Source organism: Streptomyces sp. PKA51, assembly GCF_057552455.1.
Genome location: NZ_BAAJPZ010000001.1, coordinates 1 through 461373, shown reverse-complemented (window position 1 = coordinate 461373; position 461373 = coordinate 1). Strand labels below are relative to the sequence as shown.

The window sequence follows — 461373 nt, the reverse complement described above, 5'->3', positions numbered from 1 at the left end:
ACCTGGCGCAGCATCACCTTCGCCCCCGGCCTGCCCCCCGCGCACGCCCGGGCCACGGCCCAGGGCATCGGCCTGCCCAGCGGCACCAAGATGGTGCTGCACGTCAAGGGCGAGGTGGAGGCCCTCGGCGGCACGGCGACCGAGGGCTCGCCGATCCTGATGATGGTGCCGCAGAAGCAGCTGGCGGACGGCCGCCTCATGGTGGCCTTCCCGAGCCCGCAGCTGAACGTGGCCGACCCGGTGCAGGTCCAGCAGGCCGTACGGCAGTGGATCCCCGGCGCCCAGGTGCTCGCCTCCCGGGCCATGGAGTGGGGCAAGGACCCCTTCTCCGCCGGCTCGTGGGGCTTCCGCCGCCCCGGCCAGCTGCTGGGCCTCTTCCCGCAGATCGAGCAGCCGCACGGCCGGATCCTGTTCGCCGGTGCGGACATCGCCCAGGGCTGGCACGGCGCCTACATCGAGGGCGCCGTCGAGTCGGGCAGGCGGGCGGCGCAGCAGGCCCTGCAGCTGCTGGCGTAGCGCCACAGGGCCCCGCCCCGCCGTCCCGGTCCCGCCCGGCCATGGTGCCGGGCGGGACCTCGTCGTGCGGCCGCTCCTTACGAAGGGGCGTTGCCGGCGGTGACGTTGACCGCGGCCCAGGCCCGGTCGACCGTCGTGTACTCGGTGCTGTCCTGGCCGTAGATGTCGGCGGCGGCCTGCAGGGTGGCCTCGCGCGCGCCGTGGAAGTCGGTCGTGGAGACCATGTAGCGGCTCAGGGCGCGGTAGAAGATCTGCTCGGCCTTGGCGCGGCCGATGCCGGTGACCGACGAGCCGTCGTAGGTCGGCGAGTCGTAGCTGAAGCCGCCGATCGTCTTGGCGCCGCTGCCCTCGGCCAGGAGGTAGAAGGCGTGCGAGGAGACACCGGAGCCGGCGTGGACCTCGCGGTCGTAGGAGCCCTCGTCCCAGTAGTCGACCGTGCCCTCGAGCTTGTCGAGGGAGGGCTTGTCCAGGCGGCGCAGGAAGGTCTGCTGCAGGCCCAGCTTCTCGCCCATGAGGTAGTTCGGCGGGTTGGCCGGGTTGTTGGTGGCGAACTCCATGCCGCTGCCGAAGATGTCGGCGAAGGACTCGTTGAGCGAACCGGCCTCGCCGTACTGGTTGTTCTGCTCGTCGACGCGGGTGGGCTGGAAGTCGGCGGTGGCCTCGACCACGCCGTGGGTCAGCTCGTGGCCGGTGACGTCGAGGGCGACCAGCGGCTGCTTGAACGTCACGCCGTCGCCGTCGCCGTAGAGCATGCAGGCGCAGTCGGGCGACCAGAAGGCGTTGCCGACGCCGCTGCCGAAGTGCACCAGGGCGTGCGGGCCGGCACCGTCGTTCTTGATGCCGTTGCGGCCGAACGTCTTCTTGTAGTAGTCGAAGGTGCTGGTGATGCCGTACTGGGCGTCGACGGCGGCGCTGGCGGCGTCGGACGAGGTGCCGTTGCCCCACTTGTTGTCGGCGTCGGTGAACGCCTTGCCGGTGGAGAACGACGACAGCTGACGGCGGCCGGCGTTGCGGGTCTCGGCGTTGCCGCGGCTGGGGTCCTTCAGGGTGAAGGAGGTCTGCGCGGTCTGGGTGGTCAGCAGCGGCACGGTGCCGGCGAAGATGGAAGCGCCACTGCCGGTGGCCGGCGCGGGGAAGGCGCCCGCGGCGGGCCGGGCGGCACCGGGCGCGGCGGGGGCGGCGGTCTTCGGCGCGGCCTGGGTGCCCTGGGCGCGCAGCGTGGCCTTCAGGGCCGGCGAGATGAACCCGTCGCTGAGCGGGGTCTTGCTGAGGACCTTGCCGTCGGCGGCGTCGACGAGCACGGAGTGGGAGGCGCCGGCGTCGGCGGCCGCGGGGGCGGCGACGGTCACCCGGTAGGCCAGGACGGCCTTCTCGCCGCGGGCGTCCACGACGAGTTCGGTGTGCGCGGCGGTGCCGGCGGCGCTCCTGGCGGCCTTGGCGGCGGCCTGCTCGGCGGTCAGCTTCGGGGTGACGGTGGGCACGGCGGCCTTGCGGGCCTTGGCACGGGTCACGCCCAGGTAGCGCTGCGCGGGGTCGAGGTGGACGACCAGGTCGCCGCCGACGACGGTGACGCCGCGGTAGGTCCGCTCGAAGCGGACGTGCTTCTTGCCCTCGGGGTCGCTCAGGACGTCCTTCACCTTCAGGTCCTCGCCGGCGCCGAGGCCGGCGGCCTGGGCGTTGGCCTGGACGGCCGCCCGGGCCGCCGCGACGATCCGCGGGTCGAACGTCGCCGGGGCGACGGCGGCCGCCGCGGCGGCCGCGGCCCGCGCCGGGGAGCCCGGCGTGGCCGGGGTCGCCTGGGCGGTCGCCGTTCCGGCCGTGGTCGCGGCCGCCGCCACGGCGACGGCGATCGCGACGGCCCGTCTGCGGGCGGTGGATATGGAGTTCGTGGGGGTTGTACGCAAGTCAGCGCCCTTTGTCATGGGGGCGGCCGGGAGTGCCGGACCGCCCGTATGCACGCGGTGCCGGCACTGCAGCACCACGGGAACCTGTGGGTCCCGTGGATGACCTTGCAGGCATTGGCATGCCCATGAAAAGAGCGAAGGGCGCAAATGACCGAACAGTTGATCCAGTCTTTACACAGCCCCAACCCCCCGTTACGGGACGGAAACGTCCCGTGATGCTGCCGGTGAGGACGGGTCAAACCCCCTCGAGGTTGCCCGGGTTGGACAGGTGATCACTATGTGAGACGCAGAGAGGGGACGCAGAGCGCGGACGCGGGCCGCCGGCAGCGGCTCTCAGCCGGTCCACTCGCCGCCCGGCAGCCGCCGACCCGTCGCACGCAACCGCCGCGCCACCGGCTCCGCCGCCAGGTACACCCAGCAGGGCACCGCCCCGCCGCCGGCCACGCACACCTCCCGCACCACGCGCACGTACAGGCTGTGCGGGTCGCCCGGCCGGTACTCCTCCAGCGCGTCGAGTGCAGCCAGCACCCGCGGGTACGCCTCCGGCGCGAGCGTGACCAGCTCGCCGCGCACCTCGGCGGCGCCCTCCTCGGCGACCGCGTACGGGTAGCCCGGCCCCTCGTACAGCGCCGCGCCCGGCAGGCGCGCGGGCACCTCCGCGACCGTACGGCCGCGCAGCAGCAGGGCGTGGTTGCGCCGGCCCGGCCGCAGCGTCCCGTACACGAACACCGGCAGCCGGCCGGCCGCCTCCCGTGCCGTCACCGGCGTCTCCCCCTCGCGTCCTCGCGTCCCGGCCCCGGCCGCCCCGCCGGAAGGCGGTCCGCGGCCGTCGGCCGTAGCCTAGAGGTATGGCAGAGCGGCCGGTCGTGCCCTCGGCCTCCTCCGCCCCGGAGCTCATCCTCGAGGCCGATGGCGGCTCCCAGGTGATGAGCCCGAGCCGGAGTTATCACGTGGGGCGCGACCCGTCCAGCGACGTCGTGCTGCGGGACGCCCGCGTCTCCTGGCACCACGCGGTCCTGCGCCCGGTGGGCGACCACTGGACGCTGGAGGACTGCGGCAGCACCAACGGCACCTACACCGAGGGCCGCCGCATCGCCACCTTCGACGTCGGCCCGGGCAGCGTCGTGCGCTTCGGCAACCCCGCCGACGGCCCCGCCGCCGTCGTCACCGCCGTGCGGCCGCGCGCCAGCGACCGCCCCTCGGCCGTCTCCCAGCCGCAGAGCACCGGCACCTTCCGCCGGCCCACGTCCGTACGCCCCCTGCCCACGCGCACCGTGCGCATCGGCCGGGCCGCGGACAACGACTTCGTCGTCGACGACCTGACCGTCTCCCGCTACCACGCGCAGCTGCGCGCCCTGCCCGACGGCGAGCACGAGATCGTGGACGTCGGCAGCCACAACGGCACCTACCTCAACGGCACGCGCGTCCAGCACGGCCCCGTGCGGCCCGGCGACATCATCGGCATCGGCCACTCGGCGTTCTGCCTGGTCGGCGACGAGCTGCAGGAGTTCGTCGACACCGGCGAGGTCTCCTTGGACGTCCAGCAGCTGTCCGTCAGCGTCGACGAGGGCCGCAAGACGCTGCTGGACGACGTCTCCTTCCCCGTGGGGGCCAAGTCCCTGCTCGCCGTGGTCGGCCCCAGCGGCGCCGGCAAGTCCACCCTGCTCAACGCGCTCACCGGACTGCGCCCGGCCGACCGGGGCACCGTCCTGTACGACGGCCGCGACCTGTACCGCGACTACGCCGAGCTGCGCTCGCGCATCGGCCTGGTGCCGCAGGACGACATCCTGCACGCCCAGCTCACCGTGCGCCGCGCCCTGCGCTACGCCGCCGAACTGCGCTTCCCCGGCGACACCGCCCGCAGCGAGCGGGACGCGCGCGTCGAGGAGGTCATCGGCGAACTCGGCCTCGAACAGCGCGCCGGCCAGGCCATCCACAGCCTCTCCGGCGGCCAGCGCAAACGCGTCAGCGTCGCCCTGGAGCTGCTCACCAAGCCCTCGCTGCTCTTCCTCGACGAGCCCACCTCCGGCCTCGACCCGGGCATGGACCGCTCGGTGATGACCATGCTGCGCGAGCTCGCCGACGACGGGCGCACCGTCATCGTCGTCACCCACAGCGTGCTGAGCCTGGACGTCTGCGACCGGCTGCTGGTGCTCGCCCCCGGCGGGCGCACGGCCTTCTACGGTCCGCCCGGCGACACCCTCGGCTTCTTCGGCTTCACCCAGTGGCCGCAGGCCTTCGAGGCGTTCGAGAACCAGCGCGAGCGCGACTGGGCCGGGGAGTTCCGTGCCTCGCCGCTGCACCGCCAGTACATCGCGAGCGCCACCGAAAGGCCCCGGCCGCTCGTCGGCGGCACGCCCGCCGCCGAGCCCCTGCAGCCGGTCAAGGCCCAGACCTGGGGCGCCCAGCTGTGGACGCTGATGCGCCGCTACGTCCGGGCGCTGAGCTCCGACCGCACCTTCCTCGCCATCATGGTCGCCCTGCCGATCCTGACCGGCGCGATGGCCCGGCTGTCCGCGGGTGTGCGCTTCGCCTCCGCCGACAAGGCCAACACGGTGCTGCTCATCCTGTGCGTGGGCGGCGTGCTGACCGGCGCGGCCAACTCGGTGCGCGAGCTGGTCAAGGAACGGGTGATCTACCAGCGCGAGAGAGCCGTCGGCCTGTCCAGATCCGCGTACGTGATGTCCAAGATCGTGGTCCTGGGCCTGATCACCGTCGCGCAGGCGATCGTGCTGTCGGTGGTGGGCCTGGGCGGGGTGGACACCCGCGCGCCCGGCGGCAAGGGCGTCTTCGCCCCGCCACTGGTGGAGATCACCCTCGCCGTGGCACTGCTGTCGTTCACCTCCATGCTGCTGGGCCTGGTGGTCTCGGCGCTCGTGCGCCGCGAGGAGGTCACCATGCCCCTGCTGGTGCTCATCACCCTCGTGCAGGTCGTCTTCTGCGGCGGCATGATCGACGTCAACGGCCGCCTGGTGTTCGAGCAGCTGGCCTGGTTCGTCCCCTCCCGGTGGGCGCTGGCCGCCATGAGCGCGACCGTCGACTTCACCCACATCCCGCCTGCCACCGGGCAGCTGCCGCCGCCCGGCGGCGGGAACGCCGACCCCCTCCTCAGCCACGACATGGGCACCTGGGCGCTCGACATGGGGATGCTGGTGGTCCTCTCCCTCCTCATGGCCTTCCTGGTCGCGCGCCTGCTGCGCCGCCACGAGCCGGAGGTCATGCGCAAGTGACCGGACCGCAGGTGACCGGGCAAGGAGACCGACCGTGAGCGCGGCCGCCTTCCCGTACGGCTCGACGGGCGCCCAGGGCCAGGAGGTCCCCGGCTTCCGGCCCACCCACGTGGTGCCACCCGGCGGGCTGTCCACCTGGTCCGCGCCCGACGCCGTCGTCCCCACCGAGCCCCTCGACCCCCTGCTGCCGGTGCAGCTGCTGGACCGGCGCGGCGACTGGGGGCAGGTGCTGTGCTCCAACGGCTGGTCGGCCTGGGTCGACGCCCGGCTGCTGGTCACCCTGCCGCAGGACCCGCCCCCGGCGGGCGGGGCCCTCACCCGCACCGCCGACGCACGGCGGCTGCTGCAGCAGGTGCAGGAGACGCTGGAGCACTACCGACGGGCCGTGGAGGACCTGGCCACGGGGCGCACGGACGGCGAGACGTTCGGCAGGACGACCCAGGGCCTGCGCATCGGTGCCGTCGTCGACGGCGACTCGATGTGGCTGTACGACGCCGAACGCGACAACTGGGGCTACTGCGACGGCACCTCGCTGACCGGCATCGCCGGCCGGGAACGCTCCCCCCGGCCCTCCTCCATGCCGCCCGCGCCCTCCGTGCCGCCCGAGGCCACCCGCCTGGACACCGGGCCGCCCGGCGCCCCACCGCCCACCCGGCTCGACGACGGCACCGGGCGGCCGCCGCGCGGACCCGGCGGTGAGCGCTGATGGGCGCCCCGGACGACCGCGACGGCGACCGCCTGCCGCGGCCGGACGCCTCGCTGGGCGCCGGGCCCGGTGGACTCATCGGCCGGCAGATCGCCGGCTACCGCGTGGAGAGCGAGATCGGCCGCGGCGGCATGGCCGTGGTCTACCGCGCCAGCGACCTGCGCCTCGGACGCACCGTCGCCCTCAAACTCCTCGCCCCCGAACTCGCCCGCAATGACACCTTCCGCCAGCGCTTCGCCCACGAGTCACGGGTCGCCGCCGCCATCGACCACCCGCACATCGTGCCGGTCTTCGAGGCCGGCGAGGTCGAGGGCGTCCTGTACATCGCCATGCGCTACGTACCCGGCCAGGACCTGCGCGCCCTCCTCGACCGCGAGGGCCCGCTGCCCCTGACCACCGCCTCGCGCATCGCCGGACAGGTCGCCTCCGCCCTCGACGCCGCCCACGCCCACGACCTCGTGCACCGGGACGTCAAACCCGGCAACATCCTCGTCGCCGAGGGCACCGACAGCGACCACCCCGAGCACGTCTACCTCACCGACTTCGGCCTGACGAAGAAGTCGCTGTCCCTGACCGGCTACACGCGCGTCGGGCAGTTCGTCGGCACGCTGGACTACGTCGCACCCGAGCAGATCTCCGGCAAACCGGTCGACGGGCGGTGCGACGTCTACAGCCTGGCCTGCGTCGTCTTCGAAACGCTCACCGGGGCGCCGCCGTTCCGCCGCGAGGACGACATGGCCCTGCTGTGGGCCCACCAGAACGAGCCGCCGCCGCGGCTGACGGAGTACGTGCCGGAGCTGCCGGCGGGGGTCGACGACGTCCTGGCGCAGGCACTGGCGAAATCACCGGACGACCGCTTCGACAGCTGCCTGCGCTTCGTGACGGCACTGCGGCGGGCGGGCGGTGCGCCCCCGGCGAAGCCGGTGGCGCCGGAGGCGCCGGAGCCGGTGCGGGCGCCGCCGATGTGGGCCGCACCGGTGTTCCCGGAACTGTGACGGCTCGCCTCCCGAGGCTCCGCCCCGGACCCCGGTCCTCGCACGCCGGACGGGCCGATGTCGGCCCGTCCGGCGTGCGAGGACACCGGGCGCTCCGTCACCGGATGGTGAACGGCAGCTCCTTCGAGAAGAACGACGTCTGCGTCGTGCCCACCGAGACGCCCGCGTCCGCCGACTTCACGTCCCGCGGTGCGCCCCGGTTGACGGCGATCTTCAGACGGTACGTCGCCGTCGCCCCCGGCGCCAGCGCCTTCGTGCCGCTCTCGGGCCGCAGGCCCGCGCTCATGCCCGGGTCGCAGCCCGCCGCGACGAGCGGCACCGTCTCCCAGCCGCGTCCCGTGCGGTACTGACGCAGGGTCATGTCCTTGGGGGCCAGGGCGTGCCCGGTGCCGACCCCGAAGGCGAAGTAGGAGGCGGCCAGGGCCGGGTACGTACGGTCCGTGGTGTTCTTCACCGTCACGGTCACCTCCCGGCCCGTCCCGCCGCGCTGCAGCGTGGCGCCGCGCTGCCAGCCGGTCAGGGCGACCTGGGGCCGGGTGGCCGTGGCGGTGCGGGCCGGGGCGCGGTAGGTGTGGCCGTGGCCGTCGGAGACCGAGGCGGCAACCGTCACGGTGCCGGGCCGGTCGAGGTCCTGCAGGCGCAGGGCGACGGTGTGGGGCTGCCGGGGACCGGCCGTGGGGGCCGTCACGGGGAAGGTGAAGACGCCGTGGGTGGGCCGGCTGCCGCCGCCGGGCCCGGTGTCGAGGTCGACCCAGCGGCGGGTGGCCGTGTCGTAGCGCTGCACCGTCAGGGAGTCGGTGCTGAAGCCTTTGCTGTCGACGTCCAGGCGCACGGTGCCGCCCTTGGCGACGGGGGTGCGCAGGGTGACGCCGGAGGAGGACCACAGGCCGATGGGGAGCTGGCCGGGCAGGCTGGAGGAGATCCTGTCGGTGGCGGTGCCGGTCGCGGCGGGGGCGGGGGCCTCGCCGACGAGGGGCGCGGTGGCCGCCTCGGCGGCGGCGCGCCGGGCGCCGGCACTGTCGCCGCCGCAGGTGGGGCCCGCCGGGGCGGCGGCCGCCCGGCCGGGTGCGGTGACGCCCACGGCGAGCGCCAGCCCGGCCGCGAGCGCCGCCGCGCCTCTGGTCATGGCCCGGCGCCCTGCCGGTGCGCCGTGCCGCTGTGCGGGCTGTCGTGGCATTGTCCGCGTCATGTACCGCCCCCGCGTGGTGGGTTGTCTGTGCGGGCGCACGTGCGTGCGCCTCCGGCCTGTCAGAGGGCCTTCCCCACCCGATGGTTCCCCAAGCGGAACGGAATCGGCCTCAGTTCTCGCGCACTGCTCGGGCCCCGCGGAGATAAACCGCCCACGTGAGTGCCAGGCAGAGCACGTACAGGACGAGGAACGCCACGTACGCCTGTTCGCCGGTGCCGTGGGAGAGGAAGGCCTGGCGGAAGGCGAGGTTGATCAGGACGCCGCCGAGGGCGCCGACGGCGCCGGCGATGCCCATCAGCGCGTTGGCGTGCAGGTGGGCGCGCGGTCCGGGCCGGTTCCGGTAGATGCCGGGGATCATCTTGTACGTCGATCCGTTGCCGGCGCCGCTGAGGACGAAGAGCAGCACGAAGCCGGCGAGGAAGAGCGGCAGCGAACCGTCGCGGGAGGCGAGCAGGACGAGGCAGGTGCTCGCGGCCATGGCGAGGAAGGCCCAGAAGGTGACGCGGGCCCCGCCGAGCCGGTCGGCCAGCGCGCCGCCGACGGGCCTGGCCAGGGAGCCGAGCAGCGGTCCGAGGAAGGTCAGGCAGGCGGCGCGGACGGGGGTGGGGAAGTCGTGGGGGAACTGCACGAGCAGCACTTGTCCGAAGGCGAAGCCGAAGCCGATGAACGAGCCGAAGGTGCCGATGTAGAGCGTCGAGATCGCCCAGGCGTGGGGGTCGCGGGCCACCTCGCGCAGCGGGTTCCCGGGGGGCCGGGAGCGGGGCAGGTCGTCCATGCGCAGGGCGGCGGCGAGGGCGGCCAGGACGACCAGGGGGACGTAGAGCAGCGGCACGAGGCGGGGGTGGGAGGCGCCGGCGGTGCTCAGGACGAGCAGCCCGGCGAGCTGGACGACGGGGACGCCCAGGTTGCCGCCGCCGGCGTTGACGCCCAGGGCCCGGCCTTTGAGGTGTTGCGGGTAGAAGGCGTTGATGTTGGCCATGGAGGAGGCGAAGTTGCCGCCGCCGACGCCGGCCGCGGCGGCGAGCAGGAGCAGGGTGGGCAGGGAGACGCCGGGACGCAGCAGCCAGCCGGTCAGCACCGTGGGCACCAGCAGGACCAGGGCGCTGACGACGGTCCACCGGCGCCCGCCGAAGAGGGAGACGGCGACGGTGTAGGGCAGGCGCAGCAGCGCGCCGACGAGAGTGGGCACGGCGGTGAGCAGGAACTTGCCGGCGGGGTCGATGCCGTACTCGGGCCCGAGGAAGAGGACGAGGACCGACCACATGCTCCACACCGAGAAGCCGATGTGTTCGCACAGGACGGAGTACACGAGGTTGCGGCGGGCGACGCGGGCGCCGGTGGCGTCCCAGAAGGCGGGGTCCTCGGGACGCCAGTCGGCGAGGCGGCGCGTGGGCCCGGTGGGGGCGGCGGGCGGGCGGGTGTGCCCGACGGCGGGGAGAGGGGGGTTCACGGTCATTCCCTCACGCTAGGCAGGGGCGGTTTCCCGCGAATGTGCTGTGGCGCTCGCCCGTGCTACGTCTTGCGCACGGGCTCCTGCCGGTGGTGTGAGGCGGACCGGCCACACGGGCAGGGCCGCGCCGGGTTCGTCCAGGCAGGCGCCCGAGCGCAGGTCGAAGGCCTGCTTGTACATCGGCGAGATCACCACGGGTGCGCCGTCGCGGCTGCCGAGCAGCCCGCGGGAGATGACGTGGGCGCCGCTGAACGGGTCGCGGTTGCCCACGGCGTACACGGCCCCGCCGCGGTCGCGGAAGAGCGCCACCTGGCGGCCGTCGACCAGGACGGCGACGCCGCGGCCGGTCTCGAGCACCTCGTACGGGCAGGCCGGCAACCACTGCTCACCGGTGCGGATCTCCACGACGCCGCTCGTCATGCGCCCACCGCCTCGGGGGCGGCCACCGGGCGGATCTGGCCGCGCTCGGGCGTGAAGCGGATGGCGGGGTCGGGGGTGCCGGGGGCGTTGGCGAAGGAGACGAAGCGGCGCAGCCGTTCGGGGTCGGCGAGGGTGGCGCGCCATTCGTCCTCGTAGGTGCGCACGTGGGCGGCCATGAGGGCGTCGAGGTCGGCGCAGATGCCGAGGCTGTCGTCGACGACGACGGCCCGCAGGTGCTCCAGGCCGCCGTCCATGCGCTCGATCCAGGCGGAGGTGCGCTCCAGGCGGTCGGCGGTGCGGATGTAGAACATCAGGAAGCGGTCGACGGTGCGCACGAGGGTGTCGTGGTCGACGTCGGTCAGCAGCAGGTCGGCGTGGCGGGGGGTGGTGCCGCCGTTGCCCCCGACGTAGAGGTTCCAGCCGGCGGAGGTGGCGATGACGCCGAAGTCCTTGCCGCGGGCCTCGGCGCATTCGCGGGCGCAGCCGCTGACGGCGGCCTTGATCTTGTGCGGGGAGCGCAGGCCGCGGTAGCGCAGTTCGAGCTCGATGGCGAGGGCGACGGAGTCCTGGACGCCGTAGCGGCACCAGGTCTGCCCGACGCAGGACTTCACGGTGCGCAGGGCCTTGCCGTAGGCGTGCCCGGATTCGAAGCCGGCGTCGACCAGGCGGCGCCAGATGAGGGGGAGCTGGTCGACGGTGGCGCCGAACATGTCGATGCGCTGGCCTCCGGTGATCTTTGTGTAGAGGCCGAAGTCGCGGGCGATCTCGCCGATGGTGATCAGTTTCTCGGGGGTGATCTCGCCGCCGGGGACGCGGGGGACGACGGAGTAGGAGCCGTTGCGCTGGAGGTTGGCGAGGAAGTGGTCGTTGGTGTCCTGCAGGGCGGCCTGTTCGCCGTCGAGGATGTGCACGGGGGCGCCGATGGCCGGGGCGAGGGAGGCGAGGATCGAGGCGACGACGGGCTTGCACACCTCGCAGCCCTCGCCGGTGCCGTGCTCGTCGACGAGCCGGCTGAAGGTGGTGATGCCCTTGGTGCGGACGATCTCGTACAGCTCGGCGCGGGTGTGGGCGAAGTGCTCGCACAGGCCGCGGGCGACCTCGGTGCCCAGGGCGGTGAGCTCCTCGGCGACGATGCCGCCGAGCGCTCCCACGCACGATCCGCAGCCGGTGCCGGCACGGGTGCACTTCTTGACGGCGGCCACGTCGGTGCAGCCGGAGGCGGTGACGGCGGCGCGCACGGCGCCTTTGGTGACGTTGTGGCAGGAGCAGATCACGGCCTCGTCGGGCAGCGCGACCGGGCCGGCCTCCCCGGCGCCGGCCGCGGAGGCGGGCAGCACCAGCCGTTCGGGGGGCGCGGTCGGCACGGTGCGGGCGGCGGCGAGCGGCCGCAGGGTGTCGTACGCCGTGGTGTCGCCGACGAGGACGCCGCCGAGGAGGGCACCGTCGGGGGCGACGACGAGCTTGCGGTAGACGCCGGCGCGGCTGTCGGCGTACAGGACGTCGAGGGCGCCCTCGGTGGTGCCGTGGGCGTCGCCGAAGCTGGCCACGTCGACGCCCAGGAGCTTGAGCTTGGTGGAGGTGTCGGCGCCGGTGAACTCGCGGGTGTCGCCGGCAAGGGCGGCCGCGGCGGTCTCGGCCATGGCGTAGCCGGGGCCGACCAGGCCGTAGACGCGGCCGTCGGCGGCCAGGGCGCATTCGCCGACGGCCCACACGTGCGCATCGGCGGTGCGGCAGCGGGCGTCGACGACGATGCCGCCGCGTTCTCCGACGGGCAGGGCGCTCTCGCGGGCCAGGTGGTCGCGGGGGCGGATGCCGGCGGAGAAGACGACGAGGTCGGCGGAGAGGGTGCGGCCGTCGGCGAGGGCGAGTGCCGCGACCTCGCCGTTGTCGCCGGCCTCGACGGCGGTGGCGGCCGCATCGGTGTGGACGGTGACGCCGAGTTCCTCGATCCTGCGGCGCAGGGCGGTGCCGCCGCCGTCGTCGACCTGGACGGCCATCAGGCGGGGGGCGAACTCCACGACGTGGGTGTCCAGTCCGAGGGCCTTGAGCGCGCCGGCCGCCTCCAGGCCGAGCAGTCCGCCGCCGACGACGACGCCGGTGCGGGCGCCGGCCGCCCGTTCGCGGATGGCGTGGACGTCCTCCAGGGTGCGGTAGACGAAGCAGCCGGGCAGGTCGCGGCCGGGGACGGGCGGGACGAACGGCTGCGAGCCGGTGGCGAGGACCAGTTCGTCGTAGGGCAGGACGTGCCCGGCGGCGGTGGTGACCGTGCGGGCCGCGCGGTCGAGCGCGACGGCGGGGTCGGCCAGGCGCAGGTCGATGTCGTGCTTCTCCGCGAAGCCGGCCGGCCACAGCGAGAGGTCCTCGGCGGTGGTGCCGGAGAACCAGGAGGTCAGGTGCACCCGGTCGTAGGCGGGGCGGGGTTCCTCGGCGAGGACGGTGATCCGCCACTCGCCGGGGGCGCGTTCGGTCAGCGCCTCCAGGAAGCGCTGGCCGGCCATGCCGTGGCCGACGAGCACCAGGCGCCGTCGGGTGTCCGTCACGAGGGGGCTCCTTCCGTGATGAGCAACTGCAGGGGGTCCGGCGGGGCGCTCTCGCCGCGCGCGAAGGCGCCGGTGAGCTCGCCGACGGCGCCGAGGTCGCCGACGAGGATCGCGCCGACGAGGGCGTCACCGCGCAGCACGAGCTTGCGGTAGGTGCCGCGGGTGGCGTCGGTGAGTTGGACGGTGTCGGTGTGCGGGGCGTCGCCGCACGGGTCGCCGAAGGAGGCGACCTCCAGCTCGCCGCCGGCCGTGCTCAGGCGGAACCGGGCGGTGGCCGCCGCGGTCAGGCGGGCGGCCGCATCGTGGCCGCTCAGGCGGGCGGCCAGGACGTCGGCCTGGGCGAAGGCGGTCTCGGCGTCGGCGCTGACGGTGCCGCGGTGCTCGGCGCAGTCGCCGAGGGCGTACACGCCGGGAGCGGAGGTGGCCAGGTGATCGTCGACGACGACGCCGGTGCGCACGGCGAGCCCAGCGGCGCGGGCGAGGGCGGTGCGGGGGCGGGTGCCGCAGGCGAGGAGGACGAGCTCGGCGGGAAGCACCTGGCCGTCGTCCAGCCGTACCCCGGTGACGTGGCCGGGGCCGGTCAGGGCGGTGGCCGTCCGCCCGGTGTGCACGCGGACCCCGCCGGCCTCCAGCTGCCGGCGCACGGTGGCGGCGCCCGGGGCGTCGAGGTGACGTGGGATCAGGTGGGAGGCGCGCTGCACGAGCTGGACGCGCAGTCCGCGGGCGGCCAGGGCGTGGGCGGTGCCGGTGCCCAGCGCTCCCCCGCCGACGACGACGGCGGTGCGCCCGGGCACGGCGTCGGCGGCCAGGTGCCGGCAGTCGGCGAGGGTGCGCAGGAGGTGGACGCCGGAGACGAGGGCGGGGGGTGCGTCGTGGCGGGCGGCGGGGGCCACGAGGGTGCCGGGTCCGGCGCCGTGCCGGGTGGATGCGGAAACACTGGCCATCGCCGGGAGGGGAAGGCGCGCGGGGCGGTACAGGTCGCGCAGGGGCGGCAGAATCGGTTCGGCGCCGGTGGCCAGGACCACCGCGTCGTACGCGGGCGTCGCCCCGGCGGCCGTGCGCAGCACACGGGCGGCCGGGTCCAGGGCCAGGACCGGGGTGGCGGTGTGCACGGTGGCGGCACCGGTGGGCAGGGCGAGGGAGGCGTCGGCGTAGCCGCCGGCCAGCAGGGCGGGCAGCAGGCCTCGGTGGTAGGGCTGCTCGGGTTCGGCGCCGTGCAGGACGACGTCCACCGCGCCGGGTGCGGCCAGCTCGTGCATGCGCCGGGCGAACCGGGCGGCGGCCACGCCCGCGCCCACGACGGCGATACGGCGCGGCGTCATGCCGCCTCCCCCGAAGGGGCGGGGGCGGTGTCCGCCTTCGTCACGCGGACCGCGCAGACCTTGAACTCGGGCATGCGCGAGACGGGGTCGAGGGCGGGGTTGGTGAGGTTGTTGACGCTGCCCTCGCCGGACCAGTGGAAGGGCATGAAGACGGTGTCGGGCCGGATGGCGTCGGTGACGCGGGCCGGGGCGGTGGCGGTGCCGCGCCGGCTGGTCACGGTGAGCCGGTCGCCGTCGCCCACGCCCAGGCGCGCCGCGAGGCGGGGGTGCAGTTCGACGAAGGGTCCGGGGGCGGCCCGGTTGAGGGCGGGGCTGCGCCGGGTCTGGGCGCCGCTCTGGTACTGGGCGAGGACCCGCCCGGTGGTCAGCAGCAGCGGGTAGGCGTCGTCCGGTTCCTCGGCGGCGGGCCGGTGGGAGACGTCGGCGAACCGGGCCCGGCCGTCGGGGGTGGCGAAGCGGTCGAGGAACAGCCGGGGCGTGCCGGGGTGCTCCTCGCCCGGGCAGGGCCAGAAGACGCCGTCCTCCTGCTCGATGCGCTCGTAGGTGATGCCCGCGTAGTCGGCGGCGCCGCCCGCCGAGGCCCTGCGCAGCTCGGCGAAGACCTCCCGCGCGTCGGTGGGGAAGCCGTCGGGGTGGCCGAGCCGGGCGGCGAGTCCGTGCAGGGCGTCGAGGTCGGTGCGCACGCCCGCGGGCGGCGGCACGGCGGCCCGGCGCAGGACGACCCGGCCTTCGAGGTTGGTCATCGTGCCGGTCTCCTCGGCCCACTGGGCCGAGGGCAGGACGACGTCGGCGAGTTCGGCGGTCTCGGAGCGCACGACGTCGCACACCACCAGGTGGTCCAGGGCGCGCAGGCGTTCGGTGATGCGGGTGGCGTCCGGGGCGGAGACGACGGGGTTGGACCCCATGAGGAGCAGGGCGCGCACGCCGCCCGGGGTGCCGAGCCCGGCCAGCAGTTCGTACGCCGAGCGGCCCGGGCCGGGCAGGTCGGCGGGGTCGACGCCCCAGACGCCGGCGACGTGGGCGCGGGCGGCGGGGTCGGCGAGCGAGCGGTAGCCGGGCAGCTGGTCGGCCTTCTGGCCGTGCTCGCGGCCGCCTTGACCGTTGCCCTGTCCGGTCAGGCAGCCGTAGCCGCTGCCGGGCCGGCCGGCGCGGCCGGTGGCCAGGCACAGGTTGATCCAGGCCCCGACGGTGTCGACGCCCTTGCTGTGCTGTTCGCCGCCGCGTGCGGTGAGCACCATGGCGGTGGGCGCGTTGCAGAACAGGTCGACCGCTCGCCTCATCTGCCCCACGGGTATCCCGGTGAGGGACTCGACGCGTTCGGGCCAGTGGGCCATGGCGGCGGCCCGGGCGTGCGCGAAGCCCGTCGTGCGCCGGGCGACGAAGTCCTCGTCCACCCGGCCGCGGGCGATCACCAGGTGCAGCAGGCCCAGCGCGAGGGCGAGGTCCGTGCCGGGCGCGGGCCGCAGGTGCAGGTCGGCCAGCTGCGCGGTGCGGGTGCGGCGCGGGTCGACGACGATCAGGGTGCCGCCGGCCTCGCGCATCTCGCGCAGGTAGCGCAGGGCGGGCGGCATGGTGTCGGCGGGGTTCGCCCCGACGAGCACCAGGCAGCCGGTGCGCGCGACGTCGGCCAGCGGGAACGGCAGCCCCCGGTCCACGCCGAAGGCCGCGCGCTGCGCGGCCGCGGCCGACGACATGCAGAACCGGCCGTTGTAGTCGATGTGCGGCGTGCGCAGCACGACCCGGGCGAACTTGCCGAGCAGGTACGCCTTCTCGTTCGTCAGGCCGCCTCCCCCGAAGACCCCGGCCGCCTCCCGTCCGTGCCGCCGCACCGCCTGCGCCAGCCCCCGCGCGGCCCGGTCGAGGGCCTCCTCCCACGTGGCCGGGCGCAGCGGGTCCGTACGCCGGTCGCGCACCAGCGGCGTGGTCAGTCGCACCGAACCGGCGAGGGTGTCCGCGGCGTTGCTGCCCTTGCCGCACAGGGCGCCGAGGTTGACGGGGAAGCCGGGCCGCTCCTCCACCGCCACGGCGGGCGCGTCCGGCCCGGCCGCGGCCACGCGGCGCAGGCGCATGCCGCACTGCAGGGCGCAGTACGGGCAGTGGGTGTCGGTGGGAGGCGGGGCTTGGGTCATGCCATGAGGCTCGCCCGCCTGCGTTTCCGCCAAACGACGGCCGTGTTTCGCGCGCCGCACATGCCCCGCACCGCCGCGGGCTGCCGTTGTGCGCAGCACGACACACGCCCGTAGAGAACCGGGCGTCGCGCTAACGTGCCTGTGATGTCCGTGCAATGAGCTCTTCATGCCCGTCCGCGAGGCTCGTCGCATGAGCACAGCGACATCCGCGGCCCCGCCGCCCCCGGGGCCGCTGACCGGCTTCACGGTGGGCGTCACCGCGGACCGGCGGCGCGAGGAACTCACCGCCCTCCTCGGCCGCCGCGGCGCCACCGTCGTGGCCGTACCGGCCCTGCGCATCGTCACGCTGTCCGACGACGCGCTGCTGCGCCGCGCCACCGAGGAGTGCCTGGCCGGCCTGGACTACGTGATCGCCACCACCGGGGTGGGCTGGCGGGGCTGGATGAGCGCGGCGGAGGGCTGGGGCCTGGGCGCCCCGCTGGTCGCCGCCTGCCGGCAGGCCGCCCTGGTCAGCCGCGGCCCCAAGGCGGCGGGCGCGCTGCGCGCCAGCGGGCTGCACGAGAGCTGGGCGCCGGAGTCGGAGGCCCTCGACGACGTCCTGGCCTGGCTGCTCGCCAAGGACCTGCGCGGCCGCCGGATCGCCGTGCAGGAACACGGTGGCGTCCTGCCGGAGTTCACCGCGGCGCTGCGGGAGCGCGGGGCGCACGTGGTGGCGGTGCCGGTCTACCGCTGGGGTCCGCCGGAGGACCCCGGTGCGCTGCGCCGGCTCGTGGAGCAGACCGCACGGCGGGAGGTCCACGCCCTGCCGTTCACCAGCGCGCCGGCCATCGAGGCGTTCCTCGCGGCGGCGCAGGAGAGCGGGCGGCGGGCCGAGGTGCTGGACGCCCTGCGGGGGGAGGTGCTGTCCGTGTGCATCGGCCCGGTGTGCGCCCGGCCGCTGCTGGCGGCGGGCGTGCCGTGCGTGTGGCCCGACCGCGGGCGGCTCGGGGCGCTGGTGCGCACGCTCGTCGCGGAACTGACCGCGCGCGGCCGGCGCGAGATCCCCACCGCGGCCGGCCCGCTGGTCCTGCAGGGGGCGGCGGTCCTGGCCGGCGGCACGGCGCTGCGGCTGCCGCCGGTGCCGGCGGCGGTCCTGCGGGCGCTGGCCGAACGGCCGGGGACGGTGCTCAGCCGCGGCGACCTGCTGCGCGCGGTGTGGGGCGGGGGCGGCTCGCCCGGCCCCGCGACCGGTGCGCGCTCACGGGTGCCCGACGAGCACGCCGTGGAGGCGGCGGTGGGACGGCTGCGCGGGGCGCTGGGGGCGCACGGGGCGGTGGTGCAGACGGTGACGAAGCGGGGGTACCGGCTGGCGGTGGCGCCGTGAGCGGCACCGTGACGGCCGTACCCACCCGGCGCGTCCCGGCGCCTGATCTGCCGGCGAAGCGGCTGCAGTTGCTGGCCGTCGCGCACGGGACGCGCGACGAGCGCGGGATGGCCGTGATGCGGGAACTGGTGGGACGCGTCGCCGGCCTGCGGCCCGAGGTGGACGTGCGGCTGGCGTGCGTCGGCCTGGCGGCGCCCTCCGTGACGGAAGTCCTGGGACGGCTGCGGGGCGACGTGGTGGTCGTACCGCTGCTGCTCGGCACCGGCTACCACCTGCGGCACGACATTCCGCAGGCCCTGGAGCAGGCCCCCTGGGTACGGGCGCGGCTGGCTCCGGCGCTCGGGCCGGATCCGTTGCTGGCGCTCGCCCTCGCGGGGCGGCTGGCCGAGGCGGAGGCGCGCCGCCCCGGCGCGGGCGGCGGACCCGTCGTGCTGGCCGCGGCCGGCTCGGCCGATCCGGGGGCGCAGGCCGCCGTGGCCGGGACGGCGCACCTGCTCTCGGCCCGCATCGGGCGGCCGGTGGTGCCCGCCGCCCTGGCCGGCGGTGGGCCCACCCCGGCCCGCGCGGTCGCCGAGCTGCGGGCGGCGGGCCATGCGCGGGTGAGCGTGGCCCGCTACCTCCTGGGCCCGGGCCACTTCGCGCGGGCCGCGGCCGGTGCGGGCGGGTGCGTGCTCACCGAGCCGCTGGGCGCCCACGAGGCGGTGGCCCGTCTGGTGCTGCGCCGTTACGACGAGGCGGCCGCCGCCTGACCGCCCGACCGCTCCGACCGCCTGAGGTGGCGTCAGTGGCCGCGCAGCTGCTCCATCTCGCGCCGGTCGCGCTTGGTCGGGCGGCCGGTGCCGCGGTCGCGTACGCCGACGGGGGCGACGGCCTCGCGGGGCGGGGGCGGCGGGCTGTTGTCCACGTAGCACTCGGCGGCGACGGGTGCGCCGACGCGCTTGCGCACCAGTTGCCGGACGACCACGATCCGTTCGCGGCCGGCGTGCCGCAGCCGTACCTCGTCGCCGGGCTTGACCGTCTGGGCGGGCTTGGCGCGCTCGCCGTTGAGCCGGACGTGGCCGGCGCGGCAGGCGGTGGCGGCCAGCGAGCGGGTCTTCGTCAGGCGCACGGACCAGATCCAGCTGTCGATCCGTACGGGGCTCTCGTCGTTCTGCACACCCCCACTGTATGGCCGGTATGCGTCTGCGGGAGGGGCGCCCTGCGTGACGGTGGTTGACTTCTGCACCTCCCCGTGCGAACTGATGACGTGTTCATATCAATCCACTCCCGTTCGAAGGGAGCACGGCGATGAACACCTCCCCCTCCACCGGAACCCGGCGCCGCGCCCGCCACGCGTCCGGCGCCGCCCTCGCCCTCGCCCTGGCGGGCGCCGGCCTGGGGCTGGGCGCCCCGCCGGCCGCGGCCGACACCGTCACCGTGGGCTACACCTGCACCGGCCCCGGCGCACCCGGCGACGTGCAGACCCTCGCCCTGACCGTGAACGCGCCGGCCAGCGTCCCGCAGGGCGGGACGGCGGAGCTCACGCTGTCGGCGAGCACCAACCTGAGCGTGCCCATCGACGTACCGGCCCGGGCCGTGACCGCGGAGCTCGACCTCGCCCTGGGCGGATCCGCCTCCGGCACCGCGACGGCGACCGGCTTCACCAACGACCGGGCCGTCCCCAGCGGTTCCGGCGTCACCCTGACCGGCGGCACGGCCTCCGTACAGCTGGACACCGCCGGTACGGCCACGTTCACCCCCGGCGCCGCCAGGATCCACGTCTTCGGGGTGACCGTGGAGTGCGCCGTCGACGGCACCGCCCCGGTGGCCGCCACCACGGAGGTCACGGCGGCCGGCTAGGGGTGCCCCGTAGGGGCGCGGGGCGGTGCGGATCTGCGGGCGCGTCGTGGCGTGTCGCGCAGTTCCCGGCGCGGGCGCTCAGGCCGGGGAGAGTGCAGCGGCGCCGAAGGAGACGTCGAAGCGGTCGCACCAGATGCTCACGCTGCGGTAGCGATGAAGGTCCAGGCCCGCGGGCAGGGCGTAGTTCTGGTCGCCCTTGTTCCCCTTCAGGCTGCCGAGGTCGACGTGGGCGCCGTCGTCGAAGACGAACCAGCCGTCCCGGCCCTCCTTCACGGGGGCGTCGCTGACCAGGACGTGGAGAGCCGGGCCGTTGCTGGTGCTGAGCCCCTCCAGACGCAGGGTCCGGCTGCCGTCGGGCAACTGCAGGATCCGTACCGTGCCGCTGGTCGCATGCTCGTGACTGATCAGGCGACCCGTCGCCAGCGTCCGCGGCGCCCCGCCGGACGCGGCGGTCGGCGCGGACTCCCGCACCGTCTCGTCCACCCACAGCTTCCATGGCTGGAACCAGTAGGCACCCAACCCCGCCACCACGAGGGCCACGACCAGCCCCCCGAGGACCAGGGGCCTGGTCAGCAGTCGTCGTACGCGTCCCATGTTCTTCCGCCTCCCGCAGCCGTCGCGCTTTGCCCCCTCAACGGCCGGGAGGCCGAAACCGCTCCCGGACCGCGACCGCAATGCGGTCAGGGCAGGGTCAGGATGCGCGGGCCGTCGTCGGTGACGGCGACGGTGTGCTCGATGTGGGCCGCACGGGCGCCGGTGGCCGTGCACAGGGTCCAGCCGTCGGGGGCGACGCGGCACTCGTCGAGGCCGCCGGCGATGAGCATGGGTTCGATGGCGAGCACCAGGCCGTGCCGCAGGCGCAGACCCCGGCCGGGCAGGCCCTGGTTGGGGACGTGGGGGTCCTCGTGCATGCGGCGGCCGATGCCGTGGCCGCCGAAGTCGGTGGGCATGCCGTAGCGGGCGCCGCGGGCGACGGCGCCGACGGCGTGGGAGATGTCGCCGATGCGGTTGCCGGGGACGGCGGCGGCTATGCCGGCCTCCAGCGCGCGGCGGGTGGTGGCGATCAGGGCCTCGTCCGCCGGATCCGCGGTGCCGACGACGAAGCTGACGGCCGCGTCGCCGGCCCAGCCGTCGAGCAGGGCACCGCAGTCGACGCTGACCAGGTCGCCGTCGCGCAGCCGGTAGCCGTCGGGGATGCCGTGCACGATCGCGTCGTTGACCGACGCGCAGATGACGGCCGGGAAGGGCACGGGGGCGAAGGAGGGGCGGTAGCCGAGGAACGGGGACGTGGCCCCGGCCCGCTTGAGGACGTCGCGCGCCACCTCGTCGAGTTCGTTCAGGGCGATGCCCACGTCCGCCGCCTCGCGTACGGCGTCGAGCGCATGGGCGACCACGCGCCCGGCCTCGCGCATGGCCTCCAGCTCGCCGTCCGTCTTGATCTCCACCATGTCCCGGCTCCCCTCCGTACCAATTCTTATACCGGTATTAATATCACGGCACTAGGATCACGGTCATGGTGAGGACCCCTCTGACCCCCTGGGAACGGCAGCGCGGCGAGGAGCTGGGCCGCCTGCTGCGCGAGGCCCGCGGCGGTCGCAGCATGGTGGAGGTCGCGGCCCGCGCCGGGCTCTCCTCCGAGACCCTGCGGAAGATCGAGACCGGGCGGGCGCCGACGCCGGCGTTCTTCACGATCTCGGCGCTGGCGCACGCGCTGGGGCTGTCGCTGGACGCCCTGGCCCAGGCGTGCGCCCACGTGCCGGACCCGGCGGGCGAGGCGATGACGGCGTAGAGGCGTAGAGGCGACGGCGCAGGGATGACGGATCGGCCTTTCGGCCGAGAAGTGGTGCGCGGGGCGGCGTCGATCTGCGGTTGCCGCCGCGTGGGCGCGACACGGCACCCCGTCTGCGGGCACGTCATGGCTTGTCGCGCAGTTCCCCGCGCCCGTGACGGGGCGCGGGGAACTGCGCGATCGACCACCGACAGCCCGCAGCCGACGGGCCACCACGAGGCGCTGAACAGGACCTCGCCTGAGGCCATGAACGGGGCCGACCGGCTGGCCGCGCACAGCGGCATGAGCGTGCGCCTGGCCGCGCCGCACTCAATCCGCCAGTGCCCGCCCGGCGGGGGGTACGGGTACACCGTCGGCCCCGGCGAGGCGTCCCTGGCCATCGCGCTGCCGTGCCCCGGCCCGGAAGCGGCCGCGGCACTGTGCGTGACGGGCGCACGCCCGACCCTGCCCCCGCAGGGCCCCGGCAGCGCGCGCTGCCGCACCCTCCTGCGCGAGGTTGCGACGGCGATCGGGGCGGACCTGAGGGCCTCGGTGGTTCCGCGCCACAATTGAGTGGCCGACCGGACCGCGGCCGTGGCAGCGTGCCGCCGTGACAGACAGCACCTCCATAGCCGGCACGATCGGCACGACCGGCACGACCGCCCTGAAGATCACCACGCTCGCCGAGCGGCCGGCGCTGGTCCCCCGCGTCCACGAGATCGACGACACCTGGCCGGCCTTCATTGCGCACGATCTGACGGCGAGTTCCCTGCTGGGTCGCGTGGTCGAGGAATTCCCGCAGTACTGCGCGGTGGCGACCGACGGCGACCGGGTGGTCGGCCGGGCCCTGGCCGTGCCGTTCGACGCCGGGGCGGAGGGCCGGACGCAGATGCCCGACCAGGGCTGGGACCGCGTCCTGTCCTGGGCGCTGCGCGACCTGCGCAGTGGCCGGGCGCCCACGGTGGCCAGTGCGCTGGAGATCACGGTGGACACCGGCCACCTCGGCCGCGGTCTGTCGTACCCGATGCTGCAGGCCCTGCGCGACGCCGCGGCGGCGCAGGGCCACGACGTGCTGCTGGCCCCGGTGCGCCCGAACGCCAAGCACCTGCAGCCGCACCTGCCCATGTCGGCGTACGTACGGCAGTGCCGCGCGGACGGGCTGCCCACGGATCCGTGGCTGCGGGTACACGTCAAGGCGGGTGGCACCGTGGTGAAAGTGGCGCCCGCGTCGATGACGGTCAGCGGCTCGCTGGAGCAGTGGCGGCAGTGGACCGGGCTGCCCTTCGACCGGGACGGCGCCGTCGAGGTGCCCGGCGCCCTGGTGCCGGTGCGCTGCGACACCGTTCACGACGTCGCGGTCTACACCGAACCCAACGTCTGGGTCCGGCACCCCTTGCGGCCGGGCGCCTGACCGGTCGGGCTTCAGCGCACCAGGCGGGAGCGGATCCTCGCGCCCGGGCTGCTGTCCTGCAGGGCCGTCGTCAGGGCGTCGCCGGCGGCGGTGAGGGCGGCGTCGTCCATCGGGCCGAGGGCGTCGAGGACGAAGAAGGCCCGCGTCGTGGTGAGGGTGAGGCGGGTGCGGGTGCACTGGCGCCAGTTCCAGCGGCGGCAGGTGACGCCGGCGTCGTCGCGCCAGACCACCTCGCCGGGCGGGCAGTGTTCGACGGCGCTTCCGCCGTCGGCGGTGGTCTCGAAGGGTTCCTCGCCGGTGGCGCGCACCAGCCGGGCCGCACCGGCGTAGTGGTCGAGGTCCTCGCCGCCGAGGGGGACGACGTGGGCGACGGAGATCGCGTTGTAGATGTCGGTGAGGCGGTCCACGCGCGGCAGGCCGGCGGGCACCCGACGCAGCAGGGCCTCGGCGCTGGGCCGGGTGCGCTGGGGCTTGGCGCCGAAGGCGCGGAACGCCTCGCGCCAGGCGGCGAGGTGGGGGTGGTCCTCGGGGGCGCCGCCGGCGAGGGCTGCGATCGCGCTCTCCTCGGCGGCGGCGAGGAGCTTCTCGCTCGCGTCGTCGCTGGGGCCGGGCACCAGGCCCTCGGCGGCGACGACGAGGGCCCGGTAGTCGGGCCGCAGGTCGCGGACGGCCTCGTCGATGGAGACGGTCTCCAGCCAGGTCGCGAGGTCGGTGGTGACGGCTGCCATGCGAAACGCTCCTCGATCAATCTGCTGCACTGGATAGTCGAGCAGACTGTACCAAGTCGCACAAGGGCCGCCGTCACCCGCGGCGGAAGCGCTCGCGGTAGGCGGCCGGAGAGACGCCCGTTTCGCGGACGAAGGCGCGGCGCATCGTCTCGACCGTGCCGAAGCCGCACTGGCCGGCAATGGTGTCGACGGTGCCGGCGGTGCTCTCCAGCAGGGTGCGGGCCGCGGCGACCCGGGCGCGCTCGACGTAGGCGCCGGGGCTGATGCCGATCTGCTGGCTGAAGAGCCGGCTGAAGTGCCGCCGGCTCATCCCGAGCCGGGCCGCGAGCGCGGGGACGGACAGGTCGCCGTCGGGGTGGGCGTCGATGTCCTCGACGAGGTCGCGCAGGGCGCCGCCGCGCGGCGGGTCGCGCCGGGTCCAGGTGCTGAACTGCGACTGCCCGCCCGGGCGCTGCATGAAGACCACCAAGTGCTTGGCGACCGCACGGGCCGCCTCGGGACCGAAGTCGTCCTCCAGCAGGGCGAGGGTGAGGTCGATGCCGGCGGTGACGCCGGCCGAGGTGAGCACGTGGCCGTCGCGCACGAAGATGGCGTCGGGCTCCACGGAGACCGCCGGGTAGGCGGCGGCCAGGTCGGCGCAGGAGGCCCAGTGGGTGGTGGCCCGGCGCCCGTCGAGCAGGCCGGCCTCGGCGAGGACGAAGGCGCCGGTGCACACGGAGCCGGTGCGCCGGGCGCCGCCGGCGAGCCGGCGGACGTGCCGGACCAGGTCGCCGTCGGAGGCGGCGACGGGGTAGCCCCGGCCGCCGGCCACGACGAGCGTGTCCGGTGGTTTGCGCACCCGGGCGAGGTCCGCCGAGACGCCGAGCCGGGTGCGGGCCGTGGTGGTGACCGGGCGGCCGCCGACCGAGGCCAGCCGCACCCGGTAGCCGGGCTCCGCCTCGTACTCGGCCCGGTCGAAGACGTCCAAGGGCCCGGCCACATTGAGCAATTGCACTCCGTCGTACACGACGATCAGCACGTCGCGGGTCTCCGCCTTGCCGCTCACATCCAGCATCATCGGCGACGGTCGCGGGCCCCACGGCCGAACGGGTCAGCCATCACCTTTATGGAGTAATGTCCTTTTTTCTGGGCATAAGACGGTTGCGAAGGGCGACCGGCCGCCTAGGGTGGGAAACCACCATGAAGCGAGACCCCGCCCTCGTACCGCTCCCCCGCAGCGCGCGCTCGCTCGTCATGACCGCCTACGCGCTCCTGGCCGCGGCCGTGGCCATGGACCTGGCCACCAACCCCGACCTCACCTTCTCCCCCGTACTGGCCACCGCCCCCGTGCTCGCCAGCATCGGCACCCGGCGCCCCCGCGTCCCGCTGCTCACCGGCCTGCTGGCCCTTTTGATCGTGGCGCCGCTGGCGCTGGCCGACCCCGAGGTCGCCCTGCCCGTCCACCTGACCGCCGCCGCCACCGTGCTCGCCATCACCTGCGTCTCCACCGCCAACGTCGTGCTGATCTCCACCAGGGAACGGCAGCTGCTGCAGACCCGCTCGGTCGCCGAGGCCGCCCAGCGCGCCCTGCTGCGCCCCGTCCCCGAGCGCATCGGGGGGCTGCGGGTCGCGGTGCGCTACGTCGCGGCCGCCGCCGAGGCCCGCGTCGGCGGTGACCTGTACGAGGTGCTGGCCACCCCGTACGGCGTGCGGATCCTCCTGGGCGACGTGCGCGGCAAGGGACTGGGCGCCGTCGAGACGGCCACCGACGTGCTGGGCACCTTCCGGGAGGCGGCCCAGGTCGAGCCCGCTCTGGAGATCGTCGCCCAGCGGCTCGACGCCACCGTCGTACGGCGCCGGGCGACCGAGGAGTTCGTGACGGCCGCCCTGGTGGAGGTGCCCACCGGCGGCGGTCCGGCGCACCTGGTCAACTGCGGGCACCTGCCGCCGCTGCTGTGGCGCGGCGGGCAGGTCACCGAGGTCGATTCGCCGGTGCCGGACCCCCCGCTGGCCCTGCGCCACCTGGTCGAAGGACCCTGCCACCGCACCCGGTTCGGCTTCGCGCCGGGGGACGTCCTGGTGCTCTTCACCGACGGCGTGACCGAGGCCCGCGACGCCGCGGGCCACTTCTACCCGCTGCGCGAGCGCCTGGCGGCGATGCCGCACCTGTCCCCCGACGCGCTGGCCGCCCGACTCCTGGCCGACCTCCTGGCCTATGCGGGCGGCGCGCTCGGCGACGACGCCGCCCTCCTGGTGGTGCGCCGCGAGCGCTGACCGCGCCGACCGTCTTCAGGGTGTCAGGGTGTCAGGACGTCGTGAGGACGCCCGTCGCCCGCAGCACCTCGGCCTCCTTCTGCGGATCCAGGCCCACGTACGGCCGGTCGGGGCGCTGCGGTGCCACGCCGCCGACCCCTTGCAGCCAGGACCAGGTGTCGGCCACGGTCTCCTCGACGGGCCGGCAGCGCAGGCCGGCGGCGAGGGCCTTGTCGACGCCGATGCGGTGGATGCCGTCGTAGAGGTCCCCCGGGGGCAGCCACACCGGCAGGTCCGTCCAGGGGGCGATGCCGGCGGCCAGGATCGGTTCCGGGTCCGTCCAGTGCAGTTCGGCGGTGCTGCCGACGGCGCGGGCGCAGGCCTCCAGGAACCCGCCCATCGTGGTGTGGCCCGAGCGGCTCACCAGGTTGTACGGGCCGCCGAGGCCGCGGGAGGCGGCGTCCAGCATCCAGACGGCCAGGTCGCGGGCGTCGATGTACTGCAGGGCCGCGTCGCGCGGGCCGGGTGCCAGCACCGGGCCGCCGCGCTCCAGGCGCCCCAGCCACCACGGCAGGCGGCCGATGTTCTCGTACGGGCCGAGGATCAGCCCGGCCCGCACCAGCAGCGCGCGGTCGCCGAAGTGTTCCAAAGCGGCGAGTTCGCCGCCGCGCTTGGCCTGCGCGTAGTCCACCTCGCCGGCGTCGGGCGAGCCGTCGACCAGCGGCGCCTCCTCACTCAGGCCCGCCGCCCGCGGGTGGCGGTAGACCGAGCAGGAGGACACGTACACATACGTCCCCACCCGCCCCGCGAGCAGCCGTGCCGCGTCGCGCACGGCGGACGGCGCCGCGGACCAGGTGTCCACGACGGCGTCCCACTCCCCTTCCGCGAGGGCGGCGAGGCCGCCCTCGGTCGTGCGGTCGCCCAGCAGGGCGCGGGCGCCCTGCGGCGCCTCGTGCCGCCCGCGGTGCAGAAGCGTGACGTCCCAACCACGCGCAAGCGCCTCTTCCGTGACAGCCCGTCCGACGAATTCCGTGCCACCCAATACCAGAAGTTTCATGCAGCTGACCCTGCCGGGCCTACGCCGTCCGGGGGAACCCTCGCACGCTCTCGGCGGAATCGCCCAGGGCGTACAGCGCGTCCGCGGCCCCGGGCGCGCCTTCCGCCGCCGCACGACCGCCCGGCGGACAATACGGTCGCCGTCCACCGACCGGCCGCCGAGGAGGCGCATGCACCGCAGCTGGAGCACCGAGGACATGCCCGACCGGCACGGCCGGCTGGCCGTGGTCACCGGAGCCACCGGGGGCATCGGCTACGTCACGGCCCGGGAGCTGGCCCGGGCGGGGGCCGAGGTGCTGGTGACCGGCCGGGACGCGGGCCGGGCGCGGCGCGCGGCGGAGCGGATGGCCGCGGAGGCGCCCGGCGTGCGGGTCCGCCCCGACCTGCTGGACCTGGCCGACCTGGCCTCGGTCGCCGGGTTCGCGCAGCGCATGGAGCACGCCGGGCGGCCGGTCGACCTGCTGGTCAACAACGCCGGGGTGATGGCGATCCGGCACCGGGAGACCAGCAAGGACGGCTTCGAGCTCACCTTCGCCACCAACCATCTGGGGCACTTCGCGCTCACCGGCCGCCTGTTGCCGTTGCTGCTGGCCGCGCGGGCGCCGCGGGTGGTGACGGTGTCCGCTTCCCTGGCCCGCAGTCCGATGGCCGAGCTGTCCGACCCGCAGAGCACGCACCGCTACCACCCCATGGCGGCCTATGCGAAGTCCAAGCTCGCCGGCGTGCTGTTCACCCTGGAGCTGCAGCGCCGCGCCGATGCGGCGGGGGCGGCGCTGGCCTGTGTGGCCGTCCACCCGGGGACGAGCCTGACGGGCCTGCAGCGGCACGCGCCCGCCGTGGTGCGGGCGCTGGCCCGGCTCGCGCTGAACCGGCTGATCGGCCAGCCCGTGGAACAGGCGGCGCTGCCGGTGCTGTACGGGGCCACTGCTCCCGAGGTCGAGCCCGGCGGCTTCTACGGGCCCACCGGCCGGTTCGAGGCGCGCGGCGCCCCGGGGCCGGTGGAGCTGCCCCTGCTGGCCGGGGACGCCGAGCTGGCCCGGAACCTGTGGGAGACCTCGGAGCGGCTCACCCGCGTCCGGTACCGCTGGCCGCAGCCCGGCGGCTGAACGGCCGGGCCCCCGAGGGGGCGTGGCGCGAACGGACCCCTTGCCCGTCCGCGGGCGCGGCGTTGCAATGAGGCCATGACGACGGTCCGCAGCGGCAGTGGCGCATCCTCCGTGATCGGCATTCCGAAGACGGCCACCGGGTGGGACCAGGTGCGCCACGCCCTGCGCGGCCGCAGGCCGCCGCGCACCGCGGGCCTGCCCGGCGAGCCGCGCTGGCGCAGCGACTTCGTGGTGCGGCCGGAGGGCGCGCCGCGGGTGCGGCTGCAGGAGTTCGGCTACGCCGACCACGAGCTCGGCCGCGGCCCCGGCGGTCCGGACGACGTCGCGCTGGCCGGGCCGGTGCGGCTGCTGACCCCCGAGGGCCTGGACCGCCTGGGCGAGGTCTGCGACCTGCTGGAGCCGTACGCGGGGCGCAGCCGGTTCATCGCGACGCGGCGGCTGCGCGGCGCCGACCTGCTCTCGGCGTTCGTCAACAACATGCTCCGCGACCGCGGTTTCCTGCTGGCCTGCTCGCGGCTGGCCGGGGTGCCGCTGATCCCGCACCCGCTGCGCCTGCCGACGGCGCAGATCAACTACTTCGCCGCGCGGGGCCGGCCGGAGATCGTGCGCTGGCACCGCGACGGCATGGACTACGTGCTGACGATCCAGCTGAGCGACGGCGCGGACTACGAGGGCGGGCAGTTCCTGTACTTCGCCGGGCGCACCGACGACTTCACGGGCGTACGGGACGACGATCCCCGCATCCGGCGGGCGCCGTGCGGGCAGCGGGGAGCGGCGCTGTTCCTGCACGGCAGCCGCATCTTCCACGCGGTCGCCCCGGTCACCGCGGGGCGGCGCGTGACGCTGGTGCTGTCGTTCCTGTGCCCCTACTTCGCCCGGCAGGACTCCAACACCTTCTGGCACCTGGCCGCGGACGACGGGATCCCGGCGACGGTGCCGGGCTGGCTGCGGCTGAAGTGGCCGGTGCGGGACGCGGCCATGGACTTCAGCCTGCGCGCCGGCAGCCCGGTGATCACCTGGGAGGACCTGCAGGAACGCTGAGCGCCGCCCCCGCGGGCCCCGGTGTGCGCGTCCGGGCCCACCGGCCGATACTGGTGCCGGTCGCGCCGTCGCGCGACCGCTGCGGCTCGGGGCCCGGGAAGCGGTGAGGTGGCGTGCCATGGCACAAGGCCCCGAGGACCCCCGCGCGTCCCGCCGCCCGGCGGCGACGCCCGGCAGCTGGGCCATGCTCGCCGTGCTGTGCGCGAGCCTGCTGCTGGTGGCGATGGACGCCACCATCCTCAACGTGGCGCTGCCCTCGCTGATCACCGACCTGCAGCCCGGCCCGCTGGAACAGCTGTGGATCATCGACATCTACGGGCTGGTGCTCGGCGGCCTGCTGGTCACCAGCGGGGCGGTCGGCGACCGGTGGGGCCGCAAGCGGCTCTTGCTCGCCGGCTTCGTGCTGTTCGGCGTGGCGTCGGTCCTCGCGGCGACGGCGCACAGCTCGGCGCAGCTGATCGGCGGCCGGGTGCTGCTGGGCCTGGGCGGTGCGCTGGTGATGCCCTCGACGCTCTCGCTGATCCGCACCATCTTCACCGACGCCCGCGAACGGGCCCTGGCCATCGGCGTCTGGGGCTCGGTGGCCGGGGCGGGCGCCTGCGTGGGCCCCCTGATCGGCGGCGTGCTGGTGGAGCACTTCTCCTGGCAGGCGGCCTTCTGGGTGAACGTCCCCGTCGTCCTGGCGACCGTGCCCGCCGGCATGGTGCTGCTGCCGGAGTACCGCGCCCCGCAGGCCGGACGCCTGGACTGGCCCGGCGCGCTGCTGTCCGTGGCCGGCATCGTGGCGCTGGCCTGGGGCATCAAGCATGTGGCCAAGGGCAGCACGGAACCCGCGGACATGGGCGCGCTGCTGCTGGGCGCCCTGCTGCTCGCCCTCTTCGCCCGGCACCAGCTGCGGCTGGAGGACCCCCTGCTGGACGTGCGGCTCTTTCGCCGCGGGCCGTTCACGGCGGCGGCGCTGGCCACGCTGCTGGCGATGCTCGCCATCGGTGCGGCGCTGTTCCTGATCTCGCTGTGGCTGCAGTACGTGCACGGGTTCTCGCCCTCCGAGGCGGGGCTGCGCACGGTGCCCTCGGCCCTGGCGATGCTGGCCGGCTCGCTCGGCTCGCCGTGGCTGATGCACCACATGGGCGTACGCGGGGTGCTGGCCGTGGGTCTCGGCGCGCTCGCCGCCGGCTTCCTGCTGCTCGCCCTGGCTCCGCAGCCCACGACGTACCCGGTGGTGGCCGTGGTGCTGGCCGCGCTGGGGCTGGGCGACGGGCTGGCCATCACCGCGTCGGCGTCCGTGCTCGTCTCCTCCGTGCCGGCGGCGCGGGCCGGGCAGGCCGGCGCGGTCTCGGAGACGTGCTACGAGCTGGGCGTGGGCCTGGGCGTGGCGCTGCTGGGCAGCATCCACGGGGCCGTCTTCACCGACCGCATGACGGCCCTGCCGCTGCGCGGGTCCGACCTGGACGAGGCGCGGGGCTCGGTGGGCGGCGCCGCGGAGGTCGCGCACCGGGTCGGCGGCGAGACGGGCGCACAGGTGCGGGCGGCGGCGGGGGCGGCGTTCGACGACGCGCTCACCACCACCGCGTACGTCTCGGCCGGCATCGTGGTGGCCGTGACCGTGGTCGCGGTGTGCCTGGTGCCGCGCGGCTTCAAGGTGACGGGCAGTCACTGAGCCCCGCCCGTCACCTCTGCGCCTGGGGCCTGCCCAGTGGATCATGCAGTGCCCCGTCAGGGGCGCGGGGAACTGCGCGACCGGCCACCGACGGCCCGCAGTCGACGCGCCACCCCGGAGCCCGGGCGCAGCACGGCACCCTGCCTGCGGGCGCGCCCCGCGACGAAGATCCGCCGGGCAGACCCTACGACTCGATGGTCAGCTGGTCGAAGGCGAGGGAGTGCGTCAGGCCGCTCTCCTGCAGGCACGCGGTCGGCAGGCCGCCGGGGGCGGTCTGGATGTCCCGCTCGGCGTGGGCGCCCTTGTAGGCGCCCTTCACGACGGTGCCCACCAGGTGCACGTTGTGGACGCCCAGTGCTCGCTCGCTGTTGCCGGCGGTGTAGCGGATCTCGGACGTGCGGCCGTCGGCGAAGGTGACGGTCTGCCGGCCCTGGACGGTGCCGAAGGACAGACAGCTCGCCTCGGTGGCCACCCCCGCGGTGCTCGCGGTGGCCGGGATGGTGTGCCCCGGCGCGTCGCTGCAGATGTAGGCGCCTTCCGCTCTCACGGTGCTCGTGCGCGGGGTGAGGGTCAGGCCGGGCGTGTAGGTGTTGTTCTCCTGTCCCGTGCAGCCGATGGTGACCCGGTCGTGCCCGCGGCCGTGACCGTGGCCGCCGCCATGGTCGTGGGCCTGGGCGGCGGGGGCGCCGATCGTCGCGCCCAGGAGCGCGATCGAGCTGAGGACGATTCCGGCACCGCGCTGACCGAACATGCACTACCCCTTCGAGACGCCTGGTGTCCTTCGCACGCCGGGAACGGCATGCACACAAGGCCCCTGCCTACCCTCGAAGTCGTCCCGCCCCACCTCGTACCGCACAGCGTCCGCAGCCCCGTCCGTACGCCCGCGCCGCAGCGCGCGCACCCCGGCGCGCCCGCCGGACCGGGGGCGTGCGCGGCCGGATCAGAGCGCGAGGGCGGTGAATTCGGGCGGGTTGGTGCGCACCGTACGGCGGTCGATGCGCGAGCGGACCTCCTGGGACCCGAAGTGGTAGTCCATGCGGCGCACGGCGGCCGCCCAGTCCTGCATGGTGCGCACCGCGGAGAGGGTCTCGACGACGAAGGGGTCGCCGAGGCGGGCCACGCCCCGGTGCCACAGGTCCAGGGCGGATTCCTGCAGGATGTTGCCGACCGTCCCTTCGTAGACGGGCAACGCCCGTACCGCGCCGTCCGGTTCGATGTGCATCACCAGCCGGCCCGCGGTGCCGGCGAGGCCGGCCGGGCGCATGACGAGGTTCCGGTCGCCGGTGGTGCGCACCCGTACGCCCTGCGGGGCGAGCCGCTGCAGGCGGGCCCGCCACCCGGCGCTGGTGAGCCGGGCCACGGCGGCCTCGTCGAGGAGTTCCAGGCGGGCGAATTCGGGGCGGCTGGCGAGACCTTCGGGAACGGCCGCGTGAAAGGTCAGCGAACGCAATTGGGAAAAGCGCGGGGCAATGGCGGTGCAGAATTCCTCCAGTTGCGGGAAATTGCTGCGCACCACCACGCAGTCGATGCCGAACCGCAGCGGGGAGCGCTGCTGCCGGCGGCGTTCGCGGGCCACCCCGTCCAGCAGGGTCAGCGCGCTCAGCGCCCGGTCGAAGGAGCCGGCCCGCCCCCGGATGCGGTCGTGCACCTGTGCGGTGGCGCCGTCGAGGCTGACGACGACCTCCTCGAAGACCTCGCCGAGTTCGGCCGCCATCCACGGTTCCATGATCCAGCCGCTGGTCCACACGGCCGTCGCGACCCCCGCCCGGGCCAGCCGCCGGGCCACGTCGAAGATGCCCTCGACCAGCAGGGGCTCACCGCCGGAGAGCACCACCACCTGCGGGTGGAGCGAGATCAGCGCATCGGCGATGCGCAGCATGTCCTCGTGGCCCAGTTGCCGCGGCGCCCGCCGGCCCGATTCCGAGCAGCAGTGCGAGCAGCGCAGGGGGCAGGCGTAGGTGGTGTCCCAGACGACCACCTCGGGACCGCAGGACGCGCTCATGACTCCCTTTCCGCCGGCGGTTGTTTCTTGGGATCGGCATTTCTTTGGACGGGTTTTCACGCGGATCGCACGATCGTCTTGTCGGGCGTCCGCGCCGGTCTCGGGGCAGACGTTCATGAGTCTGCCGCGACCGTCCGGGGGCGAGTACCCCGGATTCCTCCGATCCCTCTGGGGGTTTTCCGCTATACCTTTGCGTGTGCGGGGCAGTGGCCGGGCCATGGGAATCGCCGCGTGCTGCGGTGGGCTGTGCCTGCTGTGGGCAGCGGCTGCAGGGGTGTTCCTGCTGCCCGCGCACGCCCCGGCCGACACCGTCGCCCTGCCGTGGATCCTCGGCGCCGTCCTGCCCTGCTACTGCGCCGGGGTGTTCGCCTGGTGGCACGCCCCCGCGCATCCCGTCGCCGGCCGGTTGCTGCTGACCGGCACGGCGCTGACGGCCGGCACCGCCGTCCACTACGCGGCGGCGCTGCTGACGACCCGCCACGGCTGGGACCTCACCGTCCCCGAGCACGGCCTGCCGCCGCTGCGGACGGCCCTGGTCGTCCTGCCCGTCCAGTGGGACATCCTCGCCTCCGGCATCCTGGTCGTCCACCTGCTGGCGCTGCTGCCCGACGGCCGCTTCCGCTTCCTCGGCGAGCGGGCCGTGCTGCGTTCCCTGTGGGCCCTGCTGGTGCTGCCCGTCGTCCTGCCGGCGGCGGGTGTGCCCGCGCGGATCGTGGAGCGCGTGGTGTTCTACTACCCCGAGGCGTGGCTGCCCGGGATCGGCGCCACCCTGCTGGTCGTGCGCGCTCTGCGGGCCCGCCGCGCCGGGCGGCGCGAGGTCGCCGTCCTGCTGCCCGTCGCGGCCGGCGCCGCCGTCCTCTTCCTGGCGCGCGCCGCCTGCCGGCTCTTCCGCTCCTGGCACGACGAGTCGGGCGTGCCGTACCTGATCGGCTCGGTGCTGGGCGCGCTGCCGTACGTGCTGGTCTCGCTGTCCGTCGTCTACGCCGCCCTGCGCCACCGGCTGCTGGGCGTCGACATCGGCCGGGCGGCGGTGCCGCGCCGCTCGGTCGTCTACGGCACCCTCTGGCTGATCATCAGCGCCTGGTACCTGGGCACCGCGATGACCCTGGGCCTGACGGCCGGGCAGTACTGCCCGATCGGGCTGTCCGTCCTCGTCGCCGTCACCGCCACCGCCCTCTTCCAGCCGGTACGGGCCCGGCTCAACCGGCTCGCCGAACGCCGCGTCTACGGCGAGAGGCTCAGCAGCTTCGCACTCCTCGTGCAGTTCGGCAGCGCCCTGGAGCACGCCTACGACCTCAGCCGGCTGGCCCCCCAGCTCGCCGCCGGCCTGCAGCAGGGCCTCGGCCTGCACTGGGCCCGGGTCCGGCTGGGCGGCGGACACCTGCCGGTGCACCTGGGCACGGCCGGCGAGCCGCAGGCCGCCCCCGGCCCGCACGGCGGCGGGTACCCCCTGCGGTACGGCGACGACGTCCTGGGGGTCATCGAGTACGGGCCCAAGAACGAGGGCCGGTTCACCCCCGAGGACCACGACGTCGTCGAAACCCTCGCCCGCCAGGCCGCGCTCGCCGTGCACAACGTACGCCTCGCCGCCGAACTGTCCGCCCGGGTGCGCGAGGTCCAGCGCCAGGCCGGCGAGCTCGACGCCTCCCGGGCCCGCATCGTCAGCGCCCAGGACAGCGAACGCCGGCGCATCGAACGCCGGCTCCACGACGGCATCCAGCAGGACCTCGTCGCCCTCGTCGCCAAGCTCCGCCTCGCCCGCAACCGCCTCGGCCGCGGGGGCGACGCCGACGCGGTGCTCACCGAGGTCCAGGACGACGCCTGCCGGGTCATCCACGACCTGCGCGAGGTCGCCCACGGCATCCACCCGCCCGTTTTGACCGACCAGGGCCTCGTCGCCGCCGTCACCTCGCGCGCCCGGCGCATGCCCATCCCCGTCACCGTGCACGCCGAGGACGCCCTGGAGCGGGTGCGCTTCGCCCTCGACATCGAGGTGTCCGCCTTCTACCTCGTCTCCGAGGCACTGACGAACGTCCTCAAACACGCCGGGGCCACCCACGTGACCATCCGCATGACCCGCTCGGAGGGCTGGCTGATGCTCGAAGTGAGCGACGACGGAGTCGGCTTCGCCACCGACACCCCCCACGGCAGCGGTCTGACCGGCATGCGCGACCGGATCGAGGCCGTCGGCGGCGATCTGTGGATCACCAGCCGGGCCGGCGGCGGCACCACGATCCGCTCCCGGCTCGCCGAACGGGTGCGGGAGGAGTGCCATGACTGAACCACCCCTGCGCGTGATCATCGCCGAGGACCACTACCTGGTGCGCGAAGGCACCCGCCGGCTGCTGGAGGACACCGGCGGCATCCGCGTCGTCGCCGCCGTCGGCGACGCCGCCGCCCTCCTTTCGGCCGTCGCACGCCTGCGCCCCGACGCCGTCATCGCCGACATCCGCATGCCACCGGGCCACCACACCGAAGGCATCGCCGCCGCCCACGCCATCCGCGCCGCCCACCCCGGCATCGGCGTCGTCGTACTGTCCCAGCACGCCGACGAGAACTACGCCTTCGACCTCTTCCGGCGCGGCACCGACGGCCTCGCCTACCTCCTCAAGGAACGCATCGGCGAACTCGACGAGCTGCTGCGCGCCCTGCGCGAGGTCGCCGCCGGCCGCTCGGTCGTCGACCCGCGCATCGTCGAGGTCCTCATGGGCAGCCACACCCGCGCCGCGGACGCGCCCCTGGCCGGGCTGACCCGGCGGGAACTGGACGTGCTGCGCCACATGGCGGAGGGCAAGACGAACCGGGCCATCGCGCAGGAGCTGGTGCTGTCGGAGTCGACGATCGAAAAGCACGTCAATTCGACTTTCGCCAAGCTGGGCCTGGCGGAGGAGCCGCAGCTCCACCGGCGCGTGAGCGCGGTCCTGGCCTACTTGCGGCACGCGCCGCGCGAAGCGCCTGCGGCGGGCTGAGCCGAAGCGCCCCGTAGGGGCGCGGGGCGGTGTCGATCTGCGGCTGCCGCCGCGTGGGCGCGACACGGCACCCCGTCTGCGGGCGCGTCGTGGCTTGTCGCGCAGTTCCCCGCGCCCCTACGGGGCGCCGTGGGTTCAGCCGCCCGCAGGGCCCCTACGCCGCACTCAGCGCCCGCTCCACGGCGGGAGCCGTCGCGTGGCCCACGGCCAGGACCGTCACCCGGTCGCCGTCGACCGCCAGCAGCGTCGGGAAGCCCTGCACCCCGTACTGCGCCGCGCGGCGGAAGTCGGCGCGCGCCCCGGCCGCCGCGTCCGGGCCGGTGAACGCGGCCGCCACCGCCTCGGCCGGCAGGCCGGCCTCCTCGGCCACCGCACGGTACGTCGCCGCGTGCGACAGGCTCAGCCCGTCCACGTAGAACGCCCGCTGCAGGGCCACGGCCAGTTCCGCCGCGCGGTCGGGCGCGGCCGCGCGCAGGGCGGACATGCCGCGGGCGGCGGCCTCGGAGTCCATGACGAAGGAGCCGTCGGCGATCAGCCGCTCGTACGCGGGGCCGAATTCCGCGCCCGTGAGCTCGGCGATCTTGGCGTTGGCGCCCTGGACGTAGCCGAACTCGCGGATCGGCACCCGCCGGGCGCCGGTGAACAGGCCGCCGGAGACGACCTCGACCGGCAGGTCGGGGTGGCGGCGGGTGATCTCGGTCAGGGTCGGCGAGAAGCCGTGGGACCAGCCGCAGTAGGCGTCGAAGACGTAGACGAGCTTCATGGGGGACCTGCCTCCGGGGGACGAGCCCGCCGGACGCGGGCATTCAGCTGAGACAACAGTATCTGTTCCCTCAGATATTCCCGGCGGCGTCAGCGCAGCTTCGGCAGGGCGTCCCGCGCCGCGTGGCTGAGGGTCCTGAGGTCCTCCGCGAAGCGGTCGCGGTGCTCCTGGGGCAGCGGTTCGAGGAAGTGGCGGCGGATGTTCTCGCGGTGGACGCGCGCGGCCCGCACCACCGTCTCCTCCCCCTGCGGGGTCAGCCGCACCAGGCGGCCGCGCCGGTCGCCTGGGTCCGCGGCCCGCCGTACCAGGCCGGCAGCCTCCATCCTGTCGACGAGCCGGGTGACCCCGCCGGTGCTGAGCACCCGCTCCTGGGCGATGGCCCGCATGGGCAGTCCCGCCTCGCCCGCCCGGCCGAGGATCAGCAGCACCTCGAACATCAGGTGGCTGATGCCGCACTCCTCCTCGATCGCCCGGCCCAGGATGTACTCGAGCCGGTTCGCGGCCCCCTGCAGGCGTCCGAACGCCAGCACGAGGCCGTCGTTGGCCGCCTGCTCGGCCGTCGCGATCTCCTTCTCCCGCGCCACGTGGCCACTCGCCCCTCTCACCGCACCCGGACGGCGCCCTGCGCGCCCCGCCAGGAGCCTACGCGCCGTCAGCCGCCGGGCAGCGGCACCCTGTCACGGCACAGCAGCAGGGCCACCACCAGGGCCGCGGCGGCAATGCAGCCGGCCCCGCACAGCAGTGCGGGACCCAGGCCGTCGACGAAGGCCCGCTCGGCCCACACCGGGGCCTGCCGGGCCGTGCCCGGGGCCGCGGCGGCCTGCCCGAGGCTCGCGGCCGGGCCGTGCCGCAGCACCGAGGCGGCCAGGTCGCGGGCGGCCGGCCGCGGTACGCCCTCGGCGGTGGCGTACGTCACGAGGGCGGAGCGCATGCGGCCGGCCAGGACGGCGCCGAGGACGGCCACGCCGACCACGCCGCCGAGTTCGCGCAGGGTGTCCATCAGGGCGGAGGTCATGGCGGTCCGCTCGGCGGGGGCGCGCTGCACGGCGGCGATGACGGCGGTGACGAAGGTCAGCCCGACGCCGGCGCCGAGCACCGGCAGCAGCCAGCCGTACCCGGCGTACGCGGCGCCGCGGCCGTAGCGGGAGAGGCCGGCGAGGGCGACGGCGCACAGGCCCGGCCCGCACAGCAGCGGCAGCCGGGCCCCGCGCCGGGCGCACAGCAGCCCGGCGGCCGGGGCGGCGGGGACGATGACGCCGGAGGCCGTGAGGAAGACCGCTCCGGCACCGGCGGCGGACCAGCCCAGGACGTCCTGCAGGTACAGGGTGAGGAAGAAGACCCCGCCGAAGAGGCCCAGGCTCGCGGCGAACAGGGCCAGGCAGGCGGCGGCGGTGCCGCGGTCGCGCAGCAGCCGTACATCGAGCATGGGGGCGGCCGCGTACCACTCGGCCGCGACGAAGGCGGGCAGGGCCACGGCGGCCGTGGTCAGCGTGGCCAGGACGCCCGGTGCCGTCCAGCCGTCCACCGGCGCCTGCACCAGGCCGTACACCAGGGCGCCCAGGCCCACGACGGCCAGCAGCTGGCCGGCCGGGTCCCAGCGCGCCGGGGCGGGAGGCACCCGCGGCAGCGCGCGCAGGCCGAGCAGCACCATCGCGGCGCCCACGGGGAGGTTGATCCACAGGACGCTGCGCCAGCCGAGGGCGTCGACGAGGGGCCCGCCGATCGTGGGCCCCAGGGCGACGCCGAGGCCGCCGGCGCCGCCGCGCACGCCCATGGCGCGGGTGCGCCGGGCCCCGTCGGGGAAGGCGTGCCGCAGCAGGCCCATGCCGGCGGGCATGAGCGCGGCCGCTCCGGCACCCTGCACCAGGCGCCCGGCCAGCAGCCAGATCCAGCCGGGGGCGAGGGCGCCGGCGGCGGAGCCGGCGCAGAAGGCGAGCACGCCGGCGAGGAAGATCCTGCGCTGCCCGAACCGGTCGCCCAGGACGCTGCCGGAGAGCAGGAAGGCGGCGAAGACCAGGGTGTAGCCGGCGACGACCCATTGCAGGCCGCTGATGCCCAGGCCCATTTCGGCGCCGATGTGCGGCAGGGCGTTGTTGAGGGCGAGGTTGTCGAGCATGGCCATGAACACCGCGCCGGCGACGACCGCCAGCGCGAGTCGCCGCCGGGGCCGGGCGTGGTGGTGTGCGGCCGGGGCGGTCTCCGGGCGCGAGGTCCCACTGGGGCGGGCGTGGGCGCCGCTCACGGCGGGCCCGCGGCGGGGGTGGCGGGCCGGTACAGCCGTACGAGGGCCCGGTAGTTGCGGGCGTGGGCCTCGACGAGGGCCTCGTCGTCGGCGGTCAGGGCGCGCACCAGCTGGGCGTGCGGCCCGGCGACCAGGGAGCCGGCGGGCACGCTCCGGTCCTGGGGGACGACGGTGCCGGCGGCGACGATGCTGCGCGCGCCGATGCGGGCGCCGTTGAGGACGATCGCGCCCATGCCGACCAGGACGTCGTCGCCGAGGTCGCAGCCGTGCAGGACGGCGTTGTGCCCGATCGAGCAGCGGGCGCCGATGCGGACGGGGAAGCCGGGGTCGGTGTGGACGACGACGCCGTCCTGGAGGTTGCTGCCGGTGCCGACGGTGATCTCGTCGCCGTCGGCGCGGAGCACGGTGTGGTACCAGACGCTGGCGTCGGCGGCGAGGTGCACCGGCCCCACCAGGACGGCGGTGGGGGCGACGTGGGCCGCCGGGTCGAGGACGGGTGCGCGTCCCAGGACGGGGACGGTCAGGACGCCCGGCGGCGCGGGGGCGGGGGGACCGTGTCCGGCGACGGTGGTCATGGTGGCGCGGTTCCCCGGACGGCCGGCGGCGACACGCGTCCGTCCCCCACATGGATGGAGCGTGAGATCTTTGACCGCGGGCTGGGCATCGACAGCTAAGAGCGCAGTGCGGTCGTTGCCGTCGCGAATTCGAGGAGTTGTTCCCATGCCACCCTCCTCCGATGCCATCGCCGTCGTCGGCGCCGCGTGCAGGCTGCCCGGCGGCGTGACCACCCCCGCCGAGCTGTGGTCGCTGCTGTCGGAGGGCCGCTGCCCGATCGGGCCGGTGCCCGCCGACCGGTTCGACGCCGAGCGGTGGGTGGACCCCGACCCGGGACGTTCCGGCAAGACCTACACCGCCATCGGCGGCTTCCTGGCTGACGTGCGCGGTGTCGACTGCGACTTCTTCGCGCTCTCGCCGCGCGAGGCCCGGCACATGGACCCTCAGCAGCGGCTGCTGCTGGAGCTGGCCGTGGAGGGCCTGGACGACGCGGGGATCCCGGCCGCCTCGCTGGCCGGCTCGGACACCGCGGTGTACGTCGGTGCCTCCAGCCAGTCCTTCGCCTTCCTGCAGGGCCTGGCACCGCGGTCGGCCGACGCGTACACGATGACCGGCGGCGCGGTGTGCAACATCGCCAACCGCGTCTCGCACTTCCTCGACCTGCGCGGGCCGAGCCTGGCCGTGGACACGGCCTGCTCCTCGTCCCTGGTGGCCCTGCACCACGCCTGCGAGGCGCTGCGCTGCGGCCGCAGCGCGCTGGCGCTGGCCGGGGGCGTCAACGTGCTGCTCAGCCCCTTCGAGTTCGTCGGTTTCGCAAAGGCGTCGATGCTCTCCCCGACCGGGCGCTGCCGGCCCTTCTCCGCGGAGGCGGACGGCTATGTGCGCGCCGAGGGCGGCGGGCTGGTGGTGCTCAAGCCGCTGGGCGCGGCGGTGCGCGACGGCGACCGGGTGCTGGCCGTCGTCCTGGGCAGCGGTGTCAACGCCGACGGGCGGACCCCGGGCCTGGCCCAGCCGAGCGCGCAGGCGCAGGAGAGCCTGCTGCGGGAGGTGTACGAGGCGGCCGGGGTGGACCCGCAGGAGCTGGTGTACCTGGAGATGCACGGTACGGGCACGCCGGTGGGCGACCCGGTGGAGTGCCGTGCGGTCGGCCGGGCGCTGACCGCCCGGCGGGCCGCGGACCGGCCCCTGCCGGTGGGGTCGGTCAAGGCCCACCTGGGGCACCTGGAGCCGGCCTCCGGCATGGCGGGGCTGCTCAAGGCGGTGCTCGTGCTGCGGCACGGCCGGGTGCCGGCCAATCCCGGTGCGCTGCCGCTGAACCCGGCCATCGACTTCGCCGCCTGGCGCCTGGCGCCGGCCACCGAGACCCGCCCGCTCCCGGCGCCGTCCGGCGACCGGGCCGTGGCGGGGGTCAACTCCTTCGGCTTCGGCGGTGCGAACGCGCACGTCGTCCTGGCGGCCGCGCCGGGGCCGGACGGGCCGAGCACGCCGCCCACCCGGGGCGGGCCGCTGCCGGTGGTGGTCTCGGCGCGCACGCGCGCGGCGGTGGCGCAGGCGGCCCGGCGCATGGCGGACCGGCTGGAGGGCTGTGCCCCGGGCGACTTCTACGACGTGGCGTACACCTCCTGCCGGCGGCGCGGGCGGCACGAGGAGCGGATCGCGGTGCTCGCGCCGGACGCCGCGACGGCGGCCGAGCGGCTGCGCCGGGTGGCGGACGGCGAGGTGGCGGCGGGCGCGCTGACCGAGGGGGTGGAGAGCGGCACGGTGGCCTTCGTCTTCTCCGGCAACGGCGCGCAGTGGCCGGGGATGGGCGCACGCCTCCTGGAGGAGGAGCCGGTCTTCCGGCGGGCGGTGGACGAGGCGGACGAGGCGCTGCGCCCGCTGCTGGGCTGGTCGGTGTCCGCGGAGCTGGCCGCCCCTGCCGCCGCGCGGCGCCCGGACACCACCGACGTGGCCCAACCCCTGCTGTTCGCGGTGCAGGTGGGGCTGGTGGCGCTGCTGCGGGCCCGGGGCATCGAGCCGGCCGCGGTGGCCGGGCACAGCGCCGGCGAGATGGCCGCGGCCTGGGCGGCCGGCGCGCTGGACCTGCCGGCGGCGGCCCGGGTGGTCGTCGCCCGGTCGCGGGCGCAGGCCACGACCGCCGGCGACTGGGGCATGGCCGCGCTCGGCGCCGACCCGGTGCGGGCCAGGGCCCTGCTGGCACCGTACGAGGGCCGGCTGGAGCTCGCGGGCGTCAACACCGCGCAGGACGTGACGGTCGGCGGGGACGCGCCGTCATTGGCCCGCCTGGGCGAGGACTGCCGCGGGCAGGGGGTGTACTTCCACGACCTGGGTCTGCCGTACGCCTTTCACAGCCGGGCCATGGACGGTCTGGAGGAGCAGCTGGCCGCCGACCTCGCGGACCTCAAGGCGCGGCGCGCCGCGGTGCCGTACGCGTCGGCGACGACCGGCGGCGTGCTCGGCGGCGAGGAGCTGGACGCCGGCTACTGGTGGCGCAACCTGCGCCGGCCGGTGCAGTTCGCCGCGGCGGTCGGGCACCTGGCCGACCTGGGCTGCGACCTGTACGTGGAAGTGGGCCCGCACCCCGTGCTGCGCGGCTACCTGCGCCGGCTGACCTCGGCCGGCCGGAGGGCGGCGCTGGTCGTGCCGACCCTGTCGCGGGAGCAGCCGGGCGCGCAGGCGGTCGACTCGGCGGTGGCCCGGCTGCTGGCCGGCGGTGCCCGGCACCGCGACTCCGTCTTCTTCCCCCGCCCGGGCCGCGTGGTGGACCTGCCGGCCTACCCCTGGCAGCGCGAGCCGCACTGGAACGGCGACCCCGGCGCCTGGTCGCGCACCTGCGGCGACGGGCGCGTCGACCACCCGCTGCTCGGCGAACGGGCCGCGACGGCCGAACCGGTCTGGCACGGCCCCTTCGAACCGGCGCGCGTGCCCTGGCTGGACGACCACCGGGTCGGGGGCGCGGTGCTCATGCCGGCCACCGGCTATCTGGAGATGATGCTGGCGGCCGGGCGCCGGGTCCTGGACGGGCCCGTCGAGATCGGCCGGCTCGCGATCCCGGCGGGCCTGGTGCTGCCCTTCGACGAGGACCGGCAGATCGAGCTGCAGACGGCCCTGGCGCCGGACGACGGGGTGGTCCACATCGCCAGCCGCGGCGGCACGGACGACGCCTGGCAGCAGCACGCCCGCGGCCGGCTGCGCCGGCTGTACGCGCCGGTGCCGCCGCTGACCGACCTCGACGCCCTCACCGCGGCCCTGCCCGGCCGGCGCACCGCCGAGGAGCACTACCGCCTCACCCACGGCAAGGGCCTGGACTACGGCCCGGCCTTCCGGGTCCTGACGGATCTTCGGGTGGGTGACGACCGGGTGCTGGCCGACTACGCGGGCGGCGGCGACCTCGCCGGCTACGAGGCCCACCCCGCCCTGCTGGACGGCGCGCTGCAGGCGGCCTCCCCCCTGCTGGAGGACGCCTCCGCGGACAGCGGCGCGCCCTTCCTGCCGGTGTCCGTCGAGCGCGTACGGGCCTGGCGGCGCATGCCCGCCGTCGGGCACGTGCACGTGCACGCCCGCACGGTCACCCCGCGCGAGGCCCTGCTGGACATCACCGTCCTCGCGCCCAACGGGCTGACCTGCCTGGCCCTGGAGGGCTGCCGGATGCGGCGCGTCGAGCAACAGGCGCGCGTACCGGTGCGGCTGCACACCACCGTCACCCGGGCCGCGCCCCCGCCGGGCCCGGCGGGCACGCCCGGCCCGCTGCCGTCCCCCGCCGACGCGCTGGCGGCCTGCGCGGCGGACCTGGTACGGGACCGGGAGCACGCCGGCCGCGAGGGCATGGACCGGCTGCGGGCCCTGACCGCCCACTTCGGGGCGGCGGCCCTGACGAGCGTGCTGGGCGAGCGCCGGCAGGAGCCCTTCACGGTGACCGACGTGCTGGCGGCGGGCGTGCCGGCCGACTACGCGCCGCTGGTCGAGACGCTGCTGCGGGCCGCGCACGACCACGACCTGGCGGAGACCTGCGGCGAAGGCTGGCGCGTCACGGGCACACCCGCGCCACTGGAACGGTTCCGCGCCGCGCTCGCCGACTGCCCGCACCTGGCGGTCGAGCTGGCGCTCGCCGGCGCCGGCGCCGGGCAGCTGGTGCAGATCCTGCGCGGCCGGCGGGACCCGGCCGAGGTACTGCCGGCGGAGGCCAACCGCCACCTGCTGGAGGAGCTGCGCACCGACGGCTGCACCAGCGGCTTCGCCGGCCGCGCCGCCCGCACCGTGCTGCGCGCCCTCGTGCGCGACTGGCCCGCCGACCGGCCGCTGCGCGTGCTGGAGGTCGGGGCCGGCACCGGCGGTACGACCGCGCACCTGCTGCCGGTGCTGCCCCGCGACCGTACCCACTACACGTACGCCGACGCCTCGGCCGCCTGCCTCCCGCGGGCCCACAAGCGCTTCGCCGGCCACGACGTCCTCGTCACCCGCGTGCTCGACCTCGACCGCGACCCGGCCGGACAGGGCTTCGCGCCCGGCTCCTTCGACGTCGTCGTCGCCCCCGCGGCCCTGCACACCGCCCGTGACGTGCGCCGCGCCCTGGAGCATGTGGCCGCCCTGCTCGACGACGGCGGGCTGCTGCTGGCCACCGAGCCGCACGACGTCACGGCGCTGGCCCTGCTCGACGGGCTGCTGCCGGCCTTCTGGCAGCGCGAGGACCACGAGGTGCGCCGTCGCGGCCCGTTGCTGCCGCCCGACGGCTGGCGGCGGGTGCTCGGCGATGCCGGCTGGCAGGAGGTGGCCGTCACCGGCGACGCGGAGGACGGCGCGCGCAGCGACGTCTCGCTGCTGCTGGCCCGGCGCCCGCAGCGCACGGGGCCGCGGGCGGCCGCCGCCGTGCACCACACCGGCACCTGGCTGGTGGCGGCCGAACCGGAACAGGACGCGCTGGCGGGCGCGGTGGCCGGGCTCCTGGCGGCCGCCGGGGCGAGCGTCCGGCGCGTGGCGCCCAGCGACGATCCCGGACAGTGGTCCGCGCTCTTCGGCAGCGGGAGCCCGGACACGCAGGTGCTGCTCCTGCTGGGCGGGGACGCCGGTGACGACGAGGGCGAGCTGGAACGGGCCGCGGGTCGTACCGCCGTGCTGCGGGCGCTGGCCGCCGCGGCGGGCGCCGGGGGCGTGTCGCTGTGGCTGGTCACCCCGCCCACGGGCGTCCTGCCCGCGCCCGAGCGCCCGCTGGCGCCGGGCACCGCCGCGGCCTGGGGCGTGGCCCGCTGCCTGGCGGGCGAGCACCCGGACGTGCCCGTGCGGCGCATCTCGCTGGACGCCACCGGCCGCACGGGGGCGGACGCCGCCCGCCTCGCCGCCGAGCTCACCGGGGCGGGCGAGGAGGACGAGGTGCTGCTCACGCCGGCCGGACGGTTCGTCACCCGGCTGCGCGAGGGCCGTGATCCGCACCCCGCCTCCGGTGCGGAGCCCGGCGAGGAGCGGCCCTTCGCGCTGCAGGTGCACGACACCGGCCCCGCCCACCGGCTCGTGTGGGCCCCGGACACCGTGCCCGAGCCCGGCCCCGGACAGGTCGTGGTCCGGGTCCGGGCGGCGGCGCTGAACTACCGGGACGTCCTGCAGGCCCTGGGCACCGTGCCGCCGGATGCGGGCGCGGGCGCGCACCGGCCCGGCATGGAGTGCGCGGGCGTGGTCACCGCCGTCGGCCCGGACGTCACCGACCTCGCCCCCGGCGACCGCGTCCTGGCCTTCGGCTCCGGCACGCTGCGCTCCCACGTCGCCGTCCCCGCTGTCACCGCCGCCCGGATGCCGGACGGGATGGGCTTCTGCGCGGCCGCCACGCTGCCGGTGGTGTTCCTGACCGTCCATCACAGCCTGCAGCACCTGGCCCGGCTGGCACCGGGCGAGCGGGTGCTGGTGCACGGCGGGGCGGGCGGGGTGGGCCTGGCCGCGGTGCAGTACGCCCGGTGGGCCGGCGCCGAGGTCCTCGCCACGGCGGGCACCCCCGCCAAGCGCGAGCTGCTGCGCCTGCTGGGCGTCGCCCACGTCTTCGACTCGCGTTCCCTGCGCTTCGCCGACCAGGTGCGGGACGTCACCGGCGGCCGCGGCGTGGACGTCGTCCTCAACTCCCTGGCCGGGGAGGCCGTCGCCCGCGGCCTGGAGGCCCTCGCGCCCGGCGGGCGGTTCGTCGAGCTGGGCAAGCGCGACCTGTACGCCGACGGGCGGCTGCCGCTCGGCGCCTTCCTGGGCAACGTCACCTTCGGCACCGCCGACCTGGCCCGGCTCGCGCACGAGCGGCCCGAGGCGTTCGCCGAGGAGTTCGCGGAGGTCGCCGAGCGCGTGCGGGAGGGGGTGTACCGGCCGCTGCCCCACCGCGTGTACCCCGCCGACCGCGCGGCCGAGGCGTTCGAGGCCCTGCAGCACTCCCGGCACATCGGCAAGGTGGTCGTCTCGCTGGAGACCCCGCCCGTCCTGCCGCCCGCGCCCGCTCCCCTGCGCCTGGATCCGGCGGCCACCTATGTGGTCACCGGGGGCCTGGGCGGCTTCGGCGCGGCCACCGCCCGCCGGCTCGCCGCGCGCGGCGCGCGCCGGCTGTGCCTGGTGAGCCGGCGCGGGGCCGAGGTGCCCGGGGCGGGGGACCTGCTGAAGGAACTGCACCGGCAGGGCGTGGCCGCCTCCGCGCACGCGGTCGACGCGGCCGACGGCCGGGCCATGGCGGCCCTGCTGGATTCCGTCGACACCCCCGCCCATCCCCTGCGCGGCGTCGTGCACGCCGCGATGGTCCTCGACGACGGCCCGCTGGCGGAGGTCACGGAGGAGTCCGCGCGGCGCGTCCTGTCCCCCAAGGCGGCCGGCGCCCGGGTGCTGGACCGGCTCACCCGCGGCCGGGAGCTGGACTTCTTCGTCGTGTACTCCTCGGTCTCCGCCCTGCTGGGCAACCCGCGGCAGAGCACCTACGCGGCCGCCAACCTGTGCCTGGAGTCCCTCGTGCGGGCCCGCCGGCACGCCGGCCGACCGGGCCTGGCGGTGGCCTGGGGCGCGCTCGCCGACGCCGGCTACGTGGCCCGCAACGGGCTGGGCGGCTTCATGGACCGCGTGGGCCTGGTCCCCGTTCCCGCCGAACGGGCCCTGGACGCGCTGGAGGAGCTCCTGTCCGGCGGCCGCGACGACGTCGCCGTCGTCGCCGGCATCGGCTGGGGCCGGGTGCGCCACGGCATCGGCACCGTCGGCGCACCGCGGTTCGCACTCGTGCGCCCCGAGGGCGAGGACGACGCGACGGGCAGGGCGGCGCGGGACCTGGCGCAGACCCTGGCCCGCGCCACACCGGAGGAGGCGCTCGCCACGGTGACGGAGGCCGTGATCGGCGTCCTGGCCGGCGTCCTGCAGACGACACCCGACCGCATCGCCCCCGACCGGCCCCTGAACCAACTGGGCCTGGACTCCCTCATGGGCGCCGAACTGATGACGACGCTCCACCAGCGCCTGGGCTGCGCCGTCCCGGCGATGGAGATCCTGGCCAGCCCTACGGTGGCCGGCCTGGCCGCCCGCTGCGTACGGCGCCTGCGCCCTGAGGAGCCGTCGCAGGGCTGACCGCGGGGGGCCTGCGCCCCGTCAGGGGCGCGGGGAACTGCGCGAGACGCCACGACGCGCCCGCAGACGAAGTGCCGTGCTGCGCCCCTGACGGGGCACTGCACACCCCCCGGGCACGGCCTACGGCCACCGGTCCTCGTCCGCCGGGTCGGCCGTCAGCAGCACCGGCAGGCGTTCCAGGCCGCGGCTGATCAGGGTCGGCCGGTGGCGCACCGGCTCGCCGGTGGGCACCGGGCGGCAGCGGGCCAGGGCGGTCAGCAGGGCGGCGGCCTGGACGCGTACGAGGCGGGCGCCCAGGCAGAAGTGCTCGCCCCAGCCGAGGGAGAGGTGCGCCGGGGTGCGGGTGGTGTCCAGGCGGTGCGGGTCGGTGAAGACGGCCGGATCGCGGTTGGCGGCGCCGACGAGCAGGCCGACGACGGTGCCGGCGGGCACGGGGGTGTCCGCGACGGCGGCGTCGCGCAGGGCGACGCGGGTGAGGAGCTGGATGGGCGGGTCGTAGCGCAGGAGTTCCTCGACGGCGCCCGGTACGGCCTGCGGGTGGGTGCGCAGGCGGTCGAGTTGGCGGGGGTGGGCGAGCAGGGCGTGCAGGCCGTTGCCGACGAGGTTGACGGCCGGCTCGTAGCCGGCCACCACCAGCTGGCCGACGGCCGTGACGATCTGGTCGACGGTCAGCAGCGAGCCGTCGGGGCCCGGGGCGACGAGCGCGCCGAGGACGTCGCCGGCCGGGGCGGCGCGCCGGCGTTGGATGAGGTCTCGCAGGTAGCGGGCGAAGTCCAGGCGGGCGCAGGAGATGCGGGCGGTGTCCTGCGGTGTGCGCAGCGCCTCCGGGTCGAAGCCGGCCGTCATCCACTTCAGGGCCTCGATCCACTCCCGGCGTTCGTCCAGCGGCACGCCGACCAGCGCGCAGATGACGTCGAGGGCGAGGGGTTCGGCGAGGTCGGCGACGACGTCGACCTCGCCGGCGCGGTCGGCGGCGGCCAGCAGGGCGGCGGCGCGGTGTTCGACGGCGGGCCGCAGTCGTTCCACGGCCCGTGCGGCGAACGGCGCGGCCACCCGGGTGCGCAGCCGCCGGTGTTCGGGCGGGTCGGTCATCAGGAAGGACTGGGTGCCGGTGTCGAGGGTGCCGAAGCCGAAGCGGGCGTCGCCGAGCACGGCCAGGCAGGCGGCGTGGCCGGTCACCACCGTCACCTGCTCGTCCAGGCGCAGCACGGGGCCGCCGCCGGCGGCGGTGCGCAGCTGTTCGTAGTGGCGGTAGGGGTCGGTGTGGAAGGCGGGGTCGCGGACGTCGAAGGGGAGCCGGTCCCACACGTCGCGGGTGACGGCGGTGACCGAGGTGACCGTGGTGGTGGCGGGTCCGGTGGTCACGTCGTTCCCCTTTGTTCGGTGGGGCGAATGGTGGGGCGAATGCTGTGACGCCTGACGCCTGACGCCGGAAGGGTTTCTTCCGTGCTTCTTCCCCGCAGAATTCCCGGGCACCGTCAACGAAAACGCCGCCATGAAGGGGACAGCCATGGACATACCCGGTGGGTTAAGCCGGAGAAGACTCCTGAAGGCCGGTCTGGTCGCCTCGGGCGCCGCGTGGGCGGCCGGCCGGCTGCCGTCCGGCGGCCCGGCCCCGTCGCCCGCCCCGCTGCCGCTCGAACGGGCCGCCTGGGCCCGACAGGCCGCCCAGGGCGCGCAGGCGCAGGCGGCCTTCCCCGACTGGAGCCGCTTCGCGCGCATCGCGGACGGCACCTTCGACGAGGACGCCGACCCCGTGCGCGACATGAAGCCGGTGGTCGACAGGCTCAAGAGCCAGAACGTGAGCGTCATCGAGCTCGACACCATCCTCTCGCACTGGCTGACCGACGCCGAGTTCGCCGAGCACATGACGAAGGTCAAGAGCTTCGCCCAGGTCGCCCGCGCGGCCGGACTGCGCGTCGTCGTGTACTACCCGTCGCTGGAGGTCATCAGCCTGGGCGGGGAGAAGGGACGTTCCTTCTACAAGGACGGCGACGGCAAGAACTGGGTCCAGCGTTCCCTGGACGGCAAGCCCAACGTCTTCTACGGCAGCCTCGTGGTGTGGGTGGACCCGGGTGACGAGAGCTGCTGGGTCAGCCCCAACTCCCCCTGGCGCGACTTCTACCTCGGCCGCATCAAGCAGCTCGCCGCCACCGGCGTCGACGCCATCTGGCCCGACGTGCCCATCTACTTCGACGGCGCCCTCACCTGGTGCGACGCCTCCAGCTGGGCCGCCGCCGCCTTCAAGGCCGACACCGGGCTCGCCCTGCCGCCCGCCGACAACTTCTCGGACCCGCGCTTCCGCCGCTACGTCGAGTGGCGCCACCGCAACCTCAACCAGTGGCAGCTGGACATCGCCGCCGCCGGCCGCTCCGTCAACCCCGACCTGCTCACCTTCGTGGAGACGGTGAGCATGGACTACCAGTACGCCACCCGCATCGGCCTGGACGGGGCGTATCTGCGCACCGCGGGCGGCGGCGTCAGCCACGTGTGGGAGGTCGACGTCCTCGGCCTGCGCGACGGCATGCGGCACGCCACCGCCAGCGACTGGACCTGCCTGATCTCGATGTACAAGTACGCCCGCGCGGCCAGCGGCACCAAGCCGGCCTGGGCGTTCTCCTACGGCTGGAAGGCCGACGACGCATCGCTCGTGATGGCCGAACTGCTGGCGTCCGGCTGCAACCCGTACGAGGTCAAGAGCCCGTTCAAGGACATCAGCACCGACGTCGCCATGCGCACCCGCATGTACGCCTTCGTCGCCGCCCAGCAGGAGCGGCTGTACAACACCGTCTCCGCCGCCACCGTCGGCGTCTACCACTCCTCCGCCTCGCGCGACTACGTCGCCCCGACGGCCGGCACCGGCATGTACGTCAACGCCAAGACGCCCGCGGGCGTCGCCGACTGGTGGAGCGGCGGCGCCACGGAGGAGAGCTGCACCCGGCAGGCGTGGCTCGGCGAGTTCCGCGGCACGGTCAAGGCACTGGTCTACGGCCACATCCCCTTCACCACCGTCACCAGCCCGGGCCTCACGGCGGCCGACCTCGCCGGCTACCGCGCCCTGTTGCTGCCCAACCTGCAGGCCGTCTCGGACGCCGAGGCCGCCGTGCTGCGCGGCTACGTCTCCGGCGGCGGCACGGTGGTCGTCACCGGGCCGGCGCCGACCGCCCTGGACGAGTACGGCGCGGCACGCGGCGAGTACGCGCTGGCCGACGTGCTCGGTTTCGGCAAGGCGGACGCCGCCCCGGCCACCAAGCGGCACGCCTTCGGGGCGGGCACCTGCCACTACGTCCGGGACCTGGTGGGGCTGAAGTACCTGACCGCCACCGACCAGGCCGGCGCGGACGCGCTGCTGGGCCCGGTGCGGGAGGCGGCGCCGCCGGCCGTGACGCTCGCCGCCGGCGACCGGCGCATCCACGTGGAGGCCGGCCGGCTCGGCACCGGCGAGACGGTGGTGCAGCTGGTGAACTTCACGGGCTTCGGGGACGCGCCGGGGACGTTCCGCACGGTGCCGGCGACGTGCACGGTGGCGGTGCGCATCCCGGAGGGGAAGCGACCGGTCTCCGCCGCGGTCGCCTCGCCGGACGCGGCCTCGCCGGTGACGCAGCCGGTGCCGTTCTCGGTGTCCGCGGACACGGTGAGCGTGGAACTGACCGTCAAGCAGTACTCCTTGCTGAGCGTCGTTTTCAGCTGATTCGCTCACGTACGGCGCCCCCTGAGAGCATGGTCGATGCATCGATCAATGCGGGGGGCGCCGGGTGACGGGCCCCTGCACGGACATCCGGGAAGAGGGGCCGCGCAGCGGTGGAAGAAGAAGACCTGGGCACCGGGGAACTGCTGCGCCGGCTGCGGCGCGACCAGGGATTGTCGCTGGCCGAGCTGGCCCGTCGGGCGTTCTACAGCAAGGGTTACGTCAGCAAGGTCGAAAACGGCGAGAAACCGCTGACCTTGGAACTGGGTCGCGTCTGCGACCAGGTACTGAAGACCGGCGGCACGCTGGAGAACGCCGTCCTCGCGGCGGCCAAGGACAACGGGGGCAGAAAACGGGACACGGGCGTGTGCCCGTACCCCGGCCTGTCCCCGTTCGGTGTCCGGGACGCACGGTGGTTCTTCGGCCGCACGGACGCCGTGGCCGACCTGGTCGCCCAGTTGAGCGAGCGGCTGCGGACGCCGGGGCCCCTGCTGGTGACCGCACCGTCGGGCGCGGGGAAGTCGTCGCTGCTGAGGGCCGGGCTGATACCCGCTCTGGCCCGCGGAGTCCTGCCCGTCAGCGGTTCGCGGTCCTGGCCCGTGGCGCTGCTCACTCCCGGGGAGCGTCCGCTCGACGCGCTCGTGGAGCGGATGTCCGTGGCCACCGGGGCCTGCCGTCAGCTGCTCGACAAGGCCCGGCAGGAGGGGGCGGACGCCTTCGCCGCCGCGGTGGGCGCCGCCCTGCCGGACGAGGGTACGGCGCTGGTCGTCGTGGTGGACCAGTTCGAAGAGACCTTCATGCTCTGCCCCGACGCACGCGACCGGGCCGCTTTCGTCGACGCGCTGACGGCCCTGACGGCGCCGCGGGGCACCGGCGCGGACGCCCTTCCCGCCGCGCTCGTCGTCCTCGGGGTCCGGGCCGACTTCTACGACCGCTGCCTGGCCTTCCCCGCCCTTGCCACGTCACTGCAGCGGGGCCACATCACCCTGGGGCCGATGGGGGACGCGCAACTGCGCGACGCCGTCACCGGGCCGGCCCGCGAGAGCGGCCTGGAGGTGGAGCCCGGGCTGGTCGAGGTGCTCCTGCGCGACATCGGTCACCTGCCCGGCCGGGCGGCACCCGGCCACGCCGCGCACGGTGGGGCGCTCCCCCTGCTCTCCCACGCCCTGCTCGGCACCTGGCAGCACCGCGAGAACTCCACGCTGACCGTCGAGGGCTACCGGTTGACGGGGGGCGTGTACGGCGCGGTGGCCGCCACCGCCGAGCGCGCCTACGCGTCCCTGCCCGCACACCGGCAACAGGCGGCCCGGAGCGTTCTGCTGCACCTGGTCCAGGTCGGCGACGACCGGGAGACGAGCCGGCCGGGCCGCAGGGCCGACCTCGTCGAGGCGGGCGGCGACGCGGCCGCCGAGGCCGTCATCGAGGCGTTCACCCGGGCACGGCTGCTCACCGTGGACGCCGACCACGTCAAGGTCGCCCACGAGGCCCTGCTGCACGCCTGGCCCCGGCTGCGCCAGTGGATCGAGGAGGACCGGACCGTCCTGCACACCCGCCAGGCCCTGGCCGAGGCGGCCGCCGCCTGGGAGCGCGAGGGCCGTGACACGAGCCTGCTCTACCGCGGCTCCCGCCTGGCGACGGCCCTGGAGGTCGCCGAACGCCCCTCGGGCGCGGCCGCCCTTCCCGCCACGGCGCGCAGGTTCCTTCAAGCCGGTGTCGAACGGGAGCGGTCGGAGAAGCGCACGGAGCAGCGCCGCCTGCGGAACCTGCGCACCCTGACCGCCGGCCTCGCCACCCTCCTCGTCCTCTCGCTCGTGGCCGGCGCCGCCGCCCTCCACCAGAGCCGCATGGCCCAGGACCAGCGCCGCGTGGCGGAATCCCGCGAACTCGCCGCCCGGGCCACCGGCATGCTGCGCGACCAGCCCGAGGCCGCGATGCTCGTCGCGCTGAGCGCCTACCGCCGCTCCCCCACCGCCGAGGCCCGCAGCAGCCTGCTGAGCACGTACGCGGCGTTCCCCGGCAACCAGCTCACCAGTCACACGGACGACGTCTTCGCCGCGGCGTTCAGCCCCGACAGCCGTACGGTGGCCACGGCGAGCGACGACCACACGGCCAAGCTGTGGGACACGGCCTCCCGCAGGCTGCTGGCGACCCTGACGGGGCACACCGACAGGGTCCGTGCCGTGGCGTTCTCCCCCGACGGGCGCACCGTCGCAACGGGCGGCAGGGACCGGACGGTCAAGCTGTGGGACGTGCGCACCCACCGTCCGGTCGTCACCCTCACCGGCCATGCCGGCGCCGTCAACGGTGTGGCGTTCGCCCCCGACGGGCGCACCCTGGCGTCGGCGGGCGACGACGGCACCGTGCGCCTGTGGGACGTGGCCACACGGCGTGCGGCAGGCGTGCTCGACGACGGCAACGGCGCCGTCTGGCGGGTCGCGTACGCACCCGACGGCCGTACGCTGGCCGCCACGTACACCGATCAGAAGGTCAGGCTGTGGGACCCGGCCTCGCATCACGTCACCGGCACGCTGAGCGGCCATACGGCCGCCGTCGCCGCCGTGGCCTTCTCCCCCGACGGGCGCAGCCTCGCCACCGGGGGCCTGGACCGGACGGCGCGGCTGTGGGACCTCGCCTCCCGCCGCATGACCGCCACCCTGTCCGGGCACCGCGACATCGTCTGGTCGGTGGCCTTCTCCCCCGACGGCCGCACCCTCGCCACCGCCGGATACAACGACGACACCGCACGCCTGTGGGACACGACCACGCACCAGGAGGCCGGCACGCTGACGGGGGCGGGGGCGATCCCGGGGGTGGCCTTCAGCCCGGACGGGCGGAGCATCGTCACCACCTCGACCGCCGAACAACGCGGCACCACCCCCACCCTGCAGCTCTGGGACGCCTCGTCCCGGCAGAGGACCGGCACGCTCGTCGCGGGCGGCGCGGCGGCGACCGCCGTGGCCCTCTCGCCGGACCGGCGCACCCTGGCCGCCGGTGACGCCCGGGGCACCGTCGTGCTGTGGGACATGGGCGCGGGCAGCGTCCTCACCACCCTCTCCGGTCCCGCCGGCGCCGTGACGGCTCTGGCCTTCTCCCCGGACGGCCGTACCCTCGCCGGTACGAGCGAGGACGGCACGGCACGACTGTGGGAGACGGCCACGTACCGGGAGGCGGCCACGCTGACCGGCCACGGCGCAGCCGTTCTCGCCGCGGCCTTCAGCCCCGACGGCCGCACCCTGGCCACCGCCGGCGCCGACCGCAGCACCCGCCTGTGGGACGTGCGCACGCACGAGGTGCTCGCCGTTCTCGACGGCGAACCCGAGGCCGTGGCCTCCCTGGCGTTCTCCCCGGACGGCCGCACCCTCGCCACCGGCAACCACGACGCGTCCGTCCGCCTGTGGGACCTGCGCTCCCGCAAGGTCGTCACCACCCTGGCCCGCTCGGGCCCGATGTGCAGGACGTACTCCCTCGCCTTCGGCCCCGACGGCACCACCCTGGCCGCGACCAGCTGCGACGTCACGGTGTGGGACGTGGCGACCCGGCAGCGCGTCACGACACTGACCGGCCACACGGAAACCGTGAGCCACCTCGCCTACACCCCCGACGGCACCACCCTGGCCACCGCGGGATACGACCGCACCATCCGCCTGTGGAACACCCGCTCCCACCAGCCCGTCGCCACCCTGACGGGCACGGGCGGCTACGTCTCGGGCCTCGCCTCCTCGCCCTCGGGACACACTCTCGCCACGGTCAACACCGACCGCACCGTACGCATCTGGGAACTCGACCCGGCCACCGTCGCCGACGGCGTGTGCCGCCTGAGCGCCGACCACCAGTGGAACGCGACGCTCACAAAACTCCCGACGAAAAACCCCTGCGCCTGAACACCCCTGCCGGGGAAGGCCATGGTGGCGGGGATGCCTTATCAGGCATCCCCGCCATCTTTTCACCACACGGCATTCGCTCGCGATGAACCCCCGTGCCACCGCAGCTGTATGCCCGCTCAGCACTCACAGTTCACCGGGCAACGCGCGCAGGACACAAGGTTTTCCCTGTTTCCCGTCGGCACCGGAAACGAGGAAACCCGCGCTCGCCCTCATGGCAACCTCTGCGGCGAGCAGCCGGCACTATCCATCGTTTGCACAGGTCAGCTCCGGTTTCCTCCATCCTTCGGCGCCGGGAAACCGGTAAACCCATTGACCGGCGAAAAGCTCGGAACGAGTCTTCGGTCGGCGAGTGCACGCCTCATGGACACACTCGCGCCTCCTTGCATCGACCCACAAGAGGACGGAAACCGATCGATGAAGTTGCTGCCCCGCCTGTTCGCCACGGGGGTCGTCGTTGCCGCGGTGATGAGCGGCTATACACCCGCAGTGGCCGCGGATGACTTTCCCAGCGGCGTGGAGGATTTCGCATATCCACAGGCCGACAAGATCTTCAAGGACCGGGGCATCAAGCTGAAGCGCGGCGACGGCCACGTGGTGCTCGCCGCCTGTGACAGCCGACCCGGACTGGTCGAGGTGTACGCGCGGGGCATGCAGGCGACGGACACGGTCGGGCAGGGGAAGTTCTGCTTTCGCATCACCGGTACGTCCGGCTACCTGAGCCTGGAGCTGCCGTCCGTCTACGGCGCCAAGGGGAACGACTATGCCGTTCGCCTCAACATGGTGGCGGCGAACCAGGAGAAGTCCTTCGACCTGGAGAAGAACAAGTGGACCGGGGTCGGCGAGACGAACGATCCCCAGGGTCGCGAGTTCGCTCTCCTCGAGATCGTGGCCAAGAAGTAATCCGCGCTTCAACAGCTCTACGAAACGTACAGTTCTCCGATGAATAAGGAACGTTCATGTCCGGTAATGGTCCGCGCGCCGCGTGGATAGCAGGCATCCTCACCACGTCCGTCGCAGCGGGCGTCCTGTGCGGAACCCAGGCGCAGGCCGTCGTCGGTGACGAGGCCCGGGACGGGCAGTACCCGTTCACCGCCAGGCTCGACGTCGGGAGCGGTCGGCGCGCCTGCACCGGGGCGCTCGTCGAGAGCCAGTGGGTGCTCACCGCCGCCAGCTGCTTCGCGGACGACCCCTCGCAGGGGTTCCGCATCACCGGCGGGGTCCCCAAGCAGAAGACGACCGTCACGGTCGGCCGCACGGGCCTGTCCGGTACGGCTGGATCCACCGTCGGAGCGATCGAGCTCGTGCCGCGCGGCGATCGCGACCTGGTCATGGTCAAGCTCGCCAAGCCGGTGTCCGGGGTTTCGCCCCTGCCCGTGGCCACCGGCGAGCCCCGACAGGGCGAGGACCTCCGCACCGCCGGTTACGGCCGCACCAAGGACGAATGGGCCCCCGACCGCCTGCACTCCGCCTCCTTCACCGTCTCCTCCACTGCCGCCTCCTCCCTCGACCTCGCGGGCAAGGGCGCGGACGCCGCCCTGTGCAAGGGCGACGCCGGCTCCCCCGTCTTCCGGGAGAACGGCGGCAAGGCCGAGCTCGTGGCAGTCAACTCGGCCTTCCGGCAGGGGGGCTGCTGGGGCTCCGAGGCCGATGACACGCGCAGGGACGCCCGAAGCACCCGCGTGGACGACGTCGCCGACTGGGTCCAGGCCACCGCGGCTCGCGACCTGCTCTCCCGGGCGGACTGGAAGAACGCCGCGTACACCGCGTCCGGCTACTTCACCGGCCCTGCCGCCGGCAAGCGTTCCATGGACCTGTTCGTCGTCTGGAAGGACGGCTCGGCCAGCCTGTACCAGGGCTCCAGGAGCGGTGACCCCAAGACGCCCTTCTCCGCCGAGATCCCGATCGCCAAGGCGGACAGCATGTGGAAGTACGCGCGGGCGATCACCGGCGGTGCATTCGCCGGTGACGGCACGGACGGTCTCTTCGTCCGCTGGAAGGACGGCGAGGTGACGGAGTACGCCCATCTCGACGAGAAGGGCGTCCACGGCGAGAAGACCCTGCAGAAGGGTGAGAAGGACAACCCAAACCCCTTCTGGAAGAACGCCCGGCTGATCACTGCCGGGAGGTTCACGGGCAACGATCAGCGCGACGACGTACTGGTGCTGTGGGAGAACGGGTCCACTTCGATGTACACCGACGTCCACAGCAAGGGGCTCGGCGGCCACGAGCAGTTGAGCGAAGCCACGAAGTCCTGGGAGAACGCGGCGCAGATCAGCGCCGGTGACTTCACCGGCAAGAAGACGTCCGACCTGCTCATCCAATGGCAGGACGGTGAGACGAGTCTCTTCCCCGGCGTCGATGCCAAGGGATACCACGGGCGCACCAAGATCCGTGACGCCGGCTCCGCCTGGAAGAACATGCAGACCGTCACCACCGGCTCCTTCGCCGACGGCAACGGCAAGGTCAACGACATCCTGATCAGCTGGAACAACGGCAACCTGGGCATCTTCCCCGCCGTCGACGCGGCAGGCACCCATGGTGGCATCGAACTCGTGAGCTGACACGGTCCGGGGGCGCGGCGGCAGGTCGGACACACCTCCGACCGAAGGCGCGCCCCCGCCGTGTGCACGCAGGTGCTGTTCAAAGCCCAAGTGACGAATGGGAGGAAATATGACCCACAAGAGACCGGAGTTACGGCAGCGCCCCTCGTGGCGCCGGCACCGCAGATTCACCGGGCTGGCGTCCCTGACGCTGGCGGTGACGGTGTTCGGCACCACCGTGGCCCAGGCCGTGCCGGCCGAACCGGACGGCCCCGCTCTTGCGGTGGATGCACGCGCGCAGGTGGTCGAGGCGTGGAACCTCGGAGGAGCCTCGGCTAAGGAAGCCGCGGCGAAGGCCCTGGTCGGCTCGGACGCCGACATAGCGGCCTTTCTGCGGCAGGGCCTCGACCACGCGCGGGCCGAGGACGAACGGTTCGCCGTTCTGAAGATGTTGAGCTCGGCCGGAGCGGGTGTTCGCGAGGCCGCTTCGAAGGCTCTGAGCGGTTCCGATGCGGACATCCACGAATTCGTGAAGTCCGGCTACAAGGCCCCTCTGGACGACGATCGGCGCGTCCAGGTCCTGACCGCGATGAACCATGGGGACGAAGCGGTTCGCAAGGCCGGTCAGAAAGCCCTCGACGAGGGCTCCGCCACAGCGCTGCAGGAATTCCTCGACACCGGCTGGGACAAGGCCCGGGAGGAGGACGACCGGGTCGAGCTCCTGAAGGTCATGCAGGCCGGTGGCCCGGAGGTGAAGAAACAGGCGCAGCGCGCGTTGAGCGGCTCGGCGCAGGACGTCGCCGAGTTCCTGGAGAGCGGGCAGCACCTGGCCCGGGCTCGCGACCAGGAGTCCTTGACGGTCGCGCAGCTCGCCCGGGTCGCGGACGAGGCGGGCAAACGGGCCAAGCGGGAGACCGACGCCGCGAAGGAGGCGTCGACGCGGGCGGAGGAGGCATCGAAGAAGGCCAAGGAAGCCGCTCAGAAGGCCGCCCAGGAGAGCGCGGCCGCCAAAAACGACCTCCAGCGTGTCGGGCAGGCCGCCAACCGCGCCGCCGCGGCGGCATCGGGCGCTGCGGAGGCGGCTCGCACGGCGATCCAGGCCGCCAATACGGCCATTGCCGCCGCTCGCACGGCTGCCGAAGCCGCTCAGGCTGCTGCTGCGGCAGCGGCAGCAGCTGCCGAGGCGGCCGCACGCGCCTACTCGGCCGCCTCCAGGGCCGCGGGCGACGCGGGCGAGGCGGCAGCGGCACGGCAGGCCGCCGGCGCCGCACGCGATGCGGCGAGCGGAGCCCGTACCGCCGCCGATGCCGCCCTGCACGCGGCCGATGCCAGTGCCGAGGCGGGCAGGGCGGGCGCCGCCGCTGCCCGGGCCGCACAGAACGCAGCCGACTCGGCGGGCGCCGCAGCGGAAGCCGGCAGCGCGGCGGGGGAAGCGACCGAGCAGTCCCGACGGGCACGCGAGGCCGCCGATGTCGCCCGCAATGCCGCAGGTGAGGCCACCGAGGCCGCCGGCAGGGCGCAGTCCCTCGCCGACCGGTCCGCCGCTGCCGCGCGCGACGCGCACAAGGCCGCCAACAGCGCTGCCGGGCACGCCGACCGGGCCGCGAAGGCCGCGGACGAGGCTGCGGCCCAGGCAGGCAAGTCCCAGGACGCGGCGAACAAGGCCACGCTGCACGCCAACGCCGCCATCGAGGCCGCCACCATGGCGTCCGATGCCGTCGCACAGGCCCAGAAGGTCGAGAAGCTCGCCCGCGAGACCGAGAAGGCCGCTCTCGCAGCGGACATGAAGTCCGGTATCGAGGAGGCCAAAGCGCTCGGCAAGGCCGATCAGGACACACGTGACTGGTCGGACCGGCTGCAGAAGCGGGCGGGGGCCACCGAGGAGGCGACCAGGCAACTGCTCGCCAAGGCTGCAGCGCCGGGCACCGACACCAGGACGGCAGCCGAACTGGGCCGGAAGGCCGCTGTCAATCTCCTGGGAAACACCGGTGTCTGGACCCGGGCGGCAGCCGAGAACGCCCTTTCCGGCAATGACGACACCGTTGTCCGCTGGGTGACCGCGGAGTACCAGCGTGCCCTGCACCTGGACGACCGGGACAAGGTTCTGCTCCTCGCACAGGTGGGCGGCCCGGCTCTGGCCGAGGCGGCACTCACGGTGCTGAAGAGCGGCGACCCCGGGCAGGTGGAGAAGTTCCTCGCCGAAGGCTCGTACGACGTTCAGGTCGACGACTACCGGGTCCAGGTCCTCAAGCTCATGAAGGGGGCGGGCAGGAGCGTCACGGAAGCCGGCAATGCCGCATTGAGCAAGGGCAGCGCCAAGGCTCTCAACGCCTTCCTGGTCGACGGGTACCGGCAGGCCCTGATCGAGGACGACCGGGCCGAGACCTTGGCCGTCATGACCAACGGCGGACCCAATGTGCAGGCCGCGGCCCAGATCGCGATGGCCGGACCCGCCTCCATGCAGCACGACTTCGTCACGCGTGTCCGGTTCAAGGCGGCGCAACAGGACCAGGACACCGCCACCCACGTGGCCTCCGTACGCGCCCTGATCGCCAATGCAGCCCGCAGCGCGGCCGTCGCGAACCAGAACGCGGCGCTGGCGTACGAGGTGGCGGCAAAGGCCCGCAACAAGGCCCAGGAAGCCGGTCAGTGGGCCGACAAGGCCAAGGCTTCGGCGAAGGAGGCGAAGGGCTACGCCGACGAGGCGCAGAAGAAGGCGCGGGAGGCCGACGACTCGGCCGCTTCGGCCGCGGACTCGGCCCGGAAGGCCAAGGACGCCGCGGCCACGGCCCGCCGGGCAAGCCGGCAGGCCAACTACTCCGCCAACCAGGCCGCCGCGTCCGCCGGGCGGGCGGTCGACTCGGCGACCGGTGCGCAGGAAGCCGCTGCCGAGGCGCGGGTGTCCGCCGTCAGCGCGGGCAAGAGCTCCGAGGCGGCCGCCCGGGCCGCGGACGAGGCCTGGGGCATCACGGCGAAGAAGTACTACGAGGAGCAGGTGGCCGCCGTCGCCAAGGCGTTGCAGGACGCACTGGACAACGTCAAGAAGGGGATCGACCCCGCCGACGACCCCAAGAACGACGAGGTGGCGGTGCCCGGCGAGGACTCCGATTCCGGAAACGGCCACTCGACCGCGAAGAAATGGTCCAAGCGCCTGCGCGCCATCGGTGGATGGGCATCAAGCGTAGCGACCATTGCAGGACGCGTTCCGTCGGGTATCCCTTACGTCTCCCCAGGCGCGAAGTTCGTCCAGCGAACTGCCCAGTTCACCAACCTCGGCACCCAATTTGCTGCAGGGGGCTTGGACATCTACGCCCACGGATACTTCGACGGCTGGAGCACCGAGGGGTTCGTCAAGGGCATGTACGACTTCGTCGCACCGGACAGCATTCTTTTCCGGAAGCCGAACAAGAAGGTACGGGTCGTCCGGCGAGTCGTGGAAGGCGCCTACTCCGGGGTCAAGAAGTTCTTCGACTGGTGAGCAGACCCTCCGGCACCCGGATTCGCCACAGGGAGGTCGGTCGGTCCTCGTCGCCCTCGTGGGATTCGAAGGCGATCCAGTGGCCGTCCGGGGACCAGCTGGGGGCGCCGTCGTAGGTGGCGTCGTTCCTGGTGATGCGGACCGGGGTGCCGGAGCCGTCGGCGCGGGTGGCGAAGATCTGGGGTTGCTCCAGGCCGCCGGCCGTCGAGGAGAACACCACCCACTGCCCGTCGGGCGACCAGCTGGGGTCGGTGTGCTCCCCGGGGACGGAGGTGATGCGGCGCAGTCCGGTGCCGTCCGCGCCGATGGTGTAGAGCGCCCAGGTGCCGCCGTCCGTCGCGCGCCGCTGGAAGACCAGACGGTCGCCGGCGGGTGACCAGTTGGGCTGGCGGTTGTCGGTGCCGGTGGCGGGTCCGTCCAGGAGCTTGACGGCGCCGGTGCCGTCGCGGCGCACCTTCCACAGGGAGCCGCGCTGGTGCGGGTCGCTCTCCTGGAAGACCAGCCAGCGGCCGTCCGGGGAGAAGCTGGGCTCCAGGTAGCCGGAGGAGCCGTCGTGGGCGGTGATGCGGGTGGGGCGGCCGCCGGGGCGCAGGACCCACACCTCGTCCGCGCCGCCGGCGCGGTCGGAGGCGAAGGCGACCTCGCCCGAGCGGTTCCAGCTGGCGCCGGGCAGGTTGACGGCGGCCCGGTCGTCCTCGTCGATGAGGGTGCCGGGCTTCTTCGCGCTCCTGGTCGCACCGGACGCGTCCAGCGGCAGGACGCGCAGGGCTGCGGCGCCCTCGTTGTAGCCGCCGTGGAAGACGGTGAACAGCAGGGAGCGGCCGTCCGGGGAGAAGGCGGGGTTCTGGGCGCTGGCCCTGGCACCGCCGCGGAAGAGCAGGCGGGCGCCGTCGTCGCGCGGCGCGGGTGCGGGCCCGGGCCCGGAGTCGGAGCAGGCGGTGGGCAGGAGGGCGAGGGCCAGGCCGAGCACGGCCGCGGCCAGGGGTCGTCTGCGCACCGGCCCGACCGTAGCCGAGCCGGGCGCAGCGGAACAGAGGTACGGGAGGTACTACGCCGGCACCGGGAGGGGCAGGGGTGCCGCGCCGGTGAGGAGTTTGGGCACCGAGGCCGCCAGGGCCTGCAGGTCGGCGAGCACCTTGGGCACCAGGGCGGTGATCTTGGCGACGTCCTTGGCCTGGACGGCCGCGAGCAGGTCGGTGAGGTCCTTGACCAGGGTGTCGGCCTGTGCCTTGACGTCGGAGACCGGGTCGCCGGCGGCGTCCTTCGCCGCGCGGGTGCGGACGTCGGCGAGGAGCCGGCCGGCGGATGCGCCCAGCTGCCGGTACAGGTCGCGCAGAAGGGCGAGGTTCGGATCGGCGCTGCGGCACTCGTCGACGATGCGCGAGCCGAGCCGGAGCGTGTCGTCGAGGTTGCCGGTGGCGTCGGCCGGACCGGCGGGCTGCGGTGCCTCTTCCTGCAGGACGGGGCGGGGGCGCCCGCCGGCGGCGAGGGCGGGGCCGGTGAGCCCCAGGGCCAGCGAGCCGCACACGACGGCCGCGGATATGGAAGTGAGCAGGGTGGTGCGCATGCGAACGGGCTCCCTTCGTCACCCCCCTGGACGGCACCACCGTCCGCCGGGGGCAGGGCGGGCGCAACCGCTCGGCCGTGTGGGCGAACGCGGCGCGACGGGCGCCGGCACACCTGGTGAGCTGGGGATTCACCGGAAAGGACCGGGCCGGGCGGGGCCGGATGGCCCTGCGTCCGAAAGGGTAGGCAGAATCGGGGGGTGTCCAGAAGAAAAGCAGGAAACCGTCCGCAGTCGGCGGTGCTCGCCACCTCGCCCTGCCCCTGCGGCAGGCAGCAGACGTACGCGCAGTGCTGCGGCGCGTTCCACAGCGGGAGCGCTGCGGCGCCCACGGCCGAGCGCCTGATGCGCTCGCGCTACAGCGCCTTCGTCGTCCTCGACGGCGCGTACCTGTTGCGCACGTGGCACTCCGCGACGCGGCCGCGCACCCTCGACTTCGATCCCGACATCCGCTGGACGGGGCTGGAGATCCTCTCCACCACCGGTGGCAGCGCCTTCCACCAGGACGGGACGGTGGAGTTCCGCGCCCACTACGAGCTGCACGGCGAGGCCGGATCGCAGCACGAGCTCAGCCGCTTCGTGCGCCAGGACGGTGCATGGGTGTACGTGGACGCGGTGGAGTGAGCGCGCCGAGCAGCGCCAGTTCACGGCTGCCGTGATCGACCATGAGCCGCAGCGTCCGGTCCGCGCCGGGGGCCAGCGGCTCCAGGCTGCGGCCGTCGGGGGCGAGCCGCCGCAGGGTGGCGGCGATGCGCCGGCGGGCCTCGGCGAAGGGCAGATGGCGCTGGGCCGCGGTCAGTTCGCCGAGTTCCGTCCAGGCGCCCAGGGCGGCCAGGACGGTGCGCACGGCCCGCATCTCGGCGCGCAGTTGCGGCAGCAGGAGGCGGTCGTGGGCGAGGGGTCCGGCGGCGACGCCGGCGGCTTCGCGGACGTAGCGGTCCAGGAGCAGGTGCAGCACGGCGCCGGGCGGGGGCGGGGGGTGGCCGGTGGCGGCGAGCACCCGGCCGAGCCGGGCCGCGAGCAGCCGCCCGGCAGGGGTGAGGCCGACGCGGGCGGTGGTGGTGAGCTGTTCGCCGAGGTGGTGGGCGCGCTCGTACGCCGTGCGGCCGTCGCCGCCGCGCAGGGTGTGCAGGACGGCGAGGTGGACGTACCCGTGCAGTGCCGTCACCGCGCGGTCCGTGTCCCAGGTGCCGGCGTCGCACAGCCCGGGCGGCTCCCAGGGGGCGCCGACGGTGGCGTGCGCCGCATGGGGCCCGGTGAGGGGGTGGGCCTCGGCCACGTCGGCCAATTTCTGCCGCAGGGCCTCGGACAGCAGTCGTCCGGCGGCGGTCGCCGGGTCGCCGAGCGCGGCCCGTTCGACGAAGGCGGCACCGGGCACGTACGGCCCGTCGGGCTCGGCGGCGACCGCGACCAGGCGGACGTGGCGCACGGTGCCGTCCCATACGCGCGGCAGCGTCGTGCGCAGCGTCCGCGCGGCGTCCCGCAGCGCGGCGCGTTCGCGGGGCCCGGGCACGTGCAGGGTGCGTTCGGCCAGGTCGGGCAGGTGCTCGTCGGCGCCGCGCCGCAGACCCCACACCCGGGGCCCGGCCGCCGGCGCCGGCACCGCCACGGTGGCCAGCACCTGCGGGGGCAGCGCGCCGCGCAGGGCGGCGCGCACGAGGGGGTCGGCGAGGACGCGCCAGCGTCGGCCGGCGTCCAGGGGTGCGACCGCGGCCAGCAGCATGCGGCCCTCGGGCGGGCCGGCGGCGAGGGCGCGCTCGATGCCCTTCCGCACGTGGTCCCGCGCCTGTGCGCTGTTCCCGAAAGGCCGTCCCCGTGCGAGAACGGCGTCGAACCCCTGCTCGTCCAAGGCAGCCTCGCTCCCGCGCATCGCCGGTCCGGGCCTGCGGTCCGCCAGGAACGTTGACACCATGTGTCACCGGGGTCAACGCGCGGTTCCGGCCGGATCCGGGGCGGGGCGCGGTCGTCACCCGACGGCGAAGTGCAACTCCGGGCGGGCCCAGGTGACCTGGGGCGGCCGGGGCGGCACGGTGCCCGTGCGGCGGGCGCCCAGGCGGCGGTAGAAGGCCTCGGCGGGCGGGTGGGCGACCACGCGGACGGTGCTCAGGCCGGCTGCGGCGGCCTGGGCGAGCATGTGGCCGACGAGGAGCCGGCCGATGCCCGTCCCCTGGGCGTCGTCGGCGACGAAGGCCAGGTCGAGTTCCGGCGGGTCCAGGACGAGCGCGTAGAAGCCCAGCGGGCGGTCGGTGGCGTCGACGGCGGTGAAGACCCGGTGGCGGGCTATGTAGTCGGCCGTCACGCAATAGCCGGAGACGATCGAGGAGTACGGCCCCCGGTAGGCGCCCGACTCCCGGACCAGGCCGGTGAGGGCGGCGGCGTCCCGTGCGGTGGCGCGCTTGATCGTTGCCTGGTGCATGCGCGGAGTATAGGCCGCGGCCAAAGCTTCGAGGGTCGTCGAACGGGGTGGCCGGGGCGGCCGGGCCGGGCGCAGCCTTGCGGGGCGGGGCGGAAAGCGAACTCCCCGCGGACAAGGAGCAGATCATGGGCAACGACATGTCGTCCGCCACCCGGCGTTCCCGGCGCCTGGGCGCCCTGGCGGGTGTGGTGCTGGCCGGCGCGCTGACGTGTGCGGGGTTCACGGCCCCGGCGAGTGCGAGCGCCCCCGCCGCCGTGCACCTGGCCGGTTGCGGCTGGAACAACCCCAGCGGGGAGCACCCGTACTACGAGCACTGCGCGACGAATACGAACGTGTGGATCCAGGTGACGCGGTGGGCCCGCGGCAAGTACCACCGCTGCGTGGGGCCGGGCCGCACGGTTTTGGACTTCGACGCGACGGGCGCCTGGTACGACAGCACCTACCAGGGCGGGCTGTGCGCGCACCCCGGTGACACGGGGCCCTGAGCGGCCCACGGGACGCGCAGGCGGCCGGCGCACCGCGCCGGCCGCCTCGTGATGCCGCGTCTCGTGATGCCGCGTCTCGTGGTGCCCGCCGCCTTACTGGCGGACGGTCCAGTGGTCGTTGGCGCCGGCCTGGAGGAACTTCAGCGGCGGGCAGAGGAAGTCCCGCCCGTTCGGCCGGGGTTCGGTCCAGGGGGCGTCGGCCGGGCTCGCGGCCTTCCAGGCGCCGTGGGCGCGCAGTTGGACGGCGCTGCTGTCGAAGACGGTCGTGCGCGCTTCGGTGCAGTAGTAGCCGACGCCGGTGGCGGGGTCGGTGCTGGCGTAGATCTCGAACATGTCCCAGCCGTGGTCGAGTGCGCTGAGGTCGTTGCCGGACTGCCGGTACAGCAGGCTCCACGCGGCGGTGCGGTGGTTGTAGAGATAGGCCGACCAGCGGTTGGTCGCGGCGTCGTCCAGGACCATCTGCACGCTGTAGGCGCGGGTGCCGCCGGGGGCGGCGGTGGTGTAGGTGGCCAGGAAGTCGGCGTCGACGGGCAGGACCTTGGCGGGTCCGCCGGGGCTGCTGCACCAGTCCCAGGCCCAGATCTCGTTGCCGCTGTTCCAGTAGGCGGTGACGACCTCCATACAGGACTTCTGGGCCTTGGTGGTGGGCGCGTAGGTGAAGTTGTCCGGGTCGGAGACCTTGTAGGCGGGGTCGACGGTGTGGGTGGCGGTGATGCCGTCGTGCGTGCCGGGCCGGGGGAAGACGCCCCACCAGTTGTGGGTGAGGTCGGCGTCGGGGGCTGCGGTGCGGGCGGCGCGGCGGCCGTCGGCGAAGGCCCGCACGGCGCGGTCGCGGCCGGGCGTGTGCCCGGGGGCGCGGGCTGCGGTGACCACGCCGTGGTGCGGGGCGTCGGGCGCGGGGGTCCGCGCGGGGCCGGGGGCGCCGGCGGCGGCGGGGGCGGGGACGAGCGCGGCCAGTGCGGTGAGCAGGGCGGCGGCAAGGGTGATGCGGTGTCTGTTCACGTCTCCTCCAGGACCGTTGCGGTCCGCGAGTCGGGGGGTGGGAGGACGTGCCCTCACATCAGGCGAGGGTAATGTCCATGACAATCTCGCCGGTGCCCTGGAGTGTCAAGAAACGCAGGCACCCCCTTCGCCCCTGACGCACACCGGCCCCTGACGTACACCGGTCGGTCGCCGCGGCTTTTCCGGACGGCCGGGCAACCAAAGCCCTCGCGTTCCCGTCTGATGGACAGGCGGCGCTCCACGCCCGCCGGGCGGATCCGGCATCAGGCCCGGTGAGGGCTCCGGGCGGCCGCACGGACCCGTCGCCGCACATCCCGGGCACCACCGGGCGGACGCCGCCACAACTACCAAAACGGACAGCCGAGTTCCGGCCGATCTGGTGACGCCGTACGGCCCCTGGGGCGAATGTTCCGACGCCCACCGCACACCCGTTCAAGGGCGTTGTATACAGGAGTTGACACAGGTCACGTCCGTCAGAGGCGCCGGCCCGGCCGCTCCGGCGGCGCGGGCGCCCGGGCGCCCGGTGGGTGCGGTTTCGGCCAGGCGCCGCCGGCGGCCGCCGGGCACCTGCTCAGTGCACCCCGCACGACCTGCGGGCATGGCGCACTATATGGCTGAGCGGTCGGGGGGCCGTGTACGCCTCCCGCGACCGGGGCACGCGCGTGCCCCGGCAGCCGCGTCGACGCCGCACGCCCCCGGCTCAGGGCGGGCGGCGCGGAACGGGACGTGCGCGCCCGTTCCTCGGGGAGAGCACATACGGCCGGGGTGGGGAGTCCGGCCGTCCGGTGGGGGCCGATCGGTGTTCCAGTTCAAGGTGCGGGGGGCGTTCGAGGCTTCCTCCCCCGCGCACACGTCATTCGTCCGGACGGCGGCGCACCCCACGCGCGGCTTCGTCCTTTGGGGGGAGTTAAGCGCATGGGGCGTACAACCCGGCGGCTCGCGGCGTGGTCCGCGGCCGCACTGCTGGCGATGACGCTGCCGCAGGGCAGCGCGAGCGCGGCGGAGCCGGCACCCCGCGTCGACCTGCGACTGCTGGTCGTCGACGACGGCGGCCCGGCCGTGCAGGCGATACGTGCCGAACTGGACACGGCCGGCACGCCGTACACACCGCTCGTCCTCGGCGACGCGAAGCGGGCGCACGTCGACGCGGGCTTCCTCAGCGACACCATCGACGGCCGGCCCAGAGCGAAGTTCCAGGGCGTGGTGCTGCCCAACGACAATCCCTTCGGGGCCGGTTCGGCCGAGATGACGGCCCTCGCCGACTACGAGAAACGATTCGGCATCCGCCAGGTCGACGCCTACACCTATGCCCGTCCGGCGGTGGGTCTGAACACCCCCCAGGACGGCGGCTACGCCGGACCGCTGGACGGGCGCACCGCCCAGGTGACCCCGGCGGGGGCCACCGGGCCCTTCGGCTACCTCAAGGGAAACGTTCCCTTCGAGGACAACGACCCGGCCGTGAACGAGAGTTACGGCTATGTCGCCACCCCCCTGGAGCGCCAGGCGGACGGTGCGACCTTCACCCCGTACGTCGACACCGCGGTGCCCGGCGGCACCGGGCGCGGCTCGCTCATCGGCCGCTACGACCACGACGGGCGCAGCGAACTGGTGGTCACCTTCGTCGCCAACCGCTACCAGACGCAGTTCCGCCTCGTCTCGCGCGGCATCGTCGAGTGGGTCACCCAGGGCGTCCACCTGGGCGCCGCCCGCAACTACTTCGGCGTGCACGTCGACGACCTCTTCGCCTCCGACGACCGCTGGGACACCAAGCTCAAGTGCACCCCCGGTGACGTCGACTGCCCCGGCAACCCCAGCCCCGAGAGCCCCTCGCTGCGGATGACGGCGGCCGACGCGCAGTACGCCCGGCAGTGGTCGCAGTCCCACGGCCTGACCCTGGACCTGGCCTACAACGGCGTCGGCAGCGAGGAGTACCGGGCCGACCACGGCGGCGCGCCGGACCCGCTGCTGCAGCAGCTGCTGACCGACCAGAAGTCGTTCCGCTGGATCAACCACACCTACACCCACGCCTTCCTCGGCTGTGTGCAGAACACCACCGTCGTGCCCTGGAAGTGCGCCACCGACCTGCTGGGCCGGGTGCGCTGGACCGACGCCGCGACGATCGGCTACCAGGTCAACCAGAACCTCGCCTGGGCCGCCGGCAACAAGCTCGCGGTCGACCGGGACGAGCTGGTCACCGGTGAGCACTCGGGCCTGAAGACCCTGCCGCAGCAGCCCGACGACAACCCCAACCTCGCCTCGGTCCTGGCCGCCTCCGGCGTCGGCTGGATCGCCAGCGACACCTCCCGCGAGCCGGGCCAGCGCCCGGTCGGCAGCGCGCTGACCGTGCCCCGGTACCCGATGAACGTGTACTACAACGTGGGCACGGCCGCCGAGCAGGCCGACGAGTACAACTGGCTGTACACCAAGAAGGCCGACGGCGGCAGCGGCACCTGCGAGAAGTACCCCGAGACGACCACCTGCCTGAGCAGGCCGCTGGACGTGAAGACCGGCTTCGCCTCCTACATCGCGCCGCTGGAGGCCCGCATCGCCCTGGGCCACGTCCTGGCCAACGACCCGCGGCCGCACTTCATGCACCAGTCCAACCTCTCCGAGGAGCGCATCGGCTACACGGTGCTGGAGAAGGTGCTCGCCGACTACAACGGCCTGTTCGCCGCCGACACCCCGCTGGTGAACCTGCGGATGAAGGACATCGGCAGCGAGCTGACCCGCCGTGCCGCGTGGAACGCCGCGCTCGCCGCCGGCAAGGTCACCGCCTACCGCACCGGCACCGCCGTCACCGTCGACGCGCCCGCCGGGGTACAGATCAGCGCGACGCTGCCCGCCGGCACCACGCAGAACGGCACCGCCTTCGGCACCGCCTATGCCGGCGCCCGCTCCGGCTGGACGGCCCCCGCGACCACCGGCCGCGCCGACTTCACGCTGCCCGCCCAGGCCGCGGCGCCCCGCCTGCAGTCCGCCAAGGCGGCCCGCGTCCAGGCCCCGGCGCCCGCCGCCGAGGTGCCCCGCGGCGTCAGCCGCCCGGTGGCGTACGGTCCGGGCGAGCCCGCCCGGCGCTGAGACCGGCCCGGAAGTTCCGTGCTGCACCACCCCACGTCCCACCGCCTACCGGAGAGATTCGACCTTTCATGCACGGACCGACAGCCGGGCCGGCCTCGGCCGCGCCCTCGGTGACCCTGCTCACCGAGGGGACCTACCCGCACAGCCACGGCGGGGTCAGCGTGTGGTGCGACCAACTCGTCCAGGGCATGCCGGACATCGACTTCCGCGTCATCGCGGTGACCGGCACCGGCCGCGAGTCGCTCGCCTGGCAGCTGCCCGGCCACGTCCGGGCGGTGCAGGCCCTCCCCCTGTGGGGGCCGCCACCGCCCGGGCGGGCGCCGCGCGGGCGCGCCCTGCGCCGCTTCCTGACCGCCTACGAGCAGTTCCTGCTCGCCCTGCTGGACCCCGCCCACGCACCCCACTTCTCCCGCAGCTTCCACCGGCTGGCCGAGTACGCGAGCGACGGCACGCTCTTCCCCGCCCTGCGCGGGGAGGCCGCGGCCCGCCTGCTGGCCGGCCTGTGGAACCGCCCGCACCTGGCGACGGCCGCCGCCCGCCCCACGCTCCACGATGCGCTCGCCGCCACCGACCTGCTCGAACACGCCCTGCGCCCGCTCGCCGCCGAGGTGCCGGCCGAGGGCATCACCCACGCCGTCAGCGGGGGCCTGGCCACGCTGCCCGGGCTGGTCGCCCACCACCGCCACGGCACCCCCTTCCTGCTCACCGAGCACGGCATCTACCTGCGCGAGCGCTACCTGGGCTTCAGGGCCGAGCCCTACCGCTGGCCGGTCAAGGCCCTGATGCTCGGGCTGTTCCGGCTGCTGGCGATCGAGGGCTACCGCTGCGCGGCCCTGGTCACCCCCGGCAACCGCTACAACCGCCGCTGGGAGGAGCACGGCGGCACACCGCCCGAGCGCATCCGCACCGTCTACAACGGCGTGGACCCCAGCGCCTTCCCGCCCGCCGGGCCGGAGCCGGAGGTGCCCACGCTCAGCTGGGCCGGCCGGGTGGACCCCATCAAGGGCCTGGAGACCCTCATCCGCGCCTTCGCGCTGGTGCGGGCCGAGATACCCGCGGCCCGGCTGCGGCTGTTCGGCGGCACCCCGCGCGGTGGCGAGGGCTACCGCACCGCCTGCGAGGCGCTGGCCGCCGAGCTCGGGGTGGGTGAGGCGGTGGTCTTCGAGGGCCGGGTGGAGGACATCCGCGACGCCTATGCCGCCGGGAACGTGGTGATGCTCTCCAGCATCAGCGAGGGCTTCCCCTTCACCCTGATCGAGGCGATGTCCTGCGGCCGCGCCACCGTCTCCACCGACGTCGGCGGGGTGCGCGAGGCGGTGGGCGAGTGCGGCCTGGTCGTCCCGCCGCGGGATCCGCAGGCCATGGCCCGGGCGGCCCTGGACCTGCTGCGGGACCCGGCGCGGCGCGCGCACATGGGCGAGGCGGCGCGGCTGCGGGTGATCGAGCAGTTCACCCTGCGCCAGACCATCGACGCCTTCCGCACCATCTACCACGACCTGTCCGGCCTGAACCGGCCGGTGCCCCTGCGCGTCCCGGTCGACGAGCGCGTACCGGCCCTGGCCATGGCCGCCGGAGGTGCCGGATGAGCGGACTGCTGCGTCTGGTGCCCGGCGAAGGGGATCCCGCGCCGCTCGCGGCCGGCCCCCTGCCGGGCCGGTCCCGGCCGCGCTGGGCGGCCGACCCCGTAGCCGAGTTGGCCCGCGAGATGGCCGAGGTGTGCGCCGCGGCCGTGCACCCCGACGAGATAGCCGCCGTGTTGGAGGCCGGCGGCCTGACGGGGGAGCAGATAGCCGAGCGCTACGGCCGGCGCGACGCCTTCGAGCTGGCCGCCGAGCTCTTCGCCCTCGTCCCGCGCGCCCATCCCGAACCCGAGCCCCGGCCCGACCCGTGGCGGGTCCCACCCGGCCGGTTCGGCCTGCGCTCGATCGTCTTCACCCTGCCGGGCCTCGGCTACGCGCTCGGCTCGCCCCTGCCGGACGGGCCCCACGAGCGCTTCGGGCAGCCCGCCGGTACCTCGGCCCTGGTGGCCTCCGCCCTGGTGGCCTGGGCCCTGAACCAGGCCCTGGCCCACCGTGCGTACCTGCGCCTGGCCGCCGGCGGAAAGGCCGCGGCCGCCCGCTGCCTGGCCGTCGGCGCCCCGCTCGGCGCGGTACTGGCCGCCGCCGCGGCCGTGGCCCTGGCCGCGCCCGCGCGGACGGCGGTCTTCGCCGCGGGTCAGGCGCTGTACCTGGCGGCGGCCACCGTCCTGCTCGTCCTGGGCTGCGAACGGCTGCTGCTGCTCGCGCTGCTGCCGACCGCCGCCGGCGGCGCGGCCCTGCTGGTGAGCGATCCGCCGGCCGTGGTGGGCACCTGTCTGCTGCTGGCCACCACCGGCGGGGCGCTGGCCGGCGCCGGGTGGCGGACCGTACGGGCGCTGCGCGGGGAGCGGGCACCGGCCGGTGTCCCGGCGCCGCCGCTGTCCGCGTCCGTGCCGTACGGCCTGTTCGGGCTGGGCTGCGGGGTGCTGACGGTCATCGCCGCGCTCGGCGGCAGCGTGGCCGACGACGCGGCGAACCCGGCGAGCGGGCCGTCGGTGATCTCACTGACCCTGAGCATGGGCGCCGCCGAGTGGCTGCTGTACCGCTGCCGGGGCCGGGCCCTCATGGCGCTGGGCGCGGTGACCACGCCGGCCGGCCTGCTGGTGCGGGCGGCGCGGGTGCTGGCCGGGTGCGTGGGCGCCTACCTCGCCGTCCTGACGGCCCTGGTCCTGGTCGTCGGGGTGCTGTGGCCCGGCGGTGCACCGCCCACCGGTGCCGCCCTCGCCGCACTGCTCGCGCTGGGTGCGGTGCTGTGGACCGGCCTGCTGCTGCAGGCGTACGGCGCCGCCTGGTTGCCGGCCCTGCTGTGTACGGGCGCGGCCGCCGCCGAGGCCGCCGCGCTCGCGCCGGGGCCGCCCTCGCCGCTCGCCGGGCGGCTGATCGCCGGCGGCTGCGCGGCGGTGGTGCTGCTGGTGGTGGCCACCGCCCGTCTCGGCCGGATCACCACCCACCGCTAGCGCGTACCGACCCTTGAACCTTCCATCCCGAGGAGACCGCTCGTGTCCGCACCCACTCTCGTCGCCGTCACCGGCGCCGAAGGCTTCATCGGCTCGCATCTGGTGGAGGCGCTCGTCGCCGACGGCCACCGGGTCCGGGCGATGGTGCAGTACAACTCCTTCTCGTCCTTCGGCTGGCTGGAGACGCTGTCGCAGGACGTCCTGGACCACGTGGAGATCGTCCTCGGCGACGTCCGCGACCCCGGCTCCGTACAGGGGCTGGTGGCCGGCGCCGAGGTCGTCTACCACCTGGCCGCGCTGATCGCCATCCCCTACTCCTACCGCGCGCCGCACAGTTACGTGGAGACCAACGTCACCGGCACCCTCAACGTCCTGGAGGCGGTGCGCCACCAGGGCATCCCGCGCCTGGTGCACACCTCCACCAGCGAGACCTACGGCACCGCGCAGACCGTGCCCATCGACGAGGACCACCCGATCAACACCCAGTCGCCGTACGCCGCCTCGAAGGCCGGCGGCGACCGGCTGGCGGACAGCTACCACGCGAGCTTCGGCCTGCCGGTGGTCACGCTGCGGCCGTTCAACACCTTCGGGCCGCGGCAGTCGATGCGCGCGGTGATCCCCACCGTCATCGGGCAGGTGGCCGCGGGGCAGCACACCATCACCCTCGGCGACCTGCGTCCCACGCGCGACTTCAGCTTCGTCAAGGACACCGTGGCCGCCTTCCGCGCGGTGGGCACCGCCCCCGCCGAGGCCGTGCTCGGGCGCACCTTCAACTCCGGTACCGGCGAGGAGATCTCGGTCGGCGACCTGGTCGCCCTCATCGGCAAGCTCATGGACGCCGACCTCGAGGTGCGGGAGGACAGCGCCCGGGTGCGTCCGGCCGCCTCCGAGGTGATGCGCCTGGTCTGCGACTCCTCCCGGCTGCGGGCCGCCACCGGCTGGGCGCCGGCGCACACCCTGGAGCAGGGGCTCGCGCAGACCATCGCCTTCTTCCGCGATCCGGCCAACCTCTCCCGTTACAAGACCGGCATCTACAACGTCTGACGTTCTCGGCCCACCCACGCCGCACCACAACCATGTGCCGCCCGCAGGGCGGCACAAGAGAGGAACGGCACCGACATGCACGCAGTCATCCTCGCCGGAGGCAAGGGCGTCCGGCTCCGCCCGTACACCACCGCACTGCCCAAGCCCCTGGTGCCCATCGGCGACCGGCACGCCATCCTCGAAATCGTCATGCGCCAGCTGGCGGGCGCCGGGTTCACCAGCTGCACCCTGGCCATCGGCCACCTCGGGCACATCATCCGCGCCTATGTGGGCGACGGTTCGCAGTGGGGCATGCGCGTGGACTACACCACCGAGGAGAGCCCGCTGGGCACCATGGGCCCGCTGCTGACCATGGCCGACCGGCTGCCCGAGCGGTTCCTGGTGATGAACGGGGACGTCCTGACCGACCTCGACTTCGGCGACGTGCTGCGCGACCACACCGCCTCCGGGGCCCCGCTGACCATCGCCACCTATCCGCGCCGGGTCAGCATCGACTTCGGGGTGCTGACCACGGAGGACGACCGGGTCGTGGCCTTCACCGAGAAGCCCAGCATGGACTACCGGGTCTCCATGGGCGTCTACGGCGTCAGCCGCGAGGCGCTCGGCCGCTACACGCCCGGCCTGCCGCTGGGCTTCGACGAGCTGGTCCTGGACCTGCTGGAGGCCGGCACCCCGCCGCGCGCCTATGATTTCGACGGCTACTGGCTGGACATCGGCCGGCCGGACGACTACGACCGGGCGAACGCGGAGTTCGCCGTCCGCCGCGACATGCTGATCAAGGGAGCGTGACCGGCCCGTGCGCATCCTTCTCCTCGGCGCGACCGGCTTCCTGGGCCGGCACGTCGCCGAGCGCCTGCGCGCCCTGCCGGGCGCGCTGGTGCTCGAGGGCGGCCGCTCCCCGCGCGCCGCCCTTCCCCTCGACCTCTCGGCCACATGCCCGGACCGACTGATCTCCGCGCTGCGCGGCGCGGCCCCCGACGCCGTCGTCAACTGCGCCGGGGCGGTGGGCGGCAGCGCCCTGACCCTCACCGGCGTCAACGCCCGCGGCCCCGCGCTGCTGTGCGAGGCCCTGCACGCGGCGGCCCCCGACGCGCGGCTGGTGCACCTGGGCTCGGCGGCCGAGTACGGTCCGGCCGACGGCCACCGGCCGGCGGCCGAGGCCGGCCCGGCGCGCCCGAGTGGGCTGTACGGTGCGAGCAAGCTCGCCGGCACCCTCGCGGTGACCGGATCCGGTCTGGACGCGGTGGTGCTGCGGGTCTTCAACCCCGTCGGCCCCGGCGCCCCGGCCGCCTCCCTGCCCGGCCGGCTGGCCGGCGCGCTGCGCGCGGCGGGCCCCGACGGCCGGGTGAAGACGGGCGACCTGTCGGCGTACCGCGACTTCGTGGACGTACGGGACGTCGCGGAGGCCGTCGCCCGGGCCGCGACCGCGCCCCGGCCGCTGCCCGCCGTCCTCAACGTCGGCAGCGGCACGGCCCGCCTCGTACGGGACGTCGCCGAGGGGCTGCTGCGGGCGGGCGGCTTCACCGGGCCCGTGGGCGAGCGCGTCGACGAGCAGGGCGACGGCTCGCCGCGCTCGGCCGCCGTGCCCTGGCAGCAGGCCGACACCACCGCCGTCACCCGCAGCCTGGGGTGGACGCCGCGCCGCTCGCTGGAGGAGTCCCTGACGGATCTGTGGGCCGAGGTCCGCGACCGGCCCGAGGAATACGTCCGGTGACGTCCGGTCGGCTGCTGGTCCCGCTCTACGTCCATCCCGCCGAGGGGCCGCAGGCGTGGGAGGCCCTGCTGCACGAGGCCCCTCGGCTGCACGCGGTGGTGCTCAACGCGGCCGACGGTCCCGGCGACCGGCCGGATCCGGCCTTCCGTGCGGCGGCCGGACGGCTGCGCGCCGCGGGCGTCGCGCTGCTGGGGTACGTCGACACCGCCTACGGTCGGCGGCGCACCCGCGCCGTGGTCGCCGACGTGCGCCGGCACCGCCGGTGGTACGAGGTGGACGGCGTCTTCCTCGACCAGGTGCCGGTGCATGCCGCCCACCTGCCCCGTTACCGCCGGCTGGTGCTGGCCGCGCGGGTGCTGGGCGCCCGCAGGGCCGTGCTCAACCCGGGCACGCACCCGGACCCCGGGTACGCGGAGCTGGCCGACGTGCTGGTGACCTTCGAGGGGACGTGGGAGGACTACCGCCGGGCGCGGGTGCCGGCCTGGACGGCCGACCATCCGCCGGAGCGGTTCTGCCACTTGGTGCACGCGGTGCCCGAGGGGCGGGCGCACGAGGTGGCCCGCACGGCCGCCCTCCGCGGCGCGGGCGTGCACTGCGCCGTACCGGGCACGGGCGCGAACCCGTGGCGCAGCGCCCCGGCGCCGGCCGGTGCACAGGAGACATGGGAACACGAACGGGGAGGGACGCGGTGAAGGACCGGCGCCTACGGGCCGGGCTGCTGGGTGTGCTGCTGCTGGTGCTGGCGAGCTGCTCGTCGGCGCCGGAGGAGGACGGGGACGACGAGCCGGACGGGCGGCCGACGGTCACCGCGCCGGCCCCCTCGGGGCGGCCCGGTGACCGCTGGCAGCCGCGCCCGGGCACGGCCTGGCAGTGGCAGCTGGGCGGCAAACTCGACAAGGACGACACCGCCGTCGACGTGCCCGTCTACGACATCGACGGTTTCGAGAACACGGCGGCCACCGTGGCGGCGCTGCACGCCCGCGGCCGGAAGGTGATCTGCTACATCAACGCCGGTGCGTGGGAGGACTTCCGGCCGGACAAGAACGCGTTCCCCAAGGGGCTGCTGGGTCGCAAGAACAAGGGCTGGGACGGCGAGAAGTGGCTGGACATCCGCCGTCTGGACGAGCTGCGGCCGCTCATGGCGGCCCGCATGGACATGTGCCGGCAGAAGGGCTTCGACGCGGTCGAGCCGGATCTGACGGAGGGTTTCCGCAATGGCACGGGCTTTCCGCTGACGGCCGCCGACCAGCTGGCGTTCAACCGGATGCTGGCGCGGCTGGCGCACGAGCGCGGGCTCGCGGTGGGGCTGAAGAACGACCTGGAGCAGATTCCCGCGCTGGTGGGCGACTTCGACTTCGCGGTGAACGAGCAGTGCGCACAGTACAAGGAGTGCGAAAAACTGACGCCCTTCATCAAGCAGAACAAAGCGGTCTTCCACGTCGAATACGACCTGCCGACGGAGAAGTTCTGCGGTGAGGCCAAGCGGCTGGGCCTGAGTTCGATGCGCAAGAAGCTGGAGCTGGACGCCTCGCGCGAGCCGTGCTGACGGGCCGTCGGGCTACCCGCGGTAGCCCGCCTTCCGCCGCAGGACAGGCGGTGTTGACGGGTGATGGTTGCACCGTTTCGCCCGAAGTGAAGAAGTTCACAGATGCCGCTTCTGGTACGGAATCCGGGCGATGGATAGTGCAGGATCTCTCGTCGAACACAAGATCCCGTCACCGAGGCGGGCCACCCGGGCGGAACGCCGAGTCCTGCCGCCGCACCGGGTGAGGAATCGATTCCTCGATCGGCAGGAGCGGGAGACCCAAGCGGTACGGACCACGAACGCGGTGGTCCTTGGGGTGAAGCCACACACTGGCCGGGCAACTTCGCAGCCCGAACCCGACAGGTCATCTTTCGCAGGCGGATGCCGAAGGGCTGTGGCATGTCTGCGTTGCCTCGCATACCTGCACTCGTTTCCCGGGCCGCCACCGCGTCGGCCCTGACCGCCGCCACCATGGCGGCATCGGTCCTCGTTCCCGGCCTCGCCCCCGGCGCCTCCGCGGCGACCACCGGCGAGCAGGCCCTGAGGGTCGCGGCCGGCAAGGCCGGCTCCCCCTACCAGTGGGGCGCCACCGGCCCCAACCGCTTCGACTGCTCGGGCCTGACCCTGTACTCGTTCAAGAAGGCGGGCAAGAGCCTGCCGCGCACCGCCGCCGACCAGTACAACCGCACCCGGCACATCTCCGCCGGCTCCCGCACACCGGGCGACCTGGTGTTCTTCCACTCGGGCAGCAACGTCTACCACGTCGGCATCTACGCGGGTAACAACACGATCTGGCACGCCCCCAAGCCGGGTACCACCGTGCGCAAGGAGCGCATCTGGACCGGCAGCGTCTGGTACGGCCGCGTGGGCTGACCCCGCACACCCTCGTCCTCGCCGGCCGCCGTCAGGCGACGGCGAGGACGATCTTGCCGGTGAGGTGGCCGTGCTCGCTCTCCCGGTGCGCGTCGGCCGCCTCCTCCAGGCGGTAGACCCGGTGGACGGGCAGCTGCAGCAGACCCGCCTCGTGCAAGGCGAGCGCCTCGCTCAGGGCGGGCACCGGCCGCACCTCGCGGCCACCCGAGCTGAAGCGGGCCCCGTGCAGCCGGGCGCCCTCGGCATCGGCGATCGACACCACCCGGTCGGCGCCGCCGGTCACCTCGACGGACACCCACACGGCGTCGCCCTTGCCGACGGCGTCCAGCGCCGCGTCCACCCGGCCGGGGGCGGCCGCCTCGCGCACCCGCTCGGCGAGCCCCTGCCCGTACGTCACCGGGATCGCGCCGAGACCCCGCAGGTAGGCGTGGTTGGACTCGCTCGCCGTGCCGATGACCCGCACCCCGCGGGCCCGGGCGAACTGCACGGCCAGGGTGCCCACGCCCCCGGCGGCACCGTGGACGAGCAGCGTCTCGCCGTCGCCGAGCTCCAGCAGCTCCATCACCCGCCGGGCCGTCTCGGCGGCCACCGGCAGGGCGGCCGCCTCCTCCCAGGCGAGCGAGACGGGCTTGACCACGACCTGGTCCTCCCGGGCCAGTGCCTGCTCGGCGTAGGCACCGGTCACCGTGCGACCGAACACGGCGTCGCCCGCCCGCACCTGCGTCACGCCCTCCCCCACCGCCTCGACCAGGCCGGACGCCTCCACCCCGGGGACGTGCGGCAGCTCCAGGGGGAAGGTGTCCGCCATGGCGCCGCTGCGCAGCTTGTGGTCGAGCGGGTTGACGCCGGCGCAGCGCACCGCGATGCGGACCTGCCCCGGCCCGGGGACGGGCAGCGGCACCTCGACCGGCCGCAGGACGTCGGCCGGTCCGTACGAGCTGAAGGAGATCGCCTTGATCGTCGTCATGGGATCACCCTGATCGACGACCGGCCGATTCGCCGCCAGGCTGGCCGGACCGCCACCCGGATACCGTGCTCCGGGGCCGGCGCCTACGCCCCTTCCTCGGCGAGCCGCTTGACACCCTCCAGCGTGGCCCGCATGCCCGCCTTGAACTCCTCCAGCCGCATGGCCACGAGCTCCTCCTCGCGGTCGGGCATCCGGGCGATGGCCACGCTGATCCCCGAGGGCGCGGGGCCGATGCGCACCGACTGGCGCAGCAGGGTGGCCGCCCCCTCCGGACCGTCGGGCTCCAGTTCGAACTTCCAGGTGGCCATGGGGTGGGCCGGGTCGGCCTCGCCACCGCCGTAGCGGCCGTCGGGGTCGGTGACCGCCCAGCTGAACAGCCGCTCGGTGACCAGCCCGACCACGTGGGAGACGGTCCGCCACTCCCCCGCGTACGGGTGGCGGTTGAACCCCTCGAAACGCGCGCCCGGCTCCACACCGGTGGCACCGTCCAGCCAGGCCGTGCTCTGCAGCTCGGTGCTCAGGCGGGCGGGCAGGCCGATGTCCGTCACGAGCTTCCACACGACGGCCGGAGCCGCGTCGATGCGGATCTCCTCCTGCGCACCCGGGGCGTCCGCCAGACGCATGATGTCTCCCTCCCACAACTGAACATGACAAGTCGTTGGGCACAGTGTGCAACACCGCCCGACGGCGGATGCCACGGCGGGTCCGGTTCACCGCACGTCCACCGGCCGTGCGCACCGCTGGGGGATGCTGGACGGTGTGACAGCGCAATTCGTGGTCTCGGTGCACGACGTCGCCCCCTGGAGCTTCTCCCGGACCCGCGAGTGGGTGGCCGAGCTGGAATGCCGCGACGTACCGGCGACCCTGCTGCTCGTACCGGGCGCGTGGCGCGGGGTGCCGCTGGCCGACGACCCCGCCCTCGTCCGGTGGCTGCTCGCCGCCGCGCGGCGCGGGCACGAGCTCGCCCAGCACGGCTTCACGCACCGGGCCGTGCCCGGCGGCCCCCGCCGCCGGCGCCTTGTGAACCGGCTCCTGGCCCGCGGCTGCGCCGAGTTCTGCGCGCTCGACGCGCACCAGGCCGCCGACCGCCTCGCGCGCGGCCGGGCCGAACTGGCCCGCGCCGGAATCCACCCCGAGGGCTTCACCCCGCCCGGCTGGTTCGCCTCCCCCGGCACCATGGCCGCCCTGCGCGCCTCGGGCCTCTCCTACACCACCACCCACCTGGCCGTGCACGACCTGCGCACCGGCCGGCGGCACCCCCTGCCCGCCCTGAGCCACCGCCCCGGCGGCCTCGGCGAACACGCGGCGGCCCGCCTCCTGCCGCGGGCGGCCTGCCGGTGGGCCCGCCGGGGCCGGTCCTTCCGCATCGCCCTGCACCCGGCCGACCTGGCCCGGCCCGGACTGCGCGAGAGCGCCCTGGCGGCGATCGACGCCGCGCTGGCCGCGGGGGCGGAGCCCCTGACGTACGCCGAACTGGTGGCGGTCCGCAGGCGGGCAACGGCATGAGAATCGTGCAGCTCGCCAACTTCTACGGCCCGCAGTCGGGCGGCATGCGCACCACGCTCGACGCGCTCGGGCACGGCTACGCCGCGGCGGGCCACGAGCGGGTGCTCGTCGTGCCGGGGCGGCGGGCCTCCTGCGCACGCGACGCGACGGGACTGCGGTACACCCTGCCGGGCCTGCCCGTGAGCGGCGGCTACCGCATCGCCCTGCCCACGCCCGCCCTGCACCGCCTGCTCGACCGCCTGGCGCCGGACACGCTCGAGGTCTCGGACAAGCTCACCCTCGTGAGCGCGGCCGCCTGGGCCCGGCGGCGGGGCGTACGGTCGGTGCTGCTGTCCCACGAGCGGCTGGACGCGATCCTGGCCCCCTGGCTGCCGGCGTGGGTACCGCTCCGTCCCGCGGCGGACGCCTGGAACCGCCGACTCGTGCGGACGTTCGACATCGTGGTGAGCCTGTCGGCCTTCTCCTGCGCCGAGTTCGCCCGCATCGGCGCACCGGTGCTGCACCGGGTGCCGCTGGGCACCGACCTGGACGTCTTCTCCCCGTCGGCCGCGGCGCCCGGCCCGCCGGACGGCGTGCGGCTGGTGCACGTGGCACGCCTCTCACGCGAGAAGCAGCCCCACCTCCCCGTCGAAACCCTCCGCGTCCTGCGCCGGCGCGGGGTGCCGGCCCGGCTGGACGTCCTGGGCGACGGCCCGGAGCGCCGCCGCCTGGAACGACGGGCGGCAGGACTGCCGGTCCGCTTCCACGGCTACCTCACGGACCGGCGCGCGCTGGCGGCGCTCACCGCGGCAGCAGACGTGGCCCTCGCCCCCTGCCCGGCCGAGTCCTTCGGCCTGGCGGCACTGGAGGCCCTGGCCTGCGGCACGCCCGTGGTGACCACCGACCGTGGCGCTGCCCGCGAACTCCTGGCACCGGGCGCGGGCGTGGCCGTGCGCCCGGACGCGGAGGCGATGGCGGACGGGGTCGAGCACATGCTCGCCCACCCGCCACCCGCCCGACGAACGGCGGCCCGGACCCGGGCCGAGGAGTTCCCCTGGACACGAGCGGTGACCCGCATGCTGGCGGTACACGGCGCGTAGGCTCTGCCCGGCGGATCATGCAGCGCCCCCGCAGGGGCGCGGTATCGTGCTCCGCCCGGGCCTCGGGGCGGCGCGTTCGGCTGCGGGCCGCCGGTGGCCGATCGCGCAGTTCCCCGCGCCCCTGACGGGGCACTGCACCAGCCACGGCGCCCCATAGGGGCGCGGGGAACTGCGCGACAAGCCACGACGCAAGCCGCAGACGGGCTGCCGTGTCACACCCACGCGGCGGCAACCGCAGACCGACACCGCCCCGCGCCCCCGGAGTGTCACCAGACGACGATGCCACCGCCCTCGGCTCTAGCTCGCCGCGCGGCGGCAACGATGTTGGCGAAGCGCTCGCCGACGTACTCGGCGTAGTAACCGCCCTCGCCGGCAAGGCGGTCGAGATGGGGACGGACCGTCTCGCATTCGGCGAGGAAGTCGTCGACCTCGTGCGGCTCCACGAGCAGGTCGCCGTCGGCGAGCCGGGGGAAGAACCGGGCGCCCAGAGCCCGCATTCCCTCGGATCCCCACAGCCGGGTGCGGGTGCTCTCGAAGCCGGCCAGGGTCTTGGCGTCCTCCGGGTCCTCCAGGAATTCGCGGCCGCCGTCGGCGTCATGGACATAGATGCTCACGAGGAGGCTCATGGGGGCGATTCTCCGAGGCGGAACTCCCTCACGTCGAACGCATTACCGCACCACTCCCACGCGGCCGGCCGGCAGGTGCGCGCACACAGCCTTCACTAACGGCGGGAACGCTCCGCGTCGGCGGCACGTCCCAGCCAGTGTGGCCCGAACGCGCACGGCCTTGCGGCACCGTGCGTCGGGGGAGGGAGGGGCACATGGACGAGGAGCGGCGCCGCCATCCGCTGGTGGCCGGGCGCTACCGGCTGTTGGAGGAACTGGGGCGCGGCGGCATGGGGGTCGTCTGGCTCGCGCTGGACGAGGTGCTGGACCGGGAGGTCGCGGCGAAGGAGGTGCGGGCGCCGGAGCACCTGTCGGACGACGACGTGCGCGTGCTGTACGCGCGGCTGAAGCAGGAGGCCAGGGCGGCGGCGCGGGTCAGTCATCCCAATGTGATCACCGTGCACGACGTGGTCGAGCAGGAGGGCAGGCCGTGGATCGTGATGGAGCTGGTGCGCGGCGAGTCCCTCGACGATGTGCTGCGTCAGGAGGGTCCGTTGCAGGCCAAGGAGGCCGCCCGGGTCGGGGGGCTGGTGCTGCAGGCGCTGCGGGCCGCGCACGCCGTCGGGGTGCTGCACCGCGACGTCAAGCCCGCGAACGTCCTGCTGGAGGCCGGCGGCCGGGTGGTGCTCACCGACTTCGGAATCGCCCTGGTGGAGGGGGCGGGCACGCTGACCCGTACCGGTGATCTGATCGGTTCCGCCGAGTACCTGGCCCCGGAGCGCGCCATGGGCCGGCGTCCCGGCATCCCCTCCGACCTGTGGTCGCTGGGTGCCCTGCTGTACGTGGCGGTGGAGGGGGTCTCGCCGTTCCGCCGCGGTGACCCGCTGAGCACGCTGCGGGCGGTGGTGGACGAGTCGCCCGCTCCGCCGCGCCGGGCCGGGCCGCTGGCCCCGTTGCTGGAGGGGCTGTTGCGCAAGGACCCGGAGGCCCGCATGGGTTCGGCCGAGGCGGAGCGGTTGCTGGAGGCGGTGGCCAGTGGCCGGGTGACGGAGGCCCCGGGGTACGTGCGCACCACGGTGGACCGCCCGGTGCGGCCCCCGGCGCCGGACCCGACGCCCACGTACGTCCCGTACGTCCCGCCGCCACCGCAGCCGGTGGTGCCCGCCGGGTACGGCGCCCCGTACCCGGCGGCGCCCGCCGCATCCTCGCGGCGTATGGCCGCCCGCGTCGTCGCGGCCGTCGTCACGCTGCTGCTGGTCGCCGGCGGCACGATCGCGCTGTTCGCCCTGCGCGGCGGTGGCTCGGGGGGCGGGCAGTCGCCGGGCGGGGGCTCGGTGTCGGCGCCCCGGCAGGTGAGCCGCTCCGACGACCAGGGCGCCACGGAGTCGGCCGAGCCCACGCCCACCCCGACGTACGAAGAGCCCACGCCCACGCCGCAGGGTACGTGCAACGGCGGCTGGGTGACGTCCTGTTGACAAGCCAGACCGGCCCACGGGGGTGCGTCCTGTGAAGCGCAAACGGATAGGTGTCCCGTCCCTGCTCGCCGTCTGCGCGCTGCTCGTCGGCGCCGGCGCGGCGGGCTGCTCGTCGGACTCCTCGGGGGGTGGCGGGCAGCGGATCTCCCTGGAGGCCGCGGGGGTGGTCGCGGCCAACCCCTTCCTCAAGGCCCCCGAGGCCGACCTCCCGGGCACCAGGCCCCTGCCCGGGGCCCGGGCCCGGGGCGCCTTCGGCGGTACGCCGGGGCAGACGCACTGCGACAAGCAGAAGCTGATCGCCCAGATCACCGCGGATCCGGTCGAGGCCGCCGCCTGGGCGAAGGTGCGCAATGTGCCGGTGGAGCGCATCCGCGAGCACATCATGGGGATGAACGAGGAGATCGTTCCCGAGGACACCCTGGTGAAGAACCACAACTACGAGGGCAACGGCAGGACGGTGGAGTATCTTTCCGTCCTCCAGTACGGCACCGCCATCCTGCGCGACGCCTACGACGGCCCGGCCGTCAAGTGCAATTGCGGCAATCCGCTGCTGCAGCCGGACCGCACCGTCGACCGCGCCTCGGCCACGTACACCGGGACGCGCTGGCAGAGCTTCGAGGTCACGCAGATCACCGTCGTGGTGACCCGTACGGTGGAGCAGGGACCCCGCAGGACCGTGCCGTACGTCGACGTCCAAAACCCGGACCGGGGTTTCGACCGGCCGGCCGGCAGCAGCAACGGCGGGGACGACAGCAAGACGTACCCGGTGCCGCTGCCGAAGCCCCCGACGCCGTCGGCGTCCGGGGCGTCGGGCACGCCGACCGGCGGCGCTTCGGGCTCCTCGTCCGCTTCCTCGTCCGGTGTTCCGTCCGACTCCCCGTCCGACTCCCCGTCCGGCTCACCCTCCGGCTCCCCGGCAGGGACGCCGACAGGGAAACCGTCGGGCCCGCGCTCCGGTTCGCCCTCCGACGTACCGACGGGATCGCCGTCGCACAGGCCCTCGTCGGCGCCGCCCACGACGCGGGTCCCCGCGCCGGTGACGTCCGGGCCGCCGCCGCGCACCCACCCCCCGTCGCTGGTGCCGACGAGCAGGCCCCCGCTGCAGGAGCACACCACCGCCGCTCCCCCGCCGACCGTCCGTACGGCGCCGCCGCGGTCCCTCACTCCGCCGGAGCACTCGGCCAACGGCCCGTCCGCCACAGGTGCGTGATGGCGTCGGCGATCCGGCGCGAGGTTGCGTCGGTGAGCCGTCGCGGGTCGCCGCCGACCGCCGCGAGGTCGGCCAGGAAGCGGCCGACCGCGGGGCGGCCGAGGCGGTGCAGGGTGGTGTCGTGATGGGCCCCTACGAGGCCGGTGGCGCGGAGCCGGGCCTCGTCGAGGCCCGTGAGCCGTACGGACAGTTCGACGAAGCCCGGGTGGTCGTCGGGCGGTGCCGCATCGCGTCGTGTCATGGTCGCCTCCCCGCGGGGAACGACTGCCGTGCGGCGGCGCCCGGTTCCCGTCAGCGCTGCACGAGGTCGGCGGGGTCGGTGTTGGCGCCGCACAGCACCACCGCGACGCGCTCGCCGTCGGCGGGGGTGTAGGCGCCGCCCATCAGGGCGGCCAGGGCGGTGGCGCCGGCGTGTTCGACGACGAGGCGGCGGTCGTCCCACAGGGCCCGGCGGGCGCGGACGATCTCGCTGTCCGGGACGAGGACGCACCGGACGCCGGGGTCGGCGGCGGCCTGCAGGGCGGCTTCGGAGACCCGGCGGGCGCCGAGGGCGTCGGCGGCGACGGAGTCGACGTCCACGTCGACGACGCGGCCGGCGCGCACGGCTGCGTGCAGGGCGCTGCTGTGCTCGGGCTCGACCGCGACGGTGCGGATGCCGTGCTCGCGGGCGGCGGTGGCCACGCCGGCGAACAGGCCCCCGCCGCCGACGGCGACGACCACGGTGTCCAGGCCGGGGATACGCTCGCGGATCTCCTCCAGGAGGGTGCCGGCGCCGGCGGCGATCAGCGGGTGGTCGTAGGCGTGGCTGGCCAGGGCTCCGGTGGTGGCGGCGAACTCCTCGCAGGCGGCCAGGGCCTCGGCGTACTGGCTGCCGACCAGGCGCACGTCGGCGCCGTAGCCGCGCAGTTTGGCGACCTTGACGTGGGGGGCGTTCTCCGGGAGGAAGACGGTGGCGGGCACGCCCTGGTGGCGGGCGGCCCAGGCGCAGGCCAGGCCGGCGTTGCCGCCGGAGGCGATGGTCACCCCGGCCGGGGGCAGGGTGCCGGCCTCGCGGTGGGCGGCGAGGAAGTTGTGGGCGCCGCGGGCCTTGAAGGAGCCGGTGTACTGCAGGTGTTCGAGGGCGAGTCGTACGTCGTCGTCCCCCTCGGCGACGGTGACCGGGCGGACGTGCCCGGCCACGCGGGAGGTGGCTGCGGTGACGTCGTCGTAGGTGAGGCGATACACGGGTGGACGGCTCCTAGCGCTGTGGCGGTCTGCCCTCCCAACGCCGTACTGCCGTCACCGGGTTCCCGGGGGAGCCATGCGCAACGGGGTGAGCTGTTCGATGTCGTAGCGCTTGCGCAGCTCGGCGACGGCCTCCTCGTCCACGGGGGGACCGGAGTTCAGGATCTCGAAGAGCTCGTCGAAGTAGCGCTCGTGGTCGGGCGGGGGTGCCGCCTGGAAGAACATGCGGGCGGGTTCGCCGGTGGGATTGGCGAAGGCGTGGGGGCAGCCCGGGGGGACGAGGATGACGGTCCCGGCCGTGGCGCGCACGCAGCGCTGCCCGGAGGCCGACTCCCAGGCGCGCCAGCTGTCGCGGGTGCGGATGCGCGGTTCGAAGGCGAGGACGTCCAGCTCGCCCTCCAGCACGTAGAACAGCTCCTCGCTGCGCGTGTGCAGGTGGGCGCCGACGTCGAAGCCCGGGGGGACGACGACCTCGAAGCTGGAGGCGGCTCTGGAGTGCTCGCCGGTGACCTTGAAGGTGACCTGTTGGGCGGGGGTGACCAGGGTGCGGCCCGATCCGGGGGGCACGACCAGGCCGTCGGGTGCGCTGAGGAGCGTCATGGTGCGGGGCCCTTTCCGGCGGGTGCTTCACCAGGCGACGGGCGGGTTCACCAGGCGACGGGCAGGTTCTCCGGGCCGCGGATCAGGGCGCGGCGCTGCCAGCGGACCTCCTCGGGCGGCACCGCGAGGCGCAGCCCGGGGAAGCGCCGCAGCAGGGTGGAGATGATGATCTCGGACTCCAGCCGGGCGAGCATCGACCCCAGGCAGAAGTGGGGTCCGTGGCCGAAGGACAGGTGGGGGTTGTTCTCCCGGTCGAAGTCGAGCTCGTGGGGGTGGTCGAAGACGGACGGGTCGCGGTTGGCCGTCAGGTACGAGGAGTGGACGACCTCGCCCTTGCGGATGAGGACCCCGCCGACCTCGACGTCCTCCATGGCGATGCGGCCCAGGCCCACGGCGTTGCGGTGCGGGACGAAGCGCAGCAGCTCTTCGAGGGCCTGCGGCAGCAGCCCGGGCTCGGCGCGCAGGCGGGCGAGCTGCTCGGGGTGGGTGAGCAGGGCGTAGACCATCTGGGCGCTGTTGTTGCGCACGGCGTGGGCGGCGCTGGCCTGGATGAGCAGGGCGACGGCGACGGCCTCGGCGAGGGTGACGTTGCCCTGGTCGACGGACTGGGCGAGCTCGCCTGCCAGGTCGTCCCGGGGCTCGGCGCGCCGGCTGTTGAGCAGGTCGGTGAGGTAGCCGGCCATGGCGTTCTTGGCGTGCTCGCTGGCCTCGCGGCCGTGGCCGGCGGAGAGCTGGATCTCCGTCCACTGCGCCATCTGCGGCCGGTCGGCCGGGGGCACGCCCATCAGGTCGCTGATGACGGCGAGCGGCAGCGGGCCGTGGAGGTGCTGCACCAGGTCGGCGGGCGGCCCCTCCTGCTCCATCTCGTCCAGGAGCTCGTCGGCGGCGCGCTGGGCGGCCGGGCGCAGCCGGGCGAGGCGGGGGGCGGTGAACGACCGGGCGACGGACTTGCGCAGCCGGGTGTGCTCGGGCGGGTCGGCGAAGCCCACGGCCTCGTCCAGCGGGATGAAGTGGGGGGCGAGGCGGGTGATGGGGCGGCCGAGGACGGCCTGCCGGCTGAAGCGCGGGTCGGAGGTGACGAACTTGACGTCCTCGTAGCGGGTGACGAACCAGGCGTGACCCTCGCCGTTGGGCAGCTTGATGCGCGAGACGGGCTCGTCGCGCAGGCACGCGTCCATGAAGGGGTCGAAGGCCAACCCGTCCAGGTCCGGTACATCCCAGAAACGTACGGGATGCTCTTCCGATACCGATTCGGTCGTCGTCATTGACAGCACACCCACCCGTGTATGTGAACACCTCGTGTGAACACCTCGGTCCGAGAGTCAAATTTGCCCCGATTCGGGGTGATGAGCAGCGCCACGCCCGGGAATTCACCCGTTCGGCGCAGCCGGGGGCACGGGGGCTCATCGATGGTGTGACGGACGGGCGTGGCGCCCCCGGCGGCGCGGGGCGCGGCAGCACGCTGTGGCGCGTGGACCTGCCCGTGAGACGGCTGTGCGCCGTGCTGCTGACGGCCTGCCTGGCCGGTGCGCTCCCCGGCCCGGCCGGCGCCCGGCCCCGGGACGGGCGCGCGGCGCGCCCCTCGCCGATCGTGGCCGCCGACCAGGCGACGCGCTCGGTGTACGTCCTGGACGCCGAGCGCACCCGGTGGGACGCCGACGACGCCGAGGACGGCCCCGACTCGGGTGTGCTGTGGTCGTGGACCGCGGACGGCCGCTCGGGCCTGGCCGACCTGGACCCCGCGACCACCTGGACGAACCCCAGCGAGGTGAAGTTCCGCACCCTGGACGGCAGGCGCTACCTGCTCGCCACGGCCTCGGGCGGCCTCGCGGCCGTGATCGGCTACCCCGGCCGCGGCGTGTACTGGGCGGCCGACACCGGCACCGGCAACGCGCACAGCATCGACCTGCTGCCGGACGGCAACGTCGCCGTCGCCGCCAGCACCGGCGGGTACGTGCGGCTGTACGCGGCCTCGGCCGGCTCGCGCGCCACCCGGCACGCCCAGGTGCAGCTGGCCGGGGCGCACGGGGTGCACTGGGACCCGCGGACCGGCCTGCTGTGGGCACTGGGCAGGCGCCAGCTGCTCGCCCTCGACGTCGACGGCCCGGCGGACGACCCGCAGCTCACCGTGGTGCGCCGGGTGACCCTGCCCAGCAGCGGCGGCCACGACCTGGCCCCGGTGCTGACCCGGCCCGGCCGGCTGTGGGTGACCACGGGGTCGGCGGTCTACCAGTACTCGACGACCGAGCGCGCCTTCGTCCCGTACGCGCAGCAGTCGCGGATCAGCGGGCCCGACGTCAAGAGCATCGGCGACGACCCGCGCACGGGCCGGGTGCTCGTCGCCCGGCCGGAGCGCGGCCACCCGTGCGAATGGTGCACCTCCACCCTCGTCCTGTACCGGCCCGACGGAACACGGACGCTGCTGCACGGCGGCATGTACAAGGCCCGCTGGTGGACAACGGCCCGAAGCGGGTGAGCCCCGTAGGGGCGCAGGACAGTACCGATCTACGGCTCCCGCCGCCCCGCACCACGCCGGGCAGCACGGCGCCCCATAGGGGCGCGGGGAACTGCGCGACAAGCCACGACGTGCCCGCAGATGGAGCGCTGTTGCCCGGGGCGGCCCCTCGGCTGCGGGCCGTCGGTGGTCGACCGCGCCCACGCGGCGGCAGCCGCAGATCGGCACTGCCCCGCGCCCCTGCGGGGCGCTACGGCACGCCCTGGAGGCGGGTGCGGACGTCGGCGGCGGCCTCGGCGCCGTCGGGCACGCGTTCCCACAGCGCGAGAAGGGCCGGGGCGAGCCGGTGGCCGCGCTCGCCGCTGTGCTGCCAGCAGTAGTGGGCCCGTTTGAGCGCGGCGAGCGCCTCGGTGTCCTCGGGTCCGCCGCGGTCGAGCCGCTGGGCGGCGGCGGACATCCACAGTTCGGCGGCGCGCGGATGGTCGCCCGCGAGCCGCGCGAGGTCGGCGCGCACCTCGATCCACAGCCCGGCCTCGGCGCTGTGCGGCCCGTGCCGGCGCAGCGTCAGCTGTTCCCAGGCGGCGGCCATGGCGGCCGCCTCGTTGTGCCGGCCCGCGTGCGCGGCGGCGAGGATGTCGGGCAGGGGTGCGGGACCGGGAGCCGCAACCTCCTGCCCGGCGGGCTGCGGTGGGGCGGGCTCGGTGGCGGCGAGGTGGTCGCGGGGCAGGTCGACGGCACGGACGCCGCCGTCCGCCGGAGCCACCGGAATAACGACCTCCACCGCGGGCGCCGCAGGGGGCGCCGCGCGGTTGGCCAGGAGGGGGCCCGTGGCGCCGGACTGCAGGGGCAGGGCGCCCTCCGGCAGGGGGGCGCCGGTCAGCGCCAATTGGTGCAGCAGGCCGGGGTCGAGGGTGGGCCCGGCCGTCGGGTGGCCGGCGGCCAGGGCGGCGAGGAAGGAGCGGGTGTAGGCGCTCGCCTCCGGGGCGGGCCCGGGCGGGCTCGGGGTGGCGATCCCGTACAGGGCCAGCCCGTCCGCGAGGCGGCCGTCGTGGGCCGCGGCGGCGACGTGCGGCCAGGTGTGGGCGTCGGCCTCGACGTCGAGCAGGAGGAGGGTCGGCCCCGGGTGTTCCCGCAGGGTGCGGGTGAGCCATTCCCAGGGCAGGCCGGTGTAGCGGACGGTGGCGGGGGTGGACTCGCGCAGCGCCAGGTGGAGTTGGGTGCTGCGCCGGGCGGGGACCATCAGGTGTCCGGTGACCCACACCAGGAGCGGCCCGGGGACGGTGGCCGCGTCCTGCAGGTAGGCCAGGACGCTCTGCGGCCCCGCCATGGCGGGGAGCTGCACCACGTCGGCGGAGGGGGCGGCGAGGAACTGGCGCGGTCGGGCACCGGCGACGGCGTGCGCCGTCGGGTTGGGCACGGCACCCCGCCGCCGGTCGGGGGTGCCGTCCAGCAACAGAACGCAACCGTGGGTCGGGTGGTCCAACGCGTCTTCCTTCCGGCCGTTTCGTCGAGCCCGTGACGCAACTGTAGGCGCCGGTGCGTCGGTGCCGGTAAGGAAGGGCGCAACGGGCCCGCCCGGGCCCGGCGTTACGCGGCGTTACGCCGGGGGCTTCTTGGGCTGCTGCTCCTTGCGCCCCTGGACGGCGGGTTCGTCGAGGGAGTTGCGGTCGACCGTGCGGCAGACCGGCACGCTGCCGGTGTTCTCCACGTACTTGGCCGCGACCCAGGTGTTGCGCTCGCGCAGCAGGTACCAGACGGGGTTGCCGGAGACGTCCTGGGCGCGCGCCTTGCACCGCAGGGGGATCTGGGTGCGGTACTTCAGCAGGCCCTTGGGCGCGGAGTCGGTGGTGGGGAAGACCCGCTCGACGACGCCCGTGGTGGCGACGACGGCGCCGTAGGGCCGGCTCGGCGGCGGGGCGGCGACGGGCTGGTCGGCGGAGTGGGCGGCAGGAGCGGCGGCCAGCAGGGTTCCCCCGAGGGCGGCGGCCGCGATCACACCGGCGGTGATCTTCCTGGTGCGGATCGCGAGTGTAGTGAACATGGGACTCCCTCGATGCGAAGTGGATCACGCATTGCCCAGGTTCCACAGGAAATGTCGCCATAAACACAAATCCGTCAGTCGTCCTCCTTCCTGGCCCGGCTGGGCTGGAGGCGTCCCGCAGGCGTCGTCCGACCGCCCGCCCTAGGGTGAAACCCATGGCAGAGGCACTGGAGCTGACCGTGGGCGGGCGGACGGTACGGCTGTCCAACCCGGACAAGGTCTACTTCCCCGAGCGCGGATTCACGAAGTACGACCTCGCCCGCTACTACTTGAGCGTCGGGGACGGCATCGTGCGCGCCCTCAGAAACCGGCCCACCACGCTGGAGCGCTATCCCGATGGCGTGACGGGCGAGTCGTTCTTCCAAAAACGAGCGCCCAAAAACCTCCCCGAGTGGATCCCGACCGGGCGCATCGCCTTTCCCAGCGGCCGGTACGCCGACGAGATCTGCCCCACCGAGCTGGCGGCCGTGCTGTGGACGGCGAACCTCGGCTGCCTGACGTTCCACCCCTGGCCGGTACGACGGTCGGACACCGAGCACCCCGACGAGCTCCGCATCGACCTCGATCCCCAGCCGGGCACGGACTACCCCGACGCCGTGCGCGCCGCCCTCGAACTGCAGGACGTCCTCGCAAGCCTGGGCCTCGTGGGCTGGCCCAAGACCTCGGGCGGGCGAGGGCTCCACGTCTTTGTTCCCATCGCGCCCCAGTGGACCTTCGTCCAGGTGCGGCGGGCGGCCATCGCAATCGCCCGGGAGCTGGAGCGGCGAGCACCCGAGCGGATCACCACGGCTTGGTGGAAGGAAGAACGCGGAAAAAAGATCTTTGTCGACTACAACCAGACCGCCCGCGACCGCACCATCGCGAGCGCCTACTCGGTACGTCCCCGGCCGCATGCCCCGGTCTCGGCGCCGTTGCGGTGGGACGAACTCACCACCGCAAGGCCCGAGGACTTCGACCTGACGACGATGCCGGCCCGCTTCGCCGAGCTCGGCGATCTCCACGCGGGCATGGACGAGCAGGCCTGCGACCTGGAGGCAGCCCTGGAGCTGGCCGCCCGCGACGAACGCGAACACGGCCTCGGGGATCTGCCGTACCCGCCAGAACACCCGAAGATGAAGGGCGAACCTAAACGGGTGCAACCCAGCAGGGCGAAGAAGTCGCCTGATACTCATGAGTGACAACTGAGGGATGGACCGGGGATCACCGATTCCGCCGCCCGAACCACCATCGTCGGCGCGCCTCGGGCTCCGCCGCTGCGGCAGCGGACTTGGCGGCGGCCAGCCAGGGCTGCGGATTTCTGATGCCGGGGAGGTCCGCGAGGTGGCGCTTCTTCGCCTGATTCGCCACGTCACGCAGGAGCCGCTGCTCATCCCGCAGCGCCGCCCGAAGAGCAGCTGGGGAATCGACGCCGACGGTGACAAGCAGGTGGAGCATGCGCACGTCATCGAGATCCGGATGCAGGTCGGCCAGGAGAGCGAGATCGCGGAATCGCTCGATGAGTCCTCTTGGGACGCCCAGGTCTTTGGCGAGATCGGAACGTTGGAGGTCGGTCTCCGTACGGCGCACGAGGTCATGCGCCGTGATGACGTTGGCCTTCATGAGCTGCAACTTGTGGCGGGCGAGGGTCGGTAGGTCCAGAAATTCCTCGGACGGACCATTAATCACTTTCCAGAAATTTTCATTGTCGTGTAGCGGCCAGAAGCACGGGTCGTTCCGGGCAGATTCTTTGTCATCATCGGCGACAAGAGCGAAGCGCAGGTCCTCGATCGCACCATCGTCATCCCGCAGCATGCAGTCCAGGCAGGCATGGTCGTATGTGAGCTTGGGTGAGGCCGGCGCGTCGCCGTGCGGATGAATCCATTTCGGGCAGTAATGCCCTTGGAGAACCTCAATACAGTGCTTGAGGTTCTCAGCAAGAGGAAGCATCCGATCAGCTTGGGAACGGATCTTCTCGTCCTTGTAGTTGGATCCACATAGCGACAGAAGCTCCTTGACAGAGGATTCCGCCGCTGTCAACGCATGCGAATCCTGCTTTCCACCCTCCAAATAGGAGTTGAGCCATTGAGTGGCACTGCTGTACAGGACTCGGATACTGAACGGCGCCCACCCTTCTCTTTCCCTCCCATGTTCACCTTGAGGGATCTTGCGGCGCAGACGGTCAATAAGCTCTGCATACTTTCCAGCGTCAGCATCTTTGTCGGCGCGATAGACGGCCGACAAATACTCGAAGCGGGCCAACAGATAGCCGGGATCCTCGTCCATTGCGCGACCCAGAAGTGGGATTTCGTCCCCCTTCCCGTCAATGAGGGATTTGCTCGTGGCGATGACCTGAAGCATGACGCTCTTCCAATTGCTGGCACCGCACAGCCCGTCCTTCAATTTGCGATGCCTGTCACTCATTTTCAGCAGGATGAACGCCGCGGCCCCTGTGAGCAACTGTGCCCTGGCACGCTCGCGGGCTGCAGTGGTCTCAAGCTCGCTAATGTTGTCCGTCATCTCACGAGCACTGCCTTGGGCGGACTTTTCCCGTTCCCTAAGAATGGTCGGGGCCGCCTGCAGGCCGAAGTCCAGCCTGCTCACGATGGTGCTGGCGGCATGACGACCGTTCCGAGACAGGGCGACCGCAACCCGGTCGTAGTCCACGAGCGCGACGCGGGCGCGCCAGGTCAGGTCCGGCCTAAGGTCGAAAAACAGACGTGAGAGCGCACTCGCGAACTTGCCTGCCGGCAGCGCACTCAGGTCCTCACTGGCGATTTGGCTCAGCCGTAGGGGCGACAAGGGGGTAGCGGCCTGGAGGCGTTGCTGTGGCGTCTCCTCCCCCAGGTTTTGCATTCGGGCAAGCAAATAATCGGTTGCCGCCGCGTCCACGGTGCCGTCGGGCCTCTGCGCCTCCACCTGAAGGCTCGGCTTCTGACCCCATGCGGCGGCCGCCACCATAATTCCGGAGATCGTGATGGCTCCGTAGGTCAGGCCCAAGTGAGGGACGTCGTCCTCGAAAACCCTGGAACCCAGAAACCTCGTGAGCAATGCAAGTACTACAAGCACACCGAGAAGGAGCCGCCAGTCGCGCCAGATGTTTTCCCACAGAAATCGCATCCTGCCTGATGTACGCCATTCCTCCTCCCTGAACTGCCTGGACGCCGTCAAGACGAGCACAAGGATGACGAGGGGAATCAGCACGACCGCGCACACCGAGGCCTTGTATAGAAATTCACCGCGCTTGAACGGATGGAACGGCTGAAACATCGCGTAGGCGGGAAACATCACCGCAACCCCAAGAAGGATTGGGTAGGCAATGCACCACTTGGCGACCCCTCTCTGTCCATCCGGCCAAGCGACAGCGTCAACCTTCACCACAAGGCGCGCCATGAGGCCACTGAGCACGATGAGAACGGCCAACGCGGCCAGAACGGCCAACAGAAGTTGACTAATCGCGGGGACCCAGTCCTCGTAGAAGCGCTCCCACCTCGATGATTCCACAGCCATCGCACGGGCCTTGCGCTTCTCCACCTCAGCCATACCCGCCGCCGCTGCGGAATTCTCCGCATCAACGCAGAGAGCATGGTGAAAGCTGTCCCTCGCCTTGTCGAAAGCCCCTGCCCGAAGAAACTCCCGTCCTTCGGTCACCGCCTTCGCGGCCTCACGGCGGCGCTTGGCAAGTTCCTTAAGTCCATCGATCGCGCAATTTTGGGACCCGTCAGTAACGACCGATTCGTACAGCTCCTCTGCCCTGCGCAGGGATCCGGCCTGCATGTGCCCCCGTGCCGTCGCGCACACCTCGGTGGGGTCCTGCCGTGCCGCGGCCGCAGCCCCGGCCGTACCCGCAGGCGCGATGACCGCCGCAGCGACCAGCGCAACGCTCGCCGCTCCACGTCCGACGCGATCCCACATGAACGGGTGTCCCTGCCTCAGAGGCGGTATCCCCCTCACTACGCGTTCGAGCGTAAGCCGACCCGCCGAACGGGGCGCCCGGGCGGACCGCCGCGCAGGGCCGTACGGGGCAATGAACCCGCCAGCGGGCGGCGCCTGTCGGCGGGCGGGGGGCCGGGCGGCCCCGCACAATCGGGGATCATGGACCTTCCGGTGATGCCCCCGGTCGAGCCGATGCTCGCCAAGCTCGCCCCCGAGATCCCGCCGGGGATGAGCTACGAGGCCAAGTGGGACGGCTTCCGCTCGATCGTCTTCCGGGACGGCGCGGAGCTGGAACTGGGCAGCCGCACGGGCAGGCCGCTGACCCGCTACTTCCCCGAGCTCGTGGCCGCGCTGTGCGAACAGCTGCCGCAGCGCTGCGTGGTGGACGGGGAGATCGTCGTCGCCCGGGAGGGCCGGCTGGACTTCGACGCGCTGCTGGAGCGCATCCATCCCGCCGCCTCGCGGGTGCGCCACCTTGCGGAGGTGACGCCGGCCTCCTTCGTCGCCTTCGACCTGCTGGCGCTCGGCGACGCCTCGTTGATGCAGGAGCCGCAGCGCCGGCGCCGCGAGGAGCTGATGGGGGCGCTGGGCGGGGCGCACGCGCCGCTGTTCGTGGCGCCCGCGACCGGTGACCTGGCGGTGGCGCAGGGCTGGTTCGAGCAGTTCGAGGGCGCGGGCCTGGACGGGGTGGTGGCCAAGCCGCCGGAGCTGCCGTACCTGCCGGGCCGGCGGGTGATGGTGAAGGTCAAGCACGAGCGCACGGCCGACTGCGTCGTCGCCGGCCTGCGGCACCACAAGAGCGGGCCGGTGGTGGGCTCGCTGCTGCTGGGGCTGTACGACGACGCCGGGCGGCTGCAGCACGTGGGGGTGTGCGCGTCCTTCCCCATGGCCCGGCGCCGGCAGTTGATGACGGAGCTGGAGCCGCTGGTCGTGCCGGACGCGGCGGGGCACCCGTGGCAGGAGTGGGCGAGCGCCGAGGCCCAGGCCGCCGGCCGGCTGCCGGGCGGGCCGAGCCGCTGGACGGGCACGAAGGACCTGTCGTGGATCCCGCTGCGCCCGGAGCGGGTGGTGGAGGTCGCGTACGACCACATGCAGGGGGACCGGTTCCGGCACACCGCCCAGTTCCGCCGCTGGCGCCCGGACCGGGACCCGGGCAGCTGCACGTACGCCCAGTTGGAGGAGCCGGTGCGCTACGACCTGGCCGAGGTGCTGGGCGGGGCGTGAAGACACGCCCGGCACCGGGCGGGGGAAATCCCGGCCCGACGGGGCGGCATATCTCACGCTGGTACGACCATCGCACTCCAGCGGGAGGTGGCGTCCATGAGCCGGATCCGTTCCCTCCGCCCGGGCGCCGCGGCCCGGCGCGGCGCGGCCGTCCTCGTCTGCGCGGGCTGCGCCTGGTGGCCGGCGGCCGTCCCGGCCGTGGCCGGCGACCCCGGCGGGGGCGGCGACTCGCCCTTCTGGGTCGAGCCCGACGCCCGGGCGGCCCGGCAGGCGCGGGCCTGGCAGGAGCGGGGGCGGGAGGCGGACGCCGAGGCGGTGCGGCGCATCGCCGAGCAGCCGACGGCGGTGTGGATGACGGGCGACGACCCCAGGGAGCAGGTGGCCCGCGTCACCGAGGAGGCCGAACGCGCCTCGCGCATCCCGCTGCTCGTGGCCTACAACGTGCCGCACCGCGACTGCGGCCAGTACTCCTCCGGCGGGGCGCCGACCGCCGAGGCGTACCGGGCCTGGGTCGCCCGGGCCGCCGAGGGCATCGGCGAGCGGCGGGCGTGGGTGGTGCTGGAGCCGGACGCGGTCGCCCAGTGGGCGTCGGGCTGCCTGCCCCGCGAGGCGGCGCAGGAGCGGCTGGGCCTGCTGGCCGAGGCGGTCGCGGCGTTCAAGGCCCGGCCGGGGACGTCGGTGTACGTGGATGCGGGCAACGCGGGCTGGATCAGCGACCAGCAGCTGCTGGCCGACGCCTTGCGCAAGGCGGGGGTGGAGCGGGCCGACGGCTTCGCGCTGAACGTCTCGAACTTCCACACCACGCCCGTCACCCGCGCCTACGGCGAGCAGCTCTCGCAGCGCCTGGGCGGTGCGCACTACATCATCGACACCAGCCGCAACGGCAACGGTCCGCTGCCGGCGGGGTCCGGGGAGGGCGGGGCCGAGTCGTGGTGCAACCCGCCGGGCCGGGCGCTGGGGGCCGCGCCGACCACGCACACGGGCGACCCCAAGGTGGACGCCTTCGTGTGGGTCAAGCGGCCCGGCGAGTCGGACGGCGCGTGCCGCGGGGCCCCGGCGGCGGGGCACTGGTGGGCGGAGTACGCACTGGGCCTGGTGACGGCGCGCGGCCGGCAGCCGCTGCTGCAGCCGTAGCCGCCGGGGCGGCCATCACCGTACGTGCACCCAGGCCGCCTTGGACGGGGTGCCGGCGCGGTCGGTGAGGAAGAGCATGTACCAGCCGGCCGGGACGAGCGCGGGGTCCTCGGGGATCGTCACCTTCAGGGTGCCCTCGCCGGCCGCCAGGGGCAGGGCGACGGAGCGTTGCTCGACGTCGGTGGCGTGGGTGACGGCGCTCGGGCGCATCAGCCGGGCGGCGACGGCCCGGCGGGCGTCGGCCCCGGGCAGGGCGAGGGTCCGGCCGTGCCCGGTCTCCAGGGGCCCGGTGCGCAGGGTGGGGCGCCCGTCGCGGTAGAGGTAGGGCGGGGTGTAGACCTCGATGCGCTGTTCGAAGGTGCCCATGACGGTGTCGTCCTTGTCGGCGAACAGCGGGTTGGAGCCGAAGACGGCGATCCGTCCGTCGGGCAGCAGCAGCGCCTCGGCGTGGTAGTCGCGTCCGACGGTGGGCGCGGCGGCCGGGCGGAAGCTGCGGGTGCGCGGCTCGTAGAACTGGGCGCGCAGGATGTCGGAGCCGCGCTTGCCGCGGTAGTCGCCGGATCCGCCGGTGGTGAAGACCCGGTCGTCGGGGGTGAGGACGGCGTTGAGGTAGCGGGTGCCCTGGGGCAGGTCGGGGCCGGGGGTGTAGCGGGGGGCGTCGGCGCTGAGGTCGGCGACGGCGGTGCGCCGGGTGGACGCGTGGGACTCCCCCACCCCGCCGCCGCCGAGGATCATCACCTTGCGGTCCTGGGCGGGGGGCAGCAGCACGGAGGCGGAGGTCTCGGTCATGTCCGCGTCCTCCAGGCCGGGGACGGGCAGGAAGGTGTTGGTCTCCAGGTCCCACACGCCGGGGGTGCGGCCCTTGTCGGCGGGCCCGTAGCCGGCGTTGGAGCCGGAGTAGAACAACTGCCCGGCGCCGGTGAGGAAGAGGGCGGGGTAGGTGGGGAAGTACCGGTCGGGGCCCGGTGACCAGCTGTGGCTCTCCGGGTCGTAGATCTCGTTCTTGCCGGGGATGATCTCGCCCATGTCGTCCAGGCCGGAGACGGTCAGGACGCGGCCGTCCTCCAGGGTGACGAGCGTGGGGTACCACCGGGCCTCGGCCATGGGGTCGACGGGCACGTAGCGCTCGGCCACGGGGTCGAACTCGTAGGCTTCGCGCAGTCCCTGGAAGTCCTTCTTGTCCAGTCCCAGTTTGGCCGCGAGCCCGTAGACGTCCTGGGCGGCGCGGCCGGCCAGGCCCTTGACGCGGTACTGGTCGGCGGTGTGGGTGATGCCTCTCTCGCCCTCGGTGACGGCCTCGACGTAGACGCGGGCCTGGGCGGCGGTGACGGTCACCTGCTCGCCCTTGACCGTCTTCTTCGCGCGCGGCACCAGGACGGGGAACTGGGAGCGGTACTGCTTGCCGGTCGAGCCGACGAAGACGGTGCCGGCGGGCAGGGTGCGGGGGGCGTCGGGGTTCTCGTTCTTGACGAGCATCGCGCCGCCGGCCCGCTTGACGTCGCCGGTGAGCTTCTCGTAGCGGGCGGTGCCGCCGGCGACGAGCAGGCGGCCGTCGGGCAGCTGGGCGTGGCCGGCGCAGAACATGTCCTTGGGGGTGCGCACGTTGGTGAAGGTGTTGCGCACCGGGTCCCACAGGACGCTGCGGAAGGTGCCGGCGCGGAAGTTCTTCTCGTCGTTGCCGGAGCCGGCGATCAGCAGCACCTTGCCGGTGCGCAGCAGGGCGGCGTGGATGGCGTTGATGCGGAAGCCGCCGGGGACGTCGACGAGGTCCCAGTGTCCGTAGCGGGCCTTGTAGGAGGGCTGGTTGATGGTGTACTCGTGCCAGGCGCGCTCGGCGAAGCCGGCGGCCGCGGGGCCGTTGGCGGCGAGGAGCACCAGCACGCCGGTGGTGGCCAGCAGGGCCTTGCGCGTCCTGCGGTCGCGGAGTCTTGCCTTCACGTCCACTCATCCCACCTCCTTCGCGACGTCCGTCCGTTCCTGCCGCCGTCCGGCCTGCCACACCAGGTAGGGGCCGAGCGCGGTGAGCAGGGCCAGCAGGGCCCACAGGCGCATGGCGGAGTGGGCGTGGCCCAGCGGCCAGGAGACGACCAGGGCCGCGAGGAAGAGGGCCGCCCAGGCCAGGTGGGTGCGGAAGGTGGCCGGGCGGTCGGGGCTGGCGGACTCCCCCTTGGGGGTGACCACGAAGCGGGAGCGGCGGCGCAGCAGCGCCTGGGCGAGCGACTGGGCGTACACCGGTGCGGCGAGGGCGGACATCAGCATGCCCGCGGCGCCGGAGGAGCCGGCCGGTTCGTGGGGGCTGACGTTGTGGCGCCGGTTCCACAGGTACAGGCCCACCTGCAGGGCGGCGGCGTCGCAGTAGAGCATCAGCCACAGGGAGGACTCCACGGTGATGCCGGAGGCGCCCAGGACGAGGAAGAGGACGCAGCTGAGGGCGCCCAGCATCCAGGTGACGGCCGCCATGGGGTAGTAGGCGACCATGAAGGCGTAGTTGAGCAGCCGGCCGGGCGACAGCTGCCACATGGCCTTCCAGAACTGGTGCATCAGGGTCTCGTAGGTGCCGCGCGACCAGCGCAGTTGCTGGCTGAAGAAGTCGGTCCAGGTGGAGGGGCCCTCGCCGACGGCCAGCACGTCGGGGGTGTAGACCGACTTCCAGCGGCGGCCGGTGGCGGGGTTGCGGCGGCGGTGGATCTCCAGGCCGGTGGCCATGTCCTCGGTGATGGAGTCGTACAGCCCGCCGATCTGGCGCAGGACGTCGATGCGTACGCAGTTGCTGGTGCCGACGAACATGGGCGAGCCGTAGGCGTTGCCCGCCCGTTGGATGAGGGCGTGGAAGAGGAATTGCTGGCTCTCGGCGGATTTGGTGACGGCGGTGGTGTAGTTGCCGTAGACCTGGGGGCCGACGACGAAGGCCACGTCGGGGTCGCGGAAGTAGCCCATCATGCGTTCGAGGAAGTTGGGCAGCGGCACATGGTCGGTGTCGACGCAGGCCATGAACGCGTAGTCGTCGCCGTGCGCGTCGAGCCAGGCGTTGTAGTTCCCGTGCTTGGTGCGGGCGCGGTAGGCGCCGGAGGGCTGGTTCCAGCGCTCGACGCCCTTGCGGGAGAAGTGCCGTACGCCCAGGCGTTCGCACAGCCGCCGGGCGGCGGGGTCGTCGCCCTCGTCCAGCAGCCACACGTCCAGTGGCCCGTCGTGGTGGATGCGCACCGCTCCCTCCAGCGTGGCGCGCAGCATGGACATGGGTTCCTTGCCGGGCACGAAGGTGGTCAGGAAGGCGACCCGCGTGCCGGGTTGGGGGCGTACGGGGACGGGGTCGCGGGCCACCCAGGTGGCGTGCGCGTTGGAGGCGACGTTGACGGTGCGGAAGAGCTCGATCAGGGCGACGGAGGCGAGCATGAGCCGGTCGCAGCAGTGTTCCCAGTCGCTGACGTAGGGCCGCTCCAGCCAGTGGCCGGGGGAGATCAGCCACAGCAGCAGGGTGAGGGAGACCAGGGGGGCGGCCGCCACCAGCAGCCGTACGCCGATCCCGCGGCCGGGGCCGTGGTCGAGCAGCCGCCGGTAGCGCACGCGGTAGCCCTCGGCGGGGGGTTCGGTCAGCTCTCCGGCCAGCCGGCTGAAGCGGGGATAGTCGTAGTCGGGGGCGGCGGCGTCCTGCGGCGGCTCCCCGGGCCGGTGGGTTCCGCGGTCCTGGCGGGCCCTTCCCGGGGGCACCTTCGTGAGCCGGGCCGAACTCGCCGGACGGGCCGGAACAGCCACCACACACCCCCGGTCGTTGAAGGACGGGCCTTGAATCGACACCGATGGGAACAAGTCCGATGAACGTAACAAGAGGACCTAAAATCATGTGATGAACACACCGAAGCGGATGTCACATCACCTGCACAGCGCAGGGCTGGGGGCGTTCGCCCAGGTGGCCTAGAATTGCGGGATTCCTCCGTTCACCCCGGACGCGGGCAGCCGTACGGACCCAGGAGGGGACAGCCGTGAGTGCGTTCGCCGAAGCGATGCGGGAACGGGTGCGCAACGCCCGTGCCGCCCTGGCGGCCGCCCGGGCCGCCGGGGACGTCTACGCGGCGGCGGTCGCCGAGGACGAGCTCGACGACGCCCTGTGGCTGGCCCGCGCGCACGGCGTGGAGACCGACCCGGCACCGGGAGAGGAGCCCGTCCCCCCGGAAAGCGGGGGCGTTCACGAGGACGGGTGATAACGGAATGGCCAAAGGCCGGGCCGGCAGGGTATGGAGCGCGGCGCCGGGCGAGTAGACCACCGTCCTATGCCACCGCTCCCCCATGGCGCCGGAGCTGCGGTTCGTGTGATGAGCTGATCATTGCCCCGTGCAGCAACCGGTCGCTCCGGCCGGTCAACCCGCAGGTCAGCACCGCAGGCCAATGCCCGGAACCCGGTTCGCGGACCATGCCGCGCTGCTACTGTCGCGCGTCATGGAGACGCTCTTCACCCCTGAGGAACTCGTCCGAATCGAGGCAGCCGCTCAGGAAAGCGGCATCTCCCCGCGCGACTGGGTGCGCGAAGTGGTGCTCCAGCGCCTGAAGGGCGAGTGGCGCCACGACATGGAGGACGCGATCTGGCCCGTCACCGTGCACCGCAGGCCCGGCGGCATCCTGCAGGAGCTGCACCACGCCGGCTGCTGGGTGCCGCGTGGCGGGGAGGAGACCCTGACCACCGCCGAGGCCCGGGTGCGGGCCGCCGAGTACGACGTCCGCTTCTGCGACGCCTGTGAGCCCGAACGGTTCCTGGTCCCCTACGAGTGACCGCCCCGCCGCCCCCGTTACGCTGTCCATTTCAAGATCAACGAAGTGGGTGGGGGAAGTACGGCATGAGGATATGGACGCGCCTCACGGGGTGGGCGACGGTGCTCACGGGGTACGCGACCGTCCTGCTCGGCGTGGTCCCGTTCCGGGAACTACCGCCCAAGCGGCATCAGTTGCTGCTGCTGGGGGCGAGCGCCGCCTGCGCCGGGTGCTGGCTCCTCGCCTCGGCCCTGGCCCGCGCGCGCCGGCGCGCCGCGCTGCGCCGCAAGACCTGGCGCCGGCGCTACGAGCCGGGGCCCGAGCCGCGCCCCTCCCGGCTGCTGTGCTGGGTCCTGGGCTTCGGCATCGCCCTGGCCAGCGGTGCGGCGCTGTGCCAGGGCGTGGGGCCGGACGGGGCGGAGGGCAAGTGGCTGGCCCGCGCCCAGCGCGCGGGCGGCGGCACCCACGAGGTGGACGTCGTGCGCGTCGCCGGCCAACCCCGGCCCACCGGGCGGGAGATGAACGACATCGACGAGTACGCCACCACGCTCGTGGTCAGCGTCCCCTTCCCCGACGGCGACCGGGACGTCACCGTGCCCGACGTGCACACCAGCGGCAAACCGGAGGCGGGCCGCACGGTGGAGGTCGTCTACGTGCCCGACCGGCCGGAACTGGGGGTCCGTCAGTCGCCCGGCAACGACCTGGACACCTTCGCCGGGCGCATGATCGTGCTGCCGGCGATCTGGACGCTCACCCTGGCCGCCGGCCTCGTCACGAGCATCGCCCTGTACCGGCGGGAGGCCGGGGTGCGCTACGCGCGTCGGTTCGAGCCCTGGGTGCATCTGCCGGCCGCGGTCGTCCTGCTGTGCGGCGCCGCCCTCGTCGTCCCGCTGCTCATCGGCTTCCCCACCACGCAGACCGGCTGGTATCTGGCCACCGGCTCGGCGGCCACCCCGTGGCTCGCGCTGACCTGGGTGGCCAGGAGCAGCTGAACGCGCCGAGCCCCCGCCCGGGGGCGGGGGCTCGGCGGGCGGCGCGCGGCCGTCAGGTGCGGCGGCGCCGGAAGGCGCGGCGGATCAGGAAGACGGCGATCACGATCAGCGCCACCACGAACAGGATGGCGAGGATCACGATCACCAGCAGGGCCGTGCCCAGCCGCTTGAAGAAGCCCTTCTTTTTCTTCTTGTCCTTCTTCTTGTCCTTCTTCTCGCTCTTGCCGGCCAGCGCCGTGTGGTCGCCGTGGTGCGTCGAGGCGTGCGCGGCGTGCGAGGCGGTGTGACCGCCGTGGTGGGCGCCGGCCTGGACCACGCGGTCGCCGGCGGAGGCCACGGCGAGCGGCGCGCTCGCCTCCCGCGGCGCCGGCGCCGCGGCGGCCGCGGCGGGCGTGGCCAGCAGCACGGCCCCCAGGAACAGGGCGAGCAGGGCGAGGACTCTGCGCGCCAGGCTCCCCCGGTACGGTCCGTCGTGCTTGCGGTCGTGCGTCATCCGCGCCCCCTGTGTCCGGTGCTGTGGCTGTGGTGCCGTGGTTTCGTGCCGCCCCGCGGGCGCGGGGCGGCCCCCATTATCGGCATACGGTCGCACCGCCCAGGAGGGCGCATGCCCGCACCCCTCACAGCGCCGGTGCGTCCGGCTCGAAACGGTTGCGCACCGCCGTCTGCACCTCGGCCTCCTCGGCCGGGTCGGCCGCCAGGCGCCGCAGCTGCTCCACGACGCGGGCGTCGGCCGTGGTGGCGTGGTGCGCCGCGAGCTCACGGGTGGACTCCTCGCAGTCCCACAGGCACTCCACGGCGAAGCCGGTGGCGAAGGAGGGGTCGGTGGCGGCCAGGGCGCGGGCGGCCCGGCCGCGCAGGTGCGAGGAGGCGGTCTCGCGGTAGACGTGGCGCAGGACGGGGGCGGCGCAGCCGATCGCCAGCCGCCCGGCGCCGTCGACCAGGTCGAACAGCACGGGCGCGTCGCAGCCCTCGGTGCGCACGGTGCGGCGCAGGGCGCCCAGGACGAGCGCGGCGTCGTACTGGGCGCCGCGGCAGGCGAGCATGCCGGCGGCGGCGGCGCCGAGCGCGTCGGGGCGGTGGATCCAGGCGCGGGCGCGCTCCAGGGCGGCCGCGCTGCGCATGCGCTCGAAGGCGGTGACCGCGGCCCGGGCGACCAGCGGGGCCGGGTCGCCGGCGGCCGCCTCGATCAGGTCGAGGGCCTGGGGGTCGTGGTGCTCGGCGAGGTAGCGCAGGGCGGTGGCCCGGGCGGCCTCGCCGCCCCGGCGGGCGGCCTCGATGATCTCCTCGCGGTCCTCGGGGCCGGCGACGGCGGTCAGGCAGCGGGTGGCGGGCACATGGCGTTGCTGGGCGGGGTGCTGCTCCAGGCCCGCGTCGGCCCACTGCAGCACCTCGCGCACGCTCCAGCCCGGGCGCGGGCCGGAGGGGCGCAGCTGGCGCTGCCAGCGGTCGAAGGAGCCGCGCTCGCGGGCCGCGCGGACGCGGGCGGCCAGGGCCGGGAAGCGCTCGTCGTCGGCCCACAGCCGCCAGGGCCGCGGTTCGAAGGCGTCGCGGACGGCGGTGGTGAGCGCGGCCTCCCCCTCGGGGGTGTGCGGGAACCGGGCGAGGACGGGGGCGCACAGGCTCAGCAGCCCGGCGTCGTCGTCGCGCAGGGCGAGCTCGTCCAGGGCCCAGGCCCAGTTGCCGCCGGTGGCGGCGTAGCGGCGCAGGAGCGCGAGGGCGTCGTCGCGGCCGTAGGAGGCGAGGTGGCCGAGGACGGCCAGGGCCAGGCCGGTGCGCTCCTCGGCACCGTCCAGCAGGTCTTCGGGGGCGAAGAGGTGCTCCTCGATCGCCCCGAGGTCGCCGTCGAGGTCCAGATACAGGCGCGCGTAGTAAAGGGAGCGGTTCTCCACCTGCCAGTCGCGGCGGGGGTCGCGGAGCACGCACTGGTTCAGCGCCTCGAGTGCCTCGGCTCGGGAGGCCGCGAGGGCGTGCAGCGTCCCGTCGCCGCGGCCTCGCTGCAGGAGGCCGAGCAGGGTGCCACTGGGCGCTATGTCTGGATCGAACATGGGGTCAGCATCCGGTGCGGGGAGTCGGCTGGCAACGGGATTTCCTCACGGACGGCATTCTTGCCGCGCTCCACCGCCTCCATGCCTGGTGAGCTGTGGGAACCGTGGTCCTCCCGAGCGCCGCAGCCTACCCGGAGCTGGGCATTCCGCCGAGTGGCGCCGGAAATGTCATAGTCATACCTCGGGCATATGCCTCAAGCATCACCGGTACGGGTATTGCCAAAGGCCCCCCGGGCGCTCGCTCCCTGTGTCAGAGTCGTCACGTCGAGCCCCGCCCGGCCCCGGCCGGAAGAGGCCGACGCCACCCGGCAGCGCCGGCCGGGGGAGCAGCGCCCCGCTTCGTATCGGAGTACGTGATGCCGTCCCCACTGTCCGCGAACCGACCCGCCACCGCACCGCCCGGCGGTGGGGACGGCGCGCCCGGCCCGCGGGCCGGCAGCGCCGAGTGGAATTTCCTCACCGACGAGGCCCTGTGGTCCGACGAGCTCTTCGAGCTCTTCGGCCGGCGCCCGGCCGAGGGCGCGCTGACCCTCGACGAGCTGCCCTCCTGGCTCCTGCCGCAGGACACCCCGGTGCTCACCGCCATGATCACCGGCTGTCTGGTGGACGGCCGACCGATCGACGGCGAATTCCGCATCGTGCGCGCCGACGGCGCCGTGCGCAGGATCCACATGATGGGCGAACCGGTTCTCGACGCCGACGGCTGCGCCGCCTCCCTGTGGGCGGTGCTGCGCGACCTCGGCGCCGCCCGGCGCGGCCCCGTGGAGGTGCCCGCCACCCGCGACCCGGCGCACCGCCCCCGGGCCGCGGCCGCACCCCGCGCCGAGCAGCACCGGCTCGCGGCCGAGCTGCAGGAGGCCGTGCTGCCCCCGTGGCGCGGCGCGCTGCGCCTGCCGCAGTGCGCACCGGCCGCCGGGGCACTGGAAGTGGCCGGCCACCACCTCGCCGCCGCCGGCGGCCCGGCCGGGGGCGACTGGTACGACGCCCTGGAGCTGCCGGGCGGGCGGACCCTGCTGACCGCCGGCGGCCTCGCCGGCCGCGGGGTGGCCACGGCCTCGGCCATGGCGATGCTGCTGGGCGCCGTGCGCGGCATGGCCGTCTCCGGCGCCGAGCCGGGCCCGCTGCTGGGCTGGCTCAACCACCTGCTGGAGACCTCCGCCCAGCCGGCCCTGGGCACCGCCGTGTGCTGCCGCTACGAGCCGGATTCCGGCACGCTCCTGTGGTCCCGGGCCGGCCACCCCGCCCCGCTGCTGTTCCGCGACGGGGCGGCGCGCGCCCTGCGGCAGCCGGAGGGCGTACCGCTGGGTGCGGTGGCCGACGCGGCGTACGCGCAGTCCGAGGAGCGCCTGCGGCCCGGCGACGTGCTGCTGCTGCACACCGAGGGGCTGGCGGGTGGTGCCTGCGAGGAGCGGCTGCGCGCCCTGGCGCCGCGGTTCGCCGCGGCGGCGGGTGCGCAGGAGTGCCTGCGGGCGGTGCTGGAGGAGTTCGGCGGGGGACAGCGCGAGGACGACGCGTGCGTGCTGGTCGCCCGCGCCGGCTCCTAGCGATCCGGTACGAGGGGCGCTCTCGCCCGGGGCTCACACGGGGAGGGTCCCCTTCCTGACCCGTCCCGGCGCCCGGGGCAGCACCTGCTTGAGGTCCTCGCGCAGGTCCTCGATCCGGGCGTACCCGGAGTACTTGCCGGTCAGCCGGTACATCTCGCGCAGCCGGTCCCAGGTGCGGTGCGAGGAGTTCTCCCCGATCGTGCTGAGCGCCATGCGCGCGAAGGTGTCGGCCTGCTCCGGCTCGCCCCCGATGAAGCAGGCGGACGCCATGGAGATGTAGTCGAAGATCATCGACCGCTGCTGCACGGTGCCCGCTCGCAGCTCCAGCGCCCGCCGGGCGTGCTGCTGGGCGACCGCCGCGGCCGAGGGGTCGTGCTCGGCGAGGGTGCGGTAGGCCAGGGCCTGCATGCCGTGCAGGTCCGCCTCGTCGAACATCTGCATCCAGTCCGGCGGCGGCACGTCGCCCTTGTCGGCGACGAAGAGCTCCTCCGCCTCGCCCAGGGTGCGGCGCATGGCCTGGCCGCGCCCCATCGACGCCTGCGCCCATGCCTCCACGGTGCACAGCATGGCGCGGGTGCGCGGCAGGGCCTCGTCACCGGCCCCCTTCTTCGCCAGCGCCATCAGGTCCAGCGCCTCGTCGGGCTTGTTCAGGTGGACCTTCTGGCGGGCCGCCCGGGAGAGCGCCTCGCCGGCCCGGGGCCGGTCCCCGCCCTCGCGGGCGGCGTGGGCGGCGATCAGGAAGTACTTCTGGGCGGTGGGCTCCAGGCCCACGTCGTGGGACATCCAGCCGGCGAGGACCGCCAGGTTGGCCGCCACCCCCCACAGCCTGCGCTGCAGGTGTTCGGGGTGGCGGTACTCCAGCATGCCGCCGACCTCGTTGAGCTGGCCGACCACCGCCTTGCGCTGGAGACCGCCGCCGCGGGAGGCGTCCCAGACCCGGAACACCTGCACCGAGCGCTCCAGCGCCTCGACCTCCATGGAGCCCACCGGCGTGGCCTCGTAGCGGTCGAGCCCGGCGGGCTCGACGCGCAGGGGGTCGTCCATGCGGGGAGCGTCCGTGGCGAGGACGGGATCGTGGTGCAGCCAGTCGTGCATCGCGCTGCTGATTGCTGAGCCTGCGGCGAGCGCGGCGCCCGCGCCCACCAAGCCGCGTCGGTTGAGCATGAGGTCCATTCCCGTGAATTCGGTGAGGACCGCGGCGGTCCGCTCGGGCGGCCACGACAGCTTTTCCGAGGACTGGCCCCTGCCTGCCCGTCCGCGCCGACCCAGTCCGAGGTCCTCGATGGTCACGACACGGCCGAGGCGCTCGGTGAAGAGGGCGGCCAGCACCTTGGGCACGGGATCGCGGGGGCGTTCCCCCATGTCGATCCAACGCCGTACCCGGGAGGTGTCGGTCGCCAGCTGCGGGTGGCCCATGGCCGCCGCCTGCCGGTTCACGAGCCTCGCGAGCTCGCCCTTGGACCAGCCGGCCAGGCCGAACAGATCCGCGAGGCGGGTGTTGGTTTCCCTCGTCACGTCAAGCCCCCAGGTTCCTCGGCTGACTTGACCGTACTCGCGCCGTCATGGGCCAGGCGAGTATTCGCCAGGCTTCGCCAGGGTGCGCCACATGGTGTGCCACCCGCGGTCGGGTGTGATGTAGAAATGCGCAACCCCGGCCACCCGGAAGCCCGAGGGCATTCCCCAGGGTGCACGACGGCTCCGGTGCCGGAAGCGCGGCAATTCGCCGACACGAAGGGATCCGTAACGCCCATGTATGCAGCATCGGCCTCCGTGTCCGCTCCGTCCCGGCCGCCCCGCACCCAGCAGGGCGGCGGGCCGTACCTCGACCCCTCCCACGCCGTGGGAGCCGCGTTCGGGGGCGGCCGGGGACGGCGGGCCCCGGGGCTCGGCGCCCAACCGCTCAGCGGGAGAATCGACTTGTCCGGCCCCCAGGGCGCGCAGCTGCGCACGGTGATCTCATCGGTCCATCGGATCTGCCCGGAGTTCAACCCCGTTCAGGTGCTCCGGCGCAGTGCCCGCTCGATCCTGCTGGTCGGCACGACCGGGCGCGCCACAGCGGTGGCCAAGTGTTTACTGGACGAGTCACCCGCGGCCGTCGAGCGGTTCCGGCAGGAAATAGCCGCGTACCGGGCGTTCGTCCGGCACCGTCCGCCGGTGCGGGTGCCCCGCCTGATCGTCGCCGACCCGGACGCGTGCGCGCTGGTCATGGAGCGGATGCCCGGGCGGCCGGCGGCCCTGCAGCGGCATCCGGTCGACACCCTGCCCCGCGCGGACGTCCGTGCGGCGCTGGGCGCGGTGTGCCGGGTCAACCTGTGGCGGCCCCCCGCCGGGTTGTTCGACATGCCGCTGGACTACGGCCGGCGCATCGCCCGCTACCACGAGCTCGGTCTGCTGACCGACCGGGACATGGGCGACCTGCAGAAACTGCTGCACGGCCTGGCGCATGTGCAGGGGCAGTTCTGCCACGGCGACGCCCAGCTGTCGAACGTCCTGCTCTCGCCCGCCGGCCCGGTGCTCGTCGACTGGGACAACGCCGGCTGGTACCTGCCCGGGTACGACCTGGCCACGCTGTGGACCGTGCTCGGGGACGCCCCGGTGGCGCGGCGTCAGATCAGCCAGCACGCGCAGGCCGCGGGTCCCACCTCGCGCGACGCGTTCCTGGTCAACCTGATGCTGGTGCTCACCCGGGAGATCAGGGCGTACGAGACGGCGGTGCAGCGGGCCCTGCAGGAAGGCGCGGCACCGGGCGCCACGCCGGAGTCCGGCGAGGAGCAGCGGCTGATCCTGCGACGCCTGCACGACGACTGCGCCATGGCCCGCCGGGCCGTCCGGGCGGCCGTCGGCACCCGCTGAGCGGCGGCGCTCCGGCGGCGCCGGAACGCCGCACCGCCGACCTGCGGCGTGTCGCACTCGCCCGTCCGGGCGAGCCGCCGGGCAGCGCGCCCACCGACGCCCGCGCCGGGAAACACCCGGCGCGGGCGTTGACGCGTCCCCGGCCCCCGTCCCAGTCTGATGACCGCCACTCCCGTGGGATTGACGGATCGTCTGCCGGGCCGGGGGCTCTTGATAGGTTCGGTCCGCAGGCTGATCGCGCACGCTTTTCTCCCGTTCCCCCTGCCCTGCCGGCCGCGGGAACGGCCCGCCTTGAGGAGGCCGCCATGCGAGGATCCGCCCCGGACGCCCCGACCGCCCTGCGCAGAGGCCGGCGAAGAAGCCGCCGTGCGCTGCGGGCGGCCGGCGCGGTGGCGTCGGCCGCCCTGCTGCTGCCCGTCCTGGCCGCGGGGCCCGCCGTGCCCGCGGAGCCGGACGGTGCCGGCGTGCTGCAGCAGCAGTTCGCGGCCGCTGCCGCCAAGTACCACGTGCCGGGCAGCGTGCTGCTCGGCGTCTCCTATATGGAGTCGCGCTGGGACTCCCACGGCGGCGCACCGAGCGTGACCGCCGGCTACGGGCCGATGCACCTGACCGACGCCACCACCGCGCTGGCCGGCGCCGGGCACCACGGCGATCCCGGTGAGGACGCCCGGGGCGACCTGGCCCGGCCCCGCTCGGCCGGCCGCTCGGCCGCCTCCGCGACGGCACCCGCGGCCGGGCCGGTCGCGGTGCCGGCGCGGCTGCGCACCCTGGAGCGGGCCGCCGAGCTGACCGGGATTCGGCCGGCGGCGCTGCGCGAGAGCACCGCGGCGAACGTGGAGGGTGGCGCGGCCCTGCTGGCGGCCGAGCAGAAACGACTCGGCCTGCCGCTCGGCGGGGACGCCGCCGACTGGTTCGCGGCGGTGGCCGGCTACTCGGGCGCCACCGACACCGCGACGGCGACCACCTTCGCCACCGACGTCTACGACGTGATCCGCACCGGTGCGCGGCGCACCACCGACAGCGGCCAGCAGGTCGACCTGCCCGCCGCGCCCCGCGTCGCGCCGCGCACCGGACAGCTGCGGCTGCTGGGGCTGGCCGAGCTGCCGGCCGGGCAGACCGAGTGCCCGGCCACGGTGGCCTGCGAGTCGATCCCGGCCCCCTACCAGCAGCTGGAGGGCAAGGACTACGGCAACCACGACGTGGCCGACCGTCCGCGGTCGCAGAAGGTCGACTTCATCGTCGTCCACGACACGGAGGGCACCTGGGAGACGACGATCAAGCTGATAAAGGATCCGACGTACGTCTCCTGGAACTACACGATCCGCTCCGGTGACGGGCATGTCGCCCAGCACGTGGCCACCAAGGACGTGGCCTGGCACGCGGGCAACTGGTATGTGAACGCCAAGTCGGTCGGCATCGAGCACGAGGGGTTCCTGGCGCAGCCCACCGCCTGGTACACGGAGGCGATGTACCGTTCCTCCGCGCGGCTGGTGCGGTACCTGGCGCAGAAGCTGGGCATCCCGCTGGACCGGCAGCACATCCTGGGGCACGACAACGTCCCCGGCACCACCCCGGCCACGATCCGCGGCATGCACACCGACCCGGGCCCGTACTGGGACTGGGCGCACTACTTCGAACTGCTGGGCAGGCCGCTGCACGCCACCGCGAGCCCGTTCAGCGGCATGGTGACCATCGCCCCCGACTACGGTGCCAACAAGCCGGTCTACACCGGGTGCACCAAGCCGGGCGAGACCTGTGCCGCGCACGGCTCCAGTGCGGTGCGGCTGTACACCGCGCCGCGCGACGACGCGCCGCTGGTCAAGGACATCGGCCTGCGCCCGGACGGCAGCCCCTCGACGACCGACGTCAACGACACCGGGGCGCGGGCCACGACCGGCCAGCAGTTCGCGGTGGCCGGCCGGGAGGGCGGCTGGACGGCGATCTGGTACCTCGGCCAGCGGGCCTGGTTCAAGGACCCGTGGTGGGCGCCGGCGGCCGTGGGCTCCCACGGCAAGCTGGTCACCCCGAAGGACGGGCTGGCGCAGATCCCGGTGTACGGGCGCGCCTACCCGGAGGCGTCGGCGTACCCGCAGGGCGTACCGGTGCAGGCGGTGACCCCGCTGCCGTACAAGCTGCTCGCCGGGCAGGCGTACGTGCTGGGGGCGACGTCGCCGAGCGAGTACCTGTGGGCGACGACCTTCGAGCCGGCGGGGCACAAGGTGATAAAGGGCAAGGACGTCTACTACGAGATCCAGTTCGGGCACCGGGTGGCGTTCGTCAAGGCATCCGACGTGGAGATCCGCCCCTCGAACCGGTAACCGGCCGCCAGGGTCTGTCCGGCGGATCACCAGCGCCCCGTAGGGGCGCGGGGAACTGCGCGACAAGCCACGACGCGCCCGCAGACGGGGCGCCGTGCCGCGCCCACGCGGCGGCAGCCGCAGATCGACGCCACGCGGCCGCGCCCCTTACGGGGCGCGGCCGCGTGGCGAGGAATCGCCGGCCGGGGCCCTAGCCCGCCTGGAACATCTCGGCGGGCAGCGGCTTCAGCAGCTGGTAGAGGTCGTCGGTGATGGGCCGGTCCCAGCTGGCGATGGTGACCAGCACGCCGTCGCTGCGGTCGAACTGCGTGCAGGAGATCCGGCTCTCGGAGCACTTCAGGCGCCGCACGATCAGCAGGTTGTCCTCGTGCATGACCGGCACGTCCTCCGTGCCCACGACGTGCACCGGCTCGTCGTTGCCGAGGGCGGCGAGCAGCTGGGCGACCTCGAAGGGCACCTGGTCCTCGGCGAGCTCGCGGGCCGGGGAGCCCTCGGGCAGGTTGCCGATGATCATCGCGGGGCCGCGTCCGCCGAACAGGTCGTAGCGGAGGAAGACCCCCTGGCAGCTGCCGTCGGGCGCGGGCAGCAGCCCGGCCCCGAGGTCGCCGGGCCAGTCCCCGGGATCCATGGCGAGGACGTCGAAGTCCGGCCCGGTGGGGGTGGCGGCGCTGCGGCGGCGGAGGAAGGACATGCCCACATCGTACGTGCCCCGCCCGCCCGTGTGCGGCGGGGGAAGCCCGTACGGCCGCCGGGTCGCGCCGGTGGTGGTTCCTACAGTTCCGGGAGGGCGTCGAGGGCGGCGCGCACGGTGCGTTCCGCCGTGTCGGGGTACGGGAAGCCGTGGGCCGCGGCCACCTCCCGGGCCAGCTCGGCGAAGAGGCCGGCGGTGGCGCGGGCGGCCCGCAGCATGTCCGGCGCGGTGAAGGCCCCGAAGATCTGCGGCAGGCGCTCCCATATCCCCGGGGCCGCCCACTGGCGCATGCGCGTGCCGCCGTACCAGACGTCGTGGCCGGGGCCGTACCGCGTCAGGGCATGCCACTCGATCATGGTTTCGAGCAGCTCCTTGGTGGTGCGGTCACGGCCCGCGGCGACCCACAGCTCGCCGCGGGCCAGGTAGCGCGGCAGGTGCGCCGCCTCGAACCAGAACTCCTCGCACAGCTCGGCGAACTCCCCGGCCTCCGGCAGCGGCGCCGGTGCCCGCCCGGTGGGCGCGGGCAGGGCGGCGGCGGCCCCGTCGGGGTCGTGGAGCACCTCGTAGCCGCGTGCGTGCAGGTCGTCCAGGCCCTCCTCGGCCATCAGGGCCAGCCGGGCGACCGGCACGATCTGGAAGTCGGCCTTGGTGCCGTCCTCGAAGATCACCAGCCGGGCCGGGTTGTCCCACGGGCCCTCCAGTCCGACCGAGACCAGCACCGGCCCGAACGCGCCGGCCCACTCGCCGGACTGCGCGTAGGGCTGCGGGTCGGTAGTGTACAGCTCGATGTCGTGGTCGGAGACGGCGTCCGCCGTCCCGTCGCGCCGGGCGCGGGAGCCCGTGCGCAGCACGGCCCGCACGTCGTCCCGTGCCCGCGCCCACTCCACCACGCGTACGACGATCTCTTCACCGGTCATGGAACGCATGTCCAGGACCCTACGGGATCCGGCGAACCTTGGGCGCCCCGTAGGGGCGCGGGGAACTGCGCGAGAGGCCACAACACCCAGGTGTGGCGGAAGAGTCGCCGGGCAGGCCCTACGTGAGGTCGAACTCGCCGTCGCGGGCGCTGAGGACGAAGGCGCGCCACTCCCCCGGCGAGAAGATCACCGCCGGGACGCCCGGGTCCCGGCGGTCGCGCATGGCCACGAAGCCGTCGACGAAGGCGATCTGGACGTTGCTGCGCCGGCCCTGGCCGCTCGACTGCCAGGCGGCCCCGGCGAGGTCGATCTGGGGCCTTGCGTCGCCTGCCAGTTGTTCCGTCGTGCTCTCCGCCACGTCCGCACTCCTCCCGGCTCGTCGTCCGCTCCACACTAGCGAGCCGTGCGGGTGCCGCACAGGCCGCGCGCGCCGCTTCAGGTCGTGGGGGCATCGGCGCCCACCAGCCACATGGCGAAGAACTGGGCGCCGCCGCCGTAGGCGTGGCCGAGTGCGCGGCGGGCGCCGGGTACTTGGTGCTCGCCGGCGCGGCCGCGGACCTGCAGGGCCGCCTCGGCGAAGCGGAGCATGCCGGAGGCGCCGATGGGGTTGGTGGAGAGCACGCCGCCGGAGGGGTTGACGGGCAGTTCGCCGTCGGCGGCGGTGGCCCCGCAGGCGGTGAGTTTCCAGCCCTCGCCCTCGGCCGCGAGGCCCAGGTTCTCCAGCCACATCGGCTCGTACCAGCTGAAGGGGACGTACAGTTCGGCGACGTCGATCTGCCGGCGGGGGTCGGTGACGCCGGCCTGCCGGTAGACGTCGGCGGCGCAGTCGCGGCCGGCGCGGGGCGAGACGAAGTCCTTGCCGGGGAAGAGGGTGGGCTCGCTGCGCAGGGCGCCGCCGTGCACCCAGGCGGGCGGGTGCGGGGCACGGGCGGCGCCCGTGCGGTCGGTGAGCACCATCGCGCAGGCCCCGTCGGAGGACGGGCAGGTCTCGGCGTAGCGGACGGGGTCCCACAGCATCGGGGAGGCGAGGACCTTCTCCAGGGTGATGTCGTGCTCGTGGAGGTGGGCGTAGGGGTTGCGCAGGGCGTTGCGGCGGTCCTTGAGGGCCACCAGCGCGCCGACGTCGGCGGGGGCGCCGGTGCGGCGGATGTAGGCGCGCACGTGCGGGGCGAAGAAGCCGCCGGCGCCGGCCAGCAGGGGCGGTTGGAAGGGCACCGGCAGGGACAGGGCCCACATCGCGTTGGACTCCGACTGCTTCTCGAAGGCGACGGCGAGGATGGTGCGGTGGACGCGGGCGGCGACCAGGTTCGCGGCGACGAGGGCGGTGGAGCCGCCGACGGAGCCGGCGGTGTGCATGCGCAGGACGGGTTTGCCGGCGGCGCCGAGGGCGTCGGCGAGGTGGAGCTCGGGCATCATGACGCCCTCGAAGAAGTCGGGGGCCTTGCCGATGACGACGGCCTCGACGTCGGACCAGGTGAGGGCGGCGTCGTCGAGGGCGCGGACGGCGGCCTCGCGGACGAGTCCGGCGAGGGAGACGTCGCGGCGGGCCGCGGCGTGGCGGGTCTGGCCGATGCCGGTGACGGCAACGGGTTCCTTGCTCACGGTCGTTCACCCTCCCCTTCCAGGACCGCGACGAGGTTGTGCTGCAGGCAGGGGCCGGAGGTGGCGTGCGCGAGCGCCCGGCCGGCCTCGCCGCGGTGGATGCGGGCGGCCGCCTCGCCGATGCGGACGAGGCCGGTGGCCATCACGGGGTTGGCGCCCAGCGCCCCGCCGGAGGGGTTGACGCGGATGTCGTCGGCCAGGCACAGCACGTGGCGCAGGATCACCTCCTGGTGGCTGAACGGGGCGTGCAGTTCGGCGATGTCGACGGGGGCGTCGAAGGCGCCGGCGTGCCGGGCGGCGAGCCGGGTGGAGGGCGAGTCGGTCAGGTCGCGCACGCCGAGGGCCTGCGGCTCGATGCGGTGGTCGATGCCGCGGATCCAGGCGGGGCGTTCGCACATGCGCCGGGCGGTGGCGCCCTCGGCGAGGACGACGGCGGCGGCGCCGTCGTCGGCGGGCGCGCAGTCGGCGGGGCGCAGGGGCGCGACGAGGTACTGCGCGTCGTCGGCGGCGTCGGGTGCGGGGCGGGGGGCGATGTGCGGGTTGGCGCGGGCGGCGGTGCGGTTGCGGTCGGCGACGGCGGCGAGCCGTGCCTCGTCGGTGCGGCCGGCGTCGATGAGGGCGCGGGCCTGCAGGGCGGCCAGGGCGACGGAGTCGGGCCACAGGGGGGCGACGTAGTACGGGTCGAGCTGGCGGCCGAGGACGTCGCGCAGGGGGCCGGCGGAGGGCTTGCCGTGGGCGTAGACCAGGGCGGTGTCGGCCTCGCCGGTGAGGATCTTCACCCAGGCCTCGTACAGCGCCCAGGCGCCGTCGGCTTCGACGTGGGACTCGGCGACGGGCGGCCAGGCGCCGACGGCGTCGAGGGTGAGGGTGAAGGAGAAGGGGCGGCCGGCGAGGTAGTCGCTGGAGGCCGAGCAGGTGAAGTCGGCGTCGCCGGGGGCCAGTCCGGCCGCCGCGAGGGCCTCGGTCAGGACGGGCAGCAGCAGTTCGGCCTCGGACAGCTCGGGGACGGCGCCGCGGTGCCGGCTCTGGGCGAAGGCGACGACGGCGACGTGCCGGTCGTACGGGTACGGCGTCACAGCAGCCCCTTGTAGGTCTCGTACGCGGCGTCGGGCTCGCCGGTGGGGCGGTAGTGGTCGGGGTGGCGGCCGTCGCCGCTCCAGACGGCCTCGACGCGCAGGCCCATGCGGACCTCGTCGCAGGGGATGCCGGCGATGCGGCCGTGGAGGGCGAGGTCGGCGCCGTCGAGGGCGATGTGGGCGTAGACGTAGGGCACGTCGATGGGCAGGTTCTTCGCCTTGATGTTGACCACGCAGAAGGTGGTGACGGTGCCGCGGGGGCCGACCTCGACCGCCTCGGTGGTGGCCACCCCGCAGGTGGGACAGGCGCCGCGGGGCGGCACGACGACCTTGCGGCAGGCGGGGCAGCGTTCGCCGAGGATCCGGTGTGCGGTGAGGGCCTGCAGGTGACGGCTCTGGGCGCGGCCGGGGCTGTAGGTGTAGGCGAGGCGGGCGGGGGCGGTGATGGCGGTGACGGGGTCGGGGAAGGTCCCGTCGTGCGGGCGGGGCGCGGTGCGGGCCTCGTCCGGTCGGTGGCCGGAGGGGTTCTCGCCGTGGGCCTCGCACGGCTCGAAGCAGGCGATGTCGGTGATCGCGCCGGTGCGGTGGGCGGCCCAGCGGATGCGGACGCGCAGGCCGGTGCGGACGGCGTGCGGACCGGGGGCGTCGAGGGCGTGCAGCAGGGCGGTGTCGGCGCCGTCGAGGCGCACCAGCGCCCAGGCGAAGGGGGTGGCCAGGGGCTGTCCGGGGCGGGGGTCGGGGTTCCAGGCCCAGGTGGTGACGGTGCCGGTATCGGCGATCTCGACGAGGTCGCCGAGCTCCTCGGCGGTGTCCGGGTCGTACTCCACCGGCGGCACCAGGATGCGGCCGGCGGGGGTGCGTACGCCCAGGACGGTGCACTCGCGCAGGCCGGTGAGGAAGGCGCGCTGGACGGGGCCGAGGGAGCGGGTGAAGGGGAACTCCACGACGAGGGGCGCGGTGAGGTGGTCGGGCACGGCCGTTGCCCTCCTTGTCTCGGGTGTGCGCTCAGGCGCGCCGGTAGACGGCGGGGCGCTTCTCGGCGAAGGCGCGGGCGCCTTCCTTCGCGTCGTCGGTGTCGAAGACGGGGCGGCCGTGGTCGAGTTCGAGGGCGAGGGCCTCGGGCTCGGGCAGGCCCTCGGCGGCGAGGACGGACGCCTTGACGGCCTCGACGGCGAGCGGGGCGTTGGCGTTGACGAGGGCCGCGACCTCCAGGGCGTGGTCGAGGGCGGTGCCGTCGGGGACGACGCGTCCGACGAGCCCGATGCGCTCGGCCTCCTCGGCGGTGTACGGGCGCCCGGTGAGCAGCATCTCCAGGGCGTGGGTGCGCGGGATCTGGCGGGGCAGGCGGACGGTCGAGCCGCCGATGGGGAACAGCCCGCGGCGGACCTCGAAGAGCCCGAAGACGGCGCTGCGGGCGGCGATGCGGATGTCGGTGCCCTGCAGGATCTCGGTGCCGCCGGCCACGCAGGGTCCCTCGACGGCGGCGATGACGGGCTTGCGGGGCCGGTGGTGGCGCAGCATCGCCTTCCAGTGCAGGTCGGGGTCGGCGCGGAAGCGGGCGCGGACGGCGTCGTCGGCGGGTCCGGCGCCGGCGAGGGCCTTGAGGTCCATGCCGGAGCAGAAGGCGCCGCCGGCGCCGGTGAGCACGACGGAGCGGACGGAGTCGTCGGCGTCGGCTTCGAGCCAGCCGTCGTACAGGCCGGCGAGCATGGGCAGCGAGAGCGCGTTGCGGGCCTCGGGCCGGTCGAGGGTGAGCACGAGGGTCGCGCCGACGCGCTCGACGGTGAGGTGTGCGGTGCCGGTCATGTCTCCTCCCGGTCCGTTGAGCGTGTCCGTCAGGGTGCAGGAGGAGGAGGCCGGGTTCAATAGTTTTCTGACACGACGTCAGATTCTTTGCCCGCCGCCCTTTCCGCTCGCCGCCGACGGCGCTGTAATGACCGCGTGGACTACAACCTCGCCGATCTCCTCGAATCGGTCGCGGGCGCGGTACCCCGCCGGCCGGCCCTGGTCCACCTCGACCACCCGGGCGGCGGCGCCCGGCGCGCCCTGACGTACGCCGAACTCGACGCGGCCGCCGGCCGGCTCGCCCACCACCTGCGGGCCGCCGGTGTGCGGCCGGGCGACCACGTGGGCCTGCATCTGTACAACGGCGTCGAGTACGTGCAGACGCTGCTGGCCTGCCTGAAGGCCCGGGCCGTGCCCGTCAACGTCAATTACCGCTATGTCGAGGACGAGCTGGCCTACCTCTACCGGGACGCGGACCTGGTGGCACTGGTCTTCGACGGCGAGTTCACCGGGCGCGTGGCCGCGGCGCTGCCGCGCTCCGGCGGACGGCTGCGGCACCTGGTCCGCGTGGGCGAGGCGCCCTGCGACGTACCGGAACCCGGCATCGAGCCGGTCCCGTTCGCCGACGCCGAGGCGTCGACCCCGGACGGGGACGGGTTCGGCCCGCGCTCCGGCGACGACCGCTTCATCATCTACACCGGCGGCACCACCGGCATGCCCAAGGGCGTGGTGTGGCGGCAGGAGGACCTGTTCTTCTCCGGGCTCGGCGGCGGCTCCCCCACCGGCACGCCCGTCCGGCGGCCCGGGGAACTGGCCGTACGGGCCGTCGCCGCCGGCGAGGGCCTGGTGTTCTTCCCCACGGCACCGCTGATGCACGGCACCTCCACGCTCACCGCCCTCATCGCCCTGGCACTCGGGCAGAAGGTGGTACTGCACCGCAAGTTCGTGCCCGAGGAGGTGCTGCGCACCGTCGCCCACGAACGCGTCACCAACCTCTCCCTGGTCGGGGACGCCATGCTGCGCCCGCTGACGGACGCGCTGGCCGGACCGCTGCGGGGCACCGACTGCTCCTCCCTGAACAGCGTCAGCAGCTCGGGGGCGATCCTGTCGCACACCGTGCGCGAGCAGTTCGCCGCACTCCTGCCGGGCGTGCGCCTGGTCAACAACTTCGGCTCCTCCGAATCGGGCTTCAACGGCACCGCCACCGAGGACTCCGGCCCCCGGCGCGGCTTCCGCCTGCGCGTCAACTCCCGTACGGCCGTGGTCGACCCGGCCACGCGCCGCCCGGTCGGCCCGGGCGGCACCGGCCGCCTCGCGCAGCGCGGCCACGTACCGCTCGGCTACCACAACGACCCCGCCCGCAGCGCCGAGACGTTCTTCACCCTCGACGGGGAACGCTGGGTGCTCCTCGGCGACCTGGCCACGGTCGGCGCGGACGGCGTGGTCACCGTCCTCGGACGCGGCTCACAGTGCATCAACACCGGCGGGGAGAAGGTCTTCCCCGAAGAGGTCGAGGAGGCCCTCAAGGCCCACCCGGCCGTGTACGACGCCCTGGTCGCCGGCATCCCGGACGCCCGCTGGGGCCAGGCGGTGGCCGCAGTGGTCCAACCCCGCACCGGCGCCGAACCCCCCACCCTCGCCGCCCTCCAGGCCCACTGCCGCACCCGCCTGGCCGGCTACAAGGTGCCCCGCATCCTGGTCGTCACCGACCGCATCCACCGTTCCCCGGCGGGCAAGGCGGACTACCGCTGGGCAAGGGCACTGGCCGAGGCCTCAAGGCGCTCGGGTACCCGCGACGCGTGAGGCGACGCCTACGGCATGCTGTTCCTCCACCGAGAACGACATGGGGGGACCATGCCCAGGCACACCACCACGATGGCGGCCCTCGCCACGGCCGCCGCCGCCTTGCTGACGCTCACCGCCTGCAATCCGGACACCACCGGCAACGGCGGCAAGCCGTCCGCCCCGCGGACCGCCGCCAGGACCGCGACGCTTCCCGACATGAACGGCAAGGGCCTCCAGTCCGCCCAGGACCAGGCACAAGCCGCCGGCTTCTCCCACCTGACCTCGCACGACGCCCTCGGCCGCGGCCGCATGCAGGCCCTCGACCGCAACTGGAAGGTCTGCACCCAGACCCCGAAGCCGGGCGAGCACCCGACGAACACGAAAGTCGACTTCGGAGCGGTCAAACTCGACGAGACCTGCCCTGCCATGGACCAGGGCACCGCCCCCGGGGCCACCGCCGGAACCACGATGCCCGACTTCAAGGGCACATCCGTCAAGGCCGCCCGCACGGCCCTGCCCGGCAACACGAGCCTCACCGTCAAGGACGCCACCGGGAACCGCATGATCCTGGTCGAGTCGAACTGGCAGGTGTGCTCCCAGCAACCCGCCCCGGGCACGAAACTCGACGGCCGGCCGGTGTCGCTCACGGCGGTGAAGTTCGGGGAGTCCTGCTGATCGGCGTCCTCCACCCCGGCGGGGGCACGCCCCCGCGCCCGGCCGGCACGGCAGGGCAGGCGCGCGGCCACCGGCACGAGCAGCTCGCCACGGCTTCACGGGACAGGACGCGGCAGCACCGCCGTCCCTTCCGCCGCAACCACCGCCGGGCACCATCAGCCGCAGTCGCCGCCGCCCCACACGGCGGCAGGCCTGTAAGCCATCAAGACGATGAGCAGCGCGAACGGGATCGCCACGACGTTGAACCACACGCTCACGTACGCGAGCAGACCTCGCCTCGTCGACCACAGATCCCTCCCGCAGCGCCGGCGCACACCCTTGGCGGCCAGGACGCACAGGACGACCGCGACCGCACCGAGGCCAAGGCCGGCCCAAGCGGCGACGTATTCCGTCAGCGGAGTCGGCGTCCGCACGGCCGTGCAGGGCACCGACTGGTCCATGCGGTGCCCGTCGGCGACCTTCGCGTACCAGGCGCAGACCGGGCCGAGGGCGGTGAAGACCGGCACCAGCAGGGTCTGAAGCGCCGGACGGGGAGGGACGGACCGCGGCGAGGTGGCCTCGTCGGGTGCGGGGGCGGAGGGGGTGGTCGTCAGCACCGGGTCAGCCTATGCGGGGGTGTCACCTGCCGGTTCGGGGTGGGTGACGGCCGCCACCGGTGCCGGCGGCACGACATGCTGTCAGGGTATGAGGACCGTCTTGCCCTTGGCACGGCCGGCCTCGGCGAGCCGATGAGCCGTGGCCGCGTCCGCCAGGGGAACCTCCCGTCCGACGTGGACGCGCAGCTTCCCCGCCTCGGCCAGCTCGCCGAGGCTCTCCAGGTCCGGGCCGGAGGGCTGGACGAACACCGTCTCGAAGCGAACGCCGTACTGCTCGGCCTCCTCGGCGGTCATCCCCGGATGGTGACCGACCGTGGTGACGAGCAGGCCGCCGGGCCGGAGCGTGCGCGCGGACCGGGAGGCGTACTCGCCGCCGACCAGGTCGAGCACGACGTCCACCGGGCCGACCGCGGTCGTGAAGTCCGTCGTCGTGTAGTCGATCACCTCGTCCGCGCCCAGCGACGTCACGAACGCGTGGTTGTCCGACCGTGCCGTGGCGAGGACATGGGCGCCGCGGGCCTTGGCGATCTGCACGGCGAGATGACCGACCCCGCCGGCCGCCGCGTGGATCAGCACGCGCTGCCCGGCCTCGATCCGGGCGATGCCCACCAGCGCCTGCCAGGCCGTCAGTCCGGCCAGTGGCAGGGCGCCGGCCTCCGCCGCCGTCAGCGCGGCGGGCTTGAGGGCGAGTTGCCCGGCCGGGGCCACGACGTACTCGGCGTAGGCACCCGCGGCCTCCGGGAACCGCGGCATGCCGTACACCTCGGCACCCACCTCGAAGCGGGTGACTCCCTCGCCCACCGCCACGACCTCGCCCGCGACGTCCCAGCCCAGGGCGAAGGGCGGCTCGGCGAAGAGGGGGAAACGCCCGGCGCGGACGGCCGAGTCGACCGGGTTCACGCCCGCCGCGCGCACCCGGACCAGCACCTCGCCGGGGCCGGCCTGCGGGCGCTCGGCCTGCGTGCCGTGCAGCACTTCCGGGCCGCCGAAGGAACGCTGGGTGATCGCAAACATCTGAGGTGCCATGGGATTCGACTCTCCAAGAGCTAGCGAGCTGGATTGATTGACGCGAGGAATATCGCTGAAGCAAATAACTACAGGCAGATATTCCCCATGTCAACTATCCGCGCATCAAGCGTCTCGGGTAGGATCGGTGCCGTGGACACCGAGGAACTCTTCACCGACCCCCGCCTCACGGCGATGGGGCTCCTGCTGGAAGCCCATGCCGGACTCAACGCCAAGCTGCAGCCCGTGCTCGACGAGAACGGCGTGTCGTCACTGGACCTCAACGCCCTGATGCGACTGAGCCGCTCCCCCGGGCAACGCCTGCGTCTGAGCGACCTGGCCGCCCAGACGTCCCTGTCCACCAGCGGCATCACCCGGCTCGTCGACCGGCTGCAGCGCGCCGGCCTGGTGCGCCGCGAGTCCTTCCCCGGAGACCGCCGCAGCACCTACGCGGTACTGACCGACGAGGGCGCCGACCGGCTCGTACGGCTCCTGCCGGACTACCTGGCCACGATCGAACGCTGGTACACCGGCCTGCTGACGCCCGGTCAGCTCCCGGACTTCCTCGCGTGCCTGCGCATCCTCCGTGACAGCGTGCATCCCGAGGCGACCGCGGGCGATGAGGAATGACACCGCTGTCACTGGACAGGGCAGCACTGTGCCGCCCGCATCGGCGGCCGGGTCGTCGCGAGGTGAAACGGCGCCACCGCCCCGTCGAGCGGCGCGCCGGTCAGGCAAGCGGAGCCCGTGCCCCGGCGCCGAAGCCGGTGAACCTGATCAGGTCCGCCATGGTGAAGTCGCCCGCTCGGGCGCTCGGCAGGGCCGGCTGCCATCCCGGGGCGTTGCCGAGGTACGACGACGGATCGGCCGCGAGCATGCCGGCGAAGACCTCGGCGACAATCCGGGATGGCAGCCGGCCCTGCCCGGCGTCCGTCCGGCGTCGTGCAGTTCCGCCTCGCGGAGCACGTAGTACCACAGCGGGGCCGGGCCGCCGTCCGGCAGGTCCAGGTCCTCGTCGTCGAGCGGCTCGATGCCCATGGCCAGCGCGACGTGCTGACCGCAGGGCAGTCCCAGCCGGGCGCCGCGGGTGAGGTTGCGCCGGGCGAGGTCGGTGATCTCGCCGCCCGCCAGCGCCGGCGGCAGGGCGCGCAGCGGCGCGGCCAGGTACCGGTCGATCCTGCGGGCGTACTGGAGGCCGTCCGATTCGGCCAGGTGGAAGAAGCGGCCCCAGTCGATCTGCCAGCCGGCGGGGAGCCGCCGGAATCCGCCGAGGTGCCGTGGTTCGTGCTGCGTGCCGGATGGCGGGCCGGGGCTGGGGACCGGCAGTGGTCCGACGGTGGCGTTCAGCCGGTAGGCCGGGCGTACGAGCGAGTGCCCGAACCGATAGGCCGCGACGGCGAACTCGACCGGCATGAAGATCTGGTGCCGCCAGGCGAAGAAGCGGAGCCTGACCTGCTCGACGGGATCGCCCTGCGGGACGAGGGGCTCCTGGTGCAGGACGTCCTTGTAGGTGACAGCGTCGACGATCCGCTTGAGGAAGTCGTGGACCACGACCCACTGGTCATGCCACCGTACGAGCCGCCGGGCGCAGTCGAAGACCTCCTCGCCGGCCCTGCGGTGCCGGACGTACTCGCTCCCGTCGCCGGCAGTCAGCCAGTCGCACACCCTGTTGTGGAAGAGTATGAAGGTGAGCTGGAGCTGGCTGAGGATGACGCTCTCGTCGTTCCGGGGGTCGCCGATGAGCGCCACGCCGCGCGGATCGCGCGGCAGATCGAGCTCGCCCCTGCCCTCGCCCTTCGGGGTGCCGACGACGAACCTGGGCGGGCCGGCATCCGGTGTCCGCTGGTACAGGTACGGCTGGTCCACCGGGCCCCGTCCGTAGACCGAGTCCAGATCGAAACACGGGGTGCGGAAGTTGACGAGCGCGTCGGGGTCGTTCTGCCGCTGGAGACTGGAGGTGAGGAGAGCGACCCCGTCGCGGGCGACCTCGCGGGGGCCGATCACGGCCTGGTAGGGGATCAGGCGTGCCGCGCGGACGCGGGCGCCGGGTGCCGTCGCCGGGCCGGCGGCCTCGGCGCGCAGGCCCGCGTCGAGGCAGTGCCGGACCAGCGCGGCGGCCTGCGGGGCCTCGGCCTCGGAGACGGACAGGACGGCGATCTGGACCGGGGCCAGCCAGGCCGGGAAGGCGCCGCCGTGGACCTCGATGAGGTGCGCGACCGCCCGTTCGACGCTGCCGATGCCCGCCCGGTGCACCGTCACCGGCCGGTGCTTGGCACCGTCCGGTGCTTGGCACCGTCCGGTGCTTGGCACCGTCCGGTGCTTGGCACCGTCCGGTGACGGTGTACTGCAGGTCGAAGCGGGCCGGCTGGTGGAAGTCCACCTGGACGGTCGACAAGGTCGCCGGCATCCCCGACGCGCGCTGGGGCCAGGCGGTGGCCGCAGTGGTCCAACCCCGCACCGGCGCCGAACCCCCCACCCTCGCCGCCCTCCAGGCCCACTGCCGCACCCGCCTGGCCGGCTACAAGGTGCCCCGCACCCTGGTCCTCACCGACACCATCCACCGCTCCCCCTCGGGCAAGGCGGACTACCGCTGGGCACGATCGGTGGCCGTCCGGGGCGCCGGGCTCCCCGAGGGTTGACAGGAGGGCTGCCGACGGAAGCCACTCCGCTACCGTGCCGGCCATGACGCATTTCGTACTGGTGGCAGGTGCACGGCTCGGGGCGTGGGCGTGGGACGAGGTGGTGCCGCATCTGCGGGCAGCGGGCCATGGCGCCCACCCCCTGACGCTGTCCGGACTCGCCGAGAAGCAGGGTGTGCCGGCCGGACAGCAGACGCACGTCCGGGACATCGTCGACGAGATCGAGGGCAAGGACCTGCGCGACGTCGTCCTGGTCGGTCACAGTTACGCGGGCATCCCGGTCGGCCAGGCGGCGGAACGGATAGGCGACCGGCTGGCCCGCGTGGTCTTCGTCGACTCCGATGTCCCGGCCGAGGGCCGGTCGTTCGTCTCCGCCTGGCCGGACGGCGGTGAGACGGTGAAGGCATCGATCGCCGGAAACGGCGGCTTCTGGCCGGTGGCACCCGCAGCCCATTACGCCGGCCAGGGGCTCACCGACGAGCAGATCGCCCGGATCGTGGCCGGCTCGACCCCGCACCCGGGCGCCTCCTTGACCGAACCGGCCGTGATGGCACGCCCGCTCGGCGAGCTCCCGGCCACGTACATCCACTGCTTGCTCGACGACGCCGCGCTCGCGGAGGACGTGGCCCTGCTGCTGGCGACCGGCGCGCGGTGGCGGCTGGTGAAGATGGACACGGGCCACTGGCCGATGTTCTCCCGGCCGCGCGAACTGGCGCGGATTCTCCTCGACGCGGCAGGGGATTGACGGCAATCCCTGCGGCCAGGACGCGCGGACCTTGACGTGCAAGCCGCCGAGCTGGTTTCGTCGGAGCGGACGACAGACCGAATGATCGGTCGGGGGTTCTCGGTCGAGGGGGACGCATGCAGGATCCGACGACGCGGCCCGACGCCGCCGAGGTCATGACGGGGCCGGAGCTCGCGGCCCTGCAGCTGCGGCGGCTGCGGCGGACCCTGCAGCACGCGTACGACAACGTGCCCTTCCACTGGGCGGCGTTCGACGCCGCCGGCGTGCGCCCGGAGGACTGCCGTACGCTCGCCGACCTCGCGCGGTTCCCGTTCACCACCAAGGCGGATCTGCGCACGCACTACCCGTGGGGCATGTTCGCCGTCGAGCGGTCGCGGCTGCGCCGCCTGCACGCCTCCAGTGGCACCACCGGCACCCCCACCGTCGTCGGCTACACCGACCGGGATCTCGACGCCTGGTCCGAGGTGGTGGCCCGGTCGCTGCGGGCGGCCGGTGCGCGCCCGGGCGACACGGTGCACGTCGCCTACGGGTACGGGCTGTTCACCGGCGGCCTGGGCGCCCACTACGGTGCCGAGCGGCTCGGCTGCACCGTGATCCCGGCCTCCGGGGGCATGACCGCCCGCCAGGTGCGGCTCATCACCGATCTGCAGCCGCAGATCATCATGGTGACGCCCACGTACATGCTCACCCTGCTGGACGAGTTCGAGCGCCAGGGCATCGACCCGCGCTCCACCTCGCTGCGCACCGGCGTCTTCGGGGCCGAGCCCTGGACGCAGGAAATGCGCCGGGAGATCGAGGAGCGCTTCGCGATCGACGCCGTCGACATCTACGGCCTGTCCGAGGTCATGGGGCCGGGTGTGGCGCAGGAGAGCGTGGCGACGAAGGACGGCCCGCACATCTGGGAGGACCACTTCTACCCGGAGGTCGTCGACCCCGTGACGGGCGAGGTGCTGCCCGAGGGCGCGGAGGGCGAGCTGGTGTTCACCTCGCTCACCAAGGAGGCCATGCCGGTGGTGCGCTACCGCACCCGCGACCTGACCCGGCTGTTGCCCGGCACCCTGGGCCCGTTCCGGCGCATGGCCCGTATCACCGGCCGGTGCGACGACATGATCGTGCTGCGCGGGGTCAACCTCTTCCCCTCGCAGATCGAGGAGCTGGTGCTGACCGTCGCGGGCCTCTCCCCGCACTTCCAGCTGCGCCTGACCCGCGAGGGCCGGCTGGACCGGCTCGCCGTCCGCGTCGAGGCCCGGCCCGGCACGGCACCGGACCGGCGTGCCGCCGCGGCCGGCGAGCTGATACGCCGGGTGAAGGAGGGCATCGGGGTGTCGGTGGAGGTGGAGGTCGTCGACCCGGAGTCGCTGGAGCGGTCGGTGGGGAAGCTGAAGCGCATCATCGACGAACGCCGACGGTGAGGCAGTAGTCGTTCACGGGAGCAGCAGCCCCCACCACACCACCCAGAGCGCGAATCCCGCCGTCGTCGCCAGGGTCAGCAGCGTCCGCAGCCGTCGGGCCCGGCCCAGGGCGTGCCATTCCCGCCACGCCGTGACCGCCGTGACCGCGGCCAGCACGAGGAGTCCGACGGCGAGACCTTGCGCCAGCAACCAGGCCACGGGGCGCCCGGCCAGCACGGGGGTCGCCGTCGCGTCGCCTGCAGCAAGGACGGCGAGGGGGCAGAGCAGTGCGCCCACGACCTCGACGACGCCCAGTGTGGCCAGCCACCGCAGCAGGACCGCGCTGCGGGGCGAGGGAGGGGCTGTACGCCGGCGCCTGCCGAGCCGGCGCAGGAGTCCGCCCGCCGGGTGGGCGGCGAAGCCGAGGAGGAGCAGTGCGGGGACGAGCCAGGAGTACCGTCCCCCGGTGGCGGGGACGCTGGCGACCGTCTGCGGCGGCGCCGTGGCCGCACGAGAGGCCGGCGGGCGGTCGGCGGCGACCTCGTCCACCCAGGAGGTCATGGTGGCGGCGTAGCCGGGGGCGAGGGCGCCCAGGCGTTTGCCGTGGTGGAGAGGGCCTCCGATCCGGTCGAACCCGTCGGACGTGCGGTGTCCGTTGTGTGCGGCGCCGGGGACGAAGCCGATGACGGCGTGCCGGTTGCCGGCTTCGGCGAGAGTGCGCCGGAAGATTTGCGCGCTCTCCTGTGGCGGCACCTGGTTGTCGTACCGGCCCCACAGGGCGAGCACCGGGGTGCGCAGGCGTTGCAGCGCGGGAAGCGGGTCGTAGTCGGCCGCCGGGAAGACGCCCAGGGAGGCGGTGAGCCCGGCCGCCGGCCCGGCAACGGTCCCGGGGAAGTGCCCGGTGATGCCGCGGTGCCGCAAGTGGGTGTCGAGGTTCCACGTCTGGGTGCGCAGCGGGGAGTACCCGGAGCCGCCGATGGTGATGACGAAGGCGACGTCGCCGGAGCGGGAGGCGGCCAGCGGCGCCACCCAGCCGCCCTCGCTGAACCCCCACAGGCCCACGTGCCGCGGGTCCACGCCCGCACGGCTGCGCAGCAGCCGCACGCCGGCCAGGGCGTCCTCGGCCAGCAGGCCGAAGTCCCGGTGCAGCGTGGAGTAGCCGGTCGTCCGCTTGTCGTGGACGAGCGTGGTGATCCCTGCGCGGGCGAAGGCCTCGGCCTCCTGCCGGTACTCCTCCCGTGGGCCGGGGCCCGAGCCGCCGATCAGGACGATGCCCGGCCGTGCGCCGCGGGCCGTCGCGGAGGTGAGGACGGTTCCGTGCAGGGTGAGGCCACCACCGCCGGTGAAGGAGACCTCCTCGCGGACCAGGCCGTCACCGTCGGCACGGGCCGGGGCCGCCGGCAGGAGAACGATGCCCGCGGCCAGCGCCAGGGCGAGGGCGAGCAGACGTATCAAGGGCAGGGGTCCGGCCGGGAGCGGCACGCGGCGCTCTCCTTCCACGGCGTGGTGGTCAAGGGATGCAGGGGTACGGGGATATGAGGACAGGCGGTGGCGTCAGTCGGTCTCGGGCAGGCCGAGCAGGCGGACGAGAACCGTGCGCGCACCGGGCTGCGGGTCCTGCTGGGATGCGGGAGCGGATGCGGGTGCGGATTCAGGTGCGGATTCAGGTGCGGGTGCGGAGTAGCGCTGGAGCAGCGCAACGTACTCTTCGAAGAACTCCGCGAGCCGGGCGGGGTCCACGTGCAGAGTGGCGCGGGAGAAGATGGCGGCGTCCGCCCACGGGCCGAGGGTGTCGCGGGCGTTCTCGAACTTCCGGGCCTCCTCGATCAGTTCGGCCAGGTTGAGCCGGTGCATCTGTGTCAGCGCCTCCCGCATGGCGGGGCTCTGCCGGCTGTACGGCGGATACCTGCGGTCGCCGGGCACGGCCCGCCACCACCGCTCCCGGCCCCTGGCCAGCTCGGGCACCTCCTCGATGAACCCGTGCTCGGCCATCCGGCGCAGGTGATAGCTGGTCAGTCCGGTGCTCTCGCCGAGTTCGCGGGCGAGGGCCGCGGAGTTGGCCGGGCCCTTGCGCAGGCATTGTTCGATCTTCTGCCGCATGGGGTGGGCGAGCACCCGGAGGGCCTCGACGTCGTTGATCTCCTGGGGAGCGGGCGCCATGGCAGGGACCCTAAGAGTTGCAAAGGACCTTTGCAAGGCTTCTTTGCAACTCCTTGATCGTCTCGCGCAACCCTTCGACGGGCTGCCCGCGTCACGTTGGTCACCAACCGTTCCTTCTCCCACAGGAGGACCCACGTGTCTGTCCGTCACCGCTTACGCGCGCTGACGCTCACGGGCCTGGCCCTGCTCACCGGCGCCGGCAGCGCCCTGCCCGCGGTGGCGGCGCCCGGGGCCGACCCCGCGGCCCACCGGCCCACCGGGGGCGGGCTGTCCGCCGTCATCCGCTACACCGAGTACGGCATCCCGCACATCACCGGCAAGGACTACGCCTCCCTCGGTTTCGGCGAGGGCTGGGCGCAGGCCGCCGACAACGTGTGCGTCCTCGCGGGCGGCTTCGTCACCCTGCGCGGCGAGCGCTCGCTGACCTTCGGGGCCGACGGCGCGCCCGACCATGATCTGTCCTCGGCGAGCGACAACCTCTCCAGCGACCTGTTCTTCCGGGGCCTCAACGACGCGCACACCGTCGAGGGGCTGCTCGCCACCCCCGCCCCGGTCGGCCCCAGCCGGCAGGCCAAGGAGCTGATGCGCGGCTGGGCGGCGGGCTACAACGCCTGGCTGAAGCAGAACCGCATCAGCGACCCCGCCTGCCGCGGCAAGGACTGGGTCCGCCCGGTCAGCGCCCTCGACGTCGCCCGCCGTGGCTACGCGATCACCGTGCTCAGCGGCCAGGGGCTGATGGCCGACGGCATCACCGGCGCCCGACCGCCGGCCCCGGGCACCTCGGGCAGCCCTGCGCCGCGGGCCGCGGCGGGCCCGGTCGCCACGACGCCCGGTGCGGCATCCGCGGCCGTGCGCAAGGTTCTGCGCCGCGACGACATGGGCTCCAACGCCGTCGCCTTCTCCGGCTCGGTCACCGCCGACGGACGCGGCCTGCTGCTGGGCAACCCGCACTACCCGTGGGCCGGCGGCCGCCGCTTCTGGCAGTCGCAGCTGACCATCCCCGGCGAGCTGGACGTCTCCGGCGCCTCGCTGCTCGGGCTGCCCATCACCTCCATCGGCCACAACAGCGACATGGCGTGGAGCCACACGGTCTCCACGGGCACCCCGCTCGGCCTGTACGAGCTGCGGCTCGCGCCCGGCGACCCGACCTCCTACCTCGTCGACGGCAGACCCGAGCGCATGCGGCAGCGGACCGTCACCGTCGAGGTGCGCGGCAAGGACGGCAGGCCGCAGACGGTCCGGCGGACCCAGTGGCAGACCCGCTTCGGGCCCGTCGTCAATCGGCTGGCCACGGAGATGCCGCTGCCGTGGACGGCCGGCTCGGCGTACGTCCTGATCGACCCCAACGCGGCCAACCTCCGTTTCACCGACGCCTCGCTGGCCCTGAGCAAGGCGCACAGCGTGCGCGACGCCCGGGCCGCGCTCGGCCGGGTCCAGGGCCTGCCCTGGGTCAACACGATCGCCGCCGACTCCGCCGGGCACAGCCTCTACACCCAGGCGCAGGTGCTGCCGCGCGTCACCGACGAGCTCGCCGCCCGCTGCTCCACCGACCTCGGCAAGCAGCTGCTGGCCTCCGACGGCCTGGCCGTCCTCGACGGCTCGCGCGGCGCGTGCGCGCTCGGCAAGGACGCCGACGCCCTGCAGCCCGGCTTCTTCGGGCCCTCGGCGATGCCCACCCTGCTCGACGCGCCCTACGCCGAGAACTCCAACGACAGCCCCTGGCTGGCCAACGCCGACCGGCCGCTGACCGGCTACCCGCGCGTCTTCGGCGACACCGGCACCGCGCGCTCCCTGCGCACCCGTGGCGGTCTGCAGGACGTCGCCGCCCTGGCCGCGCGCGGCCGGCTGACCGTGGAGGACCTGCAGAAGCAGCAGTTCGCCGAGCGGGTCCCCGCCGGTGACCTGGCCGCCGCGGACGCCGCGAAGGCGTGCGCCGCGATGCCGGGCGGCATGGCCACCGGCAGCAACGGCCGACCCGTCGACGTGTCGGCCGCCTGCGGCGTCCTGGCCCGCTGGGACCGCACGGCGACCACCGGCAGCCGGGGCGCCCTGCTCTTCGACCGCTTCTGGCGCGCGCTGACCTCCGACCCGAAGGCGAAGGTGTGGCGCGTGCCCTTCTCCGCCTCCGCGCCGGTGACCACCCCGAACACGCTCGACACCGGCGATGCGGCCTTCGCCCGCGCGCTGGCCGACGCCGTCACCGAGCTGCGCTCCGCCGGCGTCGCCCTGGACGCGCCCCTGGGCGAGCACCAGTACGTCGAGCGGGGCGGCAAGCGCATCGCCGTGCCCGGTGGCAGCAACCGGATCGGCGTCTGGAACGTCGTCGAGGCCCGGTGGAACGCCGCCCGCGGCGCCTACGACAGTGTGTCGATGGGCACCAGCTATCTGCAGGCGGTCGGCTTCGACGGCAAGGGCTGCCCCGTGGCCCGTACGCTGCTCACCTACAGCCAGTCGACCGACCCCACCTCGCCGCACCACAGCGACCAGACCGAGCTGTTCTCCTCGGGCCGCATGGTGCAGGGGCGTTTCTGCGAGCAGGACATCCTCGCCTCGCCCGCCCTGCGGACGGTACGGGTCGCCGAGCGCTGACCGTGACGGCCACTCAGACGAGCCGCCCCTGCCTGCCGTGCCAGTACGGCTCCCGCAGCCGGCGTTTGTACAGCTTGCCGTTGGGGTCGCGCGGCAGGCGGGCGGCGAAGTCGACCGAGCGGGGCCGCTTGTAGCCCGCCAGGCGGGCGGCGCAGTGGGCGAGGAGCTCGGCGGCCAGCTCCTCGCCCGGCACCTGCCCCTCGGCGGGCTCGACCACGGCCTTGACCTCCTCGCCCCAGTCGTCGTGGGGCACGCCGAACACGGCGGCGTCGGCGACGGCGGGGTGGGCGAGGAGGACCGACTCCACCTCGGCCGGGTAGATGTTGACGCCGCCCGAGATGATCAGGTCGATCTTGCGGTCGTGCAGGAAGAGGTAGCCGTCCTCGTCGAGGTGGCCCAGGTCGCCGACGGTGAAGAAGTCGCCCACACGGTTGCGTGCGGTCTTCTCCGCGTCCTTGTGGTAGGCGAAGCCACCGGTCTTCATCCGCAGGTAGACCGTGCCCACCTCGCCCGGCGGCAGCGGCCTGCCGTCGTCGTCCAGGACGGCGATCTCGCTGATGGGCCACGCCCGGCCGACCGTGCCGGGCCGGCGCAGCCACTCCGCCGCGGTGGCGTACGCGCCGCCGCCCTCGCTCGCCGCGTAGTACTCCTCGACGCACTCGCCCCACCAGGCGATCATCGCCCGCTTCACATGCTCCGGGCAGGGGGCGGCGCCGTGTATCGCGTGCCGCATGGACGTCACGTCGTACGCGCCCCGTACGTCGCCCGGCAGCGCCAGCAACCGCCGGAACTGGGTGGGCACCATGTGGGTGTGCGTGCACCGGTACGTCTCGATCAGGCGCAGCATCTCCTGCGGGGTCCACTTGTCCATCACCACCAGCCGGTGCCCGAGGTGCAAGGACGCCGCGGCGAACTGCAGGACGGCCGTGTGGTACAGCGGGGAACACACGAGGTGGACGTTGCCGTCGTGCGGCCTGATCCCGAAGATGCCGAGGAACCCGCCGAGATGGGCCTCCTCCGGCGGGATCCCCGGCAACGACCGGCGCACCCCGCGCGGGCGGCCGGTGGTGCCGGAGGTGTAGTTCATGACCCAGCCGAGGGTGCGGTCCTCGGGCGGGGTGCCGGGGCGGCCCCGCAGCAGGTCCGCGTACGGCCGGAACCCGGGGATCTCCCCCACCGCGTACCGGGCGCCCTGCGGCAGACCCGCGCCGTCGGCGGCCGCCGCGGCGGCCCCGGCCCATCGTTCGTGGGCGATCAGCACCTTGGCCCCGCAGTCGGCGACGATCCAGGCGATCTCGTCGGCGAGGAGGTGGTGGTTGACGGGGACGAGGTAGAAGCCGGCCTGGGTGGCGGCCAGATGGGCGGTGAAGAACTCCGGCCCGTTGGGCAGGACGACGGCGAGGGCGTCCCCTGCGCGCAGCCCCGCCTCGCGCAGGGCGTGGGTGAGCCGGTTGGCCTCGGCGTGCAGGCGCCCCGCGGTCCAGCCGTGCCCGTCGGGGGTCACGAGCGCGACGCGCCCGGGGTGCGCGGTGGCCTCGGCCCAGAAGCCGTTCACTGCGTGCGGCATTTGCGCTGCCTCCTGGTTGCTGCCGGACGGTTCTTCTCCCCGACCCCGCCCTTTCACCGTTTCCCGGGGGCTTGGCCCCCGGACCCCCGGACCGGGCTTCGCCCGGTGGCCCCAAGCTCACCGGCTACCGCTGGGAGGTGCCCGCCACACGGTTCAGCCGGGTCACCGCCCGCTCGAAGCCGCGCGTCAGGTCGTCGACCACCGCCTGCACCGGCCGTACCTCCGTCATCGTCCCCACCACCTGCCCCACGGGCGTGCCCAGCAGGGCGTCGACCTCGTGCTCCTGAATACGCGTCAGTGCCTCCGCCACCAGCAGTCCCTGCAGCGGCATCGGCAGGGGGCCCGGCCCGGCCGGGTCGTCCCAGGCATCCGTCCAGGCCGTGCGCAGCTGGCGGGCCGGTTTGCCGGTCAGGGCGCGGGAGCGCACCGTGTCGCCGGAGCCCGCCGCCAGGAGTTTGGCGGTCAGGGCGCGCGAGCGCAGGGCCGCCTCCTCGGTGGTGAGCCAGACGGACCCGAGCCACACTCCCTGCGCGCCGAGCGCGAGGGCGGCGGCGATCTGTTCGCCGCTGCCGATGCCGCCGGCGGCCAGGACGGGCAACGGGTCGACGGCCCGGACGACTTCCGGGGTGAGCACCATGGTGGCGATCTCCCCGGTGTGCCCGCCGGCCTCGTACCCCTGGGCGACGACGATGTCGACGCCCGCCTCGGCGTGCCGCCGGGCGTGCCGGGCGCTGCCCGCGAGGGCGGCGACGAGGGTGCCGTGGCGGTGGGCGCGGTCGATGACGTCGTGGGGCGGCGGGCCCAGGGCGTTGGCGACGAGGGCGAGCGGGTGGTCGAAGGCGACGTCGAGCTGGGTGCGGGCGACGTCCTCCAGCCAGCCGGTGATGCGCCAGCGGGTGCGTTCGCCCTCGGGCAGGGGCGGTACGCCGTGCCGGGCGAGGGTGTCGGCCACGAAGCGCCGGTGCCCGGCGGGGATCAGGGCCTCGACGTCGGCCTCGGTGACCCCGGCGGCGCCCGCCGCGCTCGCGGCGGGCATGACCACGTCCAGCCCGTAGGGCCGGCCGTCGGTGTGGGCGTCGAGCCAGTCGAGGTCGCGGGCGAGTTCGCCGGGGTCGCGGTAGCGCACGGCGCCCAGGACGCCGAGGCCGCCGGCGCGGCTGATGGCCGCGGCGACGGCGGGGAAGGGGGTGAAGCCGAAGAGGGCGCATTCCATGCCCAGCCGTCGGCTCAGCTCGGTCCGCATGGGCGGCAGGATGCCGCAGCGGGCTTGGGGAGGGAAGGCGGATGCCCGGTCTTTTCTGACGCTACGTCAGCTGCCCGCGGCCGGCCCGCGTGCGCCGCACCGCGGCGACCTGCCGGTAGAGCTCGACGGCCTCGGCCGAGCGGCCCAGCTGCTCCAGGCAGTGCGCCTCGTCGTGGCGGCTGGCCAGCGCGTCGGGGTGGTCGGCGCCCAGCACCCGCTGCCGGGCCTGCGCGACGTCGCGGTAGACGGCGAGGGCGTCGCTCCAGCGGCCCAGCCAGCCGAGCGCGACGGCCACCTCGCGCCGGCTGACCAGGGTGTCGGGGTCGTCGGGGCCCAGCACCCGGGCCCGGATCGCGCACACGTCGCGCGCCTCGGCCAGCGCCTCCTCCCAGCGTCCCAGCCGACCCAGGTTGACCCCGATCCCGTGCCGGGCCCGCAGCGTGTCGGGGTGGGCGGGGCCCTGCGCCCGGGTGCGGTCCTCGACCAGGGCGCGGTAGAGCTCCAGGGCCTCGGCGCTGCGGCCGAGCCGGCCCAGGCAGATGCCGGCCTCGTAGCGGGCGGCGAGCGTGTCCGGGTCGTCGGGGCCCAGCACCCGGGCCCGGGCGGCGGCCACGGCCTGGTAGGTGTGCAGGGCCTCCGTCCAGCGGCCCAGCTGGCCGAGCGCGTAGCCGACCTCGTAGCGGGTCACCAGCGTGTCGGGGTGGTCGGGGCCGAGCACGCGGGCGCGGGCCGCGGCGACGTCGCGGGCCAGGGCGTGGGACTCGGCGGGCCGCCCCAGTCTGCCGAGGTTGAACGCCAGGTTGTGGCGGCAGCGCAGGGTGTCGGGGTGGTCGGGGCCCATGACGCGGTCCCGGGCGGCGAGGACCGCGGTGTAGACCTGGTGCGCCTCGAAGTGCCGGCCGAGCTGCCCGAGGACGTACGCCGTCTCCTGCCGGGCGGCCAGGGTGTCGGGGTGGTCGGCGCCGAGCACCCGCTCCCGGCCGGCGGCGGTGCGGGCGAACTCGTCCAGCGCCTCGCGCGCCCGGCCCAGCCGGCTCAGGGCGAACGCCAGCTCGTAGCGGCTGGCCAGGGTGTCCGGGTGGTCCGGTCCGAGCAGGTGCTCGCGCTCGCCGACGACGGCCCGCTGCACCTCGCCGGCCTCGGCCCAGCGGTCGAGGCGGGCCAGGCGCAGGCCCTCGCCGTGCCGCCCGGCGAGCTCGGCGAGCGCCTCGGGCGGCGGCCGCTCGGCGGCCGGGGGCGGCAGGGTCCGGCCTGCGGCGGGCCCGGCGTACCCGGTGCCGGTGGGGCCGGCGGCGGGTGCCCAGGGGTGCGTCCAGCGCCCGGTCAGGGCGGCGGCCGGGCCGGGCTGCGGGGCGGGGCGGCCGCTGCCGGCCGCCTTGCCACCGGTGGTCATGGAGCGGGCCCAGCCGGGCAGCCGGGGCGGCTCGGCCGTCCGGCCGGCCCAGGTGGGGCCGTCCGGCGGCAGCCGGTGCAGCGGCAGCCCGGTGATGCGGCGGACGAACTCCCCGGCGTCGGCCGGCCGGTCGCCGGGGTCCTTGGCGAGCAGGTCGAGCACGACGTCCTCGAAGGCCTCGGGCAGGGCGGGGCGCAGCTCGCGCGGGGGCCTGGGCGGGGTGTCGCGGTGGCCCACGAGCACGGACCAGGCGTCGTCCATGTCGAACGGCGGGGTGCCGGTGGCGATCTCGTACAGCACGCAGCCCAGGGAGTACAGGTCGCTGCGGTGGTCGACGTTGCCGGCGCCGATCTGCTCGGGCGACATGTAGTGGGGGGTGCCCATGGCGATGCCGGTGCCGGTCAGCCGGGTGGAGAAGCCGATGTCATGGGCCAGGCGTGCGATGCCGAAGTCGCATATCTTCACCGTGCCGTCGGTCAGGCGCACGATGTTGGCGGGCTTGAGGTCGCGGTGCACCACGCCCTGCCGGTGGGTGTAGGCCAGGGCGGCGCCGACCTGGGCGGCGATCTCGATGACCTCGGGGACGGGCAGCGGGTGCTGCTTGTTGTCCTCCAGCAGCTGGCTGAGGTTGCGGCCGTCGAGGAGCTCCATCACGAGGTAGAGCACGCCCTCGGACTCGCCGAAGTCGTGGACGACGGTGATGCCCCGGTGCTGCAGCGAGGCCGCGACGCGCGCCTCGCGCCGGAACCGCTCGCGCAGCACCCTCAGGTACGACGGCTCGTGCTGGCGTCCCATGGGCTTGAGGCACTTGACGGCCACGTGCCGGCCCAGGGACTCGTCGCGGGCGCGCCAGACCTCGCCCATCCCGCCCCGCCCGATCAGGTCGAGCAGCAGGTACCGGCCCTGGATCAGCCTGGTGTCCGCCATCCTCCGCCGCCGCCCCCGTCGACTCGCAGTGCCCTCCCCGGCACCTCAAGTATGGCGGCCAGGCAGGGCGGCTTGTAGGGCGACGACGGCGGCCGGTGGTGCGGCGGGGACGGCCGGGGAAGGGCCGCGCGGGGGCGGGTCGGCCCGGGTCAGGAACGCGGGCGGCGCGCTCGCTCGTCCCGGGCGTCCTGCCCGGCCCGGGCGGCCTTCTCCTCGGCCTCCTTGGCCTGCTTCTCCTTGATGCGCACGGTCTCCTTGCGCACCTCGGCCTGGGTGGCGCGCTCCTTGAGCAGCCACTCGGGGGACTCCTGCTTCAGGGCCTCGATCTGCTCGGTGGTGAGCGCCTCGGTGATCCCGCCGCGGGCCAGGCCGGAGATGGACACGCCCAGCTTGGCCGCGACCACCTGGCGCGGGTGCGGGCCGTTGCGGCGCAGCTCGCGCAGCCACTGGGGCGGGTCGGCCTGCAGCGCGTCGAGTTCGTCGCGCGAGACGACACCCTCACGGAACGCTGCGGGGGTGGCCTCGAGGTACACACCCAGCTTCTTGGCCGCGGTCGCGGGCTTCATGGTCTGGGTGTTCTTGTGCGACGTCATGCGGACAAGGATATCGAGCGTGTGCACGAGCGAAGACCACGCCCGGTAACCTGGCCGGGTGACAGGCTCGGCAGTACCTTCCTCGTTCCGGCTCGCGTACGTCCCGGGCGCGACCCCCGCCAAGTGGGCGCGGATCTGGCAGGAGCGCCTGCCGGACGTCCCCCTGGAGCTTTTGCAGGTGTCCGCCGCCGAGGCGCCCGAGGTGCTGCGACGCGGGGATGCGGACGCGGGTCTGGTGCGGCTGCCGGTCGACCGTACGTACTTCAGCGCCATCCCCCTGTACACCGAGACGACGGTGGTCGTGGTCCCCAAGGACCACCTGTTCGTGGCCGCCGACGAGGTGGCCGTGGCCGACCTGGCCGAGGAGATCGTCTTCCACCCGCTCGACGACACCCTGGGCTGGGAGCAGCCGCCGGGCCGGCCCGCGATCGAGCGGCCGGCGACGACGGAGGACGCCCTGGAGCTGGTCGCGGCCGGGGTGGGCGTGCTGATCGTGCCGCAGTCCCTGGCCCGGCTGTACCACCGCCGGGACCTGACCTACCGGCCGGTCACCGACGTGCCGCAGTCGAGCGTCGCGCTGGCGTGGCCCGAGGAGCGCACGACCGACATGGTCGAGGACTTCATCGGCATCGTCCGCGGCCGCACCGTCAACAGCAGCCGCGGCCGTCGTCAGGCCCCGGCCGCCCCGGCCGAGCAGCCGGCCAAGCGCGCCGCGGCCGCCCCGCGCCGCAAGCCGGCGCCCGGCCGCCGCGGCGGCGCTTCCGGCGGCGCGCAGCCGCCGAAGGGCGCCGCCCGCCGCGGCAAGCCGCGCCGTCGGTCGTAGGGGCTGTCCAGCGGATCAGCACCCCGTAGGGGCGCTGGCGATCCGCCGGACATGCCCTGGCCGGGCGTCATCGCCGTACCCGCGGCATGCCCAGGCCGATCCAGGAGATGATCTCGCGCTGGATCTCGTTGTTGCCGCCGCCGAAGGTGAAGATGACGGCGCTGCGGTAGCCGCGTTCGAGTTCGCCGTGGAGGGCGGCGCCGGTGGAGCCGTCCTTGAGGGGGCCGGCGGCGGCGAGGATCTCCATCAGCCAGGCGTAGGCGTCGCGGCGGGCCTCGGAGCCGTAGACCTTGACGGCGGAGGCGTCCTGGGGGGTGAGGGTGGCGTGCTGGAGGGCGTCGACCATGCGCCAGTTGAGCAGCTTCATCGCCTCCAGGCGCACGTGGGTGCGGGCGAGCCGGCCGCGTACCCAGCCCAGGTCGATCACCCGGCGGCCGTCGGCGAGCTTGGTGGCCGCGGCCCAGTCGCGGACGTCGCGCAGGGCGCGTACGGCGGTGGCGCCGTGGGCGGCGAGGGTGACGCGTTCGTGGTTGAGCTGGTTGGTGATCAGACGCCAGCCCTCGTTCTCGGCGCCGACCCGGTGGGTGAGGGGGACGCGGACGTTCTCGTAGTAGCTGGCGGTGGTGTCGTGCGAGGCGAGGGTGTTGATGAGGGTGCACGAGTAGCCGGGGTCGCTGGTGGGCACCAGGAGGATGCTGATGCCCTTGTGCGGGGGGACGCCCTGTTCGAGGGGGGTGGTGCGCACCGCGAGCCAGACCCAGTCGGCGGTGTCGCCGTTGGTGGTCCAGATCTTCTGGCCGTTGACGACGTAGTGGTCCCCCGCGCGCACGGCCCGGGTGGTGAGGGAGGCCAGGTCGGTGCCGGCGCCCGGTTCGCTGTAGCCGATGGCGAAGTCGATCTCGCCGGAGAGGATGCGGGGCAGGAAGGCGGCCTTCTGTTCCTCGGTGCCGTAGCGCATGAGGGTGGGGCCGACGGTGTTGAGCGCCATGAGCGGCAGGGGGACGCCGGCCTGGGCGGCCTCGTCGAAGAAGATGAACTGCTCCATGGGGCTCATCCCGCCGCCGCCGTACTCCTTCGGCCAGCCCACGCCCAGGCGGCCGTCCGCGCCGAGGCGGCGGATGGTGCGCCGGTAGAACCGTTTGCGCTCGGCGGCGTCGGTGTGGCGGGCGGCCGCCTCGTCGGGCACCAGCTGTGCGAAGTACTCGCGCAGCTCGGCCCGTAACCGCTGCTGCTCGGGGGTGTAGGTCAGGTCCACGGCCCCTCCCGGGTGGCCTCGCCGGCGTGCGGTGGCGCACACGGTAGAACGCGTTCCAGGAAGAGGGAAGGCACGCGCGGAAAAGCGTCGAGGGCGGGCCTCCCCCTGGGGAAGCCCGCCCTCGACGAGTGGATCACGCCTCAGCGGCCCGCGTGCCGCCGGTGGCGTCCGCCGCCGCGGGAGCCGGGTACGGGGCCGCCGTAGGCGCCGTACGGGTCGGCGTGGTCGGGGTGGCCGCCCTCGGCGGCGGCGAGCTGCGCCCGCTCCTGCGCCAGGCCGAAGCGGTCCAGCAGCGGGATGCGGTCCAGGCGCGGCAGCAGCCAGGCGTGCCAGATGCCGGTCATGAAGAAGATCGCGGAGCCGGCGATCAGCACCGAGCCGAAGGTGTCGGTCGGGTAGTGGGCGCCGATGTACATCCGGGAGAAGGCCACGAGCAGGACCGCGAGGACGCCGAGGACGGCGACGGTGCTGCGGTGCCGGGAGTTGCGGAAGAGGAAGTACGCGGCGACCGCCGCGGCCACCGTGAAGGCCGTGTGACCGCTGGGGAAGCTGTTGGAGCCGATCTCCGGGTCGAGGGAGAACTGCCGCGGCGGCCGGTTGCGGGCCACGATGGCCTTGGCGATCTGGGTGCTGTTCCAGCCGACCGCGACGACGAGGAAGGTGGAGACGGCGGCGATCGGCCGGCGGCGGACGAAGAGCAGCCATCCGGCCCACACGGCGAGGATGATCACGCCGGCGACCGGCGAGGCGCAGTAGCTGACCAGCTTCATCGTGGTGTTCAGCCAGCCGGTGCGCGTGTTGGTCTGGATCGTGCGGTCCAGGTCCAGGTCGTGGGGCTGGATCAGCGAGGTGTGCGCGGCGACCAGCCCGAGCGCGATCGCGACGGCGAACAGCAGGATGGAGTTGCGCAACCAGTGGCGCACGTAGGGCATGCGGAGGCGTCCTTCGGGTGACGGGTACATGCCGTACAGATGTCATCGGCACGGCTCACGAACAAAAGCTACACGCGCCGCGTGCCTGGTCCGGGCGCACGGGCGGGTGGTGAGGGGGTCACCCGGAGACCGTTGTGACAGGTGTCACTCCGCTTGGTCCGAAGCGGTGTCCCTGCTGTCCGCGGTGTCCGTCTCCTCCCTCCCCCAGTGCACCACGAGCCGGTCCCCGCACGCCGTCACCCGGGTGCCGAAGGCCGCGCTCGCCCGGGTGAACCGGTCACGCACCCAGTCCCACTCGGCGCCGCGCGCGAGCTCCGTGCGGCAGTAGTCGAGCAGCAGCGGCACCGCCTCCAGCCGCACCGGCCGCCAGGACCCCGCCGTGCCCGCCGTGCCGGCGCCGGCGGCCGCCTCGAAGGTCACCAGGAAGAGCAGCCCCAGATCGTTGCGGAGCACCGCGTCCACGGCGTAGTCGTCGACGAAGTCCCCCATGTCGTGCACGACGCGCTCGCCGGCCCCGTGGAAGACGTGTGCCGAGTGCCCGGCGACCAGGGTGGCACCGCACTCCAGCAGCTCCGCGGCGGCCGCGCGTACGTAGCGCGGGGGCGCCGACGTCATGTTCGGCCCCCAGTGCGGGGTGACCAGTACCGCGTCGGCCCGCCCCGCCGCGCGGGCCACCTCCTCGCGCAGCCACGCCGGGAGACCCCGGTGCAGCTGCGCCAGGGCCACTCCGGGCCGGTCCTCGCCTGCCGCGAAGTCCTCGGGGTGGTCGGTGGCGCCGACGACGGCCAGGCGCAGCCCGCCCGCCTCCAGGACGGCCACGGCGCGGGCCGCCGCGAGGTCCGGGCCGGCGCCCACCGTCCGTACCCCGGCCCGCGGCAGCAGGCGGAGGGTGTCGGCGAGGGCGTCGTAGCCGTAGTCGAGGGCGTGATTGTTGGCCAGGGTCACGCAGTCGACGCCCAGCTCCGCCAGGACGTCGGCGGCGGCGGGCGGGGCCCGGAAGAAGAACGGCTTGCCCGGCTGCGGCCACGGCTCGCCCCGCGCCGAGACGCAGCATTCGAGGTTGAGCACGCACAGGTCGGCCCCGGCGATCACGTCCCGCACCTCGGGGGCCAGGACCGTGTCCGGCTGCGGGGAGCGCGCCAGCCGCTCGCCGACGCCGCGCCCCAGCATGGTGTCGCCCGCCAGCGCCACGGTGACCGGTGCCATGGGCCCGCCTCCCGCCTCCCACGTCCCCCCTCCCTTCCATGGTCGTACCGCGGCCGGCGGTACGGCGTGCGGGCGCGGCCGCAGGGGCGGACGATGGTGCCGGTTGCCAAGGAGGTGACGGCCATGGCGCCGACCGTGCGCGTACGCAGGGTCTACGACCCGCCCTCGCAGGACGACGGCAGCCGGGTGCTGGTCGACCGGCTCTGGCCGCGGGGCCTGGCCAAGGAGGCGGCGGCCCTCGACGAGTGGTGCAAGGACGCCGCCCCCTCGCCCGAGCTGCGCACCTGGTACGGCCACGATGCGGCGAAGTTCGACGAATTCGCCCGCCGCTACCGCACCGAACTGCGCGACGCCGATCATGCCGAGGCCCTGCACCACCTGCGCGACCTGGCCCACGAGGGCCCGCTGACGCTGCTGACGGCCACCAGGGACCCCGCCATCAGTGCCGCGGAGGTCCTCAAGGACGAGGTGCGCGCACGGGGCGGCCGAGGTGGCCGGCGGCCTTGAGCGTGCGCAGCACCGGCGCGGACTCCAGGGCGCGGATGTCCCCCAGGGCGCCCAGCCGGCGGGTGAGGTAGTGGTGCAGGGCGGTGGGGTCGGGGCACAGGGCCTGCGCGAGCAGATTGGTCGTCCCGGTGGTCGCCACGACCACGGCCAGCTCCTCGTGGCCGGCCAGTGCGCTGCCCACCCGGTCCAGGTGGGCCGGCGGCACAGCCATCCACAGGAGTGCCCGGGTGGTCACGCCGTACGCGGCGGTGTCGATCTCGACGTCGAAGAAGACCGCTTTGCGGGCCCGTAGTTCGGCCAGCCGTCGTGCCACCGTGGCCTGGGACCAGCCGGTGGCGGTGGCGAGCTGCGCGTACGAGGCCCGCCCGTCGTGCCCCAGGGCGTCGACGAGGGCCCGGTCGGCGGGGGTGAAGGCCGCCGACCGACCGGACGGCTCGGGCAGGACCGGGCGCAGCTCCTGCTGCTGCCGGTGGTCGAGCGCCGCCAGCCGGCCGTGCCACGCCGTCGGACCGCCCAGGTAGGTGTGCAGCACGCACTGCGCGGAGACCGCGGTGACGCCGCTCCTGCGCAGCACCTCACCGAGGAGGACGGGCTGCTCGGCATGAGGCGCGTGCACGACGGCGAAGACCTCCGTCCCGGCGGAGGTCAGCTTGACCCAGGAGGCGTCCGGGCGCCGGGCGAGGGCGTGCGCGAGCGCCTGGGAGGCGCCGGGGGTGGTACCGATGCGCACCACCCACTGGGTGTCGCCGGAGCGGTCGCGGTCGGCGAGGCCGACCACGCGCAGGCCCGCCTCGGCGCGCAGGCGCCGGTAGCGGCGCGCCACGGTCTGGGTGGACACGCCCAGGACCTCGGCGATCCGGCTGAAGGGGGCCCGCCCGTCGAGGTGCAGGGCGTGCACGATCCCGCGTTCGAGGTCGTCCAGCATGATCGGATTCTTTCAGAACGATCCACTGCAAGGAAGAAATCTTCGGTTCTGCGGCCCTGGATGGAGGCACCGGGCGCCCTCGCACCACTGTGATCCGGACACCACACGGACCCATGGGGGATGCGATGAACACCGCGACGAACGCCGCGGACCACCGATGGCGCCGGCCCGCGCTGGTCGCCCTGCTGATCGCCGAGGCGATGAACCTGCTCGACACCACGATCGTCACCGTCGCGGCCCCGGTGATCCACGCCGGTCTCGGCGGTGCGGCCTCGGACATCCCGTGGTTCAACGCCGCCTACACCCTGGCGTTCGCCGTCCTGCTCGTCCCGGGCGGACGCCTGGGCGACCTCGCCGGACGGCGGCGGGTCTTCGGCATCGGCGTCGCGGCCTTCGCACTCGCCTCGACGGTGTGCGCACTGGCGCCGACGGCAGCTGTGCTGATCGGCGCCCGGGCCGTGCAGGGAGCGGCGGCGGCCCTGGTCGTACCGCAGACCTTCGGCCTGATCCGCGCCATGTTCGACGGCCCCGCACTGGGCCGGGCCCTGGGCAGCATCGGCCCGGTGATGGGGCTGGCCGCCATCGCGGGGCCGGTGCTGGGGTCGGTGCTCACCCACGCCGACCTCTTCGGTTGCACCTGGCGCGCGGTCTTCCTCGTCAACCTGCCCCTGGCCGCCGTCGTGCTCGCCCTGACCCCGTTGCTGCCCCCGCGCCGGGCGGCGGAACCGGGCCGGTCCGGGCGCCTGGACCTGCCCGGCACGGCGCTGGTCGTGCTGGGCACCGCCCTGGTCGTACGGCCCCTGGTCGACGGCGGCGGGCACCGGCCGCCGTGGAGCCCGTACGCCCTGGCGAGCGGCTGCCTCGTGCTCGTCCTCTTCGCCGTCCACCAGCGCCGGCGGGCCCGGGCCGGGCGCAGTCCGCTGGTCGAACCAAGCCTGTTCCACGGCCGCGGCTTCCCCGCCGCCCTGGTGACCTCCGCGCTGTTCTTCGCGGCCCAGACCGGGCTGATGACGGTGGTCGTCCTCGAACTCCAACTGAGGCTCGATCTCGGCGTCCTGGCCTGCGGACTGTGCCTGCTGCCGTGGTCCGCCACCATGGCCCTCGCCTCGTGGGCGGCCGGCGGCCGGCTCGCGCGGCGATCGGGGCCGCGGACGGTGTACGCAGGGGTGGTCCTGATGCTCGCCGGAGTGGCCGCAGCCCTCGCCTCGCTGCCCGCGCTGCGGCCCGGCGCACTGCCGTGGCCGCTGCTGGTGGCGCTGGTGGCCGTCGGCACCGGCAACGGGCTGTTTACCACCGCGTTCTTCACCGCCGCGCTCTCACGTGTGCGGGCGCACGAGACGGGGTCGGCAGCCGGCCTGCTCAACGCCGTCCAGCAACTGGGCGCGACCTTGGGCACGGCCCTCCTCGGCACCGCGTTCCTGAGCGCCACGGCCTCCGGCCTGTACGCCGCCCGTCCCGCCCTGTGGTCGGCCGCCGCCCTTCTCGGCGCCGCGGCCCTCACGGCCTCCCGGATGTTCCCGCCCCGCCCGGCGCCGCAGGATCAGGCTCGCCGCAGCGAGCTCGCAGAGCTCGGAAGGCGGTGACCTTCTCCTCGCCGAAGCGGGCCACACGCGCGGCGTCGGCGTCGGCGTCGGCGGTGACGAACTCCGTATGCAGCAGGGCGGAGATGGCCCCGGACCGGCACCGCGCCGGACGCCTGCTGCGGCACCACCGCCTGCTGCACCCCCGACGAGCAGGCCGTTGACCCCGACGACCTGGTGCCGATCCGGCTGCCCGGCGGGCTGACGATGGACGAGTTCCTCGAACGCCGCAAACAGTCCCGCATCGCCGGCACCGGGCCACTGCCCCTGCTGTCCTGGTCGGGCCGGCACTGGCTCCTGCCCCGGGCCTGCGTCGAGCTCCTGGACCGGTGGGAACGCGTGGAGGACGACCTGGCCGCCAGCGCCTCGTCCTGCTCCGGCTGCCGCGCACAGGGACCGCGCTGGGGCGGCTGGCGGACGCCGACCAAGGACGGCTACGTCACCTGGTGCCCGCCATGCTCCGACACGGCCTTCCAGCCGTACCCCGGCCACCTTCGGGGCGTACTGTACGCGGCGCTGCGCAACGTCCGCGGCCCTCTGTACGCCCGGTGCAACACCCTCGAAGGCATGGGTATCCCGGACCTCTTCCTCCGGCGGCAAGGCGGCGCCCTGCACCTCCTGGAGTGTCGTGGCTGTACGGACCAGCGGGCCGAGCCGGGCACTGGCTGACGGAGCGAGAGCGCCCGGGACGGACGCTCTCGCTCGCGTCGCTCACCGTCAATCGTGGATGGTGAGGCAGGCCCGGTGGTCGATGTCGGTCCAGCCGAGGCACAGCCGGAGGTTGTCGGGGAAGTCGTTGTTCATGGCGAAGTCCTGGTGGAGCAGGCCCCTGCCGCAGGTGTAGGAGCCCATGCGGAACATACGGCCGTTGGCGAACAGCATCGGTGTGGCGCAGCCGGTGTCCCGGAAGCTCTCATAGCTCTCGCCCGCACCCAGGGTGTTGACGTGCAGCTTCTCGCCGTTGACGGCGACGCACACCGAGCGGTTGCCGAACCACTCCTGCCAGCAGGAACCCGCCGTCTTCACCGTGGCGCCGCCGTTCGCAAGGGCCGGCGCGTGCTGGGCGGAGGCGTGGATGCCCACGCAGGCGCCCCACTCGTTGCTCGCGGACGTGCCGCCGCGCGAGGTGTAGGCGGTCACCACGTTGTCGGTGTCGACGTTGACGATCACGACGGCGTCGAGATTACGGGTGGAGATGGTGTACGAGACGTTGTCCTTGCCGCTGGCCGGGCCCTCGTACAGGGCCGTTCTCAGGACGTGCTCGATGCACTGCACTGTGGTCGCGTTGAACGGCGGGTGGCCGTCGCTGATGTGCCGGACGCCGAAGCCCTCATGGCCGGGAGCGTCGTGACGGCCGCAGCGCAGCGCGACAGTGCGGTAGGTGTCCACGTTGTGCACGGACTTGACCAGGTGGTCCTTGCTGGTCGCGGCATTGAAGCAGTCGTGGTAGCCCTTGGCCCGGGCCGCGGTGGCCGCGGTCGCCCCGGCGGCGTTCGTGACGAGCAGCGCGCACGCCATGACGACGGCCAGCACTCCGAGCCGCCGTAGAGCGGACGCCATATGCGCATTTGCCAAGTACATGACACATAGCCCTTCGTTTCGGCTTCGACGAGTCCTTGCGATGGCGGGGACGAGCGTCAACCGAGCGCGTCGCGGAGCTCCGTGACGGCCGTGTCGGGGAAGGGGTGCGGCCAGCCCGCGATCGCACCGCCCGGACCCGAGGCCGCGCCGACCGCCTCAAATCCGCGAAGGAAGGCACCGGTGAGCTCGCGGCGCGGCGCGACATGCCGCAGCACCGCCTCGCCGCGCACCGGTGCCCAGTCCGGCGCGGTGATCCAGCTGGGGATCGCGACCGTGTGCACGACCAGCGCGAGGTGATCGGACACCGCCGAGGCGAAGTCCAGGAAGACCCCGCCCGGTTCGTCACCCCACAGCACCGCCCGCAGGCACGTATCGTGCCCCGGGCGTGCCAGCGCCGCGACCGCTCCGGCCAGCTGCCCGAACGCGTCGTTGAGACCGGTCGCCCGGAACGAGCGCCACTGCCCGCCCAGGCCGAGCGCGAGCTCGCACCAGGCGGCGCTGAAACGGAACTCCACCGTGCCGGTGTCGGCCGTGTCCCCGTCCACGGTCCGACGCTACTGGGCCCCTCCACCCCGGGGAAGCGCATGAGCCATGCCGCAGGAGAGTGGCGTGATTCGCTCCATGGGAGGGGTGTGTTCCTGTGCGCCCGTCAGGATCCGTTCATTTGGACGAGCTCGGCGGACAGGTCCCAGAGGCGGGACGCTGCCTCCGGGTCGACGGCCCACGGCTTGACTGGAGGACCTGGACGAGGGCGGCCGGGAAGAGACGGCCGCCCAACTGCGCGAGCTGGTAGCTCTGGCCCAGCAGGCCGCGGCGGTGCCTCGGCCGCCGGCAAGGCTATCGCCATCGGCGGCAGCGCGCGCATCCAGGCCGAGAACCACGCAACGGCCGCCGTGAAGATGCGCGACGTGACCATACGCGTGCCGTCCGCGGCCACCGGAGTTCCGGCCGACAGGTGCGCGTCCAGCTCCGCCCATGCCCTCGCCAGCGCCTCAGTCTTCGACGAGGGCGACCTTGTTCACCCGGGTAAAGGGCAACGGGCAGTAGACGTTGACGCGCCCCGGACCGGTGAGGACGCTGCTGTTCGCCCAGCTGAACGCGTCGCATTCGATGGATACGTGCCACTTGTAGTTACCGCGGGGGATGCATTTTCCCCAGGCGTTGCTGAGATTCTTACCTTTGGTGCAACTTGAGGGCAGGGCCTGGGCGGAAACTTGCTCGGCTTGAGCCGGTGCGACCCCCAGGGTACCGATTCCCAGTGACGATCCGAGTACGACGACTGCCAACGTCCTGCGTATGTGCATCGTTTCCCCCATTCTTTGCGGTCCAACTCCTGCGCCTGCTCATGCGGGTCAGACAGGTCGATGTTGCTGGTGTTGGCCAGCAGGGGGAACAGCAGACGGATGTCCCGGACAGAGCACTGCTGTCCGGCCTGGTCAGGGGCTTGTCCGGATCGGTCCCGGCTGGCCCGGACAGTTTGGAAGGCCGCTCCATCGCCGCCCTCGCCCGCGACCACGGCGTCAGCCGCGGCGCCATCCGCACCGCCGTCGCCGACTTCATGCCCGACCACACCGCCACCGAGGAAGACGCCCCCGCCGCGGAGCTGCCGGTCACCCTCGACATGCCCGGCAAGGTCGCCGACTTCCTCCGCACCGCTGGCCTGGAAGTCGCCGAGCGGGCCGCGCTTGACCAGGAGGTGGTCGTACGGCGCGGCCAGGGGTACACCCTGCGCGTTACCGCGGTCCCGACTGTGCACCGCCAGCTCCTCGCCCTCTGCCAACCGCTCGACGGCAGCCAAGGCACCCCGGCGAACCCGGCTCAGCGCAGGGCGCGCCGCGAGTACGAGAACCGAGTCAGCACCCTCGACACGGCCGGACCATGACCCAGGTCAACGGCTACCGCTAATTCCCGTTCGGATACTCCCCGAATGCCGATACCAGCCACTCGCCAGGCGGGAGGATCGAAAACACCTTGAGAAAACGACCTCTAAGCGGAATCCGGCCGCCGCCGGCACGCCCCGGCCCCCTCTCCGGCCCTCCGTCACCCGCCTGGCCCCGCCCGGGTAGTACCCGGCCCGGCGGCATGGTCGCGTGGAGGCGGAGGTCCGGCTCGCGCAAGAACCGAGGCCGATGTCGGCGGGCAACTGTGCCGGCACTCCACGCGTACGTCGAGAGGAGTGGCCATGCCCTTGCCGGGGAGGCGTGTCCTCGCGGCTTGCGCGGTGGCCACCGGGGTCTGCGTGCTGTCCTGGGTCGGCGCGGCGGCGGGGCTCACTCCGGGCGTGCTGCCCGCTCCGCAGCTGAAGGTCGTCAAGGCGCAGGCGGACCTGTGCCCGACGGATGCCGTCACCAAGGCACTGGCCGGTCAGGGGGTGACGCTCGGGGCCGAGAGCCCGGCGGTCATGTCCCACGTCGACGACCGGACCTGCGTGCGCCTGCCGATCACGCGGGGCGAGATCGCACTGGACCTCAGCGCGGGATCGGTACCGGCCGACGGCGGCATCACCTTCACCGACGCCACGGGCCGAGGCGTGAAGTTCACGGATGTCACGTTCGACTTCGGCGCGCGCGTCGCCACCGGGACGGCGACCACCCGGGGCGCCACGGCCGGGAGCGCGTCCCGCCGGCAGTCGGACGGCCTGTTCACCCTGGACGTCCGACTGGACAAGACCAAGATCGACGTCACCAGGGGAACCGCGGAGGGCGCGTCGACCCTGGGCCTCGGGCAGGGCGCGGACGACGGGCTCAAGAAGGCCTTCGGCACCGATCCGCTGGCCGGCCAGAGCGCGGTGTTCGACGCCACTGCCGGTGGTGACGTGAGCCAGGCGGTGCGGGTACTCACCCGCGCTCTGCTGCCGTGACCGGCACGGGCGTCCTCAGCGCGACGGCGGCCGGAAGCACCCCCGCCGGCGGGGAACGGGCCGCGGCCGGCATCCGGGTGGAGATCCCGCCGCGGTATTGCCCCCTGACCTGCGCCGAGCACCCGGACGCCGGCCGCCTCAACGCCGCCGCGGCGGCCTGGGTGAATGGATACGGCCTGTGCCGGGACGGGGCGCAGCGGGTGCGGATGACGGGCAATGACTGCGGGGGCTTCTACGGGCGGATCATGCCGCGGGCGCCGGCCGGCCGGCTCCAGGTCGCCGTGGACTGGTGCGTGCTGATGTTCGCCTTTGACGACCTGCACTGCGACGAGGGGCCGGCCAGCATGCGTGCCGGCGACTTCGCCGCCTTCGCCACGCGTCTGCTGCGCGTACTGGAAGCACCGGGAACCGCACCGGGCGGATGTGCGGACCCCTTCCTCCTCGCGGCGGGCGACCTGGCGGCGCGCTGTCGCGCCATGGGCACACCGGTGCAGGCCCGGCGCCTGGTGGAGGGGCATCGTGCCTGGTTCCTCGGTGTGTTGTGGGAGTTCGGCTGCCGCCTGCGGGACCGTACGCCGTCGCTGGACGACTACGCCCATATGCGGCAGCACACCGCGGCCGGTACGGCGACCGTCAGCTGGATGGAGATCATCGATGAGGCGGAGATCCCCGGCGGGGTGCTCGACTCCCCCGCGGTGCGCGCTCTGGACGAACTGGCCCTCACCGTCGCGGCCTTCGACGACGACCTGTTCTCCTATGGCAAGGAACGCTGGCTGGCCGCCCGCGACCCACGGCCCTCGCAGTGCCGGCTGAACCTGGTCGACGTCCTGGCCGCCGAACGCGGCCTGAGCCCGGAGGCGGCCATGGCCGAGGCCGTGGATCTGTGCAACCGGCTGACCCTGCGCTTTGTCCGGCTGCGGGACCAGGTGCTGCCCGGGGCCGGTGGGCCGCTGCGGCTGCACCTGGATCACCTCTCCCATCTGATCCGGGGCAACCTCGAATGGGGGCTGCGGGCCGGCCGCTACACCAACCCCGACGGCCGGCATCCGGGAGCGGTCACCACCACCGGTTTCTTCACCCAGGACGCGCCCCGCGACGGCACCCCGCCGCCGATTCCGTCGGTGGCCTGGTGGTGGGACCGTTTCTAAGGGAGGCACCTCAACTCCGCGGTGTCAGCACCAGATCGACCCGGTCCCGGGGCCGCAGCGTGACCGCCGCCCTGGGTACGGCCCGGCCGGGCGCGGAGAAGCAGAAACGGCTCAGCATGGTGGCCATGACCAGCGCCGCCTCCTTCAGGAAGAACGACTGGCCGACGCACTGGTGGGGCCCGTCGCCGAAGGGAAGGTAGGCCAGCGGATGCCGGCCGCGGACACGCTCCTCGGTGAACCGGCCGGGGTCGAAGTGCAGTGGTTTCTCCCAGAACTCGGCCAGCCGGTGGGTCAGATACGGGGAGAGCACCACCGTGGCGCCGGCCGGCACCCTCACCCCGTCGATGACATCCTCGGCGGCTGCCGTCCGGGGCAGGGCCCACGCCATTGAGTAGAGCCGGCAGACTTCGGCCAGCACCCGCCGGGTGAGCGTCAGTCGGCGTACATGCTCGTGCCGTGGCGGTCCGCCACCCAGCACCTGGTCGGCCTCCCGGCGGAGCTCCGCCACGATCCCGGGATGCTCCTGCAACGCGACCCATGCCCAGGTCAGGGTGAGCGCGCTGGTCTCCGAACCCGCAATGAACAGGGCCACGATGTCCTGGGCGATGTGCTCATCGCTCAGCGGCCGTCCATCCGTGCGCCCGCCCTCCAGCAGCAGACTCATCAGGTCCGTGCCGCTTCCGGGAGTGTGCCGCGCCCGGCGGATCAACGGCAGCAGGATCTCGTTGACCGTACGGGTGGCACCCTTGAAGGCACGGTCGCCCGGCATCGGCACCGCGAGCGGCACAAAGGGCAGCGCCATCCGCCACAACAGGGAGTCGAAGGCGACGCCTACCGCCGCGGCGAGCCGGTCGCACTGCGGCTGGGGGATGCGTGAGCCGAAGAACACCGGGTTGACGATCCGCAGCACAATACGGGTCATCTCCGCCACCGCGTCCACCGTGGCGCCGGCTGCCACCCGTTGTTCCAGATCCGCGACCGCACCGGCGATCGAGGATGCGGTTGTGTCACCGGCGTCCTGCGCGGAACGGCCCGACAGGCCCTGGCACCACAGTTCACGACTGGTCTGCCACCGGGGCCCCTCGCCCGCGATGCCCTGCTCCGTCAGTCGGCCCATCGGCTTCCACATCATCGAGCCCCGCCGGTAATTCGCGCCATGGTCGCGCAACACCTGCCGAAGGTGGTCGGGATGAGTGACCAGAAGAGGCCGGAAGGCGCCCAGTTCCAACCGGACCAGCGCCCCTTGCGCCTGTTGTCCGGTGCGCTCCAGCATCCCCAGCGGACCGCCGGCGCGCAGCCCGCCGAGGACTCTCCTCAGGGGAACGGTGTGCAGGCGGCTGACGGCAGTAATCGGCATGGCAGTGCTCTTTGAACGTCGGGCGTGCCGGACATGACCGGGCCAGGGCGCGGTCACCACCAGCTCAAGACCCGAATGGAGAGCTTACGGGCATTTCGCCCCAGCTGGCATGCGGCGCCCCTGCACCTGCCCTGGATCAACGAAGCAACCGGGGAAACCACCGCCGTTCCGGCCGCCTGATACCCCGTGCAACGACTCCGCCAGCAGCTCGCGGCTGGCAGCCGCACGGCCCCTGTCACCAACGACCGTCTGGCGACAGGGGCCCGGCACCTTCAAGAAACCCGCGCCCTCCGCGACGCCGAAACTGCCCGGCCGACGTGGAGACACTGCACACCAGACCGGCTTTCGAAATGCTGAACTCCTGGCCTCCCTGTCAATGGCCACGAGTTCACCCCCTGCCGAGCGCGCCGCGCTCGACGGCGGCGTGACCGTACGGCGCGGCCAGGGCTACACCCTGCGCATCGGCGCCGTCCCCGCCATGCACCGCCAGCTCCTCGACCGCTGCCAGCCGCTCGACGGCGGCCAGGGCGTCTCGCGAGCCGCAACCGGCGTGGGGCGCCGCCGAGGGCCGCAGCCGTTCCGGCCGTTATCACATGGATGATGCTCTGGGCTGCAGGAATCCCGCCACGAACTCGCCCGGAAGATCTTCCACGGGCAGAAGGGCGAACTCAGGCAGCCATACAGGGAGGGGCAGGAAGACCAGCTCGGGGCACTGGGACTGATGCTCAACATCGTCGTCCTGTGGAACACGGTCCACTTCCAGAAGATCATCGAAGAGACACGGGCCGAGGGCATCCACGTCCGTGACGGGGACGTCGCCCGGCTCTCACCGCTGAAGTTCGCCCACATCAACTTCCACGGCCGCTACAGCTTCGCCCTGCCAGTCGAGGTCCAGGGCGGACAGCTCCGCTCCACCGCCAAGCCCGAAACCGCCTCCACCACGATCTAGGAGGTCTCCTCAGCCGGCTCGTCCCCACCCGCGCGCTGGGCGAGCCGGTAGCGGACCTTCTCGTGCGAGAGTCCCACCTGACCGCCGATCTGCCGCAGCCCCCACCCCTCCGTCTTCGCCGCGGCCATCCCCTCGTCCAGCGCGGCACGCAGCTGAACGACCAGCCGCAACCGGATCGCCGGGGCCAGTTCATCCAGGCCGGCGCAGAACCGCGCCACTTCCGCCTTCAGGAAACCGATCGTCGGATCGTCGCTCACCCGCCCCACCCTGACAGCCCCACGCGCACCTTGTCAGAAGTTTTGACAGCTACGCCGGTTCGCTGGTCCGTTCCTACTGGGACCCCAGCTGCCGTGGTCGGCGGAGCCGATGCCGGGCTGGACGTCCAGCAGTGCGCTTTCCGCCAGCGACCAGCGGGTGGTGACGTTCCCGGACTCGCCCGGCTACAGCCCCGAGCAGGCGCAGCGCCGCGAGGAGCTGCTGCAGCGGCTGCGCGAGTTGTCGGTCGTGGTGGGCACGCACCCGTGGTGGAGCACCGTGGAGGCGGAGCAGCGGGTGGCGGCGCGGATGGCGCTCAAGCGCGCGCACAAGAAGCCGGCCGCGGGCGCCGAGGTGGCGTAGTCGTGCACGGCGATGGTGAGCGGGCGGAGCCGGGGCCGCTGGTCGTCGTGGAGCTGGTGGACGGGCAGCAGGTGCGGGCCGAGTTCCTCGGCCGCATCCGGCAGCCCTCCGGGGACTGGTGGTGCGAGCTGCGCCTGACCCTGTGGGCGCAGGCCAGTTGCTGCCCGACCGGACGATCGCGGCCGCCCCTTCTCCGGTGGTCTTCCGGTCCTCCGCCGCGCGGGTCGCCCCGATCGAGGGGACGGACTACTCGGCGGTGCCGACGCGCCGGGCCGGGCCGCTGGTGCGTGACCGGCTCGCCGCCGAGCTGAGCGGCAAGTGGTTGCTGCAGCGCGTGCGCACCCCCGCCGGCCGGCCCAAGCGGCACGCCCTGCACTACGAGGGGTGCTGGCTGGCTCGGGGCGAGGCGATCCTCACCCTCGACCAAGCCCTCCACGCCCTGGTCGAAGGTGCGGAGTCGTGCGACGGGTGCGAGGCCCAGCGGCTGCACGAACTGCGTATCCCGCAGATCGCCCGCGGGCGCGGGACCGCCCCGTAGGCGGCCCCGCGGGGCGAGCTCGGCATGTGCCCGGGCGGCTAGGACCCCGAGGGTGTTGTCGGTGCGAGTTGGTAGCGTGCCGCCTTCCGGAAGATCCAGAAAGGCGGCAGCCGTGCACGAAGTCGAAGCCCACGCAGTCGATGCGCAGCGCATAGCCCAGGTGCTGGAGAACATTGCCGGGCGGGCCTGGGGGCGGTGGCACCGCATGGCCTACGCGGATGGCCCCTCCCCGGAGCGGCTGCAGGAACTGTGCCACGAGCTCCTCGACCACGTCGCCGCCCGCATCGTCCAGGAGCCGGTGCTCGGCGAGACGGCGCACCTGGCGCTGCGAACGGCGGCGGAGTGCTCGCTGGGGGCGCTGGACACCGGCTGCTTTCCCGACGGCGACCAGGAGGTGCTCCTGCCGCTGATCGGCGAGAAGCTCAGCAGCGAGCACGTCACGTTCAGCGCCGGCGAGCAGGCGCCCACCGCCGCCACGTGGGTGGACGCCTTCGCGATGTGCGTGGTCAGCGGCCTGGTGTGGGAGCGGCAGCGCGTGATCGGTCTGCTGCTGCGGGAGGACTTCGCGCCCGCCATCCGCGGCGGGGTGCCGTACTCGCAGCTGACCTCGACGTCCGCCACCGCGGATCTGGCAGCCATGGACGCCCTGTGCGGCTACCTCACCCCGGCGAGCAGTCACCACGACCGGCCCGCCGTCCCGGTGTGCAAGCCGGACGCCGATGAGCGCACTGCGGCCGCCCGGCGACTCGATGCCGCCGGCGCCCTGACACCGGACCAGCGTCTCCTGCGCGTCCTCCTCGACGACAACCCGCACACCTTCGATGAGGCGCTCGTGACCCGGCTCACCGAACACCGCGACCACCAGGGAGACGATGCCGCCCCCAGGACGCTGCTCCCGCTCGGCCCCCTCGCCCTCGCCGCCCTCGCAGACCAGGCCCACGGGTGGACGCTCACGGTGCAGTCCCCGTACCTGCCCCACGACCTGGTACGCGCCCCGGGGGCTGTGCACTGGCCGATCCACCTTCAGCAGGACTCGTAGACGTAGCCGCGCTTACCGGCAGGGCTGACCTCCCGGTCACGCAGGGTGATGGACAACTCCTTTCCCCACGCCTGGCAGGCGGCAGTGAAGTCCTTCTTTCCGTACTCGATGTCGAAGACCCGGGCGCCGTAGGCTCGGCTGAATTCGGGGCATTCCTTGTAGCGGCCGCATTCTTCGACGACGGCGAAGTCGAAACCGATGCGGTCGTGTTGGGGCAGCAGATCGGTGGTGTTCTTCTGGGCGATGGCCAGGTTTCGCTTGTGTGCGCGCGCTGCCAGGAGCTGGGCGAAGGCAATCGCGTGCTGGGAGGTGAGCTTGCCGTCGGACCGCTCGTAGGAGTCGAGGTTGTCCGGCTCCACCGCGTCGTAATGCGCCGTGGCGCAGCCGTCGATCCATGGGCCGACGATGTTCATCAGGGCCTCGCGCTTGGCCGGGGTGGAGATGTCCAGAAGGGGCTCGTCCCAGTCCTTGTCGACGATGAGGCGTCCGTCGTCGTTCCTCAGGAGCAGGTCGGGATGTTGCTTCTGCCACCAGCCGACGGCTTCGCCCGGTTGTGTCTGGAAGGCATTGACGTAGCAGATGTTGTAGAGCCCGTCGGCGGGCTTGGCCTCGCGGTCGCGGGAGACGGCCCGCACCTTGCCGGCGGGCGGGTACGCGCCGCCGAGTTGGTAATCGAAGACGGCGTCCGGGCTCGGTCGCCGTATGTTCGCCGGGGCTCCGCCGGCGTCGGGGCCGGCAGTGGCCGGGGACGCGGTGTCCTCGGGATCGTCCCGATCCGTTCCGGTGGCGGAACAGGCCGTGACGAACAGCGTGGACAGGGCTATGGCAGCGCAGGCGGCGCGAGTGCGGAGAAGGAACACCAAGGCACCTTAGTTCCGACCGCCCTGGACACGCACTGCAGCCCCTACTGCCACGCCGGTGGTCCCGGGCGCGCTGCCCGCGCCTGCTGACTGGCTAGTGCCAGCGGTAACGGCGGCTTCTACAGGATCTGTGGACCGAGGGACCTCCTGATGCCTTAAAGGGCAATCGCCGCCCCGGTCTCGTATCTCTGGCCCTTGGTTGGGCTTGCCCCAGGCCCCGGGGCCAAGCTCGACCGAGGGCGTAGCGTCGTTTACTCGGGTCGGTAGAGGGTGCGGCGTGGTGTGAGGATGACGGTGGCGGTGGTGTGGCCGTTCCAGGTGTGGTCGTGGCCGTTGTAGCGGGTGGTGATGTAGGACCACTCCAGGTTGCCGGCGATCATCCATCGCAAGGCTTCGATGTACTGGCTGACCGCCGGGTGCCGACCAGGAGCTGCGGTCAGCAGGTGCTCGCTGAGGGTGCAGAATTCGTTTTCGGTTCGTTGGATGGTGTCGGTGATGCGGTCGACCGCGGCTTGGAGGTTGCCGCCGTTGGTGGCGAGGGCGAGGGTTATTTCGTTGATGGTGTCGCCGCTGTAGAGCTCTTTGCGGTAGGAGAAGATGTCGTTGACGCCGACCCAGTGCCGTGCCACCAGATGGTTGAGCCGCTGGAGCTCCGGCGTGGCGGTGAAGTGGCTGGTGAGGTCGATGCCCAATCCGTACTCCAGGAGTGGGAAGCAGCATTCGCCCACGCTCTTGATCCGGGATGTCTCGTACGCGGCCATGTCCACGGCCGTGCCGGTCTCAAGCCAGTCCCGTTCGGTGCGGCAAGCGGCAAAGAAGCCTTTCATCTCGTGGGCGAAACGGTTCCACAGGCCGGGCGGCATGCCGGCGCGGATGCGTTGCGCCAGCACTTCCAGCGCGCGCGGGTAGGGAGCCTTGGGGGCGGGCTGGTCGTCGTCGAGGACGGCATCGAGCTGATGCAGACCTAAGCGTTCCAGGCGTGGGCGGGGGGCGTGGACGAAGAGGTCGTCGATGCTGAACAGGACGTCGATCCAGTGGCAGATCGTCTTCGTCCGCTCGGTGTCGGTGGTGGGGTAGGCCAGCAGGTTCCACAAGGTGGTGCGCTGGTGGAGGAACTCCTCGAACGCGTGCGGGCTGTCGGCGTGGGCCTGGCGCAGAGCGTCGTCCAGCCAGGTACGGCAGAAGTGTTCGAGGTCGTCGATGCCGGGACGGCGCAGTGCGGGCTGGAACCGTGGGAGGGACGGCAGCCGGAAGCTGGGATAGGAGGTCGGTTCGGCGGAGGCGTCGGGCTGAAAGCCAGGGGCGGGAAGGTTGGTCACCGCGCAGTGCCTTCCGGGGTGCGCCGGCGCAGGGTGAGGGGTTGTTCGGCGGGGACGAGCAGGAAGCGCGGCAGCGGGCGGAGGGGAGCAGGCCGGGTGGGGCGCAGGTGCCAGGTTTGGGTGATGGTGGCCAGCGCGAGGGTGGTTTCGGTCATGCCGTAGAACTCGCCCATGCACCGGCGGCGTCCGGCGCCGAAGGCGAGGAAGGACTGGCGCTGGCCGGGGGTGAGGTGTTCGGGCAGCCATCGGTCCGGGTCCAGGCGGCCGGGGTCGGGGAAGACGTCGGGATTGCGCTGCAGGGCGTAGGGGCTGATCAGTACGTCGGCGCCTTGGGGCAGCAGGTATCCGCAGATCTCGGTGGGTTCGACGACGATGCGGCTGAGCAGCCAGGTGGGCGGGTACAGTCGCAGGACCTCGGTCAGCAGCCGCTTGGTGTACGGCAGGGACGGCAGGTCCTCGAAGGTGACCGGGCGCTCTCCCAGCGCGCCGTCGACTTCCTCCCACAGCCGGTGCTGGATCTCCGGGTGGCGGCCCAGGAGCTGGAAGGTCCAGGCGAGAAGCGAGGCGGAGGTCTCCACACCCGCGGCCAGCACCGACATCACCTGGTCGCGCACCTCGGCATCACCGGGCCGGCGCCCGCTGTCCTCGTCCCCCGCCATGATCTGCGACAGCAGGTCCTGCCGGCCCTGCTCCTGCTGCCGGTACTGGGCGATGACCTCGCCGATGGCGGCGTCCAGGCGGGCGCGCGCCGCATCGAAGCGCCGGTTCGCCGGGGTCGGCACGCGGTGGACCCAGTCGGCCGGGATCAGCATCCGGCGGAGCAGGCCGCGCAGAAGCTCCGGCAGCGCCTCCGCCATCACCTGTGCCGCCTGCCTGCCGGCCGGCGCGGACACCAGCGTCCGCGCGACCACCAGCGCCGTCACCCGGTACATCTCGGACCCGACATCGAGCACCTGGCCCGCCCGCCATGAGGATGTCGCTTCCACCACGCACTCGCGCATCACGTCGGTGTAGCCGGCGACCCGGCTGCGGTGGAAAGCGGGCTTCATCACCGGCCGCTGCGCCCGGTGGTCCTCGGCACTGCAGGTGATCACACCGTTCCCGACCAACTGGCGGGCCGCCTCCATGAACGGGCCGCCCTTGTCGAAACGCTCCTGCCGCGCGACGAGCACCTCCATCGCCGCCTCGGCACTGTTGATAAGGAAGCACTCCCTCCCCATCAGACGCAACGCGACCACCGGGTCCGAGGCTCGCCGCTGCTCAAGGAAGCCCAGCGGGTCCACCGCAAGCCGTCCCGCATGCCCGATCAGTGGGAGCTCGCCTGGAGACGTCCGGACCGTTTGCTGCATGGGCTTCCCCCCGATTGAACGCCGATGATCTCCGCGGAGGATACAACCAGCGCAGCCGCGCCACCACTGTCAGTAATCGGCTTCCGTGTCGTGGTCACGCCCCAGAACCGCGGCATGGCGCCGAGCCCGCGCGGCGAGACGCGACGGGCGGAGATGCCGTGGCACTGGGTGGAGCCGGCCGCGGCGGTGGAAGTGTCCACCGGCGTCGCCCGGGACACAGCCGGGCAGTGGCGCCGCCCGGTCCGGGTACGCCGCGTCCGCGCCGACCTCGGGGCAGGGGACATCTCATTGCATCAGGACCCGATCGCTCAGCGTGGGTGTCGCGGCAGTGGTGTGACCGCGCGTGCTTCGTGCAGGGCGGTTCGCAGACGGTCGTTGTCGATGCTGAGGTGCTGGATGACGGTGATGGCGGCCTCCAGTTGGTCGGTGAGATCGCGCTTGTCGCGTCGTAGTCGCGCGTTGTCGGCTTTGAGTTGGGTGTAGGCGTCGGTGCCGTTCGTGCTGCTGTGGGCATGGAGGGTGCCGGCCAGGTCGGTGCAGACGCCGGGGTAGTTGCGGCGGAAGGTGGTGTGGTGTTGGCCAGGCCGAGGCGGCTGGCGAGGGCCGGCACGCTGGGGGTGCGGCCGGTCTCGGCGGTCAGTGTGTCGATGGCGGCGCGCACGTCGTCGTGGCTCGGCAGCGGGCGGCGGTGGGCGGTCACTGGGCGGTCCCGTTGGTGAGGAAGTCGCGGATCGCATCGCGGCGCCGGGCGAGGTCGGCGTGCAGCAGGGGCGGGAGGGTGGGCCGGGACTGCAGGCGGTGGCCGAGGCGGTCGGCGTGGCCGGCGAGGGCGGTGGTGTTGTCGGCGGTCAGCGCGACGTTGTGGCACTCCACCGGCCTGCACTCCGACGGCGCCGGGACCGCGCGGTGCCCGTCGGCTGCGGCGCGGGGTCGGCACAGTGCCTTGTCGGGGTTGAAGACGCAGGTGACGTAGGTGCCGGGGTAGACCTCGGAGTCGTGGCGGGCCAGGACGCGGCGCAGACGGTGCGGGTCGGTGACGACGGAGCCAGCGAAGCCGGTGCGGTGGTGGAAGTCGGCGAGGCGGGCGGCGGCCTCGTCGGAGGCAGGGCCTTGCAGGTCGTGCTGGTGGTCGGTAGCCAGGGCCAGGAGGTGTTCGCCGCGCTGCATGGCCTGTTCGGCTTCGACCTCGGCGCGTAAGCCCGCGGGAGATGCGTTTTGACGGCGCGAGTGAAGGAGCCGGGGCCCATGCCGCCGATGATGTGGCTCCAGCGGTCGATGCCGACGAAGGCGGGGGTGGAGGTGGCGTCCCCCTGCTCGCCGTGCTCGGCGACCAGGCGCTCGCGGTCAACAAGATACGCCAACCCAGCCGCAGTAAGCAGTCAGCCTTGCCCGAGGCCGGGCCCCGGCGCGCCGTACGCCCCCGGCACGGCCCCCGTGCTTCCTCCTGCTGGGGGCTGCGCGCCGTCCCGCGCGGAGCCTGGAGCGGTCCTTCACGACGCCGATCAGGCCGAGGCCCTGCACCACCTGCGCGACCTGGCCCACCAGGGCCCACTGATGTTGCTCACCGCCACCAAGGACACCCCGCCATCAGTGCCGCGGAGGTCCTCGGTGACGAGCTACGCGCGCGGGGCGGCCAGCCGCCGTTGAGGGCGCTCCCGTGCCCTGCAGCGCGGCGAGTCGGGCTCGCCGTAGCGGGCCCGCAGGGCCTGGAAGGCGGTGACCTTCTCCTCGCCGAACCCGTCCTGCAGGCGGCTCCTCCTCGCCGATCAGCCTCAATAAGTCTACAGCTGTATACTTGCGTGCCAGGTACCTCGCAGCATCACCACGGAGTGCGGGCCGCAAGGCGGCCCTGAGAGGGAACACGAGATGAACCTCAACCTGACCGGTAAGCGTGCGCTCGTCACAGGTTCGAGCGCGGGGCTGGGCAAGGAGACTGCGAAGCTGCTGGCAGCCGAAGGTGCCGCAGTCGTGGTCCACGGCCGGGACAAGGACCGCACGGAGGGGGTCGCGCAGGAGATCCGGGAGGCCGGCGGGACGGCCGGCGCGGTCGTCGGTGACCTCGCCGACGACCGCGCCGCCGCCGACGTCGCCCGCGCCGCCACTGCGGACGGCCCCGTCGACATTCTCGTCAACAACGCCGGTTTCTACCGGGACCTGTCCTGGGCCGAAGCCACTCCCGACGAGTGGCGCGACACCTACAACGTCAACGTCGTCTCAGCCATCCGCATGATCCGGCATCTGGTCCCTGCCATGCGCGAACGCGGCTGGGGTCGTGTCGTCACCATCGGCGGCGGGCTCGCCTCCCAGCCGATGAACACCCACCCCCAGTACAACGCCACCTTGGCCGCCCGGCACAATCTCGCTGTCTCCCTCGCCCGCGAACTCAAGGGCACCGGCATCACGTCCAACGTCGTTTCCCCCGGGGTGATCCTCGTCGAGGCCACCAAGGACCTCGTCACCGGCATCGGGTCAGCCCGCGGCTGGGGCCGGACCTGGGACGAGATCCGGCCCAACGCCGTCCGGGCTCTCCTCCCCAACGACCAGGAACGCTTCGGCGAACCGGAGGAGATCGCCGCAGCCGTCGCCTACCTCTGCAGTGACTACGCCCAGTACATCAGCGGAGCCACCATCCGCGTCGACGGCGGACTCGTCCGCTCCGCCTTCTGAGCGCGCACACCCCGCCATCACACGTGCCGACGACGGACGGCTACCCGTCGGCGCCGTCGGGACCTCCTCCGGGCGCAGACATGCCGCCCGCCTCGCGGATGACCGGTTCGAGCATGTCGGTGAGGAGGGCGGTGAGACGGGCGTCATCGGCTGTGACGAGCGCGGTGGTACCGACGACGCTGCGCAGCAGCCACGTTCCGGCGACGAGCGCGAGGGCGAGCTGCGCGCGCACGTCGGTGTCCGATCCGTCGAGCAACCCTGCCAGACGGGCCCCCACGTTGGTTTCCACGCCCTGCCGGACGATGGCTGCCGCCTCCGGATCCGGAGCCGAGCGCAACAACAGGAGAAACGGGTCGAGCCGCTCGGCGCCGGACGCGGTGCGCTCGGTGAGCGTGTGGGCGATGGCACCCGCCAAGCCGGTGCGTTCGTCGCCGACGATGGACGGCGGTGCGAAGGAACGAGCGACGGCCTGTGCGAACAGGCCCTCCTTCGATCCGAAGTAGCGGTTGATCATCATCGCCGTCACACCCGCCCGCTCGGCGATCCGGCGCACCCCGGCCCCGGCGTAGCCGTGCTCGGTGAACTCCACGACCGCTGCGGCGAGGATCGCCTCGCGCGTCGCGGCGGCGTCGCGCCTACGGGCAGGATGTGCAGTGCTCATGGTCAGGAGCATACGGGGCGCCGATGCACGGATTACGGGACGGTGGAGCCCCGATCAGCGTGCAGCAGCCCCCGCTCCTTGGCCGCCCGGAGCACCTCCTCGAAGAGCTCATCGGCCATCTGCCCCTCACCAGGCGGGCACGGAACCCGCTGAGAGAGGGGCGCCGGACCGCCCCGCGCATGTCCCTCGGCGAGGAAGCCTTCGGGGCCCGGCCGGGCCGGTCCTCACCAGGTGACCGGGAGCGCCTCGACCCCGTAGACCGTCGAGCCGTCGCGGAAGCGGAGGGCGGCTTCGGGGACGGCGAGTCGGAGGCTGGGGAAGCGGCGGAGCAGGGCCGGCAGGGCGATCTTCAGCTCCAGTCGGGCCAGTTGCTGGCCGAGGCACTGGTGGGCGCCGAAGCCGAAGGACAGCTGGGCGACCGGACGGCGACGCAGGTCGAGGTCGTCGGGGCGCTCGGGGACGAGCTCGGGGTCACGGTTCGCGGTCAGGGGAGAGAGCAGTACGTGCTCGCCTTCGGCGATCCGGTGGCCGTTGATCTCGACGTCGGCCACGGCCGTGCGCAGGAGCGGTGCGGGAATGGCGAGGTGGCGCAGGAGTTCCTCCACGGCCGTACCGGTGACGGCGGGGTCGTCGCGGAGGGCGGTGAGCTGGTCCGGGCTGCGGAGCAGGGCCAGCACGCTCAGGGCGAGCATGGTCGCCGTGGTCTCGTGTCCCCCGACCAGGAGGGTGGTGCCGAACCCGATGAGTTCCTCGTCGGTGAGCTCCGCGCCGTGCTGCCGCACCACCGTGCCCAGCACCCCGTCCCCGGGGGTCGCCCGGTTGCGGGCGACGATGTCCGCCATGGCGGCGTTCAACTCGGCCGAGGCGGCGACCAGCCGGTCGGCGTCGGCGGTCCCGTCCATGATCACCTGGGAGCAGCGCTGGAACATGGACCGGGTCCCGTAGGGAACGTCGAGCAGTTCGCAGATCGCCAGCGACGGGACGGGCAGGGCGAACGCCTCGACCAGGTCGACGACCGGTCCCCGCTCCGCCATGGCATCGAGGTGGTCGGCGACGATCGTCTCGATCGCGGGACGCAGTCGCTCGACCTGACGGACGGTGAAACTGCCGGTGAGCATGCGGCGGAGGCGGGCGTGCTCCGGGCCGCTGTAGGCGGGCAGGAAGCCCGGGTGGTTGAACAGGGTGCGCGGCAGCGTCGGGTCGATGCCCTCACCCGTCACCAGGCGCTCCTCCGCGAAGGCGGCCCGGACGTCGCCGTATCCGGTGATGACGACGGCCTCGATCTCGCCGCGCACCGGATGGAGGACGCGCAGTCGCGGCAGGCCGTCCTCCTCGCGCATCCGGCGCAGGTCGGGCGACGGGGCGAACGGGCAGGTCGGGTCCCGTTCGGAGGCTACGAAGGATGCCGGGCGGTGAGACGCCGGGCGGTGGTCGGGCATGCTGTTGCTCCTCGGCTGCTTCGGTTCTGGGAACGCGGCCTTGCAAGCGGTCGTGGAAGTGGAACGGGAAACCCGGTCCCTACCCGTGGTACCGGGTGGAGGCGTGGTGCCAGTCGTAGGCGCCGCGGATGGTGGTCCGAAGCGCCTCCGTGCAGTAGCGCTGGAGCAGGTCGCGTTCGGCCGGGTCGAGGTGGCTCGTCGCCGTGGTGCCGAGCAGGGACCGGTGGGCGCCGGTGAACAGTTCCAGGGCTTCGGCCCGGCGGCGGAGGGCCTGGTCGATCGCTTCCGTCCGGGAGAGCCCGTGGTCCCGTTCCAGGCAGAGCACCAGGTTGTTCCGCTCCCCCAGTGCCGTGTCCTTCTCCAGGGAGACGATGTCGTTGTCGCAGATGATGAAGGTCTTCGTCATCTCGCGCATGACCGACAGGTGCGGCAGCGCGTAGAGGTGGTCCGGCAGGACGCACGAGGAGAGACGCTCGGCAAGATCGATGACCGGCGCCACGCCGATGGTGTGGCGCCGGACCCGCAGATAGGTGCCCAGCGACATGGGCGTGGCGGTCTGCCGGCTGATCGCCTCGTGGACATGGTGGTCGAGATAGGAGGACCAGTGGGCCGCCGATCGCTGGATCCAGTCCTCGGGCATGTCCTGGCAGCTGCGTCGTCGCATGTCGGCGAAGGCACCGGCCAAGGGCAGCGGGGATGCCTCGCCGGTGGTGCCCTCCTTGACGAGTCCGACGAGGTGGCGGACCCGGTCGGCCGACCGGCCCCACTCCTCGTCGAGCGCGTCGTCGAACAGGAAGTACCAGCTCTGCTGGTCGACTCCGAGATCCAGTTCGCTTCCGGTCGCGTTCGGGTGGAACATGGCCGCGATCAGCGGGAACTGCCCCTTGAGATGGTGGGCCTCCGCCGCTTCCGAGGACAGGAAGCCGAAGGACTTCGGCCAGGCGAGGTGACGGTCGTGGGCGGCCCGGAAGTCGGGGCTGATCCGGCGCGGGAAGGGGAGGGGATCCGGGGCCTGGGCAAGGGGCTGGGCCTGGGCCGGTGGCCTCGGATCCACGGATATGTACTCCGCCGTCGATGTCATGGTGTGGCGCACCTCCGATAACGGGGCCGGTTCAGTCGGCCGGCCAGGGCGAGACGCGCATGGGCAGCGCATTGGGCCGGATCAGCGCTTGGACGACCGGCCGGACCCGGTGCCCCTCGACCGGCCGAGGCCGCCACCGCGAGACGATCGCGCGCAGGACGACCAGCATCTCGGTCATCGCGAAGTGGTCGCCGATGCACTTCCGGTTGCCGAGGGCGAACGGGACGTAGGCGCCCGGCGGAAGGTCCTTCTCGGTACGGGCGAGCCACCGGTCCGGGTCGAACCTCAGCGGGTCCGGGTAGTACGCCGGGTCGCGGTGCATCGTCACCGCGCTGTAGACCAGCTCGGCTCCCTGCGGGAGCTCGACCCCGCGGACCCGCACCGGCTCCAGAGCGCGCCGCATGAGCAGCCAGCTGGGCTGATGGAGCCGGAGCACTTCCCGGAGGAACCGGTCGGTCAAGGGGAGGGTCGCCGCGCCGGGCAGGGTGTCGGCGGGCAGCGCGTCGCACTCGTCCCGGATCCGCCGGGTGATCTCCGGGCGTCGGCCGAGTTCGTGGAGGGCCCAGGACAGGGTGGTCGACGTGGTCTCGGCGCCGGCCATGAGCAGGGACAGCAGCTCGTCGCGGGCCTCCACGTCGGTCATCCCCCGCGGATTGCCCGGGGTGCCCGCGAACATGATCGACAGCAGGTCGCCCCGGTCGGTGGGGTCCTGACCGGCCTGCCGGGTCTGCCGGGCCCGCTCGGTCTGCCGGGCCTGCTGGACGGCGGTGTCCGCGAGCTCGCGCAGCGCCGCGGCGGCGGCCAGGTACTTGCGGTGTCCCAGCACTCGTGAAGAGGCGATCGACGCGGGCAGCACGGTGCCCACGAAGACCCCGCGCATCACCGTGGTCAGATGCTCGGCGACCTGTTCCCCCAGTTCGGCGACGGCCGCGGCACCCTCCGGGCGTTCGGTCCTGAACAGCGTCGCCACGAGCATGACCGTCATCATCCGGCGCAACACCACGTCCATGGCGATCACCTCGCCCGGACGCCAGGCCGACACCTGCTCCTCGGCGATGTCGGTCATCGTGCCGACGCACGCGGCGATGCTGTTCCGGTGAAAGGCCGGTTGGAGCGCGCGCCGTTGACGAAGGTGGAAATCCCGCTCGGACGTGATGATGCCGTTCCCGATGAAAGGCCGCGCGACGTCGAACAGCAGTCCTTTGCCGAACTTCCTGCTCTGCGTCAGAAGAACGTCGTGGACGGCCTCCGGTGAGTTCAGGATGAACACCGGCCGGTTCCCGAGGAATATCCTGACGATCTCGCCCCGCGTCCTGATCGATTGCAGGAACTCCACCCGTTTCACGGCCAGCTGCGGCAGGTGGCCGAGCAAGGGTAAGCGCCCCGGCACTATGGGGGCGGCCACCGCTGGAGGGGTGATGGAACGCACAGCTCTGCACCTCTCTGAAGCATGGGCTCGAAAAGTCCCTCGCCTTGAACGTTCAGCGGAACTTCAGCCGGCGTCGACGGCGGCTTTCACGAGGGTGTACATGACCGACCGCTGCTGCTTGTGGCGTTGGATGCGTCCCTTGGCGACCAGGGACTCGAGGGTGTTCCGTACCACCTGCGGTGTCGGATTACGGCTCGGGTCCTTCTCCAGAAGTTCGTCCCGCAGTTCCTTCGCCGAACGGGGCTCGTCATGACCGCTCAGCAGGTCCGTCAGCGCGTCCCCGAGCAGAGGCCGGCCCGGCTTCCCCTTCGCGTCGCGCTTCGTCCCGGTCCCCGCTGAAGCCGTCCTGCCCGGCGTCGAACGCCGCGTGGTCGCTCCGGCAGTGCTTCGGCGCTTCGCCTTCGCGACCGCGGGCTCGTCCTGTGCCTGCTCCGGCAGACGCGAGGCATCGGCGAAGCCTTCGTACCGCTCGGCGAGGTCGAGGATGTCCGACAGCAGGGCTTCCTCCTGCTTCAGCAGCTCGATCCTCTTCGCCAGCTCCTCCTGGCGCCTGCGGTTCTCCTCCAGTTCCGATGCGACCTGCTCCACGTACCGCGATCGGAGCTTGGCCGCTGCTTGGCTGCTCACACTTTCACTTCCTCCATATGGATGACGCCGCGCATGGTACCCACGCCGGGCGGTCCGGCGCGGATGGGTGTCGACGCCGACGGCTCGTCAGAGACGGTCGCTCCTCACCTTAAGGGCACACATGCCTCTGCGTGTAGGCACAGGCATGCCGGGGCTTCACACATGTGCATGCGTCGGCACATGTCTAACGGTGACTCACCCTCGTGGTCACACCTGCCTTACGTTGACAGCCCGATCGCACACATGTCAGCATCACCACCCGTTGAACGGGCTCCGACACCGCGGCCGCGCGACACACTCACGCGGTTCCGGCCCGCCCATCCACCCCCATGACTGATCCGCCTGGTCGTCACGCAAGGACCGTTACGGAAATCGGCATCGGGTTCCGGCCTCGTGACGGGCCGCGGCGGACGGGAAAGAGAGACGGACAGTTGTCCATACGTACGCCGGGACGCGGGTCCCGGCGCAGACCGAGACCTTGGTGGGCGAGCGCCGCGGCGCAGGCCCTGTGTGCGGCGATGCTCGCCTCGCTCGTCACGTTATTCACGCCGCCCGCGCCGGCACAGGCGGTCGAGGACCTCGACCAGCGGGCCATCACGTTCAACATGCAGGGTGGCACCCGATGGGAGACCGTCAGGACGAACCTGATCAAGGACGCCGACGTCGTGGCCCTGCAGGAGGCCACGACCGCCCCCTGGGACTTCACCAAGAACGAAGTGATCACCGACAACCTCGGCGACACCACGAAGACCCCGACCGGACTGCCCAGCCTGAAGTACCGGGTCTACGCCCAGCAATGGGGTGAACGAAGGAAGCAGGGGGTCCTGCTCTACCTGGACATCCTGGGCAAGGACGCCTGGGGCGCCGGTACCGGCGCCGACACCGGTGATCCGGATACGGAGAACAACAGTCAGAAGTCCATGGCGATCTGGCTGCGGGACGCGCCCGAGGACCTCAAGGACCTCAAGGACCGCGTCAAGGTCTTCCCCGCCCAGGACGCGGGCAACAAGTGGATCAGGTCCCGTCCGGCGTTCGGTGTGAAGGTCGGCACCACCTGGTACTTCGACATCCATGCCGCGTCGATCCGTTCCGGTGACACGCCCAACCGCCACACCGTCGCCCTGATCGACACGATCTCCCGGACCATGGCCGGCGAGCGATGGCGGGCCCTGGGCGACTTCAACAGTGCCGCCGCCCCCACGCGCGTCAGGTTCCCCAACACGTTCTACGCGACGAAGAACGGCAAGCCCGACGGCACGCCCACCACGACGCAGCAGAGCGGCTTCGCGCTGGACTACCTGATCGCGAGCGATCAGCTGAAGAACCTCGACGTGTCGACGACCGGCCGGAACGGCGGTTCCGACCACAATCCCGTCAGGTTCGCCCCGCGCAACACCCGCGTGTGCGCCAGTGACTGGAGCGAGCCGACGCGCTACAACTACGACGCCGCCGTCCGGCTCGCCGCGCGGGCCTCGGAGGACGCGTGCGGTCCGCCGCCCGCGGTTGTCTCCATGGGGGACAGCTACATCTCGGGCGAGGCGGGACGGTGGGCCGGTAACGCCCCCGCCTCCGCGGTCGGCTCGGCATGGGGCACCGACCGGGCCGCGGTGAACTGCAACGGCGACGAGAGCGTGTGCGACCACGACGCGTCCAAGGTGTACGGCGACACGTCGTCCGACAAGGGCGGAAGCGGGTGCGACCGGTCCGACTCCGCCGAGATCAGGGGCCTGACGGTCGACGACGTACCGCTGGAGCGGCGTTTCAACGTCGCCTGCGCGGGAGCGACGACGGACAACGTCACCACGACCGGCTTCAAGGGCCGGCGGCCCCAGATCGACGATCTGCGCGACATCGCCCGGAGCAACGAGGTGCGCCTGGTCGTGCTGTCGATCGGTGGCAACGACCTGAAGTTCGCCGACATCCTCCAGGACTGCGTCAAGGCGTACTTCTACCCGTCCCTGTTCAACAAGGGCTGTCGCGGCGCCAAGGAGAAGGAGTTCGCCGACGGCCTCGACCCCGCACGGGCCAAAGTCGTGAAGTCGGTCGAAGCGATCCGGAACGTGCTGCGCGAGGCCGGGCAGGAGGACGGCTCGTACCGGATCGTGCTGCAGTCCTACCCCAACCCCCTGCCGCTCGGCCGCGACTACCGCGACCCGGAGAACGCCCCCGTTCCGCCCGCCAACTACAGCCGGTACCTGAGCGGTGGCTGCCCCTTCCTGGACGCGGACAGCGACTGGGCGCACTCCTCCGTGGTGCCCCGGATCAGCGCCATGCTGCGCGGCGCCGCCGACGAGGCCGGGGTGTCCTTCCTCGACCTGCAGGACGCCTTCGCCGGGCACGAGCTGTGCAGCAGGACGACGCAGCAGGCCGGCAAGGACCACAAGCTCTCCTCCCCGCTGCCCGCCGAGCGCGCCGAGTGGGTGCGGTGGGTGCCGTACCTGGTCGACGGTCTCAAGAACGTGCCCTGGCAGGCCCAGGGCAATCAGCAGGAGGCGATCCACCCCAATCACTACGGCCAGCTCGCCCTGTCCGCCTGCCTCACCAAGATCACGGCGAAGCTCGGCGGGGGCCCGGTGGCCTCGTCCTGCGTGGGCAAGCCGTCCGGTGCTCCCGGCTCCGTCGACGGAAGCGTCGACAGCAGTACGGTGCTGAGCAAGAGCAACCGCCGCGGACCCGTGGCCGGGCTGCCGGACTGGAGCCGGGCCGGATACCGCGCCGGTGAGGCGCTGCCCACCACCGCTTCCCGCACCTCCGACCCCACCTGCCACATCACCCCGTCCGAACTCGAGCAGCAGTTCAAGGTCAGGGCCGACGACGGGCAGGACGACACGGCGGGGCTGCAGAGCGCCATCGACCGGATCCGTAACTCCTGCACGCCGGGCGCGGGCCCCGACAGGCTGTCGGTGATCGACCTGCCCAAGGGCAGGCTCGACGTCAGCAAACAGCTCGCCGTGGACGCCTCCTACCTGGTCATCCGCGGGCAGGGGGCCGACCCGCAGGGCGGCACGCGGATCGTCTTCCGCCCCGACGAGAACACCCGCTACGACAAGCTGACCGAGAAGGGCGAGCGCTGGAACCAGGGGGCGATGGAACACAAGTGTGAGTTCACGACGGGCAACAACGTCGCCACGGGCGGCTGGATCTGGCCGGGACGCGGACTGTTCCGGGTGCAGACCCGCGAGGTCGCCGAGAAGTATCGCAAGATCTGCGGCTACCCCGACAAGATCCCGGAGAACCGCCGTGACCTCTTCGAGGGCTCCGTCAACCAGCACTGGGAGTCGGGTGTCGCCGTGGCCGGATCGCCGGCCGACGCCAAGTACGCCGCGCACCAGGGCGACCGCGTGATCCAGCTGGACCCCAAGGCGAAGATGGACGCCTTCAAGCCGGGCGGTGATCTGTGGGTGGGTGCGGCCAACAGCCTCGCGTTCTACCAGTCCCAGGAGGTCGCCGGGGCCTCGGCGGACGACGGCCGGCTGGAGAACCTCCACATGCGCCAGCAGGTGTTCACCATCGCCTCGGTGGACGCCGCCCGCCACACCGTCACGATCGACAAGCCGCTGGAGTTCGACCTCCCGGTCGACTCCACCTCCGATGGCTCCCCACCGCTGGGGGTGAACGGCAAGCCCTACCCCAGCAAGGTCACCGCGCTGAAGATGATCACCGACGTGGGATTCGAGGACTTCTCCTTCACCGAGGACATCAACGGCCTGCCCAGGCTCGGCGGCGGCACGTATCGGCTCAGCCCGGCCGACGCGGTCCACAACTACGGCAACATCGCGCCCGAGTACGCCATGCACGGCATCGTCTTCAAGTGGGCCGCCGACTCCTGGGTACGCGGTGTCCGCGCCGAGATGACCGGCTCCCACCCGGTCGTCACCGAGGTGGCCAGGAACATCCAGATCGAGCACAACGTCTTCGACGGCGCCTGGAACAAGGGCAAGGGCGGCAACGGCTATCTGCGCGGATCCCGCGTCTGGGACTCCCTCTACGCCTTCAACACCAGCCGCAACCTGCGACACTTCACCTTCCAGTGGTCGGCTTCCGGCAACGTCGCCATCGGCAACGACCTCGACTCCGACCTGAACCTGCACGGCGGCTGGGAACACCGCAACCTGTTCGAGAACAACACCGTGCACGTTCCGTACAACCACTCCTCCGGCGAGTGCACCACCAACTGCGGCGGTGAAGGCGGAGCCGGCGACAAGGGCACCTGGTGGCCGATCTACTGGGCCGCCGGCAGCAAGGGCATCGGCTGGTCCGGATCCACCGGCCCGCAGAACGTCTTCTTCCACAACACCCTGACCAAGCAGACGACCCCAGGAGGTCCCTACGAGCCCTTCCGGCCCTACGCCGACACCTCCAGGGTGTTCCAGTTCGGCTCCGCCGCCGGTGACGCGAGCGCCTTCCAGCACCTGAAGGGCGCGGGCGGCCCCATCCAGGACTGGGCGGACAACGAGGGCAACGACTACACCGGAGGCAACGGCGTCAACGCCTCCAGAGCCGACGCCGGTCGTTCCCTGTTCCTGCGCGACTACCACTCCTGAGATACGGCCGTGGCCGTGCGCGCCCGTTTCCAGCGGATTTCGGCCGCTGGAAACGGGCGCGCCGCGTATGGCTCCCTGGCACATGTGCGGGATCCGTTTATTCACACGTGTGTGTTGGCCGACTTTCAACCCATGCCACAATGCCCGCAACGTCGGCATGGTGACGACGATGATGCTCTCCACGTACGTCGTCGACGAGACGAAGCCCCTCGTGACCACCTACTAGAGGGCTGCGGAGCGCCGTTTCCCGATCACTCGGATCGCGCCCTCCGGTCGGTGAGAAGGTCCGCGGCGGTGACGTCCCAGTCGACTCCCGAGAGCTCATGGCCGGCGGGAACGAGCGTGTAGGTGTGATCGAGCCACTCCGAGAGCGGTGGTATCGGCAGTTCGAACAGCGCCGCCATGTCGCCGGAGACCAGCTGGAGCCACGCGGTCGCCCGGTTCTCCGGATTCTCCAGGTTCGCCGGATTCGACGGCCAGATCTGGATGTCCCCGATTCCGCTCCTCGAGCGCAGCCCCTGCCGGAGCAGGTCCCGTCCGATGCGCCACAGGGCGCGCGGGCCGCCCTCGGCGCCGAACTCCACACACACGATCAAGGGGGCTCGCGGGTCGAAGCGGAACTCGGCCCGGATCGCCTGACGTGCCGAGACGCCCAGCACGCGCTCGATGTCCAAGGTGAGGTGAGGCCGACCGTGCCGTGCCGTTCGGTCGGCATGTACACCTGGTTCGTAGCCGCTCATGACGCGTGGGTCCTTACCTGTGGGGGAAGCTGGCCCGGCCCACCCTCGTCCCCTGCGGAGCACCGCGCATAAGTAAGGTGACCGCCGAAATCGGGCCCTGACCGCGTGCGGTGGTCGGCGGCGTTAAGTCATTCGACTGCCCAGGGCGTCGCGCAGTGCGGCCCGGGAGGTGATGCCGAGCTTGGGGAAGACCCGGTAGAGGTGGGAGCCGACGGTCCGCGGTGACAGGTGCATGCGTGCGCCGATCTCCTTGTTGGTCAGGCCGCCGGCGGCGAGATCCGCGATCCGGCGTTCCTGCCACGTCAGTGCCGCGAGGCACTCCGCGGAAGCGGAGGGGGAGGTGGAGCCGGGCGCGCCCGCGGCACGGAGCTCGGCCCGGGCTCGTTCGGCCCAGGGGGGCGTGCCGAGGCGCTCGAAGGCTTCGGCGGCGAGTGCGAGGGTGTGGCGTGCGGCTTTGCGCCCTTGGGCGTGGCGGAGACGGATGCCGTGGGCGAGGCGGACGCGGGCGAGTTCGAAGGGGAAGCCTGCGGCGGCGGGGTGGGTTTCGGCGCGGTGGTACATGTCGTCGGCTTCGGCGGGGTCGGTGGCGGTCATGGCGAGGGCCCCGTAGGTGAGGAGGGCGAGGCGGGGGGAGACGGCGGGGAGGCCGGCGTGGTGTGCGGCGAGGGCGTGGTGGCGTGCTTGTTCGGTGCGGCCGGTGTGGAGGGCCGCCTCGACGAGGTCGAGGAGGGTGCGGGAGGCCTGGTGGGCGTAGGAGGTGAAGGTGCCGGGGGATGTGATGCCGATGGCGTGGAGGTACGCGGCTTCGTAGTCGCCTTCGGTGAGGGCGGCGGCGGTGCCGATGGCGTCGGCGATCTGGGTGAGGAATCCGACGCCGCGGGGGCGGGCCCAGGCGTCGACGGCGCTCTGGAGCTCTCGTGCGCGTTCGGTCCGGCCGCGCATCGCGGCGAGGAGGCCGAGGTACGCGTGCGTGTGGTGAGCGAACAACGCGTAGTCGTGCGCCGTCGTCAGGTCCAGGGTGCGCTGTCCGGTCCGTTCGGCCTCGTCCCACTCCCCCACCGCCATCTGGTCGAGCATGATCAGATGCAGCATGGTCATGGCCGATGCCACGGCCCCGGTCTCCACCTCGCGGTCGACGGTGCGCTGGAAGTGCGAGCGGTACTGGCCGAGGATGTCGACGTGGTAGGCGGCGACACCCAGGCGGGTGGTCTCCCACGGTTCGAGAGTGTGGAGGTCGGCGAGGGCGCGTTCCACCCGCTCGCGCACGCCGGTGCCGCGACGCACCACGTCGCCCCAGGCGTCCTCGTAGACGCGGGAGTTCGGGCACACCAGGTCGCCCAGGGAGCCGAGCAGTTCGTGCGTCCGCTCCCACGACGTCTTGTCGCTCGCGTACTGGCTGACGGCCAGGAGCAGGTTCACCAACCGGGTGAGCACCTCGTTCGGTTCCCGCGCTCCGCTGTCACGGATGTTCTCGATCGCCGCCGTGATGTGACAGCGCGCGGACCGCACGTCTCCGTCCTCGTACAGCGCGACGTAGGCCGAGGTGAGGACCGAGGCCGGGGATTCGCTCGTCCCTGTTGTGGTGTCGGAGCGGACCAGTTGCCGAGCGCGGTCCAGCAGCCCGGCCTGGCCGGCGACGAACGCCGCGTCGCCCAGTCTCCGGGACCGTTCCTCGTGGCTCCGGCTCAGCTCCGCCGCCCGGGTCAGCCAGGAGACGGCGGTCAGCGAGGCGCCGCGCAGGGTGGCGGAGTCGGCGGCCGCCTCCAGCGCTGCCGCGACCCGCTCGTCGGGGTCGACCACGGAAGCCGCCAGGTGGACGGCGCGTCGTTCCACGTCCTCGCGGTGCAGGTGTGCGAGGAACGCGTGGGCGGCGCGGCGTTGGCCGGCGGTCGCCGTCTGGACGACCGCCGACCGCACCAGAGGGTGCCGGAAGACGAAGTCGCCGCTGAGGGGGTCCATGTCCAGCAGGCCGCATGCCGCCGCCTCGTCGGTGTCCGTCATGCGGTAGCGCGTGCCGTGGCCGTGTCCGGTCGCCGTGCCCGCCCCGACGCCGTCCAGGGCACCGCGCAGCAGTTCCGCGCGTACGGCGTCGTCGAGTGCCGCGATACGGGCGCCGTACACATGCTGCAGGCGCAGGGGCAGGGGGAGGGACAGGGGTATGCCGGTGTGTCCGGGCGATTCCCCCCGTTCGCTCGCTGCCCGGCCACTGCGCGTCACATGGGACGGCAGCTCCAGCAGAGCCAGCGGGTTCCCCTGGGCCTCGTCCAGGATCAGACGACGGATCCGGGGATCCAGCTCGGGGTTGCGCAGGTCCAGAAGCCGCTCGGAGGCCTTCTCCGACAGTGTGGTCACGGGCAGTTGCGGGAGTGCCGCCGTGTCGAAGCCGGAGGGTACGTCGGAACGCAGGCCGACGAGGAGCCGTACCGGGCCGCCGCTGAGTCTTCGCCCCACGAACCCGCACACCTCGATGCTGGAGGTGTCGAACCACTGGCCGTCGTCGAGTACCAGCAGGAGGGGTTTCCGCGACGCCGCGAGGGAGAGCAGGTCGAGAACGGCGATACCGAGTGTCATGACCGAGGGCGGCGCGCCCTCGCTTCTGCCGAAGGCGACGTCGAAGGCCCTTCGGTGACTGTCGTCCAGCTGGTTGACGCAGGGGAGCAAGGGATGCAGGAACTGGTGGAGGCCGGCGAACGGCAGCTCCGACTCCGCCTCGACGCCGACCGCCCTGATCACCCTGTGTTCCTTGCCCGAGGCGAGGTCGGCGACGTGGTCCAGCAGGGCGCTCTTGCCCACGCCCGCGTCGCCCCGCAGGACGAGAGCCCGGCCCCCGGTGCCCGTCACGAAGCCGGACAGTGCCTCCTGCTCGGCCTCGCGGCCGATCAGCGTCCCGTCGATCGACTCCATCGTCCCCATTTTCTCCTCCGCTTCCTCCCCCGTTTCCTCCTCCACTGAGCTCCACCGAGCTCCACCGAGTCGGCCCCTGCTCGGACGCTGTCGCGGCCGTTCGCGCGCGTGAAACCGAGGACCGCGCCGTGTCAGGACGCTCCAAGGCCGTGGAGCAGGGTGTCGACGACGACGTCCGCCGCCTGACCGGGACTCAGCTCGGGCATCTGTCGTGACACCAGGTGCATGAGCTGGGGCAGCAGCGCGCTCGCCCACCCCTCGGGCTGGTCGCGGCGCAGGAGGCCCTCGTCGGTGGCTCGCTGCAGAAAGGCTTCGACCTGGCGGACGGACGCGTCCCTGCGTCGGCGGATGGCCTCGTCGGTGAGCATGCGGGCGAGATCGACGGGCCAGGTGCGGTTGACGGCGATGACGTTCTCGACGTAGCGGTGCAGGGCGACGGCGACCGGCGCTTCACGCAGCCGGGCGTCTTCGATGGCCTGTTCGACGGCGGTGAGGCGGGCTTCGTAGATGGCGGTGAGGAGGTCCTCGCGGGAGGCGAAGCGTCGGTAGACGGTACGCCGGTCCACGCCCGCCGCCGCGGCGATGCTCGCGATGCTGGCGCCGGGATCGGTGGCGAGCATGCGGGCCCCGGTGGTCAGGACGGTTTCCAGGTTGCGCGCTGCGTCGGCTCTCACCGCATCGAGTCTAGCGCCACAAACTGGCGGCGCGGACACATGTAAATGCTACATTGACGTGACAGTTAGAGGGATCGTCGGAACGAACCGACACCACGGGAAGAGGGAAAGCACGTGATCACCTACGGTCGGCTTTTCATCGGGGGCTCCTGGGCCGAGCCGAGCGACCCGGACCTGCTCGACATCGCCTCGCCGCACGACCGGTCCGTGGTCGGCCGCGCCGCCCAGGCGCGGCCGGCGGACATCGACCGGGCGGTGTCCGCGGCACGGGCGTCCTTCGAGACGGGCGCTTGGCGTCTGACCCCGCCGGCCGAACGGATTGCGGCCTTACGGAGGTTCAACGCGCTGCGCGAGGAGAACGCGGAGGAGATCGCGCACCTGATCTCCCTGGAGAACGGTTCGGCCGGATGGTTCACCCGCGCCGGGCAACTCGGCCTGACCCGGCAGGCGAACGCCTACCTCAAGGCGGCGGAGGAATTCGGCTGGGAGGAGACGCTCGCCCCCTCCGACCCGGCGTCCCCCGTGCGCAGCGTGGTGCGCCGTGAGGCGGTCGGCGTCGTGGCCGCGGTGATCCCGTGGAACTCGCCGTTCTCCTCGGCCACCTCGAAGATCATCCCCGCTCTGCTCGCCGGTAACTCCGTGGTGCTCAAGGCGTCCCCGGAGAACTCGCTGAGCATGGGCTTCCTGGCCGACCTGCTGGAGCGGGTGGGCCTGCCCGAGGGCGTGATCAGCGTCCTGCCGGCGGACCGGGAGACCAGTGAGTACCTGGTGTCGCACGAGCAGGTCGACAAGATCGCCTTCACCGGCTCGACGCGGGCCGGCCGCCGCATCGCCTCGATCGCGGGCGAGCAGCTCAAGCGGGTCAGCCTGGAGCTGGGCGGCAAATCCGCCGCGATCATCCTCCCGGATGCCGACATCGAGAAAGCCGTCGCGGGTGTGCAGTACGGCTCGCTGCTCAACAACGGCGAGTCATGTGTCGCGCAGACCAGGATCCTGGCACCGCGCGCCCGGTACGAGGAGGTCGTGGCCGCGCTGAAGGAACTGGTGGAGTCGCTGCAGGTCGGCGACCCGAACTCCCCCGGCACCTTCATCGGCCCGATGATCCGCCCCGATCAGCAGGAGCGCGTGCGCGACTACATCCGGCTCGGCATCGAGGAGGGCGCCCGCCTGGTCACCGGCGGCCCGCAGATCCCGGCGGGTCTGGAGAAGGGCAACTACGTCACACCCACCGTCTTCGCCGATGTCGACAACTCCATGCGCATCGCGCGGGAGGAGATCTTCGGCCCGGTCCTCGTCGTCATCCCCTACGACGACGAGGACGACGCCGTCCGCATCGCCAACGACTCCGAGTACGGCCTCTCCGGTGGCGTCTGGTCCTCCGACGAGGAGCACGCCCTGGCGGTCGCCCGCCGCGTCCGTACCGGCACCGTCACGGTCAACGGTGCCTCCCTCGGCTTCGACGGCCCGTTCGGTGGCTTCAAGGCCAGCGGCATCGGCCGCGAGTACGGCACGGTCGGCCTCGGTACCTACACCGAGTACAAGACCATCACCGTGTGACCCGCCGGTGCGACCCGTCGTGTGACCCGCTGCCCGGCACACGCGAGCGGCATCACGCCCGAGGCGTCGTCACGCCCGGACGACGTGGTAGCTCAGCGCCGCCCACGGGAGGTCGGACTGCGCGAGAGACCCGGTGGCCCACGAGTAGGCGCCGGTGCAGCCGGCTCCGGGGTGCAGCACCACGGACGCGGAGCCGGAGACAACCTGAACGGAGCGGGCCGACGCCGGCAGGGTGTGACACGTACCGAAGTCGTCGAGGTCGACCTTCGACGCCGTTCCCGTTCCGTGGGTACCCGAGTAGAGGTACGCGCCCTCCCGTAACGGCGGCCAGTCGGCGGCGTTCGCCGTCCCGGCCCCCGAGCCGATCAGAGCCACGGCCGTGGTGACGGCCGCGACGGCGGCGCGGAGTTTCGCCCTGGGGATGAACATGCGAACACCTTTCGTGTGTGACGAGACCGGTGGAGACCCGGCGGAGACATCGGCCGCCCGGCCCCTCCGGCTCGTCCGGGCGAGTGCGGCCGGTGATGAACTCTCGCATGTTCAACGGTGTGTCGGTGAGGGCGATACCGGTCACACATACGTGTGGTGGCCGGTGTGGCCCGACCGGTGGTCACACCTCCTGGAGGGGTGAAGCCGCCCTCGTACATATGTGTCTCCTGCTAACGTATGGTCAGCACCCATGCACAGCACCGTCCATGTGATCCAGACGCGGCACAGCCAGGCAGCCGTTCGGTGATGCCGAGTCTCGATGCGACCCGGAGAGAAGAAACCCATGACACTCAAACCGTTCAAGCTGACGGTTGCCGCCTTCACGAGCGCGGTCGCCGGAGCGGCCCTGCTCTTCTCGGCGGGACCGGCGTCCGCGGACAACCCTCCTTACAGCGACTGCCCGGCGTGGGCGCTGTGCCTCTACCAGAATGGCGGCGGAACGGGTTCGAAGGTGGTTGTCACCCCTCCCCCGGCGGGCGGCAACACAAAAATCGTGAGACTCATAAACACCCATTTCCTCAACGGGGAACTGGCCGACAACCAAGTCTCGTCCTGGCTGAACAACTCGCAGTGCTCGGTGCAGTTCTGGGACGACTCCAGCGGGGAGCTCCACCCTTCCGACCTGGATTACGCACCGTCATGGCAGTGGGGGCTGAAGGGTGACTACGCCTTCGGGACCTCCAAGGCGTACAACAACGACAGGATTTCCTCCTTCCGTTTCTACTGCCCGTAGAGGGAGAGCACGGGGCACTCGACCGGACGAGCACGCGCCGCCCACGCGTCCGGGTAACCGGATCCGACGGTGGGCGAGCGGTGGGCCCCGCCATCAGTGCCGCGGAGGTCCTCGGTGACGAGCTACGCGCCCGGGGCGGCCGGCGCCGTTGAGGGCGCTCCCGTGCCCTGCAGCGCGGCGAGGTCCGGCTCGCCGTAGCGGGCCCGCAGGGCCTGGAAGGCGGTGACCTTCTCCTCACCGAAGCGGGCCACGTGCGCGGCGTAGGCGTCGGCGGTGACGAACGACGGAGGCGTGGTCTTGGTGTGGAACTTGTCGGCGTACATCACCAGTTCCTCCTCCGGCGTCGTGGCCACGTAGTCGGCCTCGGGCAGGTCGAGGTTCTGGCGGCGGATGTCGGCGCGCGTCACGCCGACACCCGTGTGACAGGAGCAGAACCGGCACAGGGCCTCGGGCAGGCCCTCGCCGCGCAGCAGGTCGTGGCCGAGGATCCCGTGCCGGATGTAGGAGGCGTGGTCGAGCCGGCCGTCGCCGTCGAACAGCCGGTAGACGCCGATGTCGTGCAGCAGGGCGCCGGCCCGGACGAGGGCGGCGTCGACGGCGTGCCGGGAGCGGGACAGGAGCTGTTCGGCGAGGGCGGCGACGATGGTGCAGTGGGTGTACACGACCTCCAGCGCCTGCGGCGTGGGGGCGTACTTCTCGTGCAGCGCGCGGATCTGCCGGTCGGTGGGGAGCCTCACCGCGGCAGCGTAGCAAGGCGCGTGACCCGGACGACATCGCCGGTGCGGCCGCCGGCGAGCACCTCGATGCGGGTGCCGGTGGCCGGGTCGGTGAAGGTGTCGCCCGGGGCCCGGGCGGCCAGGTCGAGGGGGCCGCAGGGCGGGGCGCCGGGCGACCGGCCGCCCAGGACCCGCACCGGTCCCTCGCCGGTGGCCACGGCCGAGTCGACCTTGTAGATCAGGACTCCGGTCGAGCACGGGGCCGGGTCGTTGCCCGTGGCCCGGCGGGACTCGGCGACGTACGCGCTCGTGGGGCCCGTGCGCACCACGGCGATCTTGGTGCCGCCGGGGCGTTCCACGGGGGTGAGGCGGACGGTGCGGCTGCCGCCGGGGGCCCCGGCGAGGCAGGCGACCTGGTCGTCGCGGATCCAGCCGAGCTTCCAGGAGTGCCAGCCCAGGTACTGCGGGGCGGCACCGGCGATGTGGCCCATGACGTCCCAGCCGCCGACGAAGCGGTGCGTCTCGCCGGTGAAGGCGTACAGGTCGGGCAGGCCGAAGGTGTGGCCGGTCTCGTGGGCCGCGACCTTGTGGCCCCAGCGCCACATGTCCTGTCCGAAGGTGACGGCCCACTTGATGCGGCGGCCGTCGGCGGTGACACCGGCCGTGGCGGGGTCGAAGAGGTAGGTCGGCGAGAAGGGGATCGCGGTGGCCGTGCGGACGGGGACGACGTAGACCATGTCGGCGGAGGAGAAGTCCTCGTACGGGTCGGCCGCGGTGATCGCGTCGCGCAGGTAGCGCTCGTGGGCCTCGAAGCTCAGCCCTCGCTGGAAGCCGTACGCCGTGGACGCCTGCGGCATGCGCGCCCAACGGCGGGAGGCGGTGACGTCCAGGCGCAGCCGTCCGTGGGAGGCGGTGCGCAGCCAGCCGGCCGCGGGGGCGAGGTGGGCGGCGTACGGTGCGGTGGTCTCCGTGGCGGGGGCGTCGGGGAAGTCGACGTAGATCGTCAGGACGCGGCGGGTGCCGGTGGCGGGCTGGAACTGCGCGGGGTTGGTGTCGTGTCCCTCGTCGGTCCAGCCGGTGCGACCGGGAAGGGCGCAGTCCGCCGCCACCGGGTGGCCCGGGGCCCGCCCGGCCGCGGTGGCGGCGGGGGCGGGGGCGGTGAGGGATGCGGTGAGTGCGAGGACGGTGGCGAGCAGGCGTAACGGTGATGGCATGTCGCTCCTTGTCGCATGGTGGGTGGGGGCAGGCGGGTCAGCCTCCGTGCGGGGTCAGGGTGTACGTGCGGCCTGCCGTGTAGAAGTCCAGGGCTGCCCGGCCCTGTTCGCGGGGGCCGTGGGCGGAGGACTTGGCGCCGCCGAAGGGGAGGTGGAAGTCCACTCCGGTGGAGGGCGCGTTCAGGCGGATCATGCCGGTGTCCAGCCGGTCCAGGCCGTGCAGTGCCGCGTCCAGGTCCGCCGTGTGCACCGACGTCACCAGCCCGTACGGCACCGAGTTGGTGATCCGCACCGCCTCGTCGAGGTCCTCTGCGGGCAGCAGGGCGGCGATGGGGCCGAAGACCTCCTCGCACAGCAGCTGGTGGCCTGCGGGCACCTTTTCGAGCAACACGGGCGGCGCGTACCAGCCGGGGCCGTCGACCGCGGTGCCCTCCGCGAGGACCGTGGCGCCTTCCTGGGCGGCGGTCACGCGCTCACGCGCCTGCGGCGAGATCAGCGGGCCGCATATCGTCGCGGCGTCGGCGGGGTCGCCGACGGGGACGGCGCGCAGGGCCTCGGCGAGGGCCTCGCGCAGGGGGTCGAGGGCGGTGCCCACGGCGATCACCCTGCTGGTGGCGGTGCACTTCTGCCCGGCGTACCCGGCGATCGCCGCGGCGATGTGCGCGGCGGCGCGGTCGATGTCGGCGTCGGGCAGGACGACGGCGGCGTTCAGGCCGCCCATCTCGGCCTGGACGGGCACGCCGCGGTCGGTGGCGGCGCGGACCACCTGCCGGCCGGCGGCGGAGGAGCCGGTGAAGGAGACGACGTCGGCGGCGGAGACCAGGGCGCTGCCCTCGACGCTGCCGCCGGCCACAACGGTGAACACGTCGTCCGGCAGTGCACCGCGCACGATCTCGGCGAGGCGCAGGGCGCTCGCGGTGGCCTCGGGGGCGGGCTTGAGGACGACGGTGTTGCCGGTGGCGAGGGCGGGGGCGGCCTTCCAGGTGGGGATGGCGAGGGGGAAGTTCCAGGGGGTGATCAGGCCGGCGACGCCGTGCGGGCGGCGGCGGGTGAGCAGCAGCCCGGCGCCGGCGGCCGGTTCGTGGACGGCGCCGGTGGGCTCGTAGGGGGCCTGGGCGTAGTAGCGCCAGATGGCGACCGTGCGGGCCACTTCGGCGCGGGCCTCGGCCAGCGGCTTGCCCACTTCCCTCACGACGAGGTCGGCGAGTTCGCCGGCGGCGGCCTCGATCGCCGAGGCGATGGCGGACAGGGCCGCGGAGCGGGCGGCGGCGCCGGCCGCGGCCCAGCCGGGCTGGGCGGTGCGGGCGCGTTCGACGGCGTCGGCGACGGCGAACGCGCCGGGGGCCGCGAACTCGGCGACGACGTCGGAGGGGTCGGCCGGGTTGCGGGAGACGAGGGACGTCACAGCAGGAAGCCTCCGGGGAAGGGGTCGGCCGGGTCGAGGAAGTACTGGGCGGTACCGGTGATCCAGGCGCGTCCGGTGATGGTGGGCACGACCGCCGGCAGCCCGCCCACCTCGGTCTCGCCGACCAGGCGGCCGGTGAAGCGCGTGCCGATGAAGGACTCGTTGACGAAGTCGCGCTCCAGCGGCAGCGCGCCGCGGGCGTGGAGCTGGGCCATGCGGGCGGAGGTGCCGGTGCCGCAGGGCGAGCGGTCGAACCAGCCGGGGTGGATGGCCATGGCGTGCCGCGAGTGGTGGGCGTCCGAGCCGGGCGCGGCGAGGTAGACGTGCTTGAGGCCGCCGATCTCGGGGCGTTCGGGGTGGACGGGCCGGTCGGCGGAGGCGTTGACGGCGTCCATGAGGGCCAGGCCCGCGGCGAGGAGGTCGTCCTTGCGGGCCCGGTCGAAGGGCAGGCCGAGGGCGTCGAGTTCGACGAAGGCGTAGAAGTTGCCGCCGAAGGCGAGGTCGTAGGTCACCGTGCCGTACCCGGGCACCTCGATCTTGCGGTCGAGGCCGACGCAGAAGGCGGGCACGTTGGTGAGGGTGGCCGAGGTGGCCGCGCCGTCCTCGACCGTGACGTCGACGGCGATCAGGCCGGCCGGGGTGTCGAGCCGTACGGTGGTGACGGGCTCGCTGACCGGGACCATGCCCGTCTCGACGAGAACGGTGGCCACACCGATGGTGCCGTGCCCGCACATCGGCAGCACGCCGGAGACCTCGATGTAGAGCACGCCGTAGTCGGCGTCGGGCCGGGTGGGCGGCTGCAGGATCGCGCCGCTCATGGAGGCGTGGCCGCGCGGCTCGTACATCAGCAGGGTGCGCAGGTGGTCCAGGTGCTCGATGAAGTGCAGGCGGCGCTCGGCCATGGTGGCGCCGGGGATCACACCGACGCCGCCGGTGACGACGCGGGTGGGCATGCCCTCGGTGTGGGAGTCGACGGCGTGGAAGACGTGGCGGGTGCGCACGGACGTCCTTTCGTGAGGCGGAAGCGGGCGGCTCAGTGGTGTCCGTCGGCGATCGCCTTCTCGGTGGCGGCGCGCACCGCGGCCTCGGTCTCGCCGGTCAGCGGCAGGCGCGGGTGCCGGGTGGGTCCGCCGTGGCGTCCGGCGAGGTCCATGGACAGCTTGATGGCCTGGACGAACTCGGTCTTCGAGTCCCAGCGCAGCAGCGGGTGCAGCGACCGGTACAGCGGCAGGGCGGTGGTCAGGTCGCCGGCGACGGCGGCGTGGTAGAGGGCGGCGCAGGTGGCGGGGAAGGCGTTGGGGTAGCCGGCGATCCAGCCGACCGCGCCGGCGACGGCGAGTTCGAGCAGGACGTCGTCGGCGCCGATGAGCAGGTCGAGCTCGGGGGCGAGCTCGGCGAGTTCGTAGGCGCGCCGGACGTCGCCGGAGAACTCCTTGACCGCCACGATGTGGCCGTCGGCGTGCAGCCGGGCGAGCAGGGCGGGGGTGAGGTCGACCTTGGTGTCGATGGGGTTGTTGTAGGCGACGACGGGTATGCCGGCGCGGGCGGCCTCGGCGTAGTGGGCGCGTACGGCGTCCTGGTCGGCGCGGTAGGCGTTGGGGGGCAGCAGCAGGACGGAGCCGCAGCCGGCCTCGGCGGCCTGCTCGGCCCAGCGGCGGGCCTCGGCGGCGCCGTAGGCGGCGACGCCGGGCATGACGCGGGCGCCGTCGCCGGCCGCCTCGACGGCGGTGCGCACGACGCGGGCGCGCTCGTCGGGGGTGAGGGTCTGGTATTCGCCGAGGGAGCCGTTGGGCACGACGCCGTCGCAGCCGTTGTCGAGCAGCCAGCGCACGTGCTCGGCGTAGGCGTCGTGGTCGACGGACAGGTCGTCGCGCAGCGGCAGTGCGGTGGCGACCATGATGCCGCGCCAGGGGCGCTCGGGGCTCCAGGAGTTGACGGTCATGGTGCGGTGGGCCTTTCTGTCTTCGGCTGAGCAGTGAGATCAGTGGGATCGGTGGGATCGGCGGGATCGGCTGGTACGGAGCCCAGGGCCCCGAGGGGTACGGGTACGGCGAGCGGCCTGCGCTCGGCGGACGGCGGCACGGTCCCCTCCGCGGTGCCCTCCGCCGCCAGGCAGGCCACCGCCTGCCCGCACATCCGCCCCTGGCACCAGCCCATGCCGGCGCGGGTGAGGAGCTTGACGGTGCGGGCGTCGTGGGCACCGAGGTCGCGGGCGGCCTCGCGGACGCGGCCCGCGGTGACCTCCTCGCAGCGGCAGACGTCGGTGTCGTCGGTGAGCCACCGCGTCCAGCCGGTGCCGGGCGCGTGGGCCGCGGCCATGGCCTCGGCGAAGGCGCGCAGCCGGGCCCGGTCGCGGCGCAGCCTGCGCAGCCGGGCGCCGCCGGTGGACAGCGGGCGGCCGCCGAGGCGGGCGGCGACGGCGAGACCGGCCAGTTCGCCCTCGGTACGGGCCAGTTCCCAGCCGCCGATGCCGCCGGGTTCGCCGGCGGCCCACAGGCCGGGCAGGGAGGTGCGCTGGAGGTCGTCGAGGACCAGCGCCATGGTGCCGTCGGGGGTGCGCCGGGTGGCGCAGCCGAGGGTGGTGGCGAGTTCGATCTGCGGGACGAGCCCGTGCCCGGTGGCCAGGGCGTCGCAGGCGATGCGCCGGCCGGTGCCGGGAACCGGCCGCCAGGCGCGGTCGGTGCGGGCGACGGTGACGGCCTCCACGCGGTCGGTGCCGTGCACCTGGGTGACGACGCTGCGGGTGTGCAGCGGTACGCGGTGGCGCAGCAGCGCGGAGCCGTGGATCACCGCTTCGCGGAGTTTGCCGGGGTTGGCGGCCAAGGCGCGCGGGTGGCGGGCGTAGCCGAGGTAGCCGGCGGCCTCGACGACGGCGGGCACGGTGGCGCCGGCGGTGGCGAGCGAGGAGGCGACGGCCAGCAGCAGGGGTCCGCTGCCGGCGACGACGATGCGCCGGCCGGGCAGGACGAGCCCGGACTTGAGCATGGCCTGGACGCCGCCGGCGCCGACGACGCCGGGCAGCGTCCAGCCGGGGAAGGGCAGTTGGCGTTCGTACGCGCCGGTGGCGAGCAGGACGGCGCGGGCCCGTACGGTCACCGGTTCGTCGGCCTCGCCGTCGCGGCCGGTCAGGGCGAGCACGGTCCACCGGTCCTCGGCATGGCGGGTGACGGTCCACACGTGGTGGCCGGGCCGGTGCTCCACGCTGCTCGCGGCGAGGCGTTCGCGCAGGGCGGCGTAGGCGGGCCAGTCGTGGTGCAGGGCCTGGGGCCGGGCGGCGCCGAGGGCGGGGGCGGGGTGGCGGAAGTACTGGCCGCCGGTGTGGGCGGCGGAGTCGAGCAGGACGACGCTCAGGCCCGCTGCGGCGGCGGTGACGGCTCCGGCGAGGCCGGCGGCGCCGGCGCCGACGACGGCGAGGTCGTAGGCTTCCGGGACTCCCGACACTCGTGAGACTCCCGAGGCTTCAGACGGCGAGGTCGGCACGGCCGTGTCCCTCCTGGGTGGTGACGCGGTCGCCGGGGCGGGCGGGCACGAGGCAGGCGCGGCGGTTGGGGCGGCCGTTGACGGTGGCGAGGCAGTCGAAGCACTGACCGATGCCGCAGAACGCGCCGCGCGGGCGGCCGCCGTCGCGGGTGGTGCGCCAGGCGAGGATGCCGGCGGACCACAGGGCGGCGGCGAGGCTCTGGCCGGGCAGGGCGGTGACCGTACGGCCGTCGAAGGTGATCTCGAAGGGCGGGCCGGGCTCCGCCTCGACCAGTCCGGCGGGGGTACGGGGCACTGCGGGCTCTCCTTGCAGAAGGGCGGGCGGGGTCTTCACGTGGTCGCTTCAGGCGGTCGCGGCGAAGCGGCCGGGGTCGAAGGGACGGATGTCCAGCGGGGGTTCCTTGCCGGCGATCAGGGCGGCGACGATCGCCCCGGTGGCCGGTGCCAGGCCGATGCCGGCGCCCTCGTGGCCGCAGGCATGCAGCAGTCCGGGCACGTGCGGGTCGGTGCCGAGGGCGGGCAGGTGGTCGGGCAGGTACGGGCGGAAGCCCGCGTAGGTGCGCATCACCCGCACCCCGGCGAGGACGGGGAAGAGGGCGGTGGCGCCGTCGGCGAGGCGGCGCAGCGCCTCGGTGGACAGGGTGCGGTCGAAGCCGACGCGCTCGCGACTGGCGCCGATGAGGACGGGGCCCGACGGGGTGCCCTCGACGACGGCGGAGGTCTGCAGGGCGGCGGAGCCGCTGGCGACGTCGGCGACGTAATCGGCGGCGTAGACCTTGTGCCGTACGACGCGCGGCAGTGGTTCGGTGACGAGGACGAAGCCGCGGCGGGGCATGACGGGCAGGTGGGACCCGGCGAGGCGGGCCAGTTCGCCGCCCCAGGTGCCGGTGGCGTTGACGACGTACGGCGCGTGGGTGTCGCCGGCCGGGGTGCGCACCCCGCGGACCTCGCCGTGGTCGCCCGTCAGGACGGCGGTGACCTGCTCGCCGGTGCGCACCCGGGCGCCGGAGGCGCGCAGCAGGTGGGCGGCGGCGAGGGCGGGCTGCACCTGCGCGTCCTGGGGGTAGTGGAAGCCGCCGGCGAGGCCGGCGGCGAGGTGGGGTTCGAGGTCGTGCAGCCGGTCGGCGGGTATCTCCTCGGCGCTCACCCCGGCGGCCCGCTGCGCGGCGGCGAAGGTGCGCAGGGCGGCCATGCCGCCCTCGTGCGCGGCGACGACGAGGCCGCCCTTGGGCTCGTACTCGGTGCCGGGCGGCAGCGTGTCGGCCAGGTCGCGCCACAGCCGGGTGGAGAGCAGGGCGAGTTCGAGCTCGGGGCCGGGCTCCTTGTCGGAGACCAGGAGGTTGCCCTCGCCGGCACCCGTGGTCCCGCCGGCGACGGGACCACGGTCGATCACGGTGACGGAAAGGCCGTTGCGGGCGGCGTAGTAGGCGCAGGCGGCGCCGACCACCCCGGCTCCGACGACGATGACGTCAGGTGAGTTGCTCTGGGACACGGCAGTAATATTTCACATTGCACTACTCCTGCCAAGGGTCTGCCGGACCGTACCCGCAGGGCCGGCGATTTTTCTACCGCCCCGTCAGCTCGCCTGCCCCGTCAGCTCGTCTGCTCCGCCAGTTCGCCCATCCACGCCTCGATCGCGTCCGGCGTGCGCGGCAGCGCGCCCGACAGCAGCCGGGCGCCGTCGGCGGTGATGACGAGGTCGTCCTCGATGCGCACGCCGATGCCGCGCAGTTCGGCCGGCAGGGTCTCGTCGTCGGGCTGCAGGTACAGGCCGGGCTCGACGGTGAGCACCTGGCCCTCCTCCAGGACGCCGTCCAGGTAGGTCTCCGCCCGGGCGCGGGCGCAGTCGTGGACGTCGAGACCGAGCATGTGGCCGCTGCTGCACAGGGTGTAGCGGCGGTGGAAGTCGCCCTCCGCGCTCTTGAGCACCCCCCACTCGGCGAGCCCTTCGGCGATGACGCGCATGCCGGCGCGGTGGAAGTCGCGGAAGCTCGCGCCGGGCTTCAGGGCGGCGATGCCGGCCTCCTGGGCGGCGAGGACGAGTTCGTAGACCCGGCGCTGGACGGGAGTGAAGCGTCCGGACAGCGGCAGGGTGCGGGTGATGTCGGCGGTGTAGAGGGTGTCGGTCTCCACGCCCGCGTCCAGGAGCAGCAGGTCGTCGGAGTTCAGGCGGCCGTCGTTGCGGATCCAGTGCAGGACGCATGCGTGCGCACCGGCGGCGGCGATCGTCTCGTATCCGGTGCCGTTGCCCTCAGCACGGGCGCGCAGGGCGAAGACGCCCTCGATCCACCGTTCGCCGCGCGGGTGGGCCAGGGCGCGCGGCAGGGCCCGTACGACGTCCTCGAAGCCGGCGGTGGTGTGGTCGACGGCCAGTTGGAGCTGCTCGACCTCCCAGGCGTCCTTGACCAGGCGCAGTTCGCTCAGGGCGGCGGCGAGTTCGGCGTCGTCGGCCGCGTCGCGGCCCTGCGGCAGCCGGTCCGGCGCGTCGAGGTGCACGCAGCGGATGCCGGTCATGCGCTCGGCCTCGGCGAGGTCGGGGCGGCGGCCCACCCAGAACTCGCCGTAGCGGCGGTCGCGGTAGAACTCCGCGGACCCGGCGCCGCGCGGGGAGCGCGGGCGTATGTGGAGCACGGCTTCGTGCCCGTGCGGCCCGTCGGGCTCCAGCACCAGCACGTGGCCGGCCTGTTCCTCGCCGGTGAGGCCGGTCAGCCAGGCGTACGCGCTGTGCGGGCGGAAGCGGTAGTCGCAGTCGTTGGAGCGGACCTTGAGCTCGCCCGCGGGGACGATCAGCCGCTCGCCGGGGAAGCGTGCGGAGAGCTTCGCCCGGCGGGCCGCGGTGAGAGCGGCCACCGGCAGCCGGAGGTCGCCCGGGAGCGGGGTGGCCGCCCAGCCACCCGCCATGAACTTCTCCAGCTCGGGGCCGACGGGCAGATCGTGACTGACCGTACGGGGGGCACTGGCCGGCGGTCGGCTCATGAGGGGCTCCTCCTGGGGGGAGATGTCTGAATATCCGTCAACTTGTCAGGGGCACAGGGGTGAACGAAAACGGCCTGAGGGGTTGTCAGTGCCATTTCACATTACTACGTTACGTGTCACACGGCGCTGCCTCGAACCCCCCACGTACGACGCGTTCGCGCCGTTCCACCTCCCACGCACACCTCCCACCAGGAGTCATCGGTGTCCCAGTTCTCCACCCTGCGCAGAAGCGTTCGCAGACCCCTGCTCACCGCGGCCATCGCCGTGACGCTGTGCGCCACCGCCGGCCAGACCGGCTGGGCGGCCCCCTCCCCCGCCGCATCCCCCGCACCGGCACCCGCGGCCGCGACCGCCAAGGCCGCACCCAACCCGTTCGACGAGGTGAAACGTCTCGCCAACGCGCCGCGACCGGCGATCGAGACGCCCACCGCCCCCCGCGGTCTGACCAAGGCCACCATCCCCGGCCCCGCCACGGACAAGGCCGCGCAGGGCGGCTCCAAGGGCGTGGCGGCGGCGCCGCGCATCACCGTGCGCGGCGTCACCGTGGCCTGCACCGTCGACGGTGTCGCCGGCCTCGGCCCGGAACAGTTCGCGGACTTCCTCATGGACCCGGCCGTCACCGCCGACGGCTGTCTGCGCAACATCCTGTGGACGTGGGACTCCCGGATGACCCGCGTCTTCTCCCGGGAGAACGTGCGGGCCGTCGCCCTGCGCGCCGAGCGCTACGGCTACTGGCACGACGGGAAGAACACCGACCACCTGCTGGAGATGTTCACCTACCTCCACGCCGCGGCCTACCACGACTTCTCGCACGACGAGATAGACCTCTCCGACGCCACGACCGTGGAAGCCGTGCGCCGCGCCGTCTACTACTTCGGCATCGGGCAGCACACCTTCGACGCCACGGCCACCAACGGCACCACCCTGCGCGAGGCCCTGTACGCCGCGAGCACCCCCGAGCTGCGCCAGTACCAGCTGCCGCTGATGAAGCGGGTCCTGGGCATGCTGGACGCCTCCCACCCGCAGACCGCGAAGGACCCGGCCTGGGGCAACGCCGCCCTCGGCGCACTGTCCGTGGGCTACCTGGGCGTCAACAACAACGACCCCGGCTTCGTCGCCGCCGCGACCTCCGACACCGCCTACCGCTCGGCGCTCAAGGCGTTCGCCGGCTACGGCCACCTCAAGGGCACGCCCAACGACTGGGTGGCGCGCGACGCGATCAACGAGTACGGCCGGCTCAGCCAGATCGGCGCGCTCAAGAGCGAGGTCGGCTCCTCGCTCGGCGGCGTGCTGGACACCGTCGTGCGCACCTTCGGCCAGGGCAGCGAGCCCTGGGGCAAGGTCGTCACCTGGCTCAACGAGCTGGGCCAGTGCAAGCAGTACGGCGTGTGCAAGACGGACATCGAGCGCCGGCTCTTCCCGAACACGTACACCTACGACAACGGCGGCATCAAGGTCCGCACCGCACTCCCCCGCGAGACGGTGGACCGGCTGTACTACGCGAGCAAGCAGGTCAAGGCGCAGTACCACCGGGTGCTCGGCACCGACCAGCCGCTGGCGGGCGACACCAACTCCACGCTGAACATCGTGCTGTACGCCTCCCGCCAGGACTACGAGATCTACCACCCGCTGCTGACGGGCATGGACACCAAGAACGGCGGCATCTACATCGAGAACGGCGCGACGTTCTACACGTACGAGCGCCGCGTGCCGCAGGACTCCACGCTCACGCTGGAGGAGCTCTTCCGCCACGAGTACACGCACTACCTCAACGGCCGCTGGGCGGTGCCCGGCAGCTTCGGCGAGGGCCCGTGGTACCAGGGCGACCGGACGACGGCGATGGACGAGGGCACCGCCGAGTTCTTCGCCGGCTCCACGCGCGACGACGGCGTCAAGGTCCGCAAGTCGCTGGTGCAGGGCGTCATCAACGACACGGCGAACGGCGGGCCGCGCATGAGCGTCGACCAGCTGCTGCACGCCGAGTACGAGCGCGACGGCTTCCGCTTCTACAACTACGCGGGCACGTTCTTCGAGTTCCTGTGGAACGAGCGGCCCTCCCAGCTGCGGGAGATGTACGGCTACCTGCGGGCCAACGACGTCGCGGGCTTCGACGCCTGGCGCAGCCGCATGGGCCGCGACTGGTACGTGCAGCGGGACTACAACGCGTTCCTGGACAAGCAGATCGGCCAGGTCAAGGACCTGTACGTGCCGGCCACCGCGTTCACCCCCGTGAGCCGGCTGCAGGACGCCTCGGCCTCCCAGGTCCGCTCGTCCTTCGCGGCCGCGACGGGCCAGACGCCCGAGGACTGCCGCGCCGCCGGCTCCCCCGACCGCCCCCGCTTTGTGTGCACCGGCAAGGTCACCGCGAACCTGAGCAGCCCGGGCAACGCCGACGCGGTCTTCAAGGACATGTCCGAGACGGTCGACTACTTCATCCTCGACCGCACCAAGGCCCGCAGCAACAACTTCGCCGACATGAACTGCTCCTTCGGCAAGGTCGAGCAGTGGTCCGGCCGCGCCGCGGGCACGGCGGACTACGTCTGCGAGGGCCCGCTGCGCGGCTGACGCCGCCGGGGGCCGGGCGCGGGCCCGGGGCACCGGGCCCGCGCCGTCAGACCACCTGGAAGTTCGCCATCATCGCCATGTCCTCGTGTTCGAGGTTGTGGCAGTGCAGCAGGGAGCGGCCCTTGTAGCCGGTGAACCGCACGAGGACCTCGACCACCTCGTACGGGCGGACGTCGACGGTGTCCTTCCAGCCGGCGTCCGCCGCCCCCGGGCCCCGGCCGCCGCGGGCGACCACCTGGAAGTGGCCCAGGTGCACGTGCACGGGATGATGGAAGTCACTGCTGAAGCGCCAGCGTTCCACCCTGCCCAGCCGCGGGGAGGCCAGGATCTCACCGGTGCCGAACGGCCTCCCGTTGATCGTCCACATCTGCCGGTCGTCCGCGGTGTGCGTGCGCCGGAAGTCGAAGGTGCGTACCGGCATGGTCCGGTCCGGCACGAGGGTCTCGTAGGAGGGCGACAGCCGGGCCGGCACCCGGCTGTCGTCCTTCTCCTTGCGCACGACGCGGAAGCGCATGACGTCGCGCATGCCGCCTGCGGCCGCGGTGTTGCGCAGGGTGAGCTCGCTGCCGAGGGGGAAGGGCGAGAAGTCGACGACGACGTCGAAGCGTTCGCCGGGTGCCACCTCGAGGGTCTGCACGGGCCGGGGCGCGGCCAGCAGGCCCCCGTCGCTGCCGATCTGGACGAGCGGCGCGCTCCTGCCGCCGGGGGCGTCGAGCCGCAGCCGGTAGCGGCGGGCGTTGGAGGCGTTGAGCAGGCGGAAGCGGTAGCGGACGGCGCAGACGTCCAGGACAGGCCAGGGGGCGCCGTTGACGAGCTGGACGTCGCCGAGCACACCGTCCGGGAACGCGTCGTGGTCGTGCCGGGCCGGGTAGCGGAAGGAACCGTCCTCCTCGAAGGAGCGGTCGCAGAGCATCAGCGGCACGTCGCGTTCCCCGCGCGGCAGCGGCAGCCTGTCCTCCTCCGCGTCGGTGACGAGGAAGAAGCCGGCCAGGCCGCGCCAGACCTGCGGGGCGCTGAAGTCCATGCGGTGGTCGTGGTACCAGAGGGTCGCGGCCCGCTGCGGCAGCGGGTAGGCGTAGCTGCGGTAGCCCACGGTCGTGCGCCCGCCGTGGGCGGCGGCCATGCCGTCACCCGTCCCGCCGGGTGCGCAGCGCACGGGCAGCAGCAGGTCGGTGGGGTAACCGTCGGACTCGGGCGGGGTGACCCCGCCGTGCAGGTGGGTGACGGTGGGCACGGCGAGGCTGTTGCGCACCCGGAGCACGGTGCGGCGTCCGGAACGGGCGGCGAAGGTCGGGCCGGGGAAGATCCCGTCGTACCCCCACACCGTGGTGCTGCGGCCGGGCAGGATCCGTGCCGTGCCCTCCCGCTGCTCGACCTCGTAGAAGTCGGTGCCGTGCGCGCTGCGCACCGGCCGGGCCACCGGGGGCACGGGCAGCGGCACGGCGAAGGGCCGGGGCAGCGGGCCGGCACTGGCCAGGACGCGCCCGGTGGACGCGGCCGCCAGGCGGGACCAGCCGGCCGCCCCCACCGTGATCGCCGCTCCGGCGGCGGCCGTCAGCCCGAGGAACCCCCGCCGGCCCGGGAGACGGGGCCTCACCTCGCCGCCCCGGTGACGGTGTGCCGGGCGAAGGCCCAGCAGGTCAGGACTGCCGCGCAGCCGAAGACGGCCATGCCCAGCGGCAGGTGTCCGGCCAGGATCCGCGCCTCCCCCAGCCCTTGCTGCAGGCTCACCAGGGCGACCAGTACCGCGCTGGACACGGCCGGCCACAGGGGCCCGCGGGCGGCGCGCCAGACGGCCAGTGCCGCGGCCGTCTGCAGGACGGTGAGGGCACTGAGCACGCCGGCGTTCGCCGCGTGCCAGGCGAGGAGGTCGAGGTCGCCGGTGACGAAGAGACCGGCCAGTGCCGCCTGCATCAGGGTGTCCAGCAGCACCAGCACGGCCGCGGCCCGCAGCGCCGTCAGCGGCCAGCGGCGCGCGGGCGGGTGACGGTGCGCGGTCACCGGGGGCCGGTCGCGGAGGTCAGGGCCTGCTCGTAGGCGTGGAAGCCGTCCTCGACGCCGAGCAGTACGTCGTTGAAGCTCAGGTAGCCCTCGGCGATGACCGGGGTGTCGCGCAGGGCCTCGATCAGGAAGTAGTACGCGCCCAGGTCCTTCGTCTCCAGCAGGGCGAAGTCGGAGAAGCGGCCGTTGAAGGCCTCGGCGTCGAAGAAGCGGGCCGTCACCCGGTCCGCGTAGGCGGCGAAGACGGGCTCCAGGTACCGGGCGCGCAGGGCGTTGCGCTCCTCGCGCGGCAGGGCGAGCCAGCGCGGCGTGACCGTGTACGTCAGGACGATGCCGTAGGTCATGGGAGTCCCCCGAAGAGATTTGCTAACACCGTTAACTTTCGACACAAGCTAAAGTTACGGGTGTTCACTTTGTCAAGAGAAGGCGAGGGCACCCTCGTGCCGGGCACATCGGGAACCCCAGCCGGCGGACGCCGCCACCGCGTCCGCGAACAGGCCCTGACCGAGATCCTGGACACCGGCCGCCGGCTCCTGGTCGAGGAGGGGCCCTCCGCCGTCACGCTGCGGGCCATCGCCCGCGAGATGGGCATGACCGCACCCGCCCTCTACCGCTACTACGCCGGCCACCGGGACCTCGTCCAGGCCCTGGTCTCGCGCCTGTACGACGAGCTGGCGGCCTCGCTGGCCGAGGCCCGCGAGCGCCGGCCGGCCGACGACCCCGGCGGGCGGCTGCGCGAGGTGTGCCGGCAGCTGCGCCGCTGGGCGCTGGCCCACCCCCGCGAATTCGGGCTGCTGTTCGCCAAGCCGGTCACGGACGCCGACACCGCGCCCGGGTCGGCCGCGCACGACCCCAGCTGGCGCTTCGGCACGATCCTCCTGGAGCTGATGGTCCAGCTGTGGCGCCGTGGCGGCGTCACGCCGCCGGCGGACCTGGATCCGGCGTGGACGGTCCAACTGGAGGAGGTGCGCGAGCACTTGGCCGGCGAGCCCGTCCCCCTGGAGGTCGTCTACGTCTTCGTCTCCTGCTGGGCCCGCGTGTACGGCGCGGTGGCCGTCGAGGTGTTCGGCCACCTCGACTTCGCCCTCACCGACCCCGAACCGCTCTTCGAGCACGCCCTGCGCGACGTCCTGGCCGCCCTGGGCGCCCCCGGGGCGTAGCCGCGGGGCCCGAATCGCGGACCCGCCCCACCGCACGGCATCGTGGAAGGTGACGTCCGGTACGACAACGAGGTGGTGGACGCGGTGGAGCGACCCCTGGTCGTGGGCGCGGACGGCTCCCCCGGCAGCCTGCCCGCCCTGGACTGGGCCGCCGCCGAGGCGGCCCGGCGCGGGCTGCCGCTGCGCATCGTGTGCGCCTCGCTGTTCGAGCGCTACGAGGCCCAGCTGCCCTCGGCCGGCGGGGAGGAGCTCCCCGAGCAGATGCTGGCCGAGCACGTCGCCGCCTCGGCCGGGCAGCGCGCCCGGCAGGCGGCCCCCGGGCTCGACGTGCACACCGAGGTCGTGCCGACCGAGCCGGTGGACGCCCTGGTGGAGGAGTCGCGCCGGGCCTCCTTGCTGGTCACCGGCTCCTCCGGGCGGGGTGCCGTGCGGGAGCTGCTGCTGGGCTCGGTGAGCCTGTCGGTGGCGGGCCGGGCCCACTGCCCGGTGGTGGTCGTGCGCGGCATCGAGGAGAACGTCCGGGGCGAGGGCCGGCGCGTCGTGGTGGGCGTCGGCCGGGAGGAGGAGGCCCCGGCGGCCGTGGAATTCGCCGTGGCCGCGGCGCAGCTGCGCGGCTGCGAGGTGGAGGCGGTACGGGCCTGGCGCAGCCCGCAGCAGCAGGCCGACCCGCTCGTCGTGCTGGACCAGGCCGCCCGGGCCTACGCCGAGCAGGCCGCCGCCCTGCTGGAGGACGCCCTGCGCGCCCCGCTGGAGCGCTACCCCGGGGTCACCGCCCGGCGCACGGTCGTCGAGGGGCCGGCGCACAAGGCCCTGGTGCGGCTGTCGGCGGGTGCCGCGCTGCTGGTCGTCGGGGCCACCCGGCGGCACGGCCTGCGCGGCCTGCAGCTGGGCCGGGTCAGCCATCGTGCGCTGCACCACGCACCGTGCCCGGTCGCCGTCGTCCCGCACGAGTGAGACCACGAGTAAGACCACGAGGGGGACAGTGACCCCCGGGGTTCAGCCGTGCCCGGGGGCCTGCGGCGGGGGTGCGACGATCAGCGGGCAGTCCGTCCGGTGGGCGAGGGTGCGGCTGGTGGAGCCGGCCAGCATGCCGCGGAAGCCGCCCCGGCCCCGCGCCCCGACCACCAGGCAACGGGCGCGGCGGGCGGCGGAGGCGAGCATTCCGGCCGGGTCCCCGGTGAGGACCTCGCGGCGGACCTGCACGTCCGGGTACTGCGCGCAGTGGCCGGCGAGCGCCTCGGAGAGCACCAGCCGCGATGCGTCGAGGAACTCCGGCAGCTCCGCGTCCCGCGGCCGGCGCACGTCGACGGCGACCAGCCCGGTGCCGGCCAGGGCCGCCTCCTCGAAGGCGAGGGCGACGGCGAGGTCCGAGGCGGACGAGCCGTCCACGCCGACGACGACGGGCGCGTCCGCGGGCAGCCCGGCGGCCGGCTCGGGCACCAGGACCACCGGGCAGGCCAGGTGGCCGATCAGGGCGTCGCTCTTGTCGCCCGGGGTGAAGAGGGTGTCCACCCCCGTGTACCGGCGGGCGCCGAGCACCAGCATCCCCGCCGACTCGGCGGCCTCGCGCAGCACGTGCACCCGCCGCCCGGCCACCAGGGAGGGGACGAGCTCCAGCTCCCGGTGGCGCATGAGGGCCGTCTCCAGGGCGTCCTGCAGCAGGGCCTCGCCGGTCGCCCGGAAGTGCGTGACCCACGAGGGCGGCTCCTGTCCCGGCCCGCTGCGCGGCGGCTTGCCGGTGGGCCACTCCTGGGCGTGCACCAGGTGCAGCGGCAGCCCGCGCCAGGCGGCCTCGTCGGCCGCCCAGGCGACGGCGTGCGGGCTCACGGCGGCGCGGGTGACGTCGACAAGCACGGGTCCGCTCACGCGCATCCGCGGGTCCCTTCCGTCGGCGGGTCCGCTTCCCTTCCCGGCTTCCATCATCCGGCCGGACGGGGAGCGCCGCAGGCCGGGGCCGTCCCGCGGGAACCGTGCGCGTCGTCCGTCCCGTCCGTGGGCGCGGCGCCTGCCGCGTGCGCTCCCCCGCGCTCCGTACGGCCCCGCCGGCCCCCCGGGCGCCCTCGGACCGCCGTCACCGCGGCCGCCGCCCGTCCGTTGGTCAGGGCGTGCAGGGGGCGAGGAGGACGCGCGGACGCAGGGTGAACCGGACGCGGCTGGCGGTGGCGGGCGGTGTCGCGCTGGCCGCGGCCTGCGGGCTGCTCGCGGCCACGGCCGACGGGGTGCTGGCGGTCTCGGCCGCGGCCTCCGGCGGCGCGTTCAAGCTGACGGGCGAGCGGCTGGAGGGCGAGGGCTTCAGCGAGCGCACCGACATGCTCGTGGAGCACGGCGGCGCCCGGCACCCGGTCGGCGTGGTGACCGCCGACCGGGCCTGGCTCAAGGGCCTGTGCGCCAGCCTGCTCGTGCCCACCCCCTTCGGGCCGGTGACGCTGCGCGGCAGCGCCGGGCGCATACGGCCCGTCCTGGCCACCGGCATCGTCGTCAACACCGACCGGGTGCGCGGCCGCGAGACCGTCTTCGAGGGCCTGCGCGTCGGCGTGCTGCCCGAGGGCGGCGTCGGTGCCCGTACGCGCCGAGTGACGGTGGAGCGGCCGGAGTTCACCTCCTGGCTGGCCACGGCGGGCACCTTCCGGCTGAGCGACGTGGACGTCGGTATCGAGGCGGGCCGGCACGAGTGCTCCTGACCGGGGCGGGGGCGGCGCGGCGGCGGTTCGGGGCCTGGCGCCGCGGCCGGCCGCTGGGTGCGGCGGTGCTGGCCGTGCTCGGCGCGCTGGAGCTGCTGTGGCTGCCGTTCACGGGCTTCCCGGCGGCCGTTCAGGTCGCCGGCGTGGTGGCCGGTGCCGGGCTGTCCACGAGCGTGCCGCTGCTGGTGGCCGCGGTGATGCTGGCCACGCACCCGGGGCTGCACACGCCCGTCGGGCTGACCGTGCTGGCCCTGGCCCTGCTCGCCCTGGTCACCTGCAACGCCGGCGGGATGCTGCTGGGCAGCCTGCTCGCGGGGGCGGGCGGGGTGTGGGGGTTCGCGTGGCTGCCGCCCGAGCGGGAAGCGGGGTGAGGGTCGGCGCTGCCGTGCTGTGTGCGCTGCTGGTCTGCACGGCCCCGGACCTCCGGGCCCTGCCGCCGCATGCGGCTGCCGGATTCGAAGCTGCCTCCGCCGACGACTTCGCGGGCGCGCCGGTCACCCTGGTGGCCCGCAGGGCGGTGACGGGCCCGGTCGGCTGTGTCCGCGCCGCGGGCAGGGGGCATCCGGTGCTGCGGTGCCGTCTGGAGCGCGCCACGCTCACCGATGCCGTCGTGACCGTCCGGACGACGGGCCACCCGACCACGGCGCGGTTCGCGTGGGCCGGGCTGTCGGGCGGCATCGACGTGGACCTCACCCGCATCGACGCCTGCCTCCTGGGCGTCCTTCCGGTGCACGCCGCCGCGGACCTCCCCCTGCCCGCGGCGGCCGCCCCCGGGCTGGAGCTGACCGACGTCACCCTCGGCGCGGACCGGGTGGCCATCGGCGACGGCCGGGTACGCGAGCCCGGGCTGTCGACGGCAGGGTGAGCACCGCAGGGCTCAGACGGTGCCGAAGCGGCGTTTGCGGAGGGTGAACGCAGCGATGAGCGCGCGCAGTTGGTCGCCGGTGAAGTCGGGCCACAGGGTGTCGACGAAGAAGAGCTCCGCGTAGGCGGCACGCCAGAGCATGAAGTTGGAGATGCGCTGTTCGCCGGAGGTGCGGATGAGCATGTCGATGTCGGGGAGGTCGGGCAGCGGCAGGTGCCGGGCGAAGAGCCGCTCGTCGATGGTCTCCGGGTCCAGCCGCCCGGCGGCGGCACAGCGGGCCAGCACGGCCGCGGTGTGCACGATCTCGTCACGGCCGCCGTGGTTGAAGCAGAAGGCCACGGTCATCGCCCGGCCCGTCGAGGTCCGTTCCTCCACCTCGTGCAGCGCCCGGACGACGGCCGGCGAGAGCCGGGCCTGCGTCCCCTGCCACCGGAAGCGCACTCCGCGGTGCGCGTAGTCGCCGAAGGACTCGAAGGCCTCCTCCGCGAGCCGCATCAGCGCGGCGATCTCGGCCTCGGGCCGGTTCCAGTTCTCGGTGGAGAAGCAGAACAACGACAGGTGCTCGATCCCCTCCTCCAGGGCTCCGTCGAGCACCGAGGACAGCGCGCGCACCCCGGCCTCGTGCCCGCTCGTGCGCGGCAGGCCGCGCCGGGCCGCCCAGCGGCCATTGCCGTCCATGATGAGGGCCACGTGGCGCGGCCGGTGGCCGTGCCCTGCCGCCACGGCCGGCCGCACGCCGACGTCCCGCGGCAGGGGCAGGCCCCCCTTCAGCAGCCACCTGGCCAGGGATATCCGCCACTTGGCGGTCCGGACGGTTCGGATGTCCCGACGGGGCACGGCGCCTCCTCACCTCGCGCTCCCGCACGTGAGGGAAGCATGCGTCGTACCGGCGCCACCCACACGCCAAACCCTCTGAAAAGATGAAATCACCACCTACCGCCTTGGATAAGCTCGTTGACCGACATGGCCTCGCCGCGATCCACCCCTCGTGCCGCCGACCGGCTGGCCCGCCACACCGCACGCTGCCTCTCGCCCCCCGTGCTGCCGGTGGCCGCCGGCTGCGCGGTGAGCTGGCGCGCCGGCCCGCCCGGTGGCGCCGCGCTGGTGTGGGGCGGGGCGGCCGCGGTGTGCGGCGCCCTGGGCGTGGCGGTGATGGCCCTGGGCGTACGGCGCGGCTGGTGGTCGGATCTCGAGGTGAGCCGGCGCGCCGAGCGCCCGCTGCCGCTGGCCTGCGCCTCGGCGGCGGCCGCGGTGGTGTGGCTGCTGTGCCTGCGCGCGGGGGCGCCCCGGGACGTGCTGGTGCCGGGCGCCCTGGCACCGGCCGGCGGGGCGGCGTTCGTGGTGTGCACCTGCTTCGGCAAGGTCTCGCTGCACACGTGCGCGGCCGCGGGCAGCGTCGCCCTGCTGGCGTTGCGCGTGGATCCGCTGTGCGCGCTCCTGACGCCGTTGCCGGTCGTCGTCGGCTGGGCGCGGATCAGACTGGGCGCGCACACGACGGCACAGGTGTGGGCCGGTGGGCTGCTCGGTGCGGGGCTGACGGTGGCGGTGCTGCTCATCGCCGGCTGACGCGCGGTGCGCAGAGCATCTCGACCGAGCGCGGGGAGAGGAAGATGCGCGCGGAGGGGTGCGGTGCGCAGCCGGCCACGGCCCGCAGCCGCCAGCGGGTGGCAATGGTGGCCACAACGGTCAGCATTTGCTGCAGGGACAGCCGGTCCCCGATGCATTTGCGGGGCCCGGCCCCGAAGGGCACGTAGGCGCACCGGGGCAGCGACGCCGCCCGTTCGGGCAGCCACCGGTCGGGGTCGAAGCGCAGCGGGTCGGTGTGGTGGCGCGGGTGGCGGTGCATGGCGTAGGCGCTGAAGGCCACTTCCGTACCCGCCGGCAGGGGGACGCCCCCGAGGTCGACGGCTTCGACGGCACGGCGTGCGAGCAGCCACACCGGCGGGTACAGCCGCAGCGCCTCGAACAGCACCCGGCGCGTGTACACCAGGTGCGGCAGGTGCTCGGCGGTCACGTCCCGGCCGGCCAGGACGGTGTCGAGCTCGTCGTGCAGCCGGCGCTCGACGTCCGGGTGGGCGGCCAGTTCGTGGAAGACCCAGGGCAGGATGTCGCCGATGCCATGGGCGGCGGCGATGAGGTAGAAGACGAACTCGTGGACGATCTGCTCGTCGTCCAGGCCGCTGCCGTCGTCGGCGTAGCGGGCGCGGGCCAGGGCGGACAGCACGTCGCCGTCGTCGCGCCGCGGGTCGGTGCGGCGTGCGTGCAGGGCGGTGCGCAGGGCGATGCGCAGGCGGTCGCGTGCCCGCAGGAAGCCACCGGTGCCGGGTACGGGCAGGGAGTCGGTCCAGCGGGGGGCGACCGAGCGCCAGTACAGGCCGGCGAGGAGGTTGCGTTGGACGCCGGCGAGGGCGCCGGCCACGGCGGCGCCCGGTTCGCCGCAGAAAACCAGCGCGTTGACCTCGTTGGACAACGCCAGCAGCTCCTTCTCCAGCCGCAGCCGCTGCCCCGGCCGCCAGTGGGCGAGCCGGCGGCGGGTCAGGTGCGCCACCAGGCCCGTCTGCGCGGCCAGCCGCTCGGGGTGGAAGGCCGGCTGGACCGCCCGGCGGTGGCGGCGGTGGGAGGCGAAGAGGGTCAGGCCCTCGAAGCTCATGTCCATCACCAGGCTGACGCCGATCTGCGGCCCGGCGGAGTCCGTCAGGCGGCCCTTGGCGAAGCCGCGGGCCCCGGTGACCAGGACCTGGTGCAGCAGCCCCGGGTCGGTGACGAAGTAGGAGGGGCGCAGGCCGGGGCGGAAGCGGACGAGGGGGCCCAGCGCGTTCATCCCGGCGATGAAGTCCATGGGGCGGAACCACAGATCGGCGCCGTGGCCGATGAGCGGCAGCGCTCCGCGAGCCGTCGGGACGTCCATGGCCGACCCCCAGAGAGGAGAATCCGTGAAGTTTCCCTGCCGCATGGGTACATACCCGTCATGACGGTCGGGGACGTCGTCGTGGTGGGCTCCGGTTTCGGCGGTTCGGTGGCCGCGTTGCGCCTGGCGGAGCGGGGCTACCGGGTGACGGTGGTGGAGGCCGGCCGCCGCTTCGCCGACGCCGACTTCGCCGCCTCCCCCTGGCAGGCGCACCGCCTGCTGTGGGCTCCCCGGCTCGGCCTGCGCGGCATCCTGCGGGTGCGGGTGCTGCGCAACCTGCTGGTGCTCACGGGTGTGGGGGTGGGCGGCGGTTCGCTGGCGTACGCCGGGGTGCTGCACCGGCCCGCCGCGGCGGCCTTCCGCCGGGCCGGGTGGGACCCGGCGGTGGACTGGGCGGCCGAACTGGCCCCGCACTACGCGGTGGCCGAGCGCATGCTGGGCGCCGCCCCGGCACCGCTGCCCGACGCGGACGGCGCGGCCGAGGCGGCGCTGCGCAAGGTGGCCGGGGACGTGGGGGCGGGCGGCTCCTTCGGGCCCACCCGGGTGGGCATCGTGCTCGACTCCCCCGGCCGGCCGGTGCCGGACCCCTACTTCGGCGGGCGGGGACCCGGCCGCACCGGCTGCACCCGCTGTGCGCGCTGTGTCCTGGGCTGCCGGGTGGGGGCGAAGAACACCCTGGTCAAGAACTATCTGCACCTGGCCGGGCGGCTGGGCGCCCGCGTCCTGCCGCTGACCACCGTGACCGAGCTGGCCCCGCGCCCGGACGGCGGCTGGTGGGTGCGCACGACTCCCACCGGCGCCCTCCCTCAGCGCCGGGGCGGCGATCTGTGCGCGGACCACGTGGTGCTGGCCGCCGGTGCGTGGGGGACGCCCGAGCTGCTGCTGCGCTGCCGTGCCGCCGGTGCGCTGCCCGGCCTCGGGCCGGCGCTGGGCACCCGGACGTGCACCAACCGCGAAGTGCTCCTGGCCGTCGCGGCGCGCGGCTTCGACGTCGGCCCCGGCGTCGCCGTCGGCTCGCAGCTGCGGGCCGATGCGGCGACGGTGGTGCAGCTGTGCCGGGTGGGCGGCGCCGGCCACCCGTTGTCCGCCCTGTTGTCCCCGCTGGCCGGGGCCGGTCCGGGCGCCCTGGCCCACTGGCCGGTGCGGGGCTTCGGCCGGCGCACGGCGCTGCTGCTGGCGATGGAGGACCGGCCGTCCTCGCTCACCGGCCGGCTGCGGCACGGGCGCCTGTCCCTCGTGCCGGACGAGGGCCCCGGCGAGCCCGCCCGGCTGCCGGCCGCCGACGCTCTCGCCCGGGCGTTCGCCGGGCGCATCGGGGGCCGTGCCTACGGTCTGTGGTGCAGCCGCCTGCTCGGTGTGCCCTTCACCGCGCACCTGACGGGCGGCTGCCCGCTCGGCACCGATCCGCGCACGTCCGTCGCCGATCCGGGCCACCGGGTGCACGGCCACCCGACGCTGCACGTCGTCGACGCCTCGGCCGTCCCGACCGGCCTCGGCTGCAACCCGGCGCTGACCGTCACCGCCCTGGCCGAGCGCGCCTTCTCCGCCTGGCCGGGCGCATGAGCGGCCGCGGGAGCGGCGGCGACCGGCCCGTGCACCCCTTCCTCGCCCGGGCCGGGACCACCCGTGCGTTCCTGCTGCTCGCGCCGCACGTGCTGCCGCGCCTGGACCGGGCGGTGCACCGGCTGACGGGCGGCCGGCTGCTGCCCAGCCGGCTCCTCCTGCCGACCGTCGTGCTCACCACCACCGGGCACCGCAGCGGCCGGCCGCATGCGGTGCCCCTGTGCGCGTACCGCTGCCCCGACGGCGGCTGGCTGGTCGCGGCGACCAACTTCGGCCGCCCCCGCCACCCGCACTGGAGCACCAACCTGCTGCGCACCCCGTGCGCCACGGTCACCTGGCGCGGCGTGGCCCACCCGGTGCGCGCCCAGCTGCTCCCGCCCGCGGCGCAGCGCGCGGAGCGCGCCCGGATCCTCGCGGTGCTGCCGGTGTACGACGTGTATGCGGCCCGGGCCGCGGGCCGGGGCGTACGGGTGTTCCGGTTGCGGCCGCTGACGCGCTGAGCACGGGGGCAAATCACCGTACATACGGACCGTACGACCTAGGCTCGGCCTCGTGATCAACCTGACGGGGCTCGTGAAGCGGCTGGCCATCGGCCGGGCGATGCGCAGTGAGGAGCTGGGCGAGACGCTGCTGCCCAAGCGGCTGGCGCTGCCGATCTTCGCCTCCGACCCGCTGTCGTCGGTGGCGTACGCCACCCAGGAGATCCTGCTCGTGCTGACCCTGGGCGGCATGGCGTACCTGCACTTCACGCCCTGGATCGCCGCGGCGGTCGTGGCGCTGATGACGGTGGTGGTGCTGTCGTACCGCCAGGTGGTGCACGCCTATCCGAGCGGTGGCGGCTCCTACGAGGTGGTCTCGCGGAACCTGGGCCCCTCGGCCGGCCTGGTGGTCGCGGCGTCGCTGCTGGTCGACTACGTGATGACGGTGGCGGTCTCCGTCGCCTCGGGCGTGGACAACATCATCTCGGCGGTGCCGCAGCTGGCGGACTTCCGGGTGGTGATGGCGGTGGGCTTCGTGGCCCTGCTGACGGGGGTGAACCTGCGGGGCGTACGGGAGTCCGGCCAGGCCTTCGCCGCGCCGACGTACCTGTTCATCACCGGGGTACTGGTCATGGTCGGCACGGGGCTGGTCCGCTGGGCGCTGGGGCACGCCCCCGTCGCGGAGAGCGCCGGCTTCGGCATCGCGCCCGATCCGCGCGACGCGGGGCTGGCCGGCTTCGCGCTGGTCATGCTGTGCCTGCGCGCGTTCTCCAGCGGCTGTACGGCCCTGACGGGCGTGGAGGCGATCTCCAACGGCGTGCCGGCGTTCCGCAAGCCCAAGTCGAGGAACGCGGCCACCACGATGAGCGTCATGGGCGCCATCGCGGTGACCATGTTCGTGGGCGTGACGGCCCTGGCGCTGCTGACGAAGGTGCACATCACCGACGACTCCTGCCGGCTGACCGGCCTGCCGGGCGACTGCGGCGCGTACACCCAGCGCACGGTCATCGCCCAGCTGGCCGCGGCGATCTTCGGGGGCGAGCACAGCGCCGGCTTCTACTTCGTCCAGGCGGCCACCGCCCTGGTGCTGATCCTGGCCGCGAACACCGCCTTCAACGGCTTCCCCCTGCTGGCCTCGATCCTCGCCCAGCACCGCTACCTGCCCCGCCAGTTGCACAACCGCGGCGACCGGCTGGCGTTCTCCAACGGCATCATCGCCCTGGCGCTGGCCGCCGTGCTGCTGTTGTGGTTCTACAAGGCGGATGTCACCAGCCTCATCCACCTCTACATCCTGGGCGTCTTCACCTCCTTCACGCTCTCCCAGGCGGGCATGGTCCGGCACTGGAACCGTGAGCTGCGCGAGGAGGGCGATACGGCCGTGCGGCGGCGGGGGCTGACGGCGCGGGTCATCAACGCCACCGGCGCCGTCGTCACGGGCCTGGTGCTGGTGATCGTGCTGGCCACCAAGTTCGTGCAGGGCGCATGGCTGGCCGTCGTGGCCGCGGCCGTGCTGTGGACGACGATGCGCGGCATCCGCCGGCACTACGACGCAGTCGCCGCCGAACTGGCCGTCGGCGATGCGCGGGACGAACTCGTGCGCCCCACGCGGGTGGTGGCGATCATCCTGGTCTCCACGATCCACAAGCCGACGCTGCGGGCCCTGGCCTATGCCAGGGCCCTGCACCCGGACCACCTGGAGGCGCTGACCGTCTCGGTGGACCGGGAGGAGACCAAGGACCTGCAGGGGCAGTGGACGACCCTGGACACCGACGTCCCGCTGAAGGTGCTCGCCTCCCCGTACCGGGAGATCACCCGGCCCGTCGTGGAGTACGTGCGCTCCATCCGGCGCGAGGGCCCCCGGGACGTGGTGGGGGTCTTCATTCCCGAGTACGTGGTGGGCCACTGGTGGGAGCACTTCCTGCACAACCAGTCCGCACTGTGGCTCAAGAGCCGGCTGCTGTTCACCCCCGGCGTGATGGTCACCAGCGTCCCCTGGCAGCTGAGCTCCTCCCGCCGGGCCGACCACCCCGCCCGCCGCGCCCCGGGCGCGATCCGCCGTGGCGAGCCGCTGCCCCTCCACCAGCACCATCATCCGTTCGCCCACCACGACCGCGAGCGGCAGTAGGCCCGCCCGCTCACGGGCAGGGGCCGCCAAGGGGGCCCAGTGCGCCCGTCAGGGCGCCCAGGCACGTCTCGCGCAAGGCGTCGCGGGAGCACATCGGCCGGGTGAGCCATTCCACGCACAGGGCGCGGACGAAGGCCAGCCAGCTCATCAGGACGGCCGACATCAGCTCGGGGGGCACCGCGTCGAAGGCGGCCGCGCCGGCCAGGCGTTCGCGGAGCACGGTCATCTCGCCGAGGACGACGGCCTGGATGACGGGGTCGCCCGCGAGCGTGCGGTTCGCGGCGAGCACGGTGTGACGGTTGTCGGCGAAGTAGTCGATGTGGGCATCGAGCCCCGCGCGCACCTGGGGGATCAGGGGCAGGGACCGGTCGATCGGCGTGGAGTCCAGGAGCCGGTCGGCGGCCTGCCGGTAGACCGCCGCGAAGAGGTCGCGCTTGCTCGGGAAGTGGCGGTAGAGCAGGGCCCGGGAGACGGCGGCCCGCTGGGCCACGTCCTCCATGAGGACGTCGTCGTACGGCCGGGCCGCGAACAGTTCCGCCGCCACCGTCAGCAGCTGGTGGCGGCGCGCGGCGGGGGTCAGTCTGCGCCGAGTGGTCACGCTCACAGGCTAGTTGACGCCTGTTCGGACGGTGTCGTACGTTCGTGCCCAGGCTAGTAGATACGTGTCTACTAAAGGGGGGCCGGTCGTGACCGGACTGCTCAGATGGCTCCTGCTCGTCATGGGCGCCGCCTGCACGGCGATCGGCGCCGTGCACCTCGTCACCGGGGTCGGCTCCGTGCCCGGAGAGGGTCTTGCCGGTGCGACCGTCGACAGCCGGGAACGCTTCTACGGCGCGATCTTCATGGGGTACGGCCTCGCCTGGATCCACGTCGCCCGGCGCGAGCCGATCCCGGCCCGGGCCGTCCGGTGGCTGGCGGGCCTGATGCTGCTCGGCGGCGCCGGCCGGCTGCTGTCCCTCCTCTCCCACGGACCACCGCACTGGTTCCAGGTGGTCCTCACCGGCACGGAACTCCTCCTGCCGCCGCTGTTCCTGTGGCTGACCACCGCTTCGTCGCGAGGCACGACGCGCGCCCCGTAGGGGCGCGGGGAACTGCGCGATCAGCCACCGACGGCCCGCAGCCGACGCACCACCCCGAGACCCGGGCGAAGCACGGCACCCTGCCTGCAGGCGCGTCGTGGCTTGTCGCGCAGTTCCCCGCGCCCCTACGGGGCGCTGCACGATCCGCCGGACAGGCACCAGTGCCCCGGCCCCGGGCGGCCCAGGGTGATCGCCTGCTCGGCAGGAGCCGACCGGGCGACCGGCCCGTTCACCCGGATGCCGTCCCACCGCTGGCAGCCGTGATCCGTGCGGCGGATGCTGGCCGTGCGGGGCGTACGGCACCAACACACCGGGAGCGGGTACGTGAGGGCACCGAGCGCGGGGCGCACCGCCGTGATGCGCTGGTTCCTGCGCCACCTCCCGCTGGTTCCGGTCGTGATGCTGGTCGGCGGCGCCCTCATCGACGTCAACACCCCGCCGCGCTTCAGCCTGGAGGCGGTCTACACGGCCGCGCCGATGACGGCCGCGGCGCTGCTGTCGCTGCGCGCCACGATCCTGGCGGGCATCGGCGCCTGCCTCACGGACGCGCTGGTGCTCGCGCACTTCGGCTTCCTCGACGAATCCGGCGGCCGCAGCGAGCTGGCGACGGTCGCCACGGTCTCGGCCCTCGCCGTCGTCGTCAGCCGGCTCATGCACTACCGGGACGTCCGGCTGCAGTCCGCGCGCGAGGTCGCCCTCGCGGTGCAGCGCGCCGTCCTGCCGCATCCGCCGGCGCGCCTGGGCCCGGTGCGCATCGCCGCGCGCTACCAGTCGGCCGTGCGGGAGGCGCAGATCGGGGGCGACCTGTACGGGGTGCAGGAGACCCCGTACGGCGTGCGCTGCCTGGTCGGGGACGTGCGGGGCAAGGGCATGCAGGCGGTCAAGGCCGTCGACGTGGCCCTCGGCGTGTTCCGCGAGGCCGCGGAGGACGAGCCTGCGCTCACGGGCGTCGCGGCCCGGCTCGAACGGGTGCTGGTGCGCGAGGCCGCGCAGCGCGCGGGACTGGAGCAGACGGAAGGGTTCGTCACCGCGGTGCTGGCCCAGATCCCGTACGCGGGCGACGAGGTGCTCCTGGTCAACCGCGGCCACCCGGCGCCGCTGCTGCTGCGGCCGGACGGCGAGGTGCGCTGCGCGGAGCCGTCCGATCCGGCGCTGCCCCTGTGCCTGGCGGGGCTGGGGCCCGACGGGGAGCCGGCCGACGCCGTGGCCTTCCCCGTGGGCGCGACCCTGCTGCTGTACACGGACGGCCTGACGGAGGCCAAGGACCGTACGGGCGCCTTCTACGACCCCCTCACCGCTCTGGCCGGCCGTCGCTTCCGGGGGCCGGAGGAGCTGCTCGACGTGCTGCTGGCCGATGTCACCCGGCACACCGGGGGCAGCATCACCGACGACATGGCCCTGCTCGCGCTCACCCGGGACCGGTGAGCCCCTCCTCGGGCCGCACGGCCGGCATCGACGACCGGCCGTCCAACACGACCGGGTGCGTGGCCGGTTGCCTCTGCGCCGCGGCGGTCAGGGGCGCCGGGCCGTACCTGCGCGGCTGACGCCGGCCCACGCCCCTCTCGCGTTCCCGGAGGTGCCTGCGGCGCCCGGGGCTCTCGGGAGGCCCGGGACGCCCGGGGTTGCGGCACCGGGCGCGCGCCGGCGACTGCACCCGTGACCCGCTGCGGCAGTTGCTGACGCGGTGGTCCCCGAGGACTACGGTGTTCCCTGGTTCACCGCAGTCCCCCCACCCCTCTGCACGCACAGCATCCCTGTTTGCCTCCCCGTACGCCGTTCCGACCTGAGCGTTCGCGCGGGCGTCACACCGCCCGCGGAGACTGCGATGCGACGAGGCGCGTACGTGTCATGCCATCGACAGGGCAGGAGAGAGAACGTGGTGAAGATCAGACGCACGCCCGGGGCCGCGCTCGCAGCCGGCCTCGCCGCGCTGGTGCTCGTCGCTCCCGCCGCGGCCGGACGGGCCCAGGCCGCGGCACCGCGCGCCGCGAGCGGCCTGCCGCTGGGCGCCTACAACCTTCCCGAGACCCGCCGCACCAGCGAGCTCGCGCCCGGGGTGACCTGGACCCACATCGAGCGCGGGCGCGCGGACGCGAACGACCGCTGGACGGTCGAGGTCGACCTGCTGCGGGACGAGGGCGCCGCCCGCGCCCTGGCCGACCGCCTGGCGAAGGCCGGCTTCCCGCCCACCGTCACCCGCGTCGACGACCGCCCCCAGGACCTGCCCTCCTCCTCTCCGTGGGGCTGGCGCGTGCGGGTCGGCAGCCTCACCGACAAGGCGGCCGCCGCCCAGTTGGTGCAGAAGCTGCGCACGGCGGGGTTCAGCCCGTCCCGTACGTACTTCACCGGTGAGGACGGCCGGGGCCGCAGCGGCTCGGGCCCCTGGGTCGTCGACGTCATCAAGGTCGACGCCGCGCACCGCGACCGCGTCCGGGCCCGGCAGTCGCTGGACCGGGTGCCGGGCGCCGAGACCGTCGCCGAGATGGTCAGGCGCACCGGCGGCATCGCCGGCATCAACGGGGGCTACGGCTCGGACGAGGAGGACGGCACGTTCGGCGACATGGCCGGGCTGTCCGTCATCAACGGCGAGCTGGTCAGCGAGGCCGTCAACGGCCGCAGCGCCCTGGTGCTGCCCGTGGATCCCGAACGCCGCCCGTCGGTCCGCCAGTTCACGACCGATCTGCGGGTGCGCTCCGACGACGGTGCCGACCGCGAGGTCGACGGGGTCAACCGGCAGCCCGGAAAGATCCGCAACTGCGGTGGTGTGGGCGGCGATCTGCCCACCGAACGGCCGCTGCACGACGTGCAGTGCACGGACGACTCCGAGATCATCCAGTACACGGGCTTCTTCCACGGCCCCACCCACGAGGGCGCCGGAGCGGCGGCGGTCCTCGCGAAGGACGGCACCGTGCTCGAGGTGCGCGACCACCGCGGCGGAGCGGTTCCGGCCGGCACGACGCTGCTCGCCGGTACCGGTGACGGCGCCGACTGGCTGCGCGACCACGCCCGGCCGGGCAGTGTCCTGACGGTCACCAAGGACGTGAACGACGCCGCCTCGCACCGCTCCCTGCGCGCCCTCGGCGACGGTCCGGCCGACATCGTCTCGGGCGGCCCGCAACTGCTGCGCGACGGACGCGTGGAGATCCCCTCGGAGGCCGAGGGCTTCGACCACCCCGACGACCCGGGCTTCTTCGACTACTTCTCCACCCACCGGCATCCGCGCACGATCGCGGGCATCACCGAGGACGGCTCGCTGCTCCTGATCACCGTCGACGGCCGCCGTCCCGGCTACAGCGAGGGCCTGTCCTTCCGCGAGTCGGCGCTGGTGGCGCGCTCGCTGGGGGCGGTCGACGCCATCAACCTCGACGGTGGCGGCTCGACGACGATGGTCGTGGGCGACGCGGTGGTCAACCGTCCGTCCGATGCGACGGGCCCCCGCCAGATGGCCACCGCCCTGATCGTCCACTGAGCCTCCGGCCGACGGTCACCGGGCGCCCGGCACCGGCCGGGCGCCCTTCGGGCCGTCGAGCCACGCCTCGTACCAGGTGCGGAAGTCCGGGCCGGGTGCGAGCCCGCCCCACACGGGGTCGTCGCACCACACCCGGCCCGCCTGCGCGCCGGTGACGACGAGCCGGGAGAAGGACCCGCAGCCGATCTCGCCGATGACGAGCGTCCCGTGCACCGCGTACGGGGCGTCGCCGCCCCTTCCCGGCCCGGGGTGGGCGCGGGTGTGGGGGAAGGGCGTGGCCAGGGTGCCGGGCCGCAGGTCCTCCTCCCGGACGTCGTGGAGTGCCTCGTCCTCGTCGACGTCCTCCGTCAGTCCGAGGACTCCGTGGTGGGGGCCGGCTCCTCCGTCGGCGACGTGCAGGAGGAAACGACGGTAGGAGCCGGGCAGTTCGACGCCGTGCCGGCGCTCGAACGCCCGGACGTCCGCCTCCCCCAGCGCAGGCCGCAGCCGGTACCGGTGGGTCGCGGCGCCGAAGCGCCGCAACCCGGCGTCCTCGCGCGCCATGCCGGCGACACGGTCCCGCACTGCGGCACCGTCCCAGGACGCAGGGGAATCCGGGCTCGCGGTCATGAACGGTAGCGGTAGCGGATCCGGCCGCGGGTGAGGTCGTAGGGGCTCAGCTCCACGAGCACCCGGTCGAAGGGGAGGATCTTGATGTAGTTCTTGCGGATCTTCCCGCTGATGTGGGCGAGCACCGTGTGGCCGTTCTCGAGCTCCACCCTGAAGGTGGCATTGCGCAGGCACTCGACGACGGTGCCCTCCACATCGATGCCGCCTGATGTTTTCGTCATGTCTCTCGCTTCCGTTGGTTCTTTCGTTGTGACGTTCTTCGGTTCTGTGACCAGGGTGTGCGGCGTCAGCGGCGGACGAGTTCCACGGTGCTTCCCGCGCGCCGGGCGCCGATGCCCTCGAACAGTGCGGTGGCCGCGGTGTTGGACTCGTCCACCTCGGCCCACGCCGAAGCCTTCCCGGCACGGTGCAGCGAACCCAGGGTGTGGGCCAGCAGCGACCGGCCGATGCCGCGGCGGTGGTGGTCGGCGCGGACGGCGATCAGCCCGATCCGCGGCTGCCGGAGCAGCGCTGCCACCCGGATCATTCCCACGTACCGGCCGGCGTGCCGCGCCACCGCGTACTTCGAGGCGTCGATCACGGTGGTCCCCGCCGGGCGGGGCAGCACCTCGGCGGGCATCGTGCGCCATCCGGCGGCGGCCTCGACCTCGTCGCGGACGACGCGGTCCAGGGCGCGCAGCGGGCCTTCCTCCGCCTCGCCGGCGGGCACGATCGTCACGCCCTGCGGGGGCTGCACCGGGCCGAGCCCGGTGACGTGCGGGTCGGTGGGGACGCGATAGCCCCACTCGCGGCGTGCGAAGGTGAAGCCGACCCGTTCCCAGGCGGACGCCGTCCCGTGGTCGTCCTCGTCGACCACGGTGTACAGCGGTGCGGGCAGATCCGCGAGCATGGCATGGGCGATGCGGTCGAAGACCGTGCCGTGCCAGGCGTCGATGCTGGCGAAGAGCCGACCGTCGGGTCGTTGCGCGGTGTCGCCGCAGCCGACCACGCGGTCGTCCTCGACGGCCTGCCACTGGGTGTCCGCAACGCGCGTGACGGTGGGATGCAAAGAGTTCATAGGTGTTGCCTCTCAGGAGTGCCTTGTCCAGGCGCTCCCGGCGACACCTTCGTCAGCCACCCACCGTGACGGAAAGGGGGAGCACCCATACGGATACAGCCTTCATGGGTCTCTCACCTCCTTCGTTCTCTTCACGGCTGCCATGACCGTAGCAGCCGATGGCCACCGTGCCCAACCGGTTTGCGGGCCGGCACCGGCCGACCGTGCCGAGACCGCTCGTCGGCAGGGCCGCCGGACGGACCGGGCGGGCCGGGCGTACCGGGCGGGGTCCCCTTGGTATCGGTTCTCCCCGGTTCGCCTTTCGTGTACGAAAACAGTCGGTGTAACAGACATGGACACATGCACGGGCTTCGTGCACGAAATGCGGACAGGACCATGTCCCGCTCCGCCGCCGGGCCCATGGATTTGGCCACTATCATCCGCCTCGCCACCGTCGACACCTTCCGACGGGGGCGTTGCCCCTGTCCTTCCCGGCCAGTGATCATCATCCTTGGCCCCGACCGACCGGAGCCCGCTGCAATCCTCCGGCCGGCCAGGGCGTATGCCCGGTGAACCGCGCGCGACGGATGCCGTTCCCGCTCGGGTGGGCGGGGTAGGTGCACCGGCCATGCAGGGGCGACGTCCGTCACGCCTTCCGTCGGAATGACGCGTTCCACGTGTCGATTTTGCGTCAGCTCCACGGCCGCTTATGGCCCTCGGTGCAAGCAAGTCGGTACGCTCTTCGACCGCTGGACCGAAAGCGCCGCAACCACCGCCTCCGGAGAACGGTCGTGGCGAAACGGGGAACTCACAGTCGCCGGAGAATGTACTGTGCAATCGACAGGCCACGAGGACGTCGAAAAATCTTCGATCGTCGGCCGGCTTCATGAACTCGCGAGGAGATCGCCGGACGCGCCGGCGGCGTCGGACGCCGCCGAATCCCTTTCGTACGCGGAGCTGTGGCACCGAACCGGGGCCATGGCCCGGATGCTGCGCGCCCGGGGCTGCCGTCCCGGGCGTCCCATCGGTTTATGCATGTCGCCCACCGTTTCCCGGCTGGCGGCGATGCTCGGGGTGATGGGCACCGGATCGCCCTACGTACCGATCGACCCCCACTTCCCGGAAAGCCGCATTCACTCGATCATCGAGGGCTCCGGAGCGGACTGCGTCATCGTCGACGCGGTCACCGCGAAAAGGTTCTCCTCATTGCCGTACGAGATCGTGGACGCCTCCGCATGGTCGTCGTACGAGCCGGCGCAGCCGGCGGACCCCGCGGTGGGCGAACCGGGCGGTTCCGATCTCGCCTACATCATTTACACCTCCGGATCCACGGGAAATCCGAAGGGCGTTGCCGTGGAACACGGCAGTGTGACCCATCTGTTCCGGGCTCTGGACAGTGTGCTGCCGCAACTGCCGGACCGGTCGGCCCAGTGCTGGCTGGCCGCGGCGAACTTCTGCTTCGACATGTCGATCGTCGATCTCTTCTGGCCGCTGACCCGCGGCATTCCCCTGGTGGTCGCCGATGTGGATTCCCTGTCCGGGCGCTCCGAGGAAGGTGCGGAATTCCTGACCGGTGTACTGGCCAGTGGGCGCGTCACCCACTTCCAGTCCACTCCGTCCCTCGTCCAGCTGATGCTGCGGGACCCCGTTCTCGCTGCCGCGATCCGCACACTCCACGTCCTGGTGATGGGGGGCGAGATCGTGCAGCCCGAGCTGGTCGCCCGGCTCAGGCCGGTGCCCCACGTCTTCAACGGATACGGGCCCACCGAGACCACCGTCTACACGACGCTGCACGAGTGCTCCGACGAGGACACCGAGCAGGTGCCCATCGGACGGCCGCTGTCCGGTGTGGAGTTGCGCGTCGTCGACGACAGCGGAGCGGACTGCCCGCCCGGCACGCCCGGTGAGCTGCTGATCGGCGGATCGCAACTGGCCCGGGGATACATCAACGACGAGGAGCTCACGGCCGCCAAGTTCCCGGTGCTGGGCGAGGGCGGCGACCGCCAGCGCTGGTACCGCACCGGTGACGTGGTCAGCATCGACGCCGACTCGACCGTGCGCTACCGGGGACGCATCGACAACCAGGTCAAGGTCCGGGGATTCCGGGTGGAACTGGGCGAGATCGAAGCGGCGATCCGTGCGGTCCCCGGTGTCGAGGAAGCCGTGGTGTTTCCGGTGCGGGACGACAGCGGCAGGGTGACCGGGCTGACCGCTGCGGCGAAGTCCACTGCGTCCGAGGTCTCCGAGGCCGGTGTCCTCGAGCGGATCGGCAAGGTGCTGCCGTCGTACGCGATACCGCACAGGGTGAAGCTCCTGCCGGATTTGCCCATCGGCGTCACCGGCAAGGTCGATCGCAAGGCGCTGGAACGCCGGCTCTCGGACCTCACGCCGGCCGCGCGCGCGAGGGCGGCGGCCGAAAACCCGGCCGTGCCACCGACCGCGCCACCGGTCGGGTCACCGGCCGGGAGTTACGAGCAGATCGTCGCCGAGACGTGGAGCGAGGTCCTCGGCGTGGACGTGCCGGCCGGCACGGAGGCGAACTTCTTCGATCTCGGAGGGAACTCCCTCCTGCTCGGCTCGGTCCTCACCCGCCTTCGCCAGGCGTTCCCCGAGGCCCACCTGCACCTGGTCGAGATGTACCGGTACCCGACGATCCCCACCGTGGCGGCGCGACTGCGCACCGGCCCGCCGGCGGCCCCCGAAACCCCTGTTACGCCCCCGTCGTCCGCCGGTGACTTGGCCCGGCCGGGCGGGAGCCGGCCCGCCCGGTCCAGCGCGGCGGACCGCAGGCGGCTGGCCCGCCGGACGACATAGCCGGGGCAACGCACGGAAGGTAAGGATTCGGCAAGTGAGCCAGCACGAGCATTCTCACGACCTCTCGCAGAGCGTGGCCGTCATCGGCATCGGATGCCGGTTACCGGGCGCGGACTCCCCCGCACAGTTCTGGTCGAATCTCGTCGACAAGGTGGAGTCGGTCACGGTCGACGACGACACCGCCCCGACCGGATGGCTGCGCGCCAGGTCGACCCTTGACGACATCGACCGGTTCGACGCCGAATTCTTCGGCTACAGCCCCCGCGAAGCCGCTCTCCTGGACCCGCAGCACCGGTTGTTCCTCGAAGTGTGCTGGGAAGCGCTGGAGGACGGTGGCGCCGCCGGCCGCAGGCGTGTCGACGACATCGGTGTGTACGGCGGCTGCGGAACCAGCCTCTACCTCATGCACCATCTCAGCGGCCAGTCGAGCAAATCCTTGCCGAACTTCCTCGACACCACCGAGGACCTGCAGCTGGCCATGGCCGCGGAACGCGACTACCTGACCAGCCGGGTGGCGTACAAGCTCGGCCTCAACGGCCCCACGGTCAACGTCCAGGCCGCCTGCGCCACGTCCCTGTACGCGGTGCACCTGGCGTGCCAGGCCCTGCTCGCGGGCGAATGCGACATGGCGCTGGCCGGCGGCGCGCACGTGCCCGTGCCGCAGATCGACGGCTACCGGCCGGAGCCCGGCCTGGTGCTGTCGCACGACGGTCACTGCCGGGCCTTCGACGCGCGGGCCACGGGAACGGTCTTCGGCAGCGGAGTCGGCGTGGTGCTGCTCAAGCCGTTGGAGCAGGCGCTGGCCGACAACGATCGCGTGTACGCGGTCATCCGGGGCACCGCGGTCAACAACGACGGCTCGGGCAAGCCGGGTTTCAGCACCCCGAGCGTGGCCGGCCAGGCCGCGGTGATCCGTCAGGCGCTCGCCGCCGCCGACGTCGAGCCCTCCTCGATCTCCTACGTGGAGGCCCACGGCACCGCGACGCCGACCGGCGACCCCATCGAGGTGGCGGCGCTGACCGAGGCCTTCCGCGGCGTGCGGCCCCAATCCTGCGCCCTGGGCTCGGTCAAGACGAACATCGGGCACCTGAGCTGGGCCGGCGGCATCTCCGGGCTCATCAAGACCGTGCTGTCCCTGTGGCACCGGACGCTGCCGGCCTCCCTGCACTTCGAGGAGCCCAACCCCGCGATCGACTTCGCCGGCTCACCGTTCTTCGTCCAGTCCGAGACCGCCCCCTGGACGGTCGAGGGCGGACCGCGCCGCGCCGGAGTCAGCGCCTTCGGGCTCGGCGGCACGAACGCCCACGTGATCCTGGAAGAGGCACCGAACGCGCCGGCCGGCCCTCACTCGCCCGCCGACGAGGAGGACTGCGGCATCCAGGTCCTGCCGGTCTCCGGGCGCACCGGGTCCGCGCTGCGCGACCTCGCGGCCCGGGTCGGCAGGGCGCTGCTGGACGACACGGCGCCGACGGCCGCCGACGCGGCGTTCACCCTCGGCACCGGGCGCCGGCACTTCGCCCACCGGGCGGCCGTCGTCGGTGCGGACCGCAAGACGCTCGCCACGCTCCTCGACGCCGTGGCGGACGGCCAGGAGGACGTCTCGGACGGCTTCGACGGCGAGATCGGCATCGTCTCCGGCCGGGCACCGGCCACGCCGCCCCGCCTGACCATGCTCTTCTCCGGCCAGGGAGGGGAGTACCTGGAGGCGTGCCGTGACCTGTTCCTGTCCGAACCCGTCTTCCGGGAGTTCCTCGACCGCGCGGACCCGCACTTCCTTGAGCACACCGCGCAGCGCATCTCGGATTTCCTGTACCAGGACGGCGCACGCCGCGGCATGCCCGTCACCGACATCCGGCTGGCCCAGCCGGTCGTCTACACCCTGCAGGTGGCGCTGACGCATCTGTGGCGCAGCTGGGGCATCACGCCGGACGTCTGCGTCGGCCACAGCCTGGGAGAGTACGCCGCGGCGCACTGCGCCGGGGTGTTCGACTTCGAGACGGGGCTCCACCTCGTCTCCGAGCGCGCGAAGCTGCTGCACACCCTGCCCGAGTCCGGCGCCATGGCGGCCGTCTTCACCGGCGAGCAGGAGGTACTGGAGCTGCTGGCGGGCAACGACCAGGTCGGCATCGCGGCGGTCAACGCGCCCGCCCGTGTGGTGATCTCCGGTGACGGAAACGCGCTGGACGGCGTTCTCGCCGAGGCCGCGCAGCACGGCATCACCTTCAAGAAACTGCGGATCGGCCGGGCCGCGCACTCGGCGCAGATGGACTCCATCCTGGACGCCTACACAGCCGTCGTCGCATCCGTCGGCCTGCGCCCGCCGGTGCGCCCGATCGTCTCGACCCTGACCGGGTCCCTGATCGGCGAGGAGATGGCGACGGCCGGGTACTGGCGGCGGCAGCTGAGGCAGCCGGTCCGGTTCCTCGAAGCGGTCCGCGCGGCCGCCTCGGGCGAGTCCGGCGTCCTCCTGGAGATCGGCTTGTCCAACACGCTGACCAACCTGGCCCAAACGACCCTGGGCGACGGCGGGGGCAGCGAGCCGGTGTGCCTGGAGACGCTGCGCTGGGAGCGTGACGACGTCGCGTCCACGCGGCTGGCCCTGGCCGGGGCGTACACGGCCGGTATGGAGGTGGACTGGGAGGCCGTCTGTCCGGGCGGCCGTACGGTCACCCTGCCCACCTACCCGTTCCAGCGCAGCCGGCACTGGGTCCCGGCGGCCCGGTCGGCCGGCGGCGCCCCGGCCGGCCGCATCGACAGCGACTCGATGGGAGCCGTCGAGGGGGCCCTCACGGATCAGCCCCAGGACAGCGGCACCGGCCACTACGTGGTCACGTGGGTCGACGCACCTGCGGCCGCCTCGAAGCCGGCCGCCGACGAGCTCGTGGCGAACCGGCGGTGCCTGCTCCTGGTGCCCTCGGTGGCCTCCGGCACGGAAGTGGCGCGGGAGCTGGAGCGTCTCGGCGCCGAGGTGCTGCTCCATGTGCTGACGGACCGCGGCGACGCGGTGGCGGCCGCTGCGCGGGCCATCGCCGATTTCCGGCCGGCTACCGTCGTCAACGCCGTTCCGGCCCTGCGCAAGCGGCACGCCGATCTCGCCGGCCTCCCGCTCGCCACGGCGTCGGTGTCCGACGACGTGCTCGCCGCCGGCGGCCTGGCCGCACTGCAGACCTTCCAGGCGGTGTCCGCGGCGAATCCGCCCGCGGTCACCGTCTGCACGGTCACCTCCGGAGCGCATCGGGTCCTGACGTCGGACGACGTGATTCCGGCGCAGGGAGCGGTCGTCGGGATCGCCCGGACCGCGAGAACGGAGTTCTCGACCGTGCGCCATGTGCTGGTCGACCTGGACGCCGCCGACACCAAGCACCGGTGGACCGCCACGGTGGGCCGGCTGGCGGCGGCCCTCGCGTCGGCGCCGGCCGGTGACAGCGAGCTGGCGCTGCGCGGCGACCGCGTGCTGCTGCCCCGGCTCCGGCCCGCCCGGCCGCCGTCCGCGGGCGGGCGCACCCGCATCGACCCGGCCGGCTGGTACATCGTCGTCGGCGGGTTGTCGGGGGTCGGCACGGAGTGTGCGCACGCGCTGCTGGAGCTGGGCGCCAGGAAGCTGGTCCTGTGCGGGCGGCGGGCCCCCGGCCCGGAGCGTGCGGCACACCTGCACGAGTTGCGCCGGGCGTTCGATGCGGACATCCGCACCGAGACCGTCGACGTCACCTCGCGGCAGCAGGTCGCCCGGCTGCTCACCGCCTACTCCGGCGGGGAGTCCGTCGTGCGCGGCATCGTCCATGCCGCGGGCATCATCGACGACGCGATCATCGACCGGACGGACTGGAACCGGATGGCCCGCGTGCTGGGCCCGAAGGCGCAGGGCGCCTGGAATCTGCACCAGTGCGCGAGCGAGCACGCGCCCGGTCTCGACCTCTTCGTGATGACCTCCTCGTACGGCGGCCTGTTCGGCAACCCCGGGCAGGCGGGCCACGCCGCGGCCAACACGTTCCTCGACGCGCTCGCGGGCCATCGCCGGGCGGTCGGGCTCCCCGGGCTCTCCCTGGACCTGGGGTCCTGGTCGGACGTCGGCATTCTCGCCGGCAACGACGACTTCCTGCGCGGCCTCGAGGACCAAGGCATCGGTACGATCTCCCGGGCGGAAGGACGGCCGGCGGTGCGGGCCGCGGTCGAGGGCTGGCCCTCGGGGCAGGTCGCCGTTCTGCCGACGCGGTGGAGCGATCTCGACCCGGATCACCATCTGGCGTCGAATCCCATCCTCCGCGGAGTGACCGGCGACGCGTCGGCGGCCTCGTCTGCCGGTCTCGATGCTGCGGCGCCGATGACCGCGGCCGACGTCATGGCCTGCTGCCAGGACGTGGTGGCCCGCGTCCTGGGTTACGACGTCGGGGAGATGGACGGGCTCGATCTGACGCAGGCCGGCATGGATTCCCTCAACGCGCTCACCATCAGGAACAAGCTGCAAAAGCTCCTGTCCGTGCCGCTGCCGGCCTCGATCTGCTTCGAGCGGCCCACCCTCGGCGAGCTTGCTGCCGACATCGAGAAGCGGATGGCGGAGATTCATGACTGACAGGCAAATGACGGTGGGCCCGCAGGAAGACCACGACTCCGTGTACGCGGAGAGGATCACCGGCGTGGCGTCGGAGGAATTCCTGCCGCTCGTCGAGGAGTTCGACCGCATCCACCGGGAAGGTGAGGACTCGGGCGCCGAGCTGTGCGTGTACGTGGACGGCGAGGAACGGGTCCGGCTGCGATCGCAAGGTCAGCAGCCCGACCGGCTGCAGAACGTGCGATCGGTCAGCAAGGCCCTGCTGTCGATCGTCACGCACGCTCTGCACGAGCGGGGCGTCATCGACATCGACAGCCCGATGGCCGACGTCTGGCCGGAGTTCGCCGCCGCCGGGAAGGAGTCCCTCACCCTGGCCACCTTCCTCAGCCATCAGGCCGGGCTGATCGGCGTCGATCGCCGGCTCTCGGTCGACGACGTGATCGACTGGTATCCGGCGGTCGAGGCGCTCGCCGCGCAACGCCCGTACTGGGAGCCCGGAACCGATCACGGCTACCACGACTCGACGTTCGGCTGGGGCGTGGGCGAATACCTGCGGAGGGCGACCGGCAAGTCGGTGGACGAGCTCTTCCGGCAGGAGTTCCGGGAGCCTCTCGGCGCCGAGGTCCGCATCGGTATCGATGCGGAGCACTTCAGCCGTTTCGTACCGTTCCAGCAGGCGCGGCCGGCGGGCAGCGGCACGGCCACCGAAATCCTCCACCTCCTGGGGGACAAGTCCTCCCTGCTCAGCAGGTCCCAGATGAATCCGAACCTGCTGAACGCCGAAAAGACCCTGCGGTACTTGAGCGCGGAGATTCCCGGCGGCAACGCCGTCTCCACCGCCCGGCCGCTGGCCAGGATCTTCGCCGCGACCCTCGGCCCCGTGGACGGGGTACGCCTGTGGAACCGCGAGACCCTGCAGCGCGCCTCCCGGCTGCAAAGGCGCGGCACCGACCGTGTCTTCGCCCGGGAACGCGCCTACGCGCAAGGCTTCATGCTGCCCGACCGCAACCTTCCGCAAGCGGGCCTGGACGTGGAGTCGTTCGGCCATTACGGGCAGGACTGCGCGCTGGTCTTCGCCGTGCCGCAGGACAACCTGGCCTTCGCCTACACGTCGACGCAGTTGAACCACCGGCTCGACCAGTACACGCCGACGGACGAGCGCGCGGGCCGGCTGGCCCGGACCGCCGTCGCGTCGGCACGCCAGTCCCGCTGAGCAACGATTGGGGTTTGTCATGACGGATGCCCTCATGGAAGACAATCCACGCCTGCTGAGCATCCTCGACCGGCTGAGTGCCATGTCGATCGAGGACTACTACAACCCGTACAAGATGTTCCAGTGGCCGGACACGCTGCCCGAGCACATGTGGTGGATGAGCCCCGAGCTGACCACGACGTTCGACACGGAGATCGCCGAGGAGCTCACGCAGGAGCAGCTCTTCGCGCTGTCCAAGTACGAAAGCGTCAACTTCTACAGCCTCAACGTCCACGGTATCCGTGAACTGCTCATCGAGGTCACCAAGCGCATTCACACCGACGACTTCGCCCGGTCCTCGGAGTTCTTCCACCACTTCATCGGTGAGGAGAACGAACACATGTGGTTCTTCGCCGAGTTCTGTCAGCGGTACGGCGGGAAGATCTACAAGCAGATGCGCGGCGGGGCGGAGAGCGTGCCGCCGGACCATGCGGCGAGTCTGCTCGTCTTCGCGCGCATCCTCATCTTCGAGGAACTGGTCGACCACTTCAACGTCAGGATGGGATCGGACGAGCGACTGCACGAGACCATCCGGCAGATCAACCGCATCCATCACCAGGACGAGTCCCGGCACATCGCCTTCGGCCGGGAGCTGGTCAGGATGCTGTTCGAAAGCTTCCGCAGCCGGGCGACACCGGAGGAGCTGGAGCAGGTCAGCAGCTACCTCAAGCGGTACATGACGTACAGCTTCGAGTCGCTGTTCAACCCGCAGGTCTACCGGGACGCCGGCATCGACAAGCCGCTGGAGGTCCGGCGGCGGCTGCTGGAGGGGCCGAGGCGACGCGCATTCGAGGCGCAGGTCTTCCGCAAGACGCTTCCGTACCTCACCAGAATCGGTCTGGTCCGGGACGAGGCGCAGACCGCCGAGGCGTTCGAGGGGACGGTACGGTGACCCTTGCAGGCAGCAGCCGGATCGCCGGAGGGCTCGCCATCCTCGGCGCCCCGGAAACAGCGTTGCTCCGGCTCCTGGACGACACGTTCCGCGGTTGGGGCACCGAGGAAGGGGCCGGGGAGATCTCCGCGCCGCCCGTCTACCCGGTGGACCAGCTGGCGGGGCTGGACACCTATGTGAACTTCCCCCATCTCGCCCTGGTCGCCGGTGCCCTGCGGACGCCCACCTCCGGGCCGTCCAAGGGCCGGTTCTCGCCGGGCCAGGTGGTGGACCCGCATCTCGGCCTGCCCACCGCCAGCTGCTTCGGCGCGTACCTGCTCTTCCAGGACACGCGGGTGTCGCCGGACACCCTCGTGACGCTGGTGAACCGGTGCTTCCGCAACGAGAGCCGTTTCGACGGGCTGCGCCGGCTGCTCAGCTTCCAGATGCGGGAGATCGTCGCCATCGGGTCCTTCGAGCACACCCAGTCCGTGATCGCCCGCTTCCGGGAGCGGATCGGGGAGTTCCTGGGCCGGCTGTCCCTCGACGTCGACGTGCAGCCCGCGACCGATCCGTTCTTCCAGGGCGAGGGCGGGGCCGCGCGCGCCCTGCTGCAGCGCCTGGAGCCGGTGAAGTACGAGTTCCAGGTCGACGGCGTCGCCATCGCCTCGGTCAACACGCACCGGAACTTCTTCGGCGAGCGGTGCCGGATCACGGTCGGGGAGGACGACGCGACCGCGTTCACCGGCTGTGTCGCCTTCGGCCTCGAACGCTGGGTGGGCGTCCTGGTCGACCGCTACGGCAGCGCCGAAACGGCCCGGGCACGAGTCGAGCAGGCGCTCGGTGCACCCGGCTCCGTCTAGCACCCCGCGCGTCGCGGTGGACATCGTGCTGATCTCCCGTGCCGAGGAGCTCCTCGCGCCGGACCGCCGGCCGGTGCTCACCCGCATGCTCCTGCCGCAGGAGATCGCGGCCTGCACCAGGGCGGGCCGCCCGGACCCCAGCGCCGTCGCCGGGCTGCTGGCGGTCAAGGAGGCGGTCTTCAAGCTCTTCCACGTGCGCGACCGGCCGGTGCCGTGGCGCTCCATCCGGGTGGAGAGCGCACCGGGCACCTGGCCGGTCGTCCACCTCGACGGGGTGGCCGCGCACCTGGCCGAGGAGGCCGGGATCCACCCCGAGCCGTCGGTCAGCCTGGCCCACGACGGCGCGTACGCCGTGGCGGTCGCGGCGGCCGCCTGCACAGCAGAACACCACACATCGGAAAGGGGTCGTCAATGACCACGACGGAGACGACGGGCATCGACGTCATCAAGAACTGGATCCTGGCCCGGCACGAGGGGCGCACCGACATCTCCCCCGACGAGGACCTGATCGAGAACCGCCTGGTCGACTCGCTCTCCTTCGTCGAATTCGTCTTCCTGATCGGGGAGACGAGCGGTGTGGAGATCGACATGGACTCCCTCGACATCAACGACGTGCGCACCCTGGCCACCATCGAGAAGCGTTTCCTGTCCAGCTGACCGCGGACGGGAACGGCGCAACGAGAAGGAGGAATTCGCGTGGACGACATCTCCTACACCGCCCAGTGGACCGCGGCCGCCCGCGCGCTGGAGACGGAACGCCCGGACGGCCTCTTCCGCGACGACTACGCCCGGCCCCTGGCCGAACCCCGGGGGTTCGAGCTGCTGGACAAGTACCAGGGCGCCGCCGTGAGCGACTTCATCGCCGTGCGCACCCGCTACATGGACGACGCCCTCGCGCGCATCCTCGGGGAGAGCGGGATACGGCAGGTCGTGTCGCTGGCCAACGGCATGGACGTGCGTACGCACCGCCTCGACTGGCCCGAGGGCGTCACCGTCTTCGAGGTCGACCACGGTGCGCTGATCGACGAGAAGTACCGGCGCCTGGCCGCGCTCGCCGCCGAACCGAAGGTCCGCACGGTGCCCGTCCGGGCCGACCTGGCCGGGGACTGGCTGGAGGCGCTCAAGTCGGGCGGCTTCGACCCTTCGCGGCGCACCCTGTGGATCGCCGAGGGCCTGGTCTTCTTCCTCACGGAGGAGCAGGTCGGGCGGCTGCTCGACACGGTGGCCGGCGCCTGCCCGCCCGACAGCCGGCTCGTGGTCGACATGACCAGCGAGGCCCTGCTGCGCCACCCCATGACCCAGCCGTTCCTGCGCGGCCTGCGCGAGGACGGGACGCCGTGGCAGTTCGGCACGGACGACCCCGAGGAGTTCCTGCGCGGTCACGGCTGGGCGGTGCAGGACCTCAAGCAGCCGGGCGAACCCGGTGCCGGCGAGGGCCGCTGGCCGTACGCCGTCGCCCCGCGCGAGGTGCGCGGTGTGCCGCGGAACTGGCTGATCAGCGCCGTCTCGGTGGCATGAGCGCACCCGGGACCGCATTCACCTTGAACGTCATGTAACCCCCGTTTGGAGATCGCATCACCGTGGCGGAAAACGACAAGTCGGCAGGCGCGCAGCACTGGCGTGTGCCGACGGCGATTTTGGCGCTCGGAGCATTCGTGGTCGGGACCGACGGCTTCATCATCGTCGGCCTCCTCCCGGAAATCCGTAGAACGCTGCACGTCAGCACTGGTGCCGCCGGTCAGTTGGTCAGTTTGTTCTCCCTTGCCTACGCCGTCCTGGGGCCTGTCCTCGCCGCGTTCACGGGCAAGTGGTCCCGGCGCCGGGTGCTCGTGACCGGAGTCGCCCTGCTCGCGGCGGGCAACGCGGTGACCGCGTCGGTGCACCACTACGCGCTGGTGCTCGCCTCGCGCGTCCTGGCGGGTGCGGGTGCCGCGCTGTTCATGGCGAGCGCCGTGGCCACGGCCGCGTACCTCGCAGGGGAGCAGCGGCGGGGCCGGGCCATCGCCATGGTGACCGCCGGGGCGACGCTCGCCCTGGTGCTGGGTGCCCCGCTGGGCACCCTCATCGGCGGGGCCTGGGGCTGGCAGGCGGCGATCTGGTTCGTCGCCGCGGTGGCGGCCGTCGTCGCGGGCGTGGTCGCCGTCCTGCTGCCGCCCGTCCGGCTCGATCAGGGCGCGACCCTGCGGCAGCGCATCGCGCCGCTGACCGACGGGCGGGTGCTGCGGATCCTGGTGGTCACGCTGCTGGCGTTCACCGGCATCTTCCTGCCCTTCACCTACATGAGCGCGGTCTTCGCGCCGGCCGTCGACGGCGAGCAGGCGCGGCTCGCGCTGCTGCTGCTGGTGTTCGGAGTCGCCGCCACCGGAGGGAACCTGGGGGCCGGCGCGCTGGCCGACCGGTACGACCCGCGGCGCGTGGTCCTGGGCGCCACCGTGGGCGTGGCCACGGTGTTCCTGATCATGCTTGCGGTACGGGAGACCTTCCCCCTCGTGGTGATCGCGACGGCACTCAGCGGGGTCGTGTCGTACTCGGTCATCGGGCCGCAGCAGCACCGGATCATCACCTACGCGCCTCCCGGCGGCGCCTCGGTGGTGACCTCGCTGAACACGTCCGCCGCGTACCTGGGCAACTTCGTCTCCAGTGCCCTGGGAGCGGTCGTCCTCACGCGCTCCGCCGCCCTGGTGCTGCCCGTGGCCGCGGCCTTCGCGGCGTGCGCGGCGCTGCTGACCTGGTGGCTGTCGGAGGGCAAGGAAACCGCCGGCGAGACCGACGCGTTGCCCGCGACCGCGAAGTGAGACGGCCGGCAGTGCAGCACGATTTCGACAGAACGGGGCAGAACGCATGGTCAGCATGACGAAACACAGCGTCGACGTCGGTGGCATCCCGGTCGGCTACTACATGGAGGGGCAGGGGCCGGCGCTCGTCCTCCTCCACGGTGGCACCGGGCACCCGGAGACGAGCTTCGCGAGCCTGCTGGAGGAGTTCACCCGGGACCGGACGGCGATCGTGCCGGGGTACTCGGGCAGTGACCTCACTCCCCTCCCCGACGGTGAGGTGGACATCGATCTGCTGGCCGACCAGGTGCTGGGGGTGGTGCGGGCCGCGGGCAAGGGCCCGGTGGACCTCTTCGGCATCTCCACCGGTGCCGTGGTCGCCGCCGCGGCGGCCGCCAAGGAGCCGGAGCTGGTGCGCCGCATGGTGGTCCTGGGAGGATTCCTGCACTACCGGCATCCCTGGCAGCGTCTCCTGGTGCGGACCTGGCGCCGGCTCGCCGACCTGGACGCCAACGCCTTTGCCGAGTACACGCTGCTGCACGTGCTGTCCGACGGCTTCCTGGATTCCATGAGCCCGGGCGACCGCCTGCGGCTGCGCGCCGGGCTCACGCCGACCGAGGGCATGGTCGCGCTGGTCGATCTGGTGAGCCGCGTGGACATCAGCGACCGGGTGGGCCGTATCAAGTCGCCCACGCTCGTCATCGGGATGAAGCACGATCAGCTGGTGCCCGTGCGGTATGCGCGGGAGTTCCGTGCCGCGATACCGGGCAGCGAGTACGTCGAGCTGGACTCGGGCCATGCGGCGGCGATCGAGAAGCCGGCCGAGCTCCTGAAGGTCATCACGGAATTCCTCGCCTGACACACACCGGGACAGGGTCCCTCCAGGGAGGTCGCGCGGCGCCGCCTCTCCGGAGGGACCCTTTTCGGTGTCAGCTGCCGGCGAGGAGTTCGAGGGTGTCGACGACGCGGTGGGAGAAGCCCCACTCGTTGTCGTACCAGGCGACGACCTTGATGTGACGGCCGTCGACGCGGGTGAGGGCGGAGTCGAAGATCGACGAGGCCGGGTTGCCGGTGATGTCGGACGACACGAGCGCGTCCTCGGAGTATTCGAGGATGCCCGCGAGGGGGCCCTCCGCCGCGGCGCGGTAGGCCGCGAGCACCTCGTCCCGTGTCACCTCGCGCGCGACGTGCGTGTTGAGCTCGACGATGGAGCCCACCGGGACGGGCACGCGGATCGAGTCGCCGGACAACTTGCCGTCGAGGCCCGGCAGTACGTGACCGATCGCCTTGGCCGCTCCCGTCGTCGTCGGGGCGATGTTGACGGCGGCGGCGCGGGCACGGCGGGCGTCGCGGTGCGGGCCGTCCTGCAGGTTCTGTTCCTGGGTGTAGGCGTGCACGGTGGTCATGAAGCCGTGCTCGATGCCCGCCAGGTCGTCGAGGACCTTGGCGAGCGGCGCCAGCGCGTTGGTCGTGCACGACGCGTTCGAGACGATCGTGTGCGCGGCCGGGTCGTACATGTCGGTGTTGATGCCGTAGGCGAGCGTGACGTCGGCACCGTCCGAAGGTGCGCTGACCAGCACCTTCTTCGCGCCCGCACCGAGGTGGGCGCTCGCCGCCTTCGCGGCCGTGAACCGGCCGGTCGACTCCAGCACGATCTCGGCCCCGAGGTCGTCCCACGGCAGCTGCGCCGGCTCCCGCTCGGCCAGCACCTTGATGCGCCGGCCGTCGACGACGAGGGTGTCGCCGTCGACCTCCACCGGGCGGCCGAGCCGGCCCGCCGTGGAGTCGAACTTCAGCAGCCGCGCGAGAGCGGCGGGCTCGGTCAGGTCGTTAATGGCGACGACGTCGAGCGCGCTGTCGCGCTCGAGTAAGACGCGCAGCACATTGCGTCCGATGCGGCCGAACCCGTTGATGGCGATGCGAGTCATGTGTTCATCCCCTTCCCTTCACCTGCAGGGCTGTGCGGGGCATTGCCATTGCATGGCAAGGCCCCGGGCACAGCACGGTCGGCATGATCCCCATCCTGCCCCCTTCGGTGAAGGGCTAACCCGGCCGTCAGGCGACCAGCAGGAGAACAAGAACGAGGGCGACCACGGGAACGAGGAACATCGTCGTCAGGTGCGTGATCAGCGTCCGCATCATGCCCAGGACGGAGAAGACCATCAGCCCGCCGGCGAGCCAGCACCCATACACCCGGCCCGCGGCATCGGCCAGGGCCGTCTCCTGCGCGCGGGTGGTGGCCTCGAAGAACCAGACGCCTCCGATGGCCACGAGGAAGAGCACACCGCACAGCAGCACATTGCCCACGCCGACGAGGCGGGCCGCCTTCCCGTCCACCCGGCGTGCCCGCTGTCGAAGGCGTCGTGGGTTCATCCCGCGGCGAGGGTGCTCAGGTGGCGGTGGAGGACCTCGTGGCCCTCGGTGCCGGGGTGCAGGCCGTCGGTGAGGAGGTCGGGCCTGTCCTGCAGGGGCTGCCACATGTCGAGGAAGTCGACGTGGTGGTCCTCGCACCAGGTGCGCAGGGACTCGCGCAGGTTCAGTGCCTGTTCACGGGTGAAGCACAGGCCCTCGTAGTCGGCGGTGCGGGTTTCGTCGAGCCAGAGGGGACCCATGACGACGAGGCGTGCGGCGTGGGCCAGAGCGGTGTCGGCCAGCGCCGCGAGGTTCTCGGTGAGGGCCTTCAGGCCGCCGGGGACGGCCGAGTCGTTGATGCCGGCGGCGACGAGGAGGGTGTCGGGGCGGCGCGGGGCGAGGAGTGCAGGGGTCTGCTCGGCGACGCCGGTCAGGGTGCTGCCGGGGATGGCCAGGTTGAAGACGCGGTGTGCGGCCTCGTTCTGCGCGATGTGGGCGGTGGCCAGGCGGGCGGCCCAGCCGCCGTGCGGGTCGCAGCGGCCGTAGGCGATGCTGTCGCCCACGATCACGATGCGCTCGGCGGCGCGCAGCGGATTGGCGTCGAGGTAGGCCCAGGCATGCTCGCCGGAGGCGAGGACGACGCGGCGGCGGGCGTAGTCGTCGACCTCGTAGGCGTCGGCGGCCGCGAGCTCGGCGTCGGTCAGGTGCAGCACGGCGCCCCCGACCTCGGCGCCGATCCTGCGGGTGAGGGTGAGGTGGACGTCGAGGCCGCTGGTGGCGATGACGGACGGGTCGGTGATCGTCAGGGGCCGGGTCGCGTACCCGGGCAGCGATGCCGGGGAGCTGGGCACGGGCCGTCCGAAGAGGGCGGTCTGGACGTGCTCGTCCCTGAGGGTGCCGAAGGTGAACAGGGTGTGCGGGCGGGGCTCGGTCACGGTGGGCTGCGTGGCCTTTCGTTCCATCTGGTGCGTGATCGGCTCACCCTAACGGGCGTGCCGAGGGGCATCGACGGCAAGGCGCTCGCTCCGTGAGCGCGTCGTCCGCCCGGTTCGATGAGGAACTCCCCCGGACGTTCGGGAGTTGAGCCGTCATGAGTGAGGTTGTGCCGTATCTGGTGACGGTGGGGTGCCTGGTCACGGTCATGGGCTTCCTCACGTGGCTGAAAGGCGTGCTGCGCCGCCGTGGGATCGTGGGCTCGGCTGTCCGCGGGGCGCTGGCCTCCTATGAGGAGGCCATGCGCGTCACCGCGTACGAATCCCACCATGAGGTGCGCGCGCAGGCGGACCGGCAGGCGCCGGTCGTCTCTCCCGACGGCCCCTGGTGGGTGGGTCGCGGCGCAGCGAGGGAGACCGGGCCGGGGCGGACGGCTCGCCGCCGCGGCACCGGACGCCTGCGCCGCCCGCGCCGCCGGTGGCGGCGTTAGGCGCTGTCCGGCGGATCGTGCAGCACGTCGACTGCGGGCCGTCGGTGGCCGATCGCGCAGTTCCCCGCGCCCCTACGGGGCGCCCCCGTAAGGGGCGCGGGGAACTGCGCGACAAGCCACGACGCGCCCGCAGACGAAAGCGCCGTGTCGCACCCCCGCGGTGGCAGCCGCACATCGACGACGCCCCGCGCCCCTACGGGGCGCCCGGCGTCACAGCCGCCGGACGCGCAGTACGCCGGTGAGCATCGGCAGGGTGAACTCGCCGTGGGCGGTCTCCGGCCTGCCGGCGAGATACTCGCGGATGCGGCCAAGGGCGGCCTGCTGTTCCCGCTCCGGCATGACGAGCATGCCCGCCCGCGTGGCGAGCGTCGCGACGAGGGAGTCGGCGGTGCGGCGCTGGCCGTGGGGGAACGCGGCCTGCTGCGGCGAGCCGAAGCGGGCGGTGCCGGTGCGGGGCAGGTGCATGTCGGCCGTGGCGGCGTGCCAGGCGGCGGGCGTGTCACGGGGGCCGACGGCCGCGCTCCCGCCGACCTGCGCAAGCCCGGCGACCCACGCGACCTGGTCGTCCATGACGTTCCACAGGCCGGCCAGGATGCCGCCGGGCGCGAGGACCCTGGCGATCTCGGGTCCCGCGAGGTCCATGTCGAACCAGTGCATGGCATTGCCGGCCAGGACGGCGTCGACGGACGCGTCCGGCAGCGGTATCGCCTCGGCGCTGCCCGGCAGGGCGCGGACGGCCGGCAGCGTACGGCGCAGCTCGGCCAGCATCGCCGGGTCGGGCTCGACGGCGGTGACCTCGGCGCCGGTCGCGACCAGCGTGGCGGTGAGCTTGCCGGTTCCGGCGCCGAGGTCGAGCACGCGCGGGCCGGGCGCGGGTTCCAGGGCCCAGCGCACGGCGGCCTGCGCGTAATCGGGACGGTGTTCGGCGTAGGCGACCGCGGCTGCACCGAAGGACGAGGCGTGGAGTAACCGTTCGTTGCGATCCATTCGGTCACGCTACCCGCGCGGTCGGCGGTCGACTACTGACCGCTGCTCCTTGGGTTGTTACTCTTTTCGCTCATGCGAGCCCTCTTCCCAGGATCCTTCGACCCGGTCACTCAAGGGCACCAGGACGTACTCCGCCGCGCTTCCCTCCTGTTCGACGAGGTCGTCGTGTGCGCGATGCACAACCCCGGCAAGACCGGCCGCTTCCCCGTCGCGGAACGGCTCACCCGGCTCCGCGCGGCGGCAACCGGCTTGAGCAACGTCACGGTCGACTCGCACACCGGCCTGCTGGTCGACTATTGCCGCGAAGCCGGAATCGATGTCGTCATCCGCGGAGTCCGTGGCGTTCGCGACCTGGACTACGAAATGCCGATGGCCCGCATGAACCACGAGCTGGCCGGAATCGAGACGTTCTTCATCGCCGCCGACCCGGCCCTGGCCCACATCTCCTCGACCCTCGTCACCACGATGAATCAATAGAGCACGGTCTCAATAGGTGAGCACCGGGCTCTTCACGAACTCGGCGAAGGCGTAATTCTTCCCGTTGGGAAGGATCTGCAGTTCGGCCCGGTACACATGCCCGGGGGTCGGATTGGGCAGCGTGTAGAACTGTTCCAGCGGCCGGTCGCAGCGGCGCAGTTCGCGTTCCCACTGCCAGCCGGTGGTGTCGTCGAAGGCCACCAGCCGCATGCGGCAGTCGCCTCCGGCACCGGGCCAGTCGCTGCGGGCCTCGAAGAGGATGTCGCCGCCGTGGCCCCCGTCGTCCACGAGGCTGACGCAGGCCTGCTTGGTCGCGGGACCCGTACAGCCGCCGCCTGTTGCTGCCGCCGCTGCGGTGGCCGGAGTGCCGGCCAGGGCGATGCCTGCCAGGGAAAGGGCGGTTGCCGCCCATGCCGCGATGCGCGGTAATGCACGGAGAATCATTGTTCCACCTCGCATGACTCGGTTTCCGGAAGATCACCGGAAAGGAATGTGCCGAGCATATGAGGAGACGGATTCTTTGTGCCGTTCATTTTTTGACGCCCGGTCGGGTGGCGACGGCCACCTGATCGACCCGGTCGGCTGATCGACCCGGTCGGCTGACGACGGCCTGCGAGTGGACGGCCCGCCTCCTCTCTCTGACGGCCCCTGTTGCGCACGGTCCGCGTGCGGAATGCTGATCGGCATGACACCAGGAACCCGACGCGTCGGCGTGCACGGACCGACGCGAACGAGCCCCGCTCACCGTCGGCACCGTATCCGCCTCGTGGCGGCGTCCCTGCTGGCCGCGGTCGGCCTGGCCGTCGCCGTCGACCGGCCAGGCCAGGCCGTCGCGCAACCGGCCGCGGCTCCGACCGCCACACCGGCCGACGCCACGACCGCCGCCCTCGGCGGCGGCACCACGGCACAGCAGCACGCCCAGCTGAGACAGTTGATGCGCAAGCTGGTGGCTGCCGGGACGCCGGGCGTGATCGTGCGGGTGGACGACGGCCGGGGCCGAACGGTTCAGATCACCGAGCAGGCCCCGTGGACCATGAAGGACCACCGGCTCGGCGTGGGGGACGAGTTCCGGATGGGCTCCAACACCAAGACCATGATGGCCACCCTCGTCCTGCAACTCGTCGGCGAGGGCAGGCTCGCCCTGACCGACCCGGTGGAGAAGTGGCTGCCGGGCCACGTCCCGAACGGCCGCGCGATCACCCTGCGGATGCTGCTGAACCACACCAGCGGCCTGTTCGACTACACCGAGGACGCCACGCTCTGGCCGTCCGTCCTGGGCAAGGACCGGAGGTCCTGGACGTCGGCGCAGTTGCTCGCCGTCGGTGTGCAGCACGATCCGCTCTTCGCGCCGGGCGCCAAGTGGTCGTACAGCAACACCAACTACGCCGCCGTCGGCGCGGTCCTGGAGAAGGTGACCGGCAGGAGCCTGGCCGATCTGGTACGCGACCGGATCGCCCGGCCGCTCGGCCTGAAGCACACCTACTTCGCCACGGACCCCGCCTGGCGCGGCCGCCACGCGCGCGGCTACGAACCCGACGAGACCCACATGCCGCCGGGAGTGCCGGCCGGGGTCAGGGACTACGCCGGGGCGCACCGCGCCGGTCATGTGGACGTCTCCGACAACAGCCCCTCCTGGGCAGGCGCAGCCGGGGCGGTGGTCTCCACCGCCCACGACTGGGCCCGATTCTACGCCGCGTTGATGTCCGGCAAGGTGCTGCCCGCCGCGCAGCTGGCACAGATGCGCACGACCGTGCCGACGGCCCCGGGGCGTCCGGACGGGCCCGGCTACGGGCTGGGCATCCTCACCGCCACGACCCCGTGCGGCACGGTGTGGGCCCACGAGGGCGGCATCCCCGGCTACCTGAGCCTCAACGCCACCGACCCCACCGGCAGGCGCACGGCGAGCATCCTTGTCTCCACCGAGGCATACAGCGAGTATCCGGGCGCCTTCCCTGCGGAGATCGCAAAGGCCGATCAGGCGCTCAAGTCCGCGGCGATTTGTGCCATGTTCGACAAGGCGGCACCGTCCGGGGCTCCCACCGGCTTCAGTGGCGCCTCGGGCCGGTGAAGGGGTGCCCCGGCGTCGTCACCGGCAGCGGGGGATGTTGGGGTCCCGGTCGACGGAGCGGGCGTTGCCGTCGGCGTATCCGGCGAAAACGTAGGCGTTGCCGGTCCAGTACCAACCGTAGCCGTTGTTGTAGTTCACCTCGTTCACGCGGTACCAGGTGTTGCCGTAGTTGCCGATCTGCTCGCCGACGGTCCAGCACTGGGCGTAGACCGAGCCGCCCGGAGGGACGTCGGGCCAGCTGATCTTGCCGCCCGTGGTGTTGGGGCCGTTGTAGAGGCCGACCCAGTGGCCGACGTTGATCGGGACGATGTCGTCGGCGGAGGCGCTGCCCGCCGTCGCCATGAGCGCACCGGCGCTCACCACCGCGGCTGCCGCGAGTGTCGCGGCGCGGCGTCCGAATCTCATCCTCATGCGGTGCTCCTCGTCGTACGGCCCCGGGATGTGGGGCACGGATTCCAGGGAACCGAATGACATGTCCACGGTCGAATGATTCGATTTTTTTCGAAGACGACCACGTGACGGGGGCTGCTCGTGATCCGGATACGGCTGGGCGCGGAGGGTTTGGGCAGAGTCCGGTTCGCCATGTCGCCTCTGGACGCGGCCAAGGATCTGCTCTTCGCTCTCGGCCGGTCGCCGCGTGCGCTCGGCGCGGCCTGGCGCGCCCGGGCGGTGGACGCCCTGTCGGAACGACGGTTGGGGCTCCTGGCCGTCGTCGCCGGCGGAGGGCCGGGCGGTTACGCTCCCGACTTCCTGCGCCCGGAGCCCGCGGGGTTCCAGGTGGCCCTCGACAGCGCCCTGCATCAGGTGGCGACGACGCCGAGCGAGCGGATCCGGTACGAGCTGACGGCGGCCATCGGCGGCCACTCGTGGGGCGGGGCCGTGGGCCACGGGCCGCCTCGGCTGCTCCTGATGGCCATGGACCGGGGCGAGCAGTACGTGGCGCAGCGTCTCGCTGCGGAGCTGGAGCAGTTCTGGTGTGCGGTCCTGGCGCCCCACTGGCCCGGTATGCGGGTCCGGTTGGAGGGGGAGGTCGCCGTCCGGGCGTCCTTGATCGCCCGGCACGGCATCGCGGACACCGTCAACCGGTTGGCCCCCAACCTGGAGTGGCGCGAGGGCGCCCTACGCGTCCATTTGCTCGCCACGAGTTCCCACCGGCTGAGTCTCGATGCCGACGCGGCGATCCTCGTACCCAGTGTCTTCGCGGGGCGGGCGACCTTCTGCGGCGCGGAGCCCCCGGGCGCGCCGGCTCCCCGCACCCCGCTGATCGTCTATCCGGCTGCGCCGAACGACTGTCTTCCGCCGTCGCGCGGTGACGAGCTGATCGGCGCGACCCGCAGGAAGGTGTTGGCCGAGCTGGCCCAGCCGCGCTCCACGGGAGAGCTCGCCCGGCGTCTGTACCTCAGCCCGGCGACGGTCTCCTACCACCTGCAGATCCTCCATCGTGCGGGGCTGGTGCAACGCGCCCGCCGTTCCCGAACCGTCTTCTATCAGAGGCTCGCGGCGGAGCCCCGCTTCGCCGACGACGCGGGGTGACCAACGGCGGGGTCCACCCGGCTACAGCCGCTCAACTTTGGACGCTACGTGTCCACGGTCGCAGTTTCTCCGGGTTGCGGACCACCCAGATCCGGCTGACGCGTCCGTCGGTGATGTCGAACGAGGCCACGGTCACGACGAGGCCGGCGCGCCGCGCCACCAGGCCCGGGGTGCCGTTGACCGATCGTTCGAGGAGTTCGAGTCCCGGGGCCTTGTCGGCGATGGCGACCATGTACGGGGCGATGCGGGCGCCGCCATCGACCGGGCGCAGGACGGTGCCGACCATGCCGCCGCCGTCGGCGGTCATCACGGCGTCCGGGTCGAGGAGGCCGATCAGGGCTGCGATGTCCTTGGCTTCCCAGGCTTCCTTGATGTGCCGCACCACGTCGGTCCGGCCGGTCTCCGTGGCCGGGGCGCGGGCGTCGCCTGCCCGTCGCCGGGCGGAGGAGGCCAGTTGCTTGCAGGCGGCGGGGGTCCGGTCGAGGATTCCGGCGATCTCGGCGAACGGGTAGCGGAAGACGTCGTGGAGGACGAACGCCACCCGCTCGGCGGGCGTCATCGACTCCAGGACGACGAGGAAGGCCATCGCCACCGACTCGTCGACGACGATCTGGTCGGCGGGGTCGGCGCCGCCTGCACCGGTCCACTCGGTGCTGTCGGGCAGCGGCTCGGGCAGCCACGGGCCGACGTAGCGTTCGCGGCGGGCCCGTGCCGAGCCGAGCAGATCCAGGCAGATGCGGCCGGTCACCGTCGTCAGCCAGGCGCCGGGCGAGCGGATCTCCTCCTGCCGGCTTCGCGGCAGTCCGTACCAGCGTGCGTAGGCGTCCTGGACGGCGTCCTCGGCCTCGGTGACCGAACCGAGCAGCCGGTACGCCACGTTGATCAGTTGGCGTCTCTCGGCTGCTGTCCCGGCAGTTTCCATGCTTGCCGCCGCCCCCTCGCCTGACCTTTTGCCGCCTCGCTTCGTCGGACTGATGAGACCTTATCGACCCATTGGGGGAGCAGGGACATGGCCAATCCGACGACGAAGACCGCGAGCGCACGGCGCAATTCCGCGTTCCTGCAGGTCGCGATCGCCCTGCAGACGTTGACGATCTTCCTTCTGGCGGTCTCCGCCGGGCTGCTGCTGGCCTCGTCCTACGGGGAGACGCTGCACAGCGTGGGAGCCCGGGTGATGTACGGGGCGTCGATGCTGTACGTTCTCGCGGCAGTGCTGGCGTGGAAGCCGGGCGGCGGCTCGGCCCGGCCCGTCCTGCACGCGTCGGGCTTCCTCGCGCTCGCCTCGGTTCAGGTGGTGCTGGGCATTGCGCACGTCCCGTCGGTGCATGTCCCGCTGGGCGTGCTGATGTTCGGCCTGAGCGTGCTGGCACTGGCCCGGCGCTGAGGTGACACGCGATGCGCACGGGGGCCCGCGCCCCCACGACCTTTCTGCTGCTTCCAGGGCATAGGCACAATGCGGACCTTCGCCATGCCCTGTAGCGCGACCTGTGGCGCGCCCTGTGCCGGCCGCGCGGCCGCACCCAGCGGGCAGCAAGCAGGGTCGGGACCACTGCTGAGCGATGAGGTAGGGCCCGGCTGTCGGCCGCCGATCCCCTACCCGGGCATCCCGCACAGAAGCGGGGGTTTGCCCGATTGCTGACATCTGTCACATCAGGGCTTGGACGTTCGGCACTGCCGTAGACGGGAGCAGCGGTGCGATGGTGGGTCCGTTGATCTCCGCGGGCCGCTGGTCTCGCGGCCGGCACGAGGAAGGAGGCGGCGCCTCTTGGTTCCGCTTCCCCCTCTGTTCTGTTGAGAAGTCATCGTGACGTCCACGCGAATATCCGTCATCGCGACAAGGCGTATTCGCCGTAGAAGTCCACTGAGACTCACTCATGCACCACTCTGCCCCCGGAGCAGGCCTGATGGGGCAGTCAATGACCGACCTTCTTCTGCTCGTACTGTCGCCTATAGGAGTTGTCATGCTTCGTCACGCTCTCCGTGCCGGCTTAGCCGTCACCGCCCTCGCCGGTTTTGCGCTTGCCCCCACTGCAGCGTTCGCGGCCGCGGACGACGGTGCCCGCACCGCGTCACCGACCACGCCTTCAACCGACCACTGCACGGTGGTCAAGAACGACAGTATCGGTGCGGGCATGGGCATCCGGATGACGATGAGCCCCCAGGGGCCGTCGGTCACCTTCCTCGACGCGGCTGACGACAGCCCGATCACCAGATTCGGCACGCTCGACCGCAGCCGTCCCGCGCTGCCGCAGGGCGCGGGCATCGAGGAGGAGATCCTCAATCCGTACGGCTCGACTCCCCAGCTGCTCACCAAGACCGACGGCGGCATGGACGGCCTGTACGGACTCGTCGACTTCCCCCGATTGCCCAAGGGATGTTCGGTGGACAGGGCAACGGTCGTCAAGCAGTGCACCGTGGTCAAGCGCCAGGACATCGGCGCGGGCACCGAAGCCCGGATGACGACGAGCCCGCAGGGCCCCTCCGTGGACTTCTACGACTGGGTCGACGGCAGCCGGATCGCCCGCCTGGGCACGCTCGACCGTGCACGCCCCAAGCTTCCCGAGTCCGCCGGGATCTACGAGGAAATCGTGGAGCCGAACAGCTGGACCCCGCAACTGAAGTCGAAGACGCAGGGCGGTCCCACCCCGTACACATTCCACGAATTCGCCAAGATGCCCAAGGGATGCCCCCTTCACTGACCCGATTCCCACCAGTCAGCCGCCCCACGCTTCCGGCCGGAACCACCCTCACACGAGGCCTTCCGGCCGGAGAGCCGTACAACCACACCCCATCTGGTCGCTCAGACCCCGTTTGAGATCCCGGTGGGGACGGCGCGGGCCTGTCGAAACCGGTTGACCTGTGGCGAATGATGGGAGCGTGTTTCCCGAGGAACGCGCCGTTGCGCTCATCGAGTCCTTCCTGGCCAGAGAGCTGCCGACGTGGCCGAGGAGCCGAGGTCCAGGTCGTGTTGCCGGCCCACGGCGGGTGAGTCGACGGACCACGATGGCGCTGTGGTGCGAGGAGGATGCCGGCTACCACGTCGCCTCAGTGTCCGTCGCGCACCACCGCCAACCCGCCGACCCGGGTCGTGATGCCCGCCGGCCCGCGTCGGGCCGAAGCGAGCACGCCGGCCGGTCGACCGAGGGTGTCGCCCTGCTCCACCTCGATCGTGACCGTCTGCGCCCCTGTCGTGTCGAGCAGGTGGGCGGCCAGGCAACCGGTGCTGTTGGCATTGGCGACGTCCTCGTCGACACCGATCGCCGGCGCGAACATCCGCGCCGCACCCGGTCGGTCGCCCACCGGCGGTACGTACACGAAACAGCCGAGGAGCCCGTACCGCTGGCACGCCGCCGTCAGCCTGCCGAAGTGTGGCCGGACCCGAAGCAGCGCCGACCGGTCGTGGACCGGTACCAGCATGCGTGGTGCGCCGGGCGAGGCGATCCGTGGCGCGTCGGTCGGATGCTGATCGTCCGCGGTGAGCCCGAGCGCGGCGACGATCGCGGCACGCTCGTCCGGTACCGGGTGACGCAGCGCGACGAGGCCCTGGTCGAACCACACCTCGATTCCGGCGGGGCGGCGGATCGCGACGGTGTCGAACGTGCGCCCGCCGGTGTGTTGGCGATCGTGCAACTCGCCCAGCCCGGTGCGGGTCAACCGGACGGCCTGCGCGGCAACGGTGCCGTGGCCGCAGCCGGACAGTTCGGCGGTGGCGGTGAAGAACCGGACCGGCCGGCCACCGTCCGGCGCCCGCCCCGGGCCGAGGAACGCCGCGTGCGAGGTGCCGGCCGCAGCAGCGACCGCACACCGGTCCGCGTCCGTCGCCGCCGGGTCGTCGTCGGCGACGGCCGTGGGGCTGCCGCCCCGGCCGTCGCGCCGCACGCACGCATCAACCACCGTCACATCCCGCCAGGACACCGCCGCCCCCTTTGACCCTCGACGAACCGGCAACCGCGAACGGCGTTCCGCGGATGGCCGGGCCCGGCCGCAACGGCCGATCCAACGCGTCCCGGAGCGTACCCTCCTGCCTCAGCCGGTGCCGTCCTGCACCGGATAGCGGAGATGTGAAGGTCACAGGACCCTTCAGCTTCGGCTCCGCGCCGGCGGCCGGGCCGAAGCGCCGCCACCGTTCCACCCAGCGCCTCGGGATCACCGTGAATCCCCGGGTTCCGGGCGCCGGGTGGGACGGGGCGGCCGTCGATGCGGGAGCTGCTCACCGCACCTTCGAGGCCGTCGTGGCCCCCAACGAGCGGTTCTCCTCGGGTCCCATGACGCAGACCCCTGTCAGGCCGAGTGCCCGCTGAGCGAGCCAGAGGTCGTGGCGGGCGGTCGGCGGGCGGAGCAGCGAGCGTTGCAGGACTGCTTCGGCACGTGTCAGCCGTTTGCGGACGGCGGTGGCCGACAGTGACAGGGCGCTGGCTGTGGCGTCGATGCGGGCATCGTGCTGGAGCCACGCCTTGAGTGTCGTGGCCAGTTCGGAGGACGGGTCGCCGGCTGTGAGCGGCTGGAGCTGGAGCCGGGCCCACTGGGTCGCGGCAGGATGGGTGAGCAGGTCGTCGAGGTGCCGGATGGCCGTACCACCGTGCGATGCCGGTCTGCGCGTCGTGTCGGCCGGATGGGCCGTAGTGAAGGCCCTCAGGGCAAACGTGAGAGCGGACTGGTCGGCGATCCGGTCGAGATCGAGGTCCAGGTGCCGGGCGATCTGCTTGAGCCGTGCGGACAGAGTGTTGCGGTGGATCTTGAGGTGCTTCGTCGCATGGGACGAAAAGCTGAGCCATGAGGCCGCGGTGGCCAGCAGTTCCGTGCTGTCGGGATCCTGCGGCCTTCTGGCGCCGTGGTCGCGTAACGGGGCCAGGAAGTCGCCGGCCCAGGCGGTCGCGGCGGGACCGAGGGCGAGTGGGAGGTCCGGGCTGGACGCGAAGGACGCGCGGCGGTCGGTGCGCCGGCGGGCGGTGGCCAGGGCGTGAAAGGCCTGGGCGTAGCCGGTGGCCGTGTCCCGCAGTGCAACGGGATCGCTCATGCCCATCCAGCATGCGTCCGTGGCCATGTGGGCGCACACCCGGGGCAGAGGATCGGTGGCGTGGGTGTCGCCGGCTGCCGGGGCGAGAACGATCAGATGAGCGTCGTACACCGGGCACGGCACGATCCACGCCTGCGGTGCGGCTGCCATCAGGCGGGTGGCGATCTCGCCGCGCCCGGCGGGCGTGCCCTCGATGACGGCGACCCGGACGGTGTCGGCGAGACGGGGCCGCAGTGCCCCCGCGACTTGGCGGGCGGTCGCGATGTGACCGTTCATCAGCAGGTGCAGCACCCCTTCCCTCGCGCGTTCTTCGGCGGCTTCGAGCCGGGAGCGCAGTCCCTCGGCGTGCTCGGCCCTCCAGCACAGGCTCACGGTGTGGGCGGCGTCCGCGAGCAGCGGGGCCAGACCCCGGGCATCCGGCCGCGGCGTCACCGCCGCGAGCACGGGCATGAGCACGTTGCCGGGGCAGTCAAGGGGATACAGGAAGATGGTGCGGCCGTGTGCGTCGACCGCCATGGATCCCGCCCGTTTCCGGGTGAGTTCCCGCACGCCGTGCCGGATGGCCTCCCCGATCCCCTGGTCGCCCGCATGGCTCGGTGGCCGCGCGGAGGACAGCACCGCTCCCGAGGCGCTGACCAGCAGCACATCCGCGCGGCTGTGCTCGCCGAGCCAGGTGATCACCGCCTGGGAGCCTCCCTTGCGGGCCGCGCGTTGCAGGGCCAACACGTCGGCGGCTCTCTGCGCCTGTCCGGCTGCACCCGTTGTGTTCACGGCTCGGTCGACGGCAACACCGAGCTCGCCCGTCCCACTGGTCATCCTGCATCCCCCCGGATGGAGTAGAGCTCGCCCAGGGGCCTCGCGGCCCAAGGACGGTTTCACCGGCCCGGGCGGGCTCGCACGTGCGTACCGGAGCAGCGTACTGAGCAGGCCATACGCGGATGACCAGGGGTTGCACACCGGCTGAGCAGCGGTGATGCGGCCCACTGTGCACTGCGGCACCGGGACCTCGCCCTCACTGTGCACTACGGCACCGGCCGCGGGTGAAGCGGTGCACTACGTTTTGGCCCGGCGCACCTCGCAAGGCATCTCAAAACAGCCACCCTGCATGGAGATTTCTGAAATGAAGCATAGGGATCATCGCCGGGCAGCGGTCGTGTGCCTTCATTCCTGACCACTGCATCGGGGCCGCACCGGCCACGGGCCGCAGGCATCACGCGTGGGTGCCTGCAGCCGGAGGCCGTTCCGGACTCCACCATGAAGACCGAGAGCGGATTTTTGCCGCCGACTTGGGAGTTTCCCGTGTTTCGTTTCAAGAGCGTCACTGCGGCCGCTGCGGGCGTGGGCCTGGCCGCTGCCGGCCTTCTGGCCGGCGCCGGAACGGCCGCCGCCGGCACCAACGGCCAGCAGGTGAGCGTGTCCACCCGCTGGTCCGACCAGATAAGGATCTGCGGTCGCAACCAGGCCGACCAGGAGGCCTGCACCGGCTGGATCTCCTCCCGCAACGACTGGACGTCGCTGCCCGGTTGGTGGTGGAAGGGGGAGCTGGTGATCCAGGGCTACCAGCAGGAGACCCAGGAATACCGCGTCGGCTACTGCGACGTACCGCCCTCACAGCCCTCCGACTGGACCCAGTGCAACCTCTACGGAACGCTCTGACGGCTTCGCCCGCCGCCGGCGGGACAGCAGAGACAACAAAGAAGGGGCGTGAGTCCTCGACGATCGAGGATCACGCCGGGGGAAAGGATTAATAATGTTCAAGGTTTCCAAGGGTCGTGCCGCGCTGGCATTCGCCTCGGTTCCCGTGCTGCTCATGGCGGTCTCCACCTCGGCGCAGGCATCCAATGACATCGTCTGGCGCAACAAGGCCACCGGCGGATGCATCAGGGTCTACAACAATGCCACGCTGGCAACCGACACGGGGTCCATGCTGCGCTGCCAGAACACCGGGATTTTCGACGGCAAGCACTTCACCACCAGCTGGAACGACTCGCAGGACAACCTCGAGAACCCCAACGGCTCCTACAAGATCACAACCAACAACTCGTACTACAAGGGCTACTGCCTGGCCAGCTGGTACGCCGACTCGAACGGGCTCGGAAACGTCTACATCGAGCCCTGCGCCTCTCCGGCCAACTACTACCAGCAGTGGGAGGAGAACTGGACCGGCGACGGCATGCAGCTTGTCAACCGGCAGACCCGCCTGTGCCTCGACAGCAACCGTGAGGGCGCCGTCTACACCCACGCATGCAACGGCGGCGACTACCAGGTCTGGAAGTGACCCGGGGAGGTTGGCATGCCGAAGCCTTGATCAACCGGGGCTCGTGATGCCATTTCCGGTGCGCCTTCCCGCCCTCGGCCGGGAAGGCGCACCGCGCCATGACGGCGGCGGAGCGCCTGCGGGACGCCGGCTCGTCGACCTCGGCGATGACCGGGTCGCAGATCCGGCCGCGGCCCTGCAGCACCGACCCCATCGTCCTGTCCGGCGGATCCTCCCGAGGGCTCGACGCGCACGGGCGAGCTCAACCCCCTTGAACACCAGGCACGTTGGCAAACGCGGTGCTACAGTCGTCGGCCTGTCGTGCACATGACGTTCACGTGACGTCCGGCACTAGGGGGAGTCTTGCTGCCTGCAAGTCGTCAACTCGTCACCATCGTTGCCGCCGCGACCAGCCTCGTCCTCACCTGCGCACTGCCCGCCGGTGCGGACGAGCCCGCGCCCTCGGCGAGAGCCGGGGACCGCAACGCGGTCCTGTCCTTGGACGAGTCCTTCCGCACTCCGCAGAACACAGCCCAACACGACTGGCTCACCAAGCAGAACACGCTCGCCGCGAAGGTCGGCTGCGAGGTCGGCCGGCAGACCGCGGACCGGCGCTCCTCGTGCTTCGTCGAGTTCATCCCGTTCAGGGTCGTCCAGCTCCCCAGCGGCAAGGAGATCGGCCGCGGAGTCATCGGCTCCGGCAACACCACCCAGCTCGACTACAAGTCCAGCACCTACGTCCAGGACGTCAACCTGGGCCTCGTCCAGGCCTCCGGCGTGGCCACCCTGCTCTCCCGGGCCAAGGTCGCCGTGGACTGCACGGCGTCCTCCGGCGGCGGCTGCACGGTCACCGGTGGCGGCGGCGAGCAGTGGCTGCGCTACCCGGCGCAGAACCAGCACTTCACCTTCAAGGTGACGTCACCCGGCAAGAACATCAGCTACCACCAGCCGCCCGTGAAGGTCACGGTGTCCAACCTCGCCGCGCCGAACAAGCTGACGCGCAAACTGGGCGACACCGCCCAGGTCCGGTGCGACAGCGAGCCCGTCGGCAGCGGCACCGGGCGCGGGTGCGTGAACTGGACGTACGAGCCCACGTACACCCTCGACACCCACGACCCGCGCATCACCCAGGTCGCCTGGCACGTGTACTGGGCGCAGAACAACCTGCGCTTCAAGTGGGGTCTGCAGGGCAAGGGCCGGCCGCTGCACCACCTGTCCGACGTGGACCTCCAGAGGTACAACCGCCGGATCGCCTGCCCGCGGGGGAAGTACCCCGGGAAGAGCTGCGACGAGTACCCGTTCGCAGCCACCTATGAGGGCGCCGGGCTCAACTCCGACTACTCCACCCACGCGGTGCCCCTGAACCAGAACACCACCGAGGGAGGCTCCGAGTACCGCGGCAAGTTCCTGCGCGAGAACCGGATACTCGACCACGACGCGTACTGGGTACACGTCAAGCGCTGACCACGGGAGGAAGGAAGCCGCCGATGCCGGGACCCCTGCGGGACGTACGCGCCCGCCTGTTCGTCGCCGAGGGCCAGTACGTGATCGCCGGCGACGCGGAGCAGGTACCCGGCATCCGGCAGCCCGTGGCCACCGGCGTGATCATCGCCGCGGCCGACGGCGCCCTGCTGCTGCCCGGCATGAACACGGGCGACATCTGGGTGCGCGCCGAGAGGTGGGCCGCGGCTCCCCCGCTGGAGCTGGCCGGCTGGGACGACGTCGTCGAGGTCAGCTACCCCGCCACGACGGAGGCCCGGCTCTGCGCGGGGGGCGGCGGCGCGCACGAGGAGTTCCCGGACCTCGCCTGGGACGGACCGGGCACCTACCGGCTGCGCGTCAGCACCCGGGGCAGGGATGCCGGAGCCGCGGCCGACTGGCTCGACGACGACGAGGAGCCCGTCGAAGAACACCGCATCCAGTCCTGGCCCGCACCCGCGTCACCACCCGTCGTGCACAAGGCCACGGACGAGCTGGGCGCGTACTGGCGAAGCGCCCCTGCCTGACGTCACCGGCCCCCGGCCACCGTCCCCATACGTGACGGCGTGCGGCCCCGGACACGACGGAAGCCCGCCCCCGCATTGCTGCGGGGGCGGGCTTCCGCAAGGGTCAGGCCATAACCTCGACTGCCGGCTCGGCGCGCGGGAAGTCGTACAGGGCGAAGTCGGTAACCGGGAGGTAGCCGATTCTGTGGTAGAGGCCGTTGCTGGTGGGGTTGGCCAAGTCCGCGAACAGCACGACCTCACTCGCCCCTGCGGCAAGCGCGGCCCGGCTCACCTCGGCCGTTGCAGCGCCGGCGTAGCCGTGGCAGCGTAGGTGGGCGGGGGTGTAGACGGGCCCCACCCGGACCTGGGCGGTGACCATCGGGCTCACGCCCGCCATGGAGACGGGTGTGCCGTCCGGGGTTTCCCAGAAGGTGGCGCGTCCGGAGGCGATGCGCGCATCGGCCCAGGAGGCGGCATCCGTGGGTGCACGTTCTCCAATGGCGGCGGTGAACTCGCGGTACCAGAGGGTGAGCTGCTCGCGGTCCTGCTCGCCTGCGACTCGGTGCCGGCCTCGAGGAAGCGGCTGCGGTGGGGTGAGCGTGCCGAGGCGGTACAGACGGTGCCGCTCGCGGAGTATCGGTGTTGCGCCCGTACGCCGCTGCCATGCCGCGGCGAAAGCAGTGGCCGTGTCGTGGTCCGCGTTGACACCCGGGAGCGGGTGGCCGAGGCGAGCCAGCCGGGCGGCAAGGGTGTCGGCATGCTCAGAGAGCAAGGGGGTGAGGTTCAGGCGGTGGGGCGGGGTATGGACGAACGCAGCGCGGACCTTGCCCGCTGCCTCCAGCCAGCCGAATACGGGGGCTTCGCTGCCGTAGGCGTGCGCCCCGCGTGTTCGCAGTGTCTCGGAAATCGTCAACGGGATGGTGTGCAGGGCAGGGCTCGATTGCAGGAAGTCTCCTGCCCGGGTGAGGAAGTCGGCGAGGTCTTCGGTGAGGTGCCAGTCATCCGGGCGCATGCTGCATGATTCCGCACACCACAGACGGTACGCTCCTGAATTTCCGCTGGGACAAGGCTGCGAGCACCGCGCCCAGGTGCCCGTCCAGGCCGGTCGCGCGGGTTGTGCTTCGCCTCGGACTTCTCGTCCAGCAGCGCCGTCCCTGTGATCTGCCCGGTCTTCTTCTCCTTGACCTCGACCGGCACGGTGGCGATGTAGCAGGACTCGGTCCGGTTGTAGACGGAAGCCCGCCCCCGCAGTGCTGCGGGGGCGGGCTCCGGTACGTCTCGCCGGGGGTCACGCCATGTCGGCTGCCAGGCGGTCGACGACCAGGGTTGTCAGGTCGCTCGGCGTCGGGCACTCGTACAGGACGTCCGCGGGCCAGTCGAGGCCCGTGAGGGTGTTGAGGTGGTCGCGGAGTTCGAGGGCTGCCACCGACGTCAGGCCCAGGTCGAAGAACTCGTCCTCGGCGCCGATCTCCGCCCCCGACTCGTGGCCCAGCACGGCGGCCGCGAGGCCGCGTACGCCGTCGAGCACGGCGTCCGGCCACTGCTCCTTGGGCAGCTTCCTCAGGGCCGCCCGCAGTTCGTTGTCCTCGGGCTCCGGCTCGGCGGGCGGCGCCTCGACGGGCGGCGGTGCCACCTCCACTGCCGGTTCCGGCGTGCGGGACGCGTCCACGAGCCGTACCGCCCGCTCGTCCGTCGCCAGCGCCCTGCGCAGTCCCGCCACGGCGGCGCGGGCGTCGAGGGCGGGGTCGACCGCTACAGCCAAGCGGCCCTCGGGGAGGACCGGCGGGTGGTCGCCGACGGCGACCAGGGCCACCAGCGGTGCCTCGACGTCGTCGAACCCGCAGCCCTCACGGACGATCGCCGCCGTCAGCGGCACCTGGCCGTCGTACTCGACGGCCCCCGGCGGGCAGGGCGTGCCACCGGCCACCAGCAGGCGGGCACCCGACTTCGCCACGGCCTCGGCCATCGCCGCCGTCAGCTCGTCCGCCGGGCCCGCGACCAGGACGTCGCCCTCCGGCCGCCAGGTGGCGGCCGGCTCCACGGGCTCGTACGTGCGCACGGCCGTGCCGTCCGGGCGGATCCGCGTCTCCCGGTGGCCTGCGGCTATCGCCGCGCAGAGCCGGGTGCGGGCGGCGGCGTCCGTCCGCTGCGGCAGGTGGACGACGTGCTCGCACCCCGCCGGTACGGGCCCGCCGTCGGTGAGCGCCCAGCGGGGGACGCCGGCCTCGGCGACCGGTTCGGCGCCCGGCAGCGCCACCACCACGTCCGGCCGCCGGTCGCCACCGGACCGTACCCGGGCGCCGTGGCGCACGAGGGCGCCCGCGATCGTGTCCGCCAGGTCGTCGTCGGACCCGGCCAGCAGCAGGACGTCCAGCGACAACGCCACATCAGCGGCATCCGGCACCAGCTGCCACTCGGCCCGCTCCAGGCGCGGGGCTTCGACCCCCGACCGCAGCCTGGCCAGGGCCGCCAGCACCTCGGCCGGGGACTCGTCGCCCTTCAGATCCAGCAGTTCCAGGACCTTCGACACGTCCTCGTTCTCGATCGCCGACCACAGCGTGTCCGGTTCGGGAGCAACCTGGCTCACCACCTCCGGCCAGTACGGGCGACTCCGGAACGCGTACGTCGGCAGCCGCACCCCCTCCCCCGGCCTGCCCGCGTGCACCGCCCGCCAGTCCACGTCCACGCCGTGGGTGTGCAGCAGGCCCAGCGCCTCCGTCGCCGTGCGCACGTCGTCACGGTCACGGCGCAGCAGCGCGACGGGACGCACCGGTGCCTCCGCCAGGCACGCCTCGGCCGCCGGTGCGAGCACGGCGTCGGGGCCCACCTCCAGGTAGGCGGTGATGCCGCTCTCCTGCGCCTGCCGGACGGCGTCCGCGAAGCGCACCGCCAGGCGCAGCTGGTCCACCCAGTACTCCGGGGTGTCCATCGCCCGCTCGGTCGGGACGGTGGAGATGACGGGGATCCGGGCCTGCCCGAACCGCACCGTCTCCGCAACCTCCCGGAACTCCTCCAGCACCGGCTCGACGTGCGCCGAGTGGAAGGCGACGCCCACGCGCAGCCGGCGCGTGCGGTGCCCGCGCTCCTCCAGATCCCCGGCAACCGCCAGCACCGCCTCCTCGTCCCCGGACAGGACGACCGCCCGCGGGCCGTTGACCGCGGCGATCTCCACGCCACCGGTCAGCACCGCGCGCACGTCCTCCTCGCTCGCCCGCACCGACACCATCGCGCCGGTCGCGGGCAGCGCACCCAGGGCCCGGCCGCGCGCGGCCACCAGGGTCACCGCGTCCGCCAGCGGCAGCACGCCCGCCACGCACGCGGCCGACAGCTCGCCGATCGAGTGGCCGATCAGCGCCTCCGGCGCCACACCCCACGACTCCAGCAACCTGAACTGCGCCACCTGCAGGGCGAACAGCGCCGCCTGCGTGTACTCCGTGCGGTCCAGCAGATCCTCGCGTTCGAAGACCACCTCCCGCAGCCCCGTCTCCAGGCCGGTGTCCTTGAAGAGCGCACACACCTCGTCGAACGCCTCGGCGTAGACAGGGAACGCCTCGTACAACCCCCGGCCCATGCCGAGCAGCTGGCTGCCCTGACCGGTGAACAGCAGCGCCAGCCGCTGCCTACCCGCCGTCGCCCGGCGCACACCGTCGGCCGTGCGGCCGGCCGCCAGGGCCTCCAGAGCCGTACGCAGCTCCTCCTCGCCGGAACCGGTCACCATCGCCCGGTGGCGGTGGGCGGCCCGGGTGGTGGCCAAGGCGCGTGCGACCTCGGCAGGTTCACCGCTCCCGGCCTCCAGCAGGCGCTGTGCCTGGGCGCGCAGCGCCTCCTCCGAGCGGGCCGACAGCAGCCACGGGGCACCCGCCAGAGCGGGAACCGCCTCCCCACCCGCAGCAGGCGCCTGCTCGATCACCACGTGCACATTGGTGCCGCTGATGCCGAACGACGAGACACCCATACGCCGCGGCCCGGCCGGCTGCGCCGGCCACGGCTGCGCCGACGTCAGCAGGTCCACCTCACCCGCACTCCAGTCGACGTGCGGGGACGGCTCGTCGATGTGCAGGCTGCGCGGCAGCACACCGTGCCGGATCGACAGAACGGCCTTGATGACACCCGCGATACCCGCCGCCGCCTGCACATGGCCCAGATTGGACTTCAGCGAACCCAGCCGCAGCGGCTCCGGCCGGTCCTGGCCGTAGACGGCCAGAACGGCCTGCGCCTCGATCGGGTCGCCGAGAGCCGTGCCCGTACCGTGCGCCTCGACAGCAGCCACATCGGCCGGCCGCAGGCCACCGGCCGCGAGGGCGGCGCGCATCACCTGCTCCTGCGCACGGCCGTTGGGGGCCGTCAGGCCGTTGCTCGCGCCGTCCGAATTGAGCGCACTGGCACGCAGGACCGCGAGCACCTTGTGGCCGAGCGCGCGGGCCCGCGACAGGCGCTCGACGAGCACCACGCCGACGCCCTCGCCCAGCGCCGTGCCGTCGGCAGCGGCCGCGAACGGCTTGCACCGGCCGTCGGCGGCCAGGCCGCGCTGGCGGCTGAACTCCACGAACGGCACCGGGGTGGACAGCACGGTCACACCACCGGCGAGCGCGAGCTCGCACTCCCCCGCCCGGACCGCCTGCGCGGCCAGGTGCAGGGCGGTCAGCGACGACGAGCACGCCGTGTCCACGGTGACCGTCGGGCCCTCCAGCCCGTACGTGTACGCCACCCGCCCCGACAGCACGCCACCGCCGACGCCGGGCGCGAGGAAGCCCTCGGCGGCCGCGTTCTCCAGCAACCGGCCGTAGTCCTGGTACATGGCACCCACGAACACCCCGGTGCGCGTGCCGCGCAGGGTGGTGGGGTCGATGCCCGCGTCCTCGCACGCCTCCCACACCGTCTCCAGCAACAGCCGCTGCTGCGGATCCATCGCGACGGCCTCGCGCGGCGAGACGCCGAAGAAGGCCGCGTCGAAGGCGGTGGCGCCGGTCATGAAGCCGCCGTGGCGGACGTAGGAGCTGCCGGCGGCCGCCGGGTCCGGGTCGTACAGGCGCTCCAGCGGCCAGCCGCGGTCGTCCGGGAACGGGCTGATGCCGTCGCGCTCGCCGACCAGCAGCTCCCACAGGTCGTCCGCCGAGCGGACGCCGCCGGGCAGCCGGCAACCGATGCCGACCAGCACCACCGGATCGTCGCCGTCCGCAACGGCGGCGGTACGGGCCACCGCGACAGCCGGCACCGGGGTCGCGCCCGCCAGCAGCTCGTCCAGGTGGCGCGCCAGCGCCTCCGGGTTCGGGTGGCTGAAGACGAGGGTGGCCGGCAGCCGCAGCCCGGTGGCCGCGGCCAGCCGGTTGCGCAGCTCGACGGCGCTGAGGGAGCCGAAGCCGGCGTCCTTGAACGCCCGCGCGGGGTCGACCAGATCGGGCGACGGGTGGCCGAGCACGGCGGCGGTGTGACCGATCACCAGGTCGAGCAGCACGCGCTGCCGGTCGGGCCCCGACTTCCCGGCCAGGCGGACGGCGAGTTCGGAGCCGGCGGCCGGTCCGCCCGGGGCGGCGCTGCGGCGCGCCGGCGCCCCGGCCAGATCGCGCAGGGGCGCGGGCACGGCCTCGCCCTGGGCGCGCAGGGCGGCCGCGTCGATGCGGATCGGGGCGAGCACCGGCTCGTTCGAGGCCACAGCGGCATCCAGGGCCGCCAGGGCGTCGGCGCTGGGCAGCGGCAGGAACCCCGAGCGGCCGAGTCGGTCGCGGTCGACGCCGTCGGTCATGCCGCTGGTGGCCTCCCACAGGCCCCAGGCCAGCGAGACACCGGGCAGCCCCTGGGCGTGGCGCAGGCGGGCCAGGGCGTCGAGGCCGGCGTTGGCCGCGGCGTAGTTGGCCTGGCCGAGACCGCCGAGGACGCCGACGGCGGAGGAGAACAGCACCAGCCGCGCCTCGGGCAGCAGCTCGTGCAGGTGCAGCGCCGCGTCCAGCTTCGGCGCGCGCACATGCCCGAGCCGCTCCGCAGTCAGGTCCGTCACCAGGCCGTCGTCGAGGACGCCGGCGGCATGCACGACCGTGCCGAAGCCCGCTCCCTCCACGAGCTCCGCCAGCGCGGCGCGGTCGGCGACGTCGCAGGCGACGACGTCCACCGTCGCGCCCGCCGCGGCCAGTTCGGCGATGAGCTCGGCCATGCCCGGTGCCGTGGCGCCGCGCCGCGCGGCCAGCACCAGATCCCGTACGCCATGGGTGTGCACCAGGTGCAGGGCGACGAGCTGCCCGAGCGTGCCGGACGCGCCGGTCACCAGGGTCCGGCCCAGGTCGCTGCCCGCCTCGGCCGGGTCGGGGGCCGTGCGGGTCAGCCGCAGGACGCTCGCGGCACCGGCTGCCAGCGTGATCTGCGGTTCGCCCGCGGCCAGCGCGGAGGGAATCGCCGCCAACGTGGCGTCCTGGTCGTCGGCCAGGTCCAGCAGCAGGAAGCGGCCGGGGTGTTCGAGCTGCGCGGAGCGCACGAGGCCGGCAACAGCGGCCTCCGCCACGTCGTCGTCGGCCCGGCGGGTGACCACGACGAGCGTCGAGGCGGCGGCCGCCTCGTCGCTCACCCACTCGTGGACGAGCCGCAGCGCCTCGGCCACGGCCTCGGCGGGCTCGCCACCCGGGGCCGCAACCAGGACGTACGGGGCGGCATCCTCGCTCACCGGCCGCTTCAGCAGCCCGGCCAGCCCGGCGTCGCGCACCACGTAGTCGTCCGCCGCGCCACGCGGCAGGGGCCGCGGCACCCGCACCGGGCGCAGCAGGTCGCCGCGGTCGGGCAAGCCCAGGGCACCGGCGGGCAGTTCCCGCAGCACCAGGGACTCCACCGAGGCGACCGGGGCCCCGGCGGGGTCGGTCAGGGTGATCCGTACGGCGTCGGGCCCGGCGGCCGCCAGGGTGACGCGGACGGTGTCCGCGCCGCGGGCGTGCACGCGCAGGCCCTGCCACTCGAACGGCAACGACGGCCGGCCACCCTCCCCCGTCAGGAACGAGCCGAGCGCCACCGGGTGCAGGCAGGCGTCCAGCAGCGCCGGGTGAAGGGTGAAGCCCTCGGGTTCGCCGCCGACGGGCAGGGCCACCTCGGCGTACAGGTCGCCGTCGGTGCCGCGCCACAGGGCCCGTACGCCCCGGAATGCCGGGCCGTACTCCAATCCCGCCCCGGACAGCCGCTCGTACAGCGCCTCCACGTCCAGGGGTTCCGCGCCCGGCGGCGGCCAGGCGGCCTCTCCCCCGGCCTGCGGCTCCTCGCCCGCCGGCCGCAGGACGGCGGTGGCGTGCGTGGTCCACTGGCCGGTGCCGGTACGGGCGTTGAGGGTCAGCCCCCGGGAGCCGTCGGCGGCCGCCTCGGTGATGTCGGCACGCAGCCGGACGTCGGCGTCGTCGGGCAGGACGAGCGGGGTGAGCAGCGTGAGCTGGTCGACGATCGCGCAACCGGCCTCGTCGGCCGCCCTGGTGACGAGTTCGGCGAGCCCCGCGCCCGGCAGGACGACGTGTCCCTCCACGGTGTGGTCGGCCAGCCACGGCTGCGTCGCCAGCGACAGCGCGCCGGTCAGGACGAGCCCCTCGGCACCCGGCAGGGCCGCGCGAAGAACGGGGTGGTCGACCGCGTCGAGGCCCAGCGCCGTCGCCTCACCGGCGGCGACGTCGGCGCGCAGCCAGTACGACTCGGTGACGAAGGCCGTCGTGGGCAGCTCGACGGCGCGCGCACCGGGCCACACCGCGGACCAGTCGGGCCGCACGCCCTTGACGTGCAGCTGGGCGAGGGCGGTGAGCAGCTGCCGGCGGCCGCCCTCGTCCCGGCGCAGGGTGTGGGCGACGGTGGTGTCGGTCCCGAGGGCGTCGACGGTCTCCTGGACGCCGGTGGTGACGACGGGGTGCGGGCTGACCTCCAGCAGGGTGGCGCAGCCGCGCTCGACGAGGGCGGTGACGGCCTCGTCGAAGCGCACCGTCCGGCGGAGATTGCGGTACCAGTAGTCGGCGTCGAATGCGGCTTCCCCGTCGATCCAGCGGCCCTCCACGGAGGAGAAGAAGGGGATCTCGGGGGCCCGCGGGGTCACGGCGGCGAGCGCCTGGAGCACCTCCTCCCGCACGGCCTCGACGTGGGCGCTGTGCGAGGCGTAGTCGACGTCGACGCGCCGGGCGCGGACGCCGTCGGCCTCGCAGGCGGCGAGGAGTTCGTCGAGGGCATCCTCGTCTCCGGCGACGACCACCGAGGCCGCGCCGTTGACCGCGGCCAGCGACAGCCGCCCGTCCCACTCCTGCAGCCGGGCGCGGGCCTCGTCGGCCGGCAGGGCGAGCGACATCATGCCGCCGCGGCCGGCTATCGCCGTCAGCGCCTTGCTGCGCAGGGCGACCACACGGGCGGCGTCGTCGAGGGTGAGGGCGCCGGCGACGCAGGCGGCGGCGATCTCGCCCTGGCTGTGGCCGGCGACGGCCGCGGGCCGCACGCCGAGCGCGCGCCACACCTCGGCGAGGGCGACCATGACGGCGAAGAGGGTGGGCTGGACCACCTCGACGCGGTCGAGGGGCGCCTCGTCGCGCAGCACGGCCCGCAGGTCGAAGTCGATGTACGGGGCGAGGGCGGCCTCGCAGGCGGCGATCCGCTCGCGGAAGACCTCGCTGCTCTCCAGCAGGCCCACGGCCATCTCCCGCCACTGCGAGCCCTGGCCGGGGAAGAGGAACGCCACCGGGCCGGACGGGCCGGTGGTGCCCTCCACGACGGCGGGCGAGGGCCGGCCCGCGGCCAGATCCCCCAACGCCGCGAGGAGTTCGGCGCGGTCGGTACCGACGACGGCCGCGCGGTGCTCGTGCGCGGCGCGGGTGGTGGCCAGGGAGTGGGCCACGTCGCGCGGGTGGAGCTCCGGGCGGTCGGCCAGGAAGGCGGCCAGTGCGCCGGCCTGGGCGCGCAGTCCGGCCTCGGAGCGGCCGGAGACGGGCCACAGCCACGGCCCCGTCGCCTCGTCCGCCGACCCCTCGCCCGCCGCGGCCTCCTCGGCCACCGGCGGCTCTTCGAGGACGACGTGGGCGTTGGTGCCGCTGACGCCGAACGAGGAGACGGCCGCCCGCCGCGGGCTCGCGCCCGCCGGCCACGGCACGTCCTCGGCCAGCAGCTCCACGGCACCGGCCGACCAGTCGACGTACGGGCTGGGGGCGTCCAGGTGCAGGGTGCGGGGCAGGACGCCGTGGCGCATGGCCATGACCATCTTGATGATGCCGGCGACACCCGCGGCGGCCTGGGTGTGCCCGAGGTTGGACTTGATCGAGCCCAGGCGCAGCGGCTGGTCGCGCTGCTTGCCGTACACGGCGAGGACGGCCTGGGCCTCGACCGGGTCGCCCAGCGGGGTGCCGGTGCCGTGCGCCTCCACGGCGTCGACCTGCTCGGGGGCCAGACCGGCGTCGGCCAGGGCCTCGCGCAGGACGCGCTGCTGGGCGGGGCCGTTGGGGGCGGTCAGGCCGTTGCTGGCGCCGTCGGAGTTGACGGCGGTGCCGCGGACGACGGCCAGCACCCGGTGGCCGGCGGCCAGCGCGGTCGACAGGCGTTCGACGACGAGGACGCCGACGCCCTCGGCCCAGGCCGTACCGTCGGCGGCGGCCGCGAACGGCTTGCAGCGGCCGTCCGGGGCCAGGCCGCGCTGGCGGCTGAACTCCACGAACGCGGTGGGCGTGGCCATCACCGTCGCACCGCCGACCAGGGCCGTGTCGCACTCGCCGCGGCGCAGCGCCTTCACCGCCAGGTGGAGGGCGACCAGCGACGACGAGCAGGCGGTGTCGACGGTGATGGCCGGGCCGCGCAGGCCCAGTTGGTAGGCCACGCGCCCGGAGACGACGCTGCCCGCGCCCTGGGCGCCGGGGTAGTCGTGGTGCATCACGCCGGTGAACACGCCGGTGCGGCTCTCGCGCAGCACGGTCGGGTCCAGGCCGGCCCGCTCGACGGCCTCCCAGGAGGTCTGCAGGATCAGCCGCTGCTGGGGGTCGGTGTGCAGGGCCTCCTTCGGCGAGATGCCGAAGAAGCCGGCGTCGAACGCGGCCGCGCCGTGCAGGAAGCCGCCCTCGCGGACGTAGGTGGTGCCGGGGTGGTCGGGGTCGGGGTGGTGCAGGGCGTCCAGGTCCCAGCCGCGGTCGCGCGGGGAGGCGGTGATGCCGTCGCGGCCCTCGGCGACCAGCGTCCACAGGTCCTCGGGGGACTCGACGCCGCCGGGGTAGTGGCAGGCCATGCCGACGATCGCGATCGGTTCGGTGGACCGCTCGCGGACGTCGCGCAGGTGCTGCCGGGCCGTCTGGAGTTCCGCGGTGACCCGCCGCAGATAGTCGCGGAGCTTGTCCTCGTTGGTCATCGGGTGTGGTCCTCCAGCCCCGGCAGGGGGGTGCCGAGCTCGGTGTCGATCAGGGTGAAGATCTCGTCGTCGGTGGCGTCGTCGAAGGTGACGACGCCGGCGGCGAGGGTGTCGCCGGGCGCCGGTGCGGCGGCCGGCCGCGCCAGCCGGTCGAGCAGGCCGCGGACGCGCTCGGCGGCGCGGCCGCGGTCCGCCTCGTCGCTCGCCGCGTCGGCGAGGGCGGCGGCGAGGCGGTCGAAGGCCGCGAGGAGGCCCGGCAGGTCGCCGTCCTCCGCGTCCGCGGCCTCGCCGGCGAACCGCTCGTCGAGGTGGGCGGCCAGGTCGGCCGGGGTGGGGTGGTCGAAGACCAGCGTGGCCTCCAGCGTCAGGCCCAGGGCCGCGCCCAGCCGGTTGCGGAACTCGATCGAGCTCAGCGAGTCGAAGCCCAGCTCCTGGAAGGAGCGGTCGGGCTCGATCGCGGCGGCTCCCGTATAGCCCAGCACGGCCGCGGCGTTCTGCCGTACCAGCGTCGCGAGCCGGACACGACGCTCGTCGGGGGAAAGGCCGGCCAGGCCGGGGTCGGCCGCGGGGGCGGCCTGCGCCGGCGCCGCAGGCACCAGCTCGCGCAGGACGTGCGGGACGACGGCGGCCGGGCCGGGCACGAGCCGTACGGCGGTGACGGCCGGGTGCTGCGCGGCGAGGGCGGCGTCCAGCAGGCGCAGGGCGGCGTCGGCGGGCAGCGGTGCGATGCCGCCGCGCGCGAGCCGGTCGCGGTCGGCGGCCATGCCGTCCTCCAGCGCCCACGGCCCCCAGGCCACGGAGACGGCCCGGCCGCCCGCGGCGACGCGCTCGGCGGCGAGGGCGTCGAGGTGGGCGTTGGCCGCGGCGTAGTTGCCCTGGCCGGGACCGCCCAGCACGCCCGCGACGGAGGAGAACAGCACCAGTTCGGCGTCCGGCAGCAACGCGTGCAGGTGGGCGGCGCCGTCGACCTTGGGGCGCAGCACGCGGTCCAGGCGCTCGGCGTCGAGGGCGGTGACGACTCCGTCGTCGAGGACGCCGGCGGCGTGGACGGCCAGGGTCACCCGACGGCCCGCCAGCAGGGCGGCGAGAGCCGTACGGTCGGCCACGTCGCAGGCCGCGGCCTCGATGCGGGCGTCCAGGCCGGCCAGGCCGTCCGGGAGCCGTCCGCTGCGGCTGGCCAGCAGCACGTCGCGCACGCCGTGCTGCTCGACGAGGTGGCGGACCACCGGTACGGCGAGCGCCCCGCTGGCGCCGGTGACCAGCACCGTGCCTTCGCGGCGCGGCGCGGCGGGGGCCGCGGCGGCGGGGGTGCGCACCAGGCGCGCGCCCAGGACGCGCCCGTCCTGCAGCGACAGTTGGGGTTCGTCGGAGCCCAGGGCGCCGGGCAGCGCCGCCGGGTCGCCGGCCTCGACGAGCGTGAACCGCCCGGGGTGCTCGGACTGCGCCGAGCGCACCAGGCCCCAGGCCGCGGCCGTGGCGACGTCGGGCCGGGTGGTGAGAAGGACGAGGCGCGAGGCCGCGTACCGCTCGTCGCCCAGCCACTCCTGCAGCAGGCCCAGGACCCGGCCGGTGAGCGCGCGGACGGCCGCCGGTGCGGTTCCGTCGGAAGCGACGGGCACGACGACGACCGGCGGCACCTCCGCCAGCGCGGACAGTCGCGGTGCCCGCAGCACCTGGGCGCCGGACGCCTCCAGGGCGTCGCCGGCGCCGTCGGGGTCCGGGCCGACCACCGCGTACCGGGCGCCGGGCCGCGGCTCGGGCACCTCCACGGGCACCCAGGTGATGCGGTGCAGCGGGTCGGCGAGGGCGCCGGCCCGGCGCAGGACGACCGAGTCGACACTCGCCACGGGTGCGCCGGCGTGGTCGGTGAGCCGCACCTCGACCGCGTCGGGGCGCAGGTGCACCATCCGGACGCGGGCGGCGGTCGCGCCGGGGGCGTGCACGCGCACGCCGGACCAGGCGAAGGGCAGGTACGGGCGGTCGCCGTCGAGCGTCGCGGCCAGCGCCACGGTGTGCAGGGCGGCGTCCAGCAGCACCGGGTGCAGCCCGTGCGGCCCGGCGTCGCCCGCGGGGACGACGACGTCGGCGTGGACGGCGTCGGCGGTGCGCCAGGCGCGGCGCAGGCCCCGGAAGGCCGGCCCGTAGCCGGTCAGCGTCTCGTACAGCCGCGTGACGTCGACCTCTTCGGCATCGTCGGGCAGCGGCGGCGTGTGCGGGGCCGCCGCGTCGTCGGGGGCGAGGGTGCCGCTCACATGGCCGGTCCAGGTGCCGTCGACGCGGGCGTGGATCTCGAAGGACCGCTGCCCGCCGGGCCCGGGCGGGGCGGCGACGAGGCGCAGTTCGGCGTCCTGCGCGGGCAGCGGGGTGTGGGTGACGAGCTCGGTGACGAGCGGGCAGCCGAGCCGCGCACCGGCGTGCAGGGCGAGGTCGACGAAGAAGGTGCCGGGGACGAGCACGGTGCCGTCCACGGTGTGGTCGGCCAGCCACGGCTGGGCCGCGGCCGAGATCCGGGTGGCGAACACGTGCCGGTCGGGCAGGTCGAGCTGCTCGGCAAGTCGGTGCGGCGTGCCGGTCGCGCCGGCCGGGGCCGTCTCGATCCAGTGCCGGTCGCGGGCGAAGGGGTAGCCGGGCAGCGAGAGCCGACGCGGGGACGCGGGCGCCGGGACGTCGATCGCTGCGCCCTCGACCCAGGCACGGGCCAGGGCGTGCAGGTCGTCCCCGGCGGCCGGCGCGGCCGTACGGCGCCGCCGGCCGCGGTGGACGCCCTCGCCGGTGCGCAGGGCCTCGGCCAGCTCGGCGGTCGTGGTGGCGACGACGGCGAGGCGCTCGTCGAGGTGGTCGCGCCCGGCCCACAGGGTGAAGGCGAGGGCGGCCGGGTCCACGGCCGGGGCCGTGGCGGTGGCGGTGGCGAGCCGGTCGGCCAGGGCGGCGGGCGTCGTGCCGGCGTCGACGGGCAGCCGGACGCCGAAGACCTCCTCGATACGGTGGGCGAGTGCGGTCAGCCGCGGGTAGTCGAGGCCGAGTTCGGCCAGCGGTTCGCGCGGGTCGGCGGGGAAGCCCACGACCTCGGTCAGAACCTTGTCCAGGGCGGCGGCCACGTCCGTATGACCGGCCGGGCGCTCCAGATGGGCGAGCAGCTGCGCGACCTGCTCCTCCAGCCGGGCGGTGTCCTTGGCCGAGAGCACGAACAGCCGCGGCCGGGGCGCCTCGGCCGCGGCGGCCTCGGTGGCGGGCCCTGCGGCCAGCACCACATGGGCATTGGCGCCGCCGGCGCCGAAGGAGCTGATCGCGGCGGTCAGCGCGGCGCCCTCCCGCGCGGTCCAGGGCTCGGTGGCGCGCTGGACACGGAAGCGCGAAGCCTCCCAGTCCACGGCGGGGTTGAGGGGCTCGGCGTGCAGGGACGGCACGAGCTCGGCGTGGCGCATCTGCAGGACGACCTTGGTCAGCGCCGCGATGCCCGCCGCGGACTCCAGGTGCCCGATGTTGGACTTGACGGAGCCGACCGGCCAGGGGCCGCGGCCGGCACCGGCACCGTCGAAGGCCCGCTCCAGCGCGGTGATCTCGATCGGATCGCCCAGGCTCGTCCCGGTGCCGTGCGCCTCGATGTAGCCGACGTCGGCCACGTCGACGCCGGAGGCCGCAAGCGACGCGCCGACGAGCTCGGCCTGCGAGACCGGGCTGGGCACGGAGAAGCCGCCGGTGTGCCCGCCGTGGCCCAGCATGGTGCCCCGGATGACGGCGTGCACGTGGTCGCCGTCGCGCAGCGCGTCGCGCAGCGGCCGCAGCAGCACCACGCCGACGCCCTCTCCGGGCACGTAGCCGTCGCCGCCCGCGCCGAAGGCCCGGCAGCGGCCGTCGGTGGACAGGAAGGACGCCTGGCTGAGCAACAAGTACTTGTTGGGGTGCACGTGCAGGTTCACGCCGCCCGCCAGCGCCGCCTCGCACTCCCCGCGCCGGATCGCCTCGACGGCCAGGTGGATCGCCGTCAGCGACGACGAGCACATGGTGTCGAGCGCGATGCTCGGCCCCTTCAGGTCGAGGAAGTACGAGACGCGGTTGGCGATCGAGGCGCTGAAGGAGGAGGGCACGAAGCCGGGCTCCTCGCGGACGCCGTGCAGCTGGTACTGGTTGTACATCACGCCCGCGAACACGCCGACGGCGCGCCCGCGCCAGGACGAGGGCGCGTGCCCCGCCTCCTCGAAGGCGTGCCACGCCTCCTGCAGGAACAGCCGCTCCTGCGGATCGAGCACGGCGGCCTCGTTGGGCGAGATGTGGAAGAACGCGGCGTCGAACTCGTCGACACCGTCGACGAAGCCGCCCCACCGGCCGTACGAACAGCCCGGGACACCCTTGGTGTCGCTGTGGATCGCGGAGTGGTCCCAGCGGTCGGCGGGCACCTCGGTGATGCAGTCGCGGCCCTCGCGCAGGTTGGCCCAGAACTCGTCGAGCGTGCTGGCCTTGGGATAGCGCCCGCTGATGCCGACGACGGCGATGGCGTCGGTGTCGACGTCGGCGTCTGCCTCGGCGTCCGGGGCCTCGGCGGGCACAGCAGCAACAGGCGCGGACTCGGTCACGGCCACGGGCTCGGGCTCGGTCACGGCCACGGGCTCGGTCACGGCCACGGGCTCGGGTTCCTGCGGGGTGAACTGCTCGGTGATCCTCGCCGCGTCCCCCACCAGGGCCACCGCGTGCGGCCGGCCGCTGCCGACGGCGCGCAGCATGATGTCCACGGCGGTCGAGGTGTCCATGGCCGTCAGGCCCATGCCGCGCAGGGCCCCCGCGTCCAGCGGCATGCCGCCGTCCGCCCAGCCGGGCCACCCGATCGAGACGACCCCGGGGCGCGCTTCCGCGAACCCGTCGAGGAAGCCGTTGGCGCAGGCGTAGTCGGCCTGGCCCCGGTTGCCCCAGGCGGCGGCCGTGGAGGAGCACAGCACGAGGAAGTCCGGGCCCAGGTGCCGGGTGGCCTCGTACAGATGGCGGGCCCCGGCGGTCTTCGGCGCCAGCACGGCGCGGACGTCCTCGGCGCTCTTGCCCGCGATCAGTCCGTCGCGCAGCACGCCGGCCGCGTGCACCACGCCGTGCAGCGCACCGAACCTCGACACGGCGGTCTCAACGGCACGGCGTACGTCCTCGGCGCGGGAGACGTCGGCCGCGACGACGGCGACCTCGGCGCCCAGGGCGGTCAGTTCGGCGGTCACGGCGGACTCGGCCGCCGTACGCCCGCACAGGACGAGCCGGGCGCGCACGGTCCGCGCCAGGTGCCGGGCCAGGGCCAGGCCGACGCCGCCGAGCCCGCCGGTGATCAGGTACACGCCCCGCTCGCGCAGGCTCGCCGGGGTCTGCGGGACGGGCACGGGTCGTACGTCGCGCACCCGGCGCTCCCCCGTCGCGTGGAGCACGTCCACGTCGGGCGCGCCCGCGGCGAGCTCCGCCAGCGCGTCGGCCGCGTGCGCCGAGCGCACCACGGCCGCGTGCACGCCGGGCTGTTCGATGCGCAGGGTGCGGAAGAGGCCCGCGAGCGCGGCGGCCACGGCGGGCGGGGCATCGGCCGGAAGGTGACAGGCGATACGGACGGGACTGCGGCGGGTACGGAGCAGGGCCGCCGCGAAGGCGGTCAGGTCGACCGCCTCGCGCTCGACGTCCTCGGGGTCGGCCGGGGTCCACAGCACATCGCAGGCGTCGCTCGATGCGAGCAGGGCCGGCCAGTCGCGCGGGGTCGCCGCGTCGACGGTCAGCACGCGGGCCGGGGCCGGCCGCGCCGGCAGCGGTACGGACCGCCACTGCGGCTCGAACCAGACGACCTCCGACGGCAGTTCCGCAGGGGCAGCCGTGACGACGGGCCGCGCCTGCGCGGTCGCGGGCAGCTCGTACTCCCCAAGGTGCTCGACCAGCGACGCGAAGGTGTTGTGCTCGAACAACAGGGTCGGCGAGAAGTCCGTGCCGTACGCACGCTCCAGGTCGGCGGCGATGCCCAGCAGCGCCGTGGAGTCCAGACCCAGCTCGTAGAAGCCCGCCTCCTCGTCGAACTCCGCCTGCTCCAGGCGCTCGGCGAGCAGGCCCCGTACGACGGTCTCGGCAGTCTCGGCCGTTTGCCGCGGCCGCGGGGCACCCTCCAGCCGGGTGATGGCGTCCTCGGTGCGGATGCGCTTCGAGGTCAGGCCCTCGAACCACAGCACGACATTGCCGTCCGGGTCGAGAAAACGCAGGTCGCACGTGGTCAGATCGCCGTCCGGACCGGCCGGGCGCGGCGGAACGGCATGCACCAGGGTGCTCGCCCCGACCGGGCCCCGGGCCCGGAACGACTCGATGAGCATCGGGATGTACGGCCGCGCCGCACCGCCCGCCCCCACCGTGGCGAACTGGGTCGGCAGCAGCGTCGAGGAGTCCAGCGCGGCCGGATGCAGATGGAAGTAGTCGGCGTAGGCCGCGGCCTGCGGGCTCAGCGACAGGTCGGCGAGCAGCTCGCCGTCACCGACGTGCAGCGTGCCGCGGGCCATCATGAAATCGCCGTGCTCGATGCCGGTGCCGCGCACCAGCGCGTACAGATCCGCCATGTCGGCGGTGAGCGGCGCCGCGCGCAGCGCGGCCACGTCGATGGTGCGCCCCGGGAACGGCACGTCCAGGCGCAGCCGGCAGTCCAGCACCGGCTCGCTCTCCCCCGACGGGCGGCGGGTGCCGGTGACCGACACCCGGTAGTCGCCGCCGTCGCCGTCCGCGGTGAACTGCAGGCGCAGCTCGGTGTCGAAGTCCGCGCCGGCGGCGACCGGGTTGCGGAACAGCACGCGGCGCAGCTCCGCCCGGGCGGTGTCCACGCCCCGCGCCCGCAGGATCCGGTAGATCATGTCGAGGAACGACACACCGGGCAGGATGCGCGTGCCGTGCACCCGGTGGTCCCGCAGCACCGGGTCGGTGCCGCGCACGACCACGGTGCAGGTCAGGCCATCCAACGCTGTCATTTCTTTCCTTCCGGCGTGCTGGACGTGCTGGAGAAGTCGAGCTCGAAGAACGGTGCGGGTGCTTCGGCCGGGGGTGCTTCGGCCGCGGGTGCGGGTGCGGGTGCGGCAGGGGCGTCGAACCAGAAGCGCCGCCGCTGGTAGCGGGGCGCTTCCAGCGCCGTGCGCGAGGGCACGTGGCCGCCGGGCGCCTGGCGCACCACCATGTGCGCGTTGGTGCCGCCGAACCCGAAGGAACTCACCGCCCCACGGCGTTCGCCGCCCGAACCGGCGAACTCCCGCAGCTCCCGCACCGGGAACAGCGGCGACTCCTCGAACCGGAAGCGCCGGTTGAGGGTCTCGCAGTGCAGCGTCGGCGGCAGCTGCGCATGGTGCACCGCCAGCACGACCTTGATCAGCCCGGCCATGCCCGCGGCGCTGAGCGTGTGCCCGATGTTGGTCTTCACGCTGCCCACACCGCAGAACCCGACCGCATCGGTGACCCCGCGGAACGCCTCCGTGAGCGCCTTCAGCTCCATCGGATCGCCGATCATGGTGCCGGTGCCGTGCGCCTCCACGTACCCGATCTGCTCGGGGGACACGGCGGCGTCCGCCCAGGCCGCCTCGATCACCTCGCGCTGCGCGCGGGGGTTCGGCGTCGTGATGCCCATGGTGCGGCCGTCGTTGTTCACGGCACTGCCCTCGATCACCGCGTAGATGCGGTCACCGTCGCGCACCGCGTCGGACAGCCGCTTGAGCAGCACCATGCCGGCGCCCTCGCCCAGCACGATGCCGTCGGCCCGCTCGTCGAACGTACGGCAGCGGCCGGTCGGCGACAGGGCACCCGCCCCGCTCATCCCGACGAACGGCACCTCGTCGAGGAGGATGTCCACCCCGGCCGCGAAGGCCAGGTCCGACTCCCCCGCCCGCAGACTGCGCGCGGCCATGTGCACCGCGACCAGCGCACTGGAGCAGGCCGTGTCGACGACGACGGCCGGACCGCGCAGGTCGAGGAAGTGCGACAGCTGTGCGGCGATGAAGTTCTGCGCCACGCCGCTGATCGCGTGCGGGCCGGCGGTGCCGTGGTGCGCCCCGAAGTTCGCGCTGCGGGCACCGGCGAACACGCCGACGCGCCGTCCGGCGACGTCGCCGGGCGCGAGCCCGGCGTCGGCCAGACACTCGGCACCGGTCTCCAGCACCTGCCGCACCAGCGGATCGATGAAGGGCGCCGCGGCGGCGTCCAGCCGGAAGTACTCGGGGTCGAAGTCCTCGATCCCGTCGAGGAAGCCGCCCCACTTGCTGACGGTGGCCTGCGGCCAGAGCCGATCGGCGTCCCACCGGGACGCCGGCACCTCGGTGACGGAGTCCGTGCCGGAGACGAGGTTGCGCCAGAAGGCGTGGTGATCGGGCGCACCGGGGAAGTGCGCGGCGATCCCGACGACGGCGACGGCGTGGCCGTCGGCGACGGGGGCGGGGGCCGGTGCGGCGCCGGCCGGCTTGCTGCCGGCCTCCGGCAGTGCGGGGGCAGCACCAGCCGCACCAGCCACAGTGTCCGGTTCCGAAGCCGACGGCTCCGCCGCGGCACGAGCAGCCTGCCCGGGCACCGCCGTGCCCTCCGCAGCCGCCTCGGCGGCCGGCGCAGGGGTTCCGGCAGGCGTTGCCGGGGCCGGGGTGCCCCCGGTCCCGGTCGCCGCGGTTGCCGGCGAAGCCTCGGGCGCGGCCGGGCCCGCAACAGCTTCCGCCTCCGGCGGGAACTGGTCGGCCAGGGCCTTGGCCAGGAGTGTGACCGTCGGGTTCTCGATGACCGCCGACGGTTCGGCGACGATGCCGAGTTCGCGCTCCAGGGCCGCCAGGATCTGCGCCACCATGATGGAGTCCACGCCCAGGTCGGCGAAGTCCTCGTCCGGGCCGATCCGTTCGGGGTCCATGCGCAGCGTGGCGGCGATGACCTGCGTCAGGCGGCGGACCGAGCCGTTCGCCGTCGCCGGGGCGGCCGCACGCGGAACCGGCGTCGCAGTGGCGGCCGTACGGGTCGGTGCCGGAACGGCGAGCAGGGCGGCCGCGTCGAAGCGCGCCGGGTCCGCGGCGCACGGCAGGACGACCGGTTCGGGCGTGGCCATGGCCCGGTCCAGGAGGGCGAGGCCGGTCTCGGGGTCGAGGGTGCGCAGGCCGAGGTCCCGGTAGGCGGGGGTGTCGACCTCGGGCATGCCGGCCGAGCGCCAGCTGGGCCACTGCAGCGACTTGACGACGACGGGTCCGCCGGTGGCGGCCCGGTGTTCGGCGACGCGGTCCAGGACGGAGTTGGCCAGGGCGTAGTCGCTCATGCCGACGGCCAGTGCGGGCACCTGCCCGGCGACGGAGGAGTACAGCACGACGAACCGCAGCGGATCGTCCGCGCACGCCTCCAGCAGGGCCTGCAGACCTGCCGTCTTCGGCTCCAGCACCCGTCGGACGTCCTCGATCCGCTTGCCGATGAAGGCCGGGTCGCGCATCACGCCGAGCCCGGCGCAGTGCACGATGCCCGCGATCGGGCCGAGGGCGCGCCGTGCGCCGTCGAGCGCCTCGGCGAGGGCGTCGGGCGTCGGCGCGGCCGCGATCTCCACCCGGACGCCGGGGCGTTCGAGGGACGCGAGGTCGCGCAGGCGTGCCGCGAGGGCCGGGTCGGTGCCGGGGTCGGCCAGGAGGGCGGGCCACTGGTCGCGGGCGGGCAGCGGGGTGCGGCCGAGCAGGAGGAGCCGGTCGGCACCGCGCTCGACGAGCCGGGCGGCGACCAGCCGGCCCAGTGCCCCGGTACCACCGGTGATCACGACCGTGCGGCCGGCCAGGTCGGCGGCCCAGTCCGCGGAGGCCGCGGAGGCCGCAGCCCCGTCGGCCGGGCGCAGTGCCGGCCGGTGCCGTACGCCCTCGCGTACGCAGACCTCGGTCACCGGGTCGGTGGCGGCGAGTTCGGCGGCGACGGCGGAGCGCACGGCGGCCGGGTCGAGGGTGTCCAGGTCGAGGGTGCGGGCGAACACCCCGCGGTATTCGGCCGTGAGCATCCTGACCAGGCCCGCGAACGTGGCGCCGCGCAGCGTGGGGTGCTCGGTGCGGAAGGTCGCAAGACCGCGGGTCAGGTGCAGGTAGGCGAGGCCGCGGGTGCGGTGCGCGCTGACCAGGTCGCGCAGCAGCGCGATGCGGCCCCAGTCGGTACGCAGGGCGGCGTCCGGCGTGGCGGAGACGTCCACCAGGTCGACGACGGCGTCCGTGCCGGCGGCCGACTCGACGATGCGGGCGCGGGTGGCCTCGTCGCCGTCGTCGAGGGCGTCGGCCCGCACGACGGTGGCGCCGGTGCCGAACACCCCGGCCGCCAGCGGTTCGGTCTCGGCGCCGACGAGCACCAGGACCCTGCCCGGCAGCTCGGCGTGCGGCAGCGGTGCGGGCTCCCAGTGCTTGACCAGCAGCAGCGAGGAGTCGTCCGCGGCCGTGAGCCAGTGCCGCTCGCGCGCGAAGGGGTAGGTGGGCATGGACACCGGCGCCGGCCGGTCGCCGCGCAGGGCGCTCCAGTCGATGTCGGCGCCGTCCTGCCACAGCCGGGCGATGCGGTCGAGCCGTCCCTCGCGCATCAGGCGCTGCAGGTACTCGGCGCCTTCCGGCTCGGACAGCCACGCCAGGTCCGCGCCGGAGCCCTCGCCGCGGGCGGTCCCGCCGTCGAGGAAGGCGGCCAGCCGGGCGCGCAGTTCGCCGGTCGTGGCGGCGACCACCGCGAGGCGTGCCGCCATGGGCACGCGCCCGGTCTGGGAGGTGTATGCGAGCGAGGCCAGCGGCGGCACCGTCTCCCCGTCGAGGAACTCCACGACGGCCGCGGCGTAGCGGCGCAGGGCGTCCTCGTCGCGGGCGGAGAGCAGGAACGCCTCCTGCGCCGCGGCGGGGGTTGCCGTCGTGAGCGCCGCGGGCGCCTCCTCCAGGACGACGTGCGCGTTGACGCCGCCGAAGCCGAAGGAACTGACGCCGGCGCGCAGCGGCAGGGGCGCCCCGGCGGCGTCCGCCGGTGCCCACTCGGTGGCCTCCTGCACGGGCAGGAACGGCGTTCCGGTCAGGTCGATCAGCGGGTTGAGCCGCTGCAGGTGCAGCGTGGGCGGCAGGGTCCGGTGCCGCATGGCCAGCACCACCTTGATGACGCCCGCGATGCCCGCGGCCGGCTCCAGGTGGCCGATGTTGCTCTTGACGGTTCCGATGCCGCAGGCGGTCGCCGGGCCGCCGGCCAGGGTGCGGTGCGCCCGGATCAGGCCGTCGATCTCGACGGGGTCGCCGAGTGCGGTGCCGGTGCCGTGGAGTTCGACGTAGGAGAGCGTCTCGACGGGCACCCGCGCGTCGCGGTAGGCGTCGACGAGCAGGTCGGCCTGGGCGAGGGGGTTGGGGGCGGTCAGCGAGGAGGCGTGGCCGCCGTGGTTGACCGCGCTGCCGCGGATCACCGCGTGCACGCGGTCGCCGTCGGCGAGGGCGCGGGCGAGCGGCTTGAGCACGACGACGCCGACGCCCTCGCCCTTGACGTATCCGTCGGCCCGCGCGTCCAGCGCCTTGCAGCGGCCGTCGGGGGCGAGCACGCCGAGCTGGTTGCCGGCGACGACGGTCTGCGGCGAGAGCACCAGGCTCACCCCGCCGGCGATGGCCAGCTCGCTCTCCCCGCTGCGCAGCGCGCGCACGGCGCGGTGCAGGGCCACCAGGGAACTGGAGCAGGCGGTGTCGATGCTCTCGCTGGGGCCCCTGAGGTCCAGCAGGTACGAGATGCGGTTGGCCAGCATGGTGCGCGCCAGCCCGGTGCCGGCGTGGGCGTTGACCTGCTCGCCCTGCAGGACCATCGTCTCGTAGTCGTTGAACTGCACGCCCGCGAACACGCACACGCGGCGACCCGCGAGTCGGTCCGGCCGGCAGCCGGCGTCCTCCAGCGCCGCCCAGGTGTGTTCGAGGAAGAGCCGGTGCTGCGGGTCCATCACCTCGGCCTCGGCGGGCGAGAGCTTGAAGAACCGCGCGTCGAAGCGGTCGACGTCGTCCAGGAAGCCGCCCCAACGGGCGGTGCCGCCGAAGCGGCGGGAGATCTCCTGCCAGTCCCACCGGTCGGCGGGGGTCTCGGTGATCAGGTCCCGGCCGTCGGCGAGGTTGTCCCAGAACGCCTCCAGGTCGGGCGAGCCGGGGAAGCGCCCGGCCATGCCGACGATGGCGACGGCGTCGTCGGCCGCGGGAGCGGGCGCGGGCTCCTGTACGGGCTCCTCCACAACTACGGGGACGGTTGCGGGTTCCTGGGTCCGTACCGCCAGGGCGGGGTGCTCCGCCAGCAGGTGCCGGGCGAGCTTGTCGATGGTGTTGGCGCCGAACAGCGTCGTCGTGGGCACGCTCACGCCGTAGCGCTCCTCCAGGGAGACGGACAGCGACTGGAGCCCGAAGGAGTCCAGGCCGTACTCGCCGAAACCGGCCTCCGGGTCGAGCGCGTGCGGTGCCAGGCCCAGGAGCTCGGCGACCATCGTGCGCAGCTCACCGGCCAGTTCACCGGGCACGGGCGCGGCTGCCGGCGTGGTCACGCGCGCCGCGGGCACGTTCTCCCGCACCCGCATCGCCTCGACGTGCCCGCGCATCCGCTCGGGCTCCCCGGGCAGGACGGCGACTTGGGGGCGGCCCAGCCGCAGGACCAGGTCCAGCAGGCGCTCGCCCTCGTCGGCCTCCACGTAGCGGAAGCCGGTGTCGGCGAGGTAGCGGTGCTCGTCGTCGGCGTCGACGTGCATGCCTCCGGCGCGCCACATGGGCCAGTCGACGGAGACCGTGTGCCCGCTGCGGCGGCCCGCCCGGCGCAGCGTCTCGCGCTCCTCGGCGAAGCCGTCGAGGAAACGGGCGCCGACCGCGTAGTCGACGAGGCCGTAGTCGCCGAGCTGGCCGGCGAGGGAGGAGTACAGGACGAACAGCTCCAGCGGTTCGTCGCGGGTCACCTCGTCGAGTACGCGCGTGCCCTCGAACCGGGCCCGCAGGTGGCTGCGGAACTCGGTGACGTCCTTGCCCGGCAGCGGGGTGCGCGAGGCGGTCGCGGCGAGGTGGAAGACGCCGTGCAGCGCACCCCACCGGTTCTTGACGTCCGCCACGACCCGGGCCATGGCGGCCGGGTCGTCCACGGACGCCTGGAAGTAGGCCACGTCCCCGAGGGCGCCGAGCTCGGCGAGCTCACGGGCGCGGTCCGCGGCGGACGACCGGCCGGTCAGGGCGACGCGGGCCCCGCGCGCCAGCAGCGTACGGGCGAGCAGCAGCCCGAGCCCGCCCGCGCCACCGGTCACCAGGTGGACGCCGTCCGCGCGCAGCGGCGAGGCGGCGACGGGGTGCGCGGGGACCTCGGCGAGCACGCGCACGCTGCGGCCGGTGGCCGCGAGGCGGACCGCGGCTGCGGAGAGCCGTTCGGCGGACACCTCGGCGAGCAGGGCGGCCGTCCCGACCCGGCCGGCGACGCGCACGACACCGAAGGCGGTACCGGGGAGCGCGGCGCGCAGCGAGGCGTCGAACCCGCCCCACGCCTCGGCCATGGCGCCCTCGGGCACCAGCACCTGGATCCGCGCCGCGGCGCGGGCGGGGGCGGCCGTCATGGCCCGGACGAGCAGGAACACGGACTCGATGCCGAGGTCCTGGCGGTCGGGGTGCAGCAGCGGCCACTGGTGGACGATCCGCTCGGCGGGAGTGTCGAGCAGCCGGGCGTAGTCCTCGGCCTCGCCGGGGCGGATGGTGACGGTGGTGCCGTTGTCGGCGTAGGCGTCACCGGCCCGCACGTGCACGGCCCCGGGGACGGGCAGATCGCCGAAGACCAGCACCCGGCCGGCACCGGCCCCGGCGCCCGGCACGGCCTCGTCCACCCACTCGGCACCGAAGAGGCTGACGGGGGCGGCGGCTGCGGGAGCCGCCGGCTCGGTCGCAGGCGCCGGCGTGCCGTCCGTGAACCAGTGGCGCTCCGACGCGAAAGGGTATGTCGGCAGGGAGCGCAGCCGCGGGGGGTTCGTCCAGCGAGCCGCCCAGTCGACGGTGGCGCCGCGTACCCACGCGGCCGCCGTGGCCTCGTCGTCGTGGCCGTCGAACGGCGTGCGGTCGGCGTGGCGGTCGACGTGGCCGGTGTGCAGGCCGGTCGTCTCGCCGGCGAGGAAGCGGCGCAGTGCGGCCACCGCGTGGTCGCCGGATGCGGCGACGAATGCGAGGCGTTCGGCGTGTTCGGTGCGGCCGGTCTGGAGCGTGCGGGCGGTGCCGGCTAGGTCGTGGGACCAGGAGTCGCGAGCGTCCAGCAGGGACTGGGCGTAGGCGCGCAGGCGCTGCGGGTCGCGGGCCGAGAGGACGACGACCGCCTGGTCGCCCGACGGCGACGGCTCGTCGGCGGGGTACTCCTCCAGGACGACATGGGCGTTGACGCCGCCGTAGCCGAAGGAGCTCACTCCGGCGCGCCGGGGCACGCCCGGGGCCGGGGGTGCCCAGTCGCGGCCGGTCGCCGCGATCTCGAACGGGCTGCCGTCCAGGGCCAGGTGGGGGTTGAGCTCGGGGCCGTGGGGGTCGCCGGTGATGCGGCCGTGCCGCAGGGACAGCAGGACGCGCAGCACGGCGGCGATGCCCGCCGCGGGCTCCAGGTGGCCGATGGTGTTCTTCAGCGCGCCCAGGGCGCAGTGCGGCGCCGCGGGCGCCGGGTGGCCCCAGTCGCGGTAGAGCTCGGTGAAGGCCTGCCGCAGGCCGTTGGTCTCGGCGGGGTCGCCGATGACGGTGCCGGTGCCGTGGGTCTCGATGTAGCCGACGGTGGCGGGGTCGATGCCGGCCTCGCGGTGGGCGCGCACGATGACCTCGGCCTGGGCGCGCGGGTTGGGGGCGGTCAGCGAGTTGGAGCGCCCGCCGTGGTTGACGGCGGTGCCGCGCAGGACGGCGAGGACCGGGTTGCCGTCGGCCAGGGCGCGGCTGAGCCGCTTGAGGACGACGGCGCCGACGCCTTCGCCGCGCACGTATCCGGCGGCGTCCTTGTCGAAGGCGCGGCCCACGCCGTCGGGGCTGAGCATGCCGGCGCGTTCGAGGGAGGCGAAGGTCAGGGGCGAGAGCATGAGGCTGACGCCGCCGGCGACGACCGTGTCGCAGTGGCCGAGGCGCAGGGCCTCGGCGGCGCGGTGCAGGGCGACGAGCGAGCTGGAGCAGGCGGTGTCGACCGGTTCGCTGGGGCCGCGCAGGTCGAGGTGGTAGGAGACGCGGTTGGCCAGCATGGAGGGGGTCAGGCCGGTCGAGGAGTACGCGTCGGTGGCCGTGCCGGAGCGCTGCACCAGCTCGGCGTACTCGGAGGAGCCGACGCCCACGAAGAGGCCGGTGTCGGTGCCGGCGAGGCGGGCCGGGTCGATGCCGGCGTCCTCCAGTGCCGCCCACACGGTGCGCACGAGCAGGCGCTGCCTGGGGTCCATCCAGCGGGCCTCGCGCGGCGAGATGCCGAAGAACAGCGGGTCGAAGCGGTCGATGTCGGGCATGAACCCGCCGCGGGTGATGCGGGTGCGGTCGGGGTGCCGGGCCGGGTCGCCGTAGTGCGCGGCGGTGTCCCAGCGGTCGGCGGGCACCTCGGTGAACAGGTCGCCGCCCTTTTGCAGGGCGGTCCAGAACTCCTCCAGGTCGCGGGCGCCCGGCAGCGTACCGGCCATGCCGACGATCACGACGGGGTCGTCGGCGGCGGGGGCGGGTGCGGGTGCGGGCGCGGGCGCGGCGGCGGGCATGCCGGTGGCGTCGGGGTGTTCGGCCTCCAGCCAGGCGGCGAGGGCCGCCGGGGTGGGGGTGGCGAGCAGCTGGTCGGGGCCGACGGAGACGCCGAAGGTGCCGGAGACCTCGTCGGCGAGCCGGATGAGGCTGAGGGAGTCCAGGCCGTGCTCGTGGAAGGAGCCGGCCGCGTCGAGGTCGGCGAGGGGGTAGCCGCTGACGGTGCCCAGCAGGTGCAGCACGGTCTCCAGGACGCGGCCGTCCTGCCGCTCCCCCTGCACTGCCGGGGCGGCGGGGGTCACGGCGTCGATCCAGCAGCGGGTCCGTGCGAACGGGTAGCCGGGCAGGGACAGCGGGCGCACGGGGTGCTCGTGGGCGGCGGCCCAGTCGAAGACCTCGCCGGCGGCCCAGCGGCGGGCGACGCCCTCGGGGTCGGCCGGGGAGGGCACGGTGGCGGCTGCCGGCTCGGCGGTGACCACGCCGCGGTGTCCGCCGGGCCGGCCGGCAAGGAACGCGTCGAGGGCGTCGGCGAGTTCGCCGGCGGAGCGTGCGACGACGGCGAACCGGTGGGCCATGGGCTCGCGGCCGGTCTGCAGGGTGTGCGCCAGGCGGGCGAGGTCGATCGCGTCGCCGGCGGAGCCGGTGCGGGCGGCGGCCAGTTCGCGCAGGGTGGTGCCGCCGTGCACGGCGCCGGGACGGGCGGTCTCGCCGAGGCCGATCAGGCGCACCATGGTCGCCGGGTCGAGGCCCAGTTCGTCGAGGGGCTCGTCGGCCGCCGTGACGGGCACGCCGACGGCGGCGGCCAGCTCGGCCACGTCCCGCGCACCGGCGCCGGGGTCCGTGGCCCGCAGCCGGGCGCGCATGGCCTCGACCACGCGGCGCAGTCCCTCCTCGTCGCGGGCCGAGAACGGGAAGACGGCCGGCCCGGCGAGGGGAGCGGGACGGGTCTCGTCGCGGTACTCCTCGACGACGAGGTGCGCGTTGGAGCCGCCCGCGCCGAAGGCGCTGATGCCCGCGCGCAGCGGCCCGCCGGCCGTCCAGGGGGCGAGTTCCCGCTGGACGCGGAAGGGCGAGGCGGCCCAGTCGACGGCCGGGTTGAGGGTGTCGGCGTGCAGCGAGGGGGCCAGTTCGCGGGCCCGCATCTGCAGCAGGACCTTGGTCAGGGCGGCGACGCCCGCGGCGGACTCCAGGTGGCCGACGTTGGACTTCACCGAGCCGAGGGCGACCGAGCCGGCCGGCAGCTTCCCGAAGGCCCGGTCGAGGCCGGCGACCTCGGCCGGGTCGCCGAGCGCGGTGCCGGTGCCGTGGGCCTCCACGTACGACACGCTCGCCGGCTCGACGCCGGCGCGCTGCAGCGCCTGGGCGATGACCTCGCCCTGGGCGGACGGGCTGGGCACGGCGTACCCGCCGGTCTTGCCGCCGTGGTTGACGGCGCTGCCGAGGATGACGCCGAGGATGCGGTCGCCGTCGCGTTCGGCGGCGGCCAGCGGCTTGAGCAGGACGGCGCCGACGCCCTCGCCGGGCACCATGCCGTCGCCGCCGTCGGCGAAGCTGCGGCAGCGCCCGCTCGCGCCGGTGAAGCCGCCGGCCGCGAGCTGGCGGTACTTGCGCGGGTGCGGGGCGAGGTTGACGCCGCCGGCGAGCGCGTACTCGGCCTGGCCGGACGCCAGGGCCTCGCAGGCGAGGTGGATGGCCGTCAGCGACGAGGAGCACATGGTGTCGATCGCCAGGCTCGGGCCGCGCAGGTCGAGGACGTAGGAGACCCGGTTGGCGATGGAGGCGTAGCCCATGCCGCCGGCGAGGCCGCGCTCGTCCTCGAACAGCTGGTAGTGGCCGTACATGACGCCCACGTACACGCCGACGCGGCTGCCGCGCAGGCGGGCCCTGGTGTAGCCGGCGTCCTCCAGGGCGTGCCAGGAGGTCTGCAGGAAGAGACGTTCCTGCGGGTCGGTGAGCTCGGCCTCGCGCAGCGACATCTGGAAGAAGCGGGGGTCGAACTCGTCGATGCCGTCGAGGAAGCCGCCCCAGCGGCTGAGCTGCCGGCCGTCGGCGGGTTCCTGGGCACGGTGGTCCCAGCGGTCGGCCGGCACCTCGCGCACGCAGTCGCGGCCGGCGCGCAGGTTCTCCCAGAAGGCGTCGGTGTCGTCGGCCAGCGGGTAGCGGCCGGCGACGCCGATGACGGCGATGCGCTGGTCGGCGCCGGCGAGGGGCGCGGGGGCGGGTTCGGCCGCCGCCCGGACGGCCGGGGCGGCCGGAGCGGCCGTGGGGGCCGGGGTGGCCGTGGGGGCCGGGGTTTCGGGGAGCAGGGCGCGCACCTTGTCGGCGTGCCGCTGCAGCAGGTAGTCGGCGATCTCGCGGATCGTCGGGTACTCGAAGAGCAGCGTCGCCGGCAGCTCGCCCATGCTCCGGGAGAGGACGTCCACGATCTGCGGCACCGTCAGCGAGTCGACGCCGAAGTTCTCGTACGTCTCGTCCAGCCAGAGCCGCTCGTGCGGCACCTGGAGGATCTCGGCGAAGGCGTCCTTGACGTAGGCGTGGGCGGCCTCGGTCAGCGCGTCGGCGTCCCCGCCGCCGGACACGTCGGCTGCAACGGACGCACCGGATGCCTCGGATGCAGCGGACACGGCGGACACCACGGACACTGCGGGCACGCTCGGGGCGGGCGGCGCGTCGCCGTCCGCCGCCGTGTGGGCGACCACCACGTGCTGGGTCAGTCCCTCGTCGGCGGGCAGGGCGCGGCTGCGGGCGAAGCCGGCGAGGGCGAGGGCCTTGCGCCAGCCGGGCGCGGACAGCAGCGGGGAGCCGGGCAGGCGCAGTTCGGCGTCGCGGTGCAGCCACCAGCCGTCGAGGAGGCCGAAGGTGAGGGTGGCGGTCAGGACGTTGCTGCTGGCCTCGTTGAGCACCAGGCGTCCGCCGGGCTTGAGCAGCCATGCGACGGCGCGCAGGGTGGCGAGCAGGTCGGGGGTGGCGTGCAGGACGTTGGCGGCCACGACGAGGTCGGCGCTGCCGGGGGTGAAGCCCTGGGCGGCCGGGTCGCCGGAGACGTCGAGCTGCTGGAAGCGGACGAAGGGGTGTTCGGCGGCGAACCGCTGCCGTCCGTGCTGCAGGAAGGCACGGGAGATGTCGGTGTAGACGTAGCTCACGTCCGCGCCCGAGGCGGCGAGGGCGGGCAGCACACTGGCGGTGGTGCCGCCGGTGCCCGCGCCGATCTCGACGACGGTCAGGGGGCCGCCGTGGGCGGAGACGTGGTCCAGGACCGCGCCGACGACGAGTTCGTTGGCCCGGTCGACCACCGGGCTGCCCCGGTAGGCGCCTTCGACGAGGGTGGTCGAGCCGCCGGGGAACATCACGTCGGTGGCCCGGACGGTGCCGCGCAGCACGCCGAAGAGAGCATGCAGGCACGGGCGCAGCAGCCGGTCGAAGCGGTTGAGGGCCGGCTTCTGCTCGCACAGGGCGACGAGGTCACCCTCGGGGTCGGCGGCGGCCGCACGTCCGGTGGGGGTGAGGTGCCCGCCCCGGTCGCGCAGATGTCCGCTGCCGGTCAGCTGCCGCAGGATCTCGGCGAAGAGCCGGCCCTGGGCGGGCACGACGCGCAGGTGCGCGGTGAGCGTCTCGAGGGTCCAGGTCTCGGCAGGGTCGAGGAAGACGCCTTCGGCGCGGAAGAGGGTCCACAGCCAGTCGCACATGACCTCGGTCAGGCGGGCGTCGTCGGCCTCGGTGAGCAGCCGGGCGACGGGTGGCAGCGCGGCCAGCGACGGCACCAGTGCGGTGTCGTCCGGCGGCGCCGTGTCGCCGGTGCCCTCGCGGTGGCGTTCGACGCCGACGGCGGCGAGGGCGGAGTCGTCGGCCTTGACCACGACGACCTGCCGGTCGCCGCGTCCGAGCACGGCGTGCACGGCGGTCATCCCCTCCTCCGGGGTGATCGAGTGGATTCCGGCTGCGGCGAGCCGGCTGCGGTGGCGCTCGTCGGCGACGATGCCGACGGTCCCCCAGTAGCCCCAGTTGATGACGGCGACGCGGGCGGGCAGGGCGCCGTCGAGGTGGTGGGCGAAGGCGTCCTCGAAGGTGGAGCCGGCCGCGTAGTTGCCCTGGCCGGCGCTGCCGCCGAGCGCCACGGCGGAGGAGAAGAACAGCACGAAGTCCACGTCGGTGGCCCCGGCCAGCGCGGCGTGCAGCGCGACCGAGGTGCGGGTCTTGGCCTCCAGGACGGACCGGAAGGTCTCCTGCGTCATCGTCGCGACACTCTGGTCGCGCAGAACGATCGTGGCGTGGAAGACGCCGTGCAGGGCGCCGTGGGCGGCGCGGGTCCGGGCGACGGCGTCGCGCAGCGCCGCGGGGTCGGTCGCGTCGGCGCGCCGGTAGGTGACGCGGGTGCCGCTCGGGTCGATGGTGCGCAGGCGCTCGCGCCGGGCGTCGTCGAGCTCGCTGCGGCCGAGCAGGACGACCTTCGCCCGGTAGGTGCGCACGAGCCAGGCGGTCAGCTCCAGGCCGATGCCGCCGGCGCCGCCGAGGATGAGATACGTGCCCTCCTCGCGGATCCGCTCCGCGGGGGGCGTGGCCGGGACGGGGACGAGCCGACGGCGGTGCAGGACGCCGCCGCGCAGCGCGTACGGGCCTCCCGCGGGGACGTCGAGGACGTCGGCGGTCGGCGCCTCGGCGGACCACCGGTCGACGACGGCCACCCGCCAGCGGGGGTGTTCCTGGGCCAGGGAGAGGGCGAGGCCGTGCAGGCTGGCCGCGTACGGGTTGGCGGGCGACTCGTCGCCCGTGGTGATCGCGTCCTCGGTGACGACGGTGAGCCGGACCGCCGAGCCCAGCTTCTGCAGGGCCTTGGCGAGCCGGAAGAGGGTGAGCACGCCGCGCTCCTGCGCGGCTTCGAGGGCGTCGGTGTCGTCGGTGCGGCCGGTGGCGGCGGGGCCGAGCAGTACGACGTGGTCGGGGCGGCCGGGCAGGTCGGTGCCGGCGGCGATGCGGTCGGGGTCCAGCTCGACGACGGTGCCGCCCAGACGCCGCGTCAGGACGGCGGCGAGGCGGGCGTGCTCGGGGCCGCGGACGAGCCAGGTGGTGCCGCCGGCCGGGGCCGGGTCCCGGTCGGCCGTCGCGGACCAGCGCGGGGTGAACATCAGCTCGTCGGCGGACACGGCACCGGCCGCGGGCGCGGGCGCGGATGCGGCCACCGCGCTGCCGGGGGCAGGGCGCAGGGACAGGTCGCGCAGGCGTGCGCACACGCGTCCGGTGTCGTCGGTGAGGGTGAGGTCGTAGCGGTCGGTGCCGACGGTCCGTACGTGGGCGTAGCCGAGCCCGGTGACCGGGGCGAGGACCTCGGCGGCGGCCAGGGCGTAGGGCACCATGGCGGGGCCTGCGGTGCGGTCGCGCAGCACCGCGAAGGCGTGCAGGGCGCCGTCGACCACCGAGGGGTGCAGGGCGCAGCCGGCGAAGGGGGCGGCCTCGGCGGGGATGCGCAGGCGCACCAGCGCCTCCCCGTCGCCCGCGGCGATCCACTCGACGGCCCGCAGGGCGGGGCCGTAGACGAGTCCGGCGGCGGCGAGATCCGCGTACAGCCGCGCGCCCTCGTGACGGTCGGTCAGGCGGGCCTTGAGTGCTTCGACGGGGACGTTGTCGGGGGCCGGGGCGTCGAGCGTGCCGATGCGGCCCTCGGCGAGCACCTGGCCCTCGTCGTCCCTCAGGTCGAAGGCGAGGCCGGCCTCACCGCGGCGCAGCCGCGTCCGGGCGGAGCGCTCGGCGCCGCCGACCACGAAGGGCCGCAGCCACCGCACGCCGGAGAGCCGCAGGTGCTCCCCCGCGCCGGCCGCCTCGGCGGCCGCGCGTGCCATCTCCAGGACGGCCGCGGCGGGCAGCAGGCGCAGTTCGCCGACGCGGTGGCCGTCGATGTAGGGGTGCTCGGGGCCGAAGGCGGCCCGGTGGGTGAGGCCGTCGAGGCTCTCGGCGGGGTCGAGTGTGCCGAGCAGCGGGTGTGCGGGGGTGGAGGCGGTGCGGGCGGGCGGCGACCAGATGGTGTCGGTGAGCCAGCAGCGCAGTTCCTCGAAGGGGTAGCCCGGCAGGGGCACGCGCCGTCCCTCGTTGCGCGGCCAGTCGATCGCCGCGCCGGCGACCCAGGCCGCGGCGAGGTGGGCGGGGGCGTCGCTCGCGGGCGCGGCGGCCTTGGAGGCCGCCCGGCCGCGCACGCTGCCGGTCCAGACGCCGTCGGTGTCCAGGCCCCGCAGGCGGGCGACGAGTTCGGCGGTGGTGGAGGCCAGGACGACCATGCGGTCCGCCCATTCCTCGCGGCCGTGCTGCAGGGTGAAGGCCACGTCCGCGAGGCGGTGCGGCTCGCGCTCCAGGGCGTCGGCGAGCAGGCCGGCCAGGACGGGCAGCCGCTCGGGCGCCCGGGTGGAGAGCGGGAAGAGCCACGGGCCCGCCTGCTCCTGGTGCGGCGCCGGGGCGGCGTGCTCGTCGACGTGTTCCTCGACGTGTTCCTCGACGACGAGGTGGGCGTTGGCGCCGCCGGCGCCGAAGGAGCTGATGCCGGCCCGGCGCAGGGCGCCTGCGGGGCGGGGCCAGGGGGCGAGGTCGCGCTGGACGCGCAGCGGGGTGGAGTCGAAGTCGATGTTGGGGTTGAGGGGGTCGGCGTGCAGGGACGGCACGAGTTCGCCGTGCTGCATCTGCAGCAGCACCTTGCACAGCCCCGCCATGCCGGAGGCGGACTCCAGGTGTCCGACGTTGGACTTGACCGAGCCGATGGGCAGGCTGCGCGGGGCCATGCCGGCCGTGCCCAGGGCGCGGGCGAGGCCGCGGATCTCCACCGGGTCGCCGAGGGCGGTTCCGGTGCCGTGGGCCTCCAGGTAGCCGAGCGAGGCGGGGTCGGCGCCGGCCTCGGCCAGCGCCCGGCTGACCAGGTCGCCCTGGGCGACGGGGTTGGGCACGGTGAAGCCGTTGGTGCGGCCGCCGTGGTTGACGCTGGTGCCGAGGATGACGCCGTGGATGTGGTCGCCGTCGCGGACGGCGTCGGCGAGCGGTCGCAGCAGCACCGCGCCGACGCCCTCGCCGGGCACGTAGCCGTCGCCGTCGGCGCCGAAGCTGCGGCACCGGCCGTCGCTGGAGGTGAAGCCGCCCTGGCCGAGGAAGCGGTACTTGTACGGGTGGACGTGCAGGTTGACGCCGCCGGCGAGGGCCATGTCGGTGTCACCGGCGCGCAGGTCGCGCACGGCCAGGTGGATGGCGGTGAGCGAGGAGGAGCACATGGTGTCCACGCCCAGGCTGGGGCCGGTCAGGCCCAGGGTGTAGGAGACGCGGTTGGCGATGGAGGCGTGGGAGGAGGCGCCGATCCGCCCGTCCTCGGCCTCGTGCAGCTGGTACAGCCCGTACATGGCGCCCACGTAGACGCCGACGCGGCGGGTGCGCAGGTCGGCGCGGGTGCGTCCGGCGTTCTCCATGGCGTGCCAGGCGCTCTGCAGGAACAGCCGCTCCTGCGGGTCGATGATCTCCGCCTCGCGGGGCGAGATGCCGAAGAAGAGCGGGTCGAAGGTGTCGATGCCGCGCAGGAAGCTGCCCCAGCGGCTGTAGCGGGCGTCCCGGTCGGCGGGGGTGGCCTGGTCGTAGTCGCGCCAGTTCCAGCGGTCGGCGGGGATCTCGGTGACCAGGTCGCGGCCGGCCCGCAGGTGGGACCAGAACTCCTCCAGGGTGTCCGACTCGGCGAACCGTGCCGCGACGCCCACGATGGCGATGGGCATCGGGCCGGCGGGAGCCGCAGCGGACGGGGGCGTCACCGCTACGGGTGCGGGTGCGCGTACGGGCTCGGGTGCGGCCGCCGGTGCCGCGGGGGCCGCCGCCGGGGCCTCTTCGGGTGCCGGTGCGGCGAGTTCCGTGAGGCGGGCGCCGTGCTGCTCGGTGAACCAGCCCGCGAGGTCGCGCAGGTTCTGGTACTCGAAGAACAGCGTCTTCGGCAGCGATCCGAAGTCCTCCTCCAGCCGGCGGGTCAGGTCCATGATGAGCAGCGAGTCGATGCCGTACTGCTCGAAGGCCGTGCCGGGCTCGATGTCCTCGGCGGGGAACTCGAAGACCTCGGCGAGGACCTCGCGCAGGAAGTCCTCGGCGAGGGCGGCGGCCGGCGGCTGCCCGCCGGCCGCCGGGGCGGGCGCGGCAACGGGCTCCGGTGCAGGGGCGTTGAGCACCTCGCGCAGCCGGGCGAGGTTGCCGTGCGCGACCATGACGTGGTCGCCGTCGTGGCCCAGGGCGCGGTCGAAGGCGTCCAGCGCCGCCTGCGTCGGCATGGCCACCAGGCCGACCTGGCGGGCCATGCGGGCGGCGGTGGCGTCGTCGGCGTCCACGCGGATGCCGCCGTCGGCCCACAGCGACCACAGCACGGACAGGCTGCGGCCGGGCCGGTCGCTATTGCGCCGCCATGCCGTGAACGCGTCGAGGAAGCGGTTGGCGTAGGCGTAGTCGGTCTGGCCGGGGCTGCCGGCGGCGCCGGACATGGAGGAGAAGGCGACGAAGAAGTCGAGGGGGTCGCCGGCGGTGGCCGCGTCCAGCTCCAGGGTGCCGCGGACCTTCGGGCCGAGGACGGCCGCGCTCTCCTCGTCGCTCTTGCGGATCAGCAGGGCGTCGCGGGTGACGCCGGCCAGGTGCAGCACGCCGTGGAGGGGCCCGTGCGCGGCGTGGACGCGCGCGACCAGGTCGGCGGCGGCGCCCGGGGCGCCGAGGTCGGCCTGCAGGTAGTGCACGTCGAGGCCGGCGGCGCGCAGGTCGGCGAGGTCGGCCTGCGGCGAACGGCCCGTCAGGACGTAGCGGGCGGAGCCGCCCAGGTGGGCCACGAGGTGGCGGCCGATGGCGCCGGCGCCGCCGGTGACGAGCACGGTGCCGCGCGGGGCGAGCGGCGCGGGGGCCGCCTGCGTGCTCTCCCAGCGCAGCACCTGGCGGCGGCCGGCGGCCGGGTGGCGGACCCGGAACTCGTGCGCGCTGCGTGCCTCGGTGGCGACGGCGGCGTCGAGGCCGGCGGCGCCGGTGTCGACGACGGCGACGCGGAAGTCGGGGTGTTCGTTGGCGAGGGCGCGCGCGAACCCGTCCAGGGCGTGCACCCGCGCGTCCTCGGCCCCGCCGGTCGGGCGGAACGCGTACAGCACCCGTACCGGCCTGCGGGCCGGCTGCGCCGCCCAGGAGCGGAACAGCCGCAGCAGGCCGGGCAGCGGGTCGCCGTCCGCGGCGCGCACCGCGCGGACGACCAGGAGCTCGTCGTCGCACGGGAAGAGCGCGTCCTCGCCGGCGGCCTCGGCGCCGGCCGGTATCTCCTCGCCGAGGGCGACCACGCGCGCCGCGCGGGGCTGCGCCGAGGGTGCGGGGGCGTCCTGCCAGCGCTGGACGAGCAGGTGGGCGGCGACGGTGCCGTCGAGGGCGGCGGCGCCGTCGACGGCGCGGGTGACGACGGCGCGCAGGCGCACGCACACGCGGCCCCGGTCGTCCGTCAGGCTCACGTCGTGGCCGGCGGGGGTGGCGAGCGCGTGCACGTGGCCCTGCTCGGGCAGCGGGCCGAAGATCTCGACGGCGTCGAGGGAGAAGGGCAGCCGGCGGGCGCGGGGGGCCGAGGGGTCCTCGTCGGTCCACAGGCACGCCTGGAGCATCGCGTCGAGCAGGGAGGGGTGCAGGGCGAAGTCGGAGAAGGGCACGTCGGCGGCCTGCGGCACGGCGACGTGGGCCAGGGCCTCGCCGGGCGCGGAGCGCACCGAGCGCAGGCCCTGCAGGCTGGGGCCGTAGCCGCCGCCGAGGGCGGTGAAGACGGCGTAGCACTCCTCGGCCGTCGCCGTGCGCGGCAGCCGGGAGCGGACGGCGTCCAGGTCCAGGTGCGGGGCCTCGGCGGGGGCGTCGAAGCGGAGGGTGCCGGTGGAGCACAGCGCGCCCTCCGCCGTGCCGTCGGCCCGCCGCACCTCGTAGGCGACGCCGTCGGCGCCGGGCTCCAGGTGCAGGCGCACGCGCACCGGCTCGTCCTCGACGAGCACGGGGCGGGCCCACAGGACGTTGACGATGCCGGTGGCGCGGCCGTGCCCCTGCGCGGCGGCAGCGGCCACGGCGAACTCCAGCGCGGCCACCGCGGGCAGGATCCGCACCGGGCCCAGGGCGTGGTCGCGCAGGTAGAACTCCTCGCCCGTCAGCAGCCGTTCGGCGGGGGTGTCGGCGAGGGAGGCCGGCGGGTTGATCCAGTAGCGGCGGGTCGGCCGGGGCGGCAGGGGCAGGGAGAGCCGGGCGGGGCGGCCGCCGGGCGGCTCCGGCCAGGCGACGGCCCGCCCGGTGACCCACAGCCGGGCGGCCTCGGCCGCGTCGTTGGTGCGCACGGCGTCGCCGGGGGCGTCGGCGGTCGCGGTGCCGCGCACCACGCCGACGCCGTCGCGCAGGCGCCCGGTCAGTTCGGCGACGCTCGCGGCGACCACGGCGAGCCGCTCGCGCAGCTCCTCGCGGCCGGTTCGCAGCGTGTGCGCCACGGCCTCGAAGGAGGCCGCCGGGTGGGCCTCCAGCCAGGCCACCAGCTCCGCCCGGTAGCGGTCGAGCTGTTCGGGGCCGTCGGCCGACAGCACGACGACCGCGGCGGTCGTCTTCTCGGTGTTGCCGCTCATCAACGCTTCCCCGCCTCTTCGACTACCACGTGCACGTTGCTGCCTCCCATGCCGAACGAGCTGACGCCGGCCCGGGCCGGCGCGCCGTCGGGTGTTTCCCATGCCTGCGCCGCGGACTGGATCCGGAACGGGCTGTCCGCGAGGTCGATCACCGGGTTGGGCACCCGCAGGTCCACCAGACCGGGGAGCGTGCGGTGCCGCATCGCCAGCAGGACCTTCACGATGCCGGCGACGCCGGCGGCGGCCTCCAGGTGGCCGATGTTCGTCTTGACCGACCCGATGCCGGTGCGCCCCGCGGAAAGGGGGAGCCCCCGCTCCGCGTACAGCCGGCCGAAGGCGTCCTTGAGCGCGTCGATCTCGATCGGGTCGCCCAGCGGCGTCCCGGTGCCGTGGGCCTCGATGTAGCCGATCGTGTCGGGCGCGACCGCGGCGGCCCGGTGCGCGGCGAGGACGACCTCGGCCTGCGCCTGCGGGTTGGGCACGGTGAGCGAGTGGGTGTGCCCGCCGTGGTTCTCCGCCGAGCCGATCAGCACGCCGTGCACCGGATCGCCGTCGGCCAGCGCCCGGTCGAGCAGCTTGAGCGCGAGGAGCACCACGCCCTCGCCCCTGCCGTAGCCGTCGGCGCGTTCGTCGAAGGTCTTGCAGCGTCCGTCGGGGCTGAGCATCCCGGCGCGGCGCAGTCCGGTGAAGCCGTGCGGCGACAGCAGGAGGTTGGCGCCGCCGGCCAGGGCGAGTTCGCAGTCGCCGAGCTGGAGTGCGCGCGCCGCGCGGTGGACGGCCACCAGCGAGCTGGAGCAGGCCGTGTCGAAGACGGCGCTGGGGCCGTGCAGGTCGAAGACGTACGAGATGCGGTTGGCCGCGATCGAGGCGACGTTGCCGATGAGGAAGTGGTCGCCCATCTCCGCGGAGCCGGGGCCGAGCAGGCTCAGGTAGTCGGCGCCGCTGAGGCCCACGAAGACCCCGGTGCGGCTGCCCGCCAGTGCGGCGGGGACCTGCCCGGAGTCCAGGACGGCCTCGTGCGCGGCGTGCAGCAGCAGCCGCTGCTGGGGGTCCATCTGCGCCGCTTCGCGGGGCGAGATGCGGAACAGCGCCGCGTCGAAGGCGTCGACGTCGTCGATGTAGGAGCCCCGGAACGCCTCGGGGAACACCCGTGCGGAGAAGCCGCGTTCCATCGGGTACGGCCGGGTCAGGTCGCGGCCGGCGGCGAGGTGCCCCCAGAACTCCTCCAGGGTGGCGGAGGAGGGCAGCCGCCCGCCGATCCCGATGATCGCCACCGGCGGGTAGCCGGTCGGCGCGGCGGCGGGGGCGGCGGGTGCCGCGGCGGCCGGGGCGAAGGCTGCGGGGTGGGCGTCGGCGAGGTGCGCGGCGAGGGAGGTGAGGTCGGGGCGGGCGTAGAAGACGGTCGGCCGCACCGTGATGCCGAAGCGTTCGCGCAGGGCGACCGCCAGCCGGGTGAAGCCGATCGAGTCGAAGCCCGCCTCGCCGAGCGGCCGGTCGAGGGGAATCTGCTCCGCCGTCACCCCGGCGACGTCCGCCGCCGCCCGGCGCAGCAGCGCCACGAGGTCGCCGGCACCGGCCGTGGGGCGCGCGGCCGGCTCGGGCCGGGCGGCCACGGCCGGTGCCGGCTGGTCGCCGTGGCCGAAGCGGCGCAGCAGGTCGTCCAGCGGCGACGCGGCGAGCGGGCCGGTGTCGACCTTGGCGTTGGGGGTCATCGGGAACCGGGCCAGGGCCACGGTGCGCGAGGGGAGCATGTACGCCGGCAGCCACGCGGCGATGCGGCGGGCGGCGGCCTCGCCGGCCTGTGCCGAGGCGGTCACGAACGCCACGAGCTGCGGGTGTCCGACGAGGTCCTCGCGGACCACGACGCGGACGTCGCCGACCTCGCCGGTGCGCCGGATCGCGGCCTCGATCTCGCCGAGCTCGATGCGGTGGCCGCGCAGCTTGACCTGCCGGTCGGCGCGGCCGAGCAGCACCATCTCGCCGTCGGCCGACCAGCGCGCCAGGTCGCCGGTGCGGTACAGCCGCTCGCCGGTGACGGCGTCCTCGACGAAGCGCTCGGCCGTCAGCTCGGGCCGGCCGCGGTAGCCGCGGGCGACGCCGTCGCCGCCGATGAGCAGTTCGCCGACGGCGCCGAACGGCACGGGGGCGCCGTCGGGGGCGGCCGTGCGGAAGGTGGTGTTGGCGATCGGGGTGCCGACGGTGACGGGGTGGTGGCGGCGTACGCGCTGGGCGGAGGACCAGATGGTCGTCTCGGTCGGGCCGTACATGTTCCACAGCTCGTCGCACCGGGCCAGCAGCCGCTCGGCGAGCTCGGGGGTCAGGGCCTCCCCGCCGCACAGGATCCTGGCCACCCGGCCGGTCCAGCCGGCGTGCAGCAGCATCTCCCAGGTGGCGGGCGTGGCCTGGACGAGCGTGGCGCCCGAGGTGCCGATGAGGTCGCCCAGCGCGAAGGCGTCCCGTACGGCGTCGGCGGGTGCGACGTGCACGGTGGCGCCGCGGGTCAGCGGGAGCAGCAGCTCCAGGCCCGAGATGTCGAACCCGGCGGTGGTCACGGCCAGCAGCGTGTCGTCCTCGGCGCAGCCGGGGCGCTCCGCCATGGAGGTGAGCAGGTTGACGAGGTTGCCGTGGGTGACCTCGACGCCCTTGGGAGCCCCGGTCGACCCGGAGGTGTAGAGCACGTACGCGAGGTCGGAGTCGCGGCGGGCGACCGGCTCCGCCGGTGCGGCCGGCTGCAGGGCGGTCAGGGGGATGCGCACGCCCGGGGTGTCCTCGGGCAGCCGGTCGGCGAGGTCCGCGTCGAGGACGACGGCCGCCAGGCCCGCGTCCGTGGCGATGTGGGCGAGCCGGGCGGCGGGGAAGTCCGGGTCGAGGGGGACGTAGGCGGCTCCGGCGGCCTGGACGGCGAGCAGGGCCGTGATCAGCGCGGCCCGGCGGCCGACGAGGACGCCCACCAGGTCGCCGGGGCGCACGCCGCGGTCGGCGAGGAGCCGGGTGAGCGCGTGCACCTGTCCGGCCAGCCCGGCGTAGGTGAGCGGGCCGTCGGCGTCGACGACGGCGGTCCGCCCGGGGGTGCGCCGGGCCTGCTCCAGCACGAGGCCGGCGGCGGTGACGTCGCGGGGCCGCTCGGTGCGGGTGGCGTTGACCCGGTCGACGAGGGCGCGTTCGGCCGCGGTGGCGAGGGCGACGTCGGCGACGCGGCGGTCGGGGTCGGCCGTCACCGCCTCCAGCAGCAGCCGGTAGTGCTCGGCCAGCCGCTCGATGGTGGCGCGGTCGAAGAGGGCGGGGTCGTACTTGACGTACACGTGGGCCCCGGCGCCGCGCACGACCACCTCGACGACGAGGTCGTTCTCGCCCTCCTGGGTCAGGTCGAGGGCGTCCTTGAAGACGGTCTGCCCGGCCGCCATGTCCTGATCGCCGCCGACGCCCTGCTGCATGTAGAAGCCGATGCCGAAGTCGGCCTCGGCGTCGGAGGTGCGGCGCAGGTCGTCGACGACGGACGCGAACGGGTAGGCGCTGTGGTCCTCGGCCTCCGCCATCCGCTCCTGGACGGCGGCCATGAGCTCGGTGAAGCGCGTCCCTCCGGCGCAGTCCAGGCGCAGGACCACCGGGTTGATGAGGTAGCCGACGGTGCGGTCGAAGCGCTGCGAGGGACGGCCGTCGGTCGGCACCATGACGCTGATGTCGCGCTGCCCGGAGTGGCGGTGCAGCAGGGCGGCGAAGGCGCCGAGGACGACGGCGAACGGGGTGAGCCGGGCCGCGCGGGCGGTGTCGCGCACCGCGCTCCAGGTGGCCTCCGGCAGCCGCAGCTGCACCATCGCGCCCTCGGCGTGGGAGGCCGGGGCGGTGCGGCGGCGGTCGGCGAGCGCGCCGGTCACCGGGGCGCTGGAGGCGCCGGTGAGGCGCTCCAGCCACCAGCGGCGGTGCTCCTCGGCCTCGGGGCCGGCGAGCATTTCCCGCTGCCAGCGCACGAACTCGGCGTACGGCGCGGCGGGTTCGACCGGCGGGAGCCCACGGCCGGCGGCCAGCGCGTCGTGGCAGGCGACGATGTCGCGCAGCAGGAGGTGGCTGGAGACGCCGTCGGTGATCAGGTGGTGGAAGACCAGGAGCAGCAGCGTGCCACCGCCGGGCGCGGTGATCAGCCACATGCGGTGCAGCGGGTCGCTCTCGAGGTCGAAGGGGCGGCGCACCAGGTTCCGTACGCGGGCGGCGAACTCGCCGTCGGTGACGTGGGCGAGGTCGAGCCGGGTGACGTCCGCGGCGCGGTCGGTGACCTCCTGCACCGGCCCGCCGGCGGCCAGCCGGACGGCGATGCGCAGGCCCGGGTGGCGCCGCACGACGGCGTCCAGCGCCTCGGCGAGCACGCCGGGGTCGACGTCGTCGCCGAGCCACAGGCCCAGCGGGAGGTTGTAGGAGGTCGCCTGCGGGTTGGTGGCGTGGATCGCCCACAGCGCCGCCTGTCCCCGGCTGAGCGGGTACGGGCCGGGCTCGGGCGCCGGTGCGGGCTCGTGTGCGGGCTCTTGTGCCGGCTCGTGTGCGGGTGCGGCGTCGACCAGGCCCCGCAGCAGGAGCTCGGCCACCTCGTCGGACACCTCGCCGGCGGCGATCGCCGCCAGCAGGTCGCGCAGTTCGGTGCTCATCGGTCCGTCCCTCCCTTCAGTGCGGCCAGTGCGTCGTCCACGCGGACGGTGCCGTTGCGCAGCCCCGCCAGCAGGGCCGCAACCTTGTCCACGGCCGGTGCGGGGGCCGGTCCGGGGGCCGGTTCGGGCGCCACCTGGACTTCCGGTGCGGACTTCCCGGCCGCGGGCAGCGGCCCGTACGCCTCGAACACGGCGCGGGCCATCGCGCGCACCGTCTGCCCCACGCCGAAGGTCCGCGCGGGGATGTCCACGCCGTAGTCGGCGCCCAGGCGGCGGCTCAGCCGGCGCAGGCCGAGGGAGTCCACTCCCGCGTCGGACAGCACCCGGTCCAGGGGCAGCCGGTCGGGCCGCATCCCCAGGTGCGCGGCCAGCAGTCCGCGCACGTGCTCGCGGACGGCGTCCTCCGGGTCGTCCCCGGCGTCCGGAACGGCCGGGGCGGGAGCAGCGGGCGGGGCGGGAGCGGCGGTCGGGGCGGGTTCCGGTGCCGCCGGCGTCTCCGGTGCGGTGCCCGCGTCCTCGCCGCCGGCCACCAGGCCGGCCTCGGCGGCCTGGACGGCGTCGAACCGCGGGCCGGGGGTGAGCCAGTAGCTCTCCCGCGCGAAGGGGTACGTCGGCGCGGGGACCCGCCGGGGGGCTCCCGACGGCCACAGCTCGGCCCAGTCGATCGGGGCGCCGCCGGCCCACAGCCGGGCGACCTTGTCCAGCCGGCCGGCGTCGACCACGGACTTCAGGTACCGGTGGCCCTCCGGGCCCTCCAGCAGCAGGGCGGTGGTGGTGTCCTTGCCGTCGCCGGTGAACACCCCGGGGGCACTGCCGTCCGCCAGCCAGGACTCCAGGGCCGCCACCAGCGTGCGCAGCGAGTCGGCGACGACGGCGAGGCGCTCGCCGAAGGCCTCGCGGCCGGTCTGCAGCGTACGGGCGAGGGCGGCCGGCGCGACGTCGTCGTGCTCCGCGGCCCAGCGGGCGACGCGCTGCGCGTAACCGCGCAGCCGCTGCGGGTCCTTGGCGGACAGGACGAACAGCTGGGGGCCTGCCGGGGCGGCGGCGACCGGCTCCTCGCGGTACTCCTCGACCACCAGGTGGGCGTTGACCCCACCGAGGCCGAAAGAGCTCACCCCGGCGCGCAGCGGCGCCTCGGCGCCGTCGGGCGTGCGCACGCGCCGCCACGGTTCGCGCCCGGTCACCACGCGCAGCGGGCTGCCGTCCAGGCGCAGGTGCGGGTTGGGGGTCTCCAGGTGCAGGTTGCCGGGGATCTCCCGGTGCCGCATGGCGAGCAGGGCCTTGATCAGGCCGGTGACGCCGGCGGCCGCCTCCAGGTGGCCGGTGTTGGTCTTCACCGCGCCCAGGGCCACGTGGGCCTCCGTGCACGCGGCGCCGTGGTCGGCGTAGAGCTGGGCGAAGGCCGTCTTCAGGCCCTCGACCTCGACGGGGTCGCCGAGTTCGGTGCCGGTGCCGTGGGTCTCGACGTAGGTGACGGTGCGCGGGTCGACGCCGGCGCGGCGGTGCGCCTTGAGGATGCAGGCGGCCTGCGCGTCCGGGTTGGGGGCGGTCAGCGAGTTGGTGCGGCCGCCGTGGCCCACGGCGCTGCCGCGCAGGACGGCGTGGATGACGTCGCCGTCCGCGATCGCCGCGTCCAGGCGCTTGAGGACCACCACGCCGACGCCCTCGGCGCGCACGATGCCATTGGCGCGGGCGTCGAAGGTGCGGCAGCGCCCGTCGGGGCTGAGCATGTCGGCCTGGCTCATGTCGACGAACAGCGTGGGCGAGGCGATGACGTTGACGCCGCCGGCCAGCGCGACGTCGCAGTCGCCGTGCCGGATGGCCTCGGCCGCGCGGTGCACGGCGACGAGGGAGGAGGAGCAGGCGGTGTCGAGGGTCTCGCTGGGTCCGCGCAGGTTCAGCAGGTAGGACACCCGGTTGGACATGATGGCGTGGGCCCGGCCGACGGTGCTGTAGCCGTCGAGCGGGACGCCGAGGGCGTGCTGCAGCTCGAAGTAGTCGTAGGTGCCGCTGCCGATGAAGACGCCCGTGTCGGTGCCGGAGAGCGCGGACGGCCGGATGCCGGCGTCCTCGAGCGCGCTCCAGGACGCCTCCAGGACGAGCCGGTGCTGCGGGTCCATGGCCACGGCCTCGTGCGGCGAGATGCCGAAGAACTGCGGGTCGAACAGGTCGACCCGGCGCAGGAAGCCGCCCCACTTCGCCGTCGTGCGGAACTGCCCGGGCTCCGGGTCGCCGTGCAGGCGCCGCCAGTCCCAGCGGTCCTCCGGGATCTCGCGGACGAGATCGTCGCCCGCCGTCAGGTGCTGCCAGAACTCGTCCAGGTCGTCGGAGTCCGGCAGCACGCCCGCCATGCCCACGATGGCGACGGCCACGGGCTCGGCGGGCTCACCGGGTGCACCGGCGAAGGCCGCCGGGGCGGCCACGGGCGCCGGTACGGGCGCGGGTACGGATACGGGAGGCGCTGTCACGGTGGCCGGTTGCGGTGCGGGGGCCTGCTGCGGGGCGGGCGCGGCCGGGCGTACGGCCGCGGCCAGGTCGGTGGCGTGGTCCCGCAGGATCTTGTCGACGAGGTCGTTCGCGGTGGCCACGCCGAAGAACGCGGCGGGCGTGAGGTCGAGGTCCCAGCGCACGTTCACCAGGTGGCTCAGGCGCGTGTACATGATGGAGTCGAAGCCGAAGCGGCTGAGCAGGTCGTCCGGGGCGAGCTCGCCCGGCCGGATGCCGGCCACCTCGCAGAGCAGGCCCAGCAGTTCGCCGGCCACGGCCTCGCGCCACGGCCCCTCGGCGGGGGCCGCCGCGGGAGCGGGCGCCGGGGCCGCCGCCGGGGCCACGGCCGGGACCGCGTCCGTGCTGACGCCGATGCGGCCGAGGAATGCGTCCGTTGCGGAGACCACTGCCACCTGTACCTCCTGCCGGCCGAGCACCTGGCCCAGCGCCTCGAATCCCGCCTGCGGTGAGAGCGGGTGGACACCCGCGGCGACCAGCCGGTCGCGGTGGCGCTCGGTGAGCGCGGAGCCTGCCCAGGCCCCCCAGTTCACGACCCGCACGGGGTACGGCAGCCGGGCGGCGAGCGCGTGGGCGACGGCGTCCTGGGCGGTGCAGCCGGCCGCGTAGGCCGCCTGGCCGGGGTTGCCGAGGAAGGACTGGACGGAGGAGAACACCGCGAGGAAGTCCAGCGGGCGGTCGCCCAGCGCCTCGGCGAGCGCGGCGGTGGTGCGGCTCTTGGCGGCCAGGCCGCGCAGGAACCACTCCTCGTCCATGGCCGCCAGCGACCGGTCGCTGGGCACGGTCACCGTGTGCACGACCCCGTGCACGACGCCCACGCGGGCGAACACCGCGCGCAGCTGCTCCGGTTCGGCGGCGTCGGCCCGGTGGACCTCCACGGCGGTGCCGGACGGGTCGACGGCCCGGATGCGGGCGGCCCTGGCCGCGTCCGGCGCGGAGCGCCCGACGAGGACGACCCTGGCCCGGTACCGCCGCACCAGCTGCTCGGCGATGTCCAGCCCGATGTCGCCGGTGCCGCCGACGATCACGTACGTCCCGCCCTCGCGCAGCACCGGCGCGGCCGGCGCCGGGCCGTCGACGGGCACGAGCACCTGTCGGTACCAGCGGCCGGCGCGCAGCGCGTAGTCGCCCGGGGCGGTGGTGAAGGGCGCGGCGGGGGTGTCCGCGGCGAGGTCGACGGTGGTGACGTGCCAGCGCTCGCACTCGTGCCGCACCGACCGGGCCAGGCCCAGCACAGCGGCGGCGAGCGGGTCGGCGGGCGCGCCGTCCATCGCGGCGGCGCCGCGGGTGACGACCGTCAGCGCGAGCTCGCCGGCCGCGGCCGGGCGCGCCTGCAGGTGCTTGACGACCCGGAACAGCTCCAGCACGCCGGCTTCGCCGGTGACCACGGCGTGGACCGCCGCGGGGGTCGGCAGCGCGTCCAGGGGCGCGTCGCCGATGCGGTGGACGCCGGCGGCCGGGGGGCCGTCGTGGCCGAGCACCCACAGGGGGCCGGTGGCCCGGGCGGGGGCGGTCGGGTCGGCGACGGGCTGCCAGCGCGGTGCGTACAGGCCCGCCGGGGCCGCGGCGGCAGGCTGCTGCCCGGGCGCCTGCAACTCCTGCGGCTCGTGCGACTCCTGCGGCTCGTGGGTGTCCACCCAGCAGCGGCGGCGTTCGAACGGGTAGGTGGGCAGCGGGATCAGCATGCCGTCCCCGGGCCAGGCGATCGACTCGCCGGCGACCCAGCGGTCGGCGGGCGCGGTGCCGCCGGGCCGGGCGAGTGCGGGGTGGTCGGCGCCGCGGGCGGCGGCCGCGAGCGCGGCGGCCAGGGTCTGCCGGTCGCCGGCGGTGACGGCCAGGCGCACCTCCATGGCGTCGCGCCCGTGCTGGAGGGTGTACGCCACGTCGGCGAGGTCCGGGGCCCGGTCCAGGGCGCCGAGCAGCGCCGTCGCGTACCGGTTCAGGGCCTCGGGCGTCCGCGCGGACAGCGGGAACACCCAGGGTCCGTGCGGCCGTTGCGGCTCCTGCGCGGGCCGGGCCTCCTCCAGGACGACGTGGGCGTTGACCCCGCCGTAGCCGAAGGAGCTCACGCCCGCGCGGCGCGGGGCGCCGGCCGGGCGCGGCCAGGGCTGCGCGGTGCGCGGCAGGTGGAAGGGGCTGCCGGACAGGCGCAGGTGCGGGTTCTGCTCGCCGAGGCCGGCCACGGGCGGCAGCACGCCGTGTTCCAGGGCGAGGAGCACCTTGATGACGCCGGCGGCGCCGGCGGCGGACTCCAGGTGGCCGATGTTGGCCTTGACCGCTCCCAGGGCGCAGTAGGGCTCGGCCGGTGCCGGGCGGCCGCGCCGGGCGTGCAGTTCGTCGAAGGCCAGGCGCAGGCCGTTGATCTCGACGGGGTCGCCGAGTTCGGTGCCGGTGCCGTGGGTCTCGAGGTAGCCGACGGTGGTGGGGTCGGTGCCGGCGCGCTCGTGCGCCCGTACGATCATCGCCGCCTGGGCGGCCGGGTTGGGCGCGGTCAGCGAGCGGGCGCGGCCGCCGTGGTTGACGGCGGTGCCGCGCAGCCAGGCCCGCACGCGGTGGCGGGCGGCCAGGCCGGCCCGGGTCAGGACGACGAGGCCGTAGCCCTCGCCGCGCACGAAGCCGTCGGCGCGGGCGTCGAAGGCGCGGCAGCGGCCGTCCGGGCCGAGCATGCCGGTGCTGCTGAGCAGGACGTGGTTGTGGGGGGAGAGCAGGAGGTTGACGCCGCCGGCCACGGCGATGTCGCACTCCCCCGCCCGGATGGCCTCGGCGGCGCGGTGCAGGGCCACCAGGGAGCTGGAGCAGCCGGTGTTGACCGGTTCGCTGGGGCCGTGCAGGTCGAGCAGGTAGGAGATGCGGTTGACGAGGATGGAGTGCGTGGTGGCGGTGGCGGCGTGGGCGTCGACGGGGGTGCCCGCGGCCCTGCGGACCTCCTCGTAGTCGCTGGATCCGGCGCCGATGAACAGGCCGGTGTTCGAGCCGGCGAGGGCGCCCGGTGCCAGGCCCGCGTCCTCCAGGGCGCTCCACACGCCCTGCAGGACCAGCCGCTGCTGCGGGTCCATGCCGGCGGCCTCGTGCGGGGAGATGCCGAAGAAGAGCGGGTCGAACATCTCGACGTCGTGGACGAAGCCGCCGCGGCGGGCGTGCACGCCGTCGGGGAGGGCGCGCCAGTCCCAGCGCTCGGCGGGCACGTCGGCGACCAGGTCGTCGCCGGCCACCAGGTGCTGCCAGAACTCGTCCAGGTCGTGGCTGCCGGGCATCCGCCCGGCCATGCCGACGACGGCGATCGCCTCGGGCTCGGCGGCCGGCGCGGGGGCGGGTGCCACCGGGGCCGGGGCAGGGGCCGGTTCCGGCTGCTGCGCCTCGGCGGCCACGGGGGTGGTCGCCTGCGCCAGCGCGGGGTTGTCGCGCACGAGGCGCTCGGCCAGGGAGCGCAGGGTGGGCGTCTCGTAGAACAGCGCGGGGGTCACGTCCAGACCGAAGTCGTCGTTGAGTCGCCCGGCGAGGAGGCTGTAGCTGACCGAGTCGAAGCCGTAGTCGCCGATCGCGCGGTCGAGGTCGAGGTCGCCGAGGGGGATGCCGGAGGCGTCCGACGTCAGGGCCAGGAGCGCGTCGGTGAAGGAGGCGCCGCCTGCGCCGGTGGGCGGGGCGGCCTCGGCGGCCCGGGCCACGACGACGTGCTGGAAGTTGCGGGTGGTCTCGGCGGCCTCGGGCAGGGCGGCGGTCACCTCGTAGCCCTCCCCTGCGAGCAGCCGGGTCCAGCCGGGGACGTCCAGCAGCGGCGAGCCGGGCAGGCGCAGGGCGGTGTCGCCGTGCGCCCACCAGCCGTCGAACAGCCCGTAGGTGACGGTGGCGGGCAGGGTGACGGTGGTCAGCTCGTTGAACAGCAGCTCGCCCCCGGTGCGCAGCACGCCGCGCAGGTGGCGCACGGCGCGGCCCACGTCGGAGGTGGCGTGCAGGACGTTGGCGGCGACGGCGAGGTCGAAGCCCTGCGCCGGGAAGCCCTGGGCGACGGGGTCGGTGTCCAGGTCGAGGCGCTTGAACTTCAGGAAGGGGTAGTGGGCGCCGAACTCCCTCTTGCCGTGGGCGAGGAAGGTGACCGACAGGTCGGTGTACCAGTACTCCACGCGCTCGCCGTACGGCTGCAGGGCGCGCAGCAGTCCGGCGGAGGTGCCGCCGGTGCCGGAGCCGACCTCCAGGATGCGCACCGGGGCGCCGGCCGGCAGCTCGGCCAGGCGCCGCCGGACGTGCCCGACGAGGTGCTCGGTGAGCAGGTCGTTGTAGAGGTCGCTGATGGGGTTGCCCTTGTAGATGCTCTCCATGAGCGAGGTGCCGGAGCGGGGGAAGAGCAGGTCGGTGGCGAGCAGCTCGCCGCGCAGCAGCTCGGGGTAGCGCTCCAGGCACAGGGCCAGCAGCCGGACGAAGACCGCCGACTCGGGGTGGGCGTCGGCCAGTTCGGCGAGCCGCCGCAGGTGGCCGCCGGCGCGGGCCTCGGCCAGCGCGGCGGGGGCGGGGCGGTGGCGGCCGTCCGCGGCGTCGGTCAGGCCGGCGTGGGCGAGCATGTCGAGCAGGGTGTGCAGCAGCCGCTCGTAGCGGGGGGTGACCCCGACACGGCGGGCGATCCCGGCCGCGTCCGCGGCGGGCCCCTCGAAGGCGCCCATGCCGTCGAGCAGGGCGAGCAGGGCGCCCTGGGCGAGGTCCGTCATCTGCCGGTCGAGCGCGTGGAAGTCGTCCACCACACGCTGGGTCGCGGTGCTCGGGTGCCCGCCGGTGCCGGTCACGTCCGTGGTCTCCGTTCTGGTCGCTCCCATCCGCCCGCGCAGGGCCGCGGTGCCGGGCACGGCGACGGCCTGGGGTGCCGGCTGCCGCAGGGCCCGTACGAGCGCGGCGAATCCCGCCTCGGGCGTGATGGAGTGGAAGCCGGCGGCGGTGAGGCCGTCCCGGTGGGTGTCGTCGGCCACCGCGCCGACCGTGCCCCAAAAACCCCAGTCGACGGCGCGCACCGGATACGGCAGGCGGGCGTCGAGGGCGTGGGCGTAGGCGTCCAGGAAGGTGGAGCCGGCCGCGTAGTTGGCCAGGCCCGCATCGCCGAGGAAGGACTGCGCGGAGGAGAAGAACACCAGGAAGTCGAGCTCGCGTCCGCGCAGCGCGTCGGCCAGGGCGGCCGCGACGCCGGACTTGGCGGCGAGGCTCTCGGTGAGGTCCGCCTCGGACATGTTGCGCACCAGCCGGTCGCGCTGGACGAGGGCGGCGTGCACGATGCCGTGCACGGGGCCGGCCTCGTCGAGGAGGGCGGCGAGGCGGGCGCTGTCGGTCGCGTCGCACCGCAGGTAGCGGATTCCGGCGCCCAGGTCGGTGCCGGCGGGCAGCTCGCTGCGGCCGACCAGGACGGCGCGCGCGTCGTGGTCCGCGACGAGGCGGCGGGCGATCGCCGCCCCGATGCCGCGGGCGCCGCCGATGACGAGGTACGTGCCGCCGCGGCGCAGCGGCGACGGACCGCCGGCGACGGGGGCGGGGCGCAGGACCTGGGCGTGGTGGACGTCCCCGGTGCAGGCCAGGCGGCTGCCGCGGGGGGCCGGCACCACCAGGTCCGCCGACTCGCGGGCGGGGTCGAGGTCGACGGTGGCGACGCTCCAGCCGCGGTGCTCGTTCTCCAGGACGCGGGCGAAGCCGATGACGCCGGCGGCGTAGGGGTCGCTCACCCCGCGGCCGGGTGCGGCGGCGGCGCCGGTGGTGACGACGACCCAGTCGAGGGCGGGCAGGCGCGACCACTGGCGCGCGTGCCGGGCCAGGGCGTGGACGCCGGTGGCCTCGGCGTGCGCGACCCGCTCCTGCTCGCTCGCGGCGGTGTGCGCGGTGGTGGTGCCGGTCAGCAGGTAGACCAGGCGCGGCTGTACGGGAACGGGTGCGCCCAGTTCCACCAGGTGCGCGTCCGGGTGACGGACCATCAGGTCGCGGGCGAGGCGCTCGCGCCCGGGGGCGTACAGCACCACGACGGGACCGTCCGGCGCCGGGAGCGGGCCGGGGGCGCGGCAGGGCTCCCAGACAGGGACGTCGAGCGGGACGGGCTCGGCCTGCGCGGCGGAGGGGGGCGCGGTCGCGGGGGCGGGGGCGGATGCCAGGGCGACGGGCGCGTCGACCGCGGGGGCGGCGGCCGGGGGCGCGAGCTGCCCGGCGGGGGCGGCCGGTGCGTACGCAGCGGCGGGGGCCGGGGGCGGGACGTCGACCCAGCAGCGGACGCGGGCGAACGGGTAGAGCGGCAGCGCCACCTTGCGGGCCTTGCGGTCGCGGTGCAGGGCGCGCCAGTCGGGGGCGGCGCCCGCCGCCCAGCTGCGCGCGAGGACGTGGGGGTCGGTGGAGTCGGGGGCGGCGACGGCGGCCGCCGTCGTGACGGTGCCCCGGTGGCCGGCCGTCGGCGAGCCGTCCAGGAACGCGCGCAGGACGGAGCGCAGTTCGTCGGTGTCGGAGGCGACGACGGCGAGGCGCTCGGCCATGGGCTCCCGGCCGGTCTGGGTGGTGTAGGCGATGTCGGCCAGCGGGACGTCCGTCGCGTCGCCGCCCGGCAGGCCGGCGGCCAGGCCGGCCAGGGTGGAGCGGGCGTCGACGTGCGGGGCCCGGCCGGGGAAGCGCTCCTCCAGGGCGCGGGCGAGCCGGCGCAGGTCGGCGGCGTCCAGGCCGAGTTCGTCGAGTTCGGCCTCGGGGTCGGCGCCGGCGAGGCCGGCGAGCTCGGCGACCCGGGCGAGGCGGTCGGCCGCGGGCAGCTCCAGGTAGCGCTGCGCCAGTTCGCGCAGGGCCTCGGGGGTGCGGGCGGAGAGCAGGACGACCTGCGGCCCGACGGCGCCGGCGTCCGAGGACGGCGCCTGCGGGTACTCCTCGACGACGACGTGGGCGTTGGCGCCGCCCGCACCGAAGGCGCTGACGGCGGCGCGGCGCGGGGTGCCCTCGCCGGCGGGCCACGGCTCCGCCGTGCGCTGCACGCGCAGGCCCAGCGTGTCCCAGTCGATGCCGGGGTTGGCCGGGTCGGCGTGCAGGGACGGCACCAGGGTGCGGTGGCGCAGCTGCAGCAGGACCTTCGTCAGGCCGGCGATCCCGGCGGCCGGCTCCAGGTGCCCGATGCCGGACTTCACCGACCCGATGCGGGTGCGCGCGTCGCCGTAGGCCCGGGCCAGGGCGGTGATCTCGATCGGGTCGCCGAGCGCGGTGCCGGTGCCGTGCGCCTCGACGTAGCCGATGGAGGCGGGGTCGGTGCCGGCCCGCCGCAGGGCGGCCCGGATCACGTCGGTCTGGGCGGCGGGGTTGGGCACGAAGAAGCCGCCGGCCCGTCCGCCGTGGTTGACGGCGCTGCCCTTGATGACGCCGAGGACCCGGTCGCCGTCCTCCAGGGCGCGGGCCAGCGGCTTGAGCACGACGACGCCGACGCCCTCGCCGGGCACGTAGCCGTCCCCGCCGGCGCCGAAGGCGCGGCAGCGGCCGTCGGAGGAGACGAAGCCGACCTGGCTCAGGTGCAGGTACTTGTAGGGGTGGACCATGAGGTTCACCCCACCGGCGAGCGCGAGCTCGCTGTCGCCGGACGTGAGGCTCTGGCAGGCCAGGTGCAGGGCGGTCAGGGACGAGGAGCACATCGTGTCCAGCGCCAGGCTGGGGCCGCGCAGGTCCAGGAAGGCGGAGACGCGGTTGGCCACGGCCGAGGAGAAGGAGGTGGGCAGCACGGGCAGCCGGTCCTCGGCGCCCAGGCCGAGCATCTGGTACTGGGTGAACATCACTCCGGCGAAGACGCCCACCGCGCGCCCGGCGACGTCGGCGCGGGTCAGGCCGGCGTCCTCCAGGGCGTGCCAGGTGGTCTGCAGGAACAGCCGCTCCTGCGGGTCCATGCCCTCGGCCTCGCGCGGGGTGATGCGGAAGAAGGCGGGGTCGAACGCGTCGATGTCCTCCAGGAAGCCGCCCCACTTGCTGGACGAGCGCCCGGCGGCGCGCCCGGGCGCGTAGAAGCCGTCCGTCCCCCACCGCTCGGCGGGGATCTCGGTGACGCAGTCGCGCCCGGTGCGCAGGTTGGTCCAGAACTGGTCGAGGTCCTCGGCCATGGGGTAGCGGCCGGCGACGCCGATGACCGCGATGTCCCGGCCGATGTCCCGGCCGGTGTCCTGGTCGGTGTCCCGGCCCGTGGTGTTCCGGTGCGCTGGGGCGGCCGGCCGCGGGCTGCGGCGTACGGGCTCGGGGGCACTGTCGTGGTGGGCGGCCTCGGCGGCGGGCAGGCCGAGCGCCGTACGGGCCCGCTCGGGGTCGCCGTGGAGCACGACGACCTCGGTGCCGGACAGGGCGAGCGCCTGCTCGAAGACGTCCAGGCCGGCGGCCGTCGGCAGGGGGACCTGTCCCTGGCGGCGGAAGAGTGCCTCGGCGGCCGCGTCCGTGCGCATGCCGCCCTCGGCCCACAGCGGCCAGGCGAAGGAGACGAGCCCGCGCTCGCGGGCGTAGGCGTCGAGGAAGGCGTTGGCGGCGGCGTAGTCGCTCTGACCGGCGTTGCCGGCGACGCCGGTCACGGAGGAGAACACGGCGAAGAAGTCGAGGTCCAGGTGGCGGGTGGCCGCCTCCAGGAGGACCGTGCCGCGGACCTTGGGCTCCAGGACGGCCGCGAGGTCCGCGGCCGACTTGGCGGTGAACAGGCCGTCGCGCAGCACCCCGGCTGCGTGGACGATGCCGTCGAGCCGCCCGAACCGGTCCAGGACGCCGGAGACCAGGGCCTCCACCTCGGACGCGACGGTGACGTCGGCCCGCACGTAGTGCCCGGCCGCGGGCTGCGGCTGCGGGCTGCGCCCGGCCAGGACGGCGGTGGCGCCGCGCTCGGTGATCCGCGCGCCGAGCTCCCGGCCGATGCCGCCCGCCCCGCCGGTGATCAGGTAGACGCCGCCGGGGCGCAGCGCGGACGCGGCCTCGGGCTCGGCGTCACGGTAGCGGCGGACGTGCCGGCGCCCGGGGGTGTGCCGCACCCAGGGCTCGGAGAGGTCGCCGAACTCCGCGAGCAGCGCGTCCGGTTCGGCGGGGCCGTCGCACTCGACGGCGGTGATCGTCAGGCTGGGCTGTTCCAGGCGCACGGTACGGGCGAGGCCGGCCACCGCGGCGGCCACCGGTGCCGGTCCCACGTGCACGACGGGGGCCGGGCCGGTCGCGAGGACCTGGGCCAGGGCGAGCACCTCGCCGCAGGCCGACCGCACGGCGGCGGGCAGGTCGGCGCCGTCGCCCTCGGCCAGGTGCAGGATCGCGCCGGGCCGGGTGCCGAGGTCGGCGAGCAGCAGCTGCAGGTCCGCGGTCTCGGCGGGGCGCAGTTCGTAGGCGTCGGCGGCGATGCGGCGGAAGGCCGGGCCGCGCCGGACGGTGATCTGGTCCGGCCGGATCCGCGCGTCGCCGATCACCAGCAGCGGCCGGGCGGCGGGCGCGGGGGGCCGGGGGGCCTCCTGCCACACGCCGGTCAGGCAGCCGGTGCGTGCGGGGGCGTCCACCTGCGGTGTCTGCGGTGCCGGCGCGGCGGGGGTACGGGTGTGCCAGTCGTCGGGCAGCAGCCCGGCGAGGTGGTCCGCGACGGCGTCGACCGTCGGGTACTCGAACAGGAGGGTGGGGTAGAGCGGGACGTCGAAACGTTCCTCCAGGGCGCGTACCAGCGCCAGGAGCTGGGTGGACTCCAGCCCCAGGTCGTAGAAACCGCGGTCGGTGTCCACGACGAGCCCGGGGTCGCCGACGGTCCGGCGGACCAGCTCGGCGATCTCCGCCCGCAGGTCGCCCGGTTCGCCGCTGGTGGCGGGCGCAGGAGTGTCGACCGGCAGCGCGGAAACAGGAAGCGCGGCGACGGGAAGTGCGGAATCGGGAAGTGCGGCGGACGGTGCGGTCGTGGCCGTCGTGAGCCGGGTGATCGACGCGGCGGAACGGACCCGCTTGAACGTCAGCCCGGTGAACTGCGCGGCGAGCCCGCCCGACCGGTCGTACAGGTCGATGTCCGCCTTGACGACGTCCCGGGCCGCGCCGTCCCCGGCCCTCTTCAGGCGCAGGTCGACGGTGCAGGCGTCGCCGAGGGGACGGGCCGCGCGGAAGGCGGCGATGTGCAGGGGGATGAGCGGGCGTCCGTCCGCGTCCGCACCGTCGAAGGCCAGCGCGTACGACTGCATGGTCGAACCGTCGAGCAGGGCGGGGTGCAGGAGGAAGTCCGCCACCGTGGCCCGGGCCTCGTCGCCGAGCGCGATCTCGGCCCGTACCCGCTCCGCGGTCGCCCGCAGGGTGCCCAGGCACCGCATGAACGCCCGGTGCTCGATGCCGGCCGATCGTCCCGTCGCGTACACCGTGGCGACGTCGACCGGGGTGCCGCCGGCGGGCGCGGGCTCCGGCGTGCCGGTCAGCGGGGGCAGGTCGGTGCGCAGGGTCGCCCGCAGGTGGGTGGTCACCGCGTCGTCGGCGGGCACGCCGTCCTGCATGCGGCGGCTGGTCGCCGTCACCCGGAAGACCGGGCCGTCGGGCACGAGCTCGACGGTCAGTTCGCGGTCGAAGGACTCGGTGGTGACCACCGGCTCGACGAACAGCACGTCGCTCAGCTCGGTGCGGTCCAGCGGGACGTCGCGCGCGGCGAGCAGCCGGTGGACGATGTCGAGGAAGGTGACCCCGGGCAGGGTGCGCACACCGTGCACCCGGTGGTCGTCGACGATCGGGTTGTCCCGTTTCAGGTGTAGGGCACATCGAACGGACCGACGGTCCACGTGTTCTCTCCCGGTGATCGGCGATGCGACGGAGCGTGAAGCGGCCCGGGCGCACCGGGTCGGGGGTGAAGCTGGGGCGAAGTCAGGCGGGGTCGGGCGGAGGTCAGGTGAAACTCAGGTCGAGCCGGGCCGAACGGACCCGCGGTGCCGCGTCCGGGCCGGGCGCGGCGGGCAGGCGCCAGAACCGTCTGCGGCGGTAGACGGGCGGATCCAGCGGCGCCCTTCCCGGCTCGCCCGGCGTGCCGGGCCCGAGGACGACATGGGCGTTCGTACCGCCGAAGCCGAAGGCACTGACGGCCACCCGGCTGCCGGCCGGCAGATCCGCGACCTGCGTGACCGGGAAGAACGGCGACTCGTCGAACGCGAAGCGCGGGTTCGGGCGCCGGCAGTGCAGGGTGGGCACGAGGCGGCCGTGCCGCAGGATCTGCACCGCCTTGATGAACCCGGCCACGCCGGCCGCGCTCAACAGGTGCCCCATCGTGCTCTTGACACTGCCGATGCCGCAGTAGCCCCGGTCGTCCGTGTACGTGCGGTGAACGGCCGTCAGGGCCTGCAGCTCGATCGGATCGCCGATCATCGTGCCGGTGCCGTGCGCCTCGACGTACCCGATGGACCGCGCGTCGATCCCGCCCCGGGCGAGCGTCCCCGCGACCAGTGCGCGCTGGGCGGCGCCGCTGGGCGTGGTGTGCCCCATGGTCCGGCCGTCGTTGTTGACCCCGGACGCCTCGACGACCGCCAGGACGCGGTCGCCGTCGCGCAGGGCGTCCTCCAACCGCTTGAGCAGCACCATCCCGGCACCCTCGCCCGGGACGAGCCCGTCGGCGGCCTCGTCGAAGGTGCGGCACCGGCCGCTGGGGGACAGCGCCTTGCCGGCGCTGAGCATGAGGTACGGCTCCTCGTCGAACAGCAGGTCCACTCCCCCGGCCAGCGCCATGGCGGACTCGCCCGTCGCCAGGCTCTGCGCCGCGAGGTGAATGCTCACCAGCGACGAGGAACAGGCGCTGTCGACGACGAGATTGGGGCCGGTGAGGTCGAGGAAGTGCGAGATGTGCGCGGCGACGAAGTTCTGGTTGACACCGGCGATGTACGCCCGCGTGGGCGGCTGCAGGTGCGCGCGGTGGTTGCCCGTGCGCGTACCGACGAAAACCCCCACCGGGCGGCCGCGCAGCTCGTCCTCGCGGTACCCGGCGTCGCGCAGGCACTCGACGGACACCTCGAGCGCCTTGCGCGCCAGCGGGTCGAGATGGCGTGCGCCCTCGTCGTCGAAACCGAAGAACTCCGGGTCGAACAGGGCCGCGTCCTCCAGGAACCCACCCCACCGGCTCCGGCTGCGGCCGGGTGCGTCGTCGGGGCTGTAGAGAGCCCCGACGTCCCAACGATCGGCCGGCACCTCGGTGACGACGTCACGCCCCGCCAGCAACACCTCCCACAACGCGGCGGGATCGGCAGCACCGGGCAGGCGGCAGCCCATGCCGATGACGGCGATGGGGACCGGCTTCCCCTCGGGAGCGGTACCCGCCGGCGCCGTACCCGCTGGCGCGGGAGCGGTCGGCCGGGCCGCCGGGGCGACGGGCCCGAGGCCGGGGCCCGGAACCGGGCCGACAGCGGGTGCGGCGGGCCCGGGGGCCGGAACGGGACCGGTTGCGGGCGCGGCGGCCGCCCCGGGAGCCGGGACCGGGCCGACGGTCCCGGCGGCCGGGGCGTTCGGGCCAGGGGGCGGGGTGGTGGCCGACGCACCGAGGGCGGCGGCGAGTCCGGCGAGGGTCGGGTGGTCCTGGAGCAGGCTGGGGTCGACCGGGTGCCCGAGCTCGACCTCCAGCTCCCGGACGAGTTCGGCCATCAGCAGCGAGTCCACGCCGACGTCGCCGAGCACGGTGTCGGGGCCCAGCAGGGCCGCGTCGACCCTGGTCGTACGGGCGACGACGGCGACGAGCCGGTCGAGGTCGACGGCCGCGCCGGGGGACGGCACGTCGTGCCCGCCGTCGGTGGGCGGGACGGACCGCGACGATTCGCCGAACACGACGCCCGAGGTGAACTGCCCGGCGCCCCCCACAGGCTGACCGCCACCGCCGGGCACGGCGCCCGGCACGGCGTGACCGGCACCGCCGGACGGCGCCGGCTGCGCCGGCCCGGCGGCCGGGGTCGGGCGGCTCGGGGCCAGGTGGAGCTCGTCCGTCACCACCGCCGACCGCTCCACGCGGCACGGCAGGAGGACGGGTTCGCCGGGTGTGCGCAGGGCGAGGTCGAGGAGTTCCAGGGCGTCGTCCGGGGTCAGGTCCGGGATGCCGAGGGCGCCGGCGGCGCTCGTGCGGTCGTTGCCCATGCCCACGCCGCGCCACAGCGGCCAGCGCAGGGAGCGCACGGTGCAGCCGGGTGCGTCGGCGTGGTCGGTGGCGAAGTCGTCGAGGACGGTGTTGGCGGCCGCGTAGTCGAGGTAGCCCGCGCCGAGGCGCGGTGCGGCGGCGGCCACCGAGGAGAACAGGACCATGAGCCGGGGCGGTTGCTGCCCGAAGGCGGACCACAGGACGTGCAGGCCGTCGGTCTTGGGCCACAGCACCCGGGCGATGTCGTCGGGGGTGCGGGAGAGGAAGGAGGTGGGGCGGTCCATCACACCGGCGCAGTGGAAGACGGCGTGGAGTCCGCCGGCCTGCTTCCTGACCCGGCCGATGAGCCGGCGCAGGGAGGTGACGTCGTCGAGCGCGTCGGTGCGCACGGTGAGCGTGACGCCGCGTTCGACGAGGGCGAGCAGGGCGGTGAGGCGCTCGCGCAGGGCGGGGTCGGTGGCGGGGTCGGTGGCGAGGGCGGCCCACTGGTTGCGTACGGGCATGCGGGAGCGGCCGACGAGGACGATGTGCCGGGCGCCGCGGTCGGCGAGGTGGGCGGCCAGGCGCAGGCCGATGCCGCCGAGGCCGCCGGTGATGAGGACGGCGCCCCGGTCGAGGCCGGCGAGGAGGTCGTCGCCGGCGGGTGCGGGGGCGAAGGCGGCCACGGGGCGGCGGCGCCGGGAGCCCTCGTAGCGGATCTCGGTTTCCCGGTCGGTCGCCGCGGTCTCGGCACGAATGGCGGCGGCGAGGTCGGCGGTGCCGCCGTCGACGCGGACGGTGCGCGCGTGGACGGTGGTGAACTCGCCGGACAGCGAGCGGTAGAAGCCGGCGAGTGCGGAGCGTTCGGTGCCGCTGACGTGCACGCACCGCAGTCCGGTGCGGGGGAGGGCGGCGAGCACCTGCTGCAGCAGTAAGACGCGTTCGGCGACCAGGGTGCCGGGTGCGGTCCAGTCGACGAGGTCGACGATGCCGGTGAGCCCGTCGAGGTCGGGCAGGGGGTCGCCGGGCGCGTGGGCGACGGCGCGGTCGGCGAGCACGGTGCGGGCGAGGTGCGGGTCGGTGGTGACGACCAGGAGGCGGCCGTCGTGGGATGTGCCGGGTGCGGGCGCGTCCTGCCAGGTGGTGGTGAGGAGGGCGGCGTCGGGCACGGGTGCGGCCCAGTGCCGGGTGCGGGCGAAGGGGTAGGTGGGCAGCGACACGGGCGGGGCGTCGGGCACGGGGTGGCGGTCGGGGTCGGTGTCCGTGTGCGGTGCGGTTCCGTCGAGTACCGCGGCGAGTCGGGTGGCGAGTTCGCCGAGGTCGGCGGCTTCGACGGTGATGCGGCAGGGCAGGTTCGCGCGGCCGGTGCGCATCGTCCGGGCGATCGAGGCGAGTGGCGGGGCGTCGCTGGAGCGGACGACGTCGAGCAGGGCGGTCACGGCCTGCCGCAGGGCCTGGGGGGTGCGGGCGGAGACGGGTACGACCACGGGGGCGCCGGTGTCGGCGGCCGCCGGTGCGGTGGGGGCCTCCTCCAGGACGACGTGGGCGTTGGTGCCGCCCATGCCGAAGGAGCTGACGCCGGCGCGGCGCGGGGCGCCGCCGGCGGGGGCCTGCCATGTCTCGCGGGTGAGTTGCAGGCGCAGGGGCGTGCCCTCGGTCCTGATCATGCGGTTGGGCCGGCGGACGTTGCGGCTGGCGGGCAGGGTCCGGTGGCGCATGGCCAGGATCACCTTGATCATGCCGGCGATGCCCGCGGCCGATTCCAGGTGTCCGATGCTGGTCTTGACGGAGCCGACGCCGCAGTGGGGTGCGGCGGGGCGCGGGTGGCCCCACTGGTCGTAGAGCCGCTCGAATGCGGTGACCATGCCGGAGATCTCGATGGGGTCGCCGAGCCGGGTGCCGGTGCCGTGGGCCTCGATGTAGCCGATGGTCGCGGGGTCGACGCCGGCCTCGTTGTACGCGGCGACGAGGAGGTCGGCCTGCGCGTCGGGGTTGGGTGCGGTGAAGGACTGCGCCTGGCCGCCATGGTTGACGGCGGCGCCACGGATGACGGCGTGGACGCGGTCGCCGTCGGCGAGGGCGCGGTCGAGCGGCTTGAGCAGCAGCGCGGCCACGCCTTCGCCGCGGACGTAGCCGTCGGCGTCGTCGTCGAAGGTGTGGCAGCGGCCGCGCGGGCTGAGGACGCCGGTGCGCTGGTAGGCGCGTTGCCGGGCGGGGTCGGCGAGCACGTTGACGCCGCCGGCGAAGGCCAGGTCGCACTCGCCGGTGCGCAGGGCCGCGACGGCCTGGGCGACGGCCACCAGGGAGGAGGAGCACAGGGTGTCGACGGCGACGCTGGGCCCGCGCAGTCCGAGGGCGTAGGAGACGCGGTTGGCGACGAGGGAGGGGGAGACGGCGACGCTGAGGTGGGGCTCGTCGTGGCCGGCGTGTGCGGCGAGGACGGCGGCGTAGTCGGAGTGGCACACGCCCGCGTAGACGCCGGTACGGGTGCCGGCGAGGGCGGCGGGGTCCACTCCGGCGTCCTCGGCCGTCGCCCAGGCGACCTCCAGCAGCAGGCGCTGCTGGGGGTCCATGAGGGCGGCTTCGCGGGGGCTGATGGAGAAGAACTCGTGGTCGAAGCGGCGGATGTCGTCGAGCAGGGCGGCCCGGCCGATGAGGCCGGGGTGGGCGCTGGCGTCCCAGCGGTCGGCGGGGATGTCGCGGACGGCGTCCTCGTCGCGGCCCAGCAGGTCCCACAGCTCGGGCACGCCCGGTGCGCCGGGGAACCGGCCGGCCATGCCGATGACGGCGATCGGTGCGCCGGCGCCGGTACCGGAGGCGGGCGCCGGCGGGAGGGGGGCGGGGGCCGGTGCCGGGCGTTCGCCGCGCAGCACCCGGGCCATGGCGGCGACGGTGAAGGCCTGGAACATGGTGCTGGGGTCGATCTCCAGCCCGGCCTCGTCGGCGGCCCGGACGGCGGCCTCCGACAGTGCGAGGCTGTCGAGTCCGTGCGGGCGCAGGTCGTCGTCGACGGTCAGCGAACCGGCCGGTTGCTCCAGCACATGCTCCATCACCGGCAGGAGCAGGGCCTCGACGTCGTCGGGCACGGGCGCCGTCCCCCGGGGCGCCCGGGGGCGGGATGCGGCCACGGCCGTACCGCCGTCCCACAGCGGCGCGAAGTCGGCCCGTTCGGCGAGGGACTTGACGGTGCGTATGCGGGCGAGCGGCCTGCCGTCGCGTTCGCGCAGGAGGGAGGACGTCAGGACGATGCGGTCGTCCCCGTCGGGCCGGCAGTCGTCCAGGCGGTAGCGCACCGCCTCGTCGAGGCCGCAGTTGCCGAGGTAGACGATGTCGCGGCCGAGGGTCGTGGCCTCGGTGGCCCATTCCGCCCCGGGCACGCGCGACTGCGCGAACTTGCGCTCGCCGCGGTCGTTGATGTGCGGGTACGACGCGAAGTACAGCAGGCCGGCGGCGTTCACGTCCGCGAACGGGTTGAGTTCGTAGGTGTCGCTGTACAGGCCGGCGCCGTCGGGGGTGAGCGACCGCTGGGCGAGGAACTCCTCGTGGAAGCGCAGGTGTGCGGGGTCCGGCTCGGCGGCCGTGCTGCCGCCCGCGCGCTGCGGCGTCGCCGGGACCAGCCAGTTGCCCGTGCCGCGGCGGACGAAGGAGGTGAGCAGCCGGACGTCGACGTGCGCGGTCGCCGTGGCGAACCGGATGTCGCCGACGAAGGTGTGCTCGTCGAGGCGGCTCAGGGTGCCGCTCAGTTCGCCCTCGTCGTGCTCGGCGAAGGATTTCAGGGAGTCGGTGGCGGTGACGGCGGCGCGGACGAAGGCGGGCAGCAGCCGGACGCCGTCGGCATCGGTGAGCTGTGCGACGGGGATGTCGAAGTGTTCCCCGATGAGCGCCCAGTGGATGTCGCCGGCTTCGCGCAACAGCCAGTTCTCGGACAGGCCGCCGACGGACAGGGCGGGCAGGCCCAGGACGACCGGGCGGGTCAGCATACGGTCACGGACGTGAGCCGGTGGTCCGGCGCGAAAGTACCGGAGTCCCGGCCCTGAGAGAGCCCTGACCTGCGGCAGTGCTGAATCATCACATCCCCCACGTGCGATGCATTGCCCTGTGGGGGCCCGTGGCGGCGCGGCGGTGAGGCCGTGTCGGCAGGGCCCGGGAGTTCGGGTTTCGGCGTGCGGACCCAACCTCCCCTGCCCAGGCCGGAAATCACGCGTCGACAGCACGCATCTTGGCCGATCATGAACGCTTCTGCAAGGTAGGCTTCCGTTCATGACGGGGAATCAGCAAGCGGATTGCTGCCCAAACGGTCCGATACGGACATCGCATGCGCCCGCAGCCCCCTTCCCCGCCGGAACCGACCTGCTCAGAGGGTTGTTGCCGGATGTCGTCACCGTGGAACTGTTCTCCGATCCCCCGGGCGTCCACCTGCATCCGCAGGAGGCCGCCGTGGTGGCCCGCGCGGTCGACAAGCGCGTACGGGAGTTCACCACCGTCCGGCTGTGCGCCCGCTCCGCGCTGGCGGAGCTGGGGGTGACCGCGGGCCCGATCCTGCCGGGCCCCAAAGGCGCTCCCGCCTGGCCCGACGGCGTCGTGGGCAGCATGACCCACTGCGACGGCTACCGTGCGGCGGCCGTCGCCCGGACGGCACAGGTGGCCTCGGTCGGGATCGACGCCGAGCCGCACGCCCCACTGCCCGCAGGCGTGGAGAGGCTGATCGCACTGCCCGAGGAACGGCGCATCCTGGACCGGCTCACCGCCTCGCATCCGGACGTGGCGTGGGACCGGCTGCTTTTCAGTGCCAAGGAGAGCACATACAAGACATGGTTCCCGCTGACCGGCCGCTGGCTGGATTTCGGCGACTGCGTCATCACCCCCGATCCCGAGCAGGGCACCTTGCGTTGTGAGCTGAAGGTGCCCGGTCCGGTGGTCGGCGGCCGGCGGATCGACACCTTCACCGGCCGCTGGTGCACGGCCGTCCGCAACGGCACCCGGTACGTCGCAACTGCCCTCGTGGTCCCGGCCGCAGGCCACTGAGGCACCCGCGCCACGAGCCGGTCATCCCGCCCTCCGGTGGGGTGACCGGCTCTTTTTGCCTGCCCCTTTGATTGGTCGTCAGATACCCACCGGATCCAGGTCGGATACAGACCTGTATTGGGATACAGTCCCGTATCCGAACGGTCCTTGAAGGAGGCGATCACCATCACCAGGCGGCTCACCCGGCAGCAGAGCCGGGAACTCACCCGGGAGCAGCTCCTGCGGTCGGCGGCCGAACTCTTCGCCGAGCAGGGGGTGAGCGGGACGTCCGTCGAGCAGATCGTGGAGAACGCCGGCTACACGCGCGGCGCCTTCTACGGCAACTTCGACGGCAAGCACGAGCTCGTCCTGGCCCTGCTCGAACAGCGCTCCCAGCGCGAGCTGGCGGAGATCCAGGAGATGACCAGCAGCGCCGGGACGTTCGACGAGATGATCGAGCACCTGCGCTCCTGGCACCGCCGGCGGGACGGCAATCTCACCAGCTGGCTCGCCCTGCGCACCGAGCTGTGGTTGTACGGCCTGCGGGACCCCGAGCTGCTGCCCCTGCTCGCGGACCGCGAACGCCGCTCGCGGGCTGCCCTCGCGGGCGCGCTGGAGCAGGGCTTCGCCGCGCGCGGCGTCACTCCCCCGGCGCCCGTCGAACTGCTCGCCCTCGTCGTGCACGCCCTCGACGACGGCCTGTCCGTCCAGCGCGCGCTCTCGCCCGCCGACAGCACCACCGACACGGTCGTGGACGTGGTGGAACTCCTGATGAAGTCCTGGACCGCGCTCGCACGCACCACCGAGCCCCGCGCATCCGACACCGTGGAGAGGAACCCATGAGCAAGGCAGGACAGGCGGAGCAGCCGGCCACCGCCGGACCACCCGTCACCCCCGAAGCGCCCGAGCCGGACCCCAAACGCTGGCTCGCCCTCGCCGTCCTGCTGGTCGCCACCTTCATGGACCTGCTGGACGCCAACATCATCACCGTGGCGATCCCGGCCATCCAGCGCGACCTGGGGGCCTCCGCGGTCGCCGTCCAGGCGATGACCGCCGGTTACACGCTGAGCTTCGCCGTCTTACTCATCACCGGCGGCCGGCTCGGCGACATCTTCGGCCGCAAGCGGATGTTCCTCACCGGTGTCGCCGGCTTCGTCGTCGCCTCCGCGCTGTGCGCCGCGGCGCAGAGCACCGAGATGCTCGTCGCCTCCCGGGTGCTGCAGGGCCTGGCCGCGGCCGTCATGGTGCCCCAGGTGCTGGCGCTCATCCACGTCACCTTCGCGCCGCAGGAGGTGGGGCGCGTCGTCAGCCTGTACGCCAGCATGATCGGCCTGGCCATCGTCTGCGGGCCGGTCATCGGCGGCGCCCTGGTCGACTGGAGCCCCCTCGACCTCGGCTGGCGCAGCATCTTCGTGGTCAATCTGCCGGTCGGCGTCGCGGCCCTGGTGGGCGCCTGGCGGTGGATGCGCGAGTCGAACTCCCCGCACGCCAAGCGGCTGGACCTCGTCGGCATGCTGCTGGCGATCGGCGGGTTGCTGCTGCTGATGCTGCCCCTGACGCTGGGCCGGGAGCTCGGCTGGCCCGCCTGGAGCATCGTCTCGCTCGTGGCCTCGGCCCCCGTCGGGGTGGCGTTCGTCCTCTACGAGCGCCACAAGACCCGCAAGGACGGCTCGCCGCTGGTGACGCTGTCGCTGTTCAAGGTCCGTGCGTTCGGGGCCGGCATCGGCGTGCAGCTGCTCTTCAGCGCCGTGCCCGCGGGCTTCTTCCTCAGCTGGACGCTCTACCTGCAGGGCGGCCTGGGCTGGTCGGCCCTGCACACCGGTCTGACCGCCGTGCCGTTCTCGGTGTGCGTCCCGCTCGTCGGCAGCTTCGCCGTGCGCAGGCTCTCCCCGCGCTACGGCCGGTACTGCCTGCTGGCGGGTGCGCTGATGATGCTGGCGGGCATCGCCTCGTACGCCTGGGCGGCCGACCGCGCGGGGGCGGACATCACCTCCTGGCACGCCGTCCCGTCCATGATCCTGCTCGGCTCGGGCATGGGCCTGCTCATGCCCCCGCTGACCGCGCTGGTGCTGCGGGAGGTCACCCCGCAGGAGGCCGGTGCCGCCTCCGGCATCATCAACGCGACCGGGCAGCTCGGTGCCGCCCTCGGCGTGGCGGTCATCGGCGGCGTCTTCTTCTCCGCCCTGGGCGCCAACGCCGGCCCGCAGGCCGACCGGGCGCTGCCCGAGCACCGCGCGGTGGCGCCGCAGCAGGTGACGGCCGTGCGGACGTGTGCGACCGACTCGCTCGGTCAGGACGACCTGGCCAAGGTGCCGCGCAGCTGCACCGTGCTCCTCGACGGCGCGGACGCCGGCGGCCGGGAGGCGATCGCGGGTGCGCTCGGCGACATCCGCGGCCGGACCTTCCAGACCACCTACAGCGAGACGCTGTACTGGACGGCCGCCGGCCTGATACCGGTGACCGGTCTGCTGTTCCTGCTGCCGCACCACCGGGTGCGCAAGCAGGAGGCGGCGGCCTAGGGCCATCGTGGGCCTGCAGCCGAACCTGCGGGTGCGTCGTGGCTTGTCGCGCAGTTCCTCGCGCCCCTACGGGGCGCTGCACCCGCCGGCCCGACACCGGAACAAGCACATCTGGAGAGCGAGCGTCATGAGCAGTACCACCTACCAGGTCCTCACCCAGGGCAAATTCGCGGATCTCGACGACGCGCAGCGCGCCGCGCTGGTGGCGAAGGCCGGCGAGCACGACGTGTTCAGCGCCCGGTTCACCGAGGAGGGCACCGTCACCTACGAGCGGCACCTGCGCGGGTTCACCTTCCGCGTGCTGGTCCCCGCCGACGAGGAGGACACCGAGGCCGTCGTGCACGCGAAGGCCGAGGAGCTGGCCACGGCCGCCGTCCGCGGCCTGGGGGCGGGCTGCAGCGACCTGCGCTCGGTGTCGACGGACATGGCCAGCATCAAGATCAAGCGCAAGGGCCGCTGACGTTCCAGGAGCCCTGTACGCCGTGAGGCCCCGCGTCCGTGCCGGATGCGGGGCCTCGGGTCCGTCACGCCACTGCGGCGGTGGGCACCGGCCGGGGCCGGCGTGCGGCCTCGATCACCGCGGCCTGGTACGGCGTCAGGCCCGTGGCGGGGCCGCCCGGGTGCAGGGCGGCCCAGGCGGGTTCGCGGCCGCAGGCGTACAGCGCGCCGAGCGAGGAGAGCATCGAGCGGTGCTCCTCCCGGCGCCGGCCGGAGGGCAGCAGCCACCCCGGCCGCTCGCCGTGCTCCAGCGTCTGCCGCAGCGGGCTGAGCAGCACGGGGTGGGCACTGACCTCGACGAACACCTCATGGCCCGCGGCGGCCAGGTTCTGCGTCGCGGCGGCGAGCCGTACGGGCTCGCGCAGGTTGCGCATCCAGTACGCGGGTCCCAGCTCGGTGCCCGGCACCGGCTCGGCCGTCACCGTCGAGTACATCGGCACGGCGGTGGCGGTCGGTTGCAGGGACTGCAGGGCGGTGCGCAGGTCCTCGCGCAGTTCCTCCACGTAGTGGCTGTGGGAGGCGACCGTTCCCTTGATGACCCGGCAGTAGACGTCCCGCCGCTCCAGTTCGCCGACGAGTTCGGCGAGGGAGCGCGCGTCCCCGGCGAGCACGGTGGAGCGGGGGCTGTTCTCCCCGGCCACGCTGATCGTGCCGCCGCTGGCCTCGGCCACCGCATGGGCCTCGGCGGGCGGGAGTTCGGTGACGGCGAGCGCGCCCTTGCCGGTGATCCGGCGCAGCAGCGCACTGCGCCGGCAGGCGATCACCATGGCGTCGCGCAGGGTCAGCGCGCCGGCGGTGTGCGCGGCGGCGATCTCCCCCATGCTGTGCCCGACCACCGCGTCCGGGGTCACGCCCCAGCTGCGCCACAGGGCCGCGAGGGCGATCTGCAAGGACACCATCGTCGGCTGCAGGACGTCCAGTTCGCCGAGCCGGGAGGTCTCCTCGGGCAGCCCCAACTGCTCGACGGCGGAGAATCCGGCGAACTCGCGCACGAACGCGTCGCACCGGTGCAGGGTCTGCCGGAACACCGGCTCGGCGGCCAGGAGTTCCCGGCCCATGCCGTGCCACTGCGCGCCCTGCCCGGCGAAGACGAACACCAGGCGGGGGCGGCGGGCCGCGACGTCCGCGGGGACGCGCTCGCTCTCGCCCGCGCACACCGCCTGCAGCTGCTGTGCCAGCTCCGCGTAGGAGGCGACGGCGAAGGCGACGCGGTGCGTGCCGGCCGTGCCGGTGGCGGCGTCGTGGCAGTACCGGGCGAGCGAGGGCAGCGACCGCCCGGCGCGGATGCGGTCCAGGTGCGCGTACAGCAGGGCGGTGAGGAGCTCCTCGGAGTCGGCGGCGACGGCGAACAGCCGCGGGCTGCCGGCCCCTGTGTCGGGGCCGTTCACCGGCGGACCGCGATCTGGTGGCGGTAGCTCTCCATCGGCAGGCCGCTCATCCACGGCACGATGCCCAGCTTGCTGAGCACCTTGATGGTGGACGGCGGCTGGTAGCCGGCGAACATGCCGCCGAACATCAGGATCTGGCTGTGCGCGACGACCTGCCGCATCAGCGGGTTCATCCGCTGCTTGCCCAGCATGGTGCGGAAGTGGCTGCCCTGCGCCATCCGGCGGCGCACCGCCGCGCGGACCCGGTCGGAGATGTCGTTGTCGACGATCCACTCCAGGCCCTCGGTCTCCTCGGCGGCCTGCCGCATGGTGGCGGTGCGCTGCCGGGTGAAGACGTCGATGTGGCTGAGGTGGCCGCCGGGGCGCAGCACACGCGCGGCCTCGCGCAGGAACTTGCCGAGGTCGGGGTAGGTGTGCGAGCTCTCGATGTTGACGAGCACGTCGACCGAGCCGTCCTCGAACGGCAGGTCCTCCGCGTCGCCGTGGACGAAGCGCAGGCTCTCGCCGCGGGCCAGGGTGGCGCTCGCCCGCGCGACGGCCTTGGGCGAGAGGTCGAGGCCGGTCAGCTGCGCCCCGGGGACGATCCGGGACAGGAAGTTCAGGCCCTCGCCCATGCCGCAGCCGACCTCCAGGACGGTGCGGCCGGCGTAGTCGTCCAGGTCGATCGGCAGGTCCCGCAGGGCGAGGAAGTACAGCTGCTCGCTGAAGCCGTCCGTCCAGGGCTCGCCGAAGCCGGGCACGCGGGCCCGGATCTCCTCGGCGATCCCACGGTCGTACATGCCCCAGTTCCACAGGTCGCCCTTGCCGGAGAGGGTGGCGGCCATGTCGTAGATGGTGGCACTGGCCGACTTCATGCCGGCGGCCTTCTCCCCGCTGCGGGGAGTCGCGGACTCGGTGAGGTTGATGTCGGCGAGACCGCTGGTGAAGGCGGTCATCACGTCAGGGGTGGCACTCAAGGCGTTACTCCACGATCGACGGGGTGGGGCGGGTCAGGCGTCGACGGTGTCGCCGCGGCGCAGGCCGAAGCCGTCGGGCACGTCGGCGGGGTCGGAGCCGACCTGGACGGGCCGGTTGTCCGCGTCGACGAACACCACGCTGGGCTCGAAGGAGCGTGCGTGCTCGTCGCTCATCGAGGCGTAGGAGATGATGATGACGAGGTCGCCGGGGCTGATGAGGCGGGCGGCGGCGCCGTTGATGCCGATGATCCCGCTGTCCGCCTCCCCCTCGATGACATAGGTGCTCAGCCGGGCGCCGTTGTCGATGTCGACGATGTCGACCTTCTCGCCGGGCAGCAGGTCGGCGGCGGCCATCAAGGTGGCGTCGATGGTGACGGAACCCACGTAGTGCAGGTCCGCCTGGGTCACCCTGGCCCGGTGGATCTTGGACTTGAACATCTCTCGGTACAGCACGGTCTCTCCGTTCACCACGTCACCGGCAGCTCGTGCACGCCGTAGATGATCATTTCCGCGCGGGTGCGGATCTCGTCGGCCGGGACGGCCAGGCGCAGCCCGGGCAGCTGGCGCAGCAGGGTCTCGAAGGCGATCCGCAGCTCCAGCCGGGCCAGTTGCTGGCCCACGCACTGGTGGATGCCGTACCCGAAGGCCAGGTGCGGCACGGGCTCGCGCGTGATGTCGAGCCGGTCGGGATCGGTGCACAGGGCGGGGTCGCGGTTGGCCGCGGCGAGGGAGAGCGAGATCGCGTCGCCGGCGGCGACGCGGTGCCCGGCGATCTCCATGTCCTCGCCGGCCGCGCGGATGGAGCCCGCGTGCACGATGGTCAGGTAGCGCAGGAGCTCCTCGACGGCGTTCGGCGCGAGGGCGGGGTCGGCGACGAGCGCGGCGAGCTGCTCGGGGTGCTGCAGCAGGGCGAAGGTGCCCAGCGCGATCATGTTCGCGCTGGTGTCGTAGCCGGCGATCAGCAGGACGGTGCCCAGGGTGACGAGTTCGGCGTCGTCGAGGTCGCCCTCGGCGACCAGCGTGCCCAGCAGGTCGTCGGTGGGCTCGGCCTTCTTGGCCTCGATCAGGCCGTGCAGCAGCCCGGCGATCGTCTGCCAGCCGCCGATGGCGTCCTCGGCACTGGAGTGCACGGAGAACAGGCGCTTGACGCAGGCGGCGAAGTGCTCGCGCTCGGCCACGGGCACGCCGAGCAGTTCGCAGATCGCGGATGCCGCCATGGGCTCGGCGAACTCCGTCAGCAGGTCGACGGGCCCGGTGCCGGCGGCCTTGGCCGTCATGGCGTCCAGGTGCCGCTCGGCGAGCGCGGTCAGCAGGGGTTCGAGGGTGCGGGTGCGGCGCGCGGAGAACCAGGCGGCCACCTTGCGCCGGTAATGGGTGTGCTCCGGCGGGTCCATGGCCGTGAACATGCCCGGGGCGACCTCGATGCGGTCGTCGGCCATGGGCAGCGGGATGGGCGAGCGCAGGGCGTCGCCGCGCGAGCTCAGCCGCCCGTCGGCCAGCAGCTCGCGCACCGTCTCGTAGCCGGTGACCAGCCAGCCGAGGTGACCGTCGGGGAAGACCATGCGGGCCACCGGGGCCTGCGCGCGCAGCGCGGTGAGCCCGGGAGCCGGGTCGAAGGGGCACCGGCCGCGGGCCATCGGCAGGCCGTCGGCGGTGGGCAGGGCGGTGGGGGTCATTCCTCTCCCTTCCGGGGCGTGAGGTGGACGGGCAGCCGCTGCATCGCCAGCAGGTAGCGCGGGGCGATCTCGGCGGGCTCGGCGGCCAGTTGCAGGTCGGGGAACCGCTCGAACAGCGCGGTCAGGGCCACCTCGCCCTCGATCAGGGCGAGGCTGGCGCCCAGGCAGTAGTGGGCGCCGCGGCCGAAGCCCAGGTGGGGATTGTGCTCGCGCGTGAGGTCCAGCTCCTGCGGCTGCTCGAACTCCTGCGGGTCGCGGTTGGCGGCGGCCAGCACCACCTGGATCGCCTCGCCCGGCTGCACCGTCACCCCGCCGATCTCGACCGGCTCGGTGGCGAAGCGCCGGAAGGTGTGCTTGACGGGCGCGGTGTGGCGGACGAGTTCGGCCACCGCCTTGGCGGCGACGGACGGGTCGTCCTTGAACTGCTTGAGCTGCTCGGGGTGCTGGAGCAGGGTGAAGACACCCAGCGCGATGAGGTTGCGCACGGTCTCGTGGCCGGCCTGGACGAGCACCATGGCGAGCGCCACCAGCTCGTCGTCGGTGAGCCGGTCGCTGTCCTCCTCGTGCACCTGCACCAGTTCGGAGATCAGGTCGTCCCGGGGCTCGGCCTGGCGGGCCTCGATGATCTCCTTCGTCATCCGGGCCATGCCGCGCACCGCCGGGGCGAACTGCTCGGGGTTGGGGCGCAGGGCCTGGGCCAGGGTCTCGCTCCACTCGCGCCACTGCTCGCGGTAGTGCTCGTCGACGCCGAGCATCTCGCAGATGACGATGATGGCCAGGGGGTGGGCGTAGTCGGCGATGAGGTCGGGCTCGGGCTTGCCGGCGAGGTCGTCGAGCAGCCGGTGCGCCACGCGGGTGATCGCGGGGGTCAGGGCCTGCATCCGGCGGGCGGACAGGGCCCGGGTGACCAGGCGGCGGACGCGCATGTGATCGGCGCCGTCCATGGTCAGCAGGGTCGAGTCGAACATGTCGACGATGTCCTCGGGGATGCCGCGGCTGAGCATGGACTCCCGGTGGGAGTCGCCCGGCGGCCGGCTGCGCAGGGTGGGCTCGCCCAGCACCTTCCGGACGTCCTCGTACGCGGTGGCCACCCAGATGTCGGTGCCGTCGGCGAACCTGCCGCGGCAGACCGGCCGGGGGCCGCCGGTCCAGCGCTCGCCGGCCGCCGGGTCGGTGATGAACGCCGGGTCGGACAGGTCGAACTCACTGGCCGGCTCGTCCGCGAGGGTGGTCAGCGCCCGGGGGCAGGTTTCGGTCATTCGGTCGGCCTCGCTTCTTGCTCGGATGTGATGTCAGGCCGCCGGGCCGACGAGCGCGGCGGCTTCGGTCAGCAGGCGGTCGGCGATCTCGTCGGCGTGCCGGTCCCGCCAGGCGTGCAGCGGCGTACCGGCCAGCCACCGGTTGCAGGCCCCGAGCGCCGGACCGCAGGGCACCTGGTAGTCGGCGACGCGGCCGGCAGTGCCCTCGATCGCCCAGGTGCTCGCCTGCGCGCAGTACCAGCGGAAGACCAGCGCCATGCGCCGCTTGGGGTCCGCGGCCTCCTCGCCGCTGCGGCCGAGGCGCGCGAAGACCTCGTCGAAGGGGGCGCCGAGATAGTCGCGCTCCACCTTCGAGCGCACCGCGGCGGGCACCGCGTCCCAGGAGTCGTGGTTGCGCCACAGGTCGTGCAGCTTGCCGGCGCGGGCGTGGAAGAGGACGCCCTTGCGCAGCACGCGCGCCCGGCCGCCCAGTTCGAACAGCTCGCCGTAGGGGGCGAGGGCGGTGTCGTGCACGTCGGCGTCCTGCAGCAGGTCCTTGGCCGCGGCGCTCATCCCGCTCTCGGCCGTGCACAGGTTGACCGAGCCGGTCAGGACGAAGTCGGCGCCCAGCACGAAGCAGGCCGCGGCCGACTCGGGGGCGCCGATGCCGCCGCCGGCGCCGATGCGCACGGCCTCGGCGACGCCGCCGAGCTCGGCGCGCAGTCGGCGCAGCGCGGGCAGCAGCGCCCACAGGGTGCCGAGGTCCGAGTGGTCGCCGCAGTCGCCGACCGCGCACACGTCGTCCGCCAGCGCGACGCGCTGCCCGGCCGCCGCCTCCTGCTCGGTCAGCAGCCCCCGGGTCACCAGCTGCCGCACCAGCGCGGCGGGCGGGGGCGCCAGGAAGAGCCGGGCGGCGTCCGGCCGGGTGACCTTGGCCAGGATCGTGCGGGGCACGTGCACCGTGCCGTCGGGGAGCACGCGGGCGCCGGTCAGGCGGTGGCGTACGAGGGCGGGGGTGACCTCCACGTGGGTGGCGGCCTCCACGCGCCGGACGTCGTGCCGGATCAGGACGTCCACCAGCTCGTCCTCGGCGCGCGGGTCGAAGGGGTCGTGCGTGACGCCGACCCCGAACGGCGCGTCGGCGCCGGCGCTCCCGCGGATCCGGCCGATGGCGGCGGCCACCTCGGCGGGGGCCAGGCCCGAGGCGCCGAAGTAGGACAGCAGGCCGGCCCGGGCCATGCGGGCGACCAGCTCGGCCGAGCCGATGCCGCGGCGCATGCTGCCGGCGGCGTAGGCCAGGCGGACGCCGTGGTCCCGGCGGAAGGCATCCGAACCCAGCGACCCGGCGGTCGGTGTCCGGGCCGGGGTCGGGGTCACGGCCGGTGCCGGGGTCGGGGCCGGGGCCGGGGTCACGGCCGGGAGCGGGGTAACGGCGGGTGCCGGGGCCGAGGTCACGGCCGGTGCCGCCGGTGCCGGGGTCACGGCCGGTGCCGCCGGCGTCGCCTCCAGCGGCGTCGCCTCGGTGCGGATCCGGTCGACGAGTTTGGTCAGGACCTGGCCCGGGCCGAGCTCGCGCACCCGGAAGTCGCCCAGCCCCATCAGGTACCGGACGCTGTCGGTCCAGCGCACCGGGGAGGCGATCTGGCGGCGCAGGGTGGCGGCCACCTCGTCCGCCTCGTACGGCCGGGCGTGCACGTTGCTGATCACCGGGATCTTCGGGGCGGCGAAGTCGGTGGCGTCCAGCAGTCGCCCGAACTCCTCGGCGGCCGCAGCCATGTAGCGGCTGTGGAAGGGGGCGCTGACGTTCAGCGGCGCGCAGCGCGCGCCGGCCTCCTTCAGCAGGGGCAGGGCCCGGTGCACCGACTCCGCGGGGCCGGCGATCACCGTCTGGGTGGGGGCGTTGTAATTGGCGATGTCGATGTCGTCGAGGCCGGCGTCGGCCAGGACCCGCTCGACGAGGGCGGCGTCGACGGCCGAGGCGGCGGCCATGGTGCCGCCGGTGACCTGCCCCATGAGCCGGCCGCGCTCGGCGACCAGGCGCAGGCCCGTCTCGAAGTCGAAGACGCCGGCGGCGAAGAGCGCGGCGAACTCGCCGAGGCTGTGGCCGAGGACGTAGTCCGGCAGCCGGCCGCCCTCGGCGAGGGTGGCCAGCCAGGTCAGGGACTCCACGACGTAGAGGGCGGGCTGGGTGTAGCGGGTGTCGCGCAGGTTGCGGCCGGGGTCTTCGAGGCACAGCTCGCGCACCGAGTAGCCGAGCACGGCGTCGGCGCGGGCGACGAGGTCGGGGAAGCGGTCGAACACGTCCCGGCCCATGCCCTTGGCCTGGGCGCCCTGTCCGGGGAAGACGTGGACGTCGAGGGTCTTCCCGGCGGCGGGTCGGGCCGGCGTCGCCACGGGAGTGCTCACGGGGTTCACCTCGGTTCGGGGTGCGGGGGCGGCGAGGAGGGGGCGGGCATCGAGCACGGCCCGGTGGAGCACCTCGTCGCGGGCGTACGGGGACAGCAGCGGCAGCACCTTGGACCGGCTGCCGGGCGGCAGGGCGGCCCGTACCAGGTTGGCCATGGACCCGGAGGGGCCGAGGTCGAGGAAGAGCAGGTCGTCCCGCGCCAGCAGCGGGGCGAGGGCCCGGGTCAGGTCGAACGGTTCCCTGAGCACCTGCCACAGGTGGGCCGGGTCGGGTACGTGCACGGCCCCGCCGGTGGTGCCGGAGATGAGCGGGATCGTGGCGGGCCCGGTGGCCAGGTCCCCGATCAGGTCCTTGAACGCGCCTTCCACCGGGTCCATCAGGGGCGAGTGGAAGGGGAAGAGCACGGGCAGCCGCTGGCAGAGCGTGCCGGTGGCGACCAGGTGCCGTTCGATGCGGTCCAGGTCCTCGGCCTCCCCGGCCAGGACGAAGTTCTCCGGCGAGTTGACCGCGGCCACGTGGGCCCGGGCCAGGACGGGGTCGCGCCGGGCCAGGCCGACGTCGGCGAGGACGGCGAGCATGCCCCCGCGGGGGCACTCGGCCTCGAACAACTCGACCTGGCGCAGCAGGGAGCGCAGGCACGCGTGGGGGTCGACGACCCCGGCGACGGCCGCCGCGGCGACCTCGCCGAGGCTGGCGCCGAGCACGGCGCCGGGCGCGAACCCGTGTCCCTGGAGCATGCGCGCCAGGGCGTACTCGACCATGAAGATCGCCGGCTGGGTGATGGCGAAGCGCGTCATCGGGCGCTCGGGGCCGTGTCCGTCGCCGTGGATCGCCTCGATCACCGAGTCGCCGCGCACCTCACGGACGACGGCGTCGAGGGAGTCGAGGGTCTCGCGGAAGACGGGGTCGGCCCCGTACAGCCACTTGCCCATCCCGTGGTACTGCGAGCCCTGGCCCGCGAACAGGAAGACGGGCGTGAGCATCAGGCGGCACGCAGGGCGGACGCGAGGACCTTGTGCCCGGTGGGCAGCTGGACCACGGACTCCACCGTGAAGCCGGCCTCCTCCAGGGCGCGGCGCATGCCGGGCTCGTCCAGGCCGAGCGTGCCCTCGTCGCAGGCCACGGCCTGGAACATGGCCCGCCAGCCGTCGATGTCGTTCTCCACCAGCGGTTCCACCACGAGCAGCCGGGCGCCCTCGGCGCTGGTGGCCATGGCGGTGGCGACGGTGCGCAGGATGCGGACGCAGTTGTCGTACGTCCAGTCGTGCAGCACGTTCTTCAGCAGGTAGCGGTCGGCGCCTGCGGGCACCTCGGCGAAGAAGTCGCTGGGTGCGAAGGTGATGCGTTCCAGGACGCTCTCGTCCGTGACCCGGCCCAGGCCCTCGGGGCCGCGGGCGCAGACGCTGGCCCGGTCGGCCACGGTGCCGTGGATGCCGGGGTGGGCGGCGAGGATGCCGGGCAGCAGGCCGCCGCTGCCGCCGCCGACGTCGACGATGCTCCGCACGCCGCCGAAGTCGTGCTGCTGGACCAGGCAGTGGGCGACCGGCGTGGCGAGGTCGACCATGCCCTTGTCGAAGAGCTCGGCGGTCTCGGGGTGGTTCTCCAGGTAGGCGTACAGCGACTGCCCGAAGACCTCCTGGAAGCCGGACTTGCCGGTCTTGACGGTGTGCATCAGGCCGGCGAAGGCGTCGTCGTACAGTTCGGCGGCGAGGATGGCGAAGTGGCGCTGGGTGAAGGGGTGGTCGGCGCGCAGTGGCGCGTAGGCCTCGGTCAGCTTGAACTTCTCCCCGTCGCGCTCCAGCACGCCGGGCACGGTGAGCATCTGCAGCAGGCGGTGCAGGACCTCCGGGTCGCTGCCGGTGCGCTCGGCCAGTTCCTGCGACGACATCGAGCCGCCGTCCAGGATGTCCGCTATCTCCAGCCGGGCGGCGACCGCCAGGGCCCGGGCGAACCAGCCGCTGACGGCCAGCTTGAGGATTTCCATGGGATGTCTGCCTTTCGGTCCCGTCACACGAGCCGGCGCAGCCGGTCGGCCAGCGCGGCGGGGGTCGGCGTCTCGAAGACGTCGGACAGCGCGAGCCGGACGCCGGTGATGCCCTTGATGCGCTGGGCGAGCGTGGCGGCCAGCAGCGAGTGTCCGCCGTTGGCGAAGAAGTGGGAGCCTGCGTCCAGGTCGGGCCGCTCCAGCAGTTCGCCGAAGAGGCCGACGAGGGTGGTGGTGAGGTCGTCGCCGGTGCCGGTGGCGCCGCCGCCGACGGCCGGGCCGCGCTGCCGGGCCGCCTGCTCGGCGAGGGCGAGGTAGTCGACCTTGTCGCTGCCGGTGCGGGGGAAGGCGTCCACCGCGAGGAACTGGTGCGGCACCACGGAGCGCGGCAGCTGCCGGTGGGCGTGGTCCCACAGCTCGTCGACGGCCTCGGGGCGCCCGGGCACCCGGACGAACGCGGCCAGGTAGCCGTCCCCGCCAGGGTCGCCGACCACGACCACGGCCGCGGCCTCGACGTCGGGGTGGTCGAGCAGGACGGCCTCGACCTCGGCGAGCTCGATGCGGTTGCCGCGCAGCTTGACCTGCCGGTCGACGCGGCCGAAGAGGTCGATGCGGCCGTCGGGCCGCCAGCAGGCGATGTCGCCGGAGCGGTGGAAGCGTCCGTACGCGGCGTTCTCGCCGAAGCGTTCCTGCGTCAGCTCGGGCCGGCCGTGGTAGCCGGAGGCGACGCCGACGCCGGCGACGCACAGCTCGCCGCGCAGCCCGACGGGCAGGGGCCTGCCGTGCGGGTCGGCGACGAAGATGCGCGTGTTGGCGACGGGCGAGCCGACGTCCACGCGGCCGCCGCGGTCGGTGCCCATGCGTCCGGCGGTCGCCCAGATCGTGCTCTCGGTGGGGCCGTAGACGTTCCACAGCTCGGCGCCGGCGGCCAGCAGCGTGTCCGCCAGTTCGGCGGGCAGGGGCTCGCCGCCGGTGAGGATCGTGCGGCCGGCCAGCACCTCGCCGGCCTCGCGGGCGACCAGCCGCCAGGTGGTGGGGGTCGCCTGCAGCAGGCCGACGTCGTGGGCGGTGACCGCGGCCGCCAGCAGGGCGCCGTCGGTGCGCGCCTCGTCGGGCAGGACGACGGTGTGCCCGCCGTGGAGCAGCGGCATCATCAGTTCGAGCGAGGAGGTGTCGAAGCTGTAGGTGCTCAGCCAGCCCGTGGGGCGCGCGGAGCCGGTCACGCCGAACCGGTCGGCGTAGTCGACGATGTGGTTGACCAGGCTGCGGTGCCGGATCGGGATGCCCTTGGGCTTGCCGGTCGAGCCGGAGGTGTAGATCACGTAGGCGAGGTCGTCGGCTCCGGCCGCCGCCGCTGCGGCGGTGTCCACCGGTACCTCGGGCACGGCCTGCCAGTCGGCGGCGGGGACGCTCGTGCGGGTCCCGGGGGCCTCGATGCCCGCCCCGGTGATCACGACCTTGGCGCCGGCGTCGTCGAGCTGGTACGCCAGCCGCTCCGCCGGGTGGTTGGGGTCCAGGGGCAGGTAGGCGGCGCCCGCGAGCCAGGTGCCGAACACCGAGGCGGCCAGCGCCGCCCCGCGCGGCAGCAGCAGGGCGACGACGTCGCCGCGCTGCACACCGGCCGCGCCCAGCCGGGCGGCGGTGTCGGCGGCGGCGGACCACAGCGCGCCGTACGTCATCGTGGCCTCGCCGTCGCGGACGGCGGGGGCGGCGGGGTCCGCGGCGGCGCGGTGGGCGAATCCGGCCAGGACCGAGGGGTGCTCGATGGTCCGGTCGGTGGCGTTGGCCGCGTCGATGACCGCGTGGTCCTGCGGCGACCAGAAGGGCAGCGAGGCGACGGGGGCGTCCACCGCCTCCCCCACCGCGACCAGCAGGGCGTCGTAGCGGCGGACCATCAGCTCCACGTCGGAGCGCTCCAGCACGCCCGTGTAGAACACGGCGCGCACCGTGGCCGCCTCGCGGCTGGCGGAGACGAAGAACTCGAGGTCGAACTGGCTGTAGCCGTTCTCCACGACGACGAGTTCGGCGTCGAGGCCGGCGACGGGGAAGGTGCGCTGGTCCTCGGCGAAGGGCACGTAGTTGAAGACGTGCTTGAAGAGGGTGTTGCGCCAGGTGGAGCCGTCGCGCTCGACCATGTCGAGGACGTCGTCGGTGGGCACGTCCTTGTGCGCCATCGCCTCCATGAACGTCCGCCGGGTCAGGGCGGCCAGGTCGCGGAAGCTCGCGTCCCGGTCGAGCAGCAGACGCAGGGTGACGAGGTTGCTGTGGTAGCCGACCGCCTCGACGGCCTCGCGGGGGCGGGTGTTGACCGGCGAGCCGACGGTCAGGTCGGGGCCGGCGCCGTGGGCGGCGAGCAGGACGGCGTAGGCGGCGAGCAGGACGACGGACTCGGGCGCCCGCAGTTCGCGCTGGAGGCGGCGCACGACCGCGTGGGCCTCGGGCGAGAGGGTGTGGGTGACCTCGTCGCCCTTGAGGGTGATCGCCGGCTGCTCGCGCTGCTCGCACCACAGTTCGAGGCCGGAGGAGCGGAAACCGGCCATCTTCTCGCGCCAGTACTGCCGGCTCTCGGCGGAGGGCTCCGGCTCGTGCCAGGCGGGCACTTCGGCGGGCACCGGGTGCTCGCCGGCGAGCACGGCCTCGTACAGGGAGACGAAGGCGGCCTGCAGGATCGCGGTCGACTGGACGTCGGAGACGGCGTGGTGCAGGGCCAGGCACAGCACGTCCGCGTCGGGGCCGTGCAGCAGCAGGGCCCGCACGAGGGGGCTGCCGTCGGTGGTGAAGGGCCTGGCCACGAAGGCCGTCAGCAGGGCGAGTTCGCCCTCCTCGTCCCGCTGGTGCTCCGCCTCCTCCAGGGCGACGGCGAGCGTCGGCGCGACGGCCCGGACCAGGCCGGCCTCGTCGCGGTGGTAGACGGTGCGCAGCACCTCGAAGCGCTCGACCAGCAGCTGGACGGCCTTCGCGGTCGCGGCGGCGTCCAGGCGGCCGCGCACCCGGATCGCGAGCGAGAGGTTGTTCGCGCCGCTGTCCGGGACGAGCTCGTCGAGCAGCCAGAGGGTGCTCTCCTTGCGGGACGGGCGGACGTGACCGGCCGGCAGGTCGGGGCTCACGCGCCGGCCTCCGGACGGCCGGCCAGCACGGCGGCGACCGCATCGGCGACCGCGGGCGTGCGCAGCAGGTCGCGGTGCTCGACCTCGAAGCGGCGTTCGTCGGCCACCTCGACGGGGGCGATGCCCGGCGTGGTGCGCATCCGGTTCAGGCCGCTGCGCTCGCTGGCGGAGGTGATCACGGTGGCCCGCCGCCAGCCGGGGCGCGGGTCGAGGCCGGCGGCAGTGGCGAGGTAGGACATGAACGAGCCGACCAGCGTCACCAGTTCCCCGGCGTAGTCCTCGTCCAGTCCGGCCCGGCGCAGCGCCGCGGTGCCGATGGGCCGGAAGGCCGCGTAGAGCCCGGCCGCGAAGTCGACGGGCGCGATGGCGGGCTTGGCGGCGAGCTGCTCGGCGGTGCCGGACAGCTCGGCGATCTCCTCCGGCGTCAGGACGGTGGTCATGTTGCCGATGACGCGTCCGAACTGCAGGTGGACGGTCGGCACGTCGACGAGCTCGGGGTCGAAGACGACCACGAGGGGGGCGGCCCCCTGACGCTCGGCGATCTTCTGTGCGAGGACGCCCGCGAACACCGAGCCCGCGCAGTAGCCCAGGACCGCGCGGACCGTGCGCCCGCTGGCGGCCACCTCCGACAGCCAGGGCTCCAGGTACTCCTCGCCCAGGGCGTCGGTCTCCGGGTTGCGGACGGGGGCGACGGTCTGCCACAGGGCGCAGTCGAGGTGCAGTCCTGGCGCCAGTTCGGCGAACCCACCCTCGTTCCGGCCCGTCACCGGGAAATCGGCGGCGAGCACAATGTCGGTGTCGGCTCCCGCGTCGAGCACGACATTCCAGACGGTGGGGCTGGGCATGGGAATTCCCCCGATATCGAAAAGCCAACGACTGAAACCAGCGACTGATCGGCCAATTCCTCGACCTTGTCCGGTCGGGTCAGGCTGGATCCTAGGGCGGCCGAATCCGACCTGTCTACAGCTGTCGATCAAGGTCGGCGCCCTGTCAACGCCCCTGGTCAGCGGGGCGAGTTCGGGCCAGGCCGATAGATTTCAGTCACATCCAGGAGGAGTTTCGGACACTCCGTCACCACGTTTTGGTCGTTTTGCCCACCAGGTGGGACGGCGTCGTGCGCACCCTCGGACACCCTCGGGAAACTCCTGAATGTCTGCTTTTGCGGTGTGACGGTCCGCATACGAAAAAACACACGGCGACGCGCCGTCGGCGGCATGCACCGGCACCATGGAGCCGTCCCGACTCACCGGCCGCGTACCGGCGGGAATTGTTCATCCGTCACCTAAGGTTGAGTGATCCATTCGGCAGTACGCCGTCCAGGCGCCTCGGGCAGGGGGACAGATCGTGGCAGCGGATCGTGGGGCCGCACCGCAGGCCGACGCGGCGGAGGCGGCCGTCCAGGAGCAACGGCTCCGGCGGGACCTGGGGTTCTGGGCGCTCACGGCGATCGGGTTCTCCAACATCGTCGGCTCCGGCTGGCTGTTCGCGGCGATGTACGCGGCCCGTACGGCGGGCCCGGCGTCCCTGCTGACCTGGGTGGGCGCCGGCGTGCTGTGCGGCCTGGTCGCCCTGGTGATGATCGAGCTCGGTGCCTCCCGGCCCGAGGGCGGCGGCACCGTGCGCTGGCCGCTGTACGCCTCGGGCCGGCTGGTCGGCACGCTGGTGGGCTGGTCGGTCCTGCTGTCGGTGGGCGGCACCGCCGCCGAGATCAGCGCGATCATGCAGTACGCCGACCACTACCTGCCGGACCTCTACCACGGCCACGTCCTCACGCCGACGGGCCTCGCGCTGGCCGTGGGCCTCAGCCTGCTGCTGACCGTCCTGAACTGGTTCGCGGTCCGCACGTTCGCCCGGCTGAACAACCTGGTCTCGGTCTTCAAAATAGCCGTCCCCGTGATCACGATCGTCGCCCTGTTCGCCTCCGGCTGGCACTCCGGCCGGCTGACCGACCACGGGGGTTTCGCCCCGTACGGCTACGCCGCCTGCCTGTCCGCCCTCGCCGGCGGCGGCATCGTCTACTCGGTCAACGGCTTCCAGGCGGCCCTGGACTTCTCGGGGGAGACGCGCAACCCCCGCCGCACCATCCCCGCCTCCGTCCTCACGGGCATCGGGCTGGCGCTGGTGATGTACCTGGGGCTGCAGTTCGCCTTCCTCTTCACCGTGCCCGACTCCCTCCTCGGTCACGGCTGGAAGGGCGTCGACTTCGAGTCGCCCTTCGGCCAGCTGGCCCTGATCCTCAACCTGCACTGGCTCTCCAGCCTGCTCTACGCCGACGCGGTGCTCTCCCCCGGCGGCTCGGCGTACGTCGGTGTGGCGCTCAACGCCCGCCACACGTACGCCCTGGCCAAGAACCGCACGCTGCCGCGCGCCTTCATGCAGGTGGATCCGCGTTCCGGCATCCCGCACCGGGCGCTGGCGCTGAACTTCGCGGTGATCGTGGTCTTCCTGCTGCCGTTCGGCGGGTGGCAGCGCATCGTCAGCATCATGGGCGACATGTACCTGCTGATCTACGCGGCCTCGGCGGTGGCGGTCGCCGTCTTCCGCGCCGACCCGGGCACCCGCATGGCCGGGTGGGTGCCGGGGCTGCGCTGGATCGCCCCGCTGAGCTTCGTGGTCTCCAGCGAGTTCGTGTACTGGTCGGGCTGGCACGACCTGCGGTTCGCGCTGCCCGTCGTCCTGGCCGGCCTGGTGCTGTACGCCGGGATGCGGCGCTCCGTCGACGACGGGCCGCTGGCCGGCGAACTGCGCGACGGCGCGTGGCTGCTGTGCTACCTGTCGGGGCTGACGCTGCTGTCCTGGCTGGGCACGTTCAAGGGCTCGGGCCGGCTGCCCGCTCCCTACGATTCCCTGACCGTCGCCGCCTTCGCCCTGGCCGTCTTCTTCTGGGCGGTCCGCTCGGGAGTACGCCACCGGGCAACGGCCCCACAGGAGCCCGCCCGCTGACCCGGCCGACCCCCGGGGCGTGACCGGTCAGCCCTTCAGGCCGTAGAAGTGCACCGGCGAGTTCGGCCGGAAACCGATGCGGGGATACACCGGCGCCCCCGCCGCGGTGGCGTGCAGGGTGGCGCGGGTCAGGCCGGTGGCCCGCGCCCCTTCGAAGAGGGCCTTGCGCGTCACCGCCTCCCCGTACCCCCTGCGCTCCCACTCCGGGGCCGTGGCGACGAGCACCACGAACAGACGGCCCTCGGCCTCCACGGTGCCGGCGCACGTGACCGGGAGACCGTCGCGCAGGCCCAGGTAGGCGTGCACCTCGTTCTTCCACAGCGTGGACCCGAGGAGCCCGTCGCGGCCGTCCTCCAGCGGGAAGCCGTAGGCGCGGGAGTTGAGGTCCGCGTACGCCCGCAGGTGCTCGTCGGTGCTCACGCGGACGAACGTCAGGTCGGGGTGGGACGGCTCGGGCAGGGGGAGGAGGTCGCCGGCCATGCCGGTGCCGGGGAAGGCGTACTCCAGGCCCGCGCGTTCGGCGGCCGCCCGCACCCCGGCGCGCGCCCGGTCGCCGAGGAGGTCCTCGAAGAGCCACAGGAACCCGGGGTGCTTCTTCTCGCGCATGATCTGCGCCGCCAGCCCCAGGCGCTGTTCGACGAGCGCCGGGTCCGCGTCGACCTCGGTCAGCGTGATGCAGTTCCAGAAGGCGAACCGGCAGTCGGCCCAGCGGACGGCGAGGCCGGGCAGGTCCCGCACGTCGGCGGCGGCATCGCGGTCGAGCACCATCGCCCGCCACACGACGGCGAGCTGCTCCATGGATTCGATCGACTCGGTACGGTCCGCCACGGGAACCTCCTGAGGGGGAAGGCCAGGAGGGCCCATTCAAGCTCCGCCCGCCGCCCGGCCGCTACGTTTCCGGCCAGGGACCGGCCAGCCGGGCCGCGCAGTCCAGCATCAGCGCGTGCACGAAGGCCTGCGGCAGATTGCCGCGCAACTGCCGCTGGGCGACGTCGTACTCCTCCGAGTACAGCCCGGCCGGGCCGCAGGCTGCGCGGTTGCGCTCGAACCAGCGGAACGCGGCCACCTGGTGCCCCTGCTGGTGCTCGGCCAGCGCCGTGACGAACCCGCACAGCAGGAAGGCGCCCTCGCTCTCCGCCAGCGGCCGGTCGCCGTGGCGGAAGCGGTAGGCGAAGTGGTCCTCGGTGAGCTCGTCGACGTACGCGCGCAACGTGGCCTGCGTGCGGGGGTCGTCGGCGGGCAGGGCGCCGCGCAGCGGGGGCAGCAGCAGGGCGCCGTCCAGGCCGGGGTCCTCGGGGGACCGCTGCCAGCGCCCGGAGGGGTGCAGGCAGCGGGCCGCGGCGTCCGCGACCAGGCGGTCGGCCAGGGCGCTCCACTCGGCCGTACGACCGCCGGGCGGGCCGGCGGCGGCGACGCACCGCAGGCCGGCGGCGCACGTCAGCCGGCTGTGCGCCCACAGGCGCGGGCGCAGTTCCCACACACCGGAGTCCGCCTCGTCGCGGCGGCGGGCGATGGTCTGCGCGGCGATGACCGCCGCCCGCCAGCCGTCGGCGTCCAGCCGGTCGTGGCGTGCCGCGGTACCGAACAGGAGCAGGGCCTCGCCGAACGCGTCGAGCTGGAACTGCCCGCTGACGTTGTTGCCGACCCGGTCGAACCCGCCGGGGTAGCCCGACAGGTCCAGCTCGCGCTCGTCGGGGATCGTGCGCCCCTCCACGGTGTAGGCGGGGGCCATGCGGGACCCGTCCTGGTGCAGGCGGGCCGCGACGAACCGTACGGCCTCGTCCAGCAGCGCCGTGTCCCCGGCGGCGGCCGCCGCCTGGGCGGCGTAGCACTGGTCGCGGATCCACACGTAGCGGTAGTCGTAGTTGCGGCCCTCCTCCGCCCGCTCCGGCAGGCTCGTCGTCGCGGCGGCGACCATGCCGCCCGAGGCCGCCGTCAGCCCCCGCAGGACGGTGTACGCCCGGCGGGCGTCGGTCCGGGCGACCGTGCCGTCGAGCCGCGGCACCGCCGCGTGCCACGCCTCCTCGGTGGCGCGCCACATCTCACCCGGGTCGGGGGGCCGCCCGGTCAGGGACCGGTCGCTGATCTCCAGGACGAGGTCGTGGCAGTCCCCCGCCCCGACCGTCAGCTCCATCCCCACCCGGCGCCCGCCGGGGTCCACCGGCCGCGGCGCGGCCGCGCAACCGGACCAGCGCACCGCGAGGGGCCCGGCCCGCCCGGCCCACACCCCGTCGGCCTCGCGGGAGAACCCCCGCAACGGGTACCGGCCGAAGCCCGCGCAGGGCTCCAGGACCACGGACACCCGCGCGGCGTTGTGCACGGCCACGATGCGCCGCAGCAGCACGGCACGGTGCGGGTCACCGGGGAAGGCGAGGGCCTCGCGGCACTCGACGATGCCGTCGTCGGTGACCCAGCGGCTGCGCCAGATGAGCGTCCCGTCCTCGTAGTACCCGCCCCACACGCAGCGCGCCACGGGCGTGACCACGTACACGCCCGTCCCGCCGACCAGGGTCGAGAAGACCGCGTCCGAGTCCCACCGGGGGGCGCACATCCACGCGTACTCCCCCCGGGGCCCGACGAGGACACCCCGCTCACCGTCCGCCAGCAGCGCGTACTGCCGCAACGGATGAGGCGCGAGCGTGCCTCCGCCGAGCTCGCCATCGGACGAAGTCCTGGTCATCGTCACTCTTCAGCCGACGTGCCGTCCGGGCGCGGGGCGCCGCGGGAAGATGCCGATGAGATCACTAACCACCACCCCCGCCACCCAAACCGCCCCCGCGGGGCCCAGGGCCTGTCCGGCGGATCTTCGTCACGCGCCACCACGGCGCCCCGTAGGGGCGCCGTGCATGACGAAGGTCCGCCGGACCCGGCCTAGGCCTTGCGGAGTCGGTCGATGATGCCGTTGATGTCGTCGCGGAAGAACTGGGTGCGGAAGTAGTGGCCGCCCGTGTCCTCGTGGGCCTCGTACGGGATGCCCGCGCGGTCCAGCAGGCCGCGGAATTCGCGCTGGCCGGCCAGGACCTGGGTCTCGTTGGCCCGGTCGAACAGGTTGACCGGGTCGGGGCTGGTGCCCGCGACCATGAAGATGCGCTTGTTGCGGTAGCTCTCGATGCGCTCGACCGGGTTGTCGGCGGTGACCCTGGCCTGGTCCCAGAACGGCGCGCCGTACACGGTGCCGCCGCCGAGGTCCAGGGCGGAGGTGACGTTCGCCCAGTGCACGACGAGGCCGCCGTCGCGGCGCAGGCTGGCCGGGCCGGAATAGGAGCTCACCGAGGCGAAGTGGCCGTAGTACTTGGCCGTGTACTTCAGCGCGCCGAAGCCGCCCATCGAGAAGCCGCCGATGGCCCGGCCGTCGTACTCGGCGTAGGTGCGGAAGTTCGCGTCGATCCAGGGGATCAGCTGGTTGATGTGGAAGTTCTCCCAGTTGCGCGGGCCGACGTTGGAGTGGACCGGGTTGGAGTACCAGCCGGTGCGCCCACCGTCGGGCATCACGACGATGATCGGCTTGCCGGCGGTCAGCTCACGGATCCCGGCGCGGTCGAACTCGATGAAGTCGCCCCCGCCCCCGTGCAGCATGTACAGGACGGGGTAGGTGCGGCCGCTGGTGTGGTAGTCGTCGGGCAGCAGCACGTTGACGGCCGGCTTCCAGCCGATCTCGGCGGTCTGGAAGCGGTAGTACCACATGCGGGGGTCGGTCTCGCCGCGCTCGACGACGCGCAGCCCGAAGCCGTCGCCGACGGCGTGCGCCGCCGACGCGCCCGCGAGGACGCCTCCGCCGGCCACCGCCACCGCCGCCGACAGGCCGCCGACGGCCTTGAGAATGCCGCGGCGCGTGGGTCGGTACTCGCTCAAGATGACCTCCTGATGGTGAACAAACTCCGTTGCCGGTGGCCCGGGTGGAAACAGGCCCGCACCGTAGCCGCGGGCGCCCGCGGGAGGGCATCCGGAACGATCCGGAGTGACGACGCGCGGAGGCCGCCGGTAGAAAGGCCCTCGGACGAGTCCCCGGTCGAAGGCCGCCTCAGCGCGACGGCGTGGCGCCGGGGTGCGGACAGGCCGGAACGGCGGGGCGGTCCTTCGTGCGCACGGCGGGCAGCCAGGCGGTGGCCGGGCGGGACCCGGCGGGCAGACGGATGCGCAGCCACTCGGCGGACCACGTGCCGCCCTCGTCGACGATGGGCACGCCCTGGGCCAGCCGGCAGTCGACGGTGAGGACGTCCCCGTGCCACACACGGGTCGGTACGACGTTGCCGGTGGTGTAGTTGCGGCGGGGATCGATCGCCAGGCCGAGGCTGCACTCGGGGACGCGGTCGGTACGGTCCCGGCAGCCGCGCTCCTCGTTGAACACCCGGATCCGGTCCGCGCCCGGCGATTCGGGGCCGGTGCCGCGCACGACGTACGCCCAGCCCGCCACCGCCACCGCGCACACCGAGGCGGCCACGGCCGCGACCCGCAGGCCCTTGCGCCGGTGCCGGGACGGGTGCGGGCCGGGCTGCGGCCGGCCCTCCTCGGCCGGCCGCCGGCGGATGCGCTCCAGCAGCGTCTCGGCGGTGTGCGGGGCGCGCGCGGCATGGGTCGGGGCCAGGCAGTCGGTGACCAGCGCGCGCCAGAACGGCGGGACCGCGGTGTCGATGCGCAGCGGGGTGCGGCCCTCGGCGTACTCCTGCACCGCCGCGGCGCGCGCGACCGGCGTGGCGCCGGGGAACGGTGTCGCACCGGAGGCGAACACCTGGTGGACGAGGATGCCCAGGGCCCAGATGTCGGCGCTGGGCCGCACCCGGACGCCGTGCTCGCCGAGCGGGGCCTTCCAGCGTTCGGGCGGGAGGTAGTCGAAGGTGCCCATCGGGGGCGCGTAGCCGTGGGTTCCCTGCGTGGCCGTCAGCTCGGTCGCGAGTCCGAAGTCCGAGAGCCTGACCGAACCGTCGGCCATCAGCAGGACGTTGTCCGGTTTGAGGTCGCCGTGCACCCAGCCGCTGCGGTGCAGGTGGGCCAGGCCCTCGCAGATCTCGGTGACGAGCCGGGCGCCCTCGGACGGGGTGATGCCGGCGGCGAGCCGCTCCCGCAGGCTGCCCGCCGCGCGCTCCATGACCAGGACGATCGCGCCGTCCAGGTGCGCATCGCCGGGCCGGCCGAGCGTGAAGGAGTCCAGGAAGCGGACGAGCCGGGGGTGGCGGGCGCGGGAGGCGAGCTCGACCTCGCGCCGGGCGGCCTCCGCGACGGCGCGGGCCTGGCGCGGTGCCAGTCCCTCGGTGGACAGGATCTTGAGCGCGACGTCCGCCTGTGCGCCGGACGCCGTCGTGCCCTCGCCGGCGGGGCGCCCGGCGTAGACCGTCGCCCAGCCGCCGGTACCGATCGGTGCGCCGACCTCCCAGTCGCCGAGGCGGCAGCCGGCTGTGAGCCCTTCCACGGCCGTCACCGTCCACCGGTCCGGGCGGGCCGTGCCCCGTACGTCCCGCCCGCGGGCCGGCCGGCGCCGCTCATCCGGCGGCCCCCCGCGCCGCTTTGCCGCCGCCCGGTCGGGGCGGCAGGAGGGCCAGGTGCTCCTCCCGTACGAGGCCGAAGCGCAGGGCGACCCCGACGATCGCCTCCCGCTTGCCGTTGCGGCGGGCTCCCCGGCCGGCATCGCCCCCGGCCGGCGGGCCGACGCGGATCTTCTCCTCGGCCAGGTAGTCGATGTGCGAGCTGACGGCCCGGGCCGTCAGCCGGTCGCAGGCGGCGTGTCCGCGCAGCCGCTCGACGATCTGCGGGGTCGTCGGTACCGCGACGGGCGACTCGTCGCGCAGGCGCGGTTCGCACAGGGCGACGAGGACGAGGAAGTAGGTGGCGGTCTCGTCCAGCGAGTACGCGGTGAGCGTGCGCGTCCCCCACGGCCCGCCCGCGGCGTCGGGGTCGAGGTAGACGTGGTCGGGCGCGAAGACCTGGAAGGCGACCGTGTTCTCGCGGGTGGGCAGCACGACCCGGGAGAACTCGAAGGGGATGGGCGCGCCCGCCCGGCGCGGCGGCACCCTCAGGTACTCCCCGGCGCCTTCCGGGTTCTCCACCAGATAGCTCTGGGTCGTGCTGAAGTTGCTGAGCTGCCAGTGGTCGTCGGTCACCCGGATCTCGCCCGCCAGCCGGGAGATCGCCTCGTCGACGAGGCGCAGCTCGACGGGCACGGTCGCCGATCCCCGCCCGAACCGCGCCACCTCGCCCGGTCCGAGCCGCAGCGTCACCCCGTCCCCGCCGCGGCCGGCCTCCGCAGGATCACCGCTCCCCCGTGGCAGATGCACCACTATCCCGCTCACTGACCTCTCCTCAACCCCCCGTCAGCGGTACTTACACAGGCCGAACACTACCCATAACGTCACGAGAAGTGCTCGGCTCGGGCGCCGACCGCCCGCAGGGCGAACAGCAGGGGGATCCGCGGTTCCTCGTCCGGCAGGCGCCACCACACCCCGCCGGCCGGGACCATGGCCTCGAAGCGCTTCCACGGCAGCAGCTCCGTCTCCCGCAGCAGATCTACCCGCAGGCCGGCGCCGACGAGCGCGGTGACGACGTCACCCAGCCCGTGCCGCCACTCGAAGCAGGTGGTCTCGCCCTCCAGGGGCGGCCCGTCCGTGTACGTGTGCGGCGCGTCCTTCCTGATCGCACCGCGGCCGGCGAGATAGTCGGCCGTCAGTTCGAGCTTCTGCCGCCCGGGGTCCGGGGCCGGGCCCAGGGCGTTCAGGAGCGGATGGAACTCGACCAGGTACAGCATGCCGCCGGGGCGCAGGAGCGCGCGGACGACGTCCGCCCATGCCGACAGGTCCGGCAGATAGCACAGGGCGCCCTTGCCGGTGTAGATCACATCGAATCGCCGTCCGCGCAGGGCGTCCACGGCGTCGTGGACGTCGGCCTGCACGAACTCGATGTCCACCCCGGCCTCGCGCGCGATGCGCCGGGCCTGCGCCACCGACTCCCCCGAGAAGTCCAGGCCCACCGTGCGCGCCGCGCCGCGCCGGGCGAACGCGTGCGTGTCGGTGCCCAGGTGGCACTGCAGGTGCAGCACGTCGCGGTCGTGGAGGTCGCCGAGGTCCTCCCATTCGAAGGGCGCGAACCAGTCCTCGGCGGACCGGGTGCCGTCCAGTCCGTAGAAGGCGCTCGCCGCGTGCACGGGGGCACGGGCGTCCCAGTTCTCCTGATTCGTACGGAGCATCCGGCGGGTGGTCGGGAGCTCTCGGCCGGGGCGTTCCTGATCAGTCGTCACCCGACCGATCCTCCCCACCCGGCGGCCGTCCCGCCAGAAGGCGGCGGCCGTCCCACCGGAAGGCGGGTCGAAAAAGCGGGTCGGAAGGCGGGGGTCAGAAGGCGGGGGGTCAGAAGACGGGGGTGCCCGTTCGAACGGGCGCGACCGCCCGGTCGCCGAAGGCGGTCCACGGGCCCCGGCCGCCACCGGGCGCCGCCTGGACGCGGGTGAGCATCCGGCCCTCGGGGGTGACGGCGAGGACGTGGATCCGTCCGGTGGCGTCGGTCACCGCCGTGGGCGTGGCGGCGAGCCGGACGCCGGGGGCGCCGAAGTCGTCGCCGGTGTCCCAGGCCCCGCCGGGCGCGACCTGCCGGAAGCGGGTGAGCGGCGCCCCTCCCGGCGGCAGGGCGAGGGCCTCCAGCCTGCCGTCGGCATCGGGGACGAGCGCGGGGGCCGCGTCCGTCCAGCCGGTCAGCGGCCGCCAGTCGTCCCAGCCACCGCTCGGCACCGACTGGCGCCGGTGGAAGGTCGCCAGGCCGGACGGTGCCGTGGCGACGACGGTGAGCCGGCCGCTGCCGTCCCGTGCCACCCGCGGCGCGGTGCCGGCCGCGGTGCCGAAGGGACTCCACTGCGCCCAGGCGCCGTTCGGCGCCTCCTGCCACCGGTGGAAGATGCCCGCGCCACCGGGCGCCAGGGCGAACACTTCCAGGCGCCCGTCGGCGTTGGCGGCGACGACGGGCGGCGCGCCCGCGGGCCCGCCGAAGCCCGCGTCCCACTCCTCCCAGGCCGGTGCTCCGGGCGCCTGCTGCCGTCGCCGGGCGATCGATGCGCCGCCGGGCGCGAGGGCGAAGACCTCCAGCCGCCCCTCGGCGTTGCGGGCGACGGCGGGGGCGGCGCCCGCCGGGCCGCCGAACCGCTCCCAGCCGGCCCAGCCGCCGTCCGGGCGCTGCGCCCGGTGGTCCAGCGCGGCACCGTCCGGGGCGAGGGAGAACACCTCCAGCCGGCCGTCGGCGTTGCGGCCCAGGGTGGGGACCGCCCCGGCCGGTCCGCCGAACACCTCCCACGGCGACCAGGTGTCGGACTGCGGGTCGACTTGGACGCGCCGCAGCATCGAGTGGTCGCCCGCGTCGAGGGCGAAGACGTTGAGCCGGCCGTCGGCGTCCAGCGCGGCGGCCGGGTTGTCGGGGCTCTGCCAGGGCGGTGGGACGTCCCGCCAGTCCAGCGGGGCCACGTACAGCCCCTGGTGGAACCAGCCCGCGGCGGTCGCGTACCACTGTCCTGCAGCGGTGACCACCTCGACGGCGTGCCCCGGCACGTGGCCCGCGTAGCCGTCCACGACGAAGTGGAAGGGGTCCCGGGACGCGAGCACGTCGGTGCCGTCGTAACCGCCGCGCGGCCCGATGAACAGGTAGTACCAGCCGTCCCGTTCGACGACGAAGGGCGACTCGGTGACCGACACCGTCGCGGCGGTGCTCGCGTCGGTGAAGGCGACGCCGGGCTCGCTCCAGTGCACCAGGTCGTCGGAGCGCCGGAAGGCGACCACGTGCCGGCCGTCCGGGGACAGCTCGGTGTAGTACATGACCCAGCGGCCGCCGATCCGCACCACCATCGGGTCGCGCGCCGCGCGGCCCCGGAAGAGCGGGCCGGTCGGCACGCGGGTCCAGGTGAACAGGTCGGTCGAGGTGGCGAGGTTGATCGCGGCGCCGTTGCGGCCCCCGGCCGCGTAGAACATCCAGTACGTGCCGCCCGCCTCGACGACGTGCGGCGCCCACAGGTGTTCCTCCCCGAAGTAGGTCCGGTCCACCGTCAGCGCGTCGGGGTGCGGGGTCCACGGGCCGGTGGGGTGCGGTGCGGAGGCGTGGGCGAAGGAGATCTCGGCCGCGCTGTCGGGGGACCGGCCGGCAGGCGCCGCGGCACCGACGATGCCGAACAGGTGCCACCGGCCCCCGGCCTCGATCAGCGTGTGGTCGTTGAGGTAGCGCCGCTCACCGGGGGTGGACGGGTCGTGGACGTGGGTGAAGGGCCCCGCGCCGACCCACCGGTGGGGCGGAGGCGGCGCGGCGGCGGCGGACACGGCCCCGCCGGCCCCCAGCAGGGCCAGCGCACCCGCCGCGGCGGAGCCCTGGAACAGGCGTCGTCTGCTGATCGGATGCACGGATCCTCCGGGTGGGGGGCGCGGCCGGCCGGGCCTCGTCGGCCCGGCCGGCCGCCGGGGGGGGGACGGGTCAGGTGAGGGGCGGACCGGAGGTGCTGTTGACCCAGGTCCACTCGGACCAGGTGCTGAACCCGGTCTGCCACTTGTGGTGGATTCCGTCCCGGCTGCCGCCGAAGACCTCGATCCGGCCGTCGGCGTTCGTCGCGGCGGCGATGTCGTTGCCGCCGGTGCCGAAGGTGTCCCAGTCGACGTACGCGGCGTTCACGCCCTTCTGCCAGATGTGCATCGCGGCGTCACCATTGATGGCGAAGACTTCCACGCGCCCGTCCGGACTGCGGTCGCTGGAGAGCCGGGCGTTCGCCGGACCGCGCGTCGGCTCCCAGCCCGACCAGCTCGTCGGACTCGTCTGGTACCGGTGGAAGACGCCCACCGGGCCGGAGGCGAAGACCTCCAGGCGACCATCGGCATTGTGGTCGACGGTCACATCATGGCCACCGCCGCCGAAGTCCTCCCACTGCGACCAGCCACCATTGACCGCCGTCTGGTACTGATGCTGGAAAACCGTCCCGTTGAGCGCGAACACCTCAAGACGCCCGTCGGACGACTTCTCCATCTTCACCCGACTTCCGCCGGGACCACCGCCGGACGACTCCCAGTTCGACCACCCGCTGTTGGGCGCCGTCTGGTACCGGTGGAACACCCCGGTCGACCCCGAGGCGAACACCTCGATACGACCATCGGCATTGACCCCCGCCGCGACACTGCTGCCACCGGTACCGAAGTCCTCCCAACCCGACCAAGCACCCGACGGAGAAAGCTGATAACGATGCTTGGCCACATCACCATTGATCGCAAAGGCCTCCAGCCGACCGTCCGCATTCGGCGCGATCGCGAGCTGAGCGTTCCCGGGACCACCCAGCTTCTCCCACTCCGACCAACCACCGTTCACCTGCGACTGCCAAGCGTGATGCACACCATCCGCCCCGGCCGCGAACACCTCCAGACGACCATCGGCCGACCGCGCCGACACCACCCGCCCCGACTCCACCGGATACACCAACGGCGCCGGCCCGGTGCCGGGACTGCCCAGACGCGCCACCGCGGCGCGTGCCTCGCCCATGTGCCGCAGGTGATGACCCATCACGTAGGTGGACCAGGGCTCCCAGTTCCGCCCCTCGTTGGAGATGCGGTAGGCCGCGTTCGCATTGCACTGGGGCTCGTAGGCGCAGGCGTCGTCGACTTCCTTGTGCCAGTAGTTGTTGATCTGCCACAGGCCGCGGTCGGTCGACGGTGGGGTGTTGTTCGTCGTGTTGGACGCGGACGGGTTGCAGCTGGACTCGGCCAGCGCGACGGCGACGGCGAGTTCCAGGGCCTGGCCGCGCCAGCCGGCGTTGTAGCCGACCTGGGCGCACAGATCGCTCGGGTCGGCCTGCGCCGGCGAGGCGCCGCCCACCATGCCCGCCGCCACGAGCAGCGTCGCGAGCACCGAGGGAACGATGCGTTGTAAGGCATGTCGCCGGACGCGCTGCGTTCTTGTCACCTGCTGCCCCTTCGGGTCGTCGGTCATGGGATGGAGGGACCGGAGGTGCTGTTGACCCAGGTCCACTCGGACCAGGTGCTGAAGCCGGTCTGCCATTTGTGATGAATTCCGTCCCGGCTGCCGCCGAAGACCTCGATCCGGCCGTCGGCGTTCGTCGCGGCGGTGACGTCGGTGCCGCCGGTGCCGAAGGTGTCCCAGTCGCTGTAGGAAGCGTTCAGGCCCTGCTGCCAGATGTGCATGGCGACGTCACCGTTGACGGCGAAGACCTCGACACGCCCGTCGGCGGTACGGTCGCTGGTGAGCCGGGAATTGGCGGGGCCGCGTACGGGTTCCCAGCCCGACCAGCCGGCGGGGCCGGTCTGGTACCGGTGGAAGACGCCCACCGGACCGGAGGCGAAGACCTCCAACCGGCCATCGGCATTGTGGTCGACGGTCACATCATGGCCACCGCCGCCGAAGTCCTCCCACGGCGACCAGCCACCATTGACAGCCGTCTGGTACTGATGCTGGAAAACCGTCCCGTTGAGCGCGAACACCTCAAGACGCCCATCCGACGACTTCTCCATCTTCACCCGACTCCCGGCAGGACCACCGCCCGACGACTCCCAGTTCGACCAACCGCTGTTCGGAGCGTTCTGATACCGGTGGAACACCCCGGTCGACCCCGAGGCGAACACCTCGATACGACCATCGGCATTGACCCCCGCCGCGACACTGCTGCCACCGGTACCGAAGTCCTCCCAACCCGACCAAGCACCCGACGGAGAAAGCTGATAACGATGCTTGGCCACATCACCATTGATCGCAAAGGCCTCCAGCCGACCGTCCGCATTCGGCGCGATCGCGAGCTGAGCGTTCCCGGGACCACCCAGCTTCTCCCACTCCGACCAACCACCGTTCACCTGCGACTGCCAAGCGTGATGCACACCATCCGCCCCGGCAGCGAACACCTCCAGACGACCATCGGCCGACCGCGCCGACACCACCCGCCCCGACTCCACCGGATACACCAACGGCGCCGGCCCGGGGCGCCGGCCCGGCGTGCACGGTACGGTCACGCCGCGGTCCGCGAGGTAGGGAATCGGGTCGATGCCGTGACTCATACCGGTGTCGCGCCGCACCCGCAGATGGAGGTGGGGGCCGCTGGCCTCGCCCTCGGCGCCCATGAGCGCGATGCGTTGGCCTGCCGTCACCCGCTCCCCCACGGCGACGTCCCTTTGGTACATGTGCCCGTACTCGGTCACCGTTCCGTCGGGGTGCAGGATGCGGATCCACTGGCCGTAGCCCTGGGCGGGGCCGGAGTTGATGACCTCCCCGTCGCCCACGGCGTGGATCGGCGTGCCGAGGGCGTTGGCGATGTCGATGCCGTCGTGGTCGCGGGCTCCGCCGTAGCCGTCGGAGATGAAGCCGGACGTCGGGCACGACGCGGCGAAGCCGGCGGGGCGCGGTGCCGCGGCGGCCGGTGACGGGGTCACCAGCGACGGCAGTACGGCGCACGTCGCCGCGAGAAAGAGGCGCAGCGCGCCTGTGCGAAGACCGTGGAGCACGTGGTGTTCCTCCCCCCTCGAGGGGCACGTCGGGTCGGATGGACGGGCCAGCGGCACGGTAGCCAGGGCCGGCCGGCGAGGACATCCGGAACGCTACGGACTGACAACACCCCGGGGCTCGGGATAGCGGGGGCGACGGCGCGGGAGGGAAGACGACAACCGGCCGAATATGCGGTAGCCATTCAGGTGTAGCGGCCATATAGATGGTGGTGAACCATCGATGGGCACATGAGGGAGGACCATGCGGCCGCGCGTGGACGACATGCTCGACTACTGCACCCTCGAGGTCGCGATGACTGTCTGCGGGGGTGTGTGGAAGCTCAGTATTCTCAAATACCTGTTCCGGAGCGGGACGCTGCGATTCGGTGAACTGAAGCGCGCGATGCCCGACATCACGCCACGCATGCTCACCCGGCAGTTGCGCGAATTGGAGGAGGACGGCCTGGTGCTGCGCACGGTGCACCACGAGGTGCCGCCGCGGGTCGAGTATTCGCTGACGGAGATCGGCATGAGCCTCAAGGAGCTGGTGGTCCGGCTCGAGGAGTGGGGCAACTGGTACCGGGAGCAGGTGCGCCGGCCCGTCGAGGAGCCGAGCCTGGTCTGAGCGCGCCGGGGTGTCCCGCGCCACGCGCCACACCACGGTGCGCGTGGATCGCGGGACACCGCCCGGGCGTCAGGCCGTCAGCGTGTCCGACCGGTCCCGCCGGGGCGCGTCCCCGTCCGTTCCCTGCTCGTCGCCGGCCGGCTCCCCGGGGCGCAGCAGGGCGGCGGTGACGGCCGCCAGCACCAGCAGCACCGCGGCGGTCACCGCGGTCGTCAGGCCGAATCCCTGCTCGTAGGCCCGTCGCGCACTGGCCCGCAGGGCGTCCCCCGCGCCGCCCGCGAGCTTTCCCGCGAGCCCCATGGCGTTGCCCACCGACTCGGCCGCGGTGTCGGCCTGGTCGGGCGTGAGCCCGTCGACCGGCCGGAGCCGGTCCTGGTACGCCAGCGTGACGACGATGCCCATGGCGGCGACGCCGAGCCCGGCGCCGAGCGAGAAGCCGACCTCCTGCACCGCGCCCGCCTCGGCCGCCCGCTCCGGCGGGGCGGAGCTCATCATCGCGTCGGCGCCGAGGGTCATGACCATGCCCGACCCGAGGCCGGCGGCGACCAGGGCGGCGTAGTTGTGCGCTGCGCCGAACACCCCGAGCGCGATCAGCGCCAGGGCGATCACCACTACCCCCACGGTCACGCCCCACCGTTTGCCGAGGACGGCCGCCAGCTTGGGGGCCACGACGCCGCCGACGGCACTGGCGACCGCGACCGGGACCAGCGTCAGGCCGGCCGACAGGGGCGAGAGGCCGTCAACGAGTTGCAGCTGCTGCGTCAGCAGGAACAGCAGGCCGGTGTAGGCCCCGTAGCAGACCAGGATGGTCACGGTGGCCACGGAGAACAGCCGCCCGGCGAACAACCGCATGTCCAGCAGCGGATGCGCGATGCGGCGCTGCCGCACCACGAACACCACCAGGAGCAGGACGCCCAGCACCCCGGTGACCACGGTGCCGGGCGGGACGCTCCCCGGCTGCCCGGTGCGCTGCAGGGCGTACACCGCGCCCGCGAGCCCGGCGATGGACAGCACGGCGCTGGGCACGTCCCACGGTTCGGGTGCGGGGTTGCGGGACTCGGGCACGAGCACGAGGCTGGCCAGCACCGCGGCGACGGCGATGGGCACGTTGACCAGGAACACCGCGCCCCAGGAGAACTTCTGCACCAGCGCGCCGCCCAGCACCGGCCCGAGGGCTGCACCGGTGCTGGAGCCGGCCACCCACAGGCCGTAGGCGAGGGAGCGTTCGCGTGCCACCGGGAAGATGACCCGGATGATGACGACCGTGCTGGACAGCATCATCGCGTAGCCCAGGCCCTGGACCGCCCGGGCCGCGATGAGCTGTCCCGGGCCGGAGGCCATGGCCGCCCCGGCCGAGGACAGCCCGAAGGTGGCCAGCCCCAGCAGCAGGACGAGCTTGCGCCCGAGCCGGTCGCCGATCGTCGAGCAGACCACGAGCGTCGCGGCCACCGTCAGGGCGTAACCGTCGGTGATCCACAGCAGTTCGGATCCCGAGGGGAGTAATTCGCGTCCGACCGAGGGCAGGGCGACGTTGAGAATGGTGAGATCCATGCCTCCCATGAGCATGCCGGCCAACAACACGGCCAGGACCGCCCAGCGGCGGCTGTTTGCCTTTTCTTCCGTCATGCCGACATCGTGCAGAGTGGGCAACTGCGGGGACAAGTAGGGTCCTTTCTGTCCCCTGGGGACATTTTCTGTACCGGCTGCGACCAGCACATTGCGGGAAGAGTGGGGTTCGGCGCCCTTTTGCGGACATGCGTCGGACGGCAATCCCGGCCGGGGGAAACCGGGATTGCCGTCCTTCCGCACGGCGTCATGCCGTGCGGGGCCGGGAATTCCTCAGGACGCGGTCGCGTCCAGAATGCGCATCGTCCGCGGTGCCCCGGTGACCGACGGCAGGCTCGCGACGGCGTCCAGGGAGCGCAGCAGGTCCGCCTCCCTGGCGACACCGGTCTCCAGGAGCAGCGTCTCCCGCCCGCTCGTACGGCACCGCCGCAAGGAGTCGAGCGTGATCCCCGTGGTCCGCAGTGCGCCGGCGATGCCTTCCAGGGCGACCGCCGCGCCGTCGACGGGCACGGCGAGGTGGTAGCGGCCGCGCAGTGCGTGCGGGGGCAGGAGGGCGGACGGCTCGGCGGGGAACGGCAGGGCGGTCGCGGGGTGGCCGAGAACCTTCCTCCGGGCCGCCGTCACCAGATCGCCGAGGATCGCACTGGCGGTCGGCGCGCCGCCGGCGCCCGCGCCGCGGAAGAGCAGCGGTCCGGCGCCACCGGCCTCGATCAGGACCGCGTTGTCGGCGCCGGCGACGCCGGCGAGCGGGTGGGTCCGGGCGACCATCGCCGGATGGACCCGCACCTCCAACTCCGGCCCCCCGGCGGGCCGTTCGAGGAAGGCGACCAGCTTCACCACGCGGTCGTGGACCCGGGCGTGCGCGATGTCCGCCGCCGTGACCCCGGTGATGCCCTCGCGGTGCACGTCCTCGGGCGGCACCCGGGCGCCGAAGGCCAGGGAGGCCAGGATCACGGCCTTGGCCGCGGCGTCCGTCCCCTCCACGTCGGCGGTCGGATCGGCCTCGGCGTACCCCTGTTCGACCGCCTCGGTCAGCGCCGTGGCGAAGTCGCCGCCGGTCTGCGTCATCCGGTCCAGGATGTAGTTGGTGGTGCCGTTGACGATGCCGACGACGCGGGTGACGTCGTCGCCGCACAAGGAGTCGCGCAGGGGCCGCAGTACGGGCACCGCGGCGGCCACCGCCGCCTCGTAGAACAGATCGGCTCCGTGCTGCGCGGCGGTCTCGTGGAGGGCCGGGCCGTGCGCCGCGACGAGCGCCTTGTTGGCGCTCACCACCGAAGCGCCGTGCTCCAGTGCGGTGGTGACCAGCGACCGGGCGGGGTCGGTGCCGGCGAGCACCTCGACGACGAGGTCGACGTCGTCCCGTTTGACCAGACCGAGCGGATCGTCGGTCAGCAGGTGGGGGGCGACGCAGGTGTCCCGCGTCCGTTTCACGTCCCGCACGGCGACGCCCACCAGTTCCAGGGGCGCTCCTATGCGGCCGGCCAGCACCGAGCCCGCGTCGTGCAGCCGGCGTACGACCTCGGTGCCCACGGTCCCGCAGCCGAGCACGGCCACCTTCAGCGGGCCGGCGTCGGCGTTCTTCTCGCTCGTCATCGTCAGCGCCCCGTTCCCGCGTAGACGACGGCTTCGCTCGCACCGTCCAGTCCGAAGGCTCGGTGCAGTACCCGTACGGCGTCCTCCAGCCGCTCGGCGGGGCACAGGGCCGAGGCACGCACCTCCGAGGCGGAGATCAGCTGGACCGCGATCCCCGCTTCGGCCAGCGTGCGGTACAGCCGCGCCACCACGCCGGGATCGCTGCGCACCCCGGCCCCCACGAGCGAGACCTGGCCCACGCCGGTCCGGCCGTGCACCGCGCCGTGGCCGGTGCGGGAGCGGCAGCGCTCCAGCAGTTCCACCGCCTGCGGCCCGTCGGCCGCGGGCACGGTGAAGGTCAGCGCGGTGTCGGCCGTCGCCGGGGCGCTCTGGAGCATGTCGACGGGGATGCCGGCGTCGGCCAGCGTCTCCAGGACCTGGGCCACCGCGGCCGGTGCGGCCGGGATCCCGTCGACCGTGATCCTGACGACCGAGGGGGTGTGGGCCACCCCCGTGATGCGCGAGCCTTCCACTCCGGTTCCCTTCACCGAGTGCGAAACGACGGTTCCCGGCCGGTCCGTGAAGGACGACCGGACGTGGAGGTCGACGCCGTGCCGGCGGGCGTACTCCACGCACCGCGGCATCAGCACCTTCGCCCCGCCGGCGGCCATTTCGAGCATGTCCTCGCAGCCGACGGCCTCCAGGAGCCGCGCGTGGGCGACGACGCGGGGATCGGCGGAGAAGACGCCGTCGACGTCCGTATAGATCTCGCAGACGTCGGCCTTCAGCGCCGCGGCCAGCGCAACCGCCGTCACGTCGGAGCCGCCGCGGCCGAGCGTCGTGGTCTCCCCCGTGCCGGGGACGACCCCCTGGAAGCCCGCGACCAGGGCGACGGCTCCCCGGTCCAGCACCTCGCGCACCCGGTGCGGTCGTACGTCGACGATGCGCGCGCTGCCGTGGGCGGCGTCGGTGAGCACGCCGGCCTGGGCCCCCGACAGGGAGCACGCGGTGCCTCCCAGGTCGTGCAGCGCCATGGCCATCAGCGCGTTGGAGACCCGTTCACCGGTCGCGAGCAGCATGTCCATCTCGCGGGCCGGCGGGCTGCCGGCGACCCTGCCGGCCAGGTCGATCAGCTCGTCGCTGGTGTCGCCCATCGCCGAGCAGACCACGACGACCTCGTGCCCGCTGCGGTGGGTGCGCAGGATGCGCCCGGCGACCTCCCTGATCCGATCGGTGTCCCCCAGCGAGGACCCGCCGTACTTCTGGACGATCAGCACTCACTTGCTCCGTTCGAAGAGGAGGGCGGGGAGCCGGTCGGCGACCGCGCGGGCGGTCGACTCCGCGAACTCGTCGATCATCGAGACGTGCGTGCCCGGCACGGTGACCTCGGTGTGGGCCAGCGGCCACACCGAGCGGCGACCGCCCTCCTCCCCCGGCAGGTCGGCGGCCCGCACCATCAGCGTCGGCGCGGCGACCCGGCGGGGGGTCCAGCCGCGGAACAGCCGCAGGTGCCGGCCCATCGCGGTCAGGTTGGCGTCGTTGACCAGCTCGGCGATCTCGGGCTTGGCGGCCAGCTCGTCGAACAGGGTCGACTGGATGCGCAGGATCTCCTCGTCCTCCGGCAGGTAGCTGTCCAGCAGCACCACTCCGGCCGGCCGGGCCGGGCCGTCCAGCGCCTCGGCCACCGCCTGGGCGAGCCAGCCGCCCGAGGAGTAGCCGAGCAGGACGAACGGCCTGTCCGCCACGTACGCGCTCACCGCGTCGGCCTGCGCCCGCACCAGGGCGTCGAACGACGCCGGCAGCGGCTCGCCGTCCGCGTACCCGCTCGCCGGGAGCGAGACCACTTCCCGCTCCTCGCGGAACGGCGCGGCGAACCGGGCGAACTGGTACGGGCTGGCGGGGGCCACGAACGAGGGGAGGCAGACCAGGACGGGATCCGCGCCACGGGAGAACCGGACCGGCGACCCGGCGGGCACCGGCTGCCGCGGGGCGGGCCGCAGCAGGGCGGTGGCCGCGAGCATGTCGATCGCCTCCGTGATCCTGCCCGTCGCGCACGCGCCCTGGAACAGCTCCCGCAGCGTGGTCGACGCGGCCGGCGGGACCGTCGGAGCCTCGGAGGCCGTGACCGGGAGCGCCGGTGTCCGCTCCGCCTCCGCCTCCGCCTCCGCCTCCGCCTCCGGCCGCGACGCGCCGACGAGTTCGTCGAGGACCTTGACGAGCTGGTCCACGGTCGGGTGGTCGAACATCGCCGTGACCGGCAGCCGGACACCGGTCACCGTCGCGAGCCGGGTACGCAGTTCCATTGCGGACAGGGAGTTGAGCCCGAGTTCGGTGAACGTCTCGTCCGGCTCCACCGCGCCGTCCTTGCCGCGGCCCAGCGCCAGGGCCAGCTCCTCGGTCAGGACGCGGGTCAGCGCGGCAATGCGCTCCCCCGCGGACAGGCCGGCGAACCTGTCGGCCGCCGCCGGAGCGGGTTCGCGCGCGGTGACGTGCACGCCCGAGCGGTCGAGCCAGAAGCGCTCCCGCTGGAAGGCGTACGGGGGCAGCTCCACCCGCACCGCGCCGGTACCGGCGAACACCCCGGCCCAGTCCACGGCCACGCCGTGGGAGAACAGGTGCCCCGCCGAGCGGTGGACCTGCTCCAAGCCACCGTTGTCCCGGCGCAGCGTTCCGCAGACGACCGCGTCGGCTCCCTGGAGGTCGACCGTGTCCTGCAGGCCGATGGTCAGCACCGGGTGGGGGCCGACCTCCACGAAGACGGCGTGCTTGCTCTCCAGCAGCGCCTGCGTGGTCTCCTGCAGGCGCACGGTCCGGCGAAGGTTGCGGTACCAGTACTCGGCGGTCAGTTCGCTGCCGTCCATGCGCTCGGCGGTCACCGTCGAGTAGAAGGGGATCCGGGCCCGGCGCGGGCGGAGACCGGACAGACCGGTCAGCACGTCCGTGCGCACCGCTTCCACGTGGACGGAGTGCGAGGCGTAGTCGACCGGCACGATCCGGGCCCGCACCCCGTCCGCCACCAGCTGGTCCCGCAACTCCTCGACGGCGCAGGCGTCACCCGCCACGACCGTGGAGCCGGGCCCGTTGACCGCCGCGACCGACAGCCGGCCCTGCCAGGACTCCACCAGGGTGGCGACCCGGTCGTGCGGAAGGGGAACGGACATCATCCTGCCCAGCCCCGCGATCGCCCGCAGGGCCCGGCTGCGCAGCGCCACCATGCGCGCCGCGTCGTCGAGCGAGAGGGCGCCCGCCACGTACGCGGCGGCGATCTCGCCCTGCGAATGGCCCATGACCGCCGACGGGAGGACGCCGAGCGACTTCCACACCTCGGCGAGCGAGACCATGACCGCGAACAGCACCGGCTGCACCACGTCGTCGCGGTCCAGGTCCGGGGCGCCCGGCACCCGGCGCACCACGTCGAACAGGTCCCAGTCGACGTGGGGCGCGAGCGCCTGCCTGCACCGCGCCATGGCCTCGGCGAAGGGCTCGGAGGTCTCCAGGAGCTCGTGCGCCATGCCGGCCCACTGCGACCCCTGCCCGGGGAAGACGAACACGACCTTGTCGCGCTGCCGCCCGGCCGGGGAGCCGGCCGGGAGGGACTCGGCGGCCGCCACGTCCCCCAGTGCGGCGAGGAGTTCGCCGGGTGTCCTCCCGAGGACCACGGTGCGGTGCGCATGGGTGGTCCGTGCGGCGAGGGTGTGCCCGATGTCGGTGGGGTGCCAGGCGGACTGTGCGGTGAGGTGGTCGTGCAGACGCCGGGCCTGCGCCTGCAGAGCCTCGGGGGTGTGCCCCGACAGGACCCACGGGGTGACGGGCGGCGCGGTCGGTTCGGGCCGAGCGTCCGGCACAGGCGCTTGCTCGATGATGACGTGGGCGTTGGTGCCGCTGATGCCGAAGGAGGAGACGGCGGCACGGCGGGGACGCTCGTCGGTGGCATCCCAGGGCTGCGCCTCCGTCAGGAGGCGAATGCCGCTGGCGTCCCAATCCACGTGCTGCGTGGGGGTGCTGACGTGGAGGGTGGCCGGCAGGGTGGCATGACGCATCGCCATGATCATCTTGATGACGCCGCCCACTCCCGCCGCAGCCTGACTGTGGCCGATGTTGGACTTCAACGACCCCAGCCACAACGGCACCTCGCGGCCGCGACCATAGGTGGCGGCCAGGGCTTCGGCCTCGATCGGGTCACCCAGACGCGTACCGGTGCCATGAGCCTCCACCGCATCCACATCCGCCGGGCTCAGACGCGCATCCCGCAGTGCCTGGGCGATGACCTGCTGCTGCGAGCGCCCGTTCGGCGCCGTCAGACCGTTGGACGCACCGTCCTGGTTGACCGCGGTCCCCCGGATTACGGCATGGATCGTGTGACCATGACGCCGGGCATCGGAGAGCCGCTCGATCAGCAGCAGACCCACACCCTCCGCCCAACTCGTCCCGTCCGCATCATCGGAGAACGACTTCGAACGCCCGTCCGGCGCCAAACCCCGCTGCCGGCTGAACTCCACGAAGGTGCCCGGAGTCGACATGACGGTCACGCCGCCCACCAGCGCCATGGAGCACTCGCCGGAGCGCAGCGCCTTGGCCGCCAGGTGCAGGGCGACCAGCGACGACGAGCACGCCGTGTCGACGGTCACCGTGGGGCCCGTCAGGTCGAACATGTAGGACAGCCGGCCGGAGATGACGCTGGCGGTGTTGCCGGTCAGCAGCACCCCTTCGAGCTCGCCGGGCATCTGGTGCACCGGGGGCGCGTAGTCGTGGTACATGGCACCCACGTAGACGGCGGTGTTGCTGCCGCGGACGGTGTGGGGGTCGATGCCGGCGTTCTCGAACGTCTCCCACGCGGTCTCCAGCAACAGCCGCTGCTGCGGATCCATCGCCACCGCTTCCCGCGGAGAGATCCCGAAGAACGACGCATCGAACTCGTCCGCGTCGTGCAGGAAACCACCGAACCGCGTCGACGACCTCCCCACCGCATCCGGATCCGGATCGTACAAATCACCGGCCCAACCACGATTCACCGGAAACCCACTGATCGCATCACGACCACCGGCCACCAGATCCCACAACTGCTCCGCAGACCCCACACCACCCGGATACCGGCACGCCATCCCCACCACCACCAACGGATCCTCGACCGCAGGGACGTCCGCGTCAGGCTCCGGTACCGGCTCGGGCTCGGCGCCCGGTCCGCCCAGTCGCTCGGCTATGTGGTCGACGACGTCCTCGGGGGTGGGGTGGTCGAAGACCAGGCCGGTCGGCAGGGTCAGGCCGACCGCGGCCCCCAGCTTGTTGCGGAACTCCACCGCCATCAGCGAGTCGAACCCGAGCTGGTTGAAGGAATGCGCGGAGTCGATGCCGAGCGCGTCGGCGTGCCCGAGCACCGCGGCCGCCCGGTCCCGTACCAGCTCGCGGATCCGCTCCCGCCGCTCGGCCTCCGGCAGGGCCGCCAGGTCCGCGGTGTGCGACTGCCGCCGGAGGTCGCGCTCCCGGCGCCGCGGTGGCCGGGCGCCCGCCAGCGGGCGCAGCACCGCCGGAAGGTCGTCCGCCGCCCCCGCCGCGGCCGTGTCGAGCCGCAGGGGTGCGAGGACGGGCTCGTCCGTGGTGAGGGCACGGTCGAACAGAGCGAGGCCCTCGTCGTAGGTGAGGACGCCGACGCCCGCCCGGGCCATGCGCTGGATGTCGTTCTCCGCCAGCGACCGCGCCATGCCGCCCCGCTGCTCCCACAGGCCCCAGGCCAGGGAGGTCGCCGGCAGCCCCTGCGCCCGACGGTGCCGGGCGAGGGCGTCGAGCGAGGTGTTCGCGGCGGCGTAGTTGCCCTGGCCGGCCGCGCCGATCAGCCCGGAAATGGAGGAGTACAGCACGAAGGCCGACAGGTCGAGGTCGCGGGTGAGCTCGTGCAGGTTCCGGGCGGCGTCGGCCTTGGGCCGGATCACCGCACGCAGCCGCTCGGGGGTCAGGGCGGTGACGATGCCGTCGTCCAGGACGCCCGCGGTGTGCACGACCGCGGTCAGCGGGTGGTCCGCCGGGAGCGTGGCGAGCAGGGCGGCCAGCGCCTGCTCGTCGGACACGTCGCACGACTCGATCCGTACGTGCGCGCCGCGTTCCGTCAGCTCCGCCAGCAGCTCCGCCGCACCGTCCGCGCGCAGGCCGCTCCTGCTGGTGAGCAGGAGGTGGCGCACGCCGTGACGGGTCACGAGGTGCCGGGCGAGCAGGGCACCGAGCGCTCCCGTCGCGCCGGTGATCAGGACGGTGCCCTCGGGGTCGAACCGCGACGGCGTCCCGGGCCCGTCGGGGAGCCGGGCGAGTTCGGGGACGAACGCCGTTCCCGCCCGTACGGACGTCTGGGGTTCTCCCGAGGCGACGACGGTACCGAGCACGGCCTGCGACTGCGCGGATCCGTCGGTGTCCACGAGGACGACCCGGCCGGGGTGCTCGGTCTGCACGGACCGCACCAGGCCCCAGGCCGCCGCGGCCGCGGGGTCGGTGGTCGCGTCGCGGGTGAGCAGCACCAGCGTGCGGGTGGCGGAGCGCTCGTCCGCCAGCCAGGTCTGCACGGCCTGCAGGGCGTGCACCGCCGCATCGGCGGCCGTGCCGCCGGTGACCGGGAGGACGACGGTGTCCGGCAGCCCGTCCGAGGCCAGGTCCGCGACCGAGGCCAGCAGATGGGGAGCGGGGGCCGTCCCGGCGAGGGCGATCGGCCGCCACTGCTCGGTGAACAGCGACGGTCCCTCGTCGCCGGCCGGGCCGAGCGCCGCGGCAGTCGTCTCCCGCCACCTCAGCTCGTCCACGGTCAGGACGGGGTGTCCCGCCGCGTCGGTGACGGCGAGCGAGGCCGTGTCGCGGCCCGCGGGCCGGAAGAGGACGCGCAGCCCGCCGTTGCCCGCCACCGCGTGCAGCCGGACGCCGCTCCAGGAGAAGGGCAGCCGTGTGGCCGTCCCCTCGTGGGTGACGCCGGGCAGCAGCGCGTGCAGGGCCGCGTCCAGGAGCGCCGGATGCACGAGGAAGGCGTCGCCCGCGGGCTGCAGGGCGGGCCCGGTCTCGGCCAGCACGTCCTCGCCGGCGGTCCAGGCGCCGCTCAGCAACCGGAACGCCGGGCCGTAGGCGTAACCGTGGTCGGCGACCCGCTCGTAGACGTCGCCGAGGTCCACCGCCGTGGCACCGCGTACCGGCCATGCGGCGGTCGGGCCCGTGGCCGGCGTCGCCTCGCCCGCCGGGGCGGACGACAGGCGACCGGTCGCCCGCAGCACCCACTCGTCCGTCTGCCGGCTGTGGACACCGAACTCCCACGTGTCCGGGTCGTCGGCGGCGGTGACCACCAGCTGCACCGGTACATCGTCGCCCTCCGGCAGGTGCAGCGGGCTGACGAGCGTCAGCTCGTCGACCGTCGTGCACCCGAAGAACTCGGCTGCGCGCAGCGCCATCTCGACGAACGCGGTGGCGGGCAGCACGGCCGCGCCGAGAACGGCGTGATCGGCCAGCCACGGATGCGCCGCCAGCGACAGGTTGCCCAGAAAGGTGACGCCGTCCCCGCCGGCCTGCTCGACGAACGTGCCGAGCAGGGGGTGGCCGAGCCGGTCCAGGCCGGTGGACGACAGGTCCGCCGCACCGCCCGAGGGCGCCAGCCAGTGGCGCCGGCGCTGGAAGGCGTAGGTGGGCAGGTCGGTGGTACGGGCGCCGGTGCCCGCGAACGCCTGCGACCAGTCGACGTCGACGCCCCGGCCGAAGAGCTCGGCGAGAGCCCCCGTGAAGGTACGGGGCTCCGGCTTGCCGCCGCGCAGGAGCGGGACGGCAACGGTCCCCGGCTCCCGGGCGCAGTCCGGCACGAGGGCGGCGAGGGTGGCCGCGGGACCGATCTCCAGGAAGGTGTGCGTGCCCTGGTCCTCCGCGGTGCGCAGGGCGTCGAGGAAGCGCACGGGACGGCGGGCGTGGGTCACCCAGTAGTCCGGATCGGCCAGTTCCGCGGCGGTGGCCGGGCGTCCGGTGACCGTGGAGACGATGGGAATCGCCGGGGCGTGGAAGGTCAGCCCGGACAACTCCCGCCGGAAGTCCTCCAGCATGGGCTCCATCAGCGGCGAGTGGAAGGCGTGACTGACGGCCAGGTGCTTGGTCTTGTGCCCCCGCTCGGCCAGGGTGACCGCGGCCCGGGCAACGGCGTCCTGCGCGCCGGCGATGACCACCGACCGGGGACCGTTGACCGCGGCGATGCCGGCCCGGTCCGCCGGCAGCAGTCCGGCGACCTCGGCCTCGGAAGCGTCGACGGCGACCATGGCACCGCCTGCAGGGAGCGCCTGCATCAGGCGCCCGCGGGCGGCAACGAGCCGCGCCGCATCCGCAAGGGACAGCACACCGGCCACATGGGCGGCCGCGATCTCACCGATCGAGTGCCCGACCAGCACATCCGGCGACACACCCCACGAGCCCACCAGCCGGAACAGAGCCACCTCCAGCGCGAACAGCGCCGGCTGCGTCACCTCCGTCCGCCCCAACCCCTCACCCGAGAACATCGCCTCACGCAGGTCGAGACCGGGGAAATGGCCACACACCTCGTCCAGGGCCTCGGCGAACACCGGATACCGGTCGTACAACTCCGCGCCCATACCCGCCCGCTGCGCACCCTGACCGGTGAAGAGGAAACCGAGGGTGCCGACCGTCGCGGGGGTCCCGGGCTCCACGGAGGCCAGTGCGGCGAGGAGCTCGGCACGGTCACCGCCCAGCACGACGGCACGGTGTTCGAGGGTGGCGCGGGACGCGGCGAGGGTGTGCCCGATGTCGGTGGGGTCCCAGGTGGATTGTGCGGTGAGGTGGTCGTGCAGACGCCGGGCCTGCGCCTGCAGAGCCTCGGGGGTGTGCCCCGACAGGACCCACGGGGTGACGGGCGGCGCGGTCGGTGCGGGCCGAGCGTCCGGCACAGGGGGTTGCTCGATGATGACGTGGGCGTTGGTGCCGCTGATGCCGAAGGAGGAGACGGCGGCACGGCGGGGACGGTCGTCGGTGGAGTCCCAGGGTTGCGCCTCGGTCAGGAGGCGAATGCCGCTGTTTTCCCAGTCGACATGGGTGGTGGGCTGAGCGGCATGCAGGGTGGCCGGCAGGGTGGCATGACGCATCGCCATGATCATCTTGATGACGCCGCCGACCCCCGCCGCAGCCTGGCTGTGGCCGATGTTGGACTTCAACGACCCCAGCCACAACGGCACCTCGCGATCGCGCCCGTAGGTGGCGGCCAGGGCCTCCGCCTCGATCGGGTCACCCAGACGCGTACCGGTGCCGTGAGCCTCCACCGCATCCACATCCGCCGGGCTCAGACGCGCATCCCGCAGTGCCTGGGTGATGACCTGCTGCTGCGAGCGCCCGTTCGGCGCGGTCAGACCGTTGGACGCACCGTCCTGGTTGACCGCCGTCCCCCGGATCACGGCATGGATCGTGTGACCATGACGCCGGGCAGCGGAAAGCCGCTCGATCAGCAGCAGACCCACACCCTCCGCCCAACTCGTCCCGTCCGCATCATCGGAGAACGACTTCGAACGCCCATCCGGCGCCAAACCCCGCTGCCGGCTGAATTCGAGGAACATCCCGGGCGTCGACATCACGGTGACACCCCCGGCGATGGCCAGCGAGCACTCGCCCGCGCGCAGTGCCTTGGCCGCCAGGTGCAGGGCGACCAGCGAGGACGAGCATGCCGTGTCGACCGTCATCGCGGGGCCGTTCAGCCCGAAGCTGTAGGCCATGCGCCCGGCCATGACACTGGCGGTGGTGCCGGTCAGGAGGTGGCCTTCGACCGCCTCGGGGGCCGCGTGCATGCGCGGTCCGTAGTCCCCGGCGGTCGCTCCGACATAGACGGCGGTGTTGCTGCCGCGGACGGTGTGGGGGTCGATGCCCGCGTTCTCGAACGTCTCCCACGCGGTCTCCAGCAACAGCCGCTGCTGCGGATCCATCGCCACAGCCTCCCGCGGAGAGATCCCGAAGAACGACGCATCGAACTCGTCCGCGTCGTGCAGGAAACCACCGAACCGCGTCGACGACCTCCCCACCGCATCCGGATCCGGATCGTACAAATCACCGGCCCAACCACGATTCACCGGAAACCCACTGATCGCATCACGACCACCGGCCACCAGATCCCACAACTGCTCCGCAGACCCCACACCACCCGGATACCGGCACGCCATCCCCACCACCACCAACGGATCCTCGACCGCAGGGACGTCCGGTGCGAGTGCTGCGGCCTGGTCGGCCGATCCGGCGTACTGCTCGATGATGTAGTCGGCCACCAGGTCGGGGGTGGGGCATTCGAAGACCAGCCCGGTCGGCAGGGGCAGTCCCACGGCGGCGCTCAGGCGGGTGCGGAACTCGACAGCGCTGAAGGAGTCGAAGCCCAGGTCGGCGAAGGAGTACCGGGGGTTGACCTCGTCGGGCCGGGAGTGACCGAGGACGGCGGCGGCATGCCGCCGTACCAGCGCGCGCAGCTCCTGGGGGTCGGGCGTGCCGCCGGTGGTCCCCGCCTCCACGGCGTGCGGGCCGGAGGCGGGGGCCGCCTCGGCGGACGGCGCGGCCTCGGCCGGTGCGGAGTCGGTCCGCAGGGTGTCGAGCCAGTGGCGCCGGCGCTGGAAGGCGTAGGTGGGCAGGTCGGTGGTACGGGCGCCGGTGCCCGCGAACGCCTGCGACCAGTCGACGTCGACGCCGCGGCCGAAGAGCTCGGCGAGGGCCCCCGTGAAGGTACGGGGCTCCGGCTTGCCGCCGCGCAGGAGCGGGACGGCAAGGACGTCCGCCCTGCTCGTGCACTCGGGGACGAGGGCGGCGAGCGTGGCGCCGGGGCCGAGTTCGACGAAGGTGCGGGTGCCCTGGCCGTCCGCCGTGCGCAGGGCGTCGAGGAAGCGCACGGGACGGCGGGCGTGGGTCACCCAGTAGTCCGGATCGGCCAGTTCCCCGGCGGTGGCCGGTCGTCCGGTGACGGTGGAAACGATGGGAATGGCGGGGGCGTGGAAGGTCAGCCCGGACAACTCCCGCCGGAAGTCCTCCAGCATGGGCTCCATCAGCGGCGAGTGGAAGGCATGGCTGACCGCCAGCCGCTTGGTCCGGTGGCCCCGGGCGGTCAGGGCAGCGGCGGCTTCGAGGACGGCGCTCTCGTCACCGGCGATGACCACCGAGCGCGGTCCGTTGACCGCGGCCAGCCCGACCTGGTCGGAGAGAAATTCACCGACCTCGGCCTCGGACGCGGTGACGGCGACCATGGCACCACCGGCAGGGAGCGCCTGCATCAGCCGCCCGCGGGCGGCAACGAGCCGCGCCGCATCCGCAAGGGACAGCACACCGGCCACATGCGCCGCCGCGATCTCACCGATCGAATGGCCGACCAACACATCCGGCGACACACCCCACGAACGGACGAGCCGGAACAGAGCCACCTCCAGCGCGAACAACGCCGGCTGCGTCACCTCCGTCCGCCCCAACCCCTCACCCGAGAACATCGCCTCACGCAGCCGCATGCCCGCGAACTGCTCGCACACCTCGTCCAGGGCCTCGGCGAACACCGGATACCGGCCGTACAACTCCGCACCCATACCCGCCCGCTGCGAACCCTGACCGGCGAACAGGAAGCCCACGCCGCCGGCCGTCGCGGACACCGCGGCCTCCACGGAGGCCAGGCCGGCGAGGAGCTCGGCACGGTCATCGCCCAGGACGACGGCACGGTGCTCGAACACCGTACGCGTCGTCGCGAGCGAGTAGCCCACGTCCACCGGGTCCCAGTCCTCCTGCGCGCCCAGGAAGTCGTGCAGGCGATCGGCCTGGGCCCGCAGTGCCTGCGGCGTACGGCCGGAGACCACCCACGGGGTGACGGTGGAGGCGGACGAGGCGCCCGAGGCGGACGAGGACGAGGGGGCCGAAGCCGCCGGGGAGGGCTCGCTCACCACCACGTGGCAGTTGGCGCCGCCCATGCCGAACGAGCTGACTCCCGCCGTCAGCGGGCCGTCCGCGTCCGGCCAGTCGCCCGTCTCCTGCTGGACCGCGAGCCGCAGCTCCTCCAGCGGGATCTCGGGGTTGGGCGTTCGGTAGTTCAGGCTGGCCGGGAGCCGCCGGTGGTGGATGCTCAGGGCGACCTTGAGGAATCCCGCGATGCCCGCGGCCCCCTCCAGGTGTCCGATGTTGGTCTTGACCGATCCCACCCGCAGGGTGCGGCCGGAGCCGGCGGTGCCCACCACCGCGCCCAGGGCCGCCGCCTCGATCGGGTCCCCGACCTTCGTGCCGGTGCCGTGCAGCTCGACGTACTGGACGGACGCCGGGTCCACCCGGGCGTCGTCGTAGGCGAGGCGCAGGGTCTCGCGCTGGGCGTCGGCGTCCGGAGTGGTCATGGTGGCGCCGCCGCCGTGGCCGACCGCGCTGCCGCGCACCACGCAGTAGATCCGGTCGCCGTCGGCGAGGGCGCGGTCCAGGGGCTTGAGGACGACGGCGCCGCCGCCCTCGCCCCGGACGTATCCGTTCGCCCGGGCGTCGAAGGTGTGGCAGCGGCCGTCCGGGGAGAGGCCGCCCCACTTGGTGGAGATCACGGACGTCTCGGGCAGCAGGCTCAGGTTGACGCCGGCCGCGAGGGCGACCTCGGACTCGCCCCGGCGCAGACTCTCGCACGCGAGGTGCAGGGCCACCAGGGAGGAGGACTGCCCGGTGTCCACGACGAGGCTGGGCCCGGTCACGCCGAGGAAGTGCGAGAGCCGGTTGGCGATGATGCCGCGGTGCAGCCCCGGCATGGTGTGCTGCGTGCTGTCCGCCACGGCGTCGCGGTAGACCAGGCGCGCGAAGTCGTCCCAGATGGAGCCGACGAACACTCCCACCCTTCGCCCGCCCAGGCTCAGGGGGCGTACCCGGGCGTCCTCCAGCGCCTCCCAGCCGAGTTCCAGCATCAGGCGCTGCTGGGGGTCGGTCATGGCCGCCTCGCGCGGGGACAGGTGGAAGAAGGCGGCGTCGAAGTGGTCGACGTCGGTGAGGAAGGCTCCTCGCCGGGAGTTCGTCCGCCCGGGTGCCGCACGGTCCTCGTGGTGGAACGCGTCTGCGTCCCAGCGGTCGGGCGGTACGTCGCCGATCGCGTCCCGGCCCTCGTACAGCAGCCGCCAGAATGCGTCGAGCGTTGCCGCGCGGGCGAACCGGCACGACATTCCGACGACGGCGACCGCACCGCCGTGGTCGGGCAGAGACTGGGCTCCGGATGCCGTGGAGTGCACAGGTGTCCCCTCTCCTGACGAGGAATTGGATGTGACGGCGTACGTCCGCCGGCCCTGCGTGGGGGTGTTCATGGGGGTTGTCACGCGGGGTTTCGGGGCTGGGTGCCGGCGGGGCGGCCGATGACGGCCAAGGTGCCGTCCAGCTGACGGCGGTCGATCTCCAGGCCGAGGGTCGTGGTGATCCGCGAGACCAGGAAGTACACCCCGGCCAGGCCGATGATCTCGACGACCTGGCGCTCGCCGCGCCGGGCGCGCAGGCGCTCCAGCAGTTCGTCGCCGACGGTGGTCCCGTGTGCCACCTCGGCGACGAAGGCGAGCAGTTCGCGCTGCGGACCGTCGAAGCACGGCGCGTCGAACGCGCCGGCGGTCAGGGCGGCGAGCTGCTCGCCGGAGATGCCGAATTCCCCGGCGAGCTGTTCGTGCTGGGCCCACACGTAGTCGGAGCCGAAGCACCGCGCGGCGGCGAGGATCACCAGTTCCCGGTCGGGATCGGGGAGTTCGCCGTCGGTGAGCTGCGTGTGCCCGATGTTCGCCACGGCCGTCAGCAGGCCGGGGCTGTGCCCGAGCATGCGGAAGACGTTCAGCAGCGTGGCGTCCTGCGGGTCGCCGTAGATCGGCGTCGGCATACGGAAGTCAGGGTCGAAGTGCGGGTAGGGGATGCGGGCCACGGTGATGCCTTTCGATGGGTGCTCGGCTGCCGTCGGCGAGCTGCAGGGTTTCGGCGAGCAGCGCGCCGACGGCCTCGGTCTCGGTGAGGAAGCCGTCGTGCCCCTGCCGGGAGCCGATGACCGACAGGCCGCGGCATCCGGGCAGTGCGTCGGCGAGCTCCTGTTGGAGCCGCAGCGGGTAGAGGCGGTCGCTGTCGACTCCGGCGACCACCGCCGGTACCGGGCAGCCGGCCAGCGCGGCCTGCACGCCGCCCCGTCCGCGGCCGACGTCGTGCCCGTTGAGGGCGCGTGTGAGCACGACGTAGCTGGCGGGGTCGAAGCGGTCGATCAGCTTGCGCGCCTGGTGGCGCAGGTAGCTCTCCACCGCGTACAGCGGGCGGCCGGGCTGGGGCGCGTTGCCGAACCGCTCGTCCAGCTCGGCCTCCGTGCGGTACGTCAGGTGGGCGATCCGGCGGGCCACGGCGAGGCCGGCGGCGGGGTGCCGGCCGGTGCCGTGGTAGTCGCCGCCCTGCCAGTCCGGGTCGCCGGTGATGGCGTCGATCTGGGTGCTCTGCGTGCCGATCTGGTCGCCGGTGGCGCGGGCGCCGACGGCCAGCACCAGGGCGGCGCCCACCCGGTCCGGGTGGCCGATCGCCCACTCCAGCACCCGGGCGCCGCCCATCGAGCCACCGACCACCGCGGCGAACCGCTCGATGCCCAGCGCATCGGCCAGGGCGGCCTCGGCCGCCACCTGGTCGCGCACGCTGATCCGCGGGAACCGGCTGCCCCAGGCCCCGCCCGCCGGATGCGGGGAGGCGGGGCCGGTGCTGCCCCGGCAGCCGCCGAGCACGTTGGCCGCCAGTACGCACCAGTGCCGGGTGTCCACTGCGCGGCCCTCGCCGAAGAGCCCGTCCCACCAGCCGGGCGTGGGCTGGCCGGGACCCGCCGGCCCGACCACGTGGGAGTCGCCGGTGAGCGCGTGCAGCACCAGGACCACGTTGTCGCGGGCCGCCGACGGCCTGCCCCAGCACTGGACCGTCATGCGCACCCCGGGCAGGACCGCCCCGGACTCCAGCGCGAGGGTGCCGACGTCGACGTGGTGGCGCGTGCCGTCGGCCGGCGGGAAGGACACGCGGGGCGCCGGCCGGGTCGGGCCGGCCCTCACCGCTCGGCTGCGGCGAACCCGGCGCGCAGGTCCGCCAGGATGTCGTCGATGCCCTCCAGACCCACCGACAGCCGCACGGTGGCGGGCGTCACGCCTGCGGTGAGCAGGTCGGCCTCGCTGAGCTGGGCGTGGCTGGTGGTCGCCGGGTGCAGGACGAGCGAGCGCACGTCGCCGATGTTGGCCACGTGGCTGTGCAGGGTGAGGGCGTCGATGAACCGGGTGGCGGCGGCTTCGCCGCCGGCCGCCTCGAAGCTGAGGACGGCCCCCGCGCCGCGCGGGCTCAGGCGCCGGGCCCGCTCGTACCAGGGCGAGGTGGGCAGGCCCGCGTAGGCCACCGACGACACGGCGGGGTGTCCGGCGAGGAACTCGGCGACGGCGGTGGCGTTGCGCACGTGTCGTTCGACGCGCAGGCTCAGCGTCTCCAGGCCCTGGCCCAGGAGGAAGGCGCTGAAGGGCGAGATCGCGGCGCCCAGGTCGCGCAGCAGCGAGACCCGCGCCTTGACGGCGTAGGCCGGGGGGCCGAGTTCGGCGTAGACCAGGCCGTGGTAACTGGGGTCCGGGGTGGTGAAGTTGGCGAACCGGCCGGAGGCCCAGTCGAAGGTGCCCCCGTCGACGACCACGCCCGCGATGGTGGTTCCGTGCCCGCCCAGGTACTTCGTCGCCGAGTGCACCACGATGTCGGCGCCGTGGCGCAGCGGCTGGATGAGGTAGGGCGTGGCCACGGTGTTGTCGATGATCAGGGGCAGGCCGTGCTCGTGGGCCACCGAGGAGACGCCTTCGATGTCGAAGACCGCGTTGCGGGGGTTGGAGATGCTCTCCCCGAAGAACGCCTTGGTCTGCGGACGCACCGCGGCGCGCCACTGGTCCAGGTCGTCCGGGTCCTCCACGAAGGAGACGTCGACGCCGAAGCGGCGCAGCGTGTGGCGGAAGAGCGTGTGGCTGCCGCCGTACAACTGCGGGCTGGTCACGATGTGATCGCCCGCCCCGACCAGGTTGAGCACGGCAAAGGCCACGGCGGTCTGACCGGAGGAGACCAGCACGGCCGCGACCCCGCCCTCCAGGGCCGCGATGCGTTGCTCGATCGCGTCCTGGGTGGGGTTCATGATGCGGGTGTAGACGTTGCCGGTCTCCTCCAGGGAGAAGAGCGCCTTGGCGTGCTCGGTGCTGTCGAAGGTGTACGAGGTCGTCTGGTAGATCGGCAGGGCGCGGGCCTTGGTGACGGGGTCCGGCAGGTGCCCGGCGTGGATCTGCTTGGTCTCGAAGCTCCATGCCTCGAAGGGGTCGCGGTCCGCGCCGTCCGTGCCGACGGCGTGCTCATCGAGAATGGACACGGTTTTCCTCTCGCGGGGTGGGGTAATGGCGAACAGGAATGGCGGGGGCACGACGAGCCGCCTGGGCGGCCGGGGGAGGAAGAGGGGAATGTCCCGGACGGGCCGGGCGCACCGCGTCGGTGCCCGCTCAGGATGCTAGCCAGGGAGATCCGCAGTTCAACAGCATCGAAGTGCGGCACATCGAACGGCCGTTCACGCATTCACGTGAACGGTATGTTTCGAGGAAAAGAAAAACCGCAGCCCCCGGTCACGGGGGCTGCGGTGGAAATCCCGCACGAACGGCGGGCAGGGCTATTCGGCTCGGCGGGCCGGGATCCTGCGGTTCTCCAATTGCTCGGCGAATTCGAGCCATGTCTCGGCACAGCGGCGCACGCATTGGGCGATGGTCCCGGCGCAGTGCGGGGGCACCTCGTCGAGCAGCCTGCCCTGCTCCTGGGTGGTCGCCGCCTGCTTGTGCAGCCACCGCAGCAGCACCCTGCCCGCGGCGTTGAAGCGCAGTGCCGGGTCCTTGGTGAGGCTCCGCAGGAGCACGTCCAGATCCTCGCGCTCCGGTTCCTTCCCCGGTGGCCGGCCGGCCCGCCCGGGCGTGCCGCGCCGGCTCGGTGGCACGGGGTCCTCCCCCCGGTCGAGCCTGCGCCGCACGTCGAGCACGGTGGCGGGGGACAGCCCCACGGTCCGGGCGATCTGGCGCAGGGAGGCCCCCGGGTCGCTCTTCATCAGCTCGCCGGCCATGCGCCGGCTCTCGGCGCTGCTGACCGGGCGGACCCTGCCGTCCCGGCCGATGCGGCTGTTCGACTGAACACGTTGCTCGGTTGAACGCCCGCGCAGTACGGCGACGGTGCGGGCGGACAGACCCGTCACCGCGGCGACGGCCCGGTCCGACCACTGCGGATGGGTGCCGATGATCTGCGCGGCGGCGAGCATGCGCTCGGCCTTGGACAGCGGCAGCCCATGGGTGACGTTCGCCCTGACGGCCAGGACGTAGGCGTCCCGCAGGCTGCCGTCGAAGAACCGCACGGCGATGACGTCATCGCCGCGCAATTGGGCCGCGCGCAGCCGGTGCACGCCGTCGATCACTTGCATGGTCGCCCGGTGCACCACGATGGGCGGCAGCTCGGCCCCGGATTCCGCCAGGGCACGGCAGTGCTCCTCGTCGGGGCCGTTGAGCCGCAGGTGGACGGCCGTGGCCGGCGCCGTGACGGGCACGTCGGTCACGGGTGACAGGTGGGGCGGGGTGCGGTGTCCGTCCCCTGCGGGGGCGTGGTGCTCTCCGGTGTCGTCGTGGGCGTCCTGGTGGTGCCGGTTCATGGTTCAACGCCCCCCGGAACGGCCGATCGGCCGCCGCACGGGAAAGGACGTGCACGGGTGTGTGCGCCTCGCGTTCACGGTATGCGGGCGCGCTAAGGCGAGTGTCATTGGTGTTTCCCCCGACTGCTGGCTCAAGCGCTGGGCGGCGGACGCGCCGGTGGGGGCTGCGTCACACCGCGGGTGCTGCTTCACCTCGCCTGGAACACTCACATCGGATGCACATAGTTGTCAACGGCATGCATCTTGCCGGAACATTAGCTTCCGCTGCACGGTCGAATGGTCGGTCGGCTGCGCCGAATTCCCCTGATCGCTAGGGACAGAAGTGATACCGCCCAGGTCTTGGCCGGTGAAGCGGCGTGACACCGAGACGCCCGAGGGCGACCCCCTCCAAGACCAATCGCCGCGCTTTCGGGAATTGTGACGTCCGCCATACGCGCACGACCGGCCGAATATGCGCGCCATGGCCGGAGACCTGTGGTGCGGCAAATCGGACCAAGTCCTTCCTCTGTTACCCATGAGCCGATACATGGAGCGGTGACACCGCTTTCCATGCGGGGTCCAGCACATCGGACAGCCGTCGCCCGGGATCCGCCAGCCCCTGCAGCACGACGCCGGCCACCGATGCGGGCATCGCGAGCCCCATCGCCTCCAGCCACTTGCACTGCAACTCCTCGTCGCTCAGCGGGAGTTCGGGGTCGCCCGGAGCGACGGTGAACAGTCCTGCATCCTGCCGCCCGTCGGCAGTCGTGATCCGCACGTGCGCGGGGTAGCCGGCCGGCAGGTGCCGGTCGAGCGCGGGATCGTGCAGCACCCGCACCCGCCGGGCCAGCGCACGCCTGCCCGGATCGCCGAGCCGCGCCTCGCCGATCTGCCGGCCGCCCGCGGCCCCCTCCAGCGCCACAGCGGCGAGCACATGGGGGAAGCTGTACTGGGCGTGCTCCAGCGTGCGGGGATCGGCCTCCGTCAGGAACAGGGCTCCGGCATGCGTCCGTACCTCGATCGCCTCGACCGCCGCCGCGGCCCGGCCCCCTCCCGGAGCGAGGCCCAGGCGGCGCATCAACACCTCCAAGCCGTGCGCAGCGGCATGGATGTAGCGGCAACACGCGTACTTCTTGAAGTAGATGTCGCGGCTGTGGAACCTCTCCCCCAGCCCGCCGACCAGGGCGTCGTTCCCGGCCCCCGGCACGTCGAACGGCGTCGGCGCGAAGCCCGCCGGCACGGGCGGACGGTACCCGTCGGGCAGGCCCAGGAACCCGGCTGCCGCCAGCTCGGCCGCCGCCACCCCCGCCGTCGCGCCCCAGCCGACGGATTCCTTGGCCGCGGGCAGGGCGAAGGTGGCCATCGGCGCGTGCTGCCAGGCGAGCACCATCGCCCGCTGGGTCGCCTCGGCGTCCAGCCCCCGCAACCGCGCCGCGGCGACCGCGGCACCGATACTGCCCGCGGTGCCGGTGCAGTGATAGCGGTCCCCGGGGGTGCGCGGCCGCAGCAACGCGCCTGCGCGCAGCGCCACTTCGTACCCGGCGACCTGCGCCGTCACAAAATCCGCGACCGTCGTGCCCGCGGGCATCACGGCCAGTCCCGCCGGCACGACGACCGAACCGGGGTGAATGCCGCCGCCGAGGTAGTGCCCGTCCTCGAAGTCCAGCGCGGTGGCCGCCGTCGCATTGGCGAAGGCGGCCCGCCCGGCCTCGGCGAACCCGCCGCCGGCCAGGGGAACGTCCCCGTGCCGGGAGCGCGCGTAGGCCATGGCGATCCCACCGGTCGCCGTGGCCGCACCACCGAACATCACCGCGACGACGTCCCGCAACGCGTCCACCACCCTGCCGCGCACCGGCCCGGGCACGTCGTCCCACTGCAGAGCGCTCGCCCAGGAGGCGACGCGAAGGGATGGGAGAGAAGGATTCTCGGGCACGCGTCGATTGTGTTGCGCCCGCGCCTGCGCCAACAAGTACGGACATGATTGTCCCTTGGTGTCACGATGTGTACTGACCGTCGTGGTACCGGAGCACCGTCCGGCCGGATTGCCTTCGCCGCCATCCATTGCAACGCATCGTTGCATTCGACTTCAGCGCCATTGCATCAATTCACCGACCCTGAACAGGGAAAACGCATTTCAATTGGTTGACGCAATCCTGAATGCAACGTAGCTTTCGAGCAGTTCTGAACGCGTACGGCTGCGAGATGAGGAATGGTCATGAGCGAGTCCCTCCACACCGTCACCACACTGCCGACGGCACGTCAGGGCGGCTGCCCCTTCGACCCGCCGGCAGAGCTGCTCCGGGCCCGTGAGCACGGCCCGATCAGCCACTACCCCTTCCCCGACGGGCACCAGGGCCGGCTGATCACCGGGTACGACCTGGTCAAGTCGGTTCTGGCCGACCCGCGGTTCAGCTCGCGCAAGGAGTTCATGCGCCACCATCCGACCATCGACTACGGCGACATCGAGGTGCCTCCGGCACCGCCCGGCGAATTCCTCCTCATGGACGACCCGCAGCACCGCCGCTACCGCAAGCCGCTGGCGGGCAAGTTCACCGTTCGCCGGATGCGCCAACTCACCGAGCGCATCGAGCAGATCACCGCCGACTGCCTGGACGCCATGGAGAAGGCCGGGCCGCCGGCCGACCTGGTGACCGCGTTCGCCAAGCCCGTCCCGACCATCGTCATCTGTGAACTGCTGGGCGTGCCGTACGAGGACCGGGGCTCCTTCCAGGAGCAGATCGACACGTTCATGGGCGGGGAGACGAGCGAGGAGGAGCTGACGGCGGCCTACCTCGCGACCCGGAACTACCTCGCGGAGCTGGTGGCCGCCAAGCGCGCACGCCCCACCGACGACGTGCTCAGCGACCTCACCGGCAGCGATCTGACCGACGAGGAACTGCAGGGCATCAGCCTGCTTCTGCTGGCCGCAGGGTTCGACACCACCGCGAACATGCTGGCCCTCGGCACCTTCGCGCTGCTGCAGAACCCGGAGCAACTGGCCGCGCTGCGTGCCGAACCCGCGCTCGCCGACGGGGCCGTGGAGGAACTGCTGCGGTATCTGAGCGTCGCCAAGACGTTCATGAGGACGGCGCTGGAGGACGTCGAGGTGGGCGGCCACACGATCGAGGCCGGCACCACGGTGATCCTGTCGTACAACACGGCCAACCGCGACCCCGAACGCTTCACCGATCCCCACGTGCTCGACCTTCGCAGGCAGGACGGCGGCCACCTGGCCTTCGGCCACGGCATCCACCAGTGCCTGGGCCAGCAACTGGCCCGCATCGAGATGCGGGTGGCCCTCCCTGCGCTGTTCGACCGCTTCCCCACCCTGCACCTGGCCGTACCGGCCGAAGAGGTCCCCCTGCGCCCGGAGACCGCGGACATCTACGGAGTGAAGAGCCTCCCGGTCATCTGGGACGTGTGACCACGAGCCCATACCGCATGCCGCCCGGCGCCTGTGCCGATGGGCATGCGCCGAGCGGCCGGAACGTCAGGACCGGGGGCGGACGACGGCGCTCCCTTCCGTACGACGCGGCCCGGCCGCCCCCGGTCGGTGGGTCAGCCGTTCAGGACGGTGTTGCCGGTGATCGTGTCGCCGGCTTCGTCGATCGTCACCGCGTGCCGCACGCCGTCGGTGCCCTGGACCACGACCCGCCAGCCCCGGACGCCGCCCTGACCGGCGACCGGCCTCAGCGACTCCACCTTGCCGCCGGGCACCGCCGACGATGCCTTGGCCAGCGCGTCGGCCGCGTTGGTCGACGGCAGCGGTGCCGGGGCCGCGTGGCCGGCCCGCCCGTTGCCCCGACGATCCTGGCGGTCCTCGCGTCCGCCCCGGCCGTCGTGCCGTCCCCGGTCATCGGCCGCCGCCCGCCGGCCGTGGCCGTACCCCTGGCCGTGACCGTGGCCGTGGCCGCGGGCTTCCGCGCGCTCGTGGTGGTGGTGGTGGTGGGCCACCGCCGCCGCTGCGCCGCCTCCGATCACCAGCACGGCCGCCCCGGCCGCGACCCAGCGCACGGACCGGCCGCGCATCCACCGGCCGACACGGCCGGCTCCCGTACGCGTCCTGCCCGCACCCGCGGCCTTCGGCTCTTCCTGCGGCAACGTTTCACCCGTTCCCATGGGCTCGCTCATGGCACACCCCGATCCTCGGCAGGCCCGGGCGGTCCCCGGGCGACAGCGGCAGGATGGAGGTGCGTTGCTGAAGATCGGCTGAAGACCTGCGGACCCCTTCGGCTGTCCGGCGCGGCGACCTGCGACCCTGATGCGCATGCGCGTACTGGTGGTGGAGGACGAACGCCGGCTGGCCCTGGCGCTGCGGCACGGTCTGACCGCCCAGGGATTCACGGTCGACGTCGCCCACGACGGCCCCTCCGGCCTGGCCCGGGCCATGGAGCATGCCTACGACGTGGTCGTGCTCGACGTCATGCTGCCCGGTATCAACGGCTACCGCGTGTGCTCACGCCTGCGGGCCTGCGGCAGCGACGTCGGCATCCTCATGCTCACCGCCAAGGACGGCGAATGGGACGAGGCCGAGGCGCTGGACACCGGCGCCGACGACTACCTGTCCAAGCCGTTCTCCTTCGTCGTGCTCGTCGCCCGTCTGAAGGCGCTGGCCCGCCGCATCGGCAGCCGCGCGCCCCGGCGCACCGTCCTGGGCGACCTCGTGATCGACTCCGCCGCCCGCACCTGCACGCGCGCCGGCACCACGATTGCCCTCACGCCCCGCGAATTCGCCATCCTCGACCACCTCGCCCGCCGGGCCGGCGAGGCCGTCTCCAAGCGGGAGATCCTCGACGCCGTCTGGGACAACGCCCTCGACAGCGACCCCAACACCGTCGAGGTCCATGTCAGTGCCCTGCGGCGCAAGATCGACGCGCCTTTCGGGCGGGCCGCGGTCCAGACCGTCCGCGGCGCCGGCTACCGACTGGCGGCCGACGGTGGCTGACCGGACCTCCGCCGGCGCACCGGCCGACGCCGGCGCCGCACGTCACCGGCTGCGCGCGGCCGTGCACCGCCACCTGGCGCGCCATCCTCGCGCCGCGGCCCTCGCCGATCGTCTGACGCCGCGCTCGGTTCGCGCCCGTACCACTCTTGCCGCCTGCGCCAGCGTCGCCGTCGTGCTCTGCGTGGCCTCGGTCGCCGTCGTCCTCCTCCTGCGGGGCGATCTGGAACGCGGCATCGAGGCCGATGCCCGCGAGCAGGCCCGGGCCGTCGCCCGCCTCGCCGGCGACGGTCGTCTCACCGGCCCGCTCCCCCTCGACCACGGCACCGACTTCATTCAGGTCGTCGATGCGCACGGCAGGGTGGTGGCCGCCAGCCAGAACCTCACCGGCCGGCCCCCGCTCGCCCGCTCCGGCCGCCCCCGGGGCCGCCGCACCTTCGACCTCGACGCCCCGGGCCACGCGCATCGCCACCACCAGCGCGTCACCAGCATCGCCGCCCTCACCCCCACCGGCCCCGTCACCATTTACGTCGGCGCGTCCCTGCGGACCGCCGACGCCGCCGAGAACCTGACCACCGCCGCCCTCGCGGTGCTGAGCACGGTCCTGCTGTTCACCGTCGGCATCCTCACTTGGCGCGACCGGCCGCGCCCTGCGGCCGGTCGAGGCCATCCGCGCCGAGGTCGCCGCCATCGGCGACCGCGACCTGAACCGCCGCGTCCCCGTACCCCGCAGCAATGACGAGATCGCCCGCCTCGCCGGCACCATGAACGCCATGCTCCGGCGCCTCGAAGCCGCGGGAACCCGGCAGCGCCGCTTCATCGCGGACGCCTCCCACGAACTGCGCAGCCCCCTGACCGTCCTGCGCACCCAGCTCGAGGTCGCCCTCGCCCACGGCGACCCCGAGGTCCGCACCGACCTGCTGGCCGGCGCCCTGGAGGACACCGAACGCCTGCAGGCCCTCGCCGCCGACCTCCTGCTGCTCGCCCGCCTGGACACCACCGACCACGGCTGGCCCGACCAACCCGTCGACCTCACCGACCTCGTACACACCACGGTCGCGCACCGCGGCGCCGAACCCCACCCCATCACCGTGCACGCCCCGACGGCGATCACCCTCCCCGGCAACCCCTTGTGGCTGCGGCGACTGCTGACCAACCTGCTCGACAACGCCCAGCGCCACGCCCGCGCCCACATCGCCGTCCGCCTCACCACCGACCGTGCCTCCGCGGAGGCCGTCCTGGACGTGACCAACGACGGCCCGCCGATCGCGCCCGCCGACCGGGAGAAGATCTTCGAACGGTTCGCCCGTCTCGACGACGCCCGCAGCCGCGACGACGGCGGCTCGGGCCTCGGCCTCCCGATCGCCCGCGACATCGCGGCCATCCACCAGGGCACCCTCACCGTCCTCGACACCCCGGGAGCAACCACCTTCCGCACCCGGCTGCCCCTCCCGCCTCAACCGGCCCACGACCCACAGCGGGCCGGTCACGGACGGTCCGGGGCCGGCTGAAGATCGCCAGGGGCGGGCCTCCAGGACGCCCTCACCGCATCGCGGCTCGCCGTCGGCCTCAACGGCGCCGGCGTGCGGGCTCCTCGACCAGGTCGAGTGCCGCCTCGCCGAAGGCGCGGACGCGGGCCGTTGCGCCGTCGGCGAGCCATACCAGGCCCCATTCCACCGGCTCGGCATCCGCGAAGGGGACGTAGACGACATCAGGGCGGGCGAAGTAGCGCCGTGCGTGGGCGCCGACGGCGAAGACGCCTTCCCCGGCACCGACGCGGGTCCCTTCGCCGCCGCATCCGCCAAGGCCCTCACCGCGGCGAGCGGCGCGTATATCGCCCGCACGCACTACCGCAGTTGGCTCGCCGGCTGACGGCCGCCCTCACGCGGCGGCCGGCCGGACGCATGGCACGACGTGACACCCGGCACACCGCCTCAGCCCGCGAAGGCAGGACCACCCGCCGTCCCCGTGGCGCGGCATACACAGCAGATCGGCATCGCCATGCCCCGCCCGGCCACGTCAGGCCAGCATCTTGACGTTTTCCTGACGCCCCTCCCCGGGGAGGCCGCGCATCCATTGCTTACGCTGGCTCGGCCGTCCGCATGATGGCCGAATTCCCCCTTCCCGGCAGAGCACACAGGAGCACCACATGGCCACCCCGACCGACACGCACACGAGTCGTGTGCGGGAGTGGATGCTGGAGGGGCTCTCCGACATGGGCAAGGGCCGGCCGTCGCAGGCCGCGCCGGCGCCCGAGCACAAGGGCCAGCCCTGGTACCGGGTGATGTGCCTGACCGGTGTCGACTACTTCTCGACCCTCGGCTATCAGCCGGGCATCGCCGCCCTGGCCGCAGGTCTGCTCTCGCCCGTGGCGACGATCGTGCTCGTGATCGTGACCCTGGCCGGCGCGCTGCCCGTCTACCGGCGCGTGGCCGAGGAGAGCCCGCACGGCGAGGGCTCGATCGCGATGCTGTCGCGGCTGCTGTCCTTCTGGAAGGGCAAACTCTTCGTCCTGACGCTGCTGGGCTTCGCCGCGACCGACTTCCTGATCACGATCACGCTGTCGGCCGCGGACGCCTCCACCCACATGGTGGAGAACCCCAATCTGGAAGGGTTCCTGCACGACAAGCAGGTGCTGATCACCTTGATCCTCATCGCGCTGCTCGGCGCGGTGTTCCTCAAGGGCTTCCTGGAGGCGATCGGCGTCGCCGTCGTCCTGGTCTCGGTCTACCTCGCGCTCAACGCGGTGGTCGTGGTCACCGGCCTGTGGCACGTCCTCACCGAAGGCCGCGTCGTCACCGACTGGACCGCCGCCCTCACCGCCGAGCACGGCAACGTCTTCGTCATGATCGGCGTCGCCCTGCTCGTCTTCCCGAAGCTGGCGCTCGGTCTCTCCGGCTTCGAGACCGGCGTGGCCGTGATGCCGCACGTCAAGGGCGCCCCGGACGACACGGAGGACCGGCCCGCCGGTCGGATCCGCGACACCAAGAAGCTGCTCACGACCGCCGCGGTCATCATGAGCGCCTTCCTGATCATGACCAGCTTCATCACCACCGTGCTCATCCCGCACAAGGAGTTCGAGCCCGGCGGCAATGCCAGCGGCCGCGCGCTCGCCTACCTGGCGCACGAGTACCTGGGCAACGCCTTCGGCACGGTCTACGACGTCTCGACCATCCTCATCCTGTGGTTCGCGGGTGCCTCCGCCATGGCCGGTCTGCTCAACCTGATGCCGCGCTACCTGCCCAAGTACGGCATGGCCCCGCACTGGGCCCGCGCCGTGCGCCCCATGGTCATCGTCTTCACCCTCGTCGCCTTCCTCGTCACCTGGCTCTTCGACGCCGACGTCGACGCCCAGGGCGGCGCCTACGCCACCGGTGTCCTCGTCCTCATCTGCTCCGCCGCCATCGCCGTCACCATCGCCGCCCGCAAGGCCGGCCAGCGCGGCTGGACCCTCGCCTTCGGCGTCATCTCCGCCGTCTTCCTCTACACCACCGTCCTCAATGTGATCGAGCGCCCGGACGGCGTGAAGATCGGCGCCTGCTTCACCGCCGGCATCCTCCTCGTCTCCCTCCTCTCCCGCCTCGGCCGCGCCTTCGAGCTCCGCGTCACGCATGTGGAGCTCGACGAGAAGGCCGAGCGGTTCATCCGCGACATCTCCCAGCGCACGCCGCGTTTCATAGCCAACGAACCCGACGAGCGCGACGCCACGGAATACCGCGAGAAGATCGAACAAATCCGGGCCGACAACGACATCCCCACCACCGAGGACTTCGTCTTCGTCGAAGTGACGGTGACCGACCCCTCGGAGTTCGAGGCCGGCCTGACCGTACGCGGCGAGATCATGCACGACCGCTACCGCGTCCTCACCATGGAGAGCTCCTCCGTTCCCAACGCCCTCGCGGCCTTCCTCCTCCACGCCCGCGACCTCACCGGCACCCGCCCCCACGTCTTCTTCGAGTGGACCGAGGGCAACCCCTTCACCAACTTCGTGCGCTTCTTCCTCTTCGGCCAGGGCGAGGTCGCCCCGGTCACCCGCGAGATCCTGCGCGAGGCCGAACCGGACCGCGACCGCCGCCCCCGCGTCCACGTCGGCTGACCAACCGGACGGAATACGGCCGCGGGCGGTGATGTCGGCGCACAGCGCCCGGACGCACCGTCCGCCCCGGTGGTGACGGCCTGAGGTCAGGTGCAGGCCTTGCTGCCGTGGTTGGCGTTCTTCTTGCGGCGGGCTCGCTTCTTACGGGCGCGCTTGGACACGGATGTCGCTCCTTCTCTCGGTAGAGGGGTTGCCGGGTGTTGCGAAGGTCAGGCCGTCCGGGCCACCAGCTGGTCGGCGAGCTTGGACAGCCGGCGCACCGTACGGTCTTCCATGGCGACGGGGGCGGCCGGGCTCAGCGCAGTGCAGTCGTAGTACGCGCCGGGGACGACCTCGGCAGCGGGATCGCACAGTCGTACGACACGCTCGGCGCCCTGCAGGGCGGAGTCGCCCTCGTGCGCGTACAGCGGCAGCAGGGCGGTCTCGCAGACGCCCGGGTGCACGCTGACCGACGTCCAGGGCGCCTTCTCGCGGGCGAAGACGGTCAGCGCGAGCTGGGACTGGGCATAGGCGGCGACGCGGGAGTAGCGCTTGGCGCGCTGGGGGTCGTTCCAGGAGATGGACGCCGTGCGGTGCATGGACGACGACACGTTGACCACCCGGCTGCCCGGGCGGGCGCTGAGCGGGCCGGAGAGCTCGTGGGTGAGGAGGTAGGCGGCCAGGAAGTTGACCTGCAAGGAGAGTTCGTTGCCGTCGGCCGTCACGGTGCGCCGCTCGGGCGCGGCGACGGCCGCGTTGTTGACCAGAACGTCGAGGACGGGGTGCTCCTCGGCGACGCGGGCGGCCATGGCCCGGACCTCGTCCAGCCGGGAGAAGTCGGCGACGGCCAGGCGCAGCCGCAGGGTGTCGGCACCGGCCGCGACGAGGCGGGCGACGGCGTCGTCGCCGGACGCCTGGTCGGGCGCGTGCACGATGACCGTGTCCCCCCGGCCAGCGAGCAGCCGGGCGGTCTCCCAGCCGATGCCGGAGGTGGCACCGGTGACCAGCACGGTCCTGGGAGCGGGCGAGACGGCAGAAGACATGGGAATCCACTCCGGGAATCAAGAATGCGGCAGCCCCCCGCCGGGAGGGAGGGGTTGCCGTGCGAGCAAAAGGACACGTCAGCGACGGGCAGTGAGGTGTCATGTCATGACGGGCGCGTCGTGCACCGCCGTCACGGTGTCGTGGAACGCAAATGCGCTCAGCGCGTGAGAAGCGAACAGCGCGCAGAGCCGGTCAGCGCCGTATGAGGCGGCCGGTCGTCGTGGCGCAGATGGCTGTTCACGAGGACCATTCAAGGCAACGGGTCAGCCGGCCACAAGCAGCAGGCCACATCTCTGACGGCTCCCTGACGACTCCCTGACAGGTCGCCACATGGAGCACCTTGGGAGAACTGGTCGCCGTCTCGTCGGTGTCCGCTCTCTCAACGCCCGCGCTTTCGGCGCTTGCGCTTGGCCTGCTCCAGGGCGTATTTGCGCTCAGCCTCGTCCTGCCTTCGCCTCTTGACCTCGGCTGCGGTCGACGACTTGCGCTGCTCAAGTTCCAGCCGTAGCGCTTCCTGAGATGCGGTGCCGTGTCGGCCCTGGGCAACTCGGGCAGCTTCCCGGGCGGCCAGCCTCACGGCTCGCTTCGGGTTGTGCCGCACCGGGCGCCGAGTCTCCACGACGACAGCGTCCGGGCTACCAACCGGACTGCGATTTCGTGCGCACGATCAGGCTACCGGAGAAGGACCACCAGCACCGCTTCCCGACTTCCTGACCTGCCTCCTTCGAGGATCGAAGACTCTTTGCCGAAGTCTCTCAGCGCGCCGGCCTCGGTACCCTGGGATCATCGCGCTGAGCAGTTCACTCTTTAGCTGATGCACCGTCAGCAAAGTCGGCATGAGGTCGGCATCAGTACCGCCACGGACCCGCCACCGACCGCCGGAGCACCGCCGAGATCAATTACCTCCTACACGGCAGGTGACCTGCGGAAACGCAGGTCGGCGCCCTAACCGTCCGTCACCGAAGGAGCCCCGCATGAAAATGCTCATCAACGTCCCCGAGACCGTGGTGGCCGATGCGCTGCGCGGGATGGCGGCCGCGCATCCGGAATTGCTGGTGGATCCGCAGCGGCGGGTGGTGGTCCGGCGGGATGCGCCCGTGGCGGGGAAGGTGGGGCTGGTGTCGGGTGGGGGGTCGGGGCACGAGCCGTTGCATGCGGGGTTCGTGGGACCGGGGATGCTGGACGCGGCGTGTCCCGGGGAGGTGTTCACCTCGCCGGTGCCCGACCAGATGGTGCGGGCCGCCGCCGCGGTGGACAGCGGCAAGGGCGTGCTGTTCGTCGTGAAGAACTACACGGGCGACGTGCTCAACTTCAACATGGCCGCCGAGCTCGCCGAGGACGAGGGCATCCAGGTGGCCAGTGTGCTGGTCAACGACGACGTCGCCGTGACCGACAGCCTGTACACGGCGGGACGCCGGGGTACGGGGGCGACGCTGTTCGTCGAGAAGATCGCCGGGGCGGCCGCGGAGGAGGGTGCGCCGCTGGAGCGGGTGGAGGCGATCGCCCGGCGGGTGAACGAGGGCTCGCGCAGTTTCGGGGTGGCGCTCGCGGCATGCACGACGCCGGCGAAGGGCGGGCCGACGTTCGACCTGCCGCCCGGTGAGCTGGAGCTGGGGGTGGGCATCCACGGGGAGCCCGGCCGGGAGCGCCGGGCGATGATGACGTCGGGGGAGATCGCCGACGTGGCGGTGCAGGCGGTGCTGGACGACCTGCGGCCGGCCGGTCCGGTGCTGGTGCTGGTGAACGGGGCGGGGGGCACTCCCCTGCTGGAGCTGTACGGGTTCGCGGCGGAGGTGCACCGGGTGCTGCGCGAGCGCGGGGTGCCGGTCGCGCGGACGCTGGTGGGCAACTACGTGACGTCGCTGGACATGGCCGGTGCGTCGGTGACGCTGTGTCAGGCGGACGACGAGCTGCTGCGGCTGTACGACGCTCCCGTCGCCACGCCGGCGCTCCGCTGGGGCCGCTGACGCGGCGCCCCGTCCGCGGGCGCGGGGGGGTGTCGGTTGCGGTTGCCGCCGCGTGGGCGCGACACGGCACCCCGCCTGCGGGCGCGTCGTGGCTCCTCGCGCAGTTCCCCGCGCCCCTTACGGGGCGCCCCGTAGGGGCGCGGGGCAGTGTCGATCTGCGGCTACCGCCGTGTGGGCGCGATCGGCCACCGACGGCCCGCAGTCGACGCGCCATCCTGAGGCGCCCGGGCGCAGCACGGCAACCCATCTGCAGGCACGTCGTGGCTTGTCGCGCAGTTCCCCGCGCCCCTGACGGGGCGCCCCGCGGCCTAGTCGGCCCCGTACCAGACGGTCGTGGCGTTGCAGAATTCGCGGATGCCGTGGCCCGACAGCTCGCGCCCGTAGCCGGAGCGCTTGATGCCGCCGAAGGGCAGGGCAGGGTGGGAGGCGGTCATGCCGTTGAAGTAGACGCCGCCCGCCTCCATGTCCCGTACGAAGCGCTGCTGTTCGGCCTCGTCGCGTGTCCAGACGTTGGAGCTGAGCCCGAAGGGGCTGTCGTTGGCCAGGGCGACGGCCTGGTCGAGGTCGTCGACGCGGTAGAGGCCGGCGACGGGGCCGAAGGTCTCCTCGCGGTGGATGCGCATGGCGGGGGTGATGCCGGCGAGGACGGTCGGCTCGTAGTACCAGCCGTGCTCCAGGCCGGCCGGGCGGCGGCCGCCGCACAGGGCGGTGGCGCCCCGGTGCAGGGCGTCGTCGACGAGTTCCTCCAGGTCGGCGCGGCCGCGTTCGGTGGCCAGCGGTCCGACGTCGGTGGTCTGTGCCATGGGGTCGCCCACGGTGAGGCCCTCCATGAGGGCGGTGAAGCGTTCGGCGAAGGCGTCGTAGACGTCGGTGTGGACGATGAAGCGCTTGGCGGCGATGCAGGACTGGCCGTTGTTCTGCACGCGGGCCGTGACGGCGGTGCGCACGGCGCGGGCGAGGTCGGCGGAGGGCATGACCACGTAGGGGTCGCTGCCGCCGAGTTCCAGGACGGTCTTCTTGATCTCGTCGCCGGCGACCGCCGCGACGGCGCGGCCGGCCGGTTCGCTGCCGGTGAGGGTGGCGGCGGCCACCCGCTCGTCGCGCAGGACGGCCTCGACGGCGCCGGAGCCGATGAGCAGGGTCTGGAAGCAGCCCTCGGGGAATCCGGCGCGCCGGAAGAGGTCCTCCAGGTAGAGGGCGGTCTGCGGCACGTTGGAGGCGTGCTTGAGGAGCCCGACGTTGCCGGCCATCAGGGCGGGGGCGGCGAAGCGCACGACCTGCCAGAGCGGGAAGTTCCACGGCATGACGGCGAGGATGACGCCCAGCGGCCGGTAGTGGACGCGGGCGTGTGCGGCCCCCGCGTCCTCGGCCTCCGTCGGCGGGGCCACCTCGTCGGCGAGCAGGGCCTCGGCGTTGCGGGCGTACCAGCGCATGGCCTTGGCGCACTTGGCGGCCTCGGCGCGGGCGGCCTCCAGCGGCTTGCCCATTTCGGTGGTCATGGTGCGGGCGATGTCGTCGCGGTCGTCGTCGAGCAGGTCGGCGGCCTCGCCCAGCAGCCGGGCGCGTTCGGCGAAGCCGGTGGTGCGGTGGACGCGGAAGGCCGCGGCCGCGGCGGCCAGGCGCCGCTCGATCTCCTCCGGTCCCAGCTCCGGGAAGGTCTTGAGGGTCTCGCCGGTCGCGGGGTTCACCGTTGCGATGGGCATGTCTCGACTCTGCGGCGCGGCGGACGGCGGCGCAAGACAGCGTCGGCAGGACGGCGCCGGCCGCGTCACTCGAACCGGTGTGCGTGGCCCGGCCCGGGTAGCGGGACGTCGTGCCGTCACTAAGCTGAATTCCGTCTCGGATGATTTCTCACCGGGAGCGGAAGGAAACCGAGCGGTCCCCGCCCCGTGACCGTGGCGGGCCGGCTCCTCTTCCCCGGCCCCCTGCCCCGGTTCCCGGGTCCGGTCGCGGGGCGGTGTGCCGGTCGTCCGCCGCTCTCACCAGTGCCGGCGCACGGGCGCGGGCGGCAGGTCCAGGACGCGGACGAGGCCGGCCCAGTCCGCGGGCCCGGCCTCGTCCAGCGTCTCCAGGTGCCCGGTGCGGGAGCGGGCGGCCGCGCGCAGCAGGTGCAGCAGCCCGTCGCCGGTCAGCCGGCCGTCGCCGTGCGCCGCGGCCCGCCGGCAGGCCAGGCCCACGATGAAGTACGCGGGTACGGCCCGTCCCGAGCGCCACAGCACGGCCTCGCCGGCCTCCTCCAGCGCGAGCACCTGCTCCATGTGGGTCAGGGTGAACTCGCCGAGCGGCAGCGGGCACAGGGTGACCGCGTGCACGCGGTAGCCGGCGTCCTCCAGCAGGTGCACGGCCCGGCGCGGCGTGGAGTAGCTGCCGATGGTCAGGCCCAGGTCGCTGCCGAGCTCGCGGGCGTGGGCGATGACGGCGGGCGCCCACCGCAGCCCGTCCTCGCCGCCGCTGATGGAGCGCCGGCGGGCGCCGGCAGCGGCGGTGAGGGGGACGTACGGCGGGTTGCTGGTGACGACGAGCGGGTGGGGCAGCGGGGTGGGTGCGGTGGCGAGCAGGTCCTTCGTGGACAGTTCGGCGAAGTCGCCGTGGCCGACGGTGACGGGCCCGGCGTCGTGCGGGGCGTAGTGCTCGCGGGCCCAGGCGACGGAGTCCGCCGAGGCGTCGAGGCCGTGGACACGGGCGGCGCCGGCGCGGGCGATGGCGGCGGCCGCGGCGCCGCTGCCGCAGCCGAGGTCGAGGACGGAGCAGCCGTCGCCGATGAGGTCGTGGGCGACCCACACGCCGGTCTCGGTGTCGGCGGGCTCGAAGAAGACGTGGGGCGATGCGGGCGGCGTGAGGTCCGCTGCGGTCAGGTGGACGTGGCTGGTCACACGGGTGAGGTGCGGCACGGCGATCCCCTCGGTCGGTGGCGGTGCGGCGGGTGGGCGGCGCGCTGTCAGTCCTCGGCGGTGCCGGTGGCCGTCCATTCCAGGACCGCCATTGCGCTGGAGAGTTTCATGGCCGCCTGGGTCCAGGCCAGGGAGCGGGGTCCGTCCAGGACCCGGCCGGCGACCTCCTCGCCGCGGTGGGCGGGCAGGTCGTGCATGAAGAAGGCGCGCGGCCAGCGGTCGAGGAGGGCCTCGTCGACGTGGAAGGGCCGGAAGACCTCCCGCCAGTCGGGGTCGGGCTTGGTGGTGCCGGTGGTCCGCCAGCGGGTCGTGTACAGCACGTCCGCCTCGCCGGGCGCCCGGGCGAGGTCGTGGATCTGCCGGATGGCGGCGCCCGCGGCGCGCGCCCGCCGGGCGGCGGTGCGCAGGGTGTCGGCGTCCAGGCCGTAGCCGGGCGGGGTGAGGAGGGTGAGGTCGGCGCCGGGGACGGTGGCCAGGGCGTGGGCCAGGGCCGCGGCGGTGTTGTTGCCCTCGCCGACGTACACCACGCATATGCCGGTGAGGTCGCCGAAGGTCAGGGCGAGGGTGGCCAGGTCGCACACGCCCTGGCTGGGGTGTTCCTCGGCGGCCATGGCGTTGACGACGGGGATGCGGCCTCGGCGGGAGAGCAGCCGCAGCTCTTCGAGGGGGCCGGCGGTGCGGGCGACGAGGACGTCGAGCATGGAGCCGAGCACGCGGCCGGTGTCGGCGACCGATTCGCCGGTGTTCAGCTGCAGGTCGTCGGGGCCGTAGGCGATCGGGGTGCCGCCGAGGCGGACGGTCGCGACGGTGAAGGCGGTACGGGTGCGGGTGGAGGTCCTGGTGAAGAGCACCCCTGCCACCCGGTCCGCCAGCGGGCGGTCGTGGGCGCGGGCGTCGTGGAAGAGTTCGACCGACCGGGTGGTCAGGCCGGTCAGGACGGGTGCCGGCAGCTCGGCGAGCGAGAACAGCCCGCGCTCGGGCGCGGGGGTGTACGGCGGGGGGACGGTGTGCTCGGCCATGGGGATTCCGGACCTCTCGCATGGTCGGGCCCGCTCCGCCGGCAGGGCGGTGCGGGCGCTGGGCGGGTTCGGGGCGCACCGTGGAGGGGCGGTCAGGGGTCGAGCAGGCGGGCCTCGGCGAAGGCCGCGCGGCCGCCGTCGGCGTCGAGCACCCCGGTCTCGGTGAAGAGCCGGACGGCGTGCCGGGAGGCGGTGCGGATGTCCCGGTCGACCTTGTGGGCCGGGTAGGTGTCGTGGGCGACCTCCTCGGCCTGCCGCGGCGTCAGCCCGGCGGCGGTCAGCGACGCCCGTACGGGGTGCAGGTCCGGCAGCAGGCTGGAGCGGATCAGCCCGGGCAGGCAGCGTGCGATGCGGCCGCGACGGGCGGCGTCCTGCCCGGCCCACAGGTCGCGGAAGAAGCGGGAGAAGAAGGCGTGGTGCCATCCCTCGTCGCGGGCGTGGTCGCGCACGACGTCGCGCACCAGGGTCAGGACCCGCTCGTCCTTGGGGACGTCGCACAGGATGGCGGTGATGAGGGTTTCGAAGACCACGACCTGCAGCAGCTGGGCGAGCCGCGGCTCGCCGGGCAGGGCGCGGGCGCCGGCGTCGTCGAGCCGGCGCAGGAAGGGGGCGAAGTCGTACGGCACGGGGGCGATGCCGCTGGCGCGGGAGATCTGGTCGACGACGTCGAGGCTGTACAGGGAGTGGTAGCCCTCGTCGACGTAGATGCGGTAGGCGTCCAGCCGGGTGGACGCCGGCAGGTCCAGTCCGCTGCGGCCGCCGGCGATGGCGTCCGTGGCCCGGTTGACCACCCTCGTCTCGAACTGGGCGGTGAAGCCGAGGTAGTGGTAGAGGTGGCGGGCGAGCAGTGCGGTGCGCCGTTCGGAGGGCAGGGCGGCGACGGCGGGGTGGGCGAGGCAGGGCACGAGGCCGGGCGGGAAGAAGAGGCATCCCGCGTCGAGTTCGCCGGTCAGGACGCGGCGCGGGTCGCTGCGCACTCCGGCCCGCTCGTACCAGTCGCGGCCGGGGCCGGTGGCGGTCACGGCGGCTCCTTCCGTGGCCCGGACGGTTCGCGGGCGCGGGGGTGCGCCGGCGGGGGGCCGGCCGGCAGGCGGGTGACGGCGCGGACGTCGACGCCCCGGCCGACGTCGGTGCGGGCCAGGCCCTGGCGGCGGCGCCAGGAGGGGAGGTGGACGGTCTCCAGGTAGCGGTCGGCGCCGTCGGGACACAGGCAGGCGGCCCGGCGCCGGTCCGTGGTGCGCAGCAGGTGCAGGGCGGCGGCGACGAGGGCGCCGGAACTGCCGCCGACGGCCACGCCGGTGGTCTCGGCGAGCCACAGGCAGGCGCTGACGGCATCCTGGGGGGTGACCCGTAGGGACGGGGTGTGGCCGTGCGGCAGGAAGAGGGAACGGCGGCTGGCTCCGATGCCGGAGAGCAGGCGGGGGCCGGCCGTGCCGCCGAGGGCGGCCGAGCCGGTGACGTCGACGCCGACGAGTTCCCAGGCGGGGCGGGCGGCGTGGAGGTAGGCGCGGAAGCCGGCGAGGGTACCGCCGGTGGAGACGGCGATCAGGACGCTGGTGGGCTCCTCGCCCGTCTGGGCGCGCAGTTCGGGTGCGGTCTCGCGGGTGTGGACGGCGGGGCTGGCGGGGTTGGCGTACTGGTCGGGCCACACCAGGCGGGGTTCGGCGGCGAGCAGCTCGCGGAGGCGGGCGAGCCGGCTGAGGAGATAGCCGCCGGCCCCGTCGGGGCGGTCGACGGTGAGCACCCGGCCGCCGAGGGCGGTCACGGCGTCCACGAGCGCGGTGCTGCTGCGCGGGTCCATGACGGCGGTGAAGGGGACGCGGTGGGCCGCGGCGACACCGGCGAGGGCGAGGCCGAGGTTGCCGGAGGTGGATTCGACGATCCCGGCGTCGGGGTGCACCCGGGAGGCCACGTCCTGCCAGAGGGCCAGGGCGGTGCGCCCCTTGACGGAGCCGTACGGGCCGTACGACTCCAGCTTCAGCCAGAGGGTGGCGGGGCGGCCGCGGACGGACAGCTCCAGGCCGACGACCGGTGTGCGCGGCACCGGGGACCCGCTGGTGACCGGCGGATCCGGGTGCCCCTCGGCAGGGCCCGCCAACGACGCCTCCCCGGGGACTTGCCCGGCGCGCGGCACCGTCGCCGTCCCGGGAAACCGTGCCTCCTGATCTTCGAATCTATGAGCGGTCCACGGCTCGGGCAAGGGGCATTCGCGCCAGCTTCGGGGCGGGCCGCGCGGGCCCGGCGGGTCAGCGCGGTGGCCGGTCGGCGGGCTCCTCGTCGGGGACGAGGGGCCCCGGCAGCCGGGGCGTGTCCTGCCGGTCGAGGCCGCCGCCCACGGACGGTGCCGCATCCCGCGCGACCGGTGAGCCGTTGGTGGTCGGGGGGACCCGCGGTTCGCGGGGGACGACGGGGCCCCTGGCGCGCTTGACGAGGGCGCTGCCGCCGGCCGGTTGCTCCTCGCCGCCGGGCACCCCGGGCAGGACGGCCGTCCCGGTCACCACGGGGTTGCCGGCGACCGCCGGCTCCTCCGGGGCCGCCGCCGCACCGGGCAGCATCCGGGCGCGGTAGAGCATGGCCACGGCGCCGGCGGAGGCGAGCCCGAAGGACAGGCAGCACACCCACGGCAGCCAGGGCCAGCCGGCCTGTTCGGCGATGTCCATGGCCCGCCCCACCACGGCGTTGCCGCCGGTGGCGGCGATGCCGGAGAAGACGTAGAAGAGGCCGAAGTAGGTGCCGGTCAGGCTCTCGCGGCCGAAGCCTGGGATCATCTCCAGCACGGTCGGGTGGGCGACCATGATGCCGAAGAACAGCATGACCGAGCTCAGCACCATCACGCCCAGCCGGGCGGCGGCCGCGGTGGTGCCCACGGGCGGCTCGCTGCAGCACACCAGCAGCGGGGGCAGGAAGCTAGCGCCCATCACGACCAGGCCCGAGCTCACCCATCGGGTGCCGCCGCCGTTGCGTTCCAGTGCGCGGGTGATGCGCAGCTGGAAGACCATGTTGGCCAGCGCGCCCGCCGCCAGGAGCACCCCTCCCCCGGCCTTCCAGCCCGACGCCCGCAGGGCGCCGTCCGGCAGCAGGAGGTAGAGCTGGTTCTCCATGGTGAACATGCCGGTGGTGGCGAGGCAGAAGAGCAGGAACCTGCGGTTGGCCATCGCCTCGCGCCAGTCGGCGAGCACCGAGACGGAGGGGACGGGAGCGACACCGCGGGTGGGCAGCACCATGGCCTGGGCGACGGTCAGGAGGCCGAAGACCGCCGCGACGGCCACCGCGCACATCCGGAAGTCGGCGAGGAAGAGCACGCTGCCCAGCAGGAGCCCGCTCAGGGAGCCGATGGTGGCGTAGACGTTGAGGCGAGCGAACGCCTCGGCCTTGCCGTCCCCCGACTCCAGTGCGACGTAGGTGCGCACGGCCGGGTAGAACAGCGCCGCGGCCAGGCCGGTCAGGGCCGATGCGCACATCAGCAGCCCCAGGGAACTGCCGAAGGCGAAGAGGGCGAAACCCACGGTCCGCAGTGCGCAGCCGGCGATGATCACTACTCGGGGACCGAGCCGGTCCGCCGCCGATCCGCCAAGGACGAACAGACCCTGCTGACTGAGGGTCCGTGCCCCGAGGACCAGTCCGACGAGGGCGGCCGACATTCCCAGGCCCTGCTCCAGATAGGCCGCGAGAAACGGCATCAGGAGATAGAAGCCAATGTCGATCCCAAACTGATTGAGCAATAGCAATCGCAATGCGAGAGGGAACTCGCGCGTCGCCCGAAACTTTCTCATGAGCGTTCCTGAATCCAGCCCGGGCAGGCGGGAACGCCCTGATCCAAGGGCGCGCCAAGCGACCGGGGGTGTGACGGTGCGCCAAGCGGCGGGGACGGAATCCGGGGCGACCTCAGGGTTCTTCCTGATCAGAGCCCTGACTAAGCGTCAGTTCGCTCCGGTGTCCTAGTCGTCGACTCGCTTGTCCGTTCGCAGGAACGGCCGCACTCGCTGACTGGGAGAGGGCGGTCGATCATATGCTTTTGCGGTGCATCCTCACTGACCCCCGGCTGCTCTCGGAAGAAGGAGCAGATGACACTTTAGCAAAGCAATCTCTTTCCCAACAGTGCCGGTGAGAGGCCCCGCAGCACCCTCGGCATCGAAAGAACGACACCGAATTGCGACCGGCTGTTTCTTCGAGCGCTGGAACGGCCGTACTGGCGAAAGGACTTTTGGGGCACCGCCAGTGCGACGGCGCATCCACCGCGACGCGCCGCCGTCGCGACTGCCGGAACGTTCCTGCACTCCTCCGTGGACCGCCGTAGCCGCCGGGGGCGGCCGACGACCCAACAGGGCGTCAGCACAAGCCCCTTGAAGTCGACCTCTTTCGACTGCACCGCGACAGGGGCGTTTTGACTAGCAGTCGCCTTTCCTTGACACCTCGTCACTTCGCCTACGGCTCGGCCAGACCCTCGAACCAGGTCGGCCCGTCCTCGGTGGCCTGCTTGATGCGCGCGACCGCGAACGGTTCGAGGTCGGGCAGCGCGTCCACCGCGAACCAGCCGACCTCCAGCGACTCGTCGTCGTTGACCCGCGCCCGGCCGCCCACCGCGCGGCAGCGGAAGCAGATGTCCATGAACTGGCAGATGTCCCCGTTGGGGTAGACCACCTTGTGCAGCGCCTCGACGAGCAGGACCTTCTCCGGGACGCAGCGCACGGAGGTCTCCTCGTACACCTCCCGCACGATGGCCGCGGCCGGCTGCTCGCCCGGATCGGGGATGCCGCCGATGATCGACCACATGCCGAGGTCGGCCCGGCGCCCGAGCAGGACGCGCCCCTCGTCGTCCAGGACGATGGCGCTCACTCCGGGCAGCCACAGCAGACGGCCGCCGACGGCCGTCCTCAGGTCACGGATGTACTCGGGTACCGGCACGGTCGCAGCCTAGGGCCTGTCCGGCGGATTCTTGTCATACGGCACCACGGCGCCCCGAAGGGGCGCGGGGCGGTATCGACCTGCGGCTGCCGCCGCGGGGGCGCGACCGGCCACCGCGACGGCCCGCGGCCGAGGTGCTTCCCGGCCCGCGGGCGCGTCGTGGCTTGTCGCGCCCACGCGGCGGCAGCCGCAGATTGTCACCGCCCCGCGCCCCTGACGGGGCGCCGTGGTGTCCGCGGCCCGGCCGCGCAGGCAGATCAGGCCGCGGCCGAGCGGCCGCGCAGCAGCCGCAGGCGGGCGCGGATCACCCGGACGGCCGCCTCGGCATCGTCCACGGTGACCGTGTACGTACGGCCGTCGCCGAGCCGGACCACGAAGCCCTCGCCGCGCCGCACCACCACACCGGTGCCCTTGCCCGGCCGCCAGCGGTAACCCCAGCCGCCCCACTGCCGCGGGGTGACGCGGGGGTCGAAGTCGGCGTCCACCACGTGGGTGAGCGGGATGCGCGTGCGGGGTACGCCGATGTGGCCGCAGCGGATCTCGACGTTGTCCTTGTCGACCCGCACGGCCACATGGACGAAGGCGATCGTGCCGTAGAGCATCAGCAGCCCGGCCGCGACGCAGCCGACGACCGCCATCACCAGGGGCGCGGGCCCGGACGTCCAGGCACTGTCGACCGCGAGGTCGATGCCGAGCGCAAGACAGGCGGCGCCGGCGGCGGCCAGCAGCCACTGGACGCGGTTGGTCGCCCGGCCGGTCCACACCGCAGGCGCCGGCGGCGCCTCCGCGTCCGCCCGCCCACCGTGCTCGGGGCCCTGCGGGCCCTCGCTCCCCTGGGAGTGGTCCCTCATACCGGGCAGCCTACTCACCTTCGCCCCCGCCGGCAGGAGTGCGCGCCGGATCCCGGGCGCGTGCACCACGGCGCCCCGTAGGGGCGCGGGGAACTGCGCGACAAGCCACGACGCGCCCGCAGGTCGGGAAGCACCTCGGCCGCGGGCCGTCGCGGTGGCCGGTCGCGCCCCCGCGACGGCAGCCGCAGGTCGATACCGTCCGCGCCCCTGGCGGGGCGCCCAAAGGGGCGCGGGGAACTGCGCGACAAGCCACGACGCGCCCGCAGGCCGGGAAGCACCTCGGCCGCGGGCCGTCGCGGTGGCCGGTCGCGCCCCCGCGGCGGCAGCCGCACCGGCACCGGCCTACGCGTGCGCGGCGCCGATCGGGACGAGGGTGCGGCCCTCGGGGTAGGCGAGTGCCGCCGGCTGCAGCTCCGCCTCGCGTCCGCCGAGCAGCACGGTCAGGCGCCCGGTGGCGGCGGCGTGCGGGTCCGGCTCGACGCCGGCCCGGCGCAGCGCCTGCGCGGCGACGGCGTCGGCCGAGCCGTACTGCTCGACCGGCGCGGCGCCCTCCGCCTGGACGGCGGCCACCGCGTCGCGGATGGTGCCGGCCACGAGCTCGTAGTGGGTGCAGCCCAGCACCAGGCGGCGCACGTCGCGCGGGGTGGCGGCCGCGGCGGCCCGCACGGCGAGGTCGATGGCCTCGGCGTCGGCGCGCTCGACGGCGTCCGCCAGCCCGGGGCAGGCCACCTCGGTGACCTCGACGCCCTCGGCGAAGTCGCGGATCAGCCCGCGCTGGTAGGGGCTGCCGGTGGTGGCGGGGGTGGCCCAGATGGCGACCGGGCCGCCCGCGGCGGCGGCCGGCTTGATCGCGGGCACGGTGCCGATGACCGGCAGGGCGGGCTCCAGCTCGGCCCGTATCGCCTCCAGCGCGTGGACGGAGGCGGTGTTGCAGGCGACGATCAGGGCGTCGGGACGGTGTTCCGCCGCGGCCCGGGCGCAGCCCAGGGCGAGCCGGGTGAGGTCCTCGGGCGTGCGCGGGCCCCAGGGCATGGTGCCGGGGTCGGACGAGAGCACGAGATCGGCGTCGGGGCGCTGCCGGTGCACGGCGGCAGCCGCTGCCAGCAGGCCGAGGCCTGAGTCGATGAGCGCGATCTTCACCCGGTCACTTTAATCGATGTGCCCGTCGCGGCGGCTTCGCGCCCCGGGCCGGGCGGCCGTGCGGCAGACTGCGGCGGGTGGACGCGCTGACGTGGATCACCGCCGTTTCGCTGGCCGCCTGGCTGTGGCTGCTGCTGGGCCAGGGCTTCTTCTGGCGCACCGATGTGCGCCTGCCGCGGCGCACGCCGCCGGCGCAATGGCCGCAGGTGGCGATCGTGGTGCCGGCCCGGGACGAGGCCGCCGTGCTGCCCGCCAGCCTGCCGTCGCTGCTGGCGCAGGACTACCCGGGGCGGGCGGAGGTCTTCCTCGTCGACGACGGCAGCACCGACGGCACGGCCGCCCTGGCCCGCGAGCTGGCCGAGCGGCACGGGGGGCTGCCGCTGACGGTGACCTCGCCCGGGGAGCCGGAGCCCGGCTGGACGGGGAAGCTGTGGGCGGTGCGGCACGGCATGGCCCTGGCCCGGGCCCGTACGGACGCCGCGTACCTGCTGCTGACCGACGCCGACATCGCCCACGCCCCCGACAGCCTGCGCGAGCTGGTCGCCGCGGCCGGTACGGGCCCGGGACGGGACGTCGTCTCGCAGATGGCGCGGCTGCGCGTGGCCACCTTCTGGGAGCGGCTGATCGTGCCCGCCTTCGTCTACTTCTTCGCGCAGCTGTATCCGTTCCGCTGGTGCAACCGGCCGGGCGGGCGCACCGCGGCGGCGGCCGGGGGCTGTGTGCTGATCCGCCGGGAGGCGGCGGAGCGGGCCGGCATCCCGGCCGCCATCCGGCAGGCGGTGATCGACGACGTGGCGCTGGCCCGGGCCGTGCGGCGCAGCGGGGGCCGGATCTGGCTGGGACTGGCGGACCGGGTGGAGAGCGTACGGCCGTACCCGGGCCTGGGGCCGCTGTGGCGGATGGTCTCGCGCAGCGCCTATGCCCAGCTGCTGTACAACCCGCTGCTGCTGGCCGGGACGGTGGCGGGGCTGGCCGTGGTCTACCTGGTGCCGCCGGCCGCGGTGGTGGCCGGCGCGGTGACGGGGACGGCGCTGCCGGCGGTCCTGGGCGCGGTCGCGTGGGCGGTGATGGCGGGGACGTACGGACCGATGCTGCGCTACTACCGCCAGCCGCTGCTGCTGGCGCCGCTGCTGCCGGTCACGGCGCTGCTGTACCTGCTGATGACGGTGGACTCGGCGGTGCAGCACCACCGGGGGCGGGGGGCGGCCTGGAAGGGACGCACGTACGCGCGTCCCGAGGCCGCCCCCGACCGGTCGGCCTCCTGACAGGGCCCGGCGGTCACTTGCGGGCGGGCCGCCAGCGCAGGCCCCAGCCGTAGGCGCGGTCCACGGCGCGCTGGGGGCCGACCCCGCGCTCGGGCACCAGGTAGCGGGCCTCGCGGTGGACGACGAGCTCGCCGTTCTGGTTGGTGATCAGGGCGAGGGCGCACACGTCGGAGGCGACGGTGCACTCGTCGAGGGCGAACTCGATGGGCGCGCCGTGCTGCGGCTGGAGGGTGACGGTGGCGTGCAGGCCGGCGAAGCTGCGGGCGCCCTCGTAGATCGTGACGAAGACGAGGATGCGGCGGAAGAGGTGGGCGTGGTCGAGGTTGATGGTGAGGTTCTCGCCGGTTTCCACCTCGCCGGTCCGGTCGTCGCCGTCGAGGTGGATGTACGGCGGCTCGTGCAGGGCGCCGAAGGACTCGCCCAGGGGCTGGACGACGCCCTTGCTGCCGTCGGTGAGCTCCCACAGGGCACCGAGGTCGAGGTCCAGGGGCTGCGGGGGCACGCCGAGGCGGCGGCCCCGGCCGGTGGTGGGGCGGGGCAGCATCTGCCAGTTGAGGTTGACGCGCATCACGCCGGAGGTGCCGCCCTGCTTGGCGAGGGAGACGGCCGGGGCCTCCTTGGTGAGGGTGACGGGGCGCGGCGTCGCGGGCGCGGCGGGCGGCGGGACGGCCGGCCCCGGCGAGGGGCGGAGCGGCCGGGTGACCTGCGGGCCGGTCCGGGGGCCGGTGGCGATGGGCCGCGGGGCGCCCGACGACGGGCCGGCCGGCCCGGGCGAGGGCCGCAGCGGCGGGGTGACCTGCGGGCCGGTCCGGGGAACGGCGGGAGCGGCGGGCCGGGGGCCTCGGGCCCCGGGGCCCGGGGCCGGAGTCGCCGGCCGGGGTGCGGGCGGCCCGGGCCGCGACGCCGGGCTTCCGGGGCCGGACCCGGGGCCGGCCGGACGGGACGCGGGAGTTCCGGCACCGGAAGCCGGGGTCCCGGGCCGGGACGCCGGAGCCCCCGAGCCGGACGCCGGAGTCCCGGGCCCGGATCCCGGACCCGTCGGCCGGGGGGTCAGGGCGGCGGCGCTCAGGCCGTATGCGGCGGCCAGGCCCTCGTACCCCGTGTTCCAGCCCTGGCCGACGGCCCGGAACTTCCACTGGCCGCCCCGGCGGTAGAGCTCGCCGAGGACGAGGGCGGTCTCGACGGTGGCGTCCGTGCTGTCGAAGCGCGCCAGTTCGCGGCCGCCGGCCGCGTCCAGGACGCGCACGTGCAGGCCGGGCACCCGGCCGAAGGGGCCGTCGGCGAGGGCGGCGATCACGACGCGCTCGACGTGGCCGGCGAGGGCGGCCAGGTCGACCGCGAGGGTCTCCGTGGCGCCGGAAGCGGAACCTCGGCCTTCGTGGCGCACGGTGCCCGAGGGGTGCACCGGCCGGCCGTGGAAGACGAGGTCGTCGTCGGAGCGGACCCGGCCGGCGGTGAGCAGCACGGCGGCGGCGTCGACGTCCGGGACTCCGGGGCCCGGGCGCCGGCCCAGCTCGATCCGTACGGCCTGTGCAGGGACGATGATGTTGGCGCCCTTGAGCATGCCCATGTTCCCAACCCCTCCGGAACCCTTGCCGAGCTCCTTGCAGCTGCCGGTCTTTACACGATTCCAACGCCCTTTGGCGACCGTTTTTCCACGGTTCGACCGGGTCGGTGATCCCCCGCCTCCCGGGGAACCGGAATCAACCCACCCACCGGGCTCCCCAACCGGCACACCATGGGCTTAACTTATGGGCTATGACCTCCCCCCGCAGCACCTACGGCGGTGGCTACTACGCCTCGTCGTCGTTCCCGGACACCCCCATCTACGACAGCCTCGTCGCCGAGCGCGGCACGCCGCAGATCGCGCCGATCCGGGTCTCCTCCCCCTACGACTTCGGCGGGGGCGGCCTGCCCGCCCTGCCGGCGCTGCCCTCCGGCCCCTCCGCGGCGCAGTCCGGGCCGCCGGCCGGCTACCCCGTGCCGCAGCAGCCGCAGTACGGCGGCGGCCAGCCGGGCCCGGGCATGGCGCAGCCCGGCGGCCTGCAGCAGGCGCCGGCGCCGTACATCCCGCAGCAGGCCTCCGCGCCGCGCGGTCCGGTGGCCCCGCAGCAGCTGCAGCAGCGCCCGGGGGCCGGCACCAACCCCGCGAGCTTCGAGGCGATGCGCCCGGCCGCGCCGCGTCCGGCGCCCGGGCAGTACGAGGACCCGTACGGCGGCGGTCGCCCGTACCAGGGTCAGGGAGGCTACTGACCGACCGGTGCCGGGGCCCCGACCGGCCCCGGCACGTCCTGCGGGGGACAACCGAGCACGACGCACCAGGCATCACGCACAACGCACCACGCACGACACATATCGCACGACACACATCGCACGACAGAACGCACGACCGAGCGCGACAACGCGAAAAGGGGACGAACCGCCATGACGGCGGGCGTCCCCCCACCTCGACCGGCCAAGTGTCATATCCGGCTGGCAAGATGACCCCATGCCGACTCCCGTGCTCACCGCGCTGCACTGCTACCCGGTCAAGTCGATGGCGGGATGCGCGCCCGACGAGGCGCTCATGGAGCCCTGGGGGCTCGCAGGCGACCGCCGATGGGCCGTCACCGACACCGACGGCCGGGTGCTCACGCAACGGCAGGCACCGCGGCTCGCGTTGGGCGCGGCCGTCCCGCTGCCGGGCGGCGGCGTGCGGCTCGGCGCGCCCGGGGCCCGGCCGCTGGAGGTCGCCCCGCCCGCTGCCGGGGAGCGGGGCACGGTCACGGTCCAGGTCTTCTCGGAGAAGGTGACGGCGGTGCCCGCGGGCGCCGCCGCCGACGCATGGGTGAGCGCCTTCCTGGGCGCCCCGTCCCGGCTCGTGCACATGGCCGACCCGGCGCACTGCCGTCCCATCGATCCCGATTATTCGCGCGAGGGCGAGACGGTCAGCTTCGCGGACGGCTACCCGCTGCTGGTCACCACCACCGCCTCGCTGCGGGCGCTCGACGCGCTCGTCGCCGCGGGCGACCGCGCCGCGGAGGGGCCCCTGCCGATGGACCGCTTCCGGCCCAACGCGGTCGTCGACGGCACCGAGCCGTGGGAGGAGGACGGCTGGCGGCGGGTGCGGATCGGCGAGGTGACCTTCCGGGCCGTCAAACCCAGCGGCCGCTGCATCATCACCACCACCGACCAGCGCACCGCCGAGCGGGGCAAGGAGCCGCTGCGCACCCTGGCCCGCCACCACCGGCTGGGCGGCAAGCCGGTGTTCGGGCAGAACCTGATACCGGAGCACACCGGCGTCCTGCGCGTCGGCGACCCGGTGGAGGTCCTGGGCTGACCACCGCCGCGCGACCGCCGGGGGGGCGGCGTCAACGCGCCGCCGTGGGCCCACTCCGCGAGGGGTGATTTTCCTCTCTCCGTCGTCTTCCTCCGCATGCGGTCTTCCGTGTGAGGTATTTACGGACGCGTAAGGGGGTGACCACCGTGCGCGCGACACTGTCCCATCGGCTGTGCCGACTGCTGGCCCGTTGGGGCTTCCCGGTGTCCCGGCGGCGCAGTCCGCTGCTGCGGCGCAGCGACGTCGCCGAGGCCTGGACGGGCGTGGCCGCCGTGGTGCTGATGCTCCTGCTGGCGCCGCCGCTGGGCTGGTTCACCGGCTCGCTGGCCCACGACGCGCTGCGCGAGACCGTCCGCGAGCAGCAGCGGCACCGCCATCTGGTGACCGCGACGGCGCTGCCGGGGCCCGCCGGCGCCCCGGAGGCGGGGCCAGGGCAGGAGAGTTCCACCGGCCGCGACGGCTTCCACCACGTGCTCGCCAGCTGGCCGTGCCCGGGCGGCCGGGAGTGCACCGGGGCGGTGGCCGTGCGCCGGTTCGCCGGGCCCGGCGAGCACTTCCCGCTGTGGACCGACGACGCGGGCCGGGTCGCGACCCGGCCCATGGACGACGCGGCCGCCGCGCTGCACGCCGTGCTGGCCGGGGTCGCCACGGCCGGCGCCTGCGCGGGGCTGCTGGAGGGCGGGCGGCGGCTCGTCGTGTGGCGCATCGTCCGGCGCCGGTACGCGCAGTGGGACGAGGAGTGGGAGCGGGCGGCGCGCACCTGGGGGCGGGCGGACACCGGCAGCTGAAGGCGGGCATCGGCCCGGCACCCGCCGTGGGGAGGCGGCGGCGCGGAGACGTCAACTCCCGTGCGCCGCGCGCGCTACCGTGGTGCGGCCGGTACTCCTTCCGTCCACGATGGCTCGTCCCGGATCGCACACACACTCATACGTGGGGGCACAGCAGCACCATGGCACAGGGCTCGGTCAAGGTGACGCACACCGGCACGTCCCGCTGGCGGCTGCGGGCGGGCGAACGCAGCGGGGAGTACGACTCCCTGGCCGCCGCCCTCGAAGCCGCCGCCGACGGCGACGTGCTGTCGGTGGCACCCGGCACCTACCGGGAGAACGTGGTGCTGGCCCGTGCCGTCACGCTGCGCGGCGGCGAGGGCCAGCCCGGCTCGGTGCGGATCGCCCCCACGGAGGGCGTGGCCGTCACCGTACGGGCGTCGGCGACGCTGCAGGACGTGTGCATCGAGGGCCACGACGCCTCGGCGCCCGCGCTGCTGGTGGAGGAGGGCAGACCCGTGCTGTCCGGGCTGCGGGTGGTGACGCGTTCGGCGGCGGGCATCGAGGTGCGCGGCGGCGCGCGGCCGACCGTGCGCGCCTGCACCGTCGACAACCCCGCCGGGGTGGGCATCAGCGTGCAGGGCGGCGCGGGCGGGGTCTTCGAGGACTGCGAGGTGGTGGCCGCCGGCCAGTCCGGGGTGGCCGTCGGCGGCGGGGCCGCGCCGCGCCTGGAGCGGTGCCGGGTGCACCACGCCCGCGGCGCGGGCCTGTCGCTGACCGGCGAGGGCAGCACGCTGGAGGCGGTGGGCTGCGAGGTGTACGAGATCCGGGGCGCCGGGGTGCAGGTCGCGGCGCGCGCCGCGGGGCGGCTGACGGACTGCCGGGTGCACCGCACCTCCGGGGACGGGGTGACCCTGGAGTCCGACGCGGTGCTGGAGCTCGCCGACTGCGCCATCCACGACGTCCCGGAGAACGCCGTGGACCTGCGCTCGCGTTCGGTGCTGCGGATGACCCGCTCGGCGGTGCGCCGTTTCGGCCGCAACGGGCTGTCGGTCTGGGATCCGGGCACGCGGGTGGAGGCCGCGCAGTGCGAGATCCACGACAGCACCGGCGACTACCCGGCGGTGTGGGTGAGCGACGGCGCCGGGGCCGGCCTGGTCTCCTGCCGGGTGCACGACGTCCCGGACGCCCTGTTCGTCCTGGACCGCGGCTCCAGCGCGGAGGTCACCGACAGCGATCTGTCCCGGGTGCGCGGCACCGCGGTCTCGGTCAGCGGCGGCGCGGCCGCCGCCCTGGAGGACTGCCGGATCCGGGAGGCGGCCACCGGCGTGTGGTTCCGCGGCCACGGCAGCGGCGGGCGGGTGGCCGGCTGCACCATCGACGCCACCTCCACCGGCGTGATCGTCTCCAAGGGCGCGGATCCCGTGGTGGAGCGCTGCACCGTCACCTCTCCGCGCGAGGCCGGCTTCTACGTCTCCGCCGAGGGGCGCGGCACGTTCGACGGCTGCCGGGTGACCGGCAGTGCCGGGTACGGCTTCCACGTCATCGACGGCTGCCGCTCGACGCTGACCGACTGCCGTACCGAGCGCTGCGCGCGCGGCGGCTACGAGTTCGCCGAGGACGGCGTCGTGCGCGAGGGGTGCACGAGCGACGACGACGTGCGGGCCGCGGCGCCGGTGCCGGTGGTGCAGACCGCGGCCGTCCCGGCCCGGCCCGCCGCGGTGCCCGGCCCGCGCCCGGCGACGGCGGAGGGCGAAGCGGCGGACGGTGCGGCGGTGCGGCCGGCGGCGGCGGTCCTGGGGGAGCTGGACGCGCTGGTGGGCCTGGAGAGCGTCAAGCGCGAGGTGCGCGCGCTGACCGACATGATCGAGGTCGGCCGGCGTCGGCAGGAGGCCGGCCTCAAGGCGGCCTCGGTGCGCCGGCACCTGGTCTTCACCGGCTCCCCCGGGACGGGCAAGACCACCGTCGCCCGGCTCTACGGCGAGATCCTGGCCTCCCTCGGGGTGCTGGGGCGCGGGCACCTGGTGGAGGTCTCCCGGGTGGACCTGGTGGGCGAGCACATCGGCTCGACGGCGCTGCGCACGCAGGAGGCGTTCGACCGGGCGCGCGGCGGGGTGTTGTTCATCGACGAGGCGTACGCACTGTGCCCGGAGGACGCCGGGCGGGACTTCGGCCGGGAGGCCATCGACACGCTGGTGAAGCTGATGGAGGACCACCGGGACGAGGTGGTGGTGATCGTCGCCGGCTACACGGCGGAGATGGAGCGCTTCCTGACGGTCAACCCGGGGGTGGCCTCGCGTTTCTCGCGGACGATCACCTTCGGCGACTATGCGCCGCAGGAGCTGTTGCGCATCGTGCGGCAGCAGGCGGAGGAGCACGAGTACCGCATCGGCGAGGATGCGGCCGAGGCGCTGCTGCGGTACTTCACGGACCTGCCCAAGGGGCCGGCGTTCGGCAACGGCCGCACGGCCCGGCAGACCTTCGAGGCGATGGTCGAGCGGCACGCGGGCCGGGTGGCGCAGCTGCCGGCGCCGAGCACCGAGGACCTCTCCCTGCTGTACGCGCAGGACCTGCCCGAACTGCCGTGATTGCGCGGGGAGTTCGCCTGGTGCACCACCTGGCGTCGCCGTGACCGCGTGGCAGGATGTGCGCCACGGTGTGCGACGGTCGACCCCCGAAAGGACGGCCCGGGTGAGCGACAACCAGAACCTTCTGGCGGAGCAGCGGCGCGCCCTGATCCTCGACGAGGTCCGCCGGCGCGGCGGGGTCCGGGTCAACGAGCTGACGCGGCGGCTGCACGTGTCGGACATGACGGTCCGCCGGGACCTGGACGCGCTGGCGCGCCAGGGGGTGGTGGAGAAGGTGCACGGGGGCGCGGTGCCGGTGGCGGCGGCGACCACGCACGAGCCGGGGTTCGAGGCGAAGTCGGCGCTGGAGCTCGGCGCGAAGCAGGACATCGCCCGGGCCGCGGCCCGCATGGTGCCGCGGGGCAGTGCGATAGCGCTGGCGGGCGGGACGACCGTGTACGCCCTGGCGCAGCAGCTGGTCGAGGTCGCCGAGTTGACGGTCGTCACCAATTCGGTACGGGTGGCCGAGGCGTTCCACACCGCCCGGCGCGCACTCGCGCCCTCCGCCTCCCCCGCCCGGCCGGGCGCGGCGACGGTGGTGCTGACGGGCGGCGTGCGCACGCCGTCGGACACCCTGGTGGGTCCGGTGGCGGACGCGGCGATCCGGTCGCTGCACTTCGACGTGCTCTTCATCGGCGTGCACGGCATATCGGCGGACGCCGGACTGTCCACGCCCAACCTGGCGGAGGCCGAGACCAACCGGCACTTCGTGCGCGCGGCGCGGCGGGTGGTGGTGCTGGCGGACCACACCAAGTGGGGCACGGTGGGCCTGAGCTCCTTCGCCGCGCTGGAGGAGGTGGACGCCCTGGTGACCGATGCCGGGCTGGCGGCCTCGGCGCGCACGCAGATCACCGAGCGCGGGCCGGCCCTCGTGGTGGCCGGTGAGGAGGGCGACGGGGATACGGACATCTGAGGCCGCACGCACTACCGTAAGCGGAACCCGGTCGAGGCGAGACCCACGTGGGGGGTTGCTGCGATGACCCGTGCGATGACCCGTGTCGGTGCGATGACCCGCAGGTCGCACGGCCTGCGCCCGGTCGGTGCGGACTTCGCCGACACCGCCCCGGTGCGCCTGTCGTTCGCGGCCCGGATGGCCGCGGCACCCGAGGAGGTCTACCGCGCGCTGGCCGACGAGGTGGAGGCGTGGCCGCGCTGGTTCCGGGTGGTGACCCTGGCCCGGCCGGTGGAGCGGGAGGGCCGGGACGGGCACGAGGTCCACGTGATGGGGACGATCCGCTTCCTTGCGACCGTCATGGCGGCGATCCCTCAGCGGCGGTACACGTACCGCATCGACGGCACCAACATGCCGGGGGTGCACGCGATGCTGGAGGACTGGCGGCTGTCGCCGGTCGGCGGCGGAACGATCCTGCAGTGGCGGATCGGCGTGGACGGCCCCCTGCCGGGGCGCCTGGCCGTACAGCTGGCCCGCCCCCTGCTGCACCGGGCCTTCCGCGACGCGGTGCGCGCCCTGGACCGCCGGCTGTCGGCGGCGTAGGGCCGGGGCGCAGGGGCCGGGGCGTCAGCCGGGCCAGTGGCCGGTGGCCAGGAAGGTGCTGATGGCCATGGTGTAGGGGGTGATGTCCAGGCCCTGCGCGGCCAGCCAGGCATCGGAGTAGTACTTGTCGAGGTAGCGCTCGCCGGGGTCGCAGATGAGGGTGACGACGCTGCCCGGCCGGCCCTCGGCGGCCATCTCCGCCACGATCCTCAGGGCGCTCCACAGTCCGGTGCCGGTGGAGCCGCCCGCCTTGCGCCCGATGGCCCGCTCCAGGGCGCGCACGGCCGCGACGCTCGCCGCGTCGGGGACCTTCATCATCCGGTCGATGGCACCGGGCAGGAAGCTCGGTTCCATACGGGGCCGGCCGATGCCCTCGATGCGCGAGGGCAGCTCGCACACGGCGGACGGGTCGTGGTCGCGCCAGCCGGCGAAGAAGCAGGAGTTCTCCGGGTCGGCGACGCACACGCGGGTGTCGTACTGCATGTAGCGGATGTAGCGGGCGATGGTGGCGGAGGTGCCGCCGGTGCCCGCGGTGGCCACGATCCAGGCCGGCTCGGGGTGCCGCTCGTCCCGCATTTGACGGTAGAGCGACTCGGCGATGTTGTTGTTGCCGCGCCAGTCGGTGGCCCGCTCGGCGTAGGTGAACTGGTCGAGGTAGTGGCCGCCGGTGCGCTCGGCGAGGGCGGCGGCCTCGGCGTACATCGTCCGCGGGTCGTCCACGAAGTGGCAGCGCCCGCCGTGGAACTCGATGAGCCGGCACTTCTCCGGGCTGGTCGTGCGCGGCATGACGGCGACGAAGGGCACCCCGATCAGCTCGGCGAAGTATGCCTCGGAGACGGCGGTGGAGCCACTGGACGCCTCGATGACCGCGGCCTCCGGCCGGATCCAGCCGTTGCACAGCCCGTACAGGAACAGCGAGCGCGCCAGCCGGTGCTTCAGGCTGCCGGTCGGATGGGTCGACTCGTCCTTCAGGTACAGGTCGACGCCCCACTCCGGCGGCAGCGGGAAGCCGAGCAGGTGCGTGTCGGCGGACCGGTTGGCGTCGGCCTGGACCCTGCGCACCGCCTCCTTGAGCCAGGCGCGGTACGCCGGATCGCTGCGGTCCACGTCGACGGTGTGCCGGGGCGGGTCGTGCTCCGGCGGGTGCGCTGTGCCGTTCACACGCCGCTCCTGTGCTCTGCGGGCGCCCGCCGGGCTCCGGCCCGGTGTGGCCCTTCGATCATAAGCGGGCACTGGTGTCCGGGCCCGGTCACGGGCAGACTGCGCCTGAAGGGCGAACCGGACACGACACGAAAGGCGGTACGCCGTGGCGGAAGCGGAATTCAGCGCGAGGGGCGTGCGGATCGACCGCGACCACCGGTCGCTGACCCGGGCCGGACAGGTGCAGATCAAGGACGGCCGGCTGGAACTGCTGACCAGTTACGGCCGGGAGATCGACAGCGCACCGGTGGACTCGGTGCAGGCCCGCAAGCCCTGGCTCGCCCGCGACCGGGCGAGGGCGACGGTCAACGGCCACCATTACGTGCTCACCCTGGGCCCCGAGCACGAGGCGGCCTCCGAGGACGAGGCCGAGGAAGAGGTCAACCGTTTTCTGGAGGTGGTGCGGTCGGCGCACGGAAGCACGCCGAAGCACTGACGGGTGCAGGAGTTGCGAAGGCGGCTGCGAGAGTCGACCCTTGACGCAAGTACCGGCATCACCGAGGGTCTACCGGCGGTCACCCTGCGGACCAGTCCGCCGTACGGACCGGCGGGGGGACGCCGCCGGATTCGCAACAGGCGCGTGAGGCAACGCGTTTCGGAATCAGGCTAGCCCTACTTCTTCAGGGAGTCGCAGCCGTGATCAGCCGAGTGAACAAGCACTGCACCGTCGAGCTCCAGGCCCTGCCGCCGCGGATCGGCCAGGTTCGCAGAATCGTATCTGCGCAGTTGCGCTACTGGCACCTCGATCCGCTCATCGACCGCGCGGCCCTGTGCGTCACCGAGCTGCTGACCAACGTTCACCAGCACGCGGAGCCCGACAAGCGCTGCACGGTCGAACTCGACCTGGTGCTGGACCGGCTGACCGTCTCCGTGCGCGACCACGACCCCCGGCTGCCGACCCTGGGCACCGCGGACCCGGCGAGCACCCACGGCCGGGGGCTGGCCCTGGTGGCCGCGCTCAGCTCCAGCTGGGGCGTGCAGGAGCGGCCGGACGGCGGGAAGGTGGTCTGGTTCACGCTGTCCGTCCCGGCGAGCGCCCCGGCGACCCCGCCGCGCACGGCCCGGCGCCCCAAGAAGCGCGCCGCCCTGCCGGCCACGCTCACCCCCCACGAGGAACCCGCCCTGGCCGGCGCCCGCCCCACCCGAACCCGCACCTGAGCCCTGGGGGGCACAGGCAACGGCCCGCACTGAGGGGGCGCGGGGAACTGCGCGCCCAGCCAGACCCGGCCCGCACCCGAGAACGCACGGCCACCGCCCCGAAGGGGCGCGGGGAACTGCGCGACGAGCCACACCCCACCCGCACCAAGAACGCACGGCCCACCCCCAGCAGGGGCGCGGGGAACTGCGCGCTCAACCAGGAACAACCCGCGCCGGAGGACACCCCGGCACCCGCGAAGGGGCGCGGGGAACTGCGCGACGAGCCACAACGGACCCGCACCCGAACCGGGCACCCCGCAACGGCCTCAGCCGCCCAGCACCCGCAGCGGATCGTCCAGGACCGGCTGCCAAGCCGCCTCCGCCGCCCCGATGAGACTGTTGAAGTCGAGCGTGCAGGCAAGGATCGGGACGCTCCCGCTGCGCCCCCACAGACTCCGGTCGGCCACGACCGCCCGCAGCCGCTCGGGGTCGGCCTCCAGCAGTTCGCGGTGCAGTCCGCCGAGCAGGATGCGATCCGGGTTGAGGATGTTGACCAGCCCCGCCAGCCCGAGCCCGAGCCGGTCGACGACCAGTTCCGCCGCGGCCCGTACCGCCGGGTCGGAGTACTCCGAACGGAGCAGCTCCCGCGACTGCTGCAGCAGTGACACCGCGGGGCCCGGCGTGCGGCCGGCCGCCGTGAGGAAGGCGAGCGGGTCGGTCTCGACGTCGAGGCATCCGCGGCTGCCGCAGTGGCACGGCAGCCCCGCCGGATTGACGGTGAGGTGGCCGACCTCCAGGGCGAGCCCGGAGCTGCCGGTGTGGGGACGGCCGTCCAGGACGAGCGCCCCGCCGACCCCCCGGTGGCCGGTGGCCACGCACAGCAGGTGCCGTGCGCCGCGGCCGGCGCCGTGCCGGTGCTCGGCGAGGGCGGCGAGGTTGACGTCGTTGCCGGCGACTCCCGCGAGCGGCCCGCCGTCGGCCCCGGTGATGCCGCTCTTGGCGAGGGCCTCGGTGAACAGCCGGCGTACGGGCGCGCCGGCGGGCCAGGACAGGTGCAGCGGGTTGAGGGCGGTGCCGTCGGGTTCGGCCACGGCGGAGGGCACGGCGAGGCCGGCGCCGAGGCACTGCCGGCCGCTCTCGCGCAGCAGTGCGGCGCCGGCTTCGACGACGGCGTCGATGATGCGGGAGGGGTCGGCGGGGACGTCCATGCAGCCGGGTGCGGTGGCGACCATGCGTCCGCCGAGGCCGACGAGGGCCGCCCGGTAGCCGTCGGCGTGGATCTGCGCGGCGAGGACGACCGGTCCGCCGGGGGCGATGGACAGCCGGTGGGAGGGGCGGCCCTGGGCGCCGGCGGCCACGGGGTGCGGGTCGACGGTGATCAGCCCGAGGGCCTCCAGTTCGGCGGCCACGGCGCCGGCGGTCGCCCGGGTCACACCGAGTTCGGCGGTGAGCACGGCGCGTGTCGGCGCGCGGCCGGTGTGTACGAGCTCGAGGGCCGGGCCGAGCGCCCCTCTGCCCCGCTCCAGGCGGGTGGTCCGAGTCTGGGTCACGCTCCTATTCTGACTTTGTGCCGTCGCTGAACAAAACACGGACGGCCGCCCGCGTGTCAGTGCCGCCTGACACGATGGCCGTGTGAGCGAGGGGAGGCTGCCGTGGTGATCGCCCAGGAGCGTGACTGGCTGTGCGCGGGCCTGCGCTGGAGCGCGGACGGCCCGGCCCTGGTCTGGCGCCGCCCCGGGCACGGCGAGCGCCTCTCCCCCCTGCCGCCCGGCAGGGCCCTGTCCTTCACCACGGGCGCCGCCCGCCACTGCGTGGGCGTGCGCCGCGGCGGCCGGCACACCCCGTGCCCGACCGGTGCCGGCGTGCCCGCCACGGTCGCCTCGGCGCAGTGCGCCGACTGCGCCCGGCTGGACCGCTCCCGTTCCGTGGCGGCGGACACCCTCGCCGACGACCCCCGCCCGTACGACGTGTACCTGGCGTGGTTCGGCCCCGGTCTGGTCAAGGTCGGCATCACGGCCACCGAGCGGCAGGGCGTCCGCCTGCTCGAACAGGCCGCGTTGTCGTACGTGTTGCTGGGGCGCGGCCCGCTCATGGCGGCACGCCGCGCGGAGGCCGTGCTGGGCGCCGCCCTCGCGGTCCCCGACCGCATCCCGTACGCGGCCAAGCGCGCCGCCCGCCACCCCCTGCCGTCGCGGGAGCGGCGCGCGCGGGAGCTGGAGGCGACGCACGCCCGGGCGCTGGGGCTCGCGGGGCTGCCCGAGTCGCTGCACACGCTGCCGCCGGCCGTGGTGCACCACGACGAGGCGTTCCACACGGAGGGCATACGCACCGGCGGGGCCCTGGTGGAGCTCGCCCCCGGGTGCACGGTGGCGGGCCGGGTGGCCGCCGTGGCGGGCCCGGACGTCCATCTGGCGACGCCCGAGGGCCGCCAGCTGATCGTCGACGCGCGGCAGCTGGCCGGCTGGCCGCTGACGGCCGCGGCTCCGGACGCCCGGACGACGGCGGCGGTGCGGGCCACGACGGCGGAGCCGGAAGCGCTCTTCTGAGGCCGCCCCGCCGCTACGGTGGTGCCATGACGGCCCTGAGCTTCGAGCGCCACTGCGCGGAAATCCTCGCGCAGTCGGCCCTGTTGAGGTCCCACGTCCAGGGGGCGGACGCGGACGCCCCGGTGCCCACCTGCCCCGAGTGGACCCTCGGCCAGCTGCTGCGCCACCTCGGCAGTGCCCACCGGTGGGCGGAGACGGCCGTACGGACGCGGGCACAGGAGCCCGTCCCCGACGCGGAGCTCAATTCCGTCCATCGGCACACCGGCGAGGACCTCGACCCGCTGGGCTCCTGGCTGGAGGAGGGCGCGGCGCTGCTGGCCGGGACCCTGCGCACGGCCGGGCCGGCCGCGCCAATGTGGTCGCCGGTGCCGGAGGAGTCGGCCCGCTACCGGTGCGCCGGGTTCTGGGCCCGCAGGATGGCCCACGAGACGGCCGTGCACCGGGCGGACGCGGCGCTGGCGGTGGGGGCGGAGTTCGCGCTGGACACGGAGGTGGCGCGGGACGCCGTCGAGGAGTGGCTGGGCTTCGCCGGCCTGCCGGAGGCGTACCGGGCGGCCCCGGGCCGGCCCGGCCTGCTCGGCCCCGGCCGCACCCTGCACTTCCATGCCACGGGGGACCGGCCCGCCGACTGGTTCGTCGACCTGACGGGTACGGTTCCCGCGGTCCGCCCGGCACCGGCGGATGCGGCGGTCACGGTGCAGGGCCCGGTGACGGACCTGCTCCTCTTCCTCTACCGCCGCCCGGCCCCGGACGTCCGCGTCACGGGCGATGCGGAGCTGCTGGCGCTCTGGCTGGACCGCACGGGCTTCTGGCTCCAGGAGGAGTAGACCTGCGCCCCGTAGGGGCGCGGGGCTGTGCCCAATCTGCGGCCGCGCCGCGCCCCTACGGCGCGCCAGGCCCTGTCCGGCGGATCATGCAGTGCCCCGTAGGGGCGCGGGGAACTGCGCGACAAGCCACGACGCGTCCGCAGATCGCCCGGACCCCGGGGTGGCGTGTCAACCGCGGGCCGTCGCCGGCCGATCGCGCAGTTCCCCGCGCCCCTACGGGGCGCCGTGAAGGCGCGTGACGAAGATCCGCCGGACACGTCCCGGGGCAGCGTCCCGCAGGAGCGCGGGGCTGTGCCCAATCTGCGGCGGCAGCCGCAGATCGCGCCCCTGACGGGGCGCCGTCAGGCGCCCGGGGCGCCCGGGGCGCCCGGGCGGTCGACGCTCGCCAGGGTGCGGCGGGCCATCGGGTGCGTGCGGACGATCTCGGCGAGCGTCGTCGAGCCGCTGGTGATGCGCGCGAAGGCGCGCCACGCCGGGCGGAAGCCGGTGACCGCGGCGTGGATCAGGCCGGGCCGGCGTTCGAAGAGGGCGAGCATGCGGCGCCCGACGCCCATCTCGACCCCGAGCCCGGCCTTGATGGCGAAGGCGTAGTTCAGGGCCTGGCGGCGGGCGTCGACGGCGTCCTGCGCCTCGGCGATGCGTACCGCCCACTCCCCCGCCAGCCGTCCGGAGCGCAGGGCGAAGGAGATGCCCTCACGCGTCCACGGCTCGAGCAGCCCGGCGGCGTCGCCGCAGACGAGGACCCGGCCGCGGGAGAGGGGGGAGTCGTCGGTGCGGCAGCGCGTGAGGTGGCCGGAGGAGATCTTCGGCTCGAAGCCGGCGAGGCCGAGCCGGCCGATGAAGTCGTCCAGGTAGCGCTTGGTGCCGGCGCCGTCGCCGCGGGCGGCGATGACGCCGACGGTGAGGGTGTCGCCCTTGGGGAAGACCCAGCCGTAACTGCCCGGCATGGGGCCCCAGTCGACGAGCACCCGGCCGGCCCAGTCCTCGGCCACGGTGGCGGGCACGGGGATCTCGGCCTCCAGGCCGAGGTCGACCTGCTCCAGCTTCACTCCCACGTGGGCGCCGATGCGCCCGGCGCTGCCGTCGGCGCCGACGACGGCGCGGGCCAGGACGGTGCTGCCGTCGCCGAGGACGACGGCGACGGTGCGCCGGTCGGGCACGGCCGCGCCGTGCTGTTCGACGCGCGAGACGGTCACTCCGGTGCGCACCTCGGCTCCGGCGGCCTTGGCGACCTCGACGAGTCCGGCGTCGAACTCGGGCCGGTTGATGAGCCCGAAGAGCATTCGCTTGGAGCGGCGGGTGCGGGTGAGCTTGCCGTTGAGGGAGAAGGTGACGGCGTGCACGCGGTCGCGCAGCGGCAGCTCGAAGCCGGGCGGCAGCGCGTCGCGCGAGGGGCCGATGATGCCGCCTCCGCAGGTCTTGTAGCGGGGCAGTTCCGCCTTCTCCAGGAGCAGCACCCGGCGGCCCGCGGCGGCCGCGGCGTGGGCCGCCGAGGCGCCGGCGGGCCCGGCGCCCACCACCACGACGTCCCAGACGGGCTCCCCGGCCGTCTCGCGTCCCTCGTCCCGGGCTGCGCTGTCGCTGCTCACCTGTGCCTTCGCTCCCCACACCTACACGGCAACGGCTTTCGTCCGCATCCTACGGCCCGTCGCGGCGCGCCCCCTCGGGGGTGAGGCCGGCGGGGGCCGTGGGAGGATCGACGGACACATCCGTGCATCCGTACGAAAGGTGCGGTCACGGCACGAACGACCGCTGCCGCGTCTCGAAGGAGAGCGTTCCATGGACACGTCCTCGTCCCGCCTGCCGGACCCCGCCGCGCTGGCGACCACCGTCGCCGGGCTCACCGGGCGGGCCCGCACCGAACTGGCCGAGCTGGTGGCCTTCCGATCGGTGGCGGACGAGGCGCAGTTCCCCAAGAGCGAGTGCGAGGCGGCCGCGAACTGGGTGGCCGGCGCGCTGCGCGCCGAGGGCTTCGAGGACGTGGCGCTGCTGGACACCCCGGACGGCACCCAGTCCGTCTACGGCTACCTGCCCGGTCCGGCCGGGGCGCCGACCGTCCTGCTGTACGCCCACTACGACGTGCAGCCGCCGCTGGACGAGGCGGCCTGGGTCTCCCCGCCGTTCGAGCTGACCGAGCGCGACGGGCGCTGGTACGGCCGGGGCTCGGCCGACTGCAAGGGCGGCTTCATCATGCACCTGATGGCGCTGCGGGCGCTGAAGGAGCACGGTGGTGTGCCGGTCGGCGTGAAGGTGATCGTGGAGGGCTCGGAGGAGCAGGGCACCGGGGGCCTGGAGCGGTACGCCGAGGCGCACCCGGAGCTGCTGGCGGCCGACGCCATCGTCATCGGTGATGCCGGCAACTTCCGCCTCGGCCTGCCCACGGTGACGGCCACCCTGCGCGGCATGACGCTGGTGCGCGTCCAGGTGGACACGCTGGAGGGCAACCTGCACTCGGGCATGTTCGGCGGTGCCGCGCCGGACGCGCTGGCGGCCCTGATCCGCGTCCTGGACAAGCTGCGCGACGAGGACGGCTCGACGGTCGTGCCCGGCCTGGAGGAGCAGGCGGCGGCGAGCTGGGAGGGACTGCAGTACCCGGAGGCGGACTTCCGCAAGGACGCCAAGGTGCTCGACGGCGTCGCCCTGATCGGCTCGGGCACGGTGGCCGACCGGCTGTGGGCCCGCCCGGCCGTGACCGTCCTCGGCATCGACTGCCCGCCGGTGGTCGGCGCCACCCCGTCCGTGCACGCCAGTGCCCGCGCCCTGATCAGCCTGCGGGTGCCGCCGGGCACGGACGCGGCCGCGGCGACGAAGCTGCTGGCCGCGCACCTGCAGGCGAGCACCCCCTGGAACGCCCGGGTCTCGGTGGAGCAGGTCGGCCAGGGCCAGCCGTTCCAGGCGGACACCTCCAGCCCGGCGTACGAGGCGATGGCCCGGGCCATGGGCGTCGCGTACCCCGGCGAGGAGATGCAGACCGCGGGCATGGGCGGCTCGATCCCGCTGTGCAACACCCTCGCCTCGCTCTACCCGCAGGCGGAGATCCTCCTCATCGGCCTGAGCGAGCCGGAGGCACAGATCCACGCGGTGAACGAGAGCGTCTCGCCGCAGGAGCTGGAGCGGCTCGCCCTGGCCGAGGCGCTGTTCCTGGCGGACTACGCAGGCAGCCGCGCCTGAGCCTCCGCCGGGGCCGTACGGCACCCCGCGCCCCGTCAGGGGCGCGGGGAACTGCGCGACAAGCCACGACGCACCCGCAGACGAAATGCCGTGCTGCGCCCCGGCCGCAGGCCGCCGGGGGCCGGTCGCGCCCACGCGGCGGCAGCCGCGGACCGGCACTGGCCCGCGCCCCTGGCGGGGACGACATCGTCATCCCACCGGAACCCCCGCCTCCAGGTTGTACGGGCACCCCCGCTCTCGGGCGCGCAGTGCCCACCGCAGCCGGCTCAGGCGGACCGGGGGCAGCATGGTGGCCGCCTCGTCCTCGGTGACGAAGCGCCAGCCGCGCAGCTCTGAGCCGGGCAGCAGCAGGCGGTGGGCGTCGGCCGAGTGCAGCCGGCCGCCGTCGAAGAGGAAGCGCATGCCGCCGAAGCCGGGTGGTTTGGGCGGCTCCCAGTCGACCACCAGCAGGCGCGGCGCGTCCTGCAGTTCGATGCCGATCTCCTCGGCGACCTCGCGCATCCCGGCCCGGGCGGGGGCCTCGCCCTGTTCGACGACGCCGCCGGGGAACTCCCAGCCGGGCTTGTAGGTGGGGTCGACGAGCAGAAAGCGGTCCTGCTCGTCGAACAGCAGCACGCCGGCGGCGAGCGTGGCCGCCGTCGGCTCGGGCGTCTGGACGATGGGGCAGTAGCCGGCGGTGCCGTTGCGGACGGCCTCGGCGACATGTGCGGCGACCTCGCGCGGGGTGCGGCCGGTGGTGTCGACGACCAGGCCGTCCTCCTTCAGCCAGCCGAGGGCGGCCCGGTAGGGGGCGAGGTGGTCGCGCGCCCACTGCCGTACGGACTCGCTGCGCACCGCGTCGCCGGGGAACTCCTCCCGTGCCTCGATGCGCTCCCGCAGTATCGTTTCGTCGGCGGTGAGCACCACATGGCGCACCTGGATCCGACGGGAGGCGAGGGCGCCGAAGATCTCGTCGCGGTACTCCTGCCGCAGCAGCGTCATCGGCACGACGAGCACCCCGCCCACCTCGGCCAGCAGCGCCGCCGCGGCGTCCGCGACCATCCGTCGCCAGATCGGCAGGTCCTGATAGTCGGTGACCTGCGCCATTCTCTTCTGTGGCAGCAGGTGCCGCAGTGCCGCGCCGATCACCTCCGGGTCGTAGAGGGTGCTGTCCGGAAGGAGCCGGACCAGTTCCTGCGCCGTGCTGGTCTTGCCGCCACTGAACGGGCCGTTCAGCCAGACGATCACGGTTCCCCCTTCTGCGCGGTCCCCAGGGACCGCCCCCGACAGCACGTCCCGCACCACCTTGCCACGGAAACCTGTACGAGGGGCATGGTGCCCGCGCCCGTTCGCCGGGCCCGTCTTGACCAGGGACTGAGTCCCCGTCATATGCCGGAGGCGTTCCCCGGCAGTCCCCACAACCCCAGCTCCCCCGCGGCCGCGGCCGCCGCGCCCACCAGGCCCGCGTCCGCGCCCAGACGGGCCGGAACCACCTGGACGCCCGCGGCGAAGGACAGCGCCGCGTACTCGCGCAGGCACGCGCGCAACGGGCCGAAGAGCACCTCGCCCGCCCCCGCCACGCCGCCGCCCACCACCGCGACGTCGACCTCCACGAGGGTGGCCGTCGCGGCGATGCCGGCGGCCAGCGCCCGGGCGGCGCGGGCGAAGGAGGCGCGCGCGATCTCGTCCCCGGCGCGGGCCGCGGCGGCGACGGCCTCGGCGCTCGCGTCCCCGTCCGCGCCCGGCCGCCAGCCCGCGGCCAGCGCCCGGCGGGCGATGTTCGGTCCGCTGGCGATCCGCTCCACGCAGCCGCGCCCGCCGCAGGCGCAGCGGTCCCCGTCGAGGTCGACGCTGATGTGCCCGATGTGACCGGCGTTTCCGGTGGGGCCGGGGTGCAGGCGGCCACCCAGCACCAGGCCGCCGCCGACGCCCGTGGAGACCACCATGCACAGCGCGTTGTCGTGACCGCGGGCGGCGCCCTGCCAGTGCTCGGCGGCGGTCATCGCCACCCCGTCGCCCACCAGCACCACCGGGAGCCCGCCACTGGCCGCGGCCACCTCGGCGACCAGCGGAAAGCCGCGCCAGCCGGGCACGTTGACGGGGCTCACGCAGCCGGCCGAGGCGTCCACGGGCCCGGCGCTGCCGATGCCCACGGCCCGTACGTCCGACCACGCTGCGGCCGCGGCCAGTTCGCCGAGGACCGCCGCGACCGCGGCCATCACCGCGGCCGCGTCCCCGCCCGCCGGGGTCGCCCGGCGGACGCGCCGCAGCAGCCGGCCACGGCCGTCCACCAGCGCGCCGGCAATCTTGGTGCCGCCGATGTCGAGAGCGGCGACGAGGTCGCCGGGGTCGGTGTGCACGGTGCTCGCGTCTCTCCTGGGTGCGGCCGGGCGGTCGGTGTACGGGCCCCAGTCTCACCGGGGTTGACAACGTTGTCCACCTCTATGCTCGACACCGCCTCCGCGCAACCGGCGGCCCCCGCACGCACAAAGGACCGGAAAACGCCCATGAACACCGCCCGCGGCCCCCGGCAACCGCGCTACGGCGCCCGCCCCACCATGAAGGACGTCGCGGCCCGCGCCGGCGTCGGCCTGAAGACGGTCTCCCGCGTGGTCAACGGCGAGCCGGGCGTCACCGCCGAGACCGAGCGGCGCGTCCGCGACGCCATCACCGCCCTCGGCTTCCGGCGCAACGACAGCGCCCGCATCCTGCGCAAGGGCCGCACCGCCTCCATCGGCCTGGTCCTGGAGGACCTCGCCGACCCGTTCTACGCGCCCTTGAACCGCGCCGTCGAGGACGTCGCCCGGGACCACGGCGCCCTGCTCTTCAACGGCTCCAGCGCCGAGGACCCCGAGCGCGAACAGGAGGTCGCCCTCGCCTTCTGCGCCCGCCGCGTCGACGGCCTGATCGTCATCCCCGCCGGCCACGACCACCGCTACCTCGAACCCGAGATCGCCGCCGGCATCGCCACCGTCTTCGTCGACCGGCCCGCCGGGCTCATATCCGCCGACGCCGTCCTCTCCGACAACTTCGGCGGCGCTCGCGAGGGCGTCGCCCACCTCATCGCCCACGGCCACCGGCGCATCGGCTTCATCGGCGACCGGCCCGGCATCCACACCGCGGCCGAGCGACTGCGCGGCTACCGGGCCGCGATGGCGCAGGCGGGGCTGCCCGTGGCCGACGCGTGGCTGGGCCTGGGCCCCACCGCCCCCGACCGCGTACGCGCCGCGGCCGAGCGCATGCTCACCGGCCCCGAGCCGGTCACCGCCCTGTTCACCGGCAACAACCGCGTCACCGTCACCGTCCTGGGCCTGCTGGCGCGTTCGCCACGACCCGTGGCCCTCGTCGGCTTCGACGACCTGGAACTGGCCGGCTTGCTCTCCCCCGGCATCACGGTCGTGGCCCAGGACGCCGCCCGTCTGGGCCGCACCGCGGCCGAACTGCTCTTCCAGCGCCTGGAAGGCGCCGAGGACACCCCGCGCCGCGTGGAGGTCCCCACCCGCCTGGTGATCCGCGGCTCCGGCGAACTCCCACCCGCCACGGGGTGACTCCCGGGCCGCCGCCCCGCAGGGGCGCGGGGCGGTGTCGATGTGCGGCTCCGCGGCGTGGGCGCGACAAGTCACCGACGGCCTGCGGCCGAAGCGCCACCCCAGCACTCCGCCTGCGGGCGCGCCGTGGCCGCCCGCGCGCCCGCAGACAGGGTGCCGTCCTTCGCCCGGGCGTCGGGGTGACACGTCGACTGCGGGCCGTCAGTGGCCGATCGCGCAGTTCCCCGCGCCCCTACGGGGCGCCCCCGGGCCAGTCCGACAGATCTCCGTCGCGAGGCACCACGCACGCCCCGTCAGGGGCGCGGGGAACTGCGCGACAAGCCACGACGCAGCCGCAGGCGGGGTGCCATGCCGCACCCTCACGGCGGCAGCCGCAGGTCGGCACCGCCCCGCGCCCCTACGGGGCGCCGCGCAGCGGCAGGGGCGCGAAGGTGTGGTCCTGCCACAGGAGGCGGGACGCCTCCTCCGGGTAGGCGGTGGTCACCGGCGGCGTGTCGAACAGCCGCGTCAGGCGCCGCTCGGCGTCGTACGCCGGCCAGCCGGGGTCGCCGTGCGCGGTGAAGGCCGTCCACGCGGCGCGCAGGGCGGCGGAGACCTCCTCCGCGGCGGGGCAGGCGCCGTCGCCGATCACCATCGCGGCCAGGCCGCTGCCGAGGTTGCCGAACACCAGCGGGACGTCGAGGCCGTGGCAGGCGCCGAAGGCGCCGCCCATGCCGGGGGCCGCCCAGGTCAGTTCGTACAGGTGGGCGCGTCCGCCGCCGGCGGTGTGGGCCGTGGCGAGGTGGAGGCTCGGCATGCGGAACAGCCGGTCGGAGTTGACCCGTTCGTACAGCTCGCCCGGGCCCGCGGCCGGGAAGGCGGCGCGGTAGCGGCGGGCCCCGTCCGGGCCGGGGGCGAACCGCTCCAGCGCGGTGGCGGCCTGTTCCGGCGTCACCTGCCCGAGCGTGCCGTCGACCACGTCGAACAGCCGCTGCTCGTCGCGCGTGTGGCCGACGACGAGGTCCACGTCCCGGCCGGCGCCACCGGCCAGGGCCTGCCAGGGGGTGGTGACCAGGACGTCGCCGTCGACGACGGGCGAGAACAGGATGGGCCGGTGCGCGATCGATCCCCAGCGCCCCGCGTACGCGGCCGCCTTGGCGGCGACCGCGTCACCGGCGGCCGACAGCCGGTCCGGGGCCACGGTCGCGAGGTCGGCCGCGGTGGGCCGCAGGCCCAGCTCGGCGGCGCAGACGGCGGTGACGTCGGCGGCGAGTTCCGGTGAGAAGAAGGTGCCCGGCACGCTCTGTGCGACGGCCCGGCGGAAGAGCCCGGCCGCGCGCGGCATGGTCAGCAGCGCGGCGATCGATCCCGCGCCCGCCGACTGGCCGGCGACCGTGACCCGGTCCGGGTCGCCCCCGAAGGCCCGGATGTTGTCACGGACCCATTCCAGCGCCGCGATCTGGTCGAGCAGCCCCCGGTTGGCGGGCGCGCCCTCGATCTGCGCGAAGCCCTCGATGCCCAGGCGGTAGTTGAACGTCACCACCACGAGACCGCCCTCCCGCGCGAGGCGGGCCCCGTCGTACTCGGGCTGGGCCGCGGTGCCGATGATGTAGGCGCCGCCGTGGATCCACACCAGCACCGGAAGGCCCGCCCCCGTACGCGGCTCGGGCGACCAGACGTTGACCGTCAGCCAGTCGGTGCCGGTGCCCTGCGACAGTGCGTCCATGCCGAACACGCCGGCCTGCGGGGGCGGCGGGCCGTACGCCACGGCCTCGCGCACGCCCTCCCAGCGCCCGGCCGGCCGCGGCGCTGCGAACCTGAGGCCGCCCACCGGCGGCTCGGCGAAGGGGATCCCGCGGAAGACCGCCACGCCCTGCTCCGCGCTGCCGCGCAGCGCTCCGGACGCGATGCGCACTTCGGGCTCGGACACGTCAGTGGTCATCGCAGTCCCTTCCCCGGGCGCGTGGTGGCCGCCACGTCGATGGTCCCGTCGGATCAGGAGGAGCGCCAGCCGTTTTCCATCGGCCCGGAACGACCGGCCAAGGCGCTCAGGGCGGACAGGTCGAGGCCGGTCGGACCGGTGACGTCCGCCGCGTCGAGCGCACCGCAGTCGATGCCCCGCAGCAGGAAGCCGGCCAGCGCCCGTGCCGTGGCCGGCTCGTCCAGCACGGCGCCGTCGCCGCCACCGGTGGCGTAGGCCGCCAGCCGGGCCGCGGCCGGCCCGAGGCCCTCGCGGTGGAAGGCGTACACCGCGGCGTAGCGCGTGGGCAGTTGCGCCGGGTGCATGTCCCAGCCCTGGTAGTACGCCCGTGCCAGCGAGCGCCGCACCAGGGCGTGGTGCAGCCGCCATCCTTCGTGCACGCGGTCCCGCGGGCCGACGGGCAGGACGTTCGTCGAGCCGTCCGAGACCCGCACCCCGGTGCCCGCCGCGGCGACCTGCATCACGGCCTTGGCGTGGTCGGCCACGGGGTGGTCCGGCGACTGGTGGGCGGCCGCGACTCCGCAGGCCGCGCTGTAGTCGAACGTGCCGTAGTGCAGGGAGGTCACGCGCTTCTCCCCCGCCTCCAGGAGGCGGGCGACCGTGGCCCGGCCGTCGGGCCCGAGCACGGCCTGCGTGGTCTCTATCTGAATCTCGAACCCGAGCCGGCCCTCGGGCAGACCGTGCGCCTTCTCGAACTCCTCCATCAGCCGCACCATCGCCGCCACCTGCGCCGGGTGGCTGACCTTGGGCAGCGTGACCACCAGCCCGTCCGGCACCCCGCCCGCGGCGACCAGCCCGGTGAGGAAGACGTCGAGGGTGCGGATGCCGCGCTCACGCACGGCGGCCTCCAGGCACTTGATGCGGATGCCCGTGTACGGCGTCCCGGTGCCGCCGGCCACCAGACGGGCGGCCCGCGCCGCGTCGGCGTCCTCCTCGGCGTCCGGGCGCACCCCGTACCCGTCCTCGAAGTCGATGCGCAGATCCTCCACCGGCTCCCTGCCCAGCTTGGCCCGCACCCGGGCGTACACCTCTCCGGCAAGGTCCTCCGGCAGCCCCAGTACCGCACCGAACGCGCCGGCGTCGGCCGCATGCTCGTCGAGCGCCGCCAGCGCCCGCTCGCCCCAGGCCCGCGCGGTGCCGGCTCCGAAGGCATCGGCCGGGACGTACACGGTGTGCACCGGCTGACGGGTGCCCGGCTCCCCGGGATAGCGCCGCGCCAAGGCGGCATCGACCGGGCCGAGCAGAGCCCCGATGCGTTCACTCACCGCGCGCGAGAAGGTCGTCACGACTTCCGGCTGCATCCCCATGCGTCCCTCCGCCACCATGCGTCCTGACCGTCCGGTGGCGCGAACGTAGCCAGGCGCGAGGGCACGGGGCAATGGTGCGGCCGGCCTCAGAAGTACTCGCGCACCACGTGTTCGGCCGCGCGGTTCTCGGCGGTGGGTGGGTCCAGTTCGCTCAGGGAGAGCAGGTCGGTGTCGTCGCGCAGGTAGTCCTCCCAGGTCGCGGCCAGTTTCTCCTGTTCCTCGCGCGGCAGCTGCTGGACGTCCTCCCGGCTGGCCGGGCTCAAAGCGTGGAGAAACCGTGTCACGGTGTCCGTCTCCATGGGGCCTCCTCGTGGGATCCGTCCTCCGGACGGATCTCTTCCAGCGCTCGGCGCGCGGGGACACCTGGGGGGACGGCAAGGTCACCCGGACGGAGCCGTCACAGGGTCAGGAGCATGGCCAGCATTCCTATGGCCATCGACAGCCGGCAGGCGTGCGTCAGCTCGCGGCCCGGCGGCCGTGGGGGGCCGCCGGCCGGGGCGGGGACGGGGACGACGGCGGCCGCGGTGCGGACGACGTAGGCGGTGAAGTACAGCAGGAGGAGCCCGGTGAGCAGGGGGGTGCCCGCCGGGCGGTGGTGGCCCGCGTGGGTGCCCTGGGTGGATGCGGGCACCATGGCCACGGACATGTAGACCATCGCCAGGGCTCCCACCGTGTGGTGCAGGTGGCGCCCGGTCATCAGGGCGCGTACGGCTGCCGCGGCGAAGAGGGCGGCGAGGAGCACCGGTCGCCAGGGGGCGGCGTCCCAGGCCGTGGTGGGCACGGCCATGGCGGCCATGCCCAGGCCCATGACCGCGTCGTCCGCCGCGGACCGACGCTCCCCCGCGGCGCCGGTCCGGGCGCGCAGGAGGCAGTACGCCCCGGTGGCCGTGCACAGGACGACGAGCAGCCAGCCGGCCAGCGGTGGTCCGTGCACGGCGCACCTCCCCGGGCGTGCACACCTCCGAGGGAGGCTGCCCATCCATGGGGCCGCGCACGGGAGCGCACGGGCGCACGGCGGGAGCACGCCGGTCCCGTCGCATGCGCCCGCTCACCGCCGGCGCACGGGCGGTGGGTCTTTGGGTCTCCTTCAGATGCCGGGCCGGTAGCGCAGCGGGTGTCCCTCGGGGATCTCGACCACCGCGATGCGCACCCCGTCGGGGTCGGCGATCCACATCTCGATCAGTCCCCACGGCTTGCGCTCGGGGGCTTCCAGCACCGTCACGCCCCGGGCGGCGAGCTCCTCGTGGGCCGCGGCGACGTCGGCGACCTGGAGCCACAGTTCGAGTCCGGGGGCGGGTGGGGCCGGGGAGCGGCCGGAGATCTCCAGGAAGCCGCCGCCGAGGAAGTAGACGACCCCGCGCTCGGGGCCGGTGCCGAATTCGCGGTAGACGGCGAGCCCCAGCGTTTCGCCGTAGAACGCCCGGGACCGTTCGGGGTCGGTCGGTCGCAGTAAGAACCTGCTGCTCAGTACGTGCACCATGCCGGTGACTGTACGCATTCCGGCTCGGCTAGGGTCGTACGTACGCCCGAAACCGCGCGAAAGGATCCCGGTACCCATGGAGACCGCCACCCCCGGCACGGACCTGCCCGTCTTCCGGATCGCGGACGCGGGGGACGTGCCCGCGCTGGTCGCGCTGGTGGAGTCGGCGTACCGGGGCGACGCCAGCCGCGCGGGCTGGACGACGGAGGCCGACCTGCTGGACGGGCAGCGCACGGACGCCGCCGGTGTGCTCCGTCTGCTGGACGACGCCGGCAGCCGGCTGCTGGTGGCCGAGCGGGACGGCGAGCCGGTGGCCTGCTGCCACCTGGAGCACCGCGGCGACCACGTCTACTTCGGCATGTTCGCGGTCCGGCCGACGGCACAGGGCGGCGGCCTGGGCAAGCTGGTGATGGCCGAGGCGGAGCGGCTGGCGCGGGCCGAGTGGGACGCGCGGGCGATGCACATGACGGTGATCAGGCAGCGCGAGGAGCTGATCGCCTGGTACGAGCGCCGCGGTTACCGCCGTACGGGGCGGATGAGCCCGTTCCCGTACGGCGACGAGCGGTTCGGCATACCGCGCCGGGCGGACCTGGAGTTCGAGCTGCTGATCAAGGACCTCGTCTGAGCGCTGGTCGCAGCACGCTCCTCACAGCCGTCCCGCGGCCACGAGCCGGCTGAGGAAGCGCCGGGTGCGCTCGTGGCCGGGCTCGCCGAAGACGCGGGCAGGGGTGCCGCGCTCGACGACCACCCCGCCGTCCAGGAAGCACACCTGGTCGGCGACGTCGCGGGCGAAGCCCATCTCGTGGGTGGCCAGGACCATGGTCATGCCCTCGTCCTTCAGGCCGCGCACCACGTCGAGCACCTCGCCGACGAGCTCGGGGTCGAGGGCGGCGGTGATCTCGTCCAGGAGCAGCAGTCGGGGCCGTACGGCGAGGGCCCGGGCGATGGCCACGCGCTGCTGCTGGCCGCCGCTGAGCCGGTCGGGGTACTCGTCGGCGCGGTCGGCCAGGCCGAGCCGCTCCAGCAGGGCGCATGCCCGGTCCTCGGCCTCGGCGCGGGGCACGGCGTGCACGCGGCGCGGGGCGAGGGTGATGTTCTGCAGCACGGTCATGTGCGGGAAGAGGTTGTAGGACTGGAAGACGACGCCGATGCGGCGGCGCACGGCGTCCTGGTCGGCGCGGGGGTCGGTGATCTCGGTGCCGTCCAGCAGGATCGCCCCGTCGTCGATCTCCTCCAGCAGGCCGGCGCAGCGCAGCAGGGTGGACTTCCCCGAGCCGGAGGAGCCGATGAGCGCGGTGACGGTGTGCGGGGCGACCTCCAGGTCGACGTCGCGCAGGACGACGGTGCCGTCGAAGGACTTGCGTACGGCTTCCAGGCGCAGGACGGGTTGCAGGGGTCCCGCAGGGGCCACGGGCGCGGTCATACCAGTCCTCCCTTGGCGCGGCGGCGGTCCATGCGGGCGGTGACGGCGTCGGTGAGGCGGGTCATGGGGATGGTCAGGGCCACGAAGATCAGTCCTGCGACGACGTAGGGGGTGTAGTTGAAGGTCTTCGCGGCGCTGATCTGCGCGGCGTAGACGGCGTCCACCGCTCCGGCGATGGAGACGAGGCCGGTGTCCTTCTGCAGCGAGACGAGGTCGTTGAGCAGCGGTGGCACGACGGCCCGCACGGCCTGCGGCAGCACGACGAAGCGCAGGGTCTGCCCGGTGTTCAGGCCGAGCGAGCGGGCGGCCGCGCGCTGGGAGGGGTGGACGGAGTCGATGCCGGCGCGGAAGACCTCGGCGACGTAGGCGGAGTAGGTGAGCACGAGCGCGGTGCCGCCGAGCAGGACGGGGTCGGTGGTCACGCCCTGCAGCCGCAGGGCGGGGACGCCGAAGACGACCACGAGCAGGCAGATGATCAGTGGCAGGCCGCGGAAGAAGTCGGTGTAGGCGGCGGCGAGCACGCGCAGCGGCAGGAAGACCGGCCCGCGCAGGGTGCGGGCGACGGCGATCAGCAGGCCGAGGACGAGGACGGCCGCCCCGCACACCAGCAGCAGCCGGATGTTGAGCCACAGTCCGGTGAGGATGTGCGGCAGGGCCTCGCGGGCGTGGTGGTAGCTGAGGAAGGTCTGCCGGGTGCGGGGCCAGCCGGGCGAGTTGACGACGAGGAGGACGAGGGCGAGGGCGGTGAGCAGGGTGCTGGCGGCGGCGAGTGCCCGGGCGCGGCGGGCGCGGGCGCGGCGGAAGCGTTCGCGTTCCAGGCGCCGGGCGGAGGGGACGTAGCCGTCCGCCTCGGCTCCGGCGTCCTCGGGCCGGGCCGTCGTCTCCCGATCCGTCGTCTCCCGGGCCGTCATCGCAGCTCCGGTGCGCCGGCGGCGTCCGCCAGCCACTGCTTCTCCAGCCGGGCCAGGGTGCCGTCGCCGCGCAGGTCGTCGACGGCCCTGCTGACGCACGGGGTGAGCCGGCTGCCCTTGTCCAGGACGAGCCCGAACTGCTCGGCGCGGGCGCCGGTGGCCGGGAGCTGGCCGACGACCTTGGCCTCGGGCACCTCGGCGGAGGTGATGAAGAAGGCGGTGGGCAGGTCGACGACGACGGCGTCGACCTGATGGTTCTTCAGGGCGCTTTTGGCGTAGTCGTTCTTCTGGAAGACCGCGGGCTGCCGGTCGGGCTTGATGACGTCGTTGACGACGTCGAGGCTGGTGGTGCCGACCTGGGCGCCGAGGCGGGCGTGCCGGAGGCCGGCCGCGGTGGTGGCCTGCGCGGCGGGCGAGTCCTTGAGGGCGACGACGGCCTGGCGCACGGTGTAGTAGCCGCTGGAGAAGTCGACGGCGCGGCGGCGTTCGTCGCTGATGGAGACCTGGTTGACGGCGAAGTCGAAGTCCTTGGGGCCGGGTGCGACCGCGTTGTTGAAGGGCACGGTGCGCCAGACGACCGCGGAGCGGTCGAAGCCGAGGCGGCCGGCGACGGCGTAGGCGACGGCCGACTCGAAGCCCTTGCCGTTGGCGGGGTCGTCGCCTTGGAACCAGGGGGCGTAGGCGGGCTTGTCGGTGCCGATGGTGAGCGTGCCGGGGGTGCGCGTGGCGGGTCTCGGGCCGGTGCAGGCGGCGGGTGCGGCGGTGTCGGTCTCGTCCTGCGGCGCGCAGCCGGTGGCCGTGGCGATCAGCACGGCGAGGGCGGCGGCCAGGCGGGCGGGCCGGGTGGCGACGGGCATGGCGGGAGACTGGCAGCGGCCGTGCGGGGCTGTCCAGGAGGGATCACGGTCCGTCCGGATGGCGGAAGGTTGTTGCCGGTTCATGAACCGGCCGGAACGTGGGTAGCCGTCCGGGAAGGACGGTGCGCCGCGCGCATGGCCGGTTTTCGCCTGTGCCGCCGGGGTGAAAGGTGCGCAGGGGGTGGCGTATGTCCGCTCGCGTTGCCCCGCACGGGGTAGGCGCACAGGAAAAACGTCGGTCCGCCCCGGGGGGCTGCAGGATAATTTCTCGCCACGGCCCTTGAGCTGAAGAACCTCGCCTGGATACGGTGTCTTAACGCCAGGTTCTCCCGAGGAGGGGCAGTCGTGACGGAAATTCTTGCGTCGACAGCGGTCAAAACCGACATTCTGTCTGACGATCGTGTCGTGGAGCACCCGGCATGGGCCGCGCTCAAGACGGCGGTCGAGACGATCCGGCCGTGGCAGTCCGCCGACGGCTCGATCGACCTCACCGCCGGCGGAGCGCCGCCGGGCGAGGCGGTCCGGGCACAGGTCGAGGCGGTCATAACGGCCGTCGAGGAGCTCTCCCCGCTCCTGCCGCACGACGCCGCCTACCACGAGGCCCTGGTGGCCGACCTGCGCCGCTGGGCGGATGCGGGCTTCGGCGTGCCGGACTTCCTGGACTCGCTGCTGGCCTTCCAGCCCGCCGCGCAGCGCGCCGACGGCCGTCAGCACCTGGTCGTCTTCCCGATGTACACGCAGAACGGCAACCTCGACCGCAACCTCGAGGCCGTCGTGCTGCGCATGGTGTGGCCGGAGTGGCTGGCGGAGCTGGAGCGCGCCCGGTACGACAACCCGCTCTTCCTCGGCATCACCTTCGAGGACTTCACCGCGGGCTACGACACCAACTCCGCCGTGCTCTTCCCCGAGACGATCGCGGTGCGCGAGGCCCCCGAGCGCTTCACCTGGGGCGGGATCTTCTGCGACCGCGAGGCCGCCCGCTTCCGCCGGGTGACCGAGGCGGCCGTGCAGACCCTCCGCGTGGACCTGCCGGAGGACGTCGCGGCGATGCTGGGCGACCAGAAGCGCTGCGAGGAGGCGTTCGTGCTGTGGGACATGGTCCACGACCGCACCCACAGCCACGGCGACCTGCCCTTCGACCCGTTCATGATCAAGCAGCGCCAGCCGTTCTGGATGTACGGCCTGGAGGAGCTGCGCTGCGACCTCACGGCGTTCAAGGAGGCCGTGAAGCTGGAGGCGGACGGCTACCCGCAGGCCCGTGACGTGCAGTTCGCGGTGCTCTTCGACCGCATGTTCCGCTTCCCGCTCACGGGCGAGCGCGTGCGCAACTACGACGGCCTGGGCGGTCAGCTGCTCTTCGCGTACCTGCACAAGCACGACGTCGTACGCTGGACGGACAACACCCTGCGCATCGACTGGGAGCGGGCCCCGCAGGTCACCAACCAGCTGTGCGGCGAGATCGAGAAGCTCTACCGGGACGGCATCGACCGCCCCAAGCTCGTGCACTGGTTCGCCGCCTACGAGCTCGTCTCCTCCTACCTGGCCCCCCACCCCGGCTCCGTGTGGGCCAAGGGCCCGGACGCCCTGGACCTCACCCAGCCGCCGCGCAAGCTCGTGGACGAGGTGCTCCCGGACGAGTTCCCGCTCAGCATGTTCTACGAGGCCCTTGCCAAGAAGCTGCGGTCCGTGATCGCCTCGACCAAGGGGATCACCGCGGCGGACGTGGAGCGGGTCGCGGCGTGAGCGAGCAGAACGTGAGCGAGCAGGAGAAGGAGGCGACGGGCATGAGCACTCCGTCGAACGGCAACGGCGGCCCGCTGGAGGGCGCCGTGGTGGCAGTGGCCGGAGCGGCCGGTGCGGCCGGACGGGCGGTCCTGCTGCGACTGGCCGAGGCCGGGGCCACCGTCGTGGCCTCCGACGCCGACGCGGCCCGCCTCGCCGAGGCCGTGGACGCCGCCCGGTACGCGCACGGAGGCGCGACCGTGACCGGCGAGACCGTGGACCTGCTCGACCTGGACGGCACCCGCGCCTGGGCGGACCGGACGGAGAAGGAGTTCGGGCGGATCGACGGCCTGATCCACCTCGTGGGCGGCTGGCGCGGCTCGGCGACCTTCGCCGAGACGGACCTGGCCGACTGGGAGCTGCTGGAGAAGCTGCTCATCCGCACCGTCCAGCACACCTCGCTGGCCTTCGAGAGCGCCCTGACCCGCAGCGGCCGCGGCCGGTACGTGCTGGTCAGCGCCGCGGGCGCGAGCAAGCCCACCGCGGGCAACGCCGCCTACGCGGCCTCCAAGGCCGCCGCCGAGGCCTGGACCCTGGCCCTCGCGGACTCCTTCCGCAAGGCGGGCGGCGAGGGCGAGCCGCCGGCCGCCGCCACCGTCATGGTGGTCAAGGCCCTGGTGCACGACGCCATGCGCGCCGAACGACCCAACGCGAAATTCGCGGGATTCACCGACGTGGCGGACCTGGCCCAGGCCATCGCCGGCGTCTGGGAGAAGCCCGCCCACGAAGTGAACGGAACCCGTCAGTGGCTGACCCCGCAACCGTGATCCCCCCGGTGACCGACGCGATACGCCGGCACGACCCGCAGCTGCGCGGTTTCGCCAGCGACAACTACGCCGGTGCCCACCCGGAGGTCCTCGCGGCCCTCGCCCTGGCCAACGGCGGCCACCAGGTCGCCTACGGCGAGGACGACTACACCGCCCACCTGCAGCAGATCATGCGGGCCCACTTCGGGCCCACCGCCGAGGCCTTCCCGGTGTTCAACGGCACGGGCGCCAACGTCGTCGCCCTGCAGGCCGCCAGCGAGCGCTGGGGTGCGGTGATCTGCGCGCAGAGCGCGCACATCAACGTCGACGAGGGCGGCGCGCCCGAGCGCGTCGGCGGGCTGAAGCTGCTCGCCGTGCCCACCGAGCACGGCAAGCTGACGCCGGAGCTGATCGACCGCGAGGCGTGGGGCTGGGAGGACGAGCACCGCGCCCAGCCGCAGATCGTCTCGATCACGCAGACCACCGAGCTGGGCACCTGCTACACGCCCGAGGAGATCCGCGAGATCTGCGACCACGCCCACGAGCGGGGCATGAAGGTCCACCTCGACGGTTCGCGGATCGCCAACGCGGCGGCCTCCCTGGGTGTGCCGCTGCGGGCGTTCACCACCGACGCCGGTGTGGACCTGCTCTCCTTCGGCGGGACGAAGAACGGCATGGTCTTCGGCGAGTGCGTCGTCGTCCTCGACCCGGGCGCGGTGCGGGCGATGAAGCACCTGCGCAAGCTGTCGATGCAGCTCGCCTCCAAGATGCGCTTCGTCTCGGTGCAGTTCGAGGCGCTGCTGTCGGGCGACCTGTGGCTGCGCAGCGCCTCCCACGCCAACGCCATGGCCGCCCGCCTGGCCGAGGGCGTGCGCGGGATCGAGGGCGTGGAGGTGCTGCACCCGGTGCAGTCCAACGCGGTCTTCGCCCGTCTGCCGCACGACGTGAGCGAGCGGCTGCAGAAGCGCTACCGCTTCTACTTCTGGGACGAGGCGGCCGGCGACGTGCGCTGGATGTGCTCCTTCGACACCACCGAGGCCGACGTGGACGCCTTCACCGCGGCGGTCGCGGAGGAAATGGCCAAGCAGTAGGCGCGAGCGCCCTGCACCGTACGGGGTGCGGGGTACGTACGACGGCGTACGTACCCCGCGCCCCGTCGGCGTATCAGCGGCGCTCGGCCAGGGCGGCCTCGGCCGGCGTGGGGGCCGTGCCGCCGAGGTGGGCGGGCACCCACCAGCTGTCGCCGGGGCCGTCGGCGCGCACCGGATAGGCGCGCTGGGCGGCCTCCAGCAGCTGCTGGACGCGGCCGCGCACCCGGTCGGTGACCTGCTCGGCGGACTCGCCGGCCGCGGCCTCGACCGGCTCGCCCACCCGGATGGTCACGGGGACGTGGTTGCGGCCCAGGTCGCGCTTGCGGCCCTTGGTCCACAGCCGCTGGGTGCCCCACAGTGCCATGGGCACCAGCGGCACCCCGGCCTCCTGGGCCAGCCGTGCCGCGCCCGACTTGAAGTTCTTCAGCGTGAAGGACGTGGAGATCGTCGCCTCGGGGAAGACCCCGACGACCTCGCCGGAGCGCAGCGCGGACAGCGCGTGGCGGTAGGCGTCGGCGCCCGCGGCCCGGTCGACGGGTATGTGCTTCATGGCCCGCATGAGCGGCCCGGAGACCTTGTGACGGAAGACCGAGTCCTTGGCCATGAAGCGCACCAGGCGCCCGGCCGGCCGCGCCGCCAGCCCGCAGAAGACGAAGTCGAGGTAGCCGATGTGGTTGCTCACCAGCACGGCCCCGCCGCGCTGCGGGACGTGCTCGCTGCCCTGGATGTCGAAACGCAGGTCCAAGGCCTTGAACATGGTGCGTGCGAATCCGATCACCGGGGGGTAGACGAGCTCTGCCATATCGGGAAGATCCTTCCGGCCCGGGGAGGGTGCTCCCGGTTGAGATGCTGAAGTTACGCGGACGTAGGGTCTGGCTTTCGCCAGATCGTGCCCGAATGGGCACGCGCCGATCCAGCTGGGAGACCGGGCGGAGGTGGAGATCCTCGTCACGTCGGGAAATTTCCCGGTTACGGCGGGCGCTGACGCGAGGGCGACGGACGCCGGCGACAACGCCGGCGACGACTCTGCCGACACGGCGGACACGGCGGACACGACGAAGGAGCACACGATGCAGCCGACGCGGCTGAGCGCGGCCGAACTCGGCGCGCGCCTGGGCGAGCGGGCGACGCTCGTGCAGTTCTCCAGCGCCTTCTGCCAGCCGTGCCGGGCCACCCGGCGGGTCCTCGCGGACGTGGCCGCCATGGTCGAGGGCGTGGCGCACGTCGAGATCGACGCGGAGTCCCGCCTGGAACTGGTGCGCGCCCTGGAGGTGACCGCCACCCCGACCACCCTCGTCCTGGACGCCGGCGGTCGCGTCGTGCGCCGGGCCGCGGGGCAGCCGCGCCGGGCCGACGTCGTCGCCGCGCTCGGCGCGGCGATGTGACGTGCCGCGGTGACGCGGCGTGATCCACCTCCCACCCGTAGGCCCTCGCTTGACGCCGCACGGCGTCGATCGTCACTGTGACGCCATGCCGCCCGGGCCCCTTCGGAAGGACACGACAACTCCATGACGGCCTCCCCCGCCGACCTCGGCAGCCCCGAGCTGCTGCGTTCGGTCTTCCGCCGGCACGCGGCCGGCGTCGCGGTGATCACCGCGCAGGGTGCCCGCCCGGCCGGCTTCACCGCGACCTCCCTGACCTCCGTGGCCGCCGAACCGCCCCTGGTCTCCTTCGGGGTGGGCACCGGCTCCTCCAGCTGGCCGGTGCTGGCCGGGGCCGAGCACGTGGGCGTGCACATACTCGGCGAGCACCAGCAGCAGCTCGCGGCCACCTTCGCGCGCAGCGGCGCGGACCGTTTCGCCCCGCCCACCCGCTGGCGGCCGGGCCCGCACGGGGTGCCGGTGCTGGAGGGCGTCCTGGCGTGGCTGGTGTGCCGGGTGGTGGCCCGGGTGCCCGCCGGCGACCACCGCGTGGTGCTGGCCGAGGTGGTGGCCGGGGACCCCACGGGCGACGGCCGGCCCCTGCTGTACCACCAGGGGCGTTTCAACGCACTGCGCGACTGAGGCATCCCCGTCTCACGCGTTGGGCAGATCACAGTGGACCGGCCTTGCGTTCGGTCACCACGCTCGATGTACTGACGAGTAACATTCCGTTCGGAGCGAGGACGCCGCCGACCGGGATCCCGCCCCACCAGGCGCCTATGCTGCCTGTCAAGGCAGCTTTGATAGAGACGATGCAGTAGGAGAGCCGGCGTGAGCTTGAGGATCGTTGTCTGTGTGAAGTACGTGCCCGACGCCACCGGCGACCGGCACTTCGCCGAAGACCTGACCGTCGACCGCGACGACGTGGACGGCCTGCTCTCGGAGCTCGACGAGTACGCGGTCGAGCAGGCGCTGCAGATCAAGGAGGCGGCCGACGGCGAGGCGGAGATCACCGTCCTGACCATCGGCCCCGAGGACGCCAACGACGCGCTGCGCAAGGCGCTGTCGATGGGCGCCGACAAGGCCGTCCACGTCGAGGACGACGACCTGCACGGCACCGACGCGCTCGGCACCTCCCTGGTGCTGGCCAAGGCCGTCGAGAAGACCGGCTTCGACCTGGTGATCAGCGGCATGGCCTCCACCGACGGCGGCATGGGCGTGCTGCCGGCAATGCTCGCCGAGCGCCTGGGCGTCCCGCAGGTCACCCTGCTCTCCGAGGTCGCCGTGGCCGACGGCAAGGTCACCGGCCGCCGCGACGGCGACGCCGCCAGCGAGCAGCTGGAGGCCGCCCTGCCGGCCGTCGTCTCCGTCACCGACCAGTCGGGCGAGGCGCGCTACCCGTCCTTCAAGGGCATCATGGCCGCCAAGAAGAAGCCGGTGGAGTCCCTGGACCTGTCCGACCTGGACATCGAGGCGGACGAGGTCGGCCTGGAGGGCGCCTCGACCGCGGTCGAGGAGGCCACGGAGCGCCCGGCCCGCACGGCCGGCACCATCGTCACGGACGAGGGCGAGGGCGGCAAGCAGCTCGCCGAGTTCCTCGCGGGCCAGAAGTTCATCTGAGCCGCGCCGTCCCCTTCCCGTCCTCGTTTCCCCGCAGGAGAGCAACGCCATGGCTGAAGTCCTCGTCTACGTCGACCACGTGGACGGCGCCGTCCGCAAGCCCACCCTGGAGCTGCTGACGCTCGCCCGCCGCATCGGCGAGCCCGTCGCCGTGCACCTGGGCGCCGGTGCCGACACCGCCGCCGCGACCCTCGCCGAGTACGGCGCGGTCAAGGTCCTCACCGCCGACGCCCCCGAGTTCGCCGACTACCTCGTCGTGCCCAAGGTCGACGCCCTGCAGGCGGCCTACGAGGCCGTCTCCCCCGCCGCCGTGCTGATCCCCTCCTCCGCCGAGGGCAAGGAGATCGCCGGGCGCCTCGCGGTGCGCATCGGCTCCGGCATCATCACCGACGCCGTCGACCTGGCGGCCGGCGACGAGGGCCCGGTGGCCACGCAGTCGGTCTTCGCCGCGTCGTACACCACCAAGTCCCGCGTCACCAAGGGCACGCCGGTCATCACCGTCAAGCCCAACTCGGCCGCCCCCGAGGCCGCCCCGGCCGCCGGTACGGTCGAGCAGCTGGCCGTGAGCTTCGGCGAGCTGGCCACCGGCACCAAGGTCGTCTCCCGCACCCCGCGCGAGTCGACCGGCCGTCCCGAGCTGACCGAGGCCGCGATCGTGGTCTCCGGCGGCCGCGGCGTCAACGGCGCCGAGAACTTCGGGATCATCGAGGCCCTCGCCGACTCCCTCGGTGCGGCCGTCGGCGCCTCCCGCGCCGCCGTCGACGCCGGCTGGTACCCGCACACCAACCAGGTCGGCCAGACCGGCAAGTCCGTCTCGCCGCAGCTGTACATCGCGGCGGGCATCTCCGGCGCCATCCAGCACCGGGCCGGCATGCAGACCTCGAAGACCATCGTGGCCATCAACAAGGACTCCGAGGCCCCGATCTTCGAGCTCGCCGACTACGGCGTCGTGGGCGACCTGTTCGAGGTCGTCCCGCAGCTGACGGACGAGGTCAAGTCCCGCAAGGGCTGATCCCGCCGCCTTCCCCCGGCCCCCGCTCCGGCTTCCGCCGGGCGGGGGCCTTGGCGTGGCACAGTGTGCCCATGAGCAATCTCGACCTGCGCCCCGTCCCCACCCCCTGCGGTGGCCGCGGTGGCGTACCGGGCGGTCCCGTGCGGGAGTTGCTGCCCGCCAAGCGCGTGCCGCTGGGCGAGAGCACCGTCGTGCGCCGGCTTCTGCCCAGCATGGGCAGGCGCATGGTCGGGGCGTGGTGCTTCGTCGACCACTACGGGCCCGACGACATCGCGGACGAGCCCGGCATGCAGGTCCCGCCGCACCCGCACATCGGCCTGCAGACCGTCAGCTGGCTGCACGACGGCGAGATCCTGCACCGCGACAGCCTCGGCAGCAGGCAGACGCTGCGGCCGGGGCAGCTGGGGCTGATGACATCGGGGCGCGGCATCGCCCACTCGGAGGAGTCCCCGCACGAGCACGCCCCGCTGCTGCGCGGGGCACAGCTGTGGGTGGCGCTGCCCGAGGCGCACCGGCACACCGCGCCCGCCTGGGAGCACCACGCCGAGCTGCCGCGGGTGACGGGCGGCGCGGGCCTGGCCGCCACCGTACTCATGGGCGAGCTCGCCGGCGCGGCCTCGCCCGCCACCGCCTACACCCCCCTCGTCGGCGCGGACGTCTCCCTCGCGGCCGGCACGTCGGCCCGGCTGCCGGTCGACCCCGACTTCGAGTACGCGGTGCTGACGATGTCCGGCGAGGCCGAGGTCGACGGTGTGCCACTGGCCCCCGGATCGATGCTGTACCTGGGCTGCGGGCGCACGGAACTGCCGCTGCGGGCCTCGGTGGACAGCGCGTTCATGCTGCTGGGCGGCGAGCCGTTCGAGGAGCGGATCGTGATGTGGTGGAACTTCGTGGGCCGCGGGCACGAGGAGATCGTCCGGGCGCGCGAGGAGTGGATGTCCGGCTCCTCCCGCTTCGGCGAGGTGCACGGCTACGACGGCGCGCGCCTCGCCGCCCCCGCCCTGCCGCCCGGTCCCCTCACACCGCGCGGGCGCGTGCGCTGAGACCGCCCGGCCCCGGCGTGGGCGGGACCACTGCGCGCCAGGCCGTCCGGCCACTAGGGTCGCAGCAGGCACCCATCACTTCGGTCCGGGGGGTACACACGCCCATGATGGTCCCGCTCGCGCTGCTGCTCCTGGCCGCCCTCGTCGCGGCCCTGGCCCCGCGCGTCCTGACCCGCGCCGACTGGCCCGCCCGCGAACCGGTGCTGGCGCTGTGGGTGTGGCAATGCGCGGTGGGCGCCGTCCTGTTGTGCTGCGCGCTCGCGATGTCGCTCAGCGCGGCCGCCGCCTGGGAGGCGGTGCGCGGCCACGTCTTCGCCCTCGCGCCGCACGGGGTGATGGAGGCCTACGCCCTGGGCGTGTACGGCTCCTGGGCCGCGCCCCTGGCCATCCTGCTGGCCACCGGCGCCCTGTGGACGGCGGCGATGCTCACCCGCGAGGTGCGCCGGGCCCGGCGCCGCCGGCGGCGGGCCGAGCTGCGGGTGCGCTCGCCGCGGCTGCCGGGCGAACGGCGCGGCGGCGAGCGCCTGGTGGTGCTGGAGAGCGACCGCCCGGACGCCTGGCTGCTGCGCGGCGGCACCGCACCCCGCCTGGTGATCACCACCGCGGCGCTGCGCCGGCTGGACGGCTCCCAGCTGGACGCCGTGCTCGCCCACGAACAGGGCCACGCCCGGGCCCGCCACGACTGGCTGCTGCACTGCTCGGCCGCGCTGGCGGACGGCTTCCCGCAGGTGCCGGTCTTCGCGGCCTTCCGCGACCAGGTGCACCACCTGGTCGAGCTCGCGGCGGACGACTGCGCCTCCCGCCGCACGGGCCGGCTGGCGACCGCCCTCGCCCTGGTCGAACTCAACGAGGACCGCGGTGTCTTCGGCCCCGGCCCCTCCGGCCTGTCCCAGCTGCCCGACCGCGTCGACCGCCTGCTGGCGCCCGCCCCCCGGCTGACGGTGCCGCAGCGACTGCGCCTGACGGCGGTGGCCTCGCTGGTGCCGTTCGTCCCCGTGCTGGTGACCTTCGTCCCCGGCCTGAGCGCCCTCGGCGGCTAGGCCGTGCCCTGCGGCTGCCGCGGCGTGGGCGCGACACGGCACCCCGTCTGCGGGTGCGTCGTGGCTTGTCGCGCAGTTCCCCGCGCCCCTACGGGGCACTGCACCAGCCACGGCGCCCCTTAGCGCGATCGGCCACCGACGGCACGCAGTCGACGCACTGCCCCGCGTCGAAGACCCGCCGGACGCCCTGGGCGCATGGCACAGTGGTGCCATGAGTCACCCCAAGGGCGTTCTCTTCGACTTCTCCGGCACCCTGCTGTGCATCGAGTCGACGGCCTCGTGGCTGCGCGCCGCGCTGGAGCGGACGGGAACCGCCCTGCCGGAGGGCGAGTTCGAGGGGCTCGTGCGCCGTCTGGAGGAGGCCGGCGCGCAGCCGGGCGGGCCGCTGCCGGCGCATGTCCCCGACGAGCTCGCCGCCGTGTGGGCGCGGCGCGACAGCAGTGCCGAGGAGCACCGGGCCGCCTACTTCGCGATGGCGGGCCGTGTGCCGATGCCGGTGCCGGGGCTGTACGAGGTGCTGTACGCCCGGCACATGGAGCCGGGCGCGTGGCGGCCGTACGCCGACGCCGCCGCGGTGCTCGGCGGCCTGCGCCGGCGCGGTGTACGGACCGCCGTGGTCAGCAACGTGGGCTGGGACCTGCGGCCGATCTTCCGCGAATACGGCCTGGACCCGCTGGTGGAGGTCTACGTGCTGTCGTACGAGCACGGTGTGCAGAAGCCCGACCCCCGGTTGTTCCATGCGGCCTGCGAGGCGCTGGGGCTGCCGCCGCAGGAGGTGCTCATGGTCGGTGACGACGCCGTCAACGACGGCGGGGCCGCCCGCATCGGCTGCGCGGTGCACCTGGTGGAGCACCTCCCGGTGGAGCGGCGGCCCGGTGCCCTGCTGCCGGTGCTCGAAGCGGTGGGCGGCTGATCGAGCCGCCGTCAGGGGCTGACCGCCGGTACGCGCGGTGCGCGGGTGCCGGTGGCCGTGCGCAGGGCCAGGGCGGCCAGCGCGTGGGGGGCGCCCTGCTGGCCGCGGATGCCGGGGAAGGCGTTGATGTCGACGATCACGGGCTCCCCGCCGGCGTCCAGCAGGTCCACGCCGTAGACGTCCAGCGCGAAGACCTCGCCCACCCGGCGTACCGCTTCCAGCCACCCCGGCGGCAGGTCCGCCGGCGGAAAGGAGCGGGTGCGCGGGCCGGGTACGGGCGGGGCCAGCTCCGAGCGGCGCAGGGCGGCGAAGACCTCGTCCGCGACCACCCACAGTTTGTGGTCCCAGCCGTCGTTGGGGGTGAAGGGCTGGACGACGACGGGCTCCCCCGGCCACTGCCCGGCCAGCTCCCGCAGCCGGTCCGGTCCGTCGACGAGGGCGACCAGGTCGCCGCGGCGGCTGTGCCGGCTCTTGACGACCACCGGGCCGCCGGGTCCGCCGGTCGCGGCGAGCCCGGCCAGCGAGGGCTCGGTGCGGGTGGTCACGAACGGCAGCCCGGCGCGCAGCGCGACCTCGGCCATGGCGGTGCGGTCCTGGCACAGCTCGGTGGCCGAGGCGGAGTTGACGACGGGGGCGCCGTGCGCCTCCAGGTGCCGGGCGAGCTCCAGGGCGCGCGGTGTGCGGGTCTTGAGCAGATAGACGTCGGCGAGTCCGGCCGGATCCGGCAGGCCCTCGTACGTGCCCGGGTCGAGCCACTCCACCTCGTGGCGGGGCGTCAGCAGGGCTGTCGTCTCGGCGAGCAGCGGGTGCGTCGGGTCGGGGGTGAGCAGGCATATCCTCATGCGAGGCCGCCGGCCGCGTGCGTGAGCGGTGCGGCATCCGTCCGTGCCGCGAGGCGCAGCACGGCCCGGGAGACCTTGGCGACGGCGTCCGGCACCTGGCGGAAGCTGGGGAAGTCGTTGACGTCCACGACCACGGGTCCGTCGGGGCCCAGCACGATGTCCACGCCGTACAGGTCGAGGCCGTACGCCTCGCCCACCGCGGCGGCGACGGCGGCGATCCCGGGCGGCAGGGGCACGGTGCGCTCGTGGGCCGGGCGGTCCGGGTGCAGCGGGCTGCGGCGCTCGGTGCCGTGGAACTCGCCGTCCACGCAGTAGACCTTGAGGTCGGTGCCGGAGTTGGCCACGTAGGGCTGGGCGATGAGCAGGGATCCGGTGGTGGTGGGCAGCAGCTGGTCGGGGGACGCCACGAGCCGTACGGCGCGGCCGGAGCTGCCGTCGGCCGGCTTGACGACGAGCGGGAAGAGCGACTCGGGCAGCTCCGCGAACTGCCGGGCGTCGGCGGCGGCGAACGTCGGCGGCACCGGCAGCCCGTGGGCCTCCGCCACGACCGCGGCCCGCACCTTGTCGCGCACGGCGCGGATCGAGCGCGCGTCGTTGACGGTCACCACGCCCACGGCCGCGGCGGCTTCGAGAAGGCTCAGCCCCGGACCGCCGGAGACCGTCTTGAGCACCCATGCGTCGTGCTGCCCGGTTCGTACCGCTTCGGACAGGGGAACCAGGGAGCTGCCGGGGCGCAGCACGTCCACGTGGTGCCCCCAGGCGGTGAGTTGGCGGATGACGTCCACCGGCATGCCGTCGTGCCGGTACTGCTCCTCCACCAGGAAGCAGAGTCTCATGTGGTGCACCCTCGGTCCGGCGAACTGTGACGGCTCAGGATGCCACGTTCCGCCGGGGACCGGACCCGGGGGTGGTGCGGGCCGTCCCGCCTACTGCTCGCCCCGGAATGCCTGCAGCAGGCGCTCGGCGGCGGCGCTCGCCGGGAGGGTGCCCTCGCGCACCTCGCGCTCCAGCTGCGGCGCCAGCGTCCGTACCCCCTCGTGTTGCCGCAGTTCCGTCAGGAGCTGGTCGCGGACCATGCTCCAGACCCACTCCACCTGCTGCCCCTGGCGGCGCGCGTCCAGTGCGCCCGTGGCGTCCAGGACCCGGCGGTGCTGTTCGATGCGCTCCCACAGCACGTCCAGGCCCGCGCCCTCGCGGCCGCTGCAGGTGAGGACGGGCGCGTTCCAGGCGGCGTCGGGGCCGTGCAGCAGCCGCAGGGCGCCGGCCAGTTCGCGTGCCGCGGCCTTCGCGTCGCGTTCGTGCGGTCCGTCGGCCTTGTTGACGGCGATGACGTCGGCCAGTTCCAGGACGCCCTTCTTGATGCCCTGGAGCTGGTCGCCGGTGCGGGCGAGGGTGAGCAGCAGGAAGGTGTCGACCATGCCGGCGACGGCCGTCTCGGACTGGCCGACGCCGACCGTTTCGACGAGCACCACGTCGTAGCCGGCGGCCTCCATGACCACCATGGCCTCGCGGGTGGCGCGGGCGACGCCGCCGAGCGTGCCGGCGGTCGGCGAGGGGCGGACGAAGGCGGCGGGGTCGACGGCCAGGCGTTCCATGCGGGTCTTGTCGCCGAGGATGCTGCCGCCGGTGCGCCCGGAGGACGGGTCGACGGCGAGGACGGCGACGCGGTGGCCGAGCCCGGTGAGCATGGTGCCGAAGGCGTCGATGAAGGTGGACTTGCCGACGCCGGGCACGCCGGAGATGCCGATGCGGCGGGCGCGTCCGGCGTGCGGCAGGAGTTCGGTGAGCATGCGCCGGGCGTGCTCGCGGTGGTCGCCGCGGCGGGACTCGACGAGGGTGATGGCGCGCGCGACGGCGGCTCGCCTGCCGTCGAGAACGCCCTTGACGTAGGCGTCGATGTCTATCGCGCGGGCCATGCGATCACAGCTCGTGGCCGAGGACCCCGGCGAGGGTCTTCAGCAGGTCGTGGGCGGCGTCGGGGATGACCGTGCCGGGCGGGAAGACCGCGGCGGCGCCCATCTCCAGCAGGGTCGGCACGTCCTGGGGCGGGATGACGCCGCCCACCACGATCATGATGTCCTCGCGGCCCTGTTCCGCCAGCTCCTCGCGCAGGGCGGGGACGAGCGTGAGGTGGCCGGCGGCCAGCGAGGAGACGCCGACGATGTGCACGTCGGCCTCCACCGCCTGCCGGGCGACCTCGGCGGGGGTCTGGAAGAGGGGGCCGACGTCGACGTCGAAGCCGAGGTCGGCGAAGGCGCTGGCGATGACCTTCTGGCCGCGGTCGTGGCCGTCCTGGCCCATCTTGGCGACCAGGATGCGCGGCCGGCGGCCCTCCTCCTGCTCGAACGCCTCGACCAGGGTGCGGGTGCGTTCGACGGCGGCCGACTGTCCTGCCTCTTCGCGGTACACACCGGAGATCGTACGGATCTGGCCGGCGTGGCGTCCGTAGACCTTCTCCAGGGCGTCGGAGATCTCGCCGACGGTGGCCTTGGCGCGGGCGGCGTCGACGGCGAGGGCGAGGAGGTTGCCCTCCAGGCCGGGGCCGGGCGTGGCCGCGGCGGCGTTCGTCAGGGCGCGCAGGGCGTCCTGGCAGGCGGCCTCGTCGCGTTCGGCGCGCAACCGGCGGAGCTTGTCGATCTGCTGGGCACGGACGGAGGAGTTGTCGACCTTGAGGACCTCGATCTGCTCGTCGGCCTCGACGCGGTACTTGTTGACGCCGATGACCGGCTGCCGGCCGGAGTCGATGCGGGCCTGGGTGCGGGCCGCTGCCTCCTCGACGCGCATCTTGGGGATGCCGGCGTCGATGGCCCGGGCCATGCCGCCGGCGGCCTCGACCTCCTGGATGTGCTGCCAGGCGCGGCGGGCCAGGTCGTGGGTGAGGCGTTCGACGTAGGCGCTGCCGCCCCAGGGGTCGATGACGCGGCAGGTGCCGGATTCCTGCTGCAACAGCAGCTGGGTGTTTCGGGCGATGCGGGCGGAGAAGTCGGTGGGCAGGGCCAGCGCCTCGTCGAGGGCGTTGGTGTGCAGGGACTGGGTGTGGCCCTGGGTGGCGGCCATGGCCTCGACGCAGGTGCGGGCGACGTTGTTGAAGACGTCCTGGGCGGTCAGCGACCAGCCGGAGGTCTGCGAATGGGTGCGCAGCGACAGCGACTTGGTGTTCTTCGGCTCGAACTGCGCGACGAGCTTGGCCCACAGCAGCCGGGCGGCCCGCAGTTTGGCGATCTCCATGAAGAAGTTCATGCCGATCGCCCAGAAGAAGGACAGGCGGGGGGCGAAGGCGTCGACGTCGAGGCCGGCGTCCCGGCCGGCGCGCAGGTACTCCACGCCGTCGGCGAGGGTGTAGGCCAGCTCCAGGTCGGCCGTGGCGCCGGCTTCCTGGATGTGGTAGCCGGAGATGGAGATGGAGTTGTAGCGCGGCATCTTCTGCGAGGTGTACGCGAAGATGTCGGAGATGATCCGCATCGAGGGCCGGGGCGGGTAGATGTAGGTGTTGCGGACCATGAACTCCTTGAGGATGTCGTTCTGGATGGTCCCGGCCAGCTTCTCGGGCGGTACGCCCTGTTCCTCGGCGGCGACGATGTACAGCGCGAGGACGGGCAGCACGGCGCCGTTCATCGTCATGGAGACGGTCATGCGGTCCAGCGGGATGCCGTCGAACAGCTGCCGCATGTCGTAGATCGAGTCGATGGCGACGCCGGCCATGCCCACGTCGCCGGTCACGCGCGGGTGGTCGCTGTCGTAGCCGCGGTGGGTGGGCAGGTCGAAGGCGACGGACAGGCCCTTCTGGCCGGCCGCGAGATTGCGGCGGTAGAAGGCGTTGGACTCCTCGGCCGTGGAGAAGCCGGCGTACTGCCGGATGGTCCAGGGCTGGTTGACGTACATCGTCGGGTAGGGGCCGCGCAGGTAGGGCGCGATGCCCGGGTAGGTGTCGAGGAAGTCCAGGCCGGCGAGGTCCTCGGCGCCGTAGAGCGGCTTGACGCCGATGCCCTCGGGGGTCTCCCACACCAGGTCCTCGGCCCGGTGGCCGGTGCTCTCCTTCAGGGCCGAGCGCCAGGCCGTGGCGTCGGCCGGGCCGCCGGCGGGGGTGCCCAGGTCGATGCGGGAGAAGTCCGGAATGCGCATCACGCCACTCCCAGGTGGTCCAGGACGGAGGAGAGGACGGCGACGGCGTCGCCGCCGGCGAAGACGAACGCGTCGACGCCGGCCTGTTCGAAGGTTTCCCGCTGGGCGCCCGAGGGCTTGCCCGCGAGGTGCACGCGGGTGGCGCCGGCCGCCTTGAGGGCGGCGGCGACGGCGGGTGCCTGCTCGGCGTAGAGGGCGTCGCTGGAGCACAGGCAGGCGACGGTGGTGCCGCTGTCCGCCAGGGCAGCGGCGGCCGTGCCGGCGTCGACGGCGGCCTGGAGGGGTTCGATGCCGCCGGCCTGGAAGAGGTTGGCGGCGAAGGTGGCACGCCCGGTGTGCGCGGCGGCGGGGCCGAGGGTGGCGAGCAGGACGCGCGGGCGGGCGCCGGTGGCGGCGAGGTGGGCGTCGGAGCGTGCCCGCAGGGCCTCGTACGCCTCGTCGCGGCGCACCCGGGGCAGGCCGCCCGCGGGGGCGGCGGGGGCGCTCTCGCGGTGGACGGGCTGCTCGGCGAGGTGCGGGAACTCGCTGACGCCGGTGATCGGTTCGCGGCGGGTGGCCAGGCGCCGTGAGCGGTCCGCCCAGGTGGCGGCGATGCGTTCGCCGACCAGTCCGGAGCGCAGCGCGGCGGCCTGGCCGCCGGCGCGTTCGAGCTCCTGGAAGAAGGCCCAGGCGGCGTGGGCGAGTTCGTCGGTGAGCCGCTCGACGTACCAGGAGCCGCCGGCCGGGTCGGCGACGCGGGCGAGGTGGGACTCCTCCAGCAGGATCGACGAGGTGTTGCGGGCGATGCGGCGGGCGAAGGCGTCGGGCAGGCCGAGGGCCTGGTCGAAGGGCAGGACGGTCACCGCCTCCGCGCCGCCGACGCCCGCGGCCAGGCAGGCGATGGTGGTGCGCAGCATGTTCACCCACGGGTCGCGGCGGGCCATCATCACCGGGGAGGTCACGGCGTGCTGGCGCTGGGCGCCGGCGGCGGGCGCGGCGCCGCTGACCTCGGCGACGCGCGCCCACAGGCGGCGTGCGGCGCGCAGTTTGGCGATGGTCACGAACTGGTCGGCGGTGGCCGCGTAGCGGAACTCCAGCTGGGCCAGGGCCTGCTCGACGCCGAGGCCGGCGTCGGTGAGGGCGCGCAGGTAGGCGACGCCGGTGGCCAGGGAGCAGCCCAGTTCCTGGGCGGGGGAGGCGCCGGCCTCGTGGTAGGGCAGTGCGTCGACGGTCAGGGCGCGCACGCCGGGCCGGGTCGTCAGGCAGCGCTCGGCGAGGGCGGCGGCGGCCGCGAGGGGGCCGGTGGGGTCGGCGTCGGTGCCGGTGCGGGCGAGGGTGCCCAGCGGGTCGGCGCCGAGGTTGCCGCACGGGGCCCCGGGGGCCAGGTCGCGCTCGTCGTACAGCCGCAGCAGCTGCCCGGCCGCGGCCTCGAACTCGGCTCCGGCGTCGAGGACGACGGGGGCGAGGTCGAGGTAGACGCCGTCGAGCGCGGTGGGCAGGGCCTCGACGGGCAGGTGCGCTCCGCCGGTGGCGAGCCACAGGCTGGTGACGCCGTTCTCCAGGTCGGCGAGGACGGCCTCGTTGGTGCGGCGCGGGTCGGGGTCGCGGTGGTGCTGGCGTACGTCCCAGCCGGTGGTGGTGCCCTCGGGCCGGGCGCCGCGCACGAAGGGCGGGAAGCCGGGCCAGCCGGTGGCGGCGGCCGTGGCGCGGCCGTCGTCCGCGGTGTAGAGGGGGCGCGTGGCCAGCCCGTCCTCGAGGGCGGTGGCCAGGGCGTCCTCGGCAGCCGCGCCCTGCGCCGTGCCGCCCGCCTTGGCGAGGACCCCTTGGACGAGGTGCTGCCACTGTTCGCGGGTCGCGGGCGGGAATTCGGCGGCCAGGACGAAGCCGTCATCAGGCAGGACCGTCATGGGGGGAACGTTAGGGGAGCGGGCCCGTCCGGCAGCAGGGGCAACGGCTGTGACCTTGACCTCTTCCGGGGCGTGGTCGGGTGGTCGCCGCTTGGCGTCAGTCGGCGGGCCGGTCCTCGTCGCGGTGTCCGTCGGTCACGACGAACTCGCACCAGACGGATTTTCCGGAACCGCGCGGTTCGACGCCCCAGGAGTCGGCGAGGCGGTCGACGAGCATCAGGCCGCGGCCGGAGACGCCGGACTCGCCCGGTTCCCGGCGGCGGGGCAGGGCGCTGGAGCGGTCCTCGACCTCGACGCGCAGGCGGCGTACGGGGCCGGTGAGCATACGGATCGTCACGACCGCCGCGCCGTCGGTGTGCAGCAGGGCGTTGGTGACCAACTCGTCGGCGGCCAGTTCGATTTCGTCGGCGCGTTCGCGGGCGCCCCAGGCCCGTACGGCGGCGCGGATCATGTGCCGGCCGGCGGAGAGGGCCTCGGGGTCGGCGGGGGCGATGTGCTGCTGGAGGCGGCCGCCGCCGCGGGTGGCCGGGCCGTGCCGGCGCAGCAGCAACAGGGCCATGTCGTCCTCGCCGAGCCGCTCGCCCACGTCCTCGCACAGCAGGTCGGCGAGCCCGTCCAGGTCGTAGGGGCCCTTGCGGACGAGGTCGGTCAGGTGCCGCATGCCCTCGTCGAGGTCGGAGCCGGGCTGCTCGACCAGGCCGTCGGTGAACAGCAGCAGCGTCTCGCCCGGGTCCAGTTCCATGGTGGTGACCGGGTAGTCGGGGCGGCCGAACTCGGCGGAGAGCCCGAGCGGCAGGCCGCCGGAGACCGGCAGCCGGCGGCAGGTGCCGTCGGTGTGGCGCAGCAGCGGGTCCATGTGGCCGGCGCGGACGAGGTGGACGACCCCGGTGGCCAGGTCGGCCTCGGCGTAGGTGCAGGTGGCGAAGCGGTCGGTCTCCAGTTCGTGGAGGAAGACCGAGGCGCGGGCCATGACGGTGGCGGGGGCGTGGCCCTCGGTGGCGTAGGCGCGCAGCACGATGCGCAGCTGGCCCATGACGGCGGCGGCATGGGTGTCGTGGCCCTGGACGTCGCCGATGACGGCGCCGACCCGGCCGCCGGGCAGCGGGATGGCGTCGTACCAGTCGCCGCCGATGTCGCGGCCCATGCGGGCCGAACGGTAGCGGGCGGCGATCTGGGCGCCGGGGACGTCGGGCAGGCGGCGGGGCAGCATGGACTGCTGCAGGCCCTCGGCGAGGTCGTGTTCCTGGTCGAAGAGCATGGCGCGGGCTATGGCCTGGGCGAGGCTGCTGCCGAGGGCGATGAAGAGGTTGCGCTCCTGGCGGGTGAAGCCGCGGGACTCCCGGTAGAGCAGGCCGAGGGCGCCGATGGCCCGGCCCTGGGCGATCAGCGGGAGGTAGGCGGCCGAGGCGATGCCGATGTCCCGGATGCGCTCGTACAGCCAGGGGTAGCAGTCGGCGAACTCCTCCGGGGACTCGATGAAGCGCGGGGCCAGGGTGCGGATGACCTCGCTCATGGGGAAGTTGTCGTCGATGCGGGTGTAGCGGGTGCCGGGGATGAAGTGCTCGGAGGGCCCCTCGGCGACGAGGTGGATGCGGCCGGAGTCGAGGAGGCCGAGAACGAGCAGGTCGGAGCCGAGGTACTCGACGGCGCGCGGGTCCTTGAAGAAGTCGATCACGTCCTGGACGGTGCGGGCGTGGGCGAGGGCGGCCGTGATGGTCTCGACGACGGTGGTCTGGTGGCGGCGGTCGTCGTCCACTTCGCGCGGGGCGCCGTGGCCCAGCTCCTCGGTGGCGTCGCGCACGATGCCGACGATGCGGCTGGGCCGGCCGGCCTCGTCGCGCCGGATGCGCCCCTGGGCGTACGTCCAGCGCAGGCCGCCGTCGGGCAGCCGGACCCGGTAGTAGACGCCGTAGATCTCGCTGCCGTCCTTCAGTGCGCGGGTGACCTCGCCGTCCACCCGCATGGCGTCGGTGCGCGGCACCCGGCCGGCGAGCTCGTCGATGTGGCCGTGGAAGGTCTCCGGCGGCACGCCGAGCACCTCGTGCGCCTGCTCGTCCAGGTGGATGCGGCCGGTGCCGAGGTCCCAGTCGAAGCTGCCCATCCGGTTGAGGGCGAGGGCCGTCTCCGGGCGGGCGGGCCAGTCCTCCGGCGGCGGTACGGCGGCAGGCGTCGCCGCTCCCCGATCAACCATATGAGCAACTTTGCCACCTTTTATCGGTTTCTTCGATGCGACGGCGATCGGCCGGGCGGCCCGGTGGTACGGATACCGGCATGGAGTGGTTCACGGCCGGCGGGTACGGGCTGAGCCGGCTGGTGCTGCAGCGCGGCCTCGCGGCCCTCTACCTGGTCGCCTTCCTGGCTGCGGCCCTGCAGTTCCGGGCGCTGATCGGCGAACGGGGGATGCTGCCCGTCCCCCGCTACCTGGCGTACGTCACCTGGCGCCGGGCGCCCGGCGTCTTCCACGTGCACTACTCCGACCGCTTCTTCGCCGCCTGGTCCTGGAGCGGGGCGCTGCTGTCCGTGGCGGTCGTGGCGGGCGCCGCGGACGCGGTGCCGCTGTGGGCCGCGATGGTGATGTGGGCGCTGCTGTGGGCCATGTACCTGTCGATCGTCAACGTCGGCCAGACCTGGTACGGCTTCGGCTGGGAGTCGCTGCTGCTGGAGGCCGGATTCCTCGCGGTCTTCCTCGGCAACGCACGCACCGACGCCCCGGTGCTCGTGCTGTGGCTGATGCGCTGGCTGGTCTTCCGCGTCGAATTCGGCGCGGGCCTGATCAAACTGCGCGGCGACCCCTGCTGGCGGGACCTGACCTGCCTGTACTACCACCACGAGACCCAGCCCATGCCCGGCCCGCTCAGTTGGTTCTTCCACCACCTGCCCAAGCCGCTGCACCGGGTGGAGACGGCCGCCAACCACGTGGCACAGCTCGTCGTGCCCTTCGGGCTCTTCACCCCCCAGCCGTACGCGAGCGTGGCGGCGGGGCTGATCATCGTCACCCAGCTGTGGCTGGTGGCCTCGGGCAACTTCGCCTGGCTGAACTGGGTGACCATCGTCCTGACCTTCTCCGCGGTCGACGGCTCGGCCATGGCGGACCTGCTCTCCCTGCCCGAGCCGGCCCCGGCCGGCGGCGCGCCGCCGTGGTACGCCGTCCTGGTGCTCGCCGCGACCGCGCTGGTCGCCGTCCTGAGCTGGTGGCCGGCGCGCAACCTGCTCTCGCGGCAGCAGCGCATGAACATGTCGTTCAACGCCTTCCACCTGGTCAACACGTACGGCGCCTTCGGCAGCATCAACCGCCGCCGCTACGAGGTGGTGGTCGAGGGCACCGACGAGCCGGTGCCCACCACCACGACCGTCTGGCGGGAGTACGGCTTCAAGGGCAAGCCCGGCGAGCCGGGGCGGCTGCCGCGCCAGTACGCGCCGTACCACCTGCGACTCGACTGGCTCATGTGGTTCGCGGGCATCTCGCCGGGCTACGCCCGCGACTGGTTCGGCCCCTTCGTCGAACGGCTGCTGACGGGCGACCCGGCGACCCTGCGCCTCCTGCGGCACAACCCCTTCCCCGACGCCCCGCCGACCCACGTACGGGCCCGGCTGTACCGGTACCGCTTCACCACATGGCGCGAGCTCCGGGAGACCGGCGCCTGGTGGCACCGCACCCTGCAGGGCGAGTTCCTGCCACCGACGCGGTTGGCCGACGCCCCCTAGGGGCGCGGGGCAGTGCCGATCTGCGGCTGCCGCCGCGTGGGCGCGATCGGCCACGGGCGGCCCGCAGCCGACGCATCTGCGGGCACGTCCTGGCTTGTCGCGCAGTTCCCCGCGCCCCTTACGGGGCGCCGTGAGGGTCAGCGGGGGGCCGGGTCGCAGGGACCCGGGTCCGCCGGGGCCAGGCCCGCCGCGGTCCGTTCGGCCGCGGTGATCGGCGGGCCGGCCGGGGGCGTGGTGGTCGGGCCGCGCAGCACCCGCAGCGCCACCGCGGGCGCGAAGACCGCCGACAGTGGCCGGGAGAGGGTCATCACGTCGATCAGCGACCGCGTCACCACGGGGTCCACGGTGGCCGTGCGCATCATCCGCTGCACATAGCCGCGCAGCAGCCGGGCCGCGGCGGGCGGCCGTTCGCCGATCGCGCCGGGGTAGTGCACGTCCTCCCCCACCGCCATGGACCAGGCCGCCTCGGCCGTACGGGCGATCGCCTGCTGCGCCCGGCGGGCGAGCCGCGGATCGGTCAGGCCGCCGTCCGGCAGGAGCCCGCGCAGGGCCACCGCGCCCATGGCCGCCACCGACATGCCGTGCCCGTAGACCGGGTTGAACGCGGCCAGGGCGTCACCGGTCACGAGGAAGCCGCCCGGCCAGGCGCCCAGCCGCTCGAAGTGGCGGCGCCGGTTGACGGTGGAGCGCGTCAGGCGGACGTCGGTCAGCGGCTCGGCGGCGGCGACGAGGTCCGCGATGATCGGGTGGCGCAGGGTGCGGGCGAAGGGCTCGAACTCCTCGTTCACCGCCGTCGGCTCGCCGCCGCGGGTGCCGGAGAGCGTCACCAGCCAGCGGCCGCCCTCGATGGGGTACAGCGTCGAGGCCCGGCCCGGCCGGGACGTGCCCGGCTCCGGGGCGACGCTGACGATGGGGAAGTCCTGCGAACCCGGCGGGGCGCGGAAGATCCGGGTGGCATAGACCAGGCCGGAGTCCACCGTGACCTCCCGTACGGCCGGCAGCCCCAGCCCGGTCAGCCAGCGCGGCGCCTGCGAGGCCCGGCCGGTGGCGTCGACGACGAAGGCGGCCGCCAGCGACCGCTCCTCGCCCGAGCCCAGGTCGCGCAGCCGTACGCCGGTGATCTGCCGGGCGTCGCCGGTGAGCCCCAGCACCTCCGTCCGCTCCAGGAACCGCACCCCCGGCAGCGCCCGCACCCGTTCGCGGACGACCAGGTCCAGCAGGTCACGACTGCAGGCGATCATGTACTGCTGTTCGCCCGTCCGGGGGATCCAGCCCTGCGTCGACAGCGACACCACCGCCGCCGGCAGCGGCATCCGCCGGCCGCCCGCCGCCAGCCACCCGGCCGTCACGCCCGGCAGCAGCGACTCCATCGCCCGGACACCGCCCGACATCAGCAGATGGGCGTGGCGGGCTTGCGGCAGGCCCTTGCGCGGCCGGGCCTCCTCCGGCAGCACGTCCCGCTCGACGACCACCACCTCCCCGGCGTGCCCCGCCAGCGCGGCGGCGGCCAGCATGCCCGCCAGGCTGCCGCCCAGGACCACCGCCCGGCGGCGCCCCGCATCACCGGGCCCGCGCTGCGCCTCGCTCATCCGGCTCTCCTCTCCCTGACGGCCATGGCAGGAGTGACCTGCCCATCGCGGGCACCGGGCGAACGCGTGCGTCCGCCCGCCGGGTGCCGCACGGTGGTGGGGTGGAGGTGGTGCGATGGACCCCGTGGAGGCGCTGGAACGCATCGCGTTCCTGCTGGAGCGCAGCCAGGCTCCCACGTACCGCGTCAAGGCCTTCCGCACGGCCGCGGGCGCGCTCGCGGCCCTGCCGGAGGGGGAATTGCGCCGCCGCGCGGATGCGGGGACGCTGACGGACCTCAAGGGCGTCGGCCCCAAGACGGCGACCGCGGCGATCGAGGCGCTGCGCGGGGAGGTGCCCGGCTACCTGGCCCGGCTGGAGGAGGAGGCCGGCGGCCCGCTCGTCGAGGGCGGCCGGGCGCTGCGGGCGGCCCTGCGCGGCGACTGCCACCTGCACTCGGACTGGTCCGACGGGGGCAGCCCGATCGAGGAGATGGCCCGCACGGCCCGCGACCTCGGCCACGAATGGGCCGTCCTGACCGACCACTCGCCCCGGCTCACCGTGGCCCGCGGCCTGTCCGCCGAACGGCTGCGCGAGCAGCTGCAGGTGGTCGCGGAGGTCAACGAGCGCCTCGGCGACGGCTTCCGGCTGCTGACCGGCATCGAGTGCGACATCCTCGACGACGGCTCCCTCGACCAGGAACAGGAGCTGCTCGAACAACTGGACGTGGTGGTCGCCTCCGTCCACTCCAAGCTGCGGATGGACGCCGAGAGCATGACCCGGCGCCTGGTCGCCGCCGTCGCCAGCCCCCTGGTGGACGTCCTCGGCCACTGCACCGGCCGGCTGCACGGCGGCCGGGCACGACCGGAGTCGCAGTTCGACGCCGACCTGGTCTTCGCCGCCTGCGCCCGCTTCGGCACCGCCGTCGAGATCAACTCCCGGCCCGAACGACTCGACCCGCCCCGGCGGCTGCTGCGCCGGGCCCTCGACGCCGGCGTGCTGTTCGCCATCGACAGCGACGCCCACGCCCCCGGCCAGCTCGACTGGCAGATCCACGGCTGTGCACGGGCCGAGGAGTGCGGGATCCCCGCCGACCGCATCATCACCACCTGGCCGATGGACCGCCTGCTGGACTGGACCGGCTCCACGTGACCCCGCCGCCCGCCGACCTCCCCCGGATCCGGCCCATGCTCGCCACCCCCGGACCGCTGCCCGGCCCCGGCGAGGACGCCGCCTGGGGCTTCGAGGTCAAGTGGGACGGCATCCGCTGCATCGCCGAGGTGCCCGGCGACGGCACGCTGCGCCTGATCACCCGGGCCGGGAACGACGCCACGCGTACCTATCCCGAACTCCAGGGCCTCGGCGAGCAGCTGACCGGCCGCAGCGCGGTGCTCGACGGCGAGGTGGTGGTCCTGGACGAGGCCGGCCGCCCCGACTTCGGCCTGCTCCAGCGGCGCATGGGCGTGCTCAACCCCCGGCGCGCGGCGGAGCTCGCCCTGCGCCACCCCGTGCACCTCATGCTCTTCGACCTCATGCACCTCGACGGCGCCTCGCTGCTGGCCCTGGGCTACCGCGAACGACGGGCCGCCCTGGCCGGGCTCGGCCTCGCCGGGCCCGCCTGGTCGGCGCCGGCCCACCTGGAGGGCCACGGGCAGCGGGCCTGGGAGGCCACGCTCGGCAGCGGCTTCGAGGGCGTCCTGGCCAAGCGGCTGTCCTCGCCGTACACGCCGGGGCTGCGCTCACCCGACTGGCGCAAGACCAAGCACGTGGTCACCCTGGACGCGGTCATCGGCGGCTGGACGGAGGGCCGCGGCGCCCTGACGGGCCTGCCGGGGGCGGTGCTGACGGGGCAGTGGGAGGCGGCGGGGCTGCGCTACACCGGGGCGGTGGGCTCCGGGCTCTCCGACCACGAACGCCGCGACCTCGCCCGCTACCTGGCGGTGCTGGCGCGCCCGACGTCGCCCTTCACCGGGCCGGTGGACGTGCGCGGCGCGCACTTCGTCGAACCGCGGCTGGTGGCGGAGGTGACGTTCACGGGGTGGACGGCGACGGGGCTGCTGCGGCAGCCGACATGGCACCGCCTGCGACCGGACCTGACGGATCTGGCCCCCTGATCCGCCGGTCCCGGAGCCCCTACGGAAGCGGCGCACGCTCCTCGTCCGTGGCGAGCCCGGCCAGCAGGTCCCCGTCCGCCGTGAAGCGCTCCAGCACCTCCTCCGGCGTGAAGGCCAGATCCGCGGGGTCCTCGCAGGCCGCCACCTCCTCCCACGTCACCGGCGCCGCCACCCCCGGCCGCCCCGGCAGCACCCGCACCGTGTACGGCGCGGCCGTCGTCTTCGCGGAGGCGTTCTGCGACCAGTCGACGAGGACCTTGCCCCGCCGTTCGGCCCGCACCATGGACACCACGATCAGCCCCGGGTGCTCCTTCATCATGCGTGTGGCCAGCGCCTTGGCGTAGTGGCCGGCGGCCCGGCCGGGGGCCGGTTCGATGGGGGCGTACAGGTGGAGGCCCTTGGCGCCGGAGACGACCGGGTGGGCGGTGAGTCCGTCGTCGGCGAGGAGCTGGCGCAGCCGCTGGGCGACGCGGCAGCACACGACCAGGTCCACCCCGGGGCCGGGGTCGAGGTCGAGGACGAGGCGGTCGTGGGCGTCGGGTCCGGCCGCGGCGCGCCACTGCGGCACGTGCACCTCGTACGCGCCGAGGTTGACCATGGCGATCAGGGCGGCGGTGGTGTCGACCATCACCTGTTCGGTGGTGCCGTCGCGGTGCCGGACGGGGGCCCGGGGCACCCAGGCGGGCGAGCCGCCCGGCGGGTTCTTGGCGATCCAGCTCTGTCCGCCGGGGCCCTCGGGGGCGCGGACGAAGGAGGCCGCGCGGCCTTCGGCGTGGGGCAGCAGGGCGGGGGCGATCCCGGCGTAGTAGCGGAGCACCTGCGCCTTGGTGTGCCCCGACTCGGGGAACAGCAGCCGGTCGAGGTGGGAGAGCGACAGCCGGTGCCCCTCGACCTCCACCACCTGCCGCTCCTGCCTGTCCGAGGAAGCGGGCATAAGGTAGGAATTCCCCGCGAAGGGTGGAAACTATGCGGACGATGTGGAAGGGCGCCATCGGGTTCGGCCTGGTCTCCGTTCCCGTACGGCTCTATGCCGCCATCCAGGAGCACGGGGTCCGGCTGCACATGGTCCACGACGCCGACGGCGGCCGGATCCACATGAAGCGCGTGTGCGACGCCTGCGGCAAGGAGGTCGACTACGAGCACGTCGCCAAGGGCTTCGAGGACGACGAGGGCCACACGGCCATGATCACCCAGGACGAGCTGACGAAGCTGCCCGTGCCCAGCAAGAAGCTCATCGACGTGCTGGCCTTCGTCGATGCCGACCGGATCGACCCGGTGCACCTGGCCGGCTCCTACTACCTCGCCCCCGACAGCCCGGCCGCCCACAAGCCGTACGTCCTGCTGCGGGAGACGCTGAAGCAGACGGAGCGGGTGGCCGTCACCAAGATCGCACTGCGCACCCGGGAGTCGCTGGCGGTGCTGCGCGTCCACGAGGACGTGATGACGCTGCACACCATGTACTGGCCGGACGAGGTGCGCGAGACCCAGGGCCTGGCCCCGCCGGAGTCGGTCACCGTGCGGCCGCAGGAGCTGAAGATGGCCACGAGCCTGATGGACACCCTCTCGGAGGACTTCGACCTCTCGGGCCTGGAGGACGAGTACGAGGTGGCGCTGCGCGAGCTGATCGAGGCGCACCTGGACCACCGGCCGGTGCCGAAGAAGAAGGTCACGGCGGCGCCCGACAACGTCATCGACCTGATGGCCGCGCTGCAGGCGTCCATCGACACGGCGGGCAAGAAGGAGGCGAAGGAGGAGGGGGCGAGAGAAGGGGCCAAAAAGCCAACGAAAAAGGCCGCGGCGAAAACAAGCGATCGAAGTCGGTCCCGCACGACCGCGGAATCGATCAAGGGAACGAAAAAGGCCGCGGCCAAGAAGACCGCGGCCAAAACGACGACCGCACGGAAATCGGCCGCGAGCAGCACGTCGAAGACCGCCAAATCCACCCCCGCCAAATCCACGGCGAGGAAAGCGGGCCGGCGCGCCTCGTGACGCGTCACCGGCCCGCTCCCCGGGCGCGTCCTCAGCCGGTGGGCCCGGCGCCCTCCGGGGCGTCCTCGCCGAGGGCCGTACGGGCAGTGGTGACGAGGCCGTCCGCACCGCACTGCTCGGCCACCGTCAGGCCCTCGCGCAGCCGTTCGGCCGCTTCGTCGTGCCGCCCGGACTCCCGCAGCGCCAGACCGTGGTCGACCAGCGCCGCCGCGAACTCGTAGCGGCAGGGCGCCCGGCGCAGGTGCTGCACGGCTCTGGCGAGCTTGGCCAGGCGCTCCGCCGGCGCGGCCATGACCGCCGACCTGCGCAGCGCCTCACCGACGGCCGTCTCCGTGCCGAACCGGTTGGCGTGCTGCAGCGCCTGGTCCGACAGGGCCCGGGCGCGCTCGGGCTCGTCCTGCGCGAGCGCCTCGGCGAGGTCGAACGCCCACGGCGCCCACAGGGTGTTGTGCCTGCCGCGCTCCTCCAACCGGCGCCCGGCCGCCTCCAGCTCGGCGACGGCCTCCTTGACCTTGCCCCGCGCCAGCAGCAGCCGGCCCGCCAGACAGGCGGCGTCGGGCAGGACGATGGCCGGTGAATAGGGCGGGCAGAAGGAGTTCTTCTCGGCCACTTCCTGCGCCTCGTCGACCTTGCCCCGGGCCAGGAGGGTGTCGATGAGCATGCAGGTGCCGTCCCACTGGATGGGCAGCCCCGGGCCGAGCCGGTCGGCCAGGCCCAGCCCCTTGCGCAGCGCCTCCTCGGCCGCCACGAGGTCGCCGCGGCGGCGCAGCACCAGGCCGCGGAAGTCGTGGGCGAAGGCCAGGTGGGCGCCGCTCCAGCCGGAGATCTCGAAGGCGCGCACCGCCTCGTCGAACAACTCCTGGGCCTCGTCGAGCCGGTCGCAGTAGGCGTAGGTGATGCCCACGACGCTGGGGATCTCGAAGCCCCACTCGGTGTTGGTCCAGCCCATGCCGTCCGCGAGGCGGCCGTCGACCAGCGCGCGGTCGATGAACTCGGTGACCTGCAGGGCGTTCTCGGCGCGGATCATGCCGTCGAAGCCGCGCAGCACGAGCAGGGCGCGCTCGGCGTTGTCCCGGCCCTCCAGCCGGCAGGCGAGCTCGGCGATGCGCCGGGAGCGGCCCTGGGAGTCCTCCTCCTCGATCTGGATGCCCTTCCACATGTAGTGGGCCGCCTGCAGGCGCATCCTCCCGGGGCCGGACGGGGTGCGGGAGGCCTGGTCGGCCACCACGTCGGCGGCCTCGCGCAGCTGGTTGTTGTGCGCGTACGCCTGGGAGAGCCGGTAGGTGGCGTCCACCCGCAACTCCTCGCTGAGCCCGGGCAGTTCCAGGGCGTTGCGCAGGTGGTTGACGGTGGTCCTGGGCGAGGTGAGCAGCGTGGCGCAGCCCAGCTCGTACAGCAGGGTGGCCTTCTCCTCCTCGGGCGGCGGCTCCTGCAGGGCGCGCTCCAGGCAGCGGCGGGCGGCGTCCGGTGCGCCGACCGCGAGGTGCTCCCGGGCCGCGGCGCGCAGCTGGCTGACCACGTCGGGGTCCTGGTCGGGGTGCACTTCGAGCAGGTGGCGGGCGGAGACGGCCACGCCCTGGCCGGCGTCGGCGGACAGCCACGCGGCCTGTCCGTGCATGGCGGTGCGGGTCGCGGCCGGGATGGCCCGGTAGACGGCGGTGGCGATCAGCGGGTGGGCGAACTCCAGGGTGCTGGAACCGGTCAGGATGCGGGCCTCGCGCAGCCGGTCGGCGGCGACGGCCGCCTCCGAGGGCCCCATGCCGGCCAGCCCGGTGACCAGCTTGGCGTCGATCTCCGTGCCCAGGACGGCCGCGGCCCAGGCGAAGCGGGTGGCGGAGGGGCCCATCTGTTCGAGCCGGGCGACCAGGCCCTTGCCGCGGGCGGCGGCGCCGAGGTCGCGCAGCAGCACGGCCGACTCCTCCACCGGGTTCATGTCCCGGTCCTGCGCCTTGGCTATCAGCTCGACCGTGTCGTAGGGGTTTCCGCCGGTGACGGCCCACACCTCGCGGCAGAAGGGGTCGTCGGCCTTCGGCCCGAGGGCTTCGCGCACCAGCCCGGCCACGGCCTCGGGCGTCAGGGCCCGCAGCTCGACGGGGCGCACGCCCCTGGCCTCGACCAGCGTGCGGAAGGCCGGGGTGTGGGCGGGCAGTTCCTCGGGCCGGTAGGCCAGCACCAGCAGCAGGGGCAGCTCTCCCAGCCGCACGGCGAAGGAGGTGAGCCAGCCGAGGGATTCGGGGTCGCACCAGTGGGCGTCGTCGATGACGACGACGAGCCGCCGGCCGCCCTGGGCGAGCTGGGTGATCACCCAGTCCAGGCCGTCGCGCACGCCCTGCGGATCGGCCTGCCGCTCGATGGGCGGCACGATGCCCAGGGCGGGCCCGGCGATGTCGTACCAGCCGCCCAGCATCTCCTGCCGGGCGGCGGGCGTCATCGCCGCGAGCGTGGGCTGCAGCAGCTGGCGGACGACATTGAAAGGGACCTGCTCGGCCGACTTGCTGCCGCGACCGAACAGGACCGTGCAGCAGGCGCATTCGGCGGCCATGCGCCGGGCCTCGTTGAGCAGGGCCGTCTTGCCCAGCCCGGCCTCGCCGCTGAAGAGCAGCAGCCCGCCGCCCCGGCCGGGCTCCCGGTCCTTCCCGAGAGGACCTCGGCCGCACAGGCCGTGCACCGCCTGCTCGACGACGGCGAGCTCGCGCTCCCGCTCGAACAGGGCGGCAGATGGGTTCGGTTCACGCTGATGCCCCGACATGACGATGTCTCCCCGGAGGATGTGGTGGGCCGAGCCTAGCCCCGTGGGAGGGCACGGGGGCAGGGTTCGCCGGAGGACCACCCGTGAGCGTGATCGCCCCCGCCTTCCGAACGCCCATGCAGCGCGTTCGGAAACGCATTCGCATATCCCTGTGCGGGCCATTATGACGGTCCGCGAATTCCCCGTCAGGCCGATCTGCGAATATGACAACTTCGCGCCGGAGCACCACGGGACCGGCTACGCTCCATGTCGCGCAGCGAGCCGTCTTGACTTTCGGCTCGCCGCGGCCGAGTGCCGTGGCACCGCCCCGGGAGCGCCGTTCTGCTCCCGTACGCACTCCCCGCCGTGCGCTGCACGAAGCTGTCCGCATTTCCGCTTTCCCGTCCGAAGTCTTTCCACGTTCCGCACCAAGTGTTTCCCGAGGATCTCGATGGTTGGTTCTGGCTCGTCGGCTCCCAGGCGGCCCGCGTCGGCGCTGATATGGCTGATCTCCCCCCTGGTCCTGGCCGTCTGCTCGGTCGCGGCGGTCCTGTCCGTGACGCCGGCGGCCCGGGCACCCGTGGCCTGGTGCGGGGCCGCCGCCACGGTGGCCGTGGCCCTGGCCGCCGCCGAGGCGGCCCGGCGCGGGCGGGTGATCACCGCACTGCGCCGCCGGCAGGCCGACCGCGACGCCGAACTGCAGCACCGGCTGGACCAGCACGAGGCCGAGACCTGGCGGTTCGCCCGTGAGGTCCTGCCCGAGGCGCTGAAGCTGATGCGCCGGGGCGCCCCCACCGACCAGGTGGTCAGGGTGACGATCCCCTCCCACGACCTGGAGCCGTCCTTCGCCTCCGCCCACCGGGCCGTCGTGCGCTCCGTGATCGAGGCGGTGCAGGCGGAGGAGGCCCTGCGTGACGCCGCGCACCGGGCGTTCGTCAACATCGCCCGCCGGATGCAGGCCATCGTGCACCAGCAGGCGTACGACATCCGGGAGATGGAGCACAAGCACGGCAACAACCCCGACGTCTTCGGCGACCTGCTGCACCTGGACCACGGCAACGCCCTGACCGGCCGCCTCGCGGACAGCATCGCCGTCCTCGGCGGTTCGCGTCCCGGCCGGCAGTGGCGCTCCGAGATCCCGCTGTACAACGTGCTGCGCGGGGCGATGTCCCGGATCCTGGAGTACAAGCGCGTCGACCTGCACTCGGTGGCCGACGTCGCCGTCGTGGGACCGGCCGTCGAACCCGTCATCCACGCGCTGGCCGAGCTGCTCGACAACGCCACCCGCTACTCGCCCCCGCAGACCCGGGTGCACCTGACCGCCGTCGACATCCAGTCCGGCATCGCGATCGAGATCGAGGACGCCGGCGTGGGCCTGACCGACGAGGCCCGCCGCCGTACCGACCGGGTGCTGTCCAAGGAGGGCGGCCTGGACCTGGACGACCTCGGCGAGTCCCCGCGGCTGGGCCTGGCGGTGGTCAGCCGGCTGGCCGACGACTACGACTTCCTGGTCTCCCTGCGGCCCTCGGCGTACGGCGGCGTCCGCGCGGTGCTGGTCATCCCCCCGGAGCTGATCACCGCGAGCCGGTTCCCCGGCGGCGACATCGCCCGGGCCCCCAAGCTCCCGCCGGCGAAGAAGAAGCGGCGTCCGGGCGGCATCCCGATGCAGCCGACGTCCTCGCCCATCATGGACAACCCCATTCCCCCGCCCCAGGCCGACAACGGCCTCCCCCAGCGCCGTCGCCGGCGCGGTCCGGCCCCGCTGCCCTTCGGCCGGGGCGCGGCCGCCGAGCGGCAGCGGGCACGGGCCGCCGAGGGGCGCGCGCCCGCGCCACCCGCCGCGGAGGAGCCGCCGCCCCAGCCGGGACTGTGGCTGGCCGCCTTCACCAGCGGCATCAACGGAGAGCTGCCGGAGCAGGACGGGCAGCCGACCAATGACATCCCGTCAGACAAGGAAGAGTAGCCAAGTGACGCAGCAGCCGCGGTTCAACATGGACTGGATGCTCAAGGACCTGGCCACCAGCGTCCCCCAGACCCGCCACGTGATCGTGCTGTCGTCGGACGGCCTGCGCATGGCCCAGTACGGTACGGAGGCGGAGGTGGCCGACCGGCTGGCCGCCGCCTGTGCCGGCCTGCAGAGCCTCTCGACCGCCATCGCCTCGGAGTTCCCGCACGGGGACGGCGAGATGCGGCTGGTGGTGATCGAGGTCGACGGCGGGTTCTTCTACCTGATGGCCGCCGGCGCGGGGGCCTACCTGGCCGTGCTGGCCGACGACGACGTGGACGCCGGGCTGATGGGCATGAAGATGCGCGACCTGGTGGCGCGCATCGGCTCCCACCTGACCAGTCCGCCCCGGGTCAGCGGGTCGGTGACATGAGCGCACCGCAGAACCCCCGGCAGCCCGGCGCCGAGCCGCCCGGCAACCCCGACCGGCTCTACATCCTCGGCGGCGAGGGCGAGGCCAGGTCCTCCGCCCCGCACCTGGACCTGGTGACGCTGGTCGTCTCCCGCAGCGAGCCCGACCCGGGTCTGCAGCCGGAGCACGCCGCCGTGGTGCGCATGTGCGACTACCCGCTGTCCGTGGCGGAGATATCCGCGTACCTCGAGCTGCCGGTGAGCACGCTGACACCCGTGCTCACCGAGCTGCTCTCCCGCGGCCGGGTGGAGGCCCGGCCCCCGATCCCGGCGGCGGCGCTGCCCGACGTCAGTCTCCTTGAGGCGGTGATGCATGGACTACAAAAGCTCTGACGGCTACGCCGGGCCGCGCAGCGAGGACATCCTTCCTGCCACCGCCACCGCGGCCGTGAAGGTCGTGATCGTCGGAGGCTTCGGGGTCGGCAAGACGACCCTGGTCGGCTCGGTCAGCGAGATCCGGCCGCTGACCACCGAGGAGACGATGACCCAGGCCGGGGTCGGCGTGGACGACCTGGCGGGCATCGAGCACAAGACCGAGACCACCGTCGCCATGGACTTCGGTCGCATCAGCATCAACGACCAGCTGGTGCTCTACCTCTTCGGCACGCCCGGCCAGGAGCGGTTCTGGTTCCTGTGGAACGGGCTGTTCGAGGGCGCCCTGGGTGCCGTGGTGCTGCTCGACACCCGCCGGATGGAGGTCAGCTACGACGTCATCGGCCGCCTGGAGGAGCGGGGCGTGCCGTTCGTCGTCGCGGTCAACGCCTTTCCCGGCGCCCCGAGGTACCCCATGTCCGAGCTGCGGGTGGCCATGGACCTGGACGAGACCGTGCCCATGGTCGACTGCGACGCCCGCGACCGCTCCTCCTGCCGCGACACGCTCATGGCGCTCATGCGCTACCTCTACACCCTGACCACCGTTTCCGCGGAGACACAGTGACCAACCCCCCCGAACACGCCAGCACCGACTCCCTGACCGCTCCCCCGCCGCAGTGCCCGGCCCACGCCCTGGGCGGCCGGGGCCCCGGCGGGGTGACGCGGCTGTACGGCCCGCAGGCCGAGGCCGATCCGTACGGCCTGTACGAGCGGCTGCGCACCGAGCACGGCCCGGTGGCCCCGGTGCTGCTGCACGGCGACCTGCCCGCCTGGCTGGTGCTGGGCTACCGGGAGAACCTGGACGTCACGCGCACCCCCTCCCGCTTCTCCCGGGACTCGCGGCACTGGCGGGACATGCGCGAGGGCAGGCTCACCCCCGACCACCCGCTGGCGCCGATCTCCACCTGGCAGCCGGTGTGCGTCTTCGCCGACGGCCAGGAGCACGAGCGCTGGCGCGGCGCCGTCAACGACGGCATCGCACGCTTCGACAAGCGCGGCATCCGCCGGCATGTGACGGAGTGCGCGAACCAGCTGGTCGACCACTTCTGCGCGGCGGGCACGGCCGATCTCGTGGGGCAGTTCGCCGAGCACCTGCCGATGATGGCGATGACGCAGCTGCTGGGCATGCCGGAGGAGTACAGTCCCCGGCTGGTGAGCGCCGCCCGCGACATGATCAAGGGCACGGAGACGGCCGTCGCGAGCAACGAGTTCGTGCAGGAGACCCTGCGCAAGCTGGTGGCCCGCAAGCGCGTGCAGCCCGGGGCCGACTTCACCACCTGGATGCTGGAGCACCCCTCCGGCCTGTCGGACGACGAGGTGCAGCAGCACCTGCGCCTGGTGCTGATCGCCGCGTTCGAGACGACCGCGAACCTCATCGCCAACACGCTGAAGATGGTGCTCACCGACGTGCGCTTCCGGGCGTCGCTGGCGGGCGGCCACATGACGCTGCCGGACGCGGTCGAGCAGGTGCTGTGGGACGAGCCGCCGTTCATCACCATCCTGGGCCGGTGGGCGACCCAGGACACCGAGCTCGCCGGCCAGCCGATCAAGGCGGGCGACGCGCTGGTGCTGGGCCTGGCCGCGGCCAACATGGACACGGCCGTGCGCCCCGACCTGGACGCGCCCATCCACGGCAACCGCGCCCACCTGGCCTTCAGTGGCGGCGCGCACGAGTGCCCCGGGCAGGACGTGGGCCGGGCCATCGCGGGCACGGGCATCGATGCCCTGCTGCTGCGACTGCCCGACCTCACGCTCGCCGTCGAGGAGTCCGAGCTGACCTACCGCTCGTCCCTGATGTCACGCCACCTGACGTCGCTGCCGGTGCGGTTCACCGCGCACCGGCCGCGCCGGCCCGAGCTGACCTCCGGGCCGGACGCGGACGTTCAGACCGGGAGCCCCGCGCAGTCGGTGGCCATCCCGGCGCCGTCGCGGGCACCCGCGCCGTCCGCCGGGCGGTCCTCCTGGTGGAGGTCGCTGACGAACTGGCTGCGACGGTCGTAGTCGTCGTAGCCGTCCTGCTCCAGCAGGTCCCACCACCAGGCGATCGACGGGACGGGCAACGGTGCCGTGCTGTCGTCCGAGGGCCGCGTCGCCCACCAGGCGGAGAGGTCCACCGTACGGGGGTCGGCGTACCGGGAGCAGGAGGCCGCCCAGTCGAGGTGGCCCCGGACGAACTGGCCGAGCGCGACCAGGTAGCAGCGCAGCTCCACCCCGGCGCGGCGCCAGACCTGTTCGCGCAGGCGCAGGAAGCAGGTCATGACGCGGTCGCGCATCGCCATGGCCTCGGCCTGCACCTTGGCGGGCGACGTACCGCGCTCGTGGGCGAGGACGTCGATCAAATTGAGATGGTCACCGGCACGGTGGATCTCCTTGTTGCGCGAATAGAAGTCGTTGTCCCATGCGACGAGGGTCCAGGTCATCTCGGTGAGAGCTCTGACCTCGGGCCGGTCGAGCTCCTGGTCGGGCAGGTCGTAGCCGCCCGCGATGTCCATGAGCGCCGTCGAGGGCGCCATGCCTATCGCGCGCATCCACATCGCGGCGTAGTCGTTCAGGGTGGGCAGCACCCGGTCCCTGCGACAGGCCGCCTCCCACACCAGGCCCGACAGGTAGATGCGCATGCCCTCGGTCCAGCGGCGCAGTTGCCGGGGGCTGGCGTAGTCGGCGAGCTCGGTGCGGATCGCGCGCAGCGCGGCCGCGTGCGGCGAGTCGTCGGGCCACGCGGGCGAGGGCGCCTCCAGGACGCGCATGATGCGCGAGGTCGCGTGGGCGAGGCCGTGGGCGGTGGCCCGCGACTCGTCGCACAGGGCGTCGTCGAGGGAGAAGAGCACGGAGTGCATCTTCGCCACGACGCTGAGGGGGCCCATCTGCCCGTAGGGCATGGTCTTGGCCGTGAGCCCGCCGAAGTCGCACTGGCTCAGTCGCTTGCGTTGCTGCCGCGACGTGTCCAGCTGTTTCTGCAGCATCCACTCCACGGAGATGTGGTCGAGTTCGCGAACCCGCGGATGCATGGCCGGCGGTATCGGGCAGTAGAAAGGAACGTTCTCCAGGGGCTGGACCTTGATCCGATCCCGTACGCGTGTCACGCCGCCTCCCCAGGCCGACTGCAGCGTTCCTGTCCGCTTTTGCGCGGTACCTGCCCACGTCGGGGGGCGGATAACCCGCATGCGCCACCGGCGCACGAGGTTCCGGCGCGGAGCGCAAGGATCGGTTCGGATCGTTTTCGATCGCATCAAGCCAAACGCATTTTCCAGGGGAGTAGGAACGGTTGAATATTGCACACCGTTGTCGAGGATTTCTCCCCATGATCCGCCATAAGCGGAGTCGTCCCGCGCATGGCCGGATCTCGCCCCCGCGTGGTGACGCGGACAGGCCACCGGGCATCCCCCACACTGGTGACGGGGGCGCACGAGGGAGAGACGTCATGACGCTGCGGTCGTGGGCGGAGCGACCGGCCCGGTTCCTCGCCACGCCGTGGTGGCGGGCCCTTGCCGCCCTGGCCGCGGGGGCGCTGCCGGCCCTGGCCTTCCCGGCTCCCGCGCTGTGGTGGCTGGCCTGGGTGGCCCTCGTGCCGTGGCTGCTGCTGCTCCGCTCCGCCGGAAGCGCCCGGCGGGCGGCGCTGGAGGGCTGGCTGGGCGGGGCCGGCTTCCTGCTCGCGGTGCACCACTGGCTGCTGCCGAGCCTGCACGTCTTCATCCTCGTACTGGCCGCCCTGCTGGGCCTGTTGTGGCTGCCGTGGGGGCTGGCCGTCCACCGGCTGCTGGGCGGCGCTCCCGGGCCCGGCCGGGTGGCGGCGGCGCTGCTGGTGGTGCCGTCCGGCTGGCTGCTGGTCGAACTCGTCCGCTCCTGGGAGTACTTGGGCGGCCCGTGGGGCCTGCTGGGCGCCAGCCAGTGGCAGGTCGCCCCCGCCCTGCGACTGGCGTCCGTGGGCGGGGTGTGGCTCGTCGGCCTGGTGCTGGTGGCCGTCAACACCGCACTGGCGGCACTGCTGTGCGCGCCCCGCGCCCGGGCCGCCGCGGCGACGGGCCTGACCGGGTGCGCGGCGCTGGTGTGCGCGGTGTGGCTGTGCGCACCGGTGCCCGCCCTCGCCGGCACCGCCCGTATCGCCGTCGTCCAGCCCGGGGTCGTCGACGGAGCCGGCAGCGTGCAGCGCCGTTTCGATGTGCAGGAGGACCTCACCCGCAGGCTGGCCGGGCAGCGGCTGGACCTGGTGGTGTGGGGCGAGAGCAGTGTGGGCCAGGACCTGGGGCGGCGGCCGGACCTGAGCGCGCGCCTGGCCGCGCTCTCCCGCACGGTCGGCGCGGACCTGCTGGTCAACGTGGACGCCCGCCGCTCGGACAAGCCCGGCATCTTCAAGAGTTCGGTGCTCGTCGGCCCCGACGGCCCCACCGGCGACCGCTACGACAAGATGCGGCTGGTGCCCTTCGGCGAGTACGTCCCGGCCCGCTCGGTGCTGGGCTGGGCCACCTCGGTGGGCAAGGCGGCGGGCGAGGACCGGATGCGCGGGGAGAAGCAGGTCGTGATGCGGCTGCCCGACACGCGCGGCAGCGGCCTGCGGCTCGGCCCGCTGGTGTGCTTCGAGTCGGCGTTCCCCGACATGACCCGGCAATTGACGCGGGACGGGGCGCAGGTGCTGGTGGCGCAGTCGGCGACGTCCACCTTCCAGGACAGCTGGGCGCCGGCTCAGCACGCCTCGCTGGCCGCGCTGCGTGCCGCCGAGACATGGCGGCCGGTGGTGCACGCGACGCTCACCGGGGTGAGCACGGTGGCCGATCCGCGCGGCCGGATCACCGGCGAGCGGCTGGGCACGGACCGCAGCGCGGCTGCCGTCTACGACGTGCCGCTGGCGCGGGGCGAGAGCCCGTACGTCCGGGCCGGGGACTGGGCGGTGTACGCAGCGCTCGCGGTGCTCGCGGTCTATTGCGCGGCGGAGTTCTTCCGCTGGGCGGCGATGCGGAACCCTGCGGGCGGCTGAGCCCCGGTCCCGGCCTTGCGCCGTTTCCGGGCGGGGCCTGCCGCCCGCTCGCGCCGCCGAGCCCGCGGACCGGGCTTCGCCCCGAGTCCTCCCTCGCCGGACGGGCCGGGCGGGTGTGACGGGCGTGACGGGCCGGACGGCACCGGACCGCGCCGTCATGCGACCGGCGTCGGCCGGGGCGGCCGGGCCGGGGGGTGCCAGTCGGCGATGCCGTCGAGGCTGCGCAGGACCGTGCGGGGGCCGAGGCGGTCGGCCGTGGTCACGGCGGCCGCACGCAGGGCGCAGGCCAGGGGTGAGGCAAGGCGGGTGAGCCGGGCGACGCGCTCCGCACGCCGGACGACCGCCGTCGTGCGGGGCAGGCGGAGCCGGGTGTAGTCCTCCAGGGCCGCCGGCACGTCGTCGCCGGCGCCGGCGAGGACGTGGGCGAGGACGACGGCGTCCTCGACGGCCTGGCAGCCGCCCTGGCCGATGTTGGGCGGCATGGCGTGGGCGGCGTCGCCGATGACGGCGACGCGGCCGCGGTGGTGGGCCGGGAGCGGGGCGGTCATGGCGTGGACGTCGTTGCGCAGGATCGCCGCGGGGTCGACGGCGTCGAGCAGGTCGGGCACGGGGTGGTGCCAGTCGCCGAAGAGGCGGCGGAGCTGGGCGAGGTCGCCGCCCGGCGAGGCGGCCCGGCGGGGTGCGTTGGCCTGGGCGTAGGCGTAGACGCGGCCGCCGGAGAGGGGGACGGTGCCCCAGATGCGGCCGCGTCCCCAGGTCTCGTGCGGGGTGAAGGGGGAGCTCGGGGCGGGCGCCACGAACCGCCAGACGGTGGCTCCGGTGTAGCGGGGCGCGGGGTGGCCGGGGAAGAGGACGGCGCGGGCGGCGGAGTGGATGCCGTCGGCGGCGACGACGAGTTCGGCTTCGAGGTCGCCGCCGGGGGCGGTGACGCGGGCGGGCCGGCCGGGGCCGCCGGGGTCGGCGAGGGCGGCGGGGGCACCGGTGCGCACGGCGCCGTCGGGGAGCCGGGCGGCGAGCAGGCCGGCGAGGTCGGCGCGGTGGACGAGGGCGACGGGGCCGCCGAAGCGCCGGGCGGCGGCCTCGCCGTCGGTACGGGAGAGCCAGCGGCCGCCGGGCAGGCGCACTCCGCCGTCGGACTGCCAGGCGGACAGGGCCCGGACGTCGTCGCCGGCGCCGAAGGTGTCCAGGGCGCGCTGGGCGTTGGGGGCGAGGGCGATGCCGGCGCCGACGGGCTCCAGGGCGGCGGCGCGTTCGAGGACGGTGACGGCCCAGCCGTCGTGGTGCAGGGCGGCAGCGGCGGTCAGGCCGCCGATCCCGCCGCCGATGACGACGGCGCGGGGTGCGGACGCGGGGACGGGCACAAGAACCTCCGGTCACTACAGCTGTAGTTTCACGGAACGACGTTACTACAGGTGTAGTGAGGCCGGTAGGCGGCCGGTAGATTGGAGCCGTGCGTTCCGAGAAGTCCGGCACCACCCGGCACACCGCCCCCACCCCGTCGCGCGCCCAGCTGATCGCCGACACCGCCCTCGTCCTCCTCGCCGAGCGCGGGATGCGCGGGCTGACCCACCGCGCCGTCGACGAGGCCGCCGGACTGCCGACGGGCTCGACCTCCAACCTCGCCCGCACCCGGGCCGCCCTGCTGGAGGCGGCGGTGCGCCGGCTGGGCGAGCGGGAGGAAGAGGTGCTCACGCCGCGGGAGATGCCGGATCCGGCGGCCGGGCTCGACGCCCTGGCCGAGGCGATCGCCCTCGCGCTGCACCGCTCGCTGACCGGACCGCGCGAACTGCTGCTCGCCCGCTACGAGCTGGCCCTGGAGGCCGCGCGCCGACCGGAGTTGCGCGCCATCTACGACGCCACCGGCAGGAAGCGGTTCCGCGAGCCGGTGGTGGCCCTGATGGCGGCGGCGGGCTCCACCGAGCCCGAGCGGCACGCGCTGTCGCTCGTGGCGTGGTGCGAGGGCATGATGTTCGCCTGCGCCGCCGGCTCGTACCACGCCGAGACACCCGGCCGGGCGGAGCTGCACCGCGGGGTCACCGAGCTCCTGCGCGGAGCCCTGCGGCCCGCCCCGTAAGGGGCGCCGGTCGCCGGCGCAATTCCGTGGCGCAGCGTCCCGCTCGGCGTCCATCATGGACGGCATGATCACGATCACGTCGGAACGCCCCAAGCCGTCAACCTACGCCGGGGAACGCGAGATGCTCGAAGGGTGGCTCGACCACCACCGGGCGACCCTCGCCCTGAAGTGCGCCGACCTCACCGACGAGCAGCTGCGCGAGGCGTCCGTGCCGCCGTCCGTCATGTCGCTGATGGGGCTCATGCGACACATGGCCGAGGTCGAACGCTACTGGTTCCGCCGTGTCCTGGACGCCGAGGACGCCCGGCCGATCTACTACACCGACGCCGAACCCGACAAGGACTTCCTCGTCACCGCCGAGGACTCCGGCGACGAGGCGTACGCCACCTGGCAGCAGGAGATCTCCGTGGCCCGGGAGCGGGCCGCGGCCCGCTCGCTGGACGACGCGAGCCTGGGCCGGCACCGCTCGCGCACCGACCCGATCACCCTGCGCTGGATCCTCACGCACATGATCGAGGAGTACGCGCGGCACAACGGCCACGCGGACCTCATCCGCGAGCGCATCGACGGCGCGACGGGCGACTGACCCGCGCGCGGGGCGACCCCGCGCATCGTCTTCGCCCGCGCGGGGCATTCCCAACGCACCCTGCGGGACAGCAGCGTTGGGCGGGTGCATCGAGTGCCCGCTGCGACGGTCTGGGTGGCGGTGGCCATGGCGGCCGCCGCCGGCTGTGTCTCCGTCCCCCGTCACCTGCCCCCGCAGGGCCCGGCCGGTGCGGCCGGCGCGCCCCGGCTGATCCACGGCCCGGACCGCGAGTCCCTGGCCGTCACCGGGCCCGACGCCTCCGGCCCACCGGCGCCCGCCACACCCGGGGCCCCGGCGGGCCCGGACGGTCCGGACGGTCCGGTCGGCCCGGACGGCTCGGCCGGCTCGGCCGGCGGGACGCCCGTACCCGGGCCGGCACCCGGCGCGGTGGGGACCGACGGCCGCGTCGCGCAGCCGCTCGGCGGACCGGGCGACGGCGGCAACAACGGTGGCGCGGCGAGGCCACCTGCCGGTGGTTCTGCCGGCTCCACGGGCCCGGCCCCCTCGGACGACGCGGCGCCTCCCCCGACGCTGTCCGCTCCCCCGCTTCTCACCGCTCCCGCCCGGCCCCCGCGGACTCCCGCCCCGCCGGAGCGCTCCCGGCAGGAGCGGCACGAGGACGATCAGGAGCACGAGCAGGGGCGCGAGCAGGAGCCGCGGCGGGCGGCGCCGCCCGCGGCCCCGCCCGGCCGCGGCGGCACCGGGGTGTGCGCCCTGGGCGAGACGTACGGCCGCTGGCAGCAGGGGGGCGACGCCTCGCGCATCTGCCGCCAGGTCTACGGGCGCTGAGCACCGCGAGCGCCCGGCGGCGGTGCGACGGGGTGCGGTGGGGCGTCTCAGACCTGCAGGTCCGGGATCCGCCAGTCGATGGGCTCGTGGCCCTGGGACGCGATGGCCTCGTTGATCTGGGTGAAGGGCTTGCTGCCCATGAACTTCTTCGCCGACAGCGGCGAGGGGTGGGCGCCCTTGACCACGACGTGGCGCTCCTGGTCGATCAGGGGCAGCTTCTTCTGCGCGTAGTTGCCCCACAGCACGAAGACGGCCGGGTCCTGGCGGGCGGCCACCGCGCGGATGACCGCGTCGGTGAACTTCTCCCAGCCCTTGCCCTTGTGCGAGTTGGGCTCTCCGCCGCGCACCGTCAGCACCGCGTTGAGCAGCAGGACGCCCTGCTCGGCCCACGGCATCAGGTAGCCGTTGTCGGGCACGTCGTGGCCGAGCTCGTCGCACATCTCCTTGTAGATGTTGCGCAGGGAGGGCGGCGTACGGACGCCGGGGCGCACCGAGAAGCACAGGCCGTGGCCCTGGCCGGGGCCGTGGTAGGGGTCCTGGCCGAGGATGAGGACCTTGACCCGGTCGTACGGCGTGGCCTCCAGGGCGGCGAAGACCTCCCCGCGGGGCGGGTACACCGGGGCCTTCGTCCGCTCCTCCTCGACGAACTCGGTGAGCTCCTTGAAGTAGGGCTTCTCCAGCTCCTCGGCGAGGACAGCGTGCCAGGACTCGGGCAGCACGTCGGTGACGGTCACGTCGCAACCTCCGAAGGTTCGTTCCGTTCTCGTGCCAGAACTTACCGGTGGCCACTGACAACGCCGTCCGCACGGTCCTTCCGGCGACCGCCCCGGGGCCTTCAGAAACCGGCGTTGAGGAACAAACCGCCGTCCACGACGAGGGTCTGCCCGGTCACCCAGCCCGCCGCGTCGGACAGCAGGAAGGCGGCGGCGCCGGCGACGTCCTGCGGCAGGCCCAGCCGCCGCAGCGGGTAGGCGGCCGCGGCCTCCTCCTCGCGCCCCTCGTACAGGGCGGCGGCGAACTTCGTCTTGACCACCGCCGGGGCGATGGCGTTGACCCGGACGCCGGGCGCGAACTCGTGCGCCAGCTGCAGCGTGAGGTTGACCATGGCGGCCTTGCTCATGCCGTACGCGCCGACGAACGGGGAGGGCGCGAGACCGGCGACGGAGGCGATGTTGAGGATCGCGCCGCCGTGGTCCTTCTGCCAGGCCTTCCAGGTCTGCTGGGCGAAGCCGAGCGCCGAGACGACGTTGGTCTCGAAGACCTTGCGGGCCACCGCCAGGTCGACCTCGGCCAGCGGCCCGAACACCGGGTTCGTCCCGGCGTTGTTGACCAGGTAGTCCACCCGGCCGAAGGTCTCCATGGCCCGCTCGACGGCGGCGGCCTGGTGGGCCTCGTCGTGGGCCTTGCCCTGCACGCCGACCGCCCGGTCGGCGCCGAGGCGCTCGGTGGCCTCCTGCAGGGCGTCCGCGCTGCGCCCGGTGATCACGACCCGGTCGCCGCGGGCGACGAGCGCCTCGGCGATGCCGTAGCCGATGCCCCGGCTGGCGCCGGTGACCAGGGCGACGCGTCCGGTGCCCTCCTGCTGCGGTGCGCTCATGGTCCTTTTTTCCGTTCCTCGGCCGGGTCGGTCGGTGCGTGGGTCGGTGCTTCGGTCGGTACGCCCGTCAGTCGAGCGGGCCGCCGGCCACGTAGAGCACCTGGCCGGAGACGAATCCGGCCTGCTCGCCGGCGAAGAAGGCGATGGCGTTGGCGACGTCCTCGGGCTCGCCGACGCGCTGCACCGGGATCTGGCTCGCGGCCGCGGCCTTGAAGTCGTCGAAGCCCATGCCGACGCGCTCGGCCGTGGCGGCCGTCATGTGGGTGGCGATGAAGCCGGGTGCGACCGAGTTGGCGGTGATGCCGAACTTGCCGAGTTCCTTGGCGAGCGTCTTGGTCAGGCCCTGCATGCCCGCCTTGGCGGCGGCGTAGTTGGCCTGGCCACGGTTGCCGAGGGCCGAGCTGCTGGAGAGGTTGACGATGCGGCCGAAGCCGGCGTCCACCATGTGCTTCTGGCAGGCGCGCGACATCAGGAACGCGCCGCGCAGGTGCACGTTCAGCACCGTGTCCCAGTCGCTCTCGCTCATCTTGAACAGGAGGTTGTCGCGCAGCACGCCGGCGTTGTTGACGAGGACGACGGGCGGGCCGAGCTCCTCGGCGACGCGGGCGACGGCGGCCTCCACCGCGGCGGCGTCGGAGACGTCGCAGCCGACGGCGAGCGCCCTGCCCCCGGCGCCGGTGATCCGCGCCACGGTGTCCGCGCAGGCCGCCTCGTCGAGGTCGAGCACGGCGACGGCGTACCCGTCGGCGGCCAGGCGCACGGCGGTGGCGGCGCCGATGCCGCGGGCCGCGCCCGTGACGAGGGCGACGCGCTGCTCGGTGGTGGACATGCGGGTACTCCTCAGGTCGGGGGCGGCCCACCCGCCACGGAGCCGCGAGTGAGCAACCGCTCAGTAGCGTCGGTGATCAGACGCTAGAAGCCGCACCACGCACTGTCAACGCCCGATCCGGCCGGGGGCGTGCCCCGGCCGGATCGGCTACTTCACCAGCAGGTCGAGCAGGCGCTCGGACTCCCGCTCCGGGTCGCAGGTCAGCCCGGTGTGCACGGGCCCGGGCTGGACGACCGTGCTGCGGGGGGCGATCAGCCAGCGGAAGCGACGGCCCGCGTCGTCGCACGCCGCCTGGCCGGCGCGCTCGCCGCCCGCGCACACGCCCTCCACCGCGTGCAGCGCTGCGCGCACGCCCGCGACGTCGGCGGTGGGGTCCAGGGCCAGCAGCCGGGCCTCGTCCAGGTGGACACGGGCGGCGACGTACGCCTTGGCCTGGCAGTAGACGACGACTCCGGCGTTGATCTGCTCGCCGCGCTCCACGCGCGGCACGACGCGCAGCAGCGCGTACTCGAAGACCTCACGTGCGGTGCTGCCGTCACGTGCGGTGGTGCTGCGGCCCGTCACTTCGCGGCCTTTCCGTCGAGCCTGACACGTACCCACTCCGGCGCCTGGGAGGGCAGGTCGGCGGTGCGTTCGCCGATGGTGATGCCCGCGCCGACGACCGGTGCGCGCTCCAGCAGCACCTCGACGTAGGCGCGGCGCACGGCGTCGGGGTCGTCGAAGCCCGGCTCCCCGGCCAGCCACTCGTCGGGGACGTCGGCGACGACCTCGGTCAGCAGCTCCTCGGTGACCCGGGGCGCGAGCTCGGCGGCGGCCGCGGCCAGGTCGGGGCGGAAGGTCGCCAGTACGTGGTCGGAGGCGTCGTACGGCTTGGCGGCCGCGGTCCGGGCGCGCGGCCAGTTGTGGTGCCAGATCATGGTGGCCCCGTGGTCGATCAGCCACATCCGCCCGTGCCAGACGAGCAGGTTGGGGTTGCGCCAGGAGCGGTCGACATTGTTGATCAGCGCGTCGAACCAGATCACGCGCCCGGCCTCCACCGGGTCGGGCTCGAAGGCGAGCGGGTCGAAGCCGAGGGCGCCGGGCAGGAAGTCCATGCCGAGGTTGAGGCCGCCGCTGGCCTTGAGCAGCGCCTGGACCTCCTGGTCGGGCTCGCCGCGGCCGATGACCGGGTCCAGCAGGATCTGCGCCAGGTCCGGGATCCGCAGGCCCAGGCGGCGGCCGAGCTGCCCGCAGATCACCTCGGCGACGAGCGTCTTGGGGCCCTGTCCGGCGCCGGTGAACTTCATGACGTACGTGCCGAGATCGTCGGCCTCGACGATGCCGGGGAGCGACCCGCCCTCGCGCAGCGGCGCGACGTAACGGGTGGCCGTGACTTCGGGGAGCATCGCCCCAGGTTACTCGGCATGTCATGGCGTCGTTGAACAGCCGGGGCCGTCCGGCCGTACCCGTCGTCGAACCGGTGGGGCGCGGCTCCTCGCGCCCCACGGGCCCGAGAACAGCGAAGGAAAACGATCATGACGCATTCCTCCCTCGTCCCCGCCGGTGCGACCCGCCGCGGCGTCGTCGCGGCCGCCTCGGCCGCCTCCCTGGCCGCCGTCCTCGCCGCCTGCGGCGGCGGCAGCACGTCCTCCTCCGGCTCCTCGGGCTCCTCGGGCTCCGCCGCCACCGGCGGCGACGGCGACCGGCCGGCGGGCGCGGGCGAGGCGCTGGGCAAGGCGGCGGACGTCCCCGTGGGCGGCGGAAAGGTGTTCGCCGACCGCAAGGTGGTGGTCACGCAGCCGGCGAAGGGCGAGTTTAGGGCCTTCTCCGCGGTGTGCACGCATCAGGGCTGCCTGGTGCAGGACGTCACGGACGGCATCATCAACTGCCCCTGCCACCACAGCCGCTTCTCGGTGACCGACGGCAGCGTGCGCGGCGGCCCGGCCCAGCGGCCGCTGCCCGCGCAGAAGGTGTCGGTCAGCGGGGACTCTCTCGTGCTGGGGTGATTGCGCGGGCCGGCAAAGGGGCCCATCCTTCGTGGCGGACGTCCGGCGGACGGCCGGACGGCGACCGGAGCGGGGGTGGGCCATGCCGGCCGGCCAGCGGCGCGGACGCCGGGCGATGATGACCCCGGCCGAGCTCGACGCCTTCCTGACCGGCAGCCGCACCTGCCGGGTGGCGACGGCCGGCCCGGACGGGCGGCCGCACGTGGGACCGCTGTGGTTCGTCTGGGACGGCGCGGCGGTGTGGCTGTACTCCCTGACCCGCAGCCGGCGCTGGGCGGACCTGCGCCGGGACGCGCGTGTGGCCGTCGTGGTCGACGACGGGCAGGAGTACGGGGAGCTGCGCGGCGCGGAGCTGTCGGGCACCGCCGTCCGGGTCGGGGAGGCGCCGCGCACGGGCGAGCCGTGCCCGGAACTGCACACGCCGGAGCGTTTGTTCGCCGCGAAGTACTTCGGGCTCGCCGCGATCCCCCACGACGGACGGCACGCCTGGCTGCGGCTGACCCCGCAGGCGGTCGTCTCGTGGGACTTCCGCAAGCTCCCCCGCTGACCCGCCCGCCTCCGGCCGCGCCGACGCGGAGGCGGGAGCCGGGCGTCGCCTCCTGTCAGACGCCGGCCGGCACGGCGCCCGCGGCGTCGGCCGGGCAGCGGCCGCCGTGCCGGCTGCCCGCGGCGCGCAGCGCCTCGACGACGGCCCGCACGGAGGGCCGGCGGTCGGCGTCGGCGCGCCAGATGGCGAAGACGTGCCGGCACATCGTGTGCCGTACGGGCACGGTGCGCACGCCCTCCGGCACCGGGCCGCGGCCCAGCCGGGGGGCGACGGCGACGCCGAGCCCGGCCGCGACGAGGGCGAGCTGGGTGGGGTGTTCGTCGGCCATGTGCGAGATGCGGGGCTCGATGCCCTTGCCGCGCAGCGTGGACAGCAGCCAGTCGTGGCAGAACTCGCCCCGGGGCCAGGAGATCCATTCCTCGTCGGCGAAGTCCTCCAGCTCGGCGTCGGGGCGGTCGGCGAGCGGGTGGCCGGCGGGCACCGCGAGGTCGACGGGGTCGTCGAGGACCGGGGTGCGCATCAGTTCCTCGGGCACGGGCAGCGGCTTGTTGTACCAGTCGAGGACGACGGCGAGGTCGATGTCGCCGCTGACCACGCGGGGCACGGCCTCGTCCTGCTCCATCTCCACCAGGCGCGTGCGCAGCTGGGGGTGCTCGGTGCGCAGCCCGGCGAGGACGGCGGGGAACAGGCCGCGGGCGGCGGTGGGGAAGGCGCCGAGCAGCACCTGCCCGACGGCGTGCCCGCGCTGGGCCTCCAGGTCGGACTGGGCGAGCTCGACCTGGGAGAGGATGCGCGAGGCGTGCTCGGCGAGCAGCCGTCCGGCGTCCGTCAGCCGCACGCCGCGGCCGCTCTTGACCAGCAGTTGCTGTCCGGCCTCCCGTTCGAGCTTGGACAGCTGCTGGGAGACCGCGGACGTGGTCACGTGCAGGCCCTCGGCGGCGCCGCTGACGGATCCGTGGCGGGCGACGGCGTGCAGGGTGCGCAGGCGCTCCAGGTTCAACATGTAAGCGATGCTACGCGAAGCCCTCAAGATTAATTCGCTTGTCCTACGAGATTCCGGCCTTCATTGTGGGTGTCATGAGCACCGTCGCACCGCCTGGGCCCCCTGCCGCTTCCTCCCCATCCACCACTCCGGACACCTCCAGCGCCCCCGCTCCCACCGGCCGGGGGCGCACCGCTGTCGACTGGCGGATCCGCTTCGGCGTGCTCTCCGTGATCTGGGGCTTCAGCTTCCTGTTCATCAAGGTCGGCACCGACGGCTACGCGCCGCCGTACGTGTCGTTCGGCCGGATGTTCTTCGGCTCGGCCGTGCTCGCCGTGGTGCTCCTGGTTAAGCGCGACCGGCCGCCGCGGCCGCCGCGCACCTGGGCGCACCTGGCGGTGGCCGCCTTCCTGTGCAACGCCTTCCCGTTCACGCTCTTCGCCTACGCCGAGCTGACCATCCCCTCGACGCTCGCCGGGATCTGCAACGCCACGACCCCGCTGTGGGGCATGCTGGTCGCCCTGGTGGCGCTCTCGGAGGACCGCCCGACGCGGCGCCGTTTCGCCGGTCTGGGGCTCGGCTTCGTCGGCGTGCTGGTGGTGCTGGGGATCTGGCAGGGCTTCTCCGGCCAGGACCCCAAGGGCACCGCGATGGCGCTGATCGCCTCCGCCAGCTATGCGGTGGGCTGGGTCTACGTCCGGCGCACCCTGTCGGGCACCGGTGACTCCCACCTGTCGATGTCGGCCACGCAGCTGTTTCTGGGGGCCGTGCAGCTGGCCGTCGTCGCCCCGCTGATCAGCCCGCTGCCGACGGCGCTGCCCGTGATGCCGCTGCTGGCGGTCTTCGCGCTGGGCGCGCTCGGCACGGGGCTCGCCTTCCTGATGCAGTACGGGCTGGTGGCCGAGGTGGGGCCGACGACGGCGACCATGACGACGTATCTGATCCCGGTGGTCGCGACGGGGGCCGGGGTGCTCGTCCTGGGCGAGCGGCTCACCTGGAACGTGCCGCTCGGTGCCCTGATCGTGCTGGCCGGCGCCTGGCTGACGCAGAGCAGGGGCCCGGGCGGCCGGACGGACGACCGCGGGAACGTGGTGGCCCGGTCCGCCGCGGACGCCGACGGGAGCAAGGCCGCTCAGTCGTAACGCCCGGCAGGCAGGGGGAAGGTCGCCGACGCCACCGCGTCGGCGACCTTTTCCATGTCGGCGACGGTCAGCGGCGAGACGGTCAGGCGTATCCCGGGCGGCGAGGCGAGGCGGAAGCGGGCACCGGGCGACACGCCCCAGCCGGCCTGCAGCAGCCGCGTCACGACCGCCGTCTCGTCGGGCACCGGCACCCAGACGTTCATGCCGCTGCGGCCGTGGGCGGCGATCCCCCGCGCGCGCAGCGCCGCGACGAGCGCCTCGCGCCGGCGCCCGTACGAGGCGGCCACCTCGGCGGCGTCCACCGCCCCGGTGCGCCACAGGTGCAGCACGGCGTCCTGCAGCACGTGGCTCACCCAGCCCGAACCGAGCCGCTGCCGCCCGCGGACGCGGTCCATGGTGACGGCGTCGCCGGTGAGCACGGCCAGCCGCAGGTCGGGCCCGTAGGCCTTGGCGACGGAACGCACGAGCGCCCAGTGGGTGGTGGCGCCGGCCAGGGGGTGCAGCGGCAGGTCGACGATGCCGTGGGCGTGGTCGTCCTCGACGAGCAGGGTGTGCGGGTGCCGGGCGAGGACGGCGCGCAACGCGCGGGCGCGGCCGGCGCCGATGGCGGCGCCCGTGGGGTTCTGCGCGCGGCAGGTGACGATCAGGGCGCGGGCGCCCTGGGCCAGTGCGCGGTCGGCGGAGTCGGCGAGCGGGCCGTCGTCGTCGACGGCCACCGGCACGGCCCGCATGCCGAGCGCGGGGACGAGGTCGAGGACGCTGCCCCAGCCCGGGTCCTCCACGGCCACGGCGTCGCCGGGCCGCAGGTGGGCGGCGAGCACGCGCTCGATGCCGTCGAGGGAGCCGGAGGTGACGGCGAGCGGGCCCCGGGGCACGCCGTCGTGCGCGAGGGCCGCCCGGGCCGCCTGCTCGAACTCGCTGTCCACCGCGGGCCGGCCGTACAGGACGGGGTCGGTGCGGGCGCGCTCGGCCGCGGCGGCCAGGGCCGCGCCGAGCGGCGGCAGCAGGGCGGGGTCGGGGCTGCCCCCGGAGAGGTCGCGCGCGCTGTCGGGCACCTCGACGCGCAGGGCGTCGCGGGGCGCGCTGGCCGGCCGGTGGCGCACCCGGCTGCCGCGGCGGCCGGCGGTCTCGATCACGCCGCGGTCGCGCAGCATGCGGTAGGCGGCGGCCACGGTATTCGGGTTGACCCCCAGCTCGACGGCCAACTCCCGCATGGGCGGCAGCAGTTCACCCGGAGGGAGCTTCCCCTCGCCCACGGCCCGCTCCACGCTCGCCGAGATGTCGGCTGCGCGGCGTCCCTCGATCCGATACTCTCCTAGCACAAAACACAGTATGCACTAGTGCAATGGAGCCTGCAATGTCGTACGAGCAGACCGAGCGCACCACTCCCACCCGCTACCGCGAGCGCGCCCGCTACGACCGCGCGACCGTCCATGCGATCCTCGACGACGGCTACGTGTGCCACCTGGGCTTCGTGCGCGACGGCGCGCCCGTCGTCCTGCCCACCCTCTACGGGCGCGTCGGCGAGCGCCTGTACATACACGGCTCCACCGGCTCGCGGCCGTTGCGCGCGGCCGGCGAGGCCCCCGAGCCCGGCATGCCGGTCTGCGTGACCGTCACGCACGTCGACGGGCTGGTCCTCGCCCGCTCCGCCTTCAACCACACCCTCAACTACCGCTCGGTGGTGATCCGGGGCACCGCCCGGCCGGTGACGGACGCCGAGGAGCTCGCCACGGCCCTCGACGCCCTGGTCGACCAGGCGGTGCCGGGGCGCTCGGCGGACTGCCGGCCCGCCACCCGCAAGGAGGTGGCCGCGACCGCGGTGCTGCGCGTGGACCTGGCCGAGGTCTCCGCCAAGATCCGCAACGCCCCGCCGGTCAACGACGCCGCGGACGCGGCCCTGCCGCACTGGAGCGGCGTCGTGCCCGTCACCACGGTGTACGGGGCGCCCGTCCCGGCCCCCGACCAGGACCCGGGCGCCCTCGTGCCCGCCTACCTCACCGGCCGCTGACCACCGCGTCCCCGCCACCGCGGGCCTCGGCGACGGCGAGCGCCGCCACCGCGCCCAGCAGCACCGCCGTGCCCAGCGCCGTGGTGGCGGACAGCCGTTCGCCGAGCAGGAGCACCGCGATGACCGCCGCCGTCACCGGCTCCAGCAGGGTGATCACCGCGACCGTGGTGGCCCGCACGACCACGAGCCCGGCGAAGAAGAGTCCGTACGCCAGCGCCGTCGGCACCGTCACCAGGTAGCCCAGCAGCCCCAGGGTGCGCCCCAGGTGGTGCGCCGAGGGCCACAGGCCCTCGGCGACGGCCGGCGCCAGCAGGCACACCGTGCCCACCGCGAACGACGTCACGGTGGTGGTCAGCGGATCGGTGCCCCGGCCCGCGCGGCCCAGGTGCCGGGAGTGCAGGGTGAGCACCGCGTAGCCCGCCGCCGAGACCAGGCCCCAGGCGACACCGGCCGGGCGCACGCCGCCCGCGGCGTCACCGCCCAGCATCAGTACGGCGAGGCCGGCGACCGCCCCCGCCACGGCCGTGCGGCCACCGGCGCCGAGCCGCTCGCCCGAGGTCAGCCGGCCGCCCAGGGCGACCAGGACGGGGCAGGCCCCGAGGGTGACGACGGTGCCCACCGCCGTACCGGTGCCGTCGACGGCGGCGAAGTAGGCGGCCTGGAAGACGGTCAGCCCCAGGCCGGTGACCGTCACGCGCGCGAACCGCCGCCCCCACGGCTCACGCGCGCCCCGCGGTTGCGGGGCACGGCGCGGGCGCAGGGCCCGTACCGCCAGCAGCAGGACGAGCCCGCCGGCGGTGCGCCAGAAGGTCAGGGCCAGGGGGCCGAGGCCGCTGCCGGCGAAGACCAGCGCGGCCGTCGCACCGGTCGTGCCCCAGGTGGCGGCCGCCACGGTCACGAAGAGCAGCCCCCGGCCGACGGACGGGCCGGGGACGGAGGGAAGGGGTGCAGAAGCCACCGGAACCGCCGAAGGGCGTGCCGGGGCGGAGGAGTCGTGCACGACTGTTCTCCCGCGAAGAGGACGGAAAAGATCACGTGGTCCGTCTGCGGGCAGCACCGACCGGCCCGGGAGCCTTGTGCCCCGGGCCCGGTGTGCGAGGAGCGGCCGCCCGCGCTACGCGGCGGGAGGCGGCAGAACAGTCATGGGCATGATCGCGCAGCCTAGGCCCTGCCGGCGTCGCCGGACAACTCCCGTCCGGCGGTGGCCTCCCCGGCGGCCTGGCCCATCCCCCGGGCCACCGGTTCCGACGGGGCCTTGCGGGGCGTCGCGGTCTGGGCGACGAAGGCCCCGAGCACCACCATGGCACCGCCCGCGGACTGCGCGGCCGAGAGGTGCTCGCCGAGCAGCACCCAGGCCAGGACGGTGGCGACGACCGCCTCCAGGCAGGCGACGACCCCGGCGACCTGCGGGGAGAGCCGGCGCACCGAGAGCACGCCGGTGACGTACGCCGCGACGGTCGCGACCAGCACCACCCAGCACACCAGCACCACGGCCGGCACGTTCGTACCGTTCATCCGGGCGCTGCCCGCGAGCACCGCCCAGTCCATGGCCCAGGGGCGGGCGAGCACCGTCAGCAGGGCGGCGCCGCCGAGAAGTCCGAAGGCCACGACGCCCAGCGGGTCCGCGCCGCCGTCCGCGTCCTCGCCGCCGTGGTCGGCGAGGACGAAGTAGCCGACCTGGCAGCAGGCCGAGCCCAGGCCCAGCAGCAGGCCGAGGGTGTCGAAGGCCAGCCCGGCCCACACCTCGACGACGCAGGCCAGGCCGGCCGCGGCGAGCACCACGCCGATCACGGCCGCCCGGCTCACCGGCCGCCGCTGCACGAACCGCACCCAGCCCAGCAGGAGCGCCGGGCCGAGATACTCGACGAGCATGGCGACCCCGACCGGGATACGGGATATCGCCCCGAAGTAGCACGCCTGCACGCCCGCCACCGCGAGCAGCGCGAACCCCGCCAGGAGCGCGGGGCGGCGCGTGAGCAGGGCGCGATGGCGCCAGGCCACGGGCGAGAGCACCAGCGCCGCGCCCGCCACGCGCAACCACACCACCTCCAGCGGGTTCAGGCCCGCCTCGATGAGCGGCTTGGCCGCGACCCCCGAACCCCCGAACGCCAGCGCGGAGACCAGGGCGAGGCCCAGGCCGGCGCTTCTTCTCTCAGACGCTTGCATCGCGGCATCATGTCAGTGATCGACAGGACCGTCACCCCTTTGCGGTCCTGGCGCCCCCTCGGGAATCCGGTCCACTGCGCGCCGATTGGCCATGGCCCACGGCCGCGGTCGTCCGTACGGTCCGGGCATGCGGATTCGTATCGTCGACGCCTTCACCGACCGTCCCTTCACCGGCAATCCGGCCGGCGTCCTGCTGCTGGACTCCGACGCCTTCCCCGACGCCGCGTGGATGCAGCACGTGGCGACCGAGGTCAACCACGCCGAGACGGCCTTCGCCCACCGCCTGCCGGACGGGGGGCCGGCCGACTGGGCGCTGCGCTGGTTCACCCCGGCCACCGAGGTCGACATGTGCGGCCACGCCACGCTGGCCACCGCGCACGTCCTGCGCACCACGGGCGCGGCCACCGGCACCGTGCGCTTCGCCGCCCGCTGCGGGGTGCTCACCGCGACGGCGCACGAGGACGGCACGATCACCCTGGACTTCCCGACCGCGCCCCTGACCCCCGTCGAGGTGCCCGAGGACATCGCCGAGGCCCTGGGCGCGGTGCCGCTCAGCGCCCATGACACCGGCCCGCAGGTGGGCGACCTGCTGGTCGAACTGCCCGACGAGCACAGCGTGCTCTCCCTGACCCCCGATCTCCACGCGCTCGGCCACCAGGCGCGCCGGGGTGTGATCGCCACGGCTCCCGCCGAGGACCCCGCGCGCGGCTACGACTACGTCTCGCGCTGCTTCTTCCCCAACGTGGGCATCGACGAGGACCCGGTGACCGGCAGCGCGCACACGGCCCTGGCGCCGTTGTGGTCCGGCCGGCTGGGCGTCCCCGACCTGACGGGACGCCAGGCGTCCGCCCGCGGTGGTCTGGTCCGTACGGCGCTGCGCGGCGAGCGGACGCTGCTGACGGGCTCGGCGGTGACCGTGATCGACGGCGAGCTGCTGGCCTGAGCGGGCGGCGTCAGGCGGTGGGCAGCCAGCCGACCCTGCCGGCCAGGAGCGCGTACCCGACGAAGGCCACGACGTCGATGAGCGCGTGCGCGGCCACCAGCGGCCCCACCCGCCGCCAGCGCCGGTACAGCAGGACGAAGACGACGCCCATCACCATGTTGCCGACGAGGCCGCCGATGCCCTGGTAGAGGTGGTACGAGCCGCGCAGGGCGGCGCTGGCGGCCAGGGCGGCCGCCGGCGACCAGCCCAGCTGCCCGAGCCGGCGCAGCAGGTAGCCGACGACCACGACCTCTTCGAGCACCGCGTTCTGCACGGCGGACAGGATCAGTACGGGGATCCGCCACCACACGTGGGGCAGGTGCTCGGGGACCACGGTCAGGTTCAGGCCGGCCGCCCGGACGGCGAGGTAGAACAACAGCCCGGTGCCGCCGATCGCCGCCGCGAGGCCGGCGCCGCGGGTGAGGTCGAAGCCGGGCCGGGTGCGGTCGAGGCCGATGGCCCGCGGCCCGGCGCCCTCGCGCAGCAGCAGGTGGGCGACGAGGAGGACGGGCACGAGCGCGGTGGCGATGCCGAACAGCTGCCAGGCCAGGTCGAGCCACGGACGGCCGGGCGCGTGGGAGGCGTTGAGGGTGGCGGCCTGGTGCTTCAGGCCGCCGGGCCGGGTCGCCGCCCCGATGAAGCTGATCAGTGCGGCGACGGCGCTGGCCCCGAGCGAGAGGGCCAGCACGATCAGCAGCTCGGACCGCATCACGGGCCGGGGCAACGCCTCGCCGGGCCACGGCCCGCCGGCGCCGCCCGGCGCGCTGCCGGGCGCGGTGCCCGCGCCGCCGTCGGGAGCGTTGTGCCGCACTGCCGCCTCCGTCTGCCCATGTCGTGCCCGTCCGGTCGTCACAGCTTGCCCGACCGTGGGCACCGGGGACGAACCGGGGCGGGCGCGGGTCAGCCGCCGGCGCCGTCCGGCCAGGTGTGCACGGGGTCGCCGGTGCGCATCAGCTCGCAGTACTCCCGGGTGGTGGCCGCCAGCGCCTGCTCGCGGTCCAGGCCCCGCTCCCGGGCGCGGTGGTAGGTGGCGGCCTGCCAGGAGGCGCCGTTGACCCGGCGCCGGCAGCGGCCTTCGATGATGCCGAGGTAGTGGTCGCGGTCGGCGGGCTCGACGCCCCACGCGGCGAGCCCCGCCGCGGCGAG

General features: G+C 73.9%; 345 protein-coding genes, 6 pseudogenes and 1 riboswitch (1 of these 352 only partly in view). Of the genes and pseudogenes, 157 read left to right on the top strand and 194 right to left on the bottom strand.

Going from position 1 to position 461373, the window contains the following annotated elements; translation table 11 throughout:
• On the top strand, positions 1–516 hold the 3' end of the coding sequence (locus AC27L3_RS01755) for a flavin monoamine oxidase family protein (protein WP_487232162.1). 933 nt of this gene lie to the left of the window's left edge; the window shows 516 of its 1449 coding nt (coding positions 934–1449); its start codon lies beyond the left edge, outside the window; its stop codon occupies positions 514–516.
• Between the two features lie 77 nt (positions 517–593).
• On the opposite strand, the gene AC27L3_RS01750 is transcribed toward AC27L3_RS01755, so the two are convergent.
• Both AC27L3_RS01750 and AC27L3_RS01745 read right to left on the bottom strand, forming a co-directional pair.
• Positions 594–2420, bottom strand: a complete 1827-nt coding sequence (locus tag AC27L3_RS01750; RefSeq protein ID WP_487232161.1) for a M4 family metallopeptidase — start codon at positions 2418–2420, stop codon at positions 594–596.
• 333 nt (positions 2421–2753) lie between these two features.
• Positions 2754–3182, bottom strand: a complete 429-nt coding sequence (locus tag AC27L3_RS01745) for a gamma-glutamylcyclotransferase family protein (RefSeq protein WP_487232160.1) — start codon at positions 3180–3182, stop codon at positions 2754–2756.
• Positions 3183–3268: 86 nt separating this feature from the next.
• Here AC27L3_RS01745 and AC27L3_RS01740 point away from each other — a divergent pair, with 86 nt between their 5' ends.
• The 3 genes from AC27L3_RS01740 to AC27L3_RS01730 are packed head-to-tail and all read left to right on the top strand — an operon-like array spanning position 3269 to position 7351.
• Positions 3269–5650 (top strand): FHA domain-containing protein, encoded by a 2382-nt coding sequence (locus AC27L3_RS01740; RefSeq protein WP_487232159.1) that lies wholly within the window; start codon positions 3269–3271, stop codon positions 5648–5650.
• A 34-nt stretch (positions 5651–5684) separates the two neighbouring features.
• The gene (locus AC27L3_RS01735; protein ID WP_487232158.1) at positions 5685–6356 is read left to right on the top strand and encodes an SH3 domain-containing protein; all 672 of its coding nucleotides are present in this window, start codon (positions 5685–5687) and stop codon (positions 6354–6356) included.
• On the top strand, positions 6356–7351 hold the full coding sequence (locus tag AC27L3_RS01730) for a serine/threonine-protein kinase (protein ID WP_365966302.1): 996 nt from the start codon (positions 6356–6358) through the stop codon (positions 7349–7351). The genes AC27L3_RS01735 and AC27L3_RS01730 overlap by 1 nt, the downstream gene beginning before the upstream one ends.
• 97 nt (positions 7352–7448) lie before the next feature.
• Here the strand turns inward: AC27L3_RS01730 and AC27L3_RS01725 are convergent, their stop codons facing one another.
• From AC27L3_RS01725 to AC27L3_RS01700, 6 genes are all read right to left on the bottom strand, one after another.
• The gene (locus AC27L3_RS01725) at positions 7449–8477 is read right to left on the bottom strand and encodes a hypothetical protein (protein ID WP_487232157.1); all 1029 of its coding nucleotides are present in this window, start codon (positions 8475–8477) and stop codon (positions 7449–7451) included.
• Positions 8478–8649: 172 nt separating this feature from the next.
• Entirely contained in the window at positions 8650–9996 is a 1347-nt protein-coding gene (locus AC27L3_RS01720) for a nitrate/nitrite transporter (protein WP_487232156.1), read from the bottom strand.
• A gap of 9 nt (positions 9997–10005) precedes the next feature.
• Entirely contained in the window at positions 10006–10410 is a 405-nt protein-coding gene (gene nirD, locus AC27L3_RS01715; RefSeq protein ID WP_487232155.1) for a nitrite reductase small subunit NirD, read from the bottom strand.
• The gene (gene nirB / locus AC27L3_RS01710; protein WP_487232299.1) at positions 10407–12908 is read right to left on the bottom strand and encodes a nitrite reductase large subunit NirB; all 2502 of its coding nucleotides are present in this window, start codon (positions 12906–12908) and stop codon (positions 10407–10409) included. Before nirB ends, nirD begins: the two co-directional genes overlap by 4 nt.
• Positions 12909–12946: 38 nt before the next feature.
• Positions 12947–14272: an NAD(P)/FAD-dependent oxidoreductase gene (locus AC27L3_RS01705; RefSeq protein ID WP_487232154.1), complete on the bottom strand. Its 1326-nt coding sequence runs from the start codon at positions 14270–14272 to the stop codon at positions 12947–12949.
• Positions 14269–16401 carry a molybdopterin oxidoreductase family protein gene (locus AC27L3_RS01700; RefSeq protein ID WP_487232153.1) on the bottom strand — a complete coding sequence of 711 codons (2133 nt, stop codon included), beginning with the start codon at positions 16399–16401 and terminating at the stop codon, positions 14269–14271. Before AC27L3_RS01700 ends, AC27L3_RS01705 begins: the two co-directional genes overlap by 4 nt.
• A gap of 190 nt (positions 16402–16591) precedes the next feature.
• Here AC27L3_RS01700 and AC27L3_RS01695 point away from each other — a divergent pair, with 190 nt between their 5' ends.
• Both AC27L3_RS01695 and AC27L3_RS01690 read left to right on the top strand, forming a co-directional pair.
• Positions 16592–17764 carry a uroporphyrinogen-III synthase gene (locus AC27L3_RS01695; RefSeq protein ID WP_487232152.1) on the top strand — a complete coding sequence of 391 codons (1173 nt, stop codon included), beginning with the start codon at positions 16592–16594 and terminating at the stop codon, positions 17762–17764.
• Positions 17761–18513, top strand: a complete 753-nt coding sequence (locus AC27L3_RS01690; RefSeq protein WP_487232151.1) for a sirohydrochlorin chelatase — start codon at positions 17761–17763, stop codon at positions 18511–18513. Before AC27L3_RS01695 ends, AC27L3_RS01690 begins: the two co-directional genes overlap by 4 nt.
• A 32-nt stretch (positions 18514–18545) precedes the next feature.
• On the opposite strand, the gene AC27L3_RS01685 is transcribed toward AC27L3_RS01690, so the two are convergent.
• Positions 18546–18989: an RNA-binding S4 domain-containing protein gene (locus AC27L3_RS01685; RefSeq protein ID WP_487232150.1), complete on the bottom strand. Its 444-nt coding sequence runs from the start codon at positions 18987–18989 to the stop codon at positions 18546–18548.
• A gap of 62 nt (positions 18990–19051) precedes the next feature.
• Here AC27L3_RS01685 and AC27L3_RS01680 point away from each other — a divergent pair, with 62 nt between their 5' ends.
• Entirely contained in the window at positions 19052–19603 is a 552-nt protein-coding gene (locus tag AC27L3_RS01680; protein ID WP_487232149.1) for a hypothetical protein, read from the top strand.
• 78 nt (positions 19604–19681) lie between these two features.
• On the opposite strand, the gene AC27L3_RS01675 is transcribed toward AC27L3_RS01680, so the two are convergent.
• Positions 19682–20197, bottom strand: coding sequence for a DM13 domain-containing protein (locus tag AC27L3_RS01675; protein WP_487232148.1), 516 nt, complete (start codon positions 20195–20197; stop codon positions 19682–19684).
• 86 nt (positions 20198–20283) lie between these two features.
• The gene (gene map, locus AC27L3_RS01670; RefSeq protein WP_487232147.1) at positions 20284–21051 is read right to left on the bottom strand and encodes a type I methionyl aminopeptidase; all 768 of its coding nucleotides are present in this window, start codon (positions 21049–21051) and stop codon (positions 20284–20286) included.
• A gap of 65 nt (positions 21052–21116) precedes the next feature.
• Between map and AC27L3_RS01665 the strand changes: the two genes are divergently transcribed.
• From AC27L3_RS01665 to AC27L3_RS01655, 3 genes are all read left to right on the top strand, one after another.
• Positions 21117–21392 (top strand): helix-turn-helix domain-containing protein, encoded by a 276-nt coding sequence (locus tag AC27L3_RS01665; protein WP_487232146.1) that lies wholly within the window; start codon positions 21117–21119, stop codon positions 21390–21392.
• A gap of 246 nt (positions 21393–21638) precedes the next feature.
• Positions 21639–21944, top strand: coding sequence for a hypothetical protein (locus tag AC27L3_RS01660; RefSeq protein WP_487232145.1), 306 nt, complete (start codon positions 21639–21641; stop codon positions 21942–21944).
• A gap of 37 nt (positions 21945–21981) precedes the next feature.
• Complete coding sequence (locus AC27L3_RS01655; RefSeq protein WP_487232144.1) at positions 21982–22782, top strand: N-acetyltransferase; 801 nt, start codon at positions 21982–21984, stop codon at positions 22780–22782.
• Between the two features lie 11 nt (positions 22783–22793).
• Here AC27L3_RS01655 and AC27L3_RS01650 read toward each other — a convergent pair whose 3' ends face one another.
• Positions 22794–23510, bottom strand: coding sequence for a B3/B4 domain-containing protein (locus AC27L3_RS01650; RefSeq protein WP_487232143.1), 717 nt, complete (start codon positions 23508–23510; stop codon positions 22794–22796).
• A 73-nt stretch (positions 23511–23583) separates the two neighbouring features.
• Positions 23584–24555: a GlxA family transcriptional regulator gene (locus AC27L3_RS01645; protein WP_425583223.1), complete on the bottom strand. Its 972-nt coding sequence runs from the start codon at positions 24553–24555 to the stop codon at positions 23584–23586.
• A gap of 134 nt (positions 24556–24689) precedes the next feature.
• Here AC27L3_RS01645 and AC27L3_RS01640 point away from each other — a divergent pair, with 134 nt between their 5' ends.
• Positions 24690–25763, top strand: coding sequence for a PP2C family protein-serine/threonine phosphatase (locus AC27L3_RS01640; RefSeq protein WP_487232142.1), 1074 nt, complete (start codon positions 24690–24692; stop codon positions 25761–25763).
• Between the two features lie 31 nt (positions 25764–25794).
• Here AC27L3_RS01640 and AC27L3_RS01635 read toward each other — a convergent pair whose 3' ends face one another.
• A complete protein-coding gene (locus tag AC27L3_RS01635) occupies positions 25795–26799 on the bottom strand; it encodes an NAD-dependent epimerase/dehydratase family protein (RefSeq protein ID WP_487232141.1) in 1005 nt (334 codons plus the stop codon).
• 169 nt (positions 26800–26968) lie between these two features.
• Between AC27L3_RS01635 and AC27L3_RS01630 the strand changes: the two genes are divergently transcribed.
• The 3 genes from AC27L3_RS01630 to AC27L3_RS01620 all read left to right on the top strand — a co-directional run bounded on the left by AC27L3_RS01630 (position 26969) and on the right by AC27L3_RS01620 (position 30605).
• Positions 26969–27904 carry an oxidoreductase gene (locus tag AC27L3_RS01630; RefSeq protein WP_487232140.1) on the top strand — a complete coding sequence of 312 codons (936 nt, stop codon included), beginning with the start codon at positions 26969–26971 and terminating at the stop codon, positions 27902–27904.
• Positions 27905–27979: 75 nt separating this feature from the next.
• A complete protein-coding gene (locus AC27L3_RS01625) occupies positions 27980–28945 on the top strand; it encodes a 2OG-Fe(II) oxygenase (RefSeq protein ID WP_487232139.1) in 966 nt (321 codons plus the stop codon).
• A gap of 118 nt (positions 28946–29063) precedes the next feature.
• Positions 29064–30605: an MFS transporter gene (locus AC27L3_RS01620; protein ID WP_487232138.1), complete on the top strand. Its 1542-nt coding sequence runs from the start codon at positions 29064–29066 to the stop codon at positions 30603–30605.
• Positions 30606–30789: 184 nt separating this feature from the next.
• Here the strand turns inward: AC27L3_RS01620 and AC27L3_RS01615 are convergent, their stop codons facing one another.
• The gene (locus AC27L3_RS01615) at positions 30790–31356 is read right to left on the bottom strand and encodes a hypothetical protein (RefSeq protein ID WP_487232137.1); all 567 of its coding nucleotides are present in this window, start codon (positions 31354–31356) and stop codon (positions 30790–30792) included.
• 189 nt (positions 31357–31545) lie between these two features.
• Complete coding sequence (locus tag AC27L3_RS01610; protein WP_487232136.1) at positions 31546–32607, bottom strand: radical SAM protein; 1062 nt, start codon at positions 32605–32607, stop codon at positions 31546–31548.
• 217 nt (positions 32608–32824) lie between these two features.
• Here AC27L3_RS01610 and AC27L3_RS01605 point away from each other — a divergent pair, with 217 nt between their 5' ends.
• Both AC27L3_RS01605 and AC27L3_RS01600 read left to right on the top strand, forming a co-directional pair.
• Positions 32825–34888, top strand: a complete 2064-nt coding sequence (locus tag AC27L3_RS01605; RefSeq protein ID WP_487232135.1) for a GAF domain-containing sensor histidine kinase — start codon at positions 32825–32827, stop codon at positions 34886–34888.
• Entirely contained in the window at positions 34881–35576 is a 696-nt protein-coding gene (locus AC27L3_RS01600) for a response regulator (RefSeq protein WP_487232134.1), read from the top strand. Before AC27L3_RS01605 ends, AC27L3_RS01600 begins: the two co-directional genes overlap by 8 nt.
• Before the next feature lie 154 nt (positions 35577–35730).
• Here AC27L3_RS01600 and AC27L3_RS01595 read toward each other — a convergent pair whose 3' ends face one another.
• The 4 genes from AC27L3_RS01595 to AC27L3_RS01580 all read right to left on the bottom strand — a co-directional run bounded on the left by AC27L3_RS01595 (position 35731) and on the right by AC27L3_RS01580 (position 39156).
• Positions 35731–36339, bottom strand: coding sequence for a DsbA family protein (locus AC27L3_RS01595; protein WP_487232133.1), 609 nt, complete (start codon positions 36337–36339; stop codon positions 35731–35733).
• A gap of 89 nt (positions 36340–36428) precedes the next feature.
• Complete coding sequence (locus tag AC27L3_RS01590) at positions 36429–36923, bottom strand: MarR family winged helix-turn-helix transcriptional regulator (protein WP_365966325.1); 495 nt, start codon at positions 36921–36923, stop codon at positions 36429–36431.
• Between the two features lie 68 nt (positions 36924–36991).
• Positions 36992–38581: a DHA2 family efflux MFS transporter permease subunit gene (locus tag AC27L3_RS01585; protein ID WP_487232132.1), complete on the bottom strand. Its 1590-nt coding sequence runs from the start codon at positions 38579–38581 to the stop codon at positions 36992–36994.
• A complete protein-coding gene (locus tag AC27L3_RS01580; RefSeq protein ID WP_487232131.1) occupies positions 38578–39156 on the bottom strand; it encodes a gamma carbonic anhydrase family protein in 579 nt (192 codons plus the stop codon). Before AC27L3_RS01580 ends, AC27L3_RS01585 begins: the two co-directional genes overlap by 4 nt.
• A gap of 145 nt (positions 39157–39301) precedes the next feature.
• Here AC27L3_RS01580 and AC27L3_RS01575 point away from each other — a divergent pair, with 145 nt between their 5' ends.
• The gene (locus AC27L3_RS01575; RefSeq protein WP_487232130.1) at positions 39302–46702 is read left to right on the top strand and encodes an SDR family NAD(P)-dependent oxidoreductase; all 7401 of its coding nucleotides are present in this window, start codon (positions 39302–39304) and stop codon (positions 46700–46702) included.
• Positions 46703–46822: 120 nt separating this feature from the next.
• Here the strand turns inward: AC27L3_RS01575 and AC27L3_RS01570 are convergent, their stop codons facing one another.
• On the bottom strand, positions 46823–48067 hold the full coding sequence (locus tag AC27L3_RS01570; protein WP_487232129.1) for a cytochrome P450: 1245 nt from the start codon (positions 48065–48067) through the stop codon (positions 46823–46825).
• 145 nt (positions 48068–48212) lie between these two features.
• On the opposite strand from AC27L3_RS01570, the gene AC27L3_RS01565 reads away from it, so the two are divergent.
• From AC27L3_RS01565 to AC27L3_RS01545, 5 genes are all read left to right on the top strand, one after another.
• The gene (locus AC27L3_RS01565) at positions 48213–50393 is read left to right on the top strand and encodes a hypothetical protein (RefSeq protein WP_487232128.1); all 2181 of its coding nucleotides are present in this window, start codon (positions 48213–48215) and stop codon (positions 50391–50393) included.
• 110 nt (positions 50394–50503) lie between these two features.
• Positions 50504–54271, top strand: a complete 3768-nt coding sequence (locus AC27L3_RS01560; RefSeq protein WP_487232127.1) for an nSTAND1 domain-containing NTPase — start codon at positions 50504–50506, stop codon at positions 54269–54271.
• Between the two features lie 417 nt (positions 54272–54688).
• Positions 54689–55174, top strand: coding sequence for a hypothetical protein (locus AC27L3_RS01555; protein ID WP_487232126.1), 486 nt, complete (start codon positions 54689–54691; stop codon positions 55172–55174).
• 56 nt (positions 55175–55230) lie between these two features.
• Positions 55231–56835 (top strand): S1 family peptidase, encoded by a 1605-nt coding sequence (locus AC27L3_RS01550; protein WP_487232125.1) that lies wholly within the window; start codon positions 55231–55233, stop codon positions 56833–56835.
• A gap of 196 nt (positions 56836–57031) precedes the next feature.
• Positions 57032–60292 carry an ALF repeat-containing protein gene (locus AC27L3_RS01545; protein WP_487232124.1) on the top strand — a complete coding sequence of 1087 codons (3261 nt, stop codon included), beginning with the start codon at positions 57032–57034 and terminating at the stop codon, positions 60290–60292.
• On the opposite strand, the gene AC27L3_RS01540 is transcribed toward AC27L3_RS01545, so the two are convergent.
• Positions 60270–61289, bottom strand: coding sequence for a TolB family protein (locus tag AC27L3_RS01540; RefSeq protein ID WP_487232123.1), 1020 nt, complete (start codon positions 61287–61289; stop codon positions 60270–60272). The two genes, AC27L3_RS01545 and AC27L3_RS01540, sit on opposite strands and share 23 nt — an antisense overlap.
• A gap of 51 nt (positions 61290–61340) precedes the next feature.
• Positions 61341–61859 (bottom strand): hypothetical protein, encoded by a 519-nt coding sequence (locus tag AC27L3_RS01535; protein ID WP_487232122.1) that lies wholly within the window; start codon positions 61857–61859, stop codon positions 61341–61343.
• A 198-nt stretch (positions 61860–62057) separates the two neighbouring features.
• Between AC27L3_RS01535 and AC27L3_RS01530 the strand changes: the two genes are divergently transcribed.
• On the top strand, positions 62058–62480 hold the full coding sequence (locus AC27L3_RS01530; RefSeq protein ID WP_487232121.1) for a YchJ family protein: 423 nt from the start codon (positions 62058–62060) through the stop codon (positions 62478–62480).
• Here AC27L3_RS01530 and AC27L3_RS01525 read toward each other — a convergent pair.
• Together AC27L3_RS01525 and AC27L3_RS01520 are read right to left on the bottom strand one after the other, a co-directional pair.
• Entirely contained in the window at positions 62425–63630 is a 1206-nt protein-coding gene (locus AC27L3_RS01525; protein ID WP_487232120.1) for a hypothetical protein, read from the bottom strand. The two genes, AC27L3_RS01530 and AC27L3_RS01525, sit on opposite strands and share 56 nt — an antisense overlap.
• Before the next feature lie 192 nt (positions 63631–63822).
• Positions 63823–64272: a GNAT family N-acetyltransferase gene (locus tag AC27L3_RS01520; protein ID WP_487232119.1), complete on the bottom strand. Its 450-nt coding sequence runs from the start codon at positions 64270–64272 to the stop codon at positions 63823–63825.
• A gap of 125 nt (positions 64273–64397) precedes the next feature.
• Here AC27L3_RS01520 and AC27L3_RS01515 point away from each other — a divergent pair, with 125 nt between their 5' ends.
• Positions 64398–64757, top strand: a complete 360-nt coding sequence (locus AC27L3_RS01515; protein ID WP_487232118.1) for a DUF6355 family natural product biosynthesis protein — start codon at positions 64398–64400, stop codon at positions 64755–64757.
• Positions 64758–64850: 93 nt separating this feature from the next.
• On the opposite strand, the gene AC27L3_RS01510 is transcribed toward AC27L3_RS01515, so the two are convergent.
• Positions 64851–65759 carry a carbohydrate-binding protein gene (locus tag AC27L3_RS01510; protein ID WP_487232117.1) on the bottom strand — a complete coding sequence of 303 codons (909 nt, stop codon included), beginning with the start codon at positions 65757–65759 and terminating at the stop codon, positions 64851–64853.
• Positions 65760–66674: 915 nt separating this feature from the next.
• Between AC27L3_RS01510 and AC27L3_RS01505 the strand changes: the two genes are divergently transcribed.
• The 9 genes from AC27L3_RS01505 to AC27L3_RS01465 all read left to right on the top strand — a co-directional run bounded on the left by AC27L3_RS01505 (position 66675) and on the right by AC27L3_RS01465 (position 77027).
• Positions 66675–68837, top strand: coding sequence for a hypothetical protein (locus AC27L3_RS01505; protein ID WP_487232116.1), 2163 nt, complete (start codon positions 66675–66677; stop codon positions 68835–68837).
• Positions 68838–68905: 68 nt separating this feature from the next.
• Positions 68906–70423 (top strand): GT4 family glycosyltransferase PelF, encoded by a 1518-nt coding sequence (pelF, locus tag AC27L3_RS01500; protein ID WP_487232115.1) that lies wholly within the window; start codon positions 68906–68908, stop codon positions 70421–70423.
• Positions 70420–71871: a hypothetical protein gene (locus tag AC27L3_RS01495; protein ID WP_487232114.1), complete on the top strand. Its 1452-nt coding sequence runs from the start codon at positions 70420–70422 to the stop codon at positions 71869–71871. Before pelF ends, AC27L3_RS01495 begins: the two co-directional genes overlap by 4 nt.
• A 42-nt stretch (positions 71872–71913) precedes the next feature.
• Positions 71914–72915, top strand: a complete 1002-nt coding sequence (locus AC27L3_RS01490; protein WP_487232113.1) for an SDR family NAD(P)-dependent oxidoreductase — start codon at positions 71914–71916, stop codon at positions 72913–72915.
• A 75-nt stretch (positions 72916–72990) separates the two neighbouring features.
• Positions 72991–73704 (top strand): sugar phosphate nucleotidyltransferase, encoded by a 714-nt coding sequence (locus AC27L3_RS01485; protein ID WP_487232112.1) that lies wholly within the window; start codon positions 72991–72993, stop codon positions 73702–73704.
• 7 nt (positions 73705–73711) lie between these two features.
• The gene (locus AC27L3_RS01480) at positions 73712–74629 is read left to right on the top strand and encodes an NAD-dependent epimerase/dehydratase family protein (protein ID WP_487232111.1); all 918 of its coding nucleotides are present in this window, start codon (positions 73712–73714) and stop codon (positions 74627–74629) included.
• Entirely contained in the window at positions 74626–75321 is a 696-nt protein-coding gene (locus AC27L3_RS01475; protein WP_487232110.1) for a spherulation-specific family 4 protein, read from the top strand. The genes AC27L3_RS01480 and AC27L3_RS01475 overlap by 4 nt, the downstream gene beginning before the upstream one ends.
• Complete coding sequence (locus AC27L3_RS01470; RefSeq protein WP_487232109.1) at positions 75291–76175, top strand: endo alpha-1,4 polygalactosaminidase; 885 nt, start codon at positions 75291–75293, stop codon at positions 76173–76175. Before AC27L3_RS01475 ends, AC27L3_RS01470 begins: the two co-directional genes overlap by 31 nt.
• Positions 76176–76394: 219 nt before the next feature.
• Positions 76395–76550: riboswitch (cyclic di-AMP (ydaO/yuaA leader) on the top strand.
• Positions 76551–76553: 3 nt separating this feature from the next.
• Positions 76554–77027, top strand: a complete 474-nt coding sequence (locus AC27L3_RS01465; protein WP_487232108.1) for a C40 family peptidase — start codon at positions 76554–76556, stop codon at positions 77025–77027.
• Positions 77028–77058: 31 nt separating this feature from the next.
• Here AC27L3_RS01465 and AC27L3_RS01460 read toward each other — a convergent pair whose 3' ends face one another.
• Positions 77059–77985: an NADP-dependent oxidoreductase gene (locus AC27L3_RS01460; protein WP_487232298.1), complete on the bottom strand. Its 927-nt coding sequence runs from the start codon at positions 77983–77985 to the stop codon at positions 77059–77061.
• Positions 77986–78077: 92 nt separating this feature from the next.
• Entirely contained in the window at positions 78078–78617 is a 540-nt protein-coding gene (locus tag AC27L3_RS01455; protein WP_487232107.1) for an SRPBCC family protein, read from the bottom strand.
• Positions 78618–78753: 136 nt separating this feature from the next.
• Here AC27L3_RS01455 and AC27L3_RS01450 point away from each other — a divergent pair, with 136 nt between their 5' ends.
• Both AC27L3_RS01450 and AC27L3_RS01445 read left to right on the top strand, forming a co-directional pair.
• Entirely contained in the window at positions 78754–79500 is a 747-nt protein-coding gene (locus AC27L3_RS01450) for a DUF2334 domain-containing protein (RefSeq protein WP_487232106.1), read from the top strand.
• Positions 79497–80579 (top strand): glycosyltransferase, encoded by a 1083-nt coding sequence (locus AC27L3_RS01445; protein WP_487232105.1) that lies wholly within the window; start codon positions 79497–79499, stop codon positions 80577–80579. Before AC27L3_RS01450 ends, AC27L3_RS01445 begins: the two co-directional genes overlap by 4 nt.
• 266 nt (positions 80580–80845) lie before the next feature.
• On the opposite strand, the gene AC27L3_RS01440 is transcribed toward AC27L3_RS01445, so the two are convergent.
• Entirely contained in the window at positions 80846–81205 is a 360-nt protein-coding gene (locus tag AC27L3_RS01440; RefSeq protein WP_487232104.1) for a hypothetical protein, read from the bottom strand.
• 194 nt (positions 81206–81399) lie between these two features.
• Here AC27L3_RS01440 and AC27L3_RS01435 point away from each other — a divergent pair, with 194 nt between their 5' ends.
• Together AC27L3_RS01435 and AC27L3_RS01430 are read left to right on the top strand one after the other, a co-directional pair.
• Entirely contained in the window at positions 81400–82659 is a 1260-nt protein-coding gene (locus AC27L3_RS01435; protein ID WP_487232103.1) for a serine/threonine-protein kinase, read from the top strand.
• A 31-nt stretch (positions 82660–82690) separates the two neighbouring features.
• Positions 82691–83869: a DUF6777 domain-containing protein gene (locus AC27L3_RS01430; RefSeq protein WP_487232102.1), complete on the top strand. Its 1179-nt coding sequence runs from the start codon at positions 82691–82693 to the stop codon at positions 83867–83869.
• Here AC27L3_RS01430 and AC27L3_RS01425 read toward each other — a convergent pair.
• The 4 genes from AC27L3_RS01425 to AC27L3_RS01410 are packed head-to-tail and all read right to left on the bottom strand — an operon-like array spanning position 83820 to position 86958.
• Positions 83820–84110 (bottom strand): hypothetical protein, encoded by a 291-nt coding sequence (locus tag AC27L3_RS01425; RefSeq protein WP_487232101.1) that lies wholly within the window; start codon positions 84108–84110, stop codon positions 83820–83822. The genes AC27L3_RS01430 and AC27L3_RS01425 overlap by 50 nt on opposite strands.
• Before the next feature lie 50 nt (positions 84111–84160).
• Entirely contained in the window at positions 84161–85093 is a 933-nt protein-coding gene (locus AC27L3_RS01420) for a serine/threonine dehydratase (RefSeq protein WP_487232100.1), read from the bottom strand.
• 54 nt (positions 85094–85147) lie between these two features.
• The gene (locus tag AC27L3_RS01415) at positions 85148–85693 is read right to left on the bottom strand and encodes a cupin domain-containing protein (RefSeq protein WP_344433566.1); all 546 of its coding nucleotides are present in this window, start codon (positions 85691–85693) and stop codon (positions 85148–85150) included.
• 47 nt (positions 85694–85740) lie between these two features.
• The gene (locus tag AC27L3_RS01410) at positions 85741–86958 is read right to left on the bottom strand and encodes a cytochrome P450 (RefSeq protein ID WP_487232099.1); all 1218 of its coding nucleotides are present in this window, start codon (positions 86956–86958) and stop codon (positions 85741–85743) included.
• A 206-nt stretch (positions 86959–87164) separates the two neighbouring features.
• Between AC27L3_RS01410 and AC27L3_RS01405 the strand changes: the two genes are divergently transcribed.
• Positions 87165–88169 carry a DUF6528 family protein gene (locus AC27L3_RS01405; protein ID WP_487232098.1) on the top strand — a complete coding sequence of 335 codons (1005 nt, stop codon included), beginning with the start codon at positions 87165–87167 and terminating at the stop codon, positions 88167–88169.
• 229 nt (positions 88170–88398) lie between these two features.
• Here the strand turns inward: AC27L3_RS01405 and AC27L3_RS01400 are convergent, their stop codons facing one another.
• Together AC27L3_RS01400 and AC27L3_RS01395 are read right to left on the bottom strand one after the other, a co-directional pair.
• Positions 88399–89631, bottom strand: a complete 1233-nt coding sequence (locus AC27L3_RS01400) for a hypothetical protein (RefSeq protein ID WP_487232097.1) — start codon at positions 89629–89631, stop codon at positions 88399–88401.
• A gap of 114 nt (positions 89632–89745) precedes the next feature.
• A complete protein-coding gene (locus tag AC27L3_RS01395; protein ID WP_487232096.1) occupies positions 89746–90189 on the bottom strand; it encodes an SH3 domain-containing protein in 444 nt (147 codons plus the stop codon).
• Positions 90190–90344: 155 nt separating this feature from the next.
• Here AC27L3_RS01395 and ligD (AC27L3_RS01390) point away from each other — a divergent pair, with 155 nt between their 5' ends.
• Positions 90345–91367 carry a non-homologous end-joining DNA ligase gene (ligD, locus tag AC27L3_RS01390; RefSeq protein ID WP_487232095.1) on the top strand — a complete coding sequence of 341 codons (1023 nt, stop codon included), beginning with the start codon at positions 90345–90347 and terminating at the stop codon, positions 91365–91367.
• Positions 91368–91389: 22 nt separating this feature from the next.
• On the opposite strand, the gene AC27L3_RS01385 is transcribed toward ligD (AC27L3_RS01390), so the two are convergent.
• Positions 91390–94080 (bottom strand): DUF4332 domain-containing protein, encoded by a 2691-nt coding sequence (locus AC27L3_RS01385; RefSeq protein WP_487232094.1) that lies wholly within the window; start codon positions 94078–94080, stop codon positions 91390–91392.
• Positions 94081–94260: 180 nt separating this feature from the next.
• Between AC27L3_RS01385 and AC27L3_RS01380 the strand changes: the two genes are divergently transcribed.
• Together AC27L3_RS01380 and AC27L3_RS01375 are read left to right on the top strand one after the other, a co-directional pair.
• Positions 94261–95325 carry an ATP-dependent DNA ligase gene (locus tag AC27L3_RS01380; RefSeq protein ID WP_487232093.1) on the top strand — a complete coding sequence of 355 codons (1065 nt, stop codon included), beginning with the start codon at positions 94261–94263 and terminating at the stop codon, positions 95323–95325.
• 96 nt (positions 95326–95421) lie between these two features.
• Entirely contained in the window at positions 95422–96459 is a 1038-nt protein-coding gene (locus tag AC27L3_RS01375) for a glycoside hydrolase family 6 protein (protein ID WP_487232092.1), read from the top strand.
• 15 nt (positions 96460–96474) lie between these two features.
• On the opposite strand, the gene glxA is transcribed toward AC27L3_RS01375, so the two are convergent.
• Together glxA and AC27L3_RS01365 are read right to left on the bottom strand one after the other, a co-directional pair.
• Positions 96475–98397 carry a radical copper oxidase GlxA gene (glxA, locus tag AC27L3_RS01370; RefSeq protein ID WP_487232091.1) on the bottom strand — a complete coding sequence of 641 codons (1923 nt, stop codon included), beginning with the start codon at positions 98395–98397 and terminating at the stop codon, positions 96475–96477.
• A 6-nt stretch (positions 98398–98403) separates the two neighbouring features.
• Positions 98404–100167: a glycosyltransferase family 2 protein gene (locus AC27L3_RS01365; RefSeq protein ID WP_487232090.1), complete on the bottom strand. Its 1764-nt coding sequence runs from the start codon at positions 100165–100167 to the stop codon at positions 98404–98406.
• 272 nt (positions 100168–100439) lie between these two features.
• On the opposite strand from AC27L3_RS01365, the gene AC27L3_RS01360 reads away from it, so the two are divergent.
• The 3 genes from AC27L3_RS01360 to AC27L3_RS01350 all read left to right on the top strand — a co-directional run bounded on the left by AC27L3_RS01360 (position 100440) and on the right by AC27L3_RS01350 (position 102194).
• Entirely contained in the window at positions 100440–100658 is a 219-nt protein-coding gene (locus tag AC27L3_RS01360) for a hypothetical protein (RefSeq protein ID WP_487232089.1), read from the top strand.
• Between the two features lie 235 nt (positions 100659–100893).
• Positions 100894–101223, top strand: coding sequence for a DUF6233 domain-containing protein (locus AC27L3_RS01355; RefSeq protein WP_487232088.1), 330 nt, complete (start codon positions 100894–100896; stop codon positions 101221–101223).
• Positions 101224–101288: 65 nt separating this feature from the next.
• Positions 101289–102194 carry a hypothetical protein gene (locus tag AC27L3_RS01350; RefSeq protein WP_487232087.1) on the top strand — a complete coding sequence of 302 codons (906 nt, stop codon included), beginning with the start codon at positions 101289–101291 and terminating at the stop codon, positions 102192–102194.
• A gap of 52 nt (positions 102195–102246) precedes the next feature.
• Here AC27L3_RS01350 and AC27L3_RS01345 read toward each other — a convergent pair whose 3' ends face one another.
• Both AC27L3_RS01345 and AC27L3_RS01340 read right to left on the bottom strand, forming a co-directional pair.
• Positions 102247–102687, bottom strand: coding sequence for a hypothetical protein (locus AC27L3_RS01345; RefSeq protein WP_487232086.1), 441 nt, complete (start codon positions 102685–102687; stop codon positions 102247–102249).
• 124 nt (positions 102688–102811) lie between these two features.
• Positions 102812–104239 (bottom strand): HEAT repeat domain-containing protein, encoded by a 1428-nt coding sequence (locus AC27L3_RS01340; protein WP_487232085.1) that lies wholly within the window; start codon positions 104237–104239, stop codon positions 102812–102814.
• 245 nt (positions 104240–104484) lie between these two features.
• Between AC27L3_RS01340 and AC27L3_RS01335 the strand changes: the two genes are divergently transcribed.
• Positions 104485–105783: a PP2C family protein-serine/threonine phosphatase gene (locus tag AC27L3_RS01335; RefSeq protein WP_487232297.1), complete on the top strand. Its 1299-nt coding sequence runs from the start codon at positions 104485–104487 to the stop codon at positions 105781–105783.
• A 33-nt stretch (positions 105784–105816) separates the two neighbouring features.
• On the opposite strand, the gene AC27L3_RS01330 is transcribed toward AC27L3_RS01335, so the two are convergent.
• Positions 105817–107298 carry a DNA-binding protein NsdB gene (locus AC27L3_RS01330; RefSeq protein ID WP_487232084.1) on the bottom strand — a complete coding sequence of 494 codons (1482 nt, stop codon included), beginning with the start codon at positions 107296–107298 and terminating at the stop codon, positions 105817–105819.
• Between the two features lie 234 nt (positions 107299–107532).
• On the opposite strand from AC27L3_RS01330, the gene AC27L3_RS01325 reads away from it, so the two are divergent.
• Both AC27L3_RS01325 and AC27L3_RS01320 read left to right on the top strand, forming a co-directional pair.
• Positions 107533–108636 carry an aminoglycoside phosphotransferase family protein gene (locus AC27L3_RS01325; protein WP_487232083.1) on the top strand — a complete coding sequence of 368 codons (1104 nt, stop codon included), beginning with the start codon at positions 107533–107535 and terminating at the stop codon, positions 108634–108636.
• 305 nt (positions 108637–108941) lie between these two features.
• On the top strand, positions 108942–110954 hold the full coding sequence (locus AC27L3_RS01320; RefSeq protein ID WP_487232082.1) for an N-acetylmuramoyl-L-alanine amidase: 2013 nt from the start codon (positions 108942–108944) through the stop codon (positions 110952–110954).
• 190 nt (positions 110955–111144) lie between these two features.
• Here the strand turns inward: AC27L3_RS01320 and AC27L3_RS01315 are convergent, their stop codons facing one another.
• The 7 genes from AC27L3_RS01315 to AC27L3_RS01285 all read right to left on the bottom strand — a co-directional run bounded on the left by AC27L3_RS01315 (position 111145) and on the right by AC27L3_RS01285 (position 117046).
• Positions 111145–111645 carry a hypothetical protein gene (locus tag AC27L3_RS01315; RefSeq protein WP_487232081.1) on the bottom strand — a complete coding sequence of 167 codons (501 nt, stop codon included), beginning with the start codon at positions 111643–111645 and terminating at the stop codon, positions 111145–111147.
• 80 nt (positions 111646–111725) lie between these two features.
• Positions 111726–112571, bottom strand: a complete 846-nt coding sequence (locus AC27L3_RS01310; protein ID WP_487232080.1) for an aminoglycoside 6-adenylyltransferase — start codon at positions 112569–112571, stop codon at positions 111726–111728.
• A 109-nt stretch (positions 112572–112680) separates the two neighbouring features.
• Positions 112681–112920, bottom strand: a complete 240-nt coding sequence (locus tag AC27L3_RS01305; protein ID WP_487232079.1) for a DUF397 domain-containing protein — start codon at positions 112918–112920, stop codon at positions 112681–112683.
• A 77-nt stretch (positions 112921–112997) separates the two neighbouring features.
• A complete protein-coding gene (locus AC27L3_RS01300; protein ID WP_487232078.1) occupies positions 112998–114164 on the bottom strand; it encodes a thiolase domain-containing protein in 1167 nt (388 codons plus the stop codon).
• The gene (locus tag AC27L3_RS01295) at positions 114161–115240 is read right to left on the bottom strand and encodes a thiolase domain-containing protein (RefSeq protein WP_487232077.1); all 1080 of its coding nucleotides are present in this window, start codon (positions 115238–115240) and stop codon (positions 114161–114163) included. Before AC27L3_RS01295 ends, AC27L3_RS01300 begins: the two co-directional genes overlap by 4 nt.
• Positions 115237–116214: a Zn-ribbon domain-containing OB-fold protein gene (locus AC27L3_RS01290; protein ID WP_487232076.1), complete on the bottom strand. Its 978-nt coding sequence runs from the start codon at positions 116212–116214 to the stop codon at positions 115237–115239. The genes AC27L3_RS01295 and AC27L3_RS01290 overlap by 4 nt, the downstream gene beginning before the upstream one ends.
• Positions 116215–116245: 31 nt before the next feature.
• Positions 116246–117046 carry a crotonase/enoyl-CoA hydratase family protein gene (locus AC27L3_RS01285; RefSeq protein ID WP_487232075.1) on the bottom strand — a complete coding sequence of 267 codons (801 nt, stop codon included), beginning with the start codon at positions 117044–117046 and terminating at the stop codon, positions 116246–116248.
• Between the two features lie 135 nt (positions 117047–117181).
• Between AC27L3_RS01285 and AC27L3_RS01280 the strand changes: the two genes are divergently transcribed.
• Together AC27L3_RS01280 and AC27L3_RS01275 are read left to right on the top strand one after the other, a co-directional pair.
• The gene (locus AC27L3_RS01280; RefSeq protein WP_487232074.1) at positions 117182–118828 is read left to right on the top strand and encodes an acyl-CoA synthetase; all 1647 of its coding nucleotides are present in this window, start codon (positions 117182–117184) and stop codon (positions 118826–118828) included.
• Between the two features lie 51 nt (positions 118829–118879).
• Positions 118880–119485: a hypothetical protein gene (locus AC27L3_RS01275; protein WP_487232073.1), complete on the top strand. Its 606-nt coding sequence runs from the start codon at positions 118880–118882 to the stop codon at positions 119483–119485.
• A gap of 155 nt (positions 119486–119640) precedes the next feature.
• Here AC27L3_RS01275 and AC27L3_RS01270 read toward each other — a convergent pair whose 3' ends face one another.
• Positions 119641–120081, bottom strand: coding sequence for a hypothetical protein (locus AC27L3_RS01270; RefSeq protein ID WP_487232072.1), 441 nt, complete (start codon positions 120079–120081; stop codon positions 119641–119643).
• An 81-nt stretch (positions 120082–120162) separates the two neighbouring features.
• Positions 120163–121107 (bottom strand): NADP-dependent oxidoreductase, encoded by a 945-nt coding sequence (locus AC27L3_RS01265; RefSeq protein ID WP_487232071.1) that lies wholly within the window; start codon positions 121105–121107, stop codon positions 120163–120165.
• 132 nt (positions 121108–121239) lie between these two features.
• Between AC27L3_RS01265 and AC27L3_RS01260 the strand changes: the two genes are divergently transcribed.
• On the top strand, positions 121240–121716 hold the full coding sequence (locus AC27L3_RS01260) for a MarR family winged helix-turn-helix transcriptional regulator (protein ID WP_487232070.1): 477 nt from the start codon (positions 121240–121242) through the stop codon (positions 121714–121716).
• A gap of 147 nt (positions 121717–121863) precedes the next feature.
• Here the strand turns inward: AC27L3_RS01260 and AC27L3_RS01255 are convergent.
• A pseudogene (locus AC27L3_RS01255) lies at positions 121864–123499 on the bottom strand (peroxidase family protein); the annotation flags it as partial.
• Between AC27L3_RS01255 and AC27L3_RS01250 the strand changes: the two are divergent.
• From AC27L3_RS01250 to paaK, 3 genes and pseudogenes are all read left to right on the top strand, one after another.
• Positions 123483–123725: pseudogene (locus AC27L3_RS01250) on the top strand (AMP-binding enzyme); the annotation flags it as partial. The pseudogenes AC27L3_RS01255 and AC27L3_RS01250 sit on opposite strands and share 17 nt — an antisense overlap.
• A 43-nt stretch (positions 123726–123768) precedes the next feature.
• The gene (locus tag AC27L3_RS01245; protein ID WP_487232069.1) at positions 123769–124470 is read left to right on the top strand and encodes an alpha/beta fold hydrolase; all 702 of its coding nucleotides are present in this window, start codon (positions 123769–123771) and stop codon (positions 124468–124470) included.
• A 116-nt stretch (positions 124471–124586) separates the two neighbouring features.
• The gene (gene paaK / locus AC27L3_RS01240; RefSeq protein WP_487232068.1) at positions 124587–125882 is read left to right on the top strand and encodes a phenylacetate--CoA ligase PaaK; all 1296 of its coding nucleotides are present in this window, start codon (positions 124587–124589) and stop codon (positions 125880–125882) included.
• A gap of 12 nt (positions 125883–125894) precedes the next feature.
• On the opposite strand, the gene AC27L3_RS01235 is transcribed toward paaK, so the two are convergent.
• Positions 125895–127343, bottom strand: a complete 1449-nt coding sequence (locus tag AC27L3_RS01235; protein WP_487232067.1) for an alpha/beta hydrolase family protein — start codon at positions 127341–127343, stop codon at positions 125895–125897.
• A gap of 72 nt (positions 127344–127415) precedes the next feature.
• Positions 127416–128021 carry an ArsR/SmtB family transcription factor gene (locus AC27L3_RS01230; RefSeq protein ID WP_487232066.1) on the bottom strand — a complete coding sequence of 202 codons (606 nt, stop codon included), beginning with the start codon at positions 128019–128021 and terminating at the stop codon, positions 127416–127418.
• 135 nt (positions 128022–128156) lie between these two features.
• Between AC27L3_RS01230 and AC27L3_RS01225 the strand changes: the two genes are divergently transcribed.
• Positions 128157–130610, top strand: a complete 2454-nt coding sequence (locus AC27L3_RS01225; protein ID WP_487232065.1) for a penicillin acylase family protein — start codon at positions 128157–128159, stop codon at positions 130608–130610.
• A 13-nt stretch (positions 130611–130623) separates the two neighbouring features.
• Here the strand turns inward: AC27L3_RS01225 and AC27L3_RS01220 are convergent, their stop codons facing one another.
• From AC27L3_RS01220 to AC27L3_RS01205, 4 genes are all read right to left on the bottom strand, one after another.
• Positions 130624–132177: an acyl-CoA synthetase gene (locus AC27L3_RS01220; RefSeq protein WP_487232064.1), complete on the bottom strand. Its 1554-nt coding sequence runs from the start codon at positions 132175–132177 to the stop codon at positions 130624–130626.
• Between the two features lie 124 nt (positions 132178–132301).
• Positions 132302–133420: an NAD(P)H-dependent flavin oxidoreductase gene (locus AC27L3_RS01215; RefSeq protein ID WP_487232063.1), complete on the bottom strand. Its 1119-nt coding sequence runs from the start codon at positions 133418–133420 to the stop codon at positions 132302–132304.
• A 61-nt stretch (positions 133421–133481) separates the two neighbouring features.
• Positions 133482–135740, bottom strand: coding sequence for a serine/threonine-protein kinase (locus AC27L3_RS01210; RefSeq protein WP_487232062.1), 2259 nt, complete (start codon positions 135738–135740; stop codon positions 133482–133484).
• Positions 135741–135889: 149 nt separating this feature from the next.
• Positions 135890–136333, bottom strand: a complete 444-nt coding sequence (locus AC27L3_RS01205; protein ID WP_487232061.1) for a DUF5997 family protein — start codon at positions 136331–136333, stop codon at positions 135890–135892.
• A gap of 58 nt (positions 136334–136391) precedes the next feature.
• On the opposite strand from AC27L3_RS01205, the gene AC27L3_RS01200 reads away from it, so the two are divergent.
• On the top strand, positions 136392–137156 hold the full coding sequence (locus AC27L3_RS01200) for a LysR family transcriptional regulator substrate-binding protein (protein WP_487232060.1): 765 nt from the start codon (positions 136392–136394) through the stop codon (positions 137154–137156).
• Between the two features lie 67 nt (positions 137157–137223).
• Here AC27L3_RS01200 and AC27L3_RS01195 read toward each other — a convergent pair whose 3' ends face one another.
• The 3 genes from AC27L3_RS01195 to AC27L3_RS01185 form a co-directional block, all read right to left on the bottom strand.
• The gene (locus AC27L3_RS01195; RefSeq protein ID WP_487232059.1) at positions 137224–138411 is read right to left on the bottom strand and encodes an acyl-CoA dehydrogenase family protein; all 1188 of its coding nucleotides are present in this window, start codon (positions 138409–138411) and stop codon (positions 137224–137226) included.
• Between the two features lie 140 nt (positions 138412–138551).
• A complete protein-coding gene (locus AC27L3_RS01190; protein ID WP_487232058.1) occupies positions 138552–139343 on the bottom strand; it encodes a phosphatase PAP2 family protein in 792 nt (263 codons plus the stop codon).
• Positions 139344–139487: 144 nt separating this feature from the next.
• On the bottom strand, positions 139488–140549 hold the full coding sequence (locus AC27L3_RS01185) for a CapA family protein (RefSeq protein WP_487232057.1): 1062 nt from the start codon (positions 140547–140549) through the stop codon (positions 139488–139490).
• Positions 140550–140672: 123 nt separating this feature from the next.
• On the opposite strand from AC27L3_RS01185, the gene AC27L3_RS01180 reads away from it, so the two are divergent.
• Positions 140673–141056, top strand: a complete 384-nt coding sequence (locus AC27L3_RS01180; RefSeq protein WP_487232056.1) for a DUF488 domain-containing protein — start codon at positions 140673–140675, stop codon at positions 141054–141056.
• Here the strand turns inward: AC27L3_RS01180 and AC27L3_RS01175 are convergent.
• Complete coding sequence (locus tag AC27L3_RS01175) at positions 141007–141981, bottom strand: Lrp/AsnC family transcriptional regulator (protein ID WP_487232055.1); 975 nt, start codon at positions 141979–141981, stop codon at positions 141007–141009. The genes AC27L3_RS01180 and AC27L3_RS01175 overlap by 50 nt on opposite strands.
• A gap of 125 nt (positions 141982–142106) precedes the next feature.
• On the opposite strand from AC27L3_RS01175, the gene AC27L3_RS01170 reads away from it, so the two are divergent.
• Together AC27L3_RS01170 and AC27L3_RS01165 are read left to right on the top strand one after the other, a co-directional pair.
• Entirely contained in the window at positions 142107–143564 is a 1458-nt protein-coding gene (locus AC27L3_RS01170; protein WP_487232054.1) for an MFS transporter, read from the top strand.
• A 174-nt stretch (positions 143565–143738) separates the two neighbouring features.
• Entirely contained in the window at positions 143739–144230 is a 492-nt protein-coding gene (locus tag AC27L3_RS01165) for a hypothetical protein (protein WP_487232053.1), read from the top strand.
• Between the two features lie 48 nt (positions 144231–144278).
• On the opposite strand, the gene AC27L3_RS01160 is transcribed toward AC27L3_RS01165, so the two are convergent.
• Positions 144279–145121 (bottom strand): hypothetical protein, encoded by an 843-nt coding sequence (locus AC27L3_RS01160; protein WP_487232052.1) that lies wholly within the window; start codon positions 145119–145121, stop codon positions 144279–144281.
• A 77-nt stretch (positions 145122–145198) separates the two neighbouring features.
• Positions 145199–145687: a hypothetical protein gene (locus AC27L3_RS01155; RefSeq protein WP_487232051.1), complete on the bottom strand. Its 489-nt coding sequence runs from the start codon at positions 145685–145687 to the stop codon at positions 145199–145201.
• A 932-nt stretch (positions 145688–146619) separates the two neighbouring features.
• On the opposite strand from AC27L3_RS01155, the gene AC27L3_RS01150 reads away from it, so the two are divergent.
• The 3 genes from AC27L3_RS01150 to AC27L3_RS01140 all read left to right on the top strand — a co-directional run bounded on the left by AC27L3_RS01150 (position 146620) and on the right by AC27L3_RS01140 (position 149150).
• Positions 146620–147024 carry a resolvase gene (locus AC27L3_RS01150; RefSeq protein WP_487232050.1) on the top strand — a complete coding sequence of 135 codons (405 nt, stop codon included), beginning with the start codon at positions 146620–146622 and terminating at the stop codon, positions 147022–147024.
• A gap of 300 nt (positions 147025–147324) precedes the next feature.
• Entirely contained in the window at positions 147325–148002 is a 678-nt protein-coding gene (locus tag AC27L3_RS01145) for a hypothetical protein (protein ID WP_487232049.1), read from the top strand.
• Positions 147999–149150: a terpene synthase family protein gene (locus AC27L3_RS01140; protein WP_487232048.1), complete on the top strand. Its 1152-nt coding sequence runs from the start codon at positions 147999–148001 to the stop codon at positions 149148–149150. The genes AC27L3_RS01145 and AC27L3_RS01140 overlap by 4 nt, the downstream gene beginning before the upstream one ends.
• A 10-nt stretch (positions 149151–149160) precedes the next feature.
• Here AC27L3_RS01140 and AC27L3_RS01135 read toward each other — a convergent pair whose 3' ends face one another.
• Positions 149161–150507: a cytochrome P450 gene (locus AC27L3_RS01135; RefSeq protein WP_487232047.1), complete on the bottom strand. Its 1347-nt coding sequence runs from the start codon at positions 150505–150507 to the stop codon at positions 149161–149163.
• A gap of 376 nt (positions 150508–150883) precedes the next feature.
• Between AC27L3_RS01135 and AC27L3_RS01130 the strand changes: the two genes are divergently transcribed.
• Positions 150884–151108 carry a hypothetical protein gene (locus AC27L3_RS01130; protein WP_487232046.1) on the top strand — a complete coding sequence of 75 codons (225 nt, stop codon included), beginning with the start codon at positions 150884–150886 and terminating at the stop codon, positions 151106–151108.
• 9 nt (positions 151109–151117) lie between these two features.
• Positions 151118–151456 (top strand): Tn3 family transposase, encoded by a 339-nt coding sequence (locus AC27L3_RS01125; RefSeq protein ID WP_487232296.1) that lies wholly within the window; start codon positions 151118–151120, stop codon positions 151454–151456.
• Here AC27L3_RS01125 and AC27L3_RS01120 read toward each other — a convergent pair.
• Positions 151453–151713 carry a hypothetical protein gene (locus tag AC27L3_RS01120; RefSeq protein WP_487232045.1) on the bottom strand — a complete coding sequence of 87 codons (261 nt, stop codon included), beginning with the start codon at positions 151711–151713 and terminating at the stop codon, positions 151453–151455. The two genes, AC27L3_RS01125 and AC27L3_RS01120, sit on opposite strands and share 4 nt — an antisense overlap.
• 160 nt (positions 151714–151873) lie before the next feature.
• On the opposite strand from AC27L3_RS01120, the gene AC27L3_RS01115 reads away from it, so the two are divergent.
• The 3 genes from AC27L3_RS01115 to AC27L3_RS01105 all read left to right on the top strand — a co-directional run bounded on the left by AC27L3_RS01115 (position 151874) and on the right by AC27L3_RS01105 (position 153651).
• Positions 151874–152074 carry a hypothetical protein gene (locus AC27L3_RS01115; RefSeq protein ID WP_487232044.1) on the top strand — a complete coding sequence of 67 codons (201 nt, stop codon included), beginning with the start codon at positions 151874–151876 and terminating at the stop codon, positions 152072–152074.
• Between the two features lie 142 nt (positions 152075–152216).
• The gene (locus AC27L3_RS01110; protein ID WP_487232043.1) at positions 152217–152612 is read left to right on the top strand and encodes a DUF6233 domain-containing protein; all 396 of its coding nucleotides are present in this window, start codon (positions 152217–152219) and stop codon (positions 152610–152612) included.
• A 112-nt stretch (positions 152613–152724) separates the two neighbouring features.
• Positions 152725–153651, top strand: a complete 927-nt coding sequence (locus AC27L3_RS01105) for an immunity 49 family protein (RefSeq protein ID WP_487232042.1) — start codon at positions 152725–152727, stop codon at positions 153649–153651.
• Here AC27L3_RS01105 and AC27L3_RS01100 read toward each other — a convergent pair.
• The 4 genes from AC27L3_RS01100 to AC27L3_RS01085 all read right to left on the bottom strand — a co-directional run bounded on the left by AC27L3_RS01100 (position 153636) and on the right by AC27L3_RS01085 (position 158346).
• Positions 153636–154514: an endo alpha-1,4 polygalactosaminidase gene (locus AC27L3_RS01100; protein ID WP_487232041.1), complete on the bottom strand. Its 879-nt coding sequence runs from the start codon at positions 154512–154514 to the stop codon at positions 153636–153638. The two genes, AC27L3_RS01105 and AC27L3_RS01100, sit on opposite strands and share 16 nt — an antisense overlap.
• 248 nt (positions 154515–154762) lie before the next feature.
• Positions 154763–155830 (bottom strand): terpene synthase family protein, encoded by a 1068-nt coding sequence (locus AC27L3_RS01095; protein ID WP_487232040.1) that lies wholly within the window; start codon positions 155828–155830, stop codon positions 154763–154765.
• A complete protein-coding gene (locus AC27L3_RS01090) occupies positions 155827–157179 on the bottom strand; it encodes a cytochrome P450 (RefSeq protein WP_487232039.1) in 1353 nt (450 codons plus the stop codon). The genes AC27L3_RS01095 and AC27L3_RS01090 overlap by 4 nt, the downstream gene beginning before the upstream one ends.
• Positions 157180–157875: 696 nt before the next feature.
• Positions 157876–158346 (bottom strand): hypothetical protein, encoded by a 471-nt coding sequence (locus tag AC27L3_RS01085; protein WP_487232038.1) that lies wholly within the window; start codon positions 158344–158346, stop codon positions 157876–157878.
• A 699-nt stretch (positions 158347–159045) separates the two neighbouring features.
• Here AC27L3_RS01085 and AC27L3_RS01080 point away from each other — a divergent pair.
• On the top strand, positions 159046–159846 hold the full coding sequence (locus tag AC27L3_RS01080) for an SDR family NAD(P)-dependent oxidoreductase (RefSeq protein ID WP_487232037.1): 801 nt from the start codon (positions 159046–159048) through the stop codon (positions 159844–159846).
• A 40-nt stretch (positions 159847–159886) separates the two neighbouring features.
• Here the strand turns inward: AC27L3_RS01080 and AC27L3_RS01075 are convergent, their stop codons facing one another.
• From AC27L3_RS01075 to AC27L3_RS01055, 5 genes are all read right to left on the bottom strand, one after another.
• A complete protein-coding gene (locus tag AC27L3_RS01075; protein ID WP_487232036.1) occupies positions 159887–160507 on the bottom strand; it encodes a TetR/AcrR family transcriptional regulator in 621 nt (206 codons plus the stop codon).
• A 224-nt stretch (positions 160508–160731) separates the two neighbouring features.
• Positions 160732–161946 carry a cytochrome P450 gene (locus tag AC27L3_RS01070; RefSeq protein WP_487232035.1) on the bottom strand — a complete coding sequence of 405 codons (1215 nt, stop codon included), beginning with the start codon at positions 161944–161946 and terminating at the stop codon, positions 160732–160734.
• A 79-nt stretch (positions 161947–162025) separates the two neighbouring features.
• Positions 162026–163027 carry a terpene synthase family protein gene (locus AC27L3_RS01065; protein WP_487232034.1) on the bottom strand — a complete coding sequence of 334 codons (1002 nt, stop codon included), beginning with the start codon at positions 163025–163027 and terminating at the stop codon, positions 162026–162028.
• Positions 163028–163058: 31 nt separating this feature from the next.
• Complete coding sequence (locus AC27L3_RS01060; protein ID WP_487232295.1) at positions 163059–164363, bottom strand: cytochrome P450; 1305 nt, start codon at positions 164361–164363, stop codon at positions 163059–163061.
• A 156-nt stretch (positions 164364–164519) separates the two neighbouring features.
• On the bottom strand, positions 164520–165083 hold the full coding sequence (locus tag AC27L3_RS01055; protein ID WP_487232033.1) for a hypothetical protein: 564 nt from the start codon (positions 165081–165083) through the stop codon (positions 164520–164522).
• Positions 165084–165601: 518 nt separating this feature from the next.
• Between AC27L3_RS01055 and AC27L3_RS01050 the strand changes: the two genes are divergently transcribed.
• Positions 165602–169627 (top strand): GDSL-type esterase/lipase family protein, encoded by a 4026-nt coding sequence (locus AC27L3_RS01050; protein ID WP_487232032.1) that lies wholly within the window; start codon positions 165602–165604, stop codon positions 169625–169627.
• Between the two features lie 251 nt (positions 169628–169878).
• Here the strand turns inward: AC27L3_RS01050 and AC27L3_RS01045 are convergent, their stop codons facing one another.
• The 3 genes from AC27L3_RS01045 to AC27L3_RS01035 all read right to left on the bottom strand — a co-directional run bounded on the left by AC27L3_RS01045 (position 169879) and on the right by AC27L3_RS01035 (position 173891).
• Positions 169879–170367 (bottom strand): SsgA family sporulation/cell division regulator, encoded by a 489-nt coding sequence (locus tag AC27L3_RS01045; RefSeq protein ID WP_487232031.1) that lies wholly within the window; start codon positions 170365–170367, stop codon positions 169879–169881.
• Positions 170368–170490: 123 nt separating this feature from the next.
• Positions 170491–173271, bottom strand: coding sequence for a helix-turn-helix transcriptional regulator (locus AC27L3_RS01040; RefSeq protein WP_487232030.1), 2781 nt, complete (start codon positions 173269–173271; stop codon positions 170491–170493).
• Between the two features lie 131 nt (positions 173272–173402).
• Positions 173403–173891 carry a TetR/AcrR family transcriptional regulator gene (locus AC27L3_RS01035; RefSeq protein WP_487232294.1) on the bottom strand — a complete coding sequence of 163 codons (489 nt, stop codon included), beginning with the start codon at positions 173889–173891 and terminating at the stop codon, positions 173403–173405.
• A gap of 168 nt (positions 173892–174059) precedes the next feature.
• Here AC27L3_RS01035 and AC27L3_RS01030 point away from each other — a divergent pair, with 168 nt between their 5' ends.
• Positions 174060–175502: an aldehyde dehydrogenase gene (locus AC27L3_RS01030; protein ID WP_487232029.1), complete on the top strand. Its 1443-nt coding sequence runs from the start codon at positions 174060–174062 to the stop codon at positions 175500–175502.
• A gap of 69 nt (positions 175503–175571) precedes the next feature.
• Here AC27L3_RS01030 and AC27L3_RS01025 read toward each other — a convergent pair whose 3' ends face one another.
• Positions 175572–175931 (bottom strand): hypothetical protein, encoded by a 360-nt coding sequence (locus AC27L3_RS01025; protein ID WP_487232028.1) that lies wholly within the window; start codon positions 175929–175931, stop codon positions 175572–175574.
• 343 nt (positions 175932–176274) lie between these two features.
• On the opposite strand from AC27L3_RS01025, the gene AC27L3_RS01020 reads away from it, so the two are divergent.
• Positions 176275–176724 carry a peptidase inhibitor family I36 protein gene (locus AC27L3_RS01020; protein ID WP_487232027.1) on the top strand — a complete coding sequence of 150 codons (450 nt, stop codon included), beginning with the start codon at positions 176275–176277 and terminating at the stop codon, positions 176722–176724.
• A gap of 122 nt (positions 176725–176846) precedes the next feature.
• Here the strand turns inward: AC27L3_RS01020 and AC27L3_RS01015 are convergent, their stop codons facing one another.
• The 9 genes from AC27L3_RS01015 to AC27L3_RS00975 all read right to left on the bottom strand — a co-directional run bounded on the left by AC27L3_RS01015 (position 176847) and on the right by AC27L3_RS00975 (position 186515).
• Complete coding sequence (locus tag AC27L3_RS01015) at positions 176847–177461, bottom strand: HD domain-containing protein (RefSeq protein ID WP_487232026.1); 615 nt, start codon at positions 177459–177461, stop codon at positions 176847–176849.
• Positions 177458–178654, bottom strand: a complete 1197-nt coding sequence (locus AC27L3_RS01010) for a M6 family metalloprotease domain-containing protein (RefSeq protein WP_487232025.1) — start codon at positions 178652–178654, stop codon at positions 177458–177460. Before AC27L3_RS01010 ends, AC27L3_RS01015 begins: the two co-directional genes overlap by 4 nt.
• A 37-nt stretch (positions 178655–178691) precedes the next feature.
• Positions 178692–180059: an aldehyde dehydrogenase family protein gene (locus AC27L3_RS01005; protein ID WP_487232024.1), complete on the bottom strand. Its 1368-nt coding sequence runs from the start codon at positions 180057–180059 to the stop codon at positions 178692–178694.
• Complete coding sequence (locus AC27L3_RS01000; RefSeq protein WP_487232023.1) at positions 180056–181060, bottom strand: proline racemase family protein; 1005 nt, start codon at positions 181058–181060, stop codon at positions 180056–180058. Before AC27L3_RS01000 ends, AC27L3_RS01005 begins: the two co-directional genes overlap by 4 nt.
• Positions 181061–181092: 32 nt before the next feature.
• Positions 181093–182001, bottom strand: coding sequence for a dihydrodipicolinate synthase family protein (locus tag AC27L3_RS00995; RefSeq protein WP_487232022.1), 909 nt, complete (start codon positions 181999–182001; stop codon positions 181093–181095).
• The gene (locus AC27L3_RS00990; protein WP_487232021.1) at positions 181998–183500 is read right to left on the bottom strand and encodes an FAD/NAD(P)-dependent oxidoreductase; all 1503 of its coding nucleotides are present in this window, start codon (positions 183498–183500) and stop codon (positions 181998–182000) included. Before AC27L3_RS00990 ends, AC27L3_RS00995 begins: the two co-directional genes overlap by 4 nt.
• A 19-nt stretch (positions 183501–183519) precedes the next feature.
• Positions 183520–183834 carry a (2Fe-2S)-binding protein gene (locus AC27L3_RS00985; protein ID WP_344433510.1) on the bottom strand — a complete coding sequence of 105 codons (315 nt, stop codon included), beginning with the start codon at positions 183832–183834 and terminating at the stop codon, positions 183520–183522.
• A 48-nt stretch (positions 183835–183882) separates the two neighbouring features.
• Positions 183883–185031, bottom strand: a complete 1149-nt coding sequence (locus AC27L3_RS00980; RefSeq protein WP_487232020.1) for an NAD(P)/FAD-dependent oxidoreductase — start codon at positions 185029–185031, stop codon at positions 183883–183885.
• Between the two features lie 101 nt (positions 185032–185132).
• Positions 185133–186515 carry an aminopeptidase P family protein gene (locus AC27L3_RS00975; RefSeq protein ID WP_487232019.1) on the bottom strand — a complete coding sequence of 461 codons (1383 nt, stop codon included), beginning with the start codon at positions 186513–186515 and terminating at the stop codon, positions 185133–185135.
• 201 nt (positions 186516–186716) lie between these two features.
• Between AC27L3_RS00975 and AC27L3_RS00970 the strand changes: the two genes are divergently transcribed.
• Positions 186717–189080, top strand: a complete 2364-nt coding sequence (locus AC27L3_RS00970; RefSeq protein ID WP_487232018.1) for a collagenase — start codon at positions 186717–186719, stop codon at positions 189078–189080.
• Between the two features lie 46 nt (positions 189081–189126).
• Here the strand turns inward: AC27L3_RS00970 and AC27L3_RS00965 are convergent, their stop codons facing one another.
• Genes AC27L3_RS00965 through AC27L3_RS00955 form a run of 3 tightly spaced genes read right to left on the bottom strand, consistent with a single transcriptional unit; the run spans position 189127 to position 191425 of the window.
• A complete protein-coding gene (locus AC27L3_RS00965) occupies positions 189127–190677 on the bottom strand; it encodes a multicopper oxidase family protein (protein WP_487232017.1) in 1551 nt (516 codons plus the stop codon).
• Complete coding sequence (locus AC27L3_RS00960) at positions 190674–191081, bottom strand: hypothetical protein (protein WP_487232016.1); 408 nt, start codon at positions 191079–191081, stop codon at positions 190674–190676. Before AC27L3_RS00960 ends, AC27L3_RS00965 begins: the two co-directional genes overlap by 4 nt.
• Positions 191078–191425: a darcynin family protein gene (locus tag AC27L3_RS00955; protein WP_487232015.1), complete on the bottom strand. Its 348-nt coding sequence runs from the start codon at positions 191423–191425 to the stop codon at positions 191078–191080. The genes AC27L3_RS00960 and AC27L3_RS00955 overlap by 4 nt, the downstream gene beginning before the upstream one ends.
• A gap of 96 nt (positions 191426–191521) precedes the next feature.
• Between AC27L3_RS00955 and AC27L3_RS00950 the strand changes: the two genes are divergently transcribed.
• Together AC27L3_RS00950 and AC27L3_RS00945 are read left to right on the top strand one after the other, a co-directional pair.
• Positions 191522–192241, top strand: a complete 720-nt coding sequence (locus AC27L3_RS00950; protein WP_487232014.1) for a TetR/AcrR family transcriptional regulator — start codon at positions 191522–191524, stop codon at positions 192239–192241.
• A gap of 42 nt (positions 192242–192283) precedes the next feature.
• Complete coding sequence (locus tag AC27L3_RS00945; RefSeq protein ID WP_487232013.1) at positions 192284–193195, top strand: universal stress protein; 912 nt, start codon at positions 192284–192286, stop codon at positions 193193–193195.
• 42 nt (positions 193196–193237) lie between these two features.
• On the opposite strand, the gene AC27L3_RS00940 is transcribed toward AC27L3_RS00945, so the two are convergent.
• A complete protein-coding gene (locus AC27L3_RS00940) occupies positions 193238–194107 on the bottom strand; it encodes a universal stress protein (RefSeq protein WP_487232012.1) in 870 nt (289 codons plus the stop codon).
• A gap of 272 nt (positions 194108–194379) precedes the next feature.
• Here AC27L3_RS00940 and AC27L3_RS00935 point away from each other — a divergent pair, with 272 nt between their 5' ends.
• From AC27L3_RS00935 to AC27L3_RS00925, 3 genes are read left to right on the top strand one after another with little or no spacing between them, the layout of a single operon-like run.
• Positions 194380–194922 (top strand): DUF6230 family protein, encoded by a 543-nt coding sequence (locus AC27L3_RS00935; protein ID WP_487232011.1) that lies wholly within the window; start codon positions 194380–194382, stop codon positions 194920–194922.
• Positions 194913–195293 (top strand): DUF6114 domain-containing protein, encoded by a 381-nt coding sequence (locus tag AC27L3_RS00930; RefSeq protein WP_487232010.1) that lies wholly within the window; start codon positions 194913–194915, stop codon positions 195291–195293. The genes AC27L3_RS00935 and AC27L3_RS00930 overlap by 10 nt, the downstream gene beginning before the upstream one ends.
• Positions 195290–195787 (top strand): hypothetical protein, encoded by a 498-nt coding sequence (locus AC27L3_RS00925; RefSeq protein WP_487232009.1) that lies wholly within the window; start codon positions 195290–195292, stop codon positions 195785–195787. Before AC27L3_RS00930 ends, AC27L3_RS00925 begins: the two co-directional genes overlap by 4 nt.
• A 12-nt stretch (positions 195788–195799) precedes the next feature.
• Here the strand turns inward: AC27L3_RS00925 and uppS are convergent, their stop codons facing one another.
• Complete coding sequence (uppS, locus tag AC27L3_RS00920; protein ID WP_487232008.1) at positions 195800–196624, bottom strand: polyprenyl diphosphate synthase; 825 nt, start codon at positions 196622–196624, stop codon at positions 195800–195802.
• Between the two features lie 126 nt (positions 196625–196750).
• Here uppS and AC27L3_RS00915 point away from each other — a divergent pair, with 126 nt between their 5' ends.
• Positions 196751–197353, top strand: coding sequence for a phosphatase PAP2 family protein (locus AC27L3_RS00915; RefSeq protein WP_487232007.1), 603 nt, complete (start codon positions 196751–196753; stop codon positions 197351–197353).
• Here AC27L3_RS00915 and AC27L3_RS00910 read toward each other — a convergent pair.
• Positions 197340–198695 carry a cytochrome P450 gene (locus tag AC27L3_RS00910; RefSeq protein ID WP_487232006.1) on the bottom strand — a complete coding sequence of 452 codons (1356 nt, stop codon included), beginning with the start codon at positions 198693–198695 and terminating at the stop codon, positions 197340–197342. The genes AC27L3_RS00915 and AC27L3_RS00910 overlap by 14 nt on opposite strands.
• Positions 198696–198755: 60 nt before the next feature.
• On the opposite strand from AC27L3_RS00910, the gene AC27L3_RS00905 reads away from it, so the two are divergent.
• From AC27L3_RS00905 to AC27L3_RS00895, 3 genes are all read left to right on the top strand, one after another.
• Positions 198756–200258, top strand: coding sequence for a GMC family oxidoreductase (locus AC27L3_RS00905; protein ID WP_487232005.1), 1503 nt, complete (start codon positions 198756–198758; stop codon positions 200256–200258).
• Positions 200255–200758, top strand: a complete 504-nt coding sequence (locus AC27L3_RS00900; protein WP_487232004.1) for a nitroreductase family deazaflavin-dependent oxidoreductase — start codon at positions 200255–200257, stop codon at positions 200756–200758. The genes AC27L3_RS00905 and AC27L3_RS00900 overlap by 4 nt, the downstream gene beginning before the upstream one ends.
• 100 nt (positions 200759–200858) lie before the next feature.
• On the top strand, positions 200859–202862 hold the full coding sequence (locus AC27L3_RS00895; RefSeq protein WP_487232293.1) for an APC family permease: 2004 nt from the start codon (positions 200859–200861) through the stop codon (positions 202860–202862).
• Between the two features lie 10 nt (positions 202863–202872).
• On the opposite strand, the gene AC27L3_RS00890 is transcribed toward AC27L3_RS00895, so the two are convergent.
• A complete protein-coding gene (locus AC27L3_RS00890; RefSeq protein WP_487232003.1) occupies positions 202873–203460 on the bottom strand; it encodes a TetR/AcrR family transcriptional regulator in 588 nt (195 codons plus the stop codon).
• 88 nt (positions 203461–203548) lie between these two features.
• Between AC27L3_RS00890 and AC27L3_RS00885 the strand changes: the two genes are divergently transcribed.
• The 3 genes from AC27L3_RS00885 (at position 203549) to AC27L3_RS00875 (ending at position 207410) form a co-directional block, all read left to right on the top strand.
• Positions 203549–203941 carry a DUF4345 domain-containing protein gene (locus tag AC27L3_RS00885; protein ID WP_487232002.1) on the top strand — a complete coding sequence of 131 codons (393 nt, stop codon included), beginning with the start codon at positions 203549–203551 and terminating at the stop codon, positions 203939–203941.
• A gap of 324 nt (positions 203942–204265) precedes the next feature.
• On the top strand, positions 204266–205366 hold the full coding sequence (locus tag AC27L3_RS00880) for a PP2C family protein-serine/threonine phosphatase (RefSeq protein ID WP_487232001.1): 1101 nt from the start codon (positions 204266–204268) through the stop codon (positions 205364–205366).
• 451 nt (positions 205367–205817) lie between these two features.
• Positions 205818–207410, top strand: coding sequence for a phosphodiester glycosidase family protein (locus tag AC27L3_RS00875; protein WP_487232000.1), 1593 nt, complete (start codon positions 205818–205820; stop codon positions 207408–207410).
• Positions 207411–207425: 15 nt separating this feature from the next.
• Here the strand turns inward: AC27L3_RS00875 and AC27L3_RS00870 are convergent, their stop codons facing one another.
• The 3 genes from AC27L3_RS00870 to AC27L3_RS00860 form a co-directional block, all read right to left on the bottom strand.
• Positions 207426–207974 (bottom strand): SMI1/KNR4 family protein, encoded by a 549-nt coding sequence (locus tag AC27L3_RS00870; RefSeq protein WP_487231999.1) that lies wholly within the window; start codon positions 207972–207974, stop codon positions 207426–207428.
• A gap of 41 nt (positions 207975–208015) precedes the next feature.
• Positions 208016–208240 carry a translation initiation factor IF-1 gene (gene infA / locus AC27L3_RS00865; RefSeq protein ID WP_365964606.1) on the bottom strand — a complete coding sequence of 75 codons (225 nt, stop codon included), beginning with the start codon at positions 208238–208240 and terminating at the stop codon, positions 208016–208018.
• A gap of 65 nt (positions 208241–208305) precedes the next feature.
• Positions 208306–209076, bottom strand: coding sequence for a GNAT family N-acetyltransferase (locus AC27L3_RS00860; RefSeq protein ID WP_487231998.1), 771 nt, complete (start codon positions 209074–209076; stop codon positions 208306–208308).
• A 642-nt stretch (positions 209077–209718) separates the two neighbouring features.
• Between AC27L3_RS00860 and AC27L3_RS00855 the strand changes: the two genes are divergently transcribed.
• From AC27L3_RS00855 to AC27L3_RS00810, 10 genes are all read left to right on the top strand, one after another.
• On the top strand, positions 209719–211869 hold the full coding sequence (locus tag AC27L3_RS00855; RefSeq protein WP_487231997.1) for a non-ribosomal peptide synthetase: 2151 nt from the start codon (positions 209719–209721) through the stop codon (positions 211867–211869).
• 34 nt (positions 211870–211903) lie between these two features.
• Positions 211904–216439, top strand: a complete 4536-nt coding sequence (locus AC27L3_RS00850; RefSeq protein WP_487231996.1) for a type I polyketide synthase — start codon at positions 211904–211906, stop codon at positions 216437–216439.
• Positions 216432–217631, top strand: coding sequence for a serine hydrolase domain-containing protein (locus AC27L3_RS00845; RefSeq protein WP_487231995.1), 1200 nt, complete (start codon positions 216432–216434; stop codon positions 217629–217631). The genes AC27L3_RS00850 and AC27L3_RS00845 overlap by 8 nt, the downstream gene beginning before the upstream one ends.
• 19 nt (positions 217632–217650) lie before the next feature.
• The gene (locus tag AC27L3_RS00840; protein ID WP_487231994.1) at positions 217651–218562 is read left to right on the top strand and encodes a diiron oxygenase; all 912 of its coding nucleotides are present in this window, start codon (positions 217651–217653) and stop codon (positions 218560–218562) included.
• Positions 218559–219404: a class-II aminoacyl-tRNA synthetase family protein gene (locus AC27L3_RS00835; protein WP_487231993.1), complete on the top strand. Its 846-nt coding sequence runs from the start codon at positions 218559–218561 to the stop codon at positions 219402–219404. The genes AC27L3_RS00840 and AC27L3_RS00835 overlap by 4 nt, the downstream gene beginning before the upstream one ends.
• Positions 219385–219819, top strand: coding sequence for a holo-ACP synthase (locus AC27L3_RS00830; RefSeq protein ID WP_487231992.1), 435 nt, complete (start codon positions 219385–219387; stop codon positions 219817–219819). Before AC27L3_RS00835 ends, AC27L3_RS00830 begins: the two co-directional genes overlap by 20 nt.
• Positions 219816–220061 (top strand): phosphopantetheine-binding protein, encoded by a 246-nt coding sequence (locus AC27L3_RS00825; RefSeq protein WP_487231991.1) that lies wholly within the window; start codon positions 219816–219818, stop codon positions 220059–220061. The genes AC27L3_RS00830 and AC27L3_RS00825 overlap by 4 nt, the downstream gene beginning before the upstream one ends.
• A 39-nt stretch (positions 220062–220100) precedes the next feature.
• Entirely contained in the window at positions 220101–220922 is an 822-nt protein-coding gene (locus AC27L3_RS00820) for an SAM-dependent methyltransferase (protein WP_487231990.1), read from the top strand.
• A gap of 62 nt (positions 220923–220984) precedes the next feature.
• A complete protein-coding gene (locus AC27L3_RS00815) occupies positions 220985–222199 on the top strand; it encodes an MFS transporter (RefSeq protein WP_487231989.1) in 1215 nt (404 codons plus the stop codon).
• A gap of 55 nt (positions 222200–222254) precedes the next feature.
• A complete protein-coding gene (locus AC27L3_RS00810; protein ID WP_487231988.1) occupies positions 222255–223037 on the top strand; it encodes an alpha/beta fold hydrolase in 783 nt (260 codons plus the stop codon).
• A 70-nt stretch (positions 223038–223107) separates the two neighbouring features.
• Here the strand turns inward: AC27L3_RS00810 and gap are convergent, their stop codons facing one another.
• The 3 genes from gap to AC27L3_RS00795 form a co-directional block, all read right to left on the bottom strand.
• Positions 223108–224106 (bottom strand): type I glyceraldehyde-3-phosphate dehydrogenase, encoded by a 999-nt coding sequence (gene gap / locus AC27L3_RS00805; RefSeq protein WP_487231987.1) that lies wholly within the window; start codon positions 224104–224106, stop codon positions 223108–223110.
• A gap of 127 nt (positions 224107–224233) precedes the next feature.
• Positions 224234–224515: a hypothetical protein gene (locus AC27L3_RS00800; protein ID WP_487231986.1), complete on the bottom strand. Its 282-nt coding sequence runs from the start codon at positions 224513–224515 to the stop codon at positions 224234–224236.
• 32 nt (positions 224516–224547) lie between these two features.
• Positions 224548–225465: a GDSL-type esterase/lipase family protein gene (locus AC27L3_RS00795; RefSeq protein WP_487231985.1), complete on the bottom strand. Its 918-nt coding sequence runs from the start codon at positions 225463–225465 to the stop codon at positions 224548–224550.
• A 155-nt stretch (positions 225466–225620) separates the two neighbouring features.
• On the opposite strand from AC27L3_RS00795, the gene AC27L3_RS00790 reads away from it, so the two are divergent.
• Positions 225621–225953 carry a hypothetical protein gene (locus AC27L3_RS00790; protein ID WP_487231984.1) on the top strand — a complete coding sequence of 111 codons (333 nt, stop codon included), beginning with the start codon at positions 225621–225623 and terminating at the stop codon, positions 225951–225953.
• A 210-nt stretch (positions 225954–226163) separates the two neighbouring features.
• Here AC27L3_RS00790 and AC27L3_RS00785 read toward each other — a convergent pair whose 3' ends face one another.
• A complete protein-coding gene (locus tag AC27L3_RS00785; protein ID WP_487231983.1) occupies positions 226164–226940 on the bottom strand; it encodes a class I SAM-dependent methyltransferase in 777 nt (258 codons plus the stop codon).
• Positions 226941–227012: 72 nt separating this feature from the next.
• Here AC27L3_RS00785 and coaD point away from each other — a divergent pair, with 72 nt between their 5' ends.
• A complete protein-coding gene (gene coaD, locus AC27L3_RS00780) occupies positions 227013–227417 on the top strand; it encodes a pantetheine-phosphate adenylyltransferase (protein WP_487231982.1) in 405 nt (134 codons plus the stop codon).
• 9 nt (positions 227418–227426) lie between these two features.
• Here coaD and AC27L3_RS00775 read toward each other — a convergent pair whose 3' ends face one another.
• A complete protein-coding gene (locus tag AC27L3_RS00775; RefSeq protein ID WP_487231981.1) occupies positions 227427–227861 on the bottom strand; it encodes a hypothetical protein in 435 nt (144 codons plus the stop codon).
• Positions 227862–228183: 322 nt separating this feature from the next.
• Here AC27L3_RS00775 and AC27L3_RS00770 point away from each other — a divergent pair, with 322 nt between their 5' ends.
• The gene (locus tag AC27L3_RS00770; RefSeq protein ID WP_487231980.1) at positions 228184–229485 is read left to right on the top strand and encodes a serine hydrolase domain-containing protein; all 1302 of its coding nucleotides are present in this window, start codon (positions 228184–228186) and stop codon (positions 229483–229485) included.
• 18 nt (positions 229486–229503) lie between these two features.
• Here the strand turns inward: AC27L3_RS00770 and AC27L3_RS00765 are convergent, their stop codons facing one another.
• Positions 229504–229896, bottom strand: coding sequence for a hypothetical protein (locus AC27L3_RS00765; protein WP_487231979.1), 393 nt, complete (start codon positions 229894–229896; stop codon positions 229504–229506).
• Positions 229897–230067: 171 nt separating this feature from the next.
• On the opposite strand from AC27L3_RS00765, the gene AC27L3_RS00760 reads away from it, so the two are divergent.
• Complete coding sequence (locus AC27L3_RS00760) at positions 230068–231018, top strand: ArsR/SmtB family transcription factor (protein WP_487231978.1); 951 nt, start codon at positions 230068–230070, stop codon at positions 231016–231018.
• 31 nt (positions 231019–231049) lie between these two features.
• Here the strand turns inward: AC27L3_RS00760 and sigJ are convergent, their stop codons facing one another.
• Positions 231050–231940 carry an RNA polymerase sigma factor SigJ gene (gene sigJ, locus AC27L3_RS00755; RefSeq protein WP_487231977.1) on the bottom strand — a complete coding sequence of 297 codons (891 nt, stop codon included), beginning with the start codon at positions 231938–231940 and terminating at the stop codon, positions 231050–231052.
• 87 nt (positions 231941–232027) lie between these two features.
• Between sigJ and AC27L3_RS00750 the strand changes: the two genes are divergently transcribed.
• Positions 232028–232402: a hypothetical protein gene (locus tag AC27L3_RS00750; protein ID WP_487231976.1), complete on the top strand. Its 375-nt coding sequence runs from the start codon at positions 232028–232030 to the stop codon at positions 232400–232402.
• A gap of 577 nt (positions 232403–232979) precedes the next feature.
• Entirely contained in the window at positions 232980–233717 is a 738-nt protein-coding gene (locus AC27L3_RS00745) for a hypothetical protein (RefSeq protein WP_487231975.1), read from the top strand.
• Between the two features lie 346 nt (positions 233718–234063).
• On the opposite strand, the gene AC27L3_RS00740 is transcribed toward AC27L3_RS00745, so the two are convergent.
• Positions 234064–234933, bottom strand: a complete 870-nt coding sequence (locus AC27L3_RS00740) for a PhzF family phenazine biosynthesis protein (RefSeq protein WP_487231974.1) — start codon at positions 234931–234933, stop codon at positions 234064–234066.
• A 295-nt stretch (positions 234934–235228) separates the two neighbouring features.
• Positions 235229–236761 (bottom strand): helix-turn-helix domain-containing protein, encoded by a 1533-nt coding sequence (locus tag AC27L3_RS00735; protein ID WP_487231973.1) that lies wholly within the window; start codon positions 236759–236761, stop codon positions 235229–235231.
• A 573-nt stretch (positions 236762–237334) separates the two neighbouring features.
• Between AC27L3_RS00735 and AC27L3_RS00730 the strand changes: the two genes are divergently transcribed.
• The 4 genes from AC27L3_RS00730 (at position 237335) to AC27L3_RS00715 (ending at position 240298) form a co-directional block, all read left to right on the top strand.
• Complete coding sequence (locus AC27L3_RS00730; RefSeq protein WP_487231972.1) at positions 237335–237691, top strand: hypothetical protein; 357 nt, start codon at positions 237335–237337, stop codon at positions 237689–237691.
• A 94-nt stretch (positions 237692–237785) separates the two neighbouring features.
• On the top strand, positions 237786–238313 hold the full coding sequence (locus AC27L3_RS00725; RefSeq protein ID WP_487231971.1) for an RICIN domain-containing protein: 528 nt from the start codon (positions 237786–237788) through the stop codon (positions 238311–238313).
• A gap of 342 nt (positions 238314–238655) precedes the next feature.
• Positions 238656–239756: a NucA/NucB deoxyribonuclease domain-containing protein gene (locus AC27L3_RS00720; protein ID WP_487231970.1), complete on the top strand. Its 1101-nt coding sequence runs from the start codon at positions 238656–238658 to the stop codon at positions 239754–239756.
• A 23-nt stretch (positions 239757–239779) separates the two neighbouring features.
• A complete protein-coding gene (locus tag AC27L3_RS00715) occupies positions 239780–240298 on the top strand; it encodes a hypothetical protein (RefSeq protein ID WP_487231969.1) in 519 nt (172 codons plus the stop codon).
• A gap of 103 nt (positions 240299–240401) precedes the next feature.
• On the opposite strand, the gene AC27L3_RS00710 is transcribed toward AC27L3_RS00715, so the two are convergent.
• The 10 genes and pseudogenes from AC27L3_RS00710 to AC27L3_RS00665 form a co-directional block, all read right to left on the bottom strand.
• A complete protein-coding gene (locus AC27L3_RS00710) occupies positions 240402–241289 on the bottom strand; it encodes a GNAT family N-acetyltransferase (RefSeq protein WP_487231968.1) in 888 nt (295 codons plus the stop codon).
• A gap of 276 nt (positions 241290–241565) precedes the next feature.
• The gene (locus tag AC27L3_RS00705; RefSeq protein ID WP_487231967.1) at positions 241566–250598 is read right to left on the bottom strand and encodes an SDR family NAD(P)-dependent oxidoreductase; all 9033 of its coding nucleotides are present in this window, start codon (positions 250596–250598) and stop codon (positions 241566–241568) included.
• Positions 250595–257554 carry an SDR family NAD(P)-dependent oxidoreductase gene (locus tag AC27L3_RS00700; protein ID WP_487231966.1) on the bottom strand — a complete coding sequence of 2320 codons (6960 nt, stop codon included), beginning with the start codon at positions 257552–257554 and terminating at the stop codon, positions 250595–250597. The genes AC27L3_RS00705 and AC27L3_RS00700 overlap by 4 nt, the downstream gene beginning before the upstream one ends.
• Positions 257551–276843, bottom strand: a complete 19293-nt coding sequence (locus AC27L3_RS00695; RefSeq protein WP_487231965.1) for an SDR family NAD(P)-dependent oxidoreductase — start codon at positions 276841–276843, stop codon at positions 257551–257553. The genes AC27L3_RS00700 and AC27L3_RS00695 overlap by 4 nt, the downstream gene beginning before the upstream one ends.
• Positions 276843–281480 carry an amino acid adenylation domain-containing protein gene (locus tag AC27L3_RS00690; RefSeq protein WP_487231964.1) on the bottom strand — a complete coding sequence of 1546 codons (4638 nt, stop codon included), beginning with the start codon at positions 281478–281480 and terminating at the stop codon, positions 276843–276845. Before AC27L3_RS00690 ends, AC27L3_RS00695 begins: the two co-directional genes overlap by 1 nt.
• Positions 281477–294715 carry an SDR family NAD(P)-dependent oxidoreductase gene (locus tag AC27L3_RS00685; RefSeq protein ID WP_487231963.1) on the bottom strand — a complete coding sequence of 4413 codons (13239 nt, stop codon included), beginning with the start codon at positions 294713–294715 and terminating at the stop codon, positions 281477–281479. Before AC27L3_RS00685 ends, AC27L3_RS00690 begins: the two co-directional genes overlap by 4 nt.
• 103 nt (positions 294716–294818) lie before the next feature.
• Positions 294819–295118 (bottom strand): ketoacyl-synthetase C-terminal extension domain-containing protein, encoded by a 300-nt coding sequence (locus tag AC27L3_RS00680; RefSeq protein ID WP_487232292.1) that lies wholly within the window; start codon positions 295116–295118, stop codon positions 294819–294821.
• Positions 295113–297635 (bottom strand): annotated as a pseudogene (locus AC27L3_RS00675) (beta-ketoacyl synthase N-terminal-like domain-containing protein); the annotation flags it as partial. The pseudogene AC27L3_RS00675 and the gene AC27L3_RS00680, both read right to left, overlap by 6 nt.
• Before the next feature lie 669 nt (positions 297636–298304).
• Positions 298305–298646 (bottom strand): annotated as a pseudogene (locus AC27L3_RS00670) (ketoacyl-synthetase C-terminal extension domain-containing protein); the annotation flags it as partial.
• A 66-nt stretch (positions 298647–298712) separates the two neighbouring features.
• Positions 298713–300998: pseudogene (locus AC27L3_RS00665) on the bottom strand (beta-ketoacyl synthase N-terminal-like domain-containing protein); the annotation flags it as partial.
• A gap of 370 nt (positions 300999–301368) precedes the next feature.
• On the opposite strand from AC27L3_RS00665, the gene AC27L3_RS00660 reads away from it, so the two are divergent.
• From AC27L3_RS00660 to AC27L3_RS00645, 4 genes are all read left to right on the top strand, one after another.
• Positions 301369–302043 (top strand): 4'-phosphopantetheinyl transferase family protein, encoded by a 675-nt coding sequence (locus tag AC27L3_RS00660; RefSeq protein ID WP_487232291.1) that lies wholly within the window; start codon positions 301369–301371, stop codon positions 302041–302043.
• A 147-nt stretch (positions 302044–302190) separates the two neighbouring features.
• Positions 302191–302865, top strand: a complete 675-nt coding sequence (locus tag AC27L3_RS00655; protein WP_487231962.1) for a TetR/AcrR family transcriptional regulator — start codon at positions 302191–302193, stop codon at positions 302863–302865.
• Positions 302862–304541, top strand: coding sequence for an MFS transporter (locus AC27L3_RS00650; RefSeq protein WP_487231961.1), 1680 nt, complete (start codon positions 302862–302864; stop codon positions 304539–304541). The genes AC27L3_RS00655 and AC27L3_RS00650 overlap by 4 nt, the downstream gene beginning before the upstream one ends.
• A 127-nt stretch (positions 304542–304668) precedes the next feature.
• Positions 304669–305001: a DUF6204 family protein gene (locus tag AC27L3_RS00645; RefSeq protein WP_487231960.1), complete on the top strand. Its 333-nt coding sequence runs from the start codon at positions 304669–304671 to the stop codon at positions 304999–305001.
• A gap of 64 nt (positions 305002–305065) precedes the next feature.
• Here the strand turns inward: AC27L3_RS00645 and AC27L3_RS00640 are convergent, their stop codons facing one another.
• From AC27L3_RS00640 to AC27L3_RS00600, 9 genes are read right to left on the bottom strand one after another with little or no spacing between them, the layout of a single operon-like run.
• Entirely contained in the window at positions 305066–306427 is a 1362-nt protein-coding gene (locus tag AC27L3_RS00640) for an acyltransferase domain-containing protein (RefSeq protein ID WP_487231959.1), read from the bottom strand.
• Positions 306424–307383 (bottom strand): class I SAM-dependent methyltransferase, encoded by a 960-nt coding sequence (locus AC27L3_RS00635; RefSeq protein ID WP_487231958.1) that lies wholly within the window; start codon positions 307381–307383, stop codon positions 306424–306426. Before AC27L3_RS00635 ends, AC27L3_RS00640 begins: the two co-directional genes overlap by 4 nt.
• A gap of 33 nt (positions 307384–307416) precedes the next feature.
• Entirely contained in the window at positions 307417–307833 is a 417-nt protein-coding gene (gene panD / locus AC27L3_RS00630) for an aspartate 1-decarboxylase (RefSeq protein WP_344433671.1), read from the bottom strand.
• Between the two features lie 14 nt (positions 307834–307847).
• Entirely contained in the window at positions 307848–309059 is a 1212-nt protein-coding gene (locus tag AC27L3_RS00625; RefSeq protein WP_487231957.1) for a cytochrome P450, read from the bottom strand.
• Positions 309056–310318, bottom strand: coding sequence for a cytochrome P450 family protein (locus tag AC27L3_RS00620; protein ID WP_487231956.1), 1263 nt, complete (start codon positions 310316–310318; stop codon positions 309056–309058). Before AC27L3_RS00620 ends, AC27L3_RS00625 begins: the two co-directional genes overlap by 4 nt.
• Positions 310319–310351: 33 nt before the next feature.
• On the bottom strand, positions 310352–313687 hold the full coding sequence (fabD, locus tag AC27L3_RS00615) for an ACP S-malonyltransferase (RefSeq protein ID WP_487231955.1): 3336 nt from the start codon (positions 313685–313687) through the stop codon (positions 310352–310354).
• Positions 313687–314688: a methyltransferase gene (locus AC27L3_RS00610; protein ID WP_487231954.1), complete on the bottom strand. Its 1002-nt coding sequence runs from the start codon at positions 314686–314688 to the stop codon at positions 313687–313689. The genes fabD and AC27L3_RS00610 overlap by 1 nt, the downstream gene beginning before the upstream one ends.
• 23 nt (positions 314689–314711) lie before the next feature.
• Complete coding sequence (locus AC27L3_RS00605; RefSeq protein ID WP_487231953.1) at positions 314712–317795, bottom strand: non-ribosomal peptide synthetase; 3084 nt, start codon at positions 317793–317795, stop codon at positions 314712–314714.
• Entirely contained in the window at positions 317792–318640 is an 849-nt protein-coding gene (locus AC27L3_RS00600) for a hypothetical protein (RefSeq protein ID WP_487231952.1), read from the bottom strand. The genes AC27L3_RS00605 and AC27L3_RS00600 overlap by 4 nt, the downstream gene beginning before the upstream one ends.
• Positions 318641–319139: 499 nt before the next feature.
• Here AC27L3_RS00600 and AC27L3_RS00595 point away from each other — a divergent pair, with 499 nt between their 5' ends.
• Complete coding sequence (locus tag AC27L3_RS00595; protein ID WP_487231951.1) at positions 319140–320738, top strand: APC family permease; 1599 nt, start codon at positions 319140–319142, stop codon at positions 320736–320738.
• 27 nt (positions 320739–320765) lie between these two features.
• Here AC27L3_RS00595 and AC27L3_RS00590 read toward each other — a convergent pair whose 3' ends face one another.
• The 9 genes from AC27L3_RS00590 to AC27L3_RS00550 all read right to left on the bottom strand — a co-directional run bounded on the left by AC27L3_RS00590 (position 320766) and on the right by AC27L3_RS00550 (position 333184).
• The gene (locus AC27L3_RS00590; RefSeq protein WP_487231950.1) at positions 320766–321602 is read right to left on the bottom strand and encodes a GNAT family N-acetyltransferase; all 837 of its coding nucleotides are present in this window, start codon (positions 321600–321602) and stop codon (positions 320766–320768) included.
• A gap of 25 nt (positions 321603–321627) precedes the next feature.
• Positions 321628–323418, bottom strand: coding sequence for a glycoside hydrolase family 15 protein (locus tag AC27L3_RS00585; protein WP_487231949.1), 1791 nt, complete (start codon positions 323416–323418; stop codon positions 321628–321630).
• A gap of 191 nt (positions 323419–323609) precedes the next feature.
• Positions 323610–324590 carry an alpha/beta hydrolase gene (locus tag AC27L3_RS00580; RefSeq protein WP_487231948.1) on the bottom strand — a complete coding sequence of 327 codons (981 nt, stop codon included), beginning with the start codon at positions 324588–324590 and terminating at the stop codon, positions 323610–323612.
• A gap of 169 nt (positions 324591–324759) precedes the next feature.
• Positions 324760–326145 (bottom strand): serine/threonine-protein kinase, encoded by a 1386-nt coding sequence (locus AC27L3_RS00575; protein ID WP_487231947.1) that lies wholly within the window; start codon positions 326143–326145, stop codon positions 324760–324762.
• 70 nt (positions 326146–326215) lie between these two features.
• Positions 326216–327022, bottom strand: coding sequence for a serine/threonine protein kinase (locus AC27L3_RS00570; RefSeq protein WP_487231946.1), 807 nt, complete (start codon positions 327020–327022; stop codon positions 326216–326218).
• A 59-nt stretch (positions 327023–327081) separates the two neighbouring features.
• Entirely contained in the window at positions 327082–327912 is an 831-nt protein-coding gene (locus tag AC27L3_RS00565) for a class I SAM-dependent methyltransferase (protein ID WP_487232290.1), read from the bottom strand.
• Between the two features lie 160 nt (positions 327913–328072).
• Positions 328073–330097 (bottom strand): DUF8189 domain-containing protein, encoded by a 2025-nt coding sequence (locus AC27L3_RS00560; protein ID WP_487231945.1) that lies wholly within the window; start codon positions 330095–330097, stop codon positions 328073–328075.
• A gap of 70 nt (positions 330098–330167) precedes the next feature.
• Positions 330168–331664 carry a DUF8189 domain-containing protein gene (locus AC27L3_RS00555; RefSeq protein ID WP_487231944.1) on the bottom strand — a complete coding sequence of 499 codons (1497 nt, stop codon included), beginning with the start codon at positions 331662–331664 and terminating at the stop codon, positions 330168–330170.
• Entirely contained in the window at positions 331661–333184 is a 1524-nt protein-coding gene (locus tag AC27L3_RS00550) for a DUF8189 domain-containing protein (RefSeq protein ID WP_487231943.1), read from the bottom strand. The genes AC27L3_RS00555 and AC27L3_RS00550 overlap by 4 nt, the downstream gene beginning before the upstream one ends.
• 262 nt (positions 333185–333446) lie before the next feature.
• On the opposite strand from AC27L3_RS00550, the gene AC27L3_RS00545 reads away from it, so the two are divergent.
• Positions 333447–333788 carry a winged helix-turn-helix transcriptional regulator gene (locus AC27L3_RS00545; RefSeq protein WP_487232289.1) on the top strand — a complete coding sequence of 114 codons (342 nt, stop codon included), beginning with the start codon at positions 333447–333449 and terminating at the stop codon, positions 333786–333788.
• Between the two features lie 69 nt (positions 333789–333857).
• On the opposite strand, the gene AC27L3_RS00540 is transcribed toward AC27L3_RS00545, so the two are convergent.
• The 9 genes from AC27L3_RS00540 to AC27L3_RS00500 form a co-directional block, all read right to left on the bottom strand.
• Positions 333858–335414: an MFS transporter gene (locus AC27L3_RS00540; RefSeq protein ID WP_487231942.1), complete on the bottom strand. Its 1557-nt coding sequence runs from the start codon at positions 335412–335414 to the stop codon at positions 333858–333860.
• Positions 335415–335627: 213 nt separating this feature from the next.
• Positions 335628–336950: a homoserine dehydrogenase gene (locus AC27L3_RS00535; RefSeq protein WP_487231941.1), complete on the bottom strand. Its 1323-nt coding sequence runs from the start codon at positions 336948–336950 to the stop codon at positions 335628–335630.
• Positions 336951–336952: 2 nt separating this feature from the next.
• Positions 336953–338206: an aspartate kinase gene (locus AC27L3_RS00530; RefSeq protein WP_487231940.1), complete on the bottom strand. Its 1254-nt coding sequence runs from the start codon at positions 338204–338206 to the stop codon at positions 336953–336955.
• Positions 338207–350134, bottom strand: coding sequence for a type I polyketide synthase (locus AC27L3_RS00525; protein WP_487231939.1), 11928 nt, complete (start codon positions 350132–350134; stop codon positions 338207–338209).
• Positions 350135–350214: 80 nt separating this feature from the next.
• Positions 350215–350802 carry a carboxymuconolactone decarboxylase family protein gene (locus AC27L3_RS00520; RefSeq protein ID WP_487231938.1) on the bottom strand — a complete coding sequence of 196 codons (588 nt, stop codon included), beginning with the start codon at positions 350800–350802 and terminating at the stop codon, positions 350215–350217.
• The gene (gene metX, locus AC27L3_RS00515; RefSeq protein WP_487231937.1) at positions 350768–351913 is read right to left on the bottom strand and encodes a homoserine O-acetyltransferase MetX; all 1146 of its coding nucleotides are present in this window, start codon (positions 351911–351913) and stop codon (positions 350768–350770) included. Before metX ends, AC27L3_RS00520 begins: the two co-directional genes overlap by 35 nt.
• A gap of 29 nt (positions 351914–351942) precedes the next feature.
• Positions 351943–353277, bottom strand: coding sequence for a bifunctional o-acetylhomoserine/o-acetylserine sulfhydrylase (locus AC27L3_RS00510; protein WP_487231936.1), 1335 nt, complete (start codon positions 353275–353277; stop codon positions 351943–351945).
• Between the two features lie 291 nt (positions 353278–353568).
• Positions 353569–354585 carry a streptomycin biosynthesis protein gene (locus AC27L3_RS00505; RefSeq protein ID WP_487231935.1) on the bottom strand — a complete coding sequence of 339 codons (1017 nt, stop codon included), beginning with the start codon at positions 354583–354585 and terminating at the stop codon, positions 353569–353571.
• 508 nt (positions 354586–355093) lie between these two features.
• Positions 355094–356497: an MmgE/PrpD family protein gene (locus tag AC27L3_RS00500; protein WP_487231934.1), complete on the bottom strand. Its 1404-nt coding sequence runs from the start codon at positions 356495–356497 to the stop codon at positions 355094–355096.
• 282 nt (positions 356498–356779) lie between these two features.
• On the opposite strand from AC27L3_RS00500, the gene AC27L3_RS00495 reads away from it, so the two are divergent.
• Positions 356780–357988, top strand: a complete 1209-nt coding sequence (locus tag AC27L3_RS00495) for a cytochrome P450 (RefSeq protein ID WP_487231933.1) — start codon at positions 356780–356782, stop codon at positions 357986–357988.
• A gap of 134 nt (positions 357989–358122) precedes the next feature.
• Here AC27L3_RS00495 and AC27L3_RS00490 read toward each other — a convergent pair whose 3' ends face one another.
• Positions 358123–358695, bottom strand: coding sequence for a hypothetical protein (locus tag AC27L3_RS00490; RefSeq protein WP_487231932.1), 573 nt, complete (start codon positions 358693–358695; stop codon positions 358123–358125).
• A 136-nt stretch (positions 358696–358831) separates the two neighbouring features.
• Here AC27L3_RS00490 and AC27L3_RS00485 point away from each other — a divergent pair, with 136 nt between their 5' ends.
• Genes AC27L3_RS00485 through AC27L3_RS00475 form a run of 3 tightly spaced genes read left to right on the top strand, consistent with a single transcriptional unit; the run spans position 358832 to position 361017 of the window.
• Positions 358832–359509 (top strand): response regulator transcription factor, encoded by a 678-nt coding sequence (locus AC27L3_RS00485; protein WP_487231931.1) that lies wholly within the window; start codon positions 358832–358834, stop codon positions 359507–359509.
• On the top strand, positions 359502–360245 hold the full coding sequence (locus AC27L3_RS00480) for a hypothetical protein (protein WP_487231930.1): 744 nt from the start codon (positions 359502–359504) through the stop codon (positions 360243–360245). Before AC27L3_RS00485 ends, AC27L3_RS00480 begins: the two co-directional genes overlap by 8 nt.
• Positions 360157–361017, top strand: a complete 861-nt coding sequence (locus tag AC27L3_RS00475; protein ID WP_487232288.1) for a HAMP domain-containing sensor histidine kinase — start codon at positions 360157–360159, stop codon at positions 361015–361017. Before AC27L3_RS00480 ends, AC27L3_RS00475 begins: the two co-directional genes overlap by 89 nt.
• A gap of 58 nt (positions 361018–361075) precedes the next feature.
• On the opposite strand, the gene AC27L3_RS00470 is transcribed toward AC27L3_RS00475, so the two are convergent.
• Positions 361076–361354 (bottom strand): hypothetical protein, encoded by a 279-nt coding sequence (locus AC27L3_RS00470; protein WP_487231929.1) that lies wholly within the window; start codon positions 361352–361354, stop codon positions 361076–361078.
• Between the two features lie 301 nt (positions 361355–361655).
• Here AC27L3_RS00470 and AC27L3_RS00465 point away from each other — a divergent pair, with 301 nt between their 5' ends.
• Entirely contained in the window at positions 361656–363602 is a 1947-nt protein-coding gene (locus AC27L3_RS00465; RefSeq protein WP_487231928.1) for an APC family permease, read from the top strand.
• Between the two features lie 86 nt (positions 363603–363688).
• On the opposite strand, the gene AC27L3_RS00460 is transcribed toward AC27L3_RS00465, so the two are convergent.
• From AC27L3_RS00460 to AC27L3_RS00450, 3 genes are all read right to left on the bottom strand, one after another.
• Positions 363689–363763: a 50S ribosomal protein bL37 gene (locus tag AC27L3_RS00460; protein ID WP_467590489.1), complete on the bottom strand. Its 75-nt coding sequence runs from the start codon at positions 363761–363763 to the stop codon at positions 363689–363691.
• A gap of 48 nt (positions 363764–363811) precedes the next feature.
• Entirely contained in the window at positions 363812–364624 is an 813-nt protein-coding gene (locus tag AC27L3_RS00455) for an SDR family NAD(P)-dependent oxidoreductase (protein ID WP_487231927.1), read from the bottom strand.
• Between the two features lie 380 nt (positions 364625–365004).
• Positions 365005–365226 carry a DUF2992 family protein gene (locus AC27L3_RS00450; RefSeq protein WP_487232287.1) on the bottom strand — a complete coding sequence of 74 codons (222 nt, stop codon included), beginning with the start codon at positions 365224–365226 and terminating at the stop codon, positions 365005–365007.
• A 373-nt stretch (positions 365227–365599) separates the two neighbouring features.
• Here AC27L3_RS00450 and dhaK point away from each other — a divergent pair, with 373 nt between their 5' ends.
• Positions 365600–366592, top strand: coding sequence for a dihydroxyacetone kinase subunit DhaK (dhaK, locus tag AC27L3_RS00445; protein ID WP_487231926.1), 993 nt, complete (start codon positions 365600–365602; stop codon positions 366590–366592).
• A gap of 308 nt (positions 366593–366900) precedes the next feature.
• Here the strand turns inward: dhaK and AC27L3_RS00440 are convergent, their stop codons facing one another.
• The 9 genes from AC27L3_RS00440 to AC27L3_RS00400 form a co-directional block, all read right to left on the bottom strand.
• Complete coding sequence (locus tag AC27L3_RS00440; protein WP_487231925.1) at positions 366901–368295, bottom strand: NADP-dependent succinic semialdehyde dehydrogenase; 1395 nt, start codon at positions 368293–368295, stop codon at positions 366901–366903.
• Between the two features lie 276 nt (positions 368296–368571).
• Positions 368572–369483, bottom strand: a complete 912-nt coding sequence (locus AC27L3_RS00435) for a methyltransferase domain-containing protein (protein ID WP_487231924.1) — start codon at positions 369481–369483, stop codon at positions 368572–368574.
• A gap of 47 nt (positions 369484–369530) precedes the next feature.
• Positions 369531–370502, bottom strand: coding sequence for an ornithine carbamoyltransferase (locus AC27L3_RS00430; protein WP_487231923.1), 972 nt, complete (start codon positions 370500–370502; stop codon positions 369531–369533).
• Between the two features lie 92 nt (positions 370503–370594).
• The gene (locus tag AC27L3_RS00425; RefSeq protein ID WP_487231922.1) at positions 370595–371524 is read right to left on the bottom strand and encodes a diiron oxygenase; all 930 of its coding nucleotides are present in this window, start codon (positions 371522–371524) and stop codon (positions 370595–370597) included.
• Complete coding sequence (locus AC27L3_RS00420; RefSeq protein WP_487231921.1) at positions 371521–372546, bottom strand: pyridoxal-phosphate dependent enzyme; 1026 nt, start codon at positions 372544–372546, stop codon at positions 371521–371523. Before AC27L3_RS00420 ends, AC27L3_RS00425 begins: the two co-directional genes overlap by 4 nt.
• A 202-nt stretch (positions 372547–372748) precedes the next feature.
• Positions 372749–374275, bottom strand: a complete 1527-nt coding sequence (locus AC27L3_RS00415; protein ID WP_487231920.1) for an MFS transporter — start codon at positions 374273–374275, stop codon at positions 372749–372751.
• A 652-nt stretch (positions 374276–374927) separates the two neighbouring features.
• On the bottom strand, positions 374928–375407 hold the full coding sequence (locus AC27L3_RS00410; RefSeq protein WP_487231919.1) for an NUDIX hydrolase: 480 nt from the start codon (positions 375405–375407) through the stop codon (positions 374928–374930).
• A gap of 257 nt (positions 375408–375664) precedes the next feature.
• Positions 375665–376258 carry a hypothetical protein gene (locus AC27L3_RS00405; protein ID WP_487231918.1) on the bottom strand — a complete coding sequence of 198 codons (594 nt, stop codon included), beginning with the start codon at positions 376256–376258 and terminating at the stop codon, positions 375665–375667.
• A gap of 342 nt (positions 376259–376600) precedes the next feature.
• Positions 376601–377398, bottom strand: coding sequence for a glutamate racemase (locus tag AC27L3_RS00400; RefSeq protein ID WP_487231917.1), 798 nt, complete (start codon positions 377396–377398; stop codon positions 376601–376603).
• A gap of 86 nt (positions 377399–377484) precedes the next feature.
• Between AC27L3_RS00400 and AC27L3_RS00395 the strand changes: the two genes are divergently transcribed.
• Positions 377485–378663 (top strand): glycosyltransferase, encoded by a 1179-nt coding sequence (locus tag AC27L3_RS00395; RefSeq protein ID WP_487232286.1) that lies wholly within the window; start codon positions 377485–377487, stop codon positions 378661–378663.
• A 13-nt stretch (positions 378664–378676) separates the two neighbouring features.
• Here AC27L3_RS00395 and AC27L3_RS00390 read toward each other — a convergent pair whose 3' ends face one another.
• Positions 378677–380233 (bottom strand): TerD family protein, encoded by a 1557-nt coding sequence (locus AC27L3_RS00390; RefSeq protein WP_487231916.1) that lies wholly within the window; start codon positions 380231–380233, stop codon positions 378677–378679.
• 188 nt (positions 380234–380421) lie between these two features.
• On the opposite strand from AC27L3_RS00390, the gene AC27L3_RS00385 reads away from it, so the two are divergent.
• The 6 genes from AC27L3_RS00385 to AC27L3_RS00360 all read left to right on the top strand — a co-directional run bounded on the left by AC27L3_RS00385 (position 380422) and on the right by AC27L3_RS00360 (position 386871).
• Positions 380422–380916 (top strand): DUF6643 family protein, encoded by a 495-nt coding sequence (locus tag AC27L3_RS00385; RefSeq protein ID WP_487231915.1) that lies wholly within the window; start codon positions 380422–380424, stop codon positions 380914–380916.
• Between the two features lie 235 nt (positions 380917–381151).
• On the top strand, positions 381152–381982 hold the full coding sequence (locus AC27L3_RS00380) for an MOSC domain-containing protein (RefSeq protein ID WP_487231914.1): 831 nt from the start codon (positions 381152–381154) through the stop codon (positions 381980–381982).
• 146 nt (positions 381983–382128) lie between these two features.
• Positions 382129–382770 carry an Rv1733c family protein gene (locus AC27L3_RS00375; RefSeq protein ID WP_487231913.1) on the top strand — a complete coding sequence of 214 codons (642 nt, stop codon included), beginning with the start codon at positions 382129–382131 and terminating at the stop codon, positions 382768–382770.
• Between the two features lie 161 nt (positions 382771–382931).
• Entirely contained in the window at positions 382932–385337 is a 2406-nt protein-coding gene (locus tag AC27L3_RS00370; RefSeq protein WP_487231912.1) for a right-handed parallel beta-helix repeat-containing protein, read from the top strand.
• Positions 385338–385440: 103 nt separating this feature from the next.
• Entirely contained in the window at positions 385441–386289 is an 849-nt protein-coding gene (locus tag AC27L3_RS00365) for a DeoR/GlpR family DNA-binding transcription regulator (protein WP_487231911.1), read from the top strand.
• A 75-nt stretch (positions 386290–386364) separates the two neighbouring features.
• The gene (locus tag AC27L3_RS00360; protein ID WP_487231910.1) at positions 386365–386871 is read left to right on the top strand and encodes an SRPBCC family protein; all 507 of its coding nucleotides are present in this window, start codon (positions 386365–386367) and stop codon (positions 386869–386871) included.
• Positions 386872–386895: 24 nt separating this feature from the next.
• On the opposite strand, the gene cds1 is transcribed toward AC27L3_RS00360, so the two are convergent.
• On the bottom strand, positions 386896–388032 hold the full coding sequence (cds1, locus tag AC27L3_RS00355) for an L-cysteine desulfhydrase Cds1 (RefSeq protein ID WP_487231909.1): 1137 nt from the start codon (positions 388030–388032) through the stop codon (positions 386896–386898).
• A gap of 145 nt (positions 388033–388177) precedes the next feature.
• On the opposite strand from cds1, the gene AC27L3_RS00350 reads away from it, so the two are divergent.
• On the top strand, positions 388178–388507 hold the full coding sequence (locus AC27L3_RS00350) for a hypothetical protein (RefSeq protein ID WP_487231908.1): 330 nt from the start codon (positions 388178–388180) through the stop codon (positions 388505–388507).
• A 200-nt stretch (positions 388508–388707) separates the two neighbouring features.
• Positions 388708–389229, top strand: coding sequence for an ATP-binding protein (locus tag AC27L3_RS00345; RefSeq protein WP_487231907.1), 522 nt, complete (start codon positions 388708–388710; stop codon positions 389227–389229).
• 305 nt (positions 389230–389534) lie between these two features.
• On the opposite strand, the gene AC27L3_RS00340 is transcribed toward AC27L3_RS00345, so the two are convergent.
• Positions 389535–390758, bottom strand: a complete 1224-nt coding sequence (locus AC27L3_RS00340; protein WP_487231906.1) for an ROK family protein — start codon at positions 390756–390758, stop codon at positions 389535–389537.
• Positions 390759–390866: 108 nt separating this feature from the next.
• Between AC27L3_RS00340 and AC27L3_RS00335 the strand changes: the two genes are divergently transcribed.
• On the top strand, positions 390867–391754 hold the full coding sequence (locus AC27L3_RS00335; protein WP_487232285.1) for a DUF2797 domain-containing protein: 888 nt from the start codon (positions 390867–390869) through the stop codon (positions 391752–391754).
• A gap of 26 nt (positions 391755–391780) precedes the next feature.
• The gene (locus AC27L3_RS00330; protein WP_487231905.1) at positions 391781–392581 is read left to right on the top strand and encodes a maleylpyruvate isomerase family mycothiol-dependent enzyme; all 801 of its coding nucleotides are present in this window, start codon (positions 391781–391783) and stop codon (positions 392579–392581) included.
• 341 nt (positions 392582–392922) lie between these two features.
• Here the strand turns inward: AC27L3_RS00330 and AC27L3_RS00325 are convergent, their stop codons facing one another.
• Positions 392923–394170, bottom strand: a complete 1248-nt coding sequence (locus AC27L3_RS00325) for a geranylgeranyl reductase family protein (RefSeq protein ID WP_487231904.1) — start codon at positions 394168–394170, stop codon at positions 392923–392925.
• A gap of 190 nt (positions 394171–394360) precedes the next feature.
• Between AC27L3_RS00325 and AC27L3_RS00320 the strand changes: the two genes are divergently transcribed.
• Positions 394361–395752: a M20/M25/M40 family metallo-hydrolase gene (locus AC27L3_RS00320; protein WP_487231903.1), complete on the top strand. Its 1392-nt coding sequence runs from the start codon at positions 394361–394363 to the stop codon at positions 395750–395752.
• Positions 395753–395941: 189 nt separating this feature from the next.
• On the opposite strand, the gene AC27L3_RS00315 is transcribed toward AC27L3_RS00320, so the two are convergent.
• Both AC27L3_RS00315 and AC27L3_RS00310 read right to left on the bottom strand, forming a co-directional pair.
• Positions 395942–396979 carry an NUDIX hydrolase gene (locus AC27L3_RS00315; protein WP_487231902.1) on the bottom strand — a complete coding sequence of 346 codons (1038 nt, stop codon included), beginning with the start codon at positions 396977–396979 and terminating at the stop codon, positions 395942–395944.
• Positions 396980–397116: 137 nt separating this feature from the next.
• Positions 397117–398091: an ROK family protein gene (locus tag AC27L3_RS00310; protein WP_487231901.1), complete on the bottom strand. Its 975-nt coding sequence runs from the start codon at positions 398089–398091 to the stop codon at positions 397117–397119.
• Positions 398092–398238: 147 nt separating this feature from the next.
• Here AC27L3_RS00310 and AC27L3_RS00305 point away from each other — a divergent pair, with 147 nt between their 5' ends.
• Positions 398239–399279 (top strand): LacI family DNA-binding transcriptional regulator, encoded by a 1041-nt coding sequence (locus AC27L3_RS00305; protein ID WP_487231900.1) that lies wholly within the window; start codon positions 398239–398241, stop codon positions 399277–399279.
• Between the two features lie 397 nt (positions 399280–399676).
• On the opposite strand, the gene AC27L3_RS00300 is transcribed toward AC27L3_RS00305, so the two are convergent.
• From AC27L3_RS00300 to AC27L3_RS00280, 5 genes are all read right to left on the bottom strand, one after another.
• Entirely contained in the window at positions 399677–401200 is a 1524-nt protein-coding gene (locus AC27L3_RS00300; protein ID WP_487231899.1) for a carboxylesterase/lipase family protein, read from the bottom strand.
• Positions 401201–401253: 53 nt separating this feature from the next.
• Complete coding sequence (locus AC27L3_RS00295) at positions 401254–402546, bottom strand: DUF6986 family protein (protein WP_487231898.1); 1293 nt, start codon at positions 402544–402546, stop codon at positions 401254–401256.
• An 86-nt stretch (positions 402547–402632) separates the two neighbouring features.
• Positions 402633–402845, bottom strand: a complete 213-nt coding sequence (locus AC27L3_RS00290) for a hypothetical protein (protein WP_344433355.1) — start codon at positions 402843–402845, stop codon at positions 402633–402635.
• A gap of 98 nt (positions 402846–402943) precedes the next feature.
• Positions 402944–403480: a DUF5134 domain-containing protein gene (locus AC27L3_RS00285; protein WP_487231897.1), complete on the bottom strand. Its 537-nt coding sequence runs from the start codon at positions 403478–403480 to the stop codon at positions 402944–402946.
• A gap of 153 nt (positions 403481–403633) precedes the next feature.
• Positions 403634–404026 (bottom strand): VOC family protein, encoded by a 393-nt coding sequence (locus tag AC27L3_RS00280; RefSeq protein ID WP_487231896.1) that lies wholly within the window; start codon positions 404024–404026, stop codon positions 403634–403636.
• A 76-nt stretch (positions 404027–404102) separates the two neighbouring features.
• Here AC27L3_RS00280 and AC27L3_RS00275 point away from each other — a divergent pair, with 76 nt between their 5' ends.
• Entirely contained in the window at positions 404103–404651 is a 549-nt protein-coding gene (locus tag AC27L3_RS00275) for a GNAT family N-acetyltransferase (protein WP_487231895.1), read from the top strand.
• A 21-nt stretch (positions 404652–404672) separates the two neighbouring features.
• Here the strand turns inward: AC27L3_RS00275 and AC27L3_RS00270 are convergent, their stop codons facing one another.
• Genes AC27L3_RS00270 through AC27L3_RS00260 form a run of 3 tightly spaced genes read right to left on the bottom strand, consistent with a single transcriptional unit; the run spans position 404673 to position 407217 of the window.
• Complete coding sequence (locus tag AC27L3_RS00270; RefSeq protein WP_487231894.1) at positions 404673–405449, bottom strand: amino acid ABC transporter ATP-binding protein; 777 nt, start codon at positions 405447–405449, stop codon at positions 404673–404675.
• Positions 405446–406360, bottom strand: a complete 915-nt coding sequence (locus tag AC27L3_RS00265) for an amino acid ABC transporter permease (RefSeq protein WP_487231893.1) — start codon at positions 406358–406360, stop codon at positions 405446–405448. The genes AC27L3_RS00270 and AC27L3_RS00265 overlap by 4 nt, the downstream gene beginning before the upstream one ends.
• Positions 406357–407217 carry an ABC transporter substrate-binding protein gene (locus AC27L3_RS00260; RefSeq protein ID WP_487231892.1) on the bottom strand — a complete coding sequence of 287 codons (861 nt, stop codon included), beginning with the start codon at positions 407215–407217 and terminating at the stop codon, positions 406357–406359. The genes AC27L3_RS00265 and AC27L3_RS00260 overlap by 4 nt, the downstream gene beginning before the upstream one ends.
• 345 nt (positions 407218–407562) lie before the next feature.
• Here AC27L3_RS00260 and AC27L3_RS00255 point away from each other — a divergent pair, with 345 nt between their 5' ends.
• From AC27L3_RS00255 to AC27L3_RS00245, 3 genes are read left to right on the top strand one after another with little or no spacing between them, the layout of a single operon-like run.
• A complete protein-coding gene (locus tag AC27L3_RS00255; RefSeq protein WP_487231891.1) occupies positions 407563–408960 on the top strand; it encodes a DUF6421 family protein in 1398 nt (465 codons plus the stop codon).
• Between the two features lie 41 nt (positions 408961–409001).
• Entirely contained in the window at positions 409002–409766 is a 765-nt protein-coding gene (locus AC27L3_RS00250) for an SDR family oxidoreductase (RefSeq protein WP_487232284.1), read from the top strand.
• Positions 409745–410836: a threonine aldolase family protein gene (locus AC27L3_RS00245; protein WP_487231890.1), complete on the top strand. Its 1092-nt coding sequence runs from the start codon at positions 409745–409747 to the stop codon at positions 410834–410836. Before AC27L3_RS00250 ends, AC27L3_RS00245 begins: the two co-directional genes overlap by 22 nt.
• A 73-nt stretch (positions 410837–410909) precedes the next feature.
• Here AC27L3_RS00245 and AC27L3_RS00240 read toward each other — a convergent pair whose 3' ends face one another.
• Entirely contained in the window at positions 410910–411638 is a 729-nt protein-coding gene (locus AC27L3_RS00240; RefSeq protein WP_487231889.1) for a lysophospholipid acyltransferase family protein, read from the bottom strand.
• 268 nt (positions 411639–411906) lie between these two features.
• Here AC27L3_RS00240 and AC27L3_RS00235 point away from each other — a divergent pair, with 268 nt between their 5' ends.
• The 7 genes from AC27L3_RS00235 to AC27L3_RS00205 all read left to right on the top strand — a co-directional run bounded on the left by AC27L3_RS00235 (position 411907) and on the right by AC27L3_RS00205 (position 417825).
• Positions 411907–412221: a TlpA family protein disulfide reductase gene (locus AC27L3_RS00235; protein WP_487231888.1), complete on the top strand. Its 315-nt coding sequence runs from the start codon at positions 411907–411909 to the stop codon at positions 412219–412221.
• 123 nt (positions 412222–412344) lie between these two features.
• Positions 412345–412839 carry a flavin reductase family protein gene (locus tag AC27L3_RS00230; protein ID WP_487231887.1) on the top strand — a complete coding sequence of 165 codons (495 nt, stop codon included), beginning with the start codon at positions 412345–412347 and terminating at the stop codon, positions 412837–412839.
• Positions 412840–413028: 189 nt separating this feature from the next.
• Entirely contained in the window at positions 413029–413817 is a 789-nt protein-coding gene (locus AC27L3_RS00225) for an electron transfer flavoprotein subunit beta/FixA family protein (RefSeq protein ID WP_487231886.1), read from the top strand.
• A gap of 49 nt (positions 413818–413866) precedes the next feature.
• Positions 413867–414829, top strand: a complete 963-nt coding sequence (locus AC27L3_RS00220; protein WP_487231885.1) for an electron transfer flavoprotein subunit alpha/FixB family protein — start codon at positions 413867–413869, stop codon at positions 414827–414829.
• Positions 414830–414900: 71 nt separating this feature from the next.
• Positions 414901–415872, top strand: a complete 972-nt coding sequence (locus AC27L3_RS00215; protein WP_487231884.1) for a pirin family protein — start codon at positions 414901–414903, stop codon at positions 415870–415872.
• A 104-nt stretch (positions 415873–415976) separates the two neighbouring features.
• Complete coding sequence (locus tag AC27L3_RS00210) at positions 415977–416912, top strand: M56 family metallopeptidase (RefSeq protein ID WP_487231883.1); 936 nt, start codon at positions 415977–415979, stop codon at positions 416910–416912.
• 211 nt (positions 416913–417123) lie between these two features.
• A complete protein-coding gene (locus AC27L3_RS00205) occupies positions 417124–417825 on the top strand; it encodes an HAD family hydrolase (RefSeq protein WP_487231882.1) in 702 nt (233 codons plus the stop codon).
• An 11-nt stretch (positions 417826–417836) separates the two neighbouring features.
• Here the strand turns inward: AC27L3_RS00205 and AC27L3_RS00200 are convergent, their stop codons facing one another.
• From AC27L3_RS00200 to AC27L3_RS00175, 6 genes are all read right to left on the bottom strand, one after another.
• Positions 417837–418667: an ATP-grasp domain-containing protein gene (locus tag AC27L3_RS00200; protein ID WP_487231881.1), complete on the bottom strand. Its 831-nt coding sequence runs from the start codon at positions 418665–418667 to the stop codon at positions 417837–417839.
• Positions 418664–419503, bottom strand: coding sequence for an ATP-grasp domain-containing protein (locus AC27L3_RS00195; RefSeq protein WP_487231880.1), 840 nt, complete (start codon positions 419501–419503; stop codon positions 418664–418666). The genes AC27L3_RS00200 and AC27L3_RS00195 overlap by 4 nt, the downstream gene beginning before the upstream one ends.
• Before the next feature lie 90 nt (positions 419504–419593).
• A complete protein-coding gene (meaB, locus tag AC27L3_RS00190; protein WP_487231879.1) occupies positions 419594–420583 on the bottom strand; it encodes a methylmalonyl Co-A mutase-associated GTPase MeaB in 990 nt (329 codons plus the stop codon).
• 4 nt (positions 420584–420587) lie between these two features.
• Positions 420588–422789 (bottom strand): methylmalonyl-CoA mutase, encoded by a 2202-nt coding sequence (gene scpA, locus AC27L3_RS00185; RefSeq protein WP_487231878.1) that lies wholly within the window; start codon positions 422787–422789, stop codon positions 420588–420590.
• Positions 422789–424675 carry a methylmalonyl-CoA mutase family protein gene (locus tag AC27L3_RS00180; protein WP_487231877.1) on the bottom strand — a complete coding sequence of 629 codons (1887 nt, stop codon included), beginning with the start codon at positions 424673–424675 and terminating at the stop codon, positions 422789–422791. Before AC27L3_RS00180 ends, scpA begins: the two co-directional genes overlap by 1 nt.
• A 97-nt stretch (positions 424676–424772) precedes the next feature.
• Positions 424773–426866 carry a SpoIIE family protein phosphatase gene (locus tag AC27L3_RS00175; protein ID WP_487231876.1) on the bottom strand — a complete coding sequence of 698 codons (2094 nt, stop codon included), beginning with the start codon at positions 426864–426866 and terminating at the stop codon, positions 424773–424775.
• A gap of 80 nt (positions 426867–426946) precedes the next feature.
• Between AC27L3_RS00175 and AC27L3_RS00170 the strand changes: the two genes are divergently transcribed.
• Positions 426947–428380: a lipase maturation factor family protein gene (locus tag AC27L3_RS00170; RefSeq protein ID WP_487231875.1), complete on the top strand. Its 1434-nt coding sequence runs from the start codon at positions 426947–426949 to the stop codon at positions 428378–428380.
• Between the two features lie 137 nt (positions 428381–428517).
• Here AC27L3_RS00170 and AC27L3_RS00165 read toward each other — a convergent pair whose 3' ends face one another.
• Positions 428518–429969: an NAD(P)/FAD-dependent oxidoreductase gene (locus AC27L3_RS00165; protein ID WP_487231874.1), complete on the bottom strand. Its 1452-nt coding sequence runs from the start codon at positions 429967–429969 to the stop codon at positions 428518–428520.
• Positions 429970–430084: 115 nt separating this feature from the next.
• Between AC27L3_RS00165 and AC27L3_RS00160 the strand changes: the two genes are divergently transcribed.
• Both AC27L3_RS00160 and ligD (AC27L3_RS00155) read left to right on the top strand, forming a co-directional pair.
• A complete protein-coding gene (locus AC27L3_RS00160; protein WP_487231873.1) occupies positions 430085–431098 on the top strand; it encodes a PHP domain-containing protein in 1014 nt (337 codons plus the stop codon).
• Positions 431095–432060 (top strand): non-homologous end-joining DNA ligase, encoded by a 966-nt coding sequence (gene ligD, locus AC27L3_RS00155; protein WP_487231872.1) that lies wholly within the window; start codon positions 431095–431097, stop codon positions 432058–432060. The genes AC27L3_RS00160 and ligD (AC27L3_RS00155) overlap by 4 nt, the downstream gene beginning before the upstream one ends.
• A 19-nt stretch (positions 432061–432079) precedes the next feature.
• On the opposite strand, the gene ligD (AC27L3_RS00150) is transcribed toward ligD (AC27L3_RS00155), so the two are convergent.
• Positions 432080–432994 (bottom strand): non-homologous end-joining DNA ligase, encoded by a 915-nt coding sequence (gene ligD, locus AC27L3_RS00150; RefSeq protein ID WP_487231871.1) that lies wholly within the window; start codon positions 432992–432994, stop codon positions 432080–432082.
• 32 nt (positions 432995–433026) lie between these two features.
• Here ligD (AC27L3_RS00150) and ku point away from each other — a divergent pair, with 32 nt between their 5' ends.
• Positions 433027–434049, top strand: coding sequence for a non-homologous end joining protein Ku (gene ku, locus AC27L3_RS00145; RefSeq protein ID WP_487231870.1), 1023 nt, complete (start codon positions 433027–433029; stop codon positions 434047–434049).
• Positions 434050–434080: 31 nt separating this feature from the next.
• Here ku and AC27L3_RS00140 read toward each other — a convergent pair whose 3' ends face one another.
• Positions 434081–436798 (bottom strand): ATP-binding protein, encoded by a 2718-nt coding sequence (locus AC27L3_RS00140; RefSeq protein WP_487231869.1) that lies wholly within the window; start codon positions 436796–436798, stop codon positions 434081–434083.
• A 430-nt stretch (positions 436799–437228) separates the two neighbouring features.
• On the opposite strand from AC27L3_RS00140, the gene AC27L3_RS00135 reads away from it, so the two are divergent.
• The 5 genes from AC27L3_RS00135 to AC27L3_RS00115 are packed head-to-tail and all read left to right on the top strand — an operon-like array spanning position 437229 to position 441566.
• The gene (locus AC27L3_RS00135; RefSeq protein WP_487231868.1) at positions 437229–438740 is read left to right on the top strand and encodes an ATP-binding protein; all 1512 of its coding nucleotides are present in this window, start codon (positions 437229–437231) and stop codon (positions 438738–438740) included.
• Positions 438741–438768: 28 nt separating this feature from the next.
• Positions 438769–439155 carry a roadblock/LC7 domain-containing protein gene (locus tag AC27L3_RS00130; RefSeq protein WP_344433665.1) on the top strand — a complete coding sequence of 129 codons (387 nt, stop codon included), beginning with the start codon at positions 438769–438771 and terminating at the stop codon, positions 439153–439155.
• Positions 439152–439526, top strand: a complete 375-nt coding sequence (locus tag AC27L3_RS00125; RefSeq protein WP_487231867.1) for a DUF742 domain-containing protein — start codon at positions 439152–439154, stop codon at positions 439524–439526. Before AC27L3_RS00130 ends, AC27L3_RS00125 begins: the two co-directional genes overlap by 4 nt.
• Entirely contained in the window at positions 439507–440130 is a 624-nt protein-coding gene (locus AC27L3_RS00120) for a GTP-binding protein (RefSeq protein WP_344433323.1), read from the top strand. Before AC27L3_RS00125 ends, AC27L3_RS00120 begins: the two co-directional genes overlap by 20 nt.
• On the top strand, positions 440127–441566 hold the full coding sequence (locus AC27L3_RS00115; RefSeq protein WP_487231866.1) for a cytochrome P450: 1440 nt from the start codon (positions 440127–440129) through the stop codon (positions 441564–441566). The genes AC27L3_RS00120 and AC27L3_RS00115 overlap by 4 nt, the downstream gene beginning before the upstream one ends.
• Here the strand turns inward: AC27L3_RS00115 and AC27L3_RS00110 are convergent.
• Positions 441449–442573 (bottom strand): terpene synthase family protein, encoded by a 1125-nt coding sequence (locus AC27L3_RS00110; RefSeq protein ID WP_487231865.1) that lies wholly within the window; start codon positions 442571–442573, stop codon positions 441449–441451. The genes AC27L3_RS00115 and AC27L3_RS00110 overlap by 118 nt on opposite strands.
• A gap of 413 nt (positions 442574–442986) precedes the next feature.
• On the opposite strand from AC27L3_RS00110, the gene lnt reads away from it, so the two are divergent.
• Positions 442987–444537, top strand: a complete 1551-nt coding sequence (gene lnt / locus AC27L3_RS00105; RefSeq protein WP_487231864.1) for an apolipoprotein N-acyltransferase — start codon at positions 442987–442989, stop codon at positions 444535–444537.
• A gap of 155 nt (positions 444538–444692) precedes the next feature.
• On the opposite strand, the gene AC27L3_RS00100 is transcribed toward lnt, so the two are convergent.
• A complete protein-coding gene (locus AC27L3_RS00100) occupies positions 444693–445898 on the bottom strand; it encodes an FAD-dependent monooxygenase (RefSeq protein WP_487231863.1) in 1206 nt (401 codons plus the stop codon).
• 89 nt (positions 445899–445987) lie between these two features.
• On the opposite strand from AC27L3_RS00100, the gene AC27L3_RS00095 reads away from it, so the two are divergent.
• The 3 genes from AC27L3_RS00095 to AC27L3_RS00085 all read left to right on the top strand — a co-directional run bounded on the left by AC27L3_RS00095 (position 445988) and on the right by AC27L3_RS00085 (position 447986).
• Entirely contained in the window at positions 445988–446611 is a 624-nt protein-coding gene (locus AC27L3_RS00095) for a TetR/AcrR family transcriptional regulator (protein WP_487231862.1), read from the top strand.
• Between the two features lie 73 nt (positions 446612–446684).
• Entirely contained in the window at positions 446685–447197 is a 513-nt protein-coding gene (locus tag AC27L3_RS00090; protein ID WP_487232283.1) for a DinB family protein, read from the top strand.
• A gap of 93 nt (positions 447198–447290) precedes the next feature.
• Positions 447291–447986, top strand: a complete 696-nt coding sequence (locus AC27L3_RS00085; RefSeq protein ID WP_487231861.1) for a hypothetical protein — start codon at positions 447291–447293, stop codon at positions 447984–447986.
• A gap of 47 nt (positions 447987–448033) precedes the next feature.
• On the opposite strand, the gene AC27L3_RS00080 is transcribed toward AC27L3_RS00085, so the two are convergent.
• From AC27L3_RS00080 to AC27L3_RS00060, 5 genes are all read right to left on the bottom strand, one after another.
• Positions 448034–448720, bottom strand: a complete 687-nt coding sequence (locus tag AC27L3_RS00080) for a uracil-DNA glycosylase (RefSeq protein WP_487231860.1) — start codon at positions 448718–448720, stop codon at positions 448034–448036.
• Between the two features lie 101 nt (positions 448721–448821).
• A complete protein-coding gene (locus AC27L3_RS00075; RefSeq protein ID WP_487231859.1) occupies positions 448822–449583 on the bottom strand; it encodes an SDR family oxidoreductase in 762 nt (253 codons plus the stop codon).
• 67 nt (positions 449584–449650) lie between these two features.
• On the bottom strand, positions 449651–450412 hold the full coding sequence (gene fabG / locus AC27L3_RS00070) for a 3-oxoacyl-ACP reductase FabG (protein ID WP_487231858.1): 762 nt from the start codon (positions 450410–450412) through the stop codon (positions 449651–449653).
• Positions 450413–450559: 147 nt separating this feature from the next.
• Entirely contained in the window at positions 450560–450976 is a 417-nt protein-coding gene (locus AC27L3_RS00065; RefSeq protein ID WP_365968514.1) for a DUF3037 domain-containing protein, read from the bottom strand.
• Positions 450973–451797 (bottom strand): HipA family kinase, encoded by an 825-nt coding sequence (locus AC27L3_RS00060; RefSeq protein WP_487231857.1) that lies wholly within the window; start codon positions 451795–451797, stop codon positions 450973–450975. The genes AC27L3_RS00065 and AC27L3_RS00060 overlap by 4 nt, the downstream gene beginning before the upstream one ends.
• Before the next feature lie 129 nt (positions 451798–451926).
• Here AC27L3_RS00060 and AC27L3_RS00055 point away from each other — a divergent pair, with 129 nt between their 5' ends.
• Both AC27L3_RS00055 and AC27L3_RS00050 read left to right on the top strand, forming a co-directional pair.
• On the top strand, positions 451927–452397 hold the full coding sequence (locus AC27L3_RS00055) for a Rieske (2Fe-2S) protein (RefSeq protein ID WP_487231856.1): 471 nt from the start codon (positions 451927–451929) through the stop codon (positions 452395–452397).
• Positions 452398–452479: 82 nt separating this feature from the next.
• Positions 452480–452944, top strand: coding sequence for a pyridoxamine 5'-phosphate oxidase family protein (locus AC27L3_RS00050; protein ID WP_487232282.1), 465 nt, complete (start codon positions 452480–452482; stop codon positions 452942–452944).
• A gap of 55 nt (positions 452945–452999) precedes the next feature.
• Here AC27L3_RS00050 and AC27L3_RS00045 read toward each other — a convergent pair whose 3' ends face one another.
• Positions 453000–453947, bottom strand: coding sequence for a LysR family transcriptional regulator (locus tag AC27L3_RS00045; RefSeq protein ID WP_487231855.1), 948 nt, complete (start codon positions 453945–453947; stop codon positions 453000–453002).
• Positions 453948–454021: 74 nt separating this feature from the next.
• Between AC27L3_RS00045 and AC27L3_RS00040 the strand changes: the two genes are divergently transcribed.
• A complete protein-coding gene (locus AC27L3_RS00040) occupies positions 454022–455068 on the top strand; it encodes a DMT family transporter (RefSeq protein ID WP_487231854.1) in 1047 nt (348 codons plus the stop codon).
• Here the strand turns inward: AC27L3_RS00040 and AC27L3_RS00035 are convergent.
• Positions 455059–456390, bottom strand: a complete 1332-nt coding sequence (locus AC27L3_RS00035) for an aminotransferase class I/II-fold pyridoxal phosphate-dependent enzyme (protein ID WP_487231853.1) — start codon at positions 456388–456390, stop codon at positions 455059–455061. The two genes, AC27L3_RS00040 and AC27L3_RS00035, sit on opposite strands and share 10 nt — an antisense overlap.
• 35 nt (positions 456391–456425) lie before the next feature.
• Between AC27L3_RS00035 and AC27L3_RS00030 the strand changes: the two genes are divergently transcribed.
• Complete coding sequence (locus tag AC27L3_RS00030) at positions 456426–457079, top strand: pyridoxamine 5'-phosphate oxidase family protein (protein WP_487231852.1); 654 nt, start codon at positions 456426–456428, stop codon at positions 457077–457079.
• On the opposite strand, the gene AC27L3_RS00025 is transcribed toward AC27L3_RS00030, so the two are convergent.
• Both AC27L3_RS00025 and AC27L3_RS00020 read right to left on the bottom strand, forming a co-directional pair.
• Complete coding sequence (locus AC27L3_RS00025) at positions 457066–458037, bottom strand: DMT family transporter (protein ID WP_487231851.1); 972 nt, start codon at positions 458035–458037, stop codon at positions 457066–457068. The two genes, AC27L3_RS00030 and AC27L3_RS00025, sit on opposite strands and share 14 nt — an antisense overlap.
• A 203-nt stretch (positions 458038–458240) precedes the next feature.
• Complete coding sequence (locus AC27L3_RS00020; RefSeq protein WP_487231850.1) at positions 458241–459245, bottom strand: EamA family transporter; 1005 nt, start codon at positions 459243–459245, stop codon at positions 458241–458243.
• Positions 459246–459372: 127 nt separating this feature from the next.
• Between AC27L3_RS00020 and AC27L3_RS00015 the strand changes: the two genes are divergently transcribed.
• Positions 459373–460188, top strand: a complete 816-nt coding sequence (locus AC27L3_RS00015) for a PhzF family phenazine biosynthesis protein (protein WP_487231849.1) — start codon at positions 459373–459375, stop codon at positions 460186–460188.
• Positions 460189–460198: 10 nt separating this feature from the next.
• Here the strand turns inward: AC27L3_RS00015 and AC27L3_RS00010 are convergent, their stop codons facing one another.
• Both AC27L3_RS00010 and AC27L3_RS00005 read right to left on the bottom strand, forming a co-directional pair.
• A complete protein-coding gene (locus tag AC27L3_RS00010; RefSeq protein ID WP_487232281.1) occupies positions 460199–460936 on the bottom strand; it encodes a CPBP family intramembrane glutamic endopeptidase in 738 nt (245 codons plus the stop codon).
• Positions 460937–461127: 191 nt separating this feature from the next.
• Positions 461128–461373 (bottom strand): annotated as a pseudogene (locus AC27L3_RS00005) (glutamate--cysteine ligase); the annotation flags it as partial.

Bases quoted from the DNA above. Each gene is read 5' to 3' on its own strand.
- AC27L3_RS01740 (WP_487232159.1), top strand. From the start codon at position 3,269: ATGGCAGAGCGGCCGGTCGTGCCCTCGGCCTCCTCCGCCCCGGAGCTC.
- AC27L3_RS01730 (WP_365966302.1), top strand. From the start codon at position 6,356: ATGGGCGCCCCGGACGACCGCGACGGCGACCGCCTGCCGCGGCCGGAC.
- AC27L3_RS01725 (WP_487232157.1), bottom strand. From the start codon at position 8,477: ATGACCAGAGGCGCGGCGGCGCTCGCGGCCGGGCTGGCGCTCGCCGTG.
- AC27L3_RS01720 (WP_487232156.1), bottom strand. From the start codon at position 9,996: ATGACCGTGAACCCCCCTCTCCCCGCCGTCGGGCACACCCGCCCGCCC.
- nirD (WP_487232155.1), bottom strand. From the start codon at position 10,410: ATGACGAGCGGCGTCGTGGAGATCCGCACCGGTGAGCAGTGGTTGCCG.
- nirB (WP_487232299.1), bottom strand. From the start codon at position 12,908: ATGGCCGGCCAGCGCTTCCTGGAGGCGCTGACCGAACGCGCCCCCGGC.
- AC27L3_RS01705 (WP_487232154.1), bottom strand. From the start codon at position 14,272: ATGACGCCGCGCCGTATCGCCGTCGTGGGCGCGGGCGTGGCCGCCGCC.
- AC27L3_RS01700 (WP_487232153.1), bottom strand. From the start codon at position 16,401: ATGACCCAAGCCCCGCCTCCCACCGACACCCACTGCCCGTACTGCGCC.
- AC27L3_RS01695 (WP_487232152.1), top strand. From the start codon at position 16,592: ATGAGCACAGCGACATCCGCGGCCCCGCCGCCCCCGGGGCCGCTGACC.
- AC27L3_RS01680 (WP_487232149.1), top strand. From the start codon at position 19,052: ATGAACACCTCCCCCTCCACCGGAACCCGGCGCCGCGCCCGCCACGCG.
- AC27L3_RS01675 (WP_487232148.1), bottom strand. From the start codon at position 20,197: ATGGGACGCGTACGACGACTGCTGACCAGGCCCCTGGTCCTCGGGGGG.
- map (WP_487232147.1), bottom strand. From the start codon at position 21,051: ATGGTGGAGATCAAGACGGACGGCGAGCTGGAGGCCATGCGCGAGGCC.
- AC27L3_RS01665 (WP_487232146.1), top strand. From the start codon at position 21,117: ATGGTGAGGACCCCTCTGACCCCCTGGGAACGGCAGCGCGGCGAGGAG.
- AC27L3_RS01660 (WP_487232145.1), top strand. From the start codon at position 21,639: ATGAACGGGGCCGACCGGCTGGCCGCGCACAGCGGCATGAGCGTGCGC.
- AC27L3_RS01650 (WP_487232143.1), bottom strand. From the start codon at position 23,510: ATGGCAGCCGTCACCACCGACCTCGCGACCTGGCTGGAGACCGTCTCC.
- AC27L3_RS01640 (WP_487232142.1), top strand. From the start codon at position 24,690: ATGAAGCGAGACCCCGCCCTCGTACCGCTCCCCCGCAGCGCGCGCTCG.
- AC27L3_RS01635 (WP_487232141.1), bottom strand. From the start codon at position 26,799: ATGAAACTTCTGGTATTGGGTGGCACGGAATTCGTCGGACGGGCTGTC.
- AC27L3_RS01630 (WP_487232140.1), top strand. From the start codon at position 26,969: ATGCACCGCAGCTGGAGCACCGAGGACATGCCCGACCGGCACGGCCGG.
- AC27L3_RS01625 (WP_487232139.1), top strand. From the start codon at position 27,980: ATGACGACGGTCCGCAGCGGCAGTGGCGCATCCTCCGTGATCGGCATT.
- AC27L3_RS01620 (WP_487232138.1), top strand. From the start codon at position 29,064: ATGGCACAAGGCCCCGAGGACCCCCGCGCGTCCCGCCGCCCGGCGGCG.
- AC27L3_RS01615 (WP_487232137.1), bottom strand. From the start codon at position 31,356: ATGTTCGGTCAGCGCGGTGCCGGAATCGTCCTCAGCTCGATCGCGCTC.
- AC27L3_RS01610 (WP_487232136.1), bottom strand. From the start codon at position 32,607: ATGAGCGCGTCCTGCGGTCCCGAGGTGGTCGTCTGGGACACCACCTAC.
- AC27L3_RS01605 (WP_487232135.1), top strand. From the start codon at position 32,825: ATGGGAATCGCCGCGTGCTGCGGTGGGCTGTGCCTGCTGTGGGCAGCG.
- AC27L3_RS01600 (WP_487232134.1), top strand. From the start codon at position 34,881: ATGACTGAACCACCCCTGCGCGTGATCATCGCCGAGGACCACTACCTG.
- AC27L3_RS01595 (WP_487232133.1), bottom strand. From the start codon at position 36,339: ATGAAGCTCGTCTACGTCTTCGACGCCTACTGCGGCTGGTCCCACGGC.
- AC27L3_RS01580 (WP_487232131.1), bottom strand. From the start codon at position 39,156: ATGACCACCGTCGCCGGACACGGTCCCCCCGCCCCCGCGCCGCCGGGC.
- AC27L3_RS01575 (WP_487232130.1), top strand. From the start codon at position 39,302: ATGCCACCCTCCTCCGATGCCATCGCCGTCGTCGGCGCCGCGTGCAGG.
- AC27L3_RS01565 (WP_487232128.1), top strand. From the start codon at position 48,213: ATGGACATACCCGGTGGGTTAAGCCGGAGAAGACTCCTGAAGGCCGGT.
- AC27L3_RS01555 (WP_487232126.1), top strand. From the start codon at position 54,689: ATGAAGTTGCTGCCCCGCCTGTTCGCCACGGGGGTCGTCGTTGCCGCG.
- AC27L3_RS01550 (WP_487232125.1), top strand. From the start codon at position 55,231: ATGTCCGGTAATGGTCCGCGCGCCGCGTGGATAGCAGGCATCCTCACC.
- AC27L3_RS01535 (WP_487232122.1), bottom strand. From the start codon at position 61,859: ATGCGCACCACCCTGCTCACTTCCATATCCGCGGCCGTCGTGTGCGGC.
- AC27L3_RS01520 (WP_487232119.1), bottom strand. From the start codon at position 64,272: ATGCACCAGGCAACGATCAAGCGCGCCACCGCACGGGACGCCGCCGCC.
- AC27L3_RS01515 (WP_487232118.1), top strand. From the start codon at position 64,398: ATGGGCAACGACATGTCGTCCGCCACCCGGCGTTCCCGGCGCCTGGGC.
- AC27L3_RS01505 (WP_487232116.1), top strand. From the start codon at position 66,675: ATGGGGCGTACAACCCGGCGGCTCGCGGCGTGGTCCGCGGCCGCACTG.
- pelF (WP_487232115.1), top strand. From the start codon at position 68,906: ATGCACGGACCGACAGCCGGGCCGGCCTCGGCCGCGCCCTCGGTGACC.
- AC27L3_RS01495 (WP_487232114.1), top strand. From the start codon at position 70,420: ATGAGCGGACTGCTGCGTCTGGTGCCCGGCGAAGGGGATCCCGCGCCG.
- AC27L3_RS01485 (WP_487232112.1), top strand. From the start codon at position 72,991: ATGCACGCAGTCATCCTCGCCGGAGGCAAGGGCGTCCGGCTCCGCCCG.
- AC27L3_RS01470 (WP_487232109.1), top strand. From the start codon at position 75,291: ATGGGAACACGAACGGGGAGGGACGCGGTGAAGGACCGGCGCCTACGG.
- AC27L3_RS01465 (WP_487232108.1), top strand. From the start codon at position 76,554: ATGTCTGCGTTGCCTCGCATACCTGCACTCGTTTCCCGGGCCGCCACC.
- AC27L3_RS01455 (WP_487232107.1), bottom strand. From the start codon at position 78,617: ATGCGTCTGGCGGACGCCCCGGGTGCGCAGGAGGAGATCCGCATCGAC.
- AC27L3_RS01445 (WP_487232105.1), top strand. From the start codon at position 79,497: ATGAGAATCGTGCAGCTCGCCAACTTCTACGGCCCGCAGTCGGGCGGC.
- AC27L3_RS01440 (WP_487232104.1), bottom strand. From the start codon at position 81,205: ATGAGCCTCCTCGTGAGCATCTATGTCCATGACGCCGACGGCGGCCGC.
- AC27L3_RS01435 (WP_487232103.1), top strand. From the start codon at position 81,400: ATGGACGAGGAGCGGCGCCGCCATCCGCTGGTGGCCGGGCGCTACCGG.
- AC27L3_RS01425 (WP_487232101.1), bottom strand. From the start codon at position 84,110: ATGACACGACGCGATGCGGCACCGCCCGACGACCACCCGGGCTTCGTC.
- AC27L3_RS01415 (WP_344433566.1), bottom strand. From the start codon at position 85,693: ATGACGCTCCTCAGCGCACCCGACGGCCTGGTCGTGCCCCCCGGATCG.
- AC27L3_RS01410 (WP_487232099.1), bottom strand. From the start codon at position 86,958: ATGACGACGACCGAATCGGTATCGGAAGAGCATCCCGTACGTTTCTGG.
- AC27L3_RS01395 (WP_487232096.1), bottom strand. From the start codon at position 90,189: ATGTTCACTACACTCGCGATCCGCACCAGGAAGATCACCGCCGGTGTG.
- ligD (WP_487232095.1), top strand. From the start codon at position 90,345: ATGGCAGAGGCACTGGAGCTGACCGTGGGCGGGCGGACGGTACGGCTG.
- AC27L3_RS01385 (WP_487232094.1), bottom strand. From the start codon at position 94,080: ATGTGGGATCGCGTCGGACGTGGAGCGGCGAGCGTTGCGCTGGTCGCT.
- AC27L3_RS01380 (WP_487232093.1), top strand. From the start codon at position 94,261: ATGGACCTTCCGGTGATGCCCCCGGTCGAGCCGATGCTCGCCAAGCTC.
- AC27L3_RS01375 (WP_487232092.1), top strand. From the start codon at position 95,422: ATGAGCCGGATCCGTTCCCTCCGCCCGGGCGCCGCGGCCCGGCGCGGC.
- AC27L3_RS01355 (WP_487232088.1), top strand. From the start codon at position 100,894: ATGGAGACGCTCTTCACCCCTGAGGAACTCGTCCGAATCGAGGCAGCC.
- AC27L3_RS01350 (WP_487232087.1), top strand. From the start codon at position 101,289: ATGAGGATATGGACGCGCCTCACGGGGTGGGCGACGGTGCTCACGGGG.
- AC27L3_RS01345 (WP_487232086.1), bottom strand. From the start codon at position 102,687: ATGACGCACGACCGCAAGCACGACGGACCGTACCGGGGGAGCCTGGCG.
- AC27L3_RS01340 (WP_487232085.1), bottom strand. From the start codon at position 104,239: ATGTTCGATCCAGACATAGCGCCCAGTGGCACCCTGCTCGGCCTCCTG.
- AC27L3_RS01325 (WP_487232083.1), top strand. From the start codon at position 107,533: ATGTATGCAGCATCGGCCTCCGTGTCCGCTCCGTCCCGGCCGCCCCGC.
- AC27L3_RS01320 (WP_487232082.1), top strand. From the start codon at position 108,942: ATGCGAGGATCCGCCCCGGACGCCCCGACCGCCCTGCGCAGAGGCCGG.
- AC27L3_RS01315 (WP_487232081.1), bottom strand. From the start codon at position 111,645: ATGTCCTTCCTCCGCCGCCGCAGCGCCGCCACCCCCACCGGGCCGGAC.
- AC27L3_RS01310 (WP_487232080.1), bottom strand. From the start codon at position 112,571: ATGCGTTCCATGACCGGTGAAGAGATCGTCGTACGCGTGGTGGAGTGG.
- AC27L3_RS01285 (WP_487232075.1), bottom strand. From the start codon at position 117,046: ATGACCGGCACCGCACACCTCACCGTCGAGCGCGTCGGCGCGACCCTC.
- AC27L3_RS01275 (WP_487232073.1), top strand. From the start codon at position 118,880: ATGCCCAGGCACACCACCACGATGGCGGCCCTCGCCACGGCCGCCGCC.
- AC27L3_RS01265 (WP_487232071.1), bottom strand. From the start codon at position 121,107: ATGGCACCTCAGATGTTTGCGATCACCCAGCGTTCCTTCGGCGGCCCG.
- AC27L3_RS01245 (WP_487232069.1), top strand. From the start codon at position 123,769: ATGACGCATTTCGTACTGGTGGCAGGTGCACGGCTCGGGGCGTGGGCG.
- paaK (WP_487232068.1), top strand. From the start codon at position 124,587: ATGCAGGATCCGACGACGCGGCCCGACGCCGCCGAGGTCATGACGGGG.
- AC27L3_RS01230 (WP_487232066.1), bottom strand. From the start codon at position 128,021: ATGGCGCCCGCTCCCCAGGAGATCAACGACGTCGAGGCCCTCCGGGTG.
- AC27L3_RS01220 (WP_487232064.1), bottom strand. From the start codon at position 132,177: ATGCCGCACGCAGTGAACGGCTTCTGGGCCGAGGCCACCGCGCACCCC.
- AC27L3_RS01215 (WP_487232063.1), bottom strand. From the start codon at position 133,420: ATGCGGACCGAGCTGAGCCGACGGCTGGGCATGGAATGCGCCCTCTTC.
- AC27L3_RS01210 (WP_487232062.1), bottom strand. From the start codon at position 135,740: ATGGCGGACACCAGGCTGATCCAGGGCCGGTACCTGCTGCTCGACCTG.
- AC27L3_RS01205 (WP_487232061.1), bottom strand. From the start codon at position 136,333: ATGACGTCGCACAAGAACACCCAGACCATGAAGCCCGCGACCGCGGCC.
- AC27L3_RS01190 (WP_487232058.1), bottom strand. From the start codon at position 139,343: ATGCCCTACGTGCGCCACTGGTTGCGCAACTCCATCCTGCTGTTCGCC.
- AC27L3_RS01185 (WP_487232057.1), bottom strand. From the start codon at position 140,549: ATGGCACCGGTCACCGTGGCGCTGGCGGGCGACACCATGCTGGGGCGC.
- AC27L3_RS01180 (WP_487232056.1), top strand. From the start codon at position 140,673: ATGGCGCCGACCGTGCGCGTACGCAGGGTCTACGACCCGCCCTCGCAG.
- AC27L3_RS01175 (WP_487232055.1), bottom strand. From the start codon at position 141,981: ATGCTGGACGACCTCGAACGCGGGATCGTGCACGCCCTGCACCTCGAC.
- AC27L3_RS01170 (WP_487232054.1), top strand. From the start codon at position 142,107: ATGAACACCGCGACGAACGCCGCGGACCACCGATGGCGCCGGCCCGCG.
- AC27L3_RS01160 (WP_487232052.1), bottom strand. From the start codon at position 145,121: ATGGCGTCCGCTCTACGGCGGCTCGGAGTGCTGGCCGTCGTCATGGCG.
- AC27L3_RS01145 (WP_487232049.1), top strand. From the start codon at position 147,325: ATGCCCTTGCCGGGGAGGCGTGTCCTCGCGGCTTGCGCGGTGGCCACC.
- AC27L3_RS01135 (WP_487232047.1), bottom strand. From the start codon at position 150,507: ATGCCGATTACTGCCGTCAGCCGCCTGCACACCGTTCCCCTGAGGAGA.
- AC27L3_RS01130 (WP_487232046.1), top strand. From the start codon at position 150,884: ATGGCCACGAGTTCACCCCCTGCCGAGCGCGCCGCGCTCGACGGCGGC.
- AC27L3_RS01090 (WP_487232039.1), bottom strand. From the start codon at position 157,179: ATGCAGCAAACGGTCCGGACGTCTCCAGGCGAGCTCCCACTGATCGGG.
- AC27L3_RS01085 (WP_487232038.1), bottom strand. From the start codon at position 158,346: ATGCAGCGCGGCGAACACCTCCTGGCCCTGGCTACCGACCACCAGCAC.
- AC27L3_RS01080 (WP_487232037.1), top strand. From the start codon at position 159,046: ATGAACCTCAACCTGACCGGTAAGCGTGCGCTCGTCACAGGTTCGAGC.
- AC27L3_RS01075 (WP_487232036.1), bottom strand. From the start codon at position 160,507: ATGAGCACTGCACATCCTGCCCGTAGGCGCGACGCCGCCGCGACGCGC.
- AC27L3_RS01070 (WP_487232035.1), bottom strand. From the start codon at position 161,946: ATGCCCGACCACCGCCCGGCGTCTCACCGCCCGGCATCCTTCGTAGCC.
- AC27L3_RS01065 (WP_487232034.1), bottom strand. From the start codon at position 163,027: ATGACATCGACGGCGGAGTACATATCCGTGGATCCGAGGCCACCGGCC.
- AC27L3_RS01050 (WP_487232032.1), top strand. From the start codon at position 165,602: ATGCTCGCCTCGCTCGTCACGTTATTCACGCCGCCCGCGCCGGCACAG.
- AC27L3_RS01045 (WP_487232031.1), bottom strand. From the start codon at position 170,367: ATGAGCGGCTACGAACCAGGTGTACATGCCGACCGAACGGCACGGCAC.
- AC27L3_RS01040 (WP_487232030.1), bottom strand. From the start codon at position 173,271: ATGGAGTCGATCGACGGGACGCTGATCGGCCGCGAGGCCGAGCAGGAG.
- AC27L3_RS01035 (WP_487232294.1), bottom strand. From the start codon at position 173,891: ATGCTCGCCACCGATCCCGGCGCCAGCATCGCGAGCATCGCCGCGGCG.
- AC27L3_RS01025 (WP_487232028.1), bottom strand. From the start codon at position 175,931: ATGTTCATCCCCAGGGCGAAACTCCGCGCCGCCGTCGCGGCCGTCACC.
- AC27L3_RS01020 (WP_487232027.1), top strand. From the start codon at position 176,275: ATGACACTCAAACCGTTCAAGCTGACGGTTGCCGCCTTCACGAGCGCG.
- AC27L3_RS01010 (WP_487232025.1), bottom strand. From the start codon at position 178,654: ATGCCATCACCGTTACGCCTGCTCGCCACCGTCCTCGCACTCACCGCA.
- AC27L3_RS00995 (WP_487232022.1), bottom strand. From the start codon at position 182,001: ATGACCGTCAACTCCTGGAGCCCCGAGCGCCCCTGGCGCGGCATCATG.
- AC27L3_RS00975 (WP_487232019.1), bottom strand. From the start codon at position 186,515: ATGAGCCGACCGCCGGCCAGTGCCCCCCGTACGGTCAGTCACGATCTG.
- AC27L3_RS00955 (WP_487232015.1), bottom strand. From the start codon at position 191,425: ATGACCTACGGCATCGTCCTGACGTACACGGTCACGCCGCGCTGGCTC.
- AC27L3_RS00915 (WP_487232007.1), top strand. From the start codon at position 196,751: ATGGCCTCGCCGCGATCCACCCCTCGTGCCGCCGACCGGCTGGCCCGC.
- AC27L3_RS00910 (WP_487232006.1), bottom strand. From the start codon at position 198,695: ATGGACGTCCCGACGGCTCGCGGAGCGCTGCCGCTCATCGGCCACGGC.
- AC27L3_RS00905 (WP_487232005.1), top strand. From the start codon at position 198,756: ATGACGGTCGGGGACGTCGTCGTGGTGGGCTCCGGTTTCGGCGGTTCG.
- AC27L3_RS00900 (WP_487232004.1), top strand. From the start codon at position 200,255: ATGAGCGGCCGCGGGAGCGGCGGCGACCGGCCCGTGCACCCCTTCCTC.
- AC27L3_RS00895 (WP_487232293.1), top strand. From the start codon at position 200,859: ATGCGCAGTGAGGAGCTGGGCGAGACGCTGCTGCCCAAGCGGCTGGCG.
- infA (WP_365964606.1), bottom strand. From the start codon at position 208,240: ATGACGAAAACATCAGGCGGCATCGATGTGGAGGGCACCGTCGTCGAG.
- AC27L3_RS00860 (WP_487231998.1), bottom strand. From the start codon at position 209,076: ATGAACTCTTTGCATCCCACCGTCACGCGCGTTGCGGACACCCAGTGG.
- AC27L3_RS00855 (WP_487231997.1), top strand. From the start codon at position 209,719: ATGACGCGTTCCACGTGTCGATTTTGCGTCAGCTCCACGGCCGCTTAT.
- AC27L3_RS00845 (WP_487231995.1), top strand. From the start codon at position 216,432: ATGACTGACAGGCAAATGACGGTGGGCCCGCAGGAAGACCACGACTCC.
- AC27L3_RS00840 (WP_487231994.1), top strand. From the start codon at position 217,651: ATGACGGATGCCCTCATGGAAGACAATCCACGCCTGCTGAGCATCCTC.
- AC27L3_RS00825 (WP_487231991.1), top strand. From the start codon at position 219,816: ATGACCACGACGGAGACGACGGGCATCGACGTCATCAAGAACTGGATC.
- AC27L3_RS00810 (WP_487231988.1), top strand. From the start codon at position 222,255: ATGACGAAACACAGCGTCGACGTCGGTGGCATCCCGGTCGGCTACTAC.
- gap (WP_487231987.1), bottom strand. From the start codon at position 224,106: ATGACTCGCATCGCCATCAACGGGTTCGGCCGCATCGGACGCAATGTG.
- AC27L3_RS00790 (WP_487231984.1), top strand. From the start codon at position 225,621: ATGAGTGAGGTTGTGCCGTATCTGGTGACGGTGGGGTGCCTGGTCACG.
- AC27L3_RS00785 (WP_487231983.1), bottom strand. From the start codon at position 226,940: ATGGATCGCAACGAACGGTTACTCCACGCCTCGTCCTTCGGTGCAGCC.
- coaD (WP_487231982.1), top strand. From the start codon at position 227,013: ATGCGAGCCCTCTTCCCAGGATCCTTCGACCCGGTCACTCAAGGGCAC.
- AC27L3_RS00775 (WP_487231981.1), bottom strand. From the start codon at position 227,861: ATGATTCTCCGTGCATTACCGCGCATCGCGGCATGGGCGGCAACCGCC.
- AC27L3_RS00765 (WP_487231979.1), bottom strand. From the start codon at position 229,896: ATGAGGATGAGATTCGGACGCCGCGCCGCGACACTCGCGGCAGCCGCG.
- AC27L3_RS00760 (WP_487231978.1), top strand. From the start codon at position 230,068: ATGTCGCCTCTGGACGCGGCCAAGGATCTGCTCTTCGCTCTCGGCCGG.
- sigJ (WP_487231977.1), bottom strand. From the start codon at position 231,940: ATGGAAACTGCCGGGACAGCAGCCGAGAGACGCCAACTGATCAACGTG.
- AC27L3_RS00750 (WP_487231976.1), top strand. From the start codon at position 232,028: ATGGCCAATCCGACGACGAAGACCGCGAGCGCACGGCGCAATTCCGCG.
- AC27L3_RS00745 (WP_487231975.1), top strand. From the start codon at position 232,980: ATGCTTCGTCACGCTCTCCGTGCCGGCTTAGCCGTCACCGCCCTCGCC.
- AC27L3_RS00725 (WP_487231971.1), top strand. From the start codon at position 237,786: ATGTTCAAGGTTTCCAAGGGTCGTGCCGCGCTGGCATTCGCCTCGGTT.
- AC27L3_RS00715 (WP_487231969.1), top strand. From the start codon at position 239,780: ATGCCGGGACCCCTGCGGGACGTACGCGCCCGCCTGTTCGTCGCCGAG.
- AC27L3_RS00710 (WP_487231968.1), bottom strand. From the start codon at position 241,289: ATGCGCCCGGATGACTGGCACCTCACCGAAGACCTCGCCGACTTCCTC.
- AC27L3_RS00705 (WP_487231967.1), bottom strand. From the start codon at position 250,598: ATGACCAACGAGGACAAGCTCCGCGACTATCTGCGGCGGGTCACCGCG.
- AC27L3_RS00700 (WP_487231966.1), bottom strand. From the start codon at position 257,554: ATGACAGCGTTGGATGGCCTGACCTGCACCGTGGTCGTGCGCGGCACC.
- AC27L3_RS00695 (WP_487231965.1), bottom strand. From the start codon at position 276,843: ATGAGCGGCAACACCGAGAAGACGACCGCCGCGGTCGTCGTGCTGTCG.
- AC27L3_RS00690 (WP_487231964.1), bottom strand. From the start codon at position 281,480: ATGAGCACCGAACTGCGCGACCTGCTGGCGGCGATCGCCGCCGGCGAG.
- AC27L3_RS00650 (WP_487231961.1), top strand. From the start codon at position 302,862: ATGAGCAAGGCAGGACAGGCGGAGCAGCCGGCCACCGCCGGACCACCC.
- AC27L3_RS00645 (WP_487231960.1), top strand. From the start codon at position 304,669: ATGAGCAGTACCACCTACCAGGTCCTCACCCAGGGCAAATTCGCGGAT.
- AC27L3_RS00625 (WP_487231957.1), bottom strand. From the start codon at position 309,059: ATGACCCCCACCGCCCTGCCCACCGCCGACGGCCTGCCGATGGCCCGC.
- AC27L3_RS00620 (WP_487231956.1), bottom strand. From the start codon at position 310,318: ATGACCGAAACCTGCCCCCGGGCGCTGACCACCCTCGCGGACGAGCCG.
- fabD (WP_487231955.1), bottom strand. From the start codon at position 313,687: ATGCTCACGCCCGTCTTCCTGTTCGCGGGCCAGGGCTCGCAGTACCAC.
- AC27L3_RS00610 (WP_487231954.1), bottom strand. From the start codon at position 314,688: ATGGAAATCCTCAAGCTGGCCGTCAGCGGCTGGTTCGCCCGGGCCCTG.
- AC27L3_RS00600 (WP_487231952.1), bottom strand. From the start codon at position 318,640: ATGCCCAGCCCCACCGTCTGGAATGTCGTGCTCGACGCGGGAGCCGAC.
- AC27L3_RS00590 (WP_487231950.1), bottom strand. From the start codon at position 321,602: ATGGGCCCTCCTGGCCTTCCCCCTCAGGAGGTTCCCGTGGCGGACCGT.
- AC27L3_RS00585 (WP_487231949.1), bottom strand. From the start codon at position 323,418: ATGACCAGGACTTCGTCCGATGGCGAGCTCGGCGGAGGCACGCTCGCG.
- AC27L3_RS00565 (WP_487232290.1), bottom strand. From the start codon at position 327,912: ATGCTCCGTACGAATCAGGAGAACTGGGACGCCCGTGCCCCCGTGCAC.
- AC27L3_RS00555 (WP_487231944.1), bottom strand. From the start codon at position 331,664: ATGACCGACGACCCGAAGGGGCAGCAGGTGACAAGAACGCAGCGCGTC.
- AC27L3_RS00545 (WP_487232289.1), top strand. From the start codon at position 333,447: ATGCTCGACTACTGCACCCTCGAGGTCGCGATGACTGTCTGCGGGGGT.
- AC27L3_RS00540 (WP_487231942.1), bottom strand. From the start codon at position 335,414: ATGACGGAAGAAAAGGCAAACAGCCGCCGCTGGGCGGTCCTGGCCGTG.
- AC27L3_RS00535 (WP_487231941.1), bottom strand. From the start codon at position 336,950: ATGACGAGCGAGAAGAACGCCGACGCCGGCCCGCTGAAGGTGGCCGTG.
- AC27L3_RS00505 (WP_487231935.1), bottom strand. From the start codon at position 354,585: ATGAACCGGCACCACCAGGACGCCCACGACGACACCGGAGAGCACCAC.
- AC27L3_RS00495 (WP_487231933.1), top strand. From the start codon at position 356,780: ATGAGCGAGTCCCTCCACACCGTCACCACACTGCCGACGGCACGTCAG.
- AC27L3_RS00490 (WP_487231932.1), bottom strand. From the start codon at position 358,695: ATGAGCGAGCCCATGGGAACGGGTGAAACGTTGCCGCAGGAAGAGCCG.
- AC27L3_RS00485 (WP_487231931.1), top strand. From the start codon at position 358,832: ATGCGCGTACTGGTGGTGGAGGACGAACGCCGGCTGGCCCTGGCGCTG.
- AC27L3_RS00465 (WP_487231928.1), top strand. From the start codon at position 361,656: ATGGCCACCCCGACCGACACGCACACGAGTCGTGTGCGGGAGTGGATG.
- AC27L3_RS00455 (WP_487231927.1), bottom strand. From the start codon at position 364,624: ATGTCTTCTGCCGTCTCGCCCGCTCCCAGGACCGTGCTGGTCACCGGT.
- dhaK (WP_487231926.1), top strand. From the start codon at position 365,600: ATGAAAATGCTCATCAACGTCCCCGAGACCGTGGTGGCCGATGCGCTG.
- AC27L3_RS00440 (WP_487231925.1), bottom strand. From the start codon at position 368,295: ATGCCCATCGCAACGGTGAACCCCGCGACCGGCGAGACCCTCAAGACC.
- AC27L3_RS00430 (WP_487231923.1), bottom strand. From the start codon at position 370,502: ATGGCCGAGCACACCGTCCCCCCGCCGTACACCCCCGCGCCCGAGCGC.
- AC27L3_RS00415 (WP_487231920.1), bottom strand. From the start codon at position 374,275: ATGAGAAAGTTTCGGGCGACGCGCGAGTTCCCTCTCGCATTGCGATTG.
- AC27L3_RS00405 (WP_487231918.1), bottom strand. From the start codon at position 376,258: ATGAGGGACCACTCCCAGGGGAGCGAGGGCCCGCAGGGCCCCGAGCAC.
- AC27L3_RS00390 (WP_487231916.1), bottom strand. From the start codon at position 380,233: ATGGGCATGCTCAAGGGCGCCAACATCATCGTCCCTGCACAGGCCGTA.
- AC27L3_RS00385 (WP_487231915.1), top strand. From the start codon at position 380,422: ATGACCTCCCCCCGCAGCACCTACGGCGGTGGCTACTACGCCTCGTCG.
- AC27L3_RS00380 (WP_487231914.1), top strand. From the start codon at position 381,152: ATGCCGACTCCCGTGCTCACCGCGCTGCACTGCTACCCGGTCAAGTCG.
- AC27L3_RS00370 (WP_487231912.1), top strand. From the start codon at position 382,932: ATGGCACAGGGCTCGGTCAAGGTGACGCACACCGGCACGTCCCGCTGG.
- AC27L3_RS00360 (WP_487231910.1), top strand. From the start codon at position 386,365: ATGACCCGTGTCGGTGCGATGACCCGCAGGTCGCACGGCCTGCGCCCG.
- AC27L3_RS00330 (WP_487231905.1), top strand. From the start codon at position 391,781: ATGACGGCCCTGAGCTTCGAGCGCCACTGCGCGGAAATCCTCGCGCAG.
- AC27L3_RS00320 (WP_487231903.1), top strand. From the start codon at position 394,361: ATGGACACGTCCTCGTCCCGCCTGCCGGACCCCGCCGCGCTGGCGACC.
- AC27L3_RS00305 (WP_487231900.1), top strand. From the start codon at position 398,239: ATGAACACCGCCCGCGGCCCCCGGCAACCGCGCTACGGCGCCCGCCCC.
- AC27L3_RS00300 (WP_487231899.1), bottom strand. From the start codon at position 401,200: ATGACCACTGACGTGTCCGAGCCCGAAGTGCGCATCGCGTCCGGAGCG.
- AC27L3_RS00295 (WP_487231898.1), bottom strand. From the start codon at position 402,546: ATGGGGATGCAGCCGGAAGTCGTGACGACCTTCTCGCGCGCGGTGAGT.
- AC27L3_RS00290 (WP_344433355.1), bottom strand. From the start codon at position 402,845: ATGGAGACGGACACCGTGACACGGTTTCTCCACGCTTTGAGCCCGGCC.
- AC27L3_RS00280 (WP_487231896.1), bottom strand. From the start codon at position 404,026: ATGGTGCACGTACTGAGCAGCAGGTTCTTACTGCGACCGACCGACCCC.
- AC27L3_RS00275 (WP_487231895.1), top strand. From the start codon at position 404,103: ATGGAGACCGCCACCCCCGGCACGGACCTGCCCGTCTTCCGGATCGCG.
- AC27L3_RS00270 (WP_487231894.1), bottom strand. From the start codon at position 405,449: ATGACCGCGCCCGTGGCCCCTGCGGGACCCCTGCAACCCGTCCTGCGC.
- AC27L3_RS00265 (WP_487231893.1), bottom strand. From the start codon at position 406,360: ATGACGGCCCGGGAGACGACGGATCGGGAGACGACGGCCCGGCCCGAG.
- AC27L3_RS00260 (WP_487231892.1), bottom strand. From the start codon at position 407,217: ATGCCCGTCGCCACCCGGCCCGCCCGCCTGGCCGCCGCCCTCGCCGTG.
- AC27L3_RS00250 (WP_487232284.1), top strand. From the start codon at position 409,002: ATGAGCACTCCGTCGAACGGCAACGGCGGCCCGCTGGAGGGCGCCGTG.
- AC27L3_RS00240 (WP_487231889.1), bottom strand. From the start codon at position 411,638: ATGGCAGAGCTCGTCTACCCCCCGGTGATCGGATTCGCACGCACCATG.
- AC27L3_RS00235 (WP_487231888.1), top strand. From the start codon at position 411,907: ATGCAGCCGACGCGGCTGAGCGCGGCCGAACTCGGCGCGCGCCTGGGC.
- AC27L3_RS00230 (WP_487231887.1), top strand. From the start codon at position 412,345: ATGACGGCCTCCCCCGCCGACCTCGGCAGCCCCGAGCTGCTGCGTTCG.
- AC27L3_RS00220 (WP_487231885.1), top strand. From the start codon at position 413,867: ATGGCTGAAGTCCTCGTCTACGTCGACCACGTGGACGGCGCCGTCCGC.
- AC27L3_RS00215 (WP_487231884.1), top strand. From the start codon at position 414,901: ATGAGCAATCTCGACCTGCGCCCCGTCCCCACCCCCTGCGGTGGCCGC.
- AC27L3_RS00210 (WP_487231883.1), top strand. From the start codon at position 415,977: ATGATGGTCCCGCTCGCGCTGCTGCTCCTGGCCGCCCTCGTCGCGGCC.
- AC27L3_RS00205 (WP_487231882.1), top strand. From the start codon at position 417,124: ATGAGTCACCCCAAGGGCGTTCTCTTCGACTTCTCCGGCACCCTGCTG.
- AC27L3_RS00200 (WP_487231881.1), bottom strand. From the start codon at position 418,667: ATGAGGATATGCCTGCTCACCCCCGACCCGACGCACCCGCTGCTCGCC.
- AC27L3_RS00195 (WP_487231880.1), bottom strand. From the start codon at position 419,503: ATGAGACTCTGCTTCCTGGTGGAGGAGCAGTACCGGCACGACGGCATG.
- meaB (WP_487231879.1), bottom strand. From the start codon at position 420,583: ATGGCCCGCGCGATAGACATCGACGCCTACGTCAAGGGCGTTCTCGAC.
- scpA (WP_487231878.1), bottom strand. From the start codon at position 422,789: ATGCGCATTCCGGACTTCTCCCGCATCGACCTGGGCACCCCCGCCGGC.
- AC27L3_RS00180 (WP_487231877.1), bottom strand. From the start codon at position 424,675: ATGACGGTCCTGCCTGATGACGGCTTCGTCCTGGCCGCCGAATTCCCG.
- AC27L3_RS00175 (WP_487231876.1), bottom strand. From the start codon at position 426,866: ATGGTTGATCGGGGAGCGGCGACGCCTGCCGCCGTACCGCCGCCGGAG.
- AC27L3_RS00170 (WP_487231875.1), top strand. From the start codon at position 426,947: ATGGAGTGGTTCACGGCCGGCGGGTACGGGCTGAGCCGGCTGGTGCTG.
- AC27L3_RS00165 (WP_487231874.1), bottom strand. From the start codon at position 429,969: ATGAGCGAGGCGCAGCGCGGGCCCGGTGATGCGGGGCGCCGCCGGGCG.
- AC27L3_RS00160 (WP_487231873.1), top strand. From the start codon at position 430,085: ATGGACCCCGTGGAGGCGCTGGAACGCATCGCGTTCCTGCTGGAGCGC.
- ligD (WP_487231871.1), bottom strand. From the start codon at position 432,994: ATGCCCGCTTCCTCGGACAGGCAGGAGCGGCAGGTGGTGGAGGTCGAG.
- ku (WP_487231870.1), top strand. From the start codon at position 433,027: ATGCGGACGATGTGGAAGGGCGCCATCGGGTTCGGCCTGGTCTCCGTT.
- AC27L3_RS00140 (WP_487231869.1), bottom strand. From the start codon at position 436,798: ATGTCGGGGCATCAGCGTGAACCGAACCCATCTGCCGCCCTGTTCGAG.
- AC27L3_RS00135 (WP_487231868.1), top strand. From the start codon at position 437,229: ATGGTTGGTTCTGGCTCGTCGGCTCCCAGGCGGCCCGCGTCGGCGCTG.
- AC27L3_RS00130 (WP_344433665.1), top strand. From the start codon at position 438,769: ATGGACTGGATGCTCAAGGACCTGGCCACCAGCGTCCCCCAGACCCGC.
- AC27L3_RS00125 (WP_487231867.1), top strand. From the start codon at position 439,152: ATGAGCGCACCGCAGAACCCCCGGCAGCCCGGCGCCGAGCCGCCCGGC.
- AC27L3_RS00120 (WP_344433323.1), top strand. From the start codon at position 439,507: ATGGACTACAAAAGCTCTGACGGCTACGCCGGGCCGCGCAGCGAGGAC.
- AC27L3_RS00110 (WP_487231865.1), bottom strand. From the start codon at position 442,573: ATGCATCCGCGGGTTCGCGAACTCGACCACATCTCCGTGGAGTGGATG.
- lnt (WP_487231864.1), top strand. From the start codon at position 442,987: ATGACGCTGCGGTCGTGGGCGGAGCGACCGGCCCGGTTCCTCGCCACG.
- AC27L3_RS00075 (WP_487231859.1), bottom strand. From the start codon at position 449,583: ATGAGCGCACCGCAGCAGGAGGGCACCGGACGCGTCGCCCTGGTCACC.
- fabG (WP_487231858.1), bottom strand. From the start codon at position 450,412: ATGTCCACCACCGAGCAGCGCGTCGCCCTCGTCACGGGCGCGGCCCGC.
- AC27L3_RS00060 (WP_487231857.1), bottom strand. From the start codon at position 451,797: ATGCTCCCCGAAGTCACGGCCACCCGTTACGTCGCGCCGCTGCGCGAG.
- AC27L3_RS00055 (WP_487231856.1), top strand. From the start codon at position 451,927: ATGACGCATTCCTCCCTCGTCCCCGCCGGTGCGACCCGCCGCGGCGTC.
- AC27L3_RS00050 (WP_487232282.1), top strand. From the start codon at position 452,480: ATGCCGGCCGGCCAGCGGCGCGGACGCCGGGCGATGATGACCCCGGCC.
- AC27L3_RS00045 (WP_487231855.1), bottom strand. From the start codon at position 453,947: ATGTTGAACCTGGAGCGCCTGCGCACCCTGCACGCCGTCGCCCGCCAC.
- AC27L3_RS00040 (WP_487231854.1), top strand. From the start codon at position 454,022: ATGAGCACCGTCGCACCGCCTGGGCCCCCTGCCGCTTCCTCCCCATCC.
- AC27L3_RS00030 (WP_487231852.1), top strand. From the start codon at position 456,426: ATGTCGTACGAGCAGACCGAGCGCACCACTCCCACCCGCTACCGCGAG.
- AC27L3_RS00020 (WP_487231850.1), bottom strand. From the start codon at position 459,245: ATGCAAGCGTCTGAGAGAAGAAGCGCCGGCCTGGGCCTCGCCCTGGTC.
- AC27L3_RS00015 (WP_487231849.1), top strand. From the start codon at position 459,373: ATGCGGATTCGTATCGTCGACGCCTTCACCGACCGTCCCTTCACCGGC.
- AC27L3_RS00010 (WP_487232281.1), bottom strand. From the start codon at position 460,936: ATGCGGTCCGAGCTGCTGATCGTGCTGGCCCTCTCGCTCGGGGCCAGC.